Source organism: Limimaricola variabilis (assembly GCF_034371605.1).
GTDB classification, from domain to species: Bacteria; Pseudomonadota; Alphaproteobacteria; order Rhodobacterales; family Rhodobacteraceae; genus Limimaricola; species Limimaricola variabilis.
In genome coordinates, this window is sequence record NZ_CP139691.1 from 2,557,501 (window position 1) to 3,001,063 (window position 443,563).

The following is a 443,563-nucleotide window of genomic DNA, read 5'->3' on the forward strand; positions in this document are numbered from 1 at the left end:
TCGCAAGACGACGTATAGGGTCTGACGCCTGCCCGGTGCCGGAAGGTTAAAAGGAGAGGTGCAAGCCTTGAATTGAAGCCCCGGTAAACGGCGGCCGTAACTATAACGGTCCTAAGGTAGCGAAATTCCTTGTCGGGTAAGTTCCGACCTGCACGAATGGCGTAACGACTTCCCCGCTGTCTCCAACATCGACTCAGCGAAATTGAATTGCCGGTCAAGATGCCGGCTTCCCGCGGTTAGACGGAAAGACCCCATGCACCTTTACTACAGCTTCACACTGGCATCAGGATTGCGATGTGCAGGATAGGTGGTAGGCTTTGAAGCGGGAACGCCAGTTCCCGTGGAGCCTCCCTTGAGATACCACCCTTCGCACTCTTGATGTCTAACCGCGGTCCGTCATCCGGATCCGGGACCCTGTGTGGCGGGTAGTTTGACTGGGGCGGTCGCCTCCCAAACAGTAACGGAGGCGCGCGAAGGTTGGCTCAGAACGGTCGGAAATCGTTCGTCGAGTGCAATGGCATAAGCCAGCCTGACTGCAAGACTGACACGTCGAGCAGAGTCGAAAGACGGCCATAGTGATCCGGTGGTCCCGAGTGGAAGGGCCATCGCTCAACGGATAAAAGGTACGCTGGGGATAACAGGCTGATACTGCCCAAGAGTCCATATCGACGGCAGTGTTTGGCACCTCGATGTCGGCTCATCTCATCCTGGGGCTGGAGCAGGTCCCAAGGGTATGGCTGTTCGCCATTTAAAGAGGTACGTGAGCTGGGTTTAGAACGTCGTGAGACAGTTCGGTCCCTATCTTCCGTGGGTGTAGGATACTTGAGAGGAGTTGCCCCTAGTACGAGAGGACCGGGGTGAACGATCCACTGGTGGACCAGTTGTCGTGCCAACGGCAGTGCTGGGTAGCTATGATCGGACAGGATAACCGCTGAAGGCATCTAAGCGGGAAGCCCCCCTCAAAACAAGGTATCCCTGAGGACCGTGGTAGACCACCACGTCGATAGGTCGGAGATGTAAGCGCAGCAATGCGTTCAGTTGACCGATACTAATGGTCCGATAGGCTTGATCCGATCCAGAAACAGCAAGGCTGGATCCGAAAGCATACACAATCAAGGAAATGTACGACGACCTGGAACACCGCTCCCCCCAATCGGGGCAGGGCGGCTGATATGGTGACCTCCCCCCAAGCGACGCGACAGGCCACACCGGCCTCGAGCAGCGCCCCGCGCGGCAGGCCACCGAAGATGTTCTTTTCTCGGTCTGGTGGCCATAGCACGAGCAAAACACCCGATCCCATTCCGAACTCGGCCGTTAAGTGCCGTTGCGCTGATGGTACTGCGTCTCAAGACGTGGGAGAGTAAGTCACCGCCAGACCTAGTAAAGAACATCCCACATTCTCTCTGACACGATGCCAGAACCGATCCGGCCTCAAGCAGCGCTCCGCGCAGCAGGCCAAACATCCTGTCGCGGGATGGAGCAGCCCGGTAGCTCGTCAGGCTCATAACCTGAAGGTCGCAGGTTCAAATCCTGCTCCCGCAACCAGTTCAAACGCCCCCCGGCTCAAGCCGCGGGGCGTTTCGTTTTGGGGCAGGCCGAATGGCGGGGCGGCCAGCTTCAATGCCGAGCTCCTGATGTAGATGCCCGCAGTCGAACCCTCGATGGCGCCGCCTCCCTTGAGCCTCCTGAGCCGCCATCGAAGGCGCTGATGCAATGCTCTGTCCCGACTTGACCAGTGTAGGGTGGAGTAACGTCGTCCATACCGGCTGTTCGCATCCGCTGATGGAGCAAGCCTAGAACCGAGGCCTCCGGATCTGGGAGCCTATCGCCGTCGCGTTTCGCACAATGCTGCCGAACCTGCGATCAAGCATGGCGGTAGCGTGTCGATGGTTTGAAAGGACCAGCGATTCGCTGGTGCAGCTCTCTCACCAGAATGAACAATTTGCAGCTGTATTGTGGGATTGTTTCTGCTGCTGGGGCTGGAAAACCTGCTGCCGAAGTTACGCTGCGTTGGCATCACATCCTTGCCATAATGGTGTCTCGCTTTCGAAACTTCGGCATAGGCCGTGGCGCATTGGGAGGGGGGCGGGTTTCCGAAGTGGAATTATTCCCCCTAGCATCCTCCAACCTTTTCCCATTCAGCGCCAATACGGCGTGAGCGCTCTGGCGCTTGGAGGAGGCGCTTTGCCTGCGGGGCGGAAAATTGCCCTGAAAACGGCGATTTGGTGGCGGGGATCGGCCTGTTTCGCGACGGCCGGTTTTGACGATTGCAGCCCATGTTTTAATTTCGGGCAAGGCGGCGCTCCGAATTGTCGGAGACGACCGCCGCAGCCTGCGTCCCGAGCGCAGCAGTGGCGAAGGGCCGGAAATGACGATGACGATGAGCGAGACCGGACGGACCGAAGGCAGGGCACTGGCGAAGGACATATTGATGGCCGGCCGCTCCGGCGACCGAGCCGGTCGCACCGCGCGTCTGGTCGCGGCGTCGCCGCTGGAAGGGTTCTACCGGCACCGCGCCAAGCGCTGGGTCGATCTCGCGCTCACGCTGCTGGCCATCCTGCCGGTCAGCCTGCTGATCGGCGTCATCGCTGCGCTGGTCGCGCTGGAGGGCGGGCGGCCCTTCTACCTGCAGCCGCGGGTCGGCCGCGATGGCCGGGTGTTCCGTATGATCAAGATCCGGACCATGGTGCGCGACGCCGAAGCTGCGCTGGAGCGGCACTTGGAGACCGATCCGGACGCCCGCCAGGAGTGGGATCACCACCAGAAACTGCGCCACGATCCCCGCGTGACCCGGCTCGGCCGGTTCCTGCGGCGCAGCTCCCTCGACGAGCTGCCGCAATTCTTCAACGTGCTGCGCGGCGACATGACCCTCGTGGGTCCGCGCCCCTTCATGCCGGGCCAGCAACACTTCTATCCCGGCACCGAGTATTACCGGATGCGTCCGGGTATCACCGGCTTCTGGCAGACCTCGGTCCGCAACGAGGCGAGCTTCGTGCAGCGGGCGACCTATGACCGCAGCTATTACCAGGCGCTCTCGCTGCCGACGGATCTGCGGGTCCTGCTGCGCACCGCGCGGGTGGTCTGGCGCGGCAGCGGGCAGTGATGCTCGCAGCGCGCAACGACACTCTTGGGTTCGTGTCCGGCTAAGGCCATCTTGGCGTCATCGCCATGCCGCCAAGAGATGAGAGCGGCTGAGGCACACAGGCTGGACGGACCGCTGCATGCCCAACGCCATCGCCTCGATCGCCCTGATGGGCTGGCCGCTGGCTACGCTGGCGCTGTTCCTGCGCCTGCGGCCCGGCATGGCCTTGGTGGCGAGTTTGCTGGCCGGCTACCTCCTGCTGCCACCGCTGCCGGCGGAGTTCGATCCGCCGATGCTGCCTTCGCTCAACAAGGAGACGATCCCCAGCCTGTCGGTGCTGGTCATCGCCTTGGCGCTGCGCCGGGTCAGCCCACGCGAGTTGCTGCCGCGCCATCCGCTGATGCTGGGGGCGCTGGCGGTGTTCCTGTTCTCACCGGTCATGACGGTGATGACCAACACCGACCCGCTCCGCTTCGGCGTCATGGAGCTCCCGGCGCTGCGGCTCGTCGAGGTGCCAGGCATCGTCATCCGTCAGGCGCTCCTCGTGGGGCCGTTCCTGCTGGCGCGGGCGCTGTTGCGACGGGAGGAGGATCACCGGATGCTCCTCTGGGCCCTGGTCATGGGCGGCCTGGCCTACACGCTGCCGATCCTGCTGGAGGTGCGGCTCAGCCCGCAGCTCAACACTTGGATCTACGGCTACTTCCAGCACAGTTTCAGCCAGATGATGCGGGGCGACGGGTTCCGGCCGATCGTGTTCCTCTATCACGGTCTCTGGGTGGCCTTCTTCGTGGCCATGGCGGTGCTGGCGGCGATCGGCCTCGCGCGCGAGGGGCAGGGCCCCTGGGCCGTCTGGAGCTGGGGCGTGGCCGGACTGCTGGGGATCGTGCTGCTGCTGTGCAAGTCACTGGCGGCGATCATCTACACGGCGGTGCTGGCGCCCGTGCTGGCGCTGACGCCCCGGCGGATACAGCTCTTGGCGGCGGCGGGCATGGCCGCGCTATCGCTCGGCTATCCGCTCCTCAAGGGGGGCGACCTGGTGCCGCAGGGGCAATTGCTCGAGTGGGCCGGATCGGTCAGCGCCGACCGCGCCCAGTCGCTCGGCTTCCGCTTCGACAATGAGGACGTGCTGCTGGAGCGGGCCTGGGAGCGGCCGGTGTTCGGTTGGGGCATCTGGGGGCGCAACCTGCTTTATGACCGCGATTCCGGGCGGACGACGACGGTCACCGATGGCCGCTGGCTGATTGTGATCGGCGTGTTCGGTTGGGCCGGCTACCTCGCCGAGTTCGGGCTACTGGCCTTCCCGGTGCTGGCGCTGTGGTTCGGCAGCGGGCGCGCGCCGCCGGGACCGGCTACGGCGACGCTGGCGGTGATCCTCGGCATGAACCTCGTCGATCTTCTGCCCAACGCGACGCTCACACCGCTGACCTTTCTTGCGGCGGGGGCAGTGCTGGGGATGGTCGAGACGATGGCGGCGGTCGGTCGACGGCACCGACCCGTCCCCGAGCCGATCCGGACCATCCTGTGATCCGGTCCGGCCTTCTGCCGGCGATGCTCGCCGCCCTCCTGCTGCTGGCCGCGCAGGCGGTGCCGTCACGGGCCGCGCCCCTTCTGGGCATGAACCTTGCCGGGATATCCGACTGGTCGACCGAACATCCCTTTATCGACCTGATGAAGACGGCGCGGCCCTGGATCGGGCATCTGCCCGGGCAGTGGGGCGGCATCGAGGCGGAGGAAATGGTCGCGCAGGGCCACGTCGATCGCGGCGGGACGCTGCTGTCGATCCCGGAGGGCGCGCGCCATGCAGGAACGCTGGTCCTTACCGATCAGCCCGAAGCGGCGACGTCCCTCGCCGGGCGCTACGTGCTGCGCCATCAAGGTCGGGGCGAGATCGACGTGGCCGGGCGCGCCCGCAACGTCGCCCGCGCGCCGGGCGAGATTCGTTTCGACTACACCCCGGGGCCAGGCGCGGTCGAGATCGAGGTGACACGGATCGATCCTGCCGATCCCCTGCGGGCGATCAGCGTGGTGCGGGAGGACCGGCTCGCCCATGCCGCGGCCGGGGCGCTGTTCAACCCCGACTGGCTCGCCCGGATCTCGGGGCTGCGGGTGCTGCGTTTCATGGACTGGATGGAGACCAACGGCTCCGATCTGCGGAGCTGGGCCGACCGGCCCCGACCGGATGATCAGGGCTGGACCCGGGGCGTGCCGGTCGAGGTGATCGCAAGGCTCGTCAACGAGGTCGGCGCCGACCCATGGGTGACGCTGCCGCACATGGCCGATGACGACTATGTCCGGCGTTTCGCGACGACGATGCGCGAGGCGCTCGATCCACGCTTGAAGGTGCATGCGGAGTGGTCGAACGAGGTCTGGAATTTCGGTTTCGTACAGGCGGGCTGGGCGCAGGAGCAGGCGCAGGCGCTCTGGGGTGATGCGGCCCCCGGCGACGCCTGGATGCAATATGCGGGCCACCGCGCGGCGCAGGTTGCCGATATCTGGCACGAGGTCTTTGCCGAAGATCCCGGCAGGCTGGTGCGGGTCTTCGCCACCCAGACCGACTGGCCCGGGCTGGAAATCTCCGCCCTCGAGGCGCCGCTCTGGGTCGCCTCGGGCGCCCCTCCGCCTGCCGAGAGCTTCGACGCCTATGCCGTGACCGGCTATGTCGGCCAGGACATCGGGGCCGATGACGGGCTGGCCGAGCTGCGCCGTCGCATGGCGAGTGGCACGGCGGTGGGCTGGGCACGCGAAAGGATCGCCGCGGATGTCGCGGAGCTGACCGACAGTTACTGGCCCCATCACGCCGAAGCGGCGGCGCGATATGGTTTGCGGCTGCTGATGTATGAGGGCGGCCCCCATCTCGTCGCCGGGGCCGAGGCGCGCGACGACGCAGCGGTGACCGGCTTTCTGGCCGATCTGTCCTATGCGCCGGAGATGGCCACGCTGATCGACGATCTGGTGGCGGGGTGGCGCGCAGCCGGCGGCACACTCGCGACCGCCTATCTCGATGTCGCCGCCCCCTCGCGCTGGGGCAGCTGGGGCAACCTGCGGCATCTGGACGATTCCACCGCGCGCTGGGACGCCTGGATGCGCGCCAACGCCCAAGGCCCGGACTGGGAGGAGCGCGCGCCCGGCACCTTCGCTGATGGCGTGACGCTCGTCGGTGGCATGCCGGCCGAGCGGCTGGTCGGCACCCCCGAGGAGGACGTCCTGCTCGGCGGCGGTGGCGATGACGAGATCCATGCCGGGCCGGGCGACCGGGTCGATGGCGGGCCGGGGCGCGATATCGTTCTGCTTCCCGAGGCGTTGCGTGCGGCGCCGGTGACGTGGCAGGACGGGCGGCTGGCGATCGGGGCGGGGGCGGCGCTGCTGCTGCTGGCCGGGGTAGAGGAGATCGCATATGGAGAGGGACCGCCGATCGCCACGGAGACATTGCCATGACCGGCGCGCCGCTCGAGATTCTGATCCCTGCCAATAACGAAGCCGCGCAGATCGGCGCCTGCCTCGCCGCGCTGGCCGAGAGCACGCCTGTGCCCGGACCGGTCGGGGTCACGGTGATCGCCAATGGCTGCCATGACGACACCGCCGCGCGGGCCCGTGCCGCCACTGCGCAGATGGCGGCGCGGGGTTGGACCCTGCGGGTGATCGAGCTGCCCGTCGGAGGAAAGATCGCCGCGCTAAATGCCGGGGAGGCAGGCCTGCCCGACACCGCGATCCGCGCCTATCTGGATGCCGACGTCACCGTCTCGCCGCCGCTGATGGCGCTGATCCACGCGGCGCTCGACCGCGCCACGCCGTTCTATGCCAGCGGTCGGCCTCGGATCACCGGCCGGGGCAGGGTGGCGCGCGCCTATGCCCGGCTCTGGGCGCAGTTGCCCTTCATGGCCCATGGCGTGCCGGGCTGCGGTCTCTTCGCCGTCAGCCCGGCGGGCCGGGCCCGTTGGGGCGCCTTTCCCGAACTGATCTCGGATGACGGCTTCGCCCGCCTGAACTTCGCCCCCGAGGAGCGGGTCGCGGTGCCCGCCGATTACGACTGGCCGGTGGCCGAAGGCTTCGCCGCGCTGTGGCGGGTGCGGCGGCGGCAGGATGCCGGCATGGCCGAAATCGCCCGGCACCACCCCGACATGATGACGCGCGAGGGCAAACCGCCCTTGGGTGCAGCGGGTGCGGCACGGCTGGCGCTGCGCGACCCCGTGGGCTTTGCGGTCTACGGCGCGGTCGCGTTCGGCGTGCGACTTGCCCCCGCGCCGCGCGGTTGGAGCCGCGGGCGTTGAGCGCGGCGCTGCTGGGACGGTTGCGCTCGGGAGGGATCGGCGCGCGGGCGCTGCGCTCGGCGGCGATCATGATCGCGGGGTTCGGTACGGGTCAGCTGCTGCGGCTCGCCTCGAACCTGATCCTGACCCGGCTGCTGTTCCCCGAGGCTTTCGGCGTGATGGCGATCGTCATGGTGTTCATGATGGGCCTCGCCATGTTCTCAGATGTCGGAATCTCCCCCGCCATCATGCAGAGCAGGCGCGGCGACGACCGCGATTTCCTCGATGCCGCCTGGACGATCCAGGTCGGGCGCGGCGTCGCGTTGTGGGTCGCGGCGCTGCTGCTCGCCGCGCCGGTGGCGCATTGGTACGACGCGCCAATGTTGAACTGGTACCTGCCGGTCGCGGCACTGGCGCTGATCGTCAACGGCTTCAACCCCACCAAGCTCGAGAGCGCGCACCGGCATCTGCGCGCCGGGCGGGTGACGCTGATCGAGCTGGCCACGCAGGCCACGCAGATCGTTTTCGGGCTGCTGCTGGCCTGGGCCTGGGGCTCGGTCTGGGCGCTGGTGGTCTCCGGGCTGATCGGCGCGCTGGCGCAGCTGGTCTACCTGCACCTGTTCCTGCCCGGCCCCCGCAACCGCTTCCGGCTGGAGCCCGCCGCGGCGCGCGAGCTGGTCTCGTTCGGCAAGTGGATCTTTCTCTCCACCGTCGCAGGCTTCGCATTGGCCCAGAGCGACCGGGTGCTGATCGGCGGCTATTTGTCGCTGTCGGATTTCGGCGTCTACAACATCGGCCTGTTCCTCGCGAGCTTTCCGATGATGCTGGGCCAGATGGTGACGCGCCGAGTGTTGATCCCGGTCTACCGCGACAGCCCGCCCGCCAAGAGCGCCGCCAATTTCGCACGGCTGCGCCGCCTCAGGACGCTGGCGACCGCCGGGCTGCTGGCCGCGGTCGCGGTGCTGGCGCTCGCGGGTGTCTGGCTGATCGAGGTGATGTATGACGACCGCTACGCGATGGCGGGGGGCGTGGTGGTGCTGGTGTCTGTGATGCAGATCCCGGTGCTGATCGGCCTCACCTATGATCAGGCGGCCCTCGCCTCGGGGCGCTCCCGGCACTTCTTCGTGCTGCAGGCCACACGCGCGGCGTTGACCGTGGCCGGTCTGTGGCTCGGCCTGGCCTGGGGCGGGCTGCTGGGCGGGCTGCTGGGGCAGGGCCTGGCCTATCTCCTCGCCTACCCGGTGCTCGTCTGGGTGGCGCGCCGCGAACGGGCCTGGGATCCGCTCCACGACGTCTTTGCCGCGTTGGCAGGGGGGCTTATGGCATTGCTGGCGCTCACGGCGAACTGGCCCGCCATCATGACATTGGTTAGCATCTCCGCAGGCTGACACACGCCCCGGCAGAACCGGCGCGTGGTCGGAAAACTGCCGTATTCGGGCACGACACTGGCGGTATCCAACAACACGACGGAGTGCGGATCATGGCGGGGGCCGGCGATCTGGAATTGGGCGATATCGCGATCACCGGCATGGCCGTGGACCTGCCCGGCGCCGGCACGCTCGACGCGTTCTGGGAGATGCTGCGCAAGCGCCGCAGCGCGATCCGTCGCCTGACCCCCGAGGAGATGGCGCGGGCCGGTGCCGATACGGCCGGCCCCGACCACGTGCCTTACGGCGCGCCGCTCGACAGCTTCGACAAGTTCGACGCGGGCTTCTTCGGGCTGAGCCCGCGTGATGCCGCGATCATGGACCCGCAGCACCGCCGCTTCATCGAGACCGCTTGGGCCGCGCTCGAGAATGCCGGCCACGTGCCCGAGCATTTCGACGGTGCGATCGGCGTCTATGCCGGATGCGGCCCGAATGAGTACTTCAACCACAACGTCATGGCCAACGCCGCTCTGGTCGAAAGCGCCGGTCCTTTCCTGTTGCGCCACACCGGCAACGACAAGGATTTCCTGGCGACCCGGCTGGCGCACATGCTCGACCTGACCGGCCCGGCCGTGTCGGTGCAGACCGCCTGCTCGACCTCGCTGGTGGCGGTGCACATGGCCGCGCAGGCGCTGTTGACCGGCGAATGCGACATGGCGCTGGCGGGGGGCGTCACGATCCTTTCGGGACAAGGGCGGGGCCATCGCTGGCGCGAGGGAGATATCCTGTCGCCCGACGGGCAATGCCGGGCCTTTGATCACCGTGCCGCCGGAACGGTCTTCGGCTCTGGCGCGGCGGCGGTGGTGCTGCGCCGGCTCGAGGATGCCCTCAACGACGGCGATCACGTATGGGCGGTGCTGAAGGGCAGCGCCATCAACAATGACGGCTCCCGCAAGGCCAGCTATCTCGCCCCTTCGGTCGAGGGGCAGGCGCGCGCGGTCGCGGCGGCGCTGCGGGTGGCCGGGGTCGGGGCGGAGAGCCTGGGCTTCGTGGAGTGCCACGGCACCGGCACGCCGCTCGGAGACCCGATCGAGGTCGCGGCGCTGACCCGAGCCTTCCGCGAAACGACCGACCGCGCCGGGTACTGCCGGATCGGCTCGGTCAAGACCGGGATCGGCCATACCGACACCGCTGCAGGCGCGGCCTCGCTGGTCAAGGCGGCGCTGGCGCTGCATCACCGGACAATCCCCGGCATGCCCCATTTCGAGGCAGCGAACCCGGCATTGGCGCTCGAGGGGTCGCCCTTCGAGGTGGCGGCGGAGACGGTGCCTTGGCCACACGGCGCCGCGCCACGCCGCGCCGGGGTCAATTCGCTCGGCGTCGGCGGGACCAACGCCCATGCGGTTCTGGAGGAAGCGCCCGCACGCGCCCCGGCCACAGAGAGCGACTGGCCGTTCCAGCTGATCCGGGTCTCGGGCCGCAGCCGCGCCGCGCTTCAGGCCACTGCAGCGCAGCTTGCGGCGCATCTGCGGGCTCATCCGGAGCAGCCACTGGCCGACGTGGCCCATACGCTGGCCACCGGCCGGCGCGCCCTGCGCCATCGCCGGGTGCTGTTGGCCGACAGCCACGAAGAGGCGGCAAGGCTTCTCGAGGCGGGCGGTGCGGTGCAGGAGGCGCAGGCAGCGCCCGAGATCGTCTTCATGCTGCCCGGCGGCGGCGCGCAGCAGCCCGGCATGGGCCACGACCTCTACGAGACCGAGCCGGTGTTCCGCGACTGTATGGACCGGGGCTTTGCCGCCATGGGCTCGGCAGGGGCCGAGCTTCGGGAACTGTGGGCCGCGGCACCCGGCGAGGAAGCCGAAGCTGCAGCGGCCGCGCTGCGCAGGCCGTCGCGGCAACTGCCGCTGCTGATGATCGTCACGCATGCGCTGGCTCAGCTCTGGATCGGCTGGGGCGTGCGGCCCGATCGGCTGATCGGTCACTCGATGGGCGAGAACCTGGCGGCGGTGCTGGCCGGGGTGATGTCCTTCGAGGAGGGGCTCGGGCTGGTGCGGTTGCGCGGCGCGCTGTTCGAGGAAACCGCGCCGGGCGCGATGCTCTCGGTACCGCTCACCCCCTCGGATCTGCGCGCCGAACTCGGCCCCGATCTCGACATCGCGGCGATCAACGCGCCGGAGCTTTGTGTGGCATCCGGCCCGGTGGCAGCGATCGAGGCTCTGGCGGAGCGGCTCGCCACGCGTGGCATCGAAACGCGCCGGGTGCCGATCGAGGTGGCCGCCCACAGCCGGCTGCTCGACCCGATCCTGCCGCGCTTCGAGGCGCATCTGCGCGACATGACGCTGTCGCCGCCACGGATACCGATCGTTTCGAACCGCAGCGGCGTTCCTCTCACCGACGCCGAAGCGACCGATCCGGCCTACTGGGTCGGGCATCTGCGCCACATGGTGGATTTCGACGCCGGTCTCCACGGGATGGGCGACGGGCCCCGGATCTGCATCGAGATGGGATCCGGGGGCATCCTCGGCGCCTTGGCCGCGCTGCAGCCCGGGATCGGCGCGGGACGGGTGCTGCCGGGGCTGCGCCCGGCGCAGGAGCCTGGCTCCGAAGATCGCTGGATGATCCTCGCGCTGGGGCGGCTCTGGGCGATGGGCGGTTGGTTCGACGAGGCGCAGCTCGCCGGTGAGGGGCGCCGCCGCCTGCCGCTGCCCGGCTATGCCTTCGAGCGGGAGCGCCACTGGGTCGAACCCGACGCCGCGCCCGGCCGTATCGCCGCCCCGGCCAAGGCGGAGCCCGTACGCGAGGATGACATCGCGCGCTGGGCCTGGCAGCCCGGCTGGCGGCGGCGCTACCCCGATGGGAATTTCGAGGCGGGCGGTGACCTGGCGGCGCTGCCGCCCGAGACCTGGCTGGTGCTGCGCGACGAGACCGGGCTGGGCGACGCGCTGGTCGCACGGCTGCGCGCGGGTGGGCACCGCGTTGCCACCGTGGTGGCGGGGCCAAACGAGCTGCGGCGCGGCCCCGAGGACTGGCAGGTGCCGGTCGGGGCCGGTGAGGCGCCATTCGCCCGGCTGGTCGCGGCGCTGGAGCGCGAGGGAATGCTGCCCGACCGAGTGCTGCATCTGTGGACGGTGACCGGCTCCGGCGCCCCCGGTCTTGCCGCCTTGCATGTGCAGGCGATGCAGGAGCGCGGCTACTGGAGCCTGCTGCACCTCGCCCGGGCCTGGCACGCGGCGCAGGGCGACCGACCGCTGCGCCTCGTCACCGTCAGCAGCGATGCCCAGGCGGTGACGCCGCAGGAGCGGCCGGACCCGGCCAAGGCGACGCTGGCCGGGCCCGCGATGGTGATCGGCCGCGAATTGCCGGGGATCGGGCTGTCCTGGCTCGACATCTCCGCACCGAGCCGCGCCAACCGCGCGGCGCTGGCCGAGGCGGTTCTGGAAGAAGCCTTCGCCGCGCCCGAACCGGCGCCGGTGAGCTGGCGCAACGGGGTGCGGCGCCGGCGGGAGCCGCTCCGCGCGACATTGCCGGAAACGCCCGATCTGCCGCTGCGACCCGGCGGCGCGGTGCTGATCACCGGCGGGCTGGGCGGCATCGGTCTGACCTTGGCCGAAACCCTGGCGCGCGACTGGCAGGCGGGGATCGCGCTGGTGTCGCGCCGGACCCTGCCGCCGCGCGCCGACTGGCCGGGTCTGGCGGCGGGCGGTGCCCGTCAGGCGGAACTGTTGCGTGCGCTGCTCCGGCTGGAGGCCATGGGCGCGCGGATCGAAGTGCTGCGCGCCGACGTCACCGACCCCGAGGAAATGCGCGAGGCAGTTGCCGAGGCCGAAGCCCGGCTCGGGCCGCTCAGCGGCGTGATCCACGCCGCCGGGCGCCTCGACGACGCGCCGGTGCTTGGCCGTTCGCCGGAGGCGAGCGAGGCGGTGATCGGGCCCAAGCTGCAGGGGCTGATGGTGCTCGATACGCTGTTCCCGGACGGTCGGCTCGACTGGATGGCGCTTTGTGCCTCCAGCTCCGGCTGGACCCTCCCGGCGGGGCAGGCCGACTATGTCGCCGCCAACGCCGCGCTCGACGCCTGGGCGCAGCGCCGCGCGGGCGGCGCGACGCGGGTGGTGGCGATCGATTGGGGCGCCTGGGCCGACACCGGCATGGCCGCCGCATCGCAAAGGGCGGCGGAGCCGGTCGAAGAGGGCGAGGCCCTGGTGTTGCCGATGCTGGATCGGCGCAGGGACGAGGCGAATGGCGAGACGGTCCTGACCGCCCGCTGGAGCCCCGCTTCGCGGTGGTTCCTCGACCAGCACCGGACGCGGGCGGGCGACGCGCTGCTCCCCGGCACAGGCCATGCCGAATTGCTCGCCGAGGCGGCGCAGGCGCTGGGGCTCGCGCCGGTCGCCGTGCAGGATCTGCGTTTCCTCGCGCCGCTGCGCTGCCCCGATGCGGGCGTGACGCGGTTGCGGCTGCGGATCGGCGGGGGTGAGGAGATGCGGCCGGTAGAGATCGAGGCCGCGCCGCCCGGCGAGGATTGGCAGGTGATGGCGACCGCGCAGCTCGGCAGCCATGCCAAGGCGCGCGGCCGGCTCGATCCGGAGGCCATCGCGGCCCGGCTTCCGGCCCCCGAGGCGTTGGCGCTGCCGCAGGAGGCGCATCTCGATTTCGGTGCCCAGTGGCGGGTCACCGGCGAGGCGCGGCTGGGTCAAGGCGAAGGTCTGGCGCGGCTGCGGCTGCCGCCGGGGTCCGAGACCGGCATGGCGCTGCATCCGGGTCTTCTGGACATCGCCACCGGTTGGGCGATCTCTCTGATCGACGGCTATGATCCGGCGCGGTTCTGGGTGCCGGCGGGATACGGGACGCTGCGGCTGCATGCGCCGCTGCCGACCGAAATCCTGAGCCATGTCCGGCTGACCGGCCAGGACGATGGCGCAGCGCGGTTCGACGTCGTGCTGGCGACGCCCGAAGGGCAGATCTGCGCCGAAATCGAAGGATTCGCGCTGCACCGTCTCGCAGGCGAATTGCGCTTCGCGACCGCCGCGCAAGCACAGGCGGGGCCGGTGCAGCCGCCTGAAATCCGGCTCGGCATCCGTCGCGCCGAGGGCGGGCGCGCTTTCATTGCCGCGATGGGCGCGGGCCTGCCGCAGATCGCGATGACCGCGCTGCCGCTGCCCGACCTGATCGCGGCGCAGGAAACGGCCCCGCCGCTCCCGGTCATCGCGGTGCCCGAAACGGCAGTGCTGCAGCCCGAGGCCGGGTTCGAGACAGAGACCGAGGCCCGGCTTGCCAAGCACTGGACCGCATTGCTGGGCGTGGAGGGGATCGGCCCCGATGACAGTTTCTTCGACCTCGGGGGGCATTCGCTGACGGCGGTGCGGCTGTTCGCGGCGATCCGGCGAGAAACCGGCACGGCGCTGCCGATCTCGGCGCTGTTCGAGACGCCGACGATCCGCGGTCTCGCCGCCCGGCTCGATGCGAAGTCCCTGAACCCCGCAAGCCCGGCTGCCCCGGCGCTGGTGGCGGTGCCCGAGAGCCATACCCATCTCGTGCCGCTGGGACGGGCCGGGACCGGCATGCCGTTCTATGTGGCGGCGGGCATGTTCGGCAACGTGATGAATCTGCGGCACCTGGCGCAGCATCTGGGGGCCGACCGCCCGGTCTGGGGGTTGCAGGCGCGAGGTGTCGCGGGCGATGCCGCGCCGCATGACAGCTTCGAGGATGCGGCTCGCGACTGCCTGGCCGAGATGAAAAAGGTGCATCCCGGCGGGCCCTGGATGATCGGCGGGTATTCCGGTGGCGGCATCACCGCCTTCGAGATGGCGCGGCAATTGCAGGCGGCGGGCGAAGAGGTCGCCGCGGTGATGCTGCTCGATTCGCCGCTACCGGTTCGGCCGACGCTGAGCCTGCGCGACCGGCTGGCGATCCAGGCGATCGAGTTGCGCCGGGCCGGCCCGCTCTACCCGGCGCTCTGGGCCGGGCGGCGGCTGCGCTGGGAGATCGACCGCCGTCGCTATGGCCGCGAGGCTGGGACACCGGCGGCGAGCGAGGCCGAGGCCGCGGTCGAGAACGCTTTCTACGCGGCCTCGGCCGCCTATGAGCTGCGGTGCTGGGACGGCCCGCTGACCCTGTTCCGCCCGCCGCTCACGGGTCGCTGGCGCCTGCCGGGCGGGCGATTGGTCAACATCGATCGCCGTTACGTAATCGAGGATAACGGCTGGCGCCGGTGGGCGCCAAATCTGGACGTGGTAGAAGTGCCGGGCGACCATGACAGCATGGTGCTCGAACCTAATGTCCGGGCGCTGGCCGCGCGCATTCGGACGCGGCTCGCGGCGCTCGATCCGGGCGGACCACGACTTCAGGCGGCGGAGTGACGGTTGATGACGCGACTACTGACGGTGATCCTCAACTGGCGCACGCCCGACATGACGCTGCGCGCGGCGCGCAGTGCGCTCGTCGCGATGCAGGAAATCTCGGGCGAGATCCTGATCGTCGACAATGATTCCGGCGACGGCTCGGAAGAGCGGATGCGCGAAGGCATCGCCGCCAATGGCTGGTCGGAGCGGGTGCGGCTGATCCAGTCCGGGCATAACGGCGGCTTCGGCGCCGGCAACAATGTCGGCATCTGCGCCGGCTTCGCCGATGGCGGGCGGCCCGACTTCGTCTACATCCTCAACTCCGACGCCTTTCCCGAACCGGAAGCGATCGCGGCGCTGCTCGCGCATATGGATGCGCATCCGAATGTCGGGCTGGCGGGCAGCCTGGTCAACGACCCCGACGGCACGTTGCATCTCGCCGCCTTCCGATTTCCCTCGCTCTTGTCGGAGATCGAGGGACCGCTGCGCTTCGGCCCGGTGTCGCGGCTGCTGGCGCGTTACCGGGTCTGGATGGACGTGCCTGCCCAGACCGGCCCGGTCGACTGGGTGTCGGGAGCGAGCCTGATGATCCGCTCCGAGCTGCTCGACGAGATCGGATTCTTCGATGAGACCTTCTTCCTCTATTTCGAGGAGACGGATCTGTGCCGGCGCGCCCGCGATGCCGGCTTTGAGACCCATTTCGTACGCGAGAGCCGGGTCGAGCATATCGGCTCGGTCTCGACCGGCATGGGCGACTGGGCCCGGGTGCCGCAATACTGGTTCGATTCGCGGCGGCACTATTTCCGCAAGCATCACGGCGCGGGCGGTGCCGTGGCGGCGACCCTGCTGCACGCGGCCGCGGCGGGCCTGCATCGGCTGCGCTGTCGCCTGATGGGCCGCGACCCCGGCGATCCGCCGCATTACCTGCGCGATCTTCTGCGCCACGAACTGCGTCATTGGCGGCGAGCAGACAGCGGGGGGGCGCCCGCATGAGCGCGCGTATTGCCCTGATCGGTGACAGCGCGCTGACGCTGGAGGCCGCGCGGCAGGCGCGCGAGGCCGGCTTCCAGCTTGCCGTCGTGGCCAGCCGCCATGCCGGGACACGGGACTATGCCGAGGCCCATGCCGTTCCGCTGCACGACCCCGATCGGCTCGACACGCTGCCCGAGGGCATCGACTGGTTGCTCAGCGCCGGCAATGTCGCGCTGCTGCCCGAAGCGGTTCTGCGGCGGTTCAAGGCGGGAGCGATTAATTTCCACGACGGCCCGTTGCCCGAGCGGCCCGGCCGCAACGCCCCGGCCTGGGCGCTGATCGAAGGTGCGCGCAGCCACGCGATCACCTGGCACCTGATGACCACCGGGGTCGATGCCGGCGACATCCTGCTGCGCCAGGGGATCGAGATCGCTTCGGATGAGACCGCGCAGAGCCTGAACGCGCGCTGCTTTGCAGCCGCGGTAGAGACGTTGCCTGCGCTGTTCGCGCAGATGCGTCACGGCCTGCGGCCGCGCCCGCAGGCCGGAACCCCGGGCCGCCTGCACCGCGCGGCCGACCGTCCCGCCGCTGATGGCCTGATCGACGGGCGCGGGCCGATCAACAGGGCCGAGCGGTTGGTGCGTGGGCTCGACCATGGCGACCATCCCAATCCGCTATGCCGGGCCAAGATCGCGACTGCGTCGGGGCTACTGCTGATCGGCGGGGCGCGGGTCCTGGAAACAGGGCCGCCATCCCAGCCGCCCGGCACGATCCGGGCCGTGCGGGATGACGCGCTCGAACTGGTATTCGAGGACGGGGTGCTGGCGCTGACCGGGCTACGCCGTCTTGATGGCGGTGTCCCGGCGCTGCCCGAGGTCGGCGACAGGCTGCCCGCCATTTCCGATCCGGACGGGCTTACCGCCCGGATGGCCGGGATCGCGCGGCACGAGCCGCATTGGCGCGCGGCGCTCGAGGCGCTGAAGCCGGTGCCGATGCCGGGATTGCGGACGCAGGGGCGCGCAGTGCCAGACGCCCCGGAGGAGATCCTTGAGATCCCCGACCTGCCCGGAACGCCGGCCCTGCGCGCCGCGGCCTGGGCGTTGCTGGCGGCCCGGCTCGACGGTGCCGCGCTGGCTTTGGTCCTGCCATCGAACGACCCGCACCTGTCGGACTGGTTGCCGCTCGACGCCGCCCTCTGCCCGGAAGAGACCTTCGCCGATCTCGCCTCTCGACTACAGGCGCAGGCTGATGCGGCGCGCGCCATGGGCGGCTTTGCCGCCGACCTTCCGACCCGGCTCGGTGGGCCGGTGACGCCCCCGACCTTCGCGCTGGGCGCGGGGCTGCGCGGCGGGGCGGTGCTGGGCTTCGATCCCGAGAGCGGCCTGCTCCGGGCCAAGGCAGGGGCGCTGCTGCCGGGCGTGATCGACCTGTTGGCGGCGCGGCTCGCGGCGCTCTTGGCGGCCGATCCGCAGGCGCTCTGTGACGACCTGCCCGCGCTGTCAGAGACCGAGCGTGCGCTGGTGCTGACGGATTGGAACGCCACCAAGGGGCCCGTGCCCGGCGGCACGCTCCACGCCGCCGTCGCGGCGCAGGCGGCCCGCACGCCCGACGCCGTGGCGGTCATCTCGGGCGAGACGCGCCTCACACATGCCGAGCTGGAGGCGCGGGCCAGCCGCATGGCCCATGTGCTGCGCGACATGGGCGCCGGTCCGGGCACCCGGGTCGGGCTGCACCTGCGCCGCTCCGCGGAGATGGTGGTGGCGGCGCTGGCGGTGCTGAAGTCCGGCGCCGCCTATCTGCCGCTCGATCCCGGCTACCCGGAGGAGCGTTTGGCGCTCTATCTCGAGGACAGCGCGGCGGCGCTGGTGATCACCGAAGCGGCGATCGCGGACAAACTGCCGCCGGGCGAGGCGCGACAACTGCGTCTCGACGATCCGCGCATCGCCGCCGCCCCCGACACCCCGCCGGAGGAGACCGCCACGGCCGAGGATCTGGCCTATCTGATCTATACCTCCGGCTCCACGGGCCGGCCCAAGGGCGTGATGATCGAGCACCGGCAGGCGATGAATTTCCTCGCCGGAATGGATGAGAGGGTGCCGCAGACGCCGGGCGACATGATGCTCGCGGTCACCTCGATCTCCTTCGACATCTCGGTGCTGGAGCTCTTCTGGACGCTGTCGCGCGGTCTGGGGGTGGTGATCCAGGGCGAGGCCGAACGCCTGCTGACGGCGGCCGAGGCGCCGCCTGCCAAGGCGGACGGGCCGGCGATCAGCCTGTTCTACTGGGGCCACGAAGAGAGCGATACGGGCGACTACGCCCTGCTGCTCGATGGTGCGCGCTTTGCCGATGCGCATGGGTTCGAGGCGGTCTGGACACCCGAGCGGCATTTCCACGGCTTCGGCGCCGCCTATCCCAACCCGGCGGTGACCGGGGCAGCGGTGGCAGCCGCCACCACGCGCATCGCGGTTCGTGCCGGCAGCTGCCTCGCGCCGCTGCATCACCCGGCCCGCATCGCCGAGGACTGGGCGGTGGTCGACCGCCTGTCGGGCGGCCGGGCCGGGATCGCGCTGGCGGCCGGCTGGCAACCCGACGATTTCGTGCTGCGGCCCGAGGCGGCGCCGCCGGCCCACCGGGCGGCGTTGCACGACGCCGCCGACGCGGTGCGCCGTCTGTGGCGCGGCGAGGCCGTGGCCTTTCCCGCCCCCGGTGGCGGGATGCGCGAGGTAGCGACCCGTCCGCGCCCGGTCTCGGCCGAGCTGCCGCTATGGATCACGGTGGCGGGCAACCCCGAGAGCTGGCGTGAGGCAGGGCGGATCGGGGCCAACGTATTGACGCATCTGCTGGGCCAGAGCCTCGATGAACTCGAGACGAGGATCGGCGAATGGCGCGAGGCCCTGCGCATGGCAGGACATGACCCGGCCACACGCCGCGTGACGGTGATGCTGCACGCGTATCTCGACGAGAGCCGCTCGGCGGCGCGGGCGGCGGTGCGGGCGCCGATGCTGGAGTATCTGCGGTCGGCCACCGGGCTGATCGCGCAGCACGCCGCCGCCTTCCCAGCCTTTCGCGCCAATGGCGGCACGGCGCCGGAAGCACTCTCGCCCGAGGAGGAGGCGGCGGTGCTCGACCATGCCTTCGAGCGGTATTTCGAGGCACATGGCCTGTTCGGCACCGTTGATGACGCGCGCGAGAAGCTCGCGCGGCTTGGGGCGCTGGGCGTGGACGAGGTCGCCTGCCTGATCGATTTCGGCCTTGCGCCCGAGCGGGTGATGGCGGCGCTGCCGCGGCTGGCCGAGCTGGTACCGCGGGCCGCCGAGCCGGGCGACGCCATGCCCGATCCGGACGACCTCTCCATCGCCGCGCAGATACGGCGGCACGGGATTACCCATCTGCAATGCACGCCGTCGATGGCGCGCATGCTGTGCGCCGATCCCGGCAGCCGTGCCGCTCTGGGCCGGCTGCGCCACATGCTGGTCGGCGGCGAGGCGCTGCCCGCGACGCTGGCCGCCGATCTGCGCACCGCCGGCGTGCCCAACCTCCTGAACATGTACGGCCCGACCGAAACCACCGTCTGGTCGACCAGCGCCACGGTCTCGCCCGAGATGCCCGCGGCGGTGATCGGCACGCCGATCCTCAACACCGTGACCTATGTGCTCGACGCCGAGATGCAGCCCTGTCCGATCGGGGGCGAGGGCGAGCTGTGGATCGGCGGGGCCGGCGTGGCGCGCGGCTACTGGCAGCGGCCGGAGCTGACCGCCGAGCGCTTCCAGCCCGATCCCTTCCGGCCCGGCGAGCGGATCTACCGTACCGGCGACCTGGCGCGTTGGCGGGCGGACGGGCGGTTGGAATTCGGCGGCCGGGCCGACGGGCAGATCAAGCTGCGCGGCCACCGTATCGAACTGGGCGAAGTCGAGGCGGTGCTCGATTCGCTGTCGGGTCGCGGGCCCTGCGTGGCGATGCTGCGCGAGGACAGCCCCGGCGACGCGCGCCTTGTCGCCTATGTCGAAAGCCCGGAGCCGGTCGACGAGGCCGGGCTGCGCGCCGCGATGGCGGCCCGGCTGCCGGCGATCATGGTGCCCGCGCGGATCGTCGCACTGGCGCGCTTTCCTCTCACCCCCAACCGCAAGACCGACCGCAAGGCGATGCCACCGCCATCGCCACAGAAGGGGCACAGAGCTGCCGAAGACACAGTGTCCATGCGCGCGCCAGTCGCCCCTGTCCGCCAGCCTCGGCCCGGCGGGGCGCTCGACGCCGTGGCCGCGATCTGGCGCGAGTTGCTCGGTGTAGAGCGAGTGACCGCCGAAGACAGTTTCTTCGATCTGGGCGGGCATTCGCTGCTCGCCGTGCAGGCGCATCGCGAGATCCGCGACCGGCTCGGCGTGCCGGAGCTGAGGGTCACCGATATCTTCGGCCTGCCGCGTCTGGGCGATCTGGCTGCCCGGATCGAGGCGGCACTGGTGCCGGCGGCCGCGCCGGAGCAGGCGTTCACCGATCAGGCGGCCGCGCGCGCCGAGATGATGGCCCGGCGCCGCGCGCTCAGGGCGCGGCGTTGCGGCGATGCCTGAGATCGCGGCGCTCGCGGAGCAACTGTTCGGCCCCGGCGTCGCGGTCGTGGCTGTGGCTGTGGCCATCGGGTCCGGGGAGGCGCCTTGGCCCGAGGAAGCGGCGGCGGTGCGCCGCGCACGCCCCTCGCGTCAGGCGGAGTTCGCCGCTGGTCGCCACGCCGCACGGGCGGCGATGGTCCGGCTCGGCCTTCCGGCCCTCCCGGTGCCGCAAGCCGCTGATCGCGCGCCGGTCTGGCCCGCCGGGCTGCGCGGCTCGATCAGCCATGACGCCGATCTGGCGGTGGCGGCGGTGTCGCGGGGCGGGGCGGATCTCGGCCTCGATATCGAACCGGCGCAGCCCCTGGAGCCGGAGCTATGGGCGGAGATCGCCCTGCCGGGCGAGATCGAGGCGCTGGCGCCCCTGCCTGCCCTGTCGCGGGGCATGGCCGCGCGCCTGCTGTTCTGCGCCAAGGAAGCGGCCTACAAGGCGTGGTATTCCGGCGCGCGCGAGGTGATCGGCTTCGATGCGATGCGCATCGAGGTTGCGGGGGACCGGGTCCTTGCCTGGCCGCGGGCCGCTCGGGAGCCCCTCCGGGGCGGCTGGGGGATGGCCGAAGGGCGCTTCGTCGTGGCGATACGCAGCGTTCCCGGTTTCAAAGCCGGCAACACTGCGTTGATCGGGCAGGGGCCCATGGCCAGATGGCGGCCGGAAGGCTAGATTGTGGTTCGGGTGTGGCGGCAATGGGACCGACCCGGGCCATGGGCCCGGTGCGTTGGAATGGAGTAGGTCCATGGAATACCTCGCCTCGCTGCGCGATGTGCGCGGCGCGCTTCGCCGCCGGGCCTGGGCGATGGTCCTGGTCTGCGCGCTTGGAATCCCTTTCGTGCTCTGGTTCGCGCTGACGCGTCCGGAGAGCTACGAGGCGACGGCGGTGATCCAGATCGAAACGCCGCTGGTCGATGCCGGCTCGGACGCCGCGGCGATCGCCGATACCCAGCTCGACCTAATCGAGCAGCAGTTGATGGCGCGCGACACGATGCTCGGCCTCGCCGGGCGGTTCGATCTGTTCGGCGAACTCCCGCAGGGCGAGCGGCTGACGCAGATGCGCAAGGCGGTCGAGATCACCAAGCTGGTCGATCCGGCGCTGGCGTGGCGCCCCGAAACCGTGCCCTCGGGGCTGGCGATCACCGTCGAACTGGGCGACCCGCAGCGCGCCGCCGACCTTGCGAACGCGATCCTGGCCGAGATCGTCGCCTCGGCGCAGAGCCGGCGCGAGGGCCGGGCCACGCGGACGCTGGCCTTTTTCGAGGCGGAGGAGGCCAGGTTGAGCGAGGAGCTTGCCGCGCTCGAGGCCGCGTTCGCCCGTTTCCAGGAGGAGAACTTCGATTCGCTGCCGACCAGCGTTCCAGCGCAGCGCGATCAGCTGTCGCGACTTGTGGCGCAGCGGATCGACCTCGAGCAGCAGATCATCGCCTTCGAGACCAGCTCCGACCGGCTGCGCGAAGAAGAGACCGCCCGCCGCCGCAGCCTGCTCGAGCAGCAGCGCGCGCTGATCTCCGACAACATCGAGCGCCTCGAGACGGCGCTCGCCGCCGCGCCCGAGACCGAGCGGCGCTACAACGACTTTACCCGCCGCCGCGACCAGCTGCAGCAATCGCTCGCGGCAGTGACGGCGCGGCGTACCGAGGCGGCGATGGCGCAGCTGCTCGAAAGCCGCGACGAAACCACCCGTTTCGAGATCCTCGAAGAGGCGGTTCCGGCGGATTACGCCTCGTCCCCGTCACGCAGCAAGATCGCGCTCGCCGGCGGCATGGGTGTGCTGGTCGCGGCGCTGGCGCTGGCGCTCTCGCTGGAGGCGGTGAACCCCCAGATCCGTACCGCCGCGCAGATGGAGCGGGCGCTGGGCGTGCGGCCGGTGGTGGTGATCCCCGAGCTGGACCGGCGTCAGGCCCGTCGCCGGGCCCGTCAGGCACGGCGGCGCGAGGCAGGGCGGTTCCTGGGAATCTGGGGACGGCTGCGCCACGGGTTGCGCGGCTGGCGGCGGCTCGGCCGGACGCGTTCGGCCTAACCGGTCCCTGAGGCGCGCTCTTCCTCGGCGCGGTTGAGGATCATGCCGATGATCGGCTTGTCCTCGCCGATCCGGCGCACCGCTTCGCGCACCTGATCGGCGCTGTTGCGGCCGCTGCCGACAACCATCAGCACGCAGTCATAGCGGTCACGAAAGGCGGTCACGTCGTCATGGTTGAGGGCCGGCGGCAGGTCGAACAGCACCGCGTCGGGCGACAGCTCCTCCTGCAGCTGGTCGAGCACCGCCGCCGCCTTGGGGTCCTGCAGCAGCTCGGCCGGGTAGGCCTCGGCGCGGTCGTTGAGGCCGACGGCCAATCCGCCGATGCCGAGCGGGTTCTGGCCCACCCGCTGCAGCTGCGTCCCGGTCGAGGTGCCGCCGCGCAGCCATTCGGCGATCGGACCCGGCGCGGGCGTGCCGAGCACCTGCGCCAAGCCCGGCGCTCGCAGATCGAGATCGAGCAGCACGGTGCGGCGGTTCTCGTAGCGCGACAGCGCCACCGCGAGATTGGCGGCGGTGAAGGTCTTGCCACAGCCGCGCGTCGGCGAGGTGATCGCGACGCGCTTCCAGCCGTGTTCATCGAGCGCCTGCAGCAGCCGCGTGCGCAGCAGGTCGAAGGCGGCATGGGCCGGGTCGCGCCGGCTCGCGGTGATCACGAGGTTGGCCTCGAGCAGCGCCTCGTTGACCGGGATGCGCCGGAGGTTGCCCCACAAATCGTGCAGCTGCGGCAGCCGTACCTCGCCTTCGCCCAGCACCGCCGCGCGCAGCGCCCGGGTGGCGGGATCGGGTTGCGGCGTCGTCGCATCGGGTGGCGACGCGGGCGACTCCAGCGCCGCGATCCGGTCGAGCATCTCGGTGCGGGCCTCTGGCGCGAGTCGCCTGCGGCTGCCGCGCGTGTTGCCGTCCTTCATCTGCGCCTGTCCCATGGCCGCTGTCATCCGGCGCAGATTAGCGCGGAAAGAGGGGCGAGAATAAGCCCCGATCGCGAAGCCCGGCGGGCGACGGTCACTTGTACTCGATCAAGCGCATCTCGCGCCCGCGCAGCCGCCGCAACCGGTAGGTGATCATGCCCTGCGCATTGGGCAGCTTCGACAGAACCAGAAGTCCCGCAATTCCCGCCGCGCGGCGCGGGTGGTAGCCGTCGCGCCGCAAGGCGCGCGCGGTGCGGGCCCAACTCATCCCGTAGAGGGCGAGGGCGGTGAGCGGCGGCCAGATCCCCCATGCCGGGATCGCGGCCAGGGCAGCGGCGGGCAGCGCCATGCCCCAGATCCGCACCCGGCGCCGCTCGGCGGTGAAATGGCCCGGATGCCGGTCGCCAACCTCGGCGAAACCGTGCCCGGCCCGGACCGAGCGCCGCCACCATTGCCCCAGCCGGGTCATGGCGATGTCGTGCCGGGTCATCGCGCGCGGCAGCCGGTGGACCCGCAGCCCAAGGCCCCGCACCCGCAGGCACAGCTCCTCGTCTTCCGAACAGATGATCGACCCGTCGAAGCCGCCGAGCTGCTCGAACAGCGCGGCGCGCAGCATCATGTCGCCGCCGCAGGCCGTGATGTCGCCCGCCGGGCGGTGCCACTCCCACTCCGCGATGGCGTTGTAGAGCGTGGCCTCGGGCGCGGTCTCGCTGCGCCAGCCGGTGACGATGCCGATGCTTGGGTCGGCCTCGAGCGCGGCCATGCCCGCCTTGAGCCAGCCCGGCTCCAGCGCGCAGTCGCCGTCGACGAACTGGACGAATTCCGGCAGGCCGTCCGCGCGCAGCGATTCGAAACCCGCGTTGCGGGCCCGCGCGGCGGTAAAGGGGGCGTCGCGGTTCAGCTCGACGATCCGCGCGCCGGCCGCGCGCGCGACGGCGAGGCTGTCATCGGTAGAGCCCGAATCGACATAGACGGCGCGGGCGCCGCTTCGGGAGATCGAGGAGAGACAGGCGGCGAGCCGCGCGCCCTCGTTGCGGCCGATCGCGACCACGGCGATCCGCGCGTTCACGAAAGCGGCTCCGGGCGCACCGGCCCGCCCGGCCCGTCGCGCAGCAGCCGTGCCAGACGCGCGGCCTCTCGGGGGGCGCCGAAACCGGCGAGGACCGCCGCGCGCCCCTCGGCACCCATCGCGGCCCGGCGGGGCGCGTCACCGGCCAGGGTCAGCATCGCCTGTGCCAGCGGGGCCTCCGCGCCCGGCGGCACGAGAAGGCCCGACACGCCGTCCTCGACCAGTTCGGCGACGCCGCCGACGCGAGTGGCGATGACCGGCCGGGCTGCGGCCATTGCCTCCATCAGCACAACCGGCACCCCTTCGGCGAATGAGGGCAGGACCAGCGCGCTCGTCGTGCCGAGCATCCGTGCCACTTCGGCCTGACCGAGATAGCCGTGGAAGCGTACCGCCCCGTCGAGGCCGAGCTCGCCCGCAAGGCGTTCCAGCATGGTCCGGTCTTCGCCATCCCCCACGAGGTCGAGCGTCACCTCGGGGCGGCTCTCGCGGACCCGCGCCAGCGCGCGCAGCAGCACCGGCACGCCCTTTACCGCCGCCAGCCGACCGACGAAGAGCAGCCGGTCGTCCGGTGTCGGCGGCGCATCGTCATAGAGCGCCGGGTCGACGCCGCAATGCACCACATGCAGCTTGTGCCAATGCGCGGGGTCCGAGAACAGCATCGCCTGCGCGCGCGCAAAGTCCGAGATGCAGGCGACGAAGCGGGCCCGGGCGATCTTTTCGCCCAGCGCCCAATGATCGGGGGCGAAGAAGATATCCGGCCCGTGCAGCGTGAAACTGTGCGGGATGCCTGATATCTCGGAGGCCAGCATCGCGACAGTGCCCGAGGATTTGGCGATATGGTTGTGCAGATGCGCGATGCCGCGCGCCTCCATCCGCTGTGCCAGCACCAGCGCCTCGCCGAAATAGATCATGTTGTAGAGACGGCCGCGCAGCCCCTTAGGCGCCGTGCGCCAGGCCAGCGCCAGCGCCGCCAGAAAGCGGCGCGGGTGGCGCAGCGCCCGCAGCTTGGCCCGGGTGATGGCAAGGGGATTGAGCGCCCGTTCCAGCAGATGAAAGGTCGCAGCGGCCTCGGCCCGCTGCTCGGGGCCGACATGATGCGCGGTATCGGTGCGGCGCACCGAGGCGGTCTCGACGGTCAGGCCGAGCCGGCGCAGTGCCGCCACCTCGCGCTGGATGAAGGTGTCCGTGGCACGGGGGTACTCCCCGGTGAGCCACATCAGGGGGCCGGGCGTCATCATGCGATCTCGCGCGTGGCGGCCATCGCCGCCTCGAAGCCGGCTTCGGCACGAAAGCCCAGCGCACGGGCCCGGGCATTGGAATAGCACAGCGGCATCCAGCGCGCGCGCAGCGTCTCGCGCCGCAGGAGGCCCGGCAGGCGCGGCCCGAGCGGCGCCAGCGGTCCGGCGGCGAGGTCGAGCGCGCGCCAAGGCAGCGCGATGCCGCGCCGGCCCAGCGCCGCGACGTAGCGGGCCCGATCCGGGCGGTCGTCGTCCAGCGCATGAATCACCTCGACCGGCGCGCGCTGCGGCCTAGCGGCGGCCAGCGTCAGGATCTGCGCGGCGTGGCGCAGCCAGCACAGCGGCAGTTCGCCGCCATGGCGGGGGCCGATCACCAGCGGACCCAGACCCGCGCCCAGATGCGCGTTCCACAGCCGTCCCGGCCCGAAGATCGCGCCCGGCCGGACGATCCGCAGCCGTATGCCGTGCCGCGCCGCGATGTCGCGCGCATCGCGCTCCAGCGCGATCCGGGCACGGGCATAGGCGTCGCGGGCGCGCGGGAAGGGCTCGATCGGCGTCGCTTCGTCGACGGTGTCATAGGGAGACAGGCCTTGGGTGCCGAGCACCGCGATCGAGCTGACCAGCACCAGCCGGGCGCCGGAGCGCGCCGCGTGGTCGAGCAGTCGCGCCCCCGGCGCCACCGTGTCGCGAGCCTGCGCCGCGTCGTCGCCATCCATCCGCGCTGCCGCATGGATCACCGCCACGACGCCGTCGAGCGGGGGCAGATCGTGGCGCAGATCGGCCCGAACCACTTCGATGCCGCGATCGGCGGCCCATGCGGGCGGCGGCGCGCCGCGCATCACCGCGCGCACCGGAAGGCCCATCGCCCGCGCCCGCATGACCACGGCGCGGCCGAGAAAGCCGCTCGCCCCGGTGACGGCAATCAGGCGGCCCATGCCATCGGCTCCATGCGCTCGCAGCGCGTGGTCATGTCGCGCACCGCGCCTTCCTGGATCGCCAGCGTCACCTCGGTCAGGTGCAGCGCATATGCTCCGGCGAGCCGGGCCTCGCGCCCCGCGGCGATGGCATCGAGCATCTCGGCGGGCCCGAGCGCGAAATCCATGCGCGCCGCGCCGCGCCGGCCGGGCCGGGGCTGCACCGCGCCGCGGATCGACACGTCGCGCGCCAGCGGGCTCTCTAACAGACGGCGGCGCAGACGCATCCGGCGGCGGTAGCGCACCGGGGCGTGGTTGTCCCAGGCGCGCGCCACCTCGATCACGCCCTCGTCGCCGAAGACCCGCAGCCGATGGTCGTGCGGCGCCGCGATCGAGCAGGTGAGCCGCGCCACCGGGCCGCTTTCGAAGAAGAGCGCCGCGACCGAGAAATCCGGGGCGGCCCGCCGCGTGCCCGGCTTGTCGGGGATCACCTCGGCCGCCGCCGCGACGACCCGCTTCACCGGCCCCAGATGCGCAATCAGCCAAGACAGCCAGTAGCCCGCATGTTCCAGCGTGCAGCCGGTGGCGAATTCGTCCTCGGCGGGCCATGGCGCGCCGCTCTCGCTCTTCCAGTCGCAGTAGGGCGCCTGCGGGATGAAGCCGTCATCCAGCTCGGCATAGATCAGCCGTGGCGCGCCGCCGACACCCATCCGCAGCGCCCGTCCCAGCCCCTGCGAGGATTGCGACAGCACCGAGGAAGGGGCCGAGGCGAGTTGCAGCCCGCGGGCGCGGGCCAGCGCGTGCAACTCGTGCGCGGTTTCCATGTCGGTGACCAGCGGCTTCTCGGACCAGACATGCCGGCCGGCGCGCAGGCAGCCGCGGATGATCGTCGCGTGGCTGCGCGGGTTGGTCAGGTTGAGCACCAGCCCGTCCGGCGGCAGCGTCGCGCAGGCGGCGGCCGCGTCCGGCAGCGGCGCCACGCCCCAATGGGCGCAGAAGGCAGCCTGCCGGTCGGGATCGCGATCATGCGCGCCGAGCACCCGGATGTCGGGATGCGCCGCGAGGCTGCGCATGTAGAGATCGGCGACATAGCCGCACCCGATCACCGTGACATCCTTCATCGCGACGCGGCTCCGATCCTACGCGGGTCCTTCGGACCGCTTCCGGTCCGGGCCCGACTGGTACACAAGGGGCGTGGCGGCATTGCGGCGGCCACGGGTCCATGGTCGCATGGCTATGACAGCCCGGCCGTCGCGCCAAGAGGGCGGAGCGCGGTGCGGGAGAAAGGCATGGAATTCGATCACGGTGCGGGGCGCGTGCGGGTCAACATGCCCGATCGCGCCGCGCTCATGGCCGAGGTGTCCGCCCGGCTCGGCGCCGGGCGGGGCTTCGCGCTGGCGACGCTCAATCTCGACCACCTCGTCAAGTTGCCGCGCGACGGGGCGTTTCGCGACGCCTATGCCGCGCAGGATCTGGTGACCGCCGACGGCAACCCTGTGGTCTGGCTGGCGCGGCTGGCGGGCCGCGAGATGGCACTGCTTCCCGGCTCAGACCTGATCACGCCGCTGGCCGAACTCGCCGCGGCGCAGGGCGTGCCGGTGGCGCTGATCGGGGGCACAGAGGCCAGCCTGGAGGCAGCGGCGGGGGCCTTGGAGGCGCGGGTGCCGGGGCTGCGCGTGGCGGCCCGGATTGCGCCGCCGATGGGCTTCGACCCCGAAGGCGCGGCGGCGGATGCGGCGCTGGATGCGCTGGCAGCCAGCGGCGCGCGGCTGGTCTTCGTGGCGCTGGGCGCACCCAAGCAGGAGCGGCTCGCCGCGCGCGGCCGGGCGCGGCATCCCGAGATCGGCTTCGTCTCGATCGGGGCGGGGCTGGATTTCATCGCCGGAACGCAGCGCCGGGCGCCGCGTCTGGTGCGGCGGCTGGCGCTGGAATGGCTGTGGCGCGCGGCCTCCGACCCGGTCCGCCTCGCCGGGCGCTACACGCGTTGTGCGCTGATCCTGCCGGGCCATGCGATCCGGGCCTGGCGGATGCGCTGAGCGCTGTGCGCGAGCGCGCATGGCGGCGGGGTTTCGCCCGTGCGGGGGCGCGGCTATCGTCGCGCCGATCCCAAGCGAGGCGAAACCAATGCCCCCCATCGTGTCGGTCCGTGACCTGACAAAGACATACAAGGGCGGCTTTACCGCCCTGAGCGGCGTGACGCTCGACATCGAGGAGGGCGAGATCATCGCGCTGCTCGGTCCGAACGGCGCCGGCAAGACCACCCTGATCTCGACCATCTGCGGCATCACCATGCCTTCTGGCGGCACGGTCGAGGTCGGCGGCCACGACGTGGTGCGCGACTGGCGCCGCGCCCGCGACCTGATCGGGCTGGTGCCGCAGGAGATCGCGCTCGAACCGTTCTCGACCGTCTGGAACAACGTCCGCTTCACCCGCGGCCTCTACGACCGGCCGCGCGACGACGCGCATCTCGAACGGCTGCTGCGCGACCTGTCGCTATGGGAAAAGCGCGACGCCAAGGTGATGGAGCTGTCGGGCGGCATGAAGCGCCGGGTGCTGATCGCCAAGGCGCTGAGCCACGGCCCGCGCGTGCTGTTCCTCGACGAGCCGACCGCCGGCGTCGACGTGGAATTGCGGCGCGACATGTGGCGGGTGGTGGCGCGGCTGCGCGAGGAGGGGGTCACGATCATCCTCACCACCCATTACATCGAGGAGGCCGAGGCCATCGCCGACCGGATCGGCGTGATCTCCAAGGGCCGGATCATGCTGGTCGAGCGCACCGCCGACCTGATGGCGCGGCTGGGCCGCAAGGAACTCAGGATCGAGCTGACCGAGCCGGTGGCCGAGATCCCCGAAGGCCTGCGCCGCGAGGGGCTGGCCCGGACCGATGACGGCGGGGCGCTGGTCTATACCTACGACACCCATGCCTCGCGCACCGGGATCACCGCGCTTCTGGCGGATTTGCAGGCGGCCGGGCTGCAGTTGGCGGACCTTTCGACCTCGGCTTCGAGCCTGGAGGACATCTTCGTCGGGCTCGTGAAGGAGGATACGGTATGAATTTCGGCGCGATCTCTGCGATCTATAGGGCCGAAATGGCCCGCTTCTTCCGCACGCTGCTACAAAGCTTCGTCTCACCGGTGATCTCCACCTCGCTCTATTTCGTGGTCTTCGGCGCGGCGATCGGCTCGCGCATGGACCAGGTCGAGGGGGTGGACTACGCGGCCTTCATCATCCCCGGCCTGATCATGCTCTCGGTGATGACGCAGGCCACCTCGAATGCCAGCTTCGCGATCTACTTCCCGAAATTCATCGGCACGATCTACGAATACCTCTCGGCACCGATCAGCTTTCTGGAGGTGACGCTGGGCTTCGTCGGTGCCGCCGCGACCAAGGCGCTGTTCATCGGCCTCGTGATCCTCGCCACCTCGTTCCTGTTCGTCGATTTCACCATCCTGCACCCGCTCGCTATGCTGGCCTTCCTGTTCCTGACCTGCATCAGCTTCGCGCTGCTGGGCTTCATCATCGGGATCTGGGCCAAGAACTTCGAACAATTGCAGTTGATCCCGCTTCTGGTGATCACGCCCTTGGTGTTCCTCGGTGGCAGCTTCTACTCGATCTCGATGCTGCCGCCCGCCTGGCAGGTGGTGACCCGGTTCAACCCGGTGGTCTATCTGATCTCTGGCTTCCGCTGGTCCTTCTTCGGGCAGGCCGACGTGCCGATCGGGGTTAGCCTTGCGGCGATCGCGCTATTCACGGCGATCTGCCTCGGAATCATCTGGCTCATCTTCCGCACCGGCTGGCGGATTCGCCAGTAGGCTTGTGGCGGGGCCGGGCCGGGCCTAGATGTCGAGGCATGAAGAACTGGCTGCCGTTCCGGCCCAAGGGGCCTGTCATATCCGTCATTCGCCTGCAGGGCGTGATCGGCGTCGGCCGTGGCGGGCTCGACGATGCGGGCACCGCGCCGATGATCGAGAAAGCCTTTCGGCGCGGCAAGCCCGCCGCCGTTGCGATCGAGATCAACTCGCCCGGTGGATCGCCGGTGCAATCGGCGCTGATCGCGGCCCGGATCCGGCGGCTGTCGGAGGAAAAAGGCGTTCCGGTGATCGCCTTCATCGAGGACGTGGCGGCGTCGGGCGGCTACTGGCTGGCCACCGCCGCCGACGAGATCTTCGCCGATCGCGGCTCGGTGCTGGGGTCGATCGGGGTCATCTCGGCCGGGTTCGGCGCGCATGAATTCCTCGACCGGCACGGGATCGAGCGGCGGGTGCATACCGCCGGCAAATCCAAGAGCCTGCTCGATCCCTTTCGTCCCGAAAAGCCCGAGGACGTCGCACGGCTCGAGCGCTGGCTCGAGGAGATGCATTACTATTTCATCGAACAGGTGAAGGCCCGGCGCGGCGCGAAGCTGGCCGAGGATCCGGATCTGTTCACAGGCGAGATCTGGATCGGCGCGCGGGCGGTCGAAAAGGGGCTCGCCGACGGCATCGGGCATCTGGTGCCGAGCCTCAAGGCGCGGTTCGGCGACAAGGTGCGGCTGCGCCGCTATGCCAAGCGGCGGCCGCTGCTGTCGCGCTTCGGCGCGGCGCTGATGGGCGACGCCCTGGCCGCGATCGAGGAGCGCGCGGGTTTCGCCCGCTTCGGTCTTTGATGCTGATCAAGATCGTCACGCTGTTTCTGGTGGGCATGGTCGTGCTCGCCATGTTCGGAAAACTGCGGCTGCCGAAGCCCCGGGGTCCCAAGGGGCTGCTGGGGCGCGGACGCTGCGCCGCCTGCGGGCGGCCGAGGATAGGCAAGGGGCCATGCCCCTGCGGAAAGGACAGGACCTGATGGATTGGCTGATGGTGGCGGCGGGGCTGGTGCTCCTCCTGCTGGCAGGGGATGCGCTGGTGAAGGGGGCCGTGAACCTCGCGCTGCGGCTCGGCATCCCGGCGCTGATCGTTTCGCTCACCGTGGTCGCCTTCGGAACCTCGGCGCCCGAACTGCTGGTCTCGGTCGACGCGATCCTCAAGGGGACGCCGGGTATCGCGCTGGGCAACGTGGTCGGCTCCAACACTGCCAACGTGCTCCTGGTGCTAGGCATCCCGGCACTGATCACCACGCTGCATGCCAGCGGCGGCGCGGATACGCGCTCGAGCTTCCTGCAGATGATGGCGGCGACCGTGCTGTTCATGGCGCTGGCCTTCACCGGTGTGCTGAGCTGGTGGGCCGGTCTGGTGCTGCTCGCGGCATTGGCGGCGATGCTGACCCACGCCGCGCGCACGGCGCACAAGCATCGCAACGGCGCCGCCGCGGCCGATGAGGAAGAGGTCGAGGGCGCCGATCCGCGCATGCGTGGCTGGAAGGTCGTGGCCTATCTCGTCGCCGGTCTGATCGGCCTGCCGGTCGGCGCCGACCTGCTGGTGACGGGCGCGGTCTCGATCGCCGAAACCTTCGGCGTGTCGGAGACGGCGATCGGCCTGACGCTGGTGGCGATCGGCACCTCTCTGCCCGAACTGGCCACCACCGTGATGGCGGCGATCCGGCGCGAGGCTGACGTCGCGATGGGCAACGTGATCGGGTCGAACATGTTCAACCTGCTCGGCATCATCGGCGTGGCCAGCCTCGTCGGCCCGATCCCGGTGGGCGCGGATTTCCTCGGCTTCGATCTGTGGGTGATGCTCGCCGCTTCGCTGCTGCTGGTACCCTTCGTCTACTGGGGGCGCGACGTAACGCGCGGCTGGGGCGTGGCACTGACCGTCCTCTATGTCGGCTATGGCGTGACGGTGCTGGCATGAAGGCGCGGGCGCTCGTCACCGGTGCCGGTGCGCGGCTGGGCCGGGCCATGGCGCTCGATCTCGGCCGGCGCGGCTTCGACGTGGTGGTGCATTGCAACGCCTCCCGCGAGCCGGCCGAAGAGGTCGCGGCCGAGATCCGCGCCATGGGCCGCGTGGCGCATGTGCTCGTCGCCGACCTGCTCGACGAGGCGGCGACCCAGGCGCTGGTGCCGCGCGCGGTCGAGGCACTGGGCGGGCCGCTCACCTGCCTCGTCAACTCGGCCTCGATCTTCGAATGGGACAGCGTCGAGACCGGCACTCGCGAAAGCTGGGACCGCGCGATGGAGAGCAACCTGCGCGCGCCGGTGGTGCTGACCCAGCGCATGGCCGAAGGCATCGAGGCACCGGCCACGGATTCGCGCGGCGAGCCGCTGGCGCAGGGTCTGGTGGTCAACATCGTCGACCAGCGGGTGCGCAAGCTGACGCCGGACTTCATGTCCTACACCATCGCCAAGATGGGGCTCTGGGCCTTCACCCGCACTGCCGCGCAGGCGCTGGCGCCCCGCATCCGGGTCAACGCCATCGGCCCCGGCCCGACCCTGCAGGGGGCGAACCAGTCCGACGCGCATTATGCCGCCCAACGCGCCAACACGGTGCTGCAGCGCGGTTCCAACCCCGAGGATATCTGTGCAGCGCTGGGCTACTTCATCGACGCGCCCGGGGTCACCGGCCAACTGCTCTGCGTCGATGGCGGTCAGCATCTGGGTTGGCAGACGCCGGATATCCAAGGCCGCAACTGACGCGCCGTTTGCCGAAGTTTTGATGAAGTCAAGTGAAGACCTGTCCTTTTGGACAGGTCTTTTTTGTCTCGTGGTTGTCGAGCATCTGTCTCGCATCAACCTATAAGGTATTGCCCCTTTTTAAGGGTGACAGAAAAATTCCTTATTTAAGTGGGTTGAGGTTATCACGGCCGCGTGAAGTGTGTCGGTACGGATAATTTAAACCTATGAGGGAAATTCATGTCCACTATCCTGCGCCTTTCGGCAGCCGCATTGCTTCCTTTAGCTCTCGCAGCTTGCGGCGGCGCCAGCACCGGCGATGCATCCTTCGAGACGCTCAAGGACGAAGGTTTCGCTTTGGCCGAGCGTCTTGAGGGCTTGGAGCGCACTGCCGCCTCTGACATGCCGACCCGAGGCAAGGCGCAGTTTGTCGGCAAGGCCGGTTTCTACACGGATGACAGCTCCGATATCGAGGACGCCGTTACACTTGTATCGAATGTGGCTCTCAACGCGGATTTCGGCGCCCGGACCATCGAAGGCGAGATGACAGGCTTCGAAGGCGATATCGAAGGCAGCGTGATTGAGGGCGGTCGCATCGCCGTGACGAATGGCCGTATCTCGGGGAATGAATTCGACGCTGATCTGAACGGCCGGCTCCAGGCGGCGGACGCGGCGGGCGATGTCACGGGCGGCATGAACGGGACGTTCCGGGGTGCGCAGGCGCAAGCCCTTGAGGCCGAGATGGGCATGTCCATTCGCCCTGATGGCATGGATCATGATTTCTCCGTGTTTGGTGCCCTCGTCGCCGAACGCGACTAAGCCATACAATCCATCACTCCGAGGCGGCCCGGTGCGGGCCGCCTCTCGCTGTTCGGAGACTCCAATGTCCTGTTCGATGCGCCTGGCTTCGCTCGTGGCCGGCCTGCTTTGGTGTGTCCCTGCGATTGCAGAACAGGGAGAGGCCGTCCCCCGTTGGCCGGCTGCCTTGATGTCTGGGGAGACGCGGCTCGCCGCCTACAGCCTGTTACGCGAGGCGCCGGCCGGATCGGCTCCGCTGGCGCGCAAGTTCGCCGACCGGATGGGGCTGCGGCACGAGGCCGGGCAGCCTCCCGTCAAGGCTTATGACCGCCTGTCCCTACGCCCAATCTTCGACCATGACCGCAACGTGAATGGCGGGCTGCCGGGCGACGGTTTCGAACTCGGAGGGCTGCGCTTCGAGGTTGATGAAGAGGCTCGTGCCCGCTCCGGTGTCTGGCTTGGTGCCGGTATTGCGGCGGGACGCGGATACTCGATTGCGCCCGGGCGCACGGTTTCCTTCGAGGCGGATCTGTCGCATGCATGGTCGCCTGCCACCGATCGACCGCGCAGCAGGGCAGGTGTCGAAAGCTGCCTTGGCACCTATCTCGGCGAATGGAGTTGGATCGACCTGTGCACAGGTGCACGCGCGAGTTATCGCGAGGACTTGTTCTCCGAAGGGCATGTCTCGGCCAGCTATACGAAACTCGTCTCGTTCGCCGGAGCTGATCATGCTGTCGAGCTGGGTCTCGAGGACGTCATGCGCGATGATCATGATCGCGGCTTTGTCAGCCTAGCCGTGACGAGCGCGGTACCGGGTCTGGGTGCCCTGCGGAGCAATATCCGTGTGGGAGAGCGCGTCGAGGGCCATCATGGAACGCTATGGGATGTCTCAATCGGGCTGACGCGAAAAGTCGCCGGGCGAACGGCCTCGGTCAATGCAGGGCTGCGCGAAGCGGGCGGCGATACTGTCTTCGACATCCCGCGCGAGGATCTCGCCGCGCGGATTGGGGCCAGCCTACAGATCGACCCGCGCTTCACGGTCGGGGTCGGCTACGAACATGTCGACTCCTCGCTCGACGTCTATGATGATGCAGGCGTCACCTTTTCGGTCGGGTTCACTGGCTGGAGCCGCTGAGCGACAGGAGGATGCCTAAAAAACGGGCAGTCCGGTCGTGGCGGCACGGGGCTGGGGAAATCTTGGGCTTTCCCGCGACTGTCCACCCGCTTATCCCCAGAAACGGTGGACAGCTTTGCATGGAACGCGGGGACAACTAGATTGCAGGGTCCGCGCATGATGCCGATATGGACCGCATGACCGACACCAAGACCGATACCCCGGACGCGCCCCTCACCGGCCATGAGCTGATCCGCTCGCAGCTGCGACTGATCGACGGCTCGCCCGGCGTCTACCGCATGCTCGATGCCGAAAGCCGCGTGCTCTACGTCGGCAAGGCGCGCAATCTGCGGGCGCGGGTGTCGAGCTATGCGCGGCCCACGGGCCATTCGGGCCGGATCGCGCGGATGATCCGCGAGACCGCCTCGATGATGTTCCTCACCACTCGGACCGAGACCGAGGCGCTGCTGCTCGAGCAGAACCTCATCAAGCAGCTCAAGCCGCGCTACAACGTGCTGCTGCGGGACGACAAGTCGTTCCCGAACATCCATATCTCGGAGCACGACTTCCCGCAGATCGGCAAGCATCGCGGTGCCCGAAAGGGGCCGGGACAGTTCTTCGGGCCCTTCGCCTCCGCCGGTGCGGTGAACCGCACGCTGAACCAGCTGCAGAAGGCGTTTTTGCTGCGCAACTGCACGGATTCGGTGTTCGAGGGCCGCACGCGCCCCTGCCTGCTGCATCAGATCAAGCGCTGCTCCGCCCCCTGCACGGGCGAGATTGGCCGCGAAGAATATGCCCGCTCGGTCGAGGACGCGGTGCGGTTCCTGTCGGGCAAGTCGACCCAGGTGCAGGAGGTGCTCGGCCGCCAGATGGCCGAGGCCAGCGAAGCGATGGAGTTCGAGCGCGCGGCCGCGTTGCGTGACCGGATCCGGGCGCTGACCCAGGTGCAGACCGCGCAGGGCATCAACCCGCGCGGCGTCTCCGAGGCCGATGTCATCGCGCTCCATGTCGAGGGCGGGCAGGCCTGCGTGCAGGTGTTCTTCATCCGCGGCAACCAGAACTGGGGCAACCGCGACTATTATCCCCGGGTCTCCGGCGAGGAGGACCTCTCGGAGGTGATGCAGGCCTTCGTGGGCCAGTTCTACGCGGATCGTGAGCCGCCGCGACAGCTGATCCTGAGCCACGGGCTCGACGATCCCGATCTGATGATCGAGGCGCTGTCGGAGAAACTCGGCCGCAGGGTCGAGATCATCGTGCCCCAGCGTGGTGAAAAGGCCGAGCTGGTGGGCGGCGCCATGCGCAACGCGCGCGAGAGCCTCGCGCGCAAGATGAGCGAGACCGCGACGCAGGCCAAGCTGCTGCGCGGGCTTGCCGAGGCTTTCGGGCTCGACGCGCCGCCGCGCCGGATCGAGGTCTACGACAACTCCCACATCATGGGCACGGACGCCGTGGGCGGGATGATCGTCGCGGGGCCCGAGGGCTTCGAGAAGAGCCAGTACCGGAAGTTCAACATCAAGGGCACCGAGATCACGCCGGGCGACGATTTCGGCATGATGAAGGAGGTGCTGACGCGCCGTTTCGCGCGGCTCCTGAAGGAAGATCCGAACCGCGAGAGCCCGGCCTGGCCGGACCTGCTGCTGATCGATGGCGGCGCGGGGCAGGTCAGCGCGGTACAGCAGATCCTCGACGAGCTGGGCGTCGACGACGTGGCGATGATCGGCGTCGCCAAGGGCGTCGATCGGGACCACGGTAAGGAGGAGTTCCACCGCACAGGCATGCGGCCCTTCGCGCTACCGCGCAACGACCCGGTTCTCTACTTCATCCAGCGGCTGCGCGACGAGGCGCACCGCTTTGCCATCGGCACGCACCGCGCCAAGCGCGCCAAGGCCGTGGGCGCCACACCGCTCGACGAGATCGCCGGGGTGGGGGCCACACGCAAGCGCGCGCTGCTGGCGCATTTCGGCTCGGCCAAGGCGGTGAGTCGCGCCAACCTCGCCGATCTCGAGGCGGTGCAGGGCGTCTCCAAGAGCCTCGCGGAGAAGATCTACAATCATTTCCACGACAAGGGCTGACCGCGTCGGAGTCGCGCGGCTGTCGATGAAAGCCGCGCCCGCCGGGCCGGGGATCGGCGAAAGGGCAGGCGCGGGCGGACGGGCTATGGCAAGACCGGGGTGGGCGCGCTATCTCTAGCCGCATGACCTGGACCCTGCCCAATATCCTTACCGTGCTGCGCCTGCTGGCCGCCCCCGGCATCGCGGTGATGTTCCTGTTCTTCCTGCGCCCCTGGGCCGACTGGTTCGCGCTGGTGCTCTTCGTCGTCGCGGCGGTGACCGACTTCGTCGACGGCTACCTTGCCCGCGCCTGGAAGCAGGAATCGAAATTCGGCGCGATGCTCGACCCGATCGCCGACAAGGCGATGGTGATCATCGCGCTGCTCGTCATCACCGGCTTCTCCGGAATGAACCCGTGGATCCTGCTGCCCGCGACGCTGATCCTGTTCCGCGAGGTCTTCGTCTCGGGGCTGCGCGAGTTCCTCGGGAGCAAGGCGGGGCTGCTGAAGGTGACCAAGCTCGCCAAGTGGAAGACCACGGCGCAGATGGTGGCGATCGCGGTGCTGTTCTCGACCGGGGCCTTCGAGCATTACTTCGTCATGGAAAGCCTCGGCATGGACGAGACCATGGTCGATTCGATCCTCTCGGGCGGGACCTCGGACGAAGCCGGCCTGGTCTGGAAATACTGGGGCATGATGATCAGCTGGTGGGTCGGCATATTGCTGCTGTGGCTGGCCGCGATCCTGACGCTGGTGACGGGCTGGGATTATTTCTCCAAGGCGCTGCCCTTCCTGCGCGACGCCCCCGCCCCCGAGCCGGGCCGGAGCCGAGCGCCGTGATCGAGATCGTCTATTTCGCCTGGGTGCGTGAGCGCATCGGCCTGCCGCGCGAGCGGGTTGAGACGACGGCCGCCACCGTGGCCGATCTGGTCGACGAGCTGCGCGGCCGTGAGGAACGCTACGCCGCCGCCTTCGCCGACGTCTCTGCGCTGCGGGTCGCGCTTGATCAGGAGCTGTCGGAGTTCGACGCGCCCCTGTCCGGCGTGCGCGAGGTCGCGTTCTTTCCGCCGATGACCGGAGGCTAGGATGAAGGTCGCGGTGCAGGAGGGGCCGTTCGATGCAGGCGCCGAGCTCGACGCCTTCAGCCATGGCCGTCAGCAGGTCGGCGCGATTGTCAGCTTCACCGGCATCGTGCGCGACAGGGATGGCGGGCTGATCCGCATGGAGATCGAGCATTACCCGGGCATGACCGAACAGGCGATCGGCGAGATTGCCAAGGCTGCCCAGGCACGCTGGGATCTTGCGGATCTGCTGGTCATCCACCGCTATGGTGCCCTGCCGGTGGGGCAGCCGATCATGATGGTGGCCACCGCCGCGGCGCATCGCCGAGCCGCCTTCGAGGCGGCCGAGTATCTGATGGACTACCTGAAATCCCGCGCCCCCTTCTGGAAGAAGGAGGTGACCCAGACCGGCGCGCATTGGGTCGAGGCGACGCCCGAAGACGAGGACGCGCTGTCGCGCTGGTAGGGCCGTTCACCCGCTCTTAGGACATCGCGCGCAGGATCGCGGGCGATGCCGAGAGGGGCCTTCATGCCGACCGAGACCGATCCCCCAACCGATCCTTTCACCCATGCCATGGCGCTCGACGCGGCCGACATCCCGCGCCTCGTGCGCGCGGCGCTCGCTGAACGGCGCACAGAGCTGGCCTACCAGCCGGTGATCGTCGCCCGGACCGGCGCGACGGCGTTTCACGAGGGGCTCATCCGGCTGCGCGACCATGGCGGGCGACTGCTGCCGGCTCGGCACTTCCTGCCCGGCGTCGAGGAGACAGCGCTGGGCCGCGATCTCGACCGCGCCGCGTTGCGCGAGGGTCTGGAGGCGCTGCGCCGCGACCCGTCGCTCAGGCTCTCGATCAACATGTCGGCGCGCTCGATCGGCGACGGGCGCTGGCGCCGCACGCTCGAGGACGGGCTGGCCCGCGCCCCCGGCATCGGCGAACGGCTGGTGCTCGAGATCTCCGAGAGCTCGGCGATGACCCTGCCGGAGGTGGTCTGCCGCTTCATGGCCGAGGCGCGGCCGCGCGGCGTGGCCTTTGCCCTCGACGAGTTCGGTGCGGGCCAGACCGCGTTCCGGCATCTGCGCGACTTCCTCTTCGACCTCGTGAAGATCGACGCGCATTTCATCCGCGGCGTCGAGGCCGACGCCGACAATCAGGTGCTCTGTGCTGCGCTCGTCGCGGTGGCGCGGCAGTTCGGCATGGCGAGCGTCGCCTGCGGCGTCGAGACCGAAGCCGAGGCGCGCAGCCTGTCAGGGATCGGCGTCGATTGCCTGCAGGGCTTCCTCTGGGGCCGTCCGGCGCGGCGGCCCGGCGCGGCGCGCCGAATGCCGTTGCCCTGACGGCAGAGGCTGCTAGGCTCGACCGCGATCCGGGCCCCCGGCGTGTGCCGGCCCGTCTGTGAGGGAGAATTCCATGACCAATGTCGTTATCGCCTCTGCCGCCCGTACCGCGGTGGGCAGCTTCGGCGGTGCCTTTGCCAACACCCCGGCACACCAGCTCGGCGCGGCCGTGCTCGAGGAGGTCGTCTCGCGCGCCGGCGTCGAGAAGGGCGAGGTGAGCGAGACCATCCTCGGTCAGGTGCTGACCGCCGCCCAAGGCCAGAACCCCGCCCGTCAGGCGCATATTCTGGCCGGCCTGCCGCAGGAATCGGCGGCTTGGGGGCTCAACCAGGTCTGCGGCTCGGGCCTGCGCGCCGTGGCGCTGGCGGCCCAGCACATCCAGCTCGGCGATGCGAGCATCGTCTGCGCCGGCGGTCAGGAGAGCATGTCGCTCGCCCCGCATGCGCAGACCCTGCGCCAGGGCCAGAAGATGGGCGACATCAAGCTCACCGACACGATGATCAAGGACGGCCTCTGGGACGCCTTCAACGACTACCACATGGGCACCACGGCCGAAAACGTCGCCTCGCGCCACCAGATCACCCGCGAGATGCAGGACGAGTTCGCCGTTCGCAGCCAGAACAAGGCCGAAGAGGCCCAGAAGGCGGGCCGCTTCAAGGACGAGATCGTCGCCTTCACCGTCAAGACCCGCAAGGGCGACGTGGTGACCGACGCCGACGAGTACATCCGCCACGGCGCCAGCATCGAGTCGATGGCCAAGCTGCGCCCGGCCTTCGCCAAGAACGGCTCGGTCACCGCCGGCAACGCCTCTGGTCTCAATGACGGCGCCGCGGCCACCCTGCTGATGTCGCTCGACGAGGCGAACCGCCGTGGCATCAGGCCGCTGGCGCGGATCGCGGCCTATGCCACCGCCGGTCTCGACCCGGCCTATATGGGCGAGGGCCCGATCTATGCGAGCAAGAAGGCGCTCGACAAGGCAGGATGGTCGGTCGACGACCTCGACCTGATCGAAGCGAACGAGGCCTTTGCCGCCCAGGCGCTCGCGGTGAACAAGGAAATGGGCTGGGACCCCGAGAAGGTGAACGTCAATGGCGGTGCCATCGCCATCGGTCACCCGATCGGCGCGAGCGGCTGCCGCGTGCTGGTCACGCTGCTGCATGAAATGCAGCGCCGTGACGCCAAGAAGGGCCTCGCCACGCTTTGCATCGGCGGCGGCATGGGAGTCGCGCTCTGCGTCGAGCGCGACTGATGCCTTGGACCGCTCCCCGACAACTCGTCTTTTCGGGGGGCGGTCTGCGCTGTTTCTGGCAGGGCGGCTTCATGGAGGTTCTGGGCCGCCACGCCGCCATCGCGCCGGAACGCATCACCGGCGTCTCCGGCGGCGCGCTCTCGGCGGCGACCCATGTCGCGGGCCGTGAGCGCAAGCTGCTCGACGCCATGTGCGCCGCCTTCGAGGAGCAGGACAGCAACCTGTTCGATCCGGACGGGGAGGGCATCAGCCCGCACCAGCGGATCTACTGCAAGGTCGTCTCCAAGGTGCTCGATGAGGCTGCCGCCCGGCGCGTGGCCGAGGGGCCGCAGCTGCAGATACTGATCGCCCATCCGCCCGCCGGCGGCCTGCCCAAGATCAGCGGCGTGGCCGCGACGCTGGCCTACGAGGCCGAACTGCACCTGATCAATTCCCCACATTTTTCCTGGGCCGCGAAGCTCGGGCTGGACTGCGATTTGGTTGATGCGCGGCAGGCGGCGCGCGACGGCCGGCTGGTCGATCTGGTCTGCGCCGCCGCCGTGATTCCGCCGATCTTCGAGCCGCCCGACTGGGACGGTCGGCCGGTGGTCGATGGCGGCATGGCCGACCAGGCCCCGATGCCCGAGCCCGATACGGGCGAGACGCTGGTTCTTCTCACCCGGCGCTATCGCAAGCTGCCGGAGGTGCCGGGCCGGCGCTACGTGATGCCATCCGACGAGACCCCGGCCGACAAGATCGATTTCACCGATCCCGACAAGCTGCGTCGCACCTGGGATCAGGGAATGCGCGACGCGGAGGTCTTCTGCGACGAGTTGGGCTTGCTTGACCCTGCGTGATGCGAGAGGGTCGGGCGAGACTAGTTTGCAAGGCGAGGGAGCACAGCGATGGCAAGAACGGCATTGGTGACGGGAGGCAGCCGCGGGATCGGCGCCGCCATTTCCAAGGCGCTGAAGGCGGAAGGATACACCGTCGTGGCGACCTATGCTGGCAACGACGAAAAGGCGCGCGCCTTCACCGATGAGACCGGCATCGCGACCTACAAGTGGGACGTCGGCGATTACGAGGCCTGCAAGGCCGGTATCGCCCATGTCGAGGAAGAGCACGGCCCGGTGGAGATCCTCGTCAACAACGCCGGCATCACCCGCGACGCGCCCTTTCATAAGATGACGCCGCAGCAATGGCGGGAGGTGATCGACACCAACCTGACCGGTCTGTTCAACATGACCCATTGCGTCTGGCCCGGCCTGCGCGAGCGCAAGTTCGGCCGCGTCGTGAACATCTCGTCGATCAACGGCCAGAAGGGCCAGTTCGCCCAGGCCAACTACGCCGCCGCCAAGGCCGGCGACATCGGCTTCACCAAGGCGCTGGCGCAGGAAGGCGCACGCGCCGGCATCACCGTGAACACGATCTGCCCAGGCTACATCAACACCGAGATGATGAGCACCATCCCCGAGAAGGTGATGAACGAGGTCATCCTGCCGCAGATCCCGGTGGGCCGTCTGGGCGAGGCCGAGGAGATCGCCCGCTGCGTGGTGTTCCTGGCCTCCGAGGATGCGGGCTTCATCACCGGCTCGACCCTGTCGGCCAATGGCGGGCAGTACCTCGCCTGAGATCGGCGATGGATGAGCTTTGACATGCAGGACGGGCGCCTTCGGGCGCCCGTTCGGCGTTTCGGCGCCCTGAGAGGCGCACAGGTCCCAATATGGCGACCCCCGAATGCAACCGGGCGCCCGTCGCTCCCGCGCGGGCGCCCTCTGAAGCGGGGATGGCACGATCCTCTGACCAGACCGATCCCCGCGACAAAGCGCGACGGGGCACAGCCCCGGCGCGCCGGTGGCCTAGTGCGGGCTTAGCCGCGTGATCTCTTCCTTCAGCATGAGCTTGCGTTTCTTCATCTGAGCGATCTCGAAGTCACTCGAGGCGGGCGACCTTTGCGCCATCTCCACTTCCCGCGAGAGGGATTGGTGTTTCCTGCGCAGTTCCTCCAGATGCGATGTCAGGCTCATGGACAGTCTCCTGTGTCAGGTTGCGACCGGATCAGTCGAGCATGGTTTTACAATCCTGTCACCACTTCGATGCGCAGCATTGGACCTTTGTTAGCCGGGGTGGCGAAATTTTGCTAATACCCGGAGACTACATGCGCAATTTTTCCCCGTGACGTAGAATGCCCTCTGCCTCTGGGGTAAAATCGGCCGCGTCGGACACGTGCCGCGTGCCCGCGTGCAGAACCAGTGGCGGAGCGAGTCGGAATGCCGCCCGGCCGGACTGGCGCGCGGTGACCAGGACCCTCTCTGCATCGCGGCCCTGCCGGGATACCAGCGGCCGTACCGCGAGCCCGCCCATCCGCCCATGCAGCGCGGCGATGATCTCGGGCAGGCGGTCGGCCCGCTGGATCAGCCACAGCCGGCCGCCCGGCGCGACCCTGCGAGCCATCGCGTCGATCCACTCCGACAGCGGCAGCGAGGCGCCGAAGGCGGTCTCCTTGGCCGGGTTCGGGGCGGGGCGGGACCGGCTGCGATCGAAATAGGGCGGGTTGGCGATCACATGGTCGAATCGTCGCGCCTTGAGCGCGCCGGGCAGAGCCCGCAGATCGGCAGTATGGATGCTGGCGGCGATGCCGTTCGCCTCGGCGTTACGGCGTGCCAGGTCAGCATAGCCGGGCTGGACCTCGACCCCTGATAGATCGAGTTCCGGCACCCGTGCGGCGAGGCAGATCATCGCGGCGCCCGCGCCGCAGCCGATCTCGAGCACGCTCTCGCCCGGTGCGGCGTCGATGGCGGCGGCGAGGAGCACAGGATCGGTCCCGGCCCGGTAACCTTGCCGGGGTTGCAGCAGCGTCACCCGCCCGCCGAGAAAGGCGTCGCGGGTCAGCGCCTCATCGGCCCAGATCGACGTCATTGTCGCGCATCGCCCGCTCTGCGGCAGCGTGGTCGGCGTCGCGCTCCATCAGCCGGCGCGGGAGGATTCCGATCGAGCCTTCGAGGATGCTCGTGTTTACGTCCCATTCGAAGCAGTCTATACCCTCGCCGTTCAGAAGGGCGGTGGCAAAGGCGATGACCGTCGGGTCGTTGCTGCGCAGAAGCTCTTTCATCCGCAACCAGCTAGGGCGTTCCGACGCTCTTGTCGAGAAGACCGCTGCCCATGGATCTCGCCACGACCGCCAAACCTCACGACCGTCTCGCCGAAGCGCTTAAGGGCGACATGGAGGCCGTCAACGCGATGATCCGCGCCCGGATGGCTTCCGAGCACGCGCCGCGTATTCCGGAGGTGACGGCGCATCTCGTGGAGGCCGGCGGCAAGCGGCTGCGCCCGATGCTGACGCTCGCGGCCGCGCGGATGTGCGGCTATGACGGCCCCTATCACGTCCACCTCGCGGCGACGGTTGAGTTCATCCATACCGCGACGCTCCTGCACGACGACGTCGTCGACGACAGCAAGCAGCGGCGCGGCCGGCCGACGGCGAACCTGCTGTGGGACAACACCTCCTCGGTGCTGGTCGGCGACTATCTCTTCGCACGCTCGTTCCAGCTGATGGTCGAAACCGGTTCGCTGCGGGTGCTCGACATCCTCGCCAACGCGAGCGCCACCATCGCCGAGGGCGAGGTGCTGCAGCTGACGGCGGCGCGCAACATCGCCACCACCGAGGACACCTATCTGCGCGTGGTGCGCGGCAAGACGGCGGCGCTTTTCGCCGCGGCGACCGAGGCGGGCGGCGTCATCGCCGGGGCCTCCGAGGCGCGGGTCACCGCATTGCGCGCCTATGGCGACGCGCTCGGCATCTCGTTCCAGATTGTCGACGACCTGCTCGACTACCGGGGCACCTCGGCCACGGGCAAATCGGTGGGCGACGATTTCCGGGAGGGCAAGCTGACACTCCCGGTGATCCGGGCGCTGGCGAAGGCCGACACCGAGGAGCGCGAGTTCTGGGTGCGCTGCATCGGCCGGGGCCGGGTCGAGACGGGAGATCTCGACCGCGCGCAAGACATCCTCGACCGGCATGGCGCGCTCGAATCGACCCGCCGTACCGCGCTCGACTGGGCCGAACGGGCCAAGCATGCCCTGCGCGCGCTGCCCGATCACGAGCTGCGCGAGATGCTTGAGGATCTGGCCGATTACGTGGTCGAGCGGATCAGCTGAGCAGCGGCGCCGGCGCCACCCACCACCCCATCTGGGACAGCTGGATCGTCCGCGCCGCCTGGCGGGCGCGGCCCATGTCGCGGCACAGGCCGATGCAGGTGGCACCCGATCCGGACATCAAGGCCAGATCGACGCCGGGCGTGGCGCGCAGCCGCTTCAGCGCCTGGCCGATCTCAGGGGCCAACGCTTCGGCCGGGGCCTGCAGATCGTTGCGCTGCGCCGCGAGCCACTCGACGAAACCGGCATGGTCGAGCCGTTCCGGCAGGGCGTCCATGGCGGAGTTGTCGGAGCGCTCCAGCCGCTCGAACACCTGCCCTGTGGGCACCTCCACACCGGGATTGACCAGCACCAGCCCGCAGCCGGGCAGGGCGGGGAGCGGTTCGAGCACCTCGCCGATGCCGCGCATACGGGCCGGGGCGGGAGCATGCAGGCAGACCGGAACGTCGGCCCCTAGCTCAAGCACTTCGGGATCCGAAGGCGAGAAGTTCTCGACCCCCCAGAACTGCGACAGGAGCCGCAGCGCCGCCGCCGCGTCGGACGAGCCGCTGCCGATTCCGGCGGCATGCGGCAGGGTCTTGACGAGCTTCAGCCGCGCGCCCTGCGTGACACCGCGCGCTTCCTGCAAGAGCCGTGCCGCACGAAGGACCGAATTGGTCTCGTCGACCGGCACGCCCTGCGAAAACGGGCCCGTCACCTCGAGCGTCAGCTCGGCGGCGGGCAGGGCAGTGAGCTGATCGCCCACCCCCGCAAAGGCCACGAGGCTGTCGAGCAGGTGATACCCCCCGGCGCGAACGCCGGTGACGTGCAGCGCGAGATTGATCTTGGCAGGGGCCAGACCCTTGTCGAGCGGCATCAGCGACGCTCCGCGAACCGCGCCAGCGGCACGCCCCCTTCGGCGGCGATCACCGCATCGAGGCCGACTTCTAGCTTGCGGCGGATCCGCTCCGCCGCCGCGGGCTCGGGGTCGAAGGACAGCGCGCGCTGCCACTGGAACCGCGCCTCGGTGTGGCGCCCGACGGCCCAGTAGCCGTCGCCCAGGTGATCATTGACGATCGGGTCGGCAGGCTCCAATTCGGCAGCGCGTTCGAGATGGCCCACGGCCTCCCTGAACTGGCCGAGCTTGAACTGCGCCCAGCCGAGGCTGTCGACGATGGCACCGTTATCGGGCTGCGCGCGCACGGCGCGTTCGATCATGCCCAGCGCCTCGTCCAGCGCCTCGCCCCGTTCGACCAGGGAGTAGCCGAGGAAGTTCAGCACCTCGGCCTGGTCGGGGTCGGTGCCGAGCGCGGCGCGGAAATCGGCCTCGGCGCCGGACCAGTTGTCCTGGGCGTGCCGGGCGATGCCGCGCATGTAGTACAGCCACCAGGCCGCATTTTCGCCGGCCATCTCGATGGCGCGGCCATAGGCCTCCTCGGCCGCGGCATTCTCGCCCTCGGAGCGGTGCAGGTCGCCCAGCGCAACCGGCACCTCGACCAGATCGGGGGCCATGCGGGCCAGTTGTTCAAGCACTTCGAGCGCGCGGGCGGGCTGGCCCGAACGGCGCAGCACCTCGGCGCGGCCCAGCTCGGCCGTGATGTGGGCGGGGTCGTCGGCGGGGATGGCGGCATAGGCCTCCTGCGCCAAATCATGCCGCCCGGCCTGCTCCAGAAGGCCGGCAGCCAGAAGCAGCGCGTCGACCCGATCGGGGTCGAGCGCCAGAGCCACACGGACATGCAGCAGGACGAAATGCTCGGGCAGCTCCGAGCCCAGCGCGCTGGCTACCGAGACGTAGAGCTCAGAGAGGCCCTCGAGCGGCGTCGTCGCGATGTTCCAGGCCACGCTCTCGCCCGCGGCGAGGCGGTCGCGAAGGGCAGTGGCCTCGGGTGCGCCACGCCCGGCCTCGTAGAGGAGCGCCACCGCGTCATCGGCCCGGTCGAGTTGCGCCAGCACTTGCGCCCGCGCCACCACCACCGGCAGACCCAGCGCCAACCCGTTGTCGGGGGCGGCGCCGAGGATTTCCTCGGCGGCCTCGAAATCGCCGACCGAAGCCAGCGCTAGCGCCTTGTGGTAGAGGCCGAAGCCGCGCAGCCCGTTGGTGTTGATCACTTCGTCGAAGGCGGTCAGCGCCTGATCCATCCGGCCTTGGCCGAGCCGCGCCCAGGCGCGCGTCACGCCATCGACCAGCGGACCGATGCTGCGACCGGCCTCGAACAGCTCGAAGGTTTCGTTCCAGGCACCGCGCTGCGCCGCATCGAGATGCAGCACCATGTCGGCGATCTGGCTTTCGCCGCCGGAATCGCGCAGCCGCACCGCCAGCGGCAGCGCCTCGGAGACCTCGCCGGTGGCCAGCAGCCCGGCGATTGCGCCTTCGAGCAAGAGAGGGTTGGTCGGGTCCGAACCCAGTGCGGTGGTGAACCAGTCTGCCGCGGCGGAGTAATCCTGTGCTGCGGCGGCTGCTCGTGCTGCGAGATAGGGGCCTGCATCAGATTGCGCCGAGAGCGGCGTAGCCGCCAGAAGCCCGGCCATAGCGGCCAAGGCCCGGAGGTTGCGGGTCACCATGCGTATTGCTCCTGCCGTTCCGGGTTTGGCCCGATCGCCGCGGGCCAAGCTAGTGAGAGCAACGGCACCGCGCAATGCGGGTTCCCGCCGACCGGCGGATATCCGCGATCACATGTTCGGGTAATTGGGCCCGTCACCGCCTTGAGGCACCGTCCAGACGATGTTCTGGCTGGGGTCCTTGATGTCGCAGGTCTTGCAGTGAACGCAGTTCTGGAAGTTGATCACGAACTCCGGTCCGCTTTCCTTTTCAACCACTTCGTATACCCCGGCCGGGCAGTAGCGTTGTGCCGGTTCGGCATAGACCGGCAGGTTGCGACCGATGGGGATATTGGGGTCCTTCAATTTTAGGTGACAGGGCTGGCTTTCTTCGTGGTTTGTGCCGGAGAAACTGACATTGGTGAGTCGATCGAAGCTCAAAACGCCGTCGGGCTTCGGATATGCAATCTCCGCGTGACCCTTGGCGGGTTCGGTCGCCTCGGCATCGGTCTTGCCGTGGCCCAAGGTGCCCAAGAGTGAGAATCCCAGCGTGTTGGTCCACATGTCGAAGCCGCCCAGCGCCAGCGACGCGGTGAGGCCGTAGCGCGACCAGAGCGGCTTCACGTTGCGGACCTTCTTGAGGTCCTTGCCGATCGCCCCTTCGCGGACCGCCGTGTCGTAGCTTTCGAGTACGTCTCCAGAGCGGCCCGAGGACATCGCCTCATAGGCGGCCTCGGCGGCATGGATGCCCGAGAGCATGGCGTTGTGGTTGCCCTTGATGCGCGGCACGTTGACCATGCCCGCCGAACAACCCAGCAGCGCGCCGCCCGGGAAGGCGGTCTTGGGCAGCGACTGCCAGCCGCCCTCGGTGATGGCGCGCGCGCCGTAGGCCACGCGCTTGCCGCCCTTCAGCAGCTCGGCCACCATCGGGTGGTGCTTGAAGCGCTGGAACTCCTGATAGGGGCGCAGATAGGGGTTGGCGTAGCCCAGGTGCACCACGAAGCCGACATAGACTTGGTTGTTGTCGAGGTGATAGATGAACGACCCGCCGCCGGCGTTCTTCTCGAGCGGCCAGCCCATAGTGTGCACGACGCGACCTTCGCTATGCTTGGCCGGGTCGATCTCCCAGATCTCCTTCATGCCGAGGCCGTATTTCTGCGGCTCGCGGCCCTCGCCCAGCGCGAAGCGCTCGATCACCTGCTTGGACAGCGATCCGCGCACGCCCTCGCCAAGGAAGACGTATTTCCCCAAGAGCTCCATGCCCGGCTCGTAGCCCGGCCCGGGGGTGCCGTCGGGGTTCTTGCCGAACTCGCCCGCGACCACGCCGGCGACGCGGCCATCCTCGCCCCAGACGATCTCCGAGCAGGACATGCCCGGAAACACCTCGACGCCCAGCTCCTCGGCCTTTTCGGCCATCCAGCGGCAGACATTGCCCATCGAGACGATGTAGTTGCCGTGGTTGTTCATCAGCGGCGGCATGATCGCGTTGGGCAGGCGCATCGAGCCGCTTTCGCCCAGCATGTAGAACCGGTCGTCGCGCACCGGTACCGTAATCGGCGCGCCCATCTCGCGCCAGTCGGGCAGCAGCCGGTCGAGGCCGCACGGGTCGAGCACGGCGCCCGAGAGGATATGCGCGCCGACCTCCGAGCCCTTTTCAAGCACCACGACCGAGATCTCGGGATCGAGCTGCTTGAGACGGATCGCCGCCGACAGCCCGGCGGGGCCGGCGCCGACGATCACCACGTCGTATTCCATCGCCTCGCGCTCGGGGCGGGTCTCGGTCTGGCTGGCGGTATCGGTCATCTGGCGTGTCCCTGCTGGCTCTCCTGCTCCGCGCCAAGGCCTATCGCATGCACCCGGCATGCACAATTGCGACCCGGCGCCACGGCATCGAAGCCCTATCCTGCCAAGGGCGGCGGGCCCTGCGGGGCGGGCTGTCGCCGTTGCCGGGCGGCGGGCTTGACTTCGGCCCGTCCCACGGGGTTAGAACGTCCGGTGTTGCACGGGCCCCGGGACAGGGGGAAAGGCTGTAAAGATGGAAAAGATCCCGCTGACGCGCGAAGGCTTCGCCAAGATCGACGCCGAGCTGAAGCACCTGAAATCGGTCGAACGCCCGGCGATCATCGCGGCGATCTCCGAGGCACGCGCGCATGGCGACCTCTCGGAAAACGCCGAGTATCATTCGGCCAAGGAGAAGCAGAGCTTCATCGAAGGCCGGATCAAGGAACTCGAGAGCGTGATCGGCCTCGCCGACGTCATCGACCCGTCCAAGATGTCCGGCTCGATCAAGTTCGGTGCGACCGTCAAGCTGGTCGACGAGGATACCGACGAGGAAAAGACCTACCAGATCGTCGGCGAATACGAGGCCGACATCGAGGCGGGTCGTCTCAACATCAAGTCGCCGCTGGCCCGCGCCCTGATCGGCAAGGATGAGGGCGACAGCGTCGAGGTCCGCACGCCCGGTGGCGAGAAATCCTACGAGATCCTGAGCGTCAGCTATTCGTGAGGCCGCGCAGGCGGCTTTTGGGGGCGGTATGAACGACAATCCCGACAGCCACGAGGCCGCGGGCCCCGAAGCCGCGCCCGCGGGCACCGCGACCTGGGAGCGGATGGGGCGGGCCGAGCGGATCGCCGCCGGGGCCAGCCTCGGCTGGGCGGTGGTGGCCGGGCTGGCGATGGCGCTGGGCGGCCAGCCGCTGGTCGGGCCGGTGCTGGTCGTGGTGATCCCCGTCGCGATGGTCTGGATCGGCGTCTTCGCCAGCCACGCCTCGCGCGCCGCGCGCGAGGAAGCGCACCGGCTCCGGGCCGAGATCCAGACCCTGCAGCGCAGCCTGCGCACCCAGTCGCGGGGCGGCCTCTCGCCGGAGATCGACCGCCGCCTCGCCACCATCGAACGCGCCGCCCGGCAGACCGAGACCGCGCTTGCGGGGTTCGGCGTGATGCGACCGCAGGAGCCCGCGCCGCAGGACGAACCCGCGCCGGAACCGGCCGCCCCCGAGGCGCCCGTAGCACCGTCTTTGGGCCGCGCCGAGATGGCACGCGCGCTGAATTTCCCCGACAACGACCAAGATCTCGAAGGCTTCGCGGCGTTGCGTGCGGCGCTGCGCGACACCCGCGCCCGGCAGTTGATCCAGGCGAGCCAGGATGTGCTGACCCTGCTGAGCCAGGACGGCATCTACATGGACGATCTGGCGCCACCGATGGCTCCTGCCTCGGCCTGGCGGGCGCTGGCGCAGGGCGCGCGGGGCGAGGCGGTGGCGCCGCTGGCCGAAGGGCTCGATGATGAAGGCCCGGCCGGGATCGCGGCGGCACGGATGCGCGCCGACACGATCTTCCGCGACACGGTGCAGCATTTCCTGCGGCTGTTCGACCGGATGCTCGACGATTACTGCGAAGGCGCCGATGATGGCGAGATCGCCGATTTGGCCGAGACCCGGACCGGCCGTGCCTTCCGGCTGCTCGGTGCGGCGGCCGGCAACTTCGGCTAGGGCTCAGCCAATCCGGCGGATCATCGTGGTCGCGGCGCGAAAGCCAAAGATCATGCGCAGCGGGCCGAGCGGGCGACGCCCGGCGGCGACAAAGCCGCGCCGCTCGTAGAGGGCGCGGGCACGTGGGTTCTCGTCGATCACCTCGAGTCGGATCTCGGCATGGCCTCGCGCCCGGGCTTCTTGCGCCAGCGCCTCGATCAGCCGCGAGCCCACCCCGCGCCCGCGCGCCTCGGGCGCCACGAAGATGCCGTCGACGAGAAAGCGGCGATTGTCGACATCGGTCTGCAGCAGGGCCAGCGCTCCAGCCCGCCAGGCCGCCCCGACCCTCCCATAGCCGCTCCGCATGGCGGCGCGGTCGCCGGTGACCAGTGCGCCGCGCGCGGTCTTGAAGCCGGCGACGCCCATAAGTTGCCCCGCGCCATCACGGGCGCACAGCGCGTGGTCGGGGTCGAGCGCGGCGGCGACGAAGCGCAGCGCTCGATCCCGTGGCCCCAGCACCCTGCCGAGCTTGGCGCCAAAGGCCTCCCAGTAAAGGGCCGCGATGCGGGCGCGTTCGGGCTCGGCAAAGCCCGGCTCGACTTTCACGCGCCGTCCCCGAAGCGGGCCGCGGCGCGATCGAAATCCTCGGGCGTGTTGAGGTTGGCGAAAGGGTCGGGATCGCCCGAGGGGAAGGGCGCGCGCGCCGCGCCTTGGGCGAGGGCCCAGTCCCCGACCCGCCGGGTGCCTGCCGCGATGTCGGCGGCCAGCCTGTCGGCCAGCGCCACGGGCCAGAGGCCGCAGACCGGGTGCAGCCGGCCGCCGCATTCCGCGACAGCAAGCCCGTTCCCTTCATCGGCCGCCATGATCAGCCGCGGCACCAGATCGCCGGGCAGCCAGGGCGTGTCGCCCGGCGCGGTCAGCACCCAGGCCGCGCCGCGTGCGCGCGCCCATCCCATCGCCGCCAGCACGCCGGCCAGCGGGCCGGGGTGACCGGGCAGGGGGTCTGGGATCACATCGAGACCGAAACCGGCGAAACGGGCCGGATCGCCATTGGCATTGAGCGCCAGCGCCGGCAGCTGCGGCGACAGGCGCTCGATCACATGGGTCAGCAGTGGCCGTCCCGCGAGATCGCGCAGGGCCTTGTCGCCGCCGCCCATCCGGCGCGACATGCCCCCGGCAAGGATCAGTCCCGGCGGTGCCTCGATCGGCTGGTCCATGGGGCCTCGCTTTCGGGCGTGCAGGGAGGGCGCGCGGTCAGCCTTCGAGCGCCCGCGCCACGGCACGGCGCGCATCGCGCAGGCTGTCGCTGTCGTTCTCGTTGTGCTCGGTCGTGACCACGCCGGGCAGCGCGCCGAACCGCTTCATCAGCTTGTCCGGGAACCAGGTGGTGCCCAGACCCTCGAAGCCCGGCAACTCACCCAGAAGCTTGGCGATCGCGCGCGTGCAGTAGGCCTGCGGCACAGGGCCCGCCACAAGGGCGAGGCGGTAGGCCCGCTCGGCGATCTGGGGGGCGACTTCGATCTCCTGCTCCACCGTCACGTAGGATTCGCGCGAATGGTAGGAGACGTAGCTGTCGACCACTTGAGGCGTCATCCCGAACAGCACGTCGTTGCGCTCCGGGATCGAGGGGTGCGCGTAGCTGCCGGCCGGATCGAAGAGCACCCGCTCGGAGGCGTTGATCAGCAGCGCGCTGTGCGCGCCGTTGCCGGTGCCGAGATTGTTGACCGTGTAGAGCGTCAGCGCCGTCGGCCCGTCATGGCGATAGCGGGCGCGCTCGACCATCGCGTCGGGAGCCCAGACGGCTTCGCCGTTGCCGCACCCCGCGAGCGCCAGCGGCGCCGCCATCAGGAAGACGCGCCGCTGCATGGATCAGGCGTTGACCAGCGCCAGCAGGATCAGCGCGACGATGATCGCGATGGTGCCGCGGGTCACCAGCGTCATGAAACCCGCGAAGGTGCGTTCCTGATCGGTGATGTCCATGGTGCCGGGGACGTGGTGGTGCTGATCGTCGGCCATCTCGGGCTCCTCGCAACTGGCGTGTCGGGTCGGGGGTTAGCCCGAATCCGGGCGCTTGTCACGATGCCTCGGGCGCGGCATCCGGTCCCTGTGGCCCGGTCCCGCCCGGCGCCTCGTCCTCCCGCGTCTCTCCGGCCTCCTGGTCCTCCTCCTCCAGCTCACGCGCCAGCCGGAAGCCGATCCGCTCGGGCGGTTCCTCGGGCTGCGGGCGGGGCAGGGCGCGCAGCAACACCGAAAGCTGGCTGACATGCTGGATCAGCTGCGCCTTGGCGCCGCTCGCATCTGTGCCGAAAAAGGTCACGATGTCGGGGTCGAAATAGCCCATCCCCTGAATCCTGAGCAGCCCGGAATGGCCGCCGGTCATCGCCATCGCGACCTCGTCGCCCGGGGCCAGGTCGGCTTCGAATCGCTGGATGTAGTGGATCAGCCGCTCATAGGCCCAGCGCGCCGGGCTCTTGGACCCGGCGGGCCGGCACAGCGCCGGCGGCAATGACTCGGGCGCGACGGCACCATCGGCATGCACCTCGCGCAACCTGGGCAGCGCTTCGGCCTCGAGCGCCTCGGCGGCGGTGGCGATGATATGGTCGGCCATGGCGGCGGTCTCCTCGCGGCGGGAACCGTAGGGTGGCATGGGGGAGCGCGGCGTCAAGCGGCGGCGAGTTGCATGGCTTCGCCCGACGCGTCATATACGGCGTCACGAGCAAACGCAGGGGCCTTCGCATGACCATCTACCTCGAATTCGAGAAGCCGCTCGCTGAGATCGAGGGCCAGGCCGAGGAGCTGCGCGCGCTGGCCCGTCGCAGCCCGGAAATGGACGTCGAAAAGGAAGCCGCCGCGCTCGACCGCAAGAGCCGCGACATGCTGGTCCAGCTCTATGGCAGCCTGACGCCTTGGCGCAAATGCCAGGTCGCGCGCCATCCCGAGCGGCCGCATTGCAAGGATTACATCGAGCGGCTCTTCACCGAGTACACGCCGCTCGCCGGCGACCGCAACTTTGCCGACGACCATTCGGTGATGGGCGGCCTGGCGCGTTTCGACGGCCGTCCGGTGGTGGTGATCGGCCACGAGAAGGGCAACGACACCAAGTCGCGCATCGAGCGCAACTTCGGCATGGCGCGCCCCGAGGGCTATCGCAAGGCGATCCGGCTGATGGATCTCGCGGATCGCTTCAACCTGCCAGTGGTGACGCTGGTCGACACGCCCGGCGCCTATCCGGGCAAGGGCGCGGAAGAGCGCGGCCAGTCCGAGGCGATCGCGCGCTCGACCGAGAAGTGCCTGCAGATCGAGGTGCCGCTGGTCTCCGTCATCATCGGCGAGGGTGGCTCGGGCGGTGCGGTGGCCTTCGCCACGGCGAACCGCGTGGCGATGCTCGAGCATTCGATCTACTCGGTGATCTCGCCCGAAGGCTGCGCCTCGATCCTGTGGAAGGATTCCGAGAAGATGCGCGAGGCCGCCGAGGCGCTGCGCCTGACCGCGCAGGAGCTCAAGGAACTGGGTGTCTGCGACCGGATCGTCGCCGAACCGCTGGGCGGCGCGCATCGCGACGCGAACGCGGCGATCGACGCGGTGGGCCGCGAGATCGGCAAGATGCTCGACGAGATGAAGGGCATGGAGGGCAAGGCGATCCGCGCCGATCGTCGCAAGAAGTACCTCGATCTCGGCTCGAAGGGGCTGGCCGCCTGAGGCGCGCCATCCCGTTCAAACTGAAAAGATACCAAAGGCCCGGTGGAAACGCCGGGCCTTACCACATCGTGGTCTTCGCCCGCTCCGCCCATTCGCGGTCATAGGCGTCGCCGTCGAAGCCGGCCATCGCCTCTGCCAACATTTCGCCGACGCTGGGCAGGTCACCGCTCTCGTCACCGCGTGTCCACAGCCCCGAGCGCATCACCGCGCGGGCGCATTGCGGGTAGGCCTCGGCCACCGTCACCACGATCACCGAGCGCGGGTGCTTGCCCTCATGGGCGAAGCGCGCGGTCAGTTCGGGGTCGTCGCTAACCACGGCGCGGCCATTGACGCGCATCACGCTGGTGGCACCGGGGACGAGGAACATCAGACTCACGCGCCCGTCGCGGACGATGTTGCGCAGCGAATCCATGCGGTTGTTGCCGCGCCAGTCCGGCAGCATCAGCGTTCGGTCGTCGGCGATCCGCACCACCGCGCCGTCATCGCCGCGCGGGCTTGCATCGGTGCCTTCCGGACCCACGGTGCTCAGCACGCAGAACCGCGCCGCGGCGATCCAGCGCGCCTGCGCCGGTGTCAGCCGATCCGTGACCTTCGCGAGGGACGCGCCTGCGGGCTTGCGCTCGTACAGGGCTTCGAGGGCCGCGACGGTCTCGATGACGCGCATCAGCTTTCCTTGAGCGCGAGCGGGAAGCCGGCCTCGGCCATCAGCGCGTCCGAGCGGGTTTCGACCGCCTCCTCGATCTGCTGCATGAACAGGTTCGGCGGCAGGTTCGGCGGAATCTCGGGCAGGAACTCGATGATCGCTGTGCCGGGGCGGCGCATAACGCCGCGCCGGGGCCAGAATACGCCCACGTTGCAGGCCACCGGCACGCAGGGCTGGCCCAGCTCGCGATAGAGCGCGGCGGTGCCCATCTTGTAGGGGGCGACGACGCCCGGCGCGACGCGGGTGCCCTGCGGATAGATGATCAGCTGGCCCGGGTCGTCCCGTCCGGCGCGGACCTCTTCCATCATCTTTTTGATGGCGGCGCCACGGCGGCCCCTGTCGACCGGCACGCAGCCCATGCGCAGCGCGATCTGGCCGAGGATCGGCGCGTAGACCAGTTCCTTCTTCATGATGAAGCGGCCGCGCGGCACTGCGCCGTAGATCAGGATGATGTCGAGAAAGCTCTGGTGCTTGGCCGCGATCAGCACCTCGCCCTCGGGCGGCGTGCCGCGGATCTCGGTGCGCAGGTTCAGCAGCCAGTACGCCAGCCAGCGCACGAAGGCGCACCAGCGATGCGCGGCCGCCACCGCGCCGTCGCGGCTGCGAAGCGCCCAGGGCAGGTAGGCCAGCGCGATCGGCAGCATCGCGGCGTAGATCAGCACGCTGAACAGGAGGCTGCGCAGCCAGCGCCAGCCATAGGCGAGGCGGCTCATGACTGCCGCTCCAGCATCCGGCGCGCCGCGAGCCGGGTCGCACCGAAGGCGACGACCGCGGCGAGCGGCGGAATCGTCAGCAGCCACAGCCACTGCGCCCCGGCAAAGCGGATCCCGGTGAGCACGCTGCCGCTGTCGTCGCCGCCGCCCGGCAGCAGTGCGACCAGCAGCCCGCCCAGCACCGTGCCGAGGCCCGCCCCTGCCAGCGCGCGCAGCGTGAAACGGCGGACGAAGGCGCGGGCGATATAGGCGTCGCGCGCGCCCACCAGCCGCAGCACCCTGATCACCTGGGCATTGGCCGAAAGCGCCGAATGCGCGGCCAGCGTGATCATCGTCGCCGTCGCCGCGCCGATCAGCAGCAGCGCAAGCGCGCCCATGCCGCGCAGGCGTCCGGCGGCGGCGACCAGCGGCGCGCGCCAGCGGGTGTGATCGTCGAGCACGGCGCCGGGCACCTCGGCCTGCAGCCGCGCCCGAAGGCCGGTGGCATCGAAGCCGCGGCCTTCCTCGACGACCTCGATCAGCCGGGGAATCGCGAGCGCGTCGAGCGGCAGATCGGGTCCGAACCATGGTGTCAGCAAGGCCTGCTCCTCTTCGCTGTCCAGCGCCCGGGCCGAGGCGACGCCCGGCGTGGTGCGCAGCAGTTCCAGCGCGGCGGCGACCTGCGCGTCCATCTGTTCGGCCGGAGCCGAGATCCGCAGCGTCGCGCTTTGCGACAGCTCGTCGGACCAACGCGTCGCGAGCCGGCCGGCGGCCAGCGATAGCGCCAGCGCGAACACCGCCAGCAGCGCCATGGCGGTGGCGGTGAACAGGGTGAGCCGGGCGGTGAAGCCGGTGGGCGGCACCGAGCGATCGGCCTGCACGTCCCCCGCCAGCAGCGACAGCGCCATGCGCAGCGCGCTCATAGATCCGCCCCCGCGGCAATCAGCTGCCGGTCCTTGAGCCTGAGCGTGCGCACCGAGACCTGCGCCTTGGCGGCCCGGATCAGATTGAGGTCGTGGGTGGCGATCAGCACCGCCTTGCCCATGCGGTTGAGCTCGACAAGCAGCGACAGCAGCCGCTGCGACATCTCCCAGTCGATGTTACCGGTCGGCTCGTCGGCGATGATCACCTCGGGCGACATGATGACGGCGCGGGCCAGCGCCGCGCGCTGTCGTTCGCCGCCCGACAGTTCCGGCGGTCGGCGCTCGGCGTGGCGGGTCAGCCCGACCCAGCCCAGCAGGTCGGGCAGGTAGGCCGCCGCCTCGTGGTGTCGTCCCGCGACGGTGAGCGGCAGCGCCACGTTCTCGGCCAGCGGCAGATGGTCGAGGAACTGGCAGTCCTGATGCACCACGCCAATCCGCCGGCGGTTCAGCGCCAGCGCGTCACGCGCCATGCCGGTCGTGGCCTCACCCCAGAACGCCACCTCGCCCGAGGTCGGCACCAGGTCGCCGTAGCACAGCTTGAGCAGGGTGGTCTTGCCCGCGCCGGAGGGGCCGGTGAGGAAATGGAACGATCCGGGCGCGAGCGACAGCGACAGGCCGGAGAACAATTCTCCGCCGCCGTAACTATAGGCCACGTCCCGAAGCTCGATCACTGCCGTCCCCTGTCTCTCGCTTCCTTCTGCCCGACCGGCGCCGGGGTTGCAATTGCAGCGCTGCATCATCGGGGCACCGCCGGGCGGCGCGTTCTTGGCGATGCGGCGGCGTGGGGCTAGTTTGGCCCGGTAGCCGGTCCGGCCCGGGCGCGAGGGGATGATACGAATGCGACTGACCTGCCCGAATTGCGGCGCGCAATACGAGGTGGCCCGCGACGCGGTTCCCGCCGAGGGGCGCGACGTGCAGTGCTCGAATTGCGGCGTGACCTGGCTGGCCAAGCCCGAAGCCGAACCCAAGCCGGCCCCGGTCGCCGCGGCGGGCCCGCGCAGCACGATCACGCCCGAGATCGCCGAGATCCTGCGCGCCGAGGCCGCCCGCGAGGCGGCGGCGCGGCGAGCAGGGGGCGCCCAGGACACGAAGGCGCCCGCCACCGAAGAGGTGGCGGAAGAGAGCGAGGAAGAGCAGGCCGCCACTGAGCTGTTCGGGGAGGAGGGCAAGGAGGACGACACCGAGATCGCCTTTGCCGAAAACCGGGGCGCCGATGAGGCGGCAAAACTGGGTGCGGAGAAGCTGCCGGAAAGCGAGGTCTGGGAGGACGAGGACGAGCCCGACTTCGACTGGAACGCCTTCGCTGCCACGTTGAAGCAGGATGCGGAGCCCAAGCCCGCAGAGCCCGCGACGGAGGCGGCCGAGCCTGCGAGCGAGAATAAGGCGGAAGCGGAGCCGGAAGACGGCAACGGCCCTTCTCCCGAGCCGGAGTCGGTCGCACCCGCTTTTGCTGAGCCGACCGCTGAGCCGGTCGAGACGGCGCTGGAGGATGACGAGGCCGATTTGACGGGCGAGATGGAGCCTGACGCGCCCGAACTGACGGCGACGGAGGCGGAGGACGCGCAGGCGGCCGGGGACGAAGACGAAGCCGAACCCATAAGCGCGACCGAAGCCGTGGCTTGGCCGGAGCCCGAAGCCATGCCGGCCCCGGTGGATCGGCCGATCATCCCGATGGATGACGATACCGCCGCGGAGCCGTTCGACGAGGCGCCGGGAGAGGATCCGCGCGCGGAAGCGGACGCGCCGATGACCCCGACAGCGACGCGGGAGTTCGATGCCCCGCAACCGCCTGCCGACGGAATGGACGAAGGCACGGAGCAGGTCGCGACTGAAACGCCGTCCGCCCGTGCGGTGGATGACGGGCATTCCGAAGACGATTCCGACTGGGACGATGATCTGGGGGACTCGCTCGGCGTCGATCCGGAGGATGATGGCGAGGATATCGCACAGGAGTCCGTCCCTTGGTTGACCGACCGCGTCGCGGAGCGTTCGGAAGATGAGCCCTTCGAGGCGGAACCTGAGGATCTTGACGAAGTCGACAGAGAAGACGACCGCTTCGAGCCCGAGCCCGAGCCCGAGCCCGAGCCCGAGCCCGAGCCCGAGCCCGAGCCCGAACTGGCGACGGTGCCCCCAGCGCCGAACCCGGAGCCGCACGACGCGGCGCGGGCGCGGGCCGCGACGGCGGCGGCATCGACCGGCGCGGTGACCCGGCGCGATCTTCTGCCCGATATCGAGGAGATCAACTCCAGCCTGCGCCACGCCACGCCGCGCCCGGCCACCACCGGCGGCGAGGTGACCCATTCGCAGCACGGTCGGGGCTTCCGGCTGGGCTTCGGCATCGCGCTGCTGCTGGCGGCGGCGGCGGCCCTCACCTACTCGCATGCCGGTCGCCTGGGCGCGGCCCTGCCACCGCTGGAGCCGGTCCTGTCCGCCTATGCCGCCTCGGTCGACGGGCTGCGCCTGCAACTCGACAGCTGGATGCGGGATCTGCTGGAGGCGCTGGGCTGAGGCACAGCGCTCAGAACAGGTCGAGCAGCCTTTCGAGATAGTCGCGCTCGGCGCGCGGGCGTTCGCGCTCGGCGGCGCGCCGGCGAATCTCTCCCAGCAGTTCCTCGGCACGTCGCGCCGGGTCGGTGCCTTCGAGCATCGAATCGTCGGTGCCGGCGCCACCGCGACCGGCGGTGTCGCGGCCCAGCGGGTCGCGCTGTCCGGCGCCGTCGCCGCGCTGCCCCTCGCCGGGCTCTCCCGGCTCGCCCCGCTCGCCTTGGGCCAGCGCCTCGCCGAGCTCGCGCGCGGCGCCGCGCAGCGCCTCGGTCGCCTCGGCCTGACGGTCGATCGCCCCGGCAAGATCGTCGCGCCGCAGCGCCTCCTCGGCCCCGTCCATCGCCCGGCCGGCCCGGTCGAGCGCCTCCTCCGCGCGGCGCGCGGCATCGCCGTCCAGCCGGGGCAGGGCACCGCGCTGGCGCGCCAGTTCGTCGCGCAGCGCCTGCTGGCGATCCGCGAGGCTGCCCGGGCCCGGCATGTCGCCCTCGCCGGGTTGACCCTGGCCCGGCTGGTCCTGGCCCTGCTGACCTTGCTGACCCTGGCCGGGCTGGCCTTGGGGCCCCTGCGGCTGGCCGCTGCGGCCGTTGAAGCGGTCCTGCAGCTCACGGAACGCCTCGTCCGAAAGCTCCTGCTGATCGCGCAGCGACTCCTGCAGGTCCTGCATGGAGCGCTGCCCCGGCGTGGAAGGGCCGCTGCCCTCACCCTGCGCCACCTGCAGGTTCTCCATCATGCGGTTGAGCTGCTCCATCAGCTCGGCCGCCTCGGCCATCCGGCCTTCTTCCATCAGCTCCTGGATCCGGTCCATCAGCGCCTGGAGCTCGTCCTGGGTGATCTCCATGCTCTCGCCCTGGCCGGTCTGGGGCTCGTCGAGCCCGTCCTCGGCCGGCTGCGCGTTCTCGGCCAGCATCCGCAGATACTCGTCGGTGGCTGCGCGCAGCTCGTCCATCAGCTCGGCGATCTCGTCGGGGCTGGCGCCGTCCCGCATCGCCTGGGCGAGCCGCTCCTGCGCCCGGCGCAGCCGTTCGCGCGCATCCGCCAGCGTGCCGTCCTCGAGCTGCACCGCGAGGTCCCACAGCGCCTTCGCGATCTCGTCCTGCGCCTCGACGGTAAGCCCGCCTTCAGCCCGGCGCAGCGTGTCGAGCCGCCGCAGCGCCACCCGCAGCCGCAGATAAGTGGCCTCGTCCGGGAACACCTCCTCGGGCCGATGCGACACCGCGCGCAGCAGGTCGACCACCCGACCGGCATTGTCGCGCGACCACAAGAGGTCGCGCCGCTGCTCGGCCACGGCGCGGGCGACCGGCTGGAAGAAGCGGCGGCCGGGCAGGGTGGCGGGGTAGGGCTGCGCCGCGCCGGTCTGATCCGCCGCGTCGGTCACCTCGAGCGTGATCCGGACCGGCATGTTGGCAAAGGGATGCTCGGAAAAATCGCCTGCGAGGATTTCCTCGATCTCGCGGCGGTCTCCGGTGAATGGCATCGGGAGGTCGACCACCAGCGCCTCGCGCGGATCGGGTTCGGCCACCAGACCATGGGCCCGCTCCACCGCCTCGACATCGAGGGTGATACTCGCCTGGCCGGAGACCACGCCGTGGTCGTCGCTGGCCCGGAAGGGCAGTGTCATCTGCCCCGGGCCGGCGGTGTCCAGCGGCCCGGCGACCGAAACCTGCGGCATGGCGTCGGGGATCGCCCGCACCTCCCATTCGGCGCCGCCCGGCCCGTCGATCGCGATCCGGCCGTCTCGGATGACGGTGAAGGACTGCTCGGGCGCCGAGGCGGCAGGCAGCTCGCCGGTGCGGCCCGAGACGGTCTCCGACAGGGTCAGCGCGCCGATCTCGCCATAGAGCCGCACGGTGATCTCGCTGTTCTCGGGAACCGCGAGCGCGCCGGGCGGCTGGTCGGCGAGGTAGAGGGCCGGCTGGCCCGTATGGGCGGGCGGTTCGATCCAGCCTTCCCAGACCGGGCCCTGCGCCAGCCCATCCGTGCCGCCAGGCGTCAGCGCGGTGACCGATCCCAGCCGCCAGACCGAGCCGAACAGCAGCGCTGTCAGCAGAAACAGCAGCGCGATGTAGCGCAGGCCGAAGGGGTCGCGCGCCGCGAGGCGCAGATCTGGACGGGCGGCAGGTGCGTTGGCGCTGCGCGCCCGCATCCGTTCCTGATGCGCGGCCCAGAGTGCCTCGGCCCCGCTATCGCCTCGGCCCGTCGCCTGCGCATCCAGAAGCGCCGATACCGGCCGTCCGGGCAGGCTGCGGTCAAGCCGGTCGAGCGCCTCGGCGCGGGAGGGCCAGCGGAACCGCCAGAGACCCCAGCCGAGACCGGCAAGCCCGCCGAGGATCGCCAGCACCGCCCAGCCCCAGAACGCCTCGACCGGCAGCCGGTCCTGCCAGCCCGCGATCAGCGGCGCCAGCGCCAGCGCGATCACCGTCCAGAGCGGCCAGAAGGCGCGCAGCAGCCGTTCGGCCACCATCCCGGCGCGGGTCAGCGCGGCAGGGCGTTTCAGATGCGACAGGGGATCGCGGGTCTCGGTCAGGGTCCGGGTGCTCCGTGGCGTTGCGGGATCGTCTCCATCATAGCCATTCGGGGATGCTATCGCGCGCGATCATTTCGTCATAGCTCGGGCGGCGGCGGATAACCGCGAATTGATCATCCCGTACCAGCACTTCCGGCACCAGCGGCCGGGCGTTGTACTCGCTCGCCATCGCCGCGCCATAGGCCCCGGCGGAACGGAAGGCCACGAGGTCGCCCTCGGCCACCGGCGGCAGTTCGCGGCCGCGCGCGAAGGTGTCGCCGGTCTCGCAGACCGGGCCGACGATGTCCCAAGGTCGGGTCTCGGCCCCCGCCGCGGCCTCGGCCACGGGGATGATGTCGTGATGCGCCTCGTACATGGCCGGGCGGATCAGGTCGTTCATCGCGGCATCGAGGATCAGGAAGTCGCGGCCCTCGCCGGATTTCGCATAGATCACCCGGCTGACCAGCAGCCCGGCATTGCCGGCGACCAGACGGCCCGGCTCGATCTCGATCTCGCAGCCCAGATGGCCGACCGTGCGCCGGATCAGCGCGCCGTAGTCGAAGGGGAGCGGCGGCGCCTCGTTGACCCGCTCATAAGGGATGCCCAAGCCCCCGCCGAGATCGAGGCGGCGAATGTCGTGGCCATCGGCGCGCAGCGTCTCGGTGAGCTCGGCGACCTTGGTGAAGGCCGCCTCGAAGGGCGCGAGCTCGGTGAGCTGCGAGCCGATATGCACGTCGATGCCGATCACCTCAATGCCGGGCAGGGCGGCGGCCAGCGCGTAGACCTCGCGCGCCCGCTTGATCGGGATGCCGAACTTGTTCTCGGACTTGCCGGTGGCGATCTTGGCGTGGGTCTTGGCGTCGACGTCGGGATTGACGCGGATGGTGATCGGCGCCGTTCGGCCCAGCCCGCTCGCCACTTCCGACAGTGCTCGCAGTTCGGGCTCGCTCTCGACGTTGAACTGGCGGATGCCGCCTTCGAGCGCCATGCGCATCTCGTCGCGGGTCTTGCCGACGCCCGAGAAGACGATCCGCTCGCCCGGCACGCCGGCGGCGCGGGCACGGGCGTATTCCCCACCCGAAACGATATCCATGCCGGCGCCCGCCTCGCCCAGAAGCTTGAGCACCGCGACGTTGCCCAGCGACTTCACCGCGAAGCAGATCAGATGCGGCATGCCGTCCAGCGCTTCCTCGAACAGCTTGAAGTGGCGCAGCAGCGTCGCGGCCGAGTAGACGTAGACCGGGGTGCCGACCTCGGCCACGATTTCGGAGATCGAGACGTCCTCGGCCATCAGCTGGCCGTCACGATAGAGAAAATGGTCCAAGGTCCCGCTCCGCTTGCCGATATGCGCCGCGTCTTAGCAGATCGGGCCGCAATCGCCAGCGGCGCGGCGTCACAATGGCCGGGTGCGCAGGAACAGGTAGAGCGGCAGGCCGCAGCCGACGCCGATCAGGATCGTCGCGGGAATCGCGGCAAGCGCCTCCCAGTTGCGGCGCACCCGCACCTCCGAGAGGATCCAGATCGTCAGCGCCACCCCGGCGATGGTGACGTCCCACATCAGCCCCGTCGTGGCCGGGTTGGCCCGCCAGGCGGCGAACAGCCCCGACCAGGAATATCCGTTCTGCGCGAACCAAGCGACGAACCAGCGCATCGGGTGCAGCGCGCCCCAGATCGCCAGCGCCAGCCAGAGCCACCTCACGGCAGCCCGCCCAGGCGACGATCGGTGCCGGTCTCACCATAGGGCAGCGTGGCGCCGGGCGCCTCGGGCACGCCGCCTGCGCCGCAGGCGGCCAGCAGCACCAGCGCCAGAAACGCGAGCCTCACTTCAGCGCGTCCCGCCAGCGCGCGATCTGGGCGCGGACATTGGCGGGGGCGGTGCCGCCATAGGCGGTGCGGGAGGCGACCGAGTTCTCGACCGTCAGCACGCCGAACACATCTTCGGTGATGCCCTCGTGCACGGCCTTCATGTCCTCGATCGTCAGCTCCGGCAGGTCGCAGCCCTTTTCCTCGGCCCGCGCCACCAGCGATCCGGTGACGTGATGCGCCTCGCGGAAGGGCAGGCCGAGTTCGCGCACCAGCCAGTCAGCGAGGTCGGTCGCGGTGGAGAAACCGGAGGCGGCGGCGGCGCGCAGATTGTCGGGCTGCGCCGTCATGTCGGCGATCATCCCGGTCATCGCCGCGAGCGACAGCATCAGGTTGTCGGCGGCGTCGAAGACCTGCTCCTTGTCCTCCTGCATGTCCTTGCCATAGGCCAGCGGCAGCCCCTTCATCACCGTCAGCAGCGCCACGTTGGCGCCCATGATCCGGCCGATCTTGGCGCGGATCAACTCGGCGGCGTCGGGGTTGCGCTTCTGCGGCATGATCGAGGAGCCGGTCGACCAGCGATCCGACATGGCGACGAAGCGGAACTGCGCCGAGGACCAGATCACCAGCTCCTCCGACAGCCGCGACAGGTGCATCGCGCAGATCGTCGCGGCCGACAGGAACTCGAGCGCGAAATCGCGGTCCGAGACCGCGTCGAGGCTGTTGGCCATCGGGCGGTCGAAGCCGAGCGCCTGCGCCGTCGCTTCGCGGTCGATCGGGAAGGAGGTGCCGGCGAGCGCGGCGGCACCGAGCGGGCTTTCGTTCATCAGCGCACGGGCATTGGCAAAGCGGGTGCGGTCACGGCCGAACATTTCGACATAGGCCATCATGTGATGGCCCCAGGTGACGGGCTGCGCGGTCTGCAGATGGGTGAAGCCCGGCATCACCCAGTCGGCGCCCGCCTCGGCCTGGCCCAGCAGCGCCTCGATCAGCGCCTTGAGCGCCTGGTCGGCGGCGTCGCACTGGTCGCGCACCCACAGCCGCAGGTCGGTCGCGACCTGGTCGTTGCGCGAGCGCGCGGTGTGCAGACGCCCCGCCGGTTCGCCGATCAGCTGCTTGAGCCGGGCCTCGACGTTCATGTGAATGTCTTCGAGCGCGGTGGAGAATTCGAAGGTCCCGGCTTCGATCTCTGACAAGACCGTGAGCAGGCCTTTCCTGATCTCCTCCGCATCCTTAGGCTCGATGATGCCCTGCGCCGCGAGCATCGCGGCATGGGCACGGGAGCCCTCGACGTCCTGCGGCGCCAGGCGCCGGTCGTAGCCGATCGAGGCGTTGATCGCCTCCATGATCGCATCCGGCCCGGCGGCGAAACGGCCGCCCCACATCGCGTTGGAGCTCTCGGTCATCTTTGGGTCCTCAAGGGAAGTCACATGCGCAGCGTCATCATCCTCGGTCTTTACATGGCGGCCACGGGCCTTGCAAACGCCGGTCCCGCCGAGATCGAAGCGCTGCGCGAGGGCGACATGCGCAAGCTCGCGGTGCATGCCGAGCCGCGGGCCGGGTCCGAGGTGCCGTTCGAGAGCGCCGAGGGCGGCGAGATCACGCTCGGCGACTTTGCGGGCAAGCCGGTCCTGGTCAATTTCTGGGCCACCTGGTGCGCGCCCTGTCGCGAGGAGATGCCGCAGCTTGCCGCCCTCCAGGAAACGCTGGGCGGGCCGGAATTCGAGGTGGTCACCATCGCCACGGGCCGCAACGAGCCGGTCGCGATGGAGCGGTTCCTGTCCGAGATCGGCGCCGAGGATTTGCCGCGCCACCGCGACCCGCGCCAGTCGCTGGCCCGCGACATGGGCGTGCTTGGCCTGCCGGTGACGCTGATCCTCGATGCCGAGGGCCGCGAGATCGCGCGGCTTCAGGGCGAGGCCGACTGGTCCTCGGACAGCGCGCGGGCGATCCTCGAGGCGGTAATCGCGGGCGAATACGACAGCTGACGTCGCCCTCCGCCGCGATGGCGGACTCCGAAAATCCACAGAATTTTTCGGAGGAGGGGCGCGCCTGCCGCGCCCCGCTGCTCAGGCGGTGCCCGAGGTGGGCGACAGGCTCAGCGGGTCGATGCCGAGGCCCTTGAGCGCGGCGGACCACTTGTGTTCGTTGGCGCGGCCGAAGACCACGGCGTGCTGCGCCTCGCCGATCAGCCAGCCATTCTGCGCCAGCTCGTCCTCGAGCTGGCCCGGCCCCCAGCCGGCATAGCCCAGCGCCAGCAGCGAGAATTTCGGCCCGCGCCCATGCGCGATCTCCTCGAGCACGTCGAGCGTCGCGGTCATCGCCGTGCTCTCGTCGACCTGCAGCGTGCCCTGATCCGAGGCGTAGTCGGTCGTGTGCAGCACGAAGCCCCGGCTTTCCTCCACCGGGCCGCCGACATGTACGCGAATGTCGCGGATGCCGGGATCGGCGGTGATCTCGAGTTGTTCGAGCAGGTCCGAGAACCGCACCTCGGTCGCGGGCTTGTTGACGATCAGCCCCATCGCCCCTTCCTCGGAATGGGCGCAGATGAAAATCACCGCGTGGTCGAAGCGCGGGTCACCCATGCCGGGCATCGCGATGAGGAGCTTGCCGCTCAGGTCGGGGTTCATGGCTTCCATCCCCCGATGATGTGATGCGCGGGGCACACGATCAAGGGGCGGGATGCGGCGCTCTCGCGCCGACGTGACTTTCCTTCGTGCGGGCGCGCGGTCATCACTGCGGTCATGACACGCCCCTTCTTCCTCGCGCCGCTGCTCCTCGCCCTCGGATCGCTGCTGCCCGCCGCCGCCCCCGCCGGGCCGGTCGACGACATCGTGCGGCTCGATCTGCTGCCCGGCTGGCGCGATGCGGACGGTACCCAGTTTGCCGGCTTCCGGATCACCCTCGCCGAAGGGTGGAAGACCTATTGGCGCGCCCCGGGCGAGGCGGGCATCCCGCCTCTGGTCGACTGGCAGGGCTCGCGCAATGTCGCGGGCGCCGCCTTCCACTGGCCGGTGCCCGAGATCTTCCATGTCGGTGGTTTCGAGACCTACGGCTATTCCGATCAGGTGGTGCTGCCGGTCGAGATCGCGCCTGCCCGTGCGGGTGCCCCGGTGCGGATCGAGGGGGTGCTGGAGCTGGGCGTCTGCCAGGACGTCTGCGTGCCGGTCGCGCTCGACTTCGCTGCCGATCTGCCGATGAGCGAGACACGGGATCCGGCGCTGGCGCTGGCTCTGGCGGACCGGGCGATGACGCCCGAGGAGGCCGGGCTCGGCACGGCGCGCTGCACGGTCGGCCCCGCTGCCAAGGGCATCGCCCTGTGGGCCGAGATCCCCGCCATGCCCGGTGCGCGCGCGGTGGTGGTCGAGACCGGCGACCCGGCGCTGTGGGCCGCCCCGGTGAAGATGCGCCGGGCGGGCGACGAGATCAGCGCCGAGACCCGGATCGAGCATGTCGGCAAGGGGCCGGTCGCGCTCGACCGCTCGGCGCTGGTGATCACGGTGATCGGCGACGGCGAGGCGGTCGAGTTCAGGGGCTGTCCCCCGGCCTGATCACTTGCGCCGGAGATGCTCGTCGAGCCGGGGCAGGATTTCCACGAAGTTGCAGGGCTTGTGACGATAGTCGAGTTGGCGGACGAGGATCTCGTCCCAAGCGTCGCGGCAGGCGCCGGGGCTGCCGGGCAGGGCAAAGAGATAGGTCCCGTTCGCGACGCCGCCGGTGGCCCGGCTCTGCACGGCAGAGGTGCCGATCTTGTTCATCGAGACGATGGTGAAGACCGTGCCGAAGGCGTCGATCTCCTTCTCGTAGACATCGCGATGCGCCTCGACCGTCACGTCGCGCCCGGTCAGCCCGGTGCCACCGGTCGAGATCACCACGTCGATGCCGGGATCGGCGCACCAGCTCCGCAGGCGCTCCGCGATCGCCGCGCGGTCGTCGCGCAGCAGGTCGCGAGCGGCGAGCAGGTGCCCCGCCGCTTCGATCCGCTCGACCAGCGTGTCGCCGGACCGGTCCTCGGATGCGTCTCGCGTGTCGCTGACGGTGAGAACGGCGATCCGCACGGGGATGAAGTCGCGCGCCATGCTCATGCCCGCGACATCGCCGCGAGACGCAGCGCCAGCCCGGCAAAGATCGTGGCCGAGATCCGGCCGAGCCAGCGGTTGAATCCGGCCGAGCCGGCGAGGCGCCGCCCGACGCCACCGGCGAACACGCCCACCGCGCCGTTGACCACCAGCCCGCCCAGCGAGAGCACCGCGCCGAGCGCTAGGAACTGGAGCAGAACCGGGCGGGCAGGATCGGTGAATTGCGGCAGGAAGGCCAGCACGAACAGGATCACCTTGGGATTGGTGAGGTTGACGACGAGGCCCTGCCGGAAGGCGCGCGACGGACGAATTGCGGGCAATTCCTCGGGCGCGGCGCCGCCGCCGCGCAGCGCGGTCGCGGCCAGCCAGAGCAGGTAGCCGACGCCGATCCAGCGGATCGCGTCGAAGAGCCATGGCAGCGCCGCGACGGCGGCGCCGAGGCCGAGACCCGTCAGCGTCACATGGCCCATCACCGCCAGCGCGATTCCGGCATCGGCGGCGAGCGCCGCGCGCGGGCCGCCGCGCAGGCCCTGGCCGAGGCAGAACATCATGTCCGCGCCCGGCGTCAGGTTGAGCGCGAGCGCCGCCGGCAGGAAGGCGAGCAGCACAAGGGGGTCGATCATGTCCGGGCTCCGTCGAGGCGCGTCTTGAGCGCGAGTAGGTCGGCCCAAGCCTCGCGCTTGGCCGCAGGGTTGGCGATCAGATGTGCGGGCGAAAAGATCGGCAGCGCCGGTCGGCCCATGAGGTCGCCCCAGCGCCCGCGCAGGCGATGCAGCCCGCCACCCTTCATCAGCGCGGCGCAGGCGACGGAGCCCATCACCACAAGGATCTCCGAGTCGGCCAGCTCGACATGCCGGTCGAGAAAGGGGCGCATCATCGCGAGATCGCCCGGATCGGGGGCACGGTCGCCCGGCACGCGCCAGGGCAGCACTGGCACCATGTGGACCGCGCGCTCCATATCCGGCGCATCTACCGACAGACCGATCGCGGCGAGCATCCGCTCGAGCAGCCGCCCGGCAGGACCCGCCACCGGTGTGCCGGCGCGATCCTCGTCGCGGCGCGGCGGGTCGAGCAGCAGCGTCACCCGCGCACCGGCGCGGCCGCCAGAGAAGACGAAGCTGCGGGCGCCACGGCGCAGGTCGCAATGCTCGAACCGTTCCATCGCCGCGGCGAGCGCGTCGAGGTCGGGCGCGGCCCGGGCGGCCTCGGTGGCCAGCGCCACCGGATCGGGCTCCTCGATGCGGACCGGGGCAGGGGCCGCCGTCGCGGCGCCCGGGGCCGGCGCCACCGCCGGCCGGGCATCGGTCAGCGTGTAGCGGTCGAGCGGCGCGTCGAGAATCGCCTCGTCCGCGCCGATCTCGATCTGCCAGTCGAGCAGCGCCCGCGCGCGCCAGTAGTCCAGTGCCGATTCCATGGGGCGCAGGCTATGCCGGATCGCGCCGGGATGGCAGGGGGCGAATGCGGGGGCAGGGGGAGGTCACCCGTTCGATCATGCGCCGGTCTGAGAAGCCGCGGCTCAGCCGACGTTGTGCCGCTCGATCCAGCCGCGCAGATCCTCGGCCTCGTGACGGGCCTCGCGCAGCGCCTCCATCGCGGCGCGCAGCTCGGCCTCGGACTGCTTGAGCTGGCCGGTCAGCTCGGCCTCGCGCTCCTCGAGATAGGCGATCGCCTGATCGCGGGTCTCCTCGGCCTCGTGCAGCGCCTGCGCCATGCGGTCCAGCTCGCCGATATCGGCGCGGGTGACGCGGGTGAAGCGGTTCACCAGCCAGCTGGCGAACCAGCCGAGGGCGAAAGCGGCAAAAAGAATGACCGCCGTGGCGATGATGAACTCGGTTCTGTTCACGTTCCCGTCCCTAGTCGTCTGAATCGTCTGTGGGGCGCGCACGCGGCCCGAAGGCCGGGCGCTCCATCGCCTGCGGCGCGTCGGCGTCGATGCTCTGCGCCTCCTGCACCGGGGCCGCCGGGGCGTCTTCGCCGCTCTCATCGCCATCCTCGGTCGTGGCTTCGGCCATGGTGGCGGCCTGCGCGCCGCTGAGCCGGAACTCGATCCGGCGGTTGGCCTCGCGGCCATCGGCGGTGTCGTTATCGGCGATCGGGTCGGCCTCGCCATAGCCCTTGGCGGTGAAGCCCGCCACCGGCACGCGGGCGCGGCGCAGCGCCTCGACCACGGCGTCGGCGCGCTTCTGGCTAAGCGCGAGGTTCATCTCGTCGCGGCCCTGGCTGTCGGTGTAGCCCGCTACCTCGATCTCGAGCTCTGGGCAGCGACGCACGATCTCGGCGATGTCGTCGACCACGGGACGGGCCTCGGCTGTGATGGTAGCCGAGCCAGGGTCGAAGGTGATCTTGGTGTCGGCCGTGACATAGGCGATCTGGCGCAGGCATTCCTCGGGGCTGGGCAGGCCCGCGATCGGGTCGAGCCGCTCCTCATAGGCGACTTCGATGTCGAAATCGGCGCCGCGGCCCAGCTTGTCGGCCAGCAGCCCGGCGATGTCAGCGCGTGCGGTCTTGCTGCCGGTGCGCCCGGTGATGGCGAGCGTGTCGGGGCCGACATCGAGCTCGCCCACGGCGAGCATCGACAGCGCCTCCAGCCCTGCCAGCACCCGCATCGACCAGTCGCCCGGCAGCCCGCCGGTAACCCGGGTCGCCAGCTTCAGGTCGTCACCGCCGAAGCGGGCGCGGGCGAAATTCTCGACCGTGGTGGCGGCGAGCTGGTCGGGCAGACGTCCGGCGAGTCGCAGCTCGCCTGCCTCGGCCAGTCTCGCGGTGAATTCGGGCGCGCCCTCGGGCCGCGCTTCGGGGGCCTCGGGCAGCACCGCCTCGAGCGCGAAGAGATCGGGCAGGTCGTTCTCCAGCCGGCCCGCGACCCGGTCGAACAGCGCGGGATCGGTGCCCTGCGCCGCGATCAGGGCGACATCGGCATCCGAGAAGGTGACGCTGCCGCCGCCCAGTTCGGCCAGCGCGGCGACGCCGGTCGCGACCGCCTCGCCCCATTGGCCCGACGGCACCCCGAGTCCCAAAGTGCAGTCGACGTCATCGCCGGCCCCGGCCTCGGTGGCGGCGCGGATGATCGTGGCCATAGCTTCCGGCGTGTCGGCCGAGCAGGCCTCGAAGCGCGGGCCCTGCTCGTCGATCACGAAGCGCGTGGCAAAGGGAGTGATGACCGGCCGCGGCGCGCTGATCCGGAGCGCGAGGCGCACCGTGTCCGGCTTGAGCCGGGTCAGATCTGCTTCCAGCTTGCGCTGCGCCTCGGGGCTGTCGGAGATCGCCTCGACCCGGACCCGGCCGGGTCGGACCGAAAGCTTGGAGCGCGGCAGCGTCTCCAGCGCCCGTCCGGCATAGCGCAGAGCCGAGGCCCAGTGTTCCGGCACCGGGTGGTCGGCGACGTCGAGCAGGTCGCTCACCGGCAGGCCGTCGGCGGCGCGCTCCATCTGGGCGATCAGCGCGGCGCGGTCGGTTGCCGCCGGGATCAGGCCGATCAGCGACACGCCGCTGTCGTTGCGCAGGATCTCGATCGCGAAATCGGGGGGCGGCGGGGTTTCGGCCTCGACCACCTGCATGTTGTCGATCACCCGGCTCGCATCGACGATGGCGCCGGCCGCCGAAATCGCGCGGAAGCGCATCGCCTCGGTCGGGGCGGCGCCTTCGAGGATCACCTGCAGCCCGTCGCCCTGAACGCTGGCCCAGTCATGTCCCTGCGCGGCCAATGCGGCGCGCACCTCGCCCACCGAGACGTCCTCGACCACGGCGACGGCGGTACGTGCGGCAATGACCGAAACCCCGCCGGCGAGGGCGAAGGCGGTCAGGGCGGCGGCGAGTGGCGGCAGGCGCATCCGGGGCTCCGGGCTTGTTGCGACCCGCGCCTTCTAGGGCGCGGGGCAGCCCAGATCAATCACAGCGCCAAGGCCACGGCGGAAAACAGCAAGGGAAGAAGCCCCGCGTCGCGGTTCGAGCGGAACAGCCGCAGCAGCCCGGCATTGTCGGACGGGTCGAAACGCGTCAGCTGCCAGGCCATGTGCCAGCCCATCGCCCAGGGCCCGCCCAGCGCCACGACCAGCGACAGCACCGAACGGTCGCGTGTGGCCAGCAGCACTGCGAGACCCATCAGCAGCACCGTCGCCACCAGAAACCCGCGCAGCCAGACCTTGGAGCGGTCGCCGAACAGCCGGGCGGTGGATTTCACGCCGATCAGCGCGTCGTCCTCGGCGTCCTGATGGGCATAGATCGTGTCGTAGAACAGCGTCCAGGCGATGCCCGACAGGTAGAGCACCAACGGCGCCCAGGACAACGACCCGGCCAGCGCCGCCCAAGCCAGCAGGGCGCCCCAGTTGAAGGCGAGGCCGAGAAAGACCTGCGGCCACCAAGTGAAGCGCTTGGCGAAGGGGTAGATCGCCACCGGGATCAGCGAGGCGACACCGAGCCAGATCGCGGCCCAGTCGAAGGTGAGCAGGATGATCAGCGAGATCAGCGATTGCGTCGCCATCCAGATCAGCGCCTGCACCACCCGCACCTGCCCCGACGGGATCGGCCGCGAGCGGGTGCGCGCGACCGAGCCGTCGATATGCCGGTCGGTCACGTCGTTCCACGTGCAGCCCGCGCCGCGCATCAGGAACGCCCCCAGGGCGCAGCCAATGGCGATCCAGGCGCCCTCGAGGCCGAAGCGCCCGGTGGAAAGTGCCGCCAGCAGCAGCCCCCACCAGCAGGGCAGCAGCAACAGCCATGTGCCGATCGGGCGGTCGGCGCGGCTCAGCCGCAGATAGGGGCGGGTGGGGCGCGGCGCGAGGCGATCCACCCAATTGCCCGCCACCGCGTCAGCGACGCTGCCCTCTTCGGCCTCTGGCATCCGATCCGCCGCTTTCATATGGTCCGCCCCATGGCATCCAAGGTCCGGCTGTTTCTAGATCACCCTCTGGCCGAAGGGCAAACCGTTCCGCTCGAGGCGGCGCAGGCGCATTACCTTTCGGGGGTGATGCGGCTTGGCCCCGGGGCGGTCATTTCGGTCTTCGACGGCCGCTCGGGCGAGTTCGACGCGACCATCGCGCAGGCGAGCAAGCGGGGCGGCACGCTGGAGATCGGTGCGCAGACCCGCCCCTTGCAGCCGCCGCCCGATCTGTGGCTGTGCTTCGCGCCGATCAAGAAGGCGCGCACCGATTTCATCGTCGAGAAGGCCGCCGAGATGGGCGCCGGGCGGATCGTCCCCGTCTTGACCGAGTTCACCAATTCCGAGCGCGTGCGCGTCGATCGGCTGCAGGCCCATGCCATCGAGGCTGCCGAGCAATGCGGCGGCACCTATGTGCCGCAGGTAGCCGAGCCGGTGAAGCTGGCAAAGCTGCTCGACGGTTGGCCCCAAGAGCGCAGCCTGATGTTCTGCGACGAGACGCTGGTGGGCGAAACCGGAAGGCTGCCGAACGCGCCGGGGCCCTGGGCGGTGCTGATCGGGCCCGAGGGCGGGTTCTCGGACAAGGAGCGGGCGCGGCTGCGCGGGCTCGATCATGCCCATCCGGTGAGCCTCGGCCCGCGCATCCTGCGCGCCGATACGGCGGCGGTCGCGGCACTGACGCTGTGGCAGACGACGCTCGGGGACTGGCGGTGAGCTGTCCTGCGTTTCCGTGGTCGGACGCCGCCAAGACCGGCAAGGTCGAGCGCTGCGATGGCTGAGTTGCTGCGCCCCGAGGCGCGCGCGGCGCTGTGGCGCGGGCGCGAGGTGATCGCCGGGATCGGCGTGGCGGCGCTCGGCTTGTGGTGGGCGCTCACCAGCTTCGGCATCCTGCAATGGCTGGGCTGGGGTCTCGTCGCGCTGGGCGCGGGGCTCGTCGTGGGCGGCGTGCAGCGCTGGCGCTTCCGACAGGAGGGGCAGGGGCCCGGCATCCTGAAGATCGACGAGGGCCGCGTGGCCTATATGGGGCCGCTGACCGGCGGCACGGTCGATCTCGACGCGGTGCGGCGGCTCAGACTCGATCGGCGCGGCACCCCGGCCCACTGGCTGCTGGAAACCGGCTCCGAGGTGCTGGCGATCCCGGTGACCGCGGAGGGCGCCGAGGCGCTGTTCGACGCCTTCTCCGCGCTGCCGGGGCTGAAGCGCGGACCGATGATCGAGTTGCTCAACGGCGAGGCCCGCGACGTCGTCACTGTCTGGACCCGGCCCGCGCGGCTCGCACCGGTCTGACGGCAAGGTGCGGCGGCGCGCAGGCTCCGCGCGCGAAACCGCACCGCCCGACCATTGACTTGGGCGCCCATGCGCGACACCTGTAGCCCCGCCTTGCACGATAGGAGCCACGCCCATGTCCATCCCCCAGTCCGGCGGCGGGCCGATCGAGCATCACTCCCAGCTCGCCGAATACCTGGCCTCCGGCTGCAAGCCCGAGGCCGATTGGCGCATCGGCACCGAGCACGAGAAGTTCGGCTATTGCCGGGATACGCAGCTGCCGCTGCCCTATGAGGGGCCGCGTTCGATCCGCGCCATGCTCGAGGGGCTGCGCGACCGCTTTGGCTGGTCGCCGGTCGAGGAGCAGGGCAAGCTGATCGGGCTAGAGCGCGACGGCGCCAATATCAGCCTCGAGCCGGGCGGGCAGTTCGAGCTGTCGGGCGCGCCGCTAGAGACGATCCACCAGACCTGCGACGAGGTGAACAGCCATCTTGCCGAGGTGAAGGAGGTCGCCGACGAGATCGGTGTGGGCTTCATCGGGCTCGGCGCCGCGCCGGAATGGACGCAGGACCAGATGCCGATGATGCCCAAGGGGCGCTACCGGCTGATGACCGACTACATGGACCGGGTCGGCACCCATGGAAAGCAGATGATGTACCGCACCTGCACGGTGCAGGTGAATCTCGATTTCTCCTCCGAGGCCGACATGGTCAAGAAGCTGCGCGTCGCGTTGGCGCTACAGCCAGTGGCCACCGCGCTCTTCGCCAACTCGCCCTTCTTCGAGGGCAAGCCCAACGGCATGCAGTCCTGGCGCTCGCGAATCTGGCGCGGCCTCGACGATTCGCGCACCGGCATGCTGCCCTTCGCTTTTGACGATGGCATGGGCTTCGAGCGCTACGTCGACTGGGTGCTCGATGTGCCGATGTACTTCGTCTACCGCGACGGGAAATACATCGACGCGCTGGGCCAGTCCTTCCGCGATTTCCTCAAGGGCAAACTGCCGGCGCTGCCGGGCGAGAAGCCGACTCTGTCGGACTGGGCCGACCACCTGACCACGGTCTTCCCCGAGGCGCGGGTCAAGAAGTTCATCGAGATGCGCGGCGCCGATGGCGGCCCGTGGCGTAGGCTATGCGCGCTGCCCGCCTTCTGGGTCGGCCTGACATATGACGCGGGCGCGCTCGACGCCGCTTGGGACATGGTGAAGGGCTGGGACGCCGAGACCCGCGAGGCGCTGCGCGTGGCGGCCTCCGAGCAGGGGCTGCAGGCGCGGGTCGGTGACTTGTCGATGCACGATCTGGCGCGTCAGGCGGTGGAGATCGCCGAGATTGGCCTCAAGTCGCGCGCCCGGCCGGGAAATGGCGGGCTGGTGCCCGACGAGACCCATTTCCTCGCCGCGCTCAAGGAAAGCGTCGAGACCGGCCGCACCCCAGCCGACGAGCTGCTGGCCGAGTATCATGGCGAGTGGAACGGCGATCTGAGCCGGATCTACGCGGCGCACTCGTACTGAGGCGCTGCCGCCTTCAGCTCAGCGCCGGGAAGCCATGCGCCCTGGCGCGGCTTTCGATCGCGCGGCGCTGCGCGAGGGCGGCGTTGTGTTGGCGGATCATCGCGGGGATGCGCGGCAGGTCGATCATGAGCCAGGCCAGGCAGACCAAGAGCCCTGCGATGGTGACCGCCAGCATCAGCATCATCGTCGCGCTGCCACGGCGGCCCATGTAGAAGCGATGCGCCCCGAAGGGGCCGAGGAACAGGGCGAGCAGCAGCGCCGTCGAGAGGCTCTTGCGGCCCTCCATCGGCGTCTCCGGCTGTCGCGGCGTCTCGGTCATGTCGGGGCCGCTCCGGCGTTCAGGGTCGTGCCGCACCTCTCCCGCGCGGTGCCGGGACCATCGCCGTTTCGGTGCGCTGATGCAATCGACTGCTCGGAAACAGGCTATTTCGCGCCGATCCGCGGCTCGGTCCCGGCCCGGAGCCGCGCGATGTTGGCGGCGTGGCGGGCATAAAGGATCGCCGCGAGCACGATAGCCAGAAGCACGATCCGTCCCTCGCCAAGCAGCAGCGCCCAAGCCGGCGCCAGCCCGGCGGCGAGCAGCGCGGCGAGCGAGGAATAGCGGAAGGCAAAGGCCGCGACGAGCCAGGTGGCGCAGGCCGCGAGGCCCACCGGCCAGCTCAGAGCGATCAGCAGGCCGAGGATCGTCGCCACGCCCTTGCCGCCGCGAAACCGCAGCCAGACCGGGTAGCAATGCCCGGCGAAGGCGGCAGCGCCGGCGATCTGCGCGGCGTCCTCCGCGGCGAAGATCCGGGCCAGGATGACGGCGGCGATGGCTTTGCCCGCATCGAGCAGCAGCGTCGCGAGCGCCGCGCCCTTGGAGCCGGTGCGCAGCACGTTGGTCGCGCCGATATTGCCCGAGCCGATGGCCCGCACGTCGCCCAGACCCATCGCCCGCGTGACGACGAGGCCGAACGGGATCGAGCCCAGCAGGTAGCCGATGACAGCCCAGAGGATCAGCAGGGCGGTCGGGCTTTCCATCAAGGGCATCAGCGGGTCTCCGTTACGCTCCGACCTGCCATCCAGGTCCCGAGCACCCTGCCTTCGAGCCGGGCGCCATCAAAGGGGGTGTTGCGCGATTTCGAGCGCAGTGTGGCCCGATCGAGCACGAATGGGGCGTCGGGGTCGAACCAGACCAGATCGGCGGGGGCGCCCTTGGCCAGCCGGCCGGTCTCGAGGCCGAGCCGCTTGGAGGGGTTGAGCGACAGCGCCCGGAACAGCCCCGGCAGATCGATCACGCCGCCATGCACCAGCCGCATCGAGGCGGGCAGAAGCGTCTCCAGCCCGACCGCGCCGGACGCCGCTTCCTCGAAGGGCAAGCGCTTCGATTCCTCGTCCTGCGGGGTGTGCATCGAACACAGGATGTCGATCAGCCCCGAGGCCAGTGCTTCGCCCACCGCGACCCGGTCCTCCTCTGCCCGCAGCGGCGGCTTGAGCTTGAAGAAGCTGCGGTAGTCGGCGACGTCGAACTCGTTGAGGGTCAGGTGATGCACCGAGACGCCCGCCGTGATGTCGAGCGCGTTGTTCTTGGCGCGCTCAAGCGCGGGCAGGGCGCGGGCAGTGGTGATCTGGTCGGCGTGGTAGCGCGCGCGCGTCATCTCCAGCAGCGCGATGTCACGGTCGAGCGCCATGCGCTCGGCCATCGGCGACACGCCCGGCAGGCCACGCAGCGAGGCGAACTTGCCCGAGGTCACGACGGCGCCGTTCGACAGGCCCGGCTCCTGCACATGCGCCATCACCAGCGCGCCGAGCGAACGGGCATAGGTCAGGGCGCGCGAGAACACCTTGGTGTCGGTGACGACCCGGTCGCAATCGGTGAAGGCCACCGCGCCGGCATCCTTGAGGAAACCGATCTCGGTCATCTCGCGGCCCTCGCGGCCCTTGGTGAGCGCGGCCATCGGCAGCACCCGGACCGGGCTGTCCTCGCGGGCGCGGCGCACCACGAATTCGAGCGTCTCGGGCGTGTCGATCGCGGGGAGCGTGTCGGGGCGAGTAACGATCGTGGTGACGCCGCCCGCCGCCGCCGCGCGGCCGGCGGAGGCAAAGCTCTCCTTGTGGCGCTCGCCGGGCTCCGAGACCTTCACCCCGAGATCGACGATGCCCGGCGCGAGGCAGTGGCCGCGGCAGTCGATCACCTCGGCCGCCTGCGGAAGATCGCCGCTCTCGATGACCGCCTTGATGCGGCCCGCCTCGACCAGAAGGGCGCCGCGCGTCTCGCCGCGCTCGGGATCGATCAGCCGGGCATTGGTGAAAAGGATGCTCATGCCATCACTCCGGTCTGGTCTCGGGCCGCGCGCATGTTGCGCGCCAGCAGGTCCATCGCGGCCATGCGCACCGCGACGCCCATCTCCACCTGCTCCTGGATCACGCTGCGATTGATGTCGTCGGCGATGGTGCCGTCGATCTCAACACCCCGGTTCATCGGGCCGGGATGCATCACGATGGCGTCGGGCTTGGCATGGGCCAGCTTCGCGGCATCGAGGCCGTAGCGATGGAAATACTCGCGCTCGGAGGGGATGAAACCGCCATCCATGCGCTCCTTCTGGAGCCGGAGCATCATCACCACGTCGACGTCCCTTAGGCCCTCCTCCATGTCGTCGAAGACCTCGACGCCGAACTCGGCCACGCCCGACGGCATCAGCGTCGGCGGCGCGATCAGGCGGATGCGGTTCTCCATCTTGCCCAAGAGCATGATGTTCGAGCGCGCGACGCGGCTATGGGCGATGTCGCCGCAGATCGCGATCGAAAGCCGGTGCAGCCGCCCCTTGGCGCGGCGGATGGTCAGCGCGTCGAGGAGCGCCTGCGTCGGATGCTCGTGCCGCCCGTCGCCCGCGTTCAGCACCGCGCAGTTCACCTTCTGGGCCAGTAGGTCGACGGCGCCGGAATTGGGATGGCGCACGACGAGCAGATCGGGGCGCATCGCGTTGAGCGTCAGCGCGGTGTCGATCAGCGTCTCGCCCTTCTTCAGCGAGCTGGCCTGCATCGCCATGTTCATCACGTCGGCCCCGAGCCGCTTGCCGGCGATCTCGAAGCTCGCCTGCGTCCGGGTCGAGTTCTCGAAGAACATGTTGATCTGGGTGAGACCGGCCAGCACGTCGCGCGGGGCGCGGCCTTGCCGGTTCAGCTCGGCATAGCGCTGGGCGGTGTCGAGAAGCTCGGTGATCTCCGTCGGGTGCAGGGGTTCGATCCCCAGGAGATGACGGGCGCGGAAGGTCATGGGCGGGCTCCGGGATGCTGCGCGCGCCTTATAGGGGGCCTGCGCGGTTCGGGTAAAGCGGCCGCGCCGGAACCCATCGAAGGGTCCCGAAACTCCTTTGGGAGTTCGTCACCCACGCGGGGCGGCGGCGCGCCTCAGGCGGTCGTTGATCGCCCGGCCCAGCCCGTGATCGGGGATCGGTGCCACGGCGATCCGCTCGGCCCCCATCGCGTCGAGCTGGTGCAGGCAGTCAAACAGGTTGGCCGCGGCCTCGACCAGATCGCCCGAGCGCGACAGGTTCATGTCCGCGCCCAGAGGGCCGAAGCCGAGATAGGTTTCGCCCGGCTCGGTCTCGGTGGCATCCAGCCGCACGACGCCCTTGGGCGCGTAATGCGAGGCCAGCTGACCCGGTGCGCTGGGCGCAGTGGCGGATTTGGGCGGCGGCGGGGCCAGCGGTTTGCCGAGGCAGTCCTCGATCGCCTCGGCCGGAAGCCCGCCCGCGCGCAGCAGCGCCGGGGTCACTCCGGTGCAGTCGATGATGGTCGATTCCACGCCGACGCCGCAGGGGCCGCCGTCGAGCACCGCCTCGATCCGTCCCGCCAGCCCCGCCAGTACATGGCTCGCGGTGGTGGGGCTGACCCGGCCCGAGGGGTTGGCCGAAGGCGCCGCGATCGGCAGCGCGGTCTCGCGCAAGAGCGCCTGCGCCAGCGGGTGATCGGGCACCCGCACGGCGAGCGTGTCGAGACCTGCCGTCACCAGCTTGGAGATCCCGGCATAGGGCCGGATCGGCAGCACCAGCGTCATCGCGCCGGGCCAGAAGGTCGAGGCCAGCCGCTGCGCCGTGTCGTCCATGACGCAATAGGCCTCGACCGCCTCGGCATCAGGCAGGTGGACGATCAGCGGATTGAAGCTCGGCCGCCCCTTCGCCTCGAAGATCCGGGCCACCGCCGCGTCGTCGGTAGCGTCGCCGCCGAGGCCGTAGACAGTCTCGGTCGGAAAGGAGACGAGCCCGCCCCGGCGCAGCATCTCGGCGGCGCGTTTCAGGCCGGTCTCGTCGGGATCGAGGTGTCGGGTCATGACGTGGCGTCCGGGCTTGCGAGGTCGGGGGGCGCCGTATCAGGCTGTGTCTCGGCGGCGTCCGGGCTCCGGAATGCCATGCCCCGGAGGAGACCCGCAATGCCCTTTAACGCCCCCGTCGAGGATTTCCGCTTCATTCTGGAGCGTGTCATCGGCTTTTCCGACATCGCAGCGACCGCGCGGCATGCCGAAATGACCCCCGATGTCACCGACGCGATCCTGACCGAGGGCGGGCGGATGTGCGACGGCGTTCTCGCTCCGCTCAACCGGGCGGGCGACCTGCAGCCGGCGCGGCTGGAGAACGGGGTGGTGCGGACCTCGCCCGGCTATGCCGAGGGTTATCGCGCGATCGCGGAGGGCGGCTGGGTCGGCATGGCGGCAACGCCCGAGCATGGCGGCATGGGGCTGCCGATGACGCTGGTGACCTGCATCAACGAGATGATGGGCGGGGCCTGCCTGGCGCTGCAGCTCAACCCGCTGATGACCCAGGCCGAAATCGAGGCGCTGGAGCGGCATGCCAGCCCCGATCTGCAGAAGCTCTATTTGCCGAAGCTGATCTCGGGCGAATGGTGCGGCACGATGAACCTCACCGAGCCGCAGGCTGGCTCCGATGTGGGCGCGCTGAAGACCAAGGCCGAGCCCGATGGCGAGGGGACCTACCGGATCACCGGTCAGAAGATCTACATCACCTGGGCCGACAACGACTTCTCGGACAACGTGGTTCACATGGTGCTGGCACGGCTGCCCGGCGCGGCCGAAGGCACCAAGGGCATCTCGCTGTTCCTCGTCCCCAAGCTCATCCCCGATGCGGAGGGAAAGCCCGGCCAAGCCAACTCCCTGCGGGTGGTCAGCCTCGAGCACAAGCTGGGCATTCACGGCTCGCCGACGGCGGTCATGGAGTATGACGGCGCGACCGGCTGGCTGGTGGGTGAGCCCCATGGCGGCATGGCGGCGATGTTTACGATGATGAACAACGCCCGCCTCGGCGTCGGCTCCCAGGCCGTGGGCGTGGCCGAGGCCGCGACGCAGGCGGCGCTGGCCTATGCGCAGGAACGCCGACAGGGCCGGGCCGGGGGGTCGGGCGCGATCGTCGAGCATGCCGATGTGCGCGCCATGCTGGCCCGGATGCGGGCCGAAACCTTCGCTGCCCGCGCGATCACGCTGGCCTGCGCCAAGGCGATCGACCTCGGCCGCGAAGGCGACGGGGCGGCGCGGGCCCGGGCCGCATTGCTGACCCCGATCGCCAAGGCCTTCGGCACCGAGACCGGCATCAACGTCGCCGATCTGGGCATCCAGGTTCATGGCGGCATGGGCTATATCGAGGAGACCGGCGCCGCCCAGTTCCTGCGCGATGCCCGGATCACCGCGATCTACGAAGGCACCAATGGCATTCAGGCGATGGATCTCGTGGGCCGCAAGATGATGGATGGCGGCGCCGCGGCCTATGCCCTGATCGACGAGATCGAGGCCGATGCCAAGGCCGCGCGCGACGGGGTCGCCGAGCTAGCCGAGCCGGTCTGGCAGGCGGCCGAGGCGATGCGCGAGGCGACCGAATGGCTGCTGGAGCATGAGACAGCGGACCGCTTCGCCGGCGCCATGCCCTATCTGAGGGCCTTCGCCCGGCTCTTGGGGGCCTATTACCACCTGCGCGCGGCGCAGGCCGGGGTGGGGCGGCGCCGTCGCCTCGCGGCCTTCTACATCCGTCGGATGCTGCCCGAGCAGGCTGCGCATATTGCGGCGCTGCGGGCCGGGCCCGAGAGCGTGATGGCCCTCGATGCCGGGGATCTCTCGGTCTGAGGCGGCTGGACGCGGCCGCATGGCTGCGTCATCAAGCCACGCATGACGAGAAACATGCCGCACGCACCCTTTTCCGAGCCCCCGGCGCCCGGCACCGCGATCGAGGTCGCGCCGGGCGTGCTGTGGATGCAGCTGCCGCTGCCCTGGGCGCTCAACCACGTCAACGCCTATGCGCTGGATGATGGCGACGGCTGGACCGTCGTCGATACCGGCCTCGACACCACCCGCATTCGCGCCGTCTGGGAGGAACTGTTGTCGGGGCCGCTGGGCGGACGGCCGCTGCGCCGGGTCGTGGTTACCCATCACCACCCCGACCATGTCGGTCTCGCCGGCTGGCTCTGCGCGAGCTCCGGGGCCGAGCTGGTGATGCCGCGCACCGGCTACCTGCTGTCGCGGATGCTACGCGCCGAGGAGCAGAGCCTGCCGCCGCGCGAGGTGGTGGCTTTCTGGCGCCGGGCCGGGATGGACCCCGAGCTGCTGTCGCAGCGCCGCACCGAGCGGCCCTTCAACTTCACCGACTGGGTCGCGCCGCTGCCGCTCTCCTATACTCGTATCCGCGAGCGCGACGCGATCCGCATGGGTGGGCGCGACTGGACCATCCGGATGGGCGAGGGGCACGCCGCGGAACACGCGACCTTCTGGGAAGAAGGGGGCGATCTGGTGATCGGCGGCGACCAGCTTCTGCCCGGGATCAGTCCCAATCTGGGCGTGCAGCCGACCGAGCCCGAGAACGATCCCGTCACCGATTGGATCATCTCCTGCGATCGGCTGGCGGCTTATGCCCGCTCCGATCAGCTGGTCCTGCCGGGCCACAAGAAGCCCTATCGCGGCCTGCCCGAACGCCTCGCGCAGATGGCGCAGGGCCATCGCGAGGCGCTGGATCGGCTGGAGGCCCACCTCGCCGTGCCGCGCCGCGGCGGCGATTGCTTTGCGCCGCTGTTCCGCCGCTCGGTGACGCGCGACAGCTACGGGCTGGCCCTGGCCGAGGCGCTGGGCCACCTGAACGCGCTGGTCGCGCAAGGCCGGGCCCGGCGCGAGATGGGTGATGACGGGGCGTGGCGCTGGAGAGCCGTATGATTGAGGTCTTCGAAGAGAGCTTTCCGCTCGCCCGCGCCTTCACGATCAGCCGCGGCAGTCGGACCGCCGCCCAGGTGCTGAGCGTGCGGATTTGCCGGGAGGGCCATGCAGGCCGGGGCGAATGTGTGCCCTACGCGCGTTATGGCGAAAGCCTCGCCAGCGTCCGGGCGCAGATCGAGGGCCTGCCGGAAGGCATTTCGCGGACCGAATTGCAGGAGGCGCTGCCGCCGGGCGCCGCCCGCAACGCGGTGGATTGCGCGCTTTGGGATCTCGAGGCGAAGTCGGCCGGGATGCCGGTCTGGCGGCTCGCCGGGCTGGCGTCGCCCGTGCCGCTGGTCACCGCCTACACGCTGTCGCTCGACAGCGCCGAGGCGATGGAGGCGCGGGCGCGCGAGGAGGCACACCGGCCGATTCTGAAGATCAAGCTCGGCACGCCCGACGACATGCCGCGGCTCGAAGCTGTGCGGCGCGGCGCGCCGGCATCGACGATCATCGTCGACGCGAATGAGGGGTGGAACGTCGCCATCTATGCCGACCTCGCGCCGCATCTGCAGCGCCTCGGCGTGGCCCTGGTCGAGCAGCCGCTTCCGGCGGGCGAGGATGCCGCGCTGTCCGGCCTCGACCGTCCCGTGCCGGTCTGCGCCGACGAGAGCTGCCATGACCGCGCCTCGCTCGACGGCATGGCGGGCAAGTACGACATGGCCAACGTCAAGCTCGACAAGACCGGCGGCCTGACCGAGGCCCTCGCTCTGCGTGCGGCGGCGCGAGCCGCCGGTTTCGAGGTGATGGTGGGTTGCATGGTCGGCTCGTCGCTGGCCATGGCGCCGGCGCATCTGGTCGCTCAGGGGGCCGCGATGGTCGACCTCGACGGGCCGCTGCTGCTGGCGGCCGACCGCGATCCGCCGATGCGCTTCGACGCTGCCGGGTTGCACCCGGCCGAGGCGGCGCTCTGGGGCTGAGCCTCTGGCGCAAGGCTTCACCTTGCGGCAGAAGGGGGAGCGAGAGCCAACAGGAGAGCGCCATGACCCGCACCGTCTATGTCAACGGGGAGTATCTGCCCGAAACCGAGGCCAAGGTCTCGATCTTCGATCGCGGCTTCCTGATGGCCGATGGCGTCTACGAGGTCACCTCCGTGCTGGGCGGCAAGCTGATCGATTTCGAAGGACATTCGAAACGGCTCGAGCGCTCTCTGTCCGAGCTGCAGATCCGCAAGCCCATGGAGAATGAGGCGCTCTTGGAGATCCACCGCGAACTGGTGGCGCGCAACGGCATCGAGGACGGGCTGATCTACATGCAGATCACCCGGGGCGCGCCGGGCGACCGCGATTTCGCCTTCCCGTCCGATGAGACCGAGCCGACCGTCGTGCTGTTCACCCAGTCCAAGCCCGGCCTCGCCGACAGCCCGGCCGCCAAGACCGGCATCAAGGTGATCTCGATCCCCGACATCCGCTGGGGCCGCCGCGACATCAAGACGGTGCAGCTGCTCTACCCGTCGATGGGTAAGATGATGGCCAAGGCAGCCGGAGCCGACGATGCGTGGATGGTCGAAGAGGGCGCGGTGACCGAAGGCACCTCGAACAACGCCTATATCGTCAAGGGCAGCACCATCATCACCCGCCAGCTCGGCAACGAGATCCTGCATGGCATCACCCGGGCCGCCGTGCTGCGATTCGCCCGCGAGGCACAGATGAAGGTGGAGGAGCGCGCCTTCACCATCGAGGAGGCACAGGCCGCCGACGAGGCCTTCGTCACCTCGGCCTCGACCTTCGTGATGCCGGTGGTCGAGATCGACGGCGCGAGTGTGGGCCAGGGCACGCCCGGCCCGGTCGCGACGCGGCTGCGCGAGATCTATCTCGAGGAAAGCCGCAAGGCCGGGCTCTGACGCCGGGAGAGATCCGCATGGACCATCCGCTGATCGACCTGATCGGGCAGGCCATCGCCAAGGCCGAGCGCGAGGGCGCCTTCGACAACCTGCCGGGCGCCGGCAAGCCGATCGCGGATCTTCATGCGCCCGGCGATGCCGTGCTCGACCGCCTGATGCGCGAATCGGGTGCCAAGCCCGAGGCGGTGACGCTGAAGGCGAAGATCGCCGAGACGAAAGCGCGGCTCGCCGGGCTGAGCGAGGAGACGGCGCGCCGCGAGGAAATGCGCCGTCTCGCCGATCTGGAAACGCGGCTCGCCATCGAGCTGGAGTCGATGCGCCGCTACGGCTGAGGGCTCAGCCCTCGCTCGCCTCGTGCTTCTGCGCCGCGTCGAATGCGGCGCGGGTCGCCTCCGTGGCCTCGGTCTGGTGCCGGTCGCACCACTGGTCATAGGGCATGCCGTAATAGGCCTCGCGCGCCTCGTCCTTGCTCATCTCGTGGCCTTTCTCGGCCGCCGCTTCCTGCATCCAGCGCGACAGGCAGTTGCGGCAGAAGCCTGCGAGATTCATCAGGTCGATGTTCTGCACATCCGGGCGCTCCTCCATCAGATGCTTTTGCAGCCTGCGGAACGCCGCCGCCTCGATCTCGGTGCGCGTGGTCTCGTCGATCTCGTCCATCCGGCTCATCGCCGCTCTCCCTTACAGTCCCGTTTCGCGAAGTATGTCGCGCAGCATCGGCGCCAAGCGCTCGGCCCAGCCGATCTGGCCGTCGACCTCCTCGATCAGGTCGTTGCGCACCTCGATCAGCACGTTGGGACGGCCGTGGCGCAGCGCGTGACGGTCGATGGAATCGCCCGGCAGGTGACCCGAATAGGGTTCGTTGTCGCCGACCACGAGCCCCTCCACCTCGCGCAGCCGGGCGATCAGCGGATTCGCCAGCCGCGAATCGAGGTGGCTGTGCAGGATCGCCGCGTGCCAGGGCCGGGGGCGGCGGCCGCGAAGCTGCGAGACATAGCTGTGGATCGCCACGATCACCGTGTCGTCCTGCCGCGCCGCCAGTTCGCCCAGGGCCGCGTGGTAGGGGCGGTGCAACCGATCGAGCCGCCTTTCGGTCTCTTCCGGGCCGGCATGGCGGTTGGCCGGGATGATCGAGCCGTCATAGAGCTTCATCAGCAGGGTGGGGTCGTCCTCGCCGCGGTTGGGATCGATCACCAGCCGCGAGAATTTCGACAGGATCGCCGGCGCGTCGAGCCGTTCGGCCAGCGCCTCGGCCAGCCCGGCGGCGCCGACGTCCCAGGCGATGTGGCGCGCCATGTCGGATGAAGGCAGGCCGAGATCGCCGCCATTCACCCATTCGGGCACGTGATTGCTCGCGTGATCGCAGGTCACGAGGAAGCGCGAGCGGCGTTCCGCGCCGGTGATACGGTAGGCTTCCGAGGTCATGAGTTGTGGTGTTCTCCGCTGTCGTTGGCTCAAGTGTCGCACGGGCAGTTGTGAGGAAGCCGGAATTGCGCAATAACGGCGCCGAACCGGGCCTGGTAGCGGTAACGGACCGCCTATGCCCGACCGAACATCTACCGCGTCCATGGGGCCAGTCGAGAGGATCCACCTGATGAAGCGCCATCGCAATGTGAAAATCGTGGCAACGCTGGGGCCGGCGTCGAGCACCTACGAGGTGATCCGCGCCCTGGTCGAGGCCGGCGCGGACGTGTTCCGGCTCAACATGAGCCACGGTGCCCATGACGAGATCCGGGCCCGCCACGCGATCATCCGCCAGGTCGAGCAGGATCTCGACACCCCGATCGGCATCCTCGCCGACCTGCAGGGGCCGAAGCTGCGCGTCGGCACCTTCGCCAATGGCGAGGAAGAGCTGGCCGAGGGCGCGTCGTTCCGGCTCGATCTCGACGAGGCCGAGGGCGACGCCACCCGGGTGCGGCTGCCCCACAAGGAGATCTTCGACGCACTCGAGCCGGGCGCCTCGCTGCTGGTCAACGACGGCAAGATCCGCCTGCGCGTCAAGGATTGCGGCGCCGATTACGCCGACTGCGAAGTCGTCGTCGGCGGCACCATCTCGAACCGCAAGGGCGTGAACGTGCCGGACGTGGTGCTGCCGCTGGCCGCGCTCTCAGAGAAGGATCGCAAGGATCTCGAATTCGTCTGCGAGCTGGGCGTCGACTGGCTGGCGCTGTCCTTCGTGCAGCGCCCCGCCGACGTCGAGGAAGCGCGCCAGCTCTGCAAGGGCCGCGCCGCGATCCTCTCGAAGATCGAAAAGCCCGCCGCCGTGAAGGCCTTCGACGAGATCCTCGCGGTCTCCGACGGCATCATGGTCGCGCGCGGCGATCTGGGCGTCGAGCTGCCGGTGCAGAACGTGCCGCCGATCCAGAAGCGCCTCGTGCGCCGCTGCCGCGCCGCCGCCAAGCCGGTGATCGTCGCGACCCAGATGCTCGAATCGATGATCGAGAGCCCGATGCCGACCCGCGCCGAGGTCTCGGACGTCGCCACCGCGATCTACGAGGGCGCCGACGCGATCATGCTGTCGGCCGAATCGGCGGCCGGGCAGTACCCGATCGAGGCGGTCGCCACGATGGACAACGTCGCCCACGAGGTGGAGAGCGACCCGACCTATCGCGAGGTGATCGACAGTTCGCGCAAGGTCGCGCACAACTCCGTCGCCGACGGCATCGTCGCCGCGGCGCGCGAGATCGCCGAGACCACCAACGTCAAGGCGATCTGCTGCTTCTCGCAATCGGGTACCACTGCCTCGCTGGTGGCGCGCGAGCGGCCGCGCGTGCCGATCCTGGCGCTGACCTCGATCCGCAACACCGCGCGGCGCCTGTGCCTGACCTGGGGCACCAACTGCGTCGTCACCGGCGAGGTCGACCGCTTCAAGATGGCGGTTGTCAACGCGGCGCGCTGTGCCCGCGAGCAGGGGCTGGCAACCGAGCAGGACATGATCGTCGTGACCGCGGGCGTGCCGTTCAACACGCCGGGCACCACCAACATCCTGCGCGTGGCACCCTGCTCCGAGCGGCTGATCTTCAACGCCGATCCCGAATGAGGGCAGGGGGCGCAGGCCCCCTTGCCATGAGCCCGCGTGCCGCCTATACGGCGCGCTCACCCCGTTCGTCCGGCCTTCTTGGCATGCCGAGGCGTACGGTCCCACCACCGTTCCGGAAGGGAGATGGAAATGCCCAAGATGAAGACGAAATCGAGCTGCAAGAAGCGGTTCAAGGTGACGGCCTCGGGCCGGATCAAGGCTGGTCAGGCGGGTAAGCGCCACGGCATGATCAAGCGCTCGAACAAGTTCATCCGTGACGCCCGTGGCACCACGATCCTCGCCAAGGCTGATGAGCAGATCATCAAGCCGATGATGCCCTACGCGCGCTAAGGAGGTCAGGACATGAGCCGCACCAAAGGTGGTACCGTTACCCATCGCCGTCACAAGAAGATCCTCGACCAGGCGAAAGGCTATTACGATCGCCGCTCGCGCACCTTCAAGGTCGCCAAGCAGGCCGTCGACAAGGCCAACCAGTACGCGACCCGCGACCGCAAGACCCGCAAGCGCAACTTCCGCGCCCTGTGGATCCAGCGGATCAACGCCGGCGTCCGTGCCCATGACGAGGCGATGACCTATTCGCGCTTCATCAACGGCCTGTCGCTCGCGGGCATCGAGGTGGACCGCAAGGTTCTCGCCGATCTCGCGGTGCACGAGCCCGAGGCGTTCGGCGCGATCGTCGACAAGGCGCGCGCCGCTCTGGCCTGAGGCCAAGCGACAGAGTGATTCGAAGCCGCGCCACCCGAAGGGGTCGCGCGGCTTCTTGCGTTTCGGGGCCGGGCTGCTAGTCCGGTCCGGCAGAAAAGGGTGACGACATGGACGATCTTCGAAACAGGTATTTGGAGCTGATCGCCGAGGCCGGCGACGAGGCGGGCATCGAGGATCTGCGCGTCCGCGCGCTGGGCAAGAAGGGCGAGATTTCCGGCCTGATGAAGACGCTGGGCGGCATGTCGCCCGAGGAGCGTCAGGAAAAGGGCCCCCAGCTCAACGCGCTCAAGAACGAGATCGCCGACGCTCTCGCCGCGCGCAAGGCGTCGCTCGCCGACGCCGCGCTCGAGGCGCGGCTCAAGACCGAATGGCTCGACGTGACGCTGCCCGCGCGGCCCGCGCGCACCGGCACGATCCATCCGGTGAGCCAGGTCACCGAGGAGCTGGTGGCGATCTTCGCCGACATGGGCTTCGCCGTCGCCGAAGGGCCGCAGATCGAGAGCGACTGGTACAATTTCGATGCGCTCAACATCCCCGGCCATCACCCGGCCCGCGCCGAGATGGACACCTTCTACACCCACCGCGCCGAGGGCGATCACCGTCCGCCGCACGTGCTGCGCACCCACACCTCGCCAGTCCAGATCCGGTCGATGGAGGCCAGTGGCGCGCCCATTCGCATCATCTGCCCGGGCCGCGTCTATCGCGCCGATTTCGACCAGACCCACACGCCGATGTTCCACCAGATCGAGGGCCTGGCCATCGGTACCGACATCACCATGGCGCATCTGAAATGGGTGCTGGAGGAAAGTCTTTCGGCCTTCTTCGGCACCAAGGTGAAGACCCGCTTCCGCGCCTCGCACTTCCCCTTCACCGAGCCCTCGGCCGAGGTCGACATCCAGTGCAGCTGGCAGGACGGCACCGTGAAGGTCGGCGAGGGCGACGACTGGCTCGAAGTGCTGGGCTCCGGCATGGTGCATCCGAAGGTGCTCAAGAACGCCAAGATCGACCCCGAGAAGTACCAGGGCTTCGCCTTCGGCATGGGCATCGACCGTCTTGCGATGCTGAAATACGGCATCCCCGACCTGCGCGCCTTCTTTGAATCGGACCTGCGCTGGCTGAAGCATTACGGCTTCGCCGCGCTCGACGTGCCGACGTTGCGGGGGTGAGCGTCATGCGCATCCCCTTCCATGCGGCACTGGCCATCGCGGTGGCCGGGCCGGTCGCGGCCGACGAGATGTGGGTCTCCGACCTCGGCGCGCTTGCCTACGAGGCCGACGAGGGCGACACCGCCATCCTGTCTTTTCCGACCGAGGATGCGGGGCAGGGCCGCCTCTACATCCCCGGCCTTGCCGGCAACTGGCAGCAGCGCGGCGTCCACGAGGCCTACTGGATCGCCGAAGGCGAGGGCTTCTGCGGCGCGACGCTGACGGGGCCCGACGGGTTCGGCTCCACCATGTGGGGCAATGCCGTGGTGGCTTTCGACAAGCCGGAATTTCCGACCGGCTTCACCGTGACGCTCGGCGATTGCATGAGCACACCGTTCCGCGCGCTGCGCGCTGATCTCGACCAGTAAAGGGCAACCGACATGAAATTCACCCTCTCCTGGCTCAAGGACCATCTCGACACCAACGCCAGCGTCGACGAGATCGCCGAGGCGCTGACCGATCTCGGGCTCGAGGTCGAAGGCATCGAGAACCCCGCCGCGGCCCTCGAGAACTTCGTCATCGGCAAGGTCGTCGCCGCCGAGAAGCACCCCGACGCCGACAAGCTGCAGGTCTGCCGGGTCGAACTGCCCGGCGGCGAGGACCAGATCATCTGCGGCGCGCCCAACGCGCGCCAGGGCATCACCGTGGTCGTCGCCCGCCCCGGCACCTACGTGCCCGGCCCCGACTTCACCATCGGCGTCGGCAAGATCCGCGGCGTCGAGAGCCACGGCATGATGTGCTCGGAGCGCGAGCTGGGTCTGGGCGACGCGCATGAGGGCATCATCGAGCTGCCCTCGGGCGAGGTCGGTCAGAGCTTCGCCGACTGGCTGGCCGAGAACGATCCCGCCAAGGTCGACCCCGTCATCGAGATCGCGATCACGCCCAACCGCGGCGACGCGCTCGGCATTCGCGGCATCGCGCGCGACCTCTCGGCCCGGGGCGTGGGCACGCTGAAGCCGCTCGAAGTGAACTCGGTGCAGGGCAGCTACGACTGCCCGATTGGCGTCGAGATCGCGCCCGACACGCGCGACGGCTGCCCGATCTTCGCGGGCCGTCTCATCCGCGGCGTGAAGAACGGGCCCTCGCCCGACTGGCTGCAGGACCGCCTGCGCGCCATCGGCCTGCGCCCGATCAGCTTCCTCGTCGACGTGACCAACTACATCACCTACGATCTGAACCGGCCCCTGCACGTCTTCGACGCCGACAAGGTGGCCGGCAATCTGCGGGTGCACCGCGCCGAGGGTGGCGAGAGCTTCGCCGCGCTCGACGAGAAGACCTACACCCTCGATCAGGGCATGATCGTGATCTCCGACGACAATGGCGTCGAGAGCCTCGCGGGGATCATGGGCGGCGTCGACACCAGCGTGACCGAGGAGACCACCAACGTCTTCGTGGAGAGCGCGCTGTGGAACCCGGTACAGATCGCGCTGACCGGCCGTGCGCTTCGGATCCACTCGGATGCGCGCCAGCGCTTTGAGCGCGGCATCGACACCGATTTCGTCACCACCGGTCTGCAGATCGCGGTGCGGATGATCGTCGACCATGCCGGCGGCGAGGCGTCGAAATCGGTGATCGCGGGGGCGACGCCGGACAACAGCCGGGCCTATCGCTTCGACCCGAAAGCGGTGACGCGGATCGTCGGCATGGAGATCCCCGTCAAGGAGCAGCGCCAGACGCTCGACCGTCTGGGCTTCCGGCTCGACGGCGAGACGGCGCATGTCCCGGCCTGGCGCTCGGACATCCAGGGCGAGGCCGACCTCGTCGAGGAAGTGGCGCGCGTCGCCTCGCTGTCCAAGCTCCAGGGCGTGCCGCTCCCGCGCCCCGAAGGCGTGGCGCAGCCTGTGCTGACGCCGATGCAGGCGCGGCTGTCCAAGGCGCGGCGCACCACCGCGAGCCTCGGCTATGACGAATGCGTCACCTACAGCTTCATCGACGCGCAGGCCGCATCGCTGTTCGGCGGCGGCTCGGATGCGACCCGGCTGGAAAACCCGATCTCCTCGGAGATGAGCCACATGCGCCCCGACCTGCTGCCGGGCCTGCTGCGCGCCGCCGCGCGCAATCAGGCGCGCGGGCAGGCGGATCTCGCGCTGTTCGAGGCGGGGCACGTGTTCTGGGGCGGTGAGCCGGGCGAGCAGCGGCTCTGCGTCGCGGGCCTGCTGACCGGCCGGACCGGCCCGAAGGACGTGCATGGCGCCGCGCGGCCCGTCGATCTCTACGACGCCAAGGCCGATGCCGAGGCCGTCCTTGCCTCCATGGGCGCGCCCGCCAAGGTGCAGATCCTGCGCGGTGGCGAGAGTTGGTGGCATCCGGGCCGTCACGGCCGGATCTGCCTCGGCCCGAAGAAGGCGCTGGGCGTCTTCGGCGAACTGCACCCCCGCGTGCTCGCGGAACTCGACGTGAAGGGTCCGGCCGTGGCCTTCGTGCTCTGGCCGGAGGAGGTGCCGCTGCCGCGCCAGAACGGCGCCGCGCGCCCGGCCTTCACGCCGCCCGCGCTGCAGCCGGTCGAACGCGACTTCGCCTTCGTGGTGGATGCGCAGGTCGAGGCGCTCACCCTGGTCAACGCGGCCGCTGGCGCGGACAAGGCGCTGATCTCCGATGTGCGGGTCTTCGACCAGTTTCAGGGCGGCTCGCTCGGTGAGGGGCGCAAGTCGGTGGCGATCACAGTGCGGCTGCAGCCGACCGAGAAGACGCTCACCGAGAAGGAGATCGAGGCCGTGGGCGCCAAGATCGTCGAGAAGGTGACCAAGGCCACCGGCGGCGAGCTGCGCGGCTGAGACCACGCCCATCGGAACGGGGGAGGGGGCGGCCGCGAGGTGCGCCCCCTTTCTCATGCGTGGCCGTCATGCCGCGCCCTTATCGGGCTTTCGCGCCGATCGGTGCCGCATCGCGACCGGCTGCGTTAGCTAGGGGATCGAACCGGACAGGAGACACCGATGATCAAGGAATTCCGCAACTTCATCGCCAAGGGCAACGTGATGGACCTCGCGGTCGGCATCATCATCGGCGCCGCCTTCACCGCCATCGTCCAGAGCCTCGTGCATGACCTGATCAACCCGGTGATCGGTCTGATTCTCGGCGGAATCGACTTCACCTCGATGTATGTCGTGCTGTCGGGCGACGTGCCGGCAGGCAGCTCTCTCGAAGTCGCGCGCGAGAGCGGGGCCGCGGTCTTCGCCTATGGCGCCTTCCTGACGGCGGTCATCAATTTCCTGATCATCGCCTGGGTGGTGTTCCTGCTGGTCAAGGGCGTGAACCGGATCAAGGACGCCGCCGTCGAAAAGGGCGAGCCGGTGCCCGCCGCGCCGAAAGGCCCGACGCAGGAGGAGCTGCTGACCGACATCCGCGATCTGCTCAAGACAAGAGAGATATGAGGCGCGGCGCAGTTTATGTGCGCGGATGCGGAGTTCACCTCGTGGCGGTGCGCCCCTAGCTAGGGTGCATCTCCAATCGAGGACGAATTCCATGACCATCCTGCATATCGACAGCTCCATTCTCGGCGAGAATTCGGTCTCGCGTGATCTCACCGCGGCCATCGTCGCCGAGCTGACCTCCAAGTCCGACGAGACCGTGCTGCGCCGCGATCTCGCCGATCCCGAAACCGAGGCCGCCTTCGACGGCGACCCGGTCGAGCAGCTTCTCTCGGCCGACACGTTGGTCATCGGCGCGCCGATGTACAACTTCGCGATCCCGCACCAGCTCAAGGCCTGGATCGATTCGATCGCCGTCGCCGGCAAGACCTTTCAGTACACTGCCGAGGGCCCGCAGGGCCTCGCCGGCGGTCGCCGTGCCATCGTGGTCTATGCCTCGGGTGGGGTGCATGACGGGGCCACCGACTTCGTCGAGCCCTACCTGCGGCAGGTTCTCGGCTTCATCGGCATCTCCGACGTGACGGTGCTGCGGGTCAAGGGGGTGGCGATCTCGCCCGAGGCGCGCGCCAAGGCGATCAACGACGCCCGGGCCAAGGTGCCCGCGATCGCGCAGAAGATCGCTGCCTGATCTCAGGCCCGTAATGACAAACGGCCGGCGCGATGCGCCGGCCGTTCTCGTTCGTGCAACGGCTCAGGCGGTTTTGGCGGCCTGATCCATCCAGTCCTTGTGCTTGCGCTCATCCGCGAGGCCGCGCTGGAACAGGGCCTTGTCGGTGGCGGGCACCGCTTCGTTGTCGACCGCGTGCTGATAGGCGCTGATCGTGTCGATCTCGTTGGTGGCCATCGCCTTGAGGATCGCGCCGTCGCCGCCGACCATGTCGGCGAGCTTGATCTTGCCGGTGGTCAGAAGCTGCTTCATGTCGCCTTCGCCGGGGACATTGGCGCCGACGCGGCCGGCCAGGGCGGTGAGGTCCTGCAGGTGCCGCAGATGGTCCTGCCGGAACTCCTCGACCTTGGCCTTGTGGGCGGGATTCTCGAGCCGCTCGATGGTGGTCTCGTAGGCGGCGATGGCGTCATGCTCGAGCAGGATGAAGTTCTCGACCAGCTTGGCCATGTCGCTCGACGTGCCGATGGTGGTGACCATTGTATCGTCCTCCGCATATGGGATTGCGGAGGGCAAACGATTGCCGCACCGGAGCGTTCCGGTGCGGCATCGCACCTCAGCGGCCGAGCGCCTGCGCCGCCGAGATCGCTTCGCGGCCGAGGCCCTCGCCCACGGCCAGGTTGGTGATCCGGCCCTGATGGACGTTGAGCCCCTCGGCCAGGTGCGGGTCGTCGAGGCAGGCCTGCTTCCAGCCCTTGCCAGCGATCGCCAGCACGAAGGGCATGGTCGCGTTGCCGAGCGCCAGGGTCGAGGTGCGGGCCACCGCGCCGGGCATGTTGGCGACGCAGTAATGCATGATGCCGTCGACCTCGTAGATCGGGTTCTCATGCGTGGTCGGCTTCGAGGTCTCGAAGCAGCCACCCTGGTCGATGGCGACGTCGACGATCGCCGCGCCGGGCTTCATGGTCGAGAGCTGCTCGCGGGTGACCAGCTTGGGCGCGGCGGCACCGGGGACCAGCACCGCGCCGATCACCATGTCGGCTTGGGTGACGGCATCGGCGGTGGCGCCGGCGGTGGCGTAGAGGGTGCGGAACTGGTCGCCGAACACGTCGTCGAGATAGCGCATCCGCGGCAGCGACTTGTCGAGCACGGTGACCCGCGCGCCCATGCCAGCGGCGATCTTGGCGGCATGGGTGCCGACCACGCCGCCGCCGATGACGACGACGTTGGCCGGGTTTACGCCGGGCACGCCGCCCATCAGCACGCCGCGGCCGCCATTGGCCTTCTGCAGCGTCCAGGCGCCCATCTGCGGCGCGAGGCGACCGGCCACTTCCGACATCGGGGCCAGCAGCGGCAGGCCGCCATTGCGGTCGGTGACGGTCTCGTAGGCGATGCAGGTGGCGCCCGAGTTCACCAGGTCCTCGGTCTGTTCCGGATCGGGGGCGAGGTGGAGATAGGTGAAGAGGATCTGGCCCTCGCGCAGCATCCGGCGCTCGACGGCCTGCGGCTCCTTGACCTTCACGATCATCTCGGCGCTGGCAAAGATCTCTTCGGCGCTGTCGGCGATGGCGGCACCGGCGGCGCGGTAATCGTCGTCAGTGAACCCGGCACCAAGGCCGGCGCCGGCCTGCATGGTGACCTTGTGGCCTTGGCCCACCGCCTCGCGGGCGGCGTTGGGGGTCAGGCCCACGCGGAATTCCTGGGGCTTGATTTCGGTGGGGCATCCGATGTGCATGACATGTCCTCCTGTCTTTCTCCCATGATGCGCCTGTTCGCACGCAATTGCTGACGAGTTCTTCGCTGGCTGAGCGGTGTTTTTCGAAGCTACTTGCGTAATAGCCGTCGATGTTCGAAGAATCGTGCATGGATCAAATCGACCGCATCGACCGCGCCATCCTCGCCGCCCTGCAGGCGGATGGCCGGTTGTCGAATGCCCAGCTCTCCGAGCAGGTGAACCTCTCGCCTTCGGCCTGTCATCGCCGAGTGCGGGCGCTGGAGGCGGCCGGGTTGATCCGGGGCTATGTCGCGCTTCTCGATCCGCGCGGGCTCGGCCGTCCGGTCACGGTATTCGTGGAGATCACACTGTCTGGGCAGGCCGACGAGCTGCTCGACGCCTTCGAGGCGGCGGTGGCGCGAATCCCGGACGTGCTGGAGTGCCACCTGATGGCAGGGACGGCGGATTACCTGCTCAAGGTGGTGGCGCGCGACAGCGAGGATTTCGCCCAGATCCATCGCCGCCATCTTGCCCGGTTGCCCGGCGTGCAGACCATGCAGTCGAGCTTCGCGCTCAGGACGGTGCGCCAGACCACGGCCCTGCCGATATGACGACGCCGCCCCGAGGGGCGGCGCCACCGGTGCAGCAGCATCGGCGCCAGGTCAGGCGGCCCGCTTGGTGCCGCGGACCGGGTATTCGTTCTCGCGGATGAACTTCAGCCCGTTCAGCAGCCCCTCGAGGTCGGGACGCGAGAAGGGTGCGTTCGAGATGTCTGCGATATGTACCGTGCCCCGATCGTTGATCACGAAGACCGCGGGCTCGGCAAAGGGCCGGTCGGTCTCCTGCGCGGAACGCGGCTCGGAGACGTAGAGACCCAGCTCGTGCATCTGCGGCACGCTCAGGTCGAAGGCGACAGGCGCGCTGGTGCCGGTCTCATCGGCGAAGGCGCGGGCTTTCTCCTCCGGATCGCCAGATACCAGCAACACGTCGATTCCGGCCTCGTGAAACTTGGGCAGCAGCCCTTCGAGGCCGGAGACGTATTTGTGGCAGATCGGGCAGTGCTTGCCGCGATAGACCACGATCATCTGCCAGTCGCGCCCCTTTTGCGGACGGCCCAGCGTGATCCCGCCGCCGCCGAGCAGCGGTAGGGTGATCTCGGGCAGGGTGGTGTCGGGGACGGGTTTGCCGGTCATGAAGGCTCCTTCGCGTTGCGGTTCGGTCCACAACGCGCGAAGCCGCCTGCGGGTCGGCGCGATCACGAGAAGGCGAAGTCGCGCCTCAGCCCGCCACCATCCTCTCGAGCACCAGCCCCGCGATGCTGCGGGCGAAGGGCGCCATGCCCCCCGGACCCGAGGCGCGATCCTTGAGGTGGATCGTGATGTCCGGACGGCGGCCGGCGATAACGCCGATCAGCTCGCCCCGGATTCGATCGTCGAGCCCGGCGCCGATCACCACGCAGGCGATGTTCGGCTCGGCGTCGAGCTGCCGCTCGACCTCGTCCCGGTCATGCGCGCCCAGCCATTCGACCGGCAGGTCCTCCAAGGCGCTCGACACGGTCTCGACCACGCCGGGCAGCCGCCCGACCAGCAGGATGACGGGTTTCATCCTCTCCTCCCTGTCCATGCGGTGCCATTCTACACCGAACCGGGGCGCGAGAGATGCAATGGACAAGAAAAAACCCCCGGAGCCGTCGCCTCGGGGGTTTCGCCGCTCAAAGGTGGCACGTGATCTCAGAGGAGACCTTCGCGCTGGGCCTTCTTGCGGGCGAGCTTGCGCTGACGGCGGATGGCCTCGGCCTTCTCGCGCGCCTTCTTCTCGGAGGGCTTCTCGAAATGCTGCTTGAGCTTCATCTCGCGGAACACACCCTCGCGCTGCAACTTCTTCTTCAGAGCCCGGAGGGCCTGATCGACGTTGTTGTCGCGAACGCTAACCTGCATGTGGTTTTCACCACCTTTCTAAGCTGGAGTTTCAAGATTGCAGGAAGCGGCCGTATAGCAAAGCCCCGACAGCTTGTCTAGGCTGGGGCGGAAGGGAGACGCGCATGAATCCATATACCGATGCGGACGGGACCACCCGCCCCGAGGATCCGCAGGTCGAACGGCTGCTCGACGCGATCCTGCCCCATGTCGCCTTCGACGGCTGGTCGGACACCGCGCTGCGCGCCGCCGCGCGCGATGCCGACATGACCCTGCCGCAGGTCGCGGCGCTGTGCCCGCGGGGCGCGATCGATCTCGCCGTGGCGCTGCATGATCGCGGCGACCGGGCCATGGCAGAAAAGGTGCGCGGCGCCGAGCTGGGCGCGATGCGCTACCGCGACCGGGTCGCCTTCGCGCTGCGCGCGCGGATCGAGGCGGTGGCCGACAAGGAGGCGCTGCGCCGCGCTACCGCGCTTTTCGCCCTGCCGCAGCACGCGGCCGAGGGTGCGCGGCTGCTCTGGCGCACCGCCGATGCGATCTGGGTCGCGCTGGGTGACGCCTCCGACGACGTGAACTGGTACACCAAGCGGGCGACGCTGTCGGGCGTGTGGGCCTCCGTGGTGCTTTACTGGCTCGGCGATGACAGCCTCGACCACCAGGCGACCTGGGCCTTCATCGACCGGCGCATCGACGATGTGATGCGCATCGAGAGCGCCAAGGCCAAGGCCCGCGATTCGGTGCTGCTGCGCCCGGTGACCGGGGCGCTGTCGCTGCTGCTCTCGGGCGTGCACGCGCCGCATCGCAAGCCGCCGATGGATCTGCCCGGCCATTGGAGCACCCGCCGATGAGCATGCGCGCGGTCGAGATCGCTCGCCCCGGCGGGCCGGAAGTGCTGCGTGCGACGACGCGCCCGCGACCCGAGCCGAAGCATGGCGAGGTCGTCATCGACGTGGCCTATGCCGGGGTGAACCGCCCCGACGCGCTGCAGCGGGCCGGGCTCTACGCCCCGCCGCCCGAGGCCTCGGACCTGCCGGGGCTCGAGGTGGCCGGGCATGTGGCGGCGGTCGGCTCCGGCGTGACGGAATGGGCGGTGGGCGACGCGGTCTGCGCGCTGACCCCCGGCGGCGGCTATGCCGAGGCCGTGGCGACTCCCGCGCGCCATTGCCTGCCGGTGTCGCGCGGCATGGACCTCAGGGAGGCGGCCTGCCTGCCAGAGACCTTCTTCACCGTCTGGTCCAACGTCTTCATGCGCGGCGGCCTCAAAGGCGGGGAACGGTTCCTGGTGCATGGCGGCTCCTCGGGCATCGGCACCACGGCGATCCAGCTCGCCCGGCATTTTGGCGCACGGGTCTTCGCCACTGCAGGCTCGGCCGAGAAATGCGCCGCCTGCCAGAGGCTCGGGGCCGAGCGGGCGATCAACTACCGCGAGGCGGATTTCGTCGAGGTGCTGCGTGCCGAGGGCGGGGCGGACCTGATCCTCGACATGGTCGGCGGCGACTACGTCGCGCGAAACCTCAAGGCACTCGCCGATGACGGGCGGCTGGTGCAGATCGCCTTTCTCCAAGGGCCCAAGATGGAGCTGAACCTCGCGCCGTTGATGATGCGCAGGCTGACGCTCACCGGCTCGACGCTGCGGCCGCAATCCATCGCAGCCAAGGCTGCCATCGCCGACGAGCTGCGCGCCCATGTCTGGCCGCTGCTGGATGCGGGCCGCATCGGTCCGGTGATGGACAGCACCTATCCGCTGGCCGAGGCGGCGGCGGCGCATGCCCGGATGGAGAGCTCCGCGCATATCGGCAAGATCGTCCTCCAGATCGGCTGAGGGACGCACCCTGGGCGGCGAGTTGACGTGCGCGTAACGCGACGTCGCCTGTCGCCCAAGGGTCGGTTTCGCCTTGTTGCCGCCGAAAGACGCGCGCTACCAATCTCGCGAAGATCCGTAAGGAAAGGGTGATCATGAAGATCCTAGTCCCCGTGAAGCGGGTGATCGACTACAACGTGAAGGTGCGTGTGAAGTCGGACGGTACGGGCGTCGATCTGGCGAACGTGAAGATGTCGATGAACCCGTTCGACGAGATCGCGGTCGAGGAGGCGATCCGGCTGAAGGAGGCGGGTGTCGCCTCCGAGGTGGTCGCGGTGTCGATCGGCGTGAAGCAGGCGCAGGAGACGCTGCGCACGGCGCTGGCGATGGGCGCGGACCGGGCGATCCTGGTGGTCGCCGCCGACGCGCCGGATCAGGACATCGAGCCGCTGGCGGTGGCGAAGATCCTCGCCAAGCTGGTCGAGGAGGAGCAGCCGCAGCTGGTGCTCTGCGGCAAGCAGGCGATCGACAACGACATGAACGCCACCGGGCAGATGCTCTCGGCGCTGCTGGGCTGGAGCCAAGCGACCTTCGCCTCCGAGGTGACGATCGACGGTGACAAGGCGCAGGTGACGCGCGAGGTCGATGGCGGTCTGCAGACGATCTCGGTGAAGCTGCCGGCGATCGTCTCGGTGGACCTGCGGCTGAACGAGCCGCGCTACGCCTCGCTGCCCAACATCATGAAGGCCAAGAAGAAGCCCCTGGACGAGAAGACGGCGGCCGATTTCGGCGTCGACGTCAGCCCGCGGCTGGAGGTGGTGAAGACCGCCGAGCCGCCGGAGCGCAAGGCGGGGATGATGGTCGGCTCGGTCGACGAGCTGGTTGAGAAGCTGAAGGATCTGGGAGTCGTGGGATGAGCGTGCTGCTTCTGGCCGAGGTCACGGACGGCGAATTGAACCGTGACGCCACCGCCCGCGCCGTCTCGGCGGTGCAGGGTCTGGGCGATGTGACGCTCCTGTGCGTCGGCGCCAAGGCCAAGGACGCGGCAAACGCCGCGACGACGATTCAAGGCGTGGCCCGCGTGCTCTGCGCCGAGGATCCGCTCTACTCCCACCGCCTGGCCGAGCCGGTCGCGGCGCTGGTGGCGCAGCTGGCCGAAGGCCACGAGGTGATCGCGGCCCCCGCCACCACCGATGCCAAGAACGTCATGCCGCGCGTCGCGGCGCTCCTCGACGTGATGATCATCCCCGATGTGCTGGCGGTGCATGGCGACGGCAGCTTCGACCGCCCGGTCTATGCCGGCAACGCGGTGCAGACCGTGAAGTCGCGCGACGCGACCAAGGTGATCACCATCCGCACCACCGGCTTCGAGCCGGCGGGCGACGGCGGGTCGGCCTCGGTCGAGGACGTGGCGCCTGCCGCCGATCCGGGCCTGTCGGCTTGGGTCGAGGACAAGCTCGCCGAGAGCGACCGGCCGGAGCTGACCTCGGCGGGCATCGTGGTCTCGGGCGGCCGCGGCGTCGGCTCGCAGGAGAACTTCGCGCTGATCGAGAAGCTGGCCGACAAGCTCGGCGCCGCCGTCGGTGCGAGCCGCGCCGCGGTCGACTCGGGCTTTGCCCCGAACGACTGGCAGGTCGGCCAGACCGGCAAGGTCGTCGCGCCCGCGCTCTATGTCGCGGTCGGCATCTCCGGCGCGATCCAGCACCTCGCCGGCATGAAGGACTCCAAGGTCATCGTGGCGATCAACAAGGACGAGGAGGCGCCGATTTTCCAGGTCGCCGATTACGGCCTCGTCGCCGACCTGTTCACCGCGCTGCCCGAGCTCACCGAAAAGCTCTGAACGACAGAACGGCCCGGCGCAGCGCGCCGGGCCGTTTTCAACGAATCGCTCAGCCGGTCTTGGCCAACAGGTCGGAGAGCTGCCGCGCCACCGCCAGATGCTGGGCCGGACCGGCGCCGGGCGGCGTGCGGACGATGCCCCGCAGCTTGGGCCGCAACGCATCGAGCATGTCGCGGCTGACGAAGAGCGGCTCGTCGCCGAGATCTCCGCTTTCCACCCGCGTTGGCATCACCACCAGCGTGACCGGCACACCGATCCGGTCGATCAGCAACCTCATCCGCTCGCTCCACGCCGTGCGCAACTCCGCCCGCACCAGTTCGAACCGCGCGGCGCCGCAGCCCTGCAGCGCGCCGAGCATGTGGCGCACGAAGCAGAAATCCGTGAAATCGATCTCCGGGTAGAGCGCGCGCAGGGTCGCGGAGGCCCGAAGGAAGCGGTCGTTGCGGCGCGGGTGTACGGTGAAGAAGCGGTTCGACAGCACCGCCGCCCCGGTGGCCTGCAGCATCACCTGCTCGGCCCCGGCGCAGATCTCCAGCAGAGCCGCGTCGTCCAGCAGCGCCCCCGGTCCGGCATGGGGCACGCCCAGATTGATGCAGACCCGGCGCGTCCGGCGTTCGAGCAGGGCGGGGTAGGGGCGCGCGAGCCCCAGTCCGAATGTCTCCGTTCCGCCGACGCAGGCGATGTAGTCGCCCATCGGTTTCCGCAACGGCGCCCTGACATAGAGGCGCGACCCTTCGTAGCGGTCGCGCAGCAGTCTTGGTTCGGCGCCTCGGCCGATCACGTCATGCCGCATGGCACACCCCTCACCCATTTTCCCGCCGGAGAGGAAAGCATGAGAGGTTTGCCATATCGCTAAGCCCGACCTGCCCTTGTGACCGGGGGCGGGGCAGACCTATGCTGCGCGCGATACGGCAGGAGGATGATGACGATGGCGATCGAGACGGTAGGCGTGGTGGGCGCGGGGCAGATGGGCAATGGCATCGCCCATGTCTTCGCGCAGGCGGGGTTCGAGGTGCTGATGACCGACATCAGCGCCGAGGCGCTGGAAAAGGCGCTGGCGCTGATCGGGCGCAATCTCGACCGTCAGATCGCCAAGGGCACGCTGACCGAAGAGGCGAAGGCCGAGGCGATGGGCCGGATCTCGACCACGCAGGCGCTGACCGATCTGGGGCCCTGCGACCTGATCATCGAGGCCGCGACCGAGCGCGAGACGGTCAAGACCGCGATCTTCGAGGAGCTGGTGCCGCATCTGGCGAAGCACACGATTCTCACCTCGAACACCTCCTCGATCTCGATCACCCGGCTGGCGAGCCGGACCGATCGTCCGGAGAAGTTCATGGGGTTCCATTTCATGAACCCGGTGCCGGTGATGCAGCTCGTCGAGCTGATCCGCGGCATCGCCACCGACGAGGAGACCTTCCGCGCCTGTCTCGAAGTGGTCGAGCGGCTGGGCAAGACCTCGGCGACGTCGGAGGATTTTCCCGCCTTCATCGTCAATCGCATCCTGATGCCGATGATCAACGAGGCGGTCTATGCGCTGTTCGAGGGGGTCGGGACGGTCGAGGCGATCGACACTTCTCTCAAGCTCGGGGCGAATCACCCGATGGGGCCGCTCGAGCTCGCCGATTTCATCGGGCTCGACACCTGCCTCGCGATCATGAACGTGCTGCATGACGGGCTGGCGGACACCAAGTACCGTCCCTGTCCGCTGCTGACCAAATATGTCGAAGCGGGTTGGTACGGTCGCAAGACCGGGCGCGGCTTCTACGATTATCGCGGCGAAACGCCGGTTCCGACCCGCTGAGGCCGGACGGCGAGGGGGCTCAGCCCCCCTCGCCGAAACAGTCGGCGACCAGCGCCTCGATCGCGTCGGCGAGCCGCTCGGCCTCGGCGCCCGAGGTTTCGACGTCGATCCACGTCCCCCGCGAGGCGGCGAGCATCAGGAGACCCATGATGCTGTCGCCGGTGGTGGAAAGGCCGTCCCGGCTCACGGTGGCTTCGGCGTCGAAGGATTCGACGGTTTCGGCGAGCTTGGCGGAGGCGCGGGCGTGCAAGCCCTTGGTATTGATGATCTGCAGGCGTCTGGTGGTCGTCATGTTCCGGTGCGTGTCTCCGTCTGCAGCCCCGAATCGACGATCAGGCTGTCGATGTATTTGCGGCCCGCCGTGAGCGCCGCGCGCACCGCCTCGGGGACGGTCTTGCCACGCGACTTGGCGAGCTTGATGAGCATCGGGAGATTGGCGCCGTAGAGGATTCGCCGGTCCGAGACCGAGCAGGCCCTGAGCGAGAGGTTCGAGGGCGAGCCCCCGAACATGTCGGTGACGATGACCACGCCGTCGCCGGTATCGACGGAATCCGCGGCGGCGCAGATCTCGTCCTGCTTGGCCCCGCGGTCGTCGTCGGGGAGGATGGTGATGGCGATGACCCCGGTCTGGCGCCCCACCACGTGTTCCACGGCGGCGAGGTATTCGCGTGCGAGCCCCCCATGGGCCACGATGACGATTCCGATCACGCGACTTGTCCCCGTACGGCCGGCGGGCTCCCCGTCCCGGCGCGGCGTTCCAGCTCCCTGTGACGTTTAGACACCTGCCACCCCTCCTCTGCAAGGGTCTTGGCGAAACGCTCGGTCACGGCGACCGAACGGTGTTGCCCGCCGGTGCAGCCGAAGCCGATGGCGAGGTGCGTCTTGCCCTCGGCGTGGTAGGCGGGCAGGAGCGGCACCAGAAAATCGCACATCGAGGTGAAGAAGCCGTCAAAGCGGGGATCGCCGGCGACATGGGCGTCCACCGCGTCATCCCGCCCGTCAAGCGGCCGCAGCGCCGGCTCCCAGTGCGGGTTGCGCAGGAAGCGGCAGTCGATCACGAGGTCGAGCCCGCGCGGCAAGCCGCGCTTGTAGGAGAAACTGTGCAGCGTCACCGCGAGGGTACGGCCCTCGGGCGGCGCGAACCAGCGTTCGATCTCGGCCCGACCCTCATGCGGCGACAGGCCAGTAGTGTCGACCAGAATGTCCGCTCGGGCCCGGACCGGGCCGAGCAGGTCCCGCTCGCGGGCGATCCCGGCGGCCGGGCTGTCGGCCGGGGCCAGCGGATGGCGGCGCCGGGTCTCGGAATAGCGGCGGACCAGCTCGTCCTCGTCGCAATCGAGGTAAAGCACCTGCAGCGCCACTCCCGGCGCCGAGGCGAGTCGGTCGATCGCGTCGATCAGAGCGTCGGTGGTGAAGTCACGGTTGCGCACGTCGAGGCCGAGCGCCAGTGGCTGCGACAACGGCGGTCCGTCGAGCAGCCGCGGCAACAGCGACAGCGGCAGGTTGTCGATCACCTCATGGCCAAGATCCTCGAGCACGTTGATCGCCGTGCTGCGGCCTGCCCCGGATGGGCCGGTCACCAGCACCAGCGACTGGCGCCCGTCCTCGGGCGGGATGTCGGATTGGGTGGGGGCAAGTGCAGGGTCGGGTATCATGTCTCTCTCCGTCCTGCCTTGAGATACTGCAGGATCGCGGGCGCGAAATGGCCCGTCCCGACATCGTGAAGCAGCGGGAGGGAACAGCCCAGATACGTGACGCTACGTTCCGGTGGAAGACGTTCCGTCTCAGGGGTGCCGCGCGCGACGGCCAGAACCAGCCGGACCGGTCCCGCCGGCACGGCGTTGAGCAGCCCGACGCCGCGCGCCTCGATCAGCCCGGCGATGGTGGCGGGGCAGGCGGCGCGCAACCCACCATCGGGCCGGCGCGACAGCAATACCCGGTCATCCGCGACCAGATTGCAGCCCAGCGCCATCAGCGCCAGCGCCAGCGCCGACTTGCCGCTGCCCGAGGGACCGGTGATCAGCAGGCCGCGTCCTTGCCAGGCGACACAGCTCGCATGCAGGGCGAGCGGCGCGTCGATATCGCCGCCGCCGTTCAGATCGGGAGGCCCACGACGAATCGCGCTCCGAGGGGCTCGGAGGTCGGATCGGCCTCGGTGGGGCGGATGTTCTCGGCCCAGATGACGCCGCCATGCGCCTCGACGATTTGCTTGGAGATGGCGAGGCCGAGGCCGGAGTTGTTGCCGAACTGCTGTTCCGGTCGCTCGGAATAGAAACGCTGAAAGATCTTGGTCAGCGCCTCTTCGGGGATGCCGGGGCCGGTATCCTCGACCACGACCAGTACCCGGTTCTCACGCTGCCGTGCCCAGACCCGGATCGCGTCGCCATCTTCGCAAAACGAGATGGCGTTGGTGATCAGGTTGACGAAGACCTGCGCCAACCGCCCCTCGAGGCCCTGGATCTGGATCGGGCGCGAGGGCAGGTCGGCGATGAAGTCGATGCCCTTGAGCGCGGCCTCCCGGCCGAGGAAATCGTTGAGGTTCGACAGCATCCGAAGCAGGTCGAAGCTCTCCTCCTCCTCCTTGACCAGCTCGGCGTCGAGCCGCGAGGCGTTGGAGATGTCGGAGACCAGCCGGTCGAGCCGACGCACATCGTGCTCGATCACGTCAAGCAGCTTCTCGCGGTGATCCTCGCGCTTCACGACCCGCAGGCTGCCGACCGCGGAGCGCAGCGAGGCGAGCGGGTTCTTGATCTCATGGGCGACGTCAGCCGCGAACTGCTCGTTGCCCTCGATCCGGTCGTAGAGCGCGGCCACCATGCCCCTCAGCGCCGCCGAAAGACGGCCGATCTCGTCGGGCCGGGCGGTGAGGTCGGGGATCCGCACCTTGGTGGGGGCGAATTTGCGGGCGTTGCGGTCGCGCCCCGTCTCGGCGGCCGCGGCCAGCTCCGAGAGCGGGTTGGCGATGGTCGAGGCGAGAACGAGGCTGAGACCGATCGAGACCAGCATGCCGACCACGAACATCTGCAGCACCTGCTCGCGTTCACGCCGGACCAGCGCGTCGATCTCGCCCGCGGCCGAGGTCACGGCGACGACGCCGACGGCGCGACGGCCCTGCTCGATCGGGGTGGCGATGGCGAAGATCGTGCGGCCCTGCGCGTCGGTGCGGGTCTGCACCGCCGTGCCGCCGGCCAGCGCCGGCGAAACCAGCGCCTGCGCCGCGTCGGCCGTGCCGAAGGCCGGCGGCGGCAGGCTCGCCGGCGACAGCAGCCCGGCGAGGGCCTCCCAGGCGGAGTTGAGCAGATCGGTCAGCACGGTGCCGCCGGTGCCCAGCTCCAGCCCGGCGACCACATCGGTGTCGCGCGCCACGGCCTCGCCGACCAGCTGGCCCGAGGGATCGAAGATCCGCAGCTCGATTCCGTCGCGCAGGTCGAGCGAATCGAGCGTGGCATCGACGTTGAGCCCGTCGCCGGTGATCAGGTTTACCGGCGCGCCGGCCGGCAGCTGCACCTCGAACAGGTCGGCGATCAGCTCGGCCTGGCTGACCAGCGAGGAGGCGCGCTGGAAGGCGAGGTTGTCGCGCGAGGGCGCGAGGTAGAGCATTCCCGCGACCAGCAGCAGCAGCGCGATCAGGTTGAAGGTGATGATCTTGCGCGCCAGCGGCGAGCGGTTGAGCTGCACCAGCCGGCGGCGCGGCCGTCGCTCGGCATTCGGCGTGACCCAATCCTCGCCCAGCACCACCCGATCGCGCGGCTCCTCGCCCCGCTTGGCGGCGCGGCGGACCGAGTTTAGATCCCGCACGTCGATCTGGGGGGCGGCGGTCATGATGCGCTCATCTCTCCAGGGGTTGGACGATCATTCCTCGTTGTAGCGATAGCCGATCCCGTAAAGGGTCTCGATCGCCGAGAAATCCGGATCCGCGTTGCGCATCTTCTTGCGCAGGCGCTTGATGTGGCTGTCGATGGTGCGGTCGTCGACATAGACCTGATCGTCATAGGCGACGTCCATCAGCTGGTCGCGGCTCTTCACGAAGCCGGGGCGCTGGGCCAGCGCCTGCAGCAGAAGGAACTCGGTCACGGTGAGCGAGACGTCCTTGCCCTTCCAGGTCACCGCGTGGCGCAGCGGGTCCATGGTCAGCTGGCCGCGCTCCATGACCTTGTTGTCCTCGGTCACCTCGACCGTCTCGCCCGAAATCGCCTCCTGGCGACGCAGCAGCGCGCGGATGCGTTCCACGAGCAGGCGCTGGGAGAACGGCTTCTTGACGTAGTCGTCGGCGCCCATCCGCAGCCCGAGCACCTCGTCGATCTCGTCATCCTTGGAGGTCAGGAAGATCACCGGCATCTGGGTCTTCTGGCGCAGCCGCTGCAGCAGATCCATGCCGTCCATGCGCGGCATCTTGATGTCGAGCACGGCCATGTCGGGCAGCTTCTTGTTGAAGGCGTCGAGCGCCATCTGCCCATCATTGTAGGTCTCGACCTCGAAACCCTCGGCTTCCAGGGTCATCGACACCGACGTCAGGATGTTCCTGTCGTCATCCACAAGCGCGATCTTCGACATCGGATCCCTTTCCAGCTCGGATTCTTATTGATGGGCCTCGTTCCGTCATCCCGTGTTCATCTGCACGGATCAAGTGCGCACAGCGAATCGCGGCCCCAAAGACGCCCCATTTGCGCCGAAATGCGATAACCAATGGCTAAAATGCCGCACCTTCGCCGCACGCGGTCGTGCAGCTTGCCGCAAGGGCAGTCTCTGGCTTGGGCTGGTTGCGTTAACAGTCCGTATGGTTGCGCTAACTGGATGGCCGCCTTGGAAATCATCATGTTAAGCCCTTTGCAGCGGGGCCGGGTGTCGGCTCCAATGGAAGGAGCCGGTCAGATGCAGCATGGACGCGTGAACCCCGAGATGACGCTCGAGGCGCAGGGTGTGACGGGGCTGGGCGAGGTCTATTACAACCTGACCGAGCCGCAGCTGATGCAGGCCGCAATCACCGGCGGCGAGGGCCGGCTGGGCCAGGGCGGCACGTTGCTGGTCACTACCGGCCAGCACACGGGGCGCAGCCCCAAGGACAAGTTCGTGGTCCGCAGCGCCACCACCGAAGACACGATCTGGTGGGAAAACAACGCTGCGATGGAGCCGCAGGCCTTCGCGACGCTCAAGGCCGACATGCTGGCGCATCTCGCGGGCCGCTCGATGCATGTGCAGGATCTCCATGCCGGCGCGGATCCGGCGCACCGGATCAACGTGCGCATGGTGACCGAGCTGGCTTGGCACGGGCTGTTCATCCGCCACCTGCTGCGCCGTCCCGAGCGCGCCGCGCTCGACAGCTTCGCCCCGGAATACACGGCGATCAACGCCCCGAGCTTCCGCGCCGACCCCGAGCGGCATGGCTGCCGTTCGGCCACGGTGATCGCGATCAATCTCGACGAGAAGCTGATCCTGATCGGCGGCACCGAATATGCCGGCGAGAACAAGAAGGCGGTGTTCACGCTGCTGAACTACCTGCTGCCCGAGAAGGGCATCATGCCGATGCACTGCTCGGCCAACCACGCTCCGGGCAACCCGGTCGACACGGCGGTATTCTTCGGCCTGTCGGGCACCGGCAAGACCACGCTCTCGGCCGACCCCTCGCGCGTGCTGATCGGCGATGACGAGCATGGCTGGTCGGATCGCGGCACCTTCAACTTCGAGGGCGGCTGCTACGCCAAGACGATCTCGCTCTCGGCCGAGGCCGAGCCCGAGATCTATGCCACCACGCAGAAGTTCGGCACCGTGATCGAGAACATGGTGTTCGACGAGGACACGCTGGAGCTCGATTTCGAGGACAGCTCGCTCACCGCGAACATGCGCTGCGCCTACCCGCTGCACTACATTTCCAACGCTTCCGAGAGCGCGCTGGGCGGGCATCCCAAGAACATCGTGATGCTGACCTGCGACGCCTTCGGCGTGCTGCCCCCGATCGCGCGGCTGACGCCGGCGCAGGCGATGTACCACTTCCTGTCGGGCTTCACTTCGAAGGTCGCCGGCACCGAGCGCGGCGTGACCGAGCCCGAGCCCACCTTCTCGACCTGCTTCGGCGCGCCCTTCATGCCGCGCCGCCCCGAGGAGTACGGCAAGCTGCTGCAGGAGAAGATCGGTAACCACGGCGCCACCTGCTGGCTGGTCAACACCGGCTGGACCGGCGGCGCCTACGGCACCGGCAAGCGGATGCCGATCGCGGCGACCCGCGCGCTGCTGGCCGCGGCGCTGGACGGCACGCTGGCCGAGGGCAGCTTCCGCAAGGATCCGAATTTCGGTTTCGATGTGCCGGTCTCGGTGGAAGGCGTCGACGATGCGCTGCTCGATCCGCGTGGCACCTGGGCCGATGCCTCGGCCTATGATGCGCAGGCGCGGAAGCTGGCGCAGATGTTCGCCGACAACTTCGCCCAGTACGTGCCGCATATCGATGAGGACGTGCGCGCCGCCGCCATCGGCTGAGCGCAGCACACCGTCCCGCGGGGGAGGGGAGACCCCCGCGGGACGCTTGACTCCGGGCCGGCTAGGGCCACCCATTCGGCAAAGAGCCCCGGAGACCCGCCATGCCCCTGCCGTTCCGCGCCGTGCTTGGCGCCGCCCTGATCGCCGCCGCGCCGCTTGCCGCGCAAGAGAACGCGCAGGAGGGCGAGACGCCCGAGGCGGAAATCGACCTGTCCCAACTGATGGTGGTCGCGCCTTGGCCCCGGCCGTTGCCGCTCTCTGACGGGCAGGCCGGGCTGTCGGACCGGATTTCCTACGAGGTCGAGGGCACGCCCGTCTACGGCACGCTGGCGTTGCCGCCCGGCCCGCCGCCGCCGGTCGTTCTGCTTCTGCACGGCTTCACCGGTGACCGCGACGAGCTCGGGATCGAGGGCGTGGGCGAGGGCGTGTTCCGCCGCACCGCGCGGCTGCTGGCCGAGGCGGGCTATGCCAGCCTGCGGATCGACTTCCGGGGCTCGGGAGAGAGCGTCGAGGGGTTCGACTTCTCGCAGACCACCTTCGACAGCCAGATCGCCGATGCCCGCGCCGCGCTGGACTGGCTGGCCGAGGACGACCGCCTGCGCGGGCCGCTCTACGTGATCGGCTGGGGGCAGGGCGGGTTGGTCGCGGCCGGTCTGGCCGGCGACGGCGCGCCGGTCGAGGCGATGGCACTCTGGGCGGGGATCGCCGATCCGCAGATCACCTTCGCCACGCTGTTCGGTCCCGAGACGCTGGAGCGCGGCGTTCTGTCCGAGGCGCCGACCGAGGTGATCCTGCCCTGGGGCGTGCAGGTCACGCTCGCGCAGCCCTTCTTCGAAGGCATCCTCGACGCGGATCCGCTCGCCGACATCGCCCGCTATTCCGGCCCGCTCTTCGTTGCCCAGGGCAGCGAGGACGCCACCGTCGATCCGGCCCAGGCCGAGATGTGGCTGACGGCGCATGGCGGCCCCGACGAGCTCTGGCTGCGCGAGATGGACCATGGCTTCGACATCCACGAGGGGCCCGAGCGGCTCGACGAGATGGTCGCGGCCAGCGTCGCCTTCTTCGACATGCTGGGCGCGCCCTAGCGGATCGGGGGCATCAGCGCGTCGGACAGCGTGCAGTCGCGGATCACGTCGGCGCCGCAGTCGCGCGGCTCCAGGTCGCGGGTCAGGCAGATCCGCACCTCCTGCACCATCCCGTCGCGGCAGGTCACGGTGAGCCCGTCGGCGGAAAGGTCGGGATTGTCGCGCAGGAAGGCCTCCTCCACCACGGTGGCGGGCAGGGCGATCTCGCGGTCGAGCCGGCGGAATTCCTCGGGGCGCTCGATCATCGCATAGGCGTCGCGGGCGGTCTCGAAATAGGCCTCGGACGACAGGCCGGCGCAGGTCCCGTGCTTCTTCCACTGGTGCCAGGCCGAGGAGCCGGTGCCCATGATATCGGCCATCGCCGCCGTTTCGCTGCGCGAAGGCGGGCGCATGCTGGTGGGGCAGTAATCCGGCCAGCCGGTTTCGTATTGCGGCCACAGCCCGTGCAGCACCCAGCCCAGATCGCGGCTGTCGTCGCATTGCTCGGAGCCGCGCGCCGTGCCCTCGCGGGCGCACCAGCCGGGCGACCAGCTCAGGCTCAGCACGTAATAATCGAAATCCCCCGCCTGATCGGCCCGCAGCGGTCCGGCGATCAGCATGAGCGCGATCGCGGCTCTTGTCGTGCAGGTCATTTATGTCTTTCCTCGATGGCCCATGATCCCTATATAGCCCGTTGAGTTCCCCGAAAACGAGAACCGGGACCGCTGCCGCGGTCCGCCCCAGGCCGGGGCCGGGGGAAGACGTGTCTTTCGAAAGGGTGTTCACATGGCTGACAAACCGCTCATGGCGAAGGCCACCGCCGTCTGGCTGGTGGACAACACGACGATCAGCTTCAAGCAGATCGGCGATTTCTGCGGGCTGCACGAGCTCGAGGTGCAGGGCATCGCCGATGGCGACGTCGCCGCCGGGGTGAAGGGGTTCGACCCGGTCGCCAACAACCAGCTGACGCAGGAAGAGATCGAGAAGGCGGAGAAGAACCCGCTGCACAGGCTGAAGCTCAAGTTCAACGCGTCGGCGGTGGGCGAAGAGAAGCGCCGTGGCCCCCGCTACACCCCGCTTTCCAAGCGCCAGGACCGCCCCGCCTCGATCCTGTGGCTGGTCAAGTTCCACCCCGAGCTGTCGGACGGCCAGATCTCCAAGCTGGTCGGCACCACCAAGCCGACGATCCAGGCGATCCGCGAGCGGACCCACTGGAACATCGGCAACATCGACCCGATCGATCCGGTTGCGCTCGGCCTGTGCCGTCAGTCCGAGCTTGATGCCGCAGTGCAGCAGGCCAACGCCAAGCGCCTGCGTGACGGTTCGGCCATGACCGATGACGAGCGTCGCAAGCTGGTCTCGACCGAGCAGAGCCTCGGCATGTCGCCCGAGCCCAAGATGCCCTCCTCGATCTCCGGGCTGGAGAGCTTCTCGCTGTCCGAGAGCAATGCCCGTCCCGAGGAAGAGGAAGAAGAGGCGGAGGACGATCGCGACGTCAGCGACGCCGACAGCTTCTTCAACCTGCCCAAGGGCGACGACGCGGACGACGAAGACAAGTGATCGCTTTGAGGCGGCCCGGGGTCAGACCCATGGGCCGCCTTCGATCAGGCGGTGCGGGCCCCGGGGTCCGGGAACAGCCGGTCGTAACCCCAGGTGAAGACGAAGGTGTAGACGGTGTAGAAGAGCGCGAAGCTCATCTGCACCACGAATGATTCGAGCAGCCCCAGTCCGAGCCACCACGAGAACACGGGCAGCAGGATCGACAGCAGCCCCGCCTCGAACAGCACCGCGTGCAGGATGCGCAAAGGCGTGGTCTTGCCGGTATGGCCGTTCATCCGCTGCAGCGTCCCGTCGAAGACGCGGTTGAACAGGTAGTTCCAGCAGGTCGCGACCAGCGACGAGATCACGCTGATCGCGCCCATGTCGAACAGCGGAAAGCCGTAGAGCCAAGCGCCGAATGGCGTCACCGCGGCAAGCCCGATGAGCTCGAAGCTCACCGCCTGACGAATCCGGTCCGATCTGCTGCGCAACTGCCCCTCCCATCGCCGCGGCCCCGCCGGGTATGGCGGCCGGGGGCCTCGGAGGCAAGGCACCACCTATACGAAAGTCGATTCCGGTCTCAGAGGCTGCGCCGCGCCCGGAGCGCCGCGCTGATCGTGCCGTCGTCGAGATAGTCCAGCTCGCCCCCCACCGGCACGCCCTGCGCCAGTGAGGTGACGGAGACGTCCGGCAGCTGATCGGCGATGTAATGCGCGGTGGTCTGGCCGTCGATCGTGGCGCCCAGCGCCAGGATCACCTCTGAGACTGCCTCGGATTTCACCCGGTCCATCAGCCGCGGTATCCGCAGCTCGTCCGGCCCGACCGCGTCGAGTGCCGAGAGGGTGCCGCCAAGCACGTGGTAGCGGCCCTTGAACACCCCCGACCGTTCCATCGCCCAGAGATCGGCCACGTCCTCGACCACGCAGATCTGGCCGGTCGCCCGGCGCTCATCCGCGCAGATGCCGCAGATGTCCCCGGTGCCGACATTGCCGCAGTTGAGGCATTCGCGCGCCGTCGCGCCGACCTCGGTCATCGCCTCCGCCAGCGGCGACAGCAGCGTGCCGCGCTTCTTGACGAGGTGCAGCACGGCGCGCCGGGCCGAGCGCGGCCCGAGCCCTGGCAGCCGCGACATCAGCTCGATCAGCCGGTCGATGGCCTCGCGATCCTCGCTCATGGGCAGCCCGCCTGCATATGTCGGGAAGGGGAAAGCAGGGCGGTTCTCAGAACGGCAGGTTCATGCCCGGGGGCAGGCCGAGCTCGTCGGCGATCTTCTTCATCTCCGCCTGCGCCCGCTCGGTGGCGCGGGCCTGCGCGTCCTTGATCGCGGCGAGGATCAGATCCTCGACCACTTCCTTCTCGGAGGCCACGAAGATCGACGGATCGATGTCGAGCGCGGTCAGCTCGCCCTTGGCCGTCGCGGTGGCCTTGACCAGACCCGCGCCGCTTTCGCCGGTGACGGTCATGGTCTCCAGATCCTGCTGGATCTGCGCCATCTTGCCCTGCATTTCCTGCGCGGCCTTCATCATCTTGGACATGTCGCCCAGGCCGCCGAGCCCCTTGAACATCGCTGTCTCCTCGTCTGCGTTGCCTAGCAGATACGGTCGCGAGGCCCCACCGACAAGAGTGGTGCGGCAATCGCGCTCATTCCTCTTCGAAGGGATCCCACTCGTCCTCGACCTCGGCGAGCGCCTCCTCGGCGGCATGCTGGAGGCGGTCGGCCTCGCTGCGGATTTCGGTGATCTTCGCCTTGGGAAAGGCCGCGAAGACCGCGCGGACCAGCGGATGGGCCTCGGCCTCCTGCCGCAGCGCCAGCGCGGCGGCGTCGCGGGTCTCGGCGATGGTGGAGGCGCCGCCTTCGTTGGCGATGCTGATCGCCCAGCGGGCGCCGGTCCAGGCCTGCAGCTTCTGGCCCAGACGCTGCGCCATGTCGCCGCGCGCGTCGGCGGTCGGTTCGAACTCGATCCGGCCGGGGGAATAGCGCACCAGCCTGAGCGTCGTCTCCACCTCGATAAGCATCTGCACGTCGCGATGCGTGCGGATGAGTTCGACCACCTGTTCGAACGTGGCGTAGCGGGCCAGCGGGTTCTCGGCCTGCGCGACGGCGGGCTGCGCCGAGCCGCGTGCCGAAGGGCCGGAGGGGCCGGGATGGGTCGGGGCAGGGGTGCCGCGCGCCATGGACTGGCCGCCCTGCGCGGGGCGCGCGCCGCCGCCATTGCCACCGCCGGGGGGCGGCGGGACCGGCGCGTCCTGCAGCTTGCGCACCAGCTCTTCGGGCGAGGGCAGATCGGCCACATGGGTGAGCCGGATCACCGCCATCTCCGCCGCCATCATCGCGTTGGGGGCATGCGCCACCTCTTCCAGCGCCTTCAGCAGCATCTGCCACAGCCGGGTCAGCACCCGCATCGGCAGGTTCTCCGCCATCTGCGCGCCGCGCGCCCGCTCGTCGGGGCCGACGGTCGGGTCGTCGGCGGCTTCGGGGGTGATCTTGATGACCGAGACCCAATGCGCGATCTCCGCCAGGTCGCGCAGCACCGCCATCGGGTCTGCGCCTTCGGCGTATTGCGCCGACAGCTCGGTCAGCGCCCCGGCCGCGTCGCCGCGCAGGATCATGTCGAACAGGTCGAGCACCCGGCCGCGATCCGCGAGGCCGAGCATCGCCCGCACCTGGTCGGCCGTGGTCTCGCCGGCGCCATGGCTGATCGCCTGGTCGAGAAGCGAAGTCGCGTCGCGCGCCGAGCCCTCGGCGGCGCGGGTGATCAGCGCCAGCGCGTCGTCGGCGATCTGCGCTCCCTCGGCGGTGGCGATGCGGCGCAGCATGCCGATCATCACCTCGGGTTCAATCCGGCGCAGGTCGAAGCGCTGGCAGCGCGACAGCACCGTCACCGGCACCTTGCGGATCTCGGTGGTGGCGAAGATGAACTTCACATGCGCCGGCGGCTCCTCCAGCGTCTTGAGGAGCGCGTTGAACGCCCCCGTCGACAGCATGTGAACCTCGTCGATGATGTAGACCTTGTAGCGCGCCGAGGCGGCCCGGTAGTGCACGCTGTCGATGATCTCGCGGATGTTGGCGACGCCGGTGTTGGAGGCCGCGTCCATCTCCATCACGTCGACATGGCGCCCCTCCATGATCGCCACGCAATGCTCGCACGTGCCGCAGGGCTCGGTGGTGGGGCCGCCGGTGCCGTCGGTGCCGATGCAATTCATGCCCTTGGCGATGATCCGTGCGGTCGTGGTTTTGCCGGTGCCGCGGATGCCGGTCATGATGAAGGCCTGCGCGATGCGGTTGGCGGCGAAGGCGTTCTTGAGCGTGCGCACCATCGCATCCTGCCCGACCAGGTCGGCAAAGGTCTCGGGCCGGTATTTCCGGGCGAGAACCTGGTAGGCGGGGGCGTCGGTCATGCGTCGGGCTCCGGATACAGGGACCGGGCCAAACTAGGCATCCGGAGGCCGGAGGTCCACCGTGCCGCCGCTCACAACAGCCACAGGATCGCGCCCGTGGCAATCGCGCCCAGCGACAGCAGCACGGCGAGGATCAGCATCCGCCGGGCGCCCTGCGCTTCGGCCACATGGCTCGAGATCCGGCGCTGCGCCTTGCGCGTCTCATGCGTGGCGGCGCCGAAGATCACCACCGCGATGACGATGAAGATCGAGGCCACCGCCTTGGCCAGCCAGGTCGGGGAAAAATCGCCGAACACCGCCTTGAGACCGATCGCCACGCCCAGCGCCGCCATGCCGGTGCGCATCCAGCCCGCGAAGGTCCGCTCGTTGGCCAGCAGCGTCCGGTCCTCGGCCCAGTCGGTGCGGTCCTCGGCCCATTTCGTCTTGCGGTCGACCTCGCGATCGCCATCGGTTTCGTCCATGCGCCCTCCTGCCGGGCCATCAGGCCCGGCAGGGCCGGGGGCGTCAACCGCCCTTGCGGCGCCTCGCCCCGCGCTGGGTGACCTTGATGTGCCGGGTGAAGGCCCGCCCTCGCGCGCGCCCTTCCGCGAGGCTTTCGCTGTTGTGGCGATCCTCGGCCTCCAGCTTGCGCCAGCGGGCGAGGCGCTCGGGGTCGAGAGCGCCCGCCTCGATGGCGGCGCGCACCGCGCAGCCCGGTTCGGTCTCGTGCGCGCAATCCGAGAACCGGCACTGCGTCACCAGTTCGGTGATATCGTCGAACAGCTCCTCGATCCCCTCGGCGGTATCGGTGAGTTGCAGTTCGCGCATGCCCGGCGTGTCGATCAGCCAGCCGCCGGCGCGGCAGCGCCTGAGCGCCCGGTAGGTGGTGGTATGGCGTCCCTTGGCGTCATCCTCGCGGATGCCTGCCGTGGCCTCGGCGCCGCCGGTCAGCGCGTTCTGGAGCGTCGTCTTGCCGACACCCGAAGAGCCGACGAGGGCCAGGGTGTGGCCCGGTCCGCACCACGGTTCGAGCCGCGCCGCGTCGTCGAGATCGCGGGCGTTGAGCGCCATCGCCACGACGAGGGGCGAGATCGCGCGGGCCTGCGCGAGGTAGGGTTCGGGGTCGTCCACCATGTCGGACTTGGTGAGGATCACCAGCGGCAGGCAGTCGCCCGCCATCGCCAGCGCCACGTAGCGCTCCAGCCGCGCCGGGTTGAAGTCGTCGTTGCAGCTGGTGACGATGCCGAGCGTGTCGACATTGGCGGCGACGAGCTGGCGCGAGACGGTGTGGCCGGCGGCCTTGCGGGCGATCTGGCTGCGGGGCGCGAGGCGCATGCGCGCCGCGCCGTCTCGCATTCCGACCCAGTCGCCCACGGCAAAGCTGCCCGCGCCGGAGGGCGCAAGGAGCTTCACGGGGCCCTCGGGGGTGAGCGCCACGAGGATCGTGCGATGGATTTCGGCAATGCGCGCGGGGGTGTCGCCCTCTTCGAGTTGGCGCGCGAAATGGTCCGACCAGCCGAGGTCGGTAAGCGTGAGGTCTGTCAATGCATTGGTCCCGTCACGAAAGAACTCGGGCCCGCCGGAGCGGGCAGCTTCGAGTCGGGCAAGGGGCGGCTCAGGCAGCCCCGGCCCGGAGGGCGATCACAATCTCCATGATGTCCTCCGTCGTTCGGGTGGGTGAGAGGCTGGAACACGACCCAAGCGGGGCTCGTTGCGGCTGCTTCCTTCCGGACCTGACCGGGTTGGCGAGGCGCTTGCCCGCGCCAACCTCTCGAGACGGCATATAGGGAAGGGCGTCCGGGGACGCAAGACCGTGGCGCGGGGCTCAGACCGGCAGCGGCAACAGCCCGGCGGCGCGCGCGCCGTCGACCAGGCTCTCGGCCAGATGCGCGGCGTGGCGGCCCTCGGTGGTCGAGATGTCGGGCACCTGCACCACGGTCATGCCGGCGGCATGGCCGGCCCGCGCGCCGGTGTCGCTGTCCTCGAAGACGAGGCAACGCGCCGGGTCGGCGCCCAGCCGCCGCGCCGCCTCGAGATAGGCATCGGGGGCGGGCTTGGCCGTCTCGACATCCTCGACGGTGACGATCGTCTCGACATGCCGGTCGAGCCCGGCGGCGCGGATCTTGGCGAGGCCGGGCCGGCGGCGCGACGAGGTGGCGATCGCCATCGGCAGCCCGAGCCCGGCGATCGCGGCGATCAACTCCGCCGCCCCGTCCTTGAGCGCAAGCCCCGCCGAAAGCCGCGCTTCGACCCGGTCGTCCCATGCGTCGTAGAAGCGCACCGCGTCGACCGGCCGGCCGGCATGTTCGGCGATCAGCTCGAGCCGACGGTCGTCATGTACCCCGGTCAGGCTGTCGAAGAAGTCCGGCGCGATCTCGATGCCCTGTTCGGCCAGCGCCGGCAGTGCCTCGGCGTTGCACAGTGTCTCGGTGTCGACCAGCGTGCCGTCGAGGTCGAAGATCACGGCGTCATAGCGGCGGGGCATCGCGGCGTCCTTGTCATGGCGCAGCCGCCATAGCCGAGCCGGGGGGCGAAGTCGATGGGCCGGGCCGCGTCCTGCGGGCCGAGGCGCAGCTCGAAACGCAGTAGCCCGTCGCGGGCGGGGGCGAGCGGTGCGATCCCGCGCGCGGCGACCCGCGACACGGTTCGGCGAGCGGCGTCGGGCGCCTCGAACCATGCGGCGGTGCCGGGCAGCGCGGCAAAGCGCCAGGACCTGCGGGGCCGCGGCGCCACCGGCCCCGCCGCCAGATGCGCCCGCAGCGCCGCGTGCAAGGGCTGGGCCGGGACCGGGATCTGGCCTTGGCGCAGCGCCCGGGCCAGGGGGCCGGTGCCCGAAAGCCGATGACTCGATACGGCGACCACGAAGCGGTCATCCGGAGCCACGACGCGTCCGGCGTGACGCAGGTCATCGATGCGCGCGCCGATCGGCCGGGTCGGGTCGATCCGCCACGTCAGCCCGTCGATCACGTCAAAGCCATAGGGCGGCATCGAGGGGTCGATCAGAGCCTGGTCGCGCGATCCGGGCAGCAGCCGGCGAAACAGCCGCGCTCCCTGCTCCAGCCAGCCCGCCAGCGCGGCCCCGTCGACCACGCTCAGGCACAGCTGGTCGGGATGCGGCTGGAGGGCGCGCAGATGGCGTTCGGTCACGGGCCCGGCTGGCAGCGACAGGAAATGCCGCGCGCCGCCATGCCCGCCGCTTCGGAACGGCGCGGCAACCGTGAGAAGCGGCAGCATGGCCTCCGCGCGACCGGCGAGCAGCGACGTCGCCGACCGCCGCCAGGCGTCGCACAGAAGCTGCAGCGAAGCATCCGGCGCGACCAGCGCGAAATGGCTGTCGATCGGCACCCGGCTGCGCCCGACCGGGCGGCGCAACTGCTCCAGCATGCGCAGATGCGGCTGCCGGGCCGAGGCGGCCACCAATTCGCGGTGCACCTGCGCAGACGCTGGGCCGGGTGCTTCGCTGCGTGACCGGGCATGGGCAACATGCCAGCGCCCCGTCGCGTCGCGCGCGAGGCCCAGATCGATCACCCCGAGATGGCTGCCGAACCGACCCGCCTGCGACACCGGTGTGCCGTGCAACAGGCCATCTTCGCCGGGGGCGGGGTGGAGCTCGTGGCTGTGTCCGAGGAAAAGCGCGTCGATCCCGGGCAGGGCCGCCAGGGCCCGTCCGGCGTTCTCGGCGCAGGGCGGGGCCGGCGCCTCGGGTCCGAGCCCGCTATGGGCCAGCGCCACCACCAGATCTGCGCCGCGCTGACGCAGGGCCCCGGCGCGGGCCCGGGCCGCCGCGACTATGTCGCGCGCGCCCACCCGCCCGGCGAGCCAGCGGCGATCCCATTCCACGCATTGCGGCGGCGCGAGGCCCAGAACGCCGATCCGCAGCAGCCGCTCGCGCCCGGCGGCATCGCGCAGCCGTCGCCGCAGCAGCAGCCCGGATGGCGCCAGCGGAAAAGCGTCGAGACCGCGGAGATTGGCGGAGGTAACCGGATGCGCGAGTTGGTCGAGCACCCGGCGCAGCAGTTCGAGGCCGCGGTTGAACTCGTGATTGCCGAGCGTGCCCGCGTCGTAGCCCAGCGCGTTCATGGCCACCGCCACGGCGTGCGGTGCTGCGCCTCCCGCCGCCAGCCGTACGCTTTCGGCGTCGGCCATCGGGTTGCCGTGCAGGAAGTCGCCATTGTCGAACAGCAGCGTGTTGGCGCAGCGGCGGCGATGGGCCCGGATCAGCGGCGCCAGCCGTGCCAGCCCGACCCGGCAGTCGCGGCGCCCGGCGGTGTAGTCCCAAGGCAGGACGTGACCATGCAGGTCGGTGGTGCAGAGCAGCCGCAGCGCGATCCGCCCATTCTCTTCCGTGCTCTGGATGTCGTCGCTTGCTCTGTTCGCCACGCACCCGTCTCCCTTGCCTTGCGCAATGGAAATAAAGCCTATGGTTGTGTCGGCGGGTCGCCCAGCTTTACATTGCCGCGACGTTGCGCACTGTGCGCCGTGCCGCAGCGTCACAAGCGCAAAGGGAGACCAGATGACGATTTCCGAGCCGATCACCTTCGGCGGCGACGGGTTCGACCGCGCCGCCTCCCTGCGCGATGATTCGAAGGCGCTGGCGGCTCTGGCGGCGCGGCCCGGCGCGCAGGCGCTGCCGCTCTGGCGCGGCCGGATGTTGCTCGATGGCGACGGGGTGGTGTCGCTTGCCCGGACGGATGCGGTGTTCGGTTCGGCCGGCGCGATGGCCGAGGCGGTGCTTCTGGGCCGCGACCCGGCGGGGGAGGGCATCTGGGCCTGCGCCTTGCCCGACTGGCCCGGCGCACCGGAGGAAATGTCGCCGAGCGAGGATCTGGCACATCCGGACATCGCGGTCGGCCGCTTTGCCGAGCTGCGCGGGCGGCTGGGCGGGCTGTCGCCGCGCGACGCCGAGCTGGCGGCGATGGCGCGCGCATTGCTGAACTGGCACGCGGCGCACCGCTTCTGCGCGCGCTGCGGCGCGCCGAGCGAGATGGCGCAAGCAGGCTGGCGGCGCGACTGCCCCTCCTGCGGCGCGCAGCATTTCCCGCGCACCGACCCGGTGGTGATCATGCTGGTGACGCAGGGCGATCATCTGCTGCTCGGTCGCGCTCCGGCCTGGCCCGAGACGATGTTCTCGGTGCTTGCCGGCTATGTCGAGCCGGGCGAGACCGCCGAGGCGGCGGTGCGCCGCGAGGTGGTCGAGGAGGTCGGGGTGACGGTTGGGGAGGTTGGCTACGTGGCGAGCCAGCCCTGGCCCTTTCCCGCCTCGTTGATGCTGGGCTTTCATGCCCGCGTGGCGGGGCGGGAGCGGCCGGAGCCGCGGCCCGATCCGGCCGAGATCGCGGCCGCGCATTGGGTGTCGCGGCAGCGTCTGGCACGGATCTTCGCCGGCGAGGACGCCGAGATCCGCCCGCCGCTCAGGGGCTCGATCGCGCGGCACCTGATGTGGAACTGGCTTGCGGGCAGGCTCGATTGACGCGACAAATCGCCCCAAAGAGGCAGATCGAGGCAGCATCATGGAATTCTCGTCGCAGCAGCGGGTCGCGGCCCCGCGCGACTTCGTCTTCGAGCAGGCCAGCGATTTCACCGCCTTCGAGCGGCAGGCGCTGCGCCGGGGGATCGAGATCGAGCGGCGCGGCGGCCCCGCCCCGGTGGGCCGGGCCTGGAGTGCCAGCGTGCCGGTGATGGGCCGCGAGCGCGAGATCGCGGCCGAGATCATCGGCTTCGACGCGCCGCAGGACTACACGGTGCGCGGCGAGAGCTCGGGGCTCGAGATCGTGGTGCGGGTCGAGGCGCAGCCCGAGACGACGGGCGAGAGCAGGCTCGGCTTGTCGGTGACGCTGGCGCCGCGCTCCATGCCCGGACGGCTGGTGCTGCAATCGCTGAAGCTGGCGCGCGGCACGCTCGAGACCCGCCTCGCCGGGCGGCTCGAAGGGTATGCCCGCGAGATCGAGGCGCGCTGGGCGCGGCGGGCGGGCTGAGAGATCAGCCGCGCTGCGCCGGCTCGTGCCGGCGCGAGGCCGCCGGGAACACGCCCATCAGCTTGATGCTGTCGGTGAAGTAGTCGAGCTCGTCGAAGGCGAGCTGGACGTTGCGGTCGTCGGGATGCCCCTCGATCTCGGCGTAGAACTGGGTCGCGGTGAACTGGCCGCCGACCATGTAGCTCTCGAGCTTGGTCATGTTGACGCCGTTGGTCGCGAAGCCGCCCATCGCCTTGTAGAGCGCGGCCGGGATGTTGCGCACCCGGAACACGAAGCTGGTCATCATGCCGGCCTTGCCACGACGCTTGAGGTCCGGCTCGCGCGCCATGACCAGGAACCGCGTGGTGTTGCGGGCGTGATCCTCGATATGGCGCGCCAGCACGTCGAGCCCGTAGATCTCGGCCGCGATCTCGGAGGCGAGCGCGGCGTGGCGCGGATCACCGGCCTCGGCGATGGCGCGGGCCGATCCGGCGGTGTCGGCGCCGGTGATGGTCGAGATGCCGTGCTCGCGCAGGAAGCCCCGGCACTGACCCAGTAGCACGGTATGGCTGGTCGCGGTCTCGACCTGCGCCAGCCGTGCGCCCTTTACGCCCAGCAGGTTGATATGCACCCGCACGAAGGCCTCGTCGACGATGTGCAGCCCGCTCTCGGGGAGCAGGTGATGCACGTCCGCGACCCGGCCATAGGTCGAGTTCTCGACCGCGATCATGCCAAGCTCGGCCGTGCCCTTGCGCACCGCCTCGATCGCGTCCTCGAAGGTGGTGCAGGGCAGCGGTTCCATGTCGGGCCGCGCTTCGGCGCAGGCCTGATGACCATAGGCGCCAAGTTCACCCTGGAATGCGATGCGTCCGGCCATGGCGGATCCTCCCCTCGGCGGGCTCCCCATAAGGGCAATTCGTCGCGGGACTACACCTTGCAACCGCGCGCGGGAAGCGGATACATACCCGCGAAACGCCGAACGGAATGGAACGCGACATGTTCGACACGATGACCCTGACCAAGGTCGTTGGCGGCCTCTGCGGCACGCTGCTGGTCTTCCTCCTTGGTGGCTGGGCCGCCGACATCATCTATGGTGCCGGCCATGGAGGCGGTCATGGCGAGGTCGAGCAGGCCTACTCGATCCCGGTCGAGGACGCCGGTGGCGAAGGCGGCGCCGAGGAAGAGGCGGTCCCCTTCGAGGAGATCTATGCGAGCGCCGATGCCGCGGCGGGTGAAGGCGTGTGGCGCAACTGCCGCTCCTGCCACGCCCTGGAAGAGGGCGTGAACGGCACCGGCCCGTCGCTCCACGGCGTCGTCGGCCGCGAGGTCGGCGCCTATCCGGGCTACAGCTACTCGGGCGCGCTCAAGGCGGTGGCCGATGTCTGGTCGCCCGAGCATCTGAACGGCTTCCTCGCCAACCCGCGCGACTACGCGCCGGGCACCAAGATGACCTATAACGGTCTCAAGGATGCCGAGGACCGCGCCAATCTGATCGCCTATCTCGCGACGATCGGCGGCTGATAACCCCTCAGGGTTGAATGGCTTCGGGGCCGCTCCGCAAGGGGCGGCCCCTTTCGCATGCTGGGGGCGGCCATGCGCCGCCGCTCACGCAATCTCGCCTTGAACGTCAGCGCCTTGCGCCGCTAGCCTCGCCCTCAGGCCGTCCCGCCGGAGGAGTGCAAGATGCAAGCGACCCGTCCTTATGCCCGAGCCGTCACCCGTCCCGCGGGAGGGCCAGCTCTGTGGATCACCGGCTCGGCACTGGCTCTCGCGGCGCTGTTCGTCGCGGCGCCCGGCCGCGCGCAGGAGGCGCCTGCCGTGACGCCGCCGGAGAAGACCCAGCCGGCCAGTGCCGAAGGCGGGGCCGGCGAGGAGCGGGTCATCACCAGCCACGGCTACACCAATTTCGGTGAGTTGAAGTATGGCCCCGACATCGAGCATCTCGACTACGTCAACCCGGACGCGCCCAAGGGCGGCGAGATCAGCGAGTGGTCGCAGGGCACCTTCGACAGCTTCAACTCCTATTCGCGTCAGGGCGTCGCCGCCGCGCTGAATTCGCTGCCGCATGAGCGGATCATGACCTCGGTCGCCGACGATCCCTACGGGATCTACTGCTACCTCTGCACCACGCTCGAATATCCCGAGAGCCGTGACTGGGTGATCTTCAACCTGCGCGACGACGTGACCTTCGCCGACGGCACCCCGATGACCGCCGAGGACCTGAAGTTCACCAACGAGCTGTTCCTCGAGCAGGGCATCGCCGAGTTCCGCGCCGTGGTGCAGAACTTCCTCGACGGCGTCGAGGTGCTGGGGCCGCACCGGATCAAGTTCACCTTCAACAAGGACGCCCCGCGTCGCGACGTGATCGGCTTCGCCGGATCGACCATCGCCTTCTCCAAGGCGTGGTTCGAGGAGACCGGCGCGCGGATCGACGAAAGCACGCAGGAGCCCTTCCTCGGCACCGGTGCCTACGAGTTGAAGAGCTTCGATATCAACCGGCGCATCGTCTATGGCCGCAACGAGAATTTCTGGGGCGCCGACCACCCGTTCAACATCGGGCGCAACAATTTCGACACGATCCGGGTCGAGTATTTCGCCGACAGCAGCGCCGCCTTCGAGGGCTTCAAGTCGGGCGAGTATACCTTCCGGGCCGAGAACTCCTCCAAGGACTGGGCCACCGGTTACGACTTCCCGGCGATCCAGAAGGGCTGGGTGGTGCGCGAGGAGATCCCCGACGGCACCATCGCCGGCGCGCAGGCCTTCATCTTCAACCTCGACGACCCGAAGTGGCAGGATCCGCGTGTCCGCGAGGCGATCGGGATGATGTTCAACTTCGAATGGTCGAACGAGTCGCTCTTCTACGGCCTCTACGAGCGGGTCGAGAGCTTCTTCGAGAACTCCGATCTCGAGGCGACCGGCACCCCGTCCGAGGGCGAGCGCGCGCTCCTCGAGCCGCTGGTCGAGGAAGGGCTCCTGCCCGAGAGCATTCTGACCGAGGAGGCACGCCGTGCCCCGGTGCTCGACGTCTCGGCCAACACCCCGGATCGCCGCACTTACCGCGAGGCCGGGCGGCTTCTTGAGGAGGCGGGCTGGACCGTCGGCGATGACGGCCTGCGCCGCAAGGATGGCGAGGTGCTGGAGCTGGTCTTCCTTCAGGTCAGCCCGCAATTCGACCGCATCGTGAACCCCTTCATCGAGAACCTCGCCCGGCTGGGGGTGAAGGGCGTGCTCGATCGGGTCGATACCGCGCAATATGTCGAGCGCACCCGCTCGGGCGATTTCGACCTCGTCAACCACACCTTCTCGATGGGCTTCGAGCCGGGGGTCGAGCTGGAGCAGTGGTATGCCTCCAAGACCGCCGACGACAGCTCGCGCAACCTGATGCGGCTGCGCAACCCGGCGGTGGACCGTCTGGTGACCGAGGTGATCAACGCGCAGTCGCTCGAGGATCTGACCACCGCCACCCATGCGCTCGACCGGGTGCTCAGGGCCGAGGTGATCTGGGTGCCGCAATGGTACAAGGACGTCTACACCGTCGCCTATTACGACCAGTACCGTCATCCCGAGAACATGCCGCCGCTGACACTGGGCGAGATGGACTTCTGGTGGTACGACGCCGAGGCCGCAGAAGAGCTGCGCGCCGCGGGCGCGCTGCGCTAAAGGAGAATTTCCGACCGCATGGGCGCCTATATCCTCAGACGTTTGCTGCTCGTGATCCCGACGCTGCTCGGGATCATGATCATCAACTTCGCCCTCGTGCAGTTCGTGCCGGGCGGGCCGATCGAGCAGATCATCGCCCAGATGGAGGGCGGTGGCGACGTGTTCGAGAGCATCGCCGGCGGCGGGGCCGAGGTGAGCCAGGGCGGAGGCGACAGCGACTATATCGGCGCGCGCGGCCTGCCGCCCGAGTTCATCGCCGAGCTTGAGCGCGAGTTCGGCTTCGACAAGCCGCCGCTGGAGCGGTTCCTGAACATGATGTGGAACTACATCCGCTTCGATTTCGGCGAGAGCTACTTCCGCTCGATCTCGGTGGTCGACCTGGTGCTGGAGAAGATGCCGGTCTCGATCACGCTGGGGCTGTGGTCGACGCTGCTGGCCTATCTGATCTCGATCCCGCTGGGCATCCGCAAGGCGGTGCGCGACGGCTCCTCCTTCGACACCTGGACCTCCGGCGCCATCATCGTCGGCTACGCGATCCCCGGCTTCCTCTTCGCGATCCTGCTGATCGTGCTCTTTGCCGGGGGCTCCTACTGGCGGATCTTCCCGCTCAGGGGGCTGACCTCCGACAATTGGGAAAGCCTGTCGCTGATCGGCAAGGTGCTCGACTACTTCTGGCACATCACGCTGCCGGTGCTGGCCTCGACCATCTCGGCCTTCGCGACGCTGACGCTGCTGACCAAGAATTCCTTCCTCGACGAGATCAAGAAGCAATACGTGATGACGGCCCGGGCCAAGGGGCTCACCGAGCGCCGGGTCCTCTACGGCCACGTCTTCCGCAACGCGATGCTGATCGTGATCTCGGGCTTCCCGGCGCTGTTCATCGGCGTGTTCTTCGGCGGCAGCCTGATCATCGAGACCCTGTTCTCGCTCGACGGTCTGGGACGGCTCGGCTTCGAGGCGACCGTGGCGCGCGACTACCCGGTCGTGTTCGGCACCCTTTTCGCCTTCTCGCTGCTGGCGCTGGTCGTCGGCATCCTCACCGACCTCACATATGTGCTGATCGACCCGCGCATCGACTTCGAACGGAGAGGCTGAATGGCGCTGTCGCCGCTCAACGCGCGCCGCTGGCGCAATTTCAAGCGTAACCGCAGGGCGCTGTGGTCGCTCGTCATCTTCTCTGTGCTGTTCGGGCTGAGCCTCTTCGCGGAGCTTCTGGCCAACGACAAGCCATTGCTGGTGAGCTATCGCGGCGAACTCAGAAGCCCCATCGTGAGCTTCTATTCCGAGCGGGATTTCGGCGGCGATTTTCCGACCGAGGCGGCCTATTCGGACCCCGAGGTGCAATGCCTGATCGTCACCGGCGGGCTGACCGACTGCTTCTACGAGCCGGCGGCGATCATGGCGGCGGCCGAGGCGGGCGAGCCGCTGCCGCTCGAGGAGAGCGACCCGGCCGATTACGCCAAGGGCTGGATGATCTGGCCGCCGATCCCCTATTCCTACGACACCATCGTCGACGTGCCCGGCGTCGCCCCGGCGCCGCCGTCGGAGACCAACTGGCTCGGCACCGACGACACCAAGCGTGACGTGGTTGCGCGGGTGATCTACGGCTTCCGGCTTTCGGTGGTCTTCGCGATCATCGTCACGCTGGCCTCGTCGCTGATCGGCATCGTGGCGGGCGCGGTGCAGGGCTATTTCGGCGGCTGGACCGACCTGATCTTCCAGCGGATCATCGAGATCTGGACCGGCACGCCTTCGCTCTACGTGATCATCATCGTCTTCGCGATATTGGGACGAAGTTTCTGGCTACTGGTGTTTCTCACCGTGCTGTTCGGCTGGCCCTCGCTGGTCGGCGTGGTGCGGGCCGAGTTCCTGCGCGCCCGCAACTTCGAATACATCCGCGCTGCCCGGGCGCTGGGCGTCTCCGACAGCAAGATCATGTTCCGCCACATGCTGCCCAACGCCATGGTCGCGACGGTCACCATGCTGCCCTTCCTCGTCACCGGCGCCATCGGCACGCTGGCCGCGCTCGATTTCTTGGGCTTCGGCCTGCCGTCTTCGGCGCCCTCCCTGGGCGAGCTGACCTTGCAGGCCAAGCAGAACCTGCAGGCGCCGTGGCTCGGCTTCACCGCCTTCTTCACCTTCGCGATCATGCTGTCGCTTCTGGTGTTCATCTTCGAGGGGGTGCGTGACGCCTTCGACCCGAGGAAGACCTTCGCATGACCGACACGATCCTCGACGTCCGCGACCTGAACGTGGACTTCCGGCAGGACGGCCGCCGGGTGCCCGCGGTGCGCGGCGTCTCCTTTCACGTGGAGCGCGGCGAGACCGTGGCGCTGGTCGGCGAGAGCGGGTCCGGCAAATCGGTCACCGCGCTTTCGACCGTGCAGCTGCTGGGCGAGACGGCCGAGGTGTCCGGCTCGGTGACCTATGAGGGGCGCGAGATGGTCGGCGCGCCCGAGGCCGAGCTGCGGCGGGTGCGCGGCAACGACATCTCCTTCATCTTCCAGGAGCCGATGACCTCGCTCAACCCGCTGCACACGCTGGAGCGGCAGCTGTCGGAGTCGATCGAGCTGCACCAGGGGCTGCGCGGTTCGGCGGTGCGGACCCGCATCATCGAGCTTCTGACCCGGGTCGGCATCCGTGACCCGGAAACCCGCCTCGGCGCCTATCCGCACCAGCTTTCGGGCGGGCAGCGGCAGCGGGTGATGATCGCCATGGCGCTGGCCAACAACCCCAACCTACTGATCGCCGACGAGCCGACCACCGCGCTCGACGTGACGATCCAGGCGCAGATCCTCGAATTGCTGGCCGAGCTCAAGCGCGACACCGGCATGGCGATGCTGTTCATCACCCATGATCTCGGCATCGTCCGCCGCATCGCCGACCGGGTCTGCGTCATGAAGGATGGCGAGATCGTCGAGCAGGGGCCGACGGCCGAGATATTTGCCAACCCCAGGCACCCCTATACCCGCATGCTGCTCGAGGCCGAATCGACCGGCCTGCCGGACCCGGTCTCCGAGGCCGCGCCGGTGGTCGCCGAGACTGAAAACCTGAAGATCTGGTTCCCGATTCATCGCGGGCTGCTCAAGCGGACGGTCGGGCACGTGAAGGCGGTCAACGACGCCACGCTGTCGGTGCGCGCCGGCGAGACCGTGGGCGTGGTCGGCGAGAGCGGCTCGGGCAAGACGACGCTGGCGCTCGCCATGGCGCGGCTGATCGGCTCGGAGGGCAAGATCCGCTTCGACGGGCGGGAGATCCAGGATCTAAGCCAGCGGCGGATGCGGCCGCTGCGCTCGGAAATCCAGATCGTGTTCCAGGATCCCTTCGGTTCGCTCTCGCCGCGCATGACGGTGGCGCAGATCATCGCCGAGGGGCTTGGCGTCCACGGCGTCGAGAAGGGCCGCGACCGGCGCGACATGGTTGCCGAGATCATGCGCGAGGTCGGGCTCGATCCCGACTCCATGGATCGCTACCCGCACGAGTTCTCGGGCGGCCAGCGCCAGCGCATCGCCATCGCCCGCGCGCTGATCCTGCGGCCGCGCCTCATCGTGCTCGACGAGCCGACCAGCGCGCTCGATATGACTGTGCAGGTGCAGATCGTGGAGCTTCTGCGGGCGCTGCAGCGCAAGTACAGCCTCGCCTATGTCTTCATCAGTCACGACCTGAAGGTGGTGCGCGCGCTGAGCCACAAGGTGATGGTGATGAAGAACGGCGACGTGGTCGAGGCTGGCTCCGCCGAGGCGATCTTCGACGCGCCGCGCACCGACTATACCCGTGCGCTGATGGCGGCGGCGTTCTGAACCCGTACCGCGTCGCGGGGTCCGCGACGGCGTATCATGCGTATTTGCCGGAATGGTGAAGGGGGGGCGGGGCGCTCGTCCGGGTGGGGTCTGAGCCTCACCCAGTCTTTGAGGCACAAGACGCGCGGTCAGGCGCTGTAGCGGAACCGCGCCTCGCCCAGCCCCTCGATCGCCACGACGCAGGATTGGCCCGGGGCTACCGATCCCACTCCCTCGGGCGTACCGGTAAGGATCAGGTCGCCGGGGCACAGCGTCACCAAGCGGGACAAATGGGCGATGATCTCGGCCACGCTCCAGATCATCTGCGACAGGTCTCCCGCCTGCCTTTCGTTGTCATCGACATGGCAGGTGATCCGCCCCCGCGCGGGATGGCCGATCTCGGCCGCCGGATGGACAGGGCCCAGGATCGCCGAGGAATCGAAGCCCTTGGCCATGTCCCAGGGCCGGCGCATTTCCTTGGCCTCGGCCTGCAGGTCGCGGCGGGTGAGGTCGTTGGCGGCGGCGTAGCCCCAGACATGATCGAGCGCGTCGGCCACCGCGATCCCGCTGCCACCGGTGCCCATCAGCACCGCGAGTTCGGCCTCGTGATGCAGGTTGGCGGTGGCGGACGGGTAGGGCAGTTCCGCCCCCGTGGCGACGACGGCGCTGGCGGGCTTGGTGAAGAAGAAGGGCGGCTCGCGTTCGTCGGCGCCCATCTCGCGGGCATGGGCAGCATAGTTGCGACCGACGCAGAACACCCGGTGCAGCCCGACCTCGACCTCGGGATCGGTCGTGGCGAAGCGCGGCGGGGCGGGGGGCACGACGGCGAGACGGGGCATGCGAACTCCTGTGCTGAGCGCTCTCACCCAAATCGCTCGGGCTCCCGAATGCAAGACGGCGCCGCGTTCCGGGAGGAGAACGCGGCGCCGTCGGGCCGTTCAGAGCGGGGAGGAGGCGCTCAGGACGGTCCGATCATGAAACACATGGCGCCACGGGCCTGCAGCCGGCGGCAGGCGAGGTCGGCGGCCTCGTTGGTGAGACCCATGAAGTTGGCGTCGAAGCCACCCGAACGCTGGGTGACGCGGCGCAGCGCCCCGTCGAGCGCGCCCGGCTCGTTCAGCGCGGTCTGGATCAGCACCCGCTCGGCGGCGCCGCGGCTGTTGAAGCGGCCGACATTGATGCCCCAGAGCCGTCCGCCGGAGGTCGAGACGCGGGTCACCACCTCGGGCACCGCCTGCATCCGCGAGGCGTCGACCGGCGCGATGGCGGCCGCGGTCATGATCATCTCGGTCGGGCGCGCCTCCGGGGTGGTCTCGGGGGCGATCCCGGCTTCGGCGAAGAGCTCTGCGGTTTCCGGGGCCATGTCGCTCAGATCGGTGACCGGGGCGGCGGCGACGGCCACCGCTTCGGTCACGGCCTCGGCGACCGGTGCGGGCGTCGGCTGGGCGGTGGAGGCCGAAGCTGAGGAGACCAGCAGCGCGGCGGCGAGCGCATCCTCGATGCCGCTGGCGGTGGCGACCTGCACCGGTGCTGCAGCGGCGGCGCCCGGACGGATCTGCGGCCGCAGGCTGCGCTTGACCACGCCGGTCACGCGAATCGTGTGGGCGCCGGTGGTCGGGCCGAGCGCCGGGGTGGCTGCGACCAGCGCCGGCGCTTGGGCGGGTGCTGCGCCGGGCTGGCTGGCAAAGCCCTTGTCGAGCAGCTTCATCACCTGAGCGTTGCGGTTCGCGGTCGAGGTGCCGCCGAAGACGGTGGCGATGATCCGGCGGTCGCCGCGCTGGGCCGAGGCCACGAGGTTGTAGCCGGCGGCGTTGGTGAAGCCGGTCTTGATGCCGTCCGCGCCCTTATAGGCGTCGAGGAAGCGGCGGTTGGTGTTGTTCACCTGCTTCATGCCGGCGTCGGCGGTGCGGCGCGAGAACAGGTTATAATACTGCGGGAAGTCGTAGATCATGTGCCGGCCCAGCACGGTCATGTCGCGAGCCGTCGACAAATGGTTCGGATGGGTCAGCCCGTGCTGGTTGACGAAGGTGGTGTTGCGCATCCCCATCGCCTGGGCGGTCGCGTTCATCCGCCGGGCAAAGGCCTCCTCGCTGCCGGAGATCGCGAAACCGATGGCGGCGGCGGCATCGTTGGCCGACTTCACCGCGGCGGCGCGCAGCAGGTAGCGGAACTTGATCTTCTGACCGCTGCGCAGCCCCAGCTTCGAGGGCGGCTGGGCGGCGGCATAGGACGGAATCGTCACTTCGCTGTCGAGACCGATCTCGCCGCGCTGGATCGCCTGGAACGCGATGTAGAGGGTCATCATCTTGGTCAGCGAGGCCGGGTGCAGCCTCGTATCGGCGTTTTCCTCGTGGATGACTTGGCCCGTCTTGGCGTCCACGACCATCGCCGCGTAAGGCGCGGCGACCGCGCCGGTAGCGATGGTGATACTCGCCATGAGGGTGGTTACGATCAACAGCCCGGTCCGGGCCGTCCTCGACAGACGACTGCTCACGTGGATTGCCTCTCGTTTTGCCTCGCGGGTTCCGGTTCGTTGCGCCGGGACCTCATCATTGTCCTTAAATCTAGCATGGACGCAGCGTTACGAAAATAGACTAATTCTCAATCGGTTTTCTTGAATAGTTGAGGTTCCGCGCTAACCGTGAGCCGACTCGCCCTATGCGAAAGACGTGCATAATTGACAGGCCCGTAGAGAGCATGGGGTGCTCCGAGGGCGTGGCGGGAAAGTCGCAGGCAAGCCCGAGCCGCGCGGTTCAGGCTTCGAGCTTTTCAACCAGAGCGGGTAGGCGGGCAAGATCGTCGAGCCGCCGGAACCGGGGGTGCGACAGCGGCGGTTCGGCGTGCTCGAGCTCCCAAGTGGTCTCGAACGGCACGTGGACGCCCCAGCCGCCGGCCTCCAGCACCGGGATCACATCGGACTTGAGCGAATTGCCGACCATCACCGCCCGATCCGGCGCGACGCCGTGCCGGGCGAAGATCCCGGCATAGACCGGAGCGGTCTTGTCCGAGACGATCTCGACCGCCTCGAAGGCATCGCCCAGACCCGACTGCGCCAGCTTGCGCTCCTGGTCGAGCAGGTCGCCCTTGGTCACCAGCATCAGCCGCGCCCGGCCCGACAGCGCGGTCACCGCGGTCTCGACGCCCGGCAGCAACTCGATCGGGTGGGCCAGCATCTCGCGGCCCATCGCCATGATCTCGCCGATGGCGGCTGAGGGCACCCGCGCCTCGCTGACCTCGATCGCGGTCTCGATCATCGACAGCACGAATCCCTTCACCCCGAACCCGTAGCGTCCCAGATTGCGTCGCTCGGCGGCAAGCAGGCGTTCGCGCAGGTGATCCTCGCCGGCATGATCGCGCAGCAGGTCGACGAATCGGGCTTGCGTGGAGCGGAAGAAGCGCTCGTTGTGCCACAGCGTGTCGTCGGCATCGAAGGCGACGGTCCAGCGTTGCGGCATCGGGAACACTCCTCCTCGGGGGGCGGTCTTTTCACCGCCGCCGGGGCGCTTATATAACGGGGCGCAAGCAGGATTGGCAACGAGGCGTGCACCCTGACCGAAAGGACCTGAGAGCGGATGACGATGCGGAACGCGGCGATCCAAATGGCGGGACAGGGCGACGGAGAGGGCGACGACCTCACCGGCGTCAAGGTCGAGACGCGCCCCAAGACCAAGCGACCGCCGCTCTACAAGGTGTTGATCCTCAACGACGACTACACCCCGATGGAGTTCGTGGTGCACGTGCTCGAGCGGTTCTTCGGGCTGAGCCATGCCCAGGCCTTCGAGATCATGCTCACCGTGCACAAGAAGGGCGTCGCCGTGGTCGGCGTGTTTTCCTACGAGATCGCCGAGACCAAGGTGGCGCAGGTGATGGATTTCGCGCAACGTCATCAGCACCCGTTGCAATGCACGATGGAACGGGAATAGGGGTTTGCCCCTGTTTCGCCAACTGCTTCCGGAGCGCCCATGGCCGATGCCCGTCTGACCACCGCGACACAAAGCGGCGCGCTCGTGCTGCCCGAGGGCGAGATTCTGGCCCTGCGCCCGAACGCCGACGCCGATCTCGGCGCGCTGCCGCGCGACCGCACCCGGATCCTGCACGGCTTCCGGCCCGACATCGACGCGCTCGAGGCGCAGGGTTGGACAGTCGGCGAGCCGGCCCCGGCCGCCGCAGCGGTGGTGTTCGTGCCGCGGGCCAAGCCGCTGGCTCGGGCCTTGGTGGCGCAGGCGGCACGGCTGGCGCCGCTGGTGATCGTCGACGGGCAGAAGACCGACGGCGTCGACAGCCTCTGGCGCGAGTTGCGCAACCGCATCCCCGAGATCCCCTGTGTCACCCGCGCCCATGGCCGACTGTTCTGGTTCGACGCCTCGGCCGCCGACCTTTCCGATTGGGAGGCGCCGGCCCCGGCACCGGTGGATGGCGGCTTCGTCACCCAGTGGGGCGCCTTTTCGGCCGACGGGCCAGATCGTGGTTCGCAGATGCTGGCGGCGGCGCTGCCGGCCAAGCTGCCGTCGCGGATGGCCGATCTGGGCGCGGGCTGGGGCTATCTGGCGCGCGCCGTGCTGGCGCGGGACGGGGTGAAGAGCCTCGATCTGGTCGAGGCGGAGAAGCTCGCCCTCGACTGCGCCCGGGTCAACGTCACCGACGAGCGTGCCACCTTTCATTGGGCCGACGCGACGCGGTTCAAAGCGGATCACCTCTATGACGGCGTGGTCATGAACCCGCCCTTCCACACCGGCCGGGCCGCCGATCCGGCGCTCGGCCGCGCCTTCATCGCGGCGGCGGCGCGGATGCTCGCGCCCTCGGGCCAGCTGTGGATGGTGGCCAACCGGCATCTGCCCTATGAGGCGAGCCTGCGCGACAGCTTCCGCACGGTCGAGGAGATCGGTGGCGACGGCGCTTTCAAGCTGTTCCACGCGATCCGGCCGCTCAAGCCCACCGACAAGAAATCCCGCTGACACCTTCCCTTCACCGGAGACCGTCATGAGCTTTTCCATCGCCGGCAAGACCGCGATCGTGACCGGGGCCGCGCATGGCGTCGGTCTCGCCATCGCCCGCGCCATGGTCGAGGCGGGGGCCAACGTGGTCTTCGTCGATCGTGACGAAGCCGCGCTCGAGCGCGAGACCTCCGTGCTGCGCGAGGCCGATGGGCCGGTGCGGCACTTCGCGGGGGATCTGCGCGAGCGGCTGACCATCACCAACCTGCTCTCCTTCACCGTCGACGCATTCGACCGGATCGATATTCTCGTCAACGCGGCGCGGCAGGTGCGAGTCTCTGACCCGCTCGACCACGAGGACGATTCGGTCGAGCGGCTGCTCGACCAGAACCTGATGTCGGCGCTACGGCTGAGTCAGGCGGCGGCCAAGCGGATGATCAAGCAGGCCGAACCCGACAGCACAGCGCCGCTGGGATCGATCATCAATCTCAGCTCGATCGCCGCGCGGCTCGCCCATCCCGAGCTGCTGGGCTACTCGGTGAGCTGCGCCGCGCTCGACCAGATGACCCGCTCCATGGCGGTGGCGCTGGCGCCCAAGCGGATCCGCGTCAACGCCGTGGCTTTCGGCTCGGTGATGAGCGCCTCGCTCAAGCAGTCGCTGAGCGAGCATGACGAGATCCGCGAGGCGATCCTGCACTGCACGCCGCTGGGCCGGATTGCCTCGGCCAGCGAAGTGTCCGACGCGGTGCAGTATCTCGCATCGGACGCCTCGGCCTTTGTCACGGGGCAGGTGATCACCGTCGATGGCGGTCGCAGCCTGATCGATCCCAGCCACGTCGCCGCGCATTAGGCGCGGCCCCGGCTCAGGCCGGGTAGAGGGCCGCGCATTGCGCCCGCGCCGGCCCTTCGGCGCGGGTCAGCGCCTCGCGCCGCTGCAGCAGCTGGTCGAGCTTAACCTTCTCTGCCTCGATGTCGAGCGTGACCGGCACCCGGACTTCCTGGCTCACCGTGCGGTCGCAGAAGCGCTGGCGCAGCGTGCCGTTCTCGTCGCGATACTCGCAGACGCCGCGCCGGGTGCGCAGCTCCTCGCGCTCCTCGATGCCGTAGCCCCGGGCGATGTTGCCGCGGGTCTCGGCGATCAGTGCGTCGATCACGCGGCCCTGGCGTCCGACCGAGGACAGGCAGCTCTCACGCGGCGTGGCGCAGGCGGCGAGGGCGAGGGGCAGGACGAGCAAAATGGCGGAACGCATCGGTAATCTCCGGTCGAATCGGCAAGGGGCCAGCGGGTCGCATGGCGGGCTGGCGGAGAGGATGCTAGACGGGACCGATATTCAATAGCAGGGGGCGCGGATGACCTCGACCGGCATGACGAGCGAGAAGGACGAGGCGGCGGGCTGGTTTCGCAGCCTGCGCGACGAGATCGTCACCGCCTTCGAGGCGCTGGAGGACGCCCAGACCGGGGGGCCGCTTTCGGAGCGCCCGGTCGGTCGTTTCGAGGTGACCCCGACCAAGCGCCGGGGCGATGACGGCGAGGATGCCGGCGGCGGTCTGATGAGCGTAATGCGCGGCGGCCGTGTGTTCGAGAAGGTCGGGGTGAACGTCTCGACCGTGTTCGGCACGCTGGGCGCGGCGGCGCAGGCCTCGATGGCCGCGCGCGGCGTGCCCGGGGTCGAGGCCGATCCGCGTTTCTGGGCCTCGGGCATCAGCCTGGTGGCGCATATGCAGAACCCGCATGTGCCCGCCGTGCACATGAACACGCGGATGTTCTGGACGCCGAACGCCTGGTGGTTCGGTGGCGGGGCGGATCTCAACCCCTGCATCGAATATGCCGAGGACACGGCGCATTTCCATGGCGCGCTCAAACGTCATCTCGACCCGCATGGCGCCGATCTCTACCCGGCGCTCAAGACCTGGGCCGACGAGTACTTCTTCATTCCCCATCGTGGCCGGGCGCGCGGCGTCGGCGGCGTGTTCATGGATGACCGCTGCACCGGCGACTGGCGTGCCGATTTCGCGCTGACCCGGGATATCGGCCGCGCCTTCCTGCCCGCCTGGCTGCCGCTGGCCGAGAAGCGGCGCGGCATGGCGTGGGACGAGGCCGACAAGGACGTGCAGCTGCGCCATCGCGGGCTCTATGCCGAATACAATCTCGTCTATGATCGCGGCACCAAGTTCGGGCTCGCCACCGGCCACGACCCCGATGCCGTGCTGATGAGCCTGCCGCCTCTCGCGAAATGGGTCTGAACTTCCGCTGATCTTCCAAGGGCTTTGACCCGCGCCCGGCTCCGGTGTCTTATGATGTCGAAGCGATCGGGAGGAGCGGATGACGCGCGTGGAAGAGCGGCCCGAGGCACGTCGCGAGTTCAATTCGGCCGAGATCGGCGCTCTGGCGCATCTGTGGCGCGGCGAGGTCTACCGCTCGACCATCTGGCGCACCCGGCTCGATACCACCACCAACTGGGCGGTGGTCACGCTCGGCATCGCGCTGTCGATCGCCTTCGCCTCGCGCGAGGCCTCGCCGCTGCCCCTGGTGCTGGTCGGCATATTGATCCTGTTCTTCCTGATGCTGGAGGCGCGGCGTTACCGCTATTTCAACGTCTGGCGCGCCCGCTGCCGCTGGATCGAGACGCATTTCTACGCGCCGATGCTGCAGGATGGCGATCTGCGGCTGGGTGAGGGCTGGCAGAAGGAGCTGGCCGAGGATTACTGGGTGCCGCGCTACCACGTGTCATTTCAGGTCGCGGTGGGACGGCGGATCCGGCGCAACTACCTGTGGATCCTGCTGATCCAGACCGTCGCCTATATCGGCAAGTTGGTGGTGCACCCGACCCCGGTCGAGGGGGTCGAGATGTTTGTCGACCGCGCCGCCATCGGCCCGGTGCACGGGCTGTGGGTGCTGGCGGCGGGGCTGGTCTACGTGATCGCCTGGACCGGCTGGGCGCTGCAGAGCTGGCACCATGACCGGCGCCGCTGGGGCTCGACCCAGCGGCCCTCCGGCATGGGTTAGCGGGTTTCGCGCAGCGTCTCGATCATCAGCGCCACGTTCTCGGGGTCGGCGTCGGGGGTGATGCCGTGGCCGAGATTGAAGACATGCGGGCCGCGCGCGAAGGCGTCGCGGATGCGCCGCGTCTCGTCGATCAGATCCTGCCCGCCGGTGACCATGTGGCGGCTGGCGAGATTGCCCTGCACGCAGGCAAGGGGCTGCACGTGCTCGGCCGCCCATTCCGGGCTCACACCGTCGTCGAGCGCGATGCAATCGGCGCCGATTGCGCGAGCGGCATCGACGAAACGTTCGCCTGCACCGCGCGGGAAGGCGATGACCGGCAGGCCCGGGTGCCGTGCCTTGAGCGCAGCGGTAATGCGCGCCATCGGCGCGATGGAATAGCGGTCCAGATCGTCGCCGGTGAGCGAGCCCGCCCAGCTGTCGAAGATCTTGATGACTTCGGCGCCCGCGTCGACCTGTGTCGAGAGATACTCGATCGTCGCCTCGGTGATCCGGTCGAGCAGCGCCTCGAATTCGGGCCGGTTCTCGTCCTTGAGCGCGTGCGCCGGGCCCTGATCGGGCGTGCCGCGCCCGGCGATCATGTAGGTGGCCACCGTCCAGGGCGCGCCGGCGAAACCGATCAGCGCGGTCTCGCGCGGAAGCTCGCGGGAGAGGATCTTCACCGTCTCGTATACCGGGGCGAGGTGATCGTGAATCGCATCGGCCGGCTTCAGCGCCGCGACGCCGCCCTTCTCCATGATCGGCGACAGACGCGGCCCCTCGCCGGTGACGAACCACAGATCGAGGCCCAGCGCCTGGGGCACCAGCAGGATGTCCGCGAACAGGATCGCCGCGTCGAAGCCGTAGCGGCGGATCGGCTGCAGCGTCACCTCGGCGGCAAGCTCGGGGTTGTAGCACAGCGACAGGAAATCGCCCGCCTTGGCGCGGGTGGCGCGGTATTCCGGCAGGTAACGTCCGGCCTGCCGCATCATCCAGATCGGCGGGACGGGCAGGGTCTCGCCCGCGAGGGCGCGCAGCAGCAGCTTCGACGGGGGGGTGTGGGCAATGCTCATGCATCCTCGTCCCGCCGAAGGGGCGCAAAGTCAAGCCGCGCGGGCAGGGGCGCGGCAGGCGGTCGCGGTTGCCGCGCGCTCAGGCGGCGCGTAGAGATTGACGCATGACCCGCGATCTTCCCACCCCCGCCCAACCGCTTCGCATCGGCACCCGCGGCTCGCCGCTGGCACTGGCGCAGGCCAACGAGACGCGCGCGCTGCTGGCCCAGGCCTGGGACCTGCCCTTCGAGGCCTTCGAGGTGGTGATCATCCGCACCACGGGCGACCGGGTGATCGACCGCCCACTGAGCCAGATCGGCGGCAAGGGCCTGTTCACTAAGGAGATCGAGGAGGCGCTGAGCGCCGGTGCCATCGACATCGCGGTCCATTCGATGAAGGACATGCCGGTCGAGCAACCCCCGGGGCTGGTGCTCGACGGCTATCTGGAGCGCGAGGACCCGCGCGACGCCTTCGTCAGCCTGTCCTGCACCGCGATCGCCGATCTGCCCAAGGGGACGGTGGTCGGCACCTCGAGCCTGCGGCGCAAATCGCAGATCCTCGCCCGACGGCCCGATCTCGAGGTGGTGGAGTTTCGCGGCAACGTGCAGACCCGGCTGCAGAAGCTCGAGGACAAGGTTGCCGAGGCGACATTCCTGGCGATGGCGGGTCTCAACCGGCTTGGCATGATCGACAGCGTGCCGGCCCGCGCCATCGGCACCGAGGATATGCTGCCCGCCATCGCGCAGGGCGCGATCGGCATCGAGCGGCGCGGCGCCGACAGCCGGGTGGCCGAATTGCTGGAGCCCATCCATCACGTGGAGACCGCGCAACGGCTCGCCTGCGAGCGCGCCTTTCTCGCCGCGCTCGACGGCTCGTGCCAGACGCCGATCGCCGGTCTGGCGGAGATCGAGGGCGGGCGGCTGCGGTTCAGGGGCGAGATCCTGCGCCCCGACGGATCCGAAGTGCTGGCCGAGGCCGGTGAGACGGCCATCGCCGACGGCCCGGCCCTGGGCCGCGAGCTCGGCGAAACGCTGCGCCGGATCGCCGGGCCGGGTTTCTTCTCGGTTTGATATCTGCCCGCGCCCCGAGGGGGCGCGGGCAGAGGGTTCACCGCATCTCGGCTTCGGTGGTGAAGAGGTAGTTCTCGCCCGCGTTCTGGTGGCAGGCAATGCAGCCCGCTTCGGCGTTCTTGCCCACCAGACCGGCCAGCGCCACGCCGTTCGGGTTCTGGTCGAGGCTGCCGTCGGGCAGGTACTTGGCATAGAACCAGTCGCCGGTGTCGGCGTCGTATCCGGCCTCGCGGCGGAACATCACCGTGAGCGCGCCCAGATGCTCACCGGGCATGCCGAGAACCTGGTCCACCGTCACCCCTTCGGGGCCGTAGTTGCGCTTGACCACCAGCGCACCGTCATGGCCGTCGATCGTGGCGCGTGCGTAGAAGGTCTCGAGCATCATCCCGTGCGGATCGGTGCCGGGATACGGGAAGGACATGATCGCGCCTTCGCCCGCGAGGTTCTGTTCGACCATCGCCTGCCAGAGCTTCTCGGCATAGGCCTGGTCCTCGTCGCCGCCGAACATCGGCGCATCCTGCGCCAGCGCCGCGCCCGCGAGCCCCAGCCCGAGCGCTGCCATCATCCACTTGATCGCCATCGTTACCTCCCTTTGCACATGCCAACAGCCTAGCCCCGCTACGCCTTTCCTCTTGGTCAACTGCTTTCACGTTGACGAGAGGTCGGCGCGCAGAGATGGGGGCGGCCGTCGCGAAACCGTGCTAGCATGACCCATCCGGACGGCCCCGCCGCCGGTTTTCGGCCCATGGCGGGGCCGCCCTTCGCACATGACGGGAGGGCGATATGGCCAATACGGACGGCGTAGACAGAACCATCGGCAATCCGCTGAGTTGGACCGGCCGCGTGATCGGCGCGGGCACGCGGCATCTGGGAGAGGGAGCCCGCGAGACGGTGGGGCGCGACCACGCCCCGATCAAGATCCGCAGCATCGGGATAGAGGACCTGCGCGCCGCGCTGCGCGCGGGCTGGGACGATTTCAAGGCGTTCCGATCGGACGTGATCTTCCTGTGCGTGGTCTACCCACTGGCCGGGTTGGTGCTGATCCGCTTTGCCATGAACGAAAGCCTGCTGCCGCTCCTCGTGCCGCTGATCACCGGCTTCGCGCTGCTCGGGCCGGTGGCTGCGGTCGGCCTCTACGAGATGAGCCGTCGGCGCGAGGCGGGCGGGCATCCGAGCTGGGGCGCGGCCTTCAAGGTGGCGGAATCGCCATCGGCCATCGCGATCCTGGCGCTTGGATTGGTGCTGCTCGCGATTTTCGTGGCCTGGATGCTGGCGGCCTGGATCATCTACGCGGTCACGCTGGGGCCCGAGCCGCCGGTCTCGGCGGTGGCCTTCTTCACCGACACGTTCACCACGGCACCGGGCTGGGCGATGATCGTCGTCGGCACGGTCACGGGCTTCCTGCTCGCGTCGCTGGTGCTGGTGATCGGCGCGATCTCCTTCCCGCTGCTGCTCGACCGGCATGTCGGCCTGCGTCGGTCGGTGAAGGCCTCGGCACGATTGGCGCGCAAGAACCCGCAAACCGTCGCGATCTGGGGCGCGATCGTCGTCATCGGGCTGGGCCTCGGCATGGCGACGCTGATGATCGGCCTGATCTTCGTGCTGCCGGTCCTCGGCCACGCGACATGGCACCTCTATCGCCGTGCCGTCGAACCGGCCGAGGAGATGACGGAAGAGCCCGTCTGAGACCGGGCGCGGGCCACGCGCCCGCGCCTCATTCCGCCAGTATCGCCACCGCCTCGTAGGGACGCAGTTCCACCGTGCCCGTTAGCGCGTCGCGCCCGGGGTAGTTCGCGCTGATCGCGCGCCCCGAGACGGCGAGCCCCTCGGGGATCTCTGCCGACACCGTCTCACCGGTGAAGTTCGCCAGAACCGAGATCTGCGCGCCATCGAGCCGGCGCGCATAGGCCATGAGCTTGGGGTGATCCTCGAGATAGGGGGTGTAATTCCCGTGCCGCATCACCGGCAGAACGCGGCGCAGCCCCGCCAGTTCGCGGTAATGGGCGATGATGCCGTCCGGATCGGCCCGGTCGGCGGCCACGTTGATCGTCGCGTGGTTGGGGTTCACCTCGATCCATGGCTCGCCGGTGGTGAAGCCCGCCCGATCGCTCGCATCCCACTGCATCGGCGTGCGCGCGTTGTCGCGGCCGTTCGAATTGGCGCCCGCGAGGAAATCGCCCGGCGTGACCCCGGCGGCGGTCTGGATGCGATGGAAGTTGAGCGTCTCGATGTCGCGGAACTGGCTGATGTCGGTGAAGCGGATGTTGGTCATGCCGATCTCTTCGCCCTGATAGATGTAGGGCGTGCCCTTCATCATGTGCAGCACCGTGGCGAGCATCTTGGCCGAGACCACGCGAAAGCGCCCGTCATCGCCGTATTTCGACACCGCGCGCGGCAGGTCATGATTGCTCCAGAACAACGAGTTCCAGCCATCCTGAGCGAGCGCGACCTGCCACTCGGTCAGCACCCGCTTGAGCCCCACGAGGTCGAAGGGCTTGGGCTTCCACTTGCCGTGCTTCTCGTCCCAGCCCTGCACGATATGGGCGAACTGGAACACCATCGACAATTCGCCCGCCTCGCGGCCCGAATATTTGAGAGCGCCCTCGGTCGTGGCGCTCCAGGCCTCGCCCACGGTGACGACGTCGCGGCCCTTGAGGGTGGCGTCGTGCATCTCGCGCAGAAAGGGATGCAGGTCTGGCCCGTCGGCGATGATGCCGGCATCCGGATCCTTGCCGATCAGGTCGATCACATCCATCCGGAAGCCTGCCACGCCGCGATCCAGCCACCAGTTCATCATGTCGTAGATCGCGCGGCGCAGCTCGGGGTTCTGCCAGTTCAGGTCGGGCTGCTTGCGGTCGAAGAGATGCAGGTAATATTGGCCGGTCCGCTCGTCATAGCTCCAGGCGGGACCGCCGAAATTCGACTGCAGGTCGTTGGGTGCGCCGCCACCGGGGGCCGGATCGCGCCAGACGTAGTAGTCGCGGTAGGGGTTGTCGCGGCTCTCGCGGGCCTGCCGGAACCATTCGTGCTCGTCCGAGGAGTGGTTGACCACGAGGTCCATGACGATGCCGATGCCGCGCGCTTTCGCCTCAGCGATTAGCCGGTCCATGTCGGCCAGCGTGCCGAACTCCGGCGCGATGTCGCGGTAATCCGAGATGTCGTAGCCATTGTCGGCCATGGGCGAGGCATAGACCGGCGACAGCCAGACGAAGCCGATCCCGAGATCGGCGAGATGGTCGAGCTTCGAGATGATGCCGGGGATGTCGCCGATCCCGTCGCCGTCGCTGTCGCAGAAGCTGCGCGGATAGATCTGGTAGGCGGTGGCGGCCTGCCACCAGGGCGCATGATCGGTCATCGCGGCTCCTCTCCTCATCGCTCGGTCTCAACCCTCGCCGCGCGCAGAGGGCAGCGCAACCCTTCTCTCCGAACCGTTTCGGAAATCGGCTGGACCTCCGCGGACGGGCTGCCTAACCCTTGCGCTGAGCCGAGACGCGCCGCTGTCGCGCGGTGCGTGCAACAAGGGAGAGACGCGATGCAGTATCGCAGGTTGGGCCGCACCGGCCTGCTGGTGTCGGAGCTGGCGCTGGGCACGATGATCTTCGGCGAGGAAGGCGGGCGCGGCACCGACGCCGCCATCGCCGGGCGGATGATCGACCGCTATCTCGACGCGGGCGGCAACCATGTCGACATCGCCAATGTCTATGCCGGCGGCCGCTCCGAGGAGATCGTGGGAGAGGCGGTCAGGGGACGGCGCGAGGAGCTGGTGCTGGCCACCAAGCTGCGCTGGCCGATGGGGCAGGGGCCCAACGAGGTCGGGCTGTCGCGCCACCACGTGATGAACTCGGTCGAGGCGAGCCTTCGGCGCATCGGCACCGACCGCATCGACCTGCTCTACATGCACGGATTCGACCCCTATACCCCGCTCGAAGAGACGCTGCGCGCCTTCGACGACCTCGTGAGCGCGGGCAAGGTTCGGTATCTGGGCGTATCGAACTTTGCCGCATGGCAGGCGATGAAGGCGCAGGGCATCGCAGAGCGCATGGGGTTCACGCCGCTGATCGCGGCGCAGTACCAGTACAGCCTCGTCGAGCGCGACATCGAGGACGAGTTTCTCGGCCTCTTTGCCAGCGAGGGCATCGGGCTGGTGCCCTGGGGCCCGCTCGGCGGCGGGTTTCTCAGCGGCAAGTACAAGGCCGGCGATCGGCCCACGGAGGGCGGGCGCATCGCCGATACGCCGGATGGCTACGAGGAAAGCTGGCACCGCCGCGCGACCGATCGCAACTGGGCGACACTGGCCGAGCTGGAAAAGGTGGCGCAGGCGCATGGCGCCACGCCGAGCCAAGTGGCGCTGGCCTGGCTTCTGGGTCGGCCGACCGTCGCCTCGGTGATCCTCGGCGCCCGCACGCCCGAGCAGCTCGAGGACAATCTCGGCGCGGCCGAACTGCAGCTCTCCGAGGCGGAAATGGCCCGGCTCGAGGAGGTGTCGCGCCCGGCGAGCCGTTATCCCTACCGGATCGTGAACCAGCCGGCGCGCTGAGACGATCCACGTGAAACGTCCCGGCCGCCGTTGAAGCCCGGCGGCCGGGCCGCTAGCGTCCGCCCCGAGAAGAGCGCGGGGAGGGCGCAATGCGAGACGAGGCGCAGCCGCCGCTGGCGGGGCTGAAGGTGGTGGAGCTGGCGCGAATTCTCGCGGGGCCCTGGGCGGGGCAGGTGCTCGCCGATCTGGGCGCGGAGGTGATCAAGGTCGAGGCGCCCGAGGGCGACGACACCCGCCGCTGGGGTCCGCCCTGGATCGAGGTCGAGGGCGACCGCTCGGCGGCCTATTTCCACGCCTGCAACCGCGGCAAGAAGAGCGTCACCGCTGACTTCCGTACGCCCGAGGGGCTGGCGCTGACCCGTGCGCTGATCGCAGGGGCCGACGTGGTGATCGAGAATTTCAAGGTCGGCGGCCTCGCCAGATACGGGCTCGACTACGATAGCCTCAAGGCGGAGAATCCGCGCCTCGTCTACTGCTCGATCACCGGTTTCGGGCAGGACGGACCCTATGCCAATCGCGCGGGCTACGACTTCCTGATCCAGGGCATGTCGGGGATCATGGACCTTACCGGCGATCCGGACGGCCAGCCGCAGAAGATCGGCGTGGCCTTCACCGACATCTTCACCGGTCTCTACTCGGTGATCGCGATCCAGGCCGCCCTGGCCGCGCGCGAGAAGACGGGGCAGGGCCAGCATATCGACATGGCGCTCATGGACTGCGCCACCGGGGTGCTCGCAAACCAGGCGATGAACTTCCTCGCTACCGGGGACGCACCGCGCCGGCTCGGCAACGCGCACCCGAACATCGCGCCCTACCAGGTGTTCTCCGCCTCGGATGGCGACCTGATCCTCGCCGTCGGCAATGACGGCCAGTTCCGGAGGGCCTGCAAGGTGCTGGGGCTCGACGCGCTGGCCGATGATCCGCGCTTCGTCACCAATGGCGCGCGGGTCGCAAACCGCGCCGCCCTGACCGATGCGATGGCCACCGCCTTCGCCGCTTGGAACCGCGACGCCGTGCTCGCCGCGCTCGAGGCCGCGACCGTGCCCGCCGGGCCGATCAACCGCGTCGATCAGGTCTTTGCCGACCCGCAGGTCATCGCGCGCGGCCTCCGGATCGACCCCGACGGCGTGCCCGGCCTGCGCAGCCCGATACGGTTCTCGCACAGCCCGCTCAAGCTCGACCGCCGCGCGCCGGTCTTGGGCGAGCATGACCCGCAGGACACGCAGGCCGACGAGGCGTGAGGCGGGGCTGGCGATGGCAGGCCTCGCGGCACTAGGCTCGGGCGATCCTCGGAGACCTCCCATGCGCGCCCTGATCATCGCCCTGCTGCTCGGCCTTGCCGCGCCTGCCTCCGCCGAGACGCTCGGCTGGGGCAGGATCTTTTCCAACGACTATTTCGGCGACGGTCATGACCGCTGGCGCGCGGGGGCCTTCACGCTGAGCCATGTCTCCGGCCCGGGCTGGGACGGTATCCCGCCCGCCATGCCCGAAGGGCTGGTCGAGCTGCGCCTGCGCACCGAGATCATCGCCCCCGCCCGCACCCGGGCGGGCCGCGATGATCGCCCCTATGTCGGGATCTCGGCCTTCGGCGCGTTCCTGCATCAGTCGATCGGGCCGTTCGAGGCCGCGACGGGCGGCGAGATCCTCGCCATCGGCCCCTCGACCGGGCATTCAGCCCTGCAGGAAGGGGTGCACGAAGTCCTGGGCTTCGATCCGCCGCGCGGCACCGACAGGCAGCTGGGCGACGCGCTGCATCTTCATGCGCAAAGCGAGGTTGCGCTGCCGCTGCGGCCCCATGCGCGCCTGACCCTCCGCCCCTTCGCGGCCTTCGAGGCCGGCAGCGAGGAGATCGCGCGCGCCGGCGTCGACGCGATCTGGGGCGGGATCGGTCATCGCGATCTGTGGCTGCGCGATCCGGTCACCGGCCAGCCCTATCGCGGCATCGAGGCCGAGACGACCGGCCTTGCCCTGGTCGCAGGCGCCGATGCGGCCTTGCTGGGCGACAGCGTGTTCCTCCCCGACCGGACGGCGCTGGACCGGCGCCGTGCCCGGATCGGTCTGCATTGGCAGCCGGAGCCGGAGGTGCGGCTGTTCTACGGGCTGAGCTGGCTGTCGGAGGAGTTCGAGGGCCAGCATGAAAGCCAGGTGCTGGGCTCGCTCAAGCTCGAATTCGGCTATTGAAGCGCGGTTGACTCCGGTCTGACGGGATGTATAAGTCGCCCGTCCCGGGTCTCGTGCCCGGGTCTTTCATTGGTGTTGGCGGACCCCGTGAGGGGATCCCTGTCGGGAGGCGGCCCATGGCCGTCCCAGAGGACAACGCCCTTCGAGACATGGCCCTTCGGGCCGACAGAAGGAGATCAGAGAGTGACCAAACGCACCTCTGCCAAGTACAAGATCGACCGCCGCATGGGCGAAAACATCTGGGGCCGTCCGAAGTCCCCGGTGAACAAGCGCGAATACGGCCCCGGCCAGCACGGCCAGCGCCGCAAGCAGAAGCTGTCGGATTTCGGCATCCAGCTGCGCGCCAAGCAGAAGCTCAAGGGCTACTACGGCGACCTGACCGAGAAGCAGTTCCGTCGCATCTTCGGTGAGGCCGAGCGCGTCAAGGGCGACACCGGCGAAAACCTGATCGGCCTGCTCGAGCGCCGCCTCGACGCCGTCGTCTACCGCGCCAAGTTCGTGCCGACCGTCTTCGCCGCCCGTCAGTTCGTGAACCACGGCCACGTGACCGTGAACGGCAAGCGCGTGAACATCCCCTCCTACCGCGTCAAGGAAGGCGACGTCATCGCCGTCCGCGACAAGTCCAAGCAGCTCGCCGTGGTGCTGGAAGCCGTCCAGCTGCCCGAGCGTGACACCCCGGACTACCTCGAGGTGGACCACTCCAAGATGACCGCGACCTTCGTGCGCACGCCGCAGCTGGGCGACGTGCCCTATCCGGTGATGATGGAGCCGAACCTCGTCGTCGAATTCTACGCCAAGAACTGATCCCTTCCGGATCGTCGAGGCAGGGGCCGCGCGGGGAACCGCGCGGCCCTTTTCGTATCGGCGATGCCCCGCGCAGCGGCGAGGGGCGCCCGCGCGCATGGCGCTGGAAACCGCCCCGTCGCCCGGCTATTGAAACCGCGACCCAAGGAGCGCGCGCATGAGCATCACCCCGCAGCCCGGCATCATGGAGATCGACCTCTACGTTGGCGGCCAGAGCCGCCTCGAGGGGCATGAGAATCCGCTGAAGCTCTCCTCCAACGAGAACCCCTACGGGACCTCGTCTCAGGCGCTGGCGGCGCTGGAGCGCTCGGCCGCGACGCTGCACCGCTACCCGTCGACCGATCATGCCGAGCTGCGCGCCGCCATCGCCGAGATCCACGGCCTCGACGCCGACCGCATCATCTGCGGCGTGGGATCGGACGAGGTGCTGCAATTCATCGCGCAGTGCTATGCCGGCCCCGGCGACGAGGTGATCCATACCGAGCACGGCTTCGCCATGTACCCGATCCTGGCCCGCGCCGCCGGCGCCACGCCGGTCGAGGTGCGCGAGCGCGCGCGCGTGGTCGATGTCGACGCGATCCTCGCCGCCTGCACCGATCGCACCCGGATCGTCTATCTGACCAATCCCGGCAACCCCACCGGCACGATGATCCCGCTCGAGGAGGTCGCGCGGCTGGCCGAGGCTCTGCCCGAACAGGTCATCCTGGTGCTCGACGGCGCTTATGTGGAGTTCACCGAAGGCTATGATGGTGGCGCGCGCCTGGTGGAGAGCCGCGACAACGTCGTGATGACCCGCACCTTCTCCAAGATCCACGGGTTGGGCGGCCTCCGGATCGGATGGGGATACGGTCCGCGCGCGATCATCGACGTGCTCAACCGCGTGCGCCAGCCCTTCAACCTGTCGACCACCCAGCTCGCCGTGGCCGAGGCCGCGATCCGCGACGAACGGTTCACCGAGCATTGCCGGGCCGAGAACGCCCGGCTGCGGGGCTGGCTGCGCGAGCAACTGCTGGGCTTGGGCATCGCCTGCGACGAAAGCCACGCCAACTACGTGCTGGCGCGTTTCGCGGACGAGGCCGAGGCTGCCGCCTGCGACGCCGCGCTGCGCGAGAGCGGCATCCTGGTGCGCCGCGTCGGCGGCTACGGATTCCCCGAAGGGCTTCGGATCACCGTCGGCGACGAGGCAGGCTGCGCGCGGGTGATCGACGCCATTTCCCGCTTCAAGGGGGCGGCGGCATGAGCGCGCCGATCTATGGCCGCGTCGCGCTGATCGGTCTGGGTCTGATCGCCTCGTCGATGGCGCATGCGATGCGCCGCGCGAACCTCGCGGGCGAGATCACCGGCCATGCCCGCTCGGCCGAGACCCGCGCCGTCGCGCGCGAGATCGGTCTCGTCGACCGGGTCTGCGAGACGGCGGCCGAGGCCGCGGACGGCGCCGATCTGGTCGTGCTCTGCGTGCCGGTGGGGGCGATGGGCGCGGTGGCGGAAGAGATCGCCCAGGTGCTCGCGCCTGGCGCCACCGTCTCCGATGTGGGCTCGGTCAAGAAGGCGGTGATCGAGGCGGTTGCGCCGCATATCCCCGAGGGGGTGCATTTCGTCCCCGCTCACCCGCTGGCCGGCACCGAGCATTCCGGCCCGCGCGCGGGCTTTGCAGAGCTGTTCGACAACCGCTGGTGCCTGATCGTGCCCGCGACGCCCGACACCGATGAGGCGGCCACCGCCCGGCTGTCGCGGCTGTGGGAGGGGATGGGCGCGCATGTCGACGTAATGGATGCCGAGCACCACGACCTCGTGCTCGCCGTGACCAGCCACACCCCGCACCTGATCGCCTACACCATGGTCGGCGTGGCAGACGACCTGCGCCGGGTGACCGACAGCGAAGTCATCAAGTATTCGGCCGCGGGCTTTCGCGACTTCACCCGCATCGCCGCCTCGGACCCGACCATGTGGCGCGACGTGTTCCTGACCAACAAGGAGGCGACGCTCGAGATCCTCGGCCGCTTCACCGAGGAGCTCTTTGCCTTGCAACGCGCGATCCGCACCGGCGACGGTGATCACCTGCACGACTACTTCACCCGCACCCGCGCGATCCGCCGCGGCATCATCGAGGCCGGTCAGGACACCGCGGCCCCCGATTTCGGCCGCGGTGCGGCCCGGAGCACCAAGACGGAGCGCCAGGGATGAGCCGTAACGTCTTTCTCGCGGCGGCGCTCGTGCTCGCCCCCATGGCGGTGAGCGCACAGGCACTCGCCCCCGAAACCGCCGCCCGGCCCGCCGCCCGCAGTGCCGCGCAAGCCGCCCCTGCGCCGGTCGTCCCTGCACCGGTTGCCGCCGCCCCGGTGGCGGCCGTGCCGGGCCAGCCGCTCACCGTGTCCCGGCCGCGCGCGCGGCTCGCCTCGACCGTGGCGCCCTCGACCGTGGCGCCTGCGGCACCGGCGCCCGTCGCGGCCCCGGTTCAGAGCGCCTCGGCCGAGGCGCCCGCCACCGCTGCCCGGCCCGAGGAACGGCCCGCCCAGCGCGCCGCCATCGCCCCGGCGCTGGCCAGCGCCCGCACCGTCTCGGCCCCCGCCGCCTCCAAGGCGCCCAGCGCCACCGTGCCGGGGGCGCTGTGCGGCGTGCCGGGCCTCGAAGGCGCGCGGATCGCCCCGGTGAACGGCGCGGGCGCCTGCGGCATCCCCGAGCCGGTCAAGCTGACGGCCGTGCATGGTGTGCGGATCAGCCCGGCTGCCACGGTCGATTGCGACACCGCCCGCGCTCTGGCTGCTTGGGTGGGGCAGGCGGCCAAGCCGGCGCTCTCCGCCACCGGCGGCGGTCTCGCCGTGCTGCGCACCGCCGGAAGCTATGTCTGCCGGCCCCGCAACAACGAACGCGGCGAACAGCTCTCGGAGCATTCCTTCGGTCGGGCCATCGACATCTCCGCCTTCGGCCTGCGCGACGGGCGCGAGCTCAGCCTGAGCTCGGGCTGGAACAGCCAAGGGGCGGGCGCGGCGCTGCGCAACCTGCACAAGGCGGCCTGCGGTCCGTTCGGGACGGTGCTCGGCCCCGATGCGAACGCGGCGCATCGCGACCATTTCCACTTCGACACCGCCTCGGGCCGCAGCCCCTACTGCCGTTAACGCAGCAGCGGCGCGGGTCCCAGCGGGATGAAGCCCAGCCGCATCGCGCCACCGGCGAAGGTGATCGGCGCCTCGAGAACGCCGCCCTCGGCCATCGCGTCGAGCGCCCCGCGCAGCAGCGAGGATTGGGCAATCGGCACGCCGGCGGCGGCGGCGACTTCGAGCAGCCGTTCCCAGCCGGTGATGCGCAGCACGACATCGCCCTCGGGCGCGCCCTGCGCGTCGATCGCCAGCGTGCCTTCGCCCTTGAGCGTGACCTCGCCCCAATCGACCGACAGACTGTCGAGAGCGATGCGATCGAGCCGCGCGGTCCCCCCCGAAAGTGCCAGCGGCGCGTCATAGGTGAGATCCGCGTCGATCACCGCCTCGGCGATCCGGTCGGGCAGCCGGCCCGCGGCATCGAGCGCGCGCCACGCTTCGGGTAGCGCCACGCCCTGGAGCCGGGCATAGGCGTCGTAGCCGTTGACCCCGCCATTCGGGCGCAGCGCGGCCAGCAGCGTTTCGGCGCCGCTCTCCCAACCCAGCGAGGAGACGATCCGCAGATCGGCGGCCTCGAAGGTGAACTCGTTCACCGGCAGCGTCTCGCCGATCTCGACCGCGCCGGAGGCGCGCGGGCCGGTGACCGTGACATCGAGATCCTGGCCGGGGATCGAGACGCGATGCGTCTCGTCGGCGGCCACGATCAGCCGGTTCGGCTGGTAGCTCTGCGCCACCACCCGCATCCGCGGGCTCTGCCAGCCGAAGCTGCCATCGGGTGAAACCAGCTCGAGGTCGCGCAGGTCGAGGTCGAAGCGATAGGGAAAGCCGCCGGTGCCCTCGGTGTCGTATTCGACCTGCCAGCCCGAGGCGCGCAGTTCCTGCGTCAGCTCGGCCAGCCGCGCGTCGACGGCGCGGCTGCCCCACACCCACCAGCCGCCGAAGGCCAGCGCCAGAAGCGCGGTGATAATCAGGATGAAACGCATCGAAGTGGCCCTTTCGCCCGGTCAGGATCGGGTGTCTACATGGGCCCAGCTAGGAGGACCAGCATGACCGACCAGTCCGCGCTTTGGGTATTCGGCTACGGATCGCTGCTCTGGAATCCGGGCTTCACGCCCGAGGAGGTGGTGGTGGCCCGGCTCGGGAACTGGCACCGCAGTTTCTGCATGTCCTCGATCCACCATCGCGGCACGCCGGAGACGCCGGGGCTGGTGCTGGCGCTCGACCGGGCGGAGGGCGCGGTCTGCACCGGGCTGGCGCTGCGCGCGCCGGATGCGGAACGCGACGCAGTCCTCGCCATGCTGCGCGAGCGCGAACTGGTCTCCTCGGCCTATCTCGAAACCTGGCAGGACCTCGCGCTATCCGACGGGAGGGTGGTGCCGGCGCTGACCTACGTGATCGACCCGAACCACGCGCAATACGTGGCGCTCGATCTCGAGACCCAGGCGCGGCGCATCGCCGGGGCCGTTGGCGGGCGCGGCCCGAACCACGAATACCTGTTCAACACCGCGTCCCATCTGAACGAGATGGGCGTGCACGATCCCGATCTCGACTGGCTGGTGGCACGGGTCGCGGCGCTCCAGACAGGCGGCTGAGAGGCGGCGCCGCCACAGCGCGCCCGACCGCCGCGAAAGCCGTTGGCCTCCCGCCTCGCCTCTCCCTATGGTTCGGGTAACGCAACCAAGAGGATTTGGGCCCCCGCATGAGGCAGCCAGAGGCGAAACCGCATTTCTCCCAACCGGTCCGGCAGATCCTGTCGATGCTGATCGCGCTGGGGCTGGTCGCGCTCGGGCTGGTGCTGGGCCGCGACGTGCTGCGCGGGATCTTCCTGTCGAACCCCTGGCTCAACTCCGCCATCTCGGCCTTCTTCGTGCTCGGCGTGCTGGCCTGTTTCTGGCAGGTGATCGCGCTGATCCGCTCGGTTGGCTGGATCGAATCCTTCGTCCGTGCGCCGACCACCACCGGTCAGGCGCCGGGGCTGCTGCTGCCGCTGGCGACGCTGCTGCGCTCGCGCGGGTTGCGCCGCCACATCTCGCCGGACAGCGCCCGCTCGATCCTCGAATCGGTCGGCCAGCGCATCGACGAGGAGCGCGAGATCACTCGCTACCTGTCGAACACGCTGATCTTTCTCGGCCTGCTCGGCACCTTCTACGGCCTTGCCACCACCGTGCCGGCGCTGGTCGACACGATCCGCTCGCTCGACCCCTCCGAAGGCGAGAGCGGCAGCGCCTTGTTCGGCCGGTTGCAGCAGGGACTCGAGACCCAGCTGGGCGGCATGGGCACGGCCTTCTCCTCGTCGCTGCTGGGTCTTGCCGGCTCGCTCGTGGTGGGGCTTCTCGAACTCTTCGCCACCCACGGGCAGAACCGCTTCTACCGCGAGCTGGAGGAATGGCTCTCGACCATCACCCGGCTGGGCTATGCCTCAGGCGATGAGCCGTCCCATGCCGGTGGCGGCGATTCCGGGGTGCTGGCACAGATGGTCGACCAGCTCGGCGCCCGGATCGAGGGGCTGAGCGCGGCCATCGGCGCGGCCGGCGCGGCCCGCGAGGAGAGCGAGACGCGGATCGCGACGCTGGCGCATGCGCTGGAGCGGATCGCAGAGCGAATGGACCCTGAGGCCGAGCGGGAGACGCTCGAGCGCGTGGTCGATGGCCAGCTGCAGGTGCAGGCGGCGCTGGAGCGCGCCACCGAGGGCGGCAATGACAGCGAGACCCGGATGCGGCTGCGGAACATGGATGTGCACATGCTGCGCATCCTCGAGGAGATCGCTGCCGGTCGGCAGGAGATGCTGGCCGAACTGCGCACCGACCTCGCCGGACTGAGCCGTGTGCTGCGCGAGAGCCAGCATGCCGGCGGGCTGCGCGCGACCCGCGACCCGGACCGCTAAACAATGGCCCTCAAGCGCCGCAGCAGCTCCAACCGTTTCCAGGCCTCGATCTGGCCGGGCTTCGTCGATGCGATGACGGGTCTGCTTCTGGTGCTGATGTTCGTGCTCACGGTCTTCACCGTGGTGCAGTTCGTGCTGCGGGACACGATCACCGGTCAGGCCAGCGAGCTCGACGAGCTGGGCGCCGAGGTTGAACGGCTCGGCGCGGCGCTGGGGCTGGAACGCACGCGCGGCGACGAGCTGGGGGCCGAGCTGGACCGGGCACGGGCGCGAGCCGAAGAACAGGCCGAGCGGATCGCGGCGCAGGACAGCGCACTCGACGCCGCGCGGGGACAGATCACCGATTTCGAGGCGCAGGTCGCGGCGCTGCTGTCGGCGCGCGGCGAGGCCGAGGCGCGCATCGCGGGTCTGGAGGAGGATCTCGCGGAGGAACGGCAGCGCGCAGGCGAGGCCGAGACCGCCCGCGATGCCGCAGCCACCGCCCTCGCCACGGCGCGCGAGGAGATCGACGCCCAGGCCGAGGCCGCGCGGCTGGCGGCGGCGCGACGCGAGGCGCTTGAGGCGCTGATCGCCGATCTCGAGGCGGAGGGCGCGGAAGACGAGGAAACCATCGCCCGGCTCGAAACCGCGCGCGAGGAGGATGCGGAGCGGCTTTCGGCGCTCGAGGCGGAGCGGCTGGCCGAGGCCGCAGCCGCCGCACGGCTGCGCGACCGGCTCGAGGGCGCGGATGCGGAGCTGTCGGCGATGACGCTGGCGCTCGAGGAAAAGCGGCGCGAGGCCGAGGAGACGCTGACGCTGCTGGCCGCGGCCGAGGCCGCGCGCTCCGATCTCGACCGGGCGCTGGCGGAGGCGCTGCTGGCGCGCCAGGAAAGCCAGAACGCGCTCACCCGCGCGCTGCGCGAGGGCGAGGGGCTCGACGCCCGGCTCGCCGCGGCGCTCGATCTCGCCGAAAGCACCGAGGCCGAGCTGGAGGAGGCGCGCGCGGCATTGGCGCAGGCGCAGGCCGAGAGCGAGGACCTGTCGGTCCGGCTGGCCTCGGCGCTGGCCGCCCGCGACGCGGGCGAAGCCGACCTCGCGGCGCTGCGCGCCGAGCTGGATGCTGCGTTGGAGAGGGCCGGGGCCACCGAGGCGGAGCTGCAGGAAAAGCTGGCCGAGATGGTGCTCGACCGCGACGCGGCCCGCGCCGAGGCCGAGGCCGCGCGCGCCGCCGGGACCGAGGCCGAGCAGCGGCGGGCCGATCTCGCCGACCGGCTGTCGGCGGCTCTTGCGGCGCGCGATGCGGCGCAGGCCCGGGCGGAGGCGTTGTCGCGCGATCGCGGCGAGACCGAGCAGGAGCGCGCCGACCTTGAGGCGCGCCTGGCCGCGGCGCTGAGCGATCTGGAATCTGCGCGCGCGCGGGCCGACACCGCCATGGACGAGGCCGAGCGTCGCGCCGCGCTGCTGGCGATCGCCCGCAGCCGGCTTTCGGAAGAGGAGGGCCAGAGCGCCGAGGCGCAGCGCCGCATGGCGGCGCTCAACGCGCAGGTCGCGGCGCTGCGCGAGGACGTGGCCGAGCTGCGGTCGCTTCTGGGTCAGGCCGAAACCACCGGCGCGGTGGCCGAGGCCGAGATCGAGGATCTGGGTCGTCAGCTCAACGCAGCGCTGGCGGCCGCCGCGGCCGAGGAGCGTCGTCGCCGGGAATTGGAGGCCGAGGCGCGCGCCCGGCTCGAGGAAGAGGCGGCGCGTCTGGCGGCCGAGGCCGAGGATCTGGAACGCTACCGTTCGGAATTCTTCGGCGCGCTGCGCGGCATGCTCGAGGACGAGGAGGGGGTCCGGATCGCGGGCGACCGTTTCGTCTTCTCCTCGGAGGTGCTGTTCGGCCAGGGCGAGGCGACGCTGTCGGAGGCCGGCAAGGACGAGATCGCCAAGGTCGCGGCGCTGTTGCGGCGCATCGCCGAAGAGATCCCGGAGGGCATCGACTGGGTGATCCGGGTCGACGGCCATACCGACGACATCCCGGTCCGCGGCGGACGCTTCGCCGACAACTGGGAACTGAGCCAGGCGCGCGCCCTCTCGGTGGTGCGTTACATGAGCGAGGAGGAAGGCATTCCGCCAGAGCGCCTCTCGGCCAACGGCTTTGGCGAGCATCGCCCGCTCGATCCGCGCGACACGCCCGATGCGCGCGCGCGCAACCGGCGAATCGAGCTGAAGCTCACCGAGCGCTGAGCCTTACTCGCCGAGCGTGATGGAAGCGCGCCGCTCCGACAGCGGCGCGCCGTCGCGCAGAAGGACGACCCGTCCGGCATAGTCGCCGACCGGCCAACCGCCCTCGGGCGCACTCAGCCCGGTGGCGCGGAACAGCTGCGCTTGCGTCTTTTCGAGCGGGACTTCCTCATTGAACACCATGCCCTCGGGCCCCTCGACCGCGAGCCGCATGACATCGCCGGCCCGTCCGCCGAAGGCATAGCCCCAGAGCACCAGCGGCGTGTCCTGCCCGATGTCTTGGTCGGCCGTGCCACGCTGTATGTCGAGATAATCCGGCACCCCCGGTGCAAAACCGGCATCGAGCAGGCCGCCGGGCAGATAGGCGGGCAGCTCGATCCAGAGCGTCCGCTCCGCCGCCCCGCAATCGATGCGGTCCTCAGGGTCGAACGGATCGACCTCGATCCTGTCGCGGCGGACCGAGAGGTGCAGATGCGGGAACTGGCTTTGTCCCGACAGGCCGACCTCGCCCAGCCGGTCGCCCGCCTCGACCCGCTGGCCCGTCTCGACCGAGATCGACCCTAGTGCCATGTGGCAATACTGCGTTTCCCAGCCGCCCTCATGGCCGATGGAGACGCCGTTGCCGCAGTCGCGTCCGCCCAGGTTCGGCGCGCCCTCCCAGCCTTGCAGGATATCGGGCATCTCGTCGCGTGTGCCGAGCACGACGCCGGGCGCTGCGGCGCGCACCTCGACCCCTTCGCTCTGAGAGGCGATGGTCGGTAGCCGGAAATCGGTGCCCTTGTGGCCGTCATAGGCCAGCGGTCCGCAGCTATAGTCATGCGCCGCCGGGCCGGGATCGGTGTCGACGTAGTTCTGGATCACGCAGCTCTCGCCGAGGGTGCAGTCGATCGGCAGGGCGAGGCGGAAGACCGTTCCCGCGGCTCCCGAGGCGTCCTGCTGCGCGGTGGCGGCGAGGGGCGCGAGCGCCAGGATCAGCGCGAGATGGGATCGGAATGCGAGGGCGGAACGGGACATGGAAAGGCTCCTGCAGGGTCGAGGCCAGCATGGCGCGCGGTGATGCGGAGTGCCAGCTTGGCGAGGCGACCTGCGCTGCTCGACGCGGTACAAAGAAAAACGCGCGGCCCGAGGGGCCGCGCGTGTCGTCTCGTCGTCTGCTTGCCGGTTACTCGGCGGTGAGCAGGGGCGGGCGATTGCCCGAAAGCCGCTTGGCCCCCGGCTCCTCGAAGGCGAGCTCGATCTTGTCGTCCTTCACGCCGACCCGGACGATGCCGCCCTTGGTCAGCTTGCCGAACAGCAGCTCCTCGGCGAGCGGCTTCTTGATGTGCTCCTGGATCACCCGGCCCAGCGGGCGGGCACCCATCTTCTCGTCGTAGCCCTTCTCGGCCAGCCACTCCCCGGCCTCACGGGTCAGCTCGATATGGACGTTGCGGTCCATCAGCTGCGCCTCGAGTTGAAGCACGAACTTCTCGACCACGGAGATGATCGTCTCCGGCGCCAGCGGCGCGAAGGAGATCACCGCGTCGAGACGGTTGCGGAACTCCGGCGTGAAGGTCCGCTCGATCGCGGCCGTGTCCTCGCCCTCGCGACGCGCCCGTCCGAAACCGATTGCCTCCTTGGCCTGCTCGGCGGCGCCCGCGTTCGAGGTCATGATCAGGATCACGTTCCGGAAATCCACCTTGCGACCGTTATGGTCGGTCAGCGTGCCGTGATCCATCACCTGCAGCAGGATGTTGAACACGTCCGGATGCGCCTTCTCGATCTCGTCGAGGAGCAACACGCAATGCGGGTGCTGGTCGACACCGTCGGTCAGAAGACCGCCCTGGTCGAAGCCGACATAGCCCGGAGGCGCGCCGATCAGGCGGCTGACCGCGTGCTTCTCCATATATTCCGACATGTCGAAGCGCAGCATCTCCACGCCCAAGGTAGAGGCGAGCTGCTTGGCCACCTCGGTCTTGCCGACGCCGGTGGGGCCGGCGAAGAGGTAGTTGCCGATCGGCTTCTCGGGTTCGCGCAGGCCGGCGCGGGCCAGCTTGATCGCCGAGGAGAGCGCGGTGATCGCGTTGTCCTGCCCGAACACCACGCGCTTGAGCGTCGGTTCGAGATCCTTGAGCACCTCGGCGTCGTCCTTGGAGACGTTCTTGGGCGGGATGCGGGCGATCTTGGCGATCACCGCCTCGATCTCCTTGGCGCCGATGGTCTTGCGCCGCTTGCTCTCGGCCACGAGATGCTGGGCCGCCCCGGCCTCGTCGATCACGTCGATCGCCTTGTCGGGCAGCTTGCGGTCGTTGATGTAGCGCGCCGACAGCTCCACCGCGGTCTTGATCGCGTCGTGGGTGTACTTGATCTGGTGATGATCCTCGAAATAGGGCTTGAGCCCCTTAAGGATCTTCACCGCGTCCTCGACCGAGGGCTCGTTGACGTCGATCTTCTGGAAGCGCCGCGACAGCGCGCGGTCCTTCTCGAAGTGCTGGCGGAACTCCTTGTAGGTGGTCGAGCCCATGCAGCGCAGCTTGCCGCCCTGCAGCGCGGGCTTCAGCAGGTTGGACGCGTCCATCGCGCCGCCGGAGGTGGCGCCCGCGCCGATCACGGTGTGGATCTCGTCGATGAAGAGCACCGCGTCGGGATGGTTTTCCATCTCGGTCATCACCGCCTTCAGCCGCTCCTCGAAATCACCGCGGTAGCGGGTACCGGCGAGCAGCGCGCCCATGTCGAGGCTGAAGATCGTGGCCTCGGAGAGCACCTCGGGCACCGCGCCCTCGACGATCTTCCAGGCGAGGCCTTCGGCGATGGCGGTCTTGCCGACGCCGGGATCGCCCACCAGGAGCGGGTTGTTCTTGCGGCGGCGGCAGAGCACCTGGATGCAGCGCTCGACCTCGTGCTCGCGGCCGATCAGCGGGTCGACGTCGCCCTTGCGGGACTTGGCGTTGAGGTCGACGCAGTACTTCGCCAGTGCCGAATCCTTCTCCTCGCTCGACGCGCCGCCGGCGGCGGAGCCGGTTTCCTCGTCCTTCTCGGCGGCGCCGGTCACCGGGCGGCTCTCGCCGAAGGCCGGGTCCTTGGCCTGGCCATGGGCGATGAAGTTGACCGCGTCGTAGCGGGTCATGTCCTGCTCCTGCAGGAAGTAGGCGGCGTTGGATTCGCGCTCGGCGAAGATCGCGACGAGCACGTTGGCGCCGGTCACCTCGGTGCGGCCCGAAGACTGCACATGGATCGCGGCGCGCTGGATCACGCGCTGGAAGGCGGCGGTGGGGACGGCCTCGGAGCCGTCCACGTCGGTGACGAGGGTGGAGAGATCATCCTCGATGAAATCCTCGAGCGACTTTCGCAGCTCGTCCAGATCGACGGCGCAGGCCCGCATCACACGGGCGGCGTCGGGTTCCTCGATCAGGGCCAGCAGGAGGTGCTCGAGGGTCGCGAGTTCGTGGCGGCGGGCATTGGCCAGAGCCAGCGCCGCATGGATGGACTGCTCGAGAGTGGTCGAAAAAGACGGCACGGCGATGTGCTCCTCTGATCGGGGGTCCGGGCGGAGATAGCCCCGCCCTGACCGTGGCCTCTGTAGTTAAAGATCGGGTTTATCGGCGGCGCTTCAAGTTAAAACTCGCAAAAACCCGGCGCCGGAGGGTGCGACGTCACGCGGCTGTGTTCTTTGCATGCCAAAGCCTCCCCTTCCGTTGCAGCCCTGCCGCGGATTGTCTCAGAAGCGATCCTTTCTGCGTCTGATTTCGGCGAACACTTCCGCTGGACTGTGCCCTTCGAGCCCGGCGGCGCGTTGCAGCTCGGGCATGTCGGCGCGCAGGAACGGGTTGGTGGCGCGTTCGTCGGACAGGCGTGAGGGCACGGTCGGGCGGCCCTCGGCACGGGCGCGGTCGATTTCGGCGGCGCGGTCGCGCAGCGCCGCGTTGTCCGGCTCCACCGTCAGCGCGAAGCGGGCGTTGCTCTGGGTGTATTCGTGACCCGAGCAGATCAGCGTCGGCCCCGGCAGGTCACGCAGCCGGCGCAGCGAATCCCACATCTGTTCGGGCGTACCCTCGAACAGCCGGCCGCAGCCGAGCGCCATCAGGCTGTCGGCGGTGAACGCCATGCGACTTTGTGGGAAATGAAAGGCGACATGGCCGATCGTGTGGCCGGGCACGTCGATCACCTCCACCGGCTCGTCGAGCACCTGCAGCGTCTCGCCCGGCCGGGCTGCGTGGTCGAGCGGCGGCAGGCGCTGCGCGTCGGGGGCCGCGCCGATCACCCGCGCGCCCTCGCGCAGCTCGGCCAGCCCGGCGACATGATCGTCGTGGTGGTGGGTGATCAGGATGTCCGAGAGGTGCCAGCCATGCCGGTCGAGCGCGGCCTGGATCGGCGCCGCCTCTGGCGCATCGACCAGCGCGGTCTTTCCGCTGGCTGGGTCGTGCAGCAGGTAGGCGTAGTTGTCGGAGAGGCACGGAACGGTGAGAAGTTCGAGAGGCATGGCGGCACCTGCGTTTTGGTTGCTATGGTGACCCGGCGCCCGGACCGGCCTTGGCCACCGGCCCGCCAATTCTGGACCAGGGGACATCGGCCCGCAATGCATCTGGACGTGCTCGACCTGCGCAACTTCTATTATCGCAGCGCGCTGGGCCGCGCCGCGCAGAAGGTCATTCGCGACCAGCTCGTCGAATGGTGGCCGGTGGCGCATGTGCAGGGACAGACCGTGGCGGGATACGGTTTCGCCGTGCCCTTGCTGCGGCCCTACCTGCCGGATGCGCGGCGGGTGATCGGGCTGATGCCGGGGCCGCAGGGCGTGATGCCCTGGCCGGCCGGCCAGCCCAACGTCTCGGTGCTGTGCGAGGAGACGCTCTGGCCGCTCAGGACCGGTCAGGTTGACCGACTGGTGCTGATGCACGGGCTCGAAACCTCCGAGCATGCGAGCGCGCTGCTCGACGAATGCTGGCGGGCGCTGGGGCCGGGGGGCAAGGCGGTCTTCGTGGTGCCGAACCGCGCCGGGCTGTGGTCGCGCTCGGACGCGACGCCCTTCGGCTATGGCCGTCCCTATTCACTGGGACAGCTCGAGGCGCAGCTCCGGCGGCACGGCTTCGTGGTCGAGCGCTCGATCTCGGCGCTCTACCGTCCGCCCAGCCTGCGCCGCGGCTGGCGCCGCTCGGCGGCGTTCCTGGAGCGGGCGGGGCGGCACATGCCGGTGCTCAACACCGGCGGCGTCCTGATGGTCGAGGCCGCCAAGCAGATGGCGGCGCCGACCCGGCCGGGCCTGACCTCCGCGGTCAAGCGGCCGTTGCGGGTGCTCGAGGGGATCGGCGCGCCGGTACCGGAGCCGTCGCGCCGGCACTAGCGGCAAGACATTCGCCGCAGGGGCAAAACGTCGCACCCGCCAAAGGCTTGTGACACGGGTGCAGATGCCCGTCACGGGCAGGCTCAAGGCGGTTGCGACACCCGGATCGCTCTGCTACATCGCCCCTGATTTTGACGGCCTTCGCCCGCGCGAGGGCCTTGCAAGCTGCCCGACCGTTGCCGCTCTCGCCGGCCGCGGGATCGCCGGGCCCAAGACTGCGGAAGGGTGGACGTGTCCGAACCAGCATCGATCTCAACCGGCATCGCGCAACGCTATGCCACGGCCGTGTTCGACCTGGCGCGGGAGGGCGACGACCTCGCCGCCCTGACGTCGGATGTCGACGCGCTGCGGGCCGCGCTGGCCGAGAGCGCGGAGTTCCGCGACCTGATCTCCTCGCCGATCTATTCGCGCGAAGACCAGGGCCGGGCCATCGCCGCGATCGCCGCGAAGATGGGGCTGACCCAGACCACCACTAACGTGCTGGGGCTGATGGCCTCCAAGCGCCGGCTCTTCGTGCTGCCGCAGATGCTGCGCGCGCTCGACGAGAAGCTCGCGGAGGCGCGCGGCGAGATCACCGCCGACGTCACCACCGCCAAGGCGCTTTCCGACAAGCAGAAGACCGCGCTGGCCGCCGCTCTCAAGGAGAGCGCGGGCCGCGAGGTGAAGATCAATCAGATCGTGGATGAAAGCCTCATCGGCGGTCTCGTCGTCAAGCTGGGCTCGAAGAGGATCGATACCTCGATCCGTTCGAAGCTCCAGGCACTCCAGAACACCATGAAAGAGGTCGGATAATGGCGATCCAAGCTGCGGAAATCTCCGCGATCCTGAAGGACCAGATCAAGAGTTTCGGCCAGGAGGCCGAGGTCGCCGAGGTTGGTCGCGTGCTCTCCGTCGGTGACGGCATCGCCCGCGTCCACGGCCTCGACAACGTCCAGGCCGGCGAGATGGTCGAGTTTCCGGGCGGCATCCAAGGTATGGCGCTGAACCTCGAGACCGACAACGTCGGCTGCGTGATCTTCGGCTCGGACCGCGACATCAAGGAAGGTGACGTCGTCAAGCGCACCAACTCGATCGTGGACGTCCCCGCCGGCATGGGCCTTCTCGGCCGCGTCGTGGACGGCCTCGGCAACCCGCTCGACGGCAAGGGCCCGATCGAGGCTTCCGAGCGTCGCGTCGCCGACGTCAAGGCGCCCGGCATCATCCCCCGTAAGTCGGTGCACGAGCCGATGGCGACCGGCCTCAAGTCGGTCGACGCGATGATCCCGATCGGCCGTGGCCAGCGGGAGCTGATCATCGGCGACCGTCAGACCGGCAAGACCGCCGTCGCTCTCGACACCGTGCTGAACCAGAAGAGCTACAACGAAGCCGCCGGCGACGACGAGAGCAAGAAGCTCTACTGCGTCTACGTCGCGATCGGCCAGAAGCGCTCGACCGTGGCGCAGCTGGTGAAGAAGCTCGAGGAGACCGGCGCGATCGAGTACTCGATCGTCGTCGCCGCCACCGCCTCCGACCCGGCCCCGATGCAGTTCCTGGCGCCCTACGCCGCGACCGCGATGGCTGAGTATTTCCGCGACAACGGCAAGCACGCGCTGATCATCTATGATGACCTGTCCAAGCAGGCCGTGTCGTATCGTCAGATGTCGCTGCTGCTGCGCCGCCCGCCGGGCCGCGAAGCCTACCCGGGCGACGTGTTCTACCTCCACTCGCGCCTGCTGGAGCGTTCGGCCAAGCTCAACGACGAGCTGGGCGCCGGTTCGCTCACCGCGCTGCCGATCATCGAGACCCAGGGCGGCGACGTGTCGGCCTTCATTCCGACCAACGTGATCTCGATCACCGACGGTCAGATCTTCCTCGAGACCGAGCTGTTCTACCAGGGCATCCGCCCGGCGGTGAACACCGGCCTGTCGGTGTCGCGCGTGGGCTCCTCGGCCCAGACCAACGCGATGAAGTCGGTCGCCGGTCCGGTGAAGCTCGAGCTCGCGCAGTACCGCGAGATGGCCGCCTTCGCGCAGTTCGGCTCCGACCTCGACGCCTCGACCCAGCAGCTGCTGAACCGTGGTGCCCGTCTGACCGAGCTGATGAAGCAGCCGCAGTACTCGCCGCTGACCAACGCCGAGATCGTCTGCGTGATCTTCGCCGGCACCCAGGGCTATCTCGACAAGATCGCCGTCAAGGACGTCGGTCGCTTCGAGCAGGGCCTGCTCAAGCATCTGCGCACCAACGAGCGCGAGCTGCTGGACTGGATCACCACCGAGGACCCGAAGATCAAGGGCGATGCGGAGGCCCGCATCCGCAAGGCGCTCGACGCCTTCGCCAAGGACTTCGCCTGAAACCAGCCACGGAACTAGGGAGGCTGGCCGATGCCTAGTCTGAAGGACCTCAAGAACCGGATCGCGTCGGTCAAATCGACCCGCAAGATCACGAAGGCGATGCAGATGGTCGCGGCGGCAAAGCTCCGCCGTGCCCAGGATGCCGCCGAAGCGGCGCGCCCCTATGCCGAGCGGTTCAACGCCGTGATGGCGGGGCTCGCCTCCTCCGTGGGCGGCTCTGATGGCGCGCCCAAGCTCCTTGCCGGCACCGGCAAGGAGGACGTGCACATGCTCGTCGTGATGACCGCCGAGCGCGGCCTGTGCGGCGGCTTCAACGGCTCGATCGTCCGCAAGGCGCGGATCCGGGCCAGCGAGCTGCTGGCGCAGGGCAAGACGGTGAAGATCCTCACCGTCGGCAAGAAGGGCCGCGAGATGCTGCGCCGCGACTACGGCAAGTATTTCGTGGGCCATATCGACCTCACCGACGTCAAGCGCGTGGGCTATGCCAACGCGCAGGACATCGCCCGCGACGTGCTCGGCCGCTTCGATGCGGACGAGTTCGACGTGGCGACGATCTACTATGCCCGGTTCCAGAACGTGATCACCCAGATCCCGACCGAGCAGCAGATCATCCCGGCCCATTTCGAGGGTGGGGAAGAGGCCGACACGGCGCTTTACGATTACGAGCCCGGCGAGGAGGAGATCCTCGCGGATCTGCTGCCGCGCGGCGTGGCGACGCAGATCTTCGCGGCGCTGCTCGAGAACGCGGCCTCCGAACAGGGCGCCCGGATGAGCGCGATGGACAACGCGACCCGCAACGCGGGCGAGATGATCGACAAGCTGACGATCGAGTACAACCGCTCGCGTCAGGCGGTCATCACCAACGAGCTGATCGAAATCATTTCGGGCGCTGAGGCGCTCTAAAGAGAACCGGAGTACAACACATGGCAGCAGCACAAGGCAAAGTGACCCAGGTCATCGGCGCCGTCGTGGACGTGCAGTTCGGGGATCACCTGCCGGAGATCCTCAACGCCCTGACCACCGAAAACAACGGCAAGAAGCTGGTTCTCGAAGTGGCCCAGCACCTCGGCGAGAACACCGTTCGCACCATCGCGATGGATGCGACCGAGGGCCTCGTCCGCGGCGCCGCCGTCACCGACACCGGCAAGCCGATCTCGGTGCCCGTCGGCAACGCGACGCTGGGGCGCATCCTCAACGTCATCGGCGAGCCGATCGACGAGAAGGGCCCGGTCGATGCGACCGAGACCCGTCCGATCCACGCCGACGCGCCGAGCTTCGCCGAGCAGTCGACCAGCTCGGAGATCCTCGTTACCGGCATCAAGGTGATCGACCTGCTCGCCCCCTACGCCAAGGGCGGCAAGATCGGCCTGTTCGGCGGCGCCGGGGTGGGCAAGACCGTTCTCATCATGGAGCTGATCAACAACATCGCGAAGGTGCACTCGGGTTACTCCGTGTTCGCCGGCGTGGGCGAGCGGACCCGTGAGGGCAACGACCTCTACCACGAGATGATCGAATCCAACGTCATCAAGCCGGACGCTCTCGGTGAGAGCCAGGTGGCCCTGGTTTACGGCCAAATGAACGAGCCTCCGGGAGCCCGTGCCCGCGTCGCGCTGACCGGCCTGACGCTGGCCGAGCAGTTCCGCGACCAGTCCGGCACCGACGTGCTGTTCTTCGTCGACAACATCTTCCGCTTCACCCAGGCGGGCTCCGAGGTGTCGGCGCTTCTGGGCCGTATCCCGTCCGCCGTGGGCTACCAGCCGACGCTGGCGACCGACATGGGCGCCCTGCAGGAGCGGATCACCTCGACCAAGAACGGCTCGATCACCTCCGTGCAGGCGATCTACGTGCCGGCCGACGACCTGACCGACCCGGCGCCGGCGACCTCGTTCGCGCACCTCGACGCGACCACGGTTCTCAACCGCGCGATCTCCGAGCTCGGCATCTACCCGGCCGTGGACCCGCTCGACTCGACCTCGCGCCTGATGGACCCTGCGGTCGTGGGCGAAGAGCACTACCAGGTGGCGCGCGACGTGCAGGGCATCCTGCAGCGCTACAAGTCGCTGCAGGACATCATCGCCATCCTCGGCATGGACGAGCTGTCGGAAGAGGACAAGCTGACCGTGGCCCGCGCCCGGAAGATCCAGCGCTTCCTGTCGCAGCCCTTCGACGTGGCGAAGGTGTTCACCGGCTCCGACGGTGTTCAGGTGCCGCTCGAGGAGACCATCGCCTCGTTCAAGGCGGTCGTCGCGGGCGAGTACGACCACCTGCCGGAATCGGCCTTCTACATGGTCGGCGGCATCGACGAGGTGAAGGCCAAGGCCGAGAAAATGGCCGCCGCCGCGGCCTGATAGGAGGGCTTCATGGCCGAGACGCTGCAATTCGATCTGGTCAGCCCCGAACGGAAGCTCGCTTCCGTTCAGGCGACCGAGATCCGCATTCCGGGCACCGATGGTGACCTGACGGCGATGGCGGGCCACACGCCCACCATCACCACCCTGCGCCCCGGCCTGCTGCAGGTCGTGCATCAGGGCGGCACCGACGACTACGTGGTCTCGGGCGGTTTCGCCGAGATCGGCCCCGACCAGGTCTCCGTTCTGGCCGAGCGTGCGCTGCCGCGCGGCGAGGTCACGCAGGAGGTCTATGAAGGGCTGATCGAGGAATTCGCCGCGGCGCATCGCGACGCGCGGGCGAAGTTCGAGAACGAGCCCGGCCCGGTGGACGACACGGCGAAGCTGCTGGCCGACATGGTCGCGGTCGGCACGCATATCGGGCTTGACCCGAAGCAGCCGAACTTCTGAACGCCGCGTACATCAAAGACGACAAGGCCCCGCTTCGGCGGGGCCTTTTCTTGTCCGGCCCGGGAGGACGGGCGTGAAGGGAGGAACAGGCATGCAGCGGATGCGCGGCAGCTTCGGCATCGCTCAGGGAGAGGTGATGCCGTTTTCGGATTTCGAGAATGACGGGCCGATGTGGACCGGGGAGGGGGCGCGGGAAGTGCGCCGCCGTGTGACGTTCGACACGCCCTTCATGGCGCCGCCGGTGGTGCATCTGGGGGTGACGATGTGGGATGTGTCGAACAGCGCGTCGCTGCGGCTCGACCTTTCGGCGGAGGCGATCGACGCGGCCGGGTTCGATCTGCGGGTCGGGACCTGGGCGGACAGCCGGATCGCCCGGCTGCGGGTGGCATGGATCGCCTTCGGTCCCTGCCGCGACGAGGAGATGTGGGAGGTCGACTGAGCCTGTCGGGCTCAGGCGAGGTAGTGGCGCGGGCCGTGGCCGAGCATGCCCCGGCTCAGCGGCAGGACCAGCGTCACGAAGAGCAGCGCGGAGACCGGGCCGGAGGCGATCCAGATGCCGAGACCGGCGAGCAGCGATACGCTGCCGAAGCCGACCAGCAGAACCGCGGTGACGAAGCCGAGAAGGCTGCCTGCCATGATGAAGATCGTGCCCATATCCGTTCTCCTGCGATACTCCCCGACTGTCGCAAGCAAATCCGGCCGGAGTGTGGCTGCTTCAAGGCGCGGCGGTACACCCTTGGATTGCGTAGCATCCTACGGCGAGGGCAGGCTGGCAAGCATGTGATCGGCATGCATGCGCGGAAAATTTCGGCGGGAAGCGGTCCCGTTTTCGGATGTTTCGCGACTGATCCGGCAAGGGCATGAGTTGCCGGCCGAATTCCGGATTTCTCAGGATTCGTGAACAAACCCGCGTCGCGGTATCGGGGCGGCGGATAATGGCCGGGGCGGGGCAGTGCAGGCCACTTGATGGTGTCGTCTGCACCCGGGCGCGTTCGAATTGCCCCGTCGGGTAGGGGAGGGGCCGCCGCGATTCGGCGGCCCCGAAGGGTTCAGCGCGTGAACTTCTTGAACTTGACCCGCTTGGGCTCCAGCGCGTCCGCCCCGAGACGGCGCTTCTTGTCTTCCTCGTAATCCTCGAAGTTGCCCTGGAACCACTCGACATGTGCCTCGCCTTCGAAGGCGAGGATGTGGGTGCAGATCCGGTCGAGGAAGAAGCGGTCGTGGGAGATCACGACGGCGCAGCCGGCAAAGTCCACCAGCGCATCCTCGAGCGCGCGGAGCGTCTCGACGTCGAGGTCGTTGGTCGGTTCGTCGAGCAGCAGCACGTTGCCGCCATCCTTCAAGAGCCGCGCCATGTGCACGCGGTTGCGCTCACCGCCCGAAAGCAGGCTCACCTTCTTCTGCTGGTCGCCGCCCTTGAAGTTGAAGGCGCCGCAATAGGCGCGGGAGTTGATCGAGGCGTCGCCCAGTTCGATCACCTCGGCGCCGCCCGAGATCGCCTCCCAGACGGTGGCGTTCGGGTCGAGGTCGTCGCGGCTCTGGTCGACATAGGACAGCTTGACCGTGTCGCCGAATTCGATCTTGCCGTCGTCGGGCTGCTCCTGGCCGGTCAGCATCTTGAACAGGGTCGACTTGCCGGCGCCGTTCGGGCCGATCACGCCGACGATGCCGCCCGGCGGCAGGGTGAAGTCGAGATTCTCGATCAGGAGCTTGTCGCCCATCGCTTTCTTGAGTCCCTCGACCTCGATCACCTTGCCGCCGAGACGCGGGCCGTTGGGGATGACGATCTGGGCCTTGCCGACGCGCTCGCGCTCGGACTGGCTCGCCAGTTCCTCATAGGCCGCGATCCGGGCCTTGGACTTGGCCTGACGGGCCTTCTGGCCCTGCCGCATCCACTCGAGCTCGCGCTGCAGCGTGTTCTGCTTGGACTTGTCCTCGCGGGCTTCCTGCTCGAGCCGCTTGGCCTTCTGCTCCAGCCAGGAGGAGTAGTTGCCCTCGTAAGGGATGCCCCGGCCGCGGTCGAGCTCGAGGATCCAGCCGGTGATGTCGTCGAGGAAGTAGCGGTCGTGGGTGACGACGAGGATGGTGCCCTTGTACTCGATCAGGTGGTTCTGGAGCCAGGCGATGGTCTCGGCGTCGAGGTGGTTGGTCGGCTCGTCGAGCAGCAGCATGTCGGGCGCTTCGAGCAGCAGCTTGCACAGCGCCACGCGGCGCTTCTCGCCGCCCGAAAGGGTCTTCACGTCGGCATCGTCGGGGGGGCAGCGCAGCGCCTCCATGGCGACGTCGATCTGCGCGTCGAGATCCCACAGGTTCTGGGCGTCGATGTCGTCCTGCAGCTTGGCCATCTCCTCGGCGGTCTCGTCCGAGTAGTTCATGGCAAGTTCGTTGTAGCGGTCGAGCACGGCCTTCTTGGCGGCGACGCCCTCCATCACGTTCTCGCGGACGTTCTTGGTCTCGTCGAGCTGCGGCTCCTGCGGCAGGTAGCCGACCTTGGCGCCCTCGGCGGCCCAGGCCTCGCCCTGGAAGTCCTTGTCGATGCCGGCCATGATCTTGAGCAGGGTGGACTTACCGGCGCCGTTGACGCCGACCACGCCGATCTTCACGCCGGGCAGGAAGTTCAGCCGAATGTTCTCGAAGGTCTTCTTGCCGCCGGGATAGGTCTTGGAGACGCCGTCCATGTGATAGACGTATTGATAGCTGGCCATCGGGAACTCCTGTCTGCGATCGGCCCCCCTCATACGCCCGAGGACGCTGCGTAGCAATCGCGCCCGCGCGGAACCGGCGCGCGCGGCTCACGTTGGGCGGCATCGCGCAGCGTCGCGCGGCTGGAGGTGGGACGGCGATGGCTGAACAGAGGGTGAAGGCCGAGGCCGCGAGCGAGGAAGAGCCGCCCGTTGATCCGCAACTGGACCTCGCCGAACGGCGGCTCCGGGAGTTGCGGATGATCCGCCGGCTGATGCTCGGCTCGTTTCTGCTGGCCCTGTTCACCGCCACCTATTTCGCGCGCGACGTTCTGCTGCCGATCGTGCTGGCGATCCTGCTGACGCTGACGCTGCGGCCGGTGGTGCGCGGCATGCAGCGGATCGGAATCACGCCGGGGATCAGCGCGGTTCTGGTGATGCTGGCGATCGGGCTCGGGTTCGGCGTTGCGGGCTATTTCCTCTCCGGCCCGATCGGCGACATGGCGGCGCGGGCACCGCAGATCGGCACGGAGGTGCAGCAGAAGCTCGCCGGGCTGATGGACCGGCTCGCCTCGATCCAGGAGGTGGGTCAGCAGGTGACCGAGATGACCGACGCCGCCGGCGCCACGGGCGAAGGCGAGAAGGTCGAGGTGGTGGTCGACCAATCCGGCCCGATCCCGGCCGCGGTGGGCAGCGTTGCCTCGATCACCTCGTCGCTGGTGGCGGCGATGATCCTGACGCTGTTCCTGCTGGCCTCGGGGGATTTCTACCATCGCCGCATCGTCGAGGCCTCGCCCAAGCTGCACGACAAGAAGCGCGCGCTGACCATCGTGCGCGACGTCGAGAAGCAGATCTCGCGCTATCTCGGCGCGATCACCATGATCAACGCGGGTCTGGGCCTGGCGATCGGCATCGCGCTTTGGATCATCGGCCTGCCGATGCCGCATGTCTGGGGCACGCTGGCCTTCCTGCTGAACTTCATGCCCTTCATCGGCGCGATCATCGGCACGGTCTCGGTCGGGGCCTTCGCGCTGGTCTCGTTCGACTCCGTGCCCTACGCGCTGCTGGCGCCGCTGGCCTATTTCACCCTGACCACCATCGAGGGCAACTTCGTTACGCCGATGCTGGTGGGCCGCAGGCTCGAGCTCAACATCGTGTCAGTCTTCGTCACAGTGGCGTTCTGGATCTGGCTGTGGGGCGTGCCGGGCGCGGTGCTGGCGGTGCCGTTCCTCGTGGTGGTCAAGGCGATCTGCGACCACGTCCCCTCGCTCAAGGCCTTCGGCAGTTTCCTTTCCGGCGATCCGGCGATGAAGACCGAGGATCAGGCGGAGAATGGCGGCCGGTCCGAGAAGCGCGCCGCGCGGCCGGTCTGAATGGGGGCGGTTTGACAGTACCGGGAACCCCGTCCTAGGTTTCGGCGCGACGCCGGGGCCGTGGCCGGGCCCGGCCTAAGGGAGATTCACGACATGACCTATACCCCCGCCGCCGACCGCTACGAGCGGATGGCCTATCGTCGCTGCGGCCGCTCGGGCCTGAAGCTGCCCGCCGTCAGCCTGGGCCTGTGGCACAATTTCGGTGACGACACGCCGCACCAGACCAAGCGCGATATCTGCCAGACGGCCTTTGACCACGGCATCACGCATTTCGACCTCGCCAACAATTACGGTCCCGAGCCGGGCGCGGCCGAGACCGCCTTCGGCGAGATCTTGAGGACCGATTTCGCGGGCTACCGCGACGAGCTGATCATCTCCTCCAAGGCCGGCTACCACATGTGGGACGGCCCCTATGGCGAATGGGGCAGCCGCAAGTACCTGATCGCGTCCTGCGACCAGTCGCTCAAGCGGATGGGTCTCGACTATGTCGACATCTTCTATTCCCACCGCTTCGATCCCGAGACCCCGCTCGAGGAGACGATGGGCGCGCTCGATCACATCGTGCGTTCGGGCCGGGCGCTTTATGCCGGGATCAGCAGCTACAACTCCGAGCGCACCCGCGAGGCGGCGGCGATCCTCAAGGATCTCGGCACGCCCTGCGTGATCCACCAGCCGAGCTACAACATGCTCAACCGCTGGGTCGAGCGCGACGGGCTGAAGGACACGCTGACCGAACTCGGCATCGGCTCCATCGCCTTCACGCCGCTGGCGCAGGGCATGCTGACCAGGAAGTATCTCGGCGGCATTCCCGAGGACAGCCGCGCCGCGCAGGACAAGTCGCTCTTTCCCTCGATGCTGAGCAAGAAGGCCATCGGCAACATCCGCAAGCTCAACGAAATCGCGGAGCGGCGCGGCCAGACGCTGGCGCAGATGGCGATCGCTTGGGTGCTGCGCGATGGCGGCATCACCACCGCGCTGATCGGCGCCTCCAAGCCCAGCCAAGTCGTGGACTGCGCCGGCGCGGTGGCCAATCTCGACTTTACCGCCGAGGAGCTGGCCGAGATCGACCGCTATGCCGACGAGGAGCAGATCAATCTCTGGGCAGCCTCGGCTGAACTCGGAAACTGATCGCGGACAACGGGGGGCGGCGCCACGAAGGCGCCGCCTTTGCGCCCCGCTGGCGGCGTGGTCGCGGGGCAGGGTGCGGGGACCGTGACCTATCCGGAGCCCCGCCATGGACGACCTGCCCCTGATCCTCGTCGCGCCGCTGATGGCGGCAATGATCTGGACCGACCTGCGCCACATGCGCATTCCCAACCTGCTGGTCGGCGCGGTGGCGCTGGTGGGGCTGGGCTGCGCGCTGGCCGGGCTGATGCCCGATCTCGGCATGCGGTTGATGGCCGGGGTGGCGGTGTTCGCCGTCGGGCTGGCGCTCTTCGCGCTGCGGGTGATGGGTGGCGGCGACGTTAAGATGCTCGCCGTGCTGGTGCCGCTGGTGCCACCGGCGGCGCTGCCATCCTTTGCGCTGCTGCTGTCGATGACCATGCTGGCGGGCGTGCTGATGCTGAGCGGGCTGCGCCGCGTGGCGGGCGGGCCCGAATCGTCCTGGGCCGGCCTGCGGGCGCAGGGGCGCTATCCGCTCGGCCTGTCGATCGCCGCGGCGGCGATGATCCTGCCCATGGGGATCTGACCCCCGGCTTTTCCTCCCCGGCGATCTGCGGCAGGAAGGGCGCGACCCTTGCTGCGGAGGCCCCATGCCCGATCCGAACCCCCAGGCGCTCGACTTCCTGCTCAACCGCCGCTCTCGCCCCGCCAAGACGCTGCGCGCGCCGGCTCCCGACCGCGACGCGCTGCGCCCGCTCCTCACCGCCGCGCTGCGGGTGCCCGATCATGGCAAGCTGGAGCCGTGGCGGCTGATCGTTCTGGAGAAGCCCGCGCTGGAGCGGCTCGCGGCGCTGGTCCCGGCCCGGGCGGAAGCGCTCGGCATCGCGGAGGACAAGCGCGAGAAGGCGGTGGCGCAGTTCCGCGACGCCGATCTCGTGGTGGCCGTGATCTCGGCGCCGAAGCCGAGCGACAAGGTCCCCGCGATCGAGCAGACCTATTCCGCGGCCTGCGTCTGCCTGTCGCTGCTCAACGCTGCCCTCGCTGCCGGCTGGGGCGCGAACTGGCTCTCGGGCTGGGCCAGCCATGACGAGGCCTTCTGCCGCGAGGGGCTCGGCCTGCGCGACGGCGAAAGCGTCGCCGGTCTGATTCATATCGGCACCGAGACGGTGCCCGCGCCCGAGCGTCCCCGCCCGGATGTCGAGGCGCTGACGGAGTGGCGCACGGCATGATCCTGACCGACGTCCTGCGCGCGCTTGCGCAGTTCACCGACAGGCGGTTTCGCGGTGTGCTCTGGCTCGGTGTCGGGCTGTCGGTGCTGCTGCTTGTGGCGCTCTATGCCGGGCTGCTGGCGCTGGTCGGCCTGTTCGCGCCCGACACGGTGTCATTGCCGCTGATCGGCGAGGTGGCCTGGATCGACGACGCGCTGGGCTGGGGCTCGCTGCTGCTGATGCTGGGGCTGTCGGTCTTCCTGATGCTGCCAGTGGCCTCGATGATGAGCGGCTTCTTCCTTGAAAGCGTGGCCGAGGCGGTGGAGGCGCGGCATTACCCCGGCCTGCCGCCGGCGCGGCCGGTGCCGCTCGCCGACCAGATCCGCGATACGGTGGCCTTTCTGGCGGTGCTGGTGCTGGTCAACGTCGCGGCCTTCGCCGCGAGCCTCGCCTTTCCGCCGGCGGCGCCGTTCCTGTTCTACGGCGTCAATGGCTGGCTGTTGGGCCGGGAATACTTCCAGGTCGCGGCGATGCGGCGCGAGGGGCGGGCGGGGGCGCGCGCGATGCGCAAGCGCCATCCGCTCCGGATCTGGGGGGCGGGCTGCCTGATGGCGGTGCCGCTGACGGTGCCGGTGGTCAACCTTCTGGTGCCGGTGCTGGGCGCGGCCACCTTTACCCATCTCTATCATCGCCTCTCGGGGCGAAAGGTCACTCGGCGGCGGTGACCGGGGCCGGGCTGAGCGGTGCCATGCGGCCGAACACGTCGATGTCGCGCACCGTCACGCCGCCCCACAGGATGAAGGCCGAGAGCGCCGCCCAGATCGGCACCGCCCACATTGTGGTGATTTTCACCTTGCGCCCCAGCCGGAAGTCGGCGGGCGCCGAGGCATGGGTGCCGGGCAGCGTCTCGCCCGCGTCGCCCTGGGTGACGAGCCTGAGCGGCAGCACGACGAAGAACACCATGAACCAGGTCACGGCAAAGAGCACGAAGGCGGCGGTGATGGTCATGGCGTCTCCTCAGACCTGTTCGATCTCGATCAGGCAGCCGTCGAAATCCTTGGGATGCAGGAACAGCACCGGCGTGCCATGCGCGCCGGTCTTGGGCGTGCCGTCGCCCAGAACCCGCGCGCCCGTGGCCACGAGCCGGTCGCGCGCGGCGAGGATGTCCTCCACCTCGTAGCAGACGTGATGCATGCCGCCCGCGGGGGACTTCTCGAGGAAACCGGCGATCGGCGAGCCGGGGCCGAGCGGCTCCATCAGCTCGATCTTGGTGTTGGGCAGCGTGACGAAGATCACCCGCACCCCATGCTCGGGCAGCTCGATCGGCGCGCCGACATCGGCGCCGAGCCCCTCGGCATAGCGCGCGGCGGCGGCCTTGAGGTCGGGGACGGCGATGGCGACGTGGTTCAGGCGACCGATCATCGTGGCGCTCCTTGCTGGTTCGTTGCGATATGGCGGCTCGGGCGTTGCGGCGCAACCGCGCGGATCGTCGCGGCTTAACACCGGATTCACCCCGTGGCGCGAGACTGCTTGCATCGGGCCGTGTCGGTCCCTTGCCCGCAGGAGGCCATATGCCGATCACCATGTCCTTTCCCGCCGCCCCCGCGCCGAGCGCGGATCGCCCGTTGCTCGGCCTGACCGTGCTGCTCGTCGAGGACAGCCGCTTCGCCTGCGAGGCGGTCCGGCTGATGTGCCTGCGCTCGGGCGCGCGGATCCGCCGGGCCGACAACCTGCACAATGCGCGGCGCCACCTGAAGGTCTATCGCCCCGACGTGGTGATCGCAGATCTTGGCCTGCCTGACGGCTCTGGGATCGAGCTGATCGTCGAGCTGGCGCAGGCCAGCCCTCGTATCGACCTGCTGCTGGCCACCTCCGCCGATCCGGACGGTGCCGCCCCGGCGAAAGAGGCGGGGGCCGACGGCTTCATCGCCAAGCCGATCCTCCGGCTCGGTGCGTTCCAGCAGGCGCTGCTGGCGCATCTGCCGCCCGAGCGCCGGCCCGGCGGGCCGCGCTGCCTGCCGGAGGAGGAGGTCGCCCCAGACCCGGTGGCGCTGCGCGACGATCTTGCGCTGGCGGCGCAGCTGCTGCGCAGCGGCTGGCGCAGCGCCGGCGACATCGCCTATGTCGCGCAGTTCCTGGGCGGGGTGGCGCGCAGTGCCGGCGACGAGGGGCTGCGCAACGCGGCCGAGGCGCTGGATGCGGCGCGCGGCACCGGCAGCCCGGAGCCGGCGCTCGCCCGCCTCGCCGCGCTCATCGACGACCGGCTCGCGGTGCCGGCCCCCATTTGAGGTCAGAGCAGCAGGCCGGGATCGGCGCCGAGGTCGAGGCCGGGAAAGACCGCCTCCTCGATGACCGACCGGTCGAGGCCGAACAGCCCCCGCATCGCCCAGCCCGCATGGGCGCGCAGGTCGCGGGTCGGCATCAGGTCGCGCCGGTCGTAGAGATCGGCCTCGGCCAGCCCCGGCCAGTCGCCCAGCACCCGGCCGCCGCGCAGGGCGCCACCTGCAAAGAGCATGGCGCCGCCGGTGCCGTGATCCGTGCCACCGGTGCCGTTCTCGGCGGCGGTCCGGCCGAATTCGGTCACGCAGAGCACCGCCGTCCGCTCCCATGCCGGACCCAGCCCCGCCTCCAGCGTCAGGAGCGTGTCGACCAACCGCACCAGCGCCCGCTCGAACGGTGCCTGCTGCCGGTCATGCGTGTCCCAGCCATTGATCGAAAAGCTGGCGATCCGGCTCTCGCCCGCCAGCCGCGAGGCGGCGAATTCGGCGAGCCGCACGTGATCGCCCCTGAGCGGCGCGCCGTCCGGTCCGGGCAGGACGGGCCCGCTGCGGGCATCCTCGGCCGCCAGATCGTCGACGATCTCCATCGCCTGGCCCAGCGCGGACCGAAACAGCGGGTCGTCATGCGCCATGCCTTCGAGCAGGCGCCGGCCCTGCGGGCTCAGCCGCAGCCGGGTATCCGGCGCCCAGCGCTGGGCGGCGGCCCGGCCGGAGAGGATCAGCATCTCCTCGCGGCCGATGGCGTAAGCGGTCTCCGCGGCCATCCCCGGCACCGTCTGCAGCAGCCGGTTGAGCCAGCCCTCGCGCCCGTCGAGACCGGCGGTTCCCGCCTCGAGCAGGTCCTGTCCGTCGACATGGCTGCGCCGGTCGCGATAGGGAGTCGAGACGGCATGCACCGCGCCGAATTCGCCCCGGCGCCACATCGGTGCCAGCCGGTCGAAGGCCGGATGCAACGCGAAGTACCCGGCGTCGATCGCCCCGGCCCGAGGGGTGGCCGCAAGCGTCGGGCGCAGCCCCGCCAGCGCGGGATCGCCGGCCGGTCGCACCGCGTCGAGGCCGTCCATCGCGCCGCGCAGCACGATCACAACGAGCCGGTTCTCCCAAGGCGCGCTGGCAAAGGCCATCGGCATCAGCAGCGGGCTCGCCGCCGCCGAGCAGCCCAGCGCCAGACCGCTGCGCAGAAGGGAACGCCTGTCGATGCGGGTCATGGCGTCATCTCCTCTGGAATGCGGGACTGGCCAGCACGAGGCCGATCGCCTCCGCCCGGCTTTCCGCGGCGCGCGCGGCGAAGGCCACCGGCTCGGGCATGGCGGTGCCCACCGCCACCCGCGCGAAGGCACGTGGATCGGGCAACTCGGGGAGCAGTGCGGCCGGGGCACGCATCGCCCAGTCGATCCGCTCCGCCAGGTTGGGCGGGGTGATCCAGGCCTCCGCCGCCTCGGGCCAGCCCTCCGGTCCGGGCGGATGCTCCCAACGCTGGCCCATCCGCGCCAGCGGGATCTGGAGCAGGCGCCGGGTCTCGCCGGTTTCGGGGCGCATGACCGTCTCGGGCGGCACGCCGAGCGCCCGCAGCGCCGACTGCACGTAGTCGAAAGGCGGCTTGACCTTGCGGGGAGGTACCTCCCAGGCGGTAGGATGCTCGAGCAGGGCGGTGGTGACGGCCAGAAGGTCGCCGTCGCTGTCGCGCCAGACGGCTTCGAGCGCGTCGACCAGCGCCGGGTCCGGGTCTTCGGAGACGAAATGCACCGCGATCTTGCGCGCCAGGTGGCCCGCGGTGGCAGGATGGCGCGCCAGCATGCGCAGCGCCTCGCGGATCGTGTCGAAACCCGCCCGGTTCGGGAAGGTGACGCCGAGCACGGTCTCGGAGCCGGGCTCGGCCCGCTCCGGCCGATACTCCATGCCGCGCTGATCGTTGTAGCCGAGACCGGTGAGAAGCTCTGCCAGCTCGCGCACATCCATCTGGTCGTAGGGGCCGTCCGCGCCGATCGTGTGCAGCTCGAGCAGCTCGCGGGCGAGGTTCTCGTTGAGCCCGCCGCCACGCCGGCCAGCGGCGCTGTTCGGCCCGACCGAGCGGGACTGGTCGAGATAGGCCAGCATCACCGGATGGGTGACGACCGCGACCAGCATCTCTTCAAAGCGCCCGGCGACATGCGGGCGGATCGCTTCCTCCACATAGGCGGTGAGGAGGTGGCGGTCGCGCATGGTCCGGCTGCCGACGGTGAAATGGTCGGCCCAGAACCGCGTCAGCCGCTCCTGCAGACCCCCCTCGGGGGCGATTACGCCACGCGCCAGCGTGCTGGTGAAATTATGCCAGGCGGCGGCCCGGGCGGCGGCGCGCAGCTTGTCGAAGGCGGTCCGCGCGGCCGCCTCCTGGGGGGTGCCGCGAGCCTTGCGCCAATCGCGCGCCACGACGTTCCATTCGGCAAGGCTGGGACGGATCTCGCCATAGGGGGCGATCGGCAGGCGGCGCGCGGTCTCGTCGCGTCCACGCAGCGGCCGCAGCATCGCCGCGACGCTGTCGGGCGGCGGGAGTTGCGGCGACAGGCCGGTACCGAAACGGGTGGCGGCACGGAGCGAATCGAAGGTCACAGGCGGATCCTCCTCGGGGCCTTGCTGCATGTATAGGCCAGAGTCGAAACCGCGGGGAGCCCCGCCGCACACGCGCGGCGGGAAGCTGCCGCGTCAGTAATCGCGCTCGAAGAAGATGCCGAGCGAGGTTTCTCCATCGCTCGAAACCTGACCCTGCGCCGTGATGTCGTCGGTGACATCGAGGTTGAGATTGATCGAGGTGCTGTCGGTGCCGACGGTGATGTCGGTGTAGACGTTGTCGGACAGGTACTTCCCCGCGCGCACCGCGGCATTGCCCTCGTCGTCGGTGGTGATGTCGAGGTCGTCGAGCCCGGTGTCGGAGCGGAAATCGTCGATCAAGCCGCCACCACCGCGCCCCGCCAATGTGCCCACCGCCGCGGCGAGTTGCACCGCCTGCAGCGGCGAGATCGAGGACAGGTCGCGGCCGAAGATCAGCTGCGCCAGCACCTCGTCCTGCGGCAGGTCCGGCGTCGATTCGAACCGCACCTCCGGTTCGCTGGCAGGGCCTTCGATGATGATCCGCACTCGTGTGCCGGTCGCGGTCTCGGTGGTGGCCACCAGCCGGATGAAGGGGCTGAAGTCGCCCTGCAGATAGGCGCCGCCCTGATCGAGCTCGAAGCGCTGCTGCAGGATGTCGAGCCGGCCCCGGACCAGTTCGAATTCGCCCACCGGGATCACCTGGTTGGTGGTGCCGCCGATCTCCAGCTCGCCGCCCAGCTCGGCGTCGAGGCCGCGGCCGCGGATGAAGATGCGCGACGGCGCGCGGATCGTCACGTCGAGGCCGTATCCGGGGCCCGCCGGGCCGTCGGCATCCGAGGTTTCGCCGATCTCGACGCCCGCGATGGTCAGCCCGGCGCGGGCCAGGGTCCGCTGCACGTCCTGCGGCGCGCCGACATGGCGGACCTCGGGCAGATCACCGAGCGCGCCGATGCCCGAGGAGGGGACTTGGATCTCGGTCTCACCGAGCTGGACCAGCCCGGCGATCTGCGCGCCGCCGGTCAGGGGGCCCGTGACGGTCAGTCGTCCATCCGCGGTGGCCTCGTAGAGCTCGGGGTCGCGCAGCAGCAGATCCTCGAGCGCGATGACCAGATTGGCATCGAACCCCCCGGTGAGGGCCACCGGGCCGGAGATGTTGATCCGTCCGCCCTTTTCCAGAGCCGCCGCGAGCGCGAGGTCGGCGCGGTCGCCGCTCAGCCTCACCGTGGTCTCGATGTTCTGCACCGTGAGGCCCACGGTCGGCACCGAAAGCTCCGCACCGGCGGTCGAGATCGTGCCGCGTACCGAGGAGAGGGCGGGGGGGCCCTCGACCGAGAGGTCGAAGCGTGCCGTGCCCTCGAGCCGGCGCGGCTCGATCAGGTCGTTGACGAGCCCGAGCTGCGCCTCCCCGGTGACATCGAGGTCGAGCGTGCCGTCGGGCAGGTACCGTCCGGCGACGTCGGCGCGGGTGCCGCCCGGGCCGGTCGCGGTCGCGTTGATGCCCAGCGTGCCGCCGGCGTCACGGGTGACGCTGCCCTGCGCTGCGACAGGGCCACTGAAATCGGGGGTGAACAGACCGATATCGTTGAGCCGGGCGCTGAAATCGGCGCGCTGGTTGGCGCCCGATCCGCTGGCATCGGCCTGCACGGAGAAGGCGGGGAAACGCAGGTCGAGATCCTGCACCGCGATCTCGCCGGGGGCCGAGCGGCTGAGCCGCGCGTCGATCGTGCCGGTGCCGGCGAGCAGACGCGAGGCGGCCTCGACCCCGACATCGAGATCCGCGGCCTGGCCGTTCACGGTCACGTCGAAGCGCGACAGGTCGGGCATGACCGTGCCCGCCGCGTCGATGTCGAGGCTGCCGCCCAGCGGCCGCCCGGCAAGGTTCGAGAACGGCGCAAGCGATGCAACGTCGGCGCTGACCCGCGCGGTGATCTCGCGCCCCTGCGCCTCGGGGGCGACCCGGCCCGTGGCGGCGATATCGGTGCCCTGTGCGCGGCCGGTGACGTCGAAATCGATGCCGCCAGTCGCGTCGCCCGAGGCGTTGGCCGACAGCGTGGCCGGACCCGACAGGCCGGGCGCGAAGGGTGCGATCTCGGTCAGCTGGACGTCGAAATCTCCGGTGGGCAGGCCGTTCTCGACCGTTGCCTCGCCCATGGCGCGGACCTGCGGGTTGACCAGCGTGAAGCGGGGCAGGGCGAAATCCTGGGGGCCGGTCCGGATCACGCGCGCGTCGAGCACGGTCTCGCCCGCGAGCAGCGGGTCGAGCTGGTCGATGCCGGTGGCGACGTCGCGGGCGGTGCCGTCGAGCGTCACGTCGAAGCGCGCGAGATCGGCGCTGGCGGAACCGGAGGCGGTGAGATCGACCGAGCCCGCGAGTGGACGGCCCGCCAGAACGCCCACGGGCGCGAGGTCGTCGATGTCGATGTCGAGATCGAAGCTGCCCTCGCCATTTTCGATCAGCGCCGAGCCCGCGAGGTTCAGCCCCTCGGAGGTCACGCGCAGGTTCTCGACCGTCAGATCCTCGGGGCCGGTGCGGGCGGCACGGCCCGACAGGGTGAGCGCGCCGCCGAACAGCTCGTCGGCCTGCGCCGTGCCGGTCGACAGGTTCGTGGCCCGGCCATCGAGCGTGACGTCGAAGGTCGAGGCGTCGAGGGCGGCGGAGCCGCGCGCGGTAAGGCGTGCCTCGCCCGCCAGCGGGCGGTCGACGGCGCGCCCGACGGCGGCGAGATCGCGCGCCTCGATATCGAGGTCGAATTCGGCCGCGCCATCGGTCACGGTGGCGTCGCCCTGCGCCGCGACGGCCGGACCATCGAGCCGCAGTGCCTGAACGGCAAAGCTGTCCGGACCGATACGCGTGGCGCTGCCCGACAGCGTGACCCGGCCCTCGAGCAGCGGATCGACCTGCGAGATGCCGGTGGCGAGGTCGACGGTGACCGCATCGAAGCTGGCGTCGAGGCCAGAGAGATCGGTCTCGGCGCTGCCTTGGGCGGTGATCCGCGCGGCACCCGAGATCGGGCGGTCGAGCGCGGCCCCCAGGGGCGCGAGATCCGAGGCGTCGGCCTCGATGTCGAAGGTGGCTGTGGTGCCGTCGAGCGCGGCGTCGCCCGAGGCGCGGATCCACGGCGCCGAAAGCACCAGATCCTCGACCGAGAAGGCGTCCGCGCCACTGCGCACCGCATGGCCCGCGATCTCGATCCGGCCCTGAAGCAGCGGGTCTGCCTGGGCGACGCCGGTGACGAGGTCGGTGGCCGCGGCGTCGAGGGTGATGTCGGCCTCGGTCAGGTCGGTCCGGATGCTGCCCTCTGCCGACAGATCGACCGCGCCGGAAAGCGGCCGGTCGATGGCCTCGCCCAAAGGCGTAAGATCGGAGGAGCGCGCCTCGATGTCGAACAGCGCGGTTTCGCCGTTCAATTCGGCCCGGCCGGTCGCGGAGAGCGAGGGTGAGGCGAGATCGAGATTCTCGACCCGGAAGCTTTCGGGGCCCGAGCGGATCGCCCGGCCCGACAGCGCCACCTCGCCCCGCAACAGCGGGTCGGCCTGGGCGATGCCGGTGACCAGATCGGTGGTCCGGGCGTCGATCTCCAGATCGAAGGTCGAGGCGTCGGGCATCACCGTGCCATTGGCGGTGAAGCTGGCGGCGCCCGCGAGGTCGCGTCCGGCGATGGTCGAGAAGGGGGCCACGTCGTCGAGCGCGGCACTCACGTCGAGCGTGATCCGACCGCCATCGGCCTCGGCCGCCTGGGTGGCATCGATCTCGGCCCGGCCATTGGGCAGCTCGGCCACCATGTCGGCGCGGCTGACGCCGGCGGCGTCGCGCTCGGCCGTGCCGGTGAGCCGGGCCGGACCCTCGACGCCGTCGAGCGCCAGACCGGCATTCTCGACCGCGATGTCGAAGGTCGCGGTCGAGGCGCCCGAGGTGATGTCGGCCTGCGCCGTGGCGGTCATCTGCGGCGTGGCGATGCGCAGCGTCTCGATCCGGGTGCCGGTCTCGTCGCGCGCCGCCTCGATGGCGACGTCGCCGGTGCCGTCGATATAGGGGTCGAGCGGCTCGATCCCGAGTGCGAGATCCCGGGTGCTGCCGGAGAGGCTCAGGTCGAAGATGCCGTCGAGCGGGCGGATCGTGCTGTCGATCTCGAGATCGGCGGCGCCGGCGAGGTCGAGCCCGGTCAGCTCAGAGAACCGTTCCAGCCGCTCGGCCGCGAGGCTGAGCGTGGTGTCGGTCTCGAAGCCGTTCTCCGACCCGGCGACCGTGCCTTGGGCGTTGAGCGCGATGCCCGGCCCGGCAAGGGTGACGCGGTCGATGGAGATTGGGCCGTCGCCGTCGCGCTCGAGCACGATTTCGCCGGCGATCTGCTCGCCCAGCGCCTCGGCCAGACCTTCGTCGTCGAAGCGCAGCCCGCGCGCGGTGTAGTCGACATCGGCGGTGAACAGGCTCGGCGCCGCGTCGCTTTCGCGGACGATGACACCGCCGCCCTGCACGGTGAACTGCGGGATAGTCAGCCCGGGGCGGGCGAAATCCTGCGCCGTGAGGTCGAGCACCCACTGGTCGCCGACCGAGGCATCGAACTGCAACGCGAGGCTGGCGCGCCCGAGGCGGGTCTCTCCCCCGGCCACGGGCAGGGTGACGGGGGCGCCATCATCGCTGGCGATCTCGCCGGTCAGGTCGAAGCTCTCGGGCCAGCCATCGGCGCCGATCCGCGCCGATCCGTCGAGGCTCAGCGCCTGGGCCTCGATGGACAGGTCCGACAGCGCCAGCGCGCCCGTCTCGTCGCGCGAACCCGTGACCCGCAGCCCCACGTCGGAGCCGAAGAAATCGGCGTAGTCGGGCGCGATGAGCGGTGTCACGTCGCCGTTGACATCGAGCGAGAAGGCCAGCGGCGCGGGGCCGCCCTCGGCGGCCTCGCCACGGTCGAGCGCGAAGCGGCCGTCGATGCGCGGCTGGCCCGCGGTGGCCAGCGAGATGGCGGCGTCGAAATCGTCGATCGGGCCGGTGCCCTCGACCCGGAGCGCCACCGAGGGCCGCCCCGGCAGGTCGAGCGCGCGCGCCGCAATGCCGCCCTCGGCCTCCTCTAGCGCCAGCGTCAGGTCGAGCAGGCGGCTCTCGTTGGAATAGCTGCCCGACAGCTCGAACCGGCCAGCGCGGTCGCCCAGCCGTTCGGCGGTGAGCCGCGCCTCGCCCTCGCCATCGGCGAGCTGCGCCGAGCCCTGCAGGCTGAGCGCGACCTCCTCGTCGAGAAAGGCCTCGCCCAGCACCAGCCGGTCGACGCTGAGCTCGTCGAGCCGGATCGAGACCGGCAGTTCGGGCAGCGAGAAGGGCGTGGCCTCGGCGGCAGGCGGCTCGCCCGGCCCGGCCTGCGGCGGACGGGTCAGCTCGATCAGCTCGGCCGACAGCTCCTCGACCTCCAGCCGTCCGCGCAACAGCGCCGAGCGGTTCCAGTCGAGCACGAGGTTCTCGGCCCGGAGCCAGACGCCGTCCTCGTCGGCGATGGTCATCACCTCGATCGAGGCGGCGGAGCTGAGCGCGCCCTTGAAGCCGGTGATGATCACCTCGCGCCCGGCGCCCGAGAGATTGTCCTCGATCAGGCCGGTGAGAAAGCCGCGGTCACGCTCGGCCTGCTCCTCCTGCGCGGGGAGCATGGTCGGCGCGACGGTGGCGATCGAGATGGCGGCGGCGCGGGAGAGCTGTTTCAAAACGACTGTCCTATTCCGATATAGACGTGGACGCTCTCATAGGCGTCGTCACCCGTGACCGGCGTGGCGAGGTCGAGCCGGACCGGCCCGATCGGGGTGGTGTAGCGGATGCCGGCCCCGGCGCCGGCCTGGTAGTCGCCGTCGCCATCGGGGATGCCTTCGGCCTCGACATAGCCGATGTCGTAGAAGCCGACGGCGCCGAGCTTGTCGGTCACCTGGAAGCGGCCTTCGAACTGGCCGCCGACAAAGCTCTTGCCGCCGGATCGCGCCGTCACCGGCCCGTCGCCGAAATCGTCCATGTAGGTGACGCCGAGCGACTGGTAATCCTGGCCACGCACGGTGCCGCCGCCGCCCGAATAGAACAGGAAATCCGCCGGGGTCTCGGCCAGATCGGAGGCCAGGACGGAGCCGAACTGGCCGCGCGCGGCCAGCGTCAGCCGCTCGGTCTCGCCGAAGCTGCGATAGGCGCGGGTGTCGAGATAGAGCCGCAGCCCGTCATCGGCGCCGGCAACCCCGAGGAAGGGCGTGACCTCGGCATCGACGAAGAAGCCGTTCTTGGCGTCGAGCTGCACGTCGCGGCGGTCATAGGTGGCGTCGAGCGGGAGGGTCAGCAGCGTGTAGTCGCGGGTCCGGGCCTCGGTCTCCTCGCGGGCGGTGATGATGCCCACCGCCGCCGAGTGGCTGAAGCGTTCGTTGACATAGCGCGACAGGCCGATCTCGGCGCTGAACTGGTCGAGCTTGTAGTCGATCTCGTCCTCGCGCTTGAGCTCGGTCTCGGCGAAGAGGTCGGTATCGGCGCGGAATGTGGCGGGGCGGTTGAAGCTGGTCGCGAGACGGTAGTCCGCGCCGCCCGAGCCGGTGATGCCCGGCACCTCACCCTCGATGCCCGAGATCTCGCCCTCGACGCGCAGCCGCTCGGCCCCGCCGAGCAGGTTGCGGTGCAGCCAGAAGGCCGACAGCCCGAGCCCTTCGACGGTCGAGATCTCGGCGCCGAAGCCGATCCGGCGCGGCAGCGACTCGGAGACCGTCAGCTCGAAGGGCAGGGTGTTGTCGGGACCGATCTCGTCGCTTTCGATGAAGGCGACCGAATCGAAGGCACCGGTGCGACGCAGCCGGGTTGCCGCGAATTCGAGATCTTCGGGATTGTAGGTCCGGCCGACCGGAAGCTCGGCGATGGCGCGGATCCGTTCCTCGCGCACATCCTCGTTGCCGGTCACCGTGAGCGTGCCGAACCGCAGCCGCGGCCCCGGCGCCAGGGTGACGGCGGCGTCCAGCCGCTCGTTCGGATGATCGGCGACGATCTCCTGTCCGGCGACCTCCGCCTTGGCGAAGCCCACCGCCTCCCAGGCTTCGACCCCGGCACGGGCGGCGGCGCGGACCTCTTCGGCGCGGGCGACCTTGCCGGGCGCGAAGTCCTCCGGCAGCTCGGTGTCAGGGGCCAGCGGCGCGATCTCGGTGCGGCCGAAGCGGAAGCGCGGGCCCGGCTCGACCCGGATCGTCACCTCGCCGATCCGGTCGGGCGCGTCGAGCGGCGGGATGTTCGCCGCTTCCTGGCCGTCGACGCGGATCGAGACCACACCGCCGTAATAGCCCTCGGAATAGAGGCCGGTCAGCAGGCGGCGGTAATCGGCGCGGGCAGCGGCGACGTAGTCCTGCGGCGTCGGGTTTTCATCATCCTGCAGCGCGATCAGCAGCGAGGAATTCTCGAGCACGCTTTCGAGCTGGTCGGCTTCGGGGACGATCTCGAGGCGGATGTCCTGGCCGAAGGCCGCGGTCGTGGAGAGGGCGAAGACCGACAGGCCGGTCACCACGGCATGGTTGCGCAATCTCTGTCCTCCCGACGAACCGCTCTTTATTCGTGGCGCGGTCTCGGCCGGGCCTTGGCCCTATTGCTACCTGAACGGCACAGGGAGGCAACAGCCCGTTCCCGGACCATGATCAATTGTGATCGAAGGGATCCGTGCCGTAGCCGACGGCGGCGAGATAGAGCCCGTGCGGCGGACAGACCGGGCCGCAGGCGGCGCGCTCGCGTGCCTCCAGCGCGGCCGACACGTCGTCGGGCGTCCAGGCCCCGGCGCCCACGCGCTCCAGCGTGCCGACGAAGCTGCGCACCTGGTTGTGCAGGAAGGAGCGCGCCTTCACGTGAAACCGGATCTCCGGCCCGTTCATGCCCTCGACCGCCTCGACGTCGAGCCGGTCGAGCGTCCGCCACGCCGAGTCCGCCTGGCAGATCGAGGAGCGGAAGGTGGTGAAGTCGTGCCGCCCGAGGAGCCGGTCGGCCCCTTCCTGCATCGCCTTCGCGTCGAGCGGGTGCGGCACCTGCCAGGCGAGACCGCGGTCATGGGTGAGCGGCGCGCGCCGCGTCACCAGCCGGAACAGGTATTGCCGCCAGGTGGCCGAGAACCGCGCGTGGAAGTCGTCAGCGACACGCGCGCAGGCGGTGATCGCCACCGGCTCGGGCTTGAGATGAAAGTTCAGCGCCTCGGAGAGGCGGAACGGGTCCCAGTCCTTTTCCATGTCGCAATGCGCGACCTGGCCGATCCCGTGGACGCCGGCATCGGTGCGCCCGGCGGCGGCGATGGTGTGGGGGCGTTTCTCCAGCTTGGCGAGCGCGGCCTCGATCGCGCCCTGCACGGAGGGGTGCTCGGCCTGGCGCTGCCAGCCGGAAAAGGGGGCGCCGTGATATTCGACCTTGAGGGCATAGCGTGGCATGGCGCTGCGGGTAGCTTCGGCGCCGCCGCTTGGCAAGCGCGCGATCCCCTCCGCCCGGACCCGGCCACACGCTCCGCAGCCATCCGTCGGGCGCGCCCTGTCCAATCCGGGCGCGCATGCCTATCTTCCCGCCGAGACGGGCAAGGAGCGGCGCATTGGTCATCGGGGCGATCACGGACGGCATCACGCGCGGGGTCGAGGGGGTGACGGATCGCCTGATCGCGCCCTTCACCGACCCTACAATCCGGCTCGGCGTGACCGGGCTGTCGCGGGCAGGCAAGACGGTGTTCATCACTTCGCTGGTCGCCAACCTGATGGATCGCGACCGGATGCCGCAATTCGCGACCGGCGCGCGGATCGAGGCGGCGGTGCTGCGGCCGCAGCCGGACGACACGGTGGCGCGCTTCGCCTATGAGGATCACCTCGCCCGGCTGCTGGCACCCGAGCCGAGCTGGCCCGAAGGCACGCGCCGGACCAGCGCGCTGCGATTGTCGCTGCGCGTGCGGCAGGGTGGGCTGCTGGCGGGGGTGCAGGGGCCGAGGACCGTGCATCTCGACATCGTCGACTATCCCGGCGAATGGCTGCTCGATCTCGGCCTGATCGAGAAGAGTTACGCCGAATGGTCACGCGAGGCGCGGGGCCGGGTCGAGCGGCGCGCCGCGACGATCCCCGAGGCGGCGGGTTTCATGGCGGCGCTGGCCGAGGCCGACCCGGCGGCCCCGCTGGAGGAGCCGCGTGCCAAGGCGCTGGCGCGGCCCTTCACCGCCTATCTCGTGGCCGCGCGGGAGGCGGGGTATTCCGATTGCACCCCGGGGCGGTTCCTGCTGCCGGGCGATCTCGAGGGTTCGCCGGTGCTGACCTTCGCGCCGCTGCCGGGAGAGGCCGGCGCGAAGGGCAGCCTGGGCCGCGAGATGGAGCGGCGATACGAGGCCTACAAGCGCGAGGTGGTGAAGCCGTTCTTCCGCGATCACTTCGCCCGGATCGACCGGCAGGTGGTGCTGGTCGACGTGCTCTCGGCGATCCATGCCGGGCCGCAGGCGGTCGAGGATCTGCGCGCGGCGATGGCCGACATCCTGCGCGCCTTCCGCCCCGGCCGGAACGCGTTTCTCAGCCGCATCTTCCAAGGGCGGCGGATCGACCGCATCCTGTTTGCAGCGACCAAGGCGGACCACCTGCACCATACCGAACACGCCAAGCTCGCCGCGATCACCGAGGCGCTGCTGCGCGACGCGCGCGATCGCGCCGATTTCGCCGGAGCAAAGACCCAGGCCATGTCGATCGCGGCGCTGCGCACAACGGTCGAGGACCGGATCAGCCATGGCGGCGAGGAGATCGACGTGGTGCGCGGCAGGCTTCAGGAAACCGGGCGCCAGGCGGCGCTGCATGCCGGCGCCCTGCCGGACGATCCGTCGCAGCTTCTGGCCCCAGCGCGGGCAGGGGCGGAGCGCTGGCTCGACGGGGATTATTCTGTGATGAACTTCGCCCCGGCGCGGCTGAAGCTGCGCCCGGGCGAGGGGCCGCCGCATATCCGGCTCGACCGGGCGGCGGAGTTTCTGCTGGGCGACCGGCTGTGAGGAGGCAGGCATGAGCGACGAAAAGCGGCGCGGGCCGGTGGTGATCGACCTCGAGGAGGAGGCCGCCCCAGAGGTCACGCCCGCCACCGCCCCCCCGGTGCCCGAGCCGGGACTGCCGCACAGCGCCGCGATGACCCGCGTGGCGGTGATGGCGGCGCGGCCGCGCTCGCGGCTGGCGCGCTGGTTCTTCGCCGCACTGGCCACGCTGGTGGGTTTCATGCTCTCGGTCGCGGCCTGGAGCTGGGTGACAGGGCTTCTAGCGGCAAATCCGCTTCTGGGGGCGGTCGCCACGGTGCTCGTGGCGCTCGTGATTGCCCTGCTGCTGGCGATCGCGGTCAAGGAGGCCTGGGCCTTCCGGCGGCTGGCGCGGCTCGACCATATCCAGAGGGATGCGGGCGCGGCGCTGGGCGCGCAGGACCTCGCGCTGGCACGGGCGGTCTCGGCGCAGATGATCTCGCTCTATGCCGGGCGCGACGAGCTGGCGCCCGGCCTGGCGCGGGTGAAGGCGCGCGACGCGGAGCTGTTCGATGCCGACGGCGTGCTGGGGCTGGCGGAGCGCGAGTTGCTGGCGCCGCTCGACCAGGCGGCGCTGCGCGAGGTCGAGGCGGCGGCGCGGCAGGTGGCGACGGTGACGGCGGTGGTGCCGCTGGCGCTGGCCGACGTGACGGCGGCGCTGACCTCGAACCTGCGGATGATCCGGCGGGTGGCAGAGATATATGGCGGCCGGTCGGGCACGCTGGGCGCCTGGCGGCTGACGCGGTCGGTCTTCACCCATCTGGTGGCCACCGGCGCGGTGGCGGTAGGCGACGACCTCGTAGGCTCGGTCGCGGGGGGCGGCGTGCTCAGCCGCGTCTCGCGCCGTTTCGGCGAGGGGGTGGTCAACGGCGCGCTGACCGCACGGGTGGGCGTGGCCGCGATCGAGGTCTGCCGCCCGCTGCCCTTTCGCGCGGTGGAGCGGCCCTCGGTCTCGGGGCTGGTGGCGCGCGCGCTCACCGGGCTGTTCGGGTCGCGCAAGGGCTGAGGCGGGGCGTCGCCCGCTCAGATCAGCTTCGGCACCCCGCCCGCATGGGTTTCGCGCTCGGTGACACCGGCGCGCAGGGTGCGGCCGATCCGATGCGCCAGCACCGACCAAGCCTCGGCGGTCTCGGCCGGCAACTCCTCGCGCAGGGTCATGTCGAACAGCGCGAGCCAGGGGCTGAACATGCCGGGGCGCACGTCGCGGGCGTCGCGATGCACCTTGAGCGGGCTGCCGCGATAGCCCGGCCGGCCGAGGATCGCGCTCTCCCAGAAGGCGGCCACCAGCGCTTCGTGGGCGGGCCAGTCGGTCACATGGCGGGCAAAGACGGGACCGAGCCCCGGATGGGCGCGCACCCTCGCATAGAACGCTGCAACGACGCGGGCGATCTCCTCGGGCGTGACCTCGATGCGCGGCTCGGGCATGACGGCTCCTCTCGGCGCCCTGCATAGCGCGACCCGCGCCGCGCCGCGAGGGGGCGGGCGCTTTACCCCCGATCCGCGCGCGCCTATAAGCGCGGGCATGACGGCCCTTCGCGCCCATATCACGCGAATTACCGGCCCGGCGCTCTGAGGATCAGGGCCGCCGGGACAAGGCGCATGAGCTGACGCCGCGCCGCCCTTCATCAGACATTCCGACACGACCGGACTTCGACAGGACCGAACAGCGATGTGCGCCGATACGCCCGAGACCCAGACCGAGACCCCCGACTACAAGGACACCCTGAACCTGCCGCGTACCGAGTTCCCGATGCGCGCGGGCCTGCCCAAGCGCGAGCCTGAATGGCTTGCCCGCTGGGAGGAGATCGGGGTCTATGACCGGCTGCGCGAGAAGGCCGAGGGCCGCAAGCCCTTCACCCTGCATGACGGCCCGCCCTATGCGAACGGCAACCTGCATATCGGCCACGCGCTCAACAAGATCCTCAAGGACATGGTGGTCCGCTCGCAGCAGATGATGGGCCGCGATGCGCGCTACATCCCCGGCTGGGACTGCCACGGCCTGCCGATCGAGTGGAAGATCGAGGAGCAGTACCGCAATAAGGGCCAGGACAAGGACAAGGTCGACGTGATCGATTTCCGGCAGGAATGCCGGAAATTCGCCGAAGGCTGGGTCGACGTGCAGCGCGACGAGTTCAAGCGGCTCGGCGTCACCGGCAAGTGGGAGAAGCCCTACCTGACCATGGACTTCCACGCCGAGCGGGTGATCGCCGAGGAATTCCAGAAGTTCCTGATGAACGGCGTGCTTTACCAGGGCTCCAAGCCCGTGATGTGGTCGCCGATCGAGAAGACCGCTCTGGCCGAGGCCGAGGTCGAGTACCACGACAAGGAAAGCTTCACGATCTGGGTGCGCTTCCCGGTGCTGGGCTCCGACGACCCGCTGCTGCAGGGCGCCGATGTCGTGATCTGGACCACCACGCCCTGGACCATCCCCTCGAACAAGGGCGTCGTCTATCACCCCGACATCTCCTACGGCGTCTACCAGATCACCGGCGCGCCCGAGGACAACTGGGTCAAGACCGGCGACAAGCTGCTGCTCGCCGACAAGCTGGCCGAGGGCTGCTTGGCCAAGGCCCGCGTCGATGGCTGGGAGCGGATCGGCGACGCGCCCTCGCTCGAAGGGCTGTCGGTCGCGCATCCCTTTGCCGGGATCGAAGGGGGGATGGGTGAGTGGGACCAGCCACGCGACTTCCGCGCCGCGCCCTTCGTCACCGACGAGGACGGCACCGGCTTCGTGCATTGCGCGCCGAGCCACGGCATGGACGAGTTCGAGCTCTACCGCGACGCCGGCATGCTGGCGGAGGTCATCACCTACAACGTGGAGGAGGATGGCTCCTTCCGCGCCGATCTGCCGCTGTTCGGCGGCAAGCGCATCCTCAAGCCCAACGGCAAGGAGGGCGACGCGAACGCGGCCGTCATCGACGCGCTGGCGCAGTCGGGCAAGCTCTTCGCGCGAGGCAAGATCAAGCACTCCTACCCGCATAGCTGGCGCTCCAAGGCGCCGCTGATCTTCCGCAACACGCCGCAATGGTTCGCGGCGATCGACCGCGAGGTCGGCGATGGCCAGGACCAGTACGGCAAGACCATCCGCGAGCGGGCGCTGACCTCGATCGACGAGTTGGTGACCTGGACGCCGAAGACCGGGCGCAACCGGCTGCATTCGATGATCGAACAGCGGCCCGACTGGGTGCTGTCGCGCCAGCGGGCTTGGGGCGTGCCGCTGACCTGCTTCGTGAAGAAGGGGGCCCGCCCCACCGATCCCGACTTCCTGCTGCGCGACGAGGCGGTGAACGCCCGCATCCTCGAGGCCTTCGAGGCCGAGGGCGCGGATGCGTGGTACAAGGAGGGCGCCAAGGAACGCTTCCTCGGCGACGCCGTGAACCCCGATGACTACGAGCAGGTCTTCGACATCCTCGACGTCTGGTTCGATTCCGGCTCGACCCATGCCTTCGTGCTGCGCGACCGCGAGGACGGCTCCGAGGACGGTCTGGCCGATCTCTACCTCGAGGGCACCGACCAGCATCGCGGCTGGTTCCATTCCTCGATGCTGCAATCTTGCGGCACCAAGGGGCGCGCGCCCTATCGCGGCGTGCTGACCCATGGCTTCACGCTCGACGAGAAGGGCATGAAGATGTCCAAGTCTTTGGGCAACACGGTCAGCCCTGCCGACGTGACCAAGCAGTACGGCGCCGACATCCTGCGGCTCTGGGTGGCGCAGTCGGACTACACCGCCGACCTGCGGATCGGGCCGGAGATCCTGAAGGGCACCGCCGACGGCTACCGCCGGCTGCGCAACACCATGCGCTTCCTGCTGGGATCGCTGGCGGACTTCACCGAAGCGGACCGGGTCGAGGCATCCGAGATGCCCGAGCTGGAGCGCTGGGTGCTGCACCGCCTCGCCGAACTCGACCAGGTCGTGCGCGAGGGCTACGACGCCTATGACTTCCAGGGCGTGTTCCAGTCGGTTTTCACCTTCGCGACCGTGGAGCTGTCGGCCTTCTATTTCGACATCCGCAAGGACGCGCTCTACTGCGACGGCGACACCGCGCGCCGCCGTGCCGCGCGCACCGTGCTCGACCTGCTGTTCCACCGCCTGACGACCTGGCTCGCGCCGATCCTCGTCTTCACGATGGAGGAGGTCTGGCTGGAGCGGCACCCGGGCGACGACGCCTCGGTGCATCTCACCGACATCCCCGAGACGCCGCAATCCTGGCGCGACGAGGCTCTGGCGGCGAAGTGGACCGCGATCCGCAAGGTGCGGCGCGTGGTGACGGCGGCGCTCGAAGTGGCGCGGCGCGACAAGGTGATCGGCGCCTCGCTCGAGGCGGCGCCGGTGGTGCATGTCCGCGACGAGGAGGCGCTGGCCGCGCTCAAGAGTGTGAATTTCGAGGATCTGTGCATCACCTCGGCGATCTACCTGACCGGCGACCCGTCCCCGGCCGAGGCGTTCCGCCTGCCGGAGGTCGAGGGTGTGGGCGTGGTGTTCGAGGCGGCCGAAGGCGAGAAATGCCAGCGCTGCTGGAAGATCCTGCCCGATGTCGGCACCCATGCGCATCCCGGCGTCTGCGCGCGATGCGACGCGGCGCTGGCGTGATATCCCTTCGCCGTCGCGCGACGCGCGGCGGCGGCGGTTCTGCCTCTACGGGACGTGGTGAAGGGGGGCTGAAGACCGGCTTCCCTTCGCGGCGTCTCCGCGGGCCGGGGTGCACCCCACGATGACGCTGCCGGTCTTCGCGGCGGTGATGTTCGCGGCGTTCCTGCATGCCAGCTGGAACGCGATGATCAAGCTTGGCGCGTCCAAGCTCACCGGCATGGTAATCCTGACACTGGTGCAGGGCGCGATGGGCCTCGCCGTGGCGCTGACCCGGCCCTGGCCCGAGGCCGAGGTCTGGCCATGGATCGCCGCCTCGGCGGTCTGCCACGCGACCTATAACGGCTTCCTCGCGCTAGCCTACGAGCAAGGCGATCTGAGCCGGGTCTACCCGATCGCCCGAGGCGCCGCGCCGATGGCGGTGCTGGTGGTCAGCGCGCTGTTCCTCGCCGACGCGCTCGAGCCGGTGGCGGTGGCGGGCGTGCTGGTGCTGGGGCTGGGCATCCTCGGCATGGCCCGGGGCGCGCTGAGTTCGGGCGAGAGCCGCAGGCTGATCCCCTACGCGCTGGGCGCGGCGATGGGCACCGCCGGTTACACGCTGGTCGACGGGCTCGGGGCGCGGCTCTCGGGCGATCCGGTCGCCTATGTCGGCTGGCTCTTCGTGGCCTCGGCGCTGCTGTTTCCACCAGTGGCATTGGCCATGGGTGGGCGCGGCCTGCTGCGCGTGGGGCCGCGCGTCTGGGGGCAGGGGGCGCTGGCGGCGGCCACTTCCTACGGCGCCTACGCGATCGCGGTCTGGGCGATGACGCTGGCACCGATCGCGCTGGTCAGCGCGCTGCGCGAAACCTCGATCCTGTTCGCGGTGCTGATCGGCTGGGCCGCCTTCGGCGACCGGATGGATCGCGGCAAAGCGGTCTCGGCGGGGCTGATCGTGGCGGGGGTGGCGCTGACCCGGTTCTGAGCCGGCTCAGCCGTCCTTGCCATGCACGACCTGCTGCGCCGCGCCGGCGCCGAGCAGGTAGACCGAAGTGACCACGAGACCCCAATGCGCCCAGCTCTGGGGATCGAAATCAACCCAGGCCGCCCAGCCTGCGAAGAAGGTCCAGGCCAGCGCCATCGGCAGCGACACGGCGCGCCAGCGCTTGGTGCGGACCGGGTGGATGAACTTCACCGGCAGGAACATGGTGATCGACAGCACCACCACCAGCGCCAGAATGATCCAGAAGTTGGGCGAGAGGGCGAAGAGCACGAGCACCAGCATGTTCCAGCAGCCCGGAAAGCCCTGAAAGGAGTTGTCCTTGGTCTTCATCCGCGTGTCGGCGAAGTAGAGCGCCGAGGCGAAGGTGATGACGATGATCGCCAGCCAGCCGGTCCAGCCCGGCAGCAGGTCCGATTCGAACAGCGCGAAGGCCGGGACGAAGACATAGGTCAGGTAGTCGATCACCAGATCGAGCAGCACGCCGTCGAAGATCGGTGCGTTGCGCTTGACGTCGTATTTGCGCGCCAGCGGCCCGTCGATGCCATCCACGGCAAAAGCGACGACCAGCCAGAAGAACATCATGCTCCAGTCGTCCTGCACCGCCTCGAGCATGGCGAGCATGGCGAAGACCGCACCGGTGGCGGTGAAGAGATGGACCCCGAGGGCCTTGCGTGCGTCAGTCATGCCGTCCCTCTTGTCCGATCCTTCGGCCGGGTGCAACGCGTGCGTTTCAGGCGCGGGGATGGGCACGATCGTAGATCTCCATGAGACGCGCCGCATCGACCGCCGTGTAGGTCTGAGTGGTCGAAAGCGACGCGTGGCCCAGAAGTTCCTGAATCGCGCGCAGGTCGCCGCCAGCGCTCAGCAGATGCGTGGCGAAGCTGTGGCGCATCGCGTGCGGCGTGGCCGTGGAGGGCAGGCCGAGCTGCATCCGCGCCATCTCCATCGCCTTCTGGATGGGACGCGGGCCCAGCGCGCCGCCGCGCACGCCGCGAAACAGCGGCAGGCCGGGATCCATCGCGTGCGGGCAGAGCCGGACGTAGTCCGACACCGCCTTGCGCGCCGCCGGCAGCACCGGCACCAGTCGCTCCTTGCCGCCCTTGCCGAAAATGCGCAGCGTCTCCGGCAGCGGCAGCTGCGCGCCGGTGAGCGACAGCGCCTCGGAGATCCGCAGCCCGCAGCCCCACAGCAGCGTCACCACCGCCACGTCGCGCACCGCCACCCAAGGCTCGCGCGACTGCAACTCGACCGTCTCGAGCATCCGTGCCGCCGCCTCCTCGTCGAGCGGGCGCGGTAGCCGGGGCTTCAGGCGCGGCGCCCGGGTCGACAGCACCGCCGTCGGCTCGAACCCCTCGCGCTCGGCGAGCCAGCGATAGAAGGATTTCACCGCCGAGAGCGCGCGCGCGAGGCTGCGCGCCGAAAGGCCGCGGCCGCGCTCATGCGCCATCCAGGCGCGCATGTCCGACACCGTGACCCGCGCGATCGCGGCAAGGCCCTGCGCTTCGGCGTGATGCGCCTGCATGAATCCCAGAAATCCCAGCACATCGGCCTGATAGGCGGTGAGGGTGTTGCGCGCGGCGCCGTTGAGCGCCCGCTCGTGGTCGAGCCAGCGCCCCATCGCGTCGGTCAGCGCGGGCGAAATCACGATAGCCAGCGCCGCATCTGCCGCTCGAACACGCCGGCGAAGAAACCCATCAGGTCGGTGGCCTGCGCCGGGGCGAAGCGGGACGCGTCGGTGGCGCCCAGCAGCAGCATGCCGGGCAGGCGGCCCGGACCGAAATCGAGCCGGAGGCAGGCCTCGGACAGGATTTCGGGGGCGCGGGCGCCATAGGGCCCGGCCTCCTGCGGCTCGACCGCGCGCAGCGAGACCTGGCGCGGCGGCACGTTGCGGCCCTGGGTGACGTAATCGGCAACGAATCCCGGCTCGGCCACAGACAGCACGTCCGAGAGCCGCGCGATCGCGGGGTCGTCCTCGGGCCGTGCCGTTTCCAGCACCAGCCGGACGACATCCACCCGCAGCATGTCGGCCACCTCGCCGGAGAGGTCCTGCAGGAAGGTCTCGAACCGGGTGGCATCCATCATCCGCAGCACGGCACGGTGGATCTGGTTTGTGCCGGCGAGATTCTCGTAGGCGGCGGCGATCACCGAGCGATGCGTGTCCTCGAGTCGGTCAAGCCGCGACTGCAGCCGCTCCATCGCGAGGCCGCGCAGATCGACCACGTTGGAGCCACGGGCCCCGGCATCGGCCTCGACCAGCGCCCGCATGATCGCCGGGTCGTCGAGCAGCCGGGCAGGGTCGGCGAGGATGCGCTCGCGCAGCCCGTCATCGGGGGAGGTGTCGTCAGTCATCTGGGCGGATCCGGGCAGTCGCATCGCCGCGAGCATAGCAGCCCCAGCGGGGCGATGCGCCCCGGTGTGGCGAAAATGCGGCGGGGCGCGGCGCGGAAGGCACAGCGCCCCGCTGGGTCATCAGACGATCTTCTGACCGGTCGAGGCCCAGTCCTTGAGGAAGGCGTCGAGGCCCTTGTCGGTCAGCACGTGGTTGGCCATGGCCTTGATCACCGCCGCCGGGGCGGTGGCGACGTCGGCGCCGATCTTGGCGGCCTCGGACATGTGGTTGGCGTTGCGGATCGAGGCGGCGAGGATCTGCGTCTCGAAGCCGTAGTTGTCGTAGATCTGCCGGATGTCGGCGATCAGCTCCATGCCGTCGAGGTTCAGGTCGTCGAGCCGGCCGATGAAGGGCGAGATGAAGGTCGCGCCGGCCTTGGCGGCCAGCAGCGCCTGGTTGGCCGAGAAGCACAGCGTCACATTGACCATCCGGCCCTCGTCGGTGAGCGTCTTGCAGGCCTTGAGGCCGTCCCAGGTCAGCGGCACCTTGATCGCGATGTTGTCGGCGATCTTGGCCAGCTCGCGGCCCTCGGCGATCATGCCTTCGGCATCGAGCGCCACGGTCTCGGCCGAAACCGGGCCGTCGACGATCGAGCAGATCTCCTTGGTCACTTCCTTGATGTCACGGCCCGACTTCATGATCAGCGACGGGTTGGTGGTGACGCCGTCGACCATGCCCAGATCGTGGAGTTCGCGGATCTGGTCGATCTCGGCGGTATCGACGAAGAATTTCATGGGTCTCTCCCTGTCAGATGTCGCGCGCCCGTGGGGCGCAATGTGGTGACGCGGCGCCCCGGCGCGGGGCGGCTTCGCGCCCGGTCTAGCAAGCGACGCGGCGGTGGAACAGCGCCTTTCCCATATGGGGGCGACAGGCATCGGGATGAAGCCTGCGACGCGCTGCTCACTTGAAGCCACGGCCCGCGCGGCGCATGTTGACGGCTCCGCCGCGCCAGAGGTGCCTGACAGCCCATGACCACGTCCCGCTTCGAGGAGGGCGCGCTGATCGGCGTGCTGACCACCCAGCCGCTCGACCGGGTGCTGGATTACCGCGCGCCGCGAGGCGGCTGCGCGCCGGGGGACCATGTCGAGGTGCCGTTCGGCCCGCGCAAGGTGAACGGGGTGGTCTGGGGCCCGGGCGCGGGCGATTACGACCCCGCCAAGGTCAAGAGCGCGATCCGCGTGCTCGACCTGCCGCCGATGCGCGCCGCGATGCGCGAATTCCTCGGCCGGGTCGCGGATTACACGCTCACGCCGATGCCGGCGATGCTCCGGTTGGCGACCCGCGCGCCCGGCCTCACAGACCCGCCGGGCATGCGCAAGATCTACCGGCGTGGCCACGGCCAGCCGGAGCGGATGACGCCGGCGCGCGCCCGGGTGCTCGACCTGCTGGAAGAGCATGACGGACTGGCATTCCTCTTGGGAGAACTGGCCGAGCTGGCAGGGGTCGGCTCCTCGGTGATCAAGGGTCTCCTGACCTCCGGCGCGGTGATCGAGGAGGAGGCGCCACGCGACGTGGCCTATCCAACCCTCGATCCGCACATGCCTGGCAAGCCGCTGACCGGCGACCAGGCGGCGGCGGCCGAGGCCCTGCGCGCGGGCATCGCGGGCGGGCGGTATGGCACGACGCTGCTCAAGGGCGTCACCGGTTCGGGCAAGACCGAGGTCTATCTCGAGGCGGTGGCCGCCTGTCTGGCCCGCGGCCGGCAGGCGCTGGTGTTGCTGCCCGAGATCGCGCTGACGGCGGAGTTTCTGACCCGGGTCGAGGCGCGCTTCGGCGCCAAGCCCGCGGAGTGGCATTCGGGCGTCACCACCACCGAGCGGCGGCGCTGCTGGAAGATGGTGGCCGAGAACGGCGCGCAGCTGGTGGTCGGCGCGCGCTCGGCGCTGTTCCTGCCGTTCCACGATCTCGGCCTCATCGTCGTCGATGAGGAGCACGACACCTCCTACAAGCAGGAGGACGGGGTGCTCTACAACGCGCGCGACATGGCAGTGCTGCGCGCCTCGCTCGAAAAGGCACAGGTGGTGCTGGCCTCGGCCACGCCGTCGCTGGAGAGCTGGGTCAACGTGCAGCAGGGTAAGTACGCGCGCCTCGACCTCGAAAGCCGTTTCGGCCCCGCCGTGATGCCCGAGATGCGCGCCATCGACATGCGCACGGAGGAGGTGCCCTCAGGCAGCTGGATCTCGCCCGCGCTCAAGGGCGCGGTGATGCAGCGGCTGGAACGTGGCGAGCAGTCGCTCCTGTTTCTCAACCGCCGTGGCTATGCGCCGCTGACGCTGTGCCGCGCCTGCGGCCACCAGATCGGCTGCAAGCATTGCGACGCGCGGATGGTCGAGCACCGCTTTCTCAAGCGGCTGATGTGCCACCAATGCGGCGAGACCGCGCCGATGCCCGAGACCTGCCCGAACTGCGAAGTGGCGGGCAAGCTCGCCGCGGTGGGGCCGGGGGTGGAGCGGATCACCGAAGAGGCGCAGGCGCTGTTTCCCGACGCGCGGGTGACGGTGCTCAGCTCGGACCTGTTCGGTTCGGCCCGTGCGCTCAAGGCCCGCATCCTCGAAATCGCCGAGGGTGCGGCGGACATCGTCGTCGGCACCCAGCTCGTCGCCAAGGGACACAATTTTCCCAAGCTGACGCTGGTGGGGGTGATCGACAGCGATCTCGGCCTGCAGGGCTCGGACCTGCGCGCGGCCGAGCGCACGTTTCAGCTGATGCGGCAGGTGGCGGGCCGCGCGGGGCGGGCCGAGGCGCGCGGCACGGCGCTCTTGCAAAGCTTCCAGCCGGAGCACCCGGTGATCCGCGCGATCCTGTCCGGCGACGAGGAAGGGTTCTGGGCCGCCGAGGCCGCCGCGCGCCGCGCCGCCGGCGTGCCGCCCTACGGGCGTATGGCGGGGATCGTGATCTCGTCCCCGGACATGCAGCAGGCCTTCGATCTCGGCAACCGGCTGGCCCGGCTCGACGCGCCGCTGCGCCGGATCGGGGCGCAGCTGTTCGGACCGGCCCCGGCCCCCATCGCCCGGGTGCGCGGACGGCACCGGGTGCGGCTTCTGGTCAAGGCGGAGAAGACTGCGCCGCTGCAGGCGGCGCTGGCGCAATGGGCGGCGCAGGTGAAGGTCCCCGCCAATGCCCGGCTCGCCATCGACATCGACCCGCAAAGCTTTCTGTGACCCGTTGACCGGGTCCTCCGCGCCGGGAAAGGATCGGGCGGGGAGGGGCGGATCATGGACGACGATGCGAGAATCGAGGCGTTTTACGCGCGCGAAGGGCGCTGGAAGGCGGAGAAATCGGCGCTCAGGGCGATCCTGCGCGATACCGACGGTATCGAAGAGGTCTGGAAGTGGCGCGCGCCCTGCTACACCTGCGCGGGCGGCAACACCGCCATGGTCGCGGGCTATGCCGAGCGCTGCGGCATCTCCTTCTTCAAGGGCGTTCTGCTCTCGGACCCCGAAGGCATGCTGGTGGCGCCGGGGCCGAACTCGCGCGCGGTGCGGATGATGGTGTTTCGGGATCTGGCCGACATTGCGGCGTGCGAGACGGTGCTGCGCCGCTTCATCGCCGAAGCTGTGGAGCTCGACCGCGCCGGGCGCCGGGTGGTACTGCCCAAGGATGATATCGACCTGCCCGAGGAGCTGGTCGCGGCGCTCGACGCGGACCCCGCCCTGGCCGAGGCCTTCGCTGCGCTGACCCCGGGGCGGCAGCGCGGCTATGCGTTGACCATCGCGGGTGCCAAGCAGGCGGCGACACGGTATGCCCGCATCGAGAAATGGACGCCGCGGATATTCGAAGGCAAGGGCATCCACGACCGCTGACCCGTCGCGGCCGCGCCGCCTGCCGAACCACCCCGCCGGCGATTTCGGTGCGCATGACCTCTCGCCAAGCGGCGCGGCAGGCCGTAATGCTTGCGAATGACACGTATTCCGATGCCGCTTTCCGAGGCCCGGACCCTGCCGATCTGGCGCAGGCCTGTGGCGCTCCTCTTTCTGATGGCGATGGCCATGCCGGTGGCCTTCGCCACGTGGTCTGCGCTCCTGAACAACTTCGTCATCGAGGCGGCGGGCTTCGACGGCTCGGATATCGGCTGGCTGCACACGGTGCGCGAGGTGCCGGGCTTTCTGGCCATCGGGGTGATCGCGATCCTGCTCTTCGTGCGCGAGCAGTCGCTGGCGCTGATCTCGCTGGGTCTGCTCGGCATTGCCACCGCGCTCACCGCGCAGTTCCCCTCGATGGGCGGCATCCTGACCATCACCATGCTCTCCTCGATCGGCTTTCACTACTACGAGACGGTGAACCAGTCGCTGCAGCTGCAATGGCTGCCCAAGGACCGCGCGCCTCAGATGCTGGGCTGGCTGGTCTCGGCCGGGGCGGGGGCGACGCTGGTGGCCTATCTGGCGATCGTGCTGACCTGGGAGAGCCTCGGGCTGTCCTATGATTTCGTCTACATGGTCTCGGGCGGTTTCTGTGCCGCGGTGGCGCTCTATTGCTGGTTCGCCTTCCCGGCCTTCCGCGAGCCGCATCCTCAGACCAAGAGCTTCGTGCTGCGCCGGCGCTACTGGCTCTACTACGCGCTGCAGTTCATGGCCGGTGCCCGGCGGCAGATCTTCGTGGTCTTTGCGGGTTTCATGATGGTCGAGAAGTTCGGCTACGACGTGCACGAGGTGACGGCGCTGTTCCTGATCACCCTGCTGACCAACATCTTCGGCGCCCCGCTGATCGGGGGGGCGGTCGCCCGCTGGGGCGAGCGCAAGGGGCTGATGGTCGAGTATGCCGGGCTGATGGGCGTGTTCCTCGCCTATGGCGGGCTCTACTGGTTCGGCTGGGGCGTCGCGGTCGCCGCCGCGCTTTACGTGATCGACAATGTGTTCTTCGCGCTGGCGCTGGCGCTCAAGACCTATTTCCAGAAGATCGCCGATCCGGGCGACATCGCCCCGACGGCGGCCGTGGCCTTTACCATCAACCACATCGCCGCCGTGTTCCTGCCCGCCGCGCTGGGCTATCTCTGGCTGGTCGCGCCGGATGCGGTCTTCCTTCTGGCCGCCGGCATGGCAGGGGTGTCGTTCACCTTGGCGCTGATGATCCCGCGCCATCCGGCGCCGGGTCGCGAGACGGTGTTCGCGCGGGCCCGGCTTCCGGTGGCGGCCGAGTAGAACTCGGCGCCGTCCGTGCCTATATCGCGAGCCAAGACACCAGACGAGGAGAAGGCAATGTTCGGCCTGAGTTCGACCAAGACCGAGATGGTCACCCCTGAGAACGCGCTGCCGGGCCGCCCGGAGCCGATCCCCACCGCCACCACCCATACCGTGCTGGGCACGGCGCTCGACCCCGAGGCCCCCGAGGGGTTCGAGGTCGCGATGTTCGGCATGGGCTGCTTCTGGGGGGTTGAGCGGATCTTCTGGAAGCTGCCGGGCGTGCATTCCACCATGGTGGGCTATGCGGGCGGCTACACGCCGAACCCGACCTATGAGGAGGTCTGCACCGGCCGCACCGGCCATAACGAGGTGGTGCGCGTGATCTATGATCCTGCGAAGACCAGCTATGACGAACTGCTGCGGGTGTTCTGGGAGAACCACGACCCGACCCAGGGCATGCGGCAGGGCAACGATCGCGGCACGCAGTACCGGTCGGGCATCTATACCTTCAACGAGTTGCAGAAAGAGGCGGCCGAAGCCTCGCGCGAGGCGTTCTCGCTGCGGCTGACCGAGGCCGGCTACGGCGCGATCACCACCGAGATCACCGACGCCCCGGCCTTCTATATGGCCGAGGATTACCACCAGCAGTATCTCGACAAGAACCCCGCCGGTTACTGCGGGATCGGCGGCACCGGCGTGACCTGCCCGATCGGCGTTGGCGCCTGAACGCGCCCGGGCCCGGGGCATCGCCCCGGGTCTGATCGGTTGATGTTGAAGGGGGCGGCGATTGACCGCCCCCTTCGCCTGCGCCTATGCCGCGCGAGGCCCCTTGTTCCGGAGAACCCCGATGCCCGTCTTCACCGCGATCACCCAGCTCGACGACCAGCGCCGCGGCGAACGGCTGGCGGAGGCGCTCGAGGAACTCGAGCCCACCCCCTACGGCACCGGCGTGTTCGAGATCGAGGATGGCTCGGGGCTGTTCGAGGTGACCGCCTATTTCGAGGAGACGCCCGACGCGGTCGAGCTGGACCTGCTGGCGGCGAGCCATGGCGCGCGCGGCTTCGTCGTCTCGGAGGTACCCGACGAGGATTGGGTCGCCAAGGTGCGCCGCGATCTCGCCCCGGTCGAGGCGGGCCGGTTCTTCGTGCATGGCAGCCACGACGCCGACAAGGTGCCGCAGGGCAGCATCCCGCTGCTGATCGAGGCGGCGATGGCCTTCGGCACCGGGCATCATGGCACGACGCTGGGCTGCCTGAAGGCGCTCGACGCTCTGGCAAGCGAAGGCGCGGCACCGGCGCGGGTCGTCGATATCGGCTGCGGCACCGCCGTTCTGGCGATGGCGGCGGCGCGGGTCTGGCCCGAGGCGCGGGTGATGGCGTCGGACATCGACGAAGTGGCGGTCGAGGTGGCCGAGGCCAATCTCGCGGCCAACGGCATGGAGGGGCAGGTGGAGTGCCTCGAGGCGGCGGGCTTCGAGCACGCGGCGCTGGAGGCGGCCGCACCCTTCGACCTCGTCTTCGCAAATATCCTCAAGGGCCCCCTCGTCGCGCTCGCGCCCGAAATGGCGCGAAAAGTGGCGAAAGACGGGCGGGTGATCCTGTCGGGCATCCTCAACGAACAGGCCGATGCAGTCGAGGCGGTCTATGTGGGGCAGGGCTTTGCGCGCGCCGCCCGTACGAGCCATGGCGAATGGACCACCCTCGACATGCGGCGCGACTGAGGCGCGGTGGGGCGGTCATGTGGCGGGCTGCCGGGTTTTCGCCGGAAAGTGGGCCGCCTGCCACATTTTCGCCATGATGCGGGTCTAATCCTGACACCGTGAGGTGGGGGCACCTTGCCAGGATCGCCGACCATGACTTGCGTCTCGCCGAGCTTTGAAACCCGTCTTCGCAAGATTGACCGCCAGCAGCGCCGCCCCGCGGGCGAGCCGGAGTGCTACGTTCTCGAGGACGATCTGGTCGTGGTGATGCCGCGGCGCGAGGGCAATGCCGCCCTGGCTGCCCTGATTCTCGTGATGTTTCCGATGATGTCGGCGCTGGGCGCCAAGAGCCTGCTGATGGCGCGGCTCGACGCCGTGGCGCTGGGCGAGATGCTGTCGCAACTGGACGCCTCGGGCCCGTTCGGCCGGGCGGTGGCCTGGGCGCTGCAGCCCGATGTGCTCACCGGGCTGCTGGCGCGGGGTCTGGCGGGGCTCCTCGGCTGAGGGCCCGCCATAGGCCGCCTCAATCGGCGGTGTACATGCCTTCGTAGATCGGCGTCAGCGTCTCGTGCTCGAAGAGCGAGCTGACGCTGGTGCCGTTCCAGATGTTGAGGATCGCCTGCGCGAACATTGGCGCGGTCGGCACGATGCGGATGTTGGGCGCGTTCTTCACCGCCTCGGTCGGCTCGATCGAATCGGTGATCACCAGCGATTTCATGACCGATTTCTCGATGCGGCTGACGGCGGGGCCGGAGAGCACGCCGTGGGTGATGTAGCTGTGCACCTCGGTGGCGCCGGCCTCCATCAGCGTCTCGGCCGCCTTGCACAGCGTGCCGGCGGTGTCGCAGATGTCGTCGACGATGATGCAGGCCTTGCCCGAGACGTCGCCGATCACGGTCATCTCGGCCACTTCGCCGGCCTTTTCGCGGCGCTTGTCGACGATGGCGAGCGGCGCGCCGATGCGCTTGGCCAGCTCGCGCGCGCGGGCGACGCCGCCGACATCGGGGCTCACCACCATCACGTCGTCGCGGCGATCCTTGAAGTGGTGCGCGACGTCGAGCGCGAAGATCGGCGCGGCGTAGAGGTTGTCGACGGGGATGTCGAAGAAGCCCTGGATCTGGGCGGCGTGCAGATCCATGGTCAGCACCCGCTCGATCCCGGCCTCGGCGATCAGGTTGGCGACCAGCTTGGCCGAGATCGGCGTGCGCGCCTTGGCGCGGCGGTCCTGGCGGGCATAGCCGAAATAGGGGATCACGGCGGTGATGCGCGCGGCCGAGGAGCGGCGCAGCGCGTCGGCCATGATCAGCAGCTCCATCAGGTTGTCATTGGCCGGGTTCGAGGTCGGCTGGATGATGAACATGTCCTCGCCGCGGACGTTCTCATAGACCTCGACGAAGATCTCCTGGTCGTTGAAGCGCTCGATCCGGGCGTCGACGAGGCCGACATTCATGCCCCGGTGCATCGACATGCGACGGGCGACCGCGCGGGCCAGGGTCTGGTTGGCGTTGCCGGCAATCAGCTTCGGCTCGTTCAAGGTGGGCATCAAGGGGCATCCTCGGCAGGCTCGGGCCGCCTCGCAGCGGGCGGCGGAAAGATTGACACCGCCTAGCACAGCCCTAGCATGGCGCAAACCTGCCCGATGGGGGTGGCGTGCGAAGAGGGGCTTCATGCCGAAAATCGACTACTTTTTCGCGACATTGTCGCCCTACGTCTACATCGCAGGGACCCGGCTCGAGGAGATCGCCGCCAAGCACGGGGCCGAGATCGTCTACAAGCCCATGGACGTGATGGCGCTGTTCCCGCGTTCGGGCGGGCAGCTGCCCAAGGACCGGCATCCGAGCCGGCTCGAATATCGTCGCCAGGAGATGCGCCGCCAGGCCAAGAAGGCAGGGCTTCCGCTCAATCCGCGCCCGGCCTTCTGGCCCACCAACGGCGCGCCCGCCGCCTATGCGATCATCAACGCCCAGCGGGCGGGTGGCGGCGACATGGGGCGGCTGGTGCACGCGATCACCCGCGCCTGCTGGGCCGAAGAGAAGGACATCGCCGTCGAGGAGGTGATCCGCGCCGCGCTTGAGGAGGCGGGCTTCGACCCCGGCCTGGCCGAGAGCAACATGATGGGGGCCGCCGACGAATACGCCCAGAACCTCGAGGAGGCGGTGCAGCGCGGCGTCTTCGGCTCGCCCTTCTACATCACCGACACCGACGAGCGGTTCTGGGGGCAGGATCGGCTGTCGGATCTCGACCTGCACCTGTCCGGGCAGCTCTGAGCGGCCTCAGCCCAGCAGCGCCAGGAAACGGTCGACCTGCTCGGCGCCCAGTGACCAGTCGCAGACCAGCCGGGCGGTGAGCCGCTCGGCCGGATCGCCGGTCATCGGATCCCCATCCATGACGTAGAAATCCGCGCCGCCATCGCTCAGGCGGCGCAGCGTGGCGCGCGGCAGGGTGACGAAGACGAGGTTGGCCCCGGCCGGGTAGAGGATCTCCGCCTCGCCATGCGCGCGCAGCCCGGCGACGAGGCGGGCGCAGGCCTCATTGGCGCGGCGCGCGAGATCGAGCCACAGGTCGTCGTCGAGATAGGCCTGCATCTGCGCCGAGAGAAACCGGTGCTTGGAAAAGAGATGGCCGCCGCGCTTGCGCCGGATCTCGAAATCGCGGGCGAGGTCGGGGTCGAAGAACACCGCGGCCTCGACGCCGAGGCAACCATTCTTGGTGCCTCCGAAGCTCAGCGCGTCGATGCCCGCCTTCCAGGTCATCTCGGCCGGGCTGCAGCCCAAGGCGGCGATCGCGTTGGCGAAGCGGGCGCCATCCATGTGCACTTTCTGGCCGCGCGCATGCATGATCTCCGACAGCGCGGCGATCTCGGCGAGGTCGTGGACCGCGCCGGTCTCGGTGACCTGGGTGATGCTCAGCGGGCCGAGCTGGGCATTGTGAAAGCTGCGTGCCCCCTCGGGCAGCAGCGCCTGCTCCAGCGCTGCGGGCGTCATCCGCCCGTCGGGGGCGGGCACCAGCGTCAGCTTGGCGCCGCCGGTATAGAATTCGGGCGCGTTGCCCTCGTCATGCTCGACATGGGCGTGCTCCGAGCAGAACACCGCGTCCCAGGGGCGGGCCATGCAGCCCAGGATCAGCGCGTTGGCCGCCGTGCCGGTGGCGACGAGATGCACCTCCGCCTGCGGCGCCTCGAAGATGTCGCGGATGCGGTCGCGCACCCGCGACATCGCGCTTTCCGAGCCATAGGCGCGCTGGTGGCCGTCATTGGCGCGCGCGATCGCCTCGAGGATCGCGGGATGGGCGGGACCGGCATTGTCGGAGGCGAACTGCATCAGACGGGCTCCTCGATGATGTGGTCCTCCCAGTCGTCATCATCGACCTGGGTCTCGGGTACGGTGCGGCCGGCCATGGACACGCCCGCGCGGTGCACGGCCTGACGGTCGCCGGAGATCAGGTGGTGCCAGCCGTAGAGCGGGCGCCCCTCGGCGCGCAGCCGGTAGGCGCAGGTGGCGGGCAGCCAGTACATTGTCTCGGCGATCTTGTCGGGGGTGAGCACGATGCATTCGGGCACGTATTTGTGCCGGGTCGCGTATTTCGTGCACAGGCAGGTCGCGCCGTCGAGCAGGCGACAGGCGACGCGGGTCAACGCAACCTCGCCGGTGTCCTCGTCCTCGATCTTGTTGAGGCAGCATTTGCCGCAGCCGTCGCAGAGCGCCTCCCACTCGGCGCGATCGAGCTCCTCGAGCGGCAATTCCCAGAAACGCTCACGCATCGGCCAGAACCTCGCGGGCGCGGGCGCAGTCGGCATCCATCTGCGCGATCAGCGCGTCGAGCCCGTCGAACCTTTCCTCGCCGCGCAGGTATTCGACCAGCGCCACAGAGATCTCGGCGCCGTAGAGATCGCCCTTGAAGTCGAACAGGAAGGTTTCGCAATTCGGATGGTTCTCGCCGAACATCGGTCGGGTGCCGATCGAGGCGGCGCCGTCATAGGTCCCGGCATGCGGCCCGGTGAGCACGTCGACCTTGACGGCGTAGACGCCGAAGCGCGGCAGGTGCAGCCCGTCGATGGTCATGTTCGCGGTCGGAAAGCCCAACTCGCGGCCGCGCTTCTCGCCATGGATCACCTCGCCTTCGAGCCGGTGCAGGTGGCCGAGCATGGCGGCGGCGTCGCGGGGGCGGCCTTCGGACAGGGCGCGGCGGATCGCGGTCGAGCTGACCTCGCCTGCGTCGAGCGCGACGAGCGGCGAGACGGTGACGCCGAAGCCATGCGCGCGGCCCAGCGCCTCGAGCATCGCGGCATCGCCGGCGCGACCCTTGCCGAAACGGAAATCGGCGCCGATCACGACGTGGCGCAGGCCGAGGCCCTCGGCGATCACCTGGCGGGCGAAGCCCTCCGGGGAAAGCGCGGCGAGGCCCGCATCGAAGCGAAGCTCGAACAGCCGCTCGACACCGATCTTCTCGAGCCGGTGGGCGCGGGCGGTCCGGTTCATCAGCCGGAAGGGCGGGGCATCGGGCGCGAAATACTCGCGCGGGTGCGGCTCGAAGGTCATCACGCCCAGGGGCGCGCCGAGTCGTGCGGCCTCGGCGCGGGCGAGGTCGATCACCGCGCGATGGCCCAGATGCACGCCGTCGAAATTGCCGATGGCGGCGACGGCGCCGCGGTCGGCGGGGGGAATGTCGGTGAAATCGCTGAAGCTGCGCATGGCGCCTTGCGTAGCGGCGGGGCGGGGCGCGCGCAAGCAGGCGCGCGCCCGAGAGGTCTAGCGCAGGAAACCGATGGAGAAGGTCGGGGCCTGTCCCTCATCGCGCAGATAGGCGGCGAGCTTCTCGGCGTCGGGTTGGCCGCCCGACCGGGTCGCGGTCTCGGCGGCGGCGAGACCGCCGGTGATGAACAGGCAGTCGAGATCCTCGCCCGCCGCGCCCGACACGTCGGTATGCGGCCCGTCGCCGATGCAGATGATCCGCTCGTCGGCGATGCCCGGCGCGATCTCGTGCAGCCTGCGGCGCGCGAGGTCGTAGATCGGCGGGTGCGGCTTGCCGAAATAGAGGCTTTCGCCGCCCAACTCGGTGTAGAGCCGGGCCAGCGCCCCGGCGCACCAGACCCGCTCCTCGCCGCGATCGACGATGATGTCGGGGTTGGCGCAGAGCAGCTTCAGGCCGCGCGCCACCGCCGTCTCGAAGGCGGGGCGGTAGACCTCCGGGTCGGCATCCTCGTCCTCGGGGCCGCAGCAGACGATGCCCTCGGCCGCGTCGAGATCGACGCGCGCCACCTCGACCGGATCCTTGATGATCCGCAGCGGCTCGAAGAAGGCCTCGTCACGCTCGTCGCCGATGAACCAGACCTTCTCGCCGACCGCGCCCTGATACATCGCGGCGCGGGCCGAATCGCCCGAGCTGGCCACGCTGTCATAGCAGTCGCGCGGCACGCCCAGCCCCTCGACCTGCGCCTCCACGGAGGCGCGCGGCCGCGGCGAGTTGGTGACGAGGATCACCTTGCCGCCCGCCGCCCGGAAGCCGCGCATCGCGGCCACCGCCTCTTCATAGGCCCGCACGCCGTTATGCATGCAGCCCCACAGATCGACGAAGGCGGCGTCGTAGCTGCCCGAGATGTCGGCGAAGCGCTCGATGATCCGCGTCATCCGGATCAGGCCTTCAACACGGGGATGATCTGCTTCTTGCGGCTCATCACGCCGGGCAGCACGACGCTGTCGCCCGAGACGGTGGCGTCGAAGCTCTTCTCGGCGATCGCCTTCACGGTGTCGTTCTGCACCAGCAGCGTCGCCTGCTCCTTCAGGATGTCGACCACGAAGAGCAGCACCTCGTCGGCGCCATCCTCGGCCGCGACCTTGGGCATCGCTTCGAGGAGCGCGTCCTTGCGCGACAGCACCTGGTCGGGGGAGGTGGTCTCGAGCACGCTCACGCGCAGCTTCTTGCCGTCGACGGTGGTCTCCTTGCTGTCCATGCGCAGCAGCTCCGCTTCGGAGAAAGCCGAGATGTCGGACTTGGCGGCGAACATCTCGCCGGCATAGTCGGAGACATCGATGCCGAGATCCGCGGCAAGCCGCTCGGCCAGCGCCTTGTCGGCGGGGGTGGTGGTCGGCGAGCGGAACTCGAGCGTGTCCGACAGGATGCAGGACAGCATCAGACCCTTGATGCCCTCGGGCATCTCGGTGGCCACGTGTCCCATCAGGTCGTGCATGATGGTCGCGGTGCAGGCCAGCGGCTTGATGGTGATGTCGATCGGGCCCTTGGTCTCGATGCCGCCGAACAGCTTGTGGTGGTCGATGATCGCCTGGATGTCGGCCTGGTTGATCGAGGCCGGCAGCTCGGCGGGGTTGTTGGTGTCGACGATGACGACCTTCTGGCCCGGCTCGACGTCGTCGATCACCTGCGGCAGCTCGAAGCCCCAGCGCTCGGCCACGAAGGCGGCCTCGGTGTTGGGCTGGCCCAGCAGCCGCGCTTCGGCCTCCTGGCCCTGGCGGTTCAGATACCAGGCCCAGATCAGCGGCGAGCCGGTGGAATCGGTGTCGGGCGCCTTGTGGCCGAAGACGAGCGTGGTCATGGGATTATCCTTCGGGAGGTCGATGAAACTGTCGCGCGCCTTATAGGCAGGGCCGCGCGGCTTGTCACCCGCCCGGAGGGGCCGGCAAGGGGCGGCGCGGTCCCCCGCGCCGCCCCCCGTCTCACCGCGCAGGCTCCGCGCGCGGGCGTTTGGTGACCAGCGCCCGAATGCGCGGCCAGAAGCCGCCCGCCCCCAAGGCGCGGGGCGCGGCCGGGGGGTCGTCCCTGGCGGCGCGCAGCATGGCCAGGCCGGTGCCGACATGCGGCGGGTTCAGATCGAGCCGCTCGGGCGCGCCCCGGCGCATGCGGGGGCGTTCCTCCCAGGGGGCGGGGCTGTCGGGCTGGGCGCGGTGGTCGACGATGTAGAAAGGCGGATGCATGATGTGTTCCTTCTTCATCCTTGGGTTGAGTTTCCGGGCATGGAGAGGCCTTGCCCGGCGGCTGAAACGGCCATGACTTTCCCGGCCGGCGACGCGGGCTGCGCGTCGTCGGGTCGGGAAGACCGGCACGGGTGCGGGCTCGCCCCTAGAGGGGTGAGGCGCGCGGGGGGTGGGCGATCGGAGTGCCGCTGACGCCATGATTCCGCTGCGACCGCCCGAGGGCGGAGCGGCGGAATCGGAGGCGTTGCGAGGCGGGTCGCGCAAGGCGACGGCCGACGGCGACCGGATGATCGGCCACGACGATACGGGGGGTCATGGACTGGGCCCTGGAACTGGCAAGATCAACAGGCGGAGGCGGGGGCAAACCGGCCTTCCGCGACAGGCGGCGGCGCGGCATTCAGCCGTGTGAGAAATAACCTCGAGTCATAAGCCGCTCTCCCAATCCGGGGTTGTCCTGCGCGCCATCATGCACGAACAGGATGCGCTGAGAACCCCCTTTTTCGACTTACTTACGCGGGCGCGCGAGATGTGACATTTCCGCGCCGCGCGATGCTTGACAGGGGCGTGAGCGCTCCTTACCTGTCTCGTCGTTGGCACTCACCGAGGGAGAGTGCTAATGCCCCGCCGGGGCATGAGAACATACATACTGCTGAGGAGCTGCAGAGATGGCATTCAAACCGCTTCACGACCGGGTCCTGGTGCGCCGCGTCGAAGGTGAAGAAAAGACCAAGGGCGGTCTGATCATCCCCGACAACGCCAAGGAAAAGCCGGCCGAGGGCGAAGTGATCGCCTGTGGCGAAGGCGCCCGCAAGGACAGCGGCGAGCTGATCGCCATGGCCGTCAAGGAAGGCGATCGCGTCCTTTTCGGCAAGTGGTCGGGCACCGAAGTCACCGTCAACGGCGAAGAGCTGCTGATCATGAAGGAAAGCGACATTCTCGGCATCATCGCCTGAGATCGCTGACTTCAATCACCCCATTCAAGATCAAGGAGCACTGACATGGCTTCCAAGGACGTCAAGTTCGACACCGATGCCCGCAACCGCATGCTCAAGGGCGTCAACACCCTCGCCAACGCGGTGAAGGTGACCCTCGGCCCCAAGGGCCGCAACGTCGTCATCGACAAATCCTTCGGCGCGCCGCGCATCACCAAGGACGGCGTCACCGTCGCCAAGGAGATCGAGCTCGAGGACAAGTTCGAGAACATGGGCGCCCAGATGGTGAAGGAAGTCGCTTCCCGCACCAACGACGAGGCGGGTGACGGCACCACCACCGCCACCGTGCTGGCCCAGGCCATCATCAAAGAAGGCCTGAAGTCGGTCGCCGCCGGCATGAACCCGATGGACCTCAAGCGCGGCATCGATCTCGCCACTGCCAAGGTCGTCGAGGCGATCAAGGCCGCCGCGCGTCCCGTCAACGACAGCGACGAAGTTGCCCAGGTCGGCACCATCTCGGCCAACGGCGAAGCCGCCATCGGCCGCCAGATCGCCGACGCGATGCAGAAGGTCGGCAACGAGGGTGTCATCACCGTCGAGGAGAACAAGGGCCTCGAGACCGAGACCGAAGTCGTCGAGGGCATGCAGTTCGACCGCGGCTACCTGTCGCCCTACTTCGTGACCAACCCCGACAAGATGGTCGCCGAGCTCGAAGACTGCATGATCCTGCTGCACGAGAAGAAGCTCTCCTCGCTGCAGCCGATGGTGCCGCTCCTGGAGCAGGTGATCCAGTCGCAGAAGCCGCTGCTGATCATCGCCGAGGACGTCGAGGGCGAGGCCCTGGCCACGCTCGTCGTCAACAAGCTGCGTGGCGGCCTGAAGATCGCCGCCGTCAAGGCGCCGGGCTTCGGTGACCGTCGCAAGGCCATGCTGCAGGACATCGCGATCCTGACCGGCGGCCAGGTGATCTCGGAAGATCTCGGCATGAAGCTCGAGAATGTCACCATGGACATGCTCGGCACCGCCAAGAAGATCCGCATCACCAAGGACGACACCACGATCGTCGACGGCAACGGCGAGAAGGCCGAGATCGAGGCGCGCGTCGCCCAGATCCGTCAGCAGATCGAGGAGACCACCTCGGATTATGACCGCGAGAAGCTGCAGGAGCGTGTGGCCAAGCTCGCCGGTGGCGTCGCCGTCATCCGCGTCGGCGGCATGACCGAGGTCGAGGTGAAGGAGCGCAAGGACCGCGTCGATGACGCGCTCAACGCGACCCGCGCCGCGGTGCAGGAAGGCGTGATCGTCGGTGGCGGCGTCGCTCTGGTCCAGGCTGGCAAGTCGCTCGAAGGTCTGACCGGCGAGAACTCCGACCAGAACGCCGGTATCGCCATCATCCGCCGCGCGCTGGAAGCGCCGCTGCGTCAGATCGCCGAGAACGCCGGCGTCGACGGCGCCGTGGTTGCCGGCAAGGTCCGCGAGTCGACCGACCTGGCCTTCGGCTTCAACGCGCAGACCGAAGAATATGGCGACATGTTCAAGTTCGGCGTGATCGATCCGGCCAAGGTGACCCGCACGGCTCTCGAGGACGCGGCTTCGGTCGCCGGCCTGCTGATCACCACCGAGGCGATGATCGCCGACAAGCCGAAGAAGGACGAGCCGGCCGGCGCCGACATGGGCGGCATGGGCGGCATGGGTGGCATGGGCGGCATGATGTAATCTGCCGGATCACCACCGATCCAACGGGGAAGGGGGCCGCAAGGCCCCCTTTTTCCGTTTGCGCAAACCCTCTTGCGGCGGGTCCATGCGCACGGCATGGATCGGACGGCCCCGGTCGGGCCGCCGGGAGGCCGCATGCTGTTCTTCGTCACTCTCACCGTCGCGGGCATCCTTGCCGGGGCGCTCAACGCCATCGCGGGGGGCGGCACCTTCCTGACCTTTCCGGCGCTGGTCTGGCTCGGCCTGCCGCCGATCATGGCCAACGCCACTGCCACCATCGGTGCGCTGCCGGGCTATGCCAGCTCGGCCTGGGGCTACCGCGCGGATGTCGGTGCCGAAGGCGCGCTGGGACTGCGGGCGATCATCGGGCTTGGCGCCTTGGGTGGCCTGCTCGGGGCGGGCCTGCTGCTGGTGACGCCGGGCGCGGTGTTCGACGGGCTGGTGCCGTGGCTGCTGCTGGTCGCCACGCTGCTCTTCGCCGCCGGGCCGCGCATCCTGAATTTCGTGCGGGCGCGGGGGATCGGCCCGGCGGGTCCGGTCCTGTCGGGGGCGGCGGTGCTCGCGGTGTCGACCTATGGTGGCTATTTCAACGGCGGTCTGGGCATCCTGCTGCTGGCGATGCTCGGCTTGATCGGTTTCGTGAACCTGCACGGCATGAACGGCCTCAAGGTGCTGCTTTCGGCGGTGCTCTCGCTGGTATCGGCGGTGGCTTATGCCGCCGCAGGGCTGATCGACTGGCGCGCGGCGCTGATCATGGCGGTGGCCACGACGATCGGCGGCTATCTGGGCGCGCGCGGCGCCAAGCTCATCCGCATGGATCACCTGCGCATCGGCATCACCGGCGTCGGGCTGGTGATGACGGTGCTGTTCTTCGCGCTCTAGAGGACGATCGGCTCGAGCGGGTCGTAGCTTGGCGCATCTGCGTCGCCCCAAGCCACCGCGGCGAGGCTGTCGGGCTTGACCCTGAGCGTGGCCATCTCGTGTCGCGTAACCCAGCGGCGATGGCTGACGATCCCCTCCGGGTCCACCCAGTCGCCATCCGGGTCGCCCGAGACGATCTCGCAGCGGAAATAGAGGTCCACCTGATGGAAGCCGCGCCGCTCATGGTGAAACTCGTTGACCAGGCAGGGCGCGCCCACCGCGATCTCCAACCCGCATTCCTCGCGCAGCTCGCGGGCGAGGTTGTCGGGCAGCGAGACATGCGGATCGACCCCGCCGCCGGGCGCGCACCACAGATCCTCGCGACCCTTGTAGGCATTGACCAGAAGCAGCCGGTCGCCACGCATCAGGATCGCGCGGACGGCAAGACGGACGGGGCGGGGCGTGGTCATGACGGGCAACATGACGCCGCCGTGAGGCGGGTGCAAGCGGGGCTGTGCGGGCGTCGACGCGCCGCTATGTCAGTCACATGACCCGCCCCATCGCCCTCGTGACCCTGTGCCTGCTGCTGCTGTCGGGCTGCGCCCGCGCCGCGCCCGAACCGAGCGCCGATTGCGTGGTCTTCCTGCACGGGCTGGCGCGCACCGATCTGAGCCTCGCGCCGATGGCCGAGGTGCTCGAAGCCAATGGCTACGCGGTGGTCAATCGCGGCTATCCCTCGACCGAGGCGCGGATCGAGGAGTTGGTCGATGCCGTGCCCGAGGACGTGGCGGCCTGCGGCGACCGCCGGGTGCATTTCGTCACCCATTCGATGGGCGGCATCCTCGCGCGGCTCTGGCTCACCGATCACCGCCCCACGCGGATGGGTCGGGTGGTGATGCTCGCCCCGCCCAACAAGGGATCCGAGCTGGTCGACGTCTTCGGGGGCTTCGAGCCCTTCGAATGGATCAACGGACCGGCCGGGCTGCAGCTCGGCACCGACCCACAGAGCCTGCCCAACCGGCTCGAGCCGCTGCCGTCCTACGAGGTCGGGATCATCGCCGGCGACGCCTCTCTCAACCCGGTCTTCTCGGCGCTGATCGAAGGTCCCGATGACGGCAAGGTCTCGGTCGCCTCGACCCGGCTCGAAGGGGCGACGGATCATATCGTCCTGCCGGTCAGCCATACCTTCATGATGAACAACCCGCTGGTGATGGCGCAGGTGCTGGCGTTCCTGCGCGAGGGGCGGTTCGACCGCTCGCTCAGCCTCGGCAGCGTCCTGTTCGGCTTCGACTGACCGCTAGCGCGGGCCTTCGGTGCTGCGCCGGGCCTGCACCTCGCTGCCCAGATCCACGAGAGCCGGGCCCGGATCCTTGCCTTCGAGCCGGGCGCGGATCATCTCGGCGGCCTTGGCTCCCATTTCGAAGCGGTTGGTGCGGACCGAGGTGATCGGCGGCTCGGCCGCGCGCATCATCTCCAGATCGTTGAAGCCGCAGATGCCCAGATCGCCCGGCACCGCGCGCCCCAACCGCATCGCCTCGAACAGGGCACCCAGCGCGAGGTCGTCATTGTTGCAGAACACCGCGTCGGTATCGGGGCGCCGTTCCAGCAACCCGCGCAGGAGTGCCGCACCCATGCCGACATTGGACGGCGTCTCGGTGGTCTCGCAGCGGTCGGCGTCGAAGATCCCCGCCGCCTCGGCCTCGGCGCGGAAGCCGGCGAAGCGGCGACGGGTGCGCGGGTCCATCCGGGCGCCGAGAAAGCCGGGCCGGCGATAGCCCTGCGCGATCAGGTGCCGTGTCGCCGCCGCCGCCGCGTCGTGATGCGAGAAGCCGACCATCATGTCGACCGGGTCGGCGCCGATCTCCATGACCTGCACCACCGGGCAGCCGGCCCGGTCCAGCAGACGCCGCGCCGCCGCCGTCTGGTCGATGCCCGCGACGATCAGCCCGGCCGGGCGTTGCCGCAGGAACACCCCCAGCAGGCTTTCCTCCGTGCCCGGATCGTAGCGGGTGATGCCGTACTGGACGTCGAAACGGCTCTCGGCCAGCCGGTCGTAGATCCCCGACAGCACGTCGGTGAACACCGCGTTGGTGGCCGACGGAATCAGCACGCCGATCACGTCGGAGCGGCCGGTCGCCAGTGCCCGCGCCGCCGGATCAGGGACGTAGCCCAGCGCCGCGACGGCGGCGTCGATCCGGGCGCGGGTTTCCGGCTGCACCGTGTCGGGCCGCCGCAGCGCGCGGCTGACCGTGATTGGCGACACCCCCGCCTGTGCCGCCACCTCGGCCAATGTCACCCGCTTTGCCATGCCACGCTCCCTCTTGACGGATGACAGCGCTGTCATCTAATGATAGCGCTGTCATCGTAGCCGCGGGGAGCGGCTGCGACAAGGGAGGCGGCATGACGGTCAGGCGTGAACCGATCCTAGTGATGGGGGTGAGCGGCGCGGGCAAGAGCACCGTGGCGCGCGGCCTCGCCGACCGTCTGGGCGGCGTCTATGTCGATGCCGACGATCTGCACCCCGAGGAGAACGTCGCTGCCATGTCGCGCGGCGAGCCGCTGACCGACGCGATGCGCTGGGGCTGGCTCGACCGGGTGGCCGAGGTGGTCGAGCGGACCGAGCCTTTTGCCGTCTTCGCCTGCTCCGCGCTCAAGCGCGCCTATCGGACGCGGCTGCGCGATCACCTGGGCGATTTTCCCATCATCTATCTCGACGGCGACTACACGCTGCTGCGCGAGCGCATGGCGCGGCGCAAGGGGCACTACATGCCCGTCTCGCTGCTCGACAGCCAGTTCGAGGCGCTCGAGCCGCCCGTGCCCGAGGAGGGCGCGATCGCCGTTTCCGTCGCGCCATCACCAGAAGAGGTGGTCGACGCGGCGCTGCGCGAACTTTCATCCCGCCTGCAGGGAGGGCCCGAGCAATCCGGTCAGGCAGGCAACACACCGAGGAGGACTTCATGACCAGAACTTTCACCATCACCCTCGCCGCCGCGCTGACGCTTTCGGGCGCGGCCGTGGCGCAGGATTACAGCTTCCGCTTCCAGTCCTCGGACCCGGCGGGCAACCCGAACTTCGCGCTCCAGAAGGAATGGGCCGAGAGCGTCTCGGAGATGTCCGAGGGTCGCATCGAGGTGGAGATGCTCCCTGTCGAATCGATCGTCGCTCATAACGAGACGCAGGATGCGATCGCGGCGGGCATTCTCGACGGTCACATCACCGACACCTCGTACTTCTCCGGCAAGGACCCGGCCTTCGGCCTGATCGCCAACCCCGTCGGCGCCTGGAGCGACCCGCAGCAGATGTTCGACTTCATGGAGGCCGGCGGCGCCGAACTGATGAACGAGCTGGTCGAGCCCTATGGCCTGCACTTCATCGGTGCGACCACCCCGGGCCTCGAGGCCTTCGTGTCGAAGGTGCCGCTCGAGGGCGTCGACGACCTCAAGGGGCTGAAGCTGCGCGCGCCCGAGGGGCTGGTGCAGCAGGTCTTCGCCGCCGCCGGCGCGGCGCCGGTGAACCTGCCCGGCTCGGAGGTCTTCACCTCACTCGACAAGGGCGTGATCGACGCGGCCGACTACACCGTGTTCTCGACCAACCAGGCGCAGGGCATGCACGACGTCGCCCCGCACCCGGTCTATCCGGGCTTCCACTCGATGCCGCTGGTCGAGGTGTCAATGAACCTCGAGAAGTGGAACGCGCTGCCCGACGACCTCAAGCAGGTCATGGAAGAGTCGGTCAAGCAGTTCGCCCAGGACCAGGTCGCGGCGCTCAAGGCCGCCGACGAGGCCGCGGTCGAAGAGGCCAAGGCTGGCGGCGAGATCACCGTGCATGACTGGTCCGACGAGGAGCGCGCCAAGTTCCGCCAGATCGCCATGGGCGAGTGGGAGAAGGTGGCCGAGCGTTCCGAGAATGCGGGCCGGGTCTACGAGACGCTGACCAGCTACCTGCGCGAAAATGGCCTGATCGCCGAGTAACGGGCGCGGCACGAGGGATGGCGACGCCCGGGCCGCAGGTCCGGGCGTCTTCGCTTCAACCATGACGAGGGACAAGGGCAAGTGACCGAAGATCACACCGACATCGCGCCGCCCCGCGACGAGGGCGCGCCGATCGCCGAGGCGGGCTGGCTCGGTCGCGCCATCGACCGCGCCGGCATCGTCTTTGCGATCGGCATCATCATCGCCATGCTGATCCTGATCCAGGAAGTGGTGCTGCGCTACTTCTTCAACCGTCCGACGATCTGGGCGCACGAGACCACCGTGTTCCTCTCGGGGCTCGCCTTCATCTTCGGCGGTCTCTACTGCACGGCCCGCGACCGGCACATCCGGGTGGTGCTGATCTACGACATCCTCGGGCCGCGCATGCGCCGCGCCTTCGACGTGGCGATCTCGATCATCTGCGGCCTTTCGGCGGCGATGTTCACCTGGGCCGCCTGGATCATGGTCAGCCGCGCCGCCTTCACCCCGACGGGTGATTTCAGGCTCGAACGCTCGGGCAGCGCCTGGGACCCGGTCTATCCCGGCGCGATCAAGATTTTCCTCATGCTCGTGCTGGGCATCATGACGGTCCAGTTCGCGATCCTGGCCGTGAACTACGCGCGGGGGCGCCGCTGATGGATTTCTTCGGATCGATCCAGGGGCTCGGGATCGAGGGCGCGACCGCGCTGATGTTCGCGATGCTGCTGGTGCTTCTCGTCACCGGCATCCCGCTGGCCTTCGTCACGCTGCTGGTGGCGCTGGTCTTCGCGCTGGGTTGGTTCGGCCCGATGGCCGTGCCGCTAATCACCAGCCGGGTCTATTCCTTCGTCTCCAGCTTCGTCTTCGTCTCGGTACCGATGTTCGTGCTGATGGCGGCGATCCTCGACCGCTCGGGCATCGCGCGCGACCTGTTCGACGCGATGCGGCTCGTCGGCGGGCGGCTCAGGGGCGGCATCGCGATCCAGACCATCTTGGTGGCCGTCATCCTCGCCGCGATGTCGGGGATCATCGGCGGCGAGGTGGTGCTTCTGGGCCTGATCGCGCTGCCGCAGATGCTGCGGCTCGGCTATGACCGCAACCTCGCCATCGGCGTGGTCTGCGCCGGCGGCGCGCTGGGCACCATGGTGCCGCCCTCGATCGTGCTGATCATCTATGGCCTGACCGCCAACGTCTCGATCGGCGACCTGTTCACCGCGGCCTTCGTGCCGGGGCTGATGCTGGCGGGCTTCTACGTGGCCTATGTGCTGATCCGTGCCTATCTCAACCCGGCCGTGGCGCCGGTGGTCGAGGGGCCGCGCGCCACCACGGCCGAGAAGCTGCGGTTGCTGAAGGGTCTGTTCCTGCCGATCCTCGTCGTCATCGGCGTGCTCGGCTCGATCTATGGCGGCATCGCCAGCGTGACCGAGGCTTCGGCAGTCGGCGTGCTGGGCGTGACGCTGTCGACCATGATCCGGGGCGAGTTCACGTTCGGCCTGATGCGCGATGCGGCGCTGCAGACGCTTCAGACCGTGGGCATGATCGTCTGGATCGGCATCGGCGCGACCGCGCTGGTGGGCGTGTTCAACCTGATGGGCGGGATCAAGTTCGTCTCGGCGATGATCACCGGCATTTCGGACGAGCCGGTCATCGTGCTGCTGTTCATGATGGCGCTCCTTTTCGTGCTGGGCATGTTCCTCGACTGGGTCGGGATCGCGCTGCTGACCATGCCGATCTTCGTGCCGATCATCACCTCGATGGGCTACGACCCGGTCTGGTTCGGGGTGGTGTTCTGCATGAACATGCAGATGAGCTTCCTGTCCCCGCCCTTTGGGCCAGCCGCCTTCTACCTCAAATCGGTGGCGCCGCCCGAGATCTCGCTGGGCGACATCTTCCGCTCGCTCTTGCCCTTCATCGGCATGCAGGCGCTCGCCGTCGCGGTGCTGATCATCTTCCCGGCGATCGCCATCTACTGAGGCGCGCCGCGCGGATGTGATGGCCCGCCCCTTGCCAGGCAGGGGGCGGGCCCTTTCTATATGTGGTACCGCAACCCCGGGGCGCCACCATGGACATCCACCTCGAAAAGATCGACGCGGCCCGCAACTGCTATCGCTTCTACGAGATCAGCCTCGCGCCCGATCTCTTTGCCGAGGCGGCGCTGGTGGTGCGCTGGGGCCGGATCGGCGGGCGGGGTCGGGTGCGGGTGGCCGGCTCGGGCTCGCTGCGCGAGGCGCAGGACATGGCGACCCGGCTGCTTCGGCTTAGGCTGCGCCACGGCTACGCGCTGCGCTGAGCCTCAGCGCCGAAGCCTCAGGGCCAGAGCGCCCAGAGATAGACGCCGTAGCCCGCCAAGAGCGCCGCACCCTCGCGGCGCGAGATCCGCAGCCCGGTCCAGGCCAGCGTCACCACCGCGAGCGATGCGGCGATCATGACCAGGTTGTCGAAGGTGAGGATCTCGGCCGGCACATCGCCGGGCGACACCATGGCGGTGACGCCGGCGATGCCGAGGATGTTGTAGATGTTGGAGCCGATGATGTTGCCGAAGGCCATGTCGGCCTGCTTGCGGATCGCCGCCATCACCGAGGTGACCAGCTCCGGCAGCGAGGTGCCGATGGCCACGACCGTCAGGCCGATCACCGTCTCGGAAATGCCGAGGCTGCGCGCCAGTGTGGTCGCCCCCTCGACCAGCAGGTAGCCGCCGAGCACCACCAGCGCCAAGCCGCCCAGCGCGGTCAGGAGCGAAACGGGCAGGGAGGTCGTGCCGTTCGGCGCCAGTGCGGGGTCGGTGGCCTGCGCCGCCTCGGCCTTTTCGCGCACGGCGCCGCGGCTTTCCTGCCGGAAGGCCATGTAGATGTAGAGCGCGAGCGCCAGCACGAAGGCCAGGCCGATGCCGAGGCCGAGGGACATGGTGGTGCTTAGCGCGGCGAAGCCCAGCGCCACCGCCACCATGACGCCGCCATCGCGCTTGAGCGCGGCGGACTGCACGGCGATCGGCGTGATCAGCGCGGCCGCGCCCATGATCAGTAGAATGTTGGCGATGTTGGAGCCGACGACGTTGCCATAGGCGATGCCCGGCACACCCTTGAGCGCCGCCTGCACCGAGGTGACGAGCTCGGGCGTCGAGGTACCGAAGCCCACCAGCGTCAGGCCGATCACCAGCGGCGACACGCCCAGCCTCTCGGCCACCCGCACCGCGCCGCGCACCAGGAACTCACCGCCGAGCACGAGCAGCACCAGCCCTGCCAACAGCGACAGCCACATCTCCATCACGTTTCCCTTTTCACCGTCCCTTGGCCGCGTTCCGGCCCCGGCTGAAATGGGATGACAGGGAGGGGGGTGACAAGCGCTCGCCGGTCACGGCGCGCAAATAATTCCGCGCCGCGACCAGTCGTGGAGCGGGGTGATCAAGCGGCGCGCAGGCGCGCCGGCATCAGCCCGGTCTCCTCCATCGCCACGGCCCGGCCCTCGCGGATCGACATCTGTGCCGCGAGGCCCATTGCGACGGCGGCCCAGCCATCCTCGAGCGTGACCTCCGGGCGGCCGCGCTGGCCGCGCACCAGTTCGAGGAAGCGCGCGTGCTGGTAGAAGGTCGAGCCGTTATGGTCGCCCGCCTCCAGCAGCGCCGGGTCGACCGGGATTTCCCGAATCTCCGGGCCCTTGGGCTCGCGCGGGCTGACGATGAGCTGCGGCACCGGCGGCGCACCCAGATGCTCGGGCCAGAACCGGCCCGGCCCGGGCACCAGCGCCTCGATCCGCGCCCGCGGGCCGACCGCCGTCACCTCTTCCTGGTAGCGCGCGCCCTCGGCGAACATGCACAGCTCCAGCATGGCGCGGCCGCCGCGTGCGAAATCGACGATGACATAGCCGTTGTCGAGCACGTCGGGGGCCACGCCCTCGTAGTTCTCGTCCTGGTGATTCACCGCCTGGCTGCCGGAGGCCATTACCCGCACCGGCTCGTCGCCCAGCGTCAGCCGCATCAGGTCGAAGAAGTGGCAGCACTTTTCCACGAAGGTGCCGCCGGTGTAGCGGTTGAAGCGGTTCCAGCCGCCGACTTTGTGGAGGAAGGGGAAGCGGTGCTCGCGGATGGTCAGCATGCGGATGCCGCCGGTGGTGGCCTGCGCCTCCTTCAGGAAGGCGGCGATCGGCGGCATGTAGCGGTATTCCATCGCCACCCAGACCGGTGCCGGGTAGCTGTCGCGGAAAGCTGCGAGACGCGCCGTCTCGGCCGGGTCGGTGAAGAGCGGCTTCTCGACGAGGAGCGGCAGCGGTTTGAGCCGGGCGATCTCCTCCATCTGTTCGAGATGGCGGAAGTTCGGGCTCGCGATCAGCAGGCAGTCGAGCTCTTCGGTCGCCATCAGGTCGGCGACCGAGTCGCACATGCGGGCCTCGGGTGCCAGCGCCTGCGCCAGCATCGCCATCTCGGCGTCAGGCTCGAAGATGGCAGCGACCCGGGCGCCGGGCAGCAGCGCGATGTTGCGCAGGTGCTCCTGTCCCATCATGCCGCAGCCGATGATGCCGTAATTGGTGACCGTGGTCATGTGACCTCCCTCAGATCAGGCGCTGCACGTAATGGGCGCGCGCCGTGTCGAACCATGTGCGCGAGAATTCGACCGGGGCGGGGCCCTGCGCCCAGCTCAGCCGCTCGATGTAGCCGGTGATCGTGCCGGGGCGCAGCGTGAACGCCTCCGGCGCCCAGTCGGGCACCGCGCCGACCGTCACCCGATCCTCGGCCCGGGTGATCCAGAAGCCGAGCCGGGTCTTGTAGTAGAGGTAGAGGGAGTCGCCCAATTTCCCCGGGTCGATCGTCCCGACCGCACCGTCGAGCCAGATCTCCTCGACCGCGATGATCGTGTCGTTGAGCCGTCGCAATCGGCGGATCCGGCTCGCTTCCGACGCGGCGCCGAATTCCGGCAGGTCGGCGGGCTTCTGCATCCTTGCCAGATCCAGGAGCTGGGCGCGCGGCAGCCCGCCCCCCTCCGGCAGTTCCAGACGGAACATCGAATAGACGCTCTCGGCCCGGGCGTTGCGGCGCACGTAGTTGCCGGAGCCCTGAACCCGCTCGAGCAGCCCCTTCTCGGTCAGCTCGGCCAGGGCCTTGCGCAGCGTGCGTACCGAGGTGCCCAGCCGCGCCGCATAGTCCCGTTCGGGCGGCAGGCGTTCGCCCTCGACCAGCCGTCCCGACGCGATCTCGCGGATCAGGAGTTCGGCGATCTGCTGGTGCAGGGGCAGGGCGGCGGGGGCGTCTTGCATCGGGTCGAAAACCGGTGGCTCGAAATTGATGCACCATTGATTTGCATTTGGCGGGCTGCTAGGCAAGAGGAAATCGCCGCCCCGGAGGAGCCCTGCATGACCGTCGTCCCCATCACCTCGCCCGATCTCGACGCGGTCGAGCTGTCGTGGTTCGCAGCGCTCTGCTCGGATGATTACCGGCTTCTGGGCAAGCCCGAGGGCGATCTGCGCTCCTCCTGGGCGCATTGCTCCGAGATCGTGAAGACCGCCGAGGCACAGGGCTTTCGCAACATCTTATGCCCGTCGTCGTACCAGGTGGGGCAGGACACGCTGAGCTTTGTTGCGGGCTGCGCGCCGATCACCTCCAAGATCAACCTGCTGGCCGCGATCCGCTGCGGCGAGATGCAGCCGATCATGCTGGCGCGCACCGTCGCCACGCTCGATCACATGCTGGAAGGCCGCCTGACGCTGAACGTCATTTCCTCGGATTTCCCGGGCGAAAAGGCCGAGAGCAGCTTCCGCTACCAGCGGTCGCGCGAGGTGGTGGAGATCCTCAAGCAGGCCTGGACCCGCGACGAGATCAACTACAAGGGCGAGGTCTACGACTTTCAGGGCCTGACCACCGACCCAGCCAAGCCCTATCAGGAAGGCGGCCCGCTCCTGTATTTCGGCGGCTACTCTCCCGACGCGCTGGAGCTGTGCGGCCAGCATTGCGACGTCTACCTGATGTGGCCGGAAAAGAAGGACGACCTCGCCGACCGGATGCGGGCCGTGCACGCGGTGGCCGAGAAATACGACCGCACGCTCGATTACGGCCTGCGGGTGCATGTCATCGTTCGCGACACCGAGGCCGAGGCGCGCGAATACGCGCAGCACCTCGTCTCCGAACTCGATGACGAGCAGGGCCGCACGATCCGCGAGCGGGCGCTCGATGCCACCTCGCTCGGCGTGTCGCACCAGGCGCGCAACCGCGAGCTGGCCGACATGGAGGGCTTCATCGAGCCCAACCTCTGGACCGGCGTCGGCCGGGCCCGCTCGGGCTGCGGCGCGGCGTTGGTGGGATCGACCGACCAAGTCTATTCGAAGCTCGAGGAATACCGGAAGATGGGCATGCGGGCCTTCATCCTGTCGGGCTATCCGCATATCGACGAGGCCAAGCATTTCGGCGCCCGCGTGCTGCCGATGATCAAGACCTGCTCGCTGCCGGAGGCCTATGGCCGTGTCCCGGCGGGCACCCCGAAGACGCCGCTCGGCGCAGGAGAACGACGCTGATGGATCGTATCGAGATTTCGCGCGACGTGGCGCTGAGCCGCCTCGTCTATGGCATGTGGCGCATCGCCGACGATTCCGACACCTCGCCCGCCCATGTCCGGGCCAAGATCGACGCCTGCCTCGAGCAGGGCATCACGACGATGGACCAGGCCGACATCTATGGCGGCTACGGCGCCGAGGCGGTGCTGGGCGCGGCGCTGAAGGAGGATCCTTCGCTGCGTGACCGGATCGAGATCGTCAGCAAATGCGGCATCGTCGCGCCGATGGGCCGCCATGCCGACAAGACGGTCAAGCATTACGACACCTCGCGCGCCTATATCGAGCAGGCGGTCGAAACCTCGCTGCGCGACATGGGCACCGACCGGCTCGACCTGCTGCTGATCCACCGCCCAGACCCGATGATGGACCCCCGCGAGACCGGCGCCGCGCTGGACGGGCTGGTGGCCTCCGGCAAGGTTCGCGCCGTCGGCGTGTCGAACTTCCGTCCCTGGGACGTGGAGCTGCTGGAATCGGCGATGGAGACGCCGCTCGCCACCAACCAGATCGAGATCTCGCTCAAGGAGCTGTCGCCCTTCACCAATGGCGATCTCGCCTTCCACCAGCGCCGAAATATCCCGCTGATGGCCTGGTCTCCGCTGGGCGGAGGCGACCTGATGACCGGGCAGGGGCCGGTGGCCGAGCGGCTCGACCGCATCGCTCGCGCCCAGGGCGTCGATCGCGCCGCCGTCGCGGTTGCCTTCCTGCTGGCACATCCGGCGGGCATCCTGCCGGTGCTGGGCACCAACAATCTTGAGCGGATCGCGAAGATCTCCGACGCGCTCAAGGTCGAGCTCGACCGCGAGACCTGGTTCCTGCTCTACGAGGCCGGCCTCGGCACCGAAGTGCCATGAGCGCGGCGGCCGAGATCACCGGCTTCGTGCCGGACGCGGAGAACACGCGGCTCTTGCGCGATGCTTTCGGCCGCTTCGCCACCGGCGTCACCATCGTCACGGTGGCCGGCGAGGACGGCCCCGTGGCGATCACCGCCAACAGCTTTTCGAGCCTGTCGCTCGACCCGCCGCTGGTGCTGTGGTCGCCCGACAAGGGCTCGCGCCGCTTCGGGCATTTCGCCAACGCGACACATTACGCGATCCACGTGCTGTCCGCCGACCAGGCCGATCTGTGCTTCGGCGTCAGCAAGGACGCCTGGAAGCTCGGCGACCACGACCTCGAGTGCAACGCCTCCGGCGTGCCGGTGATCCCCGGCGCGCTGGCCCGCTTCGATTGCACCCGCGAGGCCACGCATGACGGTGGCGACCACGTGATCGTGGTCGGCCGGGTCGACCGGGCCGAGCTTCGCGACGGCGCGCCGCTGGTCTTCTACGCCGGCAAGCCGGTGCGGCTCGCGCAGGACTGAGACACGCCGTCTCCGGGGGAGGAGCGGCGACCCGAGAGGGAAGGGGAGAGGAATGGGAGGAGTTCTGGCCGTGCTGGGGCCGCTTGGGCGGCTCAATGCGGCGCTCTGTACCGCGGGCCGCGCGATCGGCGTCGCGGCCATCGCGGTGATGGTGGCGGTGACGCTGCTGCAGGTCGTCATGCGCTACGTCTTCAACAACGCGCTGCCATGGCCCGACGAGGCGGCGCGCTTCTGCATGCTCTGGATGACCGGGCTGATGGCCCCGACCGCGCTGCGCCATGGCGGCTTCGTCGCCATCGACAGCCTGCTGATGGCGCTGCCGGTGCGGCTGTCGTCGCTGCTGTCGCTGATCCTGCTGTCGATCGCCATGCTGGTGCTGGTGATGGGGCTCACCATCGGCTGGGCCGAGGTGAACGGTCTGGGCGGGCGTTTTGATACCGCCTCGCTCTACCTGCCGACCTCGTGGGGTTTCGACAGCTGGTACCGCATCCCGCGCAGCTGGATGATGCTGTCGCTGGTGGTGGGCTTCGCGATGCTGATCCTCGTCAATCTCGAGCTGATGCTGCGCGCCCTGATGGGGCTCTTCGGCGCGGCCGACCGGCTGCCCATGGTTCGTAATCCCGTGCTGGGGAGCGCCGAATAATGCTGGTCCTGTTCCTTCCGGTCTTCCTGTTCTTCCTGATGGTCGGCCTGCCGGTCTTCTTCGGCCTGCTCTTCGCCCCCGGTATCCTGCTGTGGCTGAACGGCCAGGAGCGCGACCTCACGCTTCTCTACCGTAACCTCTACAACGGGATGGACAGCTTTCCGCTGATGGCGATCCCGTTCTTCATGCTCGCGGGCGAACTGATGAATCGCGGCGGCATCACCCTGCGCCTCGTCGAGTTCAGCCAGGCGATGATGGGCCATTTCCGCGGCGGCCTCGCGCATGTGAACATCCTGTCATCGATGCTCTTCGCCGGCCTCTCCGGCTCGGCCGTGGCTGACACCTCGGCGCTGGGCTCGATGCTGATCCCGGCGATGGAGAAGCAGGGCTACACCCGCCGTTTCGCCGCCGCGATCACCGCCGCCTCCTCGGTCATCGGTCCGATCATCCCGCCCTCGGGTATCATGATCATCTACGCCTATGTCATGGGCGAGAGCGTCGCCGCGCTGTTCCTCGCGGGCATCGTGCCGGGCATGCTGGTCGGCGTCGGGCTGATGGTCCTGGTGAAGATCATGGCCGATCGCTACGACTTCCCGGTCGCCTCGCGCCGCCACAGCTGGGGCGAGCGCGGGCAGGCCTCGCTCAAGGCGTTCTTTCCGCTGCTGACGCCGGTGATCATTCTCGGCGGCATCCTGTCGGGCGTGTTCACCCCGACCGAGGCCGCCGCCGTGGCCGTGGCCTACGCGCTGATCATCGGGCTCTTCGTGCTGCGGACGCTGAAGTTCTCGGAGCTCGGTGACGTGCTGTCCAAGGCGGGCATCACCTCGGCGGTGGTGCTGCTGCTGGTCGGCGCGGCGATGTCGTTCAAGACCGTGGTGTCGCTCTCCCACGCGCCGGAGATGCTGGCCGACTTCATCCTGACCCTGACAGAGAATCCGCTGCTGCTCTTGTTCCTGATCAACCTGCTGCTGTTCGCGGTGGGCATGTTCCTCGACGCGGGCCCAGCGATCATCATCCTCGGTCCGATCCTCGGCCCGGTATTCACCGGGCTGGGCGTCGACTCGGTGCATTTCGCGATCATCATGTGCGTGAACCTGACCGTGGGGTTGGCGACGCCACCGATGGGGCTGGTGCTCTTCGTCGCGGCCTCGGTCTCGGGCGAGAAGGTCGAGACCATCTCCAAGGCGATCCTGCCCTTCCTCGCGGTCGAGATCCTGGTGATCATGCTGATCACCTTCGTGCCCGAGATATCCATGACGATCCCGCGCCTGACGGGCTTCGCCGACTGAACGACGACAAGAACAAAGACGACGAGAGCAAAAGGGAGGACACCATGCTCAGCACCACATTCAAGGCCGCCGGCCTCGCCGCGCTTCTGGCCGGGACCGCGCTGCCCGCTTTGGCGCAGGACATCAAGCTGCGCGCCACCGCCAACTCGAACGAGAACGACGAGGATTACGACGGTCTCGTGGTGTTCAAGAACTACGTCGAGGCGGCCTCCAACGGCGCCATCGAGGTCGAGATCTTCATGGGCACGCAGCTGTGCTCGAACGGCGCGGAGTGCCTGCAGGGCGTGGCCGACGGGTCGATCGACATCTACATCTCGACCTCGGGCGGCGCCTCGGGCCTGTTTCCCTACGTGCAGGTGCTCGACCTGCCCTACGTGATGGCCGACGACCGCGTGGCCGAGGCCGTGCTCTCGGGCGATTTCACCCGCACCATGCGCGACATGGCGCTCGAGGATTCGGGCGACTCGATCCGGCTGATGACGATCGGCAACACCGGCGGCTGGCGCAACTTCGCCAACACCCAGCGCCGGATCGCGGAGCCCGCCGACATCGAAGGGCTGAAGATCCGCACCGTGGTCGCCGACCTGCCGCAGGAGCTGGTGCGCGCGCTGGGCGCCTCGCCGACGCCGATCCCGTGGCCCGAGCTGTTCACCTCGCTGCAGACCGGCGTGGTCGAGGGCACCAAGAACGGCATCACCGACATCATGTCGATGAAATTCCCCGATGCGGGCCTGCAATACGTCACGCTCGACGGCCACGCCTACATGGGCGCGCTGTGGTGGATGTCGAACCAGCGGTTCCAGGAGCTGCCCGACGACATGAAGCGCGTCGTGGTCGACGGCTTCTACCAACTGCAGCAGGCCACCTTCGCCTCGCCCAAGCGCAAGTCGATCCAGGCCTATGAGGACTTCGTGGCCGGCGGCGGCGACCTCTACGTGCCGACTCCCGAGCAGAAGGCCGCCTTCGCCGAGGCCGCCCAGCCGGTCTACGAGTGGTTCACCGCCAATGTCGAAGGCGGGCCGGAAATCTACGAGGCGCTGACCGCCGCCGTGGCCCAAGCCGAGAGCGAGCTCGAGGCCGCCCGCGCCGCCGACATGGAATGACGCGCGGCCAATGATCCCAAGGGGGGCGGCCCGCCGCCCCCCTGACCCGGCCCCTTCGGGGGCCGTTTTCGCACCCCCACCACGCCGGAGACCCCCACCGTGCAGAACGCCCTCGCCCTGCCGCGCCTGACCGACTCCGCGCGGACGCTGTTTCCCGGACTGGCGCTGGCCGCGCTGGTGGCGATGGCGGCGCAGTTCCTGTCCGAGCATTACGGCGCGCCGGCGATGCTGATGGCGATCCTTCTGGGCATCGCTCTGGCCTTCCTGTCCGAGGAGCCGCGCAGCGCGCCGGGCATCGCCTTTGCGTCGCGGGGGCTGCTGCGGATCGGCGTGGCACTCTTGGGCGTCCGGATCTCGACCGGCATGGTGCAGGAGCTGGGGCCGGGCCTGCTGGGGCTGATCGCCGGCGGGGTTCTCGCCACCATCGGCGCCTCGATCCTCGCGGCATGGGCGCTGGGCCGCGACCGGCTCTTTGCCTTTCTGTCCGGCGGCGCGGTGGCGATCTGTGGCGCTTCGGCGGCGATGGCGATTTCCTCCGTCCTGCCGAAGCGCGACGAGGGCGAGCGCGACCTGATCTTCACCGTGGTCTCGGTCACCATGCTCTCGACGCTCGCCATGATCGCCTATCCGATCCTCGCCGACCGGCTCGGCTTCGACGCCCGCCAGACCGGCGTGTTCCTCGGCGGCACGATCCACGACGTCGCGCAGGTGGTGGGGGCGGGCTACTCGGTCTCGGAGGAGACCGGCGACCTGTCGACCCTGGTCAAGCTGATCCGCGTCACCATGCTGGCGCCGATCGTGCTGGTCGCGGCGGTGGTGATGCGCAGCCGGACTCCCGAGGGGGCGACGCGCCCGCCGCTGGTGCCGGGCTTCGTGCTGGGCTTTCTGGCGCTGGCGGCGCTGAATTCGGCCGGGCTGCTGCCCGGCTGGTTCGCCGAGGCCGCGAGCGCGGTGTCGCGCTGGGCGCTGCTCACCGCCATCGCCGCGGTCGGCATGAAGACCTCGCTCAAGCGGCTGCTCGATGTCGGCGGCCCGGCCATTGCCATGGTCGCAGCCCAGACCGCCTTCATCGCCGTAGTGCTCGGCGTCGGGGTCGCGCTGATCGGCTAGGTGGTAATATTTGTTGACCGGACCCGGAGCGGGGTTCATCTTTCCCTAACGTAAAGTGAGGGAGGACACGATGCGTATTCAACGAGTGACGACCGCCTTGCTGATGGCGACCGCCTTGCCATTGGTGGCGCTGGCGCAGAGCAGCGATGACAGCCTGCAGAAGATGCGCGAATTCCGGACCACCGGTACCTCGCTCGACATTCCGCAGATCGAGCAGACCGGCGAGAAGGCTGAGCGGCTCAAGGCCATCCTCGAAAACATCGAGATGCCCGAGGGCTTCGAGATCGACCTCTTCGCGATAGTGCCTGACGCGCGCCACATGGCGCTGGGCAACTCGGTTCCGGTGGTCTTCGTCGGCACCCGCAAGGACAAGTTGTGGGCGGTGACCGATCGCGATGGCGACCGCGTTGCCGACGAGGTCAAGGAATTCGCCCCGGCGCTCGATCTCGCCGTCCCCAACGGGCCCTGCATGACCCCCGACGGCTTCCTCGTGCTGGCCGAGCACAACCGCGTGCTGATGTTCCCGGCGGCCGAGTTCTTCTATGAATCGCCCGACGTGGCGGTGGCCGAAGTGGTGCCGCAGGGCGAGCTGATCCCGGTCGCGGAAGAGAGCTTCAACCATGGTGCGCGGGTCTGCGACATCGGCCCCGACGGCATGCTCTACATCGCGCTGGGCCAGCCGTTCAACGTGCCCGCCAAGGAGAAGATGGACCTCTACAACGAGCAGGGGATCGGCGGCATCATCCGCATGAACCTCGACGGATCGGGGCGTGAGGTCTATGCGCGCGGCATCCGCAACTCGGTCGGCATGGACTTCAACCCCGCCAATGGCGAGCTGTGGTTCACCGACAATCAGGTCGACGGCATGGGCGACGACATCCCGCCGGGCGAGATCAACCGGATCACCGCGGCCGGGCAGAACTTCGGCTTCCCGTGGTATGGCGGCGGCACCACCCGCACCAACGAGTACATGGACGAGGAGATCCCCTCGGACGTGGTGAACCCCGAGGCCGAGTACACCGCCCATGCCGCCGATCTCGGCATGGCCTTCTACGCGGCCGACAGCTTTCCGGAGAAATACCGAGGCGGCATCTTCTCGGCCCAGCACGGGTCGTGGAACCGCACCGAGCCGGTCGGCGCGCGGGTGATGTTCACGCCGGTGAACGAGGATGGCTCGGCCGGTGAGCCTGAGGTCTTCGCCGAGGGCTGGCTGACCGAGACCGGCGAGTATCTCGGCCGGCCGGTCGACGTGGCGGTGATGAAGGACGGCTCGCTGCTGGTGTCCGACGACTTCGCCGGGGCGATCTACCGGATCTCCTACAGCGGCAGCGAGGGCGGCTCCGGCGGCTCGGCCATGCCGGGCGGCGCCATGGACGGCGCGATGCAGGGGAACATGGAGGGCATGGACGGCATGGGAGAGCACATGGAAGGCATGGAGGGCATGCAGGAAGGCATGGAGAACATGGAAGAGCACATGGACGACATGCAGGAAGGCATGGAGGGCGAGGCCGACGACGCTTCGAGCAACTGATCCCCATGCGCCCCCCGCGGCCATCGCCGCGGGGCCATCCCCGGAGAACCTGATGACGAGATACCTGATCGGGCCAATCCTGGCCGGACTTCTGCCCGTGGCCGCCATGGCCCAGGGCGACCCTCAGGCCGGCAAATCCGCGAGCGGGGCCTGCGCCGCCTGCCATGGTCGCGACGGCATCGCCATGGCGCCCGACGCACCCAACCTCGCCGGACAGCCGGCCGATTACCTCGCCGAACAGCTGCGCGCCTATCGCGACGGCGACCGGACGCATGAGCAGATGAGCCTGATCGCCAAAGGGCTCGAGGACGCGGAGGTCGACGACATCGCCGCCTATTTCGCCGCGATCGAGGTCACGGCGACGATCCCCGACGACCTGCAGTGAGGGTCAGGGCGCGGTGCCGCCCGTTTCGGGAAAGGCATCGCGCCAGCGGGCGCGGAACAGCGCACGCTTGTGCGTGTCGAGCGCGATCAGCAGCGCCGGCGTGAGCGCGATCGGTCGCTGCAACGTCTCGGCCGTGCCGCTGATTTCGAGCGCGGTGCCGTCCTCGCCGTCGAGCCGCACCAGAAGCCCCGCGCGTTCCAGCGCCGCGCGGCCCTCGGCCGAGAGCAGGAAGTCGAGGAACTGCGCCGCCGCGCGCGGCTGGCCGGCCTCGCGCGGGATCATTGCGGCGCGTGCCAACACGAGGGTGTAGTCCTGCGGCGCCACCACGCCGAGGCGCGGATCGCGCCGCGCGCGCACCAGCGCGTAGGAGCCGAGCACGTTGTAGGCGACGAGGTAACGCCCCTCGGCCACGCCGTCGATGATCTCGGCCGAGCAGCAGGTGGCCACGGCGCCCGAGCGGCCGAAACTCTCCATCAGGCCGCCGAAAGTGGTGGCCTCGAGCGAATCCGTGAAGGCGAAGAGGAAGCCCAAGCCCGAACGCTCGATGTCATAGGTGGCGACACGGGTCCGGAACGGGCTCTCGGTCGGGCGCAGCAGGTCCAGAAGGTCGAAGCGCGATCGCGGCACCTGCGCGGGCGGCACGAGATCGCGGTTGTAGACCATCACCGCAGGCTCGCGGGTGACGCCCCACAGCTCGTCGCGCCAGACCAGCGCGTCGGGCAGAGTGGCGGTCGCGGCAGAGCGGTGCGGCCGGGCGCAGCCCTCGTTGACCAGATCGACCATCTGATGGACCGCCGAGGAGATCACCAGATCCGCGCCGACCCGCGCCGCCGTGCAATCCGCGGCCTGCAGCCGGTAGAGCGCGTTCGACCCCCATTGCTCGTAGGCGACATGCAGGCCCGGCCGGGTTTCGAGAAACCGCTCGATCACCGGGCCCAGCACCGCGATATCGGTGGTGGAGCGCAACCGCAGCGTCTCTGTCGCGGTGGGCGCCCCGAAGTCGCGGATCAGCTCCTGTCCCGCGGCGGGCGCGGCCATGAGCGTCAGGGCGAGGAGCGCGGCGCGGATCATGCGCCCGCCTTCGGCAGCGAGAGCGCCGCCTCGAAGCCGTCCTCGCACAGGCCGAGCCTCAGCGTCCCGCCATGGCTCTGTGCCACCTCGCGCGCGATGGCGAGGCCGAGCCCGGCGCCCCCCGGCGCGTGCGACGCGAAGCGCGCGCCCATGCCTTCGAGGATCGCGGCGCCCGGTCCCGGCCCGGCATCGCGCACATAGAGCCGCACGACCCGGTTGTCCCGCGCGACGCCGATCCGGATCGGCGCGCGGCCATGGGCGAGGGCGTTGGCGGCGAGGTTCTTGCCGGCCTCGACCAGCGACAGCGCGTCGCCCCGCACCACCACCGGCGCGGGCGGCAGTTCGAGCCGCATCATCGCCCCGCCCGGCATGTCCTCGAGCGCCTCGTAGATCTCCAGCGCGACGTCGCGCAGGTCGACCGCGGCGCGTGGCGCGGTGTCGGTGCGGTGGATGATCATCGCCCGGTCGAGCATCCGGTCGAGCAGTTGCGACAGCCCGATGCTGCGCTCGTGTATTCTTGCCAAAAGCCGAGCGCGGCGCGCGGGGTCCTGCTCCTCCTGCGCGTCCTGCGCCTGGGCGCGGATCGCCGCCACCGGCGTGCGGAGCTGGTGCGCGGCATCGCCGATCAGGTTTCGCGTGGCGGCCACCTGCCGATCGAGCCGACCCATGAAGCCGTTGAGCGCGCCCAGCACGGGTGCGATCTCGGTCGGCATCGGCAGGGTGATCGGGGTGAGATCGGTCGGGTCGCGCCGGGCCAGCGCCGCGCCCAGCCGCTGCAGCGGGCGTAGCGCCGATCGGGTTGCCAGCCAGGCAAAGAGCCCGATGGCAAGGCCGGCCGCCGCCAGCACCGCCAGAGCGCCCCCGGCGATGTCGCGTGCCAATGCCTGTCGCGCCCTGAGCGTCTGTCCGACCATCACCCGCACCGGCCCGGAAAAGCTGCGCTCGGCAAATCGGCGGGTGACGGCGACGTAGCGCCCCGGCTCGGTGCCGAGAGCGCCGTCATAGAACACCGGCCCGCCGCCGGCGCGCCGCTCGGGCGGGGGCGGGGCGTCCTCCGAGCCGGTGAGCGTCGCGCCGTCCGGGCCGGTGACGCGGTAGCGGATCCGGTCCTCGGGGGCGAGCGCCAGCATTTGGAAGGCCGAGGCGGGCATGTCGACCAGTGCCGCGCCGTCGCGGATGGTGATCGCGGCGGCGATGTCGTTGGCCGCGCCCAAAAGCAGCCGGTCATAGGCCTCGCGGGCCGCGCGCCCGCCATAGGAAAGCGCCACCGAGAGCACGACGACGCCGCCGAGGATCAGCACCGCGCCGACCGCCAGCGCCACCCGCGCCTTGAGCGACCAGGTCCGGCTCTCAGCCATCGAGATCGAGCCGGTACCCCAGCCCCCGGTGGGTCTCTATCGACACGCCGGAGCCGGCCAGCTTCTTGCGCAGCCGCGCCACGTAGAGCTCGATCGTGTTGGTGCCGACATCGGCGTTCTCGAAGCCGAACAGCCCGTCGAACAGCCGGTCCTTGGGCATGATCCGCCCGCGATTGGCGATCAGCAGGTTGAGGAGCGCCAGCTCGCGCCGCGTCGCGGTCACCGCCGCGCCGTTGACCCGCAGGCTCTGCGCGCCGGGGTCGAAGTCGAGCCCTCCCAGCACCATCCGGTTCTCGGCCCGCCCGGCCTCGCGGCGGGTGAGCGCCCGCAGCCGGGCCTCTAGTTCGCGCAGGTCGAAGGGCTTGACCAGATAATCATCCGCGCCGTCGTCGAGCGCGGCCACCCGCTCGTCGACCGAGAATTGCGCGGTCAGCACCAGCACCGGGGTCCGATCGCCGGCGCGGCGCCGCTCGCGCAGGAAGTCGCGGCCCGAACCGTCCGGCAGGTTGAGGTCCAGCACGATCGCCGCGTAGCCGGTGATCCCGGCGCAGGCATGGGCGTCGGCCAGGGTCGGCGCGACGTCGCAGGCAAACCCCGCGCGGCCCAGACTCGCGCTTGCGGCCTCGGCGACGTCCGGCGTGTCCTCGACGATCAATATCCGCATGCGATCCTCCGGCTGCCCAGCATAGGGGCAGGGCGGCGCGGAAAGAAGCCCGCGCGGCCCGCATGACAGCTTGATGACAGCTTGGCGCGGCACAAGGGCGGACGAGGTTGCCGGAGAGCGCTCCGGACGGCCAAGACCACAGGGAGGACAGACATGACCACCACGTTCCGCCGCGGCCTGATCGCCGCCGCTCTTCTGGGCACCGCGCCCGCCGCGCTCATGGCGCAGGACTTCACGCCCGAGAACCCCGAATGCATCGCCCCCGCCAACCCGGGCGGCGGCTGGGACTTCACCTGCCGCCAGGTCGGCAAGACGCTGCAGGATCTCGACCTGATCCCCTCTACCATGCAGGTCGTCAACCTTGCCGGCGGCGGCGGCGGCGTGGCCTTTGCCGAGGTCGTCAACAAGCGCAAGGACGACAATGACCTGATCGTTGCGGCCTCTTCGGCCACCGCGACCCGGCTGGCGCAGAACGCCTACCCCGGCAACACCATGGATCAGGTGCGCTGGCTGGGCTCGGTCGGCGCCGATTACGGCGTGATCGCGGTCTCCGCCGACAGCGAGGTGCAGGACCTGCCGCAGCTGATGGAGATGATCAAGAACGACCCGACCTCGGTGTCGATCGGTGGCGGCTCGGCCGTGGGCGGCTGGGATCACCTCAAGGTGCTGATCGCGGCGCAGGAAGCCGGCATCGAGGATGTGCGCGGCGTCAAGTACATCGCCTTCGACGGTGGTGGCGAGGCGGTGACGCAGCTGCTGGGCGGCTCGCTGCAGGCTTTCACCGGCGACCTGTCGGAATCGACCGGCTTCATCGAATCGGGCGACATCCGCGTCCTCGCCGTTCTGGCGCCCGAGCGGCTCGCCGGCGAGTTCTCGGAGATCCCGACCGCCAAGGAGCAGGGCATCGACGCGGTCGGCGCCAACTGGCGCGGCTTCTACGGCCCGGGCGAGATGTCGGACGCGGCCTATGACTACTGGTCCGGCGCGATCGACCAGCTCTATTCCAGCGAGGAATGGCAGGCGATCATGGAAGCCAACGGCCTCGCGCCGCTCGACCTGCAGGGCGAGGAATTCCAGGCCTTCGTACAGGAATCGGTGAACGAGATCACCGAGCTGTCGAAAGAGATCGGCATCATCCAGTAACCGCCCCAAGGGGCAGGAACGGGGCGCCGCCTACCGGCGCGCCCCGTTCCGCAATTCCGGGAGGGTCGCATGAGCGATCGCATCTTCGGCGGCATCGGTCTGATGCTCTCGCTTCTCTACATCTGGCGCGCCACCCTGATCCCCGACAGCTTCATGTCCGACGCGGTCGGGCCGCGCGCCTTTCCCTATGGCATCGCCGCCGTCATGGCGCTGGCCTCGATCTGGTTCCTGATCAAGCCCGATCCCGAGCCGGAATGGCCGCGCCTCGGTCGGCTGGCCGAGATCGGCTTCGCGGCGCTGGTGATGATCGCCTACGCGCAGCTGCTGCCCGAGCTGGGCTTCGTCATCTCGACCGCCTTCGCCGCCGCCTATCTGACCTGGCGGCTCGGCTCGTCGCCGCTGCAAAGCGTGCTGATCGGCGTCGGCACCTCGCTCGGGATCTACGCCATCTTCCATCTCGTCCTCGGGCTCAGCCTCGCCCGCGGGCCCCTGGGCTTCTGAAGGAGCGATCATGGAACTGCTCGCATCACTCGGCGACGGCTTCGCTGTCGCCCTCACCTGGCAGAATCTCGGCCTCGCGCTGATGGGCTGCTTTCTCGGCACGATCATGGGCGCGCTTCCCGGTCTCGGACCGTCCAACGGCGTCGCCATCCTGATCCCGCTGGCCTTCACGCTGGGCCTGGGCGCGACGCCTTCGCTGATCCTGCTCACTTCGGTCTATTACGGCGCCATGTATGGCGGGCGGATCTCGTCGATCCTGCTCAACATTCCGGGCGACGAACCGGCGATGATGACCTGTCTCGACGGCTATCCGATGGCCCGCAACGGCCGCGCCGGCGAGGCACTGGCGCTGTCGGGCGTCGCCTCCTTCGTCGGTGCCTTCTTTGCGACGTGGGGCCTCGTGCTGCTGGCGCCGCAGCTCGTGAAGGTGGCGCTGCTGTTCGGGCCGGCGGAGTACTTCGCGCTCTTCGCGCTCGCCTTCATGACGCTGGGCGGCGTGTCCTCGACCAACCAAGCCAAGTCGGCCTTCGCCGCGGCGCTGGGCCTCGGCCTCGCCATGGTCGGCGTCGACACCCAGACCGGCGTGCCGCGCTTCACCTTCGGCGAGGTGCACCTTTATGACGGCATCGACTTCCTCGTCGCCATCGTCGGCCTGTTCGCGTTGTCGGAAGTGTTCATCTTCCTCGAGCATCGTGGCACCGACAAGGACGCCAGCACGGCGCCGAAGCTCGATATCGGCCGCATCACCCCGTCCTGGAAAGTGCTGAAATCCTGCACGCCGACGATGATCCGCACCACGATCTTGGGCTTCATCGCGGGCGTGCTCCCCGGCGCGGGCGCCTCGCTCGGCTCCTTCATCTCCTATTCGATGGAGAAGAAGCTGGTCGATCGCGACAACACCTTCGGCACCGGCGACCCGCGCGGCGTGGCGGCCCCCGAGGCTGGCAACAACGCCGCCGCCGGCGGCGCGCTCGTGCCGATGCTGGCGCTGGGCGTGCCCGGCTCCGGCACCACGGCGGTGCTGCTGGCGGTGCTGCTGTCGCTCAACATCACGCCCGGCCCGCTGCTGTTCACCCAGAACCCCGACGTGGTCTGGGGCCTGATCGCGGCGCTGTTCATCGGCAACTTCATGCTGCTGGCGATGAACATCCCGATGGTGGGGCTGTTCGTGCGGGTGCTGATGGTGCCGCCGCGCATCCTGATGCCGATCGTCGCGATGGTCTCCTTCGTCGGCATCTACGGCATCTCAGGCTCCAGCTTCGACCTGATGGTGATGATCGCCTTCGGCGTCGCCGGCTGGCTGCTGCGCAAGCTCGACGTGCCGCTGGTGCCGGTGATCCTCGGCACGCTTCTGGGCAACGCCATGGAGGTGAACATGCGCCGCGCGGTGACCATCGCCGATGGCGACTACTCGGTGCTGTTTGGCTCTTGGCTGACCTTGGCGCTCTGGGCGGTCGCGATCGTCGGCTTCGTGCTGCCGATCTTCGTAGGCGGCGTGGTCAAGGCGCGGATGCGCGGCGCGGCCGAGCGCGAGGCGGCGATCACCGATTGATGATCATCAGCGGGGCGGAGCAAAGAGCCCCGAACCGAGCAAGTGACAGGACAGGGGCCGCGCCGCGAGGCGCGGCCCCTTCGCATTCAACTTCCGCCCACGGCCCGCAACAGCGCCTCCTGCCCGAAGGGCTTGGTCAGCACCCGTGCCTGCGGCAGATCCTCGGAGCCCGGCACGCTCTCGCGGCCGGTGGCGAAGATCACCGGAAGGCCGGGCTGCAGCGCCACCGCGGCGCGCGCCACGTCGAGGCCGGAGCGATCCGGCAGGCCGACATCGATCAGCAGCCGATCGGCCGGAGCCTCCTCGAGGAGCGCCAGCGCCTGCGCGCCGGTCGCGGCCTCGCGCACCTCGGCGCCTGCGGCGGTCAGCATTTCGACCAGATCGAGCCGGATGAAGGTGTCGTCCTCGCAGACCACCACCCGCAGCCCGCCAAAGCCCGGCCGCGCGTCGTCGGGCGCGGAGGGCGAAGCGGTCGTGGCCTCCGGGACGGAAGGCGGCGCCGCCTCGGCGGCGTCGAGCAACTCGCGCAGCCGCCGGGCCAGCGTCTCGCGGCGATAGGGCTTGGGCAGCAGCTGGATGCCCCGGTCCAGCCGCCCGTCATGCATGATGGCGTCGCGCGAATAGCCGGAGGCGAACAGCACCGGCAGGCCGGGCCGCAGCTTTTGCGCCCGCTCCGCCATCTCGCGGCTGGTCACCTTGCCGGGCATGACGACGTCGGTGAGCAGCAGGTCGAAGGGGCGCCCCGCCTCGATCAACTCCAGCCCGGCATCGGCATCGCCGGCCTCGATCACCTCATAGCCCAGCTCGCGCAGCATCTCGGCCGCGACGGCGCGGACGTCGGCGTCGTCCTCGACCAGAAGGACGGTCTCGTCGCCGCCGGTCACCGGCCCTGCGGCGCGCAGCGTCGCAGGTGCCTCGCTTCGGAGGGAGCGGGGCAGGTAGAGCCGCACGGTGGTGCCTCGGCCCGGCGCGCTCTCGATCGCGACATGCCCGCCTGACTGCTTCACGAAGCCATAGACCATCGCCATGCCGAGCCCGGTCCCCTTGCCCTCGGGCTTGGTGGTGAAGAACGGCTCGAAGATCTTCTCGATCACCTCGGAGGTCATCCCGGCGCCTTCGTCGGTCACCGTAAGCCGCACATATTCGCCCGGCACCACGTCGGTCATCGCGCGCGCGGCTTCGGCGTCGATCATCGCGTTGTCGAGCGCGATGGTCAGGCGGCCCTGGCCCTCCATCGCGTCGCGGGCATTGACCACCAGGTTAAGAAGCGCGTTCTCGAGATTGGCGGCGTCGACCAGCGTGTTCCACAGCCCATCGGTGAGCCGGGTTTCGATCCGCACGCCTTCACCCACCGCCGAGCGCAGGATCGGCGCGATCTCGTCGAGCATCCGCCGCAGATCGACCGCGCGCGGTTCGAGCGGCTGGCGCCGGCCGAAGGCCAGCAGCTGTGCCGCCAAAGTCGCTCCGCGATCGACCGCGCGCATCGCCTGCTCGATCCGGGCGCGGCCCGGCGTGCCGGAGGGCAGTTCGCGCTGCGCCAGCTGCAACGAGCCGGTGATCGCTTGCAGCAGGTTGTTGAAGTCATGCGCCACGCCGCCGGCGAGGTTGCCGATGGCCTCCATCTTCTGGCTCTGGCGCAGCGTCGCGTTGATCTCCTCGAGCGCCCGATTGCGGTTCTCGACCCGCTCCTCGAGCGTGGCGTTCAGCTCGGCCAGCGCGGCCTCGGTCGCTCTGCGGTCCTCGATATCTGTGTTGGTGCCGATCCATTGCGCGATCCGCCCCTCGGCGTCATGCACCGGGACCGCGCGTACGAGGAACCAGCGCCAGACGCCGTCCACCCGCCTTATGCGGAACTCGGTTTCGTAGGTCTCGCCCCGCGCGATCGAGCTTTCCCAGACCGGGACGACCCGCGGGAGATCGTCGGGATGCACGATCCGGCCCCAATCCTCGCCCAGGAGCTGGCCGTCTTCGGTGCCGGCATAGGCGTGGATCGGATCGCTGACCCAGTCGAGCATCCCGTCCGGTCGGGCGGTCCAGACATGGGCGGGCATGTTCTGCGCCAAGGTACGGAACCGCTCCTCAGCATTGCGCAGCTCGGCCACCGCACGGTGCTGGGCGGTGACGTCATGTCCCTGCACCAGGATGCCGATGCTGCGGCCGTTCGGCCCGAACAGCGGCTGGTAGACGAAATCGACGAAGATCTCGGTCGGCGGGCCGCCTTCGTTGTAGATGAAGGCCTGTACGTCGCGCAGCGTCACCGGCTCGCCGCTGCGATAGACGTTGTCGAGCAGGTCGAGGAAACCCTGATCGGCCAGTTCCGGCAGCGCCTCGCTGGCGCGTCGGCCGATCAGATCGCGATGCTCGCCCACGATCCTGCGGTATTCGCGGTTGGCGAGGCGGAAGACGTGCTCCGGCCCCGAGTGGATCGCGATGACGCTCGGTGCCTGATCGAACACGGTTTCGAAGAACCGGGTTGCCATGCCAAGCTCGAGGTTCTGCTGCGCCACGCTCTCGGCACGCATCAGCACTTCGCCTTCGTCGAGATCTGCGCGCTTCGCGACCTCGGCCTCGGCCTGATGCGCCCGCATGTAGAGGTCGGTCACGTCGTGGGTGTTCTGCAGCAGGTACTGCACCCGGCCGTCATCGCCCGGGATCGGCGTGTGGGTGGCGCTCCAGTAGCGGTGCTCGATCTCTCCGCCCGCCCTGGCGATCGGGTAGGGGATGAAGGGCAGGTGATCGGTCCGCCCGTTCTGGAAGACCCGTTCGAAGGAGGCGTGCAGCATTGCCTGGGCTTCGCCTTCGGCCGGAAACACGTCGGGCAGGTACTGGCCCACCAGCTGCTCCGGCTTGCGCCCCGTGACCTCGCAATAGGCCCGGTTCACCCAGACATAGCGCAGGTCGCGATCGATCAGCATGTAGGCTGTCGCGGCCGATTCGAAGACTGCGCTGATGTCGAGCGTCATCGGGAAATTCCTGCGATTGCCAGCCCGCCAGATATATCGGCATTGCGGCCGCTAGCAAGCCGGGGGCGGGTCTAGACGCAGCGGCCATCTGGTCAAGAATAATTACCAGTTGCGTTTACGTGGCTGAACCACAATGATCTAGGTGGCCGCGCGGGGGAGCGTCGGCCCGAGAATGACATTCTGGGAGGAGTTCATGACAGTTACCCCGAAGAAGACCGCGCAGGTGTCGCGGCGTTCGTTCCTGCGCAAAGGAGCCCTGGGCGCCGGCGTCACCGCAGCCGGCGGTCTCGCCGCGCCCGCCGTGCTCGCCCAGAGCCCGATCGTCGTGAAGCTGCAGACCTCGTGGCCGGCCTCGGACATCTGGCAGGAAATGGCGCAGGCCTATGCCGACCGCGTCGAGGCGATGTCGGGCGGCCGCCTCAAGGTCGACGTGCTGCCCGCCGGCGCCGTGGTCGCCGCGTTCCAGGTGATGGACGCGGTCAGCGACGGCCTGATCGACATGGCGCATTCGGTGCCGGTCTACTGGTACGGCAAGAACAAGGCCGCCTCGCTGTTCGGCACCGGCCCCGTCTTCGGCGGCTCGGCCGACACCATGCTGGGCTGGTTCTATGCCGGCGGTGGCAAGGAGTTCTACGCCGAGCTGATGGACACGATGGGTCTCGACGTCGAGGGCCTGCTCGGCTTCCCGATGCCTGCCCAGCCCTTCGGCTGGTTCAAGACCGAGGTCGCCTCGGTCGACGACATCAAGGGCCTCAAGTACCGCACCGTCGGTCTCGCAGCCGACCTGATGCAGTCGATGGGCATGTCGGTGGCACAGCTGCCGGGCGGCGAGATCGTACCCGCCATGGAGCGCGGCGTGATCGACGCCTTCGAGTTCAACAACCCGACCTCCGACAGCCGTTTCGGCGCGCAGGACGTGGCCAAGAACTACTATCTGTCGTCCTATCACCAGGCGTCCGAGAGCTTCGAGTTCCTGTTCTCCAAGAGCTTCCTCGAGAGTCTCGACCCCGACCTGCAGGCGATCCTGCGCCACTCGGTCGAGGCGGCGTCCACCGCGAACTCGGCGACCGCGCTCGACCAGTACTCGCGTGACCTTCAGAAGCTCTCCGAGAGCGGCGTGACGATCCACCGCACGCCGCAGGCGATCCTCTCGGCCCAGCTCGACGCCTGGGACGCGCTGATCCCCGAGCTCGAGCAGGACGAGTTCATGAAGCGCGTGCTCGACAGCCAGCGCGAATGGGTCGAACGCGTGACCTACTACACGCTGATGAACTCGCCGGACTACCAGCTCGCCTACGAGCACTACTACCCCGGCAAGCTGGCGCTCTGAGCCAAGCCTGACCGCCCGGCGGCGCGATCGCGTCGCCGGGCCCGCAACCATACGGGACGCGAATGCTCGGATACATCAAATTCGCCGACGCCCTTTCCGCCGCCTTCGGCAAGGTCTTCGGCTGGCTCATCGTGCTGATGACCTTCGGGGTCAGCTACGAGGTCTTCGTGCGCTACGTGCTGGGCTCCCCCACGCCATGGGCACTCGACATCTCCTTCATCATGTACGGCACGCTGTTCATGCTCGGCGGCGCCTACACACTCTCGCGCGGCGGCCATGTGCGCGGCGACTTCCTCTACCGGCTCTGGCCGGTCAGGGTGCAGGCCGCCGTCGACGGGCTGCTCTACATCCTGTTCTTCTTTCCCGGCGTCTTCGCGCTGATCTTCGCCGGCTGGAAATACGCCTCCCGCTCCTGGCAGTACGGCGAGGTTTCGGTCAACAGCCCCGCGGGCGTACCGATCTACCAGTTCAAGACCGTGATCGTCGTCGCCGGCGTGCTGCTGGCGATCCAAGGGGTCGCGCAGGTCTTCCGCTGCATCCTGGCGATGCGCGACGGCGTCTGGCTGGCCGCGGCCGAGGATGTCGAGGAGACCGAGCAGTTGCTGATGAAGCAGATGACCGCTCCCAGCGATCACCCGGACATGAAATGACGCGCTGCCCCCGCGTTGAATTGATACGGAGCGCACGCACGTGACCGAACCGCAAATCGCCCTGATGATGCTGGGCGTCTTTATCAGCCTGGTCTTCCTGGGCTTCCCCATCGCCTTCACGCTGATGGCGCTCGGCATCGGCTTCGGCTATTTCGCCTATTACGATGCCGGCCGCATGTGGCGCGACTTCGACCGGCTCGATCCCGAGATCGCCAGCTGGTGGGAAAGCACCTCGTCCTGGATCGACGGCTTCTTCAACAACCGCGTCTTCGACCTCTTCATCAACCAGACCTACACGGTGATGTCGAACGAGGTGCTGACCGCGGTGCCGCTGTTCCTGTTCATGGGCTACATCGTCGAGCGCGCGAACATCGTCGACCGGCTGTTCACCACGCTCAACATCGCCTCCAAGAACGTGCCCGGCTCGATGGGCGTCGCCGCCCTTGTGACCTGCGCGCTGTTCGCCACCGCCACCGGCATCGTCGGTGCCGTTGTGACGCTGATGGGCCTGCTGGCGCTGCCGGCCATGCTCAAGGCGCGCTACGAGCCCTCTTTCGCCGCGGGCATTATCTGCGCCGGCGGTACGCTGGGCATCCTGATCCCGCCCTCGATCATGCTGATCGTCTATGCTGCGGCCTCGGGCGTCTCGATCGTTCGCCTCTATGCCGGCGCGCTGCTGCCGGGTCTCGTCCTCGTCGGCCTCTACCTGACCTACGTGGTCGGCCGCTCGATCCTCCAGCCCTCGGTCGCGCCGCGCCCGACCAAGGAGGAAGTGCCGGACGTGCCGCTGGGCAAGCTGCTGTGGATGCTCTTCACCTCCTTCTTCCCGCTGGCGGTGCTGATCCTGTCGGTGCTGGGCTCGATCCTGTTCGGTCTCGCCACCCCGACCGAAGCGGCCGCGATCGGTGCGCTGGGCGGCATGGTGCTGGCGGTGATCTACCGCGCGATGACCTTCCAGCGCCTGCGCGAGAGCGTCTATCTCACGGTGCGCACGACGGCGATGGTATGCTGGCTCTTCGTCGGCTCCTACATCTTCTCGTCGGTCTTCTCCTATCTCGGCGGCGAGCACCTGATCTCGGAATTCGTCTCGGGGCTCGACCTGACCCCGGTGCAGTTCCTGATCCTCGCGCAGCTGATCATCTTCCTGCTTGGCTGGCCGCTCGAATGGTCGGAGATCATCATCATCTTCGTGCCGATCTTCCTGCCGCTGCTGGAGATCTTCGGGGTCGATCCGCTGTTCTTCGGCATCCTCGTGGCGCTGAACCTGCAGACCTCGTTCCTGACGCCACCAATGGCGATGTCGGCCTACTACCTGAAGGGCATCGCACCGCCCGAGGTGCGCCTGACCCAGATCTTCAAGGGCATCATGCCGTTCCTTGGCATGGTCGTGGTCTCGATGGTGCTGGTCTACATCTTCCCGAACCTGGTCTTCGGCCTGCCGGAGCTGTTCTATGGGCGCTGAGATGACCACCAAGCCGATGCCCAAGGGGCATGTCGCGATGCTCGATCTTTCGGCGCGCGAACTGCGCGACCGGATGGCGAGCGGCGCGCTCAATGCCACCGATCTGGTGCAGGCCTGCCTCGACCGCATCGCCGCGCTCGAGCCCGAGATCCAAGCCTGGGCCTGGCTCGACGGCGGCTACGCGATGAGCCAGGCGCAGGCGCTCGACGCGGCGCGCCGGGCGGGGCGGCCCACCGGCCCGCTGCACGGGCTGCCGGTGGCGCTCAAGGACGTGATCGACACCGCCAAGGTGCCGACGCAGAACGGCACTGTGCTCGACGAGGGCAGGGTGCCCGTGCGTGACGCCGCTCTGGTCGAGCGGCTGCGCGCCGCGGGCGCCATCATCATCGGCAAGACGGTGACGGCGGAGCTGGCCTTCCTGCATCCCGGCAAGACCCGCAACCCGCACGATCCCGCCCGCACCCCGGGCGGCTCGTCCTCGGGTTCGGCGGCGGCCGTGGCAGCGGGCATGGTGCCGCTGGCGGTGGGTACCCAGACCGGCGGTTCGGTGATCCGGCCGGCTTCGTTCTGCGGCACGGTGGGGTTCAAGCCGAGCTTCGGCGCGATCCCCCGCACCGGCGTGCTGAGCCAGTCGCCCAGCCTCGACACGGTCGGGGTCTTCGCCCGCAACGTCGAGGACGCGGCGCTTCTGGCCGAGGCACTCTACGGCCATGACGCCAAGGACCGGGCGACCGTGCTCGCCCCGCCGCCGCGGCTGCATTCCGTTGCGATGACCAAGCCGCCGGTGCGGCCGACGCTGGCCTTCCTGCGGCTTCCGGGCTGGGACCGGGCCGACGCCGACACCCATGCCGCCTTCGCCGAGCTGGTCGAGGCGCTAGGTGAGCAGTGCTTCGAGACGGCGCTGCCGGGGATCTTCGACGAGGCCGCCGAGATCCGCGAGCGGATCAACCTCGCCGAGATGGCTAAATCCTACTTTGCCTACGAGAAGAAGGGTCGCGACGCGCTGTCTGAAGAGATGCGCGCGGCGCTCGATCGCGGCAAGGCGATCCTGGCGCGCGACTACATCGCCGCGCTCGACTGGTCCGACGTGCTCTATGCGGGGCTCGACGAGATCTTCGAGCGCTGCGACGCGATCCTGTGCCCGGCCGCGCTCGGCCCTGCCCCGCAGGGCCATGCCAGCACCGGCGACGCGATCTTCAACGGGCTGTGGACGCTCACCGGCATGCCGGCCGTGAGCGTGCCGATCCTGCAATCCGAGACCGGCCTGCCGATGGGCGTCCAGCTGGTCGGACGGCGCGGCGACGATGCGCGGCTGCTGCGCACCGCGCGCTGGCTCGAAGGGCTTCTGGCCGAGGAGGAGACCGAATAATGCTCAACCGTATCATGACGATCGTGGCTCTGGTCTTCTTCCTGAGCTTCCTGTGGATCCTGTTCTCGCATATCCCGCGCCTCGACCTGGCCGGGGTGCTGGGGGTGACGGTGGCGCTGGTGCTGTGGGACGTCTTCACGAGCTTCCGCGACAGCTGACCCGCCCCCGAGGCGCAAACGAAAAGGCCCCCGCGCAGCGCGCGGGGGCCTTTGCCGTTCCGAGGGGCGGCGATCAGACGCCGTGGCCGTGCCAGGGGCCGTGCTTGTCCTCGATGCCGTCGGTCCGCTCGAAGCCGTGCTCGCCGAAATAGTCGCGCTGCGCCTGGATCATATTGGCGGTGCCGCGCGCGGTACGCATCGTGTCGAAGTAGCTCAGCCCCGAGGACAGCGCCGGCATCGGGTGGCCGTAGCGCGCGCCGATCGCGACCAGCTCGCGCAGCGCCACGTGGCCCTCGCGCAGATGCCGTGCGAAGACCGGCGCCAGCATCAGGTTGCGATCCTCGTCCTCGGCCAGCGCGGCGGCCATGTCGTCGAGCATCGCCGAGCGGATGATGCAGCCCTCGCGCCAGACACGCGCGATGGCGGGCAGCGGCAGCGCCCAACCGAACTGCTCGGAGGCGGCGGCGATCATGTCGAAGCCCTGCGCATAGCACAGCACCTTGCCGGCGATCAGCGCCCGCTCCAGCATCTCGTCAGACACCTTGCCCTCGGGGATTTGCTGCGGCGCCGCGCCGAACAGATCCTCGCCTTCCTTGCGCGCAGCGACCCGGCTCGACAGGTTGCGGGCCACGACGGCGGCCTCGATCGCCGGGATCGGGGCGGCGAGATGCTGCGCCTCGATCGCGGTCCAGCGACCGGTGCCCTTCTGACCCGCCTTGTCGAGGATCAGGTCGATCATCGGCTGACCGGTGTGCTTGTCGGCGGCTTTGGTGACGATCGAGGAGATCTCGATCAGGTAGGATTTCAGCGCGCCCTCGTTGAACCGCGCGAAGGCGTCGCCGATCGCGTCGGCATCGAGCCCGAGGCCGTCACGCATCACGCCATAGACCTCGGCGATCATCTGCATGTCGGCGTATTCGATGCCGTTATGCACCGCCTTGACGAAGTGGCCCGCGCCCTCGCGGCCCATCCAGTCGGCGCAAGGCTCGTCACCGAACTTTGCGGCGATGGCGGTCAGGATCGGTGCGACCCGGTCCCAATGCGCCTTTTCGCCGCCGCCCATGATCGCCGGCCCGTGCCGTGCGCCGGCCTCGCCGCCGGAGACGCCGATGCCGAGGAACGGCTTGCCCTCGGCCTCGCGCGAACGGCGGTTGGTGTCGTGGAAGTTGGCGTTGCCGGCATCGATGATCATGTCGTCATCGTCGAGCAGCGGCCGCAGCGCCGCGATCTGCTCATCGACGGGCTCGCCGGCCGGCACCATGAGGATGATCGCGCGCGGCTTGGCAATGGCGGCGACGAGTTCCTCGTAGCTCTCGGTCGGGATCACCCAGTCGGCCAGCTCTCCGGCTTCGGCATGAAAGGCGCGGGTCACGTCCGCGCGGCGGTTCCAGACCGCGATGGGGAAGCCCTTTTCGGCGATGTTGAGCGCCAGCGCGCTGCCCATGGTGCCAAGGCCGATGAGGCCAATCTTCGCTTTGTCCTGTTGTGCCATCGCGGCGCCTCCCATTGCGGTATCGGGCCCGCTTTACCCGCGCGCGCGAACGGGAACAACCGAGCATCAGGCTCAGGCCGCGGCGGTTGGCGCGAGGGCAGGGGGAGGAAGGAGGCGTCGTGGCAGCCCGTAGGGGAATCGAACCCCTCTTTCCAGGTTGAAAACCTGGCGTCCTAACCGATAGACGAACGGGCCACTCTGACGACGGAACCGGTTTCCCGAAAGGGACCTCGAACCGTGAACCGATGGCAGCCCGTAGGGGAATCGAACCCCTCTTTCCAGGTTGAAAACCTGGCGTCCTAACCGATAGACGAACGGGCCGCTCGTCGGTGAGCCGGTGTTTAGGGAAACCGCTCTGGCCCCGCAAGGGGAAAATCGACGATCCGTGAAATTGCCGTGGGGGAAAAACCGCCTGCGCTCAACGCGCCGGCGCGGCGTCGTCGAGCCGCAGCTGGACGGTGCGGCGGCCCTTCCAAATGTTGAGGTCTAGCTTGCCTGCGAGGTGGAAGCGCGCACCGCCATGGCGCATCAGCGCGGCCCCCATCGGCCCGTCCATCGCGCCGAAGGCGATGCCGTCGAGCCGCGCCCCGAGACCATCGCCGAAGCCTATCTTCAGATGGCCCTGGCCGACTTCGCGGACGTGCTGGATCGCCATGTCGGGAAAGGCGAAGCGCGGCGCCGGCGCGGCGGCGCCGAAGGGGCCCGCCGCCTCGATCCGCTTGATCAGCTCGAGCGTGGCGGCGCCGGGCATCAGCACCGAATCGAGCCGCAGGTCGCGCGGCCCGCCGGCCCCCGCGCCCTGCTTCTCCAGAAGTTCGGCGAGGCGCGCCATCGCGGGTTCGATCATGGCCTCCTCGACGGTGAGACCGGCCGCCATCTTGTGGCCGCCGCCACGAAGCAGCAGCCCCTCGGCCGCGACGCGGTGGATCGCGGCGCCCAGATCGATTCCCGGCACCGAGCGGGCCGAGCCCTTGCCGATCCCGTCCTCGATGCCGATCACCACGGCGGGGCGGTTGGTCGCCTCCTTCATCCGCGCGGCCGCGATGCCGACCACGCCGGGGTGCCAGCCCGCGCCGGCGGCCCAGGCGAGGGGCCCCTCGGTGCCGCGCGCTTCGGCCTGTTCGAGGGCGGCGTCGCGCACCCGTGCCTCGATCTCGCGCCGCTCGCGGTTGAGGTGGTCGAGCTTTTCGGCCAAGGCGGCCGCCTCGTGCGGATCATCGGTCGCCAGCAGCCTTGCGCCGAGGTCGGACTTGCCGATCCGGCCGCCGGCGTTGACGCGCGGGCCGAGCAGGTAGCCCAGATGATAAGCGGTGGGCGGCACGTCGAGCCCGGCCACGTCGGCGAGCGCCACGAGGCCGGGGCGCTGGCGGCGCGCCATGACCTGAAGCCCGGTGCGCACCAGCGCCCGGTTGACGCCGGTGAGCGGCGCCACGTCGGCCACGGTGGCCAGCGCCACGAGGTCGAGCATCGCCATCAGGTCCGGGCCGGGCTTGCCATCCTCGCGCAGTCGGCGGTTCAGTTCCACCAACAACAGGAACACCACGGCCGCGGCGCACAGATGCGCCAGATCGCCGCTCTCGTCCTGCCGGTTGGGGTTTACCACCGCCACCGCGTCGGGCAGCGTCTCGCCACCCAAATGGTGATCGAGCACGACGACATCCACGTCCTGCGCGGCGGCGATCGGCTCGTGACTCAACGTGCCGCAATCGACGCAGATGATGAGGTCGTGGTTACGCGCCAGCCGCTCCATCGCCGGGGCGTTGGGGCCGTAGCCCTCTTCGATCCGGTCCGGAATGTAGAGCGTGGCCTGCAGCCCCATCCGGCGCAGCCAGACCAACAGCAGCGCGGCCGAGGCACCGCCATCGACGTCGTAATCCGCGAAGATGGCTATCCGCTCGCGGCCCCGCACGGCCTGCATCACGCGATCCGAGGCGGAGCCCATGTCGCGAAGCGTCAGCGGGTCGGGCAGCAGTTCGCGCAAGGTCGGCGAGAGAAATCCGGCCACCGCCTCGGCGGCGACGCCGCGCCCCACGAGCGCGTGGCACAGTGGCAGCGGCAGGTCGCAGCCTTGGGCCATGGCCTGGGCGAGGCGGTCGGCCTCGGCGGCGGGACCGACCCAGCGGCGGCCGGTCAGCGAGGCGGAGACGTCGAGAAAATCGGGCATGGCGCGGGTGTCGCCCGAAAGCGGGCGCGATGGCAAGCCCGGAGACGATGCCGCTGCTCACGCGGGCGCGATCCGCCCGCGCCGGTCTGGGGGGCGGCGGGGCCAGCCCCGCCGCGGCGTTGGTTCAGCGGCCGGGTTGGCTGCGGTCGATCGGGTTGCGGTAGAACATGCGCCGCACCGAGCCGGTCTTGGACCGCATCAGGATCGTCTCGGCCGTAAGGTAGCCGCCATCGCGGCGGATGCCCGGCACGAGGTTGCCATCGGTGACGCCGGTGGCGGCAAAGATCACGTCGCCGGTGACCAGCTCGTCGCGCGAATAGATCCGGTCGAGATCCTCGATCCCGGCCTTGCGGGCGCGGCCCACCTCGTCGTCGTTGCGGAACAGCAGCCGGCCGTAGATTTGGCCACCCATGCATTTCAGCGCGGCAGCCGCCAGCACACCCTCGGGCGCACCGCCCGAGCCCATGTACATGTCGATGCCGGTCTTGGCCGGTTCGGCGCAATGCATGACGCCGGCCACGTCGCCATCGGTGATCAGGCGGATCGCCGCGCCGGTCGAGCGCAGCTCGTCGATCATCTCCTGGTGGCGCGGGCGTTCCAGCACGCAGACGGTGATGTCGCCCGCATCGGTGCCCTTGGCCTTGGCCAGCGCGGCGACGCGCTCGGCCGGGCTCATCTCGAGCGTCACCACGCCGGGAGTGAAGCCCGGCCCGACCGCGAGCTTGTCCATGTAGACGTCGGGGGCGTGCAGCATCGAGCCGCGCGGACCCATGGCAATCACCGTAAGCGCGTTCGGCATGTCCTTGGCGGTCAGCGTCGTGCCCTCGAGCGGGTCGAGCGCGATGTCCACCGCCGGGCCCTCGCCGGTGCCGACCTCCTCACCGATATAGAGCATCGGCGCCTCGTCGCGCTCGCCCTCGCCGATCACCACGCAGCCGGCGATGTCGAGCATGTTGAGCTGGGTGCGCATGGCGTTGACGGCGGCCTGATCGGCGGCCTTCTCGTCGCCGCGACCGATCAGCGGCGCGCAGGCGATGGCCGCGGCTTCCGACACTCGGGCGAGGCCGAGCGACAGCATGCGATCATGGAATTCGGGAGCTTGGGGCATGGGAGGCGTCCTCGGGCAATCGTGAGCGTTGCCTCGACCTAACCGGCCCTCCGGCGCGGTGACAAGCGCGCCGGGAGATGTTTGCGCAAACGGCGCGAGATGGGCGGCGGCGGGCTCGGGCGCCGCCGCCGGAATGGGCGTTTTCGGGGGTGGGGAAGGGGCGGCGCCCCTCTCCGTCAGACCTGTTCGATGCGGATCGCGACCGGGGCGCCCTGCACCACGCCGGTGGCCTCGAAGCCTGCAAGCGCGTCCTCGAGGGCGGCGCGGGTCGTCTTGTGGGTGACGATCAGCACCGGGGCAGAGGTGTCCTCGTGATCGTATTGCCGCATCCGGTCGATCGAGATCCCGGCTTCACCCAGTACCCGCGCGACCTTGGCAAGCGCGCCCGGTTTGTCCAGCAGACGCATCCGCAGGTAATAGGGAGCGGGCACCGCCGCCTGCGCCGCGCGCGCCGCGCGCAGCCCGGAGGCGGGCTGGCCGAAGACCGGCAGCCGGATCCCACGGGCGAGATCCATTACGTCGCCCATCACCGCGCTGGCCGTGGGGCCCGCGCCCGCGCCGGGGCCGCGCAGCACCACCTGGCCGATCGCGTCGCCCTCGAGCACCACCATGTTGGTGCCGCCTTCGAGCTGGCCCAGCGGCGAGGAGGCGGGCACGAGGCAGGGCGACATGCGCTGCTCCAGCCCGCGTCCGGTCATCTGCGCCACGCCAAGAAGCTTGATGCGGAAGCCCATGTCGGCGGCGTGGTTGATGTCCTCGATGGTGATCGCGCCGATGCCCTCGAGTTCGACACCCGCGAAGTCGACCTTGGTGCCGAAGGCGATCGCGGCCAGCAGCGCCAGCTTGTGACCGGCATCGATGCCGCCCACGTCGAGCTGCGGGTCTGCTTCGAGATAGCCGAGATCGGCGGCTTCCTGAAACACCGCGTCATAGGGCAGCCCGGCGCTCTGCATCCGCGTCAGAATGTAGTTGCAGGTGCCGTTCATCACCCCCATCACGCGGGTCATCTCGTTGCCAGCCAGCGACTCGGTGAGCGCCTTGATGACCGGGATGCCGCCCGCGACGGCCGCCTCGAAGCGGATCACCCGGCCTTGCGCCTCGGCCCGCTCGGCCAGCGCCTGGCCGTGATGGGCGAGCAGCGCCTTGTTGGCGGTGACCACGTCCTTGCCGTTGTCGAGCGCGATCTCGACGACCGACTTGGCGATGCCCTCATGGCCGCCCATCAGCTCCAGCACCACGTCCACGTCGTCGCGGGCGGCGAGAGCGGCCGCGTCGTCCTCCCAGGCATAGGCCGAAAGATCGACGCCACGGTCCCGGGCGCGGTTCCGGGCCGAGACGGCAGTGATCTCCACCGCGCGGCCGGCGCGGGCCGCGAGAAGTTCGGGATGCTCCTGCACGATGCGCACGACCCCTGCGCCGACGGTTCCGAGACCGGCGATTCCGAGGCGAAGGGGAGAGGTCATGGGAGGCTCCGGTCTGTCTTGGCTGCGCGCGACTGTTAGCCCGAGCGGGGGATCACTGCAACGCGGCAGGGGTCGTCACGCCCGCCTCGATGCGGGCACGCGTCTGCGCGTCGATCACCGGCGCGCTGCGCAGCGCCTCGGCCCGCGCCGCGAGATCGCGCAGCCGGGCCTCCGGCAGCGCGGCGCCCGGGGTGCCGGTTACCTGCCGGCGGGACAGTGCCTCGGCCCGTTGCGCCAGCGCCGTGCCGCTGGCCTCGGTCAGTCGCGGCGACGCCTGCGCGGCATCGGCGCGTGCCAGAAGCGGCACGACGTCGACGAGCGGTGGCGGCGGGCCGTGGCGTTCGGCCTCGGGCACGCGGGCGTCGATCTCGGGGAACTGGGCGCAGCCGGCGGCGAGCAGCAGCGGCACGAGGAAAAGGAGGCGGGGCATTGGGGTCCGGATCTGGGGCTGCGCTCAGGTTACGGGGCGCCGGCCGGGGCGGCAATGGCATCCCCGCGCGGGGGTGACGGCCGATGGTGGCCGGGCTATGCCCGACCGGGCAACAGCCGGGGACGGAATGATGGAGTTCGAATTGCGCGCGGCGCCCGCCCGCCGGGCGATGGCGGTCGGGGTGCTCTATGTCTTCGGCGGTCTCGCGGTTTACACCGCGCTGACGCAGGCCGACGGGGCGCTCTGGGTCGCTGCGCTGCTGGCGCTGGGCGCCGGGGGGCTGGCGGCGGGCGAGGCGCTGCGCCGGGCGACGCGCCTCGTGTTGCGGCTCGACGAGACGGGGCTATCGGCCAGCGATGGCACCTTGCTGGCGGGCTGGCAAGACATTGCCGGGATCGACCGCGGCAGCTTCTCGCTCAAGCCGTCGAACGGCTTCACGCTGCGGCTGACGCGGCCGATGGCGCGGGGCTGGCGGCCGGGCATGTGGTGGCGGCTCGGGCATCGGCTGGGAATCGGCGGCGTGACCCCGGCGCCGCAGACAAAGGCGATGGCCGAGGCGATCGAGTCGCGGCTGGCGCAGCGGAGCGGCACCTAGCTCCCAGTACCTAGCACAGCGCGTCGGACACCGTCCCGGTCACGCTGTAGCAAAGCTGGCCGGCGAAGCGCAGCCGGGTCACGACCCGATCCTCGAAGGTGAAGGGCGCCAACCCGACATCGAAGATGGGAGTGTAGTCCGTCCAGGTTTCGACCAGCGTCGCCACCTCGAGATTCGGCATGTCGGGCAGCTCCGCCCGGACCTCGTTCAGCGCGGCATCGGTCAGGGCGGACACGCCGGTGCCCCGCGCCGTCGACCAGCGGACACGGTAGCTGTTGGTCGGCGCGTCATAGGTGAAGACGCTGACCCGGATGCGCGGTGCCCGCGATTCCGGCATCAGGACGCCCTGCAGCGCGGAGATGCTGTTGACGAAGGTCGGCGTGATATAGCCCGACTCCCGGCTCAGTACGTCGCCGACCGTGTAGGCCGCGCGGGTGTTGATCGATTTCGCGCGATAGGCGTCGAAGAACACCCAGCTGCCGCCGAATACCCAGAGCAGCAGCGGCATCATCAGCACCGCCTCGACCGTCATCGAACCCGCCTCGCGGTCCCGACCGCGCCAGAACCGCGCCAGCCCTGCGCGGGCGATCTGCCAAGCCCGCCTCATGGTTCGACCACGAAGGCAGAGGCGGAGGTCAGCGCATAGGCGCCGGCCGACTGGCGGGGCAGCCGCGCGCCCAGCCCGCTGGTGGGGAAGTACGGATCGAACAGGGAGCAGGCACGCAGAAGCATCAGTTGGTTCTCCACTCCGGCGGTGAAGCGGCGCAGCGGCACGGTGATGTCGGCGCGGTCGACGCAATCCGCCTGTTCGGGGGGCGTGACCCAGGACCGCAGGTCGAGCGGGCGCATTTCGAGCCGAAGATTGCTCGCGCAGTCCGGCAGCAGCAGCGCGTGGTTGCAGATCGAGGCACTGACCGTGGCGTGGTCAACCGGGGTGATCTGCCCTAGCCGGACCTCGCGCACGGTCAGGTCGAGGCCCCGATCCAGCATCACCTGGCGCAGCGTGACCATGCCCAGCTCGAAGCTCGACAGGATCACCAGCATCAGCACCGGGAAGATCAGCACGAACTCGACCGAGGCGGCCCCTTCGCTTGCGCGCAGCAAGGCGGGACGGCGCCGCAGCGCATGCAGGAAGCGACGCAGACCGGTCATTGGATCAGCCTCAGTGCGTTGATCTGGGTGGCGATCGAGGTGAAGGCGGAGGCGATCTGCAGCCCTTCGACGCGGTAGAAATGCGAGGGCGAGGAGGCGCAGCCAGCCATCGCCTCCATGGCGCCGGGCTCGTTGATCTCGAAGCCGATGGTGAAGATCACCACGCCCTTGGCCTTGGCCGCGGAGCAGATCTGGCTCAGCCGGGTATCCTTGGTGATGGTCCAGTCGGTTTCGACGATCGAGGTCCAAGTGGCAAAAGCGGTGTCGAAGGCCGCAGTGCCTTGATCGAACTGCATCGCTCGCAGGTGATAAGCGTGCTCCCGCACCGTCATTCGAGCGAAGAGCTCGTTCCAGCGCAACCGGGTCGCGAGTGCCGGGCGCGTCGCCACGATCTTACCTTCCGATGCCCTGAAGTAGTCACCGGTCAGCCGCTTTACGTAGTAGTCGTTCGAGCCGAGCACCCAGACATCGGACAGGTCATTTTCACGGTAGGGCGACTTGAGCCGGTAATTGACGGTGTTGGCCCCGTCGGTCATCACCACCAGCACCTTCATCCCCTGTGATATGCCGAAGTCGCGCGGCCAGCCGGTCAGGCCGGATGCCAGACCCGTCACCGCGGAGAACTGGTTGAGCGCGGTGCGCACGGTCGGGTCGAGCAGCGCGGCGCCCCAGTTCACGCCCATCTCGATCGAGGTCCAGCCTTCGGCGCTAAGCCCGGCGATCCGGTTCTTGAGCGCGGTGCGGCTGGTCGACCAGGGCAGCACTTCGAAGCCGTTGCCGGTCCGGCAGGTCGAGGACCGCATCCGCATGTTGGCATAATTGCTGATCCCGCCCGAGGAGGGGGAGTAGCCGCTGCTGTCGAAATGCCCGGCCTGCACCAGCGGCAATGGCGAGGCCACGGTGGTCAGGTAGGCGGTGGCGGGCAGGTCCGCGCAATAGCTGAAATTGTGCAGCCGGGGCATGCCGAGCGCGGTGGCGAGATCGAGCCCGAGGTTGACCTGGGTCGAGTAGGGCACCAGCGAAATCGCCAGATGGCCCGGTTCGACGGTGTTGAACATGGTGTCGATGAACTCGGCGCCGGCGGTCTTGAGGCGCGGCAGGCGGTTGTTGCTGTTCATCGAGCCGGAGACGTCGAGCACCAGCCCGATCTCGATGTCGTTCACCGATTCGGTGGCCGAGGCCGCCGCAGGGGCGGCCAGCGACGTCATGCCGGCGAATTTCAGCATCATGGTCGGCACCGTGGAGCGTGCCTCGGCCCGGACCGTGCGCATGTTGAGCGCTTGCACCACTTCGACCGCGCCGAGGCTGTCGGACATCCCGGCCTTGGCGACGTAGTCACGCACCACCGTCTCGGGGTCGCGCGTCTGTTGCAGGTCGGCGGCGGCGAGGACCGCCCGGTCGAGTGTGGCCTGCAGCTCGGTACGCCGGGCTTCGGTCCGCATGATGTCGACGCCCAAGCCCCCGATCATCAGCATGATCACCATCACGAAGAGCGAGAAGACGATGATCGAGCCGCTCTCGTCGCGACCCAGCGTATCTGGGCCGCCCTCCCGGCGAGGGGGGCGCTGCTGGCGGTTTCGGTGCGGGGCAGGGTGCCGGTTCACGGGCGTATTCTCCTTTCGGACGAGATCAGGGAACCGTGCCGACATGGCCAATTTGCGGCGTGACTCCGGCGCGGGCGGGCCTTTCCCCCACGCCACGGCTTCCACTGCTGTCGATTATTGGGGGATTGGGTCTAGGATCGGGCAGGAGAGCCGGCGCCGGCCGGCCGCACAGGGAGACCAAGATGACCGAGCACAACCCACATCAACCCGAACCGGGATTCCGCGATTCCGTCGACATGATGTTCAACCGCGCCGTGGCGCTGATGGACCTGTCGCCCGGCCTCGAAGAGAAGATCCGCGTCTGCAACGCCACCTATACCGTGCGCTTCGGCGTGCGGCTGCGCGGCCAGATCCACACCTTCACCGGCTACCGGTCGGTGCATTCCGAGCATATGGAGCCTGTGAAGGGCGGCATCCGCTATGCGCCGTCGGTGCACCAGGACGAGGTCGAGGCGCTGGCGGCGCTGATGACCTACAAATGCGCCCTTGTCGAAGTGCCCTATGGCGGCTCCAAGGGCGGGCTTCGGATCGATCCGCGCGACTGGGACGAGCATGAGCTGGAGCAGATCACCCGCCGCTTCGCCTATGAGCTGGCCAAGCGCGACCTGATCAGCCCCTCCCAGAACGTGCCTGCCCCCGACATGGGCACCGGCGAGCGCGAGATGGCCTGGATCGCCGACCAATACGCGCGGATGAACACCACCGACATCAACTCCCGCGCCTGCGTCACCGGCAAGCCGCTCAATGCCGGCGGCATCCACGGCCGGGTCGAGGCGACCGGTCGCGGCGTGCAATACGCGCTGCGCGAATTCTTCCGTCACCCCGAGGACGTGGCCAAGGCCAACCTCTCGGGCAAGCTCGAAGGCAAGCGAGTCATCGTCCAGGGTCTCGGCAATGTGGGCTACCACGCTGCCAAGTTCCTCTCCGAGGAGGACGGCGCCAAGATCACCGCCATCATCGAGCGCGACGGTGCCATCACCGAGGAAAACGGCCTCGACGTCGAGGCGGTGCACCAGTGGATCACCAAGCATGGCGGCGTGAAGGATTACCCCCATGCCACGCATCACTCGGACGGTGCGGCGCTGCTCGAGGCGGAATGCGACATCCTGATCCCGGCGGCGCTGGAGGGCACGATCAACCTCGCCAATGCCGACCGCATCAAGGCGCCGCTGATCATCGAGGCCGCCAACGGCCCGATCACGGCCGGGGCCGACGAGATCCTGCGCGAAAAGGGCGTGGTCATCATTCCCGACATGTATGCCAACGCCGGCGGCGTGACGGTGTCCTATTTCGAATGGGTCAAGAACCTCAGCCATATCCGTTTCGGCCGGATGGAGCGCCGCGCCGACGAAGCCCGTGCGCAGGCGATCGTCGACGAGCTCGAGCGGCTGTCGGCTGACGAGGGGCTGGGCTGGAGCCTGTCGAAGAACTTCAAGGAGCGCTATCTCAAGGGCGATGACGAACTGGAGCTGGTGCGTTCGGGTCTCGATGACACGATGCGCACCGCCTACCAGTCGATGCGCGAGATCTGGCACGCGCGCGATGACGTGCCCGACCTGCGCACCGCCGCCTATCTCGTGGCGATCGGCCGGGTGGCGCTGAGCTACCGTTCCAAGGGTCTCTGAACCACGGATCTGCCCCAGCCCTTCCCCGCCGGCACCGGAATCGTGCCGCAATCGCCGGTTACCCTTCCGTTAATCAAAACGGAATCGGAGGCGGGGCAGATGCGCCAGACGACCGGACCGGAACACCGCAGCGCGCGCCTCCGACGGGCGCTGCGGTGGCTGGGCCATGACAGCACCGGCTCGATGTCGATCGAGGCGGTGCTGTGGATTCCGCTTTTCACTTTCCTGCTGATGTTGGTGGTGGATGTTTCCAACATCTACCTCAAGCAGAGCGAAGCGCTGCGGATCGTGCAGGAGGGCAACCGCGCCCTTTCGGTCAATCGTCTGAGCTCGCCGCTGGAGGCGCAGCTCGCCATCGCCGAGCGGCTGACCGGGGCGGTGGCTGGCGCGAAGGTGACAACGGCGATCAGCGGCGATGTCATCGTCACCACCGTAAAGCTGCCGCTCAGCGCGATGACCTTGAGCGGCAGCCTGCCGCTCATCGGCAATACCGAGCTCACGCTCAGTTCGCGCCACCGGGTGGAGTACTGATCATGGCCCGCGGATGGGGATGCCTTTCGTTCCTGCGCCGTCTTCTCCGGGACGCGAGCGGCGGCGGCACGATGTTCGGGCTCTTCATCTTCGTGGCGATGGCGGCCATGGGCGGCGTGGCCATCGACGTGAGCCACGTCCATGCCGAGCGGGTCAGGCTGCAGATCATGGCCGATTCCGCCGCTCATGCGGCGCTGGTCGCTCGCCGCCGCATGCCCGCCGACGAGGCCAAGTTGGCAGCGGTCGCGATGGTGCGGGCGAACGAGGCCGACGCGCGGCGTGGCAACCTGGTCCTCGCCTCCGATATCGCCTTCGGCACCTTCGACTATGACACCGGCAAGTTCACCGCCGATCCGAGCAAGACCGACGCGGTGCGGGTCACCACCGCGCGCCGGGCTGCACGGGGCAACGCGGTGACGAGCTTCGTGACGCAGATCATCGGGATCGATAGCTGGGACATCTCCCGCGACGCGGTCTTCGTCGCCTACAACCCGGGCTGCGCCGATCAGGGCTTCCTGGCCAATGGGGCGATCGACGTGCAGTCGAACAACGCCTATCTCAACGGCTTCTGCATGCACTCCAACTCTTGGGTTTCGATCAACAACAACAACAGCTTCGAGCCGGGCACGGTGCTGTCGATGCCCAATATCGACCAGCTGCGGATGCCCGCCTCGGGCTTCACCAGGAACGAGGGGCTGCAGGCGGCATTGCGGCCGGCGGAGGTCGAGATCCGCGAGCTGCGCGACCTGTCCGAAATCATCGCGCAGCTCGAGAGCTACGGCTCCTGGCACATGCCCGATTACGTGACCTCGGGCAGCGTGATCCAGCTTTCGGGCTCGAGCTTCGACCCCTCTCACTTCACGCCGGGCCGAATCCACCGGCTCGCCTGCAAGGGCAAAACGGTGACGCTGGGCACGAAGGGGGCGCTCACCACGATCCGCAAGGCGGTGATCGTCACAGACTGCGCGGTGAGTCTCGGCTCGGGGCTCGCCTTCGAGGACGCGGTCGTCGCCACCACAGATACGAGCGTCAAGTCGATCACCGGCAGCGCCGGGGTGCGTCTCGGGCGCATCGATGCCTGCCTGCCCGGCGGCAGCGCGCAACTCCTCACGATGGGCGGGGTGGACCTCCCCTCGGGCTTCAACCTGCATGGCAGCCAGGTCATCGCCAAGGGCGATATCAAGTTCAGCGCGAACGCCGTTGGGATCGGCGTGTCGCTGATCTCGGGCGGTCGGATCGACAGCACGTCGAACATGACCATGTATCGTTGTGCCGACGGTCTCGACGGCAACTTCCAGGTGGATCACTACCGGCTCGCGCTCTAGCCTCGGGCCATGGATTGGACCGCACCGATCGATGCCTATTGCGAACGGCTGGGTCCCGGGTTCTGGGCCGAGCCGCTCAATCTCGTTTCCAACGCCGCCTTTCTGATCGCCGCGATCTTGTGCTGGCGTCGCGCGGGCGGGCTGGCCCTGCCGCGTGTACTGTCCGCGATCCTCTTCACCATCGGCATCGGCAGCGGGCTGTTTCATTCGGTGGCCAGCTTCTGGGCGATGCTGGCCGACGTGATTCCGATCGCGGTCTTCATCCTCGCCTATGTCTACGCCGCGAACCGCGCGTTCTGGCATTTGCCCGTCTGGGCCTCGGCGCTGGGCGCGGCGGCTTTCGTGCCATGGGCGATGATCCTGACGCCGGTCTTCGCGGCGCTGCCATTCTTTGCCATTTCCGCATTCTACTGGCCGGTGCCGTTGCTGATCGCGATCTACGCCGTAGCCCTGTGGCGGCGCTGGCCGATGGTGGGGCGGGGCATGGGGTTGGGCGCCGCGCTGTTGTCTGTGTCGCTGGTGTTCCGCTCGTTCGACGAAACGCTCTGCCCGGGCTGGCCCGCCGGCACGCATTTCGCCTGGCACGCGCTCAACGGGGTCATGCTCGGCTGGATGATCGAGCTGATCCGCCGGGCGCTGCTTGCGGGACCGACCCGCGCCCGCTAAAGCCGGGATCGACCAGACAGGAGAGCCCCATGTCGATCGATACCGACACCGCCCGGCGGGTGGCCAAGCTGGCCCGGATCCGGGTCGAGGAAGAGGCGCTGCCCGCGCTCGCCGCCGAGTTCAACACCATCCTTGGCTTCATCGAGCAGCTGCAGGAAGTGGATGTCGAGGGGATCGAGCCGATGACCGGCGTGACGCCGATGCATCTCAAGCGGCGCGAGGACGTGGTGACCGACGGCAGCCAGCAGGACAAGGTGCTGGCCAATGCGCCCGATGCCCGCGAAGGCTTCTTCGCGGTGCCCAAGGTCGTGGAATGAGGGGCGGGAAATGACCGAACTGACCAAGCTGACCATCGCCGCCGCCCGCGACGCGCTGCGCAAGGGCGAGATCTCGTCCGTCGAACTGACCGGCGCGCTCAACGCCGCCGTCGACGGCGCGGACAAGCTCAACGCCTATGCCCACAAGACGCCCGAGATCGCCGAGGCGCAGGCCAAGGCGGCCGACGAGCGGCTCAAGGCCGGTGACGCGCCCGACCTGTGCGGCGTGCCGCTGGGCATCAAGGACCTGTTCTGCACCGAGGGCACGGCGAGCCAAGCGGCCAGCCGCATCCTCGAGGGCTTCCGCCCGCAATACGAATCGACCGTGACCACGCAGCTCTTCCACGACGGCGCGGTGATGCTGGGCAAGCTCAACATGGACGAGTTTGCGATGGGCTCGTCGAACGAGACCTCGGCCTACGGCCCCGCCGTGAATCCGTGGCAGGCCGATGACGGCGTTGCGCTGACGCCGGGCGGCTCCTCGGGCGGCTCGGCCGCCGCCGTGGCCGCCGATCTGTGTCTCGGCGCCACCGGCACCGATACCGGCGGCTCGATCCGCCAGCCGGCTGCCTTCACCGGCATCACCGGCATCAAGCCGACCTATGGGCGCTGCTCGCGCTGGGGCATCATCGCCTTCGCCTCCTCGCTCGACCAGGCCGGGCCGATGACCCGCGACGTGCGCGACGCCGCGATCATGCTGCGCGCCATGTCGGGCCACGACCCCAAGGATTCGACTTCGGCCGACATTCCGGTCCCTGACTTCGAGGCGATGCTGACCGGCGACATCCGCGGCAAGGTGATCGGCATCCCGCGCGAGTACCATGTCGACGGCATGCCGGGCGAGATCGAGGCGCTGTGGAGCCGTGGCACCGAGATGCTGCGCGACGCGGGTGCGTTGATCCGCGACATCTCGCTGCCGCATACCAAATACGCCCTGCCGGCCTATTACGTGATCGCCCCCGCCGAGGCGTCGTCGAACCTCGCGCGCTATGACGGCGTGCGCTTTGGCCACCGCGCCAAGCTGGCGCAGGGCGACGGCATCACCGAGATGTACGAGAAGACCCGCGCCGAGGGCTTCGGCTCCGAGGTGCAGCGCCGGATCATGGTCGGCACCTACGTGCTGTCGGCCGGCTTCTACGACGCCTACTACAACCGCGCCCGCAAGGTCCGCGCGCTGATCAAGCGCGATTTCGACCAGGTCTTCGCCGAAGGGGTCGACGCGATCCTGACGCCGGCGACGCCGTCCTCGGCCTTCGGTCTCGGCGCGATGAAGGACGCCGACCCGGTGCAGATGTATCTCAACGACGTGTTCACCGTGACGGTGAACCTCGCCGGTCTGCCGGGCATCTCGGTGCCCGCCGGTCTCGATCACAAGGGGCTGCCGCTGGGCCTCCAGCTGATCGGCCGGCCGTGGGAAGAGGGCGATCTGCTCAACACCGCCTATGCGCTGGAGCAGGCCGCCGGTTTCGTTTCCAAGCCCGCGAAATGGTGGTAACGGGCGCAGTCGAACAGATCAGGGCCCGGAGTGTCGCCGTGAAACCGCTTGCTTCTCGAACCAAATTTCTGGTCCTGGCCTGCGCCGGGCTGACGCTGGCCGCCTGCGCGCCGCGCGTTCCCGACAGCGGGGCGGCGATGCGCGAGGCGCAGCTGACCGGCCGCTACCAGGACCAGCCGGCCACCTTCGGGGCGCCCGCGGGTGGCACCATCGCCAGCTCCGAGCTTGCCGCCGCCGGGATCGACCTCGACCGCCGTGGCGGTGTGCAGGCCAGCCCGACCAACGCCGCGCCGATCGCTTCTGGCGGTGCGGCGATCTCGGACGAGCAGAGCTTCGAAGCGGTCGCGAACCGCGAGACGATTCAGTCCGACGCCGAACGTCGTGCCCAGCAGGCGGCGGCCTACCAGGTGATCCAGCCGACCGCGCTGCCGCAGCGCACCGGCGAGACCGGGCCGAACCTCGTGGAATACGCGCTCAACGCGCCGAACAAGCGCGGGCAGGAGTGGTATTCGCGCTTCATCCTCGGGACCATGGGCAACCGGTTCGAGCGCAACTGCGCCTCCTACCGTTCGCCCGACGACGCGCAGCGCGACTTCCTGCTGCGCGGCGGCCCGAACCGCGATCCGAAGGGAATCGACCCCGACGGCGACGGCTTCGCCTGCGGCTGGGATCCGGCGCCCTTCCTCGCGGCGGTCGGCCGCTAGGGGCGATGCCCGAAGCGCTGTCACCGAATCACGGGCCGCGACGCCTTGGCGCGCGGCCCGATCTCGTGGTGATCCACTTCACGGCGATGGACAGCCACGAGGCGGCGCTGACGCGGCTGTGCGACCCGGCGGCCGAGGTCTCGGCGCATTGGCTGATATCGGGTGCGGGTAGGGTCACCGCGCTGGTGCCCGAGGAGCAGCGTGCCTGGCACGCCGGCGCCGGGCGCTGGGGCATGGTCGAGGACGTAAATTCGCGCTCGATCGGGATCGAGCTCTACAATCGTGGCGACCATCCCTTCGCCGGGCCGCAGATGGCAGCGCTCGAATCGCTGCTGTCGGAGGTCATGGCGCGCTGGACGATTCCGCCCGAGCGGGTGATCGGTCATTCCGACATGGCACCGGGCCGGAAAACCGATCCCGGTCCACGATTCGACTGGCACCGGCTGGCGCGGCACGGCCTGTCGGTCTGGCCCCGGCCGGGGCAGGGGGCGGCGGCCCCCTCGGCGCGGGCCTTCGACGAGCTGGCCCGCCACTTCGGTTACACCGCCGCCGTGTCCCATGACCTGCGTCTCGCTGCCTTTCGCCTGCGATTCCGGCCACGTGCCACGGGGCCGGTGGATGCCGTCGACATGGCCCTCATCGCCGACCTCGCCGCGCGCTTTCCCGTTGACCGGGGCGTGACGGCGGCATAGGGCAGCCGGGCGCGGATGGCTGGATGGCCGCGGGCCTTCGGGCTCGAGGAAAGTCCGGACTCCACAAGGCACGGTGCCGGGTAACGCCCGGCCGGGGCAACCCGAGGGAAAGCGCCACAGAGAACAGTCCGCCCGGCATGTCTGGGTCAGGGTGAAACGGTGGGGTAAGAGCCCACCGCGGGACGGGCAACCGGACCGGCACGGCAAGCCCCACCGGGAGCAATGCCAAATAGGGACCTCGCGCGGGTGCTGATCCGGTTCGCCGGATATCGCCGCAGGGACGCCTGACCCCGAGAGGTCCGGGTTGGCAGCTTCAGATGCCCTGGCAACAGGGTGTCGAGATGAATGGTCATCGCCGGGGGCAACCCCGGGACAGAATCCGGCTTATAGGCCATCCGCGCGTATCTTCCTGGCCCGTTTCGCGGTTGACAGCGCGAAGCGCGCGGTTAAAAGCCGGGGCTCAGACGTATTCACGCGGGCGCCGTCAACGCGCACGCCCCGCGAGCAGGAGAGACGACCATGGCGAAGCCGACGACGATCAAGATCCGCCTGAACTCGACCGCGGGGACCGGCCACTTCTACGTGACCAAGAAGAACGCCCGCACCATGACCGAAAAGATGGTTGTGCGGAAGTACGACCCGGTCAAGCGCGAGCATGTCGAGTACAAGGAAGGCAAGATCAAGTAATCTTGCCCGTTCCGACGGAATTGGAGGCCGTGTCCCGAGAGGGGCACGGCCTTTCTCGTTCCGGCATGGCTGGATCGATTAGTGATAAGGAAGCTCGGTCGACTGTCGGGCAGGACAGGGGCGAAGGGGGTTCTGCAAACTCACTTGGAGGCCGATGCGGCGAGACGCGTGCGCCATTCGCTTCGCATTTCACGAGTGGTCCCGGTCGGGGGTAGCGACACGTACAGGCAGGGTTGAGGCCATCATTGATGGAGCGAGCGATCGCTTCGCAGGCCGGGCCATGTCTATGAAGAATGAGGCGCAAACGCAGGCCACCATGGCCCCGAACTCTCGTCTCGGACGTGATGTCGATGATGAGGGGGGCTTGGTAGCGGAGGAGGCTACCGGTCCCTAATGTCATGCATTCTCGATTGGTCTCATAAGTATCTGATCTGCAAGGCACGACTCTGAGTTTTGTTCTCATAAGTTCTCATCTATCATCTTCCAATCCCAATGAAGATGATGGTAAAGATGATGGGACAAATGGAGCACGCGTGATGCCAAAGCTGACTGCTCGGAAGGTTGCGACCCTGAAGGACGCGGGCATGTATTCCGATGGGGATGGCCTCTATCTTCGGATCGGCGCGAGAGGTGGCAAGTCGTGGATCTTGCGCACTGTCATTCATGGCAATCGTCGGGATCTTGGCCTTGGCTCAGTGAAGACGAGAACTCTCGCAGAAGCACGGGAGGAAGCCTACATGCTGCGCAAGATAGCCAGGGAGGGCGGTGATCCGACTGCAGCACGTCAGCGAGTGGCGCTGACCTTCGAGGAAGCAGCCCTGAATGTCTGGGAGCAACTGAAGCCCACATGGCATGGCCCGGCCCACGCACAGCGATGGAAATCGAGCTTGGACATGTATGTGTTTCCGCACTTCGGGTCGCGGCCGATCCACACGATCCAAAGTTCGGATGTGCTTGGCGTCCTCGCTCCTATCTGGGTTGCGAAGAATGACACCGCACGCAGAGTAAAGCAGCGAATCAACCAGGTGTTCGACTGGGCCAAAGGCGCAGGGCATTACCCCAGCGAAAACCCGACCGTAGGTGTTGAGAAGTCCTTGCCGAAAGTGAAGGCCAAGCCAAAGCATCACCCTGCGCTTCCTTGGCAGGAGTTGCCCGCCTTCATGGCGGAACTGAAGCAGAGAGAAGGCGTCTCCGCGCGGTGCTTGGAATTGATCATCTTGACGGGCTTGCGCTCGAATGAGGCGCGAGGCGCGAGATGGGATGAATTTTCAGGGCGCGTCTGGACCGTTCCAGCATCGCGTATGAAGGTCAAAGATGCCGATCACCGTATCCCGCTGGCACCGCAAGCCATGGCTATAGTTGAGCAGATGGCCGGATATGATGATGTGTTGGTGTTCCCCAGCTCACAGAGATTCAAGTCCGGCTTAGCGAAGCCCCTCTCGGACACCGTATTTGAAGCACTGTACGAGCGAATGGGTCGTACCGGTTTTACCACGCATGGCTTTCGATCCACTTTTCGGGATTGGAGCAGTGAGTATGCCCATGCCGACCGAGAAATCGCAGAGATGGTATTGGCACATGCAGTCGGCGGGCCTGTCGAGCGTGCCTATGCCCGATCCACCCTATTCGACCGCCGTCGCGAACTCATGGAGCGCTGGGCGCGCTTCGCTATGGGGCAGGAGGACGGAAAGGTGATCAAGCTTGCTCGGTAAGGAACCGTTAACCTCAGTGAAATTGGGCAGCTGTATCTTGTGTGTCGAGGCAACGACAACACGAGAGCAGACAACATGACTGACAAGATTCTTCGCCGCGCCGCCGTGGAGGAAATGACCGGCCTGAGCCGCAGCACCCTGTACCGGATGATGGATCGGGGTGAGTTCCCCCGCCCAGCGCGGATCGGCCAGCGTGCCGTTGGTTGGCGACAGAGCGCCATCGAAAACTGGCTCGTTTCGCTCTCCCCATTAGCCGAACAGGGAAGGAGAAATGGAGACATGTGGAGGGGGGCAGCATGAGTGGACCACGATTTCTACCATTGTTGAAGGATGACGGGTCATTGCAGGACAATGCTTGTCTGATGCTGTTGGGGGTAATGCTTTTCCCTCACTGTCTGCGTAGCGCTCAGCTTTATTGCTCCATCAAGAGCGAGGGTGAAAGCGAAATGGGTCATCTCCTGGATGTAAGCATTGCCGCCCGGAATCAGACCGCCAGTGTGGCGGGCCAAAGTGCTTGGACCTTGGCCAAGCTAGCGGAGCATCACCCTACGGAGGCGTCTTTGAGCAGGGCTCACTACCTCACGGTCTATGGACTGAAGACGGCCCGTACCCGAGCTGGTAAGTCATATCCGTTAAAATCGATGTCTGGGACGCGGAAAGCGTTCGATACCTACCGTGACGTGGCGCATTTTTGGGCAGCACGAAATGCCCACCCTGAGTTGTTTCGAGACAGCGATACCGGTGATGGACTATGCCGCTTCCTTAGTGCCGCAAGCGTCTATGAGGCCCTGCTAGATGAGGTTGAAACGCTCTTATGGGAGCCGTGGCGCGTCCCCAATGAAGTACGAGGCGATGAGGGCATAGTGATCCAGCCGCTTTCCGTCGAAGAACTTAAGATGCATAAAGACTATCATCCGGCGCTTCGTTAGGCGGAAGAGCCAAGGCTGAATATCTGTGTGCACTTTCATAGTGCACAATTCCGGCGCTGCATCCTGTTGGACATATTGGGAGTGTCCAAGGCTAATTGGGATGCACCCGATGACAAAGAACCTGCTTTCTGACCGCGAAGCCGCAGCGCTCATCAGCTGCGGCAAGAGCACCATTTGGCGCTGGGCCGCTGAAGGTGTAATTCCCCGCCCCCTAAAAATCGGTGGCATGTCGCGTTGGCGTCTTTCGGACATCGAGGCCGTAATCGCCAAGGCCGATGCGCAGCGCCACGCTGCCTAAAGAAAACCCCACCTCAATCCATCTGGATCGGGCGGGGCATATCTTTCGGCGGCATCTGAAAGATAGCGCATTCGACCCGATCCTTCAACTCCCAAAGGATCGACATGGCACAAGAGCAAAAACGCCCTTCGCCCAATACCCGCTGGATCATGTCCAGCCGCGACCTTCCCCGCAAGCGCCACGACGGCTGGTTCCGCGTGACGAAAGCCGATGGCAGCGCGAGCGTCATCGTGCTGCGCAAGCGCAAGCGCCAAGTCCTCGAAACCCTGATGCGCTCGCCCATCTACTGCGCGAGCCCGGTGCGGCTCTCCGACATCGTGAACCTGCTGCGCCACAACTACGGCATCGCCATCGAGACGGTGTACTTCGAAGAGGATCATGGCGACGACGTGACCCGCTATGGCGTGTACTGCCTTGCTGATAAGGTCGAGTACGTCGAGCGCCGGGCCGCTCTGGGGGTGGCCGCGTGATGGCCGCCCGCGTCGCCCGCCTCCGTCGCGTTCATGGTCTCTCCGAAGCCGCCGCCCGTGCTGTGGCAGTCCTTGCCTATGGGGAGGCCCGCGAATGACCGCCCATGCCCTTCCCATAGGCCCGGGCGTTCCCGCTCAGCAGATGGCGCAGCTGCATGGTCAGGGCTTCAGTCTTCTGCCGCTGGGCAAGGGTGCTGACGGCAAATCTCCGCTCCTAGCCTTCAGTAGCGCCCAGCGCATCCCACTTGCCCGTGTGCTGGCTCCTATGCACCGCACCGGTTCCTGCTGCTACGGCATCCGTCTCGGCGGTCTGGCGGTGATCGACTGCGATACCGACGATCCGGCATTGGTGGCTGACATGGAGGCGCGCTTCGGCGCGTCTCCGGTCCACGTTAGAACCCCGCGTGGCCGTCATCTCTACTATCGGGCGGATGTTGGTACGTTTCCGAACCTACGCGGCGAGGGGCTGCCGGTAGACATCAAACGTGGCCATTCCAGCTACGTGATGGGGCCGGGGTCCGTTCGCCCTGATGGCGGCGAGTACGTTCCAGCCAAGGGCGCGCTGGGCATGGACGTGCTGCCCGAGATCCGGCTCGCATCGGCAAGGCAGCCTGTCACCCGTACCTCGGGACGCATCGAGACAGGTAGCCGCAACTACGCGCTGACGGTCGCCGCCGTGCAGATGGTCGAGACGGTGGACGATGCTGACGAGCTATTCGGCAATCTCCAGTTCATCCGTGATGACGAATGCGAGGACCCGGCCACGCTGCCGGATGGCGAGTTGCGCAAGATTGCCGACTGGGCATGGTCTAAGCGACTGGAGGGCAAGGTGTACCACGGGCGCAGCAGCGAATTCCGCCTCAGTCGGGAAGCTCTCGATGCCTTGGCAGGACTGCCGAACGCGTCCGACGCAATCGCGCTGTTCGTGATGCTTCAGGATCAGCATGGTCATCGACCGGCTGTCACCTTCCCACTGGACCACAGCGCTATGAAGGCTGCCGGGCGCACCGACCTGTCCCGCGAGCGGTTCATCGCTGCCAGGGAGGCGCTGCAGGGCGCTGGGCTGATCCAGATTGCCGCTCGCCATGTCGCTGGAAAGCAGCCGCGCACCTATCGGCTCGCCCGTCTCCGGCCGGCCGCCGCCAACGTCACCATGCTTCACCACCCACATAGACCGCAACAGAAGGGGGAGGGGGTTTAATGCTTACTTATGTTTACGGGATTCCGTCACAAGCGATTTGCCGTGCTCCGGAAGGCCGCAAAAACGGGCCAACTACGGGCGGACGCAACCCGGATGGCACCTTCGCGCCGGGTAATCCTGGGAGGCCACAGGGCAGCCGCCATAGGGCCACACAGGCCACTCTAGCGCTCTTGGATGGGGAGGCCGAGGCGCTGACCCGCAAAGCCGTAGAGATGGCCCTGGAGGGCGACGGTGCGGCCCTGCGGCTGTGCCTGGAGCGGATCGCCCCGCCCCGGAAAGATGCGCCCGTAGAGTTCGCTCTGCCCGCCATGGCTTCGGCCCAGGATGCCGCCACGGCTGCCGCATCCATTCTCGCTGCCGTCGCCAATGCGGAACTGACGCCCGGCGAGGGAGCGCACGTGATGGCGCTGGTCGAAACCTACCGGCGCACTCTGGAAACCACTGAACTGGAAAGCCGCTTGGCGGCACTCGAAGGAGGCAAAGCATGACACTTCGACAGCGTCTCACCAGACTTGAAGGCACGCGCCCGGCGACCGTTAACCCCGGTGAAGGTGCGCGCAAGCTGAAAGAGTTCATCGACCGCATCGCTGAGCGGCAGCGCGCCGCACCTGATTGGGTGGAGCCGAATGATACGCCCGAAGAGCGGGCCGCCAAGGTGCAGGCGCTCAAGGTCGCCCTACTGAAAGCGGTCGGGCGGAAAGAGATCAGGTCGTGAGTCGCATGTCGCAGAGGCTGAAGGCCCTCGAAGTGCGCACGCCGAATGCCACGGGGCCGAACGTGATCCTCATCAACACGGTCGCGCCTACCCCGGACGGGCCAGCACCCGCCGTTCCGGTGCTAGCGCATGTGCTGGGCACGAAGGCCGAGAAAGGCGTTTCGCTGCGCCGGAGTGATGACGAACCCGAGGCTGCGTTCCTCACGCGCATTGAGGCTGAGCGGGCGCGCATTCATGGCCTTGGGATGTATGAGGATGACTGAGGTGGATTACTCTTGGACATCGCCGGAGTTGCGCCCGGTATTGCTCAGAGCAATGGGGTTCGATGGCTTGGCAGCCTGGGCCAAGAGCGCGGCAGCGGCGGCTCCCGCCGGAGTCGATCCTAGGGGACTGCAAGTACTTGTCTCTGAGGCTGTGTGGCAGGCCGACGAGGCGAGGCGGATTCAGCAGGGCGAACCGCCCCGCCTAAGCGCTCAGGCGGCCCCCTACGCCCTCCCTGCGGCCCTGGGCGATGCCATAGCAGCCCGACGGCTTGTTGAGTGCTCTCCTGACTTCCAGCGCGGCGCATGGGCGCATTGGCTCTGCTCCATAGACGCCGGGCAGGAGGCGGCCCGTGCGGCGCTCGAAATCGCCCTGACGCAAGACAACTTCTTCCGGCAGATCCCGGACCTATGGGGCTGCCTGCGATATGCGGCGTTCCCCATCCCTGAACGCTTCCCTGAGCGGCTGACCATCTACCATGGCGAGGGCGACGACAGCGTTTCATGGACGACATGCCGCGCCGTGGCTGAACACTTCGCGGAGCTGTTCGGCGGCCGTATCGATTGCCGGGTGGTGGACCGCGCGGCTATCGCGTTCTACAGCGATATTCGGGGAGAGAAGGAAGTGATCTGCTGGCCCACTTAATGAATGCTACGCATGACTACATACACCATTGCCACCTCTAACCGCGTGATCTTGGCGTGCGCTCCCGATGGAGATCCGGGGGAACTCGCGCGCCGTCTGGAGGCTGTCTTGCCCAGCGACATGGGCGTGCGGGCGTATATCGAATGCCAGCTGGTTACGGTTGCCGGGGTTACGCTATTCGCCGATGATGTTGCTGCTTTTCAAGCTGGTGCCCTCGAACTGTGGCAGTCTCGCCCCAATGCCTTGAACGGCTTCGCTGATGCGGAGGGGAGGCGCGCGACGGTTGCTGCCCGACTTGGTGGCAGGAAGCCTTGGATGGGGCGTTAAGAGCCGTCCAAGGCCAAACGCTGTGCGCGCCGCCCCCCTCCTTACTGCGTTAGCTTCTCCGCATATTTGACCAATCGCTGCGCTTGGAATGTCACCGACTTCTTGCCTGTCTCATCAAGCGGGCCCGGATTGCAGGAGTAGCCGTAAGGGTTGCCGCCATCTTCGAACTTGATCGGGTCCGCATAGCCAGGCGCCACGATCACCGCCCCCCAGTGCATGGCAGTGACGTAAACCGACTGGATCGTCGTCTCTTGGCCGCCGTGCGGGTTCTGTGCCGAAGTGGTCGCGGTAACGGCCTTGTTTGCCAGCGCGCCCGATTGCCACAGCGGCCCCAGAGTATCGACAAACGCCCGAAACTGGCTGGCCGGAACGCCGAAGCGGGTGGGCACGGAGATGAAGTAGCCGTCGGCCCATTCCATGTCGTCTAGTGTGGCCTCCGGAATGTCTTGCATCTTCTCTAGCTGTTCGCGCCAGGCCTCTTGACCATTCACTACTTCGGCCGGGGCGGTCTCTCGGCAGCGGCGCAAGCGTACCTCGGCGCCAGCGGCTTCAGCCGCCCGTGCCGCTTCGAGTGCGACGCCGTGGTTCGTACCGTAGGTGGAATAAAACAGAACGGTAATCTTGGCGGGCATCTTGGTGCCTCCAGTTGTGAGAACTCCGGCCAAACGGTTCGTTGGGGAAAAAGGTCCAGTTTCTGGCCGGTCCTATGGCCCTGCCAAATAGCATTGGTCAGAACATCCAAAGCGGGATCGAGTATCGATCGAGCCAACGCCTAATGCGATTAACGGTTGCGAGCCCGCTAGGGCGACGAAGCGGCTCGTCCAGGCTCTTACCGGGGAAACGGTCGAGGCCTTGGAGCTTCGACGCAGGGCGCTGTACGAGGAAATCGCATGTGCTCTGACGGATATGAGGGGCGGTCGGGCGCGTTCCGCTTTGAGTAGGATAAAGGCCCTAGCTTCGTTTGTCGGGACAATGCTTGCCTCATGCGGGGTCGAGGTGGGGGCGAAAGAGGCCTCCGCTGCGGTACAGTAGGAGCGCAGTAACTGCCTCACTCGACCATCAGCGCTTTGCGTGGAACATGGGGGTCTCGCAAAGGGCGTTGACATCATCCAGGCGTGCTACAGATACGCCAAGGCTGCCGTCCACTCGTCGCTCGATATCCAAAGGGAGAATTGTAACCATGACAACTGGATCAGAGCTGCGCCTTCTCTCCGGCATCTTCCTAGCTGCAGGCGCCGTCGTTTTGGTGATCATTGGTCTTAATGCACTTGGATGGCTCCCCGGGGATGAGGGGTCCAGCCACTATGTCGTCCCCGGTCTATCCGCTCAGTCAACGCAGTCGTAAGGCTGGCGTGATGAGGTAAAAGTTCTATTTCTGTTCGGGTAGCTTTCGTTGCTGGTGGCTACTGGCTAATTAACGCTCCCATACGTCGATGACCCTCCGTATTGCGGAGAAGCGCCGTATGTCGAGCCATCCCGGCCCCCCGAGATCCGTTCGTAACACTCGAAGAGCTTTAGGATCGAGGCATAGCTTCCGTTGAGGGACCAAACTGCTAAATCCCGTCGCTCATCTGGCGTTTTGAGGGCGAGCGCCCGGCTGTTCATTACGTCATCTAGGAAGTCGAATAGGTTATCGAGATTCGAGAATTCGAATCTGACTGACCCATTGGATCCGAATTCGGCATCGTTTAGGGTCCACCGGTCGTAGTCTACATGAAGTTTTAAGTTATCTCTAAAACTGCCCGACCACGGTCTATTGACCATGAAAATGTAGACGCTGTGACTGCCATCGTCCCGAATTGTGATGTCTAGCACATGCCCTTGTCGGCTTGCGGTTCGTGCGGCGCACGCTTGGTAGTCGAGGAGCGAGTAATATTCATGGCGAACGAGCCAGTCTCGAAGGGCGAATAGGTTCGTTGTCTCTTGAGCGCTGACTTCTAGGGGGTGCAACAAAAGGATCGCCGCAGCTAGTCCGGATCTAGTTCGGGATATTGCTCCAAGCCAATCCATCGTGTCTCCTCCAAAACTCTTCACTACACCCAGATCAACTTAAGATGTTAGTGAAGCCCGCGTCCTTCGCCTAGAGCGTTCTGCTGAGCGGCCGAGCATCATTTGGCGACTGACTAAGTCGAACGTGACACCCTCACGTGCGAGTTCTTAGACCTCTCTGATGCAGGCTGTGAAAGGTGCTTAGGGCACGTGCAACGCTCGGGAAGCGAAGTTGAGCGGCAGCTTACTGAGACGAAGCGGATAGGGGGGTGATCGAGCGAGACCAGTGCAGGGCCCATGATGGCGACAAGGGCAGCGTTTCGCCCGATCAGGCGAATACTGCATGATTTGTGAGTGAACTAGCAAGGGGTGCCTGCGAAATGGAGGCTTTATCCTCCCCCGGCAGGTCTCGCGGATACAGCTCACCGGGATGTGCCTTGGCTGCCTTCTATCCCGCCCCACATCGATAAAGGCTATCGCTAACGCCAATAATGCGTTTGGACGGGAGCTTGTTCATGAGGGGTCTCCGTATCCTTTCCTACATCTTCATCATGGCTGGCATTGGCATGGCGGCGCTTGTCACGCTCAATGCCCTAGGCATGGACGTGCTCCGAGACGGCCCCGTAGCATACGGGATGCCGCATTCGCTTCCGCTATTTCGATAAGCCGTCAAGTGCGGGGGCGGCCGCTTAAGCTGTCTTCTTAGGACTGCCCTGGAGTTCGACAATGCCTTCAGCGTTTCCCGGCTTTAGGGCGATCCCCGGCCCGGCCGATACGGTGCCACTTTCAAGGAATTGGACGCCCTCGGCCTCCAAGGTGGCTTGTATATGCTCCACCGTTTCCTTCGACACCAGCCCTCTGTGATCGGCCTTTCCCTCGATTCGCCGGAGGGTGATGAGCGGCACGTTGGCTTTCTCGCAAAGTTCAGCCTGGGTCATGCCGAGAAGGTCGCGCGCTGCTTTGATCAAGGTTTTCATACCGGCTCCATGAGAACTTTCTCTCACTGATACACTTGTTATCAGTCCGGTCTAGTGATAGATAGTTATCAGTAAGCCGGAGGGCAAGCTGATGACCCCTACAGATTCTATGCAAACTCGATGCCGGGTGATGCGGCGCGCGTGGCAGAAGATGCGCCAGCACATGCATCATAACCGCTTCACGCGATACCTCATGGCCCGCTTCCTGCGTGAAGCATGGGCTGAGCTGAAGGCCGCCGCGCGCAACATCGTGCAGCCGTCTGAACTGCCGCCCATCGAGCACGCCATCGCCTGCTTAGAGGGGCAGGATCGCCTCACCCCGAAGGACTGGGAGGATCTGGCGGCCCTTCGGAGGGAGCGCGCTCAACAGGCCGTCCAGCCGCATCAGCCATCCGGCCCGGCAGACAGCGAATGGCTGGCGCTCTGGGGGCTGATGTTCCTGTCGCGTCGTCATGCCGCTGCAAACCAACCCAACCACCATTTCTGAGCCCAGCCACGGGCCGCCAACAGCAGGAGACCACTATGAGCCAGTTCACCCATGCCATGACGAAGCTGAGAGAAGCGCGCCGCCTTCGCGACGCAGCCCTCGACGCCCTGACGGTGCTGGAACACAGCGCAGGTGTCGGCAGCGCCGAGGCGACGAAGTACGACGACGAAACGCTCAGCCCGCTGCAGGAGAAGGTGACAGCCGCCGAGGCAAGGCTTCGGGACGCTGAACCGAAGACGCAACGCGAGTACCTGATGAAGGTACAGGCCCTTCTAGAAGAGGGGATGCTGTCGGAGACTGTGGCAGCCCTAAGAGCTGACGCCGACCGGCTGGCAGCAACTGGCAACGATCCTGTCGTAGCTCTTTGCCAGCGATGGAAGTCGATGCGGGAGGCTGTTGCCGAGATGCTTGATGAGGAGGTCGGGGGGCACTTCGACGCGCCCGAACTAGGAGAGACCGAAGAAGCCCAGCGCCGTATCGAGCGGCAGCTTCAGCGGATGGTGCCGACCAGCGCCGAAGGGCTGGCCGCCATGATGGACGTCTACTGGAACTTGGAGGGGCCTGTGGGGATGCCGGGCACGGAAGGCTGGGAGATGGAGATGCAGAACCCACAGTACCTCTTCCTGCGCCGCCTGCGTCATGGTGCCTTCATCGTGGCCGGTCAGGCAGGCACTCCTTGAGCAGAGGCAGGCGGCGATGACAGCCCACTTCATTTGCCGCCTCCAACCTTCCCACGTTCTCTCCCCATTACTCGATAGAAAAGAAACACATTTCCGGGATTCCGGAAGAGATTAGCGGGCGGGGCGGATCTTCGTAGAAGTGTTCCCAAACTACGATCCTGTGTGCCCCGCTCGCCTTGGTATTGGATGCGAATGATGAACTGTTACACAGCCAACCGGTCATGGTCTGACCGCTACCTTCCCGAGATCCGGCGCATCGTCGGCGCACACCTTCTAGACGTCGCAGCCGATGCGTTCGACTGGCAGCAGGCCACTGACTTGATGATGTTGGATGCCCGGGACGTCCGAGTTGCAGCGCGCGTAAGGCGGCCGGGCTACGGCTCCCGCTATCCGTACGAGTTCACCATCCGCTCGCGTGTTGCCTCGGGCGCAGAGACGGAGTTGGCCAAGATAGTGAACGGCAGCGGCGACTGGATGTTCTACGGCCACGCCCGAGAGGATGGCAGGGGGCTTGCGGCATGGTGGCTGTTGGATCTGAAGGCGTTCCGTGCCGCCCTAATCCGGCAGGCGGCGAACGGCTATCGTATCCGGTCGGGCGACCAGCGTAACGCGGATGGGACGTGCTTCAAGTGGTTCGACATGCGATCATTTCCCGCGCAACCGCCCCTCGTAATCGCGCACGGCTAGAAGCTCTCTGCCAATTCAAGAGTTAGGTGAGAGGGAGCTACTCACCATTCTCTATGCTGAACTTCATCATGTAGAAGTCGAACTCGCGATGGTAGTCTTCAAGCAAGGTGCTAATCTTGGGGGACTTGTAGCCGCCCCAGCACCCAAAATCTCGTGGCCCCCAAACGAGCAGGGCTCTTTCTCCCAGATAGAACCGCGTGGCTCGCGGTAGGCCCATGGCATCTAGATCAGAGGAGTTGTGGACGATTAGGTCAAATCCAGGGAAGCCTGATCGTCGTTGTTGCGTGGTGCCATACGCTACCTCGCAGATATATTCGTGCGTATCTTCATCCTGAAAGACAGCTGTCACAATACAAGGGCGGAGCCTCAGCTCCGCCTTCGGTTTTGTCTCAGGGTAATATGCCGCCACGATGTCTCGATAGGCAGGCGGCTTTGACGACCAGCTAGGCATCAGTGGTTGGCAGTGTCCACCACACAACCGTAGCCGTCAATTTTTCTTAGGCGTCGTTTGCTGGGGTCCACTCCAGCACGGTCACGCATCTGCGCAACTCCTTCACGGGTTACATCGTCGTGGTAATCGTATGCCTCAGACGGAAACGCTCGCAGTTGACCACTAATCGTAGCGGTGTGCTTCCTATTCCCCTGCGCCATTTGTCTCTCCAAAGTATCTGTAGTCATGAGATATGGTTGCCATCTCAGAATGCAGAAGGATTCTGGCAAAGTTGTGAGGTTTCCCTTGTCCCTGCATGAACGCATAACGCGAGTCAGTGCGCCCTGTTCCTGTCTAAAGTCCGTTAGTGAGGACCACAAGGTAGTTTAAAGACAACTTGGAGATCCGGGCGTGTCCGGTGCAGTAAGCGCGCCGCCTGATGGTAGGATTGATGGGACAACCTTCACGCCCCTGGAATTATCCCCGCCATTTCAGTGCTTTGCCGGGAATGCTTGGTAGCGGAGGAGGGACTTGAACCCCCGACACGCGGATTATGATTCCGCTGCTCTAACCAACTGAGCTACTCCGCCTAAAGCGAGGCCGGAAGTATGACAGCGGCGCGGGGGCGTCAAGAGCGAAATCGCGGGTTTCTCGAACCGCGTTCGATGACCGGGCGTTGTCTCGCCACAGGGGGCGTGGTTGAGTGGAACGCCCCGCCGCCGAGAGAGCTGCAAACCGAATGTCTGACCGCCCGACCGATACGGATTCCGCGGCCCCGCCGATGCCGGTGCTCTGGCTCCTAGGCAAGACCGGGGCCGGAAAGTCGTCGCTGGTGCGCGCCCTCACCGGGGTGGAGGCGGTCGAGATCGGCACCGGGTTCGCGCCCTGCACGCGAGGTATCGCGTCCTTCGACTTTCCCCCCGATCGGCCGCTGATGCGGTTCCTCGACACGCGTGGCTTGGGCGAGGCCGGGTATGACGCGGCCGAGGATCTGACGCGCTGCGAGGCGCAGGCCCATGTGGTGCTGGCCATGGCCCGGCTCGACGACCCGGCGCAGGGCGACCTCGAATCGGTGCTGCGCGACCTGCGTCGGCGGCGTCCGGACCTACGGGTCATCGTGCTGCATATGGCGGCCGCCGAGCTGGCCGACGCCGCGGCGCGGGCACGGGCCCGCAGCGCGATGCAGCGGCGGCTGGAGCGCGCTGCAGGCGGCCCGCTGCCATGGGTGGAGATGTCGCTTGGCAAAGACGAGACGGACGGTCTCGACGCGCTATGCGAGCTGCTGGGCGAGACCATGCCCGCGGTGGCGCTGCTGCTCGGCGGTCGGTCCGGTGGCGACGGCTTCTCGGAGGTGCGCGCCGAGGTGCTGCGCTATGCCAGCGCGGCGGCGGCGGCCGATCTGGCGCCGGTGCTGGGTGCGGTCGGCGTGCCGGGCCTGCAGGCGGCGATGCTGCGCGCGCTCGCGCGGCATCACCGGGTCGACTGGACCGGAGCAAGGGCGGCCGAATTCGCCGCCGCGCTCGGGCTCGGAGCGGCGCTGCGACTGGGGACGGGCTACGTCATCCGGCAGGCGGCCAAGCTGGTGCCGGTGGCGGGCCAGACGCTGGGCGCGGCGGCGGCAGGGGCGGCGAGTTTCGCCACAACTTACGCTCTGGGCCGCGCCGCGCATCGCTGGCTGGCCGGGGAGGCGTTGGGCACACCGGTCCCTGAGGCCGAGCTGCGCGCGCTCTACCGCGACGCGCTGGCCCGGGCGGGGCGGCGGTGAAGCGGCGGCCCTGGGCGCGGCTGCGCGGCGCGCTGCTGCGCTGGGACCGGCTGCTGATCGCGGTATCGCTGGCGCTGCCCTTCATGGTGCCGTTCCTGCTCGGCTTCCTGTGGCTGACCGAGCATAACTGGCTGCTGCCCTATCTCGGGGTGTCGATCGCGGTGGCGGGGTTGGCCTTCGGGATGCGCTGGCTGGCCCGCCGGCGGCCCGGCGGCGGCCGCGCGACCTCGGCGCTGATGGAGGAGATGAAGGTCGAATCGGACCCGGTCTGGACCGATACCGAGCGCCGCGCCTTCCGCGCCGCGCGCAGCCGGATCGAGCGCGAGACCACCGAGCCGGTGGCCTGGGGCGAACTGCCCGATCTCGCGCTGTCGGTGATCGACGACATCGCCAAGGGGATGGGCCAGGCCGACCGCAAGGCGCTCGACTTCACGCTGCCCGAGGCGCTGCTGCTGACCGAACGGGCGGCGGCCCGCTACCGCGATCACCTGCGCCGCCACGTGCCGTTCTCGGACCGGGTGTCGCTGCACACGATCCACTGGATCTGGAAGCATCGCGGCCGGGCGCAGCTGGCGATGGAGGCGGCCTTTGCCGGCCACCGTGTGCTGCGCTTTGCCCTGAACCCGGCCAAGGGCGTTCTACGCGAGGTCGAGTGGCTCATGGCGGGCGGCAACAGCGCCTATCTCGGCACCCAGATGATGGGCGTTCTGCAGGCCGTGCTGCTCGAGGAGGTGGCCCATGCGGCGGTCGAGCTCTACTCGGGACGTCTGCGGTTCTCGGACGCGGAGCTGCTGCAGTTCCAGCTCGACGAAAGCCGTGCCGACCGGGCGCGGCTGGCGCAGCCCGATGCGCCGCTCCGGGTGCTGGTGGTCGGACAGGTCAGCGCCGGCAAATCGACCCTGATCGACGCCTTGCTGGGCGAGGAACGGACCGAGACCGACATGGCGCCCACAACCGAGGGGGTGATGGCCTACGAGGCCATGATCGACGGCACCGACTGCCTGCTGCTCGACACGCAGGGGCTTGATGGTGATGAGCGGCGGCGGGAGGTTCTGCTCGAGGAGATGACCCGGAGCGACATCGTGCTGTGGGCGCTGCGCGCAAATCGCCCTGGCCGGGCGTCGGATGCCAAGTTGCTCGAGGCGTTCCAGGCGTGGTTCGCCGAGCATGCAGATCGGCGCCGTCCGCCGCTCATTCTCGTCGGCATGGCCGCGGACCGGCTGGCGCCCGGCTGGCCCTATCCAGAGCACGAGCTGCCCGCCGAGGCGCGCGAACGGATCGGGGCGGCGATGGAGGCGATCGCCCAGGACATGGACGGGATGCGGCCGCGCCCGGTCTGCGCGGTCGAGCCCGAATGGAACATCGACGCGGTGCGCAGCGCGCTCTCGGGCGCGGTGAGCGAGGGGCTGCTGGTGCAGCGCAACCGGCTGCGGCTGGCGGCGGCGCGTCATGCGCGCTCGCACGACACCCAGATCGCGCGCTCGGGGCGCGGATTGTGGCAGGGGGCCAAGCTGATCGGCGGGCGCCTGCTCGGGCGCATGGGCGGAAACGAAGACGCCCGGCCGGAGGCCGGGCGCCGTCGAGGCAAGGAGCCGGAGGCCCCGGACGATCACTCGCCGTAGGGCACCCAGATGTTCTTGATCTGCGTGGCGCGGTGCAGGAAGCCGCGGCCCTGACCGTCGCGGCCGGTCCAGTCGCGCGCGGCGCCGTCCTCGACCCAGCTCTGCTTGAGATTGCCGGCCGATGCCTCCTGGATCATCCGGCCGCCATCGCGGGTGCCGAAGTACCAGATCCCCTCCACGTCGTCATGCTCGGCCAGCGTCTTGGCCAGGACATCGCGCTCGCCGGCGACGATGTTGACGACCCCGCCCGGCAGGTCGGAGGTGTCGAACACCTGGTAGAGATCGGTCGCGGCGAGCGGGTGGCTCTGCGACGGGATCGCGACCACGGCGTTGCCCATGGCGATCGCCGGCAGCACGAGGCTGACGAAGCCCAGAAGCGGCTGCGCGACGGGGCAGGCGATGCCGATCACGCCCAGCGGCTCGTGCATGGCCAGCGTGACATGCGCGCTCTTGGTCTGGTGCACCGCGCCGTCGAACTTGTCGGCCTGCGCCGCGTACCAGAAGGTGCGGCGGATCGCGGTCTCGACCTCGGCCTGCGCGGCCGACTGTGCCGCGCCGAAGGAGACGAGCCGCTCCGCGAACTCGGCCTTCCGCGCCGACAGGTTCTCGGCGAGGTAGTAGAGCACCTGAGCACGGTTGTGCCCGGTGGCCTTGCCCCAGCCCTTGGCCTTGTGGGCCGCCTCGACCGCGTTGCGGATGTCCTTGCGGTTGCCCAGCCCCGCGAGGCCGACCGGGCCGTCCGAACCCTGCACCGGGTAGGCGTAGCCCGAGTCGGGGCGGGCCTGCTTGCCACCGATGTAGAACTTGGCGGTGCGGTCGATCCGGGTACCTGCGCTTTCGCCCGGGCCGCCGGGCTGACCGGCGGGGGCGGGCAGCGCCGCCTCCGGACGACGGGCCTGCGGCGCGGGATGGGCGAGATAGGCCATCATCCCTTCGCGCCCGCCCTCGCGGCCGAAGCCGCTCTCGCGGTAGCCGCCGAAGCCGGCGCCGGCGTCGAAGACGTTGGTGCAGTTGATCCAGACCACGCCCGCCTTCACCTGCGCGGCGATGTCGAGGCAGAGGTTCACGTTCTCCGACCAGATCGAGGCGGCGAGGCCGTAGCGGGTGTTGTTGGCCAGCGCCACCGCGTCCTCGGGGGTGCGGAAGGTGGTCACGGTCGCGACGGGGCCGAAGATCTCCTCGGTCGCCAGCGTCGAGGCGGGCTCGACCTTCATGGCGATGGTCGGCGGGAAGAAGCAGCCCTCGGGGGCAGTGCCCTGCACCAGCTCCGCGCCTTCCTTCACGCCCTGGGCCACCAGCTCCTTGATCCGGTCGAGCTGCACCGGATGCACGATCGCGCCCATGTCGGTGTTCTTGTCGAGCGGATCGCCGACGCGCAGCGTACGCATCCGCTTTTCGAGCAGCGTCTCGAAGCGCTTCGCCACGCTCTCGGCCACCAGCACCCGTGCGCCGGCGCAGCAGACCTGGCCCGCGTTGAACCAGATCGCGTCGACGACGCCCTCGACGGCGGCGTCGAGATCGGCATCGGCGAAGACCACGAAGGGCGACTTGCCGCCAAGCTCCAGCGTCAGCGACTTGGGCGTGCCGGCGGTCTCGCGCCGGATGCGACGGCCCACCTCGGTCGAACCGGTGAAGGCGATCTTGTCGAGCCTGTCATGCGCGACGATCGCGGCACCGGTCGCGCCGTCGCCGGTGACGATGTTGAGCACGCCTTCGGGCAGGCCGACCTCGGCCGCGATCTCGGCGAAGGCCAGCGCGGTGAGCGGCGTGTACTCGGCCGGTTTCAGCACCACGGTGTTGCCGGCGGCGAGCGCCGGGGCGACCTTCCAGGCCAGCATCAGCAGCGGGAAGTTCCACGGGATGATCTGGCCGCAGACGCCATGCGGGCGGGCGCCGGGGAACTCGTCCTCCATGATCTCGGCCCAGCCGGCATGGTGGTAGAAATGGCGCGCCACCAGCGGCACGTCGGCGTCGCGGCTCTCGCGGATCGGCTTGCCGTTGTCGAGGCTTTCGAGCACGGCGAGGAAGCGCGCGTGCTGCTGGATGTGACGCGCGATGGCATAGAGGTACTTGGCCCGCTCATGGCCCGGCAGCGCGGCCCAGCCGGGCTGGGCGCGACGGGCGGCCTGCACGGCGGTGTCGACATCCTCCTCGCTGCCCTGGGTGACCGAGGCCAGAAGCTCGCCCGAGGCCGGCGAGCGCACCTCGAACAACTCGCCCGGCGCGGTGAAGGCGCCGTCGATGAAGTGGCCGAAGCCCGCTTCGTTCTTCTTGAGCCAATCGCGCACCGTGGCGCTGTCCTCGGGGGCCTTGCCGTAATCCATGGTCGCGAGAATGTCCGTGATCGTGTTCATGACGCGCTCTCCCTCAGGCCAGCGAATGACGGTGGGCGGCGGCGTAGCGCCCGGTGACGTGGTGCTCGAGCTGACGCTCGATATCGCCCAGCATCGACGAGGCGCCGAGCCGGAACAGGTCGGGCTGGAGCCACTCGTTGCCGAGCTCTTCCTTCATCAGGTACTGCCAGGCGAGGGCGTCCTTGGCGGATTTCATGCCGCCGGCGGGCTTGAAGCCGACCTGCTGGCCGGTGACGTCGCCATAGTCGCGCAGCGCGCGCACCATGGTGAGCGACACGGGCAGGGTGGCGTTGACGCCTTCCTTGCCGGTCGAGGTCTTGATGAAATCGGCGCCCGCCTGCATCGCCACCATCGAGGCCGAGTAGACGTTGCGCAGCGTGGCGATGTCGCCGGTGGCGAGGATCGCCTTCAGATGCGCGTCGCCGCAGGCCTCGCGCATCGCCGCGACCTCGTCGTAGAGCGCGGCCCAGTCGCCCTTGAGCACGTGCTCGCGGGTGATGACGATGTCGATCTCGTCGGCGCCCTGGTCGACGGTCCAGCGGATCTCCTCGAGCCGCAGATGCAGCGGCATGAGACCGGCCGGAAAGCCGGTGGCGACCGACGCCACGGGGATCGAGGTGCCGCGCAGCGCCTTGACGGCATGGGGCACCATGGTGGGATAGACGCAGACCGCGCCGGTGGTCAGACCCATATCCTCGATCCCGAGGCCTTGGGCGATGCGCGGCGCCAGCGGCTGGCGGGCCTTGGCGCAAAGCCGCTGCACGCGGCCCTCGGTATCGTCGCCCGCCAGCGTCGTCAGGTCGATGCAGCGGATGGCATTGATCAGCCAGGCGGCCTGATGGGTCTTCTTGACCGAGCGCCGCGTGGTCAGCGTCGCGGCGCGACGCTCCGCGGCCGAACGGTTGACGGAATGGCCCTCGAACATCGCCACGTCCAGCGGCGTGCCGAGGTTGCGGGCGTGGTTCGACAGGCTCTCGGGCTGGTCTGGCAGCGCGGCTGTGGTCATCGGTCGGGCTCCGGCCAAGTGGTGGACCCCGATTGTCTAACAGATAACGGTGACCTGCCTAGGGCGTCGCGACGGCACCTGTCGAAAGGTCAGGCGGCGTCCGGCTGCCGGGGCGACACCGCGGCGTCGCGCTCGGGCGGGGCGATCCCCTTCTTCGCGCAGCGTCTGGCATAGGCCACCTCCCAGTGCCGGTAGCCGCCCATCGCCGCCTGCTGCGCCATGACGAGCGTCACCAGCGCGCGCCGTGCCTTGGGCTTCTTCGCAAGCTTCGACAGCGATTTCTGCTCCTTGGTCATGGAGCAGCCAATGCAATGATCGTGGCGCCGAAACTTGCACACGCCGATGCAGGGGGAGGGCAGCTTGGGCATTGGTTACTTGGTCAGGATCAGTTTGCCGGCGCGGGTGATGCGCAGCGTGTAGTCCTGCCCGTCGAGCCGGATCCGGGCGCGGATCCCCTCATTGGTCAGGGCTCGGGCATCGTGGACGGGGATGTCGACCTCCTCGGCACGGGTCGGGCGGGGCAGGGGATGCGGCGTCATCATGGTCATCGGAACCCTCGATAGCTGTGGCATGGCGGGCCCCGCCGGGGCTGGCTAGCGATCGAGGGTGAAGTTGACCAAATGAATCGGGTTTGTCAATCGAGCGGCTCATCCCGCGCGAAGCGCCATTCGGTCACCTGACGGAACGGTGCATCGGGCGTGATGCGGAAGCTCGGGAAAGCGGGGTGGTGCGGCGCGTCGGGCCAGCGCTGCGCCTCGACTGCAAGCCCGGCATAGGGCGCGAGCCCTGCCGCGTCGCTGTCGCGCCCGTCATAGATCTGCAGCCCCGGCGCCGTGGTCGCCACGCGCATCGTCACCCCGCCCCCCGCGAGTTCCATCACCTCGCGCAGCGGCGTGTCCTCCAGCGACAGGCAGAAATTGTGGTCGAGCGGCGGCGCGCCCGGTGTCAGGTCGCGCGGCGCCCGGAAATCCATCTCGCCGCCGGCGGTCGGGGCGATCTCGCCGGTCGGCAGCGATTCCGAATCGGTCGGCAACCAGTGCTCCGCTGCGACCCGCAGGCGATGGCCGGTGATGTCCGGGCGGCCGGTCAGGTTCCAATAGCTGTGATTGACCGGGTTCATCAGGGTCGGCTCGTCGGTGGCCGCGGTCAGCTCCAGCCGGAGCGTTGCGGGGGCCTGCAGCGACCAGCTGGCGGTGATGCGGCGATTGCCGGGAAAGCCGTCCATGCCGTCGGGCAGATCGACCGCGAGGGTGGCGGCCTCTGCGTTCTCCTCAATCACGTCCCAGATCCGGAACTGCGTCCCGTGCCGCCCCGAATGCAGGACCGCCCGGTGATGGTTGGCGCTGAAGCGGTATTCGGCGCCGTCGATGGTGGCCCGGGCCCCGGCGAGACGGTTGGCCACGGGGCCGATGATGGCGCCGAAATACTTCATCGCGCCGTCGTAGTCGGCCAGATCGTCCGAGCCGAGCGTCAGGTTGCGCTCCAGCCCGTCGAGCCGCAGCGCGCGCAGGATCGAGCCGCGCGTCAGCAGATCGACCGACAGCCCGTGCCCGGCGAGCGTGAGGCGGTGCACGCTGTTGCCGGTGCTATCGGTGGCGAAGGGGGTCACAGGATCACCCGGTGTTCCTTCTGCCCCGACGCGGCGGCGCGGGTGCGGAAGGTGCGGCCCGAATCCGGGGCGTCGGCGATCTCGGCCTCCGACAGCCCGGCGGTGGCCGAGGTGACGAACATCGTCTTCATGTCCTCGCCGCCAAACGCCGGGCAGGTGAGCTGGGGCGCGGTCGGACAGTCGAGCGCCGCGATCTCGCGGCCGTCGCGGTCGTATCCCGCGACGCGGGAGGAGCCCCATTGCGCGTTCCACAGCGTGCCTTCGGCGTCGATCACCGCGCCGTCGGGGTTGTGGCCAGACCGCTTGCAGTCGACGAAGACCTCCGCCTCGCCCACCGGCCAGCCCGCCTCATCGGTGCGCTGCCGCATGATCATTCCGGTCGGCGTGTCCGAGTAATGGAAGAAACCGCTTTCGGGCGGGAAGCAGATCGCGTTGGGGATTGTCATGCCCGAGCGGACCTGCCGCAGTTCGCCGCGATAGTAGCGATAGAGCGCGCCGGCCCCCGGCTCGGCATCGATGCCCATGGTCGAGACGTAGAAGCCGCCATTGGGATCGGCGCGACCGTCATTCGAACGGGTCACCGGGTTGGCGCTGTCGAAATCGCACAGCCTCTCCTGCGCGCCGGTCTCGATGTCGAGGAGCACCAGCGCGGTGTTGGTGGCGACCAGAAGCCGGTCGCGGTCGATCCAGCCCGCGCAGGATGGCATGTCCTCGAAGACCCAGTGCCTTCCGGGCGCATGCAGCCTGCGGCCCAGAATGTCGAACCAGAACAGCTCGGCGCGCACGGGGTGCCACAGCGCGCCCTCGCCGAGCACGCAGGAGGTGTCGTCGAAGATCTCGAAATCGCCGGTGCTCATGCCGTGGCCTCGTCATAGGCGGCGACGATCTCCTGCGCCCGCCGCGCCACCTCGTCGACCGACAGGCCCGGCGTGTAGAGCGCGGTGCCCAGGCCGAAGCCGTCGGCGCCCGCCTTGATCCAGGCGCCGAAATTGGACGCGCCCGCGCCGCCCACGGCGTAGATCGGGGTCTCGGGGGGATAGACTGCGCGTATCGCCTTGAGCCCGTCGGGGCCGATCAGGCTCGCCGGGAAGAGCTTGAGTCCGGTGGCCCCGGCCTTGAGCGCCGCGAACCCTTCGGTCGGGGTCATCACCCCGGGCCAGCTCTGCATCCCGGCCGCGATGGTGGCGCGGATCACCTCGGCGTCGGCATTCGGCGAGACAACCAGTTGCCCGCCGGCGCGCCGCAGCTCCTCGACCTGCTCGACCGTGAGCACGGTGCCGGCGCCAATCAGGGCGCGGTCGCCGCAGGCCTCGGCCATGGCACGGATGCTGTCGAAGGGGCGCGGCGAGTTGAGCGGCACCTCGATCACCGTGATGCCCGCCGCGATCAGCGCCTCGGCCACGGCCACGGCGTCGTCGGGGGTGATGCCGCGCAGGATGGCAATCAGCGGTCGGGTCATGATGACGTCCTTTGTTTCCAAGCGGCGGTGAGCCCCGCCAGTGTCGTCGCGGTAGCGTTGGCCTGCGTGGCCGGCGCGCCCTGCGCCGCCAGCGCGCGCACATAGAGTGAGGCCAGCCCGCCCGCACCGATCACGCCGATCTGCTGGCCCAGCCAATAGGGCTTGGCCGCCGCCAACTCGGCGCCGATCAGCAGGCCCGAGAGGCGCGACCGGGCGCGGGCGCCGTCCTGTCCGTGCAGGATGTCCTCGGCGCGGATCGTGAACAGCGCCGAAGCCAACCGTTCCGGGCGCGAGAGCGTCTCGGCCACGGCGGCGTCGAAGGCGTCCTCGTCCCAGCCCTCGGCCGGGACCGAATGGCGCAGGACCGTGCGGGTCGCGAGGGCGGCGAACAACTCGCCGGTCATGAAGCTGCGGAAGCTCACCACTTCACCGGCGCTCAGATGCGCCCATTTCGAATGGCTTCCGGGCATGCACAGCACCCCGTCCCATCCGGGGTTGAGCGCGAGGAACCCGGCCGCCTGGGTCTCCTCGCCGCGCATCACGTCGGCGGGGTCGGCCTGCGACAGGCCGGGGATGATCGACACGTCCAGCGCGCCGGGCACACGGGTGAGGCTGGGCGACAGCGGCGGGCAGGGGACGCGCGTATAGGCGGCCTCGACCCAGCCCTGGCGCGCGCCGACCATGCCGCAGGCGATGATCGGGACATTGCCGTCATCGAGCCAGCCCGCGCAGATCTCGCGCAGCGCCGCCTCGAAGGTCTCGGGGCCGAGCGAGCCCATGCCGCGGTCGGAGGTCCGCGCCTCGATCACCGAGCCGTCGCGGCGCATCGCCCAGCCGCGCAGGTTGGTCGTGCCCCAGTCGAGGGCGATCCAGTCGGGGCGGCTCATCCGGTCACGCTGACGCCGGCGTCGATCACCAGCATCTGGCTGGTCATCATCCGCGACGCTCCCGAGGCGAGGAACAGCACCCCGCCCACCAGATCCTCGGGCTGCATCATCTCGGGCAGGCATTGCTGCGCGCGATGCCGCTCCTGCGCCTCTGGCGTGGCCCAGAGTTCCTTTTGCCGTTCGGTCATCACCCAGCCCGGCGCCACGGCGTTGACGCGGATGCCACGCGGCCCCCATTCGCGCGCAAGGCTGCGGGTCAGCCCCATGATCGCGGCGTTGGAGGCCACATAGGGGGCGAGACGGGCCACCCCCATCAGGTAGCTGCCCGAGGACATGTTGACGATCGCGCCGCCGCCCGCCGCCTCCATCATCGGCGCGACCTTCTGCGCCGCGAAGAAATAGGGTTTGAGGTTGACCGAGAGGCAGGCGTCCCATTCGGCCTCGGTCAGGGCCTGCGCGTCGAAGCGCGTGTCGTCGGCGGCGTTGGAGACCAGCACCGTCACCGGGCCATGGGTGGTGGCAGCGGTGTCGATCGCCGCCATCAGCGCGGGCGTGTCGGTCACGTCGCCCTGGATGAAGAGGGGGCGGTTGCCGGTGCGCGCTTCCATTTCCTCGACCGTCGCGGCCGCGTCGGCCCGGTCATAGAAGGCCACGCGCGCGCCTTGGCGCAAGAAGCCCTCGACCAGCGCGGCGCCGATGCCGCTTGCGCCGCCCGTCACGAAGACCGAAGCCTCCCTGAGGTCGGGATGGATCGCCTCTGCACCCCTCATCGTGGTCCCTCTTTGCTGCGTCGCGCCGCGCGTAGAGTGTCACCACAGCCCGGTCAGGCACAAGAGGCCGTACCACATTTCGGACCATGGTTTCATATTGTGAGACCTAGTAGCAGAGCACCGTATCGGCGGCATCGGCCAGATCGATCAGGGCGTCGGGCATGGCGAAGGCGGCCGGATGGCCTTCGAGCAGCGCCTCGTCATATCCGCGGGCCTTGGCCGACATGCCGGAGACACGGAACCGGGCCCCGGCCTCGGCCAGCGCGACGAGATGCTCGCCGAGCCGGCCGGTACCCTGTCCCTCGATCCCGGCATGCTGGGGCGAGAGCAGGTGCACGCCGTCGGCTGCGAAGAACAGAGTCACGTCATGGCCCTTGCGCGCCGCCTCGAGCGCGACGAGGCAGCCCAGCGTCGCCTTGTTCGGCCCTTCGGGGCCGGTGTGTATATGAACGAGAAATCGGGACATGGCAGCCTCCTTTGCGCCAAGACGGCATCTTCAGCAAACGACCGAGGCCGGCCGCCGGTCAAGCGGCGCGGGCCGGTCCCGCGAAACCGTGTTCGCGCGCTGCCCATAATTTACCGTTTGGAAAAAAATGAAACCGTGGCAGGCTCGGGGCAAGGGAACGCCACGGGGGACACTGCATGCCTGCCCAGCCACAGACCGGCCCGATCGCCGGACGCCTGCCCGCCGAGACGCTGGCCGCGAACTTCGCCGATCTGCACCCGCCGCTGAGCGCACATGAGGCCCGGGTCGCCGCAGATCGCTGCTACTTCTGCCACGACGCGCCCTGCGTGACCGCCTGCCCCACGAGCATCGATATCCCGCTCTTCATTCGCGAGATCCAGGCCGGGCGACCGGAGACCGCGGCGCGCGAAATCTTCGAGGCCAACATCCTGGGCGGCATCTGCGCCCGGGTCTGCCCGACCGAAGTGCTGTGCGAGGGGGCCTGCGTGCGCGAAGTGGCCGAGGGCAAGCCGGTCGAGATCGGGCTCCTGCAGCGCCACGCCACCGACAGCCTGATGGCCCGCCAGGGGCATCCCTTCACTCGGGCGGCGCCCACGGGCCGGCGCGTCGCGGTGGTCGGCGCGGGGCCCGCCGGGCTGGCCTGCGCCCATCGGCTGGCGCGATATGGGCACGAGGTGGTGATCTATGAGGGCGCGCCCAAGCCGGGCGGCCTCAACGAATACGGCATCGCCGCCTACAAGGCGGTGGATGATTTCGCCGCGCGAGAGGCGGCCTGGATCATGGGGATCGGCGGCATCGAGGTGCGACACGGGCAATGGCTCGGCCGCGAGATCACGCTGGAGGCGCTCAGGGCCGAATACGACGCCGTGTTCCTCGGCATCGGGCTGTCGGGGGTCAACGATCTCGTCGTGGAGAACCCGGCGCTGGAGGGGGTGCACGACGCCGTCACCTTCATCTCGGCGCTGCGCCAGACGCGGGATCTCACCACCCTTCCGATCGGCCGCGAGGTGGTGGTGATCGGCGGCGGGATGACCGCGATCGACTGCGCGGTGCAAGCGCGCGCGCTGGGCGCCGAAAGCGTCACGCTGGTCTATCGTCGTGGCCGCGACCGGATGGGCGCGAGCCGCTGGGAGCAGGATCTCGCGGCGCAGCGCGGCGTGCGGCTGCTGTTCGAGGCGGCGCCGGTCGCGCTCGAGGGCGAGGCGCGGCTGACCGGCGTGGTGTTCGAGCGGATGGCGGAGGGACCCGAGGGTCTTCGGCCCACGGGAGAGCGCTTCACACTGCCGGCCGACCAGATGTTCCGCGCCGTGGGACAGCGCATCGGTGAGACGAGTGGCGTCGAAACCGCTCATGGCAAGGTTGTGACGCAGGGTTGCGGCCGCACCACCATGGACAAGGTCTGGGCCGGCGGCGACTGTGCCGCGGGTGGCGACGACCTGACCGTCACGGCCGTGGCGCAAGGTCGGGATGCCGCCGAAGACATCCACGGCTCACTCACGGAATAGACAAATGGCATTCACCGGTATCTTCCTCCTGCCGCTTCCGGTCGACGATCAGGACCGCGCGCTGGCCTTTTATCGTGATACGATCGGCATGGAGGTCGCGCTCGATGCCGAGCTCGATGACGACTGGCGCATGATCATGATGCAGCTGCCCGGCACCCGCACCAAGATCCAGTTCGCGCGGCGCCACGAGCTGAGCTTCTCCGAGGAGGTGCCGGCGCTCTACCTCGAATGCGAGGATGTCGACGCCGAGGCCGCGCGGCTGAAGAGCGAAGGGGTGCGCTTCGTCTCCAACCCCACCGAGCTGCCTTGGAGCGATACCGAACGTTTCGCGATGTTCCTCGACAGCGAGCGCAACACCGTCGTGATGCACGCGGCACCACCGAAAGGATGACGAGATGGCCGACCTGACTACCCGGTTCCTGGGCATCGAGAGCCCCAATCCGTTCTGGCTCGCCTCGGCACCGCCTACGGATAAGGAATACAACGTCCGCCGCGCCTTCGAGGCCGGCTGGGGCGGGGTGGTCTGGAAGACGCTGGGCGCCGAAGGACCGCCGGTGGTCAACGTCAACGGCCCGCGCTACGGCGTGCTGCATGGGCCCGACCGCCGGGTGCTCGGGCTCAACAACATCGAGCTGATCACCGATCGCGATCTCGAGACCAACCTCGAGGAGATGGCGCGGGTCAAGGCCGACTACCCTGACCGCGCCCTGATCGCCTCGATCATGGTGCCCTGCGAGGAGGCGGCCTGGAAGGCGATCCTGCCGCGGGTGGCGGAGACCAATGCCGACGGGATCGAACTCAACTTCGGCTGCCCGCATGGCATGAGCGAGCGCGGCATGGGCTCGGCGGTGGGGCAGGTGCCCGAATACATCGAGATGGTCGCGCGCTGGTGCAAGCAGTATTACGACCGCCCCGTCATCGTGAAGCTGACACCCAACATCACCGACATCCGCAAACCGGCCGAGGCGGCGCGGCGCGGCGGTGCCGACGCGGTGTCGCTGATCAACACCATCAACTCGATCACGGCGGTCGATCTCGACCGGATGGCGCCCGAGCCGACGATCGATGGCAAGGGCAGCCATGGCGGTTATTGCGGCCCTGCAGTGAAGCCGATCGCGCTGTCGATGGTTTCCGAGATCGCCCGGGCCGAAGCGACCCGCGGCATGCCGATCTCGGGCATCGGCGGCATCACCACTTGGCGCGATGCGGCCGAGTTCATGGTGCTTGGCGCCGGCACCGTGCAGGTCTGCACCGCGGCGATGACCTATGGCTTCCGCATCGTCGAAGAGCTTTGCGCCGGCCTGTCGGACTGGATGGACGAGAAGGGCTACCGCTCCACGACAGATTTTGTCGGCGCCGCGGTGCCGAACGTCACCGACTGGAAGAATCTTAACCTGAACTACGTCGCCAAGGCGCGGATCGACCAGTCGCTCTGCATCAAGTGCGGCCGCTGCTACGCTGCCTGCGAGGATACCAGCCATCAGGCGATCGCCATGACCCCGGACCGGGTCTTCGAGGTGATCGACGCCGAATGCGTCGCCTGCAACCTGTGCGTCGATGTCTGCCCGGTCGAGAACTGCATCGACATGGTGCCGATGGCACCGGGCAGCCTCGACCCACGGACCGGCCGCGTGGTGTCGGGCGAGCATGGCGACTGGACCACCCATCCCAACAACCCGATGGCGCAGGCCGCCGAATAGGTCTCAGAGGCTGATCTGCTGTCCCAGTTCGATCACCCGGTCGGAGGGCAGGTGGTAATGGTCATGCGCTGCCGAGGCGGTGCGGGTCAGGCCGATGAAGATCTTCTTGCGCCAGCGGGCCATGCCGGGCCGGTCCGACAGCAGCACGCTGCGCCTGTTGAGGAAGAACGAGGTGGCGTTGATGTCGAAGCGCAGCCGGCGGCGCAGCGCCCGGGCTATGTTGGGCGGGTCCATGTAGCCGAAGGTGACATGCACCCGGGTGATCCCCTCGGCCAGCGGCTCGACCACCAGCGAGGATTGCGCGTCGAGATGCGGCCGGTCGGCGATCGCGACGGTGACGACATAGGTGCGCTCGTGCAGCACGCCGTTATGCTTGATGTTGTGCAGCAGCGCCGGCGGCGCCATGACCGGCTCGGCGGTCAGGAACACGGCCGTGCCCTGCACGTGCCGCAGCCGGCTGGACCGGGAGAGCGACGTCACCAGTGATTCCATCGTCACGCCCCGCGCGCGCGAGCGGTCCTGCACGATGATCGAGCCGCGCAGCCATGAGGCCATGATGATGCAGAGCACCACGGCGACGCCGAGCGGCACGTAGCCGCCATCCGCGAATTTGGTCATGTTGGCCGCGAACAGCGCCGACTCGACCACGAGGATCACTCCGGTCAGCGGCAGCGCCACGCCGCGCGACCAATGCCAGACCCGCCGCATCACCACATAGGCCAGCTTGGTGGTGATCAGCATCTCGCCGGTCACCGCGATGCCGTAGGCAGCGGCGAGGCGCGACGAGCTGCCGAAGCTCAGCACCAGGATCACCACGCAGACCAGCAGGATGACGTTGATCCGCGGCAGGTAGATCTGGCCGCGCTGGGTCTCCGAGGTATGGCGCACCGCCATGCGCGGCAGCAGGCCCAACTGCATCGCCTGGTAGGCGAAGGAGAAGGCGCCGGTGATGACCGCCTGGCTGGCGATCACCGTGGCCAGCGTCGCGAGGCCGACCAGCCCCGGCAGCGCCCAGTTCGGGGCCAGCAGGAAGAAGGGATCGCGCGCCGCCGCCGGGTCCGACAGCACCAGCGCGCCTTGCCCGGCATAGCTCAGCAGCAGGCAGGGCAGCGCGATCCCGGTCCAAGCGAGACGGATTGGGCGGCGACCGAAATGGCCCATGTCGGCATAGAGCGCCTCCGCCCCGGTCACCGCCAGAAAGGCCGCGCCGAGGATCGGCACCACCGCGCCGCCGCCGTGCCAAAGCAGCGTCAGCCCGGGCAGGGGGCTCAGCGCGGCGAGGATCTCGGGGTGACGCGCCATCGAGACCGCGCCGAGGCCCCCGAGGGTCAGGAACCAGACCAGCATCACCGGCCCGAACCATCGCGACACGCCGCCCGTGCCGCCGCGTTGGGCCCAGAACAGCGCACAGAGGATCAGCAGCACGGTGGGGATCACCCAAGGCGCGAAGTCCGGCGCGAGCAGGGTCACCCCCTCCACGGCCGAAAGCACCGAGATCGCGGGGGTGATCATCGCGTCGCCGAAGAACAGCGCGGTGCCGAGGATGCCCAGCGCCATCAGGACGCGACCGCGTCGCCCGACCGCACGGGTCGCGAGCGCCAGAAGAGATAGCGTGCCGCCTTCGCCGTTGTTGTCGGCGCGGAGCATCAGCACCACGTATTTCAGCGTGGCGACCCCGACCAGCAGCCAGATCAGGAGCGAGACCGTGCCGATGACGGCCTCGTCCGGGGGGATGCCCCGTTCGCCGCGCGCGGCGCTGAGGCCCTCGCGCAGGGCATAGATCGGCGAGGTGCCGATATCGCCCACAACGACGCCGAGGGCGCCGAGGGTGAGGGCTGCGGTGGCGGAGGGGGCGGAGCCGCGCGGAGCGGCGTGTGTCGGGGCATGCATGGAAGCGGCCAAGATGACGATGCGCCTAGATGCGCCCGCCCAAGTCCAACTTCAAGGGCCGTGATGCGGAATGTCCAGAATGGCGCCAAATACGCGCTCCAGCCAGGCCTCGGCGCCGGGGTAGGGGTCGGTGTCGCCCATGATGGCGCGCACCTGCACCTCGAAATCGGCGTAGTGCTGGGTGAGCGCCCAGATCGAGAAGATCAGGTGATGGGGGTCGACCGGGCCAATCCGGCCGGCCGCGGACCAGCCGGAGATCACCGCCGCCTTTTCGTCGACCAGCGCCTTCAGCTCGCCCTCGAGAACGGGCCGCGCGCGTGGTGCGCCCTGCAGGATCTCGTTGGCGAAGAGCCGGCTTTCGCGTGGGTGGTCCCGGCTCATCTCCAGCTTCTTGCGTACATAGCCCATAATCTGCGCGCGCGGCTCGCCCTCGGGGTCCATCGCGCGCAGCGGGGCCAGCCACAGCTCGAGCAGATCCTGAAGGATAGCCAGATGCAGCGCTTCCTTGGAGCGGAAGTAGTAGAGCAGGTTCGGCTTGGACAGGCCCGCCGCCTGCGCAATCCGGTCGAGCGTCGCGCCGCGAAAACCGCGCGCCGCGAAAACCTCGAGCGCGGCTTCGAGAATTGCGGCGCGGTTGCGGGCCTGAATCCGGGTCTGCGGGGGGGTGTCGGTCATCGCCGCTCCTGCCGATCGGGCGGACCGGACCGCCAGCTGCCACGTTTCGCATCGTTTCGCGCGCGGCGTCGCTTGGTGCCACCCGAAACTTGACTGACGTCGCGGCTTTGATAGCGTGATTTTGACCGAGCGGTCAAATCGGTCCCGGACCGATGCCGCGCGATCCAGCAGGCGAGGAGACCCCCATGTCCGCACCCGGCGAAAACCTCAGGATCGACGGCACGCGGTTGTGGGACAGCCTGATGCGGATGGCCGAGATCGGCCCCGGCGTGGCGGGGGGCAACAACCGGCAGGCGCTGACCGATGTGGATGCCGAAGGCCGGGCGCTCTTCGCTGATTGGTGCGCCGCCGCCGGGCTGACGATGGGCGTCGACGCCATGGGCAACATGTTCGCCCGTCGCGAGGGGGCCGATCCCGATGCCGCGCCGGTCTATGTCGGCAGCCACCTCGATACCCAGCCCACGGGGGGCAAGTATGACGGCGTGCTCGGCGTGCTCGGCGGGCTCGAGATCATCCGCACCCTCGACGATATGGAGATCCGGACCCGCCGGCCGATCGTGGTGGTCAACTGGACCAACGAGGAGGGGACGCGCTTCGCGCCGGCGATGCTGGCCTCGGGCGTGTTCGCGGGACGGCACGATCTCGACTGGGCCCATGCCCGCGAGGATGCCGAGGGGAAACGCTTCGGCGATGAGCTGGAACGGATCGGCTGGAAGGGCGAGGAGGAGGTCGGCGCGCGCGACATCCACGCGCTGTTCGAGCTGCATATCGAGCAGGGCCCAATCCTCGAGGCCGAGGGCCGCGATATTGGCGTCGTCACGCATGGGCAGGGGTTGTGGTGGCTGGAGATCCGGCTGACCGGCAAGGAGAGCCACACCGGTTCCACGCCGATGCACATGCGGGTCAATGCCGGGCTCGGCATGGCCCGGATCACCGAGGCCGTGCACCGCATCGCCATGGAGCATCAGCCCGACGCGGTCGGCGCGGTCGGACAGGCCAATGTCTGGCCCAACTCGCGCAACGTGATCCCGGGCCGCGCGGTGTTCACCGTCGATATCCGTTCCCCTGACCGCGCCAAGCTCGACGCGATGCGCGCGGCGGTCGAGGCGGAGGCGGCCCGCATCGCGGCCGATCTCGGTCTCGGGATCGAGATCGAGCCGGTGGGCCATTTCGATCCGGTCACCTTCGACCCCGGATGTGTCGGCATGGTCCGCGCCGCGGCCGAACGGCTGGGCTATTCGCATCGCGACATCGTGTCCGGTGCGGGGCACGACGCCTGCTGGATCGCCGGCGTCGCGCCCACCGCGATGGTAATGTGCCCGTGCAAGGACGGGCTGAGCCATAACGAGGCTGAGGAGATCACATCGGATTGGGCGACCGCGGGCTGCGACGTGCTGTTTCACGCCGTGATCGAGGCGGCGGAGGTGGTTTCATGAGGCGCTGGGGCTTGACCTACCCCCCGACCGGCCTCTCTGGATCGACAAGCCAGAGTTTCAGGAGAGCCCGATGACCAGAATGCCCCGACTGCTGCCCGCGCTGGCGGTGCTGCCGCTTCTCGCAGCCTGCGCCGAAGTGCCGACCACGGCGGTGGTTCAACCCGCGCCGGTGTTCCCGGCCCCCACCACGCAGGCCGCCCCGGCGCCCGCGCCGCGGCCCGCGCCCACGCCGCTGCAGGCGCCCGCTCAGGTGACCACCGCACCGCTGTCCTCGGGCGCCTCCTCGAGCAACTCGAGCACGACGTCGAGCGCCGCCGCCGCACCGGCCCCCACCGCCGGCGCCATCACCGCCAGCAATCCGCGTGAGCTGGGCACGCCTCCCGAGCAGGTGACCTCGGCGCTGCTGCCGGGCACGCCGCCCTCGGCCGTGTTCCAGAACGGTGACGGCTGCTACCTGTTCTCGATCGAGCGCACGGAGCCGCTCAGCGGCTACCCGGTGCGCGACGAGAACGGCGTGCCGATCTGCGAGAACGACGACGGAAGCGTCGGGCCGCGCCCGTCGAGCTGATCCGGGGCAGGGGGGCGATGCCGGCCGAGACCGCGCCGCCGCCCCCGATCGCCCAGACACCCTTTGGAGCCGGGGCGCGCGCGTTTTGCGCGCGGGCTCCGGGATGCGCCACGACCCTTTGAGAAGGGGCCGGGCATGACGGAGAGGGAACGACATGGGCTCAACGGTCATCAGGAACGGCACGATCGTCACCGCCGATCTGACCTACGAGGCGGATCTGCTGATCGAGGAAGGTCGCATCGCCGCGATCGGGCCGGGGCTGACCGGCGACGAGACGCTGGATGCGACCGGCTGCTACGTGATGCCCGGTGGCATCGATCCGCACACGCATCTCGAGATGCCCTTCATGGGCACCCATTCGACCGATGATTTCGGTTCCGGCACCCGCGCCGCGCTGGCGGGTGGCACCACCATGGTGGTCGATTTCGCGCTGCCCAGCCCGGGGCAGAGCCTGCTCGACGCGCTGAAGGTCTGGCACAACAAGTCGGGACAGGCGGCCTGCGACTATTCCTACCACATGGCGGTGACCTGGTGGGACCGGCAGGTCTTCGACGAGATGGAAACGGTGGTGCGGGAGCATGGCATCACCACCTTCAAGCACTTCATGGCCTACAAGGGCGCCTTGATGGTCAATGACGACGAGCTCTTCGCCAGCTTCCGCCGCTGCGCCGAGCTCGGGGCGATCCCGCTCGTGCATGCCGAGAACGGCGACGTGGTGGCCGAATTGCAGGCCAAGCTCCTGGCTGAGGGCAACACCGGCCCCGAGGCGCATGCCTATTCGCGGCCCAGTTCGGTCGAGGGCGAGGCCACCAACCGCGCGATCATGATCGCCGACATGGCGGGCGTGCCGCTCTATGTCGTGCACGTCTCCTGCGAGGAGGCGCATGAAGCGATCCGCCGCGCCAAGATGCTGGGCAAGCGGGTCTGGGGCGAGCCGCTGATCCAGCACCTGACCCTCGACGAGAGCGAATATGCCCACCCCGACTGGGACCATGCCGCCCGCCGGGTGATGTCGCCGCCCTTCCGCGACAAGCGTCATCAAGACAGCCTCTGGGCGGGCCTCGCCTCGGGCACGCTGTCGGTGGTGGCGACCGATCACTGCGCCTTCACCACCGAGCAGAAGCGCAATGGCGTGGGCGACTTTACTAAGATCCCGAACGGCACCGGCGGGCTGGAGGACCGGATGCCGATGCTCTGGACGCATGGGGTGGTGACGGGGCGGATCACGATGAACGAGTTCGTGGCCGTGACCTCGACCAACGCGGCCAAGATCCTCAACTGCTATCCGCGCAAAGGCGCGATCCTGGTCGGCGCGGATGCCGATATCGTCGTTTGGGATCCCGAGAAGACGAAGACGATCACCGCCGGAAGCCAGGTCTCGGCGATCGATTACAACGTGTTCGAGGGGCAGCAGGTGAAAGGTCTGCCGCGCTATGTCCTGAGCCGCGGCCATGTCTCGGTGATGGATGGTGAACTGCATGCCCGCGAAGGGCACGGCACCTTCGTGGCCCGGCCGCCGCAGGGGCCGGTGAACCGGGCGCTGTCCTCGTGGAAGGCGCTCACCGCGCCGCGTCCCGTGGAGCGGACGGGCATCCCGGCCAGCGGCGTCTGAGCCGCGACTTCGGACGGAGGCGGACCGGCAAAGCCGGGCCGCCCCTTCTCGTCGCCGCGACTGCTCGGCTCTGTCGATAGCCCGAGCTGATGTTCGCCTGCAGCACTGCGCAGCGAGCGGGCCAAGGGGATGCCGCAATCCTGGGCAGCACCGCCATATCCGCATCGACCGACGCCCGGCTTCTGGTCACACCCGAGTCGCTCGGCTACAGCTTGGGCAGCAATTTCGGAGTTGGTGCATGCGAGTTCTGGTGACGGGTGGGGCGGGCTATATCGGCAGCCATACGCTGGTTGAGCTTTTGGAGCGGGGTCACGAGGTGACCTGTGTCGACAATTATTCGAACGGCGCGCCCGAGGCGCTGCGCCGGGTCGGAGAACTCGTGCCGCAAGGGGTGCTGCAGGCCTTCGAACTTGACATCAGGAACGAAGCGGCGCTGGGCCGTGTCGTGGCCGAAGTTCGGCCCGAGGCGGTGATCCACTTCGCCGGGCTCAAGGCGGTGGGCGAGAGCGGCGAGAAGCCGCTGGAATATTACGACGTCAACGTCTCTGGTACGCTGTCGCTTCTGCGCGCCATGGAGACCGTCGGCTGCGGGCGCATCATCTTCTCCTCCTCGGCCACGGTCTATGGTGAACCGCAGGCGCTGCCCTGCACCGAGGATCACCCGCTTGCTCCGACGAATGTCTATGGCTGGACCAAGCGGATCGCCGAGCAGGTGCTGAGCGACTGGGCCGGGGCCAATGCCGCTTCGTCGGTCATTCTGCTACGCTACTTCAACCCGGTAGGTGCTCATCCCTCCGGGCGGATCGGCGAAGATCCCGCCGGCATTCCCAACAACCTGATGCCCTATATCGCGCAGGTCGCGGCCGGGCGGCTCGAGCGGTTGCGGATCTTCGGCGACGACTATCCGACGCCGGACGGCACCGGCGTGCGCGACTACATCCACGTGGTCGACCTGGCGCGGGCGCATATCGCCGCGCTTGACCACAGCGTCGGGACCACCGGCACGCAGGCCTTCAACATCGGGACAGGTCAGGGATACTCGGTCCGCGAGATGCTGCAGGCCTTCTGCGAGGCAGCGGGACGTGATCTGCCCTACGAGATCGCGCCGCGCCGCTCGGGCGACATCGCCGCGATCCATGCCGATCCGGGCCGCGCCACGCAAGCCCTCGGCTGGCAGGCGGAGCACGGGCTGCGGGAGATGGTCGAAAGCCACTGGGCTTGGCAGTCGCGCAATCCGAACGGCTATCGCGACTGAGGGATCGGTCCGAAGCCTGACATGGGTAGCTCGCGAGAGCCGCCCATCAGGTCGATCGGTGTCAGCGGCTCGCGGCCTGCTGGCGGTTCTTCTGGGACCACTTCGCCCGCCGGCGCCGCGGGCGCACCACGTTCAGCGCCGTCTCGCCGATCAGGCGCAGATCCATCCAGATGGTCCGGCGCGCCTGATAGATCAGGTCGAGCCGGGCCTTGCGGTGGATGCAGCGGCGCCGATAGACGCGGTCGGTTACGCTTGCCGTGGTGCAGGTCGCGAGAATGGCCTCCTCATGCGCGTGGAAGCGCAGCGTCGCGAGGCCGGTGATCCCGGGGCGCGACTTCAGCACCTCGGCATAAAGCTCGGGATAGGCATCGACATAATAGGGCATCGGCGGGCGCGGCCCGACCAGCGAGATGTCGCCCTTCAACACGTTCCACAGCTGCGGCAGCTCGTCGGCACGGCTGCGCCGGAGAAAGCGCTGCAGCTTGGAGATCCGGTCCGCCTTGTCGCCCCCGGTCACGCCACCATTGGTGCCGTGGCAGCGCATCGTCCGGAACTTGATCAGCTTGAAACGGCGGGTGGGGGTGCTCATCCGGTCGTGCAGGAAGAAGATCGGTCGACCCTCGGCCACCAGCAGCAGCGCGCAGAGCCCCAGCATGATCGGCCAAAGGAGGGCGATGAGCAGTAGTGCCATCGACAGGTCGAGCGTTCGCTTGGCCAGCGTCATCCCGCCTTCGGGGCGCGGCGCGGCAGCAGGAATGGTCGGTGCGGCGACGGAGGTTCCGGCGATCACTTCGGTCAAGGCGGCGGTTCTGGCCGCGGGACCCGCCGGGGCAGCATAGATCGTCCGGGTGTCTTCCCAAACTGCCTCGGAGACAGAAGTCAAAGTTCGGCGCTCCTCAAAGATCACTGGTCCCGGGGCGAATCCGCCACGGAGCCCTTCGACTGAAGGTCCATCCTACCGGTGCCAGTTTAATCTCATGTCCGGAACAGGGCTCTTGCTCCAATAATCCGGACTGTGCCGCTGATGTAACACAAAGAGGCAAATATTGCCGCCAGTGGCGGAAAACCGCCGGGAAACAGGCAGATCAGCACGATGAAGGCGATCGTCTCGGTGCCTTCGAGCAAGCCGTTCGAGAAGTAGAGCGACTTGATGCCCTGCGCGCGGGTCTGCATGCCCCGCTTTTCGGCGAGGATCGCATAGCCCAGAAACGTCGTACCGTTGAAGTAGAAGGCCGCGAGCAGGAACGCCCCCGCCAGGCCGTTCGCCTCCGGATCTGCCAGGACGAAGCCGAGCGGCACCGCGCCGTAGAAGGCGAAGTCACAGGCGATGTCGAGATAGCCGCCCCAGTCGCTGCGCTGCGTGGCCCGCGCCACCGCCCCGTCGAGCCCGTCGGCCACGCGCGACACAAGAAGCGGCAACAGCGCCCAGCCCGGCGCCCCCAGCGCGATCAGTGCCGCTGCCAGAAGACCGAGCGCGAGCCCGGCCAGCGTCACCGCGTCGGCCGTGGCGCCCAGCGCCGCGAGACGCCGGCCTGCCCTGTCCAATGCGGGATCGATCAGGCGGCGGGCGGCGGAGTCGAGCATGAGAAAGGCTTTCCTGAAGACGGCATATCATCGCGTCTGCCGCTCCGGGCGTCCATCGCGCGGCGCTGCGATGACGCGATGGTGAGAGGTCACATCGTGTCGTCGATGATTGGCTGCATCGAGACATAAGTGGAGGTGCCCGCCACCCCGGGCAGGGCCGAGATCTTGCTGCCCAGCACCTCGCGGTAGCTGCGGATGTCGCGGGTGCGGACCTTGAGCAGGTAGTCGAAGCTGCCGGCGATCAGGTGGCACTGTTCGACCTCGGTGATCATTCGGACCGCTGCGTTGAAGGCGGCGAGCGATTTCTCGGTGGTGTCCATGAGCCGCACCTCGACGAAGGCCACGTGGTCGAGGCCGAGCTTGGCCGGGTCGATCACCGTCCGAAAGCCGCGAATCACGCCCTTTTCCTGCAGCCGTTTCAGCCGCACCTGACAGGGCGATTTCGACAGCCCGACCCGCGCCGCCAGTTCGGTGACCGGAAGCCGAGCATTTGCTGCCAATTCGGCGAGTATGCGGTAATCGGTGCGGTCGAGATGGCTGCCGGTGTCGGAATTGCTCATCGTTCGTCCCGCAGAAGTCGAAGAAATCAGCGCAAAAGGCGCGTTTTCCGTCGATCTTCGGGAAACGCGCCTTAGCTGTTCAGGAATAGGATGGAGAGGACACATGCACAAGAGGGGACCGCCCATGAGCGAGCTTGACGATCTGCGCCAGCGCATCCGTGCCGATCATCGACGCGACGAAGCGGAGGTGCTCGCGGATCTGATGGCGCGCGACCCGATCACGCCCGAAACCCGCGCCGCGGCCACCCGTCGTGGCGCCGCGCTGGTGCGCGCGATCCGCACCGATACCCGCCCCGGGATCATGGAGGCCTTCCTCGCGGAATACGGGCTTTCGACCCGCGAGGGCATCGCGCTGATGTGCCTTGCCGAGGCGCTGCTGCGCGTGCCGGACTCCAAGACCATCGACGCGCTGATCGACGACAAGATCACGCCCTCCGACTGGAGCGCCCATCTCGGCCGTGCGGCCTCGCCGCTGGTCAATGCCTCGACCTGGGCGCTTATGCTGACCGGCAAGGTGCTCGACGAGAAGGGCGATGGGCTGGGCCTCGTGCTGCGCCGCGCGATCAAGCGTCTGGGCGAGCCGGTGATCCGCGCTGCGACCCATGCCGCGATGCGCGAGATGGGCAAGACCTTCGTGCTCGGCCGCGATATCGACGAGGCGATCAAGCGCAGCCAGGGTCCAGCCAGGAAGGGCGTCACCTATTCCTACGACATGCTGGGCGAAGCGGCGCTGACGGCCAAGGATGCCGCGGGCTTCATGAGGAGCTACGAGACCGCCATCGCCCGGATCTCGCGGGAAGCGACGTCGAAGGACATCCGCGACAATCCCGGCATCTCGGTCAAGCTCTCGGCGCTGCATCCGCGCTACGAGGAGGCCCAGCGCGAGCGGGTCATGGAGGAGCTGGTACCGCGACTGGCCAAGCTCGCCCGCGCCGCCAAGGCGGGGAACATGGGCCTCAATGTCGACGCCGAGGAGGCCGATCGCCTCGACCTGTCGCTCGACATCATCGAGGCGGTGCTGTCCGACCCCGAGCTGGCCGGTTGGGACGGATTTGGCGTGGTGGTGCAGGCTTACGGGCGTCGCGTCGGCGGCGTGCTCGACTGGCTCTACGCGCTTTCCGAGAAGCTCGACCGCAAGATCATGGTGCGGCTCGTGAAGGGCGCCTATTGGGATACCGAGATCAAGCGGGCGCAGGTCGAGGGGCTGGAGGATTTCCCGGTCTTCACCGAGAAGGCCGCGACCGACGTGGCCTGGCTGTCCTGCGCGCACCGTCTGCTGGGCATGACCAACCGGATCTATCCGCAGTTCGCCACCCACAACGCCCATTCCGTCGCCGCCGTCATGGAGATGGCGGGCGAGCGCCGGGATTTCGAGTTCCAGCGCCTGCACGGCATGGGCGAGGCGCTGCATGACAAGCAGATGGAGGCGGGCACCCGGCTGCGGATCTACGCCCCCGTCGGCGCGCATCGCGACCTGCTGGCCTACCTCGTGCGTCGCCTGCTTGAGAACGGCGCCAACTCCTCCTTCGTCAACCAGATCGTCGACGAGAACGTGCCCGCCGAGGTGGTCGCCGCCGATCCGTTCGAGAAGCTGGGCGCGCCGCGCCCGAAGGAGCTGCGCGATCCGCGCGCCCTGTTCCAGCCCGAGCGCGAGAACTCGCGCGGCTGGGACCTGACGGCGGTGGACGCGCTGGCCGAGTTCGACGCCGGTCGCGCGGCATTCCGCGACACCAAGTGGCGCTCCGAGCCGATCCTCGCCACCGAGGAGGCGCCCGAGGGCGGCGAGACCATCCCCGTCACCAACCCGGCCGACCCGTCGGACGTGGTGGGCGAGGTGATGATGGCCTCGGAAGCCGATGTGGAAACGGCGATCGCCCATGCGCGGCGCTGGCAGGCCCCTGCCTCGACTCGTGGGGCGGCGCTGCGCAAGGCGGCCGACCTGTTCGAGGAAAACGCCCACGAGTTCTTCGCTCTCACCGCGCGCGAGGCGGGCAAGACACCCAAGGACGCCGTGGCCGAGCTGCGCGAGGCGGTCGACTTCCTGCGCTACTACGCTGCCCGCGGCGAGGAGCTGAAGGACCCGGCACGCGGCACCTTTGCCTGCATCAGCCCGTGGAACTTCCCGCTGGCGATCTTTACCGGCCAGGTCGCCGCCGCTCTCGCGGCCGGCAATGCCGTGCTGGCGAAACCGGCCGAGGCGACGCCGCTCACCGCAGCGCTGGGCGTGCGGTTGTTGCACGAGGCGGGCGTGCCGCGCGATGCGCTGCAGCTCCTGCCTGGTGCGGGCAAGGTGGTGGGCGCTGCGATCACCTCCGACCCGCGCATCGCGGGCGTGTGCTTCACCGGTTCGACCGAGACCGCGATCGGCATCGATCGCGCGATGGCCGCCAACATGGACCCGACCGCGCCGCTCATCGCCGAAACCGGCGGGCTCAACGCGATGATCGTCGATTCCACCGCGCTGCCCGAGCAGGCGGTACGCGACATCGTCGCCTCGGCCTTCCAGTCGGCGGGCCAGCGCTGTTCGGCGCTTCGGATGCTCTACCTGCAGGAAGACATCGCCGAGCATTTCCTCGAAATGCTCAAGGGCGCTGCCGAGGAGATGGGGATCGGCGATCCGTGGAAGCATTCCACCGATGTCGGCCCGGTGATTGACGCGCGCGCCGAGAAGGGCATCGTCGAGCATATCGAGAAGGCCCGCACCGAGGGCCGCCTGATGTGGCAGCTCGAGACGCCCGAAACCGGCTTCTATGTCGGCCCGGCGCTGATCCGGTTGAACGGCATCGAGGAACTCGAGCGCGAGATCTTCGGCCCGGTTCTGCACGTCGCCACCTTCAAGGCGGGCGAGATCGACGAGGTGATCGATGCGGTCAACGCCACCGGCTACGGACTGACCTTCGGGCTGCACACGCGGATCGACGAGCGGGTCGAGCAGGTGACGCGGCGGGTGCATGTCGGCAACCTCTACGTCAACCGCAACCAGATCGGCGCCATCGTCGGCTCCCAGCCCTTCGGCGGCGAGGGGCTGTCGGGCACCGGGCCCAAGGCCGGTGGACCGCGCTACGTCGCGCGCTTCACCGAGCCGATGCGCATCGCCTCGCCGGCCGCCAATGGTCGCGCGGTGCCCAGCAAGAAGGTGCAGGCGCTCCTCGATGTCGCCACGCCGGACCCGGATCGGCGCGACACCGTCACCCTGCCGGGCCCGACCGGCGAGTCGAACCGCCTTTCGGTGGTGCCGCGCGGCACGGTGCTCTGTCTCGGTCCATCGGCCGAAGAGGCGCAGGCGCAGATCGAGATGGCCAAGGCCGCCGGATGCGCAGCCGTCGGCGTGGCGCCGGGGCTGTCTGGTGAAGGCTGCCTCGACGGGGTGCTGGAGGCGGAGGCGCTCGGCACGCTGAACGGCTTCGACGCGGTGGCGTTGCGCGGCGGTGCCGAGGCGCTTCGCCCGGTGCGGGCGGCGCTGGCCGGGCGCGAGGGTCGTCGGATTCCGCTCTTGTCCGAGGAAGACACGCCGTCGCGGCTCTTCCTCGAGCGTCATGTCTGCGTCGACACGACTGCCGCAGGCGGCAATGCGAGCCTGCTCGCCAGCGTCGGCTGAGACACGAATCGAGACGCGCGCCGGGTCGAACCGGCGCGCGTCTGCATTTCCCGTTTTTCCATCAAACAGGCCGTTTGGCTTGAAGCGGAGGGCATCGAACCGCGTCTGTGATCACCGGCAGGATCTATGCCGCTGAAGGATGCCCAAAGAAGATCCAAGGTCCTCTTGGTGACAGGGTTCCTATTAGAGGTCCGATTAGGTGACAGTGTCACGCCGTTTTGCTCAAGTTGTTGAAAAAACGGTGACCGTGTTTCGCTGAAGCGGCGCTAGACTTTCCCTGTCATAAGCCAGGGGAGGGGCGCATGACCGCGCTAATGTCGCTCGACGACAAATATACGGCCGAAACCGGTCATGTCTTCATCACCGGAATTCAGGCGCTGGTGCGCCTGCCGATGACCCAGATGCGGCGCGACCGCGCCGCGGGGCTGAACACCGGCACCTTCATCTCGGGCTATCGCGGCTCGCCGCTGGGCGGCTACGACCAGCAGCTGATGGCGGCAAAGAGGCATCTCGACCCGCTCGACATCAAGTTCCAGCCCGGCGTGAACGAGGATCTCGCGGCCACCGCTGTCTGGGGCAGCCAGCAGCTGCACCTGTCGCCCGGCGCCCGCAAGGACGGCGTGCTCGGGATGTGGTACGGCAAGGGACCCGGCGTCGACCGCTCGGGCGACGTGCTCAAGCATGCCAATGCCGCGGGCACCTCGGCGCAGGGCGGCGTTCTCGCCATCGCCGGGGACGACCATACCTGCAAATCCTCCTCGATTCCGCACCAGTCGGACCACGCCTTCATCTCGGCGCTGATGCCGATGCTCTATCCCAGCTCGGTGCATGAGTTCCTCGAACTCGGGCTGCTGGGCATCGCCATGTCGCGCTACTCGGGCTGCTGGGTCGGCTTCAAGGTGATCTCCGAGACGGTCGAGACCTCCACCGTGATCGATCTCGGCCAGGAGCGGCGGCAGTTCCTGCGGCCCACCGATTTCGAGATGCCCGAAGGCGGGCTCAACCTCCGCTGGCCCGATCCGCCGCTGGTGCAGGACGAGCGGCTGCAGGAGCACAAGGGTTTCGCCGCGCTGGCCTTTGCCCGCGCCAACCGCGTCGATCAGGTGACGATCGACACGCCCGATGCCCGCTTCGGCATCGTCGCTTCGGGCAAGGCCTATGAGGACGTGCGCCAGGCGCTGGCCGAGATGGGGCTGGGGCCGGAGGAATGGAAGGCGATCGGCCTGCGCCTCTACAAGGTGCGCATGCCCTGGCCGCTGGAGCCCGAGGGCATCCGGCATTTCTCGGAAGGCCTCGAGGAGGTGCTGATCGTCGAAGAGCGGCGCGAGATCATCGAGAACCAGATCAAGCAGCAGCTCTTCAACTGGCGCGCCGACGTGCGGCCCCGCATCATCGGCAAGCATGACGAGAAGGACCGGCCCTTCCTGTCGCTGAGCCAAGGCCTCACCGTGGGTTCGGTCGGCCGCGCCATCGCCGACCGGCTCCTGCATATCGACCTGCCCGAGGGGCTGCACGACCGCATCGAGGCCGAGCTGCGCCGGCTCGAGGCGGGCCATGCACGCGGTGCCGCGCATGAGGCGCCGATCACCCGGCTGCCGCATTACTGCCCCGGCTGCCCGCACAACACCTCGACCAAGGTGCCCGAAGGCTCCAAGGCGATGGCCGGGATCGGCTGTCACTACATGGTGCAGTGGATGGACCGGAATACCGAGACCTTCACCCATATGGGCGCCGAAGGGGTGCCCTGGACCTCGATCGGCCTATTCACGGACGAGAAGCACCGCTTCGTGAACCTCGGCGACGGCACGTTCTTCCATTCGGGCCATCTCGCGATCCGCCAGTCGGTCGCGGCAAAGGCCAACATCACCTACAAGATCCTCTACAACGACGCCGTCGCCATGACCGGCGGCCAGAAGGTCGACGGCCCGCTCTCGCCCGAGCAGGTGACGCATCAGGTCGCGCATGAGAACGTGGCGAAGATCGTTCTGCTCTCAGACCATCCCGAGAATTACGACCGCGTCGACCTCGCCCCCGGCACCGAGATCCGTCACCGCGACGATGTCGACGCGGTGATGAAGGAGCTGCGCGAGATCGAGGGCGTCACGGTCATGGTCTATGTCCAGACCTGCGCCGCCGAACTGCGTCGCCGCCGCAAACGCGGCAAGGCCCCGGACCCGGATATGCGCGTGCATATCGATCCGGCGGTCTGCGAAGGCTGCGGCGATTGCTCGGTGCAGTCGAACTGCATCGCGGTCGAGCCGCTGGAAACCGAGCTGGGCCGCAAGCGCCAGATCAACCAGTCGGCCTGCAACAAGGACTTCTCCTGCCTGAAAGGCTTCTGCCCCAGCTTCGTCACCGTGCGCGGCGGCAAACTGCACAAGCGCCCGGCCGCCGAGGGCCCCGATGTCTCGGGCCTGCCCGAGCCGACGCTGCCCGAAATTACCCGGCCGTGGAACATCGCCGTCACCGGCGTCGGCGGCACCGGCGTGCTGACCATTGGCGCGCTTCTGGGCGTGGCGGCGCATATGGAGGGTCTGTCGCCGATGATCCTCGACATGGCCGGTCTCGCGCAGAAGGGCGGGGCGGTGCTGAGCCATATCCGCATCTCGACGCATGAACGTCCGGCGACGGCGCCGCGCATCGCGACCGGTACCGCCGACCTGCTGCTTGCCGCGGACAGCGTCGTGGCCGCGTCGAAGGACGGCATCACGCTGTGCGACGCGGAGCGCACCCATGCGGTGATGAGCACCAAGCTATCGCCCACCTCCGACTTCGTGCGCCAGCGCGACTTCGACTTTCGTTCGGCGGGGGTCATGCGCGCGGTGGAGAAGACGGTGCGCTCCTCCGAGCATTTCCACGATTTCGCCCATGTCGCGCGCGAGCTGTGCGGCGACGAGATCGCGGTCAACATCATGATGCTGGGCTATGCATGGCAGCAGGGCTTCATCCCGGTGGGCCGCGAGGCGATCGCCGAGGCCGTGCGCCTCAACGGCGTGGCGGTGCAGTCCAACCTCGATGCCTTCGACTGGGGCCGCGTCATGGCGGCGGACCCGGCGCGGGTGATCCGCGAGATGGGCGAGACCGATGAGCCGCCGCATCTGCCGCAGGCGCAGATGTCGCTCGACCAGCTCGTGGCGCATCGCACCGGCCACCTGACCGATTACCAGGACGCGAAGCTGGCACGGCGCTACACCGACCGCGTGGCGCAGGTCCGCGCGGCGGTGGAGGGCCATGCGCAGGCCGACAAGATCGCCCGCGCGGTGGCCCAGAACTACGCCAAGCTGCTCGCCTACAAGGACGAGTACGAGGTGGCGCGGCTCTTCACCCGGCCCGAGTTCTCCGAAAACCTCAGGAAGCAGTTCGACGGCGACTACAAGATCGCCTTCAACCTCGCGCCGCCGATGATGCCCGGCGTGGATGCCGAGGGTCGGCCGAAGAAGCGCGAGTTCGGGCCGTGGATCCTCAAGGCGTTCGGTTTTCTGGCGCAGGGCAAGCGGTTACGCGGCACAGCGCTTGACGTCTTTGGCCGTACCGAAGAGCGTAGGCGCGAGAGGGCGCTGATCCGCGCCTACGAGGAGGACATGGATCTGGCGCTCGCGCGATTGGGAGAAGGGCGCGACGCTGAGATCCTCAAGCTTCTGGAGCTGCCGGACCAGATCCGTGGCTTCGGGCCGGTGAAACTCGCGGCGATGGAGCAGGCGGCGCCGATGCGCGACGCGCTGCGCGCCGCGATCATGAATGACACGCCGCAGCAAGTCGCGGCGGAATAGGGAGGTAGAGATGTTCGATCACGCGATGAGGTTCGATCTGGGTGAAGACGGCGACAGCCTGCGCGAGACGGTGCATCGCTGGGCGCAGGAGCGGGTGAAGCCCCGGGCCGCCGAGATCGACGCATCCAACCTGTTTCCCGCCGACCTGTGGCGCGAGATGGGCGATATCGGACTTCTGGGCATCACCGTTCCCGAGGAGTATGGCGGCGCGAACATGGGCTATCTGGCCCATGTCGTCGCGGTCGAGGAGATCGCCCGCGCCTCGGCCAGTGTCGCGCTGAGCTACGGCGCGCATTCCAACCTCTGCGTCAACCAGATCGTGCTGAACGGCAACGAGGCGCAGAAGCAGAAGTACCTGCCCAAGCTTGTCTCGGGCGAGCATGTCGGCGCGCTGGCCATGTCCGAGGCAGGGGCGGGCTCCGACGTGGTGTCGATGAGCCTGCGCGCCGATCGCATCGACGGCGGCTACCGGCTCAATGGCACCAAGTACTGGATCACCAACGGCCCCGATGCCGAGACGCTGGTCGTCTATGCCAAGACCGACCCCGAGGCGGGCTCCAAGGGCATCACCGCCTTCATCATCGAACGCGGCATGAAGGGCTTCTCGACCTCCGAGCATTTCGACAAGCTCGGCATGCGCGGCTCCAACACCGCCGAGCTGGTGTTCGAGAATGTGGAAGTGCCCGACGAGAACGTTCTGGGCCAGGTCGGCGGCGGCGTGCGCGTGCTGATGTCGGGCCTCGATTACGAGCGCGTGGTGCTTTCGGGGATCGGCACCGGCATCATGGCCGCCTGCCTCGACGAGATCATGCCCTACCTCGCGGAGCGCAAGCAGTTCGGCAAGCCGATCGGGGATTTCCAGCTCATGCAGGGCAAGATCGCCGACATCTACACCAAGCTCGGCTCGGCCCGCGCCTATGTCTATGCCGTGGCCCGCGCCTGCGACGAAGGCCGCGTGACCCGTGCCGACGCCGCTGCCTGCGTGCTCTATGCCTCCGAAGAGGCGATGGTGGTCGCGCATCAGGCGGTGCAGGCGATGGGCGGCACCGGCTTCATGAATGAAAGCGCGGTGAGCCGGATCTTCCGCGACGCCAAGCTGATGGAGATCGGCGCCGGCACCTCGGAGATCCGCCGCATGCTGATCGGGCGCGAGCTGATGGCGAAGGTGCGCTGATGGCGGTGCTGCGTTCGGCACTGTCGCCCTCCTCGGAAGCCTTCGGAGAAAACCGGACCGCGCAGCATGCCGCGCTCGAGACCGTGCGCGAGGCCGTCGAGGCCGCGCGCGCGGGCGGCGGCGCGAAGGCCCGCGACCGGCACGTCTCGCGCGGCAAGCTGCTGCCGCGCGACCGCGTGACCCGGCTGCTCGATCCGGGCAGCCCGTTTCTGGAGATCGGCGCCACGGCGGCGCATGGCCTCTATGACGGCGCGGCGCCGGGCGCCGGCATGATCGCCGGCATCGGCCGGGTCGAGGGGCAGGAGGTCATGGTGGTGTGCAACGACGCCACCGTGAAGGGCGGCACCTACTACCCGATGACCGTCAAGAAGCATCTGCGCGCGCAGGAGATCGCTGAGCAGAACCACCTGCCTTGCGTCTACCTCGTCGACTCGGGCGGCGCGAACCTGCCCAACCAGGACGAGGTGTTCCCCGATCGCGATCATTTCGGCCGGATCTTCTACAACCAGGCCCGGATGAGCGGGAAGGGCATCCCGCAGATCGCCGTGGTGATGGGCTCCTGCACCGCGGGTGGCGCCTATGTGCCCGCCATGTCGGACGTGACCATCATCGTGAAGGAGCAGGGCACCATCTTCCTCGCCGGCCCGCCGCTGGTGAAGGCCGCGACCGGCGAGGTCGTCTCGGCCGAGGATCTCGGCGGCGGCGACGTGCATACGCGGCTGTCGGGCGTGGCCGACTACCTCGCCGACAACGACGCCCATGCGCTGGCGCTGGCGCGTCAGGCGGTGGCCGGGCTCAACCGTCGCAAGCCCGACAGCGTGGTGCTGCGCGCCGTCGAAGAGCCGCTCTACGATCCGGAGGAGATCCTCGGCGTCGTCCCGGCCGATCCGCGCAAGCCCTACGACATCCGCGAGCTTCTGGCCCGCGTGCTCGACGGCTCGCGCCTCGATGAGTTCAAGCCGCGCTACGGCGAGACGCTGGTGACGGGCTTCGGGCACATCATGGGCATGCCGGTGGGGATCATCGCCAATAACGGCGTGCTGTTCTCCGAGGCCGCGCTCAAGGGCGCGCATTTCGTCGAGCTGTGCTCGCAGCGGCGCATCCCGCTGGTGTTCCTGCAGAACATCACCGGCTTCATGGTTGGCCGCAAATACGAAGCGGGCGGTATCGCCAAGGACGGCGCCAAGCTGGTGACGGCCGTGGCCTCCACCGAGGTGCCCAAGGTCACCATGATCGTCGGCGGCTCCTACGGGGCCGGCAATTACGGCATGTGCGGCCGCGCTTATTCACCGCGGTTCCTGTGGACCTGGCCCGCGAGCCGGATCGGCGTGATGGGCGGCGAGCAGGCGGCGGGCGTCATGGCGCAGGTGCGCGGCGAGGCATTGGCACGTCAGGGCAAGCCTTGGACCGAGGAAGAGGAATGGGCCTTCAAGCAGCCCTTGCGCGACACTTTCGAAGAACAGGCGCATCCGCTCTACGCCTCGGCCCGGCTTTGGGATGACGGCATCGTCGATCCGCGCAAGACCCGCGAAGTGCTCGCGCTTTCCCTCTCCGCCGCGTTGAACGCGCCCATTCCCGATACGCGCTTCGGCGTGTTCCGGATGTGAGGCGGCAATGGTGACGATGGAGGAATTGAAGGCCCGGGACCCGGATCTCGTGAGCTTCCGCTTCGGTGACGGCCCTGAACTTTCCGCCGAGCTGATTGCACTGGTTCGCTCCGGCGCCAAGACGGGGACCTGCAGCGCGCTGCGCGACTTCGACGAGGAGCCGATGCCGGTGGTTGGCCGCCGTGACGTGGCTCTGAACTGGGACGGCAGCCCGGCGCTGATGATCGAGACGACCGAGGTCACCCAGCGCCGCTTCTGCGACGTGGACGCCGAGTTCGCCTTGGCCGAGGGCGAGGACGAGACGCTGGAGAGCTGGCGGGACGGGCACCGCCGCTACTTCGAGCGCAACGGGGGCTGGGACCCCGAAATGATGCTGGTCTGCGAGAGATTCCGGCTGGTGGAGGATTTCGCCTGATGTTCGACAAGATACTGATCGCGAACCGCGGCGAGATCGCCGCACGTGTCATCACGACCGCGCGCCGGATGGGGCTGAAGACCGTCGCCGTGCATTCCGACGCCGATGCCGAGGCGGTGCATGTCCGGCTCGCCGACGAGGCGGTGCGGATCGGCCCGGCGCCGGTGGGCGAAAGCTACCTGCGCGCCGAGGCGATCATCGAGGCTGCGCGCGCGACCGGCGCCCAGGCGATCCATCCGGGCTACGGCTTCCTCTCCGAGAACCCCGATTTCGTCGAGGCGGTCGAAGCGGCCGGGCTGGTCTTCGTCGGGCCCCCTGCCAGCGCGATCCGGGCGATGGGCCTGAAGGACGCCGCCAAGAAGCGCATGGAAGAGGCCGGCGTGCCGGTCGTGCCGGGCTATCACGGCGAGGGGCAGGACGCCGCGATGCTGGCGGCGGAAGCCGAGCGCATCGGCTACCCGGTGCTGATCAAGGCGCGCGCGGGCGGCGGTGGCAAGGGCATGCGCCTCGTCGAGCGGGCCGAGGATTTTGCCGATGCGCTCGAAGGTGCGCAGGCCGAGGGCAAGGCGAGCTTCGGCGACCCCGCCGTGCTGGTCGAAAAATACGTGACCGCGCCCCGCCATGTGGAGATCCAGGTCTTCGCCGACAGTCACGGCAACGTCGTGCACCTGTTCGAGCGCGACTGCTCGTTGCAGCGTCGGCACCAGAAGGTGATCGAGGAGGCTCCCGCACCGGGGATGCCCGAGCATGTCCGCGCGGCGATGGGGCAGGCAGCGGTCGAGGCCGCGCGCGCGATCGGCTATGTCGGTGCGGGCACGGTGGAGTTCATCGCTGACGGCTCCGAAGGGCTGCGCGAGGACGGGTTCTGGTTCATGGAGATGAACACCCGCCTGCAGGTCGAACATCCCGTGACCGAGGCGATCACCGGGCTCGATCTGGTCGAATGGCAGATCCGGGTCGCGCGCGGCGAGACGCTGCCGCTGTCGCAGGACCAGCTGACGATCGACGGTCACGCCTTCGAGGCGCGGCTCTATGCCGAGGATGCGGAGCGCGGGTTCCTTCCCGCGACCGGGCGGCTGGAGCGGCTGCGCTTTCCCGACGCGTGGAACTTCGAGCTGGGCGCGCTGCGCGTCGATGCCGGCGTCGTCGAAGGCGACGCCATCACCCCGCATTACGACCCGATGATCGCCAAGGTCATCGCCCATGGCGCCACGCGCGAAGAGGCGATGGCGCGGCTCTTGGGCGCGCTGGAGGCCACGCAGGTCGGCGGCACGGTGACCAATCTCGGGTTTCTCGCGGCGCTGCTGCGGCATGAGGGGTTTGCCTCGGGCGAGGTCGATACCGGCCTGATCGGCCGCGATCTCGACGCGCTGACCGCCCGTCCGCCGATGCCCGATCACGTGCCGGTGCTGGCCGCGCTCGCCGCAGCCGGTCTCGACCATCCGCCCGCGGGCGACGATCCCTGGGACGCGCTCAGGGGCTTCCGCCACTGGGGCACCTCCGAGATTCACGTGACGCTGGAGCGCGAGGGCGAGACGCTCGACGTCGCACTCCTGCGCGACGGGCCGGGAAGCTGGCATCGGGAAGGCACGGAAACCAGCGTTTCACGTGACACCAAGGGCTTGGAAGTGACCGTGGCAGGGCGCCGCTTTCGCGCCGAGGCCGCAAAGCACGGCGCCGCCGTCACCGTGTGGGATGCGGGCAGGGCATGGGTATTCACGCTGCCCGATCCGCTGGCAGCCGCCGATGCGGCGGGGGCGGGCGGCAACGCCATCGCCGCGCCGATGCCGGGCCTCGTGAAACGGATGCGCGCCACGGCGGGGCAGACGGTCGAAAAGGGCCAGCCGCTCGCCATCCTCGAGGCGATGAAGATGGAGCACACCCTCACCGCGCCGCGCGACGGGGTAGTGGCCGAAATCCTCGCACAGGAAGGATCGCAGGTCTCCGACGGCGACCTGCTGCTGACGCTGGAGCCGGAAGATGAGTGAGCGCGCCGAGATCGTCGAGGTCGGGCCCCGTGACGGGCTGCAGAACGAAAAGCGGATCATTCCCGCCGAGACCAAGATCGCGCTGGTCGACCGGCTCTCGGCCTGCGGCTTCTCCCGCATCGAGGTGACGAGCTTCGTGAACCCCAAGCGGGTGCCGCAGATGGCCGATGCGGCCGAGGTATTGGCGGGCATCGCGCGCGACCCCGCCATCCGCTACGCGGCGCTGACCCCGAACCTGCGGGGCTTCGAGGCCGCGCGTGAGGCCAGGGCCGAGGAGGTCGCGGTCTTCGCTTCGGCCTCCGAGGGCTTCAGCCAGGCCAATATCGGCTGCTCCATCGCCGAGAGCATGGAGCGCTTTGCCCCTCTCATGGCGGCTGCGAAAGAGACCGGGCTGCCGGTGCGCGGCTACGTCTCCTGCGTGACCCATTGCCCCTATGACGGCAAGGTCGACCCCGAAGCCGTGGCCGATGTAGCGGCGCGGCTGCTGGAGATGGGCTGCTACGAGATCTCCTTGGGCGAGACGTTGGGCCGGGCGCTGCCCGAGGACACGGACGCGATGCTCGACGCGGTGCTCGCGCGCGTCCCGGCCGAAAAGCTCGCCGGGCATTTCCACGACACCTTGGGGCGCGCGCTCGACAACGTGGAGGTTTGCCTCGAACGCGGGCTTCGCGTCTTCGATGCCAGCATCGGCGGCCTGGGCGGCTGCCCCTTCGCGCCCGGCGCGGCGGGCAACGTTGCCACCGAGGCGCTCGCGCTGATGCTGAAGGATCGCGGCTACGAGACAGGTCTCGACGCGAAGCGGCTGGCCGAGACGGCGGCCTTTGCGAAGGAGCTGCGCGCATGAGCTACGAGACGCTGAAGCTGGATGCGGATGATCGCGGCGTCCTGACGGTCACGCTGAACGCGCCCGAGCGGCGCAACGCGCTTTCGGCGCAGATGATGGACGAGCTGACGGCGCTGGCCTCGGCCGAGGGCGCACAGGCGCGCGCCGTTGTGCTGCAGGGCGCGGGCGAGGTGTTCTGCGCTGGTGGGGATCTCACCTGGATGCAGGCGCAGATCCGGGCCGACCGCGAGGGGCGGCGCGCCGAGGCGCGGCGTCTGGCCGGGATGCTGGGTGCGCTCAACACCATGTCCAGCCCGCTGATCGGCCGGGTGCATGGCGGCGCCTATGGCGGCGGCGTTGGCATGGCCTGCATCTGCGACGTGGTGGTGGCGGCCGACACGACGCGTTTCGGCTTCACCGAGACCAAGCTCGGCATCATCCCGGCGACGATCTCGCCCTATGTCCTCGCGCGGATGGGCGAAGGCCGGGCGCGGCAGGTCTTTATGTCGGCGCGGATCTTCGGCGCGGAGGAGGCCGTGCGGCTTGGCATCGCGACGCGTGCGGTGCCCGAGGCGGATCTCGACGCCGCCGTCGACGCCGAGGTGGCACCCTATCTGAAGATCGCCCGCGGGGCTGCGGCGCGGGCCAAGGCGCTGGCCCGCTCGCTCGGCCCGCGCATCGACGAGGCCGTGATCGAGGCCACGATCGACCGGCTGGTCGAGGCATGGGAAAGCCCCGAGGCCGAAGAGGGGATCGCCGCGTTCCTCGAAAAGCGCCCGGCGCGCTGGGCATGAAGGGCGCGCCCATTGACGCCACCCCCGGCGGGCGAGAGGATCGCCGCCGGGGATGGGGCGCAATGGGCGAAACGATCACACTCGACGAAACCGACCGCCGGCTGCTGCGGCTCTTGCAGGCCGAGCCGGATCTGACCCTGCGCGAGGTCGGTGAGCGGCTGGGCCTGTCGCACACGCCCTGCTGGCGCCGTCTGACGCGGATGCGCGAGGCCGGGGTGATCGAGGAGCGGCGGCATATCATCGACCCGGTGGCGGCGGGATTCGACATCACTGTGTTCTGCGCGGTGCGGATGAACGGACATTCGCGCGCCCATCTGGAGGAGTTCGAGGCCGCCGTGGTGCGCATCGCCGAAGTGGTGCAGTGCTACACCGTGTCGGGCGATCACGACTACCTGCTGCGGGTGCTGGCCCGCTCCATTCGCCATTACGAAAGCACGGTGAAGAACGCGCTGGTCCAATTGCCGCACGTGCTGTCGATCTCCACTTCGGTGACGCTGCGCGAGATCAAGAACACCACCGACGTCCCGCTCTGAGCCGCTGCGACCTCGCGCCGCCGGAACCCCGCTCGCGCGGGTCCGGTTGGGCCGCGAAGGAGCGCCGCATGACCCAGCCAACCCCCCAGACCACCCGGCCCGACGGTGCCGCCGCCACCAATCAGGTGCCGATCCGCGATCTGGGCGTGATCGGCGATCGACGCACAGCGGCGGTCATCGACCGCATGGGCCGCATCCTGTGGTACTGCCCTTGCCGCTTCGACGGGCCGAGCCTGCTGGCCGGGCTGCTCGATCCGGCGGGCGGCGACTGGCGGATCGAGATCGACGGCGCCCGTCCCGGCTCGCGACGTTATCTCGACGGCAGCGGCATGCTGGAGACGCGGCTGGAGGTGGCGGAAGGCGAACTGGTGGTGCTCGACTGGATGACCTCTGGTCCGCAGGCCCCCGTGGGGGTGCTGGTGCGCGAGTTCGGTGAAGCGCCCGTGCCGCTGCGCGCGGTGATCGACCCGCGCCCCGATTACGGTCGCAAGCCCGCGCGCGTCTCGGCCGAGGCCGATGCCGTGACGATCGAAGGGATGACCCTCTACGGTTCGCACCCGCTGCGCATCGAGGAGGGCAGGGCGGTGATGGAGCTGCCCGCCGGAGAGCGGGGCTGGATGGCGCTGTCGGATGCGCCTCTCACCCGGCCCGATCCGGCCACGCTCGACAACTGGCGCGGTCACACGCTGGGCCATTGGCGCGGGCTGGACGAGGCGGTGGATTACGACGGGGTCTTTGCCGAGGAACTCCGGCAGTCGCTGCGTGCGATCCGCCTGTGCACCCACGAGGAGAGCGGTGCCACCGTGGCCGCCGTCACCACCTCGCTGCCCGAGATCGCGGGTGGCGGGCGCAATTGGGACTATCGCTATGTCTGGCTGCGCGACGCCGGCATGATCGTCTCGGCCCTGTTGCGGCTGTGCCAGAAGGATAGCGAGGGCGAACAGTACCTGAAGTTCATCTGCCGCTGCACCGGCACCTCCGAGAAATACCCGATGGCGGTGTTCACCGACCTCGATTGCGAAACCGCGCCGGGCGAGACCGAGCTGCCCTTCGAGGGCTGGCGCGGCTCGCGCCCCGTGCGGATCGGCAATGGCGCCGCCGACCAGCTCCAGCTCGACGCCTATGCCAACGTGGCGCTGGCGGCCAAGCTGCTCTACCGCGAGGGCCGCTCGGATGGCCGGGCGCATTGGGACGTGGTCTCAGACATCTGCGATTTCCTGGCCGACAACTGGCAGGAGCCCGATCACGGCATCTGGGAGGAGACGCCGCCGAAGCCGTATGTTTCCGGAAAGGTCGTCGCCGCCTGCGCTCTTGAATCGGCGGCGGACTATGCCGACGAGGAAGAGGCCACGCGCTGGCGGGCGGCCGCGGGCGAGATCCGCGACTGGGTCGCGCGCAACGGCCTGACCTCGGAAGGTGCCTACGCGGTCTATCCCGGCTCGGAAGAGGTCGACGTCACCGCCGCGCTGTTCCCGGTCTGGGACTACAGCGCCGCCGACACGCCCGAGATGCGCGCCACCATGGCGGCACTGGAACGGGAATGGAGCCCGGACGGCAAGCTGTTCCGCCGCCGCCTCGAATGCGCCGACGGGCACGAGGAAGGTGTCTTCGTCACCGCCGGATTCTGGGTCGCGCAGTACTGGGTGATGCGGGGCGAGCTGGAGCGGGCGCGGGCGATCATCGAGGCGGGGATCGCGCAGGCCAATGATCTCGGTCTCTTCGCGGAGGAGGCCGATCCGGCCACCGGCGAAATGCTCGGCAACATCCCGCAAGGCTTTGCCCATGCCGCGCTGATCGGGGCCGTGATCGATCTCAACCGGGCGCTTGAGGCGCAGGCGAAGGAGAAATCGAACGGCTGAGGCTTTCGCGGGTTGTGTCACCGACAGTTGCAACACCAGCCGCGGAGACCCGCCCATGACATCGACAAGCGACTACGTCTACGACCACGTCGAAGCCAGCACCCTGCGCCGCGACATGGCATTCGAACCCGGGGTGCCGGGACCGGGCGACAGGTTGCCCGTCTTCGATCTGCCCGCCGCCACCGGCGGGCGGATTCGCAGCCACGCGATCACCGGCAACAAGCCGATGCTGCTCGTCACCGGGTCGTACACATGCCCGATGACGGCCTCGTCCGTCCCGGCGCTCAAGAAGCTGCATCGCCGCTATGGCGGACAGGTGGTGTTCGTCATGCTGCATGTGCGCGAGGCGCATCCCGGCGAACGCTTCGACCAGCCGCACGACATGGATGCCAAGATCCGCAACGCCCGCATCCTCAAGGCGCGCGACAACCTGCCTTGGCCGGTGGCGGTGGACGACACGCAAGGCACGCTGCACCGCCAGCTGGGCGAGAAGCCCAACGCCGTCTGGCTCACCGACCGCGAGGGCACGATCGTCTATCGCGGCCTCTGGGCGGGCGATACCGAGACGCTGGGCGATGCGCTCGAAGCGGTGTCGCGCGGTCGGCTGCCGAAAAAGCGCGAAAGCACCGCACGGGTCGGCCCCATGGCGGCCGGGATCGGCGTGATGCGCGAGGTCACGCAGCGCTCGGGCAAGCGCGCCGAGGCCGATCTGTGGAAGGCCGCGCCGCCGGTTGCCGCGCTGGCCCGGGTCGCGGATCTCTACCGCCCGCTGCCACCCGCCTGGCGCACCTATGCCGCCGCCGCCACCATCGGTCTGGGCGCCACCGCGCTGATCGGGGCGCTGAGCCGGGCCGGCCGCAAGACGGTCAAACGGCGCTGAGCCGCCGGGCCCCGCCCCGGACGCCGGGGCGGGGTGGCGCTTTGTCCCGCCCCATGCATTATGCCGCCCGAGGAGGGCAGGGTGTCATGACCCTGTCGCCGGGCCGTGCGAGGCCCGGGGCGTCTAGCAAGGGGGCACATCATGAAGATCGCGATTCTCGGCGGCGACGGTTTCGTCGGCTGGCCGACCTGCCTGCATCTGTCCGAGCAGGGCCACGAGATCCACATTCTCGACAATCTCAGCCGCCGCTGGATCGACACCGAGCTGGGCGTGCAGTCGCTCACGCCGATGGACTCGATCCAGGAGCGCTGCCGGATCTGGCATGAGGTGACCGGACGGCGGCTGAACTTCCACCTGATCGATCTCGCCAAGGAATACGAGCGGCTGAAGTCTTGGCTGGCCGAGGAAAAACCCGACGCCGTCATCCATTTCGCCGAGCAGCGCGCCGCGCCCTATTCGATGAAATCCGACCGCCACAAGGTCTACACCGTCAACAACAATACCAATGCGACGCACAACCTGCTCGCCGCGCTGGTGGAGACGGGCATCGACGCGCATCTGCTGCATCTCGGCACGATGGGTGTCTACGGCTATTCCAGCGTCGGCGCGGCGATCCCCGAAGGCTATCTCGACGTCGAGGTCGAGACGCTCGCGGGCGACAAGGCAAAGCAGGAGATCCTGTATCCGACCAAGCCCGGCTCGGTCTATCACATGACCAAGAGCCTCGATCAGATCCTGTTCCAGTTCTACGCTCAGAACGACGGGCTGCGGATCACCGACCTGCATCAAGGCATCGTCTGGGGCACCCATACCGACCAGACCCGCCGCCACGAGCAGTTGATCAACCGCTTCGACTATGACGGCGATTACGGCACCGTGCTCAACCGCTTCCTGATCCAGGCGGCGATCGGCCACCCGCTCACCGTGCACGGCACGGGCGGGCAGACGCGCGCCTTCATCCATATCCAGGATTCGGTGCGCTGCATCGAACTGGCGCTGGGCGACGCGCCGAAATCGGGCGAGCGGGTGCGCATCTTCAACCAGATGACCGAAACGCACCGGGTCCGCGATCTGGCCGAGATGGTGGCGAAGAAGACCGGCGCCCGGGTCTCTTATCTGCCCAACCCGCGCAAGGAGGCCGAGGAGAACGATCTCGTCGTGAAGAACGACAAGTTCCTCGCGCTGGGCCTCGATCCGATCACCCTGCAGGAGGGGCTTCTGGACGAGGTGGTCGAGGTGGCGCGGAAATATGCGCACCGCATCGACCGGAGCCGCGTGCCCGCCGTTTCCGCTTGGACCCGGGATCTGGGCGCGCGGGTCGAGCGCGACCCCGAAGGCCGGGCGCTGCGCACCGTCTCATGAAGGATGGATTGCGCCCCGAAGGCCCGGCGATCGACCGCCGGGCCTTCGCCACCCTAGTCACCAATGCGGATTTCGCACGGGGCGCGAAGGCGCTGCTGCGCTCCCTCCGGCTGACCGGGACGACGGCCGATCTCGTCGTGCTGCACACCGGCGGGGTGGGGGAAGACGATCTCGCGCCGTTAAGGGCGCGTGGCGCCCGGCTGGTGCAGACGAAGCTGCTGCCGACCTCTCGGGACTTCAACGCCGCCCATGCGCGCGAGGCGCTGCACGGCGCGGCCCCCTTCACCAAGGGCGAGAAGCCGGCCTTCCACACCCCGCTCGACAACTTTGCCAAGCTCAGGCTGTGGCAGCTCGACTACGAGCGCGTCGTGTTCCTCGACGCCGACACGCTGGCGCTGCGCAACATTGACGCGCTGTTCGACTACCCGGAGTTCTGCGCCGCGCCGAACGTCTATGAGAGCCTCACAGACTTTCACCGGATGAATTCGGGCGTGTTCACCGCCCGGCCCGATCCGGCCACGTTCGACGCGATGCTGGCGCGGCTTGACGCGCCCGGCGCCTTCTGGCGGCGCACCGATCAGACTTTTCTGCAGGACTTTTTTCCCGACTGGCATGGCCTACCGGTGACCTGCAACACGCTGCAATATGTCTGGTTCAACCTGCCCGAGCTGTGGAGTTGGGAGCAGATCAAGGTGCTGCATTTCCAGTACGAGAAGCCATGGCAGGACCATGCCAAGGCCGAGCGGCTGCGGGTGCTGATCGATTTGTGGCGTGCCTATGAGGGCGACGGGCCGGTGCCCGATCTTGCGCATCTGCCGAACCCGTCATGAAGGTCGCGCTGACCGGGGCGACCGGGTTGGTCGGGCGGTTCCTACTTCGCGGCCTTGCGGCACGGGGGCACGAGGTGGTGACGCTTGGCCGGCAGGCGGTCGCAGGCAATGAACACCGGTGCTGGGCGCTGGGCGTGGCGGCGCCGCTCGCGGGCTGCGACGCGCTGGTGCATACGGCCTTTCTCCATGTGCCCGGGCGCTACCGCGGCGGTGAGGGCGACGATCCCGAAGGCTTTGTGGCGGCGAACCGCGACGGTTCGCTGCGGCTCTTCCGCGAGGCGCGGGAGGCGGGGCTCACCCATGCGCTCTTCCTGTCGAGCCGCGCGGTCTATGGCGACTACCCGTCCGGCACCGCGCTGACCGAGGATCTCGCGCCGCGTCCGGACACCCTCTATGGCGAGGTGAAATGGGCGGCGGAGCAGGGGCTCTCTGCGCTGGCCCGGCCCGGCTTCGCCACCGCCGCCATCCGCGCCACGGGAATCTACGGACCCTCTGGCGTTTCCAACCCGGATCACAAGTGGCGCGGGCTGTTCGAGGCCTTTCTTGCCGGGGAGACCGTTGCGCCGCGCGTCGCGACCGAACTGCATGGCGACGATCTGGCGGCAGCGGTGGCGTTGCTGCTGGAGGCGCCCGAGGCAGCGCTGGCCCCCCGCAGCTTCAACGCGTCGGACATCACGCTCGACCGGCGCGACCTGCTGGAGCGGGTTGCGCGGATTACCGGGCGGGACGGGCCGCTGCCCGATCGCGCCGACGCGTCGCGCGTCAGCGCTATGCGCTGCGACCGGCTTTGGCAGCTGAGCTGGCAGCCACGCGGCATGGAGGGGCTCGATGCCGCGCTGCGCGAGATGCTCTAGCGCACCGGACCGGTGATCCGGTTGACATGGCCCATCTTGCGGCCGGGCCGGGCCTCGGCCTTGCCATAGAGGTGGATGGCCGACTGGGTGGCTGCGATCTGCTGGATGCGGTCGACATCGTCGCCGATCAGATTCTCCATCACCACGTCCGAATGCCGCGCGCCGTCGCCCAGCGGCCAGCCTGCGACCGCGCGGACATGCTGCTCGAACTGGTCGATCAGGCAGCCATCCTGGGTCCAGTGGCCGGAATTGTGCACCCGCGGCGCGATCTCGTTGATCACGAGGCCCTGCGGCGTGACGAAGAGCTCCACACCCATGACGCCGACATAGTCGAGCTCGGTCAGGATCTTCGCTGCCAAGAGCACCGCGTCGGTACGCTGCGAGGCCGTGAGCCGGGCTGGCACGGTGGTCTCGCGCAGAATGCCGTCCTCGTGACGGTTCTCGCCGGGATCGAAGCAGGCGACCGCACCGTCGAGCCCGCGCGCACCGATCACGCTGACCTCGTGCGAGAACTCGACGAAGCCTTCGAGGATCGAGGGCGCGCCGTTCATCTCCGCCAGCGCCGCGGCGGCGGCATCCGCCGACATGATCCGTGCCTGTCCCTTGCCGTCATAGCCGAAGCGGCGGGTCTTAAGGATCGCCGGCGCACCGATCTCGGCCATCGCCGCGTCGAGCGAGCCGGCGTCGTCCACGGCGGCATAGGGCGCGGTGGCGAGGCCGAGGGAGCGTAGGAGGTTCTTTTCGTCGATCCGGTCCTGGCTGACCGCGAGGGCGCGCCGATTGGGGCGGATCGGCACGATCGATTCGATCAGGTCGAGCGAGGCCGTGGGTACGTTCTCGAACTCGTAGGTCACCACGTCGACCGAGCTGGCAAAGGCCCTGAGCGCCGCCTCGTCATCCCAGGCGGCGGTGGTGGCATGGGCCGCGACCTCGGCCGCCGGGACGTCGGAGCCGGGATCGTAGACATGGCATTTCAGGCCCAGCCTGGACGCCGCGACCGCGAGCATCCGGCCGAGCTGACCGCCGCCCAAGATCCCGATGGTCGAGCCGGGGCGCAGCGCGTCACTCATCGCGGGGCTCCTCGGGGATGGAGGCCGACAGCGCCTCGCGCCAGTTGTCGAGCCGCTGCGCCAGTGCCGGATCGCCCAGCGCCAGGATGCCCGCGGCCATCAGCCCGGCATTGGCCGCCCCCGCCGATCCGATTGCCATGGTAGCGACGGGAAAGCCGCGCGGCATCTGCAGGATGGAGTAGAGCGAGTCGACGCCCGACAGCGCACGGGTCTGCACCGGCACGCCGATCACCGGCAGGCGGGTCTTCGATGCCATCATGCCGGGCAGATGCGCGGCACCGCCGGCCCCCGCAATGATCACCTCAAGGCCGCGGGCAACGGCGGTCTTGCCGTAATCCCACAGCCGGTCCGGGGTGCGGTGCGCCGAGACGATCCGGGTTTCGTATTCCACGCCCAGCTCGTCGAGCATCTGCGCCGCTTCGCGCATCGTCGCCCAGTCCGACTGGCTGCCCATGATGATGCCGACCTTCACGCCCATGCCGATCCCTTCCTTGCAGTTGAGGCGGGACTACACCGGTGCGGGACGCGACGGCAAGCAGATCAGGCGATGATGTCCGGCAATATCCGGTCCTCGATCCGGGTGATCCGGTCCTTGAGCTGCAGTTTCTGCTTTTTGAGCCGCCGCAGCCGCAACATGTCGGCTCCGCCGCGCTCCTCGAGCGCGTGGATCGCCTCGTCGAGATCGCGATGCTCGCGCTTGAGCACCTCGAGCTCCACCCGGAGCACCTCGATCTCTTCCATCTTCGCCGACTTGTTCATGCTCGTCTGCCCTGCGTCTTTGGCCCTTATCATAGAAGCTGCGCCGCCAGCCGCCTAGCCCCGCACCTTGCAAGGCGGAATTTCGCCACCCATATTGAGGTTAAGGCGGCTGCCGATGCCGGGGCCGCTGACGGACGGTCGCTTGGGCAGAGGACGTGTCGCATGACGAAGCTGACATTGGGGACGCACCCCTTCCTTCTGGGGTTCGAACAGCTTGAAAGGCTGGTCGAACGAACCGCGAAGGCGTCGGGAGACGGATATCCGCCCTATAACATCGAGCAGACGTCGGAGCGGTCCTACCGGATCACGCTCGCCGTGGCCGGGTTCGCCGAATCCGACCTCTCGATCACGGTCGAGGACAACCAGCTCGTGGTGCGCGGACGCCAGTCCGACGCCGGCTCCGAGCGGGTGTTCCTGCATCGTGGCATCGCCGCACGCCAGTTCCAGCGCAGCTTCGTGCTGGCCGATGGCGTCGAGGTGGGCGAGGCGGTGATGGAGAACGGCCTGCTGCATATCGACCTCTCCCGTCAGCCCGCCGACAGCGTCGTGCAGACGATCCGCATCAAGAGGAGTGGAACATGAACACGCAATTCCGCCATCCCAAGCTGACCGAAGACGAAAGCAAGCTGGTCTACGTCAAGCCCGTGGCCGTCGCCGACCTTCCAGAAGAGGTGCAGGAACAGGCCGAGGGTCTGGAGGTACTGTTCGCCGTGCATGACAGCGATGGCCAGCAGCTCGCGCTCGTGGCCGACCGCCGGTTGGCCTTCACGTTGGCGCGGCAGCACGACATGCATCCGGTGACGCTGCACTGAACCGCGCGGCATCGACGGAAACGAAAAAGGCGCGCCCCGAGGGGCGCGCCTTTCGCGTGTCTGGCGTGGCGATCAGCCCGCGATCAGGCCCATCTGCTCGAGCTTCAGGATCACCTGATGCGCGCAGTTGTCGACGTCGGTGCCCTCGGTCTCGACGCGAAGCTCCGGGCTCTCGGGGACGTCATAGGGATCCGAGATGCCGGTGAACTCCTTGATCTTCCCCTCGCGGGCGAGCTTGTAGAGCCCCTTTCGGTCGCGCCGCTCGCATTCCTCGATGGAGGTCGCGACATGCACCTCGATGAAGGCGCCGAAATTCTCGACATCCTCGCGCACGGCGCGGCGCGTCGCGGCATAGGGCGCGATCGGCGCGCAGATCGCGATGCCGCCGTTCTTGGTGATCTCGCTCGCCACGTAGCCGATGCGGCGGATGTTGAGGTCGCGGTGCTCCTTGGAGAAGCCCAGCTCCGAGCTGAGATTCTTGCGCACGATGTCGCCGTCGAGCAGCGTCACCGGGCGGCCGCCCATCTCCATCAGCTTGACCATCAGCGCATTGGCGATGGTCGACTTGCCGGAGCCGGAGAAGCCGGTGAAGAACACCGTGAAGCCCTGCTTGGAGCGCTCGGGCGAGGTGCGGCGCAGCTCGCGGACCACCTCGGGGAAGGAGAACCACTCGGGGATCTCGAGACCCTCGGCCAGGCGGCGGCGCAGCTCGGTGCCCGAGATGTTGAGCACGGTCGAGCCTTCGGGCACCTCGTCGATCGGGTAGTACTGGGCCTTCTCCTGCACGTAGACCATGTGCTTGAAGTCGACCATTTCGATGCCGATTTCCTCTTGGTGCTGGCGCACCAGCTCCTGGGCGTCGTAGGGGCCGTAGAAATCCTCGCCCTGGCTGTTCTTGCCCGGACCCGCGTGGTCGCGGCCGACGATGAAATGGGTCAGGCCGTGGTTCTTGCGGATCAGCGCGTGCCACAGCGCCTCGCGCGGGCCGCCCATGCGCATCGCGAGGTTGAGCAGCGACAGGTGCGTGGTGGAGGACGGGTACTTGTCGAGCACCGCCTCGTAGCAGCGCACGCGGGTGAAGTGGTCGACATCGCCCGGCTTGGTCATGCCCACCACCGGGTGGATCAGCAGGTTGGCCTGCGCCTCGCGGGCGGCGCGGAAGGTCAGCTCCTGATGCGCGCGGTGCAGCGGGTTGCGGGTCTGGAAGGCAACGATGCGCTGCCAGCCCATCTTGCGGAAATAGGCGCGCAGCTCGTTCGGCGTGTCGCGCCGTGCCTTGAAGTCGTAATGCACCGGCTGCTGGATGCCGGTCACCGGGCCGCCGAGATAGACGTTGCCCGCGTGGTTGTGCAGGTAGTTCACCGCCGGGTGGGCGCTGTCATCGGCACCGAAGACCTTCTCGGCCTCGCGCGACTTGTTGGGCACCCATTTGTCGGTGACGGTCATGGTGGCGAGGATCACGCCCTCCTGGTCGCGCAGGGCGATGTCCTGGCCCAGCTCGACCGTCTCGGCGAACTTCTCGGAGACGTCGAGCGTGATCGGCATCGGCCACAGCGCACCGTCCTGGGTGCGCATGGTCTCGACGACGCTGTCGTAATCCGCTTCGGAGAGGAAACCCTTGAGCGGGTTGAAGCCGCCGTTCATCAGCAGCTCGAGATCGCAGATCTGGCGCGGCGTCAGGTCGTGCGAGACGAGGGTCCCGGCCTCGACCTTCAGCTTCTGGGCAGACTCGTAGGAAACATAGAGTTCGGGAATCGGGGCGAGGTTCGAGGCCATCAAAGCAGTTCTCCAGGGGCCGAAAATGGGGGGCTCTTGCCGCTCCTAGACCGCGTCTTTGCCGTGTCGCAAGGGGAGGGACGTGCAAAACGGACCGTTTTCCACGAGAGGCGGCCGCTGCGGAACGGAGAGGCAAAGAGGCAGGCGAAAGGCGAACACGCCGCCTAGCGATCAGGCAGCGGTTCGGGCCAGCGCCGCGAGGCGCCTGCCTGATGCAGCCCGGATGCGGAGAACAGCACCAGATGCGCATGCTCGGGCGCCTTGCGCGAGCGATAGAGAAAACCGGTCGCACCGAGCGCGCGCGTCCGGTCGGAGGCGCGCCAGCTGCGGGCGGGGCGACCCGCGGCCCGGTCCTCTGCCCATCGTGCCGTCAGATCGTCGGGACATACGCCCAAGGCAACGCAGTTTTCGTCTTCACGCAGATCGGCGATGCGGTGCGCGTCCAGCTTTAGCGGCCAGAGCCGGCGCGGCGGGTCGTCCGGACGCAGATAGGTGGCTAGTGCCACTGCCGCCCCTTCGGGGCTCAGCGAAGCGTAGATCGCGGGTTGGCCGTCATGGTGAAACCGGCCTTCGGGGTTGGCGACAAAGGCCAGCGGGTCGGCTCCGGCGGCGCAGATCCGCCATAGCCGACCCGAAAAGGGGCGGAGAAGCTCCGCCCCGTCCATCACTTCGCGGTTGCGGCTTCGGGCGCGCCGTAGCCCAGCGGCAGCGTCTCGTCCTTTTCATGGCCCGCCACTTCCGCGGCCTGACCGTGCTCGGCCAGGAAACGTTCGGCATCCAGCGCGGCCATGCAGCCCATGCCGGCCGAGGTCACGGCCTGACGATAGACATGGTCGGTCAGGTCGCCGGCGGCGAAGACGCCCGGGATCGAGGTGCGGGTCGTACCCGGCTCGACCTTCACGTAGCCGCCGTGATGCGTCTCGAGCTGATCCTTCACCAGTTCGGAAGCAGGGGCATGGCCGATCGCGATGAAGACGCCCTTGGCAGGAATCTCGGTGATCTCGCCGGTCCGCACGTCCTTGGCCCGGATCGCCGTCACGCCCTTCGGATTGTCCTCGCCCACCACCTCGTCGAGCTGGTGATGCCACAGCGTCTCGACCTTCGGGTGCTCGAACAGGCGCTTTTGCAGCACCATCTCCGCGCGCAGCTCGTCGCGACGGTGGATCAGCGTGACCTTGGAGGCGAAGTTGGTGAGGAACAGCGCCTCTTCCACGGCGGTGTTGCCGCCACCGACCACGACGATCTCCTGGCCGCGATAGAAGAAGCCGTCGCAGGTTGCGCAGGCGGAGACGCCGAAGCCCTTGAAGGCCTCTTCGGAGGGCAGGCCGAGCCACTTGGCGCGGGCGCCGGTGGCGAGGATCACAGCCTCGGCCACGTATTCGGTGCCGCTGTCGCCACGAGCCACGAAGGGCCGCTTCGACAGGTCGAGATCGGTGATGATGTCGGTGATGATCTCGGCGCCCATCTCGCGCGCATGGGCTTCCATCCGCACCATCAGGTCGGGGCCCTGCACGGTGGTGTCGCCGGGCCAGTTCTCGACATCGGTGGTGGTGGTGAGCTGGCCGCCCGGCTCGAGGCCCTGCACCAGGATCGGCTGCAGCATCGCACGGCTGGCATAGACCGCGGCGGTGTAACCCGCCGGGCCGGAACCGATGATGAGAACCCGAGTGTCGCGCCGCGTGGTCATGGGACGTCCCCTTGCAAGCCTGAAGTCGGCTGCATATAGCCACTGTCCCCGGCGCTGCAAACCCCGCTGCGCGGGAAGCGGTTCGACCTGCGGCCGCCGCGTCACCCTCAGGGTCACGATGTTGCGCACGCGTGCAATATTCTTGCGCCCGCACGCGGTCTGTCCTAGGTGATGCGCAAGATTCATGGAGAAGATGATGCCCGGGGCGAAACTCGACGAGATCGACAGGATGATCCTGGCCGAGCTGCAGGCCGATGGCCGGATGACGAATGTGGAGCTGGCCCGCCGCGTCGGCATTTCGGCGCCGCCCTGCCTGCGCCGAGTGCGCACGCTCGAGGAGCAGGGCTACATTTGCGGCTACCATGCCGATGTCGACGCCCGCGAACTAGGCTTCGACGTGTCGGTTTTCGCCATGGTCCGGCTGGTGAGCCAGTCCGAGGCGGAGCTGTCGGCCTTCGAGGCCCGGTGCAACGGCTGGCCGCTCGTGCGCGAGTGTCACATGCTCAACGGCGAGGTGGACTTCATCCTCAAATGCGTGGCGCCCGACCTGCGCAGCTTCCAGTCCTTTCTCACCGGCGAGCTGACCGCGGCCCCGAATGTCGCCAGCGTCAAGACCTCGCTGGTGATCCGCAACGCCAAGGCCGAGCCCGGCGTGCCCTTCGACGTGCTCGAGGAGCGGTTGTCGCGCAAGGCCTGAGGCGCGGGCCTCAGGCGACCTGATCGAGTTCGGCCAGCCGCAGCCTCGGCAGGGCAGGCGGGCCGAAATCCTCGATCCGCTCGAGATGCGGAAAGCACGACAGGAACAGCGCGCGGTCCTCGGGCGAAAGGCGCGCCAGCCGGGCTGGGCCGGGGTGGTAGCTCTCGACCTCGACGCCGTTGGCGAGAATACGTTCGTGCCGCTCGAAGCCCAGATGGAACACCTGCACCGCCGAGGGCGGGCGTAGCTCCACCACCCCCATCCCGTCGATCAGGTCGCGCGCCGGCAGGGCTGCGGCCCGGTGTCCGGTCAGCCGCTCGATCGCGGCGCCGTGGCGAACCAGATTGGCCATCGGCCCGAGCACGAGGTCGTGCATCGGCCGCGCGATCCCCAGAGCGTCGGCTGCGACCCGGGTGAGGCGGCCCATCTCGGGCGACTGGCCGGGCACGTCCGCGACCAGCGTCGTGCCGCCACGCCAAAGCAGGGTGCGAAAGCCGCGTCCCACCGTCTTGACCTTGTCGCCGGGCAGCAGGTCCTCGACCGCGACGAGGCCGCGTTCGGTCGGGATCTGGGCGCCATGCGCAAAGGCCGCGACCGCTTCCTCGAAGATCGGGGCGGCGGGGACGGTGCGGCTGCACTCGACGATATCGCCGGGGTGATCGCGACAGAGCGTCATGATCTCGATCCGCCGCATCAGCGTCGGCTGTGCGGGTGGCGATGTGTCGTGATGGGACGCGGGGAGCGACGCCCCGGCGCGGGCCGGGACGCGAGTAACGGGCAGGGGTAGTGCCATGCGATCACCTTTCGGTCGTCACATCGGCTGTCGGCCCCCACCGACAACACCCGAAGCTGTTGGGTTCCCGGCGACAATGGGTCGGCGGAGCACGATTGTCAAAGATGTCGGGCGAAACGGATTGTTTCGGGCCTCAGAGCCGGATCGCCGCGATCAGCCGACCGTAATCGGCCTCGCGCGCATGGGTGGCGCGGCGATAGCTGAAGAACCGCGCCGGATCGGAATAGGTGCAGTGCCGGGTCCATTCGGCCGAGGCGATGCCCGCGGCGCGCAGTCGGCGCAGACCGAAGCCCGGCAGGTCGAAGAGCAGCCGGTCGCCCTGGCCTTGCGCGAAATGCCGCGCCGCCTCCGGGTCTTCTGCGAGAAAGGCGTCGAGCATTTCCGGGCCGACCTCGTAGCAGCGCTGACTGATGGTCGGGCCGATCACCGCGCGGATCCGATCGCGCCGCGCGCCAAGATCCACCATCGCGTCGATCGTGGCGTCGAGCACGCCCGCCAGCGCTCCCTTCCAGCCCGCATGGGCGGCCCCGATCACCTGCGCCTCGGCATCGGCGAAGAGCACAGGCTGGCAATCGGCGGTGAGAATGGTGAGCGCGAGGCCGGGGCGGTTGGTGACCAGCGCGTCGGCGCGGGCCGGCTCGCCCCCCGGCGCGGTGACCTTCACCACGTCGGCGGAGTGGATCTGGTAGAGGCCGATCAGCGCCTCGGGCGCCACCTCCATCTCGCGCGCCACGCGGGCGCGGTTGATACGGACCGCCTCGTGCTGGTCGGAGCTGCCAGGACCACAGTTGAGACCGGCAAAAACGCCGGACGAGGCGCCGCCGGCACGGCCGAAGAAGCCATGGCGCAGCGGCGCGAGGCTGTCGGCGGTGATGATGTCGAGCGGCGTTGCGGCGTTCACGTCTCAAATCCGGGTGGCGGCGGGGCATTGCACGGATGAAGTGCGGCTACCTTGAACAGGTCGCCCATTTCTTCGGGGTGGGTCAAGCGGCGATGCGCGGCAACATGGCGGTCGAGCGCCGCCCCTTCGAGTCGCGCGGCCAACGCCTGGGCGCGCGCCGTGATGCCGAGACGTTCGAGAAAGACGCCTTGCGGCACCGGCCCGGCGCAGGCGGCCGGGGCGGCGGCGCGGGCCAGCGCGTCGAAATCGACATGCGCGGTCAGGTCGGCGGCGCCGGGCGCATCGAGCGGATCGACCTTGCGGTGGCCCTGCACCGCCTGGAAGCTGTCGCCGGTCGTGCCGCGGCCGCCGTAATCGACGATCAGCGCCGCGCCGCCATTCTCGGCGATGCGGGCGCCGATTTCGCCGACCAGCGCGGGCAGGGCCGGGGAGATCTCGACCATGTCGCCGTCGACCGTGTTGGCCAGGCGGTGTTCAAGTTGCGTCAGCGGCGCAGGCGCGGTCAGGCCGAAGACCAGCCGGTCGCCGTCGCGCCCGATCACCCGCTCGCGCCAGCCGGACCCGTCGCGAATGAACTGGCGGATCGGCAGCGCGTCGAAGAACTCGTTGGCGACGAGGAAGAGCGGCAGATCGTCAGGGATCTGGTCGAGCCGGTCGTGCCATGTCGCGTCGGGCAGCCGCTCGGCCTGCGCCGCGCGCAAAGTGGGCGATGCCTCGACCAGATGCAGGCGGAGCGCGGCGTGAAAGCCCGGGACCCGGGCGGTGGCGCGCAGAATGTCGGCCATCAGCGTGCCGCGCCCTGGCCCCGGCTCGACCAGCGCGAACGGCGCGGGTGCGCCTTGCTCGAGCCAGGCTTGTGCCAGGGCGAGGCCGATCAGCTCGCCGAACATCTGGCTGATCTCGGGCGCGGTGGTGAAATCGCCGCCCGTGCCCAGCGGGTCGCGGGTCGTGTAATAGCCATGCACCGGATGCAGCAGGCATTCGGTCATGTAATCGGCGATGCCGATCGGCCCGGTGGCGGCGATGCGCCGCAGCAAGATATCACGTAGCGCCGTCATGCCGTGGCGGGCGCTCGGCGCCGGGCATGGGCGATCACCGCGATCCCGGCGAGGATCATCGGCAAGGACAGGATCTGGCCCATCGTCAGGCCCCAGCCATCGACATGCAGCGCCAGACCGAGCGGGTTGCCGGGCGAGACGAACTGCGCGTCGGGCTGGCGCACGAATTCCACCAGAAAGCGTCCTATGCCGTAGACCAGAAAGAAGGTGCCCGACAGCATCCATGGCCGCTTCAGCGCACCCCAGCGGAACGCCATGAGGATGAACAGCACCAGCAGGAACAGCCCCTCGATGCCGGCCTCGTAGAGCTGCGAAGGATGGCGCGCACACAGGCCTTCGATGCCGGGGCAGTCCTGCGCTGCCGCGCCCGGGAAGATCACGCCCCAGGGAAGGTCGGTGGGCCGGCCCCAGAGCTCGGCATTGACGAAGTTGGCGAGGCGGCCCAGCAGGATCGCGGGCGGGGTGGCCAGCGCGATGGTGTCGGCGACGCCGCCGAGCGGCAGGCGGTGGCGGCGCGCGAAGATCAGGATCGCGAGGATCACACCGATGAAGCCGCCATGGAAGGACATGCCGCCCTGCCACAGGAAGGGGATCTCCCAAGGGTGGGTCAGGTAGTAGCCCGGCTGGTAGATCAGCACGTAGCCCAGCCGCCCGCCGCCAATGATCCCGAGGATGACCCAGCTCAGCAGGTTCTCGAGCTCGGGCGGGGTCATGGCCGGGCGGTCGCCGGGCCACAGGCCGGGGCGCTTGAGCGCCGCGACCGAAAGCCGCCAGCCCGCGAGGATGCCGACGATATAGGCCAGCGCGTACCAGCGCAGCGCGAATTCGAACCCGCCAAGCGAGATCGTGAAGATCTCGGGCGAGATCTCGGGGAAGGGGATGCCATTCATGGCGCGATACCTGCGGCGGGGTGCCGGGGCTTGTCAATCCGGGCAACCGCGAGGGAGGGCGGGGCCTCGCCATGTCGTGAGCGGCCCACGCCGGCACGCGCGTCGTTGCCTTGTCGCCGGGCCCAGCGCCGCCCATATAGAGGCCAGCCCGAAACAGCGGAGACCCGCCATGCAATCGAGAAACAAGATCTTCGACGATCTGTCGCAGCTGATGACCAACGCGATGGGCGTGGCGCAGGGCGCGAAGGACGAGGCCAACAACGCCATGAAGTCGATGCTCGACCGTTGGCTGGCGGATCGTGACCTCGTGACCCGCGAGGAGTTCGACGCGGTGCGCGCCATGGCGCAGAAGGCACGCGAGGAGAACGAGGCGCTCAAGGCCCGGATCGCCGCGCTGGAGACCAAGACCTCGAACTGATCGCCCGGTCGGTCATCGAGATGTGAGAGGGGCGGCCCGTCGGGGCCGCCCTCTTGCATGTCAGGAGGCGCGGTGCGGCGGCGCGTCATTGCGCCATTCCACCAGGGGGCCGCCGCAGGGCGCGTAGATGCGGTCGACCGTCTCGACAACTGCCCCCGGTTCGGCTCGCGCGAACAATGCCTCGAAAGCGGCGATCAGCGCTGGGCCGATTTCGCTCTCCGCCTCGCGCAACAGGCGCAAGGCGTGCTTGCCGCGCCCGCTCCAAAGCCCGCGCGACCGGCGCAGGTGATCCAGCGCGTGCGGATAGAGCAGCGCACCGATGATGCGGATCTCGTCGGGATCGGTCGCGCCGCGCAGGTCTTCGAGCAGGTCGCCCGCGATGAAGCGAGAGCGCTCGAGCTCCGCTGCGCTCCAGGGGCGCGGACCTTCGGCAAGGCGGCGCTCGGCCAGACTTCGCGCCGCGTCCGCCACCGGGCCGGCGCGCAGGACGACGCTGCGGGTCACCATGTCCATGAGCACCGGGAGGCCGCGCGCGGCATCCTTCTCGAAGAACAGGTCGAGCGAGTCGAGATCATGCACGAAGACCTCGAAGAGCCGCCCCTCTTCGAGAAAGCTCTCTCGCCATGCATGGTCGAGCTGGTCGAAGACGACGACGAGGTCGATGTCGGAGCTTCGCGTGCCAGTACCGCGCGCCAGCGAGCCGGTCCAGAACAGGGCTGCTGCGCCGGGGTAGCGGGCTTCGGCCACGCGCCGGGCCAAGGCTTCGTGAAGGGTCATGATGTCACCGGTTCGAACGGTGGCGGGCGGCCATGGCGACCGCCCGCCGCTGGATCAGCCCTCGAAGACTTCGAGATAGGCGCTCAGGATGTCGCGCGCGGCCTCGAGATCGGTACGGTCGACCATCTCGGTCACGGTGTGGATGTAGCGGGTGCCGACCACCACGCCGATGGCGCGTGCGCCCGCCGCCGCCTGCTGCGCCGCCGCGCCGTCCTGGCCGCCGGCAGCCAGCATGGTGCGCTGGAACGGGATCTCTTTCTCGCGCGCGAGCTTCTCGAAATCGGCGACAAGGCCGCGATCGGAGATGAAGCTGCCGTCGCGCACATGCAGGCCGAAGCCGTCGCCTTGCCGGGTGGTGCGGTCCTTGTCGGGGACGCCGGGCGTGTCGCAGGCCAGCGTCGTGTCGACGCCGATGCCGATGTCGGGACGCACCTTGTAGGCGGCGGTCTTGGCGCCGCGCAGCCCGACCTCCTCCTGGCAGGTGAAGGCGACGTGGATCTCGGCGCCGCGGCCCTTGTCGCCGAGCTGGCGGATCGCCTCGATGCCGAGCCAGCAGGCAACGCGGTTGTCGAGTGCCTTGGAGACGAACTTTTCGCCCATCTCAAGGAACGGCTCGTCCATCACCACCATGTCGCCGACCTTGATCCTGTCGGCTGCCTTCGTTCCGAGACCGGTGTCGACGAAGAACTCGGTCGGGGTCGGGATCTTCTTGCGCTCTTCGGGGGTGGAGATGTGCACCGGCTTGCCGCCCGGGTTCATCACGCCCTTGATGTCGCCATCGTCGGTGCAGACCAGCACCCGGCGCGAGAACAGGTTGCGCGGGTCGAAGCCACCCACCGGGTGCAGCCAGACGAAACCCTTCTCGTCGATATGGCTGACCAGGAAGCCGATCTCGTCCATGTGGCACAGCAGCATGATCCGCGGCGCGTCCTCGCGTCGCGCATCGCGACGGCACAGCAGGCTGCCCATCGGGTCGGTCTCGACATGGTCGAACAGGCCCTCGATCTCGGCGGTGATCAGGTCGCGCACGCGATGTTCGTGCCCCGGCACGCCGGGGGTTTCGCACAGGCGCTTGAGAAGGTCGGTGTTCATGCAGGTCTCCCGTTTTGCCGCGCAAGCTGCCGCAAGCCGGGCAACGGCGCAACGGGCGCGCGACGGCAGCCGCGGGCAGGCACCGATTCGGTTATCCACAAGAAATGTCGGGGGTGATTCTCGAATCGGCCGAATCTGGAGGATTATCCCCAAGAAACGGCTTTACAGCGACTCGGTCGAGACTCACCATATACACCCGAAGCCGGGCGGGTGAAAGCACCCTCCGACCGAACCCAGGACGGGCGTTCCGCTGCCCGTCGCCGCAAAGAAAAGAGGCCGTCATGGCGCTGTCAGAGTCGTTTCTCGACGACGAGATTCACCCGATCGACCTGGTCGAACAGGTCGCCGACCTGAACGCCTGGTCGGTGGAGCGCGTGGCCGAGGACCAGATCGCGATGACGCTGTCGGGTCAGTGGCGGGATTACGCGGTGACGCTGGCCTGGCAGCCCGCCGACGAGACGCTGCGCCTGGCCTGCATGTTCGAGATGCAGCCCCCCGAGCCGCGCCTGCCGCAGATCCTCGACCTCATCAACCGCATCAACGACCGCTGCTGGATGGGTGGCTTCGGCTGGTGGGGCGAGCAGGAGATGATGGTCTATCGCTACGGGCTGGTGCTGGCTGGCGGGCAGATCGCCGGGGCCGAGCAGGTCGACCGGATGATCCAGACCGCCTTCGCGGCCTGCGAGCGGTTCTACCCGGCCTTCCAACTGGTGTCCTGGGCGCATCGCGATCCGGCGGCGGCGATGCAGATCGCCATCGCCGAGGCCTACGGCCGGGCCTGATCGGGCTGCGGGATCAGAACCACTGACCGGGCTCGATCAGCCCGAGATCCAGAAGCTGGCGCGAGTGCCAATCGAACCGCGAGGCGCCCGGCCAGTCGAAGCCGCCGATCGTCTCGCGCGAGGCAGGGTTGCGGCGCAGCGCCTTGGCCGCGCGAAACGAGGCAATGGCGACTGTGGGCGAGCGGTGCCAGGGGCATTGCAAGCTGTTGTATTCCGCCTGGTCGAACAGCCGGTCCGGCCCGAGCCGCAGCCCCGACGCCGCGCGGAACAGGCCGGGGCGCTGGATCTGTCGGCGGTCCTCGGGGGCGTGTTCTTCAAAGCGCAGCCGCAACCCGCCGAAGATGTCCCATTGTCGGTCGAGCTCGTGGCCATGGGCGTCGCGGCGGCCATGGGCGAAATAGCCGATCCGGTCGAGATGCGCCGCCTCGGGCGAGACGCCGCCCGGATGCGCGTCGAGATCGGCGGCGAAGAGATCGACCGTCACGCCCCCCAGCGCGTCGCGCCGCTCCTCCATCGCAAAGGTGCAAAGTTCGGCCACGCCCCGATCCTCGCAGAAGGGGAAAAACAGGTACTCGGCGTTGAAGCCGTAGAACATCCAGCGCCCCGGCGCCGCCGCCGCGATCACCGCGTTGACGATGTTCGTGACCGCCGACCCGCCGCGGGTTTCGGCACGCAGCAGCCTGATCCGGGGGTCCGCGAGGGCGGGGCGGGGCAGGTCGTCCGGCACCACCGCCAGAACGCAGGCGAAGCCGAGATCGAGGTGATGGCGCAGCGTTCCGTCGAGCTCGACGCCGTCCTCGGCCAGCACCAGCCCCAGCGGCCCCTCGCCGGATCCTGCCAGCGCCGCGCCCAGCGCCTCGATGCCGTGATGCTCCATCGCCGCCCCTCTTGCCGTTCCGACAGGGATGGCCGGGCCGGGCCGACATTGCAAGATGCCGGGCTTTGGCCTACACCGCGCCCCTGATCTCGCAGAGGATGGCCGCGATGGACCAGGCGCCCAAGAAGCTCTTCATCAAGACCTATGGCTGTCAGATGAACGTCTATGACAGCGAGCGCATGGCCGAGGCGCTGGGCGCGTCCGGCTACGTCACCACCGAGGTGGCCGACGAGGCCGACATGGTGCTGCTCAACACCTGCCACATCCGCGAGAAGGCCGCCGAGAAGGTCTATTCCGACCTCGGCCGGCTGCGGCCGCTCAAGGAGGCGAAGCCCGGACTGAAAATCGGCGTCGCGGGCTGCGTGGCGCAGGCCGAGGGCGAGGAGATCCTCAACCGCATGCCGCTGGTCGACCTCGTGGTGGGGCCGCAGAGCTACCACCGGCTGCCCGAGATGGAAGCCCGGGTCGGGCAGGGCGGTCGCGCCGTCGACACCGAGTTTCCCGAAGACGACAAGTTCGAGACGCTGAAGACCCGTCCCAAGGCCAAGCGCGGCCCGACGGCCTTTCTGACCGTGCAGGAGGGCTGCGACAAGTTCTGCGCCTTCTGTGTGGTGCCCTATACCCGCGGCGCCGAAGTCAGCCGTCCGGCGGCGCGGATCGTCGCCGAAGCGCGCGGGCTGGTCGAGGCGGGGGTGCGCGAGATCACCCTGCTGGGCCAGAACGTCAACGCGTGGCACGGCGATCTCGACGGTGCGGAGGGCGGGCTCGCGGCCTTGGTCGGTCAACTCGCGCAGATCGATGGGCTTGAGCGGATCCGCTACACCACCTCTCATCCCAACGACATGGACGAGGCGCTGATCGCGGCGCATGGGAACGAGGCGAAGCTGATGCCCTATCTGCACCTGCCGGTGCAGTCGGGCTCTGACCGCATTCTCAAGGCGATGAACCGCAAGCACACCGCGGAGCAGTATCTGCGCCTGATCGAGCGGATTCGTGCGGCGCGCCCCGACATCCTGCTTACCTCGGATTTCATCGTGGGCTTTCCCGGCGAGACCGATGCCGATTTCGACGCGACGATGGATCTGGTGCGGGAGGTCCGCTACGGCTCGGCCTTCTCCTTCAAGTATTCGCCGCGCCCCGGCACGCCTGCCGCCGAGCGCAAGACGCAGGTGGCACCGGAGGTGATGGACGTGCGGCTGCAGCGGCTGCAGGGCCTTCTGGGCGAGCAACAGCGCGCGGCGCAGGAGGCGATGGTCGGCCAGGAAACCACCGTGCTGTTCGAGAAGACGGGACGGCTGCCCGGCCAGATGGTCGGCAAGTCCGAGCACCTCTTCGCGGTACATGTCGAGGCGCCCGAAAGCCTGCGCGGCGAGATCGCGCGTGTGCAGATCACCGCGTCGGGGCCGAACTCGCTGGCAGGGACGTTGATCGACTGAGGCTGCGGGGGAATCGGTCTCACCACAGCAGGATTGCGGCAGAATCGAGGCGTCGCAGACGCCTCGATCGGGCGTTTCGAGCCGCCGCGTCGCGGCTTGAAGGACAATTCCCTTCAATCGGCCTCCACTGTTGCGTCTAGTATCGGCAATTTCATGCCGAGGCCTTCCCAAAGCCCTGATCCGCATTAACACTTGGATCCAGCCGATCTCCGCCCGGCTGCCAAGGTGGAGATCATCGCGTCAGAAGTTCGGGAAGGATTGGAACAAGTGGCCTCATTCATGACGGAAAAGTTGCGCGCCGCGGCCGGGGGGATCGTGGTGGCTGCGCTGGCATTCGGGTCGCTGAGCGCGCCGGCGCTGGCGCAGGATCCGCGGATCATCCCCGCCGAACGCTACACGCCCAACATCTGGATCGATCCCGACGGGTGCGAACACTGGGCGATGGATGACGGCGCCGAGGGGTTCATGGGCCCGCGCCGCCTGCGCGACGGCTCGCCGGTCTGTCATCGCTCGGAGATCTGCGGCGTGGTGCCGACCGACACGCTGTTCGCCACCGACAAATGGCACATTTCGGCCGCCGGCCGCGCCCGGCTGCGCCAGTTCTTCACCCAAGCCAACGCCTTCGGCTTCCTGATCTACGGCCATACCGACAGCCGCGCGAGCGACGAGTACAACATCACCCTGTCCGACAACCGCGCCCGCGCAGTGGCGCAGGTGGCGCAGGAGGTGGGTGCCCGCGTGGTTGATGTGCGCGGCTTTGGCGAGCGCAAGCCCAAGGCGTCGAACGCCACCGCCGCCGGGATGCAGGCCAACCGCCGCGTCGAAGTCTATTGCCTGCGTTGAGGAGCACGAACATGACGATTTCCAAGAGCTTCGCGATCCTCGGCCTGCTCGGCGCCGCCGCCGCCTGCGCCCCGATCGGTCCGGACAAGACCGTCGACCGGGGCATCAATTCGCATGACCTGTCGACCATGGTGGCGGGTATCTGGGTCGACCCGGATGGCTGCGATCACTGGATCATCGATGACGGCGTCGAGGGCTACATGTCCGAGCGCCTGACGCCGGACGGGCTTCCGGTCTGTTCGGGTGTGGCGCAGCCCAACGTCGTGGTCGGGCCGTTCAAATCCGGCTCTCCGATCCCCGATCCGCTCTGAGCCCGCATAACGGGCGAAATCCAAGGGGCCGCGCCGCAAGGCGCGGCCCTTTTCGCACGGCATCGGGGAAACCGCGCATCGCGCCGCGCGTTGATTGCCATAGCTCGCCTGATCCGCTTGCGCGGCCCGCCGCGAATTGCGACCATCGGGGGGTCCATCGGCGCCACCCGGCATGAGGAGTTCTGCTTGTCCATCGCCACCCCGACCGAGACCGTTCTCGAGTTTCCGAATAATTTCCTTCTGATAGATCTGTGCGGTGAGCATGACCGGCACATCGCGGCGATCGAGGAGCGGCTGGGGGTACAGATCCTGCGGCGCGGCAATCGGCTCTCCGTGATCGGCGAGGACGACTCGGGCACGGAGGCGGCGCGGGTGCTCAACGCGCTCTATGCTCGGCTCGAAGCCGGCCGGCCGGTGGAGCCCGGCGACGTGGACCGTGAACTGCGGATGGCGGCGCCCGAACCCGTCGACGCCGATCAGATCGACCTGTTCAAGGCCGACCCGGCAGCCGAGCGCATCGAGATCAAGACCCGTCGCAAGCTCGTCGAGCCTCGGACCGAGGCCCAGAAGGCCTATGTGCGCGCGCTGTTCGACAACGAGCTGTGCTTCGGCATCGGCCCGGCCGGTACCGGCAAGACCTATCTCGCCGTGGCGGTGGGCGTGTCGATGTTCCTGCAGGGCCATGTCGACAAGATCATCCTGAGCCGCCCGGCGGTCGAGGCGGGCGAGAAGCTCGGCTACCTGCCCGGCGACATGAAGGAGAAGGTCGATCCCTACATGCAGCCGCTCTACGATGCGCTGAACGACTTCCTGCCCGGCAAGCAGGCCTCCAAGATGATGGAGGAGAAGGTGATCGAGATCGCGCCGCTCGCCTTCATGCGCGGCCGGACCCTGAGCCGCGCCTTCGTCGTGCTCGATGAGGCGCAGAACGCCACGACGATGCAGATGAAGATGTTCCTCACCCGTCTGGGCGAGGGCTCGCGCATGGTCGTCACCGGCGACCGCAGCCAGGTCGACCTGCCGCGCGGCGTCACCTCGGGGCTGCATGACGCCGAGCGACTGCTCAAGAACATCCCCAAGATCAGCTTCAACTACTTCACCTCCAAGGACGTGGTGCGTCACCCGCTGGTCGCGGCGATCATCGATGCCTACGAAGCCGATGGCGCGGCCTGAGCGCCCGCGGCCGCCGCTGGTCGATTGCCTGCTGGAGGATCACCGCTGGGAAGCGGTGGGGCTGGAAGCGCTGGCGGAGACCGCCTGCGCCGCCGCGCTGCGCGGCGCCGGTCTCGACCCCTCCGGCTTCGAGATCAGCCTGCTGGGCTGTTCGGACGCGCGGATCGCCGATCTAAACGCCGACTTCCGTGGCAAACCCAAGCCTACCAACGTGTTGAGCTGGCCCTCCGAGGAGCGGGGGGCGGCCGCGCCCGGAAGCAGGCCGTCGCCGCCCCGGCGCGACCCCATGGGTCCGACCGAGCTGGGTGACATCGCCATCGCCTACGAGACCTGCCGCGCCGAGGCCGAGGCCGCCGGGCGGAGTCTCGCCGATCACGCCAGCCATCTTCTCGTGCACGGCACCCTGCATTTGCTGGGCTTCGATCACGAAACCGACGCGGATGCGGCGCTGATGGAAGGGCTGGAGACGGAAACACTTGGCAAAATGGGGATCGCAGACCCATATGCCGCTCATGCCATTGCAGCACCGGAAGGAGACGATGGGCGACGCGTTTGATACGGCCGATGCGGGACATGCCCGCGACGGCGACGGAGATGGTCCCGAGGGGCCAAGTAGCGTCACCGCCGAGAATGGCGGCGGACGCGGTTTCTTCAGCCGCATCATCGGGGTGCTGAACCCCGCCGAGGCCGAGCTGCCACCGGTGGAGGCGCCGCGCGGCTTCGCCCAGGTGCTGCCGGTTCCGGGCATGCTCAACCTGCGTCGGATGCGGGTCGAGGATGTGATGGTGCCCAAGGCGGACATCACCGCAGTGCCGGTCACCATCCCTCTCGAGGAGCTGGTCGAGGTGTTCCGCGAGAGCGGCCTGACCCGGATCCCGGTCTTCGACGGCACGCTCGACACGCCGATCGGGCTGGTCAACCTCAAGGATTTCGCGCTCAAGTTCTGCTTCGTGCCAGAGCGGCCGGATTTCAGCCTGCGCGACATGCTGCGCCGGCTGCTCTTCGTGCCGCCCTCGATGCCGCTCGGCGTGCTGCTTCAGAAGATGCAGACCGAGCGGATCCACATGGCGTTGGTGATCGACGAATACGGCGGCACCGACGGGCTCGTGACCATCGAGGACCTGATCGAGACCGTGGTGGGCGAGATCGAGGACGAACACGATGTCGACGAGGCGCAGAGCTTCCTGCGCGAGAAGCCCGGCGTCTGGCTCGCGCTCGCGCGCACGCCGCTCGAGACCTTCGAGCGGGCGATCGGCATGGATCTCACCGATCACGAGGAGATCGACGAGGAGGAGATCGACAGCCTTGGCGGTCTGGTCTCGATGCTGGCCGGTCACGTGCCCGCCCGCGGGGAGGTGATCGAGCACCCGGCCGGGATCGAGTTCGAGGTGATCGATGCCGATCCGCGCCGGATCAAGCGGCTGCGCATTCGTTTGCCGGAAAGCGCGGAAGGCTGAGTTGATGCACGACGCGTTGCGGCCGGCCCGGCGGGCCGTCCGGCACCATGCGACGCGGCCCTTGCCGCGCGCCGGGCTGGCCGGTTTCGCCGGTGTGCTCGCGGCGCTGGGGCTGGCGCCGTGGGGGCTTTGGTGGCTGACGCTGCCCGCCTTGGCGCTGGTGTTCGTGCTGCGCCGCCATGCGGCGACCCAGCGCGGCGCCTTTCTCACCGGCTGGGGCTTCGGCGCGGGCTGGTTCGGCCTGGCGCTTTCCTGGGTGGTCGAGCCCTTCTTCGTCGATGCCGCGCGCGACGGCTGGATGGCGCCCTTTGCCGTGGTGCTGCTCTGCGGCGGGTTGGCGGTGTTCTGGGGCGTGGCCTTTGCCGCCGCGCATCGGCGCGGCGACGCGCTGCTCGTGGCCTTGTGGGTCGCGCTCGAAATGGCGCGCGGCGTGGTGTTCACCGGCTTTCCATGGGCGATGCCGGGGCATGTGTTCATCGATACGCCGGTGGCGCAGCTCGCCGCGCTGGGAGGCGCTCCGCTGCTGACATTGATCGCGCTGGGCTTGCCTGCGGCGGCGCTGGCGATCGGCGCGCGCGCCGCGCTGGCGGTCCCGGCGCTGGCCTGCCTCGCGGCCTGGATCGTGCTCGATCCCGGTCCGGCCCCGGCGCCGAGGCCAGGCGCGCCGGTGGTGCGACTGGTGCAGCCCAACGCGGTGCAGGCATTGAAATGGGACCCGGACTGGCTGCCGGTCTTTCATCAACGGTTGATGTCGCTGACCGGGCAAGGCGACGTGCCCGATCTCGTGATCTGGCCCGAGACGGCATTGCCCTGGCTTCTCGACCAGTCAGGCGATGCGCTGGCCGAAGGCGCAGCCGCCGCGCGTGGTGCGCCGGTCATGCTCGGCATCCAGCGTCGCGAGGCCGCGCGCTACTACAACTCGGCCATCGTCATGGACGGGGCGGGCGAGATCGCGGCGCTCTACGACAAGGCGCATCTTGTGCCGTTCGGCGAATACGTTCCCTTCGGCGAATGGGCCGCGCGCTTCGGCATCCACGGATTGGCGGCCAGCGAGGGCGGCGGCTACACGCCGGGGCCCGGCCTGCACCCGGTCGCGGTGCCGGGGATCGGCCTGGCGCTGCCCCTGATCTGCTACGAGGGGATCTTCGCGCGCGAGGTCAACGCGGCCACGGCCACCGGGGCGCTGCGGCCGAGACTGATGGTCCTGATGACCAACGACGCCTGGTTCGGCACTGTCTCCGGCCCCTACCAGCACCTTGCGCTGGCACGGCTCAGGGCGATCGAGCAGCGAATGCCGATGGCGCGCGTTGCCAATACCGGCGTCTCGGCGATGATCGACGCGCAGGGCCGGGTGACCGCTCGGCTGGGTCTGGGCCAAACCGGCGCGATCGACGCACCGCTGCCGCCGCGCGGGGCCGCGCCCGTCTATGCGCGGCTGGGCGACGCGCCTATGCTGGGCGTGCTGGCGCTTCTGGGACTGGCAGCCATGCGCCGAAATCGGCTTGACCGGGGGCGGGCCGGGGCGTAGCGGGGGCGGATTCCCGGCACAACGGCTTCCTGGCGTGTCGGGCGAATTTCAATGGAGCACCTCTTCATGTCCCGCCAGAACTACATTTTCACCTCCGAATCGGTGTCCGAAGGCCATCCCGACAAGGTCTGCGACCGGATCTCCGATGCCGTGCTCGACGCGCTGCTCGCCGAGGAGCCGGAGGCGCGGGTGGCTTGCGAAACCTTCGCCACCACCAACCGCGTCGTGGTCGGCGGCGAGATCGGTCTCAAGGATCAGGCTAAGCTCGAGCAGGTGCTGGGCGGGGTCGAGGGGATCGTGCGCGATTGCATCCGCGACATCGGCTACGAGCAGGATGCCTTCCACCACCGCGACGTCGAGGTGACCAACCTTCTGCATCCGCAATCGGCCCATATCGCCCAAGGGGTGGATGCCGCTGAGGGCAAGGAAGAAGGCGCTGGCGATCAGGGCATCATGTTCGGCTATGCTTGCAGCGAAACGCCCGAGCTGATGCCGGCGCCGATCCATTACGCGCACCGGATCCTCAAGCGGCTCGCCGATGCCCGCAAATCAGGCGCCGAGCCGACGCTGCGCCCCGATGCCAAGAGCCAGCTCTCCCTGCGCTACGAGAACGGCATGCCGGTCGAGGCAACCTCGATCGTGCTGTCGACCCAGCATTCCGACGAGGGTCAGACCAGCGCCGACATCCGCGCCATCGTCGAGCCTTACATCCGCGAGGTGCTGCCGCAGGGCTGGATCACCGACAAGACCGAATGGTGGGTGAACCCCACGGGCAAGTTCGTGATCGGCGGGCCGGATGGCGATGCGGGTCTGACGGGCCGCAAGATCATCGTCGACACCTATGGTGGCGCGGCACCGCATGGCGGCGGTGCCTTCTCTGGCAAGGACCCGACCAAGGTCGACCGTTCGGCCGCCTATGCCGCGCGCTACCTTGCCAAGAACGTCGTCGCCGCCGGTCTGGCCGAGCGCTGCACGATCCAGCTGTCCTATGCCATTGGCGTGGCCCGGCCGCTGTCGATCTATGCCGACACCCATGGCACCGGCGAGGTCTCGAACGCCGAGATCGAGCGCGCGGTGGCGCAGGCGATGGACCTGACGCCGCGCGGCATCCGCACCCATCTCGGGCTCAACCGCCCGATCTATGCCCGCACGGCGGCCTATGGCCATTTCGGCCGCGCGCCCGAGGCGGATGGCGGTTTCTCCTGGGAGCGGACCGATCTGGCCGAGGCGCTCAAGCGCGGGCTCTAGCTCCGGCATCCGACGGTTGGCCCGTCGTGGTTCTCGGAAATGACAAAGGGGCAGGGCAGGCGCTCTGCCCCTTTCGCGTTCCGGACCGGGCATGACGTCCCGACCTCGGAGGCGTTCGGCATGTTGCGTGGCGGCGCCGCCCGCGCTAACCCGCCAGCCATGAAAAAAGGTTCGCACCCCTCCGGCGCCCCCTGGCGCAATTTCTATGGCCGCATCCACGGCAAGACGCTGCGCCCGACGCAGAAAGAGCATCTCGAGCATGATCTCGACGCCTTGTCGCCGGGGCCGGTCGATTGGGACGTGAACCCCGATCGCGAGAAGCTCGATCTCGACGCGCGTTTCGGCGGTAAGCCGATCTGGCTCGAGGTGGGTTTCGGCGGCGGCGAGCATCTCGTGCACATGGCCAAGAGCTACCCCGACATCGCGATCATCGGGGCCGAGCCCTTCATCAACGGCGTGGCGATGCTTTTGGGCAAGATCCGCGACGCGGGCGTCGACAACATCGCCGTGCATCCGGGCGACGTGCGCGACCTGTTCGACGTGCTGCCCGATGCGAGCGTCGAGAAGGCCTTTCTCAACTACCCCGACCCCTGGCCCAAGGCGCGTCATCACCGCCGCCGCTTCGTCACGCAGGAACATCTGGAGCCGCTGTTCCGGGTGCTGAAGCCCGGAGCCGAATTCCGGGTCGCGACCGACATTCCCGATTACGTCCGCCAGACCCTCGAAGAGGTGCCGCAGGCGGGATTCGTGCGTGTCGATCACCCCGACGACGCCGCTTGGGCCGACTGGCCCTCGACCCGCTACGAGCAGAAGGCGCTGCGCGAGGGTCGGCGGCCGCATTACCTTACCTTCCGGCGGCCCTGAGGCGGTGCCGGGCGTGGACGCTGCCGCCGCGTCGGTCTAGGAACGAGCCCGAGCAAACCACGAGGTGCCCCGATGTCCGGCCATGGCGATCCGATCCCGATGATGTCCCAGCGCGGCCCCGCCCTGTCGGGCGAGGCGCATGTGCCGGGCGACAAGTCGATCAGCCATCGCAGCCTGATCCTCGGCGCGCTCTCGGTCGGCGAGACGGTGATCGAGGGGCTGCTCGAAGGGCAGGATGTGCTCGACACCGCCAAGGCGATGCGCGCCTTCGGGGCCGAGGTCACCGATCACGGGGGCGGCCGCTGGTCGGTGCATGGCGTCGGCGTCGGCGGCTTTGCCGAGCCTGAGGGCGTGATCGACTGCGGCAATTCCGGCACCGGGGTGCGGCTGATCATGGGGGCGATGGCCACCACGCCGATCACCGTGACCTTCACCGGCGACGCCTCGCTGTGTTCGCGGCCCATGGGCCGCGTCACCGATCCGCTGGCGCTGTTCGGTGCCAAGGCCGAAGGGCGAGAGGGCGGACGGCTGCCGATGACGATCACCGGCGCGCGCGATCCGATGCCGGTGCGCTACACCGTGCCGGTGCCTTCGGCGCAGGTGAAGTCGGCTGTGCTGCTGGCGGGTCTCAATGCCCCCGGCAAGACCGTGGTGATCGAGAAGGAAGCCACCCGCGACCATACCGAGCGGATGCTGATGGGATTCGGCGCGGAACTGGTGGTCGAGGAAACCGATGAGGGCCGGGTGATCACGCTCACCGGCCAGCCCGAGCTGAAGCCGCAGCATATCGTGGTGCCGCGCGATCCCAGCTCTGCCGCCTTCCCGGTCTGCGCGGCGCTGATCGCCGAGGGCTCGGACGTGCTGGTGCCGAATATCGGCCTCAACCCGAGCCGCGCCGGGCTGTTCGAGACGCTGCGCGAGATGGGCGCCGACCTGACCTACGAGAACCCGCGCGAGGAGGGGGGCGAGCCGGTGGCCGACCTGCGCGCGCGCTTCTCGCCGAACATGAAGGGCATCGAGGTGCCGCCCGCCCGTGCCGCCTCGATGATCGATGAATACCCGGTGCTCTCGGTGGTCGCGGCCTTCGCCGAAGGGCCGACCGTGATGCGCGGCGTGAAGGAGCTGCGCGTGAAGGAAAGCGACCGGATCGACGCCATGGCGCAGGGGCTGCGTGCCGCCGGCGTCGAGGTCGAGGAGGGCGAGGACTGGTGGATCGTGCATGGCCGCGGCCACGGCCAGGTGCCGGGCGGTGCCGTGGTGGAAAGCCGTCTCGACCACCGCATCGCCATGTCCTTCCTGGTGATGGGCTTGGCGACGAACGCGCCGATGCGCGTCGATGACGGCGGTCCGATCGCCACCTCCTTCCCGGTGTTCGAACCGCTGATGACGGGGCTCGGCGCGTCGGTGGCGCGGGCATGATCTTCACGGTCGCCATCGACGGCCCGGCCGCCGCGGGCAAGGGCACTGTGGGGCGCGCTGTCGCCACCCATTTCGGCTTCGCCCATCTCGACACCGGGCTGCTCTACCGCGCAGTCGGTGCACAGGTTCTGGCCGGTGCCGATCCGGTCGAGGCGGCACGCGGCCTGACCGCTGAGGCGCTGGCCGCGCCCGGGCTGCGCAGCCCCGAGGTGGCGCGCGCGGCGAGCGAGGTGGCGGTGATCGGCGAGGTGCGCGCGGCGCTCCTCGAATTCCAGCGTAGCTTCGCCCGGCGCGAAGGTGGCGCGGTGCTCGACGGGCGCGACATCGGCACGGTGATCTGCCCCGAGGCCGAGGTGAAGCTCTTCGTCACCGCGAGCGCCGAGGCCCGCGCGGCGCGGCGGCTGGCGGAGCTGGTCGCGGCCGGGGTCGAGACCGATTTCGGCGCCGTGCTGGAGGATGTCCGCGCCCGCGACCTGCGCGATTCCGGCCGCGCCGAAGCGCCGCTGCGGCCGGCCGACGACGCACATCTGCTCGATACGTCGGAGCTCGATGTCGAGCAGGCCGTGGCCGCTGCCGTAGCGCAGGTCGCGGAGCGGCTCGGCCGCTAGCCGGCGAGCACGTCGCGTAGCACGCCCAGCAGGGTGCGGCTCGAGGCGAACATCGTGCCGAGCTGGTGCGCGACGAGGAACATCAGCGGGTAGCTGAACCCCGGCCGCGACTCGAGCCAAGCCAGCAGGCCGGTGTCCAGCAGAACCCGCCGCAGCAAGGGCACCGCGATCAGCGCCATCGCGACGCCGAGCGCGCCGCCGACGAGGATGTCGCTCGGCCAGTGGAAGCCGAGCGCGATCCGCGGCAGCGCGATCACCAGCACCGCATGGGCCAGCGCCACGAGACCCCAGCGACGGTCGGCCAGCGCGATGCCGGTGGCCAGCGCGAAGAACAGCACCGCGTGGTCGCTGGGCATGGCGGACCAGTCGTTCAGCGTATCCACTCCGACCGAGTCCGCCAGCCGCAGCGGCAGATCGGCATCGTGGATCGGCCGCGCCCGGTAGGGCAGCGTCATCGACAGCACCCGGCCCGTCGCCAGCGCCAACACCGCCATCACCAGTGTGCCGGCAAGGGCGGCGCGGCGTCTCGCCTGCGCGGCATGCGGCTGCATCCACAACCCCCAGACCAGCATCATCACCGGAATGCCCTTGAACAGCGGACTCGAAGCAACCTGAAGGATCAACGTGTCGAGCAGCGCGTCGCGCCCTGCGATGCGGTTGACCACGAGTAGAATGTCCAGGTCCATCAAGCTCTCCTGTCCGGGCCGCCATTAGCGCGCCGGCGTAGGGATCGCGCAATGGGCGAGGCCCAGGGGCGTGGCGAGTGTGGCCGTGCTGCTTGATCCGGGACCGGCTTTGCTCTATGGACACGGGCGTCGAGAGGGCGGCGCGCGTCTCGCGCGCGAGCAGGATGAGGCAGGGTCGGAATTTCCGGCCCCGGTCGCGTTGGACGCCCTGTCGGCAAGCCGAAATCCAAAGACCGGCGGAGACAACCGCCTGGCCCGTATAGCGACTTACAAAGGAAAAACTGACCGCATGTGCGCTAAAGCATCCATGGAGGAATTCGAAGCCCTCCTGAACGAAAGCTTCGAAATCGACACGCCGTCCGAAGGCAGCGTCGTCAAGGGCCGCGTGCTCGCCATCGAGGCGGGTCAGGCCATCATCGATGTCGGCTACAAGATGGAAGGCCGCATCGATCTCAAGGAATTCGCCAACCCCGGCGAGCAGGCCGACCTCAAGCCCGGCGACGAGGTCGAAGTCTTCCTCCGCCAGGTTGAGAACGCCCGTGGCGAAGCCGTCATCTCGCGTGAGATGGCCCGCCGCGAAGAGGCGTGGGACCGTCTCGAGAAGGCCTATGCCGACGAAGAGCGCGTCGAAGGCGCCATCTTCGGCCGCGTCAAGGGTGGCTTCACCGTCGATCTCGGCGGCGCCGTGGCCTTCCTGCCCGGCTCGCAGGTCGATGTGCGCCCCGTGCGCGATGCCGGCCCGCTCATGGGTCTCAAGCAGCCGTTCCAGATCCTCAAGATGGACCGTCGCCGTGGCAACATCGTGGTGTCGCGTCGCGCGATCCTCGAAGAGAGCCGTGCCGAGCAGCGCGCCGAGGTCATCGCCAACCTGCACGAAGGCCAGACGGTCGACGGCGTGGTCAAGAACATCACCGAATACGGTGCGTTCGTTGATCTCGGCGGCGTCGACGGCCTGCTGCACGTCACCGACATGGCGTGGCGCCGCGTGAACCACCCCTCGGAGATCCTGTCGATCGGCGAGACCGTCAAGGTCCAGGTCATCAAGATCAACAAGGAAACCCACCGTATCAGCCTCGGCATGAAGCAGCTGCAGGACGATCCGTGGGATTCGGTGGAAGCCAAGTTCCCGATCGAGAGCGTCCACACCGGCCGCGTGACCAACATTACCGACTACGGCGCCTTCGTGGAGCTGGAGCCGGGTGTCGAGGGTCTGGTCCACGTCTCCGAGATGAGCTGGACCAAGAAGAACGTGCACCCCGGCAAGATCGTCTCCACTTCGCAGGAAGTGGAAGTGATGGTGCTCGAGATCGACAGCGCCAAGCGTCGCGTCTCGCTCGGCCTGAAGCAGACCCAGCGCAACCCGTGGGAAGTCTTCGCCGAGACCCACCCCGAGGGCACCGAGGTCGAGGGCGAGGTGAAGAACATCACCGAGTTCGGCCTGTTCGTCGGCCTGCCGGGCGACATCGACGGCATGGTTCACCTGTCGGACCTGACCTGGGAAGGTCGTGGCGAGGACGTGATCGGCGACTTCCGCAAGGGCGACGTCGTGAAGGCCAAGGTCACCGAGGTCGACATCGAGAAGGAGCGCATCTCGCTCTCGATCAAGGCCATGGACGGCGACCCGTTCGCCGAAGCCATCGGTGGCGTGAAGCGCGGCTCGATCATCACCGTCGAGGTGACCAAGATCGAAGACGGCGGCATCGAAGTGACCTATGAGGGCATGAAGTCCTTCATCCGTCGCTCGGATCTGTCGCGTGACCGTGCCGAGCAGCGCCCCGAGCGCTTCGGCGTCGGCGACAAGGTCGACGTCCGCGTCACCAATGTCGACAGCAAGACCCGCAAGCTGGGCCTGTCGATCAAGGCGCGCGAGATCGCCGAAGAGAAGGAAGCGGTCGAGCAGTACGGCTCCTCCGATTCGGGCGCCTCGCTGGGCGACATCCTCGGCGCCGCCCTCAAGGGCGACCGCTGAGCCCATCCGGGGCCCTTTTCGGCCCCGGAACGCTTTCGACCCCGTCGCCCCTCACCGGGCGGCGGGGTCTTTTCGTGAACGTGGGTCAAAACCGCACCGTTGTTTTGACTGCACTATTTATCGGAACCGGTGATGCCCCTATAGTCTTGATGACACAGATCCGTGACATGTCGCCGCATCGGCGCGGCACGGACAGGGAGGGCTGCTAATGATTCGCTCCGAACTGATCCAGAAAATCGCGGATGAGAACCCGCATCTCTATCAACGCGACGTCGAAAAGATCGTGAACACGATCTTCGACCGGATCACCCAGGCGATGGCCGAAGGAAACCGGGTCGAACTGCGCGGCTTCGGCGCCTTTTCGGTGAAGAAGCGCGACCAGCGGCTCGGCCGCAACCCGCGCACCGGCGAGGCGGTCGAGGTCGAGGAAAAGCACGTCCCCTTCTTCAAGACCGGCAAGCTCTTGCGCGACCGGCTAAACGGGAAATAGAACCACCACATGAGAGCTCTCCGCACCGCCTTCTGGGGCATCGTCGCCATCTGTCTGGTCATTCTCGGCCTTGCCAACCGCGGCATGGTCACGCTGCGCGTGCTGCCCGAGGGGCTGAGCGGGCTGTTCGGCATCTCGCCCGACATCGACCTTCCTCTCTATGCCGTGATCCTGATCGGCGTGGCGCTCGGCCTGATGATCGGCTTCCTCTGGGAATGGCTGCGCGAGCACAAGCACCGCGCCGAGGCGCGCCGGCGGGCCCGTGACGTCAATCGCCTCGAGCGCGAGGTCGACCGTCTGCGGCACGAGAAGCACGAGGGCGAAGACGACGTGCTGGCCCTCGTCGACCGCCCGGCCGAACCCGCCCGCGTCTGAATGCCCGTCTCCGTCAAGATCTGCGGCCTGTCCGACCGGGCAGGCCTCGATGCTGCCGTGGCGGCCGGCGCCCGTTATGTGGGCTTCGTCTTCTTCGCCAGATCGCCGCGCTGCGTGAGCGTCGAGACCGCCGCCGCGCTCGCCTTGGAGGTGCCGCCGGGCGTCGCCAAGGTGGCGCTGGTGGTGGATGCCGACGACGCGACGCTCGACGACATCGTCGCTCGCGTGCCGCTCGACATGCTGCAGCTTCATGGCCGCGAGACGCCCGAGCGCGTGGCCGAAATCCGTGCCCGTCACGGCCTGCCGGTGATGAAGGCGGTGGGGGTGGCCACTGAGGCCGACCTGCCCGCGCTCGACCTCTATGCGGCCGTGGCCGACCAGATCCTCGTCGATGCCAAGGCGCCGGCGGGTGCTGCACTGCCCGGCGGCAACGGGCTCGCCTTCGACTGGCGGCTGATCGCCGGGCAGCGCTGGCCCGTGCCATGGATGCTGGCGGGCGGGCTGACGCCCGAGAATCTCGCCGAGGCCGTGAAGCGGACCGGTGCGCGTCAGGTCGATGTCTCGTCCGGGGTCGAGAGTGCCCCGGGGCGCAAGGATGCCGACCGCATCCGCGCCTTCCTGTCGGCGGCAAGTGGCTGACGAAGGCGATTGCCGCGGCCCCGTGGTCGTCCTACATGGCAGCCATGAGCAAGACCGTCGATCACGAGCGTGAGAAGGCCCGCCTGCAACGGCAGATGCGGGCGATGACCGGCGGTTCGCCGCGGATGCGGCGCATGTCGGATCTGCTGATGGCGGACCATGCCCGTTGGATACGCATTCCGGTGGGGCTGCTGCTCATCCTCGGGGGCTTCGCGGCGATCCTTCCGATCTTCGGGCTGTGGATGCTTCCGATCGGCCTCGCGCTTCTGGCGGTCGATCTGCCGATCCTGCGGCCGGGCGTCAACGCGGCGCTGATCCGCGGTCGGCGCTGGATCGACGGCACTTCGCGGCGCTGGCGCGACCGCGATTGAGGCGAGAACCCTTTACCGCCCCGCGCGGCAAGGGTAGTCCGGAGGCCGAACGCGAGGAGGCCCAGCGCATGGCGGACGATCTCATCAACAGCTTCATGGCCGGGCCCGACGAGGGCGGCCGCTTCGGCCAGTTCGGCGGGCGTTTCGTCTCCGAGACGCTGATGCCGCTGATCCTGTCGCTCGAGGCCGAGTACGAGAAGGCCAAGACCGACCCGTCCTTTTGGGCGGAGATGAACGATCTGTGGACCCATTACGTCGGCCGCCCCAGCCCGCTCTACTTTGCCGAGCGTCTGACCCAGCATCTCGGCGGGGCCAAGATCTACCTCAAGCGCGACGAGCTGAACCACACCGGCGCGCACAAGATCAACAACGTGCTGGGCCAGATCATCCTCGCCCGCCGCATGGGCAAGACCCGGATCATCGCCGAGACCGGTGCCGGCCAGCACGGCGTGGCGACCGCGACGGTCTGCGCGAAGTTCGGCCTGAAATGCGTCGTCTATATGGGCGCGCATGACGTCGAGCGTCAGGCGCCCAACGTGTTCCGGATGCGGCTTCTGGGTGCCGAGGTCGTGCCCGTCACCTCGGGCCGCGGCACGCTCAAGGACGCGATGAACGATGCGCTGCGCGACTGGGTCACCAATGTGCGCGATACCTTCTACTGCATCGGCACCGTCGCGGGCCCGCATCCCTATCCGGCGATGGTCCGCGACTTCCAGTCGATCATCGGCAAGGAGGTGCGCGAACAGATGCAAGCCGCCGAGGGGCGTCTGCCCGACACGCTGGTCGCGGCGATCGGCGGCGGCTCGAACGCGATGGGGCTGTTCTTCCCGTTCCTCGACGACCGGGAGGTGAACATCATCGGCGTCGAGGCGGGCGGTAAGGGCGTCGACCTGAAGATGCAGCACTGCGCCTCGCTTACCGGCGGGCGCCCGGGCGTGCTGCATGGCAACAAGACCTACCTGCTGCAGGATGATGACGGTCAGATCCTCGAAGGCCATTCGATTTCTGCCGGCCTCGACTACCCGGGCATCGGTCCCGAGCACGCCTGGCTGCATGAGATCGGCCGGGCGCAATACGTGGCGATCACCGATGCCGAGGCGCTCGAGGCGTTCAAGCTGTCCTGCGCGCTCGAAGGGATCATCCCGGCGCTGGAGCCGTCCCACGCGTTGGCGCATGTGATGAAGATCGCGCCGGAACTGCCAAAGGACCACCTGCTGGTGATGAACATGTGCGGTCGCGGCGACAAGGACATCTTCACCGTGGCCAAGCATCTGGGCGTCGACATTCAGACTTGACGGCTCTCACGGCTTTGTGAACGCGCCTCTCCGAACGCCTCGCCGGGCGACACGTTGGGGCGCGAACTCACAATTCGAGAGGACACGACATGCTGAACAAACTGAGCGCCAGCCTCGCGACCACCGCCTTCGTACTGGGTGCCTCGACTGCCGTGGCCCAGAGCATTCCGTTTGCCGAGGTGGACACCGATGGCAACATGGAGCTGAGCATGGCCGAACTCGAGGCTGCCTTCGGTGCCGAAGGGGCCGCGATCCTGATCGAGGATGACGCCGACGGCGACGGCATGCTGAGCGTGCAGGAAATCCGCATCGCGACCGGCATGACCGCGACCGGCACTGCCGATCCCGAAGCGCGCGCCGCATCGGATGACAGCGACGATCCGGACTACCGCGACGACAACGAGTCGGCTCTCCAGCCCAACGACACTGAGACCGAAGGCTTCATCGAAGAAGGCGAGGACATGGCTGACCCGTCCGATGAGGACAACAGCCAGTAATCCATTCTCAGGATTTCAGTTGATCGGCCGGTCGGGACAACCCCGACCGGCCTTTTTCTTGTTCTGGGGGAGCGGCACATGGGGGAAACACGCCGATGTGTAGAGCGACAGTGAACCCGAAGTCTTTCAGATGGTTATCAATGCAAACCAGATTTGGAGAATACAATGTTCAAGATCTTCGCAACCGCTTCGGCTACCGCCGCACTGATGGCCGGCGCCGCGATCGCGCAAGACGACACGATGATGATCGAGGCCGATCAGGAAGCCATGATGATGTCGATGGCCGACGGCCAGACCATGGTGACCTTCCCGCGCATCACCACCCGCGAGGATGGCTACATCGTCCTGCACGCCGCCGCTGATGGCGCGCCCGTCGTGCCCGACTCGATGGGCCATGCGATGGTGATGGCCGGCGAGAATACCGACGTCATGGTGACGATCCCCCAGGCACTGCCGGCTGGGACCGAGCTTGTGGCGATGCTGCATGCCGAGACCAACGGCAATGGTGTCTATGACTTCGGCGAAGGCATGACCGATGTCGACGGCCCCATCATGGTCAACGGCGCGCCGGTGACCGCGACCTTCGTGGTGCCGGAAGGCATGGAGATGGATCACGACATGGACGCGATGGAGTCGCCCGAGGTCGAAGATCCGCAGACCCGTTCGGCGTCGGACGATTCCGATGATCCGGACTATCGTGACGAGGGCGAAGACGAGATCGAGCCCAACAACACCGAGGTCGATGGTTTCCTCGAAGAGGGTGAGGAAGACGCCGACAACGAGTCCGATGACGACGACGCCGCGACCGACAACCAGTAAGTCTCGGCGCATTTGAACACTATAAGCCCCGGCCGGATCGCTCTGGCCGGGGCTCCTTGTTATGCTGCGGCGTAACCCTCGAGGACCGAGAGCGGTATCACCTCCAGCGCGGCGCGATGGGTCGCAGCAAGATGCACCCGCGGGGCACAGCCTTCGTCATGGGCCTGCAGGAAGCGCATGGCGCACAGGCACCAGCGATCACCCGGCCGCAGCCCCGGGAAATCGAATTCCGGACGCGGGGTGCTCAGGTCGTTTCCGACATAGGCCGACCATGCGAGGAACTCGGCGGTCATCACGGCGCAGACCGTGTGGCTCCCGACATCCTCGGCGCAGGTGTTGCAATGACCGTCACGGAAGAATCCGGTGACCGGGCCGGTCGAGCAGGCGGCGAGCGGCTCGTCGAACACGTTCAGCGATGGTTCTACCTTCATTCGTCCTCCCTCCGACGGGCCAGTATGCCACCAAGGCGATGCCGTTCCGTCACCTGAACCGATCAGCGAGCTTCTGGAGGGCCGAACGGTCATCGGTGGGCGCGGGGGCAGGGGCCTGCGATTTCGGAGAGGCTGGTGCCGGGGCGGCGTCAGCCTTCTGGGCAGGCGGCTTCGCACCGCCACCGGAGCGCGGCGGGTTCAGCCTGAGCGCCACGGCATTCATGAAGCGCGGCCCGTCCCCTGCAGCCAGTGCTGCGGCCCCGTTTGATACGCCGCGCAGCATGTCGTCGAGCCAGTCCTCGTCTGCCTTGGCAAAATCCTTGAGCACGTAGCCCGGCACCGCGTCCTTGTGGCCCGGATGGCCAACACCCATCCGCACCCGGTCGTAATGCGGCCCCAGATGCTGATGGATCGAGCGCAGCCCGTTATGACCGGCGTGACCGCCGCCCGACTTGATCTTGAGCCGTGCCGGCGCGAGGTCGATCTCATCGTGGAACACGGTGATGTCGATGCTGTCGATCTTGTGGAAGCGCGCGGCTTCGCCGACCGACTGACCGGACAGATTCATGAAGGTCGCGGGCTTCAGCAGGAGCACCTTCTCGGTCCCCAGCCTGCCCTCGGCGACTTCGCCCTGGAACTTGGCGCGCCAGGGCGCAAAGCCATGATCCTCGGCGATCCGGTCAACGGCCATGAAGCCGATATTGTGACGGTTCCGGGCGTATTTGGCCCCCGGATTGCCTAGTCCGACAAAGAGTTTCATGGCGCGGAGACTAGCGCGCCCATGCCGGCGAAACCAGTGCCGGAGACGCGAACGGGGCCCCGAAGGGCCCCGTTGCATGGATCGATCCGGAAAGGGATCAGGCGTCCGACTGCTCGGTCGCCTCGACCTCGTCGGCGGCCTCTTCCTCGGCCGCGGCGGCGGCGAGCTTCGACGGCGCCGAGATGTTGGCGATCACGAAGTTGCGGTCGATGGTCGCCTTGGCGCCGGAGGGCAGCGTGACGTCGTTGATGTGGATCACGTCACCGATCTCCTTGCCGGTCAGATCGACGACGATCTGCTCGGGGATCTCGCCGGCCAGCACGTTCAGCTCGACCTCGGGACGCACCACGGTAAGCACGCCGCCCTTCTTGATGCCGGGGGCGGCCTTGTGGTTCTCGAACTCGACGTGGATGAACAGGTTGATCCGCGTGGTGCGGCGCAGGCGCAGCAGGTCCACGTGGGTCGGAAGGTCCTTGACCACGTCGCGCTGAACGCCGCGGCAGATCACGCGCACGTCGTCCTGGCCTTCAACCTTGAGGTTGAACAGGGTCGACAGGAAGCGTCCCGCCTTCAGCTTCTTGATCAGCGCGTTGTAGGGCAGGTTGATCGGCAGCGGGTCGGCGCCGCCACCATACACGATGCCCGGAACGAGGTTTTCGCGACGTGCCTGACGAGCGGCCCCCTTGCCTGTCCCCGTGCGTGCCGTGGCGACGAGATCCGGAATCTCTTTGGCCATTGTAAGTCCTTTCAGGTGATGGGCCATCCTCCAAGGGTGTATGGCCCGATTCAGAACCTGTGCCCTTAGCGCCGAATCGCGAGTTTGGAAAGATGCCCGTGCGGGGAAAGCGGCGCTAATGCGCCTTGTCTTTCCGCAACCCCGCGCAGGGCCTTTCGCGGCAGGCGCCGGGCTTCGCTTGTCGTGCGCCATTCCGGGGTCTAGACATCTTCGGCAATCCAAAGACGAGGCGCGACATGGCCCGATCCCCGAAACGCGGCGAGGAAGACCGCGCGGCGTCGAAGAATATCGGTGCGCTGCGGGCGCTCTGGCCGTTCCTCGCGCCCTATCGCGGCACCATGGCGCTGGCGGTCGCGGCGCTGGTGCTGACGGCCTGCGTGAGCCTCGTGCTGCCACTGGCAGTGCGCCGCGTGGTCGACAATTTCGAGGTCGATGCGGGCGCGCTGCTTGATCGCTATTTCGCCGGCGCGCTGCTCATCGCCGCGCTGCTCGCACTGGGCACGGCGGCGCGATACTACCTTGTCACCAGGCTCGGCGAGCGGGTGGTGACGGATATCCGCAAGGCGGTCTTCGCACGGATGGTCGGGATGAGTCCGTCCTTCTACGAGCGGGTCATGACCGGGGAAGTTCTCAGCCGGATCACCACCGACACGACGCTGATCCTGAGCGTGATCGGCTCCTCGGCCTCGGTGGCGCTCAGGAACCTGCTGATTCTCGTCGGCGGTCTGGTGCTCCTGCTGATGACTTCCGCCAAGCTCACCGGGCTGGTGCTGCTGATCGTGCCGGCGATCATCGTGCCGATCGTGGTGCTCGGGCGCAGGCTGCGCGCGCTGAGCCGTCAGAACCAGGACTGGATCGCTGCCTCGTCGGGCAACGCCTCCGAGACGCTGCTTTCGGTGCAGACCGTGCAGGCCTACAGCCACGAGGCGCCGAGCCGGGCCCGGTTCGACGATGTCACCGAAAAGAGCTTCGCGGCCGCGCATGCCCGGATCGGCACACGGGCGGTGATGACCGCGATCGTCATCTTCCTGATCTTCGCGGGCATCGTCGGCGTGTTGTGGATCGGCGCGCGCGACGTGAATGCCGGCGCGATGAGCATCGGCGCCCTGGTGCAGTTCGTGATCTATGCGGTGATGGTGGCCGGCGCGGTCGGCGCGCTGACCGAGATCTGGGGCGAGCTGCAGCGCGCCGCCGGCGCCACCGAGCGGCTGGTCGAGCTGCTTCATGCCGAGGACAGCCTGCGCGAGCCAAAGGAGCCGCTTCCGGTGCCCGCCGCGCGCGGCGAGATCATGTTCGAGGATGTCTCCTTCTCCTACCCGTCGCGTCCCGACACGTCCGCGCTCGACCATGTCAGCGTCACGATCAGGCCCGGTGAGACGGTGGCGCTGGTCGGCCCTTCCGGCGCGGGCAAGACGACGATGATCCAGCTGCTGCTGCGGTTCTGGGATCCGGCCTCGGGGCGGATCACGCTCGACGGGGTCGATCTGCGCGACATGGCGCGGCCCGACTTCCGCCGCCGCATGGCGCTGGTGCCGCAGGATCCGGTGATCTTCGCCGACACGGCGCGCGAGAACATCCGCTTCGGTCGTCCCGATGCCACGGATGAGGAGGTCGAGGCGGCCGCACGCGCGGCCGCGGCGCATGAATTCCTCGTCGCGCTGCCGCAGGGCTATGACAGCCAGGTTGGCGAGCGCGGCGTGATGCTGTCGGGCGGGCAGAAGCAGCGCATCGCCATCGCCCGCGCGATCCTGCGCGACGCGCCGGTGCTGCTTCTGGACGAGGCGACCAGCGCGCTCGACGCCGAGAGCGAGCGGCTGGTCCAGCACGCCGTCGACCGGCTCGCGCAGGGGCGCACGACGCTGATCGTGGCGCATCGGCTGGCCACGGTGAAGAAGGCCGACCGGATCCTCGTCTTCGAAGACGGGCGGATCGTGGCGCAGGGCAGCCATGACGACCTCGTGGCCGAGGGCGGTCTCTACGCCCGGCTGGCGCGGTTGCAGTTCACCGATGGCATGGCGCAGGCCGCAGAGTAGCCAACTGGCAGGAAAATCCTTGCGCCGCGGAAGGCTTTCGCGGCGTCATGCTTGCGTGACGTGAAGGTCAGGCCCGATGCTTTGCCTCAGGGATGGAGGCCGCAGGCGGCACAACAAGAGAATAACAAGGGAGGAACGGGAATGGGCTTTGCGGGCATGATCGATCGGGAGGCGATCGAGGCCGAGGGGAGCTGGCAGGCACAGGGCCAGCCGAAAACGACCCATGGGCTGCTGAAACGCACGGCTGAGGCCTTTCCCGACCGCGCTGCGCTGAGCTTTCAACTGTTCTCCGATCCCAAGGCGCCGGCGGAGACGCTGAACTGGCGCGAGCTGCACGCCAAATCGGCGCAGACGGCGAACCTGCTGCGCGAGCTGGGCGTCGGCGAGACCGACGTGGTCGCCTATCTGCTGCCGAACTGCTCCGAGGTGGTGTTGAGCTATCTCGGCGGCCAGATCGCCGGGGTGGTCAACCCGATCAACCCGCTTCTGGATGCGGGCCAGATCGGCGCCATCCTGCGCCAGACGAATGCCAAGGTGCTGGTCACGCTCAAATCCTTCCCCAAGACCGACGTGGCGCAGAAGGCGGCCGAGGCGGTGGCGCTGGCGCCCAATATCGAGACGGTGCTTGAGGTCGACCTGCATCGCTACCTCACCGGAGTGAAGAAGCTGATCGTGCCGCTCATCCGGCCCAAGGTCGAGGTGCGCCACAAGGCCCGCGTGCTCGACTTCAACCGCGAGATCGCGCGTCAGCCGCGCGAGCTGGCCTTCGCCGACAGCCCGGGCGACCGGGTCGCCGCGCTGTTCCATACCGGCGGCACCACCGGCATGCCCAAGGTGGCCCAGCACTACTACTCCGGCATCGTCTACAATGGCTGGCTGGGCGCGCGGCTGATGTTCTCGGATCGCGACAACATCATCTGCCCGCTGCCGATGTTCCATGTCTTCGCTGCCATCGTGATCATGGGGGCCTCGCTCGCCTCGGGGGCGCATGTGATCCTGCCGACGCCCGCGGGCTACCGCGGCGACGGGGTGTTCGACAATTTCTGGAAGCTGGTGGAGCGCTGGAAGGTCACCTTCGTGATCACCGTTCCCACCGCCATTTCGGCCCTGATGCAGCGCCCGGTGAACGCCGACATCTCGACGCTGAACCTCGCCTTCTCGGGCTCGGCACCGCTGCCGGTGGAGCTCTACAAACGCTTCGAGGAGGCCGCCGGCGTTACAATCTGCGAGGGCTACGGCCTGACCGAGGCGACCTGCCTCGTGTCGATCAACCCGCCTGAGGGCGAGAAGAAGGTGGGCTCGGTCGGGGTGCCGTTCCCCTATACACAGGTGCGGATCATCGACCCCGCCAGCGGTGCGGACTGCCCCATCGACAAGGTCGGCGAGATCTGCGTTTCGAGCCCCGGCGTGTCGCGTGGCGGTACCTACACGGACCCGACCAAGAACGAGGGCCTCTATCGCCCGGGCCCCGAGGATGAGCAGCAGTTCCTGCGCACCGGCGATCTCGGCCGGATCGATCCGGACGGGTATCTGTGGATCACCGGCCGGGCCAAGGACCTGATCATCCGTGGCGGCCACAACATCGACCCCGCCGAGATCGAGGAGGCGCTGGCTGCGCATCCCGCCATCGCCTTCGCCGGCGCCATCGGCCAGCCCGACGCCCATGCCGGCGAAGTGCCTTGTGCCTATGTGGAGCTGGTCGACGGCGCGACGGTGAGCTACGAGGAGCTGCTCGAATACGCCCGCGAGCACGTCTCCGAGCGCGCGGCGCGGCCGCGCCATCTGGAGATCCTGCCGGAACTGCCGAAAACCGCCGTGGGCAAGATCTTCAAGCCCGCGCTGCGCAAGATGGCCATCGCCCGCGTCTATGATGAGACGCTGGCCGCCGCCGGGGTGGGCGCCGAGGTGGCCGAGGTGGTCGAAGACAGCCGCCGTGGACTGGTCGCGAAGATTCGCCGTACCGGCACCGCGAACGAGCCCGAAGTCGCCAAGGCGCTGGGCGCCTTCACCACCCCCTGGGACTGGATCGGCGACTGACGCGTACTCTGAACCCGGAGCGGTGCCTCAGTCGGCGATGCCGGCCAGCCGCCGCTCCGGGACGCTCGCCTCCTGCAGCGGCGGCGGGACGGCCGTCACGCCGGCCAGCATGCCGTCGAACATTGGTCGGGACGGGGGAAGCGCCAACAGCAGGAGGGCCGCCAGAGCCAGCGGGATCAGGGGATCGATGGAAAACATCGCAACTCGCAAAACACTTGCTATACCTGCGAGCATGAGAGGGGATCCGCGATCCCGCCGCAACTGTCCAAGCGGACAGGCACTCTAGAGCCGAACGTGCAATTGACGCGGGCATGCGTGTCGGCGAGCGCGGCATACCCTCTTGATCACCCCAAGATTCGCCATCGAGACCGCCATTCGGCATGCGAAGAAGCGCATTGCGCCTGGCTGGCCGAGGCGCGGCATCAAGTCTTGCGATGTGGGGGAGGATGGTGCTGCAGGAGAGGATTGAACTCTCGACCTCACCCTTACCAAGGGTGTGCTCTACCACTGAGCTACTGCAGCGTCTCGTCTGGGCGGGCTTTTACCTGCCATGACGGCGAGCGCAAGGGGTTTTTGTCGCGCTTGACGCCGGGGCGGGCAAAGGTGGGGTCGATGGGTGGCGTGGAGGCAATGAACTGGACGGATCGGGGGGCGGACGCTATCTGCGACAACCATGAAGACACCCCGTCAGGAGCCGCCCCGCGCGGCTGATCGCAAGGACCGGCTCAAGGCCGCCCTCAAGGCCAACATCGCCCGCCGCAAGGCGCAGGCGCAGGCGCGGGCGTCAGAAACCCGGTCTGACGAAGAACAAGAGAAAGAGTAGCAGGCATGGATTCGATCATCGTGCGCGGCGGCGCCGAGCTGCGCGGCCAGATCCCGATCGCGGGCGCCAAGAACGCCTGTCTCGCGCTGATGCCCGCGACGCTGTTGTCGGAGGAGCCGCTGACGCTCACCAACGCGCCGCGGCTGTCGGACATCCGCACCATGACCCAGCTGCTGGAATCGCTCGGCGCCGAGATCTCCTCGATGCAGGGCGGGAAGGTCATCGCGATGTCGACCCACGACCTCGCCTCGACCCGCGCCGATTACGAGATCGTCCGCAAGATGCGCGCCTCGAATCTGGTGCTGGGCCCGCTGCTGGCGCGCGCCCATGAGGCGGTGGTCTCGCTGCCGGGTGGTTGCGCCATCGGCGCGCGGCCGATGGATATCCATATCGAGGCGCTCACCGCGCTCGGTGCGGAGATCGAGCTGAAGGATGGCTACCTGCATGCGCTGGCGCGCGGGGGCCTGCGTGGCAACCGGGTGAAGCTGCGCTTCGCCTCGGTCGGTGCGACCGAGAACGTGCTCATGGCCGCGACGCTCGCCAAGGGCACCACGCTGATCGAGAACGCCGCGCGCGAACCCGAAATCGTGGATCTGGCACGTTGCCTGCGGGCGATGGGTGCGCAGATCTCGGGCGAGGGCACCGCCACCATCGAGGTGCAGGGCGTCGACCGGCTCGGGGCTGCGACGCATCGCGTCGTCACCGACCGGATCGAGCTGGGCACCTACATGCTGGCCCCCGCCTTCACCGGCGGCGAGGTGGAGTGCCTGGGCGGCGAGATTGGCCTGATCGGCGCGTTCTGCGAGAAGCTCGACGCGGCCGGGATCGATGTGACCGAGACCGAGGCAGGGCTGAAGGTGAAGTTGCGTGGCGACCGGCCGCGCGCGGTCGACGTCACCACCGAGCCATTCCCGGGCTTCCCCACCGACCTGCAGGCCCAGATGATGGCGATGCTGTGCACCGCCACCGGCACCTCGCGGCTCGAGGAGAAGATCTTCGAGAACCGCTTCATGCATGCCCCCGAGCTGATGCGCATGGGCGCGCGGATCGAGGTGCAGGGCGGCCATGCCACCGTCACCGGAGTCGACCGTCTCAAGGGCGCGCAGGTGATGGCGACCGACCTGCGGGCCTCGGTCTCGCTGATCCTCGCCGGTCTCGCCGCTGAGGGTGAGACCGTGGTGAACCGGGTCTATCATCTCGACCGTGGCTACGAGCATGTCGAGGACAAGCTGAGCGCCGTCGGCGCCAGGATCGAGAGGGTGAGTGCATGAGCGAGATACGCGACGCGACATTCGCCGAAGGGGTGCAGCGGCCGCTGCGCCTCAAGGCGCTTGATGGCGACGACGTTCAGGTGATCTCGGCGCTGGTGCAGGATTCGGTCCTGCCCGCCTCCGAGATGGCCTGGAAGAAGAGTGACCGTCGCTTCGCCATGCTGCTCAACCGGTTCCGCTGGGAGGATCCGGCCACCACCCGCGAGGCCGAGCGGGTACAGGCGGTGCTGTGCATCGAGAACGTGATGACGGTGCGGTCGCAGGGACTCGATCCCGCCGACCGCGACACGGTGCTGTCGCTGCTCGCGGTGGTGTTCGAGGCGGCCGAGGCGGAGCCTGCGGGCACGATCCGGCTGATCCTCGCGGGGGATGGGGAGATCGCCATCGACGTCGAAGCGCCGGAGCTGTTGCTGCGTGACGTGACCCGCCCCTATGCCGCCCCCTCGGGCAAGGCACCCCGGCACCCCGAGTGATCCGCGACCTCGGACCCGATGATCTGGCCGCTTGGCGCCGGATCCGCGCCGAGGGGTTGCGCCTGTTTCCCGACGCCTTCCTGACGACGCTACAGGAGGAGTTGGCCCGCTCTGACGAGGAGGTGGCGGAGAGCCTTGCGGGTCGTCTGGTGCTGGGTGCTTTCGACGGCGACTGGCTGATCGGTACGGCCGCGCTCGATTCGGTGGTCGAGGCGGCGGCGGCCGCGCATCGCGTGGCGCTCAACGCCTTTTACGTGAGTACCGAAAGCCATGGCACCGGTATCGGCACGCGGCTGCTGCGCGCCGCGCTCGGTCGGGCCGCCACCGATGGCAAGCTGCAGGTCGAGTTGTTCGTGGCCGCGCATAACGCCCCCGCGATCCGGCTCTACGAGAAGCACGGTTTCGTCCGGCACGGTCTCCTGCCACGCGCTGCGCGCCTCGAGGACGGCTTTGTCGACGACCTCTACTACGTGCGGCAACTGGACGGTTGAGCAGGGGGGCAGGCGGGGCTATGCCCCAGAGCCGAAGGAGACCGCCATGCCGCACCGCCTGTCCAGCACCGATCCCGATTTCGAGACCCGCTTTGCCGCGCTGCTGACCATGAAGCGCGAGGACAGCCCCGACGTGGACGACGCGGTCGCGGCGATCATCGCGGAGGTCCGGGCGCGCGGCGACGCGGCGCTCGTCGATTATACCGCCCGCTTCGACCGGATGGAGCTGGCGCCCGGGCAGCTGCGCTTCTCGGCCGAGGAGATCGAGGCGGAATGCGCCAAGGTGTCCGACGAGGACCGCGCCGCGCTCGAACTCGCGGCCGAACGCATCCGCGCCTATCACGCCCGCCAGATGCCCGAGGATCAGAGCTGGACCGACGAAGCGGGCGCGATGCTCGGTTGGCGCTGGACGCCCGTTTCGGCCGCGGGGCTTTACGTGCCGGGCGGCTTGGCCTCCTATCCCTCGTCGGTGCTGATGAACGCGGTACCGGCGAAGGTGGCAGGGGTCGAGCGGCTCGCCGTCACCGTGCCGACGCCCGACGGCGTGGCCAACCCTCTGGTGCTGATGGCCTGCCGGATCGCCGGGGTGGACGAGATCTACCGCGTCGGCGGCGCGCAGGCGATCGCGGCGCTGGCCTACGGGACCGAGAGCGTCGCCCCGGTGGACAAGATCACCGGGCCGGGCAACGCCTTCGTCGCCGCCGCCAAGCGCCGGGTCTTCGGTCGCGTCGGCATCGACATGATCGCGGGCCCGTCCGAGATCCTCGTCATCGCCGATGCCGACAACGATCCCGACTGGATCGCGCTCGATCTGCTCAGCCAGGCCGAACATGATGAGAGCGCGCAGTCGATCCTGATCACCGACGACGCGGCCTTTGGCGACCGTGTGACTGCCGCCGTGGAGGCGCGGCTCGAAACGCTCGAGCGGCGCGCCATCGCGGGGGCGAGCTGGCGCGATTTCGGCGCCATCATCACGGTGCGCGACTTGGACGAGGCGGCGCGCCTCGCGGACCGGATCGCGGCGGAGCATCTGGAGCTTTGCGTGGCCGACCCCGAGGGTCTCGCCGCGAAAATCACCCATGCCGGCGCGATTTTCCTCGGGCACTGGACGCCGGAGGCGATCGGTGACTACATTTCAGGGCCGAACCATGTCCTGCCCACGGCACGGTCGGCGCGGTTCTCCTCTGGGCTGTCGGTGATGGATTTCCTGAAGCGTACCACATTGTCGAAGATGACCCCCGATGCGCTCGCCGCGATCGGTCCCTCGGGCGCGCGGCTGGCGCGAGCCGAGAGCCTCGAGGCGCATGGGCTGTCGATCACGGCGCGGCTCGACCGGCTGAACCGGGGCGCCGAATGACCCGGATCGCCGAGATCCGGCTCGACGATGCGGGGCAGGCGCCGACGCCGGAGATCGAGCAGGAGCGCCGGGTCGCGGTGTTCGACCTGCTCGAGGAGAACAGCTTCGCCCTGCCGGGCCGCGACACGGGGCCCTATCACCTCGGTCTGGGCATCCGGGAGAAGCGGCTGGTCTTCGACGTGGCGACGGTCGGCGGCGACAAGGCGGCCGAGTTCCACCTCTCGCTCGGACCGTTCCGGCAGGTGGTGAAGGATTACTTCCAGATCTGCGAAAGCTATTACGACGCGGTGAAGACGCTGCCGCCGAGCCAGATCGAGACCATCGACATGGCACGTCGCGGCATCCACAACGAGGGTGCCCGCGTGCTTCAGGAGCGGCTGGAGGGCAAGGCAGAGGTCGATACCGACACGGCGCGCCGGCTGTTCACCCTCATCTGCGTGCTGCATTTCGGGGCCTGATATGGAGTTGGCCGCCCCTTTGCAGCCTCTCCCCCAATCGGTTCTGTTCTGCTGCGATCACAACGCCGTCCGGTCCCCAATGGCCGAGGGCATCATGAAGAAGTTCTACGGCACCGACTGCTACATCCAGTCGGTGGGCGTGAAGAACGATCTCGAGATCGACGGCTTCGCCATCACCGTCTGCGCCGAGATCGGGGTCGAGCTGCATCGCCACCGCTCGCGCAGCTTCGACGAGATGCATAACTGGGGCGACGACCTGTCCTCCTTCGACCTGATCCTGGCGTTATCGCCCGCGAGCCAGCGGCGGGCGCTCGACCTGACCGCCTGCTATCATCTCGAGGTCGAATATTGGCCGGTGCTCGACCCGACCGGGCTGGGCGAGGGGCGCGAGGATCGGCTGCGTAGCTATCGCCAGACCCGCGACATGATCGTCGAGCGGCTGATCGATCGCTGGGGGCCGCCGCGAAGCTGATCGCACCGGACGTCCCCGCAGCCTGCGCGCCGAACCATCGGAAACGACATTGCCGTACGCCAAAAGCTGGAAAGGCGCCTCATAGGAGGGCGCCTCGGCACGCCGAACAACGGCAGGCGACCAGCGGCCCAAGTATCATCCCTGATAGGTAGAAATACGGAAAAGGCCGCCCCGAGGGGGCGGCCTTCGTGATCAAGTTCCGGAAAGCGAAGCTTACTGCTCGACTTCCTGCATCGACTCGAGCTGCTCCTCGGTGGCTTCGATGAAGACGCGGACTTCACCGGCTTCCGAACGCAGGACGCTCATCTGGTCGAAGGGGATGGCGACCGGCTTTTCGCCGATGCCGAGGAAGCCGCCGACTTCGACGATCACTTCCTGGATCTGGCCCTGATCGCTGACCATAATGTCGCCGATGTCGCCGATCCGCTCGTCGTTGATGCCGTAGACGGTCGAACCTTCGAGGTCGGTCACGGCGATCTCGTTGGCGGGGATCATCGCGAAGCCTTCACGCTCGACAACCGGACCGGTGGCGACGATGTCGGCCTCTTCGGTCATTTCGGCGGTTTCCGCCTCGACGGTCTCGACCTCGGCCATCTCGCCTTCCACCTCGGCTTCGGCCTCGGCAGCGACGCCCTCGACGGCAGCCTCGGTCTCGGCAGCGGCCTCTTCAACCTCGGTCTCGAGCGCTTCGGCCGCGCCCTCTACCTCGGTCTCCATTTCCTCGGCCTCGGCCTCGGTCTCGAGCTCGGTTTCCATCTCCTCGGTCTCGGTCTCGAGCTCGGTTTCCATCTCGGCCTCGGGGGCCTCGGTCTCCATCTCGGCCTCGGCTTCCGGCGCGTCCATCGCAGCAGCAGCTTCGCCCTCGACGGCGGCTTCGTTGATGGTCACAACCGGCTCGCCGGTCTGCACCATCTCGATCACCGGCTCACCGGCCTGGGTGAAGTTGATCACCGGCTCGGCGCTCTCGAAGCGGATCGTCGGCTCGGCGCGCTGAACGGAGACGTTGGCCTGCTGGTCCGCGTTCTCCTGGAGGGTCACGATCGGCTCGACCGTGGTCAGCTGAACGTCGGCCTCTTCGATCGCACGAACCTCGCCCTCGGTGCCGGGCGCAAAGGTCTCGCCAGTGGCGCGATCGGTCACCTGGATGCCGCCCTCGGAGCCCTCGGGGGCACGCTGCAGCTCGAGATCGACCTTCGGACGCGCCTGGTTGACGGTCACGATCGGCTCGGCCTGACGCACTTCGACCTGCGGCTGGGCGTTGGCCACGTCGACCGACGGGTCGGGCATGGTGATGATGATCTCGGGCGCCGGCTGCTCGATGCGGATGGTCGGCTGCGGCATGTCCATGGTGATCGTGGCCGGGGCCTGACGCACCAGGATCTCGGCGCCGGCTTCGTTGACCGTCACGTCGGGCTGCGCTTGGTCGACCATGATCTCGGTCTGGCCGGTCTCGACGTTGACGCTGGGTTGGCTCTGCTCGAGGTATACCATGCCCTCGATCACCACCTCGTCCTCGAGCCGCACCACGGTGCGCTCGGTCTCCGCCAGTTCGGCTTCGGTCTCGGCGCCTTCACCCTCGACCAGCACCACGCGCTCGAGCTCGACATAGGCGACGGCGCACTGCGCGTCGTCCTCGGCTTCGATCAGGGCCAGAACCTCTTCTTCGGTCATGCCGGCATCGGCAGGCACACCGTCCGTCATCTGTTCCGTCAGCAGCAGCTCGAGATCGGAGCAGGTGGCGTCGGTGGTCTGGGCCTGAGCGGCGGCCGCCATCGGCAGTGTCAGCGCCGTCGACAGCAGCAGCTTCGTCATCCGCGTGTTCATGGGTCTCTCCCGTCTTATGCTTCGCTTCGGCGACACAACGGCGCATGTCGCCGGGCGTTCCCGGGTTCTTTACGAAATTTTGATTGTGCCCGTCGGCGGCCTGCGCGAATAATGCCGCGAAAGACTGCGAGACCCGGATCGGGACGCGGTCCTGTTTGCACTTGAAATCCGGGCGCCGAGGGCGCATCTACGCGCCATGGCCCGCAAATGCGGGTTTCACTGGACGGAGAGACCATGGCCAAGGAAGAACTGCTCGAATTTCCCGGCGTCGTGAAGGAACTCCTGCCGAATGCGACGTTCAGGGTCGAGCTGGAAAACGGCCATGAGATCATCGCGCATACGGCGGGCAAACTTCGCAAGAACCGGATCCGCGTCCTCGCGGGTGACAAGGTACAAGTCGAGATGACCCCCTACGATCTGACCAAGGGTCGGATCAACTACCGTTTCCGCTGACGCGCTCATGAGCGCGCTGCCGCCCGAGAGCGGGCTGAGGCTGATCCTCGGCTCGGCCTCGCCGCGCCGCCGCGAATTGCTGGCGCAGATCGGTCTCGCGCCGAGCGACGTCCGCCCCCCCGACATCGATGAGACCCCGCATCGTGGCGAGTTGCCGCGCACCTATGCGCGCCGCATCGCGGACGAAAAGGCCCGCGCCGTCGCGCTCGACGAGGGGGAGGTGCTGCTATGCGCCGACACCACCGTGGCGCTGGGCCGTCGCATCATGGGCAAGCCCGTAGATTCGACCGAAGCCGCCCGTTTCCTGCACCTGCTTTCAGGTCGGCGCCACACCGTCATCACCGCTGTCGCGGTGCGCCGCGGCGACCGCGTCTGGGCGCGTGAGGTCGAGACGGCGGTCAAGATGAAGCGGCTGTCGAACCCCGAGGTCAACGCCTACCTCGCCACCGGCGATTGGCAGGGCAAGGCCGGGGGCTATGCCATTCAGGGCCCCGCCGGGGCCTTCATTCCCTGGATCAACGGATCCTTCACCGGCGTGGTCGGTCTGCCCCTTGCGGAAACCGCCGGGCTGCTGACGGCGGCCGGATATCCCGTTTATGGAGAACACGCATGAAGGGACGCCGCATCGTTCTCGACCATCTCGGCGACCGCGAGGCCGCGGCCCTTCTGGTCGATGGTCAGCTCGACGACCTGCTGATCGAGGAAGGCGACGCGCCGCGCCCCGGCGCGATCTACCGCGCCATCTGCGACCGGCCATTGAAAGGGCAGGGTGGCATGATGGTGCGCCTGCCCGAGGGCCTGACCGGCTTCCTGCGGCAGGGCAAGGGGCTGCGCCCCGGGCAGGCACTGCTGGTGCAGGTCACCGGCATCGCCGAGGACGGCAAGGCCGTGCCGCTCACCGATCGGGTGCTGTTCAAGAGCCGCTACGCCATCGTCACCCCCGGCGCGCCCGGCCTCAATATCTCGCGCGCCATCACCGAGGAGGAGGAGCGGGCCCGGCTGCGCATTCTCGCCGAGGAGGGCATGGAGGGTGCGTCCGAGGATCTCGGCCTGATTCTCCGCTCGGCCTGCGCCGGCGCGCCCGAGGACGACATCGTCGACGACATTGCCGCGATGCGGGACTTGTCCATCGCGGTGACCGCCGATGCGGCCGGCGACCAACCCGAGGCGCTGACCGAGGGCGATGGGCCGCATCTGCTGGCCTGGCGCGACTGGAGCGCGGCCGACGTGGTGACCGAGCCGGGCGGTTTCGAGCGCGAAGGCGTGCTCGATCAGATCGAGGCGCTCAAGCAGCCGCGTGTCGCCACCGGCGAGGGCACGATCTATGTCGAGCCGACCCGGGCACTGGTGGCGGTCGACGTCAACACCGGCGGCGACACCTCGCCCGCCGCGGCGCTCAAGACCAACCTCGCCGCCGCCCGCGCATTGCCGCGCGCGCTCAGGCTGCGCGGTCTAGGCGGCCAGATCGTCGTGGACTTCGCGCCGATGTCCAAGGCGCATCGCAAGCAGCTCGAGCAGTCGTTGCGCGCCTCGTTCCGCAACGACCCCGTGGAGACCTCGCTGGTTGGCTGGAGCCCGATGGGGCTGTTCGAGCTGCAGCGCAAGCGCGAGCGCCCCTCGCTGGTCCGGCTGCTCGGGAGGCTGTGATGGCCTGCCCGATCTGCGGCAAGGACACGGTGAAAGCGTATCGGCCGTTCTGCTCGAAGCGCTGCGCCGACGTGGATCTCGCCCGCTGGCTGGGTGGGCGTTATGCCTTGCCTTCGACCGATCCCGAAGACATCGAACGGGCCGCCGAAGAGGCGGCCGAGGCCGCCCGTGACATGCCGCCGCGACGACATTGAGCGCGGCGCGATTTTTCCTGCGAATGCCTCTGGACACCCCCCTGCGGCTCGCCTAGAAGGCCCCCACCCGATGACGGCAGACGCCTTCATCCCCGTGCCCGGGTAGCTCAGGGGTAGAGCAGTGGATTGAAAATCCTCGTGTCGGTGGTTCGATTCCGCCCCCGGGCACCATCGCTTTCATACCTGAATGGGTGGAAGCGTGCATGTATAGCTTCTCGATATCCCCCTCAAACTCGATGTCGCGTCCATAAGGGTCGTTACGAGGGTAGACAGTTACGCTGTTGATCAAGCTGCGGATCGCATCGCGAAGCTCTTGGCCGTACTTGAGCTCCTCAGTCGCGGCATGCAGCGCTAATCGGACGTACTCCCTGTACTTAGTGCTAACGGCGACTGGATTGAGATCTGGAATAACGGGAGCGCATTTAAGCTGATCTTTTATGTCCAGCTCTTCATGGTCGAGTTCAAGGAGACGGTCTCTGATCTCCGTCGGGTTAGCACCGGATTCTATAAGATAGATAAGGCTTCGCTTGGCGCTGGTTATCGACGCTAGTCTTTTCTGCAATCGGGGAGCAAGGCACGATACGGAGCTTGCTAGTCGTTTATACTCTTGCTCGATAGCTCTGAGTGCTGGGACGAGGGTTTCTTCTCGAACCAAATGTTTTTCGATGGCGCAGAGCAAGCCGCTCTCTATAATATTCTTGCTTATCATCCTCCGATTGCTGCAGGATCGCCGCTCTCGTCTGGCGCTGCAGCCAAATTTAACGTAGGGAGATCGACCAACCGTGATATAGGAGGCGCCGCATTCACCACACCGCATAAGGCCAGATAATAAATACTTTTGTCTCCTTTTGTATGGGCGCGATCCCGATGTTGCAGGGATCCTATCTTGAACTCTCGCCCATAAGGCGGCATCAACTATTCTTAGATGTGGTACGTCTACCCAAAAATAATCTTTTTTGTCCCGTTCTCTCGTCAAGCGCCGCCCAGTATCAGGGTCTTTAACTTTATAGATCCTGTTGTGGGTCCGAATGCCGTTGTAAATAGTGTTTCTAATAATCCCCACCCCTCTCCGCCTATGCCCGTTTATAGTGCTGGCGTTCCAGTGCCCGCCTCGCGGACTTGGTATTTTATCATGGTTAAGAATCCCAGCAATGTCGCGAGGGGTGTGACCTATAGAATAGAGTCTGAAGATTCTTCTGACTACTTCAGCCTCGTTTGGTTCAATTTCTATTTCCCCTCGGTTAAGTGTAGTTTTGTAACCATAAGGCGGGCTGCCCGCAGAGCGACCTCGTTTCGCGTTTGCCTTTAGTCCTCGGCTAGTTTTTTGCGACAGATCGCGGAGAAATTGCGCGCTCATTGTTCCCTTAAAGCCAATTGATAGGTCGCCGATAAACCCGCCCTCCGATAGGCTGTATATTGCTATACCTAGAAAATCCATCCGCTCCTTAAATTTGGCTAAATCCCCCAGATTTCTTCCAAGTCGATCGATGTCTTCAACCATGATGCATTCGAAGAACTCGTCTGCGGCATCGACCGACATTTCGTTGAAAGCTGTGCGCCCGATCGTTGATGCGCCGGATATAGCTGCATCAATGTACGCTTTGACAAAAACCCACTTTTTCGCAGTTCCTGTCGCTCTTATCTCAGCTATTTGATCCTCTGCGGATCTCGAGTTCTGCTTGTCAGTCGAGTAACGAGCGTATCCGACGAACCTCATTGCTGCTTCCTCCCTTAAGAGTTAATGCCGAGGTTTCTCCATCAAAGATAAGTCTGGCGATAGTAGCGGATAAAGCGGCTGCCAAGGGACTCACGCTTGCCCCTGAGGTACATCTCCTGAGTTGAGGCTGGCGCATCGTAGGGTTAGTAGTTTTATCACTCCGGACCGGAGGAGCTGCTTTTATGAATGGCACTTCGAATCACCCATAATGTTTTTCATACCTAGTCGACTCTAACGCACTAATATGGATTGGTCTTGGCAAGAATATATGGCAATTCGGCCCAGAGGCGGGTTTCGCTAGTTTCTCTTACAGGGGGGGGTGATAATGGGTGTCTGCAATCGGGCAGAAGGAGAAAGGTAAGGATTATTGTGGTTAATTGATGTGCGCGCTTCCGTCAGCTTCATCTGTTCCCGGAGGTCTTCTGTGTGAGGCGAGTGAGTTAGGTTCAGCTGACTTTTGGGTTGTGTTAGCGCGGCGGTTGTACTTCTTTGGTTGTGGGTTCATCCGGGGGTGGAAGTTGACTGATCTAGGTGTGGCAGGGGCGCTCCGACTTGAGGGTCGGACGCTGGGGTCGGGCTGGAAGGTGCTAGGGGCTGTCGGTTGGGATCCATCGACTGGCCTCAGCAAGGAAATCTACAACGGTACCGGTGGGAACTTCTCTAAGGCCTACAGGGTGGAGAAGGATGGAAAGCATGCTTTCTTGAAAGCGATCGACCTAACCCGACCGCTACAGGAGCCAGACGTGATGTCTGCTCTGCTCAAGGTGTCGTCAGAGCACCGGTTTGAAGTCGATATCTTAAATGTTTGTTCAGGGGCTAGGCTCGATAGAATAGTCGTAGCGCTGGACAGCGGCGAAGAGCGACTCGGACCGTCGTTACACGACGTGGTGCCCTATCTTATCTTTGAACTCGCCGAGGGAGATGTCCGAAAGAAGATCGGAACCATCGATCCAAAGCTGAAAATATCATGGTGGCTTCGGGCCCTGCATCATGCCGCTGTTGGCCTGAATCAGCTACATTCTAAGAGTATTACTCATCAGGACCTAAAGCCTTCGAATATTTTGAGCTTTGGTAATGAGGGCGGCTTTAAGCTGGGGGATCTTGGGAGGTCGACATGTGAGAATAAGCCCGGGCCGTTTGATAACATGATCTTTTCTGGGGATAGGTCATACGCGCCACCCGAGATTCTTTATAACTTTATCATTCCTGATGTCTTTCAAAGGCGGCAGAGCTGCGATTGCTATATGCTTGGGAGCATGATCTTTTACTTCGTTAGTGGATCTGGTTTGACGAGGCTGATGCTGCAGCGTCTTCCGGTAGATAACTTGCCATTTCTGTTCGGTGGGGGCTGGCAGGGCAGCTATAGATCAATTTTGCCAGTGCTGCAAAGTGTGTTCTCTGACTGCTTGAATGAATTGGAGCTGGCTGTCGGCGATAGCGAGGTTGGTAAGGAACTAGTTACTTGCGCCAGACAGCTCAGTAATCCAGACCCTGCTCTTCGAGGGCATCCACTTACTCGCGCCTCAAGTGCTCGTGTGTATTCTCTCGAAAGGTATGTCTCGGTTTTTGACAGGCTGGCAAAAAGGGCGGCCATAGAAGCGCGCCGAGGGGTATAGTCGTGATCGAAAATAAAGAGCTGGACGATCGGCATACGCTTCCCCGCTGGGTCTCGATCCGGAAGGCCGTTGAGGGTGGAATATTCGCGCGTCCCGGGGTGGTGCGCAAAGCTACTCAGCGTAGTGCTGTTCAAGAAGAGAATGAGGGGGCTCTTCTAGAAGAGTTTAAGCGCCGCATCGACGATTGGTTGGAGTCTCAAAGCTATACCGATGCGGAAGAGCTTATCTCTGTCTCATTGTTTCTCGGTCGTGAGAACGACGTGGAAATCCAACAGGCGGCGGCAACACTTGTCGGTTCAGAACTTGCATCGGAGGCCGCTAGAAACTTGGCTGGCCGTATTCTAAGTGGAGACGTGCGTCGCTTAAGTTGGGGTGATGATATAGCTATAGCAAGCTTGCATAAAGAGATTCGCAAGAGAAAGAAGCTTATAGAGCTCAATCCGAGCGATGCCCTCCTCCTTACTGAGACTGCGTTGTGCTATGCAAATCTTGGCCAATTGAGAAGCAGCGAGGAACTTCTACGAAGGGCTCTCGCGCTGGCACCTCATAACAGATACGTATTGCGGTCTGCGGCGAGATTCTATTGTCACCTGCAGAGACCTGATCAAGCGTTGCAAATTCTTCGTGGCACCCCCCGGGGCGACACAGACCCTTGGATACGTTCAGCAGAGCTGGCGATATCTGGGATCACTGGTGAAGTGATCCGGTCCTGGCGTAAATCGAAGAACCTTGTGGAGGACGATTCTCTTTCCGTTTTCGATCGATCAGAGCTAGCGACCGAGATCGCTACTCTTGAGTTTAGTTCAGGTTCAAGTCGGGCTGGACTTAGGAAGGTTCGCTTTGCCGCTCTCGATCCTACCGAAAATGCGGTTGCTCAGATCGAGTTTTTAGCTGAGCGCACTGGAAGCTTTCGGCGCGAGCAGTTCTTTCCGGATATTAGTCGGGCTATGGAAGCTCGGGCGCTTAGTTCATACTGGAAAGGCGAAGTTCGTGCGGCACTTGACGCTTGTGAGGCGTGGCAGGAGATCGAACCTTTCAGTGTGCGGCCCGCAATTTTTGGGTCGTTCTTGGCTACAGCAAAAGGTAACTCTATTGAGCGAGGTATTGCTTTGGCCAGAATAGGTCTAGTTGGCAATCCGGGCAATTTGTCTTTGCTGAACAATATTGCCGTTCTGTATGCATATATCGGTAATGTTGATCTGGCCGCGAGCTTCCTTGGTAAAGCGAGGGCTTCTCCGGATATGGGGGGGCAGATTGCGAGCCTTGCGACTGAAGGACTTATTAAGTTCCGGTCCGGCGATCCTGAGAGTGGCCTTGAGCATTACGAGAAGGCTATCGAGTTAGCTGTTATTGAGCGGCGTTCCGACTTGGCATTGCGCGCCTTTAGTTTTCTAGCTAAAGAGATGTGTAGAGTTGATCCCGGCATGAAGTCCTATTTCATTGAAGAGTTTGGGGTTATCGAAAAGAAGTTGAAGCGGGGTGGAGCGGTCATGCCCCGAGACGTTTACCTCATCTGGGAAGAGCTACGCCCTACCGATAAGGATTTTTCTGGACAGAAACATTATCCCTCCCTAGTAAGCCGGGACTTGCTTGAGGGAATACTGCCTTCGATTGATTGAAGGGCCTGTGTCAGTTTGGTTTGCCGTCGTTCGGGGCTGCCAAACTGCTTGGCTTCGATCCTGATCAATGGGTTGAATAAGGTATGTATGTGAGGGATCCTCGCCCCGGGCACCATTAACCGGTCTCTCCAGATACTGGGTTTCGTTGCGGGGTCGGGCTTTGCCCTTCCCGATTTGGTCGACGCGTCCCCTTGCGGGATGAGTGCCCCGCGAAGCCTGTTGCCTCGTGACGCCCTAACCGCGATATCTCGCGCTGCCCTTCGTGGCGCCGGATGCCACCCCATTCCCGCGGGCCTCAGGCGCAGTGCCTGAGCCCTGCGTGACGCCACTGGTCGCCTCGAGGGCGACCGGGAGGCGCAGCCCTTTTGCAACCCGTCTCCTGCACCGCCGGCCCGACGCCGCGGCCAAAGACGGGTCATTCACCAGATTTTAGGAGCGCGGCCCCAAGCAGGCCCCTCCGGACCGAAAGAAAACGATACATGACCCATTCGACCACTTCCCACTACGACAGCCTCACCATCTCGCGCAGCATCGCCGACGTGGACGCCGTGCTGTCGCTGCTCCGCCGCCAGGCCGACATGCTGCGCGTGCGTCATGCGCTCGATGCCGCCGCGCGCACCATCGACACCTGCCGCCAGAAGGTGGCGGGCTCGCTGGCGCGATCGCAGACGGCCTTGGCGCATGCCGATCTCGCGGCGCTGCTCGACCGGAACGATTTCGACATGCTGGAGCTGTCGCGTGTCCTTCAGCGTCTTCGGGACACGGTGCTGCGTCTGCGCGGTGAAAGCCGCGTGGGTTTGGAACTCGCCTGAAAGCTCAAGGCAAGGAAGCGGCCGCCTCTTGGGTGATCCGACCTAGCCATTCGCGGCGGTCCTGACCTCTCCCGACGTGTAGTGGAGCGGGATGGATGGCGGCCAAAGATCGGTCAGCGCCTGACCGGCCTCGAGAAAATCCTTCAACTCGGCACATCGATCTTCGCTGATCATGGCGGCCGGTGTGCGGCCATCGAAGCGGTCGAGCCGCTTGGTGCAATACCAGATCCAGCTGTCCGACGCCGTCCGTGTCCACGGGCGAACAAGGCAGATGACCACGTGGAGGTCCTTGAGGTGCCTCTGTGTGGGCGCCACGCGCAAGAGGTCGGCGAGGTCGACGCCAAGCGCCGTGGCGAAAATCCCGGCATTCACGAGGCCGCTGGGTTCGATACAGTGGTCGAGAAGAAGTCCGTTTGGCATGGTTGTGCTCCATCTCATTCCGGCGTGATGCGCCAGATGCCAAAGAGATACGCATGGCACCGACAACGGGTCTGCTTGTCGCGGCGGTCATGGGTGGCGCAGCCACTTTGCTGGGAGGAGGGGGCAGCGCCGAACGGTTGCGATCCCACCCACAGCCATCGCGATATGTTTACGCTTGGTAATGGGTGGAGCAGTTGGATCGAGGCGCGGAGAGGTCAAGCGCCGGAAAGCATTTTGCTACCAGCGGTTGGTGGGCCATCCCAGTGCTCGTGCATAAGGGCCGATCCGGGCCGCAGTCACGGGAAGCGCGCTGGGGCGGTTATCGCGCCCAATGGTTCGGCAGGCGTCTCTCCGGAAGCAGTCCTTTCCGCTTCTGCCCTTGATCTAAATCACGGCAGTCGATCCGCACCGTGATACACTCACCCTGCCTTCGATGGAGGGGGCAATGGTATGGACACCGGGAAGAAGCCGGCCTCGCCGGGCGTATATATGGTCATGGCTGTCGCATCGATTGTTGCACTGATCTTGGTCTGGTCGCTCGGCGAGGTCGTCGTCGAATGGATCGCAGGGCCAGCGGAGCCGGCCGCCATCGTTCCGCCGACCGAGTAGCTGGAAGCAACGGCTCTCACCGCCGTAGCGTCTGATTTGGGTGGGTACAGGACGTCGGCGCTCAGCCGTGCTTTGGCAGGGCTTGAGGACACCGAGCGGCGTCCGCTCGGCAGGGGGGGCTGAGCTTGCCTACAAGCTCACCTCGGGCTGTGGCCGTCCTGCCCGGCCAGATGGACAGGTCAGCCGCGAAAGCGTATACATGTAGGCCCGGATGCGACCCTGTAATGGATGGATCGCGCCGGTGACGACGTCGGGCGATGCTGGATCGCTGCCTCTCCGCAGAAAGAGCGACGCCCCTTCGGCTCGGGGGTCCGACATCCCGTCGGGTAGTTAGCTCGGAGGTCGTCATGGAGACGCAACACACGCTTACTGAAAGACTCGAAGAAGTCGGTCACAAGATCGATGCCGCTGAACACATGCTGAAGGCCCGCGCGGACTGGACCCATGGCAACGCGCTGACCCAACAGGAGCTGTTGGCCCGCTATGCCGTGATCAAGCGCAGGCTGAACCGGGAGATCGCCGATCTGGAGGCGCACGGACACCACGTGACGGCGCTCGAAACGTCGCTGCGGGAGTGGTGGCTTTCGGTCAACCTGACGACGAGGTGAGGGGCAGGGCGCGCCTGTTTTGGAGCCATGCCTCTCGTTCTCGGCCACCTCGTGCTTTGAGCAGCGGGGTTCGCGATGTTCTCGACGCCCCGAAGCGCCGTTTGCTGCTTAGACCTGGCCCGGCGGGCAGGTCGAGCCGCGGATCTGAAGCGATACGGGCAGGGTGATCACCTTATCGGCCGGGCAGGCCGCGCCCGCGATCTGCCGCAGCAGCAGCCCTGCCGCCTGTGCGCCGAGCCGCATCCGATCCTGCCGTATCGTGGTGAGCGGCGGGATCACGAATTCTGCGGTCTGGATGTCGTCGAAGCCGACCAGAGACACGTCATCGGGCACCCGTAGTCCACGCGCGTGCAGCCCCGAGGCAAAGCCGACGGCGAGTTGGTCCGAGGCACAGATCACGGCTGTGGGTCGTGCCGGGAGCGAAATGAAGTCCTCGGCTGCAGCCCGACCAGCCTCGAGGGAGAAGTCGTTTCGTCCGAACTGGACCGCCGGAAGGGCCAGCCCATGCGCCGCCATCGCGTCGACAACGCCGGCGCGGCGTTCGGTGTCGAGCACGTTGCCCTCGGGCCCGGCGAGGTAGGCGATGTCGCGGTGGCCGAGTTCCACGAGATGATCGACCGCGAGGCGCATCCCGGCGCGGTTGTCGCTGCGCACCGAGGGGAAGCCGCCCTCGACCAGCCATTCGCAAGCAAAGACGACGCGGGATGCGATGTCGGGGGCCTTGAGTTCGGCCCGCGCCGCCTGCGGCAGCCCGCCGTCAAGGCAGACCAGCCCGTCGACCCGCGCCTCGCGCAGATGCGACAGCAGGGACTGGCCGCCGCGCAGGGCAGAGCGGCTGTCGGTGACGAGCAGGTCGGTGCCCTGCGCCGAAAGCGTCTCCTGCAGCCCGGCGAAGATCGCCGAGAAGAACGGGTTGCCCAGATCCGGCACGATGGCGAGCACCGAATCGGCGCGTTGGCGCCGCAGGTTGCGGGCCATGGAGTTCACCCGGTAGCCGTGCTGGTCGACCACCGCCATCACCGCCTCGCGTGTGGTCTCCGACACTCGTTCGGGATGCGACAGGGTGCGGCTGACGGTGGCGGTCGATACGCCGCTGAGGCGGGCGATATCCTTGATACTGAGCGACAATTATCCGGCTCCCCCCTCCGGCACAGACCAAAATGGCCCACGTCAACTATGTAAACCATTACATTTCCGTTGACAGATGGGAAGCCTGACGCGAAGCTATGTAAACGATTGCAGTGCCAGATCATGCTCCCGCAATCGTTTACTGGTGCCATTTCCATGGGGGGATAAGGCGCCGTCGCAACAATCTGAGCCGAGGGGCTCCCCAGGGAGGAATGACCATGATCCACGCCGATACCCGCAAGGTGCCCTTGCGCCGCCTGCTCGCCGCCAGCGCCATGGCGGTGCTGCCCGCAACTGCGATGGCCGCCGAGCTGGAGATCACCCATTGGTGGACCTCCGGCGGTGAAGCCGCGGCGGTACGCGAGTTGGCGACCGCCTTCGAGGCGGGGACCGATCACACTTGGGTCGACGGCGCGATCGCGGGATCCGGCGGCACCGCGCGCCCGATCATCATCTCGCGCATCTTGGGCGGCGACCCGATGGCCGCGACCCAGCTCAACCATGGCCAGCAGGCGCAGGAGCTTGTCGAGGCGGGCATGATGCTCGACCTGACCGAGCTGGCCGAAGAGGGCAACTGGGCCGAGCTGGTTCAGCCCAAGTCGCTGCTCGACGCCTGCACCTTCGAGGGCCGCGTCTACTGCGTGCCGCTCAACATCCACTCGCCGCAGTGGATGTGGACCTCGATCAAGGCCTTCGAAAAGGCCGGCGTCGAGCCGGCGCAGAACTGGGAAGAGCTGAAGGCCGCCGCTCCGGCACTGCGCGAGGCGGGTGTGCAGCCGCTGATCGAAGGGCTGCAGGCATGGCAATTCGCCACCCTGTTCCAGACGCTGGTCTCGGGTCTGGGCGGCGAGGAAGTATATTACGGCGTCTACCGCGATGGCGACGAAGCCGTGCTGCGCGGCGAGGAGATGGCGATGGTGTTCGAGGAGGCGGTAGCCGCGCGCGAGATGCTCGAGGGCACCAACGTGCAGGACTGGAACCTCGCCACCGCCGCCGTGATCAACGGCGAGGCGGCGGCCAACGTGATGGGCGATTGGGCGCAGGGCGAATTCCAGGTCGCGGGGCAGGTCGCGGGGCAGGATTACGACTGTCTCATGGGTCTGGGCGGTGAGCCGCTGATCTCCACCGGCGGCGACGCGTTTTACTTCCCCGCCAATGATGACGAGGCGATCACCGAGGGCCAGAAGGACCTCGCGCGGCTTCTGATCTCGCCCGAGGCGCAGATCGCCTTCAACACCAAGAAGGGCTCGCTGCCGGTGCGCGGCGACGTCGATCTGGCCGAGGCGGGGGCCTGCATGCAGAAGGGCCTCGAGGCGCTGAAGGCGGGCAAGGTGATCGACAGCGTCGACATGCTGATCTCGCCCGACGTGGCGGGGCAGGTCGGCGACCTGCTGGCCGAGTTCTTCGCCTCCGACATGTCGGCGGAAGAGGCGCAGGAGCGCTTCGCCGAGGTCATCCTCAGCGACAAGTGATCCTCCCCAGGGGCCGTCAGCTTCCCACGGCGGCGGCCCCAACCTTCCCCTGACAGAGGAGATGCGCGCGTGTCCACCCGACGCCCCAGTAGCCTGCTGCGCAATCCCATGGCCAAGCTCGCCGCCGTGCCGATGGTGGTCACCGCCACCGTCGTCTTCATCGGCTGCTCGCTCTGGACCGTGGTCTACAGCTTCACCGACTCGAAACTCCTGCCACGCGCGAATTTCGACGGTTTCGCGCAATACGACCGGCTCTGGTCGTCGTCGCGATGGATCGCCTCGGTCGAGAACCTCGCGATCTACGGCATCCTGACACTGCTGCTGTCGCTGACACTGGGCTTCGTATTCGCGGCGCTGCTCGACCAGAAGATCCGCGGCGAGAACGTGTTCCGCTCGATCATCCTCTATCCCTACGCGCTGTCCTTCATCGTCACCGGGCTCGTGTGGCAGTGGATCCTGAACCCCGATCTCGGCATCCAGGGCATGGTCCGCGCCGCCGGTTGGGAAAGCTTCGCCTTCGATCCCCTCAACAGCCCCGGCCTCGTCATGGTGGCGCTGTTGATGGCGGGGCTGTGGCAGGGCACGGGCCTCGTCACGGTGATCATGCTCGCCGGTCTGCGCGGCGTCGACGAGGACATCTGGAAGGCCTCGCGCGTCGACGGCATCCCGGCCTGGAAAACCTATCTCCTGGTCGTCGTACCGATCCTGCGCCCGGTCTTCGTGACCTCGGTGGTGCTGATCGGCGCGGGCATCGTGAAGCTCTACGACCTCGTGGTGGCGCTCACCGGCGGCGGTCCCGGCAATGCCTCCGAAGTGCCTGCGAAATACGTCTACGACTACATGTTCGCCAACCAGAACCTCGGTCAGGGCTTCGCCGCTTCGACCATGATGCTGCTCGCCGTGCTGGTGATCGTCATCCCCTGGGCGGTTCTCGAATTCGGAGGAAAGCGCCGTGGCTGATGTAGCCTTCACCCCCGACCAAGCCGCCGGCAGGCCCGCCCGCACACTCGCAGGCCCGGTCGGTGCCCGACCCAAATCCCGCATCACCGCCAAGAGGGTGATGATCTACGGCGCGCTCGGCCTCGTCTCGCTCTACTGGCTCCTGCCGCTGTGGGTCATGGTGATGACCTCGCTCAAGGGCATGCCCGAGATCCGTATGGGCAACATCTTCGCGCCGCCGGTGGAGGTCACCTTCCAGCCATGGGTCAAGGCCTGGGCCGAGGCCTGCACCGGTCTCAACTGCGACGGGCTGTCGCGCGGCTTCTGGAACTCGGTCGCCATCGTCGTGCCCTCGACGGTGCTGTCGATCGCGGTGGCTTCGGTCAACGGCTACGCCCTGGTCAACTGGAAGTTCAAGGGATCCGAGGTGTTCTTCACCATCCTGATCTTCGGCGCCTTCATTCCCTACCAGGTGATGATCTACCCGATCGTGGTGATCCTGCGCGAGATCGGGCTGATGGGCTCGGTCTGGGGGCTGGTGCTGGTGCACACTGTGTTCGGCATGCCGATCATCACGCTGCTGTTCCGCAATTACTTCGCCTCGCTCCCCGAAGAGCTGTTCAAGGCGGCGCGGGTCGATGGGGCGGGCTTCTGGGGGATCTTCCTGCGGGTGCTGGTGCCGATGTCGTTGCCGATCTTCGCGGTGGCGATGATCCTGCAGATCACCGGCATCTGGAACGACTTCCTGTTCGGCGTGATCTACACCAAGCCCGACACCTACCCGATGACGGTCCAGCTCAACAACATCGTCAACTCGACCCAAGGGGTGAAGGAATACAACGTCAACATGGCCGCGACGCTGATCACCGGCCTGGTTCCGCTCTCCATCTATCTCATCTCCGGCAAGCTCTTCGTGCGCGGCATCGCCGCGGGCGCGGTCAAGGGCTGAGGAAAGGATACGCCATGCTCGACCAGTCCCATCCCGCGCTCGACGGCCAGTCGGTCTCGATCCGCGACCTGCAGCTCGACTTCGGCTCCGTTTCGGTGCTGCGCGACCTCAACCTCGACATCCACAAGGGCGAGTTCCTGGTGCTGCTCGGCGCCTCGGGCTGTGGCAAGTCCACGCTCCTGAACTGCATCGCGGGGCTTCTGGAGCCGACCGGCGGCCAGATCTTCATCGAAGGCAAGAACGTCACCTGGGCCGAGCCGTCGGAGCGCGGCATCGGCATGGTGTTCCAGTCCTACGCGCTCTACCCGCAGATGACGGTGGAGGGGAATCTCAGCTTCGGGCTGAAGAACGCCCGGCTGCCCAAGGACGAGATCGCCAAGCGCGTCGCCCGCGCCGCCGAAATCCTGCATCTCGGCCCGCTCCTGAAGCGTAAGCCCGCGGCGCTTTCGGGCGGGCAGCGCCAGCGTGTCGCCATCGGACGGGCGCTGGTCCGCGACGTCGACGTGTTCCTGTTCGACGAGCCTCTGTCGAACCTCGACGCCAAGCTGCGCGCCGAGCTTCGGGTCGAGCTGAAGCGGCTGCACAACAGCCTCGACAGCACGATGATCTATGTCACGCATGACCAAGTCGAGGCGATGACGCTGGCTGACCGGATCGCCATCTTGAAGGGCGGCGTGATCCAGCAGCTCGCGGCGCCGCTCGAGATCTACAACCGCCCCGCCAACCTCTACGTCGCCGATTTCATCGGCGCGCCGCCGATGAACCTGCTGCGCGGCGATCTGCGCGGCTCCGAGTTCCGAGGCGCGGTGATTGTGCCGATGGTGGGCTACGACTTCGCAGCGCCGCCCAAGGACGGCGCGGCCGTCTTCGGCATCCGCCCCGAGCATGTGCTTGTGGGCGAGGCCGCGGCCACCGCCCCGGTGCGCACGGAAGTCACGGTCGAGATCGTCGAGCCGATGGGGGCCGACACGCTGCTCTGGACCCGCATCGGCGAGGACGACTTCCGCATCCGCATCGATGGTCAGACCCCGATCCGGGGCGGCGATCGCATCACCATCGGGCTCGACCCGGCCCGTGCCTCCCTCTTCGACGCCGCCACCGAGCTGCGGCTCTGAACCCCGTAAGGACCAATCACATGCTGCTCTCGCTTCAGCTCTACTCCGCCCGCAACTACACCCCCTACACGGACGTCATCGCGAAGCTCGGCGCGCTTGGCTATGACGCCGCCGAGGGGTATTTCGCCAATTTCGAGGAGGCCCGCGCCACTCGCGCCGCGCTCGATGCCGCCGGGCTGAAGATGCCCTCGATCCACGTGCCGATCGAGATGTGCGAGGCTGACCCCGACGGCGTGGCCGAACTCGCGGGCGTGTTCGGGGCGACCCGGATCTTCGCGCCCTACCTGACGCCCGAGGAGCGCCCCGCCGAGGCGCAGGGCTGGCGCGATCTCGCGGCCCGGCTGGCCAAGTGCCACGAGGCGTTGGCTGCGCTCGGCCTCGCCTTCGGCTGGCACAACCACGACTTCGAGATCACGCCGCTGAATGACGGCTCCGTGCCGATGGAGATCCTGCTGACGGAGGCGCCGAAGATCGACTGGGAGGCCGACATCGCGTGGATCGTGCGCGGCGGCGGCGACCCGCTCGACTGGATCGCCCGGCACGGGCAGCGCATCACTGCAGCACATTTCAAGGACATCGCGCCCGCGGGCGAGAAGGCGGACGAGGACGGCTGGGCCGATGCCGGGACCGGCACACTCGACTGGCCGGCGATCTTCGCCGCGCTGAAGGCGCAGTCGCGCTGCGAGATCCTCGTGGCCGAGCACGACAACCCCAATGATTTCGATCGCTTCGCTCGCACCGCGCGCGACAGCTTCGCCAAGCTCTGAGAAAGACCGGACCCATGACCAACCCGCTTCGCATCGGCCTGATCGGCTGCGGCAACATCTCCACCTCCTATCTCGCACGCGCCAAGAATTTCGGTGCCGTCAGCTTCCGCGCCGTGGCCGACATCAACCCCGCCACCGCGCAGGCACGCGGCGAGGAGTTCGGCGTCGAGGCGATGAGCGTCGACGCGCTGCTCGCCCACCCGGAGGTCGACCTCGTCCTCAACCTCACCATCCCGGCCGCGCATTTCGAGATCTCTTCCCGCGCGCTCGAGGCGGGCAAGCATGTCTATTCAGAGAAGCCCTACGTTCTGACCGTGGAGGAGGGGCAGGCGCTGGCGAAGCTCGCTGCCGAGAAGGGCCTGCGCATCGGCTCGGCGCCCGATACCGTGCTGGGATCGTCGCACCAGCTGGCGCGCAAGCTCATCGACGATGGTGCGGTGGGGCGGATCACCTCGGGCACCTGCGCGGTGATGAGCCCCGGCATGGAGAGCTGGCACCCGAACCCCGACTTCTTTTTCCTGAAGGGCGGCGGCCCGATCCTCGATCTTGGGCCCTACTACATCGCCAACCTCGTGCAGCTGATCGGTCCGGTCGCCCGCGTCTCGGCGCTCACTTCGACCCCCTCGAAGACCCGCACCATCGGCAACGGCGCGCGGCTCGGTGAAACCGTCCCCGTGGAGACACCGACTACGATCCACGCACTGCTGGAGTTCCGCTCCGGCGCGGTGGTGACGTTGATGGCGAGCTGGGATGTCTGGCAGTCGGACATCGCACCGATGGCGCTCTACGGCACCGAGGGGACGATCCACATCCCCGATCCGAACTTCTTCGACGGCGAGGTGCGGATCACCAAGCGCGACGAGGCCGCCGAGCTGCCCGCCTGGGACCACCCGCTCGGGCCGCCGAACCGCGAGATCCCCGAAGGCATGGTCGCCGATTACCGCAGCGCCGGGCTCGCCGACATGGCGCAGGCCATCGTTGAAGGGCGGCCGCATCGCTGCAACGACGCCTATGCGCTGCACGTGGTCGAGGTGATGACCGCGATCCTGCGCGCCGGCGAGGAAGGCCGCTACGTCGAGATCGAGACGGATTGCGAGCGGCCGGCGCCGCTCGACATCGCGGCCGCTCAGACCCTGCTGGCATAAGGAGCGGCAACATGGCTTCCATGATCAAGGGGCCGGGGATCTTCCTGGCCCAGTTCGCGGGCGACGCCGCCCCCTTCAACGATCTGGCCGGCATCGCCGGATGGGCGGCGGGGCTGGGCTACGAGGGGATTCAGATCCCCGTCGACCCGCGCTTCATCGACATCGACCTCGCCGCAGGGTCCAAGGACTACTGCGACGAGCTGAAGGGCGTCTGCGCCGAGGCGGGCGTGGAGATCACCGAGCTGTCGACCCATATCCAGGGCCAGCTGGTCGCGGTCCACCCTGCCTATGCGCCGCAATTCGACGGCTTTGCCCCCGAGGCGCTGCGCGGCCGGCCGGAGGCGCAGGCCGAATGGGCGGCAGGCGAGGTGATCAAGGCCGCGCGCGCCTCGCGCAATCTCGGCCTCGACGTGCAGCTCGGTTTTTCCGGCGCGCTGGCCTGGCCCTATCTCTACCCGTGGCCGCAGCGGCCCAAGGGTCTGGTCGAAGAGGCCTTCGCCGAGCTGGCGCGGCGCTGGCGGCCTATCCTCGATGCGCATGAGGAGGTGGGCGTCGATTACGCCTACGAGCTGCATCCGGGCGAGGACCTGATGGATGGCACCAGCTTCGAGCGGTTTCTCGAGGCGATGGATGGACACAGCCGCGCGAACATCGCCTATGACCCGTCGCATTTCGTGCTGCAGCAGCTCGACTATCTCGGCTTCATCGACCTCTACCACGAGCGCATCCGTGCCTTTCACGTCAAGGATGCGGAGTTCAATCCAAGCGCACGGCAAGGCGTCTATTCGGGCTTTGCTGGCTGGGCCGACCGGGCTGGGCGGTTCCGCTCGCTTGGCGACGGGCAGGTCGATTTCGTCGCCGTGTTTTCCAAGCTGGCGCAGCATGGCTATGATGGCTGGGCGGTGCTGGAATGGGAATGCGCGCTGAAGTCGCCCGCGCAAGGTGCCGCCGAGGGCGCACCCTTCATCGCGGCGCATATAATCGAACCGACGCCGCATGCCTTCGACGATTTCGCGGGCGGCGGGGTCGACCGTGCGCAGATCCGCGCCATGCTGGGGCTCGGCACATGAGCGGCGGGCGCATCAGGCTCGGCATGGTCGGTGGCGGGCAAGGGGCCTTCATCGGCGGCGTGCATCGCATCGCCGCGCGGCTCGACGGGCGCTTCGATCTGGTTGCGGGGGCGCTGTCCTCGGACCCCGCCCGCGCAGAGGCTTCGGCGCAAGAGCTGGGGCTGGCGCGTAGCTATTCCGATTTCAAGGAGATGGCCCGCGCCGAGGCCGCGCGCGACGACGGCATCAGGGCCGTCGCCATCGTCACCCCCAACCATATGCACCTGCCCGCCGCCCGCGCCTTTCTCGAAGCGGGCATCCACGTGATCTGCGACAAGCCGCTGACCGCCACCCTGGCCGAGGCGGAGGAGCTTGCGCGGGTGGCCGAGGCTTCCGAGGCCTTGTTCATCCTGACCCACACCTATGCAGGCTACCCGATGGTGCGGGAGGCGCGGCGGCTGGTGGCCGAGGGCGCCTTGGGCGAGATCCGCGTGGTGCAGGTCGAATATGCGCAGGATTGGCTCGCGCGCGATGAGAGCAACAAGCAGGCCGAGTGGCGCACCGATCCCTCGCGCTCGGGCGCGGGCGGCGCGGTGGGTGACATCGGCAGCCATGCCGCTCATCTGGCGCGCTACGTCTCGGGACTCGCGATCGAGAGCGTCGCGGCGCAGCTCACCGCCTTCGTGCCGGGCCGGCGGGTCGATGACGACACGCAGGCGCTGTTGCGCTTCGCGGGCGGGGCGCGCGGCATGCTCTGGGCCAGTCAGGTCGCGCCGGGGCATGACAATGACCTCCGCCTGCGCGTGCTGGGCTCCGAGGCCGGGCTGGACTGGTCGCATGCCGACCCGAACCGGTTGCGGCTGACCCGCTTGGGAGAGCCGTCGCAGCTCCTGACACGGGGCGGTCCCGGCTTCGAAGGCGCGGCGCGGGTGCCGGCAGGTCACCCCGAGGGCTATCTCGAAGCCTTCGCCAGCCTCTATTCCGACGCCGCCGATGCGATCCTTTCCGGCACCATGCCGGACGGCCTGCCGGGCCTGTCGGACGGGCTCGATGGCATGCGCTTCATCGACGCCTGCGTGGCCTCTTCGCAGGCGGACGGAGCTTGGACGACGTGTCAGGGTCACGACAGGTGACCCAAGGGCCGGTGGATCAATCGCCACCGGCCGATGTGGGAGGCGATCGGCGACCGGATCGCGCAGTATTGCGTAAGGGCGACCTATCGACCGGTTTCGGTTGGGGGCCGGGCGCGGCTCCCGCGGGCCCTGCCATGGCCCGGCAATCGTTGACAGAACCGCCATGCTTTGCGTCAATCGAGGCAGGAGAGTCGTCTTGTCCTGAAAGGATGCGAAGATGAACCCCGATGCCATCGCCGCCCGTCGCGCCCTGATCCGTGCCTACCGCGCCTATCTGGAGGCCGAGGCCGTGCTCGAGGACGCGCTTGCGGATGCGGCCGTTCTCGTGCCGGAACTGCGCCAACATCACCTGCGCCCGATCGGCGCGCCAGGCTCGCGCATCCGGCGGCTGCAGGACAGCCGCGACCATTCGGTCGAGCTTCTGGAAGTCGTGCGCGACAAGCACCACCGCGCCATGCTCCGCTTGACGACGCGCCGCCATGTGAGCGACGCGCCGGAAATCGCGGTGCTGCCGCGCCCCTAGCGGGCAAGGATGAGGGGCAGGCGCGCATCCGTCAGCATTTCGCGCGTGGTGCCGCCGAAGAGCCGTTCGCGCAGCCTGGAATGCCCGTAGGCCCCCATCACCACCGCTTCGGCGCCGGTATCGAGGGCGTGACGCCGCAACACTTCCGAGACGCGGAACCGGCTGCGCGCCAGCACCGAAACCTCGACCCGCGCGCCGTTGCGGGCAAGGAACAGCGCGATGTCGCCTCCGGGGTCCGAGCGGTCGCCGGCCTGCACCTCCGGATCGACGATCACCACGTCGACGCAGCCCGCGCGGCGCAGCATGGGGAGCGCGGCCCGCACCGCGACCATCGCTTCACGGCTGTCGTCCCAGGCGACCATGAGCCGAGAGGGGCTGGGCGCGATCTCCGCGCCGCCATCGGGAACGACAATGACCGGCAACCCGCCGGCGAACAGCGCAGCCTCCAGCGTCGCGACCTGAAGGGGGCGGGGTTTGGGGCCATAGGGCGCGGCGGCGACGATCCGGTCCGCGAGACGGGCGATGCGGCCGACGTCGTGCCCGATGAGACCTTCGCGGATGTGGTGGCGATGCAGCTGCACATTGCCGCGATGCGCCGGAATAAGCGGGCGCAGCTCGGCCTCCAACTCCAAGGCGCGCGCCTGCGCGGCATCGCGGTCGGGCATGGTCAGCATCAGCGCCGGTCCCGCCAGATAGGCATCCGGTGGCGTGCTCTCGATCCCGAGGCAATGGATGTCGAGATGCGCCTCGCCGGTCTCGGTGAGTGCGAGCGCGGTGGCGATCGCGCCGCGATCCAGCACGGCGTCGGTGGTTAGGACGGCAACGGTTCCCCGGGACATCGGTCTCTCCTGTGTCTGCGATGGCACGAGCCTGCCGCGTCACCGGCCCGCGCGCCTTGATCCCGATCAACCCGATCGATGCCGCGGCTTGATCCAGATCAAGGCGGCTCGGCCCGGCACCGGCGAGTGCTGGGAACAAGGGCCGAGACGGGTCCGGGGCCATGAAGGAGCAGGATATGAAACGGATCATCATCACGACTGGGGCCATGGGGGCGGCACTGCTGGCGGCCTGTGCCGCGCCGCAGCCGGAATTGCCCACCGGGCGCGCGCTCTTCATGGAGAACTGCGCCTCGTGCCATGGCTCGGCTGGGCGGGGCGACGGGCCACTCGCTGCCGGGCTGCCGCGCCCGCCCGCCGACCTGACGCGGTTGCGTGCGGAGGGCGAGGCGTTTCCAACGGTGCATGTCATGTCCTACATCGACGGCTACTTCCGGCAGGACGATCCGGGGCAGGTGATGCCCGAGTTCTCGCAGACCTTCACCGGCCCGACTTTTCATGTCGACACCGGCGACGGGATCCTCACCCCCACGCCGCAGCCGCTCGTCGCGCTCTCCGAGTATCTCGAGTCCCTGCAGGAGGGGTGATCCGGGCCGCAACGGGCCGAGCAGCCCGGTGGACGACGTCTGGAATTGGGCGCGGCTGCTCGCTGTGGGAGACCGCGTCGGTCCGATCACTGCCTAACATGGCGGCGACGGGGGCAGATCCGGGTCCCACGAGGGCCATTCCTGAAATCATCCCGTTTGCCGGGGCCAGCTGGGTATCTCGTCTCGGGCGGAAGGGCGAAGGGCCGCGCGAAGTGACCAGCAAACAATTTGCCGAGTGTTTCTGGAAAGTTAACTCCGCAAGAGGTGTTTCCTGGGGTGGTGTCTCATTTTGCGCGTGCAATTAGCGGTTGATATGGGTGGGATTCGGGGAAATGGGATCAGGCTTGACCAAAATCTCCAGAGGTACCCTATTTGAATTAGGCACTTGCTCACCGGCCCGACTGGTCGGTGCGCGATAGGATAATAGCCTGAAGTTGTGCAGGTGCCGCTGGTAGACCATCTCAGGGTAAAACCCGCTGTTTATCCAAATTTGGGTCTCACACAGCCCGAATAATTCGGTGTCGATCTGCGGCGCCGACGTGGAAACGTGTTGCTTGGTGATGTTGCTTTATAGGTAATTTATGTTCCTTAACATGTTGTCGGTATCTCGCCTGCCCTTCGATTTCTCTTCAATACGCGCCACGGGTCTTCGTGCCATATGGGGAAAGCTGCCCGTATATACATTTTGCGCCCTGATTGTTCTCGACCTGTTATTCGTGCTTCTGCATGTCTTCGTCGTTGCCAACGAGAAGAGGCTCTTCTACCTCGATTTCCCGATAAGCACCGAAGTGAGAGACTTTCTTTCGCTGACGAGGGACCAGAGCCTGAGCGAGTATTGGGAGTATTCCAAGAGCGTCGTTACAGCTGCGCTCTACCTGATGGTCTATGCCGTTTCGCGGCATCTGGTGTTTGCCGTGTTCTCGATGTTGTTTCTGTTCATCGCATTGGATAACGGTTTCAGCATACATGAGAACGCATTCGCGTTCATTGGAGGCCCGGTTGCCGCCGATCTCCTTTCATTCATCGTCATCGGAGGGGTGTTCTCCTTGGCCCTCTACGCCTCTTGGCCGCGTCGCAACATATTGGCAAAGCATGGGGCAAGGGGCGCACTCTCGACCGCAGTCATCCTCGCTGCCTTCGCGGTGATCGTTGACGCGCTGAGCGGGATCGTCGGAAAGGTCGTTCCCAAGACCTACGCCTTGTTCGGTCTGGTCGAGGATGGCGGAGAGCTGGTCGCTCTTTCACTGGCTCTGAGCTACGCCCTGGCGCTTTTCCTGATCTGCCGCACCAGGGATCCGCAATATTTCAGGTCCCGGGCGAAGGGTGAATGAGAAGGTCGTCATTCTCACCCACGGGCGACCGGCAAAGGTGTCAGTCCGCACGCCCATGATCCGGCTGCCAAAGCCGCACTGCAAGGGTTTCGGCATGGGAAGGACGTTCCGACAGGTTCTTTTTTGGCGCGTCATTCGGGACGCGTGGCCAGCCAATGCTTCGTTTTCCGACCGCATGTCCCGGCATCGCCCCATCCCGGGAACGCGGGTCCGGATTGCCGGTCGAGGGGGCCGGAACCACGGCTTGAACTCGATCCGGCCCTGCCAGATCTAGAGGTCATTCCCTTGATCGAAAGGCCGATCCGATGAACAGGTTTATCGCAGTCGCGGTCGCCGCGACCCTCCTTTCCAGCCCGGCTCTGGCACAGGACGCCGAGGCGTTCGGCCCGCTGGTGACGGCCGACGAGCTGGCCGGTCTGCTGGACACGACCGATCCGCTCATTCTCGACATCCGTGGCGATGCCTATGCCGAGGGCCATATCGAGGGCGCCGTGTCCGCCCCGTACGGCCTGTTCCGTGGCCCCGCCGAGAATCCCGGACAGGTGCCGTCCGAAGAGAAGCTCACCGAGGTGCTGCGCGACCTTGGCGTGACCGTCGACCGGCCGGTCGTCATCACTCATCAGGGCAGCGACGAGACTGATTTCGGCGCCGCCGCCCGTGTCTACTGGACCTTGAAGTCGAGCGGCGTCAGCGACCTCGCCATCCTCAATGGCGGTGTCGGCGCCTGGAAGGCCGCCGGCAACACCCTGTCGACCGAAGCGGTCGAGCCGGAAGAAAGCGCCATCACCGTAAGCTTCTCCAACGAATGGCTCGCCACCGAGGCCGAGGTGCTGCAGGTGGTCGAAGGCGAGGCGCAGGCGACCTTGCTGGACGCGCGCCCCGAGAGCTTCTGGGCGGGCAAGGATGCGCATGCCGCCGCCGCGCGCCCCGGCACGCTGCCGCAGTCGGAGTACTTCACCCACTCCAACTGGTTCTCCGACGACCCGACGCTGATCGATGCCGAGGCGGCCGCCGCGCTGGCCGAGGAGGGCGGTTTCACCGCCGACGAGACGCTGATTTCGTTCTGCAACACCGGTCACTGGGCGGCGACCAACTGGTTCGCGCTGAGCGAACTGGCGGGACTCGAGGACGTGAAGCTCTATCCTGAATCGATGGTGGGCTGGTCGCAGGCCGGGCTGCCCATGGAGAATACCCCCGGCGTGTTCCGCAATCTGCTGAACCAGATCACCGGCGCGCTCTGAGGAGACCATTGATGGCCGACACCGGCATGGACGCCCCGCGGGGCGTCTTCACCATCGGCACTCGCGGCCTGCTGATCGTTGCTGCGCTGGCGGCCGTGCTGTTCGTCGCGGCGCTGGCCGGGGCGCGCTACGGCGCCCTCCTGCTGATCGGGCTCGGCTTCGGCATCGCGCTCGAAGGCCTGCGCTTCGGCTTTGCCGGACCCTGGCGGGCAATGATCCTGCGGCGCGACCCGGCCGGGCTTCTGGCGCAGCTCGTGGCCATCGCGCTCGTCGCGCTGGCCGCCTTCCCGCTTCTGGCCAGCAATGGCGAAGAGCTGTTCGGGGCGCATGCGCCGATCGGCGTCGCGATGATCGGCGGGGCCTTCGTCTTCGGCGCGGCGATGCAGCTTGTCATGGGCTGTGGCTCGGGGACACTGGTCAATGCCGGGAGTGGCAACGTGGTGGGCGCGGTGGCGCTGCCCTTTTTCGCGCTGGGCAGCTTTGCCGGGGCCTATAATCTAGATTGGTGGATCTCGCTCGGCACCGCGCCGGTGGTGGTGTTGTCCGGCACCAGCGGGCTTCTCGCCACGCTGGCCGGCCTCGCGGCCGTTGCCGCACTGGTGCTGTGGCTGGCCCCGGCACAGGCGCGTCGGGTGCCGCGCAGGCTCTGGATCGCGGCGGTGGCGATCGCTGGTCTGGCGATCCTCAACCTCGTGGTCTCCGGCCAGCCTTGGGGCATCGTCTACGGCCTTGGCCTTTGGGCTGCGAAAGGGGCGCAGGCGATGGGCGGCGACCTGTCCGGCTCGGCCTTCTGGAGCGCGCCTGCCAACGCCGAACGGCTCGAGCAGAGCATCCTTACCGACGTCACCTCCCTCACCAATATCGGGCTGATCGGCGGTGCCTTCCTGGTCAGCGTCTGGCGCGGCGGTCTCGCGGCGAAACTGCCGCGCCTGTCACCGCTGGCCTGGGCCGCCACCGTGGTTGCCGGGTTTCTTCTGGGCTATTCCTCGCGGCTGGCCTTCGGCTGCAACGTGGGCGCGTTCTTCTCCGGCATCTCGACCGGCAGCCTGCATGGCTGGGCCTGGTTCGCGGCTGCGTTTGTCGGGGCCTGGTGGGGCGTGAGGCTGCGTCCGAAGCTCGGATTGGAGGTGTGACAATGACCCGAACCCCCATCGCTCTCGCGGTCATGGGCCTCGTCGCGGCGCTGATCGCCGCCGATCTGGCCGGCAGCGCGCCGCTCAACCCCTATCAGGCGCCGCCGATGCTGGCGCTCGGCTCTGGCCTCGCCGCGACCGGCGCGCATTGCGCGGCGCCGGTGGTGGAGTAGCGGCCGAACGGCCATGCAACACGGGTCACGACCGGCGACGGGGCGCGAAGGCGCCCCGTCGCTTCGTTTCGGCGCTGCTCTCGCGATTGCACGGCCGCGGCGGCATCTCGGGCGCCTCGATGGAGCGTATTCCTCTCGCGACGCTCTTTGGTCGGCGCGTTGATTTGCGCCCGGCCCGGCCGCTTCCGGCATCGAGACCGGGGAGCAGGCGGTCGCAGACGTAGTATTTGAAGATATTGCGCACCTAGATGGCGGGCCCCTTCCGGCGCATGCCGCGGCCTGCCGAGGGTGGCATTGGCAAGACTTCCGATTATTCAGGTAGCTCGAACCCTTTTTCCCGCGAGGCAGTCTCGGGATGGCAGGTATATTTTCGTGTCAGGCGTCAGGTGCCGCTAGCCGGGCCTCCGCGAGGAGAGGCATACTTCTCGAAATAGGTGCGACTTCCTATAAAGACGGATGCTTCTAAGAATTGTGCTGATCTCGGCGTTGATAATGTCGATATTCTCTCGGTTTAGAAGAAGGCAATGGTTCGGCCGCAAGTAAATCAGGAGGGCGGCTGTGGAATGCTCAGCTTTCAACGCTGTTATGACCTTGCTGGTGTCAGCTAGGTTAAAGCTCGCCGGCCTGGGGGCAAGTCTTTCCAGATGGATTTTCGGTTTTGAAACAATCGCTTCCGACCGTGCAGGTGTGGCTCTGCATTGTTTGGCAAGGGCAATCGGTCGACACTTAATCGGGCGCCACCACGCGACTAGGTCAAATCTAGCAGGCATCGTCGCACTGCCATTTTGGCCAGATTCCATCGCCCTTATTCCGGCGGAATGAGCCGGTTCTGGCCCATGGGTGTGTACGAGATTGTACCTGATGTTGAGTGGCTGATCCGAACCTGTTCTCGTTCAGCGGTGAGAGGGATGATCGAATGAATTTATTGGGCGTTTGGCCCATTCGTTGATCGATTTTCTTGGGAGATTTCATCAATGTCTTACTGTTTCGCAAGTATTTCCGTGAGCAAGCAAGAGCGGCTCCTCTTCGAATCCTTGGCTATTCTTCTTGAATGTCATCACGACAATGCGGAGGCGCATATGCGCCATTGCCGGGAAGCGGCCGGCATCCTCAGGCAACTAAGCGGGCGGATGGAGCGTTCTGTGCGCATGGCCCCTGACTCCGGGGCCGCTTTTCACGACAGTTTGTGATAAGCAGCACCGTACCCCCGGACCGGGTGCGGCGAGGAATCAGCGCTCGATCTCACGGAGGACGCCTCGAAGGAGATGCTCCGCGCATGACGAGGGGCATCCACGCGGCGTGCCAATCGGCGCCCACCGCTCTGCAGGCCCGCGAGGCGCCCGCAAAGCACACTGACCGAAACGGAGACCGACGATGAAGACCGAAGTCAGACTGGCGAAGGCGCTTGGACACGCGTTTCATAGCCTACCGGTGATTGGCTGCTTTGAGAGCGGCGCCAACCAGCAGGCGGACCATGTCACCGTTACCGACGAAAGGGGTGGGATCTGGGAGCTCGCGCTGTTCAGCCGTGCCTCGCTGTCGGACCGGCGGGTGCTGCTTCGCGAGCTTGCGGCGGCGGCCGGGGAGTGCCGCCTCGAGAGCGTCGACCGTCTGGGGTATCGTGAGGTTTCCGCGTTCAAGGTCACGGATTGGGTGGGGCCCGGTCGCTCCGGACAGCCGGCGAAGCTTCGGCTTCAGGCGACGAAACGGGTTCAGCGAGCCTGAATCGAGACCGAGTTGCAGATAGGGCCGAGGGTCCCGCCGCCAAAATTCGGCGCCGCAGTCGTTGGCGGGCGGGGCGGATCATCGCCGCGGCGCGGGGCCATCCCCGGCATGGTTGCAAAAGATTTTTCGCAAGGAGGCGTTTCGGTTAGGCTTCCCTCACCAGAAGATCGGCGCCGAGACCGGTCCTGGCATCCTAGGGAGGACGACACATGACACGACTGGGACTTCTTGCGTTGGCGACGGCGCTGCCGTCGATGGCGCTGGCCGAAAGCCATATGGCCGAGGGCGAGACGCCGCTGAGCTATGGCGAGCGGCCCTTCTTCCTGATCGACGCGATGGAGGATGGAGAGCTCAAGGACACGCTGATGGCCTGCCAGGGTCAGACGCCCGAGCGCACCGCCTTTTCCATCGCGCATCGCGGGGCGCCGCTGATGATCCCGGAGCATACGAAACAGTCTTATGTCGCCGGCGCGAGGCAGGGTGCGGGCATCGTCGAATGCGACGTGACCTTCACCGCCGACCATGAGCTGGTCTGCCGCCATGCGCAGAACGACCTCGCCACGACGACGAACATCCTCGTCACCGATCTCGCCGAGAAATGCACCACTGCCTTCACCCCGGCGGGAGAGGGGACCGATGCGAGTGCCGAGTGCCGGACTTCGGACCTGACGCTGGCCGAGTTCCGCGAGCTCAGCCCGAAGATGGACGCCTCGAACGCGGCGGCCACCACGCCCGAGGAGTTCCAGGGTGGCACCGCGCCGTGGCGGACCGATCTCTACGTGGCGGGCACCGAGCTGATGACCCATGCCGAGTCGATCGCGCTGATCGACAGCCTCGGCGCGGATTTCACGCCCGAACTGAAGGCACCGTCGGTGGAGATGCCGCATGAGGGTTTCAGCCAGGAAGACTATGCCCAGAAGCTCATCGACGAGTACAAGGATGCGGGCATCGATCCGAGCCGTGTCTGGGCGCAGAGCTTCAACCTCGACGACATCAAGTACTGGATCGAGAACGAGCCGGAGTTCGGCGCGCAGGCGGTCTATCTCGATGACCGCTACGAGGCCGAGGATGACGACGAGGGGCTGATCAACGCCAACGACCCGTCGACCTTCAAGCCAACGATGCAGGAGCTGGCCGAGATGGGGGTGAACTACATCGCGCCGCCGATGTGGATGCTGGTCACCACCAATGAGGCGGGCGAGATCGTGCCCTCGGCCTATGCCGAGGAGGCCAAGGCCGCCGGGCTCGAGATCATCACCTGGACGCTCGAGCGCTCCGGCCCGCTGGCATCCGGCGGCGGCTGGTACTTCCAGTCGGTCGAGCAGGCCATCGACGATGACGGCGACACCTACGCCATGCTCGACGCGCTGGCGCAGGATGTGGGGATCAAGGGCATCTTCTCGGACTGGCCCGCCACGGTGACCTACTACGCCAACTGCATGGGTCTCTGAGGAGGCACCTAGCAGGGCGGGGGAGCCGCATGGCCCCCCGCCATCAGATATGCGGGATCACGAAGTCGGGGATGATGCCGGCCCGGTCGATCGCCGCCACGATGTCCTCTCCCGCCAGCGGACCATGATCAGTGACCAGCGCCGAGGCGAAGCCCATGGCGCGGGCGCCGAGAATGTCGGTGTGCAGCGTATCGCCCACCATCAGCACCTGCGACGGGTCGGGCACGGGATCGAGCCGTGACAGGGCCAGATCGAAGATTGCGCGGAACGGCTTGCCGCAAAACTCGGGCGCGCAGAGCTCGGTATCGGCCAGCGCATGGGCAAAATGGCCAGGCTCGAGCGTCAGCCCGCCCTCGCGCGGGGCGACGAGGTCGGGGTTGCCGACCAGCACCGGGCGGGGCCGGGCGCGCAGGCTCGCGGCGAGCAGGCGTTGCCGCTTCACGGTCCAGCCGTCCGAGCCGACCAGCAGGAAGCCCTCGGCCGCGTCATAGGCCGCGGCGTCGTCGAGCAGCAGATGCGCATCGATCTTCTCGAACTCGCGCAGGCCGTGGCCCAGCCCCAGCATCACGCCCCATCGGCGCGGCTTTTCGCGTGTGAGCCGGGCAAGCAGCGCCTCGCGAGAGGTCGCGACCTCCTCGGGGGCGAAGTCAAAGCCGAGCTGCTCGTAGCGTGCCATCATCGCGCGCTTGGGATAGCCGGCGGAGTTCGACACCACCACCACCCGCTTGCCCTTTTTACGCAGTTCGGCGATCCGCGCGGCAGCGCCGAGGATCGGCGTCTCGCCGACATTGAGCACGCCATAAGCGTCGAACAGGATCACCTCGAAGGGATCCGCGATGGCGCCCAGATGCGGCGCCCGGCCATAGGCACTGCCTTCGGGCGCATCCGGCAGGCGGTGGCGGATCGCCAGATAGGCGTCGAAGGCAGTCCGCCCGGCAGGGGGCGGAGTGGTCACAGGATCCGGCGGCGCAGCCAGGCCGAGACGATCTCGCCCAGGATCACCAGCCCTAGGATCGCCAGCAGTACCGTCGCCGCCTCGCGCCAGTTGAAGGTGTCGATCGCGCCTTGCAGGATGATGCCGATGCCGCCCGCACCGACGAGGCCGAGCACGGTGGATTCGCGCAGGTTGATGTCCCAGCGCAGGATCGACACGGCCCAGAAGGTCGGCATGACCTGCGGCACGATCGCGTAGGCGATCACCTTGAGCCGCGACGCGCCGGTGGCCTCGAGCGCCTCGACCGGCCGCTTGTCGATTTCCTCGATCGCCTCGCCCAGAAGCTTTCCGACAAAGCCGATCGAGCGGAACATGATCGCCACGATCCCCGCGACGATGCCGGGGCCGAAGATGGCCACGAACAGGAGCGCCCATATGATCGTGTTGATCGAGCGCGACGAGACGAGGATGAAGCGGCCGATCCAGAGCGTGGCGCGGTTCGGCGTGGTGTTCTGCGCCGCGAGCCAGGCGACGGGCAGCGACAGGATCACCGCGAAGGCGGTGGCGATGGTGGCGATGTTCACCGTCTCCCACAGCACCCGCAGGATCGCGCCGAGGTTCGACGGGTCGGGCGGGATCATCCGGCCGAACAGGTCGCCCATCTGGCTGGGCGCGTCCCAGACCCAAGCCCAGATCACCTCGATCGAGGAGACGGCCCAGCCGATGGCCAAGGCGCAGGCGGCAAAGACGGCGTAGCGTTGCAACCGCTGTTTCAGGGTGAAGCGAGTCCAGTCGTCGTGACCGAGATCGGCGAGGGTCATAAGCGTTTCCTGATCTGGCCCGACACGGCCTCCGACAGGAGGATCGCGGCGACGATGACCATGGTGATGGCGAGCGCGAAATCGTAGTCGTAGCGCCCGAAGGCGTTGGCCAGCGTCGAGCCGATGCCGCCGGCGCCGACGATGCCGACCACGGCCGAGGCGCGCAGGTTGCTGTCGAGCTGGTAGATGGTGAGACCGACCTGTCGCGGCATGATCTGCGGCACCACCGCGTAGATCAGCGTCGAGAGATAGGGGGCGCCGGCGGCGCGCATTGCCTCGACTTGTCCGAAATCGATCTCCTCGATCCTCTCGGCCAGCATTTTGGCGACGAAGCCGATGGAATAGACGATCAGCGTCAGCACCCCGGCCAGAGGGCCGAAGCCCACCGCCTTGACGAAGATGATCGCGACGATGACCGGATGGAAGCTGCGCGCGACGATGATGATGGCCCGGCCGAGGTAGAACACCGGCAAGGGGACGATGTTGCGCGCTGCCATGAAGGCGATCGGGATCGACAGGATCACGCCCCCGAAGGTGGCGAGGATGGCGATCTTCAGGCTTTCGAGAAAACCGTCGATCAGCAGGCCAGACCGCTCGAAGCTCGGCGGGAAGGCACCGCCGAAGATGCGGCCCGCGCGCTCGACGCCCTCGGCCACCCGGACCCAATCGATCGGCAGCCAGGCGAGGGTCCACACGACGTAGAAGATCGCGCCGCCATAGACGACCCAGCGCAGCACCGGGTTGGCGATGAAGCTCGGCTTGCGCCAGTGATCGCGCGGCATGGCGGGCTGCGTGCTCATGACGCCTCCCGCATGTCGCCGGCGCGGTCGGCGGCGGGGCTGCCGGAATAGATCCGGTCCATCGCTTCCTGGTCGAGCGCCTGCGGCAGATCGTCGAAGATGATCCGGCCATAGCGCATGCCGACGATCCGGTCGGTGAATTCCTTGGCCTCGTGGACGTTGTGGATGTTGATCAGCACCGGCAATTTCAGCTCGCCCGAGAGATCGCGCAAAAGCCCCATGATCTGCTCCGAGGTCTTGGGGTCGAGCGAGGCGGTCGGCTCGTCGGCAAGCAGGATCTCGGGCTTCTGCATCAGCGCGCGGACCACGCCGACGCGCTGGCGTTCGCCGCCCGACAGCTCATCGGCGCGCTTGTCGGCATAATGCGCGATGCCGACCCGCTCCATCAGTTCATAGGCGCGGCGGATGTCTTCCTTGGGGTAGCGCCGCATCAGCGCGGCCCAAGTCGAGATGTACCCCAGGCGGCCGGACTGGACGTTCTCCATCACGGTGAGACGGTCGACGAGATTGAAGCCCTGGAACACCATGCCGATCTTGCGCCGCGCGCGGCGCAGCTCGCCGCCGCGCAGGCGGGTCAGCTCGGCGCCGTTGAGGGTGATCGAGCCCGATGTCGGCTCCACCAGCCGGTTGATGCAGCGCAGGAGCGTCGACTTGCCCGCCCCCGAGGAGCCGATGATCGACACCACGCTTTCGCCCTCGATGGTCAGGTCGAGGTTCTTCAAGACCGGCTCGCCGCCACCATAGCGCTTCACCAGATCGCTGATCTTCAGCATTGCATTCTCCTTGAGGATCCCGGCCCCGCAGACGGGGCCGGGATCATGCGCGTCACTCCGCCGCGAGGCCCTCGGGCGTGTACTCGACGCCATTGGCCTTCTGGATCTGCCGGATCACCGCCCACTGGTCCTCATAGGTGATGGGGATGAACTTGCTGACGCCGGTGAACTCCTCGCCCAGGGCCGTGCCTTCGAAGTCGAAGCTGAAGAAGGCCTCCTCGATCTTCTCCTTCAGATCGGGCGCGAGGTCGTGGGCATAGGTATAGGACGTGGTCGGGAACGGGTCGCTCTCCCAGACGATGCGCACCTCCTCGGGATCGTAGAGGCCGCGCTCGGCCATCCGGTCGACCACCTCGGAAGCGACGGGGGCCGCGTCGTAATCGCCCGCGACGACGCCGAGCATCGATTGGTCGTGGCTGCCCGAATAGGTGACCTCGTAATCCTCGTCCGGCACCACGCCGAGATCCGGGAACAGCGCGCGCGGCGCGAGGTTGCCGGAGTTCGAGGTCGGCGAGGTATGCGCCACGCGCTTGCCGGCGAGATCAGCGGGTTCCTGAATGTCGCTGTCGGCCTGGGTGTAGAGCTGCAGCTTGTAGCCGAACTGCCCGTCATCCGAACCCATGATGGCGAAGGGCACCGCACCCGCGAGGTTCACCGCATAGGGCGTCGGTCCGGTCGAGAAGCCCGCGATGTGCAGGCGGCCCGAGCGCATCGCCTCGACCTCGGCCGAGTTCGACTGCACCGCGAAGAACTGCACGTCCTTGCCCGTCACCTCTTCGAGATGGGCGATGAACGGCTCCCAGATGTCCTCGTAGATCGCCGGGTCCTCGACCGGCGTGTAGGCGAAGACGAGCGTGTCGGGGTCCTTGAGCAGGCTTTCGTCGGTCGGCGCGTCGGCCACCAGATCGCCGTCGGCGTCGCAATACATCGCGTCGAGCGCGCCGCGCTCGGGGCAGTCGTCCTGCGCCGAGGCCGCATGGGCAGACAGCGCCAGCGCGGCGAGCGCCGTCGCGCCCAGGAACGTGGGTTTCTTCAGCATGTCGAGTGGTCCTCCTCCCAGAGATGCCCGGGCGGCCGCTCCTCAACGACGCCCGGATCGCAAGGATCACAGCACTTCAGCTTTGACAGCGCAATGTTTTCTCGCCCGGGAGGGGAGCAGCGCGCCCCCGACAGGGTCGGCCGCAGGAGGCGTTCCGCCCTCGAAATGATGGGGGCTCGGAGCCTAGGTGGTCTCGTTTCCACGACTGTGGGGCACCCAGCGACCCTTAAAGGCCTAGGACGGGATGTTGTGGATCACGCATCGCCGGAATAGCGTCTGACCAAACGTAAGGGAGAGGGACATGACCGACAAACGCACGCTTGGCTTCGACACGATGCAGGTCCATGCGGGGGCGGCACCCGATCCCGCCACCGGCGCAAGACAGGTGCCGATCTACCAAACCACCTCCTACGTCTTCAAGGACGCCGACCACGCGGCGCGCCTCTTCGGGCTGCAGGAAGTGGGCTACATCTACTCGCGGCTGACCAACCCGACGGTTTCCGCCTTGGCCGACCGCGTGGCCGCCCTTGAAGGCGGCGCGGGGGCGGTCTGCTGCTCATCGGGGCATGCGGCGCAGATCATGGCGCTGTTCCCGCTGATGGGGCCGGGCTGCAACATCGTGGTTTCGACCCGGCTCTATGGCGGCTCGGTCACCCAGTTCAGCCAGACCATCAAGCGCTTCGGCTGGTCGGCGCGCTTCGTCGATTTCGACGATCTCGACGCCATCGCGGCGGCGGTGGACGACGACACCCGCGCGATCTTCTGCGAGTCGATCTCCAATCCCGGCGGCTACATCACCGACCTGCCAGAGGTTGCCGCGCTGGCCGACCGGGTCGGTCTGCCGCTGATCGTCGACAACACGCTGGCCACCCCGTTCCTGTGCAATCCGATCGCGCAGGGCGCCACCCTCGTGGTACATTCGGCGACGAAGTACCTGACCGGCAACGGCACGATCACCGGCGGTGTCGTCGTCGACAGCGGCAAGTTCGACTGGTCGGCCTCGGGCAAGTTCCCCTCGCTGGCCGCGCCGGAGCCCGCCTATCACGGGCTGAACTTCCACGAGGCGCTGGGCCCGATGGCCTTCACCTTTCATTCGATCGCGGTCGGACTGCGCGATCTGGGCATGACGCTGAACCCGCAGGCGGCGCATTACGCGTTGATGGGCATCGAAACGCTGAGCCTGCGCATGGCGCGGCACGTGTCGAACACCGAGCGCGTGGCGAAATGGCTGGAAGCCGACCCGCGCATCGACCGCGTGACCTGGGCCGGTCTGCCGTCCTCCCCGTGGCACCACCGCGTGGCCAAGGTGACGCCGAAGGGGGCGGGCGCGCTGTTCACCGTGGGCGTGAAAGGCGGCTTCGAGGCCTGCGTGAAGCTCGTCGACAATCTGGAGCTGTTCAGCCACGTCGCCAATCTCGGCGACACCCGCTCCCTGATCATTCATCCGGCCTCGACCACGCATCGCCAGCTCACGGCGGAGCAGCAGATGGCGGCGGGGGCCGAGCCCGACCTCGTGCGGCTGTCGATCGGGATCGAGGATCCCGAAGACCTGATCGCCGATCTCGACCGGGCGCTGGGGATCGCCTGCGCCTGACCGGCGGTGCGGCGACAGTAACGGAAGCGACCTTCTTTAACTGATCGCCGCCCGGCTCCGGCCGAATACAGGCAAGGCAGGGATGGCGGCGCGGGAAATGTCCCTGCGCCGCACGAGCACAACTCATGCGAGAGGCTTCTGCTTCGGCGGAATTCTTCTCGCGTGTCGGCCCCAAGCAGGGCAGCGCCGCGAACGGCGGAACCAAAGCCTGCCGCCGGGCGCTGGGGCAGCGATGCGCCGACAGCCGAAGAGTGCCCGCATGCCCCGCCAGCCCGCCAACGAGGCACAGGCCGATGTGCCCTTTGCCCCGCTTTTCGAGTACGAGGCCGCCCCCGTTCTTCGCCCGCTCGCGGGATCGGGCGGCGTGCTCGCCGTGCTGACCGGCATCGAGGGCGGCTTCTATCGGCCATGCGGCGCGATGATGGGCTTTCCCGACGGTGACTTGCCCGTCGGGCAACTGTCCTCGGGCTGCATCGAGGGCGACCTCGCGCTTCAGGCCGCCGCGGTCCGCCGGAGCGGCAAGCCGATGCGGCTGCGCTACGGGAAGGGATCGCCCTTCATCGACATCCGGCTGCCATGCGGCAGCGGCATCGACATCTCCCTCGTTCCGGTCGAGCCGGGCCCGATGCTCGACAGGCCGCTGGCCGATCTCGCGGATCGCCGTGAAACCCGGCTGCAGGTCGAGGGGCTCCCCGCGCTCACGCTGCGCCCCGATCCCCGGATGCTGGTGCTGGGGGAGGAGGGCGAGGCCGACACCTTCTCGCGCGTCGCCATCGCTGCCGGTTACCCGGTGCTCCGGGCCGCAGGCATCGACCCCGACGAGATCGACCGTTTCACCGCCGTCGTCCTGTTCTTCCATGACCATGACCGTGAACCGGAGCTGCTTTCAGTAGCGCTCGACAGCCCGGCTTTCTGGGTCGGGGGGCAGGGAAGCGCACGCGCCCAGTCACGCCGTCGCGCGGCGCTGGCCGAGGCGGGCTTCGGCGCATCGGCACTCGACCGGTTGCGTGGCCCGATCGGCCTCATCCCCGGTGCTCGCGATCCGCGGGTGCTCGCGGTCTCGGTGCTGGCCGAGATCGTCGAGGCCGCAAACTGCATCCCCGCCGATCCCGACCTCGCGCCACGCCGCGAGGCGTATCACGACCCCATCCCCAGCCGATCGCCCGCCTGGCGATGAGCCATTCCCGAGGAGCCCCCGCATGCAGACGTCACTGATCATCAACGGCACGGCGCGAGAGCTGGATCTAGACCCGCGCACCAGCCTGCTCGACGCGCTGCGCCATCACCTCGGCCTGACCGGTACGAAGAAGGGCTGCGATCACGGCCAATGCGGCGCCTGCACCGTGTTGGTAAACAGACGGCGTGTGAACGCCTGCCTGTCGCTTCTGTGCATGCATGACGGGGACGAGGTGACAACCATCGAGGGGCTGGGCCAGCCCGGTGCTCTCAGCCCGATGCAGCAGGCCTTCGTCGAGAAGGACGGTTTTCAATGCGGCTACTGCACGCCGGGCCAGATCTGCTCGGCCACCGCAATGCTCGAAGAGATCGCAAAGGGTTGGCCGAGCCATGTCACCGAGGATCTGGAGGCGCGGCCCGAACTGACCATTGAGGAGATCTCCGAGCGGATGAGCGGCAATCTCTGCCGCTGCTCGGCCTATCCCAACATCGTGGACGCGATCCGCAAGGCGGCGGGAGAGGTAGCATGAGACCCTTCGACTACCACCGTGGCACCGGAATCGAGGACGCGACCCGTGCCGCCGTGCAGGGCAGCTTCATCGCCGGGGGCACCAACCTCATCGACCTGATGAAGCTCGAGGTGATGGCGCCCGAACGCCTGATCGACATCACCCGGATCGAGGAACTTCGCGACATCGAGACCACCGGCGGCGGCGGGCTGCGCATCGGGGCGCTGGTCTCCAACACCGATCTCGCCAACGATCCGCGCGTGCGCCGCCACTGGCCGGTGCTGAGCCGGGCGCTGCTGTCAGGCGCGACCCAACAGCTCCGCAACAAGGCCACCACCGGCGGCAACCTGCTGCAGCGCACCCGCTGCCTGTACTTCTACGACCGTGCCATGCCTTGCAACAAGCGTGCGCCCGGGACGGGCTGCGGCGCGATGGAGGGGGTCAATCGCATCCTCGCCGTGCTCGGCACCTCCGAGCATTGCATCGCCACCCATCCCAGCGACATGGCGGTGGCGATGATGGCGCTGGGCGCCGAGGTCGAGATCGTCCGCTCTGGTGGCGGGACGGAGCGCCTGCCGCTCGACGACCTCTATTTGCTGCCCGGCGATACGCCCGAGCGTGAAACCGTGCTGGCGCCCGGCGACCTGATCGCGGCCGTCATCCTGCCTGCGCCGGTCGAGGGGCGGCAGGCCTATCGCAAGGTGCGCGACCGCGCCTCCTATGCCTTTGCGCTGGTTTCGGTCGCCGCGGTGGTCGCGGTCGAGGAGGGGCGGATCAGCCGCGCCGATCTGGCGTTCGGAGGTCTCGCGCCCAAGCCGTGGCGCAACCGGGAGGTCGAGGCCGCGCTGGTCGGGCAGGCCCCCTCCGAGGCGCTGTTCGACCGCGCTACCGACATCCTGCTCGAGGATGCGCGGGGCCATGGCGACAACGACTTCAAGATCCCGCTGACGCGCCGGGTGCTCAAGGCGGTGCTGGCAGACCTCACGACAGGAGCCGCGGCATGACCGAACAGTTCAAGATGGATGCCCCGGCGACCGACCGGCGGCTCGACGGGATGGCGCAGGGGCTGGTCGGCGCGCCGCTCGACCGGCCCGAGGGTCCGCTCAAGGTGACGGGCACCGCCACCTATGCCGATGAATATCGGATCGACAACCTCGCGCACGGGATGCTGGTGCGCGCGCCGGGCAACAGCGGCCGCGTGCGTCTCGCCAACCGCGACGCGGTGGCGGCGATGCCTGGCGTGCTGGCGGTGATCCACGACCCGCGCCTCCTGCGCAACCCGGCGCAGGGGACCGCCAACAAGGCGCCGGTTCAGGACCCCAACGAGGCGCATTACCTCGGTCAGCCGGTAGCGCTGGTGGTGGCCGAAAGCTTCGAGCAGGCCCGCCATGCCGCCCAGTCGCTCGAAATCGCGCTGGAGGGCGGCACGCCGCGCCCGGTCGATCCCGAGACGGCGGCCTACGAGCCGCAGCCCGCCAAGGGCGTCGATCAGGGCGATCTCGACGATGCCATGGCCAAGGCCGCGCACAGCATCGACGTCACCTACCGCACGCCCTCTCATTCCAGCGCGCCGATGGAGCCGCATGCCTCGATCGCCCAATGGGAGGGCGAGGATCTGACCCTGCGCGGCAGCTACCAGATGCTGAAATACAATCGCAACGAGCTTGCCGACGCGCTGGGCATCCATCCCGACCGGGTGCGCATCCTCGCGCCCTATGTCGGCGGCGGTTTCGGCTCCAAGCTCGGCCTCGCCCCCGAGGCGGTGGCCGCCGCCATCGCTGCGAAGGAGACCGGTCGTCCCGTCTCGGTGGCGCTCACCCGGCCGCAGGTCTTCGAGACGACGATGCGCCGCTCCGAGACGCGGCAGCGCGTCCGTCTCGCCGTAGGTCCCGAAGGGCGTCTGACCGGGATCGGGCAGGCGGCGCTGGTGTCGAACCTGCCCGGCGAGGTGTTCTCGGAGCCGGTGCTGCAGGCGACGCATTTCCTCTATGCGGGCGAAAACCGTCGCCTATCGCTCGATCTCGCGCGGGTCCACCGGCTCTGTGCCGGGTCGGTGCGCGCGCCGGGCGAAGCGGTGGGCATCACCGTGCTCGAATGTGCGATGGACGAGTTGGCCGACGCGGCGGGCATCGACCCGATCGAGCTGCGCCGCCGCAACATCCCCGAGAAGGATCCCGAGTCGGGCAAGGAGTTCTCCTCCCGCCGCTTCCGCGAGGCGCTCGACAGCGGGGCGGAGGCCTTCGGTTGGGAGGACCGGCCGGCGACGCGTAGCCGTCGCGAGGGCGAATGGTGGATCGGCTACGGCATGGCCTCGGCGGCGCGGATCAACGTGCTCAAGGAATCGCGCGCCCGCGTCACGCTGGCCCCGGACGGCACCGCCCGGGTCGAAACCGACATGACCGATATCGGCACCGGTACCTATGCCATTCTCGGCCAGATCGCGGGCGAGATGCTCGGCCTGCCGCGCGAGAGCGTCGAGGTGGTGCTTGGCGACACCGACCTGCCGGCCGCGGCCGGGTCAGGCGGCTCATGGGGCGCATCGTCGAGCGGCACCTCGGTCTATGTCGCCTGCCAGGCGATCCGTGCCCAGCTGTCACAGCGGCTCGGCGTCGCCGAGACGGATCTGACGCTCAAGGACGGGCAGGCCGTGTTCGACAACCGCACCGAAAGCCTCGCTGCCATTCTGAACGGCGACGAGATCGTCAAGGAAGGTCACGTGCTGCCCGGCGAGACCTCCAAGGCGGTGCGGCAGGCGACCTTCGGGGCCTATTTCGTCGAGGTGGCGGTGAACGGCGTGACCGGTGAGACGCGGGTGCGGCGGATGCATGGCAGCTTCGCCGCCGGTCGCATCCTCAATGCCAAGACCGCGCGCTCGCAATGCCTGGGCGGGATGATCTTCGGCATCGGCATGGCGCTGACCGAGGAGATGGCCTTCGACGACCGTGACGGCCATCTCGCCAATCACAATCTCGCCGAATACCACATCCCGGTGAACGCCGATGTGCCGCAGATCACCGTCGAACTTCTGGAGGAGCGCGACGACTGGGCCAGCCCGCTGCAGGCAAAGGGCATCGGCGAGCTGGGCATCTGCGGTACCGCGGGCGCGATCGTCAACGCGATCTACAACGCCACCGGGGTGCGGGTCCGCGACTTCCCGGCCACGCTCGACAAGGTGCTGGCCGGGCTCTGAGCGCTCAGCCCGCCTCGGCGGCGCGCAATGCATCTGGGGTGTCGATGTCGCGCAGCCGATCAGCGGGGGAGGGACAGAGCTGTACCGTGCCCGGGGGGCGGCCGCGCAGCAGGCTGGCCGCCCCCCGGTCGCCCGCAAGCGACATGAGGTCGGCCAGCATGGCCGCCGGAAAACAGGCCGGCGGCATGATGCGCGTTCCGTCATGCGCCGCTGCCGGAAGCGCAGGGCCGCAGGCCGCGATCACTTTGCGGAGCAGCTCCGTTCCAACTAGGGGCATGTCGCCCAGCGTGATCAGCAGCTTGGTTGCGCCGAGCGCCCGGGCGCGCCGCACGCCCGCCCGCAGCGATGCCGCCTGGTCGCCCTCCGGATCGGGCAACAGGCTCTCGAAGCCATCGAGCAGCGCTGCGACCTCGGACGTGCGGCAGATTGCGAGCAGCCGATCCGTTCCAGCCCGGCTCAACGCCCCGGCGGCATGCGTCACCAGTGGACGCCCCCGGAAGTCCGCTTGCAGCTTGTCCTGCGCGCCGAAGCGTCGCGATGCACCGGCGGCAAGCAGCAGCCCGACGATCATTCTGCGTTCTCCCGTTGGTCTCCTCGGTCCAACCTGGATCGGCCCGAAAGGATGCAACGGGCAGCCGGTGAGAGGCGCGTTCCTTGACTTGGATTGGGTAGAGACTCCGCGCCTCCGCACGGCGGGAAACGGGTTTCCCGGGCATCGGCGGAACGCAGGCCGAGGAGCGCGAGTTCTACCGAAAGGCGAGCCCGGCCCGCTTCGTTCAACGGGATGTCGCGGGTGGAATGCAGTTATAAAACAACTGTTTAATTGCTTTCTGGGGCAATCAGCTTGCTCCTCCCGGCACAATCGCTAAGTTGCCCCCCCGAATGGCGGCAAGTGGTCGATATTCGTCCCCGGGGCCGGCGTGACGCCGCGTGCCCCCTGACGGGACAGGAGATCCCCGCCAGCATGGCATGGATCTGAACGACGGATCCGGCCGTGTCAGGCCAATGGACCAGCATGAGGAGAACGGAATGAAGAAGAAGATACTCGGTGCGCTGTTCGCGACCATTGCCTTGCCGGGCGCCGCCGCTGCCGAATGCGGCGAGGTCTCGATCACCCAGATGAACTGGGCATCCTCCGAGATCGTCACCGCCGTCGCCAAGTTCCTGATGGAGCAGGGCTATGGCTGCGAAGTCGCGACCGTGCCCTCCGACACCGTGCCGGCCGTCACCTCGGTCGCCGAGAACGGCGAGCCGGACATCCTGACCGAGCTTTGGACCAACTCCACCGGCGACGTCTACAAGGAACTCAAGGAGGCCGGGAAGGTCGAGGAACTGGGCCAGGTGCTCACCCCCGGCGGCGTCGAGGGCTGGTGGATTCCGACCTACCTCGCCGAGGAGCATCCCGAGCTGACCACCATCGAAGGCGTGATGGCCAACCCAGAGCTGGTCGGCGGGCGCTTCAACAACTGCCCCGACGGTTGGGGCTGCCGCGTCACCAACGACAACCTGATCCGCGCGCTCGATCTCGAGAGCTCGGGTCTCGAAGTGTTCAACCACGGCTCTGGCGAGACGCTGGCCACCTCGATGGCCTCCGCCGTGCAGAACGAGGAGCCCTGGTTCGGCTACTACTGGGGTCCGACCGTGCCGCTCGGCAAGTTCGACATGACCGAGGTGACGATCGGCGAATACGACGCCGAGGCGCATGCCGCCAACGCCAACAAGGACACCGAGACCCCCGGTGTGAGCGCCTATCCGGCCGCCCCGGTCTATACCGTGGTGACCACCGATTTCCGCGAGCGCGAGCCGGAGATCGCCGAGCTGATGAGCAAGCTCTCCTTCGAGACCGAGACCATGAGCGCGCTTCTGGCCTGGGCCGACGAGAACGGCGCCTCGAACGAAGAAGCGGCGGTCTACTTCCTCAAGAACAACCCGGACGTCTGGTCCGAGTGGCTCAACGACGAGGCCCGCGAGAAGCTCTCGGCGCTGCTCAAGTAAGACGGCGCCTCGTGCCCGATCGCTTCAAGGGGCGGCCCGCGCCGCCCCTTGTCATGTTCTTTGAAGCAATAACAAGGCGGTAACCGCCGGGAGAGAGCCTTGATGGCGACCTATGATTTCGTGTTCGACGGGCTGGGCCTGCGCGAGTGGTGCGGCGGCGACGACGCCGGAGGCGGGCTGATGTCGATGGACGCGCTCTTGAGCGAGACCAGCGGCGAAGCGACCGAGGTATCGGCCTGGGACACGCCCTTCCCATCGCTCGACGCGCTCAACGAGGCCTGCCCGGCCATGCCGCAATCGCGCGACCTGACCTCCGGGCTCGAGAACGGCTTTCTCGCCATCAAGGACGGGCTGCAGGTGGTGGTCGACCCGCTGACCCAGCCGCTGAGCTGGGCGCTGACCAACGCGCTGTGGCTGATGCAGGCGGTGCCGTGGTGGCTGATGATCCCGATCCTGATGATCGTCTCCTTCGCGGTGGGCCGTTCGCTCAAGCTGGCGGGGCTGGTCGGTCTCTCTTTCGCCTTCCTCGCTTTCATCGACTACTACGACTACACCATGCAGACGCTGGCGATCATCTTCGTCTGCGCCTTCATATGCGTGCTCTTCGGGGTGCCGATCGGCATCGCCATGGCCCGCAACGACAAGGTCCAACGCGGCATGATCCCGGTGCTCGACATGCTCCAGACATTGCCGCCATTCGTCTATCTGATCCCGCTCATCTTCCTGTTCTCGGTGACCGAGCCCAAGCTCTACGGCATCGCGATCATCCTCTATGCCATCGTGCCGGTGGTGCGCCTGACCGACCTCGGCATCCGCATGGTCGACAAGGAGGTGATCGAGGCCGCCGACGCCTTCGGCATGACCGAGCGCCAGAAGCTGTTCGGCGTGCAGATCCCGCTGGCCCTGCCGAACATCATGGCCGGCGTGAACCAGACCATCATGATGAGCCTCGCCATGGTCGTCATCGCTTCGCTGGTCTCGGCGCCGGGTCTGGGTGTGCTGGTGCTGCGCGGTATCCGCAGCCTCGAACTGGGCGTGGGCCTCGTCTCCGGCTTCGGCATCGTGCTGCTGGCGATCATCCTCGACCGGGTGACCAAGGCGGCGCTGGCCCGCATCAACGCGTCGCAGCACTGAGGAGACGGACATGACCGACGAGATCAAGATTTCGATCCGCAACCTCTACAAGATCTTCGGCGACGCGCCCGAGAAGGCGCTTGGCCATGTCCATGCGGGGATGAGCAAGGCGGACCTGCTGGAGCAGGAGAACCACGTGCTGGGCCTCAACGACATCAACGTGGACATGCCCGCGGGCAAGACCACGGTGATCATGGGCCTGTCGGGCTCGGGCAAGTCGACGCTGATCCGCCATCTCAACCGGCTGATCGAACCCACCGCGGGCGAGGTGCTGGTCGATGGCGACAACATCCTGACCTACAACGCCCGGCAGCTGCGCGACCTGCGCCAGCACCGCATGTCGATGGTGTTTCAGAAGTTCGCGCTGCTGCCGCATCGTACGGTTCTGGAAAACACCGGCCTTGCCCCCTCCATCGAGGGCAAGAAAACGCGCGCCTATGCCGACGAGGCTACCAAGTGGCTCGACCGGGTCGGGCTGCAGGGGCTGGGCGACCAGTATCCCCATCAGCTCTCGGGCGGGATGCAGCAGCGTGTCGGGATCGCCCGGGCGCTGACTTCGAACTCGGACATCATGCTGATGGACGAGGCGTTCTCGGCGCTCGACCCGCTGATCCGGACCGACATGCAGGACCTGCTGATCGACCTGCAGGCCGAGCTGCACAAGACCATCGTCTTCATCACCCACGACCTCGACGAAGCGCTCAAGCTCGCCGATCACCTCGTGATCCTCAAGGATGGCTTCGTGGTGCAGCAGGGCGAGCCGCAGCACATCCTGCTGAACCCGGCGGATCCCTACATCGAGGACTTCGTCGGCGACATCAACCGCGCCCGGGTGCTGCGCACCCGCTCGGTGATGGAGAGGACCGAAGCGCCGGTCGAGGGACTCGACGGCGAGGTCGACCACGACGACACGCTGGAATCGGTGATCTCGATGGCCGAGGGGGACACCAACCGCCATTACCGCGTCATGCGCGAGGGGCGGCAGGTCGGCGTGCTGCACATGCGTGATCTCGTCCGTGCCCTGGTGCCGTCCGAGCGCGGCACCGATCGGGCGCTCGCCTCCTGAGGCACGCCACCCCGCGTCCCGGGTCACCGGGGCGCAGGCCGTCACACCTAGGCGCGAATTGCGGATGCCGACAAGTCGCGGCATGGCTGGTCCAGCCATGATGGGGGACTTGCAGTTTCCTATAGGCGATACGCTTCACGGCCACGCTCGCCGGCCCAAGATAGTTCCGGAGCTGGGGAAGGCCGGGCAGGGGCCGCGTCTTGGAACGGACCTCGGCAACTCCTGCGTGTGATCGGGCGTCGCTACGAGTGAGCTGTCCGCAAGGAAAAACGCGCCGCCCGAAGGCGGCGCGTTTCCCCGTTACTGGGGGGTGAGCTTGTGGATCATGCCCTCGTCGACCGCCGCATAGAGGCTGCCATCGGGGCCCATCACCACCGAGCGGAACCGCCCGGCATCCATCGGCAGGGTCATCTCGGTCACATCCGTTACGGCGAGATCGTCGTCGAGCTGGATGACGTCGATGCGCTGGCCGATCGGCGTGCCGCCGAAGCCGATGCCCATGATGCCGACCACCAGCGCGCCGTCCCAATCGCCCCACTGCTCGCCGGTCAGGAAGGCGGCCGAGGACGTGCCCTGCGACCAGCCGTTGTTGTCCCAGATCGGGGGCATGGCGTCGGGATAGGTCTCGAAGTCGGTCATCGGCATGAAGGCTGCCCGCTCGTAGCGGTTCATCCCTTCCATCTGGTTCGGGGAATAGCCGCAGTAGTCATCCGGGCAGTCGTCGCGACCGGCCATGTTGGGGCGCGGGTCCCAGCCGGCATTGCCGCCGTTCTGGAGCACCGTGATCTCGTCCGAGTGCCAAGGGCCATGCTCGGCGACGATCGGGGTGTTGGTGCCCGGGTGGAAGGCGATGCCCTGCACATTGCGGTGGCCATAGGTGTAGGTGCGGTCGTCGAAACCCTCGGGCGGGTTGTTGTCGGGCGCAGCGTTGCCGTCGGTATCGATGCGCAGCACCTTGCTGCCCATCAGCGTCGGGCTCTGCGGGATCTCCTCGTTATGGTTGTCGCCGGTGGTCAGGTAGAGGAAGCCATCACCGGGGTTGAAGCGTACCCGGCCGCCGTTATGCGCGCCCGGCCCACCGAAGGGGTGGTCGCTCGCCTCCATCTTGTAGGGCACGTCGTCGACGATGTCGGTGCGATCCGCCACGGCGGTGAAGTCCTCGTTCACGGTGAGTCGCATCAGCCGGTTGGTGTGCGGGTCCGACATGTTCGAGGCCGAGTAGACATAGATGCGGCGGTTCTGGTCGAACTCCGGATCGATCGCCACGCCGTTCATGCCGGCCTGCCCCTCGCAGAACAGGTCGTCGAAGGTTTCGGGATACCCCTCGACCCCGCCCATGCCGAGCAAGGGATTGACGGTGCCGTCGGACATGCGAACCGAGAGGCCCTTGCATTTCTCGGTGAAGAACATCGTGCCGTCATCGAGGAAGGCCATGTCCCACGGGTTCTCCAGCCCTTCGAGCACCACCTCGTGCTGCAGGCTCGAGGTATTGGTCCCGGTCTGCGCGACGGCCGTCGTGCCGAAGACCAGAGCGCCAGCGATAACCGGGATGAGCCCGGGCATCGCGGTTCTGCTTTTCAATCGTGTCATCTCTTCTCCTCCCTGAGATTTCCGACAGGTCTTCGCCTGATCGGTAGTTATGAAACTAGGTCGATCCGACGGGCGCGCCGCCAAAAATGGCGTAGCGCCCGCGTGTTGCCCCGCGCCCGGGGCGTGCGATCACTCGATCCCGGTCGCGATATAGGCCGCGACATTGGCGATATCGTCATCCGAGAGCTTGGCCGCCACCGGCATCATCAGCGCCGAGTTCGGGCCCACCTTCTCGCCGTCGCGGTACTGGTGGAGGCGCGAGGCGAGGTAATCCGCATCGTTGCCCGCGAGCTTCGGAAAGCTCGCCATGCCCTGCGCCTTGGGCCCGTGACAGGCGCGGCAGACCTTCTTGTAGAGACCTTCCCCGGCCTTGAGATCGGCGGCGGCGACGTCGACGCCGGACCCTTCCGTCTCTCCCTCTGCATTGGCCTCTTGGGACCCGCCCTCGGCGGCGGTGCGGCAGGCGGTGTACTCTTCCTGCGAGACCATCCCGTCCTCGTCGAGATCCATTTCGGCGAATTCGGACGCGTGCCGGGCCTCGGCATCATCCCCGTCTTCCGGGGCATAGTCGGGGGTGCAGAACGTTGCCTCGGCAGGGTTGCTCTCGGTGTCGTCCTGCTGCGCCGCTGCCGGCAGGCTCAGCCCGAGGGCGAGCAGGGCGGCGGGGCCGATGGTGAATTTGAACAAGTGAACCTCCTCCTGACAGTGTCAGCCGCATCCGTCGGTGGTGCAGCCAGTCCGTAATGGGACATAGAACGGGAGCGGAGCCCGGACAGGCGCCGCGTGTATGCGGGGTCGCGCCAATGGCCGGCCCGCATGGCACAACGAAAAAGGGGCCGCGCCATCGGCGCAGCCCCCAAGGGTTCGGCGTTACACCGGATCGCTCATTCGCCCGGAACCGCACGCATGTCCGTCTCGGGGGCGCGGTAGTGATGCTTCTCGCGCACCGGGCGCATGGCCAGGTTGGCGAAGAAGGCCACAACCAGCAGCGCCGCCATCACGTACATCGTGGTGTTGTACAGGCTCGGCGTCGGGTCGATCGTGCCCTCGGGCGCGATCTCCATCAGCCGGGCGATGGTCACGGTCTTGGCGGCGACGAGCTGGTCGATCTGGTCGAGCCCGGCGCCGAACTTCTCCGCGAAGGCGGCCGGATCGACGCGGGCCGCGAGATCCGCGATCGCCGATTTGACCGACATGTCGCGCAGGCTCGTGATCGCCAGCGGGCCGAGCACGCCCGCGGTCGACCACGCGGTCAGCAGACGGCCGTGGATGCCGCCAACATGCATGGTGCCGAACATGTCCGCCAGGTAGGCCGGGATCGTCGCGAAGCCGCCGCCATACATGGTGAAGATGATCATGGTCGCGACGTAGAAGCCGATCAGCCAGAGGATCGACGGGTCGGTCGCGGTGGCAGAGGCGAAGAACGGGATCGACATGTAAAGCGCCGCGCCCAGCACGAAGAAGATCGTGTAGGTGGTCTTGCGGCCGATATAGTCGGAGGTCGAGGCCCAGAAGAACCGACCCACCATGTTGAAGACCGAGATCATCAGCACGTAGGTTGAGGCGAAGGCGGCGGTGACGATCAGCGGCATGGAGGTGCCGTAGATCTCGCTCATCATGGTCTTGGCGACGCCGATCACGCCGATGCCGGCGGTCACGTTGAAGCATAGCATGATCCACAGCTGCCAGAACTGCGGCGTCTTCATCGCCTGGTCGATATGGACGTTCGAACGGGTGATCATCCCGGCAGAGGCCGATTCCGGCTTGGGCTGCCAGCCCTCGGGCTTCCAGTCCTTGGCCGGCACGCGGAAGCCGAAGGCGGCGATGATCATGACGATGAAGTAGCCGATGCCGAGCGTCAGGAAGGTGGCGCTCGCCCCGGTGTCACCGGTGCCGACGGCGTAGAGACCGTTGGCGACCACGCCCTCGATCTGCCCTGCCTGCGCGGCGGTGGCGGTCACGGCCTCGACCAGCGTGCCGTTCTGCTCGACGAACAGGCGGCCGTTCTCGGTCACGGTCTCGACTTCACCGGCCATGCCCAGCAGGGTCGGCGCCTCGGAATAGAGGCCGAGCAGCCAGGACTTGAGCGGGGTGGCGATGATCGCGCCGCCGCCGAAGCCCATGATCGCGAGGCCGGTGGCCATGCCGCGACGGTCGGGGAACCAGCGGATCAGGGTGGAGACCGGCGAGACGTAGCCGAGGCCGAGGCCGCAGCCGCCCAGCACGCCGTAGCCCAGATAGACCAGCCAGAGCTGGTGGCTGGCGATGCCGAGCGAGCCGACCACGAAGCCGCCGCCCCACAGGCAGGCCGACAGCACGCCGACCATGCGCGGTCCGACCTTCTCGAGCCACTTGCCGCCGAAGGCGGCGGCGAGGCCGAGGAAGACGATCGCCACGGAGAAGATCCAGACCACCGAGGAGAGCGACCAGTCGTCGCCCGCGGCCGCCACGACGCCGAGCTCGCGGGTCAAGGGCGGGTTGAAGACCGACCAGGCATAGACCGAGCCGATGCAGAGGTGGATCGCGATGGACGCGGGGGGGACCAGCCAGCGGTTGAAGCCGGGCTTGGCCACGATGTTGTCCTTGTGAAGGAAGCCCAGCGGCCCCTTCGCATCACTCAAGCTCATTGATGTCTCCTCCCAGAGTCGCGGCAGCCGCCCGCCGGGAGGCGCCGTCATGGCGAGGATGCTTGTAACGCGCCCCTTGCGCTGTCAAGAAAAATGCATAAATGAAACAATGACTTAGATGGACATTCTGTCTTCCTGTCTGGATCCTGATGCGTCCGAAGTGGACATTTTGTCCCGACGCCGCCCGAAGGCAGGCACGGCTCGGGTCAGCTGGTCCCTCACGACGCCGTGGCGACCGGCAGGCGGATCGTGAAGCGGCTTCCTTCGCCGGGCGTGCTCTCGGCAAGAAGCGTGCCACCGGCCTGCGTCACCAGGGTCTGGCTGATCGACAAACCAAGCCCGGTGCCGCGGCTGCGCTTGGTGGTGAAGAACGGGTCGAACACCCGCTCCAGCACCTCCGGCGCGATCCCCGCGCCGGTATCGGAGACCACGATCTCGACCCAGTCCTTTTCTTCCTGATGCGCTTCATGCGCGGCGATCCGCAGCGTGCCGCCATCGGGCATGGCATGGATGGCGTTGACGATCAGGTTGATCAGAACTTGGACCAACTCGCCACGGTCGATGGTCACCCGCGCCTGCGTCGTCAGGTCGGTGACGATGTCGATACCGGACATGCCGGACTGATGTCGGGCCAGCGCCAATGCATCGCTGACCGCGGCGCTTGCCTCGAAGCTCTCGCCGCCGGGGGCATAGTCGCCCGGTCGGGCGAACTGCAGCAGCTTGGCGACCATCGCCGAGATCCGGTGCACCTGCGCGTCGATCAGGTCGAACTCCGTCTTGACCGCGCCGGCGGCCTCGGGCGGCAGCATCTCGCGCGCGACGTCGAGATTGCCCTGGATCACCGCGACCGGGTTGTTGATCTCATGCGCGACGCTGGCGGTGATCTCGCCGACGGCGGCGAGCTTTTCCGACAGGACGAGCTGCCGCGTCGTCTGCTCCAGCCTTGCATTGGTCTCGCGCAGGTCGCGAGTGCGGGCCTCGACCTCGCGTTCCAGCGCGGCGGCCCAGTCGCGCAGCCGCGCGTCGCGCTCCTGCACCTGGTCGAGCAAGGTGTCGAGATGGCCTGCGACCTGGCCGATCTCGTCCGGGCCATGGGTCTCGATGCGCGCCTGCAGGTCGCCCGCCTCGACCCGTGCCATGGTCTGCGTCATGCGTTCGAGCGGCAGGAAAATCCGTCCCGCCCAGCGCAGGAACAGCGGCACGGTGACGGCAAGAACCGCGAGCAGTGACAGCAGCACCGAGAGCAGCGAGTTTGCCCGCGCCGCCGAGAAGGGGGCCTCGAGAAAGCCGACATAGAGCATGCCGACCGCCTCGCCATGGCTGTCGAGGATCGGCTCGTAGGCCGAGACGTACCAGTCGTTGACGACGAAGGCGCGGTCGAGCCAGGTCTCGCCATTGCCGAGCACCCGCTCGGAGACTGCCTCCGAGACACGGGTGCCGAGCGCGCGCACGTTCTCGAAGAGCCGCACATTGGTCGAGACTCGCACGTCGCCCAGAAACAGCGTCGCGGTGCCCCGGCTGCCTTCGGGCAGGGAGCGGTCGCGGTAGACCAGGTCGTTGATCGTGTCGATGAACCCAAGATTGCGGTTGAGCAGCACGCCCCCCACCAGCGCCGCGCGGCCACCCCCGGCAAGCGCGACCGGGGCTGCGGCATGCACCATCATGCCGCGATCCTCCTGCAGCCGGTCTGTCGGCCGCGCGGCGGCGGTGGGGACGAGCGGGATCGCCGCCCGCTCGGCCAGATCCGGCGATAGCGCGGCGAGCGTGTCGGGGGCGAAGAGATCGACCGCGCTCATCGCGCGCCCTTCCAGCGCCGCCGCGATCACCGGCCAGTCCTCGGCGGGCAGGATCGCGTCGAAGCGCGACAGCCCGCCGGGCCGGGCAAGAAACAGGAAATCGAAGCCGAGCGCCTCGCGCCGCGCGGCAAGGAAGGCCTGCGCCGAGGGATCGCGGGCGATGGCGCTGGCGAACTCGGTCGAGCGGCCCAGCGCGTCGAGCCGCTCGGCCGCGTTCTCGAGAAGCCGCCCGAGATACTGATCGGCGATGGTCAGGTCCGAGTTCACCTTGACGATCAGCAGCTCGTCGAGCCGGTCCGACCAGCGCAGCACGCTGACCCCGATGAACAGCGGCAAGAGCACCAGCATCGGCAGCAGCGCGATCGCCAGCAGCCGCGCGCGCACCGACCGCGCGAAGATGCCGAAAGGGCGCAGGGTCACAGCCCCCAGGCCGCGCATTTGCGGTCGATGGTCTTGCGGCTGACGCCGAGCCGCCGGGCGGCCTCGGCGCGGTTGCCACCGGTCGCCTCGAGAGCCGAGAGGATCTCGCGACGCTCGACATCGTCGAGCGGTTCGATCGGGCCACTGGGCGGTGGGTTGAGCTGTTCGACCGGAAAGCGCCCGAAGATCAGCGCGCGTTCGACGAAATTGCGCAGCTCGCGGATGTTGCCGGGCCAGTCGTGGCGCAGGATCGCGGCGCGCGCGGCGGCGTCGATGTCGATCCCCGGCAGGCCGAGCTGCGAGGACAGTTCCGTCACGAAGAGCCGGGCGAGATCGACGGTGTCGGCACCGCGCCGCCGCAGTGGCGGCATGTTGATCTCGAGCACGTTGACGCGGAACCACAGATCCTCGCGGAAGCGGCCGGCCGCGACCTCCTCGGGGAGGTTCTTCGAGGTGGCAAACACGAGGCGGATGTCGAGCGGCCGCTCCCGCTCGCTGCCCACCGGGCGCACGGCCCGATCCTCGATCACCCGGCGAAGCGCGGTTTGGGCCGAGGCCGAAAGCTCGCCGATCTCATCGAGGAACACCGTGCCGCCCTGCGCCGACACGAGCAGCCCCTCGCGCGGGGCGTCGGCGCCCGGAAAGGCGCCGCGGGTATGGCCGAACAACTCGATCTCCAGCATGTCGGCGGGGATCGCCGCGCAATTGACCGGCACGAAGGGACCGGCCGCGCGCTCGGACAGGCCGTGCAGGTGCCGCGCTGCCACCTCCTTGCCGGTGCCGCTCTCGCCGGTGAGCAGAACCGGGCTCGGGACGCGGGCGACGCGCTCCAGCATCTGCCGCACTTCCTCGATCTGCGGCGAGGCGCCGATCAGCCGGGCCCGGCGGGAGCGGCCCGGATCGCCGGTGGCCAGCTCATGGCGCAGCAGCGCGTTCTCGCGGCGCATGGCGGCCAGCTCGACGCAACGCCGCACCGCATTGAGAAGCTGGTTCGAGCGGAAGGGCTTGAGCACGAAATCCACCGCGCCGGCGCGCATCGCCTCGATCGCCGTGTCGAGATCGGCGAAGGCGGTCATGATGATCGTGTCGCTCAGGCTGCCGCGCCGCCGCTGCTCGGCCAGCCATTCCAGCCCCGAGCGGCCGGGCATGCGATTGTCGAGGATCACCACGTCGAAGAGCTGCCGCGCGGTCAACGCATCCGCGGCCTCGGCGCTGTCGGCCTCGACCACCTCGCGGCAATGCGGCGCCAACGTCTTGACGAGGAAGTTGCGCATGCCGGGCTCGTCGTCGACGACGAGCAGCCGCGCGGTGGCGAGGCGCGCGGTCAGCCGCGCGGCCTCGGCGATGTCGCCTTCAGTCTTATCCAAGAACCGTCCTCCCCGAGGCGCGATCATCGGCGCTCGCAGGGCGGAGATCAATCCGGGGCGCGCGCACGGGGCGGCGCATGGGGAAGGGAGGCTTCAGCGCGGTTCAGGCGGATTGGGCGAGGCGGCCTTGGGCGACTTCGGCCAAGGCGGCGGCCAGAGCCTCGAATTCGGGCTGACGATCGCCACGAACCCGCGTCACAAGAGCGATGGTGCGGCGGGCGTGGTGCGAGACGATGCGGCGCAGCATGATGTCGGGGCCGCGCTTGGCTGCGTCGAGCGCGTAGAGGCTGGGCAGGATCGCCACCCCGGCGCCGGTCGCGGCCATGGAACGGATCGCGTCGAGGCTGGTGCCCTCGTATTCCTCTGAGATCAACCCGCCCGCCTCGGCCGCCAGCGCCGCCACCATCCTTGCGAGGCGGTGGTTGCTTCCCAAGGTGAGGAACAGCCTCGCGCCGATCTCGGCCGGGCGGACCGGACCGCTCCCTCGGGCGAGCGGGTCGTCGGCCGCCACCGCCGCGTAGAGCGCCTCTTCGGCCACGGGCAGGCTGATCGTGCCGGGGTGATCCTCGGGCGTCGACAGCACCATGTCGAAGCGCCCGGAGCCGAGCCCTTCCTCGAGCTCGCGCGTCGCTTCCTCGCGCACCATCAGCCGCAGATCCGGATAGCTCGCATGTAGCGCCCGCGTGGCTTCCGGCAGGAGATAGGGTCCGACGGTCGGCAGCACGCCGAGTCGCAGTCGTCCCGGCATCGCGCCGCCGGCCCGGCTCACCGCGCGCAGATCTTCCATGTCGGCCAGAAGCCGCCGCGCCCGGCGCACCACCTCCTTGCCGATGGGGGTGGGGTTCGCGCCGCCGCGGCCGCGTTCGAAGAGCCGCGCGCCCAGGCTCGCCTCGGCTTCGGCCAGCTGGGCCGAAAGGCTGGGCTGGCTCACGCCGAGGATCTCGGCCGCGAGGCCGAAGCGGCCGGTATCGGCCACGGTCACGATGTACTGCAGCTGTCGCAGGGTCGGGCGCATGAGCATAGCCAATAACTATCCAATGCATCGTATCTATATATTTGAGCGATGTCCGGCAATGCGGGAAGGGAGCGCCATATCGCTGCGCCCTCGAAGGACATCGTCATGCGCCACACGACTTGCCTGCCCGGTATCGCTTCTCTCGGCGGGGAGGGCTGAGCATGGACAGCTTCTTCGCTCTGGCGACCTCCAACCTGCTCGCCCCGACGATCCTGTGCTTCGCGCTCGGCCTCGCGGCGGCGCTGGCGCGCAGTGACCTTGCACTGCCCGAGGCGGCGGCCAAGGGGATCTCGATCTACCTGCTCTTCGCGATCGGCTTCAAGGGCGGCGCGGCGGTCTCGGCGCATGGCTTCGAGGCGCGGCTCGCGCTGACCCTGCTGGCCGGAACCATGCTTTCCTTTGCCCTGCCGCTGGTGGCCTGGACGATCCTGACGCGGTTCAGCCGGGTCGACGCCACCAACGCCGCCGCCATCGCCGGGCATTACGGATCGATCTCGATCGTCACCTTCGTCGCCGCCACCAGCCTGCTGGAGACGCGCGGTCTGCCGCCCGAGGGCTACATGGTCGCGGTAGCCGCCGCGATGGAAGCGCCTGCGATCATTTCCGCTCTCTGGCTTGCCGCCCGCCGCGCAGGGCCGGGCGAGACCGGTCCGGGGCTCCTGCGCGAGGTGCTGCTCAACGGCTCGATCGTGCTGCTGGTAGGCGCCTTCTTCATCGGGCTGGCCTCGGGGCCGAAGGGTCTTCTGGATCTGTCGAGCTTCATCGTCGCCCCCTTCACCGGCGTGCTCTGCCTGTTCCTGCTGGACATGGGGCTGGTCGCGGGCCGCAGCCTGGCGGGCAGCCGGGGCAAGCTTCCCGCGCGGCTGCTGGCCTTCGGGTTGCTGATGCCGCCGCTCGGCGCCGCCATGGGCCTCGCGCTCGCGCTGCCGCTCGGCCTGTCGCTCGGGGGCACGGTGCTGCTGATGACACTGGCGGGTTCGGCCTCTTACATCGCGGTGCCGGCGGCGATGCGCGTGGCCCTGCCGCGTGCCGATGCAGGGATCTCCCTGACGCTGGCCCTTGGGATCACCTTCCCGTTCAACCTCGTGCTGGGCATCCCGCTCTACCTCGCGGCCGCCAGCTTCGCGCTGGCCTGATACACCGCTCGACCCATGGCGCGGCCCCGTGCGGGGGCCGCGTCGATCCGAAGAGATCGCCCGGACCGCCGGTCAGCCGGTCTCCCGCAGCCCGGCCATCAGATGGCGAAACTTCTCGCCCTGGATCGCCACGTGGTCGCGAAGCAGCGCCGCCGTCCGCTCCGCCTCACCCTCTCGCAGCGCGGCGACGATCTCGCGATGCTCCTGCATCGACTGTGCGATGCGACCGCGCAGATGCAGCTGGGTGCGCCGGAACGGCTTGAGCCTGCGATGCAGTCGGATCGCCTCACGCTCCAGAAAGCCGTTGCCGGACTGCGCGTAGATCAGGTGATGGAAGCTCTCGTTCTCGCGGTAGTAGCCGTCGATGGCGCCCGCCTCCATCGCCGCGTGGCAGCGCTCGTTGACCCGGTCGAGTTCGTCCAGCGCCTCGTCCGAGATCCGCCGCGCGGCGAGCCGCCCGCAGGCCGCTTCCAGCTCTGCCATAACCTCGAACATCTCCAGAAGCTCGATGGTGCCGATCTCGCGCACGAAGACACCGCGGCGCGGATGCTGCTCCACCAGCCCTGCCGCGGCGAGGCGTTGCAGGGCCTCACGGACCGGCGTGCGCGACACCTCGTGCTCGTCGGCGAGGCGGGTCTCGTCGAGCCGGGTGCCCGGCGCGAAGCGGCCGCGCAGGATCTGGTCCTCGAGCGTCTCGGCGATCCGGTCGCTGCGGCTGCCGCTCATCCCCCGTCCCTTCGCACATGCAGAATGTTGTTTCTTGTATACGAGAGCTTGACACCGCATGCAATCCTGCGCAGCGTGACGCGGCGTCGGGCGGGGAGGCTTGGCGCACAGGGAGGAGACACCATGAAGAAATCCATGCCGCTCGCCGCGGTCGCGGTCATGCTCGCACCGCTCGCCGCCGGGGCCGAGACGCTGCGCCTGTCGCATCAATGGGCCGAGGGCGACGTCCGCCATCAGGTCGCGCAGATGGTCGCCGACGAGGTGGCCGCCGCCGATGTCGATCTGGAGATCCAGATCTTTCCGAACCAGACCCTGTTCAAGGCACGCGAGCAGTACACGCCGCTGTCGCGCGGCCAGCTCGACATGACCGTGCTGCCGCTGAGCTATGCCGGTGGTCAGCAGCCGGCCTACAACCTGACCCTGATGCCGGGTCTGGTGCGCAACCTCGAGCACGGCGACCGGCTGTCGAAATCCGAGTTTGGCGACGCGATCCGCGAGGTTATGGCCGAGGACGACGTGATGGTGCTGGTCGACGGCTACCTCGCCGGCGGCTTCGGCTCCAACAAGGGCTGCATCACCGCGCCCGAGGACGTGCAGGGCGTGACGATCCGCGCCGCCGGCAAGAGCTTCGAGGAGATGCTGGCCGGGGCAGGGGCCTCGATCGCCTCGATGGCCTCGTCCGAGATCTACCCGGCGCTGCAGACCGGCGTGCTTGACGCGGCGAACACCTCGTCTGAGAGCTTCGTGAGCTATCGTCTCTACGAACAGCTCAAGTGCTACACGCCCGCCGGCGATACGGCGCTGTGGTTCATGTACCAGCCGATGATCATGAACAAGACCACCTTCGAGGAGCTGACCGAAGAGCAGCAGGCTGCGCTGATGGCGGCGGCCGAGAAGGCCGAGGCCTATTACCTCGCCGAGGGCAAGAAGGGCGACGATCTGGCGCGCGAGACCTTCCGCGAAGCCGGCGTCGAGATCGCGGAGATGACCGAGGAAGACTTCAACGCCTGGCGCGAGCTGGCCAAGGAGACCGCCTTCAAGGTGTTCGTCGAAGAGACGCCGAACGGTCAGGAGCTGCTCGACAAGGCACTGGCCGTCGAGTGAGAGCGACCGGCCCCGGCGCAGGCCGGGGCCATCCCCATTCCCGAGGACATTCCATGACCGACACGACCCGGCGGGCCGAACCCGCCGCGATCCGCGCGATCGGCCAGCTCTCGACCCTGTGCGGGGTCGTGGCCGCCTTCATGATCTTCGCCTCCGTGCTGATCACCTGCCAGATGATCTTCCTGCGCGCCGTGATGGGCCGCTCGACCGTGTGGCAGACCGAGGCCGTCATCTACCTAATGATCGGTGCGACGCTGCTGGGTTTGCCCTATGTGCAGAAGCTGCGCGGCCATGTCGGCGTCGATCTTGTGCCAGGGCTCCTGCCCGCCGGGGCACGCCGGGTGCTGGCCACCATCGTGCTCGGCGCGACGATCGTGATGATCGGGCTGATGCTGTTCTATGGCTGGGAGATGTTCCACCTCGCCTGGGAACGCAACTGGCGCTCGGAAACCGTCTGGGGCGTGAAGCTGTGGATTCCCTATCTCGCCGTGCCGCTCGGCTTCGCGCTCTTCGCGCTGCAGCTGGTGGCCGATCTCTGGGCCGTCGTCACCGGGCATGACGACGTCGATCCGACCGTCGCGCCCGAAGACCGGAGGCACTGATGGAACCGCTTACCCTCGGCGCGCTGGTTGCGCTGTTCACCGTGCTGGTGCTGTTCTCGGGCATCTCGGTCGGCACCGGCCTTCTGGTGGTCGCCACCGGCTTTCTCTTCATCGTCGACGGCGCCCGCTCGCTCGAGGCGCTGCCCGAGCTGTTCTTCGGCGAGCTGAACAGCTTCGCGCTGCTGTCGATCCCGATGTTCATCATCATGGGCGCCGCCATCTCGTCCTCGCGCGCGGGCCCCGATCTTTACGAGGCGCTGGAGCGCTGGCTGACCCGCGTGCCGGGCGGCCTTCTGGTGTCGAACCTTGGCGCCTGCGCGCTCTTCGCCGCGATGTCGGGCTCGAGCCCCGCGACTTGCGCGGCGATCGGCAAGATGGGCATCCCCGAGATGCGCAAGCGCGGCTATCCCGACGAGGTGGCGGCCGGCTCCATCGCCGCGGGCGGCACGCTGGGCATCCTGATCCCGCCCTCGGTGACGATGATCGTCTACGGCATCGCGACCGAGACCTCGATCGGCCGCCTGTTCCTCGCGGGCGTCATCCCCGGCCTGCTGCTGACGCTTCTCTTCATCGCCTGGTCGATCTTCGACACCTGGCGGCGGGGCGCGGCGGGCGTGGCGCTTTCGGGCATCACCTATAGCTGGCGCCAGAAATTCGAGATCCTGCCGCGCGTGCTGCCTTTCCTCGCGATCATCGTGGGCGTGCTCTACGCGCTCTATGGCGGCATCGCGACGCCCTCCGAGACGGCCGCCGTCGGCGCGCTTTTGTGCATCATCGTGGTGATGATCATCTACAAGATGGTGCAACCCAAGGCCCTCTGGGCGATCCTGCGCGACAGCACCCGCGAGAGCGTGATGATCCTGTTCATCATCGGCGCGGCGGGGGTGTTCTCCTTCATGCTGTCCTCGCTGTTCATCACCCAGTCGGTGGCGGCCTGGATCGGCGGGCTCGAGGTCAACCGCTGGGTGCTGATGGCGATCGTCAACCTGTTCCTGCTGGTGGCGGGCTTCTTCCTGCCCCCGGTGGCCGTGATCCTGATGTCGGCGCCGATCCTGCTGCCGATCATCATCGCCGCCGGCTTCGACCCCTACTGGTTCGCGGTGATCGTGACGATCAACATGGAGATCGGCTTGATCACCCCGCCGGTGGGTCTCAACCTCTACGTCATCAATGGCATCGCGCCGGACATCTCGCTCAAGAAGGTGCTGTTCGGTTCGCTGCCCTTCGTCGGCTGCATGGTCGCGGCCATCGTCATCCTGTCGGTCTTCCCGGGTCTGGCGACCTGGCTGCCCGACTTCGTCATGGGGAAAGCGATATGAGCCTGCTGTCGGACGTCCTCTCGACCATCCTCGAACGCCGCTACCCGTGGCAGCCGGCGCGCGAGGCCGACCCGCGCTCCGACGCGGCGCTGATCGCGGACCTGCTGTCGAACGCGGGTGAGATCTCGGGGCTGACCTCGGCGCGCGAACTGCTAGAGCGCTACGCCGCCAAGGACGACGCGGCCAAGATCGCCTTCTTCGCGCATCTGGCCGAGGAGCTGGACATCGACCCCGAGACGGTGCGCACCGCGCTCGACGCCTATGAGGCCAAGCCCGGGCCCAAGACCTACCGCGCCTTTCTCGAGGCGGCCGAGCCGCCCCGGCAGGAATTGGTGCGCCGGCTCAACCGGGTGCCCGGCGCCACGGCGCGGCTGGTCGCGATGCGTGCCGACCTGCTGCGGCTCTTGAAGCGAGACGATCCGCGCGCCGCGCTCGATCAGGATTTCCGACACTTGTTCCAGAGCTGGTTCAACCGGGGCTTTCTGGTGCTGCGCCCGGTGAGTTGGGAGAGCCCGGCGCAGATCCTCGAGAAGATCATCGCCTACGAGGCGGTGCACGCGATCGACAGCTGGGACGATCTGCGCCGCCGGGTCGAGCCGACCGACCGGCGCTGTTTCGCGTTCTTTCACCCGGCGATGCCGGACGAGCCGGTGATCTTCGTCGAGGTGGCGCTGACCCGGGGCATCCCCGGCTCGATCCAGGAGGTTCTGGCCGAGGACCGCGACGAGGTCGAGGCGGCCGAGGCTGACACGGCCGTGTTCTACTCGATCTCGAACTGCCAGTCGGGGCTGGCAGGGATCTCGTTCGGCAATTCGCTGATCAAGCAGGTGGTGGCCGATCTGTCGGCCGAGCTGCCGGGGCTCAAGACCTTCGTGACGCTGTCGCCGATCCCCGGCCTGCGCCGTTGGATGGATGCCGAGGCGATCGACCCGACCACGCTCGACGACGAGGCGCTCAGGCGCACGGCGGCGCGCTATCTGCTGACCGCCAAGCGCGAGGGCGGCATGCCGCTCGACCCGGTGGCCCGGTTCCACTTGGGCAACGGCGCGCAGCTGCACGCGGTGCATGCCAATGCCGACATCTCGCCCAAAGGCCGCGCCGAGAGCTGCGGCGCGATGGTGAATTATCTCTATGACCTGGGAAAGATCACCCAGAACCACGAAGGCTTTGCCAAGCGGCAGGAGGTGGCGGCATCGGATGCGGTACGCGGCCTTCTCCCCCGCAACGGGCGGGCACGCAAGGAAGGGGCATGAGCATGGCCAACCCGCTCTACGACACGCTGTTCGGACGCCATGAGGGCCGCGATACGCCCTTCCTGGTCTCGCGCGAGGGGCGCGTGACCAGCCATGCCGAGTTCCTCGCCCTGGCGGCGCGGATCGCCCATGCGCTGGTCGATGCGGGGCTCAAGCCCGGCGACCGGGTCGCGGTGCAGGTGGAGAAATCCCAGCAGGCGCTCGCGCTCTATGCCGCCTGCGTGCGGGCTGGATTGGTGTTCCTGCCGCTCAACACCGCCTACACGGTCGAGGAGCTGAGCTACTTCATCGAGGATAGCGGCGCGCGGCTGGTGATCTGTGACCCGGCCCGCGAGGATGGTCTGGCGCCGCTCTGCGAGCGGCTCGGGGCGCAGATCCTGACGCTCGGCGCCGACGGTCATGGTGGGCTGATGGCGCAGGCGGCACGGCATGAGGACCGCTTCGAGACCGTCCCGCGCAACGAGGACGACCTCGCGGCCTTTCTCTACACCTCGGGCACGACGGGACGCTCCAAGGGCGCGATGCTGACCCAAGGCAACCTTATCTCCAACGCCGTGACGCTGGTCGAGCACTGGCGCTTCAGCGAGGACGACGTGCTGCTACACGCGCTGCCGATCTTCCACACCCACGGGCTGTTCGTGGCGACCAACGTGATCGCGGTGTCGGGCGCCTCGATGATCTTCCTGCCGAAATTCGACCTCGACGCGTTGATCGAGCTGATGCCCAAGGCCACCTCGATGATGGGGGTGCCGACCTTCTACACCCGGCTTCTGGGCGATGCGCGGTTCACCCGCGAGCTGACCGAGAACATGCGGCTCTTCATCTCGGGCTCCGCGCCGCTTCTGGCCGAGACGCATGTCGAGTTCGAGAAGCGCACCGGCCACCGGATCCTCGAGCGGTACGGCATGACCGAGACCAACATGAACACCTCCAACCCCTATGATGGCGAGCGGCGCGCCGGCACGGTCGGCTTCCCGCTGCCGGGCGTCGAGCTCAAGATCACCGATCGCGAGACCGGTGAGGAGCTGCCCCAAGGCGAGGTCGGCCTGATCGAGGTGCGCGGGCCCAACGTGTTCAAGGGCTACTGGCAGATGCCAGAGAAGACCAAGGCCGAGCTGCGCGAGGACGGCTTCTTCATCACCGGCGATCTGGGGCGGATCGACGAGGATGGCTATGTCTCGATCGTCGGGCGCGACAAGGACCTGATCATTTCGGGCGGCTACAACATCTATCCCAAGGAAATCGAGCTCCTGCTCGACGAGCAGCCCGGTGTGCTCGAGAGCGCAGTGATCGGCGTAAAGGATGCCGATTTCGGCGAAAGTGTGGTCGGCGTGCTGGTGCCGCGCCCGGGTGCCGAGATCGATCCCGAGGCGGTGATGGCGGCGATGCAGGGCAGCCTCGCGCGGTTCAAGCAGCCGCGCCGGATCGAGATCGTCGACGAACTGCCGCGCAACACCATGGGGAAGGTCCAAAAGGCGCTGCTGCGCGATCGCTTCGGCGGCTGAGCCTGACGCCGCCGCTACAGGTAGCGCATATGATACCGGCAGGGGGCGGTTTCGGCGCCCCCCTGCCGTTCCAGCGCGAGGCGACCGAACCCGCGCGGTGAACGGAATGCCTCCCGATCGGGCAGGCGCGGGGACGAATTGTCGTCGTCTGTCCCGGTGTTCGGCGCTTGCGACAATTCGCGACAATTCGATCTTGGCCAGCCAAACGACCCTCGCCTAGTCCTCGGGTAACGCTGGCCGTCGCGCCGCCGCCACGCCCGTGGCGACGCCGCCCTGAACCGCCGCCGGCTTCCGCAGTCAGGACGCGCACCCCATGTCGCCAATTTGCCGAACGCCCGCCGGACCCCGAAACGCCTCCTCTGATCACGCGATTGCCACGTCCTTCGGGAGGGGGCGGTCATGATCCCGATGCTGCGCCTGCTTCTGGTCCTCGCGGTCATGGCCGCATCTTCGGGGTTTGCCGTCTGGCAAGCCAAGCGTCTCGACGCGGTGCTGGCACCTGACGAGGCAGCCGCGTCGGGCCGTCCCGGTAGGCCGGGACGCCGCACCGAGCCCGGCGCCGCCGCGGTTGCGCTGGCTACGACGGCGCTGTCTCCGGTCACGCCGGTCTCCACCGCCTATGGCCGTGTCGTCGCGCCGCGCACGGTCGAGATCGCGCCGGCCGTCACCGGCCGCGTCGCCTGGGTGGCCGAAGGGCTGCGCGACGGGGCCCGGGTCGCGGCGGGAGAGCTGCTGCTGCGCATCGACGATAGCACCGCCCGCACCGCGCTCGCCGAAGCGCAGGCCACCCGCGCCGCCGCCGAGACCGCGCTGACCGATGCCCGGCGCCGGATCGGCGAGCTGGAGGCGGAGATGGCGCTGCTGGAGGAAGTGGCGGCGTTGCGCGCGGCCAATCTCGAACGCGTCGGCGCGCTGGCGCAGAGCGGAGGGGTCGCAGCCTCCACGCGCGACGACGCCGCCGCGCAGGCGCTGGGCGCACGGCAGAGCGTCGCCGCGCAGGCCGCCCAGATCGCCGCTGCCGAAAGCGAAGTGCGCCAAGGCGAGATCGCGCTCGAGCACGCCGGGCTGACGGTGGAGCGGGCCGAGCGTACGCTCGAGGATCACGAGCTGCACGCGCCGATCGGCGGGCTCTATACCGGCGCGGTGCCGGTCGCGGGGCAAAGCGTCACCGCTGCCGCGCTGGGCCAGATCACCGATCTCGACGCGCTCGAGGTGCGGGCGGAGCCGACCCGCAGCACGCTGGCGCGGCTGAGCGACGAGACCGGCGCGCTGCTGCCGCTCCCGGCCGAGATCGAGGCGCCGGGCGGTGGTCTCGCGCAGGGCCGGCTCGACCGGCTCAGCCTCGAGACCGGGAACGACGGCACCACGCGCGGCATCGCGGTGCTGCGCGTCGAGGCGGGCGGCTGCGCCTGCCTGCAGCCCGGCGATTTCGTCGAGCTGCGCATCGAGGAGCCGTCGCACGAGGCGGTGGCCGTGCCGCATGACGCGCTCTCCGCCGACGACACGCTGCTGGTGGTGGACGAGACCGGCCTGCTCGACCGCGTCGCGGTCGAGGTGGAACGGCGCACGCCCGATGCCGCCATCCTGACGCCCGACGCGGCGGGGCTGCGCTACGTGGTGGCCCCGACGCCCGAGCTGATCGCCGGCGGACGCATCGCGCTTCCCGAGACGGCGGAGCGGGTGGAGAGCCCGGACGAGGCGGAGATGGTCGACCTCGACCCACCGACCCGGGCTCGGCTGTTGGCCCGGCTCGAGGCCGGGGAGGGGCTGCCCGCGCCGCTGCGAGCGCGGATCGAGAGCGCGCTCGAGACCGGCGCCGCGCCGGCGGCGATGCTCGAGCGGCTCGACCGCGTGTCGGAGAACTGACCATGCGTCTCGTCTCCTTCTTCACCCGCCATGCCACGGCGGCCAACCTGCTGATGCTGGTGGTGACCGCCCTCGGCCTGTTCGCCGCGACGCAGATCCGCACCCAGTTCCTCCCCGACGTGGTGAGCGAGACCGTCAGCGTCTCGATCGACTGGGAAGATGCCTCGGCCGAGGACGTGCAGGCGGGCATCGTCGACGTGGCGACTCCCGGCCTCTTGGCGCTCGAAGGGCTTTCGGCGATCCAGGCCGTGGCCCGCGAGGGCGGCGCGCGTTTCAGCCTCGAATTCGAGGCGGGCTGGGACATCGACCGGGCGCTGGCCGAAGTCGAGACCGCGCTGCCCTCGGCGGCGGCGCTGCCCGAGGATGCCGAGGAGGCGCAAACCGGGCGCGGAGTCTGGCGCGACCGGGTGCTCGAACTGGCGCTGGCGGGCGACCTGCCGCGTGCCCGGATCGAGGCGCTGGGCGCGGCGCTGGAGCGCGAATTGCTGCGCGCCGGGATCACCCGCGCCGCGCTGCGCGGCACCACCTCGCCCGAGATCGCCGTCGAGATCGAGGCGGCGCGACTGGCCGAGCATGGGCTGAGCCTCGGCGACGTCGCCGAGGCGATCGCCCGCAACGCCAGCGACGCCGCCGCGGGCGAGACCGCGTCCGGCGGCACCGCCATTCGGGTGGGCGCCGAGCGGCGCTCCGAGACCGGCCTCGCAGCGCTGTCGCTGACCACGGATGCGGGGCCCGTCGCGCTGGGCGACATCGCCACCTTCGAGAGCGAGGAGGCGGGCTCCGGCCGCGCCTATTTCCTCGAGGGCGATCCCGCGGTGGTGATCGGCATCGAGCGCGGCGTCGGTGGCGACGCGCTCAAGATCCGCGCCGCGGCGCTCGAAGTGGCCGAGGCCTTCGTCGCAAGCCGGTCAGAGGGCATCCGGATCGTGCCGATGCGCGACAACGCCGCGCAGATCGCCGACCGGCTGACGGTGCTTGCCGACAACGCGCTGTTCGGCCTCGTGCTCGTGCTCGTTCTGTTGTTCGTGTTCCTGTCGCCCTCGGCGGCGGTCTGGGTGGCGGGCGGCATTCCTGTCGCGCTGGCGGCTGGGCTGGGCGTGCTGTGGCTGACCGGTCAGTCGCTCAACATGATCTCGATCTTCGCGCTGATGATCTGCCTCGGTATCATCGTCGACGACGCCATCGTCGTGGCGGAGAGCGCCGAGGCGCGTCGGCGCGAGCGTGGCGAAACGCGCGCCCATGCGGCCGAGCGGGCGGCGCGACGGATGCTCGGCCCGATCCTCGCCTCGACCGCGACCACGGTGGTGGCCTTCATGTCGCTGCAAGCGGTCGGCGGCCGCTTCGGCGAATTCATCGCCACCATTCCCTTCACCGTCGCCGCTGTGCTGGTCGCCTCGCTCGCCGAATGCTTCCTGGTGCTGCCGCACCATCTTGGCCACGGTCTGGCGCGGCTGGATCGCGGCGTGCTGGCCTGGCCGAGCCGGATGGTGAACCGCGGCTTCGTGCGGTTGCGCGACGGCGTCTTCGCCCCGGCGATCCGGGGCGTGCTGGCACTGCGCTACGCCGTGCTGCTGGTCGCCGTGGGAGTGACGCTGCAGGCGGTGCTGATGATCGTCGAGCGTGACGTCGCCTGGCGGTTCTTCGTCGCGCCGCAGGAGCCGGTGATCACTGCCAACATCGCGATGCGCGACTCCGCGACCCGCGACGACACCGAGGCGATGCTCGAGGAGATGCTGCGCGCCGCGAACGAGGTGCGCGCCGACTTCACCGACGAGCATGGCACCGACCCGGTGGTCACGGTGCTGACCGAGATCGGCGGTGGCGCCGGGCGCGGGCTGGCGAGTGCCGACGACAAGGATGCGGATCTGCTCGGTGCGCTGACCATCGAACTGATCCCGGCCGACGACCGCTCCTACGATACGGATGCCTTCGTTGCGGCCTTCGAGGCGGCGTTGGTGCGGCCGCCCGAGCTCGAAACCTTCAGCTTCCGTGCCGCGCGCTTTGGACCGGGCGGCGACGGGCTCGACATCGCGCTTTACGGGGACGATCCCTTGCAGCTCGATGCCGCCGCAGGGGCGCTCGAGGCCGCGCTGGCCGCGATCCCCCAGATCACCGGTGTCGAGGACGACCTGACGCTGGCGGGAACCGCGCAGGCGCTACGGCTCAATGCCTATGGCGAGGAGTTGGGCTTTACCGAGAGCGGCATCGCGACCGAGTTGCGGGAGCGGCTGCAGGGCGTCGAGGCGCTGAGCTGGCCGCAGGGCACGCAGACCGCGAAGATCGAGGTGCGGCTGCCCGAGGGCGCGCTGGGCGCGGCCTATCTCGAAGAGATCCTGCTGCACTCCCCCGAGGGGCGTTGGGTCTCACTCTCCGAGATCACGACCCGCTCCTCTGCGCCGGTGCTGTCGACCATCCGCAGCGAGGCGGGACAGGTCGTGGTGCGGGTCACGGGAGAGCTGTCGACCCAGGATGCGGCGCTGGCGGAGAGCCTGCGCACGCAGATCGAGACGGTCGAGTTGCCGCGCGTCGCTGCCGCCTACGGCGTGACCTACGACCTGCAGGGTCTCGCGGCGCAGGAGGCCGATTTCCTGTCGGACGCGGCGATTGGCTATGCCGTCTGTCTGCTGGCGATCTACATGGTTCTGGCGCTGGTGCTGGGCCACTGGTTCTGGCCGCTTTCGATCATGGCGGTCATTCCGGTCGGCGTCACCGGGCTGGTCTGGGGGCATTACTGGTGGGACATGCCCCTGTCGATCTTCTCGGCGGTCGGCTTCATCGGGCTGAGCGGGATCATCGTCAACGACTCGATCGTGCTGGTCTCGGCGATCACCGAGCGGCTGCGCGCCGAGGCGCCGCTGCAGGCCATCACCGGCGCGGTGGCCGAGCGGTTGCGTCCGGTGCTGCTGACCACGCTGACGACGGTGCTAGGCCTCGCGCCACTGCTGTCCGAGACCAGCACCCAGGCCGAGTTCCTCAAGCCGATGGTCGTGACGCTCTGCGTCGGGCTGACGGCGGGCTTCTTCATCGTGCTGCTGGTCGTGCCGTCCCTGGTCGCGATCCAGATGGACGTGGCCGCGGCCTGGGGCCGTTTGCGGATCGGGCGGCGGCAGGTGGCGGTCAGATGACCCGCGCCAGCCCGGCCGTCACCCGGCGCATCTCGGGCAGGTAGGCCTCGGCCAGCGTCTCGGCGCGGTCCTGGGTCGCGGCCATGCCGAGATTGAGCGCGGCGACGGTCTGCCCGCGCGCATCGACCAGCGGCACCGCGATCGAGCGCAGACCCAGCTCGACCTCCTGGTCGATGATCGCGTAGCCGTCGGCGCGTGCCGCCGCCACCCGCGCCATGATCGCCTCCGGATCGGTCAGGCTGAGCGGCGTGCGCGGCGCGAGGTCGCTGCGCTCGATCAGTGCGCGCGCCTCGGCCTCGGGGAGGGCCGCCAGCAGCACCCGCCCGAGCGAGGTGCAATGCGCCGGCAGCCTTGAGCCGGGCATCAGCCCGATCGACATCACCCGCCGCTGGGCCGCGCGGGCGAGATAGACGATCTCGCATTCGTCGCGCACCGCCACCGAAGCCGACTGTCCGACCCGCTCCGACAGTTGGTCGAGCCAGGGCTGCACGATCTGCGCCAGCGGCAGTGCCGCCAACGCCGACATCCCCAGCCGCAGCACCCGCGGCGTCAGGGTGAAGAACTTGCCGTCATGCGCAGCGTATCCCTCGGCCGCCAGCGTTAGCAGGCAGCGCCGGGCCGTGGCGCGATCGAGATCCGCGCGCGCCGCGGCCTGTGCCACGGAGAGCCGCGGATGGGCCGCACCGAAGGCCGCAATGACCCGCAGCCCCTTGGCGAAGGAGGCCACGTAATCGGGAGATTTGTTCACCATGCGCACGAGAAGTTCCGCGTTGCGAACAAATGTCAAGATGCGCACGAAACCTCTGGACCGGTGGGGGCCGTCCTTCCTAGGGATCAGAGCCAAGTGCCGCCGCGTGGCGGCCTGAGGAGGACAGGACATGGACAAGACGATAGGCGATGTCGCCGCCGCGGTGGCCGACATCCCCGACGGGGCGAGCGTGATGATCGGTGGCTTCGGCGGCTCGGGCGCGCCGATCGAGCTGATCCACGCGCTGATCGATCGCGGTCCGCGCGATCTGACGGTGATCAACAACAATGCCGGCAACGGCCGGATCGGCATCGCCGCGATGATCGATGCCGGCATGGTGCGCAAGATCATCTGCTCCTTTCCGAAGTCCAAGGATCCCCGCGCCTTCACCGAGGCCTATCTCGCTGGCCGGATCGAGCTGGAGCTGGTGCCGCAGGGCACTTTGGCCGAACGGATCCGCGCGGGCGGTGCAGGCATTCCCGCCTTCTACACGCCAACCTCCTTCGGCACGGAGCTGGCGGCGGGCAAACCCACCGCGGAGTTCGACGGGCGCGGCTACGTGCAGGAGCGCTGGCTCAAGGCCGACTACGCGCTGGTCAAGGCCGAGATCGCCGATCGGCACGGCAACCTCGTCTATCGCAAGGCCGGCCGCAATTTCGGCCCGCTGATGTGCATGGCTGCCGCCACCACGATCGTGCAGGCGACCCGCATCGTGGAGCCCGGCGCGATCGATCCCGAACATGTCGTGACTCCGGGGCTCTTTGTCGACCGTGTGGTCGCGGTGCCGGATGCGCGCCAGGAAGAGGATCTCAACATCGAGGGGGCGGTCTACGGATGAGCGACATCGCGAACATCAAGCTGTCCAACGCGCAGATCGCCTGGCGAGCCGCGCAGGACATCGAGGACGGCTCTTACGTCAATCTCGGCATTGGCTTCCCCGAGATGGTGGCGCGCTACCAGGTCGCGGGGCGCAAGGCGATCTACCACACCGAGAACGGCATCCTCGATTTCGGCCCCGCGCCGGCGCCGGGGCAGGAAGACTGGGACCTGATCAACGCCGGCAAGAAGGCGGTCACGCTCAATCCTGGCGCGGCGTTCTTTCACCACGCCGACAGCTTCGCCATGGTGCGCGGCGGCCATCTCGACGTGGCCATCCTCGGTGCCTTCGAGGTGGCCGAGAACGGCGATCTCGCGAATTGGAGCGTCGGCAAGGGTGGCGTGCCCGCGGTTGGCGGCGCGATGGACCTCGTGCATGGCGCCAAGCGCGTCGCGGTGATCACCGATCATGTCACCAAGACCGGCGTGCCCAAGCTGGTTGAGCGCTGCTCGCTGCCGCTCACCGGGGTGGGCTGCGTGACGCGGGTCTACACCTCGTTGGCGGTGGTGGATATCGAGGCGGGCCGCTTCGTGCTGCGCGAGAAGCTCGCCGCGATCACGCTGGGCGATCTGCAGGCCGTGACCGGCGCGACGCTCAATCTCGACGGCCCCGTGGCCGACCTCACCGTTCCGGAGCTCTGACATGACCGACGCCTATATCTGTGACTACATTCGCACCCCCATCGGCCGCTATGGCGGCGCTCTGGCCGGGGTCCGTGCCGACGATCTGGGGGCAATCCCGCTGCGCGCGCTGATGGCGCGCAATGCGGGTGTCGACTGGGAGGCGGTCGACGAGGTGATCTATGGCTGCGCCAACCAAGCGGGCGAGGACAACCGCAACGTCGCCCGGATGTCGGCGCTGCTCGCCGGTCTGCCGGTGACGGTGCCGGGCACTACGATGAACCGGCTCTGCGGCTCGGGCATGGACGCGGTGATCACCGCCGCGCGCGCCATCCGTGCCGGCGAGGCGGAGCTGATCGTCGCGGGCGGGGTCGAGAGCATGTCCCGCGCGCCCTTCGTGATGGGCAAGGCCGAAACCGCCTTCTCGCGTTCGGCCGAGATCTTCGACACCACCATCGGCTGGCGCTTCGTCAACAAGCTGATGAAGGCGCAATACGGCGTCGAGTCGATGCCCGAAACCGCCGAGAACGTGGCCGAGGATTTCGCCATCTCGCGCGAGGATCAGGACGCCTTCGCGCTGCGCAGCCAGGTCAAGGCCGCAGAGGCCATCGCCTCGGGGCGGCTGGCGCGCGAGATCACCCCGGTCGAGATCCCGCAGCGCAAGGGTGATCCGAAGATCGTCGACACCGACGAGCATCCCCGCGCCACCTCGCTCGAGGCGCTGGCCAAGCTGCGCGCTCCGTTCCGCGAGGGCGGCTCGGTGACGGCGGGCAACGCCTCGGGCGTCAATGACGGAGCGGCGGCGCTCATTATCGCTTCTGCCGAGGCGGCGAAGAAGCATGGGCTGACCCCGATCGCGCGCATCCTCGGCGGTGCGACGGCGGGCGTCGCGCCGCGCATCATGGGCTTCGGCCCCGCGCCCGCCTCGAAGAAGCTGATGGCGCGGCTCGGGCTGACGCCGGACGACTTGGCGGTGATCGAACTGAACGAGGCCTTCGCGAGCCAGGGGCTGGCAACGTTGCGTGATCTCGGCATCGCCGATGACGACGCGCGGGTGAACCGCAATGGCGGCGCCATTGCGCTCGGCCATCCCCTAGGCATGTCGGGCGCCCGGATCACCGGCACCGCCGCGCTCGATCTGAATTCGGGCGAGAAGTCGCTCTCGACCATGTGCATCGGCGTGGGTCAGGGCATCGCCGTGGCGCTCGAGGGCGTTTGAGACGTTTGCGGTCCAAGCGGCCGGACCCGCATCGGGTCCGGCCGTCCACTCTCACGCTGCGCCGGTGCCGCCGATTAGCAGCATGACCCCGTTGTAGCTGCGAAGCCGTCGCGCCACCGTCGAAAGCGTCCCTGCGGCCCTCGTCGAAGCCCGTGACGACGAAGCTGCACCTGCTCCTCGATGGCCGGGCGCTTGCCCGATTGGCAGGAGGTTGTATCACGGTGGGCAAGCGCGCCGGGTTGGCCTCCACCGCTCCGGGCGCCGAGGAGGAGATCCAGATGACTGCCTTGCCCGATCCCGTCACCGAGCCGAGCCGTTTCCTGCGCCATCTGTTCGATGCAGCGGTGGCGCGCGCCGATCCGATGCGGGTGGTGCCCGAACACCTGCCGCCGCGCCCCGAGGGGCGTCTGGTGGTCATCGGCGCCGGCAAGGCCAGCGCGCGGATGGCCGAGGCGGTCGAGGCTGCCTATGGCCCCTGCGAGGGGCTGGTGCTGACCCGCTACGGCTATGCCCGACCCTGCAAGGGGATCGAGATCGTCGAGGCGGCGCATCCGGTCCCCGACCAGGCGGGGCTCGAGGCGACAGCGCGGATGCTGGAACTGGTGTCGGGGCTGGGTCCCGAAGATACCGTGCTGGCGCTGATCTCGGGCGGCGGCTCGGCCCTGCTTTGCGCGCCGGTGGAGGGGCTGACGCTCGAGGACAAGCAGGCGGTGAACCGTGCTCTTTTGACTTCAGGCGTGCCGATCTCGGCGATGAACGTGGTACGCAAGCATCTCAGCCGGGTCAAGGGCGGGCAGCTCGGGGCAGCCTGCGCGCCGGCACGGCTGTTGACGCTGGTGATCTCGGACGTGCCCGGTGACGATCCGGCCGAGATCGCCTCCGGTCCGACCGTGGCCGATCGCTCCAGCCCGGCGCAGGCGCTCGAGATCATCGACCGCTGGAAGATCGCTCTGCCGGAAGCGGCCCGCGCCGCGATCGCCGCGGCCAGACCCGGCGACGGCCCGGTGCCACCGGGCGATCCGCGGCTGGCGCAGGCCGACACCCGGATCGTCGCCGCGCCTGCGCAATCGCTCGCGGTGGCGGAGGAAATGGCACGTGCGGCAGGCTGCGAGGTGCGAATGCTCGGCGATGCGCTCGAGGGTGAGGCGAGGGAGCTGGCGCGGAGCCAAGCCCACATGGCCCGCGACATTGCCGCCGATTTGGCGCCCGGCGATAAGCCGGTGTTGTTGCTGTCGGGCGGCGAATGCACGGTGACGCGTCGCGGTGGCGGGCGCGGCGGGCCGAACGCGGAATTCGCGCTGGCGGCGGCGATCGAACTGGCGGGCCATCCGCGCGTTTATCTGCTCGCCTGCGACACCGATGGGGTGGATGGCGCCGACGAGGTGGCCGGGGCCTGCGTCGGTCTGGATACACTCGACCCGCTCGGCTTCGATGCCGCTTGCCACGCGCTCGACGACAATGATGCCCATGGTTTCTTCGAGAAGGTCGGTGCGCAGGTGGTCACCGGACCAACCCTGACAAACGTCAATGATTTCCGCGCCCTTCTGGTGCTGCCGCCTGAGGTCTGAGGCGCCGGTTGCAGGCGGCACATAGCTCGCGCACGATCTTGCAGAATCATTGCAAGATGCTGCAGAAATCTGCAAGAAGCTGCATATTGGCGGTGCCGGAGGTGTCATGGACGGAGATCATCAGGGCCCTGAACTGCGGCGGGACGCGATCAGGGCACGCCTCGACCGGGGCGTGCCGCTGTCGCTCGTGGATGCCGCGCGTGATTTCGGCGTGTCGGTCGATACGGTCCGGCGTGACCTGAAGGCGCTCGAAGCCGAGGGCCGGGCGCGCTACATCCGCGGCGGAGCGCTGCCCGTGGCTCGGCCGGTGCGCCCGACCCTCGAACGGCTGGCGACCACCGATGCAACGGCCGAACGGCTCGCCGCCGCGGCGTTGCCTCTGATCGAGAACGGCATGGTAATCGCCCTTGATGGTGGAACGAGCGTGCTGGCACTGGCGCAACGCCTGCCGCCGCTGCCCGGCGCTCTCGTCGTCACGCCCTCGCCGGCGGTGGCGCTCGCCTGCCTCGCGGCGGGCATCCCTGCCCGGATGATGGGCGGGCGTCTCTCTGAGGCGGGGGCCATCGCCGTTGGATCGGACACGGTCGAGGCGTTTGGCAACGTCGCGGTCGACATTGCCTTTCTCGGGGCCTGCGGGCTCGACGCCGATTTCGGGTTGAGCGCGGATGACGCGGACGAGGCGCATACCAAGCGCGCGATGATCGCCGCCAGCCACCGCGCCGTGGTCCTGACCGGCAGCGCCAAGATCGGCCGCCGCGCGCGACACCGCGTCGTCGGCTGTGACGCGCTGCGGATTCTCGTCACCGATGCCGACGCGCGCGCAACGGCGAGCTTGGCCCAAGCCGGAATGGAGATCCTCAATGCCTGACCTCGTCACCCCGTGGCGGGCCGTGGCCGCGGCCTTCGCGCTCAACGGCGTGCTGCTGGGCTGCTGGGCCTCGCGCGTGCCGGCGGTCGCCGCCAATTTCGGTTTGGGCGAAGGCGGGCTTGGCCTGCTTCTCTTGGTCATGGGGGTCGGCGCGCTGGTTTCCTTTCCCGTGGCGGGCAAGCTGGCCGACCGTTTCGGCGCGGTGCGGGTCACGCGCTGGATCGCTGCCGTCTATCTGGTCTCGATCATGCTGGTGGGGGTGGCGCCGGTGGTGCCGGTGCTGGCCCTCGCGCTGTTCCTGTTCGGCATGTCGCACGGCGCGATGGACGTGACGATGAACGCATGGGCGGCCGAGGTGGAGCGTCATATGGGCCGATCCGTGATGTCGTCCTTCCACGCGATGTGGAGCCTTGGCGCCGGCCTCGGCGCGGCCGGCGGCTTTGCCGCGACCAGCCTCGGCGCGCCGGTGGCCTTGCATTTCATCGCCGCGCCGATCCTGGCGGCACTGCTGTTCGGACCGTTTCTGCGGATCGACTGGACGTCGCGGACGCGGAGCGGCGGCGCCGGTGATCCGGTCTTCGCCTTTCCGCGCGGCGCCTTGGTGCTGGTCGGCCTGATCGCGTTGGGGGCCGGTTTGGGCGAGGGCGCCGCGGTGGACTGGAGCGCGGTGTTCCTCTCCGAGGTGCTCGGCGCCAGCGAAAACGGCGCGACGCTCGGCTATGCGGTGTTCTCGGTGACGATGGTGGCGATGCGGCTTTGCGTCGATCGGCTGATCACGCGGCATGGTCCGCGCCGCGTGGCGCTGGCGAGCGGTCTGCTCGCCGCGTCGGGCTACCTGCTTTGCGCGACGGCCGCGGCGTTGCCGATGGCGCTTCTGGGCTTCGTGCTGATGGGCATGGGCTACGCCGCGGTGATCCCGCTCGCCTTCAGCCGCGCCGCCGCCGATCCCGAGATCCCGCCGGGGCAGGCGATTGCCTCGGTCGCAACGCTGGCCTACGGCGCGATGCTGATCGGCCCGCCGGCGATCGGCTTCATCGCCGACATTGCATCCCTGCGGCTGTCCTTCGTGCTGGTGGCGCTGTTCGCCCTTTTGATCGCGGCGCTGTCGCCCGTGCTCGGACGCCGCCGCCCGGAGGTGCAGGCGGCGTGACGCCTGAGCAGGGCCGGCATTAGCTGACAGCCCGCTCGGACGGCTCCGCTGGAGGTGCCGCCTTGGCCAGCTTGCAAGCGGCCTCGTGCTGGCTGAGGAACACCTCCCCGGTCAGTTCGTCGAGGAAATGGCTGCGCTTCAGGCGGTCCATCACCGGCCCCTTCACCTCGCTCAGATGCAGGCGGACACCCGCGTCGTGCAGCCGGGTGTTGATCGCCTCGAGCGACTCCAATGCCGAGAGATCGATCGCGTTGACCGCCGGGAACATCAGCACCACGTCCGTGAGCTCGGGCTTGTCGGCCGCGTAGTTCGACAGCTGGTCCTCGAGATAGCGAGCGTTCGGGAAGTAGAGGCTTTCATCGACGCGTAGCGTCAGCACATGCGGCTGAGTTTCGACCTCGTGGCGCAGCACGTTGCGGAAATGCTCGGTGCCCGGCACCCGGCCGACCACTGCCATGTGCGGGCGCGAGGTCTTGTAGAGATGTACGAGGATCGAGGTGACTACGCCCGCGGTGACGCCGACCTCGACACCGAACACCAGCGTCAGCAGGATCGTCGCCGAGACGGCGGCGAAATCGGCGCGGCTGAAGGACCAGGCGCGCTTCAGGATCGAGAAATCGACGAGGCTCAGCACGGCCACGATGATCGTGGCGGCCAGCGTCGCCTTGGGCAGGTAGTGGATCAGCGGTGTGAGGAACAGCGCGGCCAGAGCGAGGCCAAGGGCGGTGAAAGCCCCGGCGGCGGGGGTCTCGGCCCCGGCATCGTAATTCACCACCGAGCGCGAGAAGCCCCCCGTCACCGGGAAGCCGCCCGTGAAGGCCGCGCCGAGATTGGCGGCGCCGAGACCGATCAGCTCCTGGTCGGGGTCGATGCGCTGACGCTTCTTGGCGGCCAGCGTCTGCGCAACCGAGATCGACTCCACGAAACCGATGATCGAGATCAGCATCGCCGGGATGAAGAGCTGCGAAATCAGCGACGGGGAGAAGGAGGGCAGGGTGAGCGGCGGCAGGTTTTGCGGCACCTCGCCGACGATCGCGACGCCGCGTTCGCCCAGATCGAACAGCCAGACCGCCAGCGTCGTGGCGATGATGGCCAAGACGGGGCCGGTCTTGGCGCCGATATCGACCATGCGCGGGCCGAGGCCGATACGGCGCAACAGCGGCTTCAACCCCTTGCGGACCCAGAACAGGAACGCGGTGGCAGAGACGCCGAGTACGACGGTGATCAGGTTGATCTCGCCCAGATGCGCCCAAAGCCCGTCGAGGATCTCGATCAGCGTGTGGCCTTCGCCCTGAATGCCGAGGATGTGGCGCAGCTGGCTCGCCGCGATCAGGATGCCGGACGCCGTGATGAAGCCTGCGATCACCGGGTGCGACAGGAAGTTGGCGAGAAAGCCGAGGCGGAACAGCCCCAGCGCCAGCAGCATCCCGCCCGACAGGAAGGCGAGCGTCAGCGCCGCGGCGACGTAGCCCGCCGTGCCGCTCTCGGCGATGTTGCCCACCGCCGCCGCCGTCATAAGCGACACCACCGCGACCGGGCCCACTGCCAATGCGCGCGAGGTCCCGAAGATCGCGTAGAGCAGGATCGGCGCGATCGAGGCATAGATCCCGGCCTCGGGCGGCATGCCGGCAAGCAGCGCGTAGGCCAGCGACTGCGGGATCAGCATGATCGTCACGATCACGGCGGCGACCATGTCGCCGGTGAAGGTGGAGCGGTCGTAACGCCGTCCCCAGTCGAGGATCGGCAAATAGCGCGACAGCGGGGGCATGGTCATCCGTATCCGTCCGGTCTTTGGGGGAAGGAAAGCGGGCGGCCCGTGGGCCGCCCGAAAGATCAGTCGAAGCGGTTCACCGGCAGCTTCAGGTAGTGGTTGCCGTCATTCTCGGCCGGCGGCAGCCGCCCGCCGCGCAGGTTGATCTGCAGCGCGGCGAGGATGCGGTTCGGCAGCGCCAGCGTCTTGTCGCGGGTCTGACGGCGCTCGATGAAGGCTTCGCGCTCCGTGCCATCCTTGACGTGGATGTTGTGCGCGCGGTGCTCATCGACCGTGGCCTCCCACATCGGTTCCTTGCGCTCCTTGGTGCCGTAGTCATGGCCGACATTGAGGCGGGTGTTGCCCGGCAGGGCGAGGATGTCCTGGATCGAGTCCCACAGCTCGGCGGTCTTGCCGCCCGGGAAATCCGAGCGCGAGGTGCCGGCGTCGGGATGCATCAGCGTGTCATGCACGAAGGCGGCGTCGCCGCAGACATAGGTGATCGAGCCCAGCGTGTGACCGGGCGAGAGCATCACGCGCGCGTCCAGCTCACCGATCTTGAAGGTCTCGCCCTCCTCGAACAGGTGGTCGAAATCGCGGTTCGCGTCGAAGGCGTCGGGCAGGTTGTAGATATCGGCCCAGATCTTGGCGATCTCGGGTACCAGCGCACCGATGGCGTTGGGGGCGCCGGTGCGCTCCTTGAGGTGCGCCGAGGCCATGACGTGGTCGGCATGGGGGTGGGTATCGAGCACCCACTGCACCTTCAGGTCGTTGTCGCGGACGATGTCGAGAACCTGATCCATGCTCTCCGTGGAGAAACGGTAGTTCTTGGGATCGAAGTTCCACACCACGTCGATCAGCGCCGCCTGACGGGTCTTGGGATCGGCGCAGATATACTGGATCGACCCGGTGTCGGGCTCGTAGATGCCCCAGACATTGGGGCTGCCTTCGCCGGTCGAGGGCGAATGGCGGACGACGCGGCTCTTGAGGGGGTCGGTCATTGGGTGGCTCCTTTGCTGAGTGGCATGGAGAGGTCGGGGGTATGCCGGGCCAGCCACATGCCGGCCAGCATGAAGGGCACGAAGATCAGCGTCCCGGTCGCCGCGATCGGCAGCGCGGTCAGCGCCGGGCCGGGGCAGAAGCCGCCGAGCCCCCAACCGGTGCCGAACAGCACCGCGCCGGTCAGCAGCTTGGGGTCGAGGTCGGTGCGGCTCGGGATGCGGAACTCGGTATCGAAGAACGGGCGCGAGCGGCTGCGGGTAAGCCAGGCAAAACCCGGCGCGGTCACCGCGATGGCGCCGCCCATGACGAAGGCGAGGCTCGGATCCCAAGTGCCGAACACGTCGAGGAAGTTCAGCACCTTGGCCGGGTCGGACATGCCCGAGATGATCAGGCCGAAGCCGAAGATCAGGCCGGAGAGAAGCGCGAAGATCTGTTTCATCTCAGCCTCCGATCAGGTGACGGGTGACGAAGACCGTAACGAAAGCCGCGGCCATGAAAGTGCCGGTGGCGACGATCGAGCGCATCGAGCCGCGGCTGATGCCGCAGACGCCGTGGCCGGAGGTGCAGCCATTGCCATAGGTGGCGCCGAAGCCCACGAGCAGGCCCGCGACCGCCATCAACACCGGGCTCGACGGCACCCATTGCTGCGGCCATTCGCCGGACACCACCAGCCAGATCGGCGCGGCGAGCAGCAGGCCCAGCACGAACAGCGCCGAGACGCCGCGCGCTTCGCCATCGGTGGAGCGCGCGAAGATCCGCGAGGTGAGGCCGCTAATACCGGCGATGCGGCCGTTCGTGGCCATCAGCAGCACCGCCGAGGCCCCGATCATCATGCCGCCCGCGAGCGACAGCCAGGGGGTGAACTCTGTTTCCATCTCTCGACTCCGTGATACGACGGTCAACGCCGCCGGGCTTGTCTTGTTTCAGGACATCAATATATTTGCTTGCGTGAATATTCAATGGGTCGAATATGAAAATCACCGACGATTTCCTCGAAGGCGACATCCAGGGCGCGGCGGCGCTGATGGGCATGCTGGCCTCCGAGGCGCGGCTGCAGATCCTGTGCCGCCTGCTGGACGGGGAGCGTTCGGTGGGGGATCTGGCGCAGGCCTGCGGCCTGTCGCAGCCGACCATGTCGCAGCAGCTCAAGCGGCTGAAGGAGGCCGGTCTGGTCGACGGGCGGCGCGACGGGCAGACCATCTATTACAGCGTGAAGGGGCGCGAGGTCGCGGCTGTGCTCGAAACGTTGCACCAGCTTTACTGCACCCGCTGACAATATCTGCCCGGCAGCGCTGGGCGTAGTGACGGCAGGGGCCCTTAGCCTCTACCTCGTCGCACCTGCGATGTGTCGGCAGGCCCGGCTGGATCGTTCAGACGGCGAGGAGCTTGCGATACATCTCGAGCAGGAAGGCCTCGGCGTCGGCGAACCGGTCCTTGGCCTTCTCCGGTGCGATCTCCTCGATTTGCACGTCGAAATCGGCGTAGTGCTGCGTCGTGGCCCAGATCGAATACAGCAGGTGATGCGGGTCGACGGGCGCCATGCGGCCGGTCTGGATCCAGTCCTCCAGTACCGCGATCTTGGCGTTGTAGAGCTCCTTCAGTGGACCGAAGATCTCGCTCTTGGACTGCGGCAGGCCGCTCAGGATCTCGTTGGCGAAGAACTTGCTCTCCTTGGGAAAGTTCTTCGAGATGTCGAGCTTGCGCCGAATGTACTGGCAGATTTCCTCGACCGGCTCGCCATGCGGGCTGAGCATGTTCAGAGGCGCCATCCAGAGCTGCAGCGTGCGGGCCAGAAGCTCGCGGCGGATCGCGTCCTTGCTTTCGAAGTAATAGAGCAGGTTCGGCGTGGTCAGCCCGGCGGTCTTGGCGATCAGGTTGATCGAGGCACCGGAGGAGCCGTGCTGGGCGAAGACTTCGAGCGCGGCGCCGAGGATCTGTTCAGTGTTCTTGCGCTGGATCCGGGTCTTGGGCTTCGTGCCCGCCATGCGTGCCATGAGCCGTCCAGCCCCTCGTAAAGGTCAATCCGCTTGCCCTATTGCACAACTTAGACGGCAAGACCAGCGGTCGGATGGCAGGGGCGGACCGTTCCGGCGGACGGGCTGGGCCGCCCGCCGGGGGTGTTTTGGAGCGCTGGGCCCTCAGGAAACGGCCTTCAGCTGGGTGACGTTGCCCGCATCCTTGCGGAAGGCGGGGATCACCGTGTCGCCGTAATCGGCGATGATCTTCTCCTCGTCGCCGCTGTCGAGATAGATGTTGAACTGCGTGGTCCCGGCTTCCTCGAGCTCGCGGATCTTGGCGATGTGCTCCTCGGGGGTGCCGAGCACGCAGAAGCTCTTGATGATGTCCTCGGTGATGAAGTCGAGATACGGGTTATCGCTCTGGCCGTGCTTGGAGTAATCGTAGCCCTTGCGGTTCTCGATATAGGATGTGAGCGAGGAGGGCACCTGGTCGCTGTCGGCGCCATATTTCTCGACGATGTCGGCGACATGGTTGCCGACCATGGCGGGGAACCACTTCACCTTCTCGATCGCCTCGTCGATCGGCCCGGTATGGGCCGGCGCGGCGGCCATCACCTTGTAGTTCGACATGTCGAGCCCGGCCTCGGTGCCGGCATTCTTGGCCTGATCGGCCAGCCACTTCACGATCTTCGGCTCGGCGATCTGCAGAACCACACCGTCACCGACACGGCCGGCCGAGGCCAGCGCCTTGGGGCCGTAGGCACCGATCCAGACGGGCAGCTCGTAGCCATCGGCCCAGGGGAACTTCACCGGCTCGGGGCATTCGCCATACTGCACTTCCTCGCCGCGGATGAGCGCCTTCACCACGTGGGTGAACTCCTCGAGCCGCTTGAGCGTCGAGGGCTTCTTGCCCATCACGCGCACCGCGCTGTCGCCGCGGCCGAGACCGATGTCAAAGCGGCCGCCGGACTGCTTGGCGAGCGAGCCGAACAGCGAGGCCGCGACCGACCACTCGCGCGAGTTCGGGTTGGTCACCAGCGGGCCGAAGCGCATCTTGGTGGTGTGCTCCATGCACATCGCCATGGCGACGAAGCTCTCGCGCCACAGGATGTGGCTGTCGTAGAACCAGCAATAGTCGAAGCCCGCGTTCTCGGCCTGACGGACCAGGGCACGGGCGCGTTCGGGCTCTACGAAGCCCTTGAAGCAGATGCCGAATTCCATGTGATTTTTCCTCCCTAGAAAATCGATGGTCTCTTATTTGTTCAGTGATCGGGCGGGCAGATGCGGATGCCCGCATGGCTGAAGGGCACCGCTTTCGAGATGTTCAGCCGGATCAGGATCGGGGTGATCGCCTCGATGCAGCGCGCCGATTGCGCGTCGCCCGCGTTGTAGGCCTCGACGCCGAGCTTGCGCACGAGCTCGATCACCTTCTTGCGTGCCTCGAGGCTGTTGCCGCAGACGAGGATGTCGCAATTGATCGACTGGTCGAGCGCCTTCAGCGTCACCGCCGAGACGTTGTGCAGCGCGCCGATCACCGGGATGTCGTCGCCCAAGAGCGCCTGCGCGGCCTCGGTGGCCGAGCCCTCGGGCGGCATGGCGACCTTCTTGGGGTCGCCCTCGGCGAGCGGCACCACGATGTCGACGAGGATCTTGCCCACAAGCGCGGGCTTGAGCGCCTCGAGCGTCGCGTTGTGGGCCGAGAAGGGGACCGCGAGGATCACCATTTCCTCGGCGGCCTTGGTCGCGCCCTCGTTGTCGAGGCCACGGATCTTCGCCGCGTTCGACGGCAGCTGCGCCTGAAGCTCCTCGGCGATGGCGGCGGCGCGCACGCCGTCGCGGCCACCGAGCACCACCTCGACGCCGGCGCGCGCGAAGCGCAGCGCGAGGCCCTGTCCCTGCGGTCCCGTGCCGCCAATGATCGCGATAGTCATCTGAACATGTCCTCTTGTTTCTTGCGTAGGATGTCGGCGCCGCGGCTCTCCGCGGGCGTCCAGTCGAGGCCGCGCAGCAGCACCGCGGGCGTCTTGCCGTCCTTGCGCACCACCAGTCCGGAGGCGGCCGCGATCTCGTCGGCCAGCGCCGGTTCGGTGACCTGCAGGGGGCGGCCCCATGCATCGGTGTTGCCCTGCTCGCGGATCGTCGCAGGCACCTTCGACAGCCCAATCGCGACGTTCACCTGTCCCAGCCGCCATGGCCGGCCGAAGGTGTCGGTCATCACCACGCCGATTTCGGCGCCAAAGCGGGCCTTGAGCGCCTCGCGCAGTGCCGCGCAGCTCGCATCCGGATCGGGCGGCAGCACCATCACCGCGCTTTCTTCGCCGAAATTCGATTCATCGACCGCCGCGTTGGCCGAGATGAAGCCGAGCCGATGCTCGCAGATCATCGTGCCCTCGTTCTGATCGGGGCGGCGGAAGGAGCGGACCACGCGGGTGCTCTCGCGCAGAACCACCTCGACCTTGCGGGCGTCCTTGTTCAGCTCCTCGGCGTAGCGCAGCGCCTCCTCGGACGGCGTCACCGTGTCGAGCGGAATGATGCAGCCTTCGGCCTTGGAAAAGATCTTCTGCGCGACGCACAGGATGTCGCCGTGACGCAGGCCGAGATCGGCGGCGTCGAGCCGGTCGCCGATGATCGCGGCAAGATCGTCGCCGTTGCGGATGTCGGGGATGCCGGGAATGGCGGTGAGCGAGACGGAAAGGCTCATTGCGCGTTCTCCTGACGCAGGTGGCGCAGATGGCCCGTGGGCAGGTGGTGCAGGTCGGCGACGGTGTCGATGTCGACGCGCAGGCTGCCCAGCGGCATCATCACCGGCGTGAGGCCTGCCGCCTCCGCGGCGCGGCGGTGCCGGATCGTCGACTTCGCGCCGTAGGCAAAGGCGAAGGGGCAGGGCAGCGGCACCATCAGCGCGTTGGTGCCCAGATCCTTGGCCGGGCAGATCACCGCCGTCGCGTCCTCGAGCGGGTGGTCGAGCAGCCAGGCCAGATCGACCGGGTCGGGATCGGCGAGATCGCCGGGCAGGACGCAGAGCGCGTCATAACCGTGCATCGTGGC

At 68.3% G+C, this 443,563-nt stretch carries 431 protein-coding genes, 6 tRNA genes, 2 rRNA genes, 2 other RNA genes, 2 pseudogenes and 1 riboswitch (2 of these 444 running past the window's edge); of the genes and pseudogenes, 265 read left to right on the forward strand and 178 right to left on the reverse strand.

Going from position 1 to position 443,563, the window contains the following annotated elements; translation table 11 throughout:
- The 13 genes from T8T21_RS12790 to T8T21_RS12850 form a co-directional block, all read left to right on the forward strand.
- Positions 1-1,073: ribosomal RNA gene (locus tag T8T21_RS12790) — 23S ribosomal RNA — on the forward strand (it extends 1,762 nt beyond the left edge of the window).
- A 189-nt stretch (positions 1,074-1,262) separates the two neighbouring features.
- A 5S ribosomal RNA gene (gene rrf / locus T8T21_RS12795) occupies positions 1,263-1,377 on the forward strand.
- Between the two features lie 91 nt (positions 1,378-1,468).
- Positions 1,469-1,545, forward strand: a tRNA-Met gene (locus T8T21_RS12800).
- 835 nt (positions 1,546-2,380) lie between these two features.
- Complete coding sequence (locus T8T21_RS12805; RefSeq protein ID WP_322335851.1) at positions 2,381-3,103, forward strand: sugar transferase; 723 nt, start codon at positions 2,381-2,383, stop codon at positions 3,101-3,103.
- A 118-nt stretch (positions 3,104-3,221) separates the two neighbouring features.
- Positions 3,222-4,607, forward strand: coding sequence for a hypothetical protein (locus tag T8T21_RS12810; RefSeq protein WP_322335852.1), 1,386 nt, complete (start codon positions 3,222-3,224; stop codon positions 4,605-4,607).
- Positions 4,604-6,517, forward strand: coding sequence for a calcium-binding protein (locus T8T21_RS12815; protein WP_322335853.1), 1,914 nt, complete (start codon positions 4,604-4,606; stop codon positions 6,515-6,517). Before T8T21_RS12810 ends, T8T21_RS12815 begins: the two co-directional genes overlap by 4 nt.
- Positions 6,514-7,350: a glycosyltransferase gene (locus T8T21_RS12820; RefSeq protein ID WP_322335854.1), complete on the forward strand. Its 837-nt coding sequence runs from the start codon at positions 6,514-6,516 to the stop codon at positions 7,348-7,350. Before T8T21_RS12815 ends, T8T21_RS12820 begins: the two co-directional genes overlap by 4 nt.
- Positions 7,347-8,717 (forward strand): oligosaccharide flippase family protein, encoded by a 1,371-nt coding sequence (locus T8T21_RS12825; protein ID WP_322335855.1) that lies wholly within the window; start codon positions 7,347-7,349, stop codon positions 8,715-8,717. The genes T8T21_RS12820 and T8T21_RS12825 overlap by 4 nt, the downstream gene beginning before the upstream one ends.
- A gap of 92 nt (positions 8,718-8,809) precedes the next feature.
- On the forward strand, positions 8,810-15,052 hold the full coding sequence (locus tag T8T21_RS12830) for a type I polyketide synthase (RefSeq protein ID WP_322335856.1): 6,243 nt from the start codon (positions 8,810-8,812) through the stop codon (positions 15,050-15,052).
- Positions 15,053-15,058: 6 nt separating this feature from the next.
- A complete protein-coding gene (locus tag T8T21_RS12835) occupies positions 15,059-16,027 on the forward strand; it encodes a glycosyltransferase family 2 protein (RefSeq protein WP_322335857.1) in 969 nt (322 codons plus the stop codon).
- The gene (locus tag T8T21_RS12840; RefSeq protein ID WP_322335858.1) at positions 16,024-20,571 is read left to right on the forward strand and encodes a MupA/Atu3671 family FMN-dependent luciferase-like monooxygenase; all 4,548 of its coding nucleotides are present in this window, start codon (positions 16,024-16,026) and stop codon (positions 20,569-20,571) included. Before T8T21_RS12835 ends, T8T21_RS12840 begins: the two co-directional genes overlap by 4 nt.
- Positions 20,564-21,268 carry a 4'-phosphopantetheinyl transferase family protein gene (locus T8T21_RS12845; protein ID WP_322335859.1) on the forward strand — a complete coding sequence of 235 codons (705 nt, stop codon included), beginning with the start codon at positions 20,564-20,566 and terminating at the stop codon, positions 21,266-21,268. The genes T8T21_RS12840 and T8T21_RS12845 overlap by 8 nt, the downstream gene beginning before the upstream one ends.
- Positions 21,269-21,341: 73 nt before the next feature.
- Complete coding sequence (locus tag T8T21_RS12850) at positions 21,342-22,619, forward strand: GumC domain-containing protein (protein ID WP_322335860.1); 1,278 nt, start codon at positions 21,342-21,344, stop codon at positions 22,617-22,619.
- Here the strand turns inward: T8T21_RS12850 and T8T21_RS12855 are convergent.
- The 5 genes from T8T21_RS12855 to T8T21_RS12875 form a co-directional block, all read right to left on the reverse strand.
- Entirely contained in the window at positions 22,616-23,554 is a 939-nt protein-coding gene (locus tag T8T21_RS12855; RefSeq protein WP_322335861.1) for a CpsD/CapB family tyrosine-protein kinase, read from the reverse strand. The two genes, T8T21_RS12850 and T8T21_RS12855, sit on opposite strands and share 4 nt — an antisense overlap.
- A gap of 67 nt (positions 23,555-23,621) precedes the next feature.
- A complete protein-coding gene (locus tag T8T21_RS12860; RefSeq protein WP_322335862.1) occupies positions 23,622-24,596 on the reverse strand; it encodes a glycosyltransferase in 975 nt (324 codons plus the stop codon).
- On the reverse strand, positions 24,593-25,834 hold the full coding sequence (locus T8T21_RS12865; RefSeq protein WP_322335863.1) for a glycosyltransferase family 4 protein: 1,242 nt from the start codon (positions 25,832-25,834) through the stop codon (positions 24,593-24,595). The genes T8T21_RS12860 and T8T21_RS12865 overlap by 4 nt, the downstream gene beginning before the upstream one ends.
- On the reverse strand, positions 25,831-26,769 hold the full coding sequence (locus T8T21_RS12870; RefSeq protein WP_322335864.1) for an NAD-dependent epimerase/dehydratase family protein: 939 nt from the start codon (positions 26,767-26,769) through the stop codon (positions 25,831-25,833). The genes T8T21_RS12865 and T8T21_RS12870 overlap by 4 nt, the downstream gene beginning before the upstream one ends.
- Positions 26,757-27,869 carry a Gfo/Idh/MocA family protein gene (locus T8T21_RS12875; protein ID WP_322335865.1) on the reverse strand — a complete coding sequence of 371 codons (1,113 nt, stop codon included), beginning with the start codon at positions 27,867-27,869 and terminating at the stop codon, positions 26,757-26,759. The genes T8T21_RS12870 and T8T21_RS12875 overlap by 13 nt, the downstream gene beginning before the upstream one ends.
- Before the next feature lie 168 nt (positions 27,870-28,037).
- Between T8T21_RS12875 and T8T21_RS12880 the strand changes: the two genes are divergently transcribed.
- The 17 genes from T8T21_RS12880 to phbB all read left to right on the forward strand — a co-directional run bounded on the left by T8T21_RS12880 (position 28,038) and on the right by phbB (position 42,495).
- The gene (locus tag T8T21_RS12880; RefSeq protein WP_322335866.1) at positions 28,038-28,784 is read left to right on the forward strand and encodes a WecB/TagA/CpsF family glycosyltransferase; all 747 of its coding nucleotides are present in this window, start codon (positions 28,038-28,040) and stop codon (positions 28,782-28,784) included.
- Between the two features lie 88 nt (positions 28,785-28,872).
- Positions 28,873-29,802, forward strand: a complete 930-nt coding sequence (locus T8T21_RS12885; protein ID WP_322335867.1) for an ABC transporter ATP-binding protein — start codon at positions 28,873-28,875, stop codon at positions 29,800-29,802.
- Positions 29,799-30,560 carry an ABC transporter permease gene (locus T8T21_RS12890; protein ID WP_183474608.1) on the forward strand — a complete coding sequence of 254 codons (762 nt, stop codon included), beginning with the start codon at positions 29,799-29,801 and terminating at the stop codon, positions 30,558-30,560. The genes T8T21_RS12885 and T8T21_RS12890 overlap by 4 nt, the downstream gene beginning before the upstream one ends.
- A gap of 38 nt (positions 30,561-30,598) precedes the next feature.
- Positions 30,599-31,393: a S49 family peptidase gene (locus tag T8T21_RS12895; protein WP_322335868.1), complete on the forward strand. Its 795-nt coding sequence runs from the start codon at positions 30,599-30,601 to the stop codon at positions 31,391-31,393.
- A complete protein-coding gene (locus T8T21_RS12900; RefSeq protein WP_183474610.1) occupies positions 31,393-31,572 on the forward strand; it encodes a hypothetical protein in 180 nt (59 codons plus the stop codon). Before T8T21_RS12895 ends, T8T21_RS12900 begins: the two co-directional genes overlap by 1 nt.
- Positions 31,572-32,519 carry a calcium/sodium antiporter gene (locus T8T21_RS12905; RefSeq protein WP_322335869.1) on the forward strand — a complete coding sequence of 316 codons (948 nt, stop codon included), beginning with the start codon at positions 31,572-31,574 and terminating at the stop codon, positions 32,517-32,519. The genes T8T21_RS12900 and T8T21_RS12905 overlap by 1 nt, the downstream gene beginning before the upstream one ends.
- Positions 32,516-33,298 carry an SDR family oxidoreductase gene (locus tag T8T21_RS12910; RefSeq protein WP_322335870.1) on the forward strand — a complete coding sequence of 261 codons (783 nt, stop codon included), beginning with the start codon at positions 32,516-32,518 and terminating at the stop codon, positions 33,296-33,298. The genes T8T21_RS12905 and T8T21_RS12910 overlap by 4 nt, the downstream gene beginning before the upstream one ends.
- A 219-nt stretch (positions 33,299-33,517) precedes the next feature.
- On the forward strand, positions 33,518-34,096 hold the full coding sequence (locus T8T21_RS12915; RefSeq protein WP_322335871.1) for a transferrin-binding protein-like solute binding protein: 579 nt from the start codon (positions 33,518-33,520) through the stop codon (positions 34,094-34,096).
- A 76-nt stretch (positions 34,097-34,172) separates the two neighbouring features.
- Positions 34,173-35,210, forward strand: coding sequence for a hypothetical protein (locus T8T21_RS12920; RefSeq protein ID WP_322335872.1), 1,038 nt, complete (start codon positions 34,173-34,175; stop codon positions 35,208-35,210).
- 167 nt (positions 35,211-35,377) lie between these two features.
- Positions 35,378-37,261 carry an excinuclease ABC subunit UvrC gene (uvrC, locus tag T8T21_RS12925; protein ID WP_407660059.1) on the forward strand — a complete coding sequence of 628 codons (1,884 nt, stop codon included), beginning with the start codon at positions 35,378-35,380 and terminating at the stop codon, positions 37,259-37,261.
- 122 nt (positions 37,262-37,383) lie between these two features.
- Positions 37,384-38,079 (forward strand): CDP-diacylglycerol--glycerol-3-phosphate 3-phosphatidyltransferase, encoded by a 696-nt coding sequence (gene pgsA / locus T8T21_RS12930; RefSeq protein WP_322335874.1) that lies wholly within the window; start codon positions 37,384-37,386, stop codon positions 38,077-38,079.
- Positions 38,076-38,324, forward strand: coding sequence for a molybdopterin converting factor subunit 1 (gene moaD, locus T8T21_RS12935; protein WP_183474614.1), 249 nt, complete (start codon positions 38,076-38,078; stop codon positions 38,322-38,324). The genes pgsA and moaD overlap by 4 nt, the downstream gene beginning before the upstream one ends.
- A 1-nt stretch (position 38,325) precedes the next feature.
- Positions 38,326-38,766 carry a molybdenum cofactor biosynthesis protein MoaE gene (locus T8T21_RS12940; protein WP_322335875.1) on the forward strand — a complete coding sequence of 147 codons (441 nt, stop codon included), beginning with the start codon at positions 38,326-38,328 and terminating at the stop codon, positions 38,764-38,766.
- Between the two features lie 63 nt (positions 38,767-38,829).
- The gene (locus T8T21_RS12945; protein ID WP_322335876.1) at positions 38,830-39,636 is read left to right on the forward strand and encodes an EAL domain-containing protein; all 807 of its coding nucleotides are present in this window, start codon (positions 38,830-38,832) and stop codon (positions 39,634-39,636) included.
- Between the two features lie 73 nt (positions 39,637-39,709).
- On the forward strand, positions 39,710-40,885 hold the full coding sequence (locus T8T21_RS12950; protein ID WP_322335877.1) for an acetyl-CoA C-acetyltransferase: 1,176 nt from the start codon (positions 39,710-39,712) through the stop codon (positions 40,883-40,885).
- Positions 40,885-41,721, forward strand: coding sequence for a patatin-like phospholipase family protein (locus T8T21_RS12955; RefSeq protein WP_322335878.1), 837 nt, complete (start codon positions 40,885-40,887; stop codon positions 41,719-41,721). Before T8T21_RS12950 ends, T8T21_RS12955 begins: the two co-directional genes overlap by 1 nt.
- A gap of 48 nt (positions 41,722-41,769) precedes the next feature.
- Positions 41,770-42,495, forward strand: coding sequence for an acetoacetyl-CoA reductase (phbB, locus tag T8T21_RS12960; protein ID WP_183474619.1), 726 nt, complete (start codon positions 41,770-41,772; stop codon positions 42,493-42,495).
- Positions 42,496-42,723: 228 nt separating this feature from the next.
- On the opposite strand, the gene T8T21_RS12965 is transcribed toward phbB, so the two are convergent.
- The 3 genes from T8T21_RS12965 to T8T21_RS12975 all read right to left on the reverse strand — a co-directional run bounded on the left by T8T21_RS12965 (position 42,724) and on the right by T8T21_RS12975 (position 43,976).
- On the reverse strand, positions 42,724-42,891 hold the full coding sequence (locus T8T21_RS12965) for a YdcH family protein (RefSeq protein WP_183474620.1): 168 nt from the start codon (positions 42,889-42,891) through the stop codon (positions 42,724-42,726).
- Positions 42,892-43,018: 127 nt separating this feature from the next.
- Positions 43,019-43,783, reverse strand: a complete 765-nt coding sequence (locus tag T8T21_RS12970; RefSeq protein ID WP_322335879.1) for a tRNA1(Val) (adenine(37)-N6)-methyltransferase — start codon at positions 43,781-43,783, stop codon at positions 43,019-43,021.
- Positions 43,761-43,976 (reverse strand): putative signal transducing protein, encoded by a 216-nt coding sequence (locus T8T21_RS12975; protein WP_322335880.1) that lies wholly within the window; start codon positions 43,974-43,976, stop codon positions 43,761-43,763. Before T8T21_RS12975 ends, T8T21_RS12970 begins: the two co-directional genes overlap by 23 nt.
- Positions 43,977-44,026: 50 nt before the next feature.
- Between T8T21_RS12975 and T8T21_RS12980 the strand changes: the two genes are divergently transcribed.
- Positions 44,027-45,022: a polyprenyl synthetase family protein gene (locus T8T21_RS12980; RefSeq protein ID WP_322335881.1), complete on the forward strand. Its 996-nt coding sequence runs from the start codon at positions 44,027-44,029 to the stop codon at positions 45,020-45,022.
- On the opposite strand, the gene T8T21_RS12985 is transcribed toward T8T21_RS12980, so the two are convergent.
- The 3 genes from T8T21_RS12985 to T8T21_RS12995 all read right to left on the reverse strand — a co-directional run bounded on the left by T8T21_RS12985 (position 45,015) and on the right by T8T21_RS12995 (position 49,339).
- Positions 45,015-45,875, reverse strand: a complete 861-nt coding sequence (locus T8T21_RS12985) for a 4-(cytidine 5'-diphospho)-2-C-methyl-D-erythritol kinase (protein WP_322335882.1) — start codon at positions 45,873-45,875, stop codon at positions 45,015-45,017. The genes T8T21_RS12980 and T8T21_RS12985 overlap by 8 nt on opposite strands.
- Positions 45,875-47,560, reverse strand: a complete 1,686-nt coding sequence (locus T8T21_RS12990; RefSeq protein ID WP_322335883.1) for a tetratricopeptide repeat protein — start codon at positions 47,558-47,560, stop codon at positions 45,875-45,877. The genes T8T21_RS12985 and T8T21_RS12990 overlap by 1 nt, the downstream gene beginning before the upstream one ends.
- A 108-nt stretch (positions 47,561-47,668) precedes the next feature.
- Complete coding sequence (locus T8T21_RS12995; protein ID WP_322335884.1) at positions 47,669-49,339, reverse strand: electron transfer flavoprotein-ubiquinone oxidoreductase; 1,671 nt, start codon at positions 49,337-49,339, stop codon at positions 47,669-47,671.
- Positions 49,340-49,571: 232 nt separating this feature from the next.
- On the opposite strand from T8T21_RS12995, the gene greA reads away from it, so the two are divergent.
- Entirely contained in the window at positions 49,572-50,042 is a 471-nt protein-coding gene (gene greA, locus T8T21_RS13000) for a transcription elongation factor GreA (protein WP_183474627.1), read from the forward strand.
- A gap of 28 nt (positions 50,043-50,070) precedes the next feature.
- Entirely contained in the window at positions 50,071-51,024 is a 954-nt protein-coding gene (locus T8T21_RS13005; protein WP_322335885.1) for a hypothetical protein, read from the forward strand.
- Between the two features lie 3 nt (positions 51,025-51,027).
- Here the strand turns inward: T8T21_RS13005 and T8T21_RS13010 are convergent, their stop codons facing one another.
- The 5 genes from T8T21_RS13010 to T8T21_RS13030 are packed head-to-tail and all read right to left on the reverse strand — an operon-like array spanning position 51,028 to position 53,611.
- A complete protein-coding gene (locus T8T21_RS13010) occupies positions 51,028-51,609 on the reverse strand; it encodes a GNAT family N-acetyltransferase (RefSeq protein ID WP_322335886.1) in 582 nt (193 codons plus the stop codon).
- Positions 51,606-52,220 carry a molybdenum cofactor guanylyltransferase MobA gene (gene mobA / locus T8T21_RS13015; protein WP_322335887.1) on the reverse strand — a complete coding sequence of 205 codons (615 nt, stop codon included), beginning with the start codon at positions 52,218-52,220 and terminating at the stop codon, positions 51,606-51,608. Before mobA ends, T8T21_RS13010 begins: the two co-directional genes overlap by 4 nt.
- A 37-nt stretch (positions 52,221-52,257) precedes the next feature.
- A complete protein-coding gene (locus tag T8T21_RS13020) occupies positions 52,258-52,869 on the reverse strand; it encodes a hypothetical protein (RefSeq protein WP_322335888.1) in 612 nt (203 codons plus the stop codon).
- Positions 52,870-52,872: 3 nt separating this feature from the next.
- Complete coding sequence (locus T8T21_RS13025; RefSeq protein WP_183474632.1) at positions 52,873-53,019, reverse strand: aa3-type cytochrome c oxidase subunit IV; 147 nt, start codon at positions 53,017-53,019, stop codon at positions 52,873-52,875.
- Between the two features lie 58 nt (positions 53,020-53,077).
- Positions 53,078-53,611: a DUF6173 family protein gene (locus tag T8T21_RS13030; RefSeq protein ID WP_322335889.1), complete on the reverse strand. Its 534-nt coding sequence runs from the start codon at positions 53,609-53,611 to the stop codon at positions 53,078-53,080.
- Positions 53,612-53,739: 128 nt separating this feature from the next.
- Here T8T21_RS13030 and T8T21_RS13035 point away from each other — a divergent pair, with 128 nt between their 5' ends.
- The gene (locus tag T8T21_RS13035; protein ID WP_322335890.1) at positions 53,740-54,702 is read left to right on the forward strand and encodes an acetyl-CoA carboxylase carboxyltransferase subunit alpha; all 963 of its coding nucleotides are present in this window, start codon (positions 53,740-53,742) and stop codon (positions 54,700-54,702) included.
- A gap of 58 nt (positions 54,703-54,760) precedes the next feature.
- Here T8T21_RS13035 and T8T21_RS13040 read toward each other — a convergent pair whose 3' ends face one another.
- From T8T21_RS13040 to T8T21_RS13055, 4 genes are read right to left on the reverse strand one after another with little or no spacing between them, the layout of a single operon-like run.
- Entirely contained in the window at positions 54,761-55,366 is a 606-nt protein-coding gene (locus T8T21_RS13040; protein WP_322335891.1) for a pyridoxamine 5'-phosphate oxidase family protein, read from the reverse strand.
- The gene (locus T8T21_RS13045) at positions 55,366-56,118 is read right to left on the reverse strand and encodes a lysophospholipid acyltransferase family protein (RefSeq protein WP_183474636.1); all 753 of its coding nucleotides are present in this window, start codon (positions 56,116-56,118) and stop codon (positions 55,366-55,368) included. The genes T8T21_RS13040 and T8T21_RS13045 overlap by 1 nt, the downstream gene beginning before the upstream one ends.
- Positions 56,115-57,020, reverse strand: a complete 906-nt coding sequence (locus tag T8T21_RS13050) for a cell division protein FtsX (protein ID WP_322335892.1) — start codon at positions 57,018-57,020, stop codon at positions 56,115-56,117. Before T8T21_RS13050 ends, T8T21_RS13045 begins: the two co-directional genes overlap by 4 nt.
- On the reverse strand, positions 57,017-57,691 hold the full coding sequence (locus tag T8T21_RS13055; RefSeq protein WP_183474638.1) for a cell division ATP-binding protein FtsE: 675 nt from the start codon (positions 57,689-57,691) through the stop codon (positions 57,017-57,019). Before T8T21_RS13055 ends, T8T21_RS13050 begins: the two co-directional genes overlap by 4 nt.
- Positions 57,692-57,857: 166 nt before the next feature.
- Between T8T21_RS13055 and T8T21_RS13060 the strand changes: the two genes are divergently transcribed.
- Positions 57,858-59,528 carry a zinc-ribbon domain-containing protein gene (locus T8T21_RS13060; RefSeq protein WP_322335893.1) on the forward strand — a complete coding sequence of 557 codons (1,671 nt, stop codon included), beginning with the start codon at positions 57,858-57,860 and terminating at the stop codon, positions 59,526-59,528.
- A 10-nt stretch (positions 59,529-59,538) separates the two neighbouring features.
- Here the strand turns inward: T8T21_RS13060 and T8T21_RS13065 are convergent, their stop codons facing one another.
- The 5 genes from T8T21_RS13065 to argH all read right to left on the reverse strand — a co-directional run bounded on the left by T8T21_RS13065 (position 59,539) and on the right by argH (position 65,276).
- Complete coding sequence (locus tag T8T21_RS13065) at positions 59,539-62,067, reverse strand: TIGR02302 family protein (RefSeq protein ID WP_322337494.1); 2,529 nt, start codon at positions 62,065-62,067, stop codon at positions 59,539-59,541.
- Between the two features lie 58 nt (positions 62,068-62,125).
- A complete protein-coding gene (lysA, locus tag T8T21_RS13070; protein ID WP_322335894.1) occupies positions 62,126-63,391 on the reverse strand; it encodes a diaminopimelate decarboxylase in 1,266 nt (421 codons plus the stop codon).
- A gap of 69 nt (positions 63,392-63,460) precedes the next feature.
- A complete protein-coding gene (locus T8T21_RS13075; protein ID WP_322335895.1) occupies positions 63,461-63,766 on the reverse strand; it encodes a DUF2834 domain-containing protein in 306 nt (101 codons plus the stop codon).
- On the reverse strand, positions 63,763-63,891 hold the full coding sequence (locus tag T8T21_RS13080; RefSeq protein ID WP_322335896.1) for a hypothetical protein: 129 nt from the start codon (positions 63,889-63,891) through the stop codon (positions 63,763-63,765). The genes T8T21_RS13075 and T8T21_RS13080 overlap by 4 nt, the downstream gene beginning before the upstream one ends.
- Positions 63,888-65,276: an argininosuccinate lyase gene (gene argH / locus T8T21_RS13085; protein WP_322335897.1), complete on the reverse strand. Its 1,389-nt coding sequence runs from the start codon at positions 65,274-65,276 to the stop codon at positions 63,888-63,890. The genes T8T21_RS13080 and argH overlap by 4 nt, the downstream gene beginning before the upstream one ends.
- A 24-nt stretch (positions 65,277-65,300) precedes the next feature.
- Here argH and T8T21_RS13090 point away from each other — a divergent pair, with 24 nt between their 5' ends.
- Entirely contained in the window at positions 65,301-65,858 is a 558-nt protein-coding gene (locus T8T21_RS13090; protein ID WP_322335898.1) for a TlpA family protein disulfide reductase, read from the forward strand.
- An 81-nt stretch (positions 65,859-65,939) separates the two neighbouring features.
- On the opposite strand, the gene T8T21_RS13095 is transcribed toward T8T21_RS13090, so the two are convergent.
- On the reverse strand, positions 65,940-66,500 hold the full coding sequence (locus tag T8T21_RS13095) for a YqgE/AlgH family protein (protein WP_183474644.1): 561 nt from the start codon (positions 66,498-66,500) through the stop codon (positions 65,940-65,942).
- A gap of 114 nt (positions 66,501-66,614) precedes the next feature.
- Between T8T21_RS13095 and T8T21_RS13100 the strand changes: the two genes are divergently transcribed.
- Complete coding sequence (locus T8T21_RS13100) at positions 66,615-67,421, forward strand: protein-disulfide reductase DsbD domain-containing protein (protein WP_322335899.1); 807 nt, start codon at positions 66,615-66,617, stop codon at positions 67,419-67,421.
- Here T8T21_RS13100 and moaB read toward each other — a convergent pair whose 3' ends face one another.
- The 6 genes from moaB to ubiA all read right to left on the reverse strand — a co-directional run bounded on the left by moaB (position 67,422) and on the right by ubiA (position 72,807).
- The gene (gene moaB / locus T8T21_RS13105) at positions 67,422-67,949 is read right to left on the reverse strand and encodes a molybdenum cofactor biosynthesis protein B (protein ID WP_322337495.1); all 528 of its coding nucleotides are present in this window, start codon (positions 67,947-67,949) and stop codon (positions 67,422-67,424) included.
- A 2-nt stretch (positions 67,950-67,951) separates the two neighbouring features.
- Positions 67,952-68,572 (reverse strand): LysE family translocator, encoded by a 621-nt coding sequence (locus T8T21_RS13110; RefSeq protein WP_322335900.1) that lies wholly within the window; start codon positions 68,570-68,572, stop codon positions 67,952-67,954.
- On the reverse strand, positions 68,569-69,363 hold the full coding sequence (locus T8T21_RS13115; protein WP_322335901.1) for a uracil-DNA glycosylase: 795 nt from the start codon (positions 69,361-69,363) through the stop codon (positions 68,569-68,571). Before T8T21_RS13115 ends, T8T21_RS13110 begins: the two co-directional genes overlap by 4 nt.
- 102 nt (positions 69,364-69,465) lie before the next feature.
- Entirely contained in the window at positions 69,466-69,792 is a 327-nt protein-coding gene (locus tag T8T21_RS13120) for a hypothetical protein (RefSeq protein WP_183474648.1), read from the reverse strand.
- A gap of 10 nt (positions 69,793-69,802) precedes the next feature.
- On the reverse strand, positions 69,803-71,779 hold the full coding sequence (locus T8T21_RS13125) for an OmpA family protein (RefSeq protein ID WP_322335902.1): 1,977 nt from the start codon (positions 71,777-71,779) through the stop codon (positions 69,803-69,805).
- Between the two features lie 59 nt (positions 71,780-71,838).
- Complete coding sequence (gene ubiA, locus T8T21_RS13130) at positions 71,839-72,807, reverse strand: 4-hydroxybenzoate octaprenyltransferase (RefSeq protein ID WP_322335903.1); 969 nt, start codon at positions 72,805-72,807, stop codon at positions 71,839-71,841.
- A 12-nt stretch (positions 72,808-72,819) separates the two neighbouring features.
- On the opposite strand from ubiA, the gene T8T21_RS13135 reads away from it, so the two are divergent.
- From T8T21_RS13135 to T8T21_RS13145, 3 genes are all read left to right on the forward strand, one after another.
- Positions 72,820-73,539: a 16S rRNA (uracil(1498)-N(3))-methyltransferase gene (locus T8T21_RS13135; RefSeq protein ID WP_322335904.1), complete on the forward strand. Its 720-nt coding sequence runs from the start codon at positions 72,820-72,822 to the stop codon at positions 73,537-73,539.
- Positions 73,540-73,596: 57 nt separating this feature from the next.
- The gene (locus T8T21_RS13140; protein WP_183474652.1) at positions 73,597-74,112 is read left to right on the forward strand and encodes a hypothetical protein; all 516 of its coding nucleotides are present in this window, start codon (positions 73,597-73,599) and stop codon (positions 74,110-74,112) included.
- Positions 74,113-74,227: 115 nt separating this feature from the next.
- Positions 74,228-75,598, forward strand: coding sequence for a glutamate--cysteine ligase (locus T8T21_RS13145; protein WP_322335905.1), 1,371 nt, complete (start codon positions 74,228-74,230; stop codon positions 75,596-75,598).
- Positions 75,599-75,611: 13 nt separating this feature from the next.
- Here T8T21_RS13145 and T8T21_RS13150 read toward each other — a convergent pair whose 3' ends face one another.
- The 5 genes from T8T21_RS13150 to T8T21_RS13170 form a co-directional block, all read right to left on the reverse strand.
- Positions 75,612-75,917 (reverse strand): TM2 domain-containing protein, encoded by a 306-nt coding sequence (locus T8T21_RS13150; RefSeq protein WP_322335906.1) that lies wholly within the window; start codon positions 75,915-75,917, stop codon positions 75,612-75,614.
- Between the two features lie 104 nt (positions 75,918-76,021).
- The gene (gene plsY / locus T8T21_RS13155) at positions 76,022-76,627 is read right to left on the reverse strand and encodes a glycerol-3-phosphate 1-O-acyltransferase PlsY (protein ID WP_322335907.1); all 606 of its coding nucleotides are present in this window, start codon (positions 76,625-76,627) and stop codon (positions 76,022-76,024) included.
- The gene (pyrC, locus tag T8T21_RS13160) at positions 76,627-77,901 is read right to left on the reverse strand and encodes a dihydroorotase (RefSeq protein ID WP_322335908.1); all 1,275 of its coding nucleotides are present in this window, start codon (positions 77,899-77,901) and stop codon (positions 76,627-76,629) included. The genes plsY and pyrC overlap by 1 nt, the downstream gene beginning before the upstream one ends.
- Positions 77,898-78,854: an aspartate carbamoyltransferase catalytic subunit gene (locus T8T21_RS13165; protein WP_322335909.1), complete on the reverse strand. Its 957-nt coding sequence runs from the start codon at positions 78,852-78,854 to the stop codon at positions 77,898-77,900. Before T8T21_RS13165 ends, pyrC begins: the two co-directional genes overlap by 4 nt.
- A 108-nt stretch (positions 78,855-78,962) precedes the next feature.
- The gene (locus T8T21_RS13170) at positions 78,963-79,910 is read right to left on the reverse strand and encodes an L-threonylcarbamoyladenylate synthase (protein WP_183474658.1); all 948 of its coding nucleotides are present in this window, start codon (positions 79,908-79,910) and stop codon (positions 78,963-78,965) included.
- Between the two features lie 99 nt (positions 79,911-80,009).
- Here T8T21_RS13170 and T8T21_RS13175 point away from each other — a divergent pair, with 99 nt between their 5' ends.
- The 5 genes from T8T21_RS13175 (at position 80,010) to T8T21_RS13195 (ending at position 84,998) form a co-directional block, all read left to right on the forward strand.
- Positions 80,010-81,707, forward strand: coding sequence for an acyl-CoA dehydrogenase (locus T8T21_RS13175; protein WP_322335910.1), 1,698 nt, complete (start codon positions 80,010-80,012; stop codon positions 81,705-81,707).
- 54 nt (positions 81,708-81,761) lie between these two features.
- Entirely contained in the window at positions 81,762-82,784 is a 1,023-nt protein-coding gene (locus tag T8T21_RS13180) for an MBL fold metallo-hydrolase (RefSeq protein WP_322335911.1), read from the forward strand.
- Positions 82,781-83,743 carry an N-acetyl-D-Glu racemase DgcA gene (dgcA, locus tag T8T21_RS13185; protein WP_322335912.1) on the forward strand — a complete coding sequence of 321 codons (963 nt, stop codon included), beginning with the start codon at positions 82,781-82,783 and terminating at the stop codon, positions 83,741-83,743. Before T8T21_RS13180 ends, dgcA begins: the two co-directional genes overlap by 4 nt.
- Before the next feature lie 62 nt (positions 83,744-83,805).
- Positions 83,806-84,666 (forward strand): D-amino-acid transaminase, encoded by an 861-nt coding sequence (locus T8T21_RS13190; RefSeq protein ID WP_322335913.1) that lies wholly within the window; start codon positions 83,806-83,808, stop codon positions 84,664-84,666.
- A 17-nt stretch (positions 84,667-84,683) separates the two neighbouring features.
- Positions 84,684-84,998 carry a DnaJ family domain-containing protein gene (locus T8T21_RS13195; RefSeq protein WP_183474663.1) on the forward strand — a complete coding sequence of 105 codons (315 nt, stop codon included), beginning with the start codon at positions 84,684-84,686 and terminating at the stop codon, positions 84,996-84,998.
- 4 nt (positions 84,999-85,002) lie between these two features.
- On the opposite strand, the gene T8T21_RS13200 is transcribed toward T8T21_RS13195, so the two are convergent.
- Complete coding sequence (locus T8T21_RS13200; RefSeq protein WP_322337496.1) at positions 85,003-85,323, reverse strand: DUF1244 domain-containing protein; 321 nt, start codon at positions 85,321-85,323, stop codon at positions 85,003-85,005.
- Positions 85,324-85,344: 21 nt separating this feature from the next.
- Positions 85,345-86,088, reverse strand: a complete 744-nt coding sequence (locus T8T21_RS13205) for an N-formylglutamate amidohydrolase (RefSeq protein WP_322335914.1) — start codon at positions 86,086-86,088, stop codon at positions 85,345-85,347.
- 169 nt (positions 86,089-86,257) lie between these two features.
- On the opposite strand from T8T21_RS13205, the gene pyk reads away from it, so the two are divergent.
- From pyk to T8T21_RS13245, 8 genes are all read left to right on the forward strand, one after another.
- Positions 86,258-87,703: a pyruvate kinase gene (gene pyk, locus T8T21_RS13210; protein WP_183474665.1), complete on the forward strand. Its 1,446-nt coding sequence runs from the start codon at positions 86,258-86,260 to the stop codon at positions 87,701-87,703.
- A 129-nt stretch (positions 87,704-87,832) separates the two neighbouring features.
- Complete coding sequence (rpmI, locus tag T8T21_RS13215) at positions 87,833-88,033, forward strand: 50S ribosomal protein L35 (RefSeq protein ID WP_183474666.1); 201 nt, start codon at positions 87,833-87,835, stop codon at positions 88,031-88,033.
- Positions 88,034-88,045: 12 nt separating this feature from the next.
- A complete protein-coding gene (gene rplT, locus T8T21_RS13220) occupies positions 88,046-88,408 on the forward strand; it encodes a 50S ribosomal protein L20 (protein ID WP_183474667.1) in 363 nt (120 codons plus the stop codon).
- A 107-nt stretch (positions 88,409-88,515) separates the two neighbouring features.
- Positions 88,516-89,574: a phenylalanine--tRNA ligase subunit alpha gene (gene pheS / locus T8T21_RS13225; RefSeq protein ID WP_322335915.1), complete on the forward strand. Its 1,059-nt coding sequence runs from the start codon at positions 88,516-88,518 to the stop codon at positions 89,572-89,574.
- 5 nt (positions 89,575-89,579) lie between these two features.
- A complete protein-coding gene (locus tag T8T21_RS13230) occupies positions 89,580-89,981 on the forward strand; it encodes a hypothetical protein (RefSeq protein WP_322335916.1) in 402 nt (133 codons plus the stop codon).
- 12 nt (positions 89,982-89,993) lie between these two features.
- Complete coding sequence (gene pheT / locus T8T21_RS13235; protein ID WP_322335917.1) at positions 89,994-92,387, forward strand: phenylalanine--tRNA ligase subunit beta; 2,394 nt, start codon at positions 89,994-89,996, stop codon at positions 92,385-92,387.
- 159 nt (positions 92,388-92,546) lie between these two features.
- The gene (gene mscL, locus T8T21_RS13240) at positions 92,547-92,984 is read left to right on the forward strand and encodes a large conductance mechanosensitive channel protein MscL (RefSeq protein ID WP_322335918.1); all 438 of its coding nucleotides are present in this window, start codon (positions 92,547-92,549) and stop codon (positions 92,982-92,984) included.
- A 91-nt stretch (positions 92,985-93,075) separates the two neighbouring features.
- A complete protein-coding gene (locus T8T21_RS13245) occupies positions 93,076-93,609 on the forward strand; it encodes an FMN-dependent NADH-azoreductase (RefSeq protein WP_322335919.1) in 534 nt (177 codons plus the stop codon).
- Positions 93,610-93,672: 63 nt separating this feature from the next.
- On the opposite strand, the gene T8T21_RS13250 is transcribed toward T8T21_RS13245, so the two are convergent.
- Both T8T21_RS13250 and ald read right to left on the reverse strand, forming a co-directional pair.
- Positions 93,673-94,125 carry a ferritin-like domain-containing protein gene (locus tag T8T21_RS13250; RefSeq protein ID WP_322335920.1) on the reverse strand — a complete coding sequence of 151 codons (453 nt, stop codon included), beginning with the start codon at positions 94,123-94,125 and terminating at the stop codon, positions 93,673-93,675.
- A gap of 76 nt (positions 94,126-94,201) precedes the next feature.
- A complete protein-coding gene (ald, locus tag T8T21_RS13255; RefSeq protein WP_183474674.1) occupies positions 94,202-95,320 on the reverse strand; it encodes an alanine dehydrogenase in 1,119 nt (372 codons plus the stop codon).
- Between the two features lie 128 nt (positions 95,321-95,448).
- Here ald and T8T21_RS13260 point away from each other — a divergent pair, with 128 nt between their 5' ends.
- Positions 95,449-95,910 (forward strand): Lrp/AsnC family transcriptional regulator, encoded by a 462-nt coding sequence (locus tag T8T21_RS13260; RefSeq protein WP_183474675.1) that lies wholly within the window; start codon positions 95,449-95,451, stop codon positions 95,908-95,910.
- Positions 95,911-95,961: 51 nt separating this feature from the next.
- On the opposite strand, the gene T8T21_RS13265 is transcribed toward T8T21_RS13260, so the two are convergent.
- The 3 genes from T8T21_RS13265 to rpsU all read right to left on the reverse strand — a co-directional run bounded on the left by T8T21_RS13265 (position 95,962) and on the right by rpsU (position 97,236).
- Positions 95,962-96,492, reverse strand: coding sequence for a redoxin domain-containing protein (locus tag T8T21_RS13265; RefSeq protein WP_322335921.1), 531 nt, complete (start codon positions 96,490-96,492; stop codon positions 95,962-95,964).
- An 85-nt stretch (positions 96,493-96,577) separates the two neighbouring features.
- Entirely contained in the window at positions 96,578-96,904 is a 327-nt protein-coding gene (locus tag T8T21_RS13270) for a hypothetical protein (RefSeq protein WP_322335922.1), read from the reverse strand.
- A 125-nt stretch (positions 96,905-97,029) separates the two neighbouring features.
- Positions 97,030-97,236 (reverse strand): 30S ribosomal protein S21, encoded by a 207-nt coding sequence (gene rpsU, locus T8T21_RS13275; protein WP_007255353.1) that lies wholly within the window; start codon positions 97,234-97,236, stop codon positions 97,030-97,032.
- Positions 97,237-97,340: 104 nt separating this feature from the next.
- On the opposite strand from rpsU, the gene T8T21_RS13280 reads away from it, so the two are divergent.
- The 4 genes from T8T21_RS13280 (at position 97,341) to T8T21_RS13295 (ending at position 100,856) form a co-directional block, all read left to right on the forward strand.
- Positions 97,341-98,063 (forward strand): COQ9 family protein, encoded by a 723-nt coding sequence (locus T8T21_RS13280; protein WP_322335923.1) that lies wholly within the window; start codon positions 97,341-97,343, stop codon positions 98,061-98,063.
- On the forward strand, positions 98,060-99,037 hold the full coding sequence (locus tag T8T21_RS13285; RefSeq protein ID WP_322335924.1) for an NAD(P)H-quinone oxidoreductase: 978 nt from the start codon (positions 98,060-98,062) through the stop codon (positions 99,035-99,037). The genes T8T21_RS13280 and T8T21_RS13285 overlap by 4 nt, the downstream gene beginning before the upstream one ends.
- Before the next feature lie 134 nt (positions 99,038-99,171).
- A complete protein-coding gene (locus tag T8T21_RS13290) occupies positions 99,172-99,933 on the forward strand; it encodes an electron transfer flavoprotein subunit beta/FixA family protein (protein ID WP_322335925.1) in 762 nt (253 codons plus the stop codon).
- Positions 99,930-100,856, forward strand: coding sequence for an electron transfer flavoprotein subunit alpha/FixB family protein (locus T8T21_RS13295; protein ID WP_322335926.1), 927 nt, complete (start codon positions 99,930-99,932; stop codon positions 100,854-100,856). Before T8T21_RS13290 ends, T8T21_RS13295 begins: the two co-directional genes overlap by 4 nt.
- 49 nt (positions 100,857-100,905) lie before the next feature.
- Here T8T21_RS13295 and T8T21_RS13300 read toward each other — a convergent pair whose 3' ends face one another.
- Positions 100,906-101,649: a DUF6473 family protein gene (locus tag T8T21_RS13300; protein ID WP_322335927.1), complete on the reverse strand. Its 744-nt coding sequence runs from the start codon at positions 101,647-101,649 to the stop codon at positions 100,906-100,908.
- 135 nt (positions 101,650-101,784) lie between these two features.
- Here T8T21_RS13300 and T8T21_RS13305 point away from each other — a divergent pair, with 135 nt between their 5' ends.
- Entirely contained in the window at positions 101,785-102,660 is an 876-nt protein-coding gene (locus T8T21_RS13305) for a 3-hydroxybutyryl-CoA dehydrogenase (RefSeq protein WP_322337497.1), read from the forward strand.
- A 19-nt stretch (positions 102,661-102,679) separates the two neighbouring features.
- Here T8T21_RS13305 and T8T21_RS13310 read toward each other — a convergent pair whose 3' ends face one another.
- The 6 genes from T8T21_RS13310 to T8T21_RS13335 are packed head-to-tail and all read right to left on the reverse strand — an operon-like array spanning position 102,680 to position 107,214.
- Positions 102,680-102,952 (reverse strand): HPr family phosphocarrier protein, encoded by a 273-nt coding sequence (locus T8T21_RS13310; RefSeq protein ID WP_183475069.1) that lies wholly within the window; start codon positions 102,950-102,952, stop codon positions 102,680-102,682.
- Positions 102,949-103,368, reverse strand: coding sequence for a PTS sugar transporter subunit IIA (locus T8T21_RS13315; protein ID WP_183475070.1), 420 nt, complete (start codon positions 103,366-103,368; stop codon positions 102,949-102,951). Before T8T21_RS13315 ends, T8T21_RS13310 begins: the two co-directional genes overlap by 4 nt.
- Positions 103,365-104,315: an RNase adapter RapZ gene (rapZ, locus tag T8T21_RS13320; protein WP_322335928.1), complete on the reverse strand. Its 951-nt coding sequence runs from the start codon at positions 104,313-104,315 to the stop codon at positions 103,365-103,367. The genes T8T21_RS13315 and rapZ overlap by 4 nt, the downstream gene beginning before the upstream one ends.
- Positions 104,312-104,839 (reverse strand): HPr kinase/phosphorylase, encoded by a 528-nt coding sequence (locus tag T8T21_RS13325; protein ID WP_322337498.1) that lies wholly within the window; start codon positions 104,837-104,839, stop codon positions 104,312-104,314. The genes rapZ and T8T21_RS13325 overlap by 4 nt, the downstream gene beginning before the upstream one ends.
- Positions 104,755-106,482 (reverse strand): sensor histidine kinase, encoded by a 1,728-nt coding sequence (locus T8T21_RS13330; protein ID WP_322335929.1) that lies wholly within the window; start codon positions 106,480-106,482, stop codon positions 104,755-104,757. The genes T8T21_RS13325 and T8T21_RS13330 overlap by 85 nt, the downstream gene beginning before the upstream one ends.
- A gap of 30 nt (positions 106,483-106,512) precedes the next feature.
- Positions 106,513-107,214 carry a response regulator transcription factor gene (locus T8T21_RS13335; RefSeq protein WP_183475072.1) on the reverse strand — a complete coding sequence of 234 codons (702 nt, stop codon included), beginning with the start codon at positions 107,212-107,214 and terminating at the stop codon, positions 106,513-106,515.
- Positions 107,215-107,532: 318 nt separating this feature from the next.
- Here T8T21_RS13335 and T8T21_RS13340 point away from each other — a divergent pair, with 318 nt between their 5' ends.
- Positions 107,533-109,131, forward strand: a complete 1,599-nt coding sequence (locus T8T21_RS13340; RefSeq protein ID WP_322335930.1) for a phosphoenolpyruvate carboxykinase — start codon at positions 107,533-107,535, stop codon at positions 109,129-109,131.
- A 101-nt stretch (positions 109,132-109,232) separates the two neighbouring features.
- Complete coding sequence (locus tag T8T21_RS13345) at positions 109,233-110,216, forward strand: alpha/beta hydrolase family protein (RefSeq protein WP_322335931.1); 984 nt, start codon at positions 109,233-109,235, stop codon at positions 110,214-110,216.
- Here the strand turns inward: T8T21_RS13345 and T8T21_RS13350 are convergent.
- Entirely contained in the window at positions 110,213-110,848 is a 636-nt protein-coding gene (locus tag T8T21_RS13350; RefSeq protein WP_322335932.1) for a ribonuclease T2, read from the reverse strand. The two genes, T8T21_RS13345 and T8T21_RS13350, sit on opposite strands and share 4 nt — an antisense overlap.
- A gap of 133 nt (positions 110,849-110,981) precedes the next feature.
- Here T8T21_RS13350 and T8T21_RS13355 point away from each other — a divergent pair, with 133 nt between their 5' ends.
- A complete protein-coding gene (locus T8T21_RS13355) occupies positions 110,982-111,755 on the forward strand; it encodes a DUF1013 domain-containing protein (RefSeq protein ID WP_183475076.1) in 774 nt (257 codons plus the stop codon).
- A gap of 44 nt (positions 111,756-111,799) precedes the next feature.
- On the opposite strand, the gene T8T21_RS13360 is transcribed toward T8T21_RS13355, so the two are convergent.
- From T8T21_RS13360 to T8T21_RS13400, 9 genes are all read right to left on the reverse strand, one after another.
- Positions 111,800-112,225, reverse strand: a complete 426-nt coding sequence (locus T8T21_RS13360) for a PACE efflux transporter (protein ID WP_322335933.1) — start codon at positions 112,223-112,225, stop codon at positions 111,800-111,802.
- An 89-nt stretch (positions 112,226-112,314) separates the two neighbouring features.
- Positions 112,315-112,908, reverse strand: coding sequence for a recombination mediator RecR (gene recR / locus T8T21_RS13365; RefSeq protein ID WP_183475078.1), 594 nt, complete (start codon positions 112,906-112,908; stop codon positions 112,315-112,317).
- A 46-nt stretch (positions 112,909-112,954) separates the two neighbouring features.
- Entirely contained in the window at positions 112,955-113,299 is a 345-nt protein-coding gene (locus T8T21_RS13370; protein ID WP_322335934.1) for a YbaB/EbfC family nucleoid-associated protein, read from the reverse strand.
- Positions 113,300-113,375: 76 nt separating this feature from the next.
- Positions 113,376-115,133, reverse strand: a complete 1,758-nt coding sequence (locus T8T21_RS13375) for a DNA polymerase III subunit gamma/tau (protein WP_322335935.1) — start codon at positions 115,131-115,133, stop codon at positions 113,376-113,378.
- Between the two features lie 71 nt (positions 115,134-115,204).
- Complete coding sequence (locus T8T21_RS13380) at positions 115,205-115,594, reverse strand: YidH family protein (RefSeq protein WP_322335936.1); 390 nt, start codon at positions 115,592-115,594, stop codon at positions 115,205-115,207.
- Positions 115,595-115,637: 43 nt separating this feature from the next.
- Entirely contained in the window at positions 115,638-116,657 is a 1,020-nt protein-coding gene (rsgA, locus tag T8T21_RS13385) for a ribosome small subunit-dependent GTPase A (protein WP_322335937.1), read from the reverse strand.
- Between the two features lie 131 nt (positions 116,658-116,788).
- Positions 116,789-116,885: signal recognition particle sRNA small type (gene ffs, locus T8T21_RS13390), an RNA gene on the reverse strand.
- 52 nt (positions 116,886-116,937) lie between these two features.
- Positions 116,938-117,597 (reverse strand): HAD family hydrolase, encoded by a 660-nt coding sequence (locus T8T21_RS13395; RefSeq protein ID WP_322335938.1) that lies wholly within the window; start codon positions 117,595-117,597, stop codon positions 116,938-116,940.
- Positions 117,573-119,492: a 5'-nucleotidase C-terminal domain-containing protein gene (locus tag T8T21_RS13400; RefSeq protein WP_322335939.1), complete on the reverse strand. Its 1,920-nt coding sequence runs from the start codon at positions 119,490-119,492 to the stop codon at positions 117,573-117,575. Before T8T21_RS13400 ends, T8T21_RS13395 begins: the two co-directional genes overlap by 25 nt.
- Positions 119,493-119,625: 133 nt before the next feature.
- Between T8T21_RS13400 and nudC the strand changes: the two genes are divergently transcribed.
- Both nudC and T8T21_RS13410 read left to right on the forward strand, forming a co-directional pair.
- Positions 119,626-120,582, forward strand: a complete 957-nt coding sequence (nudC, locus tag T8T21_RS13405; RefSeq protein WP_322335940.1) for an NAD(+) diphosphatase — start codon at positions 119,626-119,628, stop codon at positions 120,580-120,582.
- 40 nt (positions 120,583-120,622) lie between these two features.
- A complete protein-coding gene (locus T8T21_RS13410; protein ID WP_183475086.1) occupies positions 120,623-121,087 on the forward strand; it encodes an SRPBCC family protein in 465 nt (154 codons plus the stop codon).
- A 4-nt stretch (positions 121,088-121,091) separates the two neighbouring features.
- Here T8T21_RS13410 and T8T21_RS13415 read toward each other — a convergent pair whose 3' ends face one another.
- Positions 121,092-121,943, reverse strand: a complete 852-nt coding sequence (locus T8T21_RS13415; RefSeq protein ID WP_183475087.1) for a prephenate dehydratase — start codon at positions 121,941-121,943, stop codon at positions 121,092-121,094.
- Between the two features lie 119 nt (positions 121,944-122,062).
- Between T8T21_RS13415 and T8T21_RS13420 the strand changes: the two genes are divergently transcribed.
- The 5 genes from T8T21_RS13420 to T8T21_RS13440 all read left to right on the forward strand — a co-directional run bounded on the left by T8T21_RS13420 (position 122,063) and on the right by T8T21_RS13440 (position 128,526).
- A complete protein-coding gene (locus T8T21_RS13420; protein WP_322335941.1) occupies positions 122,063-122,587 on the forward strand; it encodes a c-type cytochrome in 525 nt (174 codons plus the stop codon).
- Positions 122,588-122,749: 162 nt separating this feature from the next.
- On the forward strand, positions 122,750-124,726 hold the full coding sequence (locus T8T21_RS13425; protein ID WP_322335942.1) for an extracellular solute-binding protein: 1,977 nt from the start codon (positions 122,750-122,752) through the stop codon (positions 124,724-124,726).
- 18 nt (positions 124,727-124,744) lie between these two features.
- Positions 124,745-125,821: a microcin C ABC transporter permease YejB gene (locus T8T21_RS13430; protein WP_183475090.1), complete on the forward strand. Its 1,077-nt coding sequence runs from the start codon at positions 124,745-124,747 to the stop codon at positions 125,819-125,821.
- Complete coding sequence (locus T8T21_RS13435) at positions 125,822-126,946, forward strand: ABC transporter permease (protein WP_322335943.1); 1,125 nt, start codon at positions 125,822-125,824, stop codon at positions 126,944-126,946.
- Positions 126,943-128,526: an ABC transporter ATP-binding protein gene (locus T8T21_RS13440; RefSeq protein ID WP_322335944.1), complete on the forward strand. Its 1,584-nt coding sequence runs from the start codon at positions 126,943-126,945 to the stop codon at positions 128,524-128,526. The genes T8T21_RS13435 and T8T21_RS13440 overlap by 4 nt, the downstream gene beginning before the upstream one ends.
- A 128-nt stretch (positions 128,527-128,654) precedes the next feature.
- Here the strand turns inward: T8T21_RS13440 and T8T21_RS13445 are convergent, their stop codons facing one another.
- The 3 genes from T8T21_RS13445 to T8T21_RS13455 all read right to left on the reverse strand — a co-directional run bounded on the left by T8T21_RS13445 (position 128,655) and on the right by T8T21_RS13455 (position 131,960).
- A complete protein-coding gene (locus T8T21_RS13445) occupies positions 128,655-129,344 on the reverse strand; it encodes a fumarylacetoacetate hydrolase family protein (protein WP_322335945.1) in 690 nt (229 codons plus the stop codon).
- A gap of 119 nt (positions 129,345-129,463) precedes the next feature.
- On the reverse strand, positions 129,464-130,942 hold the full coding sequence (locus T8T21_RS13450) for a D-alanyl-D-alanine carboxypeptidase family protein (protein WP_322337499.1): 1,479 nt from the start codon (positions 130,940-130,942) through the stop codon (positions 129,464-129,466).
- 316 nt (positions 130,943-131,258) lie between these two features.
- Positions 131,259-131,960 (reverse strand): HAD family hydrolase, encoded by a 702-nt coding sequence (locus tag T8T21_RS13455; RefSeq protein WP_322335946.1) that lies wholly within the window; start codon positions 131,958-131,960, stop codon positions 131,259-131,261.
- A 144-nt stretch (positions 131,961-132,104) separates the two neighbouring features.
- On the opposite strand from T8T21_RS13455, the gene clpS reads away from it, so the two are divergent.
- Genes clpS through T8T21_RS13470 form a run of 3 tightly spaced genes read left to right on the forward strand, consistent with a single transcriptional unit; the run spans position 132,105 to position 134,289 of the window.
- Complete coding sequence (gene clpS / locus T8T21_RS13460; protein WP_407660136.1) at positions 132,105-132,428, forward strand: ATP-dependent Clp protease adapter ClpS; 324 nt, start codon at positions 132,105-132,107, stop codon at positions 132,426-132,428.
- 39 nt (positions 132,429-132,467) lie between these two features.
- Positions 132,468-133,460, forward strand: coding sequence for a class I SAM-dependent methyltransferase (locus T8T21_RS13465; protein ID WP_322335947.1), 993 nt, complete (start codon positions 132,468-132,470; stop codon positions 133,458-133,460).
- Positions 133,461-133,485: 25 nt separating this feature from the next.
- Positions 133,486-134,289, forward strand: coding sequence for an SDR family NAD(P)-dependent oxidoreductase (locus T8T21_RS13470; protein WP_183475096.1), 804 nt, complete (start codon positions 133,486-133,488; stop codon positions 134,287-134,289).
- A gap of 13 nt (positions 134,290-134,302) precedes the next feature.
- On the opposite strand, the gene T8T21_RS13475 is transcribed toward T8T21_RS13470, so the two are convergent.
- Positions 134,303-134,689, reverse strand: a complete 387-nt coding sequence (locus tag T8T21_RS13475; RefSeq protein ID WP_322335948.1) for a hypothetical protein — start codon at positions 134,687-134,689, stop codon at positions 134,303-134,305.
- Between the two features lie 100 nt (positions 134,690-134,789).
- Between T8T21_RS13475 and hemF the strand changes: the two genes are divergently transcribed.
- Together hemF and T8T21_RS13485 are read left to right on the forward strand one after the other, a co-directional pair.
- Positions 134,790-135,683, forward strand: a complete 894-nt coding sequence (gene hemF / locus T8T21_RS13480) for an oxygen-dependent coproporphyrinogen oxidase (protein ID WP_322335949.1) — start codon at positions 134,790-134,792, stop codon at positions 135,681-135,683.
- A gap of 79 nt (positions 135,684-135,762) precedes the next feature.
- Positions 135,763-136,446, forward strand: a complete 684-nt coding sequence (locus tag T8T21_RS13485) for a DUF2270 domain-containing protein (RefSeq protein ID WP_322335950.1) — start codon at positions 135,763-135,765, stop codon at positions 136,444-136,446.
- On the opposite strand, the gene hemE is transcribed toward T8T21_RS13485, so the two are convergent.
- Positions 136,443-137,495: a uroporphyrinogen decarboxylase gene (gene hemE, locus T8T21_RS13490; RefSeq protein WP_322335951.1), complete on the reverse strand. Its 1,053-nt coding sequence runs from the start codon at positions 137,493-137,495 to the stop codon at positions 136,443-136,445. The genes T8T21_RS13485 and hemE overlap by 4 nt on opposite strands.
- Positions 137,496-137,599: 104 nt before the next feature.
- Here hemE and hemC point away from each other — a divergent pair, with 104 nt between their 5' ends.
- Positions 137,600-138,544 (forward strand): hydroxymethylbilane synthase, encoded by a 945-nt coding sequence (hemC, locus tag T8T21_RS13495; RefSeq protein WP_322335952.1) that lies wholly within the window; start codon positions 137,600-137,602, stop codon positions 138,542-138,544.
- A gap of 37 nt (positions 138,545-138,581) precedes the next feature.
- Here the strand turns inward: hemC and T8T21_RS13500 are convergent, their stop codons facing one another.
- A complete protein-coding gene (locus tag T8T21_RS13500) occupies positions 138,582-139,124 on the reverse strand; it encodes a cytochrome P460 family protein (protein WP_322335953.1) in 543 nt (180 codons plus the stop codon).
- A gap of 203 nt (positions 139,125-139,327) precedes the next feature.
- Here T8T21_RS13500 and T8T21_RS13505 point away from each other — a divergent pair, with 203 nt between their 5' ends.
- A complete protein-coding gene (locus T8T21_RS13505) occupies positions 139,328-140,230 on the forward strand; it encodes a DUF2189 domain-containing protein (protein WP_183475103.1) in 903 nt (300 codons plus the stop codon).
- Positions 140,231-140,258: 28 nt separating this feature from the next.
- Here T8T21_RS13505 and T8T21_RS13510 read toward each other — a convergent pair whose 3' ends face one another.
- The gene (locus tag T8T21_RS13510) at positions 140,259-141,899 is read right to left on the reverse strand and encodes an alpha-glucosidase (RefSeq protein ID WP_322335954.1); all 1,641 of its coding nucleotides are present in this window, start codon (positions 141,897-141,899) and stop codon (positions 140,259-140,261) included.
- Between the two features lie 177 nt (positions 141,900-142,076).
- Here T8T21_RS13510 and T8T21_RS13515 point away from each other — a divergent pair, with 177 nt between their 5' ends.
- The 7 genes from T8T21_RS13515 (at position 142,077) to T8T21_RS13545 (ending at position 149,182) form a co-directional block, all read left to right on the forward strand.
- A complete protein-coding gene (locus T8T21_RS13515) occupies positions 142,077-143,081 on the forward strand; it encodes an aldo/keto reductase (RefSeq protein ID WP_322335955.1) in 1,005 nt (334 codons plus the stop codon).
- Between the two features lie 89 nt (positions 143,082-143,170).
- Positions 143,171-144,322, forward strand: a complete 1,152-nt coding sequence (locus tag T8T21_RS13520; protein WP_322335956.1) for a CaiB/BaiF CoA transferase family protein — start codon at positions 143,171-143,173, stop codon at positions 144,320-144,322.
- A 61-nt stretch (positions 144,323-144,383) separates the two neighbouring features.
- Complete coding sequence (locus tag T8T21_RS13525; RefSeq protein ID WP_322335957.1) at positions 144,384-145,262, forward strand: lipid A-modifier LpxR family protein; 879 nt, start codon at positions 144,384-144,386, stop codon at positions 145,260-145,262.
- Between the two features lie 183 nt (positions 145,263-145,445).
- Positions 145,446-146,066, forward strand: a complete 621-nt coding sequence (gene rpsD, locus T8T21_RS13530) for a 30S ribosomal protein S4 (protein WP_183475108.1) — start codon at positions 145,446-145,448, stop codon at positions 146,064-146,066.
- 157 nt (positions 146,067-146,223) lie between these two features.
- Entirely contained in the window at positions 146,224-147,306 is a 1,083-nt protein-coding gene (gene hisC / locus T8T21_RS13535; RefSeq protein WP_322335958.1) for a histidinol-phosphate transaminase, read from the forward strand.
- On the forward strand, positions 147,303-148,250 hold the full coding sequence (locus T8T21_RS13540) for a prephenate/arogenate dehydrogenase family protein (RefSeq protein ID WP_322335959.1): 948 nt from the start codon (positions 147,303-147,305) through the stop codon (positions 148,248-148,250). Before hisC ends, T8T21_RS13540 begins: the two co-directional genes overlap by 4 nt.
- A complete protein-coding gene (locus tag T8T21_RS13545; RefSeq protein ID WP_322335960.1) occupies positions 148,247-149,182 on the forward strand; it encodes an extensin-like domain-containing protein in 936 nt (311 codons plus the stop codon). Before T8T21_RS13540 ends, T8T21_RS13545 begins: the two co-directional genes overlap by 4 nt.
- Here the strand turns inward: T8T21_RS13545 and T8T21_RS13550 are convergent.
- Positions 149,179-150,144: a DUF2125 domain-containing protein gene (locus tag T8T21_RS13550; protein WP_322335961.1), complete on the reverse strand. Its 966-nt coding sequence runs from the start codon at positions 150,142-150,144 to the stop codon at positions 149,179-149,181. The two genes, T8T21_RS13545 and T8T21_RS13550, sit on opposite strands and share 4 nt — an antisense overlap.
- Positions 150,145-150,207: 63 nt before the next feature.
- Between T8T21_RS13550 and T8T21_RS13555 the strand changes: the two genes are divergently transcribed.
- From T8T21_RS13555 to T8T21_RS13565, 3 genes are all read left to right on the forward strand, one after another.
- Positions 150,208-150,753, forward strand: a complete 546-nt coding sequence (locus T8T21_RS13555; protein ID WP_322335962.1) for a gamma-glutamylcyclotransferase — start codon at positions 150,208-150,210, stop codon at positions 150,751-150,753.
- A 107-nt stretch (positions 150,754-150,860) separates the two neighbouring features.
- Positions 150,861-152,045: a biopolymer transporter ExbB gene (locus tag T8T21_RS13560; RefSeq protein ID WP_322335963.1), complete on the forward strand. Its 1,185-nt coding sequence runs from the start codon at positions 150,861-150,863 to the stop codon at positions 152,043-152,045.
- A 3-nt stretch (positions 152,046-152,048) separates the two neighbouring features.
- A complete protein-coding gene (locus T8T21_RS13565; protein ID WP_322335964.1) occupies positions 152,049-154,250 on the forward strand; it encodes a peptidoglycan -binding protein in 2,202 nt (733 codons plus the stop codon).
- 3 nt (positions 154,251-154,253) lie between these two features.
- Here T8T21_RS13565 and T8T21_RS13570 read toward each other — a convergent pair whose 3' ends face one another.
- From T8T21_RS13570 to gloB, 3 genes are all read right to left on the reverse strand, one after another.
- Complete coding sequence (locus T8T21_RS13570) at positions 154,254-155,261, reverse strand: M23 family metallopeptidase (protein ID WP_322335965.1); 1,008 nt, start codon at positions 155,259-155,261, stop codon at positions 154,254-154,256.
- A 148-nt stretch (positions 155,262-155,409) separates the two neighbouring features.
- The gene (clpA, locus tag T8T21_RS13575; RefSeq protein ID WP_322335966.1) at positions 155,410-157,740 is read right to left on the reverse strand and encodes an ATP-dependent Clp protease ATP-binding subunit ClpA; all 2,331 of its coding nucleotides are present in this window, start codon (positions 157,738-157,740) and stop codon (positions 155,410-155,412) included.
- A 201-nt stretch (positions 157,741-157,941) separates the two neighbouring features.
- Positions 157,942-158,703: a hydroxyacylglutathione hydrolase gene (gloB, locus tag T8T21_RS13580; RefSeq protein WP_322335967.1), complete on the reverse strand. Its 762-nt coding sequence runs from the start codon at positions 158,701-158,703 to the stop codon at positions 157,942-157,944.
- 96 nt (positions 158,704-158,799) lie between these two features.
- On the opposite strand from gloB, the gene T8T21_RS13585 reads away from it, so the two are divergent.
- From T8T21_RS13585 to T8T21_RS13615, 7 genes are all read left to right on the forward strand, one after another.
- Positions 158,800-159,561, forward strand: a complete 762-nt coding sequence (locus T8T21_RS13585) for a methyltransferase domain-containing protein (protein WP_183472567.1) — start codon at positions 158,800-158,802, stop codon at positions 159,559-159,561.
- A gap of 225 nt (positions 159,562-159,786) precedes the next feature.
- Positions 159,787-160,353 carry a F0F1 ATP synthase subunit delta gene (locus T8T21_RS13590; RefSeq protein WP_322335968.1) on the forward strand — a complete coding sequence of 189 codons (567 nt, stop codon included), beginning with the start codon at positions 159,787-159,789 and terminating at the stop codon, positions 160,351-160,353.
- Entirely contained in the window at positions 160,353-161,891 is a 1,539-nt protein-coding gene (atpA, locus tag T8T21_RS13595) for a F0F1 ATP synthase subunit alpha (protein WP_322335969.1), read from the forward strand. Before T8T21_RS13590 ends, atpA begins: the two co-directional genes overlap by 1 nt.
- A 30-nt stretch (positions 161,892-161,921) precedes the next feature.
- Entirely contained in the window at positions 161,922-162,794 is an 873-nt protein-coding gene (locus T8T21_RS13600; protein WP_183472558.1) for a F0F1 ATP synthase subunit gamma, read from the forward strand.
- 20 nt (positions 162,795-162,814) lie between these two features.
- Positions 162,815-164,239: a F0F1 ATP synthase subunit beta gene (gene atpD, locus T8T21_RS13605; RefSeq protein ID WP_085896141.1), complete on the forward strand. Its 1,425-nt coding sequence runs from the start codon at positions 162,815-162,817 to the stop codon at positions 164,237-164,239.
- Positions 164,240-164,251: 12 nt separating this feature from the next.
- Positions 164,252-164,689: a F0F1 ATP synthase subunit epsilon gene (locus T8T21_RS13610; RefSeq protein WP_183472555.1), complete on the forward strand. Its 438-nt coding sequence runs from the start codon at positions 164,252-164,254 to the stop codon at positions 164,687-164,689.
- Between the two features lie 91 nt (positions 164,690-164,780).
- Positions 164,781-165,128: an H-type lectin domain-containing protein gene (locus tag T8T21_RS13615; RefSeq protein ID WP_322335970.1), complete on the forward strand. Its 348-nt coding sequence runs from the start codon at positions 164,781-164,783 to the stop codon at positions 165,126-165,128.
- Positions 165,129-165,139: 11 nt separating this feature from the next.
- Here the strand turns inward: T8T21_RS13615 and T8T21_RS13620 are convergent, their stop codons facing one another.
- Entirely contained in the window at positions 165,140-165,343 is a 204-nt protein-coding gene (locus T8T21_RS13620) for a hypothetical protein (protein WP_183472547.1), read from the reverse strand.
- A 395-nt stretch (positions 165,344-165,738) separates the two neighbouring features.
- On the reverse strand, positions 165,739-167,394 hold the full coding sequence (gene ettA / locus T8T21_RS13625) for an energy-dependent translational throttle protein EttA (protein ID WP_183472545.1): 1,656 nt from the start codon (positions 167,392-167,394) through the stop codon (positions 165,739-165,741).
- Positions 167,395-167,531: 137 nt separating this feature from the next.
- Here ettA and T8T21_RS13630 point away from each other — a divergent pair, with 137 nt between their 5' ends.
- The 5 genes from T8T21_RS13630 (at position 167,532) to T8T21_RS13650 (ending at position 171,780) form a co-directional block, all read left to right on the forward strand.
- On the forward strand, positions 167,532-168,743 hold the full coding sequence (locus T8T21_RS13630) for an AI-2E family transporter (RefSeq protein ID WP_246391228.1): 1,212 nt from the start codon (positions 167,532-167,534) through the stop codon (positions 168,741-168,743).
- 93 nt (positions 168,744-168,836) lie between these two features.
- Complete coding sequence (gene mgrA, locus T8T21_RS13635) at positions 168,837-169,871, forward strand: L-glyceraldehyde 3-phosphate reductase (RefSeq protein ID WP_322335971.1); 1,035 nt, start codon at positions 168,837-168,839, stop codon at positions 169,869-169,871.
- A gap of 106 nt (positions 169,872-169,977) precedes the next feature.
- Positions 169,978-170,433 (forward strand): A24 family peptidase, encoded by a 456-nt coding sequence (locus T8T21_RS13640; protein ID WP_322335972.1) that lies wholly within the window; start codon positions 169,978-169,980, stop codon positions 170,431-170,433.
- Between the two features lie 64 nt (positions 170,434-170,497).
- Positions 170,498-171,076 (forward strand): nitroreductase family protein, encoded by a 579-nt coding sequence (locus T8T21_RS13645; RefSeq protein WP_322335973.1) that lies wholly within the window; start codon positions 170,498-170,500, stop codon positions 171,074-171,076.
- Entirely contained in the window at positions 171,073-171,780 is a 708-nt protein-coding gene (locus tag T8T21_RS13650; RefSeq protein ID WP_183472532.1) for an EI24 domain-containing protein, read from the forward strand. The genes T8T21_RS13645 and T8T21_RS13650 overlap by 4 nt, the downstream gene beginning before the upstream one ends.
- Here the strand turns inward: T8T21_RS13650 and T8T21_RS13655 are convergent.
- Complete coding sequence (locus T8T21_RS13655) at positions 171,764-172,063, reverse strand: DUF1467 family protein (protein WP_183472529.1); 300 nt, start codon at positions 172,061-172,063, stop codon at positions 171,764-171,766. The two genes, T8T21_RS13650 and T8T21_RS13655, sit on opposite strands and share 17 nt — an antisense overlap.
- A gap of 9 nt (positions 172,064-172,072) precedes the next feature.
- Positions 172,073-172,477, reverse strand: a complete 405-nt coding sequence (mce, locus tag T8T21_RS13660) for a methylmalonyl-CoA epimerase (RefSeq protein ID WP_322335974.1) — start codon at positions 172,475-172,477, stop codon at positions 172,073-172,075.
- Positions 172,478-172,626: 149 nt separating this feature from the next.
- On the opposite strand from mce, the gene T8T21_RS13665 reads away from it, so the two are divergent.
- A complete protein-coding gene (locus T8T21_RS13665) occupies positions 172,627-173,343 on the forward strand; it encodes a response regulator (protein WP_322335975.1) in 717 nt (238 codons plus the stop codon).
- Between the two features lie 2 nt (positions 173,344-173,345).
- On the opposite strand, the gene T8T21_RS13670 is transcribed toward T8T21_RS13665, so the two are convergent.
- The 5 genes from T8T21_RS13670 to truA all read right to left on the reverse strand — a co-directional run bounded on the left by T8T21_RS13670 (position 173,346) and on the right by truA (position 184,302).
- Entirely contained in the window at positions 173,346-174,542 is a 1,197-nt protein-coding gene (locus tag T8T21_RS13670) for a DUF1501 domain-containing protein (protein ID WP_322335976.1), read from the reverse strand.
- A 4-nt stretch (positions 174,543-174,546) separates the two neighbouring features.
- Positions 174,547-175,923, reverse strand: a complete 1,377-nt coding sequence (locus tag T8T21_RS13675) for a DUF1800 domain-containing protein (RefSeq protein WP_322335977.1) — start codon at positions 175,921-175,923, stop codon at positions 174,547-174,549.
- Positions 175,924-176,016: 93 nt separating this feature from the next.
- On the reverse strand, positions 176,017-181,590 hold the full coding sequence (locus T8T21_RS13680; protein WP_322335978.1) for a translocation/assembly module TamB domain-containing protein: 5,574 nt from the start codon (positions 181,588-181,590) through the stop codon (positions 176,017-176,019).
- Positions 181,587-183,416, reverse strand: coding sequence for an autotransporter assembly complex protein TamA (locus tag T8T21_RS13685; protein WP_322335979.1), 1,830 nt, complete (start codon positions 183,414-183,416; stop codon positions 181,587-181,589). Before T8T21_RS13685 ends, T8T21_RS13680 begins: the two co-directional genes overlap by 4 nt.
- A gap of 112 nt (positions 183,417-183,528) precedes the next feature.
- Positions 183,529-184,302, reverse strand: a complete 774-nt coding sequence (gene truA, locus T8T21_RS13690) for a tRNA pseudouridine(38-40) synthase TruA (RefSeq protein WP_322335980.1) — start codon at positions 184,300-184,302, stop codon at positions 183,529-183,531.
- A 155-nt stretch (positions 184,303-184,457) separates the two neighbouring features.
- Here truA and T8T21_RS13695 point away from each other — a divergent pair, with 155 nt between their 5' ends.
- Together T8T21_RS13695 and T8T21_RS13700 are read left to right on the forward strand one after the other, a co-directional pair.
- Positions 184,458-185,876, forward strand: coding sequence for a YcjX family GTP-binding protein (locus T8T21_RS13695; protein WP_322335981.1), 1,419 nt, complete (start codon positions 184,458-184,460; stop codon positions 185,874-185,876).
- Between the two features lie 10 nt (positions 185,877-185,886).
- Positions 185,887-186,897, forward strand: coding sequence for a YcjF family protein (locus T8T21_RS13700; protein WP_322335982.1), 1,011 nt, complete (start codon positions 185,887-185,889; stop codon positions 186,895-186,897).
- A 17-nt stretch (positions 186,898-186,914) separates the two neighbouring features.
- Here the strand turns inward: T8T21_RS13700 and T8T21_RS13705 are convergent, their stop codons facing one another.
- Positions 186,915-187,316, reverse strand: coding sequence for a group III truncated hemoglobin (locus T8T21_RS13705; protein ID WP_322335983.1), 402 nt, complete (start codon positions 187,314-187,316; stop codon positions 186,915-186,917).
- A gap of 244 nt (positions 187,317-187,560) precedes the next feature.
- Between T8T21_RS13705 and ileS the strand changes: the two genes are divergently transcribed.
- Complete coding sequence (gene ileS / locus T8T21_RS13710; protein WP_322335984.1) at positions 187,561-190,482, forward strand: isoleucine--tRNA ligase; 2,922 nt, start codon at positions 187,561-187,563, stop codon at positions 190,480-190,482.
- A gap of 121 nt (positions 190,483-190,603) precedes the next feature.
- On the forward strand, positions 190,604-191,440 hold the full coding sequence (locus tag T8T21_RS13715) for a DMT family transporter (RefSeq protein WP_322335985.1): 837 nt from the start codon (positions 190,604-190,606) through the stop codon (positions 191,438-191,440).
- A gap of 6 nt (positions 191,441-191,446) precedes the next feature.
- On the opposite strand, the gene T8T21_RS13720 is transcribed toward T8T21_RS13715, so the two are convergent.
- The 4 genes from T8T21_RS13720 to fsa all read right to left on the reverse strand — a co-directional run bounded on the left by T8T21_RS13720 (position 191,447) and on the right by fsa (position 194,581).
- A complete protein-coding gene (locus tag T8T21_RS13720) occupies positions 191,447-192,142 on the reverse strand; it encodes a CDP-alcohol phosphatidyltransferase family protein (RefSeq protein ID WP_183472477.1) in 696 nt (231 codons plus the stop codon).
- 46 nt (positions 192,143-192,188) lie between these two features.
- Positions 192,189-193,103 carry a tyrosine recombinase XerC gene (locus T8T21_RS13725; RefSeq protein WP_322335986.1) on the reverse strand — a complete coding sequence of 305 codons (915 nt, stop codon included), beginning with the start codon at positions 193,101-193,103 and terminating at the stop codon, positions 192,189-192,191.
- Positions 193,100-193,807 (reverse strand): DUF484 family protein, encoded by a 708-nt coding sequence (locus T8T21_RS13730; RefSeq protein ID WP_183472471.1) that lies wholly within the window; start codon positions 193,805-193,807, stop codon positions 193,100-193,102. The genes T8T21_RS13725 and T8T21_RS13730 overlap by 4 nt, the downstream gene beginning before the upstream one ends.
- A 120-nt stretch (positions 193,808-193,927) precedes the next feature.
- Complete coding sequence (fsa, locus tag T8T21_RS13735) at positions 193,928-194,581, reverse strand: fructose-6-phosphate aldolase (RefSeq protein WP_183472468.1); 654 nt, start codon at positions 194,579-194,581, stop codon at positions 193,928-193,930.
- A 234-nt stretch (positions 194,582-194,815) separates the two neighbouring features.
- Between fsa and T8T21_RS13740 the strand changes: the two genes are divergently transcribed.
- The 6 genes from T8T21_RS13740 to T8T21_RS13765 all read left to right on the forward strand — a co-directional run bounded on the left by T8T21_RS13740 (position 194,816) and on the right by T8T21_RS13765 (position 201,170).
- The gene (locus T8T21_RS13740; protein WP_322335987.1) at positions 194,816-197,008 is read left to right on the forward strand and encodes a primosomal protein N'; all 2,193 of its coding nucleotides are present in this window, start codon (positions 194,816-194,818) and stop codon (positions 197,006-197,008) included.
- Positions 197,009-197,062: 54 nt separating this feature from the next.
- Positions 197,063-197,650 (forward strand): YdeI/OmpD-associated family protein, encoded by a 588-nt coding sequence (locus T8T21_RS13745; protein WP_322335988.1) that lies wholly within the window; start codon positions 197,063-197,065, stop codon positions 197,648-197,650.
- 96 nt (positions 197,651-197,746) lie between these two features.
- A complete protein-coding gene (locus tag T8T21_RS13750; RefSeq protein WP_322335989.1) occupies positions 197,747-198,985 on the forward strand; it encodes an MFS transporter in 1,239 nt (412 codons plus the stop codon).
- Between the two features lie 57 nt (positions 198,986-199,042).
- On the forward strand, positions 199,043-199,693 hold the full coding sequence (gene msrA, locus T8T21_RS13755; protein ID WP_322335990.1) for a peptide-methionine (S)-S-oxide reductase MsrA: 651 nt from the start codon (positions 199,043-199,045) through the stop codon (positions 199,691-199,693).
- Between the two features lie 121 nt (positions 199,694-199,814).
- On the forward strand, positions 199,815-200,687 hold the full coding sequence (locus tag T8T21_RS13760) for a 50S ribosomal protein L11 methyltransferase (RefSeq protein ID WP_322335991.1): 873 nt from the start codon (positions 199,815-199,817) through the stop codon (positions 200,685-200,687).
- A gap of 132 nt (positions 200,688-200,819) precedes the next feature.
- Positions 200,820-201,170, forward strand: a complete 351-nt coding sequence (locus T8T21_RS13765) for a hypothetical protein (protein ID WP_322335992.1) — start codon at positions 200,820-200,822, stop codon at positions 201,168-201,170.
- A gap of 19 nt (positions 201,171-201,189) precedes the next feature.
- On the opposite strand, the gene T8T21_RS13770 is transcribed toward T8T21_RS13765, so the two are convergent.
- Positions 201,190-202,209 carry a ribose-phosphate pyrophosphokinase gene (locus T8T21_RS13770; protein ID WP_183472455.1) on the reverse strand — a complete coding sequence of 340 codons (1,020 nt, stop codon included), beginning with the start codon at positions 202,207-202,209 and terminating at the stop codon, positions 201,190-201,192.
- 124 nt (positions 202,210-202,333) lie between these two features.
- Here T8T21_RS13770 and T8T21_RS13775 point away from each other — a divergent pair, with 124 nt between their 5' ends.
- Positions 202,334-202,933, forward strand: a complete 600-nt coding sequence (locus tag T8T21_RS13775; RefSeq protein ID WP_183472453.1) for a 2-hydroxychromene-2-carboxylate isomerase — start codon at positions 202,334-202,336, stop codon at positions 202,931-202,933.
- A gap of 6 nt (positions 202,934-202,939) precedes the next feature.
- Here the strand turns inward: T8T21_RS13775 and T8T21_RS13780 are convergent, their stop codons facing one another.
- From T8T21_RS13780 to T8T21_RS13805, 6 genes are all read right to left on the reverse strand, one after another.
- Entirely contained in the window at positions 202,940-203,986 is a 1,047-nt protein-coding gene (locus tag T8T21_RS13780) for a threonine aldolase family protein (protein ID WP_322335993.1), read from the reverse strand.
- Positions 203,986-204,426: a YcgN family cysteine cluster protein gene (locus T8T21_RS13785; RefSeq protein WP_322335994.1), complete on the reverse strand. Its 441-nt coding sequence runs from the start codon at positions 204,424-204,426 to the stop codon at positions 203,986-203,988. Before T8T21_RS13785 ends, T8T21_RS13780 begins: the two co-directional genes overlap by 1 nt.
- The gene (locus T8T21_RS13790; RefSeq protein WP_322335995.1) at positions 204,419-205,357 is read right to left on the reverse strand and encodes a bifunctional riboflavin kinase/FAD synthetase; all 939 of its coding nucleotides are present in this window, start codon (positions 205,355-205,357) and stop codon (positions 204,419-204,421) included. The genes T8T21_RS13785 and T8T21_RS13790 overlap by 8 nt, the downstream gene beginning before the upstream one ends.
- A 57-nt stretch (positions 205,358-205,414) precedes the next feature.
- Positions 205,415-206,293, reverse strand: a complete 879-nt coding sequence (locus T8T21_RS13795; RefSeq protein ID WP_322335996.1) for a TIGR01459 family HAD-type hydrolase — start codon at positions 206,291-206,293, stop codon at positions 205,415-205,417.
- A 5-nt stretch (positions 206,294-206,298) separates the two neighbouring features.
- The gene (locus tag T8T21_RS13800; RefSeq protein ID WP_322335997.1) at positions 206,299-207,216 is read right to left on the reverse strand and encodes a manganese-dependent inorganic pyrophosphatase; all 918 of its coding nucleotides are present in this window, start codon (positions 207,214-207,216) and stop codon (positions 206,299-206,301) included.
- A gap of 121 nt (positions 207,217-207,337) precedes the next feature.
- Positions 207,338-207,595: a hypothetical protein gene (locus tag T8T21_RS13805; RefSeq protein WP_322335998.1), complete on the reverse strand. Its 258-nt coding sequence runs from the start codon at positions 207,593-207,595 to the stop codon at positions 207,338-207,340.
- Positions 207,596-208,260: 665 nt separating this feature from the next.
- Here T8T21_RS13805 and groES point away from each other — a divergent pair.
- From groES to T8T21_RS13820, 3 genes are all read left to right on the forward strand, one after another.
- Positions 208,261-208,548 carry a co-chaperone GroES gene (gene groES, locus T8T21_RS13810; protein WP_183472434.1) on the forward strand — a complete coding sequence of 96 codons (288 nt, stop codon included), beginning with the start codon at positions 208,261-208,263 and terminating at the stop codon, positions 208,546-208,548.
- A 45-nt stretch (positions 208,549-208,593) separates the two neighbouring features.
- The gene (gene groL / locus T8T21_RS13815; RefSeq protein ID WP_183472431.1) at positions 208,594-210,243 is read left to right on the forward strand and encodes a chaperonin GroEL; all 1,650 of its coding nucleotides are present in this window, start codon (positions 208,594-208,596) and stop codon (positions 210,241-210,243) included.
- 135 nt (positions 210,244-210,378) lie between these two features.
- Entirely contained in the window at positions 210,379-211,125 is a 747-nt protein-coding gene (locus tag T8T21_RS13820; RefSeq protein WP_322335999.1) for a sulfite exporter TauE/SafE family protein, read from the forward strand.
- Here the strand turns inward: T8T21_RS13820 and T8T21_RS13825 are convergent.
- Entirely contained in the window at positions 211,122-211,574 is a 453-nt protein-coding gene (locus T8T21_RS13825; RefSeq protein WP_322336000.1) for an NUDIX domain-containing protein, read from the reverse strand. The genes T8T21_RS13820 and T8T21_RS13825 overlap by 4 nt on opposite strands.
- 77 nt (positions 211,575-211,651) lie before the next feature.
- Here T8T21_RS13825 and T8T21_RS13830 point away from each other — a divergent pair, with 77 nt between their 5' ends.
- Positions 211,652-212,398 (forward strand): alpha/beta fold hydrolase, encoded by a 747-nt coding sequence (locus T8T21_RS13830; RefSeq protein ID WP_322336001.1) that lies wholly within the window; start codon positions 211,652-211,654, stop codon positions 212,396-212,398.
- Between the two features lie 3 nt (positions 212,399-212,401).
- On the opposite strand, the gene gntR is transcribed toward T8T21_RS13830, so the two are convergent.
- On the reverse strand, positions 212,402-213,412 hold the full coding sequence (gene gntR / locus T8T21_RS13835) for an HTH-type transcriptional regulator GntR (protein WP_322336002.1): 1,011 nt from the start codon (positions 213,410-213,412) through the stop codon (positions 212,402-212,404).
- A gap of 92 nt (positions 213,413-213,504) precedes the next feature.
- Between gntR and T8T21_RS13840 the strand changes: the two genes are divergently transcribed.
- The 5 genes from T8T21_RS13840 (at position 213,505) to T8T21_RS13860 (ending at position 217,344) form a co-directional block, all read left to right on the forward strand.
- A complete protein-coding gene (locus T8T21_RS13840; protein WP_322336003.1) occupies positions 213,505-214,065 on the forward strand; it encodes a gluconokinase in 561 nt (186 codons plus the stop codon).
- On the forward strand, positions 214,062-215,075 hold the full coding sequence (locus tag T8T21_RS13845) for a TRAP transporter substrate-binding protein (protein ID WP_322336004.1): 1,014 nt from the start codon (positions 214,062-214,064) through the stop codon (positions 215,073-215,075). Before T8T21_RS13840 ends, T8T21_RS13845 begins: the two co-directional genes overlap by 4 nt.
- Positions 215,076-215,156: 81 nt before the next feature.
- On the forward strand, positions 215,157-215,711 hold the full coding sequence (locus tag T8T21_RS13850; protein ID WP_183472410.1) for a TRAP transporter small permease subunit: 555 nt from the start codon (positions 215,157-215,159) through the stop codon (positions 215,709-215,711).
- Positions 215,711-217,027 (forward strand): TRAP transporter large permease, encoded by a 1,317-nt coding sequence (locus tag T8T21_RS13855; RefSeq protein WP_322336005.1) that lies wholly within the window; start codon positions 215,711-215,713, stop codon positions 217,025-217,027. The genes T8T21_RS13850 and T8T21_RS13855 overlap by 1 nt, the downstream gene beginning before the upstream one ends.
- Before the next feature lie 89 nt (positions 217,028-217,116).
- A complete protein-coding gene (locus tag T8T21_RS13860; RefSeq protein ID WP_183472404.1) occupies positions 217,117-217,344 on the forward strand; it encodes a WGR domain-containing protein in 228 nt (75 codons plus the stop codon).
- A 17-nt stretch (positions 217,345-217,361) separates the two neighbouring features.
- On the opposite strand, the gene T8T21_RS13865 is transcribed toward T8T21_RS13860, so the two are convergent.
- From T8T21_RS13865 to T8T21_RS13875, 3 genes are all read right to left on the reverse strand, one after another.
- Positions 217,362-218,318, reverse strand: coding sequence for a calcium/sodium antiporter (locus T8T21_RS13865; protein ID WP_322336006.1), 957 nt, complete (start codon positions 218,316-218,318; stop codon positions 217,362-217,364).
- 137 nt (positions 218,319-218,455) lie between these two features.
- Positions 218,456-219,589, reverse strand: a complete 1,134-nt coding sequence (locus T8T21_RS13870) for a Gfo/Idh/MocA family protein (protein WP_183472385.1) — start codon at positions 219,587-219,589, stop codon at positions 218,456-218,458.
- Between the two features lie 10 nt (positions 219,590-219,599).
- Positions 219,600-220,301 carry a GntR family transcriptional regulator gene (locus T8T21_RS13875; protein WP_322336007.1) on the reverse strand — a complete coding sequence of 234 codons (702 nt, stop codon included), beginning with the start codon at positions 220,299-220,301 and terminating at the stop codon, positions 219,600-219,602.
- Positions 220,302-220,397: 96 nt separating this feature from the next.
- Between T8T21_RS13875 and T8T21_RS13880 the strand changes: the two genes are divergently transcribed.
- From T8T21_RS13880 to T8T21_RS13920, 9 genes and pseudogenes are all read left to right on the forward strand, one after another.
- Positions 220,398-221,552, forward strand: a complete 1,155-nt coding sequence (locus tag T8T21_RS13880; protein ID WP_322336008.1) for an LLM class flavin-dependent oxidoreductase — start codon at positions 220,398-220,400, stop codon at positions 221,550-221,552.
- Positions 221,552-222,442: an aldo/keto reductase gene (locus T8T21_RS13885; protein WP_322336009.1), complete on the forward strand. Its 891-nt coding sequence runs from the start codon at positions 221,552-221,554 to the stop codon at positions 222,440-222,442. The genes T8T21_RS13880 and T8T21_RS13885 overlap by 1 nt, the downstream gene beginning before the upstream one ends.
- Positions 222,439-222,948: a flavin reductase family protein gene (locus T8T21_RS13890; protein WP_322336010.1), complete on the forward strand. Its 510-nt coding sequence runs from the start codon at positions 222,439-222,441 to the stop codon at positions 222,946-222,948. Before T8T21_RS13885 ends, T8T21_RS13890 begins: the two co-directional genes overlap by 4 nt.
- Positions 222,949-223,000: 52 nt before the next feature.
- Positions 223,001-223,591, forward strand: a complete 591-nt coding sequence (locus tag T8T21_RS13895; RefSeq protein WP_322336011.1) for a TRAP transporter small permease — start codon at positions 223,001-223,003, stop codon at positions 223,589-223,591.
- Complete coding sequence (locus tag T8T21_RS13900; RefSeq protein ID WP_183472368.1) at positions 223,591-224,880, forward strand: TRAP transporter large permease; 1,290 nt, start codon at positions 223,591-223,593, stop codon at positions 224,878-224,880. The genes T8T21_RS13895 and T8T21_RS13900 overlap by 1 nt, the downstream gene beginning before the upstream one ends.
- A 44-nt stretch (positions 224,881-224,924) precedes the next feature.
- Positions 224,925-225,983, forward strand: a complete 1,059-nt coding sequence (locus tag T8T21_RS13905) for a TRAP transporter substrate-binding protein (protein ID WP_322336012.1) — start codon at positions 224,925-224,927, stop codon at positions 225,981-225,983.
- Between the two features lie 99 nt (positions 225,984-226,082).
- Entirely contained in the window at positions 226,083-227,093 is a 1,011-nt protein-coding gene (locus tag T8T21_RS13910; RefSeq protein ID WP_322336013.1) for a YeiH family protein, read from the forward strand.
- A gap of 76 nt (positions 227,094-227,169) precedes the next feature.
- Positions 227,170-228,414, forward strand: a pseudogene (locus tag T8T21_RS13915) (PQQ-dependent sugar dehydrogenase); the annotation flags it as partial.
- Between the two features lie 262 nt (positions 228,415-228,676).
- The gene (locus tag T8T21_RS13920) at positions 228,677-229,009 is read left to right on the forward strand and encodes a c-type cytochrome (RefSeq protein WP_322336014.1); all 333 of its coding nucleotides are present in this window, start codon (positions 228,677-228,679) and stop codon (positions 229,007-229,009) included.
- A 3-nt stretch (positions 229,010-229,012) separates the two neighbouring features.
- Here the strand turns inward: T8T21_RS13920 and T8T21_RS13925 are convergent, their stop codons facing one another.
- From T8T21_RS13925 to T8T21_RS13935, 3 genes are read right to left on the reverse strand one after another with little or no spacing between them, the layout of a single operon-like run.
- Positions 229,013-230,080, reverse strand: coding sequence for an ABC transporter substrate-binding protein (locus tag T8T21_RS13925; protein ID WP_322336015.1), 1,068 nt, complete (start codon positions 230,078-230,080; stop codon positions 229,013-229,015).
- Entirely contained in the window at positions 230,077-231,438 is a 1,362-nt protein-coding gene (locus T8T21_RS13930) for a sensor histidine kinase (RefSeq protein WP_322336016.1), read from the reverse strand. The genes T8T21_RS13925 and T8T21_RS13930 overlap by 4 nt, the downstream gene beginning before the upstream one ends.
- Positions 231,431-232,102, reverse strand: coding sequence for a response regulator (locus T8T21_RS13935; protein ID WP_183472350.1), 672 nt, complete (start codon positions 232,100-232,102; stop codon positions 231,431-231,433). Before T8T21_RS13935 ends, T8T21_RS13930 begins: the two co-directional genes overlap by 8 nt.
- A 153-nt stretch (positions 232,103-232,255) precedes the next feature.
- Between T8T21_RS13935 and T8T21_RS13940 the strand changes: the two genes are divergently transcribed.
- The 3 genes from T8T21_RS13940 to T8T21_RS13950 all read left to right on the forward strand — a co-directional run bounded on the left by T8T21_RS13940 (position 232,256) and on the right by T8T21_RS13950 (position 235,298).
- Positions 232,256-233,245, forward strand: coding sequence for a Bug family tripartite tricarboxylate transporter substrate binding protein (locus tag T8T21_RS13940; protein ID WP_322336017.1), 990 nt, complete (start codon positions 232,256-232,258; stop codon positions 233,243-233,245).
- A gap of 69 nt (positions 233,246-233,314) precedes the next feature.
- Positions 233,315-233,746: a tripartite tricarboxylate transporter TctB family protein gene (locus tag T8T21_RS13945; RefSeq protein WP_183472344.1), complete on the forward strand. Its 432-nt coding sequence runs from the start codon at positions 233,315-233,317 to the stop codon at positions 233,744-233,746.
- Positions 233,747-233,756: 10 nt separating this feature from the next.
- Positions 233,757-235,298 carry a tripartite tricarboxylate transporter permease gene (locus tag T8T21_RS13950; protein ID WP_183472341.1) on the forward strand — a complete coding sequence of 514 codons (1,542 nt, stop codon included), beginning with the start codon at positions 233,757-233,759 and terminating at the stop codon, positions 235,296-235,298.
- Between the two features lie 86 nt (positions 235,299-235,384).
- On the opposite strand, the gene T8T21_RS13955 is transcribed toward T8T21_RS13950, so the two are convergent.
- Complete coding sequence (locus tag T8T21_RS13955; protein ID WP_322336018.1) at positions 235,385-238,261, reverse strand: PAS domain-containing protein; 2,877 nt, start codon at positions 238,259-238,261, stop codon at positions 235,385-235,387.
- A gap of 193 nt (positions 238,262-238,454) precedes the next feature.
- On the opposite strand from T8T21_RS13955, the gene T8T21_RS13960 reads away from it, so the two are divergent.
- The 5 genes from T8T21_RS13960 (at position 238,455) to T8T21_RS13980 (ending at position 243,230) form a co-directional block, all read left to right on the forward strand.
- A complete protein-coding gene (locus T8T21_RS13960) occupies positions 238,455-239,591 on the forward strand; it encodes a TRAP transporter substrate-binding protein (protein WP_183472324.1) in 1,137 nt (378 codons plus the stop codon).
- A 62-nt stretch (positions 239,592-239,653) separates the two neighbouring features.
- Positions 239,654-240,241 (forward strand): TRAP transporter small permease subunit, encoded by a 588-nt coding sequence (locus tag T8T21_RS13965; RefSeq protein WP_183472321.1) that lies wholly within the window; start codon positions 239,654-239,656, stop codon positions 240,239-240,241.
- A gap of 40 nt (positions 240,242-240,281) precedes the next feature.
- Positions 240,282-241,703 carry a TRAP transporter large permease gene (locus T8T21_RS13970; protein ID WP_183472318.1) on the forward strand — a complete coding sequence of 474 codons (1,422 nt, stop codon included), beginning with the start codon at positions 240,282-240,284 and terminating at the stop codon, positions 241,701-241,703.
- A complete protein-coding gene (locus T8T21_RS13975; protein ID WP_322336019.1) occupies positions 241,693-243,072 on the forward strand; it encodes an amidase in 1,380 nt (459 codons plus the stop codon). Before T8T21_RS13970 ends, T8T21_RS13975 begins: the two co-directional genes overlap by 11 nt.
- Positions 243,072-243,230 (forward strand): hypothetical protein, encoded by a 159-nt coding sequence (locus T8T21_RS13980; RefSeq protein ID WP_183472312.1) that lies wholly within the window; start codon positions 243,072-243,074, stop codon positions 243,228-243,230. The genes T8T21_RS13975 and T8T21_RS13980 overlap by 1 nt, the downstream gene beginning before the upstream one ends.
- A 73-nt stretch (positions 243,231-243,303) precedes the next feature.
- On the opposite strand, the gene gndA is transcribed toward T8T21_RS13980, so the two are convergent.
- The 7 genes from gndA to T8T21_RS14015 form a co-directional block, all read right to left on the reverse strand.
- Positions 243,304-244,722, reverse strand: coding sequence for an NADP-dependent phosphogluconate dehydrogenase (gene gndA / locus T8T21_RS13985; RefSeq protein WP_322336020.1), 1,419 nt, complete (start codon positions 244,720-244,722; stop codon positions 243,304-243,306).
- A gap of 120 nt (positions 244,723-244,842) precedes the next feature.
- Positions 244,843-244,917 (reverse strand) — tRNA-Glu (locus T8T21_RS13990).
- Between the two features lie 51 nt (positions 244,918-244,968).
- Positions 244,969-245,043: transfer RNA gene (locus T8T21_RS13995), tRNA-Glu, on the reverse strand.
- A gap of 97 nt (positions 245,044-245,140) precedes the next feature.
- The gene (gene recJ / locus T8T21_RS14000) at positions 245,141-246,886 is read right to left on the reverse strand and encodes a single-stranded-DNA-specific exonuclease RecJ (protein WP_322336021.1); all 1,746 of its coding nucleotides are present in this window, start codon (positions 246,884-246,886) and stop codon (positions 245,141-245,143) included.
- A gap of 124 nt (positions 246,887-247,010) precedes the next feature.
- Positions 247,011-247,994, reverse strand: a complete 984-nt coding sequence (gene glpX, locus T8T21_RS14005; protein ID WP_322336022.1) for a class II fructose-bisphosphatase — start codon at positions 247,992-247,994, stop codon at positions 247,011-247,013.
- 176 nt (positions 247,995-248,170) lie between these two features.
- Complete coding sequence (locus tag T8T21_RS14010) at positions 248,171-249,457, reverse strand: homoserine dehydrogenase (protein ID WP_322336023.1); 1,287 nt, start codon at positions 249,455-249,457, stop codon at positions 248,171-248,173.
- A gap of 52 nt (positions 249,458-249,509) precedes the next feature.
- A complete protein-coding gene (locus T8T21_RS14015; RefSeq protein ID WP_322336024.1) occupies positions 249,510-249,887 on the reverse strand; it encodes a hypothetical protein in 378 nt (125 codons plus the stop codon).
- Positions 249,888-250,017: 130 nt separating this feature from the next.
- Between T8T21_RS14015 and T8T21_RS14020 the strand changes: the two genes are divergently transcribed.
- Positions 250,018-250,482: a hypothetical protein gene (locus T8T21_RS14020; protein WP_322336025.1), complete on the forward strand. Its 465-nt coding sequence runs from the start codon at positions 250,018-250,020 to the stop codon at positions 250,480-250,482.
- 10 nt (positions 250,483-250,492) lie between these two features.
- Here the strand turns inward: T8T21_RS14020 and T8T21_RS14025 are convergent, their stop codons facing one another.
- From T8T21_RS14025 to T8T21_RS14035, 3 genes are read right to left on the reverse strand one after another with little or no spacing between them, the layout of a single operon-like run.
- Positions 250,493-251,089 (reverse strand): TadE/TadG family type IV pilus assembly protein, encoded by a 597-nt coding sequence (locus T8T21_RS14025; RefSeq protein WP_322336026.1) that lies wholly within the window; start codon positions 251,087-251,089, stop codon positions 250,493-250,495.
- A complete protein-coding gene (locus tag T8T21_RS14030; RefSeq protein WP_322336027.1) occupies positions 251,086-251,634 on the reverse strand; it encodes a TadE/TadG family type IV pilus assembly protein in 549 nt (182 codons plus the stop codon). Before T8T21_RS14030 ends, T8T21_RS14025 begins: the two co-directional genes overlap by 4 nt.
- Positions 251,631-253,238: a TadE/TadG family type IV pilus assembly protein gene (locus tag T8T21_RS14035; RefSeq protein ID WP_322336028.1), complete on the reverse strand. Its 1,608-nt coding sequence runs from the start codon at positions 253,236-253,238 to the stop codon at positions 251,631-251,633. The genes T8T21_RS14030 and T8T21_RS14035 overlap by 4 nt, the downstream gene beginning before the upstream one ends.
- Before the next feature lie 182 nt (positions 253,239-253,420).
- Here T8T21_RS14035 and T8T21_RS14040 point away from each other — a divergent pair, with 182 nt between their 5' ends.
- The 20 genes from T8T21_RS14040 (at position 253,421) to T8T21_RS14135 (ending at position 267,511) form a co-directional block, all read left to right on the forward strand.
- On the forward strand, positions 253,421-254,863 hold the full coding sequence (locus T8T21_RS14040; RefSeq protein WP_322336029.1) for a Glu/Leu/Phe/Val family dehydrogenase: 1,443 nt from the start codon (positions 253,421-253,423) through the stop codon (positions 254,861-254,863).
- Positions 254,864-254,962: 99 nt separating this feature from the next.
- Positions 254,963-255,394 (forward strand): TadE/TadG family type IV pilus assembly protein, encoded by a 432-nt coding sequence (locus T8T21_RS14045; protein WP_322336030.1) that lies wholly within the window; start codon positions 254,963-254,965, stop codon positions 255,392-255,394.
- A gap of 2 nt (positions 255,395-255,396) precedes the next feature.
- A complete protein-coding gene (locus T8T21_RS14050) occupies positions 255,397-256,719 on the forward strand; it encodes a pilus assembly protein TadG-related protein (protein ID WP_322336031.1) in 1,323 nt (440 codons plus the stop codon).
- A gap of 9 nt (positions 256,720-256,728) precedes the next feature.
- Positions 256,729-257,385 (forward strand): ceramidase domain-containing protein, encoded by a 657-nt coding sequence (locus tag T8T21_RS14055; protein ID WP_322336032.1) that lies wholly within the window; start codon positions 256,729-256,731, stop codon positions 257,383-257,385.
- A gap of 29 nt (positions 257,386-257,414) precedes the next feature.
- Positions 257,415-257,702: an Asp-tRNA(Asn)/Glu-tRNA(Gln) amidotransferase subunit GatC gene (gatC, locus tag T8T21_RS14060; RefSeq protein ID WP_322336033.1), complete on the forward strand. Its 288-nt coding sequence runs from the start codon at positions 257,415-257,417 to the stop codon at positions 257,700-257,702.
- A 10-nt stretch (positions 257,703-257,712) separates the two neighbouring features.
- On the forward strand, positions 257,713-259,197 hold the full coding sequence (gene gatA / locus T8T21_RS14065; protein ID WP_322336034.1) for an Asp-tRNA(Asn)/Glu-tRNA(Gln) amidotransferase subunit GatA: 1,485 nt from the start codon (positions 257,713-257,715) through the stop codon (positions 259,195-259,197).
- A 38-nt stretch (positions 259,198-259,235) separates the two neighbouring features.
- Positions 259,236-259,901 carry a hypothetical protein gene (locus T8T21_RS14070; RefSeq protein ID WP_183472270.1) on the forward strand — a complete coding sequence of 222 codons (666 nt, stop codon included), beginning with the start codon at positions 259,236-259,238 and terminating at the stop codon, positions 259,899-259,901.
- Positions 259,902-259,906: 5 nt separating this feature from the next.
- Positions 259,907-260,593, forward strand: a complete 687-nt coding sequence (locus T8T21_RS14075) for an N-acetylmuramoyl-L-alanine amidase (RefSeq protein WP_322336035.1) — start codon at positions 259,907-259,909, stop codon at positions 260,591-260,593.
- A gap of 11 nt (positions 260,594-260,604) precedes the next feature.
- Positions 260,605-260,996: RNase P RNA component class A (rnpB, locus tag T8T21_RS14080), an RNA gene on the forward strand.
- A 116-nt stretch (positions 260,997-261,112) separates the two neighbouring features.
- Complete coding sequence (gene rpmG, locus T8T21_RS14085) at positions 261,113-261,280, forward strand: 50S ribosomal protein L33 (RefSeq protein ID WP_017928995.1); 168 nt, start codon at positions 261,113-261,115, stop codon at positions 261,278-261,280.
- Between the two features lie 536 nt (positions 261,281-261,816).
- Positions 261,817-262,992 (forward strand): tyrosine-type recombinase/integrase, encoded by a 1,176-nt coding sequence (locus tag T8T21_RS14090; protein WP_322336036.1) that lies wholly within the window; start codon positions 261,817-261,819, stop codon positions 262,990-262,992.
- Between the two features lie 75 nt (positions 262,993-263,067).
- Positions 263,068-263,292 (forward strand): helix-turn-helix transcriptional regulator, encoded by a 225-nt coding sequence (locus T8T21_RS14095; RefSeq protein ID WP_322336037.1) that lies wholly within the window; start codon positions 263,068-263,070, stop codon positions 263,290-263,292.
- A 20-nt stretch (positions 263,293-263,312) separates the two neighbouring features.
- Complete coding sequence (locus tag T8T21_RS14100; protein ID WP_322336038.1) at positions 263,313-263,921, forward strand: hypothetical protein; 609 nt, start codon at positions 263,313-263,315, stop codon at positions 263,919-263,921.
- Between the two features lie 109 nt (positions 263,922-264,030).
- Entirely contained in the window at positions 264,031-264,219 is a 189-nt protein-coding gene (locus T8T21_RS14105; protein WP_322336039.1) for a helix-turn-helix transcriptional regulator, read from the forward strand.
- Between the two features lie 104 nt (positions 264,220-264,323).
- Entirely contained in the window at positions 264,324-264,689 is a 366-nt protein-coding gene (locus T8T21_RS14110; RefSeq protein ID WP_322336040.1) for a hypothetical protein, read from the forward strand.
- 94 nt (positions 264,690-264,783) lie between these two features.
- The gene (locus T8T21_RS14115; RefSeq protein ID WP_322336041.1) at positions 264,784-265,890 is read left to right on the forward strand and encodes a bifunctional DNA primase/polymerase; all 1,107 of its coding nucleotides are present in this window, start codon (positions 264,784-264,786) and stop codon (positions 265,888-265,890) included.
- 170 nt (positions 265,891-266,060) lie between these two features.
- Positions 266,061-266,378 (forward strand): hypothetical protein, encoded by a 318-nt coding sequence (locus tag T8T21_RS14120; protein ID WP_322336042.1) that lies wholly within the window; start codon positions 266,061-266,063, stop codon positions 266,376-266,378.
- The gene (locus tag T8T21_RS14125; RefSeq protein WP_322336043.1) at positions 266,375-266,605 is read left to right on the forward strand and encodes a hypothetical protein; all 231 of its coding nucleotides are present in this window, start codon (positions 266,375-266,377) and stop codon (positions 266,603-266,605) included. Before T8T21_RS14120 ends, T8T21_RS14125 begins: the two co-directional genes overlap by 4 nt.
- A gap of 5 nt (positions 266,606-266,610) precedes the next feature.
- Complete coding sequence (locus T8T21_RS14130; RefSeq protein ID WP_322336044.1) at positions 266,611-266,868, forward strand: hypothetical protein; 258 nt, start codon at positions 266,611-266,613, stop codon at positions 266,866-266,868.
- Positions 266,861-267,511, forward strand: coding sequence for a hypothetical protein (locus T8T21_RS14135; RefSeq protein ID WP_322336045.1), 651 nt, complete (start codon positions 266,861-266,863; stop codon positions 267,509-267,511). Before T8T21_RS14130 ends, T8T21_RS14135 begins: the two co-directional genes overlap by 8 nt.
- Before the next feature lie 368 nt (positions 267,512-267,879).
- On the opposite strand, the gene T8T21_RS14140 is transcribed toward T8T21_RS14135, so the two are convergent.
- Together T8T21_RS14140 and T8T21_RS14145 are read right to left on the reverse strand one after the other, a co-directional pair.
- Complete coding sequence (locus tag T8T21_RS14140) at positions 267,880-268,470, reverse strand: NAD(P)H-dependent oxidoreductase (RefSeq protein WP_322336046.1); 591 nt, start codon at positions 268,468-268,470, stop codon at positions 267,880-267,882.
- 2,046 nt (positions 268,471-270,516) lie between these two features.
- Positions 270,517-270,804 carry a helix-turn-helix transcriptional regulator gene (locus tag T8T21_RS14145; protein WP_322336047.1) on the reverse strand — a complete coding sequence of 96 codons (288 nt, stop codon included), beginning with the start codon at positions 270,802-270,804 and terminating at the stop codon, positions 270,517-270,519.
- Between the two features lie 193 nt (positions 270,805-270,997).
- Here T8T21_RS14145 and T8T21_RS14150 point away from each other — a divergent pair, with 193 nt between their 5' ends.
- From T8T21_RS14150 to T8T21_RS14160, 3 genes are all read left to right on the forward strand, one after another.
- Positions 270,998-271,291, forward strand: a complete 294-nt coding sequence (locus T8T21_RS14150; protein WP_322336048.1) for a hypothetical protein — start codon at positions 270,998-271,000, stop codon at positions 271,289-271,291.
- Between the two features lie 35 nt (positions 271,292-271,326).
- On the forward strand, positions 271,327-271,971 hold the full coding sequence (locus T8T21_RS14155) for a hypothetical protein (RefSeq protein WP_322336049.1): 645 nt from the start codon (positions 271,327-271,329) through the stop codon (positions 271,969-271,971).
- A 195-nt stretch (positions 271,972-272,166) separates the two neighbouring features.
- Entirely contained in the window at positions 272,167-272,658 is a 492-nt protein-coding gene (locus T8T21_RS14160) for a hypothetical protein (RefSeq protein WP_322336050.1), read from the forward strand.
- Positions 272,659-273,601: 943 nt separating this feature from the next.
- Here the strand turns inward: T8T21_RS14160 and T8T21_RS14165 are convergent.
- Positions 273,602-273,678, reverse strand: a tRNA-Met gene (locus T8T21_RS14165).
- A 149-nt stretch (positions 273,679-273,827) separates the two neighbouring features.
- Here T8T21_RS14165 and T8T21_RS14170 point away from each other — a divergent pair.
- Positions 273,828-274,853, forward strand: a complete 1,026-nt coding sequence (locus tag T8T21_RS14170; protein WP_322336051.1) for a GTPase domain-containing protein — start codon at positions 273,828-273,830, stop codon at positions 274,851-274,853.
- Positions 274,850-276,475, forward strand: coding sequence for a GTPase family protein (locus T8T21_RS14175; protein WP_322336052.1), 1,626 nt, complete (start codon positions 274,850-274,852; stop codon positions 276,473-276,475). The genes T8T21_RS14170 and T8T21_RS14175 overlap by 4 nt, the downstream gene beginning before the upstream one ends.
- Here the strand turns inward: T8T21_RS14175 and T8T21_RS14180 are convergent.
- The 10 genes from T8T21_RS14180 to T8T21_RS14225 form a co-directional block, all read right to left on the reverse strand.
- Complete coding sequence (locus T8T21_RS14180; protein WP_322336053.1) at positions 276,463-278,829, reverse strand: aldehyde dehydrogenase family protein; 2,367 nt, start codon at positions 278,827-278,829, stop codon at positions 276,463-276,465. The two genes, T8T21_RS14175 and T8T21_RS14180, sit on opposite strands and share 13 nt — an antisense overlap.
- Before the next feature lie 13 nt (positions 278,830-278,842).
- The gene (deoC, locus tag T8T21_RS14185; protein WP_407660067.1) at positions 278,843-279,835 is read right to left on the reverse strand and encodes a deoxyribose-phosphate aldolase; all 993 of its coding nucleotides are present in this window, start codon (positions 279,833-279,835) and stop codon (positions 278,843-278,845) included.
- An 89-nt stretch (positions 279,836-279,924) separates the two neighbouring features.
- On the reverse strand, positions 279,925-280,203 hold the full coding sequence (locus T8T21_RS14190; protein ID WP_322336054.1) for a DUF1289 domain-containing protein: 279 nt from the start codon (positions 280,201-280,203) through the stop codon (positions 279,925-279,927).
- 3 nt (positions 280,204-280,206) lie between these two features.
- Positions 280,207-280,374 carry a hemin uptake protein HemP gene (gene hemP / locus T8T21_RS14195; protein ID WP_407660137.1) on the reverse strand — a complete coding sequence of 56 codons (168 nt, stop codon included), beginning with the start codon at positions 280,372-280,374 and terminating at the stop codon, positions 280,207-280,209.
- Between the two features lie 95 nt (positions 280,375-280,469).
- Positions 280,470-281,444 (reverse strand): aldose epimerase family protein, encoded by a 975-nt coding sequence (locus tag T8T21_RS14200; RefSeq protein ID WP_322336055.1) that lies wholly within the window; start codon positions 281,442-281,444, stop codon positions 280,470-280,472.
- A complete protein-coding gene (locus T8T21_RS14205; RefSeq protein WP_322336056.1) occupies positions 281,441-282,301 on the reverse strand; it encodes an SMP-30/gluconolactonase/LRE family protein in 861 nt (286 codons plus the stop codon). Before T8T21_RS14205 ends, T8T21_RS14200 begins: the two co-directional genes overlap by 4 nt.
- Positions 282,298-282,903 (reverse strand): 2-dehydro-3-deoxy-6-phosphogalactonate aldolase, encoded by a 606-nt coding sequence (locus tag T8T21_RS14210; protein WP_322336057.1) that lies wholly within the window; start codon positions 282,901-282,903, stop codon positions 282,298-282,300. The genes T8T21_RS14205 and T8T21_RS14210 overlap by 4 nt, the downstream gene beginning before the upstream one ends.
- A complete protein-coding gene (locus T8T21_RS14215) occupies positions 282,900-283,790 on the reverse strand; it encodes a 2-dehydro-3-deoxygalactonokinase (protein ID WP_322336058.1) in 891 nt (296 codons plus the stop codon). The genes T8T21_RS14210 and T8T21_RS14215 overlap by 4 nt, the downstream gene beginning before the upstream one ends.
- Entirely contained in the window at positions 283,787-284,560 is a 774-nt protein-coding gene (locus tag T8T21_RS14220) for an SDR family NAD(P)-dependent oxidoreductase (RefSeq protein WP_322336059.1), read from the reverse strand. The genes T8T21_RS14215 and T8T21_RS14220 overlap by 4 nt, the downstream gene beginning before the upstream one ends.
- A 106-nt stretch (positions 284,561-284,666) precedes the next feature.
- Positions 284,667-285,026 carry a DsrE family protein gene (locus tag T8T21_RS14225; protein WP_183472222.1) on the reverse strand — a complete coding sequence of 120 codons (360 nt, stop codon included), beginning with the start codon at positions 285,024-285,026 and terminating at the stop codon, positions 284,667-284,669.
- Positions 285,027-285,202: 176 nt separating this feature from the next.
- Between T8T21_RS14225 and T8T21_RS14230 the strand changes: the two genes are divergently transcribed.
- From T8T21_RS14230 to preA, 3 genes are read left to right on the forward strand one after another with little or no spacing between them, the layout of a single operon-like run.
- Positions 285,203-286,531: an NAD(P)-dependent oxidoreductase gene (locus T8T21_RS14230; protein WP_322336060.1), complete on the forward strand. Its 1,329-nt coding sequence runs from the start codon at positions 285,203-285,205 to the stop codon at positions 286,529-286,531.
- Between the two features lie 4 nt (positions 286,532-286,535).
- Positions 286,536-286,922 carry a VOC family protein gene (locus tag T8T21_RS14235; protein ID WP_183472216.1) on the forward strand — a complete coding sequence of 129 codons (387 nt, stop codon included), beginning with the start codon at positions 286,536-286,538 and terminating at the stop codon, positions 286,920-286,922.
- A 4-nt stretch (positions 286,923-286,926) separates the two neighbouring features.
- Complete coding sequence (gene preA / locus T8T21_RS14240) at positions 286,927-288,231, forward strand: NAD-dependent dihydropyrimidine dehydrogenase subunit PreA (RefSeq protein WP_322336061.1); 1,305 nt, start codon at positions 286,927-286,929, stop codon at positions 288,229-288,231.
- Between the two features lie 3 nt (positions 288,232-288,234).
- On the opposite strand, the gene T8T21_RS14245 is transcribed toward preA, so the two are convergent.
- The gene (locus tag T8T21_RS14245; RefSeq protein WP_322336062.1) at positions 288,235-290,121 is read right to left on the reverse strand and encodes a potassium transporter Kup; all 1,887 of its coding nucleotides are present in this window, start codon (positions 290,119-290,121) and stop codon (positions 288,235-288,237) included.
- A gap of 51 nt (positions 290,122-290,172) precedes the next feature.
- Positions 290,173-290,796 carry a TetR family transcriptional regulator C-terminal domain-containing protein gene (locus T8T21_RS14250; RefSeq protein WP_183472207.1) on the reverse strand — a complete coding sequence of 208 codons (624 nt, stop codon included), beginning with the start codon at positions 290,794-290,796 and terminating at the stop codon, positions 290,173-290,175.
- Positions 290,797-290,981: 185 nt separating this feature from the next.
- On the opposite strand from T8T21_RS14250, the gene T8T21_RS14255 reads away from it, so the two are divergent.
- From T8T21_RS14255 to galE, 4 genes are all read left to right on the forward strand, one after another.
- Positions 290,982-292,232 (forward strand): Zn-dependent hydrolase, encoded by a 1,251-nt coding sequence (locus T8T21_RS14255; protein WP_322336063.1) that lies wholly within the window; start codon positions 290,982-290,984, stop codon positions 292,230-292,232.
- A gap of 70 nt (positions 292,233-292,302) precedes the next feature.
- Positions 292,303-292,800, forward strand: coding sequence for a hypothetical protein (locus tag T8T21_RS14260; protein WP_322336064.1), 498 nt, complete (start codon positions 292,303-292,305; stop codon positions 292,798-292,800).
- A gap of 154 nt (positions 292,801-292,954) precedes the next feature.
- Positions 292,955-294,412 carry a dihydropyrimidinase gene (gene hydA, locus T8T21_RS14265; RefSeq protein ID WP_322336065.1) on the forward strand — a complete coding sequence of 486 codons (1,458 nt, stop codon included), beginning with the start codon at positions 292,955-292,957 and terminating at the stop codon, positions 294,410-294,412.
- 238 nt (positions 294,413-294,650) lie between these two features.
- Positions 294,651-295,667 (forward strand): UDP-glucose 4-epimerase GalE, encoded by a 1,017-nt coding sequence (gene galE, locus T8T21_RS14270; protein ID WP_322336066.1) that lies wholly within the window; start codon positions 294,651-294,653, stop codon positions 295,665-295,667.
- A 61-nt stretch (positions 295,668-295,728) separates the two neighbouring features.
- On the opposite strand, the gene T8T21_RS14275 is transcribed toward galE, so the two are convergent.
- From T8T21_RS14275 to T8T21_RS14285, 3 genes are all read right to left on the reverse strand, one after another.
- Positions 295,729-296,391: a sugar transferase gene (locus T8T21_RS14275; protein WP_322337501.1), complete on the reverse strand. Its 663-nt coding sequence runs from the start codon at positions 296,389-296,391 to the stop codon at positions 295,729-295,731.
- A 251-nt stretch (positions 296,392-296,642) separates the two neighbouring features.
- Positions 296,643-297,251 (reverse strand): CDP-alcohol phosphatidyltransferase family protein, encoded by a 609-nt coding sequence (locus T8T21_RS14280; RefSeq protein ID WP_322336067.1) that lies wholly within the window; start codon positions 297,249-297,251, stop codon positions 296,643-296,645.
- Positions 297,252-297,340: 89 nt separating this feature from the next.
- A complete protein-coding gene (locus tag T8T21_RS14285) occupies positions 297,341-297,811 on the reverse strand; it encodes an Lrp/AsnC family transcriptional regulator (protein ID WP_183472191.1) in 471 nt (156 codons plus the stop codon).
- 124 nt (positions 297,812-297,935) lie between these two features.
- On the opposite strand from T8T21_RS14285, the gene putA reads away from it, so the two are divergent.
- The 14 genes from putA to T8T21_RS14355 all read left to right on the forward strand — a co-directional run bounded on the left by putA (position 297,936) and on the right by T8T21_RS14355 (position 318,298).
- Positions 297,936-301,409, forward strand: a complete 3,474-nt coding sequence (gene putA / locus T8T21_RS14290; RefSeq protein WP_322336068.1) for a bifunctional proline dehydrogenase/L-glutamate gamma-semialdehyde dehydrogenase PutA — start codon at positions 297,936-297,938, stop codon at positions 301,407-301,409.
- 302 nt (positions 301,410-301,711) lie between these two features.
- Positions 301,712-305,179, forward strand: a complete 3,468-nt coding sequence (locus T8T21_RS14295) for an indolepyruvate ferredoxin oxidoreductase family protein (RefSeq protein WP_322336069.1) — start codon at positions 301,712-301,714, stop codon at positions 305,177-305,179.
- Positions 305,180-305,189: 10 nt separating this feature from the next.
- Positions 305,190-306,353: an isovaleryl-CoA dehydrogenase gene (locus tag T8T21_RS14300; RefSeq protein ID WP_183472185.1), complete on the forward strand. Its 1,164-nt coding sequence runs from the start codon at positions 305,190-305,192 to the stop codon at positions 306,351-306,353.
- Complete coding sequence (locus tag T8T21_RS14305; RefSeq protein ID WP_183472183.1) at positions 306,353-307,960, forward strand: carboxyl transferase domain-containing protein; 1,608 nt, start codon at positions 306,353-306,355, stop codon at positions 307,958-307,960. Before T8T21_RS14300 ends, T8T21_RS14305 begins: the two co-directional genes overlap by 1 nt.
- 7 nt (positions 307,961-307,967) lie before the next feature.
- On the forward strand, positions 307,968-308,375 hold the full coding sequence (locus tag T8T21_RS14310) for an ASCH domain-containing protein (protein ID WP_322336070.1): 408 nt from the start codon (positions 307,968-307,970) through the stop codon (positions 308,373-308,375).
- The gene (locus T8T21_RS14315; RefSeq protein WP_322336071.1) at positions 308,375-310,363 is read left to right on the forward strand and encodes an acetyl/propionyl/methylcrotonyl-CoA carboxylase subunit alpha; all 1,989 of its coding nucleotides are present in this window, start codon (positions 308,375-308,377) and stop codon (positions 310,361-310,363) included. The genes T8T21_RS14310 and T8T21_RS14315 overlap by 1 nt, the downstream gene beginning before the upstream one ends.
- Entirely contained in the window at positions 310,356-311,207 is an 852-nt protein-coding gene (locus T8T21_RS14320; protein WP_322336072.1) for a hydroxymethylglutaryl-CoA lyase, read from the forward strand. Before T8T21_RS14315 ends, T8T21_RS14320 begins: the two co-directional genes overlap by 8 nt.
- Positions 311,204-311,980 carry a crotonase/enoyl-CoA hydratase family protein gene (locus T8T21_RS14325; protein WP_322336073.1) on the forward strand — a complete coding sequence of 259 codons (777 nt, stop codon included), beginning with the start codon at positions 311,204-311,206 and terminating at the stop codon, positions 311,978-311,980. Before T8T21_RS14320 ends, T8T21_RS14325 begins: the two co-directional genes overlap by 4 nt.
- A 62-nt stretch (positions 311,981-312,042) precedes the next feature.
- Positions 312,043-312,513 (forward strand): Lrp/AsnC family transcriptional regulator, encoded by a 471-nt coding sequence (locus T8T21_RS14330; protein ID WP_183472176.1) that lies wholly within the window; start codon positions 312,043-312,045, stop codon positions 312,511-312,513.
- Between the two features lie 68 nt (positions 312,514-312,581).
- On the forward strand, positions 312,582-314,372 hold the full coding sequence (locus T8T21_RS14335) for a glycoside hydrolase family 15 protein (RefSeq protein ID WP_322336074.1): 1,791 nt from the start codon (positions 312,582-312,584) through the stop codon (positions 314,370-314,372).
- A 55-nt stretch (positions 314,373-314,427) separates the two neighbouring features.
- Complete coding sequence (locus tag T8T21_RS14340; RefSeq protein ID WP_183472174.1) at positions 314,428-315,252, forward strand: TlpA family protein disulfide reductase; 825 nt, start codon at positions 314,428-314,430, stop codon at positions 315,250-315,252.
- Between the two features lie 141 nt (positions 315,253-315,393).
- Positions 315,394-316,614 (forward strand): NAD-dependent epimerase/dehydratase family protein, encoded by a 1,221-nt coding sequence (locus T8T21_RS14345; protein ID WP_322336075.1) that lies wholly within the window; start codon positions 315,394-315,396, stop codon positions 316,612-316,614.
- Positions 316,611-317,444 (forward strand): glycosyltransferase, encoded by an 834-nt coding sequence (locus tag T8T21_RS14350; RefSeq protein ID WP_322336076.1) that lies wholly within the window; start codon positions 316,611-316,613, stop codon positions 317,442-317,444. Before T8T21_RS14345 ends, T8T21_RS14350 begins: the two co-directional genes overlap by 4 nt.
- Positions 317,441-318,298 carry an NAD-dependent epimerase/dehydratase family protein gene (locus T8T21_RS14355; RefSeq protein WP_322336077.1) on the forward strand — a complete coding sequence of 286 codons (858 nt, stop codon included), beginning with the start codon at positions 317,441-317,443 and terminating at the stop codon, positions 318,296-318,298. Before T8T21_RS14350 ends, T8T21_RS14355 begins: the two co-directional genes overlap by 4 nt.
- Here T8T21_RS14355 and T8T21_RS14360 read toward each other — a convergent pair.
- The 3 genes from T8T21_RS14360 to T8T21_RS14370 form a co-directional block, all read right to left on the reverse strand.
- A complete protein-coding gene (locus T8T21_RS14360) occupies positions 318,295-319,368 on the reverse strand; it encodes a 5-(carboxyamino)imidazole ribonucleotide synthase (RefSeq protein WP_322336078.1) in 1,074 nt (357 codons plus the stop codon). The genes T8T21_RS14355 and T8T21_RS14360 overlap by 4 nt on opposite strands.
- Positions 319,361-319,846, reverse strand: a complete 486-nt coding sequence (purE, locus tag T8T21_RS14365; RefSeq protein WP_183472167.1) for a 5-(carboxyamino)imidazole ribonucleotide mutase — start codon at positions 319,844-319,846, stop codon at positions 319,361-319,363. Before purE ends, T8T21_RS14360 begins: the two co-directional genes overlap by 8 nt.
- Before the next feature lie 62 nt (positions 319,847-319,908).
- Positions 319,909-320,127: a YdcH family protein gene (locus T8T21_RS14370; protein ID WP_183472165.1), complete on the reverse strand. Its 219-nt coding sequence runs from the start codon at positions 320,125-320,127 to the stop codon at positions 319,909-319,911.
- A 162-nt stretch (positions 320,128-320,289) separates the two neighbouring features.
- On the opposite strand from T8T21_RS14370, the gene T8T21_RS14375 reads away from it, so the two are divergent.
- Positions 320,290-320,709, forward strand: a complete 420-nt coding sequence (locus T8T21_RS14375) for an Hsp20 family protein (RefSeq protein WP_183472163.1) — start codon at positions 320,290-320,292, stop codon at positions 320,707-320,709.
- Complete coding sequence (locus T8T21_RS14380; RefSeq protein ID WP_183472161.1) at positions 320,706-320,939, forward strand: DUF1150 family protein; 234 nt, start codon at positions 320,706-320,708, stop codon at positions 320,937-320,939. Before T8T21_RS14375 ends, T8T21_RS14380 begins: the two co-directional genes overlap by 4 nt.
- 72 nt (positions 320,940-321,011) lie before the next feature.
- Here T8T21_RS14380 and T8T21_RS14385 read toward each other — a convergent pair whose 3' ends face one another.
- The 3 genes from T8T21_RS14385 to trxB form a co-directional block, all read right to left on the reverse strand.
- On the reverse strand, positions 321,012-322,715 hold the full coding sequence (locus T8T21_RS14385) for a bifunctional sulfate adenylyltransferase/adenylylsulfate kinase (protein WP_183472159.1): 1,704 nt from the start codon (positions 322,713-322,715) through the stop codon (positions 321,012-321,014).
- Positions 322,716-322,879: 164 nt separating this feature from the next.
- On the reverse strand, positions 322,880-323,380 hold the full coding sequence (locus T8T21_RS14390; RefSeq protein ID WP_322336079.1) for an RES family NAD+ phosphorylase: 501 nt from the start codon (positions 323,378-323,380) through the stop codon (positions 322,880-322,882).
- A complete protein-coding gene (gene trxB, locus T8T21_RS14395) occupies positions 323,380-324,402 on the reverse strand; it encodes a thioredoxin-disulfide reductase (RefSeq protein WP_322336080.1) in 1,023 nt (340 codons plus the stop codon). The genes T8T21_RS14390 and trxB overlap by 1 nt, the downstream gene beginning before the upstream one ends.
- A gap of 196 nt (positions 324,403-324,598) precedes the next feature.
- Here trxB and T8T21_RS14400 point away from each other — a divergent pair, with 196 nt between their 5' ends.
- Positions 324,599-325,099 (forward strand): Lrp/AsnC family transcriptional regulator, encoded by a 501-nt coding sequence (locus T8T21_RS14400; RefSeq protein WP_322336081.1) that lies wholly within the window; start codon positions 324,599-324,601, stop codon positions 325,097-325,099.
- A gap of 10 nt (positions 325,100-325,109) precedes the next feature.
- Here T8T21_RS14400 and T8T21_RS14405 read toward each other — a convergent pair whose 3' ends face one another.
- The 4 genes from T8T21_RS14405 to lgt all read right to left on the reverse strand — a co-directional run bounded on the left by T8T21_RS14405 (position 325,110) and on the right by lgt (position 328,741).
- Positions 325,110-325,892 (reverse strand): Hint domain-containing protein, encoded by a 783-nt coding sequence (locus T8T21_RS14405; protein WP_322336082.1) that lies wholly within the window; start codon positions 325,890-325,892, stop codon positions 325,110-325,112.
- A gap of 133 nt (positions 325,893-326,025) precedes the next feature.
- On the reverse strand, positions 326,026-326,793 hold the full coding sequence (gene pgeF / locus T8T21_RS14410) for a peptidoglycan editing factor PgeF (protein ID WP_322336083.1): 768 nt from the start codon (positions 326,791-326,793) through the stop codon (positions 326,026-326,028).
- A complete protein-coding gene (locus T8T21_RS14415) occupies positions 326,790-327,851 on the reverse strand; it encodes a class I SAM-dependent methyltransferase (RefSeq protein ID WP_322336084.1) in 1,062 nt (353 codons plus the stop codon). Before T8T21_RS14415 ends, pgeF begins: the two co-directional genes overlap by 4 nt.
- Positions 327,848-328,741 (reverse strand): prolipoprotein diacylglyceryl transferase, encoded by an 894-nt coding sequence (lgt, locus tag T8T21_RS14420; RefSeq protein ID WP_322336085.1) that lies wholly within the window; start codon positions 328,739-328,741, stop codon positions 327,848-327,850. Before lgt ends, T8T21_RS14415 begins: the two co-directional genes overlap by 4 nt.
- Before the next feature lie 169 nt (positions 328,742-328,910).
- Between lgt and T8T21_RS14425 the strand changes: the two genes are divergently transcribed.
- Positions 328,911-329,159 (forward strand): accessory factor UbiK family protein, encoded by a 249-nt coding sequence (locus T8T21_RS14425; protein ID WP_085897110.1) that lies wholly within the window; start codon positions 328,911-328,913, stop codon positions 329,157-329,159.
- Positions 329,160-329,219: 60 nt separating this feature from the next.
- Here the strand turns inward: T8T21_RS14425 and T8T21_RS14430 are convergent, their stop codons facing one another.
- Both T8T21_RS14430 and T8T21_RS14435 read right to left on the reverse strand, forming a co-directional pair.
- Positions 329,220-329,936, reverse strand: coding sequence for a nucleotidyltransferase domain-containing protein (locus tag T8T21_RS14430; protein ID WP_322336086.1), 717 nt, complete (start codon positions 329,934-329,936; stop codon positions 329,220-329,222).
- A 54-nt stretch (positions 329,937-329,990) separates the two neighbouring features.
- Positions 329,991-331,028, reverse strand: coding sequence for a M42 family metallopeptidase (locus T8T21_RS14435; protein ID WP_322336087.1), 1,038 nt, complete (start codon positions 331,026-331,028; stop codon positions 329,991-329,993).
- 281 nt (positions 331,029-331,309) lie between these two features.
- Between T8T21_RS14435 and T8T21_RS14440 the strand changes: the two genes are divergently transcribed.
- Positions 331,310-331,810: a type III secretion system chaperone family protein gene (locus T8T21_RS14440; RefSeq protein ID WP_183472119.1), complete on the forward strand. Its 501-nt coding sequence runs from the start codon at positions 331,310-331,312 to the stop codon at positions 331,808-331,810.
- Between the two features lie 13 nt (positions 331,811-331,823).
- Here T8T21_RS14440 and T8T21_RS14445 read toward each other — a convergent pair whose 3' ends face one another.
- Entirely contained in the window at positions 331,824-332,687 is an 864-nt protein-coding gene (locus T8T21_RS14445) for a hypothetical protein (RefSeq protein ID WP_322336088.1), read from the reverse strand.
- A 107-nt stretch (positions 332,688-332,794) separates the two neighbouring features.
- Here T8T21_RS14445 and miaB point away from each other — a divergent pair, with 107 nt between their 5' ends.
- The 11 genes from miaB (at position 332,795) to T8T21_RS14500 (ending at position 343,574) form a co-directional block, all read left to right on the forward strand.
- Positions 332,795-334,123 carry a tRNA (N6-isopentenyl adenosine(37)-C2)-methylthiotransferase MiaB gene (gene miaB / locus T8T21_RS14450; protein ID WP_322336089.1) on the forward strand — a complete coding sequence of 443 codons (1,329 nt, stop codon included), beginning with the start codon at positions 332,795-332,797 and terminating at the stop codon, positions 334,121-334,123.
- 279 nt (positions 334,124-334,402) lie between these two features.
- Positions 334,403-334,966 (forward strand): OmpA family protein, encoded by a 564-nt coding sequence (locus T8T21_RS14455; RefSeq protein WP_322336090.1) that lies wholly within the window; start codon positions 334,403-334,405, stop codon positions 334,964-334,966.
- Positions 334,967-334,977: 11 nt separating this feature from the next.
- Positions 334,978-335,277 (forward strand): hypothetical protein, encoded by a 300-nt coding sequence (locus tag T8T21_RS14460; protein WP_322336091.1) that lies wholly within the window; start codon positions 334,978-334,980, stop codon positions 335,275-335,277.
- A 192-nt stretch (positions 335,278-335,469) separates the two neighbouring features.
- A complete protein-coding gene (locus T8T21_RS14465; protein ID WP_183472576.1) occupies positions 335,470-336,450 on the forward strand; it encodes a PhoH family protein in 981 nt (326 codons plus the stop codon).
- Positions 336,422-337,006 carry an rRNA maturation RNase YbeY gene (gene ybeY / locus T8T21_RS14470; protein WP_322336092.1) on the forward strand — a complete coding sequence of 195 codons (585 nt, stop codon included), beginning with the start codon at positions 336,422-336,424 and terminating at the stop codon, positions 337,004-337,006. The genes T8T21_RS14465 and ybeY overlap by 29 nt, the downstream gene beginning before the upstream one ends.
- Positions 336,990-337,907, forward strand: a complete 918-nt coding sequence (locus tag T8T21_RS14475) for a CBS domain-containing protein (RefSeq protein ID WP_183472107.1) — start codon at positions 336,990-336,992, stop codon at positions 337,905-337,907. The genes ybeY and T8T21_RS14475 overlap by 17 nt, the downstream gene beginning before the upstream one ends.
- Before the next feature lie 4 nt (positions 337,908-337,911).
- Positions 337,912-339,435 (forward strand): apolipoprotein N-acyltransferase, encoded by a 1,524-nt coding sequence (gene lnt / locus T8T21_RS14480; RefSeq protein WP_322336093.1) that lies wholly within the window; start codon positions 337,912-337,914, stop codon positions 339,433-339,435.
- A gap of 10 nt (positions 339,436-339,445) precedes the next feature.
- Positions 339,446-339,494, forward strand: a riboswitch (SAM-SAH riboswitch).
- A gap of 7 nt (positions 339,495-339,501) precedes the next feature.
- Positions 339,502-340,683: a methionine adenosyltransferase gene (metK, locus tag T8T21_RS14485; protein ID WP_322336094.1), complete on the forward strand. Its 1,182-nt coding sequence runs from the start codon at positions 339,502-339,504 to the stop codon at positions 340,681-340,683.
- A gap of 159 nt (positions 340,684-340,842) precedes the next feature.
- Complete coding sequence (gene trmB / locus T8T21_RS14490) at positions 340,843-341,547, forward strand: tRNA (guanine(46)-N(7))-methyltransferase TrmB (RefSeq protein ID WP_322336095.1); 705 nt, start codon at positions 340,843-340,845, stop codon at positions 341,545-341,547.
- 72 nt (positions 341,548-341,619) lie between these two features.
- Positions 341,620-342,966 carry a 3-phosphoshikimate 1-carboxyvinyltransferase gene (aroA, locus tag T8T21_RS14495; RefSeq protein WP_322336096.1) on the forward strand — a complete coding sequence of 449 codons (1,347 nt, stop codon included), beginning with the start codon at positions 341,620-341,622 and terminating at the stop codon, positions 342,964-342,966.
- Entirely contained in the window at positions 342,963-343,574 is a 612-nt protein-coding gene (locus tag T8T21_RS14500) for a (d)CMP kinase (RefSeq protein WP_322336097.1), read from the forward strand. Before aroA ends, T8T21_RS14500 begins: the two co-directional genes overlap by 4 nt.
- On the opposite strand, the gene T8T21_RS14505 is transcribed toward T8T21_RS14500, so the two are convergent.
- The gene (locus T8T21_RS14505) at positions 343,571-344,260 is read right to left on the reverse strand and encodes a phosphatase PAP2 family protein (protein ID WP_322336098.1); all 690 of its coding nucleotides are present in this window, start codon (positions 344,258-344,260) and stop codon (positions 343,571-343,573) included. The two genes, T8T21_RS14500 and T8T21_RS14505, sit on opposite strands and share 4 nt — an antisense overlap.
- Before the next feature lie 289 nt (positions 344,261-344,549).
- On the opposite strand from T8T21_RS14505, the gene rpsA reads away from it, so the two are divergent.
- The 8 genes from rpsA to T8T21_RS14545 all read left to right on the forward strand — a co-directional run bounded on the left by rpsA (position 344,550) and on the right by T8T21_RS14545 (position 350,715).
- Positions 344,550-346,229: a 30S ribosomal protein S1 gene (gene rpsA, locus T8T21_RS14510; RefSeq protein ID WP_281372297.1), complete on the forward strand. Its 1,680-nt coding sequence runs from the start codon at positions 344,550-344,552 to the stop codon at positions 346,227-346,229.
- 208 nt (positions 346,230-346,437) lie between these two features.
- Complete coding sequence (gene ihfB / locus T8T21_RS14515; protein ID WP_085897095.1) at positions 346,438-346,719, forward strand: integration host factor subunit beta; 282 nt, start codon at positions 346,438-346,440, stop codon at positions 346,717-346,719.
- A gap of 9 nt (positions 346,720-346,728) precedes the next feature.
- The gene (locus T8T21_RS14520; RefSeq protein ID WP_183472091.1) at positions 346,729-347,094 is read left to right on the forward strand and encodes a lipopolysaccharide assembly protein LapA domain-containing protein; all 366 of its coding nucleotides are present in this window, start codon (positions 346,729-346,731) and stop codon (positions 347,092-347,094) included.
- Positions 347,095-347,733 carry a phosphoribosylanthranilate isomerase gene (locus tag T8T21_RS14525; protein WP_322336099.1) on the forward strand — a complete coding sequence of 213 codons (639 nt, stop codon included), beginning with the start codon at positions 347,095-347,097 and terminating at the stop codon, positions 347,731-347,733. It begins immediately after the preceding gene.
- Between the two features lie 44 nt (positions 347,734-347,777).
- Positions 347,778-348,104 (forward strand): YgaP family membrane protein, encoded by a 327-nt coding sequence (locus tag T8T21_RS14530; protein WP_183472087.1) that lies wholly within the window; start codon positions 347,778-347,780, stop codon positions 348,102-348,104.
- Positions 348,105-348,172: 68 nt separating this feature from the next.
- Positions 348,173-349,399 (forward strand): tryptophan synthase subunit beta, encoded by a 1,227-nt coding sequence (trpB, locus tag T8T21_RS14535; RefSeq protein WP_322336100.1) that lies wholly within the window; start codon positions 348,173-348,175, stop codon positions 349,397-349,399.
- A gap of 89 nt (positions 349,400-349,488) precedes the next feature.
- A complete protein-coding gene (locus T8T21_RS14540; RefSeq protein WP_322336101.1) occupies positions 349,489-349,896 on the forward strand; it encodes an EF-hand domain-containing protein in 408 nt (135 codons plus the stop codon).
- A gap of 165 nt (positions 349,897-350,061) precedes the next feature.
- A complete protein-coding gene (locus T8T21_RS14545; protein ID WP_322336102.1) occupies positions 350,062-350,715 on the forward strand; it encodes a DUF7282 domain-containing protein in 654 nt (217 codons plus the stop codon).
- Between the two features lie 59 nt (positions 350,716-350,774).
- On the opposite strand, the gene T8T21_RS14550 is transcribed toward T8T21_RS14545, so the two are convergent.
- The 3 genes from T8T21_RS14550 to T8T21_RS14560 all read right to left on the reverse strand — a co-directional run bounded on the left by T8T21_RS14550 (position 350,775) and on the right by T8T21_RS14560 (position 352,642).
- Positions 350,775-351,146, reverse strand: a complete 372-nt coding sequence (locus tag T8T21_RS14550) for a DUF2237 family protein (protein WP_322336103.1) — start codon at positions 351,144-351,146, stop codon at positions 350,775-350,777.
- A gap of 49 nt (positions 351,147-351,195) precedes the next feature.
- A complete protein-coding gene (gene pth, locus T8T21_RS14555) occupies positions 351,196-351,906 on the reverse strand; it encodes an aminoacyl-tRNA hydrolase (RefSeq protein WP_322336104.1) in 711 nt (236 codons plus the stop codon).
- 97 nt (positions 351,907-352,003) lie between these two features.
- Positions 352,004-352,642, reverse strand: a complete 639-nt coding sequence (locus tag T8T21_RS14560) for a 50S ribosomal protein L25/general stress protein Ctc (RefSeq protein WP_183472075.1) — start codon at positions 352,640-352,642, stop codon at positions 352,004-352,006.
- A gap of 236 nt (positions 352,643-352,878) precedes the next feature.
- Here T8T21_RS14560 and T8T21_RS14565 point away from each other — a divergent pair, with 236 nt between their 5' ends.
- Together T8T21_RS14565 and T8T21_RS14570 are read left to right on the forward strand one after the other, a co-directional pair.
- Complete coding sequence (locus tag T8T21_RS14565) at positions 352,879-354,675, forward strand: ABC transporter transmembrane domain-containing protein (protein WP_322336105.1); 1,797 nt, start codon at positions 352,879-352,881, stop codon at positions 354,673-354,675.
- 141 nt (positions 354,676-354,816) lie between these two features.
- Positions 354,817-356,712: an acyl-CoA synthetase gene (locus T8T21_RS14570; protein ID WP_322336106.1), complete on the forward strand. Its 1,896-nt coding sequence runs from the start codon at positions 354,817-354,819 to the stop codon at positions 356,710-356,712.
- 27 nt (positions 356,713-356,739) lie between these two features.
- Here the strand turns inward: T8T21_RS14570 and T8T21_RS14575 are convergent, their stop codons facing one another.
- Both T8T21_RS14575 and T8T21_RS14580 read right to left on the reverse strand, forming a co-directional pair.
- Positions 356,740-356,910, reverse strand: a complete 171-nt coding sequence (locus T8T21_RS14575; RefSeq protein WP_183472069.1) for a hypothetical protein — start codon at positions 356,908-356,910, stop codon at positions 356,740-356,742.
- Positions 356,911-357,159: 249 nt separating this feature from the next.
- Positions 357,160-357,234, reverse strand: a tRNA-Thr gene (locus T8T21_RS14580).
- A 151-nt stretch (positions 357,235-357,385) separates the two neighbouring features.
- Between T8T21_RS14580 and T8T21_RS14585 the strand changes: the two genes are divergently transcribed.
- Genes T8T21_RS14585 through T8T21_RS14615 form a run of 7 tightly spaced genes read left to right on the forward strand, consistent with a single transcriptional unit; the run spans position 357,386 to position 362,057 of the window.
- The gene (locus T8T21_RS14585) at positions 357,386-357,535 is read left to right on the forward strand and encodes a hypothetical protein (RefSeq protein WP_322336107.1); all 150 of its coding nucleotides are present in this window, start codon (positions 357,386-357,388) and stop codon (positions 357,533-357,535) included.
- A 5-nt stretch (positions 357,536-357,540) separates the two neighbouring features.
- Positions 357,541-358,806, forward strand: a complete 1,266-nt coding sequence (gene murA, locus T8T21_RS14590) for a UDP-N-acetylglucosamine 1-carboxyvinyltransferase (RefSeq protein WP_322336108.1) — start codon at positions 357,541-357,543, stop codon at positions 358,804-358,806.
- Positions 358,803-359,279 (forward strand): DUF2948 family protein, encoded by a 477-nt coding sequence (locus tag T8T21_RS14595; RefSeq protein ID WP_322336109.1) that lies wholly within the window; start codon positions 358,803-358,805, stop codon positions 359,277-359,279. Before murA ends, T8T21_RS14595 begins: the two co-directional genes overlap by 4 nt.
- Complete coding sequence (locus tag T8T21_RS14600) at positions 359,276-359,770, forward strand: GNAT family N-acetyltransferase (RefSeq protein WP_322336110.1); 495 nt, start codon at positions 359,276-359,278, stop codon at positions 359,768-359,770. Before T8T21_RS14595 ends, T8T21_RS14600 begins: the two co-directional genes overlap by 4 nt.
- Positions 359,771-359,816: 46 nt before the next feature.
- Positions 359,817-361,127, forward strand: a complete 1,311-nt coding sequence (gene hisD, locus T8T21_RS14605) for a histidinol dehydrogenase (RefSeq protein WP_322336111.1) — start codon at positions 359,817-359,819, stop codon at positions 361,125-361,127.
- A complete protein-coding gene (locus T8T21_RS14610) occupies positions 361,124-361,585 on the forward strand; it encodes a UPF0262 family protein (protein ID WP_183472057.1) in 462 nt (153 codons plus the stop codon). Before hisD ends, T8T21_RS14610 begins: the two co-directional genes overlap by 4 nt.
- A 1-nt stretch (position 361,586) precedes the next feature.
- Positions 361,587-362,057 carry an arsenate-mycothiol transferase ArsC gene (locus T8T21_RS14615; RefSeq protein ID WP_183472055.1) on the forward strand — a complete coding sequence of 157 codons (471 nt, stop codon included), beginning with the start codon at positions 361,587-361,589 and terminating at the stop codon, positions 362,055-362,057.
- A gap of 213 nt (positions 362,058-362,270) precedes the next feature.
- Here T8T21_RS14615 and T8T21_RS14620 read toward each other — a convergent pair whose 3' ends face one another.
- A complete protein-coding gene (locus tag T8T21_RS14620; protein ID WP_322336112.1) occupies positions 362,271-363,881 on the reverse strand; it encodes a PRC-barrel domain-containing protein in 1,611 nt (536 codons plus the stop codon).
- A gap of 234 nt (positions 363,882-364,115) precedes the next feature.
- On the opposite strand from T8T21_RS14620, the gene infA reads away from it, so the two are divergent.
- The 5 genes from infA (at position 364,116) to T8T21_RS14645 (ending at position 366,346) form a co-directional block, all read left to right on the forward strand.
- Positions 364,116-364,334: a translation initiation factor IF-1 gene (infA, locus tag T8T21_RS14625; protein WP_013384801.1), complete on the forward strand. Its 219-nt coding sequence runs from the start codon at positions 364,116-364,118 to the stop codon at positions 364,332-364,334.
- 7 nt (positions 364,335-364,341) lie between these two features.
- Entirely contained in the window at positions 364,342-364,947 is a 606-nt protein-coding gene (locus T8T21_RS14630; RefSeq protein ID WP_322336113.1) for a Maf family protein, read from the forward strand.
- A complete protein-coding gene (locus tag T8T21_RS14635; RefSeq protein WP_322336114.1) occupies positions 364,944-365,981 on the forward strand; it encodes a ribonuclease E/G in 1,038 nt (345 codons plus the stop codon). Before T8T21_RS14630 ends, T8T21_RS14635 begins: the two co-directional genes overlap by 4 nt.
- Positions 365,981-366,175 (forward strand): DNA gyrase inhibitor YacG, encoded by a 195-nt coding sequence (locus T8T21_RS14640; protein ID WP_322336115.1) that lies wholly within the window; start codon positions 365,981-365,983, stop codon positions 366,173-366,175. The genes T8T21_RS14635 and T8T21_RS14640 overlap by 1 nt, the downstream gene beginning before the upstream one ends.
- A gap of 96 nt (positions 366,176-366,271) precedes the next feature.
- A tRNA-Phe gene (locus T8T21_RS14645) sits at positions 366,272-366,346 on the forward strand.
- A 523-nt stretch (positions 366,347-366,869) separates the two neighbouring features.
- Here the strand turns inward: T8T21_RS14645 and T8T21_RS20835 are convergent.
- A pseudogene (locus T8T21_RS20835) lies at positions 366,870-367,892 on the reverse strand (recombinase family protein); the annotation flags it as partial.
- 380 nt (positions 367,893-368,272) lie between these two features.
- Between T8T21_RS20835 and T8T21_RS14650 the strand changes: the two are divergent.
- The 3 genes from T8T21_RS14650 (at position 368,273) to T8T21_RS14660 (ending at position 371,939) form a co-directional block, all read left to right on the forward strand.
- Positions 368,273-369,508, forward strand: a complete 1,236-nt coding sequence (locus T8T21_RS14650; RefSeq protein WP_322336116.1) for a protein kinase domain-containing protein — start codon at positions 368,273-368,275, stop codon at positions 369,506-369,508.
- Positions 369,509-369,510: 2 nt separating this feature from the next.
- Positions 369,511-371,127 carry a tetratricopeptide repeat protein gene (locus tag T8T21_RS14655; RefSeq protein WP_322336117.1) on the forward strand — a complete coding sequence of 539 codons (1,617 nt, stop codon included), beginning with the start codon at positions 369,511-369,513 and terminating at the stop codon, positions 371,125-371,127.
- A 479-nt stretch (positions 371,128-371,606) separates the two neighbouring features.
- Complete coding sequence (locus T8T21_RS14660; RefSeq protein ID WP_322336118.1) at positions 371,607-371,939, forward strand: hypothetical protein; 333 nt, start codon at positions 371,607-371,609, stop codon at positions 371,937-371,939.
- A gap of 42 nt (positions 371,940-371,981) precedes the next feature.
- Here the strand turns inward: T8T21_RS14660 and T8T21_RS14665 are convergent, their stop codons facing one another.
- Positions 371,982-372,359, reverse strand: a complete 378-nt coding sequence (locus T8T21_RS14665) for a hypothetical protein (RefSeq protein WP_322336119.1) — start codon at positions 372,357-372,359, stop codon at positions 371,982-371,984.
- 450 nt (positions 372,360-372,809) lie between these two features.
- Between T8T21_RS14665 and T8T21_RS14670 the strand changes: the two genes are divergently transcribed.
- Together T8T21_RS14670 and T8T21_RS14675 are read left to right on the forward strand one after the other, a co-directional pair.
- Complete coding sequence (locus T8T21_RS14670) at positions 372,810-372,968, forward strand: hypothetical protein (protein ID WP_322336120.1); 159 nt, start codon at positions 372,810-372,812, stop codon at positions 372,966-372,968.
- 347 nt (positions 372,969-373,315) lie between these two features.
- Positions 373,316-373,576, forward strand: coding sequence for a 3-ketoacyl-ACP reductase (locus tag T8T21_RS14675; protein WP_322336121.1), 261 nt, complete (start codon positions 373,316-373,318; stop codon positions 373,574-373,576).
- 108 nt (positions 373,577-373,684) lie between these two features.
- Here the strand turns inward: T8T21_RS14675 and T8T21_RS14680 are convergent, their stop codons facing one another.
- Entirely contained in the window at positions 373,685-374,704 is a 1,020-nt protein-coding gene (locus T8T21_RS14680) for a LacI family DNA-binding transcriptional regulator (RefSeq protein ID WP_322336122.1), read from the reverse strand.
- A gap of 218 nt (positions 374,705-374,922) precedes the next feature.
- Between T8T21_RS14680 and T8T21_RS14685 the strand changes: the two genes are divergently transcribed.
- From T8T21_RS14685 to T8T21_RS14725, 9 genes are all read left to right on the forward strand, one after another.
- Positions 374,923-376,176 (forward strand): ABC transporter substrate-binding protein, encoded by a 1,254-nt coding sequence (locus T8T21_RS14685; protein WP_322336123.1) that lies wholly within the window; start codon positions 374,923-374,925, stop codon positions 376,174-376,176.
- A gap of 108 nt (positions 376,177-376,284) precedes the next feature.
- Complete coding sequence (locus T8T21_RS14690) at positions 376,285-377,136, forward strand: carbohydrate ABC transporter permease (RefSeq protein WP_183474853.1); 852 nt, start codon at positions 376,285-376,287, stop codon at positions 377,134-377,136.
- The gene (locus T8T21_RS14695) at positions 377,129-378,064 is read left to right on the forward strand and encodes a carbohydrate ABC transporter permease (protein WP_322336124.1); all 936 of its coding nucleotides are present in this window, start codon (positions 377,129-377,131) and stop codon (positions 378,062-378,064) included. Before T8T21_RS14690 ends, T8T21_RS14695 begins: the two co-directional genes overlap by 8 nt.
- Before the next feature lie 14 nt (positions 378,065-378,078).
- Positions 378,079-379,179, forward strand: a complete 1,101-nt coding sequence (locus T8T21_RS14700) for an ABC transporter ATP-binding protein (protein WP_322336125.1) — start codon at positions 378,079-378,081, stop codon at positions 379,177-379,179.
- Positions 379,180-379,199: 20 nt separating this feature from the next.
- On the forward strand, positions 379,200-379,946 hold the full coding sequence (locus T8T21_RS14705; RefSeq protein WP_322336126.1) for a sugar phosphate isomerase/epimerase family protein: 747 nt from the start codon (positions 379,200-379,202) through the stop codon (positions 379,944-379,946).
- A gap of 14 nt (positions 379,947-379,960) precedes the next feature.
- A complete protein-coding gene (locus T8T21_RS14710; RefSeq protein WP_322336127.1) occupies positions 379,961-381,091 on the forward strand; it encodes a Gfo/Idh/MocA family protein in 1,131 nt (376 codons plus the stop codon).
- An 11-nt stretch (positions 381,092-381,102) separates the two neighbouring features.
- A complete protein-coding gene (locus T8T21_RS14715; RefSeq protein ID WP_322336128.1) occupies positions 381,103-382,161 on the forward strand; it encodes a sugar phosphate isomerase/epimerase family protein in 1,059 nt (352 codons plus the stop codon).
- A complete protein-coding gene (locus tag T8T21_RS14720) occupies positions 382,158-383,273 on the forward strand; it encodes a Gfo/Idh/MocA family protein (RefSeq protein WP_322336129.1) in 1,116 nt (371 codons plus the stop codon). The genes T8T21_RS14715 and T8T21_RS14720 overlap by 4 nt, the downstream gene beginning before the upstream one ends.
- A gap of 217 nt (positions 383,274-383,490) precedes the next feature.
- Positions 383,491-383,796: a hypothetical protein gene (locus T8T21_RS14725; protein ID WP_183474798.1), complete on the forward strand. Its 306-nt coding sequence runs from the start codon at positions 383,491-383,493 to the stop codon at positions 383,794-383,796.
- Here T8T21_RS14725 and T8T21_RS14730 read toward each other — a convergent pair.
- Positions 383,793-384,635, reverse strand: coding sequence for a universal stress protein (locus tag T8T21_RS14730; RefSeq protein WP_322336130.1), 843 nt, complete (start codon positions 384,633-384,635; stop codon positions 383,793-383,795). The genes T8T21_RS14725 and T8T21_RS14730 overlap by 4 nt on opposite strands.
- 176 nt (positions 384,636-384,811) lie before the next feature.
- On the opposite strand from T8T21_RS14730, the gene T8T21_RS14735 reads away from it, so the two are divergent.
- The 7 genes from T8T21_RS14735 to T8T21_RS14765 all read left to right on the forward strand — a co-directional run bounded on the left by T8T21_RS14735 (position 384,812) and on the right by T8T21_RS14765 (position 392,273).
- Positions 384,812-385,219: a c-type cytochrome gene (locus T8T21_RS14735; protein ID WP_322336131.1), complete on the forward strand. Its 408-nt coding sequence runs from the start codon at positions 384,812-384,814 to the stop codon at positions 385,217-385,219.
- A gap of 593 nt (positions 385,220-385,812) precedes the next feature.
- Positions 385,813-386,550 (forward strand): hypothetical protein, encoded by a 738-nt coding sequence (locus T8T21_RS14740; protein ID WP_322336132.1) that lies wholly within the window; start codon positions 385,813-385,815, stop codon positions 386,548-386,550.
- 305 nt (positions 386,551-386,855) lie between these two features.
- Positions 386,856-387,791, forward strand: a complete 936-nt coding sequence (locus T8T21_RS14745) for a sulfurtransferase (protein WP_322336133.1) — start codon at positions 386,856-386,858, stop codon at positions 387,789-387,791.
- 11 nt (positions 387,792-387,802) lie between these two features.
- A complete protein-coding gene (locus T8T21_RS14750; protein ID WP_322336134.1) occupies positions 387,803-388,924 on the forward strand; it encodes a YeeE/YedE family protein in 1,122 nt (373 codons plus the stop codon).
- A 2-nt stretch (positions 388,925-388,926) separates the two neighbouring features.
- Positions 388,927-389,097, forward strand: a complete 171-nt coding sequence (locus T8T21_RS14755; protein ID WP_183474804.1) for a hypothetical protein — start codon at positions 388,927-388,929, stop codon at positions 389,095-389,097.
- Positions 389,098-390,471: 1,374 nt separating this feature from the next.
- Positions 390,472-390,822, forward strand: a complete 351-nt coding sequence (locus tag T8T21_RS14760) for a hypothetical protein (protein WP_322336135.1) — start codon at positions 390,472-390,474, stop codon at positions 390,820-390,822.
- A gap of 209 nt (positions 390,823-391,031) precedes the next feature.
- The gene (locus T8T21_RS14765; RefSeq protein ID WP_322336136.1) at positions 391,032-392,273 is read left to right on the forward strand and encodes a glycerophosphodiester phosphodiesterase family protein; all 1,242 of its coding nucleotides are present in this window, start codon (positions 391,032-391,034) and stop codon (positions 392,271-392,273) included.
- Between the two features lie 43 nt (positions 392,274-392,316).
- Here T8T21_RS14765 and T8T21_RS14770 read toward each other — a convergent pair whose 3' ends face one another.
- Genes T8T21_RS14770 through phnD form a run of 5 tightly spaced genes read right to left on the reverse strand, consistent with a single transcriptional unit; the run spans position 392,317 to position 396,640 of the window.
- Positions 392,317-393,228: an HAD-IIA family hydrolase gene (locus T8T21_RS14770; protein WP_322336137.1), complete on the reverse strand. Its 912-nt coding sequence runs from the start codon at positions 393,226-393,228 to the stop codon at positions 392,317-392,319.
- Positions 393,225-394,028: a phosphonate ABC transporter, permease protein PhnE gene (gene phnE / locus T8T21_RS14775; protein WP_322336138.1), complete on the reverse strand. Its 804-nt coding sequence runs from the start codon at positions 394,026-394,028 to the stop codon at positions 393,225-393,227. Before phnE (T8T21_RS14775) ends, T8T21_RS14770 begins: the two co-directional genes overlap by 4 nt.
- Positions 394,025-394,828, reverse strand: a complete 804-nt coding sequence (gene phnE / locus T8T21_RS14780; protein WP_322336139.1) for a phosphonate ABC transporter, permease protein PhnE — start codon at positions 394,826-394,828, stop codon at positions 394,025-394,027. The genes phnE (T8T21_RS14775) and phnE (T8T21_RS14780) overlap by 4 nt, the downstream gene beginning before the upstream one ends.
- On the reverse strand, positions 394,825-395,601 hold the full coding sequence (phnC, locus tag T8T21_RS14785) for a phosphonate ABC transporter ATP-binding protein (protein ID WP_322336140.1): 777 nt from the start codon (positions 395,599-395,601) through the stop codon (positions 394,825-394,827). Before phnC ends, phnE (T8T21_RS14780) begins: the two co-directional genes overlap by 4 nt.
- Before the next feature lie 52 nt (positions 395,602-395,653).
- A complete protein-coding gene (phnD, locus tag T8T21_RS14790) occupies positions 395,654-396,640 on the reverse strand; it encodes a phosphate/phosphite/phosphonate ABC transporter substrate-binding protein (RefSeq protein WP_183474811.1) in 987 nt (328 codons plus the stop codon).
- Between the two features lie 301 nt (positions 396,641-396,941).
- On the opposite strand from phnD, the gene T8T21_RS14795 reads away from it, so the two are divergent.
- The 5 genes from T8T21_RS14795 (at position 396,942) to T8T21_RS14815 (ending at position 403,109) form a co-directional block, all read left to right on the forward strand.
- Complete coding sequence (locus T8T21_RS14795) at positions 396,942-398,234, forward strand: O-acetylhomoserine aminocarboxypropyltransferase/cysteine synthase family protein (protein WP_322336141.1); 1,293 nt, start codon at positions 396,942-396,944, stop codon at positions 398,232-398,234.
- Between the two features lie 259 nt (positions 398,235-398,493).
- Positions 398,494-399,411 (forward strand): XdhC family protein, encoded by a 918-nt coding sequence (locus tag T8T21_RS14800; RefSeq protein WP_322336142.1) that lies wholly within the window; start codon positions 398,494-398,496, stop codon positions 399,409-399,411.
- A 22-nt stretch (positions 399,412-399,433) separates the two neighbouring features.
- Positions 399,434-399,940: a 2Fe-2S iron-sulfur cluster-binding protein gene (locus tag T8T21_RS14805; protein WP_322336143.1), complete on the forward strand. Its 507-nt coding sequence runs from the start codon at positions 399,434-399,436 to the stop codon at positions 399,938-399,940.
- Positions 399,937-400,923 (forward strand): FAD binding domain-containing protein, encoded by a 987-nt coding sequence (locus T8T21_RS14810; protein WP_322336144.1) that lies wholly within the window; start codon positions 399,937-399,939, stop codon positions 400,921-400,923. Before T8T21_RS14805 ends, T8T21_RS14810 begins: the two co-directional genes overlap by 4 nt.
- Positions 400,920-403,109, forward strand: a complete 2,190-nt coding sequence (locus T8T21_RS14815; protein WP_322336145.1) for a xanthine dehydrogenase family protein molybdopterin-binding subunit — start codon at positions 400,920-400,922, stop codon at positions 403,107-403,109. The genes T8T21_RS14810 and T8T21_RS14815 overlap by 4 nt, the downstream gene beginning before the upstream one ends.
- A 4-nt stretch (positions 403,110-403,113) precedes the next feature.
- On the opposite strand, the gene T8T21_RS14820 is transcribed toward T8T21_RS14815, so the two are convergent.
- Entirely contained in the window at positions 403,114-403,680 is a 567-nt protein-coding gene (locus tag T8T21_RS14820; protein ID WP_322336146.1) for a nucleotidyltransferase family protein, read from the reverse strand.
- Between the two features lie 458 nt (positions 403,681-404,138).
- On the opposite strand from T8T21_RS14820, the gene T8T21_RS14825 reads away from it, so the two are divergent.
- From T8T21_RS14825 to T8T21_RS14835, 3 genes are all read left to right on the forward strand, one after another.
- A complete protein-coding gene (locus tag T8T21_RS14825) occupies positions 404,139-405,104 on the forward strand; it encodes an ABC transporter substrate-binding protein (RefSeq protein WP_322336147.1) in 966 nt (321 codons plus the stop codon).
- A 102-nt stretch (positions 405,105-405,206) separates the two neighbouring features.
- Positions 405,207-406,238, forward strand: coding sequence for an ABC transporter permease (locus T8T21_RS14830; protein WP_183474819.1), 1,032 nt, complete (start codon positions 405,207-405,209; stop codon positions 406,236-406,238).
- A 10-nt stretch (positions 406,239-406,248) separates the two neighbouring features.
- Complete coding sequence (locus T8T21_RS14835; protein ID WP_322336148.1) at positions 406,249-407,304, forward strand: quaternary amine ABC transporter ATP-binding protein; 1,056 nt, start codon at positions 406,249-406,251, stop codon at positions 407,302-407,304.
- Positions 407,305-407,604: 300 nt separating this feature from the next.
- Here the strand turns inward: T8T21_RS14835 and T8T21_RS14840 are convergent, their stop codons facing one another.
- The 6 genes from T8T21_RS14840 to T8T21_RS14865 form a co-directional block, all read right to left on the reverse strand.
- On the reverse strand, positions 407,605-408,894 hold the full coding sequence (locus T8T21_RS14840; protein ID WP_322336149.1) for a PQQ-dependent sugar dehydrogenase: 1,290 nt from the start codon (positions 408,892-408,894) through the stop codon (positions 407,605-407,607).
- 129 nt (positions 408,895-409,023) lie between these two features.
- Entirely contained in the window at positions 409,024-409,581 is a 558-nt protein-coding gene (locus tag T8T21_RS14845; RefSeq protein ID WP_322336150.1) for a c-type cytochrome, read from the reverse strand.
- A 197-nt stretch (positions 409,582-409,778) separates the two neighbouring features.
- Positions 409,779-411,521 (reverse strand): OFA family MFS transporter, encoded by a 1,743-nt coding sequence (locus T8T21_RS14850; RefSeq protein WP_322336151.1) that lies wholly within the window; start codon positions 411,519-411,521, stop codon positions 409,779-409,781.
- A 218-nt stretch (positions 411,522-411,739) separates the two neighbouring features.
- Entirely contained in the window at positions 411,740-413,737 is a 1,998-nt protein-coding gene (locus tag T8T21_RS14855; RefSeq protein WP_322336152.1) for a sensor histidine kinase, read from the reverse strand.
- Positions 413,734-415,104 (reverse strand): sigma-54-dependent transcriptional regulator, encoded by a 1,371-nt coding sequence (locus T8T21_RS14860; RefSeq protein ID WP_322336153.1) that lies wholly within the window; start codon positions 415,102-415,104, stop codon positions 413,734-413,736. Before T8T21_RS14860 ends, T8T21_RS14855 begins: the two co-directional genes overlap by 4 nt.
- A gap of 103 nt (positions 415,105-415,207) precedes the next feature.
- Complete coding sequence (locus T8T21_RS14865; protein ID WP_322336154.1) at positions 415,208-416,119, reverse strand: LysR substrate-binding domain-containing protein; 912 nt, start codon at positions 416,117-416,119, stop codon at positions 415,208-415,210.
- 161 nt (positions 416,120-416,280) lie between these two features.
- Between T8T21_RS14865 and T8T21_RS14870 the strand changes: the two genes are divergently transcribed.
- Positions 416,281-417,255 (forward strand): sodium-dependent bicarbonate transport family permease, encoded by a 975-nt coding sequence (locus tag T8T21_RS14870; protein WP_322336155.1) that lies wholly within the window; start codon positions 416,281-416,283, stop codon positions 417,253-417,255.
- 72 nt (positions 417,256-417,327) lie between these two features.
- Here T8T21_RS14870 and T8T21_RS14875 read toward each other — a convergent pair whose 3' ends face one another.
- A complete protein-coding gene (locus T8T21_RS14875) occupies positions 417,328-417,981 on the reverse strand; it encodes a GntR family transcriptional regulator (protein ID WP_322336156.1) in 654 nt (217 codons plus the stop codon).
- 123 nt (positions 417,982-418,104) lie between these two features.
- Between T8T21_RS14875 and dctP the strand changes: the two genes are divergently transcribed.
- From dctP to T8T21_RS14910, 7 genes are all read left to right on the forward strand, one after another.
- Positions 418,105-419,085 (forward strand): TRAP transporter substrate-binding protein DctP, encoded by a 981-nt coding sequence (gene dctP, locus T8T21_RS14880; RefSeq protein WP_183474828.1) that lies wholly within the window; start codon positions 418,105-418,107, stop codon positions 419,083-419,085.
- A gap of 53 nt (positions 419,086-419,138) precedes the next feature.
- Positions 419,139-419,687, forward strand: coding sequence for a TRAP transporter small permease (locus T8T21_RS14885; protein WP_322336157.1), 549 nt, complete (start codon positions 419,139-419,141; stop codon positions 419,685-419,687).
- On the forward strand, positions 419,687-421,006 hold the full coding sequence (locus T8T21_RS14890; RefSeq protein ID WP_183474830.1) for a TRAP transporter large permease: 1,320 nt from the start codon (positions 419,687-419,689) through the stop codon (positions 421,004-421,006). Before T8T21_RS14885 ends, T8T21_RS14890 begins: the two co-directional genes overlap by 1 nt.
- Positions 421,003-422,259 (forward strand): malonyl-CoA decarboxylase, encoded by a 1,257-nt coding sequence (locus T8T21_RS14895; RefSeq protein ID WP_322336158.1) that lies wholly within the window; start codon positions 421,003-421,005, stop codon positions 422,257-422,259. Before T8T21_RS14890 ends, T8T21_RS14895 begins: the two co-directional genes overlap by 4 nt.
- A 2-nt stretch (positions 422,260-422,261) precedes the next feature.
- A complete protein-coding gene (locus T8T21_RS14900; protein ID WP_322337502.1) occupies positions 422,262-423,764 on the forward strand; it encodes a malonate--CoA ligase in 1,503 nt (500 codons plus the stop codon).
- Positions 423,765-424,163: 399 nt separating this feature from the next.
- Positions 424,164-425,630, forward strand: a complete 1,467-nt coding sequence (locus T8T21_RS14905) for an efflux RND transporter periplasmic adaptor subunit (protein WP_322336159.1) — start codon at positions 424,164-424,166, stop codon at positions 425,628-425,630.
- Positions 425,631-425,632: 2 nt separating this feature from the next.
- On the forward strand, positions 425,633-428,755 hold the full coding sequence (locus tag T8T21_RS14910; protein WP_322336160.1) for an efflux RND transporter permease subunit: 3,123 nt from the start codon (positions 425,633-425,635) through the stop codon (positions 428,753-428,755).
- On the opposite strand, the gene T8T21_RS14915 is transcribed toward T8T21_RS14910, so the two are convergent.
- Positions 428,748-429,506: an IclR family transcriptional regulator domain-containing protein gene (locus T8T21_RS14915; RefSeq protein WP_322336161.1), complete on the reverse strand. Its 759-nt coding sequence runs from the start codon at positions 429,504-429,506 to the stop codon at positions 428,748-428,750. The two genes, T8T21_RS14910 and T8T21_RS14915, sit on opposite strands and share 8 nt — an antisense overlap.
- Positions 429,507-429,633: 127 nt before the next feature.
- Between T8T21_RS14915 and T8T21_RS14920 the strand changes: the two genes are divergently transcribed.
- The 6 genes from T8T21_RS14920 (at position 429,634) to T8T21_RS14945 (ending at position 435,805) form a co-directional block, all read left to right on the forward strand.
- A complete protein-coding gene (locus T8T21_RS14920; RefSeq protein WP_322336162.1) occupies positions 429,634-430,341 on the forward strand; it encodes a 3-oxoacid CoA-transferase subunit A in 708 nt (235 codons plus the stop codon).
- Positions 430,338-431,021 carry a 3-oxoacid CoA-transferase subunit B gene (locus T8T21_RS14925; RefSeq protein ID WP_322336163.1) on the forward strand — a complete coding sequence of 228 codons (684 nt, stop codon included), beginning with the start codon at positions 430,338-430,340 and terminating at the stop codon, positions 431,019-431,021. The genes T8T21_RS14920 and T8T21_RS14925 overlap by 4 nt, the downstream gene beginning before the upstream one ends.
- 1 nt (position 431,022) lies before the next feature.
- Entirely contained in the window at positions 431,023-432,219 is a 1,197-nt protein-coding gene (gene pcaF / locus T8T21_RS14930) for a 3-oxoadipyl-CoA thiolase (RefSeq protein WP_322336164.1), read from the forward strand.
- Positions 432,220-432,497: 278 nt separating this feature from the next.
- Positions 432,498-433,787, forward strand: a complete 1,290-nt coding sequence (locus tag T8T21_RS14935; protein WP_322337503.1) for a glycerate kinase type-2 family protein — start codon at positions 432,498-432,500, stop codon at positions 433,785-433,787.
- 106 nt (positions 433,788-433,893) lie between these two features.
- Complete coding sequence (locus T8T21_RS14940; protein WP_322336165.1) at positions 433,894-434,655, forward strand: DeoR/GlpR family DNA-binding transcription regulator; 762 nt, start codon at positions 433,894-433,896, stop codon at positions 434,653-434,655.
- Positions 434,648-435,805 (forward strand): MFS transporter, encoded by a 1,158-nt coding sequence (locus T8T21_RS14945; protein ID WP_322336166.1) that lies wholly within the window; start codon positions 434,648-434,650, stop codon positions 435,803-435,805. The genes T8T21_RS14940 and T8T21_RS14945 overlap by 8 nt, the downstream gene beginning before the upstream one ends.
- 19 nt (positions 435,806-435,824) lie before the next feature.
- Here the strand turns inward: T8T21_RS14945 and T8T21_RS14950 are convergent, their stop codons facing one another.
- The 4 genes from T8T21_RS14950 to T8T21_RS14965 all read right to left on the reverse strand — a co-directional run bounded on the left by T8T21_RS14950 (position 435,825) and on the right by T8T21_RS14965 (position 439,432).
- A complete protein-coding gene (locus T8T21_RS14950) occupies positions 435,825-437,573 on the reverse strand; it encodes a SulP family inorganic anion transporter (protein WP_322337504.1) in 1,749 nt (582 codons plus the stop codon).
- Between the two features lie 65 nt (positions 437,574-437,638).
- Entirely contained in the window at positions 437,639-438,556 is a 918-nt protein-coding gene (locus tag T8T21_RS14955; RefSeq protein ID WP_322336167.1) for an MBL fold metallo-hydrolase, read from the reverse strand.
- Entirely contained in the window at positions 438,553-438,996 is a 444-nt protein-coding gene (locus tag T8T21_RS14960; protein WP_085897827.1) for a YeeE/YedE family protein, read from the reverse strand. Before T8T21_RS14960 ends, T8T21_RS14955 begins: the two co-directional genes overlap by 4 nt.
- A gap of 1 nt (position 438,997) precedes the next feature.
- Entirely contained in the window at positions 438,998-439,432 is a 435-nt protein-coding gene (locus T8T21_RS14965; RefSeq protein ID WP_322336168.1) for a YeeE/YedE family protein, read from the reverse strand.
- Between the two features lie 95 nt (positions 439,433-439,527).
- On the opposite strand from T8T21_RS14965, the gene T8T21_RS14970 reads away from it, so the two are divergent.
- Positions 439,528-439,830 (forward strand): ArsR/SmtB family transcription factor, encoded by a 303-nt coding sequence (locus T8T21_RS14970; protein WP_183474842.1) that lies wholly within the window; start codon positions 439,528-439,530, stop codon positions 439,828-439,830.
- Between the two features lie 97 nt (positions 439,831-439,927).
- On the opposite strand, the gene T8T21_RS14975 is transcribed toward T8T21_RS14970, so the two are convergent.
- From T8T21_RS14975 to cofC, 5 genes are all read right to left on the reverse strand, one after another.
- Positions 439,928-440,551 (reverse strand): TetR family transcriptional regulator C-terminal domain-containing protein, encoded by a 624-nt coding sequence (locus T8T21_RS14975; RefSeq protein ID WP_183474843.1) that lies wholly within the window; start codon positions 440,549-440,551, stop codon positions 439,928-439,930.
- A 144-nt stretch (positions 440,552-440,695) separates the two neighbouring features.
- Positions 440,696-441,736, reverse strand: coding sequence for a TIGR03842 family LLM class F420-dependent oxidoreductase (locus T8T21_RS14980; RefSeq protein ID WP_183474844.1), 1,041 nt, complete (start codon positions 441,734-441,736; stop codon positions 440,696-440,698).
- A 41-nt stretch (positions 441,737-441,777) separates the two neighbouring features.
- Positions 441,778-442,446, reverse strand: a complete 669-nt coding sequence (gene npdG / locus T8T21_RS14985; protein WP_322336169.1) for an NADPH-dependent F420 reductase — start codon at positions 442,444-442,446, stop codon at positions 441,778-441,780.
- Entirely contained in the window at positions 442,443-443,216 is a 774-nt protein-coding gene (gene cofE, locus T8T21_RS14990) for a coenzyme F420-0:L-glutamate ligase (protein ID WP_322336170.1), read from the reverse strand. The genes npdG and cofE overlap by 4 nt, the downstream gene beginning before the upstream one ends.
- On the reverse strand, positions 443,213-443,563 hold the 3' portion of the coding sequence (cofC, locus tag T8T21_RS14995; protein WP_322336171.1) for a 2-phospho-L-lactate guanylyltransferase. The gene runs 297 nt beyond the window's last position; only the last 351 of its 648 coding nucleotides appear in the window; its start codon lies off the right edge, out of view; its stop codon occupies positions 443,213-443,215. The genes cofE and cofC overlap by 4 nt, the downstream gene beginning before the upstream one ends.

What these genes read in the sequence shown, in the direction of transcription:
- T8T21_RS12845 (WP_322335859.1), top strand. Translation starts at nt 20,564, where the DNA reads ATGCCTGAGATCGCGGCGCTCGCGGAGCAACTGTTCGGCCCCGGCGTC.
- T8T21_RS14635 (WP_322336114.1), top strand. Translation starts at nt 364,944, where the DNA reads ATGAAGGGACGCCGCATCGTTCTCGACCATCTCGGCGACCGCGAGGCC.
- T8T21_RS13415 (WP_183475087.1), bottom strand. Translation starts at nt 121,943, where the DNA reads ATGGCCGGACGCATCGCATTCCAGGGTGAACTTGGCGCCTATGGTCAT.
- T8T21_RS13775 (WP_183472453.1), top strand. Translation starts at nt 202,334, where the DNA reads ATGCCGAAAATCGACTACTTTTTCGCGACATTGTCGCCCTACGTCTAC.
- ubiA (WP_322335903.1), bottom strand. Translation starts at nt 72,807, where the DNA reads ATGAAAGCGGCGGATCGGATGCCAGAGGCCGAAGAGGGCAGCGTCGCT.
- T8T21_RS14715 (WP_322336128.1), top strand. Translation starts at nt 381,103, where the DNA reads ATGGCTTCCATGATCAAGGGGCCGGGGATCTTCCTGGCCCAGTTCGCG.
- mgrA (WP_322335971.1), top strand. Translation starts at nt 168,837, where the DNA reads ATGACCTATACCCCCGCCGCCGACCGCTACGAGCGGATGGCCTATCGT.
- atpA (WP_322335969.1), top strand. Translation starts at nt 160,353, where the DNA reads ATGGCGATCCAAGCTGCGGAAATCTCCGCGATCCTGAAGGACCAGATC.
- T8T21_RS13740 (WP_322335987.1), top strand. Translation starts at nt 194,816, where the DNA reads ATGACCACGTCCCGCTTCGAGGAGGGCGCGCTGATCGGCGTGCTGACC.
- T8T21_RS14360 (WP_322336078.1), bottom strand. Translation starts at nt 319,368, where the DNA reads ATGAGTGACGCGCTGCGCCCCGGCTCGACCATCGGGATCTTGGGCGGC.
- trxB (WP_322336080.1), bottom strand. Translation starts at nt 324,402, where the DNA reads ATGACCACGCGGCGCGACACTCGGGTTCTCATCATCGGTTCCGGCCCG.
- pheS (WP_322335915.1), top strand. Translation starts at nt 88,516, where the DNA reads ATGGACGATCTTCGAAACAGGTATTTGGAGCTGATCGCCGAGGCCGGC.
- T8T21_RS13025 (WP_183474632.1), bottom strand. Translation starts at nt 53,019, where the DNA reads ATGGCCGACGATCAGCACCACCACGTCCCCGGCACCATGGACATCACC.
- T8T21_RS14745 (WP_322336133.1), top strand. Translation starts at nt 386,856, where the DNA reads ATGAACAGGTTTATCGCAGTCGCGGTCGCCGCGACCCTCCTTTCCAGC.
- T8T21_RS14425 (WP_085897110.1), top strand. Translation starts at nt 328,911, where the DNA reads ATGCAATCGAGAAACAAGATCTTCGACGATCTGTCGCAGCTGATGACC.
- T8T21_RS13165 (WP_322335909.1), bottom strand. Translation starts at nt 78,854, where the DNA reads ATGACCTTCCGCGCCCGTCATCTCCTGGGGATCGAACCCCTGCACCCG.
- T8T21_RS14105 (WP_322336039.1), top strand. Translation starts at nt 264,031, where the DNA reads ATGACAAAGAACCTGCTTTCTGACCGCGAAGCCGCAGCGCTCATCAGC.
- T8T21_RS13545 (WP_322335960.1), top strand. Translation starts at nt 148,247, where the DNA reads ATGAGCCGTAACGTCTTTCTCGCGGCGGCGCTCGTGCTCGCCCCCATG.
- T8T21_RS12915 (WP_322335871.1), top strand. Translation starts at nt 33,518, where the DNA reads ATGTCCACTATCCTGCGCCTTTCGGCAGCCGCATTGCTTCCTTTAGCT.
- T8T21_RS14850 (WP_322336151.1), bottom strand. Translation starts at nt 411,521, where the DNA reads ATGAGCTTGAGTGATGCGAAGGGGCCGCTGGGCTTCCTTCACAAGGAC.
- T8T21_RS14220 (WP_322336059.1), bottom strand. Translation starts at nt 284,560, where the DNA reads ATGAGGGGTGCAGAGGCGATCCATCCCGACCTCAGGGAGGCTTCGGTC.
- T8T21_RS13565 (WP_322335964.1), top strand. Translation starts at nt 152,049, where the DNA reads ATGGCCCTCAAGCGCCGCAGCAGCTCCAACCGTTTCCAGGCCTCGATC.
- T8T21_RS12870 (WP_322335864.1), bottom strand. Translation starts at nt 26,769, where the DNA reads ATGGGCCGCCTGATTGCCGTCACCGGGGCGAGCGGCTTTCTCGGCCGC.
- gatA (WP_322336034.1), top strand. Translation starts at nt 257,713, where the DNA reads ATGACCGAACTGACCAAGCTGACCATCGCCGCCGCCCGCGACGCGCTG.
- T8T21_RS13250 (WP_322335920.1), bottom strand. Translation starts at nt 94,125, where the DNA reads ATGGTCACCACCATCGGCACGTCGAGCGACATGGCCAAGCTGGTCGAG.
- hemF (WP_322335949.1), top strand. Translation starts at nt 134,790, where the DNA reads ATGACCTCGACCGGCATGACGAGCGAGAAGGACGAGGCGGCGGGCTGG.
- T8T21_RS13040 (WP_322335891.1), bottom strand. Translation starts at nt 55,366, where the DNA reads ATGCGCGTCATCGAGACCGTCGCGGCCCTCGAAGCCCTGTACGAGCGC.
- T8T21_RS13750 (WP_322335989.1), top strand. Translation starts at nt 197,747, where the DNA reads ATGACACGTATTCCGATGCCGCTTTCCGAGGCCCGGACCCTGCCGATC.
- hisC (WP_322335958.1), top strand. Translation starts at nt 146,224, where the DNA reads ATGAGCATCACCCCGCAGCCCGGCATCATGGAGATCGACCTCTACGTT.
- T8T21_RS14335 (WP_322336074.1), top strand. Translation starts at nt 312,582, where the DNA reads ATGACCCAGCCAACCCCCCAGACCACCCGGCCCGACGGTGCCGCCGCC.
- T8T21_RS13020 (WP_322335888.1), bottom strand. Translation starts at nt 52,869, where the DNA reads ATGCAGCGGCGCGTCTTCCTGATGGCGGCGCCGCTGGCGCTCGCGGGG.
- T8T21_RS13230 (WP_322335916.1), top strand. Translation starts at nt 89,580, where the DNA reads ATGCGCATCCCCTTCCATGCGGCACTGGCCATCGCGGTGGCCGGGCCG.
- trmB (WP_322336095.1), top strand. Translation starts at nt 340,843, where the DNA reads ATGAAAAAAGGTTCGCACCCCTCCGGCGCCCCCTGGCGCAATTTCTAT.
- T8T21_RS14115 (WP_322336041.1), top strand. Translation starts at nt 264,784, where the DNA reads ATGACCGCCCATGCCCTTCCCATAGGCCCGGGCGTTCCCGCTCAGCAG.
- T8T21_RS14870 (WP_322336155.1), top strand. Translation starts at nt 416,281, where the DNA reads ATGGACAGCTTCTTCGCTCTGGCGACCTCCAACCTGCTCGCCCCGACG.
- T8T21_RS14110 (WP_322336040.1), top strand. Translation starts at nt 264,324, where the DNA reads ATGGCACAAGAGCAAAAACGCCCTTCGCCCAATACCCGCTGGATCATG.
- T8T21_RS13860 (WP_183472404.1), top strand. Translation starts at nt 217,117, where the DNA reads ATGGACATCCACCTCGAAAAGATCGACGCGGCCCGCAACTGCTATCGC.
- T8T21_RS14045 (WP_322336030.1), top strand. Translation starts at nt 254,963, where the DNA reads ATGCGCCAGACGACCGGACCGGAACACCGCAGCGCGCGCCTCCGACGG.
- T8T21_RS14705 (WP_322336126.1), top strand. Translation starts at nt 379,200, where the DNA reads ATGCTGCTCTCGCTTCAGCTCTACTCCGCCCGCAACTACACCCCCTAC.
- T8T21_RS14800 (WP_322336142.1), top strand. Translation starts at nt 398,494, where the DNA reads ATGCCCCGCCAGCCCGCCAACGAGGCACAGGCCGATGTGCCCTTTGCC.
- T8T21_RS14540 (WP_322336101.1), top strand. Translation starts at nt 349,489, where the DNA reads ATGCTGAACAAACTGAGCGCCAGCCTCGCGACCACCGCCTTCGTACTG.
- ileS (WP_322335984.1), top strand. Translation starts at nt 187,561, where the DNA reads ATGTGCGCCGATACGCCCGAGACCCAGACCGAGACCCCCGACTACAAG.
- T8T21_RS14940 (WP_322336165.1), top strand. Translation starts at nt 433,894, where the DNA reads ATGGACGGAGATCATCAGGGCCCTGAACTGCGGCGGGACGCGATCAGG.
- T8T21_RS14255 (WP_322336063.1), top strand. Translation starts at nt 290,982, where the DNA reads ATGTCCGCACCCGGCGAAAACCTCAGGATCGACGGCACGCGGTTGTGG.
- T8T21_RS13260 (WP_183474675.1), top strand. Translation starts at nt 95,449, where the DNA reads ATGGATCAAATCGACCGCATCGACCGCGCCATCCTCGCCGCCCTGCAG.
- T8T21_RS14170 (WP_322336051.1), top strand. Translation starts at nt 273,828, where the DNA reads ATGTCTGACCGCCCGACCGATACGGATTCCGCGGCCCCGCCGATGCCG.
- T8T21_RS13650 (WP_183472532.1), top strand. Translation starts at nt 171,073, where the DNA reads ATGATCCTGACCGACGTCCTGCGCGCGCTTGCGCAGTTCACCGACAGG.
- T8T21_RS14975 (WP_183474843.1), bottom strand. Translation starts at nt 440,551, where the DNA reads ATGGCACGCATGGCGGGCACGAAGCCCAAGACCCGGATCCAGCGCAAG.
- T8T21_RS14650 (WP_322336116.1), top strand. Translation starts at nt 368,273, where the DNA reads ATGTGCGCGCTTCCGTCAGCTTCATCTGTTCCCGGAGGTCTTCTGTGT.
- T8T21_RS14825 (WP_322336147.1), top strand. Translation starts at nt 404,139, where the DNA reads ATGAAGAAGAAGATACTCGGTGCGCTGTTCGCGACCATTGCCTTGCCG.
- T8T21_RS14340 (WP_183472174.1), top strand. Translation starts at nt 314,428, where the DNA reads ATGACATCGACAAGCGACTACGTCTACGACCACGTCGAAGCCAGCACC.
- galE (WP_322336066.1), top strand. Translation starts at nt 294,651, where the DNA reads ATGCGAGTTCTGGTGACGGGTGGGGCGGGCTATATCGGCAGCCATACG.
- T8T21_RS14400 (WP_322336081.1), top strand. Translation starts at nt 324,599, where the DNA reads ATGCCCGGGGCGAAACTCGACGAGATCGACAGGATGATCCTGGCCGAG.
- T8T21_RS13300 (WP_322335927.1), bottom strand. Translation starts at nt 101,649, where the DNA reads ATGCGGCATGACGTGATCGGCCGAGGCGCCGAACCAAGACTGCTGCGC.
- T8T21_RS14260 (WP_322336064.1), top strand. Translation starts at nt 292,303, where the DNA reads ATGACCAGAATGCCCCGACTGCTGCCCGCGCTGGCGGTGCTGCCGCTT.
- purE (WP_183472167.1), bottom strand. Translation starts at nt 319,846, where the DNA reads ATGGGCGTGAAGGTCGGCATCATCATGGGCAGCCAGTCGGACTGGGCG.
- T8T21_RS13760 (WP_322335991.1), top strand. Translation starts at nt 199,815, where the DNA reads ATGCCCGTCTTCACCGCGATCACCCAGCTCGACGACCAGCGCCGCGGC.
- T8T21_RS12875 (WP_322335865.1), bottom strand. Translation starts at nt 27,869, where the DNA reads ATGAAGGATGTCACGGTGATCGGGTGCGGCTATGTCGCCGATCTCTAC.
- T8T21_RS13455 (WP_322335946.1), bottom strand. Translation starts at nt 131,960, where the DNA reads ATGCCGCAACGCTGGACCGTCGCCTTCGATGCCGACGACACGCTGTGG.
- gntR (WP_322336002.1), bottom strand. Translation starts at nt 213,412, where the DNA reads ATGGCAAAGCGGGTGACATTGGCCGAGGTGGCGGCACAGGCGGGGGTG.
- T8T21_RS12950 (WP_322335877.1), top strand. Translation starts at nt 39,710, where the DNA reads ATGACCAATGTCGTTATCGCCTCTGCCGCCCGTACCGCGGTGGGCAGC.
- lgt (WP_322336085.1), bottom strand. Translation starts at nt 328,741, where the DNA reads ATGAATGGCATCCCCTTCCCCGAGATCTCGCCCGAGATCTTCACGATC.
- T8T21_RS13520 (WP_322335956.1), top strand. Translation starts at nt 143,171, where the DNA reads ATGCGAGACGAGGCGCAGCCGCCGCTGGCGGGGCTGAAGGTGGTGGAG.
- T8T21_RS14050 (WP_322336031.1), top strand. Translation starts at nt 255,397, where the DNA reads ATGGCCCGCGGATGGGGATGCCTTTCGTTCCTGCGCCGTCTTCTCCGG.
- T8T21_RS12805 (WP_322335851.1), top strand. Translation starts at nt 2,381, where the DNA reads ATGAGCGAGACCGGACGGACCGAAGGCAGGGCACTGGCGAAGGACATA.
- T8T21_RS14345 (WP_322336075.1), top strand. Translation starts at nt 315,394, where the DNA reads ATGAAGATCGCGATTCTCGGCGGCGACGGTTTCGTCGGCTGGCCGACC.
- T8T21_RS12955 (WP_322335878.1), top strand. Translation starts at nt 40,885, where the DNA reads ATGCCTTGGACCGCTCCCCGACAACTCGTCTTTTCGGGGGGCGGTCTG.
- uvrC (WP_407660059.1), top strand. Translation starts at nt 35,378, where the DNA reads ATGGACCGCATGACCGACACCAAGACCGATACCCCGGACGCGCCCCTC.
- T8T21_RS14815 (WP_322336145.1), top strand. Translation starts at nt 400,920, where the DNA reads ATGACCGAACAGTTCAAGATGGATGCCCCGGCGACCGACCGGCGGCTC.
- T8T21_RS13615 (WP_322335970.1), top strand. Translation starts at nt 164,781, where the DNA reads ATGCAGCGGATGCGCGGCAGCTTCGGCATCGCTCAGGGAGAGGTGATG.
- phbB (WP_183474619.1), top strand. Translation starts at nt 41,770, where the DNA reads ATGGCAAGAACGGCATTGGTGACGGGAGGCAGCCGCGGGATCGGCGCC.
- T8T21_RS14810 (WP_322336144.1), top strand. Translation starts at nt 399,937, where the DNA reads ATGAGACCCTTCGACTACCACCGTGGCACCGGAATCGAGGACGCGACC.
- T8T21_RS13960 (WP_183472324.1), top strand. Translation starts at nt 238,455, where the DNA reads ATGACAGTTACCCCGAAGAAGACCGCGCAGGTGTCGCGGCGTTCGTTC.
- T8T21_RS13465 (WP_322335947.1), top strand. Translation starts at nt 132,468, where the DNA reads ATGGCCGATGCCCGTCTGACCACCGCGACACAAAGCGGCGCGCTCGTG.
- T8T21_RS14145 (WP_322336047.1), bottom strand. Translation starts at nt 270,804, where the DNA reads ATGAAAACCTTGATCAAAGCAGCGCGCGACCTTCTCGGCATGACCCAG.
- T8T21_RS14475 (WP_183472107.1), top strand. Translation starts at nt 336,990, where the DNA reads ATGGGCGACGCGTTTGATACGGCCGATGCGGGACATGCCCGCGACGGC.
- T8T21_RS13715 (WP_322335985.1), top strand. Translation starts at nt 190,604, where the DNA reads ATGACGCTGCCGGTCTTCGCGGCGGTGATGTTCGCGGCGTTCCTGCAT.
- T8T21_RS14350 (WP_322336076.1), top strand. Translation starts at nt 316,611, where the DNA reads ATGAAGGATGGATTGCGCCCCGAAGGCCCGGCGATCGACCGCCGGGCC.
- T8T21_RS12990 (WP_322335883.1), bottom strand. Translation starts at nt 47,560, where the DNA reads ATGGTGACCCGCAACCTCCGGGCCTTGGCCGCTATGGCCGGGCTTCTG.
- recR (WP_183475078.1), bottom strand. Translation starts at nt 112,908, where the DNA reads ATGAGCGAGGATCGCGAGGCCATCGACCGGCTGATCGAGCTGATGTCG.
- T8T21_RS13060 (WP_322335893.1), top strand. Translation starts at nt 57,858, where the DNA reads ATGCGACTGACCTGCCCGAATTGCGGCGCGCAATACGAGGTGGCCCGC.
- T8T21_RS12820 (WP_322335854.1), top strand. Translation starts at nt 6,514, where the DNA reads ATGACCGGCGCGCCGCTCGAGATTCTGATCCCTGCCAATAACGAAGCC.
- T8T21_RS13355 (WP_183475076.1), top strand. Translation starts at nt 110,982, where the DNA reads ATGGCTGACAAACCGCTCATGGCGAAGGCCACCGCCGTCTGGCTGGTG.
- T8T21_RS14205 (WP_322336056.1), bottom strand. Translation starts at nt 282,301, where the DNA reads ATGAGCACCGGCGATTTCGAGATCTTCGACGACACCTCCTGCGTGCTC.
- T8T21_RS14235 (WP_183472216.1), top strand. Translation starts at nt 286,536, where the DNA reads ATGGCATTCACCGGTATCTTCCTCCTGCCGCTTCCGGTCGACGATCAG.
- T8T21_RS14550 (WP_322336103.1), bottom strand. Translation starts at nt 351,146, where the DNA reads ATGAAGGTAGAACCATCGCTGAACGTGTTCGACGAGCCGCTCGCCGCC.
- T8T21_RS14075 (WP_322336035.1), top strand. Translation starts at nt 259,907, where the DNA reads ATGCCCGAAGCGCTGTCACCGAATCACGGGCCGCGACGCCTTGGCGCG.
- T8T21_RS13100 (WP_322335899.1), top strand. Translation starts at nt 66,615, where the DNA reads ATGACACGCCCCTTCTTCCTCGCGCCGCTGCTCCTCGCCCTCGGATCG.
- T8T21_RS14225 (WP_183472222.1), bottom strand. Translation starts at nt 285,026, where the DNA reads ATGTCCCGATTTCTCGTTCATATACACACCGGCCCCGAAGGGCCGAAC.
- T8T21_RS13150 (WP_322335906.1), bottom strand. Translation starts at nt 75,917, where the DNA reads ATGACCGAGACGCCGCGACAGCCGGAGACGCCGATGGAGGGCCGCAAG.
- T8T21_RS12810 (WP_322335852.1), top strand. Translation starts at nt 3,222, where the DNA reads ATGCCCAACGCCATCGCCTCGATCGCCCTGATGGGCTGGCCGCTGGCT.
- T8T21_RS12945 (WP_322335876.1), top strand. Translation starts at nt 38,830, where the DNA reads ATGCCGACCGAGACCGATCCCCCAACCGATCCTTTCACCCATGCCATG.
- T8T21_RS13905 (WP_322336012.1), top strand. Translation starts at nt 224,925, where the DNA reads ATGCTCAGCACCACATTCAAGGCCGCCGGCCTCGCCGCGCTTCTGGCC.
- T8T21_RS13935 (WP_183472350.1), bottom strand. Translation starts at nt 232,102, where the DNA reads ATGCGGATATTGATCGTCGAGGACACGCCGGACGTCGCCGAGGCCGCA.
- T8T21_RS14565 (WP_322336105.1), top strand. Translation starts at nt 352,879, where the DNA reads ATGGCCCGATCCCCGAAACGCGGCGAGGAAGACCGCGCGGCGTCGAAG.
- T8T21_RS14675 (WP_322336121.1), top strand. Translation starts at nt 373,316, where the DNA reads ATGGAGACGCAACACACGCTTACTGAAAGACTCGAAGAAGTCGGTCAC.
- T8T21_RS13585 (WP_183472567.1), top strand. Translation starts at nt 158,800, where the DNA reads ATGCATCTGGACGTGCTCGACCTGCGCAACTTCTATTATCGCAGCGCG.
- T8T21_RS12885 (WP_322335867.1), top strand. Translation starts at nt 28,873, where the DNA reads ATGCCCCCCATCGTGTCGGTCCGTGACCTGACAAAGACATACAAGGGC.
- fsa (WP_183472468.1), bottom strand. Translation starts at nt 194,581, where the DNA reads ATGAAATTCTTCGTCGATACCGCCGAGATCGACCAGATCCGCGAACTC.
- T8T21_RS12895 (WP_322335868.1), top strand. Translation starts at nt 30,599, where the DNA reads ATGAAGAACTGGCTGCCGTTCCGGCCCAAGGGGCCTGTCATATCCGTC.
- T8T21_RS13540 (WP_322335959.1), top strand. Translation starts at nt 147,303, where the DNA reads ATGAGCGCGCCGATCTATGGCCGCGTCGCGCTGATCGGTCTGGGTCTG.
- murA (WP_322336108.1), top strand. Translation starts at nt 357,541, where the DNA reads ATGGATTCGATCATCGTGCGCGGCGGCGCCGAGCTGCGCGGCCAGATC.
- T8T21_RS14905 (WP_322336159.1), top strand. Translation starts at nt 424,164, where the DNA reads ATGATCCCGATGCTGCGCCTGCTTCTGGTCCTCGCGGTCATGGCCGCA.
- T8T21_RS14615 (WP_183472055.1), top strand. Translation starts at nt 361,587, where the DNA reads ATGGAGTTGGCCGCCCCTTTGCAGCCTCTCCCCCAATCGGTTCTGTTC.
- T8T21_RS14690 (WP_183474853.1), top strand. Translation starts at nt 376,285, where the DNA reads ATGGCCAAGCTCGCCGCCGTGCCGATGGTGGTCACCGCCACCGTCGTC.
- pcaF (WP_322336164.1), top strand. Translation starts at nt 431,023, where the DNA reads ATGACCGACGCCTATATCTGTGACTACATTCGCACCCCCATCGGCCGC.
- T8T21_RS13005 (WP_322335885.1), top strand. Translation starts at nt 50,071, where the DNA reads ATGAACGACAATCCCGACAGCCACGAGGCCGCGGGCCCCGAAGCCGCG.
- T8T21_RS13375 (WP_322335935.1), bottom strand. Translation starts at nt 115,133, where the DNA reads ATGACCGACGCCCCCGCCTACCAGGTTCTCGCCCGGAAATACCGGCCC.
- mce (WP_322335974.1), bottom strand. Translation starts at nt 172,477, where the DNA reads ATGATCGGTCGCCTGAACCACGTCGCCATCGCCGTCCCCGACCTCAAG.
- argH (WP_322335897.1), bottom strand. Translation starts at nt 65,276, where the DNA reads ATGACCGAGAGCTCCAACGCGATGTGGGGCGGCCGTTTCGCCGCCGGG.
- phnE (WP_322336138.1), bottom strand. Translation starts at nt 394,028, where the DNA reads ATGACCCTCGCCGATCTCGGTCACGACGACTGGACTCGCTTCACCCTG.
- T8T21_RS13800 (WP_322335997.1), bottom strand. Translation starts at nt 207,216, where the DNA reads ATGACCACGCTCGTCTTCGGCCACAAGGCGCCCGACACCGATTCCACC.
- nudC (WP_322335940.1), top strand. Translation starts at nt 119,626, where the DNA reads ATGACGATTTCCGAGCCGATCACCTTCGGCGGCGACGGGTTCGACCGC.
- pheT (WP_322335917.1), top strand. Translation starts at nt 89,994, where the DNA reads ATGAAATTCACCCTCTCCTGGCTCAAGGACCATCTCGACACCAACGCC.
- T8T21_RS14230 (WP_322336060.1), top strand. Translation starts at nt 285,203, where the DNA reads ATGCCTGCCCAGCCACAGACCGGCCCGATCGCCGGACGCCTGCCCGCC.
- T8T21_RS14135 (WP_322336045.1), top strand. Translation starts at nt 266,861, where the DNA reads ATGACTGAGGTGGATTACTCTTGGACATCGCCGGAGTTGCGCCCGGTA.
- T8T21_RS14835 (WP_322336148.1), top strand. Translation starts at nt 406,249, where the DNA reads ATGACCGACGAGATCAAGATTTCGATCCGCAACCTCTACAAGATCTTC.
- T8T21_RS14660 (WP_322336118.1), top strand. Translation starts at nt 371,607, where the DNA reads ATGACCCATTCGACCACTTCCCACTACGACAGCCTCACCATCTCGCGC.
- T8T21_RS13765 (WP_322335992.1), top strand. Translation starts at nt 200,820, where the DNA reads ATGACTTGCGTCTCGCCGAGCTTTGAAACCCGTCTTCGCAAGATTGAC.
- T8T21_RS13420 (WP_322335941.1), top strand. Translation starts at nt 122,063, where the DNA reads ATGTTCGACACGATGACCCTGACCAAGGTCGTTGGCGGCCTCTGCGGC.
- T8T21_RS12975 (WP_322335880.1), bottom strand. Translation starts at nt 43,976, where the DNA reads ATGAAAGAGCTTCTGCGCAGCAACGACCCGACGGTCATCGCCTTTGCC.
- T8T21_RS13380 (WP_322335936.1), bottom strand. Translation starts at nt 115,594, where the DNA reads ATGGACGAAACCGATGGCGATCGCGAGGTCGACCGCAAGACGAAATGG.
- T8T21_RS13280 (WP_322335923.1), top strand. Translation starts at nt 97,341, where the DNA reads ATGAATCCATATACCGATGCGGACGGGACCACCCGCCCCGAGGATCCG.
- T8T21_RS14725 (WP_183474798.1), top strand. Translation starts at nt 383,491, where the DNA reads ATGAACCCCGATGCCATCGCCGCCCGTCGCGCCCTGATCCGTGCCTAC.
- T8T21_RS14190 (WP_322336054.1), bottom strand. Translation starts at nt 280,203, where the DNA reads ATGCCCAAGCTGCCCTCCCCCTGCATCGGCGTGTGCAAGTTTCGGCGC.
- T8T21_RS13945 (WP_183472344.1), top strand. Translation starts at nt 233,315, where the DNA reads ATGAGCGATCGCATCTTCGGCGGCATCGGTCTGATGCTCTCGCTTCTC.
- T8T21_RS13050 (WP_322335892.1), bottom strand. Translation starts at nt 57,020, where the DNA reads ATGAGCGCGCTGCGCATGGCGCTGTCGCTGCTGGCGGGGGACGTGCAG.
- T8T21_RS14840 (WP_322336149.1), bottom strand. Translation starts at nt 408,894, where the DNA reads ATGACACGATTGAAAAGCAGAACCGCGATGCCCGGGCTCATCCCGGTT.
- T8T21_RS13470 (WP_183475096.1), top strand. Translation starts at nt 133,486, where the DNA reads ATGAGCTTTTCCATCGCCGGCAAGACCGCGATCGTGACCGGGGCCGCG.
- T8T21_RS14970 (WP_183474842.1), top strand. Translation starts at nt 439,528, where the DNA reads ATGAAAATCACCGACGATTTCCTCGAAGGCGACATCCAGGGCGCGGCG.
- T8T21_RS14150 (WP_322336048.1), top strand. Translation starts at nt 270,998, where the DNA reads ATGGCCCGCTTCCTGCGTGAAGCATGGGCTGAGCTGAAGGCCGCCGCG.
- T8T21_RS12835 (WP_322335857.1), top strand. Translation starts at nt 15,059, where the DNA reads ATGACGCGACTACTGACGGTGATCCTCAACTGGCGCACGCCCGACATG.
- T8T21_RS13855 (WP_322336005.1), top strand. Translation starts at nt 215,711, where the DNA reads ATGGATTTCTTCGGATCGATCCAGGGGCTCGGGATCGAGGGCGCGACC.
- T8T21_RS14545 (WP_322336102.1), top strand. Translation starts at nt 350,062, where the DNA reads ATGTTCAAGATCTTCGCAACCGCTTCGGCTACCGCCGCACTGATGGCC.
- T8T21_RS14025 (WP_322336026.1), bottom strand. Translation starts at nt 251,089, where the DNA reads ATGAGGCGGGCTTGGCAGATCGCCCGCGCAGGGCTGGCGCGGTTCTGG.
- T8T21_RS13145 (WP_322335905.1), top strand. Translation starts at nt 74,228, where the DNA reads ATGTCCATCCCCCAGTCCGGCGGCGGGCCGATCGAGCATCACTCCCAG.
- T8T21_RS13630 (WP_246391228.1), top strand. Translation starts at nt 167,532, where the DNA reads ATGGCTGAACAGAGGGTGAAGGCCGAGGCCGCGAGCGAGGAAGAGCCG.
- T8T21_RS13655 (WP_183472529.1), bottom strand. Translation starts at nt 172,063, where the DNA reads ATGACCATCACCGCCGCCTTCGTGCTCTTTGCCGTGACCTGGTTCATG.
- T8T21_RS13785 (WP_322335994.1), bottom strand. Translation starts at nt 204,426, where the DNA reads ATGCGTGAGCGTTTCTGGGAATTGCCGCTCGAGGAGCTCGATCGCGCC.
- T8T21_RS13175 (WP_322335910.1), top strand. Translation starts at nt 80,010, where the DNA reads ATGCCCTTTAACGCCCCCGTCGAGGATTTCCGCTTCATTCTGGAGCGT.
- T8T21_RS13940 (WP_322336017.1), top strand. Translation starts at nt 232,256, where the DNA reads ATGACCACCACGTTCCGCCGCGGCCTGATCGCCGCCGCTCTTCTGGGC.
- T8T21_RS13200 (WP_322337496.1), bottom strand. Translation starts at nt 85,323, where the DNA reads ATGGACGAGATCGACGAGACCACGCGCACCGAGATCGAGGCGGCGGCG.
- mscL (WP_322335918.1), top strand. Translation starts at nt 92,547, where the DNA reads ATGATCAAGGAATTCCGCAACTTCATCGCCAAGGGCAACGTGATGGAC.
- T8T21_RS14895 (WP_322336158.1), top strand. Translation starts at nt 421,003, where the DNA reads ATGAGCCTGCTGTCGGACGTCCTCTCGACCATCCTCGAACGCCGCTAC.
- T8T21_RS13555 (WP_322335962.1), top strand. Translation starts at nt 150,208, where the DNA reads ATGACCGACCAGTCCGCGCTTTGGGTATTCGGCTACGGATCGCTGCTC.
- T8T21_RS14215 (WP_322336058.1), bottom strand. Translation starts at nt 283,790, where the DNA reads ATGAGCCGCCCCGACTGGATCGCCCTCGACTGGGGCACGACCAACCTG.
- T8T21_RS12980 (WP_322335881.1), top strand. Translation starts at nt 44,027, where the DNA reads ATGGATCTCGCCACGACCGCCAAACCTCACGACCGTCTCGCCGAAGCG.
- T8T21_RS13395 (WP_322335938.1), bottom strand. Translation starts at nt 117,597, where the DNA reads ATGCCCCGCCGCTATGACGCCGTGATCTTCGACCTCGACGGCACGCTG.
- T8T21_RS14155 (WP_322336049.1), top strand. Translation starts at nt 271,327, where the DNA reads ATGAGCCAGTTCACCCATGCCATGACGAAGCTGAGAGAAGCGCGCCGC.
- T8T21_RS13570 (WP_322335965.1), bottom strand. Translation starts at nt 155,261, where the DNA reads ATGTCCCGTTCCGCCCTCGCATTCCGATCCCATCTCGCGCTGATCCTG.
- T8T21_RS14275 (WP_322337501.1), bottom strand. Translation starts at nt 296,391, where the DNA reads ATGACGCTGGCCAAGCGAACGCTCGACCTGTCGATGGCACTACTGCTC.
- T8T21_RS14920 (WP_322336162.1), top strand. Translation starts at nt 429,634, where the DNA reads ATGGACAAGACGATAGGCGATGTCGCCGCCGCGGTGGCCGACATCCCC.
- T8T21_RS12865 (WP_322335863.1), bottom strand. Translation starts at nt 25,834, where the DNA reads ATGATGACGCCCGGCCCCCTGATGTGGCTCACCGGGGAGTACCCCCGT.
- T8T21_RS14355 (WP_322336077.1), top strand. Translation starts at nt 317,441, where the DNA reads ATGAAGGTCGCGCTGACCGGGGCGACCGGGTTGGTCGGGCGGTTCCTA.
- T8T21_RS13560 (WP_322335963.1), top strand. Translation starts at nt 150,861, where the DNA reads ATGAGGCAGCCAGAGGCGAAACCGCATTTCTCCCAACCGGTCCGGCAG.
- rpsA (WP_281372297.1), top strand. Translation starts at nt 344,550, where the DNA reads ATGTGCGCTAAAGCATCCATGGAGGAATTCGAAGCCCTCCTGAACGAA.
- miaB (WP_322336089.1), top strand. Translation starts at nt 332,795, where the DNA reads ATGGACCAGGCGCCCAAGAAGCTCTTCATCAAGACCTATGGCTGTCAG.
- T8T21_RS14530 (WP_183472087.1), top strand. Translation starts at nt 347,778, where the DNA reads ATGAGCAAGACCGTCGATCACGAGCGTGAGAAGGCCCGCCTGCAACGG.
- T8T21_RS13920 (WP_322336014.1), top strand. Translation starts at nt 228,677, where the DNA reads ATGACGAGATACCTGATCGGGCCAATCCTGGCCGGACTTCTGCCCGTG.
- T8T21_RS14830 (WP_183474819.1), top strand. Translation starts at nt 405,207, where the DNA reads ATGGCGACCTATGATTTCGTGTTCGACGGGCTGGGCCTGCGCGAGTGG.
- T8T21_RS14405 (WP_322336082.1), bottom strand. Translation starts at nt 325,892, where the DNA reads ATGGCACTACCCCTGCCCGTTACTCGCGTCCCGGCCCGCGCCGGGGCG.
- cofE (WP_322336170.1), bottom strand. Translation starts at nt 443,216, where the DNA reads ATGAGCCTTTCCGTCTCGCTCACCGCCATTCCCGGCATCCCCGACATC.
- T8T21_RS14245 (WP_322336062.1), bottom strand. Translation starts at nt 290,121, where the DNA reads ATGCATGCCCCGACACACGCCGCTCCGCGCGGCTCCGCCCCCTCCGCC.
- T8T21_RS13840 (WP_322336003.1), top strand. Translation starts at nt 213,505, where the DNA reads ATGACGGTCAGGCGTGAACCGATCCTAGTGATGGGGGTGAGCGGCGCG.
- T8T21_RS12880 (WP_322335866.1), top strand. Translation starts at nt 28,038, where the DNA reads ATGGAATTCGATCACGGTGCGGGGCGCGTGCGGGTCAACATGCCCGAT.
- ettA (WP_183472545.1), bottom strand. Translation starts at nt 167,394, where the DNA reads ATGGCCAGCTATCAATACGTCTATCACATGGACGGCGTCTCCAAGACC.
- T8T21_RS13270 (WP_322335922.1), bottom strand. Translation starts at nt 96,904, where the DNA reads ATGAAACCCGTCATCCTGCTGGTCGGGCGGCTGCCCGGCGTGGTCGAG.
- T8T21_RS13410 (WP_183475086.1), top strand. Translation starts at nt 120,623, where the DNA reads ATGGAATTCTCGTCGCAGCAGCGGGTCGCGGCCCCGCGCGACTTCGTC.
- T8T21_RS12940 (WP_322335875.1), top strand. Translation starts at nt 38,326, where the DNA reads ATGAAGGTCGCGGTGCAGGAGGGGCCGTTCGATGCAGGCGCCGAGCTC.
- T8T21_RS13140 (WP_183474652.1), top strand. Translation starts at nt 73,597, where the DNA reads ATGGCTGAGTTGCTGCGCCCCGAGGCGCGCGCGGCGCTGTGGCGCGGG.
- T8T21_RS13095 (WP_183474644.1), bottom strand. Translation starts at nt 66,500, where the DNA reads ATGAACCCCGACCTGAGCGGCAAGCTCCTCATCGCGATGCCCGGCATG.
- gatC (WP_322336033.1), top strand. Translation starts at nt 257,415, where the DNA reads ATGTCGATCGATACCGACACCGCCCGGCGGGTGGCCAAGCTGGCCCGG.
- T8T21_RS14385 (WP_183472159.1), bottom strand. Translation starts at nt 322,715, where the DNA reads ATGGCCTCGAACCTCGCCCCGATTCCCGAACTCTATGTTTCCTACGAG.
- T8T21_RS14090 (WP_322336036.1), top strand. Translation starts at nt 261,817, where the DNA reads ATGCCAAAGCTGACTGCTCGGAAGGTTGCGACCCTGAAGGACGCGGGC.
- T8T21_RS13610 (WP_183472555.1), top strand. Translation starts at nt 164,252, where the DNA reads ATGGCCGAGACGCTGCAATTCGATCTGGTCAGCCCCGAACGGAAGCTC.
- T8T21_RS13485 (WP_322335950.1), top strand. Translation starts at nt 135,763, where the DNA reads ATGACGCGCGTGGAAGAGCGGCCCGAGGCACGTCGCGAGTTCAATTCG.
- T8T21_RS14380 (WP_183472161.1), top strand. Translation starts at nt 320,706, where the DNA reads ATGAACACGCAATTCCGCCATCCCAAGCTGACCGAAGACGAAAGCAAG.
- T8T21_RS13290 (WP_322335925.1), top strand. Translation starts at nt 99,172, where the DNA reads ATGAAGATCCTAGTCCCCGTGAAGCGGGTGATCGACTACAACGTGAAG.
- T8T21_RS12920 (WP_322335872.1), top strand. Translation starts at nt 34,173, where the DNA reads ATGCGCCTGGCTTCGCTCGTGGCCGGCCTGCTTTGGTGTGTCCCTGCG.
- T8T21_RS13445 (WP_322335945.1), bottom strand. Translation starts at nt 129,344, where the DNA reads ATGCCCCGTCTCGCCGTCGTGCCCCCCGCCCCGCCGCGCTTCGCCACG.
- T8T21_RS13305 (WP_322337497.1), top strand. Translation starts at nt 101,785, where the DNA reads ATGGCGATCGAGACGGTAGGCGTGGTGGGCGCGGGGCAGATGGGCAAT.
- T8T21_RS14570 (WP_322336106.1), top strand. Translation starts at nt 354,817, where the DNA reads ATGGGCTTTGCGGGCATGATCGATCGGGAGGCGATCGAGGCCGAGGGG.
- T8T21_RS12840 (WP_322335858.1), top strand. Translation starts at nt 16,024, where the DNA reads ATGAGCGCGCGTATTGCCCTGATCGGTGACAGCGCGCTGACGCTGGAG.
- T8T21_RS12850 (WP_322335860.1), top strand. Translation starts at nt 21,342, where the DNA reads ATGGAATACCTCGCCTCGCTGCGCGATGTGCGCGGCGCGCTTCGCCGC.
- T8T21_RS13925 (WP_322336015.1), bottom strand. Translation starts at nt 230,080, where the DNA reads ATGATCCGCGCCGCGCTCCTCGCCCTGACGCTCATGGCCGCGCCCGCC.
- T8T21_RS14720 (WP_322336129.1), top strand. Translation starts at nt 382,158, where the DNA reads ATGAGCGGCGGGCGCATCAGGCTCGGCATGGTCGGTGGCGGGCAAGGG.
- T8T21_RS13670 (WP_322335976.1), bottom strand. Translation starts at nt 174,542, where the DNA reads ATGACCCGCATCGACAGGCGTTCCCTTCTGCGCAGCGGTCTGGCGCTG.
- T8T21_RS13035 (WP_322335890.1), top strand. Translation starts at nt 53,740, where the DNA reads ATGACCATCTACCTCGAATTCGAGAAGCCGCTCGCTGAGATCGAGGGC.
- T8T21_RS14125 (WP_322336043.1), top strand. Translation starts at nt 266,375, where the DNA reads ATGACACTTCGACAGCGTCTCACCAGACTTGAAGGCACGCGCCCGGCG.
- recJ (WP_322336021.1), bottom strand. Translation starts at nt 246,886, where the DNA reads ATGCCCGATTTTCTCGACGTCTCCGCCTCGCTGACCGGCCGCCGCTGG.
- truA (WP_322335980.1), bottom strand. Translation starts at nt 184,302, where the DNA reads ATGCCACGCTATGCCCTCAAGGTCGAATATCACGGCGCCCCCTTTTCC.
- T8T21_RS13825 (WP_322336000.1), bottom strand. Translation starts at nt 211,574, where the DNA reads ATGACCACGCCCCGCCCCGTCCGTCTTGCCGTCCGCGCGATCCTGATG.
- hemE (WP_322335951.1), bottom strand. Translation starts at nt 137,495, where the DNA reads ATGAGCATTGCCCACACCCCCCCGTCGAAGCTGCTGCTGCGCGCCCTC.
- T8T21_RS14375 (WP_183472163.1), top strand. Translation starts at nt 320,290, where the DNA reads ATGACGAAGCTGACATTGGGGACGCACCCCTTCCTTCTGGGGTTCGAA.
- T8T21_RS14435 (WP_322336087.1), bottom strand. Translation starts at nt 331,028, where the DNA reads ATGAACACCGACCTTCTCAAGCGCCTGTGCGAAACCCCCGGCGTGCCG.
- hisD (WP_322336111.1), top strand. Translation starts at nt 359,817, where the DNA reads ATGCCGCACCGCCTGTCCAGCACCGATCCCGATTTCGAGACCCGCTTT.
- T8T21_RS14030 (WP_322336027.1), bottom strand. Translation starts at nt 251,634, where the DNA reads ATGACCGGTCTGCGTCGCTTCCTGCATGCGCTGCGGCGCCGTCCCGCC.
- T8T21_RS12830 (WP_322335856.1), top strand. Translation starts at nt 8,810, where the DNA reads ATGGCGGGGGCCGGCGATCTGGAATTGGGCGATATCGCGATCACCGGC.
- phnE (WP_322336139.1), bottom strand. Translation starts at nt 394,828, where the DNA reads ATGAGCACGCAGCCCGCCATGCCGCGCGATCACTGGCGCAAGCCGAGC.
- gloB (WP_322335967.1), bottom strand. Translation starts at nt 158,703, where the DNA reads ATGCCTCTCGAACTTCTCACCGTTCCGTGCCTCTCCGACAACTACGCC.
- T8T21_RS13830 (WP_322336001.1), top strand. Translation starts at nt 211,652, where the DNA reads ATGACCCGCCCCATCGCCCTCGTGACCCTGTGCCTGCTGCTGCTGTCG.
- T8T21_RS13745 (WP_322335988.1), top strand. Translation starts at nt 197,063, where the DNA reads ATGGACGACGATGCGAGAATCGAGGCGTTTTACGCGCGCGAAGGGCGC.
- T8T21_RS14130 (WP_322336044.1), top strand. Translation starts at nt 266,611, where the DNA reads ATGTCGCAGAGGCTGAAGGCCCTCGAAGTGCGCACGCCGAATGCCACG.
- mobA (WP_322335887.1), bottom strand. Translation starts at nt 52,220, where the DNA reads ATGGACCAGCCGATCGAGGCACCGCCGGGACTGATCCTTGCCGGGGGC.
- T8T21_RS14210 (WP_322336057.1), bottom strand. Translation starts at nt 282,903, where the DNA reads ATGACCCGACCGCTGATTGCCATCCTGCGCGGCATCACCCCCGACGAC.
- T8T21_RS14055 (WP_322336032.1), top strand. Translation starts at nt 256,729, where the DNA reads ATGGATTGGACCGCACCGATCGATGCCTATTGCGAACGGCTGGGTCCC.
- T8T21_RS14910 (WP_322336160.1), top strand. Translation starts at nt 425,633, where the DNA reads ATGCGTCTCGTCTCCTTCTTCACCCGCCATGCCACGGCGGCCAACCTG.
- atpD (WP_085896141.1), top strand. Translation starts at nt 162,815, where the DNA reads ATGGCAGCAGCACAAGGCAAAGTGACCCAGGTCATCGGCGCCGTCGTG.
- T8T21_RS13115 (WP_322335901.1), bottom strand. Translation starts at nt 69,363, where the DNA reads ATGGAATCGGCACTGGACTACTGGCGCGCGCGGGCGCTGCTCGACTGG.
- groL (WP_183472431.1), top strand. Translation starts at nt 208,594, where the DNA reads ATGGCTTCCAAGGACGTCAAGTTCGACACCGATGCCCGCAACCGCATG.
- T8T21_RS14965 (WP_322336168.1), bottom strand. Translation starts at nt 439,432, where the DNA reads ATGGAAACAGAGTTCACCCCCTGGCTGTCGCTCGCGGGCGGCATGATG.
- T8T21_RS12890 (WP_183474608.1), top strand. Translation starts at nt 29,799, where the DNA reads ATGAATTTCGGCGCGATCTCTGCGATCTATAGGGCCGAAATGGCCCGC.
- T8T21_RS13330 (WP_322335929.1), bottom strand. Translation starts at nt 106,482, where the DNA reads ATGACCGCCGCCCCCCAGATCGACGTGCGGGATCTAAACTCGGTCCGC.
- T8T21_RS14955 (WP_322336167.1), bottom strand. Translation starts at nt 438,556, where the DNA reads ATGACCGACCCCCTCAAGAGCCGCGTCGTCCGCCATTCGCCCTCGACC.
- infA (WP_013384801.1), top strand. Translation starts at nt 364,116, where the DNA reads ATGGCCAAGGAAGAACTGCTCGAATTTCCCGGCGTCGTGAAGGAACTC.
- T8T21_RS14295 (WP_322336069.1), top strand. Translation starts at nt 301,712, where the DNA reads ATGACCGCGCTAATGTCGCTCGACGACAAATATACGGCCGAAACCGGT.
- T8T21_RS13440 (WP_322335944.1), top strand. Translation starts at nt 126,943, where the DNA reads ATGACCGACACGATCCTCGACGTCCGCGACCTGAACGTGGACTTCCGG.
- T8T21_RS14305 (WP_183472183.1), top strand. Translation starts at nt 306,353, where the DNA reads ATGGCGGTGCTGCGTTCGGCACTGTCGCCCTCCTCGGAAGCCTTCGGA.
- T8T21_RS14455 (WP_322336090.1), top strand. Translation starts at nt 334,403, where the DNA reads ATGACGGAAAAGTTGCGCGCCGCGGCCGGGGGGATCGTGGTGGCTGCG.
- T8T21_RS14795 (WP_322336141.1), top strand. Translation starts at nt 396,942, where the DNA reads ATGACCGACAAACGCACGCTTGGCTTCGACACGATGCAGGTCCATGCG.
- moaB (WP_322337495.1), bottom strand. Translation starts at nt 67,949, where the DNA reads ATGGCGCGCGACTTCATCCCCGTGCGGATCGCCGTTCTCACCGTCAGC.
- T8T21_RS14010 (WP_322336023.1), bottom strand. Translation starts at nt 249,457, where the DNA reads ATGACCTCTCCCCTTCGCCTCGGAATCGCCGGTCTCGGAACCGTCGGC.
- T8T21_RS13845 (WP_322336004.1), top strand. Translation starts at nt 214,062, where the DNA reads ATGACCAGAACTTTCACCATCACCCTCGCCGCCGCGCTGACGCTTTCG.
- T8T21_RS14640 (WP_322336115.1), top strand. Translation starts at nt 365,981, where the DNA reads ATGGCCTGCCCGATCTGCGGCAAGGACACGGTGAAAGCGTATCGGCCG.
- T8T21_RS13335 (WP_183475072.1), bottom strand. Translation starts at nt 107,214, where the DNA reads ATGTCGAAGATCGCGCTTGTGGATGACGACAGGAACATCCTGACGTCG.
- T8T21_RS13125 (WP_322335902.1), bottom strand. Translation starts at nt 71,779, where the DNA reads ATGCGCCTGCCGCCACTCGCCGCCGCCCTGACCGCCTTCGCCCTCGCC.
- T8T21_RS14140 (WP_322336046.1), bottom strand. Translation starts at nt 268,470, where the DNA reads ATGCCCGCCAAGATTACCGTTCTGTTTTATTCCACCTACGGTACGAAC.
- T8T21_RS14610 (WP_183472057.1), top strand. Translation starts at nt 361,124, where the DNA reads ATGACCCGGATCGCCGAGATCCGGCTCGACGATGCGGGGCAGGCGCCG.
- T8T21_RS13180 (WP_322335911.1), top strand. Translation starts at nt 81,762, where the DNA reads ATGCCGCACGCACCCTTTTCCGAGCCCCCGGCGCCCGGCACCGCGATC.
- T8T21_RS14865 (WP_322336154.1), bottom strand. Translation starts at nt 416,119, where the DNA reads ATGCGCCCGACCCTGCGACAGCTGCAGTACATCGTGACCGTGGCCGAT.
- T8T21_RS13805 (WP_322335998.1), bottom strand. Translation starts at nt 207,595, where the DNA reads ATGCATCCGCCTTTCTACATCGTCGACCACCGCGCCCAGCCCGACAGC.
- T8T21_RS13205 (WP_322335914.1), bottom strand. Translation starts at nt 86,088, where the DNA reads ATGACCTCGGAAGCCTACCGTATCACCGGCGCGGAACGCCGCTCGCGC.
- T8T21_RS14950 (WP_322337504.1), bottom strand. Translation starts at nt 437,573, where the DNA reads ATGCCCCCGCTGTCGCGCTATTTGCCGATCCTCGACTGGGGACGGCGT.
- T8T21_RS12900 (WP_183474610.1), top strand. Translation starts at nt 31,393, where the DNA reads ATGCTGATCAAGATCGTCACGCTGTTTCTGGTGGGCATGGTCGTGCTC.
- lnt (WP_322336093.1), top strand. Translation starts at nt 337,912, where the DNA reads ATGCACGACGCGTTGCGGCCGGCCCGGCGGGCCGTCCGGCACCATGCG.
- T8T21_RS13340 (WP_322335930.1), top strand. Translation starts at nt 107,533, where the DNA reads ATGCAGCATGGACGCGTGAACCCCGAGATGACGCTCGAGGCGCAGGGT.
- T8T21_RS14945 (WP_322336166.1), top strand. Translation starts at nt 434,648, where the DNA reads ATGCCTGACCTCGTCACCCCGTGGCGGGCCGTGGCCGCGGCCTTCGCG.
- T8T21_RS14925 (WP_322336163.1), top strand. Translation starts at nt 430,338, where the DNA reads ATGAGCGACATCGCGAACATCAAGCTGTCCAACGCGCAGATCGCCTGG.
- T8T21_RS13435 (WP_322335943.1), top strand. Translation starts at nt 125,822, where the DNA reads ATGGCGCTGTCGCCGCTCAACGCGCGCCGCTGGCGCAATTTCAAGCGT.
- T8T21_RS13965 (WP_183472321.1), top strand. Translation starts at nt 239,654, where the DNA reads ATGCTCGGATACATCAAATTCGCCGACGCCCTTTCCGCCGCCTTCGGC.
- T8T21_RS14915 (WP_322336161.1), bottom strand. Translation starts at nt 429,506, where the DNA reads ATGGTGAACAAATCTCCCGATTACGTGGCCTCCTTCGCCAAGGGGCTG.
- T8T21_RS14575 (WP_183472069.1), bottom strand. Translation starts at nt 356,910, where the DNA reads ATGTTTTCCATCGATCCCCTGATCCCGCTGGCTCTGGCGGCCCTCCTG.
- T8T21_RS13525 (WP_322335957.1), top strand. Translation starts at nt 144,384, where the DNA reads ATGCGCGCCCTGATCATCGCCCTGCTGCTCGGCCTTGCCGCGCCTGCC.
- T8T21_RS14685 (WP_322336123.1), top strand. Translation starts at nt 374,923, where the DNA reads ATGATCCACGCCGATACCCGCAAGGTGCCCTTGCGCCGCCTGCTCGCC.
- rpmI (WP_183474666.1), top strand. Translation starts at nt 87,833, where the DNA reads ATGCCCAAGATGAAGACGAAATCGAGCTGCAAGAAGCGGTTCAAGGTG.
- T8T21_RS13430 (WP_183475090.1), top strand. Translation starts at nt 124,745, where the DNA reads ATGGGCGCCTATATCCTCAGACGTTTGCTGCTCGTGATCCCGACGCTG.
- phnD (WP_183474811.1), bottom strand. Translation starts at nt 396,640, where the DNA reads ATGCTGAAGAAACCCACGTTCCTGGGCGCGACGGCGCTCGCCGCGCTG.
- T8T21_RS13890 (WP_322336010.1), top strand. Translation starts at nt 222,439, where the DNA reads ATGAGCGCGGCGGCCGAGATCACCGGCTTCGTGCCGGACGCGGAGAAC.
- T8T21_RS13640 (WP_322335972.1), top strand. Translation starts at nt 169,978, where the DNA reads ATGGACGACCTGCCCCTGATCCTCGTCGCGCCGCTGATGGCGGCAATG.
- T8T21_RS13770 (WP_183472455.1), bottom strand. Translation starts at nt 202,209, where the DNA reads ATGCCCACCTTGAACGAGCCGAAGCTGATTGCCGGCAACGCCAACCAG.
- T8T21_RS12995 (WP_322335884.1), bottom strand. Translation starts at nt 49,339, where the DNA reads ATGACCGATACCGCCAGCCAGACCGAGACCCGCCCCGAGCGCGAGGCG.
- T8T21_RS13110 (WP_322335900.1), bottom strand. Translation starts at nt 68,572, where the DNA reads ATGATCGACCCCCTTGTGCTGCTCGCCTTCCTGCCGGCGGCGCTCGCG.
- T8T21_RS12985 (WP_322335882.1), bottom strand. Translation starts at nt 45,875, where the DNA reads ATGCCGCTCGACAAGGGTCTGGCCCCTGCCAAGATCAATCTCGCGCTG.
- T8T21_RS14520 (WP_183472091.1), top strand. Translation starts at nt 346,729, where the DNA reads ATGAGAGCTCTCCGCACCGCCTTCTGGGGCATCGTCGCCATCTGTCTG.
- T8T21_RS13780 (WP_322335993.1), bottom strand. Translation starts at nt 203,986, where the DNA reads ATGCAGTTCGCCTCCGACAATGCCGGTCCCGCCCATCCCGCGATCCTC.
- T8T21_RS13310 (WP_183475069.1), bottom strand. Translation starts at nt 102,952, where the DNA reads ATGACGACCACCAGACGCCTGCAGATCATCAATACCAAGGGCTTGCAC.
- dgcA (WP_322335912.1), top strand. Translation starts at nt 82,781, where the DNA reads ATGATTGAGGTCTTCGAAGAGAGCTTTCCGCTCGCCCGCGCCTTCACG.
- hydA (WP_322336065.1), top strand. Translation starts at nt 292,955, where the DNA reads ATGGGCTCAACGGTCATCAGGAACGGCACGATCGTCACCGCCGATCTG.
- T8T21_RS13955 (WP_322336018.1), bottom strand. Translation starts at nt 238,261, where the DNA reads ATGACGCTCGACATCAGCGCAGTCTTCGAATCGGCCGCGACAGCCTAC.
- metK (WP_322336094.1), top strand. Translation starts at nt 339,502, where the DNA reads ATGTCCCGCCAGAACTACATTTTCACCTCCGAATCGGTGTCCGAAGGC.
- glpX (WP_322336022.1), bottom strand. Translation starts at nt 247,994, where the DNA reads ATGCCCCAAGCTCCCGAATTCCATGATCGCATGCTGTCGCTCGGCCTC.
- T8T21_RS14015 (WP_322336024.1), bottom strand. Translation starts at nt 249,887, where the DNA reads ATGCCCCGCCTCCTTTTCCTCGTGCCGCTGCTGCTCGCCGCCGGCTGC.
- T8T21_RS14760 (WP_322336135.1), top strand. Translation starts at nt 390,472, where the DNA reads ATGAAGACCGAAGTCAGACTGGCGAAGGCGCTTGGACACGCGTTTCAT.
- T8T21_RS13450 (WP_322337499.1), bottom strand. Translation starts at nt 130,942, where the DNA reads ATGGCGAGTATCACCATCGCTACCGGCGCGGTCGCCGCGCCTTACGCG.
- T8T21_RS14730 (WP_322336130.1), bottom strand. Translation starts at nt 384,635, where the DNA reads ATGTCCCGGGGAACCGTTGCCGTCCTAACCACCGACGCCGTGCTGGAT.
- T8T21_RS14755 (WP_183474804.1), top strand. Translation starts at nt 388,927, where the DNA reads ATGACCCGAACCCCCATCGCTCTCGCGGTCATGGGCCTCGTCGCGGCG.
- T8T21_RS14180 (WP_322336053.1), bottom strand. Translation starts at nt 278,829, where the DNA reads ATGAACACGATCACGGACATTCTCGCGACCATGGATTACGGCAAGGCC.
- T8T21_RS13090 (WP_322335898.1), top strand. Translation starts at nt 65,301, where the DNA reads ATGCGCAGCGTCATCATCCTCGGTCTTTACATGGCGGCCACGGGCCTT.
- T8T21_RS14505 (WP_322336098.1), bottom strand. Translation starts at nt 344,260, where the DNA reads ATGGACCTGGACATTCTACTCGTGGTCAACCGCATCGCAGGGCGCGAC.
- T8T21_RS14300 (WP_183472185.1), top strand. Translation starts at nt 305,190, where the DNA reads ATGTTCGATCACGCGATGAGGTTCGATCTGGGTGAAGACGGCGACAGC.
- T8T21_RS14460 (WP_322336091.1), top strand. Translation starts at nt 334,978, where the DNA reads ATGACGATTTCCAAGAGCTTCGCGATCCTCGGCCTGCTCGGCGCCGCC.
- T8T21_RS14095 (WP_322336037.1), top strand. Translation starts at nt 263,068, where the DNA reads ATGACTGACAAGATTCTTCGCCGCGCCGCCGTGGAGGAAATGACCGGC.
- T8T21_RS14415 (WP_322336084.1), bottom strand. Translation starts at nt 327,851, where the DNA reads ATGACGGCGCTACGTGATATCTTGCTGCGGCGCATCGCCGCCACCGGG.
- T8T21_RS13550 (WP_322335961.1), bottom strand. Translation starts at nt 150,144, where the DNA reads ATGCGTTTCATCCTGATTATCACCGCGCTTCTGGCGCTGGCCTTCGGC.
- trpB (WP_322336100.1), top strand. Translation starts at nt 348,173, where the DNA reads ATGGCGGACGATCTCATCAACAGCTTCATGGCCGGGCCCGACGAGGGC.
- clpS (WP_407660136.1), top strand. Translation starts at nt 132,105, where the DNA reads ATGGCGGGACAGGGCGACGGAGAGGGCGACGACCTCACCGGCGTCAAG.
- T8T21_RS14820 (WP_322336146.1), bottom strand. Translation starts at nt 403,680, where the DNA reads ATGATCGTCGGGCTGCTGCTTGCCGCCGGTGCATCGCGACGCTTCGGC.
- T8T21_RS13645 (WP_322335973.1), top strand. Translation starts at nt 170,498, where the DNA reads ATGCCCGATCCGAACCCCCAGGCGCTCGACTTCCTGCTCAACCGCCGC.
- T8T21_RS14885 (WP_322336157.1), top strand. Translation starts at nt 419,139, where the DNA reads ATGACCGACACGACCCGGCGGGCCGAACCCGCCGCGATCCGCGCGATC.
- T8T21_RS13475 (WP_322335948.1), bottom strand. Translation starts at nt 134,689, where the DNA reads ATGCGTTCCGCCATTTTGCTCGTCCTGCCCCTCGCCCTCGCCGCCTGC.
- T8T21_RS13820 (WP_322335999.1), top strand. Translation starts at nt 210,379, where the DNA reads ATGCTGTTCTTCGTCACTCTCACCGTCGCGGGCATCCTTGCCGGGGCG.
- T8T21_RS13195 (WP_183474663.1), top strand. Translation starts at nt 84,684, where the DNA reads ATGGACCATCCGCTGATCGACCTGATCGGGCAGGCCATCGCCAAGGCC.
- T8T21_RS13425 (WP_322335942.1), top strand. Translation starts at nt 122,750, where the DNA reads ATGCAAGCGACCCGTCCTTATGCCCGAGCCGTCACCCGTCCCGCGGGA.
- pyrC (WP_322335908.1), bottom strand. Translation starts at nt 77,901, where the DNA reads ATGAGCATCCTTTTCACCAATGCCCGGCTGATCGATCCCGAGCGCGGC.
- T8T21_RS12910 (WP_322335870.1), top strand. Translation starts at nt 32,516, where the DNA reads ATGAAGGCGCGGGCGCTCGTCACCGGTGCCGGTGCGCGGCTGGGCCGG.
- dctP (WP_183474828.1), top strand. Translation starts at nt 418,105, where the DNA reads ATGAAGAAATCCATGCCGCTCGCCGCGGTCGCGGTCATGCTCGCACCG.
- T8T21_RS13895 (WP_322336011.1), top strand. Translation starts at nt 223,001, where the DNA reads ATGGGAGGAGTTCTGGCCGTGCTGGGGCCGCTTGGGCGGCTCAATGCG.
- T8T21_RS14710 (WP_322336127.1), top strand. Translation starts at nt 379,961, where the DNA reads ATGACCAACCCGCTTCGCATCGGCCTGATCGGCTGCGGCAACATCTCC.
- aroA (WP_322336096.1), top strand. Translation starts at nt 341,620, where the DNA reads ATGTCCGGCCATGGCGATCCGATCCCGATGATGTCCCAGCGCGGCCCC.
- T8T21_RS13880 (WP_322336008.1), top strand. Translation starts at nt 220,398, where the DNA reads ATGACCGTCGTCCCCATCACCTCGCCCGATCTCGACGCGGTCGAGCTG.
- T8T21_RS14665 (WP_322336119.1), bottom strand. Translation starts at nt 372,359, where the DNA reads ATGCCAAACGGACTTCTTCTCGACCACTGTATCGAACCCAGCGGCCTC.
- T8T21_RS13900 (WP_183472368.1), top strand. Translation starts at nt 223,591, where the DNA reads ATGCTGGTCCTGTTCCTTCCGGTCTTCCTGTTCTTCCTGATGGTCGGC.
- T8T21_RS13705 (WP_322335983.1), bottom strand. Translation starts at nt 187,316, where the DNA reads ATGCCCGAGCCGCGCATCGAGGTCACGCCCGAGGAGATCGCCCGCGTC.
- T8T21_RS13975 (WP_322336019.1), top strand. Translation starts at nt 241,693, where the DNA reads ATGGGCGCTGAGATGACCACCAAGCCGATGCCCAAGGGGCATGTCGCG.
- deoC (WP_407660067.1), bottom strand. Translation starts at nt 279,835, where the DNA reads ATGACCACAGCCGCGCTGCCAGACCAGCCCGAGAGCCTGTCGAACCAC.
- T8T21_RS13980 (WP_183472312.1), top strand. Translation starts at nt 243,072, where the DNA reads ATGCTCAACCGTATCATGACGATCGTGGCTCTGGTCTTCTTCCTGAGC.
- pgsA (WP_322335874.1), top strand. Translation starts at nt 37,384, where the DNA reads ATGACCTGGACCCTGCCCAATATCCTTACCGTGCTGCGCCTGCTGGCC.
- putA (WP_322336068.1), top strand. Translation starts at nt 297,936, where the DNA reads ATGAGCGAGCTTGACGATCTGCGCCAGCGCATCCGTGCCGATCATCGA.
- T8T21_RS14370 (WP_183472165.1), bottom strand. Translation starts at nt 320,127, where the DNA reads ATGAACAAGTCGGCGAAGATGGAAGAGATCGAGGTGCTCCGGGTGGAG.
- T8T21_RS13795 (WP_322335996.1), bottom strand. Translation starts at nt 206,293, where the DNA reads ATGACGCGGATCATCGAGCGCTTCGCCGACATCTCGGGCAGCTACGAC.
- T8T21_RS14160 (WP_322336050.1), top strand. Translation starts at nt 272,167, where the DNA reads ATGAACTGTTACACAGCCAACCGGTCATGGTCTGACCGCTACCTTCCC.
- T8T21_RS14595 (WP_322336109.1), top strand. Translation starts at nt 358,803, where the DNA reads ATGAGCGAGATACGCGACGCGACATTCGCCGAAGGGGTGCAGCGGCCG.
- T8T21_RS14315 (WP_322336071.1), top strand. Translation starts at nt 308,375, where the DNA reads ATGTTCGACAAGATACTGATCGCGAACCGCGGCGAGATCGCCGCACGT.
- T8T21_RS14620 (WP_322336112.1), bottom strand. Translation starts at nt 363,881, where the DNA reads ATGAACACGCGGATGACGAAGCTGCTGCTGTCGACGGCGCTGACACTG.
- T8T21_RS14875 (WP_322336156.1), bottom strand. Translation starts at nt 417,981, where the DNA reads ATGAGCGGCAGCCGCAGCGACCGGATCGCCGAGACGCTCGAGGACCAG.
- T8T21_RS14020 (WP_322336025.1), top strand. Translation starts at nt 250,018, where the DNA reads ATGGAGTTCGAATTGCGCGCGGCGCCCGCCCGCCGGGCGATGGCGGTC.
- T8T21_RS14960 (WP_085897827.1), bottom strand. Translation starts at nt 438,996, where the DNA reads ATGAAACAGATCTTCGCGCTTCTCTCCGGCCTGATCTTCGGCTTCGGC.
- preA (WP_322336061.1), top strand. Translation starts at nt 286,927, where the DNA reads ATGGCCGACCTGACTACCCGGTTCCTGGGCATCGAGAGCCCCAATCCG.
- T8T21_RS13620 (WP_183472547.1), bottom strand. Translation starts at nt 165,343, where the DNA reads ATGGGCACGATCTTCATCATGGCAGGCAGCCTTCTCGGCTTCGTCACC.
- T8T21_RS13350 (WP_322335932.1), bottom strand. Translation starts at nt 110,848, where the DNA reads ATGACCTGCACGACAAGAGCCGCGATCGCGCTCATGCTGATCGCCGGA.
- T8T21_RS13505 (WP_183475103.1), top strand. Translation starts at nt 139,328, where the DNA reads ATGGCCAATACGGACGGCGTAGACAGAACCATCGGCAATCCGCTGAGT.
- ybeY (WP_322336092.1), top strand. Translation starts at nt 336,422, where the DNA reads ATGCCTACGAAGCCGATGGCGCGGCCTGAGCGCCCGCGGCCGCCGCTG.
- T8T21_RS12965 (WP_183474620.1), bottom strand. Translation starts at nt 42,891, where the DNA reads ATGAGCCTGACATCGCATCTGGAGGAACTGCGCAGGAAACACCAATCC.
- T8T21_RS13700 (WP_322335982.1), top strand. Translation starts at nt 185,887, where the DNA reads ATGAGCGACGAAAAGCGGCGCGGGCCGGTGGTGATCGACCTCGAGGAG.
- T8T21_RS14525 (WP_322336099.1), top strand. Translation starts at nt 347,095, where the DNA reads ATGCCCGTCTCCGTCAAGATCTGCGGCCTGTCCGACCGGGCAGGCCTC.
- T8T21_RS14320 (WP_322336072.1), top strand. Translation starts at nt 310,356, where the DNA reads ATGAGTGAGCGCGCCGAGATCGTCGAGGTCGGGCCCCGTGACGGGCTG.
- T8T21_RS13885 (WP_322336009.1), top strand. Translation starts at nt 221,552, where the DNA reads ATGGATCGTATCGAGATTTCGCGCGACGTGGCGCTGAGCCGCCTCGTC.
- ald (WP_183474674.1), bottom strand. Translation starts at nt 95,320, where the DNA reads ATGCACATCGGATGCCCCACCGAAATCAAGCCCCAGGAATTCCGCGTG.
- hemP (WP_407660137.1), bottom strand. Translation starts at nt 280,374, where the DNA reads ATGACGCCGCATCCCCTGCCCCGCCCGACCCGTGCCGAGGAGGTCGAC.
- T8T21_RS14445 (WP_322336088.1), bottom strand. Translation starts at nt 332,687, where the DNA reads ATGGAGCATCACGGCATCGAGGCGCTGGGCGCGGCGCTGGCAGGATCC.
- rpmG (WP_017928995.1), top strand. Translation starts at nt 261,113, where the DNA reads ATGGCGAAGCCGACGACGATCAAGATCCGCCTGAACTCGACCGCGGGG.
- T8T21_RS14390 (WP_322336079.1), bottom strand. Translation starts at nt 323,380, where the DNA reads ATGGACGGGGCGGAGCTTCTCCGCCCCTTTTCGGGTCGGCTATGGCGG.
- T8T21_RS14285 (WP_183472191.1), bottom strand. Translation starts at nt 297,811, where the DNA reads ATGAGCAATTCCGACACCGGCAGCCATCTCGACCGCACCGATTACCGC.
- T8T21_RS13245 (WP_322335919.1), top strand. Translation starts at nt 93,076, where the DNA reads ATGACCATCCTGCATATCGACAGCTCCATTCTCGGCGAGAATTCGGTC.
- T8T21_RS13135 (WP_322335904.1), top strand. Translation starts at nt 72,820, where the DNA reads ATGGCATCCAAGGTCCGGCTGTTTCTAGATCACCCTCTGGCCGAAGGG.
- T8T21_RS12905 (WP_322335869.1), top strand. Translation starts at nt 31,572, where the DNA reads ATGGATTGGCTGATGGTGGCGGCGGGGCTGGTGCTCCTCCTGCTGGCA.
- T8T21_RS12855 (WP_322335861.1), bottom strand. Translation starts at nt 23,554, where the DNA reads ATGACAGCGGCCATGGGACAGGCGCAGATGAAGGACGGCAACACGCGC.
- T8T21_RS14560 (WP_183472075.1), bottom strand. Translation starts at nt 352,642, where the DNA reads ATGGCCAAAGAGATTCCGGATCTCGTCGCCACGGCACGCACGGGGACA.
- T8T21_RS13730 (WP_183472471.1), bottom strand. Translation starts at nt 193,807, where the DNA reads ATGACTGACGACACCTCCCCCGATGACGGGCTGCGCGAGCGCATCCTC.
- T8T21_RS14670 (WP_322336120.1), top strand. Translation starts at nt 372,810, where the DNA reads ATGGACACCGGGAAGAAGCCGGCCTCGCCGGGCGTATATATGGTCATG.
- plsY (WP_322335907.1), bottom strand. Translation starts at nt 76,627, where the DNA reads ATGCCCTTGATGGAAAGCCCGACCGCCCTGCTGATCCTCTGGGCTGTC.
- T8T21_RS14330 (WP_183472176.1), top strand. Translation starts at nt 312,043, where the DNA reads ATGGGCGAAACGATCACACTCGACGAAACCGACCGCCGGCTGCTGCGG.
- T8T21_RS14325 (WP_322336073.1), top strand. Translation starts at nt 311,204, where the DNA reads ATGAGCTACGAGACGCTGAAGCTGGATGCGGATGATCGCGGCGTCCTG.
- rplT (WP_183474667.1), top strand. Translation starts at nt 88,046, where the DNA reads ATGAGCCGCACCAAAGGTGGTACCGTTACCCATCGCCGTCACAAGAAG.
- T8T21_RS13295 (WP_322335926.1), top strand. Translation starts at nt 99,930, where the DNA reads ATGAGCGTGCTGCTTCTGGCCGAGGTCACGGACGGCGAATTGAACCGT.
- T8T21_RS14765 (WP_322336136.1), top strand. Translation starts at nt 391,032, where the DNA reads ATGACACGACTGGGACTTCTTGCGTTGGCGACGGCGCTGCCGTCGATG.
- T8T21_RS14900 (WP_322337502.1), top strand. Translation starts at nt 422,262, where the DNA reads ATGGCCAACCCGCTCTACGACACGCTGTTCGGACGCCATGAGGGCCGC.
- T8T21_RS14740 (WP_322336132.1), top strand. Translation starts at nt 385,813, where the DNA reads ATGTTGTCGGTATCTCGCCTGCCCTTCGATTTCTCTTCAATACGCGCC.
- T8T21_RS13345 (WP_322335931.1), top strand. Translation starts at nt 109,233, where the DNA reads ATGCCCCTGCCGTTCCGCGCCGTGCTTGGCGCCGCCCTGATCGCCGCC.
- T8T21_RS14585 (WP_322336107.1), top strand. Translation starts at nt 357,386, where the DNA reads ATGAAGACACCCCGTCAGGAGCCGCCCCGCGCGGCTGATCGCAAGGAC.
- T8T21_RS14980 (WP_183474844.1), bottom strand. Translation starts at nt 441,736, where the DNA reads ATGGAATTCGGCATCTGCTTCAAGGGCTTCGTAGAGCCCGAACGCGCC.
- T8T21_RS13870 (WP_183472385.1), bottom strand. Translation starts at nt 219,589, where the DNA reads ATGACCACGGTCACCAATTACGGCATCATCGGCTGCGGCATGATGGGA.
- T8T21_RS14440 (WP_183472119.1), top strand. Translation starts at nt 331,310, where the DNA reads ATGGCGCTGTCAGAGTCGTTTCTCGACGACGAGATTCACCCGATCGAC.
- T8T21_RS14700 (WP_322336125.1), top strand. Translation starts at nt 378,079, where the DNA reads ATGCTCGACCAGTCCCATCCCGCGCTCGACGGCCAGTCGGTCTCGATC.
- T8T21_RS12970 (WP_322335879.1), bottom strand. Translation starts at nt 43,783, where the DNA reads ATGACGTCGATCTGGGCCGATGAGGCGCTGACCCGCGACGCCTTTCTC.
- hemC (WP_322335952.1), top strand. Translation starts at nt 137,600, where the DNA reads ATGACCCGCGATCTTCCCACCCCCGCCCAACCGCTTCGCATCGGCACC.
- T8T21_RS13190 (WP_322335913.1), top strand. Translation starts at nt 83,806, where the DNA reads ATGACCCGCACCGTCTATGTCAACGGGGAGTATCTGCCCGAAACCGAG.
- T8T21_RS13170 (WP_183474658.1), bottom strand. Translation starts at nt 79,910, where the DNA reads ATGACCCGACACCTCGATCCCGACGAGACCGGCCTGAAACGCGCCGCC.
- T8T21_RS13790 (WP_322335995.1), bottom strand. Translation starts at nt 205,357, where the DNA reads ATGCGCAGCTTCAGCGATTTCACCGACATTCCCCCCGCCGACCGCGGC.
- T8T21_RS13930 (WP_322336016.1), bottom strand. Translation starts at nt 231,438, where the DNA reads ATGGCTGAGAGCCGGACCTGGTCGCTCAAGGCGCGGGTGGCGCTGGCG.
- T8T21_RS14735 (WP_322336131.1), top strand. Translation starts at nt 384,812, where the DNA reads ATGAAACGGATCATCATCACGACTGGGGCCATGGGGGCGGCACTGCTG.
- T8T21_RS14890 (WP_183474830.1), top strand. Translation starts at nt 419,687, where the DNA reads ATGGAACCGCTTACCCTCGGCGCGCTGGTTGCGCTGTTCACCGTGCTG.
- T8T21_RS14250 (WP_183472207.1), bottom strand. Translation starts at nt 290,796, where the DNA reads ATGACCGACACCCCCCCGCAGACCCGGATTCAGGCCCGCAACCGCGCC.
- T8T21_RS14430 (WP_322336086.1), bottom strand. Translation starts at nt 329,936, where the DNA reads ATGACCCTTCACGAAGCCTTGGCCCGGCGCGTGGCCGAAGCCCGCTAC.
- T8T21_RS13045 (WP_183474636.1), bottom strand. Translation starts at nt 56,118, where the DNA reads ATGAGCCGCCTCGCCTATGGCTGGCGCTGGCTGCGCAGCCTCCTGTTC.
- T8T21_RS13515 (WP_322335955.1), top strand. Translation starts at nt 142,077, where the DNA reads ATGCAGTATCGCAGGTTGGGCCGCACCGGCCTGCTGGTGTCGGAGCTG.
- groES (WP_183472434.1), top strand. Translation starts at nt 208,261, where the DNA reads ATGGCATTCAAACCGCTTCACGACCGGGTCCTGGTGCGCCGCGTCGAA.
- gndA (WP_322336020.1), bottom strand. Translation starts at nt 244,722, where the DNA reads ATGGCACAACAGGACAAAGCGAAGATTGGCCTCATCGGCCTTGGCACC.
- phnC (WP_322336140.1), bottom strand. Translation starts at nt 395,601, where the DNA reads ATGCTGAAGATCAGCGATCTGGTGAAGCGCTATGGTGGCGGCGAGCCG.
- rapZ (WP_322335928.1), bottom strand. Translation starts at nt 104,315, where the DNA reads ATGATACCCGACCCTGCACTTGCCCCCACCCAATCCGACATCCCGCCC.
- T8T21_RS14310 (WP_322336070.1), top strand. Translation starts at nt 307,968, where the DNA reads ATGGTGACGATGGAGGAATTGAAGGCCCGGGACCCGGATCTCGTGAGC.
- T8T21_RS13510 (WP_322335954.1), bottom strand. Translation starts at nt 141,899, where the DNA reads ATGACCGATCATGCGCCCTGGTGGCAGGCCGCCACCGCCTACCAGATC.
- T8T21_RS14040 (WP_322336029.1), top strand. Translation starts at nt 253,421, where the DNA reads ATGACCGAGCACAACCCACATCAACCCGAACCGGGATTCCGCGATTCC.
- T8T21_RS13030 (WP_322335889.1), bottom strand. Translation starts at nt 53,611, where the DNA reads ATGGCCGACCATATCATCGCCACCGCCGCCGAGGCGCTCGAGGCCGAA.
- T8T21_RS13875 (WP_322336007.1), bottom strand. Translation starts at nt 220,301, where the DNA reads ATGCAAGACGCCCCCGCCGCCCTGCCCCTGCACCAGCAGATCGCCGAA.
- T8T21_RS13500 (WP_322335953.1), bottom strand. Translation starts at nt 139,124, where the DNA reads ATGGCGATCAAGTGGATGATGGCAGCGCTCGGGCTGGGGCTCGCGGGC.
- T8T21_RS14750 (WP_322336134.1), top strand. Translation starts at nt 387,803, where the DNA reads ATGGCCGACACCGGCATGGACGCCCCGCGGGGCGTCTTCACCATCGGC.
- T8T21_RS14935 (WP_322337503.1), top strand. Translation starts at nt 432,498, where the DNA reads ATGACTGCCTTGCCCGATCCCGTCACCGAGCCGAGCCGTTTCCTGCGC.
- T8T21_RS13720 (WP_183472477.1), bottom strand. Translation starts at nt 192,142, where the DNA reads ATGACTGACGCACGCAAGGCCCTCGGGGTCCATCTCTTCACCGCCACC.
- T8T21_RS13285 (WP_322335924.1), top strand. Translation starts at nt 98,060, where the DNA reads ATGAGCATGCGCGCGGTCGAGATCGCTCGCCCCGGCGGGCCGGAAGTG.
- pyk (WP_183474665.1), top strand. Translation starts at nt 86,258, where the DNA reads ATGAAGCGCCATCGCAATGTGAAAATCGTGGCAACGCTGGGGCCGGCG.
- T8T21_RS13865 (WP_322336006.1), bottom strand. Translation starts at nt 218,318, where the DNA reads ATGGAGATGTGGCTGTCGCTGTTGGCAGGGCTGGTGCTGCTCGTGCTC.
- T8T21_RS13600 (WP_183472558.1), top strand. Translation starts at nt 161,922, where the DNA reads ATGCCTAGTCTGAAGGACCTCAAGAACCGGATCGCGTCGGTCAAATCG.
- msrA (WP_322335990.1), top strand. Translation starts at nt 199,043, where the DNA reads ATGTTCGGCCTGAGTTCGACCAAGACCGAGATGGTCACCCCTGAGAAC.
- npdG (WP_322336169.1), bottom strand. Translation starts at nt 442,446, where the DNA reads ATGACTATCGCGATCATTGGCGGCACGGGACCGCAGGGACAGGGCCTC.
- T8T21_RS13370 (WP_322335934.1), bottom strand. Translation starts at nt 113,299, where the DNA reads ATGTTCAAGGGGCTCGGCGGCCTGGGCGACATGTCCAAGATGATGAAG.
- T8T21_RS14500 (WP_322336097.1), top strand. Translation starts at nt 342,963, where the DNA reads ATGATCTTCACGGTCGCCATCGACGGCCCGGCCGCCGCGGGCAAGGGC.
- T8T21_RS14630 (WP_322336113.1), top strand. Translation starts at nt 364,342, where the DNA reads ATGAGCGCGCTGCCGCCCGAGAGCGGGCTGAGGCTGATCCTCGGCTCG.
- pth (WP_322336104.1), bottom strand. Translation starts at nt 351,906, where the DNA reads ATGAAACTCTTTGTCGGACTAGGCAATCCGGGGGCCAAATACGCCCGG.
- ihfB (WP_085897095.1), top strand. Translation starts at nt 346,438, where the DNA reads ATGATTCGCTCCGAACTGATCCAGAAAATCGCGGATGAGAACCCGCAT.
- rpsU (WP_007255353.1), bottom strand. Translation starts at nt 97,236, where the DNA reads ATGCAGGTTAGCGTTCGCGACAACAACGTCGATCAGGCCCTCCGGGCT.
- T8T21_RS13665 (WP_322335975.1), top strand. Translation starts at nt 172,627, where the DNA reads ATGCCGATCACCATGTCCTTTCCCGCCGCCCCCGCGCCGAGCGCGGAT.
- T8T21_RS14805 (WP_322336143.1), top strand. Translation starts at nt 399,434, where the DNA reads ATGCAGACGTCACTGATCATCAACGGCACGGCGCGAGAGCTGGATCTA.
- T8T21_RS14280 (WP_322336067.1), bottom strand. Translation starts at nt 297,251, where the DNA reads ATGCTCGACTCCGCCGCCCGCCGCCTGATCGATCCCGCATTGGACAGG.
- T8T21_RS13950 (WP_183472341.1), top strand. Translation starts at nt 233,757, where the DNA reads ATGGAACTGCTCGCATCACTCGGCGACGGCTTCGCTGTCGCCCTCACC.
- greA (WP_183474627.1), top strand. Translation starts at nt 49,572, where the DNA reads ATGGAAAAGATCCCGCTGACGCGCGAAGGCTTCGCCAAGATCGACGCC.
- T8T21_RS13265 (WP_322335921.1), bottom strand. Translation starts at nt 96,492, where the DNA reads ATGACCGGCAAACCCGTCCCCGACACCACCCTGCCCGAGATCACCCTA.